This is a genomic window from Roseibium sp. ROS1 (assembly GCF_054658215.1).
Window position 1 is genome coordinate 458,459 of record NZ_BAAGIG010000001.1, and the last position, 455,521, is coordinate 913,979.

Below are 455,521 nucleotides of genomic sequence, written 5' to 3' on the forward strand. Positions count from 1 at the left end.
CGGCCATCCATCTGCGAGAGGAGGAATGCGACAATGAAACGACCCGAAACGGCAAGCCCCGAAGAGGGTACAGGCCGCCGGGACTTCCTGAAGCTGGCGGCGATTTCTGCCCCGGTTGCCGTGACCACGGTAACCGCCGGAACCACCGCTGAGGCGGCTGAGCCCGATCTGGCTTCCGACAAGATGCAGGACACGGTTCATACCCGTGCCTACTACGACAGCGCCCGGTTCTAACTGGACCCTGTGAGACTTCCCCGGCCATGGTTGCGTGACGCCCGGACGCCGGTTCACAAATAACCCAGCCGTATCAGGTTCTGATACAAGCAAGGTAGGGCAATATGCTTAGGAAAAAGACCAATGGGGTTGCGCGACGCCCCCAAGGTGCAAGTATCCTGAAAGACGCTGCACACAAGTCGGTAGACCGCCGTACGTTCCTTAAGGGATCCGGTCTTGCCGCAGGCGGTCTGGCCGCCATTACCGTGACCGGAGGAACGGTCACCAAAGCCAAGGCACAATCAACCGGCGATGCCGTGAAGACCGTCAAGTCGATCTGCACGCACTGTTCCGTTGGCTGTACCGTTATCGCCGAAGTTTCCAGCGGAGTCTGGATCGGGCAGGAGCCCGGTTGGGACAGCCCGTTCAACCTGGGTGCCCACTGCGCCAAGGGAGCTTCCGTCCGCGAACACGCTCATGGCGAGCGCCGCCTGAAATATCCGATGAAAAAGGAAGGCGGAGAGTGGAAGCGGATCAGCTGGGATGAGGCGATCAACGAGATCGGCGACAAGATGCTGCAGATCCGCGAAGAAAGCGGTCCGGACAGCGTCTACTGGCTCGGCTCGGCCAAGCACAGTAACGAGCAGGCTTATCTCTTCCGCAAGTTTGCAGGCTACTGGGGAACGAACAACGTCGACCACCAGGCCCGCATCTGCCACTCCACGACGGTTGCCGGCGTAGCGAACACATGGGGCTACGGCGCCATGACCAACAGCTACAACGACATCCACAACTCCAAGGCGATCTTCATCATTGGCGGCAATCCGGCGGAGGCACACCCCGTCTCCCTGCTGCACGTGCTGCGCGCCAAGGAACAGAACAACGCTCCGCTGATCGTCTGCGATCCGCGGTTCACCCGCACCGCGGCCCATGCCGACGAATATGTGCGCTTCCGTCCGGGTTCGGACGTTGCCCTCATCTGGGGCATTCTGTGGCACATCTTCGAAAACGGCTGGGAAGACAAGGAGTTCATCCGCACCCGTGTGTGGGGTATGGACCAGATCCGCGAAGAAGTTGCCAAATGGACGCCCGATGAAGTCGAGCGTGTCACCGGTACGCCGGAAAGCCAGCTGAAGCGCGTGGCGCGGACGCTTGCCAACAACCGCCCGGGCACCGTGATCTGGTGCATGGGCGGCACCCAGCACACCAACGGCAACAACAACACCCGTGCCTACTGCATCCTGCAGCTGGCACTTGGTAACATGGGCACCGCCGGTGGCGGCACCAACATCTTCCGTGGCCACGACAACGTGCAGGGAGCGACCGACCTTGGCGTTCTCGCCGACACGCTGCCGGGTTATTATGGCCTGACCGCCGGCTCCTGGGCTCACTGGGCTCGTGTGTGGGAAGAAGATCTGGATTGGCTGAAAGGCCGCTTCGGCACCATCAAGGGTGCGGACGGCAAGGACAAGGCCATGATGAACCTGACCGGTATCCCGGTCAGCCGCTGGATCGATGGTGTCCTTGAAGCCAAGGAAAACCTGGAACAGCCGGACAACACCCGTGCGATGGTGCTGTGGGGCCATGCCCCGAACTCCCAGACCCGTTTGCCGGAAATGAAACAGGCTATGGAAAAGCTCGACCTTCTGGTCGTGGTTGATCCCTATCCGACCGTTTCGGCAATCCTGCACGACCGCACCGACGGCTGTTACCTGCTGCCGGCCTCGACCCAGTTCGAGACCCGTGGTTCGGTGACCGCTTCCAACCGGTCGCTGCAGTGGCGCGAACAGGTGATTGCACCGCTGTTCGAATCCAAGCCCGACCACACGATCATCGCCATGTTCGCCAAGAAGTTCGGTTTCGACGACCGTCTCTTCCGCAACATCGGCATGGACGGGGACGAGCCGAACATCGAGGACCTGACACGCGAGTTCAACCGCGGCATGTGGACGGTGGGCTACACCGGCCAGTCGCCTGAGCGTATCAAGTCGCACATGGAGAACCAGCACACCTTCGACCGCACCACGCTGCGTGCAGTCGGTGGTCCGAACGACGGCGAGTTCTACGGCATGCCGTGGCCGTGCTGGGGCACCGCAGAGATGAAACACCCGGGAACGGCAAATCTCTACGACATGTCCATGCCGGTCGCTGAAGGCGGCCTGTGCTTCCGTGCCCGTTACGGCGTGGAGCGTGATGGCCAGAACCTTCTGGCGGAAGGCGTCTCCAACCCCGGTGCGGATATTCAGGACGGCTATCCCGAGTTCACCATGCAGATGCTGATCGACCTCGGCTGGGATGGTGACCTGACGGCCGAAGAGCGTCAGTCGATCGAGACTGTTGCCGGCGCTGCGGACAAGATCGGCACCGTGAACTGGAAAACCGACCTTTCGGGCGGTATCCAGCGCGTGGCGATCGCCCATGGCTGTGCCCCGTTCGGCAACGCCAAGGCGCGTGCCGTTGTGTGGACCTTCCCGGATCCGGTGCCGCTGCACCGCGAGCCGCTCTACACCAACCGGCGGGATCTGGTCGCGGACTATCCGACCTATGCCGACAAGTCGTTCTGGCGTGTTCCGACACTCTATGCGTCGATCCAGAAGAACGACTTCTCCAAGGACTTCCCGATCATCCTCACATCCGGCCGTCTGGTCGAATACGAGGGCGGCGGGGACGAAACCCGGTCGAACCCCTGGCTGGCGGAACTCCAGCAGAACATGTTCGTCGAAATCAATCCGCGGGATGCCAACAATCTCGGGGTGCGTGACGGCGCACAGGTCTGGGTCGAAGGCCCGGAGGGCGGCAAGGTCAAGGTCATGGCGATGGTTACCGAACGTGTCGGCGAAGGTGTTGCCTTCATGCCGTTCCACTTCGGTGGTCATTACCAGGGCGAGGACCTGAGGTCGAAGTATCCGAAGGGTGCAGACCCCTATGTGCTTGGGGAAAGCTGTAACACCGCTCAGACCTACGGGTATGACTCGGTGACCCAGATGCAAGAGACCAAGGCTACTCTCTGCAAGATCTCGGCAGCGTAAGGAGGACGACAAATGGCAAGATCAAAGTTCCTTTGCGACGCCGAACGCTGCATTGAGTGCAATGCCTGCGTCACGGCCTGCAAGAACGAGCACGAGGTGCCGTGGGGCATCAACCGCCGCCGTGTTGTGACCATCAATGATGGCAAACCTGGCGAACGGTCGATCTCCGTGGCCTGCATGCACTGCTCGGACGCACCCTGCATGGCGGTGTGCCCGGTGGACTGTTTCTACCAGACCGAAGAAGGCGTGGTGCTTCACTCGAAGGACCTGTGCATTGGCTGCGGCTACTGCTTCTACGCCTGTCCGTTCGGCGCACCGCAATTCCCGCAAGCGGGCAATTTCGGATCGCGCGGCAAGATGGACAAATGCACCTTCTGTGCAGGTGGTCCGGAAGAAAACAACTCCACTGCAGAGTTCGCGAAATACGGCCGCAACCGTATCGCGGAAGGCAAGTTGCCGCTCTGCGCGGAAATGTGCTCCACCAAGGCCCTGCTCGCGGGCGATGGCGACGTCGTGTCGGCCATCTACCGCGAACGTGTGGTTGCCCGCGGCTTCGGCTCGGGTGCCTGGGGCTGGGGTACCGCTTACGGCCAGAAAGGCGGCTGATCCCTTGCGGGGTGAGGGTAGACCGGCACGCCGGACTGCCCGTCACGCTTGGGTGGATGCCTGAAAGAAACGTAGGCGGGGCGGCTTTACAGCCGCCCCGCTCGTCTCCGGTTGTAATCGACAATGAGGTTTGCGGTCATGAAACGCGTGACTATGGCTTTGCTTGTTCTTCTGGCCTTTCTTGGTGCGGGTCTGGGGACAGGGTTTGCACAGGATACGTCCGCCGACCGGTCGGCGACTGGTGGTGCGCAGACGCTTGAAGACATCATGAAACGCCAGCGTGGCGAGAAGGTCGACTACGACTTCCGCCGCAACAATACCGGTGATCCGGACGACGCGGCGTCGATTTCCTCACAGCTCGGGACGCTTGGCGGTGTCTCCGATCCGGAGCTCTGGCGGGCACTGCGGTATGGCTCCGCGGATGTAACAGTCTCTTCCGGTGGATTTGCTGCAACCGTTCTGATGCAGGATGGCGGCATGCGCTGGCTCGAATGGCGCAAGGGACCACTTGCCACTTATGGCGCCTGGCTGCTCGGCGGGACTATCGTGCTGCTGGCCCTTTTCTATCTCATTCGCGGCCGTATTCGCATCGACGGCGAGAAGACTGGCCGCACCATCACCCGCTTCAAGGCGATCGAGCGCTTCGGGCACTGGCTGCTTGCGGGATCCTTCGTCCTGCTTGGCATTACCGGCCTGTTGACGCTTTTCGGGCGTTTCGTGATCATCCCCATGATCGGCAAGGACGCCTTCGCGCCCGTCGCGCATTTCTCGAAGTGGGTCCACAACAACGTCGCCTGGGCCTTCATGCTGGGCCTGATCATGGTGTTCGTGATGTGGGTCGCGCACAACATCCCGAACAAGACGGACGTGAAATGGATCGCCGTCGGTGGCGGGCTCTTCAAGAAGGGCGTGCACCCGCCGGCCAAGAAATTCAACTTCGGTCAGAAGCTGGTGTTCTGGGGGGTGATCGTCCTGGGCGCTTCGATTTCCGTTTCCGGTCTGTCGCTGCTGTTCCCGTTCGAAATGCCAATGTTTGCGGTCACCTTCGAAAAGCTCAACGCACTCGGCCTGCCGCAGCTGGTGGGTCTCGGTACATTGCCTACCGCGCTTGCACCGCATGAGGAAATGCAGTTTGCGCAGCTGTGGCACGCCATTGTGGCCTTCGTGATGATGGCGCTGATCCTGGCGCATATCTACATCGGTTCCATCGGCATGGAAGGCGCCTATGACGCCATGGGCTCCGGCGAGGTCGAACTGCAGTGGGCGAAGGAGCACCACGGCCTCTGGGTGAAGGAAGTCGAAGAAGCTGAAAAGCGCGAAGCCGCCAAACATTCAGGCGGCGACAGCGCGGTTCCCGCCGAATAGGCCCGGCGTGACATGCCGTTTCAGCCGGATCCCGTATGGTTGCTTGCACGGGTCTTCGGGCCCGCTGCCGGCTTCCTTCTGACGCTGGTCTCCGCAGCCGGGAGCGCCGATTTCCAGACCCTGAAGGGCCACGGCGGCCCGGTCATGGATATCGACGTTTCCCTTGAGACCGGGCAGGTGGCCACTGCCAGCTTCGACAATTCGGTCGGCATCTGGAAAGACCGGGTGCCGCAATGGCTTGAGGGCCATGCGGCGGCGGTCAAGGTGGTTCAGTTTCTGGACGGCAGCCATCTGGTGTCCGGCGGAGACGACAACGAGCTTATTCTCTGGAACACCCGCGATAACTCGAACCGGGTTCTGGAAGGGCACACGGCCAAGATCATGGGGCTTGCGGTTTCTCCCGACAAGACGACGATTGCCAGCGCAAGCTGGGATGCACGTGTGGGACTGTGGCCGGTTGCCGGCGGCGAGCCGGCTTATCTTGCCGGACATGCAGCCGGGGTGAATGCGGTCGCGTTTTCAAGGGACGGGCGCCAGCTTTATTCAGCGTCGGTCGACGGGTCGATAAAGCTCTGGGATCTGGCAACGCAAAGTGAAAAGCGGGTCGTAGATCGCAACGGTTTCGGCATCAATGTCATTGCCATCGGCGGTGAGGGTGACCGGGAGAGCTGGATTGCCTACGGCTCCCAGGACGGAGTGACGCGGATCGTCGATATCGAAACCGGCGAACGGATGCATGACTTCACTTTCGAGCGCCGGCCCATACTGGCCATGGCGGTCAGTCCGGATGGCTCACGTCTGGCGACCGGTGACGGTCATGGATATATCACCGTGTTCGACACGACGTCCTGGGCGCTTGAAACGGATTTCCGGGCTGCACTGAAAGGTCCGATCTGGGCGCTTGCCTTTTCGAAGGACGGCGATGTGTTGCATGCGGGCGGCATCGAGAACATCGTCTATTCATGGCCCCTTGCGGATCTTGCAACATTCGATCCGATGGCAACCGAGACACCGCAATTCCTCAAGAAACCGGAAGAAATGTCCAACGGCGAACGGCAGTTCGCGCGCAAATGCTCGATCTGCCACGCCCTGACCGGCGATACCGCGCGCAAGGCCGGGCCGACGCTTCACAACATCTTCGGCCGGCGTGCGGGCACTATTCCGGACTACCCCTATTCGGCGACCCTGTCAGGATCTGATATTGTCTGGTCGGAAACGACGATCGATCAACTGTTCCTGGACGGCCCGGATCACTATATTCCAGGGTCGAAGATGCCGATGCAGCGGATTGTGGAACAGCAAGACCGTGACGATCTGATCGACTATCTGAAATCGGCGACGGCGCCATCCGAAGGAGATACACAATGAAAACAATGCTCATCGCGTTTGCCGCCATTATCGTGATTGCCATCGGCGCCAACCAGGTTCTGGAGCACCTGCGGTTTTCCAGCGCCGATTTCACGTCCAGCCCGTCCGTGCGCTTGGGGGAATAACGATTACCCGCAATTCGACGGAAACAGGCGACGCCTGCCGCTAATTCTGTTGCACATGCGCTGTTGAAAGCTCATGAGCGGTACCTTGTGCGGCGCACAGGCCGTCCGCCCCGGGGTGCCCTTGAAGCTCGACGCAAGTCCAGTTGCATTTGACCAGGTCAAAAAAATCCCCCTCCTCGCGTGAGAAGGGGGAAGGTTTGAGCGGAGCGTGCGACACAGATTGCTATCTGGCTCCACTCACTCGGAAAGCGAGAAGACGGTCAGACGGGCTCAGCTTGAGCCCTTGTCCGAATTCGGGAAGAACAGCTGCTGGCCGTCGACCTTGTAGTCGGCGATAGCCTGCTGGCCTTCCTTGGACAGCACCCAGTCAACGAACTGCTGGCCAAGATCGGCCTTCACATGGGCATGAACTTCCGGGTTCACCAGAATGATGCCGTACTGGTTGAACAGGATCGGGTCGCCTTCAACGGCAACCTTGTAGTCGCCCTTGTTGCCGAAGGAGATCCAGGTGGCACGATCGGTCATGACGTAAGCGCCCATGCCGGTGCCGGTGTTGAGGGTAGCGCCCATGCCGGAGCCGGTTTCACGGTACCAGTCGCCAGACCCTTCGCTCGGGTCGATGCCGGCGGCCTTCCACAGGCGAAGCTCCGCCTTGTGGGTGCCGCTGTCATCGCCGCGAGAGGCAAATGGGGCCTTTGCATCGGCGATTTTCTTCAGGGACTCAACGACATCTTTCGAGCCGGCGACGCCTGCAGGGTCATTTGCCGGGCCGACGATGACAAAGTCGTTGTACATGACGTCGGAACGGGAAACGCCGAGACCGTCTGCAACGAATTTTTCTTCGGACGGCTTGGAGTGAACGAACAGGACATCGCCATCGCCATTGGCGGCATTCTTGATGGCCTGGCCTGTGCCAACGGCAACCACGCGGACTTCAATGCCGGTCTTTTCCTGGAAGATGGGCAGGAGATAGTCGAACAGGCCCGAATTCTGGGTTGAGGTGGTCGACTGGACGACAATGAACTTGTCTTCCGCAAAACTCGGCTGACCGGCAAATACGGTCGTCAGGACGGCGGCGGCAAGCGCCAGAAATGCTCTTCTGATCAATTTTTCCTCCCGGGGTAATCATTCAGGGATTGGGTGTTGGGTCCAAGGTAAAGCCTGCCTTCCCGCCAGGCGCGAACGGGTTCGCTTCTGGGGTTGGCAAGCACTTTTTCGACAGGGCCTGTCTCGACCACGGTGCCGTTCTGCAGAAACACGAGGTCTTCACCGAGGCGTTTTGCCTGGCCTGCATCATGGGTCACCAGAACAACGGTGACACCGCGGGCGTTGGCTTCCAGTACCAGGGACTCGATCGCGGCAGTGGAGGCCGGGTCGAGATTGGCAGTAGGTTCGTCGAGAAACAGGAGTTCGGGATCGCAGGCAAGAGCACGCACCAGGGACAGGCGCTGCTGCTCGCCGCCGGACAAGACGCGCGCCGGGCGCCGGGCCAGATGACTGAGGCCCGCCGTTTCCAGCGCGGCCTTGACCTTGTCGGCGCGTTCGCTGCCCCGCAGGCCACGAACGCTCAGGGCGAACTTGAGATTGGCGATAACCGAGCGGCGCAGCAACACGGGACGCTGGAAGACCATAGCCTGCGCGCGTCGCGCGGTGGCGTCCATCCGGCCGCCTTCCCACAGGATAGCGCCTTCCTGCGGCTGAAGCAGACCGTGCATCAATCGCAGCAAGAGGCTCTTGCCGGCTCCGTTCGGGCCCATGATGAGCGTGCGTGAACCGCGCCGGATGGCAACATCGACGTCGTGCAGAAGTTTTTCGCCGCCCGCCGAAAAGCCGAGACTTCTGACATCCAGCAACGGGTCGTGCATTGCCGGGCTACGGCGCGACATCGTGGAGGCAGTGCCTGGTGTGTCGAAAGCTGCGTCACGCATAGGCGGCCCTCGCGGCTGAGGCACGAAGGGCCATGACACCGGCGTTCACGGCAAAGGCGATCATCAGCAGGATCACGCCGAGCGCCAAGGCAAGCTGGAGATTGCCCTTGGATGTTTCCAAGGCGATGGTCGTGGTCATCACGCGGGTAACATGGTTGATGTTGCCACCGACAATGATAACCGCTCCGACTTCGGCAACCGCACGGCCGAAACCGGCCAGCGCGACGGTCAGCAGGCTGTAGCGGGCATCCCAGAGCATGGCTGTCAGACGATCAAATCGGCCGACGCCGAGCGATGCGAACTGCTCGGAATATTCCCTGTTGAGGTCTTCGATTACCTGGCGTGTCAGCGCGGCGACAATGGGCGTCACCAGCACCATCTGCGCGATAATCATGGCAGTCGGCGTGTAGAGCAGGCGCAGCGGCCCGAGCGGTCCGGATGCCGACAGGACGAGATAGACAAGCAGGCCGACCACGACAGGGGGCAGGCCCATCAGCGCGTTCAAGATGACGGCGACGAGCGTTCTTCCGGGGAAATTGAAAGTGCCGACCGCCGCGCCGAGGGGCAGGCCGATGACGCAGGCGAGAACGACAGCCGTAAGCGTGACCCGCATGGACAGGCCGATGATTTCCATCAGATCCGGATCCAGCGCGACGACCAGGCCAAGGGCTCCAGCAAATGCCCCCCAGAAACTGTCCATTCCTGTCATTTCTCCCTCTCTATGGGAAAAAATATCGTAAAATGCCAAAGAATGAAACTCATGTACGACATGGACACGCACAAAAAAGCCACAGCGGAAGGTGCTGTGGCTTTTTTAGGTAGATCGTGAATTTTATCGGCTTGTCGAGAAACTCCTCAATACAGCCAGCGGGGCAGCCAGGTGGCGAACATCGGGAAGGTCCAGAGGATGGCGACGGCGACGATCTGCAGGATGATAAAGGGAACGACGCCGCGGTAGATCTGGCCCGTTGTGATTTCCTTCGGTGCCGCGCCTCTCAGATAGAACAGCGAGAAGCCGAAGGGAGGGGTCAGGAACGAGGTCTGCAGGTTGATCGCGATCAGGACCGTCAGCCAGATCGGGTCGATGCCCATCAGGATCAGGGGCGGGATCAGAACCGGCAGCAGGATCACCGAGATCTCGACGAAATCGAGGAAGAAGCCCAGCACGAAGACGAACAGCATCGCGAAGATCAGTGCGCCTGTCGGACCGCCCGGCATTTCCTGAAGGATGTCGTGGACCCGGTCTTCCCCCCCAAGGCCGACGAAAACCAGCGAGAAGAAGCTGGCCATCAGGATGGTTGCGAAGATCATCGAGGTGACGGTCAGTGTGGACAGCATGGAAGCTTTCAGGAGCCCGTCCGCGAAAGCCTTCTTCAGGATGTGCAGAACGACGCCCAGGGAAAACAGCGCCAGCCCCGCATAGACAGCGGCGATAACGTAGCCACCGGCCGTGACATCGGAGCGTTGCAGGCGTATCGGCAGGAGCGATGCGGCAATTGCAAGCGTCAGGAGCGCAGCTGTCGCCAACACGATGAGCTTTGAGGACACCCCGAGACGGCGGCCTGCCAGCAGGATCGCGCCCACGGCACCGACGGAAGCTGCCTCGTTGGGCGAGGCGATGCCGCCGAGGATGGAACCGAGCACTGCAACGATCAACAGGATCGGCGGCACGATGGCGGCAGCAATCTCCCGGCCTGACGGCTGGTCGACATGTTCCGACATTGCTGGCGCGTCGTTCGGGAACAGGTAAGCCCGGCCGACAATGTAGGCGCAGTAGACGGCGACGAGCAGCAGACCGGGGATCATGGCGGCTGCAAAAGTCTGGCCGACCGAGATCGTCTCGATGGTGAACTTGCCCTGCGCGTATTGCGCCTGCTGGAAGGCATTGGACATGACGTCGGCCAGGATGATCAGCAGAGTCGACGGTGGGATGATCTGGCCGAGCGTTCCGGCAGTACAGACCATGCCGGAGGCAAGTTTGGGGTCATAGCCATTGCGCAGCATTGTGGGCAGGGCGATCAGGCCCATGGCAACCACCGTTGCACCGACAATGCCTGTGGACGCGGCGAGCAGGGCGCCGACCAGCATCACCGAAACACCGAGACCACCTCTCATGCGGCCGAAGAGCCGGCCCATTGTTTCCAGCAGATCCTCTGCGATGCGGCTCTTTTCCAGAATGACGCCCATCAGGACGAACAGCGGGATCGCGGTCAGGACCGGGTTGGTGAGCACACCGAAGAAACGCTGGCCCATGGCGCCCATGAGCTGAATGTTGAAGTCGCCCATCATCCAGCCGAGCAGGGCAAAGCCCGTGGCAACGCCCGCAATGGTGAAGGCAACGGGATAGCCGAGCAGAATGAAGGCGATCAGCGCGCCGAACATGATGAGATCGAGAGGCAGGCTCATGCACTGACGCCTTTCAGCTTCTGAACATCGCGGATGAAGGCGGCCACACCCTGGATCAGCAGCAGCACGCAATAGGCGGGAATGAGGGATTTCAGGAGGAAGGAGGCAGGGATACCGCCAACGGAAATCGGCCCTTCCAGAATGGCCCAGCTGCCGCGCACGGACGGCCAGGAGAACCAGATCAGCACGACGAGGGCCGGTGTCAGCAGGAACAGATGGCCGAAGATATCGATCCACGCCTGCGCGCGCTCGCTGTTCCTGGCATAGAAGATGTCGACACGGACATGGGCATTGACGAGGAAAGTGTACCCGGCGCCGAGCATGAAGATCGCCGCGTGGAAATACAGCACGCCTTCATCGAGAAAGATGAAGCTGTAGCCAAAGACATAGCGAAGCAACACGATCGTGAATTGCAGCAGCAACATCAGAAGCGCCGCCCAGCACAGCGTGTTGCCTATTACCGAATTGACACGCTCCAGCGCGCCCGCCAGTTTTTCCATCAAAGTAGCTTCCCGGTTCTTTTGCCCCTTAAGGCTTTCTGCCTGCCTGAACGTGAGATCGGGCATCCCGACGCTTGTCATCCCGGACGGAGCGGAGCGCAGATCCGGGATCCAGTACGCCGCAGCCCCTGTAAAAAGCATGGGCGCCGGTGGCTACTGGATCCCCGCCTGCGCGGGGATGACAAGTGGAGGGCATTGCCGTTCCATTTTATAGAGGCGCCACTTGTCCCCTGCCGTCCATCTTCCCAAGCGGCTTAAAACAGATGCCCAAACCTCAAAATCCTTATAGGACTTGACCCTGCAGGTCATGCCGTTTCCCCGAAGCGAATTCTGACGCGAAGAGGAACCGAAATGGATCCCAGTGGCTCGCCATGGGACGACGACAGACAGGGCGATAAATCGCCATCACATCGGGGAAAACAGATTTCCCCGATGTGAGACGTCAACCCGATCAGTCGTAGTTGTAGTCGAGCATACGCGCGTTCATCTGGCCGTTGTCGGCATAGGGCATGTACTCGCGCATCAGCTTGCGGTAGGCGAGGAAGCTTTCGGTGATGCGTTTCACCAGCTCGTCTTCGTCCGCACGCAGTTCGGCGATCACCTCACCGGCGGCATTGCCCATTGCGACGATGACGTCGTCCGGAAGCTTCTTCACCATCACACCGTGATCGTTGACCAGCTGGGTCAGTGCCTGGGCGTGCTTGGTGTTGTATTCCGTCAGAACGTCGTTGTAGAGGCTGGCGCAGGCACGCTGCACGGCTTCCTTCAGGTCGTCCGGCAGAGCGTTGTAGGCTTCCAGGTTGACGGCACATTCTTCAGCGGAAGACGGCTCGCCGACACCCGGCCAGTAGTAGTTCTTGGCGATCTGGTAGTAGCCGAGCGCGCTGTCTGTCCACGGACCGATGAACTCGCCCGCATCAAGCGCGCCGGACTGAAGCGCCTGGAACATGGCCGGGCCGCTCATGGCCTGAACCGCCATGCCGAGCTTGGAACACATTTCGGAGGCAAGACCGGTGGACCGGAACTTCAGGCCTTTCAGGTCGTCGGCGCTGTTGATCTCGTTGCGGAACCAGCCAGCCCACTGCGGTCCGGAGTTGCCGCACAGGAACGGCTTCAGGTTGAAGCGGGCATAGATCTCGTCATAGAGAGCCTGGCCGCCGCCGTGGATCATCCAGCCGGCTTGTTCGGGAGCTGTCAGACCGAAAGGCTGCGAACCGAACAGCAGGATGCCCTTGGACTTGGAACCCCAATAGGCGGGAACAGCATGGTACAGCTCGGCAGTGCCCTGGCCGACGGCATCGAACACACCGTTGCCCGGGACGATTTCGCCGGCGGCAAAGAGCTTCACCTCGATGCGACCACCGGACAGTGCGGTGATGCGGTCCGCCAGCATCTGGGCAGCGACGCCGGGTCCCGGCAGGTTCTTCGGCCATGCGGTGACCATGCGCCACTGGTGCACATCCTGCGCAATGGCAGGTGCAGCCAGGGTGGAGGCCGCAACTGCGGCTGTGCCGGTGGCGCCGGCTTTCAGAAAATCACGTCTTTTCATGGTATTACCCCTCAGTCAAAGGAATGGATCGGAGTGTCCCGCCGTGCTTGATTGTTTCCCCAAGATCAACCTGCTTTCATGTTGGACCATGACAGCAGAAAGTTGATTGCATTATAGTTGCTGGGTCATCTTTCTGCGTCCATCAGGACGCGGGACGACCCAGAATCGCCGGCAGGTTAAGCCCCTGTTCTTTCGCGCAGTCCAGCGCGATCTCGTAGCCGGCATCCGCGTGACGCATCACGCCCGTTGCCGGATCGTTCCAGAGCACCCGACCGATTCGCCGATCGGCATCTTCCGTGCCGTCGCAGCAGATGACCATACCCGAGTGCTGGGAAAAGCCCATGCCGACGCCGCCGCCATGGTGGAGCGACACCCAGGTCGCGCCGGAGGCGGTGTTGAGCAGGGCATTCAGAAGCGGCCAGTCGGACACGGCATCGGAGCCGTCCTTCATGGCTTCGGTCTCGCGATTGGGCGATGCGACCGAACCACTGTCGAGGTGGTCGCGGCCGATCACGATCGGCGCTTTCAGTTCGCCGTTGCGGACCATTTCGTTGAAGGCAAGGCCGAGGCGGTGGCGCTGCCCAAGGCCAACCCAGCAGATGCGGGCCGGCAGGCCCTGGAAGGAAATGCGCTCGCGCGCCATGTCCAGCCAGTTGTGCAGGTGCTGGTCGTCCGGGATCAGTTCCTTCACCTTGGCGTCGGTCTTGTAGATGTCTTCCGGATCGCCCGAAAGCGCGCACCAGCGGAACGGGCCGATGCCACGGCAGAACAGCGGGCGGATATAGGCCGGCACGAAACCCGGGAAAGCAAAGGCGTTTTCCAGGCCTTCTTCCATGGCAACCTGGCGGATGTTGTTGCCGTAATCGAGTGTCGGCACACCCATGTTCCAGAAGTCGACCATGGCAGCGACATGCACCTTCATGGACGCGCGAGCGGCTTTTTCCACCGCCTTCGGGTCGGTCTCGGCCTTGGCGCGCCATTCGGCGACGGTCCAGCCCTGCGGCAGGTAACCGTTGACCGGATCATGGGCGGAGGTCTGGTCGGTGACGATGTCCGGCTTCACGCCGCGCTTCACCAGTTCGGAGAAGACATCGGCGGCGTTGCCGATCAGCGCCACGGACTTGGCTTCGCCTGCCTTGGTCCAGCGGTCGATCAGTGCCAGCGCCTCGTCGAGGGAGTGGGTCTTTTCGTCGACGTAGCGTGTGCGCAGGCGGAAGTCGGCGCTCTTCTCGTCACATTCCACCGCAAGGCAGCAGGCCCCGGCCATGACGGCTGCAAGCGGCTGCGCACCGCCCATGCCGCCGAGACCACCGGTCAGGATCCAGCGGCCCTTCAGGTTGCCTTCGTAGTGCTGGCGTCCGGCTTCCATGAAGGTCTCATAGGTGCCCTGTACGATGCCCTGCGTACCGATGTAGATCCAGGAACCGGCGGTCATCTGGCCATACATGGCCAGGCCCTTCTTATCCAGCTCGTGGAAGTGGTCCCAGTTGGCCCAGTTCGGCACCAGATTGGAATTGGCGATCAGAACGCGCGGAGCATCCTTGTGGGTCTTGAAGACACCGACCGGCTTGCCGGACTGCACCAGCAGCGTCTCGTCTTCCTCAAGGGTCTTGAGGCTTGCGACGATGCGGTCGAAATCGTCCCAGGTGCGTGCCGCGCGGCCGATGCCGCCATAGACGACCAGCTCATGCGGGTTTTCAGCCACATCCGGATGAAGGTTGTTCATCAGCATGCGCAGCGGGGCTTCGGTCAGCCAGGACTTGGTGTTGAGCTCGGTGCCGGTGGGTGGGAAAACGTCGCGGGCGTTGTGGCGGCGATCAGTCATTGTTCGCTCCCTGGGTGTTGTTCTGGAATAAGGAGGGCGCGAGGTTTTCCAGCGCGCTCAGGATGTCTTTCAGATAGGTCCGAAGCCGGTCGGCCTTGGCCTCGTCATAGGCAAAGGGCGTGTCTTCGGTGGCAAGATGGGTCTTCTGGGCGAGCTCCATCTGAATGGCGTGAAAGCCTTCGGCCGGTCGGCCGTAATGCCGTGTCGTCCAGCCACCCTTGAAGCGGCCGTTGAGGATCGACGTGTAACCTTCCGCTGCCTGGGTGCAGGCGACGACGGCAGCCTCGATGGCGCTGGCGCAGGTCGTGCCGTTGTTGGTGCCCGTATTGAAATCGGGCAGCGTGCCTTCGAACAGGAACGGCACTACGGAGCGGATCGAGTGGCAATCGTAGAGAATGGCGACGCCGTGTTTGGCGCGGACCCGTTCCATTTCCGCCTGAAGGGCAGCGTGATAGGGAGCATGCCAGGCAAGACGCCGGGCCTCGATTTCACCGGTCTGCGGTTCCATGCCGGATTTGTAGATGGGGCGTCCATCGAAATCGGTGGTCGGGCAGAGCGTTGTGGTGTTCTGGCCCGGATAAAGGCTGACGCCTTCCGGATCGCGATTGGCGTCGATCACATAACGATGGAAGTTCGCCTTCACCATGGTCGCACCGGGCAGGAGATCGGAATAAAGCCGGTCCACATGCCAGTCGGTGTCGGCCAGTTTCAGGCCGGTGTCGTTGAACCTTGCCTTGATGTCGTCCGGAACGAATGTGCCTGCATGAGGCACGCCAAGAACGACCGGGCCATCACCGCGGAAGACGTCAACCGGCTGCATGGGCATCTCCCAGCGTGATCATGTGGCCGGCGGAAATCGCCGAAACCAGCTTGCGGCTGCGGATCAGGCCGGCTGCCGTTTCCAGGTCCGGTGCCATGTAGCGGTCCTTTTCCAGGGAGGGGACGACACCGCGAAGAGCGCCCATGACCGTCTGCAGCGAAGCGCTGGTGTTCAGCGGGGCGCGGTGCTCGATGCCTTCGGCGGCACACAGAAGTTCCACACCCAGGATCTGGCTGAGGTTGGCGTTCATGCGGGCAAGACGACGAGCACCGTGGGCGGCCATGGAAACATGGTCTTCCTGGTTGGCACTGGTCGGCGTGGAATCCGTCGAGCACGGATTGGCGAGATGCTTGTTCTCGCTCATCAGGGCGGCGGTCGTCACTTCCGCGATCATCATGCCCGAGTTCAGGCCCGGATCCTTGGCGAGGAACGGCGGCAGGTCGAAGGAAAGCGTCGGGTCGACCATGAGCGCGACACGGCGCTGGGAAATCGCACCGAGTTCGGCAATGGCCAGTGCAATCTGGTCGGCAGCAAAGGCAACTGGTTCGGCATGGAAATTGCCACCGGAAACGATCCGGTCGGCATCGATCAGTACCAGCGGATTGTCGGTTGCCGCATTGGCTTCGATCTCGAGCGTGCGGGCCGCCATGCGGAGCAGATCGACACAGGCACCGGCAACCTGGGGCTGGCAGCGGATGCAGTAAGGGTCCTGCACGCGGGTGTCGCCCTCGCGGTGGCTTTCGCGGATTTCCGAGCCGTCCATGATTGCGCGCATGGCCCTTGCCACTTCGATCTGGCCGCGATGGCCGCGCAGTTCATGGATTTCTGGCAGGAGCGGTGCGGTCGAGCCCATGATGGCGTCGGTGGAAAGGCTGGCGGTCATCAGGGTCGCTTCGGCCAGACGCCAGGCGTCGAACAGGCCGGTGAGCGCACAGGCGCTCGAAAACTGCGTGCCATTGATCAGCCCAAGGCCTTCCTTGGGGCCAAGCACGACCGGGGTCAGGCCCGCCTTGGCAAGGGCTTCACCACCGGGCATGCGCGTGCCGCCGAAATCAGCTTCACCTTCACCGATCAGGACAGCCGTCATATGGGCCAGCGGCGCAAGATCGCCGGATGCACCGACAGACCCTTGCGAGGGAACCATCGGCGTGACGTTTCTTTCCAGGCAATCCTCGATCAGCTTCATCACTTCGAAGCGGACACCGGAGGCACCGCGGCCAAGAGAGAGCAGCTTCAGCACCATCATCAGGCGGGTGGTGGTCTTGTCGAGCGGTTCGCCGACGCCGCAACAATGGGAGAGGATCAGGTTCCGCTGCAGGGTTGCAGTGTCCTCGGGGGCGATCTTGACGCTGGCCAGCTTGCCGAAGCCGGTGTTGACGCCGTAAACGGCCTCGCTGCCCCGGGCCGCCTTGGCAACTCGTTCGGACGCAAGGTTGATCGCGGCTTCCGCCGCGCGGTCGATGCGCACTGGCAGCTCTTCCCGGTAGATGCGTTCCAGATCCGCCAGGGTCACGGAGCCCGGTGTCAGGGTAAGGGCGCTCATTCAGAGCCTCCGAAAATGCGTTTGAAGAGGGAATTGAAGCCGATCCGGTAGGAAAGCTCCGCCGGGTGGCTGACGTTCCAGACAGCCAGATCCGCCCGTTTGCCGGGCGCCAGCGTGCCCTGATCGTCCAGACCAAGCGCCTTTGCCGCTTCGCGGGTGACGCCGGCCAGCGCTTCTTCCGGTGTCATGCGGAACAAGGTGCAGCCCATGTTCATGGTCAGGAGCAACGAGGCGAGGGGGGATGAACCCGGATTGCAGTCCGTTGCCAGCGCGACGGGCACATTGTGCTTGCGCAAAAGATCAAGCGGCGGGAACTGCGTTTCGCGCAAGGTGTAGAAGGCGCCCGGCAAAAGCACGGCAACAGACCCGCTTTCGGCCATCGCCTTGACGCCGGCTTCATCCAGATATTCCAGATGGTCGGCGGAAAGGGCGCCATAGGAAGCAGCAAGGGCCGCGCCGTTCAGGTTGGACAGTTGCTCTGCATGCAGCTTCACCGGCAGACCAATTTGCTTGGCCTTGTCAAACACCTTGCCGATCTGTTCCGGCGAAAAGGCGATGCCTTCGCAAAAACCGTCCACGGCATCCACCAGTCCCTCGGCATGAGCCGCTTCCAGCGTCGGCAGGCAGACCTTTTCCAGATAGAGGTCGGCCTTGTCCTTGTATTCGGCCGGAATGGCATGGGCGCCCAGGAAGCTGGTCTTGACGGTGATCGGTCGCAGCTTGCCGATCTTGCGGGCGGTGCGCAGCATGCGCAGCTCCGTTTCCCGGTCGAGGCCATAGCCGGACTTGATCTCGATGGCGGTGACGCCCTCGGCGATCAGGGCATCGACACGCGGCAGGGCAGCTTCCAGCAGCTGCTTTTCGCTGGCTGCGCGCGTTGCCTTGACCGTGGAAACGATGCCGCCACCGGCCCGGGCCACTTCTTCGTACGTTGCACCTTGCAGGCGCATTTCGAATTCACGTGCCCGGTCGCCGCCGAAAACAACATGGGTATGACAGTCGATCAGGCCCGGGGTCACCAGCCGCCCGCCGATATCATCCGCGCTGAGCGACGCATAGTGAGACGGCAGGTCTGCGGCCTTGCCGATCCAGGCGATCCGGCCACCTTCGATCACCAGCGCACCGTCCTCAATCAGGCCGTACGGCTCTCCGTTTGCGGTGAGCGTTGCCAGCTTGGCGTTTGTGAGGAGGCGTTTCAGCACGTCCATCTCCGGCTTGATTAGATTGCGATATAAGATAATATGCATGCACATATTAACGTGTCAACGGAGGAAAAGACGGCATGTCGACAGTTTCTGGCGCGACGGTTTTTGCGGAAAAGGCGCTTCTGGCCGACGGCTGGGCGGAAAATGTCGCTGTCTCGATCGGGCCGGACGGCCGGATCGCCTCGGTTGAAAGAGATGCGCAGCCAATCGGCGAACGCGTCGGCATTCTTCTGCCGGCCCCGGTCAACCTGCACAGCCACGCCTTCCAGCGGGCCATGGCGGGCATGAGCGAGCGGCGCGGTAGCGAAAGCCGCGACAGTTTCTGGACCTGGCGCCAGATCATGTTCCGCTTTCTGGACGCCCTGACGCCGGAAGACGTGGAGGCGATTGCCGCCTTCGTGCAGATGGAAATGCTGGAGGCGGGTTATGCCGCCGTTGGCGAGTTCCACTATCTGCATCACCAGCCGGGCGGTGCGCCCTACGCCAACCTGGCGGAAATGTCGGACCGCATCATGGCGGCCGCTTCCGATACCGGCATCGGCCTCACACACCTCCCGGTTCATTACCAGTTCGGCGGCTGCGACGGTCGCCCATTGGCTGCCGGACAGATCCGCTTTGGCAACGACTTCGACCGTTTCCAGAAACTGCACGAGCTTGCGTCCGAGGCGCTCAAGTCCCTGCCGGATGATGCGGTTATCGGCGTTGCCCCGCATTCACTGAGGGCGGTGGATGCCGACAGTCTGAAGAAGGCCGTTGCCCTTGCCGGCGGCAACCCGCTGCACATGCATCTTGCCGAGCAGATCCCGGAAGTGGACGAGGTTCTGGCGGCCACGGGGCAGCGCCCGGTGGAATGGCTGCTTGCCAACCACGCGGTTTCAGAAAACTGGTGCCTGATCCACTGCACGCAGATGACCTCGCAGGAGACCGCCGGTCTTGCTGCGACCGGGGCCGTCGCGGGGCTTTGTCCGATAACGGAATCCAGCCTCGGCGACGGGATCTTCGATTGCGTCGACTACCTGGCCGCGGGCGGCCGCTTCGGCGTCGGCTCGGATTCCAACATCCGCATCGCGCTCTCCGAAGAGCTGCGCACGCTGGAATATTCCCAGCGCCTGCGCGATACCTGCCGGGCTTCTATTGCAACGAAGGAAAAGTCCACCGGTCGGGTCCTCTTCGACGGCGTCGTGGCCGGTGGTGCGCAGGCGGCGGGGCGTGCGGCGGGCAGGATATCGGAAGGATCGCTTGCCGATCTCGTCGCACTGGATGGTACCGCCATCGACCTGGAAGGCCGGGAAGGCGACGAAATTCTGGATGCCTGGATCTTTGCCGGTGACGACCGGATGGTTGCGGAGGTCTGGTCCGCCGGCCGGCATGTTGTTTCCGGCGGAAACCATGTAAAAGGCAACGCCATCCGCGCGAAATACCGGGCCACCATGGCCTCGTTGCGCGCCAGACTGTGAAGAACGACTTTGAAGAACGACTTGAACGGGTAAGACGACTTGGCGCTTGCGGACACAAATTCCTGGACGGGCATTCGCGAAGAACTCCTTCGGCGGATCCATGACCGGATCTGGCAGCCGGGGGAGCAGATCCCCCATGAGGCCGATCTTGCGGAAGAGTTCGGCTGCGCCCGCACCACCGTCAACCGTGCTCTCCGGGACTTGGCCGAAAGCGGTCTTGTGGTGCGCAAGCGCCGGGCGGGAACGCGTGTTGCGCTCAACCCGCCCCAGCGCGCGACGCTCACCATTCCGATCCTGCGCGAGGAAGTCGAAGCGCTTGGCCGCACCTACCGGCACAGCCTTCTGGAAAAGGATCTCCGGCCCCTGCCGCCCATGTTGCACGGCGCGTTCCAGGTGACGCTCGGCGCGGATGTCCTGTTTTTAAAGACGCTGCACTTTGCAGACGACCGGCCTTATGCCTTCGAGGAACGCTACATCAACCTGGAAGCAGCTCCTGCGGCGCGTGACATGACGTTCGAGGACGTCAGCGCCAACGAGTGGCTGGTGCACAACGCGCCCTACAGCCAAGGCGACATTTCCTTCTTCGCCGTCAATGCCGACAAGACCCTGTCGCGCAAACTGGATGCCTCCACGGGCGCAGCCCTCTTTGCGATGGAACGCATCACCTGGACCGGCCCCCTGCCGATCACCCATGTCCGCCTGATCTTCGCCCCGGGCTACCGGATGCGGACGGAGATCTGAGCTGGGAGGGGCGTTTTCCGACCTCTCCAGCAAGGTTGTTCAAATACCGGCCGGGCATGGCCCCGCTCATTGCGATTGCGCCCCTTAGAGTTGTAACTGGGTCGGCAATCAATTAGGGTTGGATTCTGAAAGTTTGTTAACTAGTTGATTTATTTCAATTTTCGGATTGGAAAACAATTTCTGTCCTGACCAGCCCGAGCAATAGAGGGGTTGAAGAAAATCATGACCGTTGTAGGCGATGAGGTCATCAAACTCCTGGAACTGGGAGATGTCTTCCGATGGGTTACCGACGGGGAGCGGGCAAAAGCTCTGGAACTTCTTGAACGTGACACGAGGTTCGATGCAACAATCACGCAATTTCAGACCGGGAAAGTTCTGAGAGATTTTTTTACAAGGTACTTCAATCAGCAAAGCGCTCCTTCGCTTTACGACGCGGTAATGCTGATGGCAGCGAAAGCCGGGCCTGTCTCAGTTTCCAGTATCGAAAACAACCTGGCTGGTTTCTTCTTTTTCGACCGGGATGCAGCAATCCTCAACGCGCAATTTGGCAATCCGGCAAAGGTGTTCGGGCTTGCAAACGATCTGGCCGACAGCATGCGCAAGTACGGCTTGCTTTCGATCAGCACCAAGAAACCCATCACCAGTGCGACTATTCCTTCAAGTGCATCCGCGTCTTTCTCAGGCAGCGGTGCAACGGGACGCGACATCTTCAATCACCGCGTTTCTGCGTTTGACCAGGCACGCATCCTCTATGAGCAGAAGACAAATCCGCAAGGTGATCCTGGCGCATCCGGTCCTGTGTCGCGCAGCTACTCCAATCCGCTCTGGAATGGTCTGACTGTTCCCAGTTCCGCCAGTGAACGTCTTCGGCAGGCCGCGCGCATTACGAGTTTGCCGATCTCCACTTTGTTTGAGCCGATTTACCTGAACGGTCGCCCGTCCCGGGGAGCCGTGATGAACGCTGCTGCAAAAACCTATAATCTGACGCCGGAAGTCATAGGAGCGATCGTCTTGGCCGAACAGCGTGATCAATCTCAAAACGAAGACATGCTCGACTACACAGCGGCGACGCATTCGGTCTCAAGGCGCACAACCTCTGTAGGCCTTGGTCAGGTGCGCGACGACACTGTTGCACGCACGGATCTGTTCTCCGGGCTGCTGGAACACAAACGGAGGCAAGGTCTCGACGGCGCGCAGATCGCGACGCTTCTGACGTGCGACGAGTTCAACATCTTCGCTGTTGCGAAATACATCAGGTATGTTGCCAATCTCGTCGGCAAAAAGACAAAAACGGACTTGCCAAGAACCGCCGCTGCGTTTCCCGGCATCAATTTTGCCGCCTATGCGCAGCATGCCAGGAACTGGCCCGCGGACAACGTTGCGGCGCTTGGGTCCGAATACACCTCACGGCCGTGGGACGACAGGGTGACCGGTTGGGGAAGCTTTGTCGGTGAAGCTCATTCCGACATGTCAGGCGCCAAGATATCATGGTGAAGTGGCTGAAAATATTCCCCTTTCTGGTTCCGTTTATTCTGGCGTCCTGCAATGCCGAGCAGCAAAGAGTGATTGAGATGAAGACTGAAGTTGTCGACGGCCTGCAGTTTGGCGTACCCGAAGGACGCAAGGTCGAAACAGGTGCCGATCACATTCTGCTTTTGCCGGAACAGGCTCTGCGCGAAGTCGATGAAATCGCCATTTGGACCACCGCGCCGCAGCCGGTCGCCGGCGGGGTCGACACCAACGGGACCGATCCCGCCCCGCACACCTTGACGACAGTCGAAGGCGGCATGGGCGGCCCGGAATATACCCTCACCATTCCCAAACAAATTGCAGGCCGTCAGGCCTATGTCCGCGCCTATATCCAGTCGGAAGGCGGAACACCGGCGTTCGACGAGGCGTGGCAGGTTTGGCAAAGCCTGGCGACCGAGAAGTAATCGACAGGGTCTCCGCAGGAAGTGAGGGAGGGGCTCTGCGCACCCCACAACACGCACAAGATGAATATTTCTGTGCTCGCTTTTTGATCAGCGCCGCCTTCTGCACGTCCTGAGCAGTCGCCTAAGGCCAGCAGTAGCCCGTCTCAGAAGGACGGGATACCGACAGCTTCCTTGGCTTTGTCCGTGAGGGTGTCCTTTACTGCATCCACAATGTCTTCCTTGAGCGGTGTCTCGTGGATATTGCGTTCCAGCAAACGGCTGGAAGACAATTCCCGTGCGAGATAGAACGCAACGGCGCGTCCGCCAAAACCCTTCGAGAAGTTGGCTTTCTGCTGATAGATCGGGTTGCCTCCCCGCAGACCGTAACGGCGTGCGCGTTCCATCAGGCCCATCACGAACTGGTAACGTTGCAGACCACTCATCTGGCGACCATGCTCGAGACCGGCATTGTAGAAGAACCTCTCTCCCGGGACCTTGTCGTGAAGCGCGTGGTCGTGCCCTGGAAAGAGCGCCGCCGCCACGCCGTTTGCGAACCCTTCATAATACTTCTTGCGCAGCTTACGAACCCGCTCGTTTTCCGGATGGAGTTCCTTGAGGGGCTTGAGCAAGGTCTTCAAGAGCGCCTTGTGCGGCGTGAGGAGCCCGCCGCCACCGTCAATCGCCTCGCCCACGAGAAATCCCGTCAATTCCTTTTGCAGATCGAAATCCTGCGAGTTCGGGACGTGGTTCTGGACGCGGCGGTAAATCATTTCGCGTGCCTGGACGACGAGTTTTTCACCCTCCGGAATGTCGATATTGCGGTTGTCCCATCGTCGGTCGAGGATGGTGCGGCGCTGACGGCGCTCCTCCTGCCTGTGCGCGCGTTCCACCACATCGCCGATCAGCGCATCCCGGAACGGAGCCAGGATAAGACCAGGCTTGGCGCCATCGAACATGAAGTTGAAGCCGCGAGGGCCAGGCTTGTGGCAGCCGACATATTCTCTCAGGTACCAGTTGATCTCGGCGGGGTCATAGGTCTCGAAGTTGGCATAGGCCACTTCTTCGGCAGGGATGCCGTCGCAGAACTTGCCGATCGTCTCCCAGCTGTCGCCGGCGCCGACAGGCATAACGACCCCGCACCTCACCCAGACGCCGTCGCGCTTCTGTTCCACACGGTTGTGGGGAAAGTAGTTCCTGGGGATGGGGTTCTTTGGTTTTCTGATTTGAACGTGCATCAGATTTACACCTCTATTTCGGTATCACTTGAGTTCTCATTGAGAGGCTGGATATCACGCGTCCTGCAGGTCGCACTTGTGCGGCATGTCACTTGACTTGAAGGCGGCGGTTTTGAGTTTTGGGGGAAGGTTTTGGCCGTTTTTGAGGGCTCAGGGGGAGGGTATGATGCCCCCTCCACCGGTATTCCGGGTGGGTCACGGCGTGGCTGCGCGGTAAGATCCGGGCCCTGGTTAACCTATTACCTTGGGCGCGTTGCCGTATTCAAAAACTCTGACTATTGCGCTCTTGTGAAAGCGCCTTTGCTTGCGCTGGCAGCGCTGGATTGCAGATCAGCGCGCAGAAGCCTGCTCTTTCTGGATCCAGTCCAAAAACACCTTGGAGGCAGGCGTTTCCGCGTAAGGTGGCGGGGTCCGGACGAAGTAGGCTTCACTCAGGGGCGCCTGATGTTCAAAGGGACGAACAAGGTCACCGCTTCGGAGGAGGTCACCGACGAGCGTGTCGTGTGCGAGGACGAGGCCCGCACCGTTCAAGGCTGCCGAAATCGCGATCACATAGGTCGACGCCAGATTGACTTCGGCTTCCCTTGCAAAGGACCTGCCCTGCGAGTTCATCCAACCGGACCAGGAGCCGGTGATGCCCGCGCAGTCGAACAGCCTGCCACTCTCGAGTGACCGCTCTTCTTCAGGCAGGCCGGGTGAGCAGACCGGATAGCATTTTTCCTCGGCAAGCCGAATGGCGGCGGTCGGCATGTCCTCCGGACGGGCGAAGCGGATTTCCAGAGAGGCATCGGCCGCGCGCTTTTCGGTGTCCCAGATCGATGTCACGATATTGAGCGTCAGCCAGGGAAATTCTTCGTAAAGTCGGCGAAGGCGCGGGGCCAGCCAATAGACGGAAAAGGCCAGATTGCACTGAAGCGTCAGGTTGCGCCCCAGGTCACTGCCGGTGACAAGCTGCGTGCTCCTGGTGATCAGGTCGAAGGCTTCACGCAGGCTCGGCAGATAGGTTTCCCCTTCGAGCGTCAGTTCCAGGGCACGCGTCTTGCGCACAAAAAGACTGCAGCCGAGCAAGGTCTCGAGGCTGCGTACGTGCTGGCTGACCGCGGACTGGGTCAGGTTCAATTCCTGCGAGGCACGGGTGAAGCTGAGATGGCGCGCAGTTGCCTCGAATGCCCGCAGCCAGGCCAGCGGAGGCAATCCAACCGTCTTCATGCGTACACCTCACTCATTCATCAACTGACATAATGCGTATTAATTTTATTAATGAAACGCCATCGAATATATTGTTTGTCAATGTTGAAAGCGCTCCCTAGCGTCGAAGAGAAAGCGAGGGAGACAGTGCATGCTGCGTGTTGCAGAACATTCGAACATCACCCACTGGGCGGAGCGGATCGACCTGGCGGCAGCATTCCGCTGGACCGAGCGTCTTGGAATGCACGAAGCTGTCGCAAATCATTTCAGCCTCGCCGTCAATGACGAAGGCACGGCTTTTCTGGTAAACCCCCGTCAGCGACATTTCAGCCGGATCAGGGCATCCGACCTGATTTTGCTGGATGCAAATGACCCGCAAACGCTGGAACATCCGAACGCTCCAGACCCGACCGCCTGGGGATTGCATGGCGCCATCCATCGGCAGTGCCCACATGCGCGCTGCGTCATGCATGTGCATTCGGTCCATGCCACGGTTCTGGCCTGCCTTGCCGACAGCACTCTGCCGCCGATCGACCAGAACACCGCGACTTTTTATGGCCGCTTCGCAATTGACGAGAACTATGGCGGGCTTGCTTTCGAGGAAGAAGGCGAACGCTGCGCGACGTTGCTTCGCGACCCGAAGATCAAGGTGCTGATCATGGGCAACCACGGCGTTCTGGTCGTCGCCAGCACTGTCGCGGAAGCCTTTGACCGCCTTTATCATTTCGAACGTGCTGCAGAGACCTACATCCGGGCACTGCAGACCGGAAAACCACTGCGCGTTCTAAGTCCGGAGATTGCGGAGAAGACCGCGCAGGAAATTGAAAATTATCCCGGCCTTGGGCACGACCACTTCGCCGAATTGAAAGCCATTCTGGACGACGAAGGCTCGAACTACGCCAGCTAGGCACCGGCACGGCCCAGGCTGCGGACGCAAGGCAGCGGACACTCGAAACAAAATCATGCAAGGCCCGATGGTGACACCGCCGGGCCGGGCGGGCGGAATTTGCCGAATTTCCGGTTTTCGCGACTGGCCGTCCGTACCGGCAAACAAGTTGAACTGAAACCTATCACGCTCATCAAGGAGAACCATGGAATGGGAGAGGCCTTTACGCCGCAAAACCGACTGGCAGTCTCGCGGCGAAGCGTTCTCGGGGGAACTGCTGCGCTCGGCGCCACGGCTCTCGTATCGTCTCTTGGTATCGGGCCGGCCGTTGCCCAGCCCAAAAAAGGCGGAACGATCCGCTTCGGGATTGCCTCGGGCAATACCAACGACACGTACGATCCGGCAGTTTGGGACAACACCTATTCGCAGGTCTTCGCCTTTGCCCGCAACGGCTACCTGGTGGAGATCGCCTCGGACGGATCACTCGTCGGGGAAGTGGCGGAAAGCTGGACGTCATCTCCCGATGCAAAGGTCTGGACGTTCAAGATCCGCAGCGGTGTCGAGTTCCACAGCGGCGGCACCGTGACACCTGATGATGTTGTTGCCTCGATCAACTATCACCGCGGCGCGGACAGCAGTTCGGCTGCCAAGCCCTTCCTTGCACCGGTTACCGACATTGCCAGCGACGGCGATACCGTCGTCTTCACGCTGGATGCAGGCAACGCCGATTTCCCTTATGTGGTGAGCGACTACCATATGCCGATCCTGAAGTCTTCGGATGGCAAGATCGATCCCACCAGCGGTGACGGGTGCGGTCCGTACAAAGTCACCAACTTCAAACCCGGCTACATCGCCGAGCTCACGCGCAATCCGAATTACTGGAAATCGGACCGTGCCCATTTCGATGCGGTTGTCCTGATGGCCATTGTTGATCCGGCAGCGCGGCAGGCTGCACTGATGACCGGAAATGTTGACGTCGTGGACCAGGTGGATCTGAAGACGGTGCATCTGTTCCAGCGCGCGCCGGGCGTCCAGATCGTTTCGGCGACCGGTGGCCAGCACTATACGTTCGCCATGGACACACGGGCAGCGCCCTTCAACGACAACAATGTCCGCATGGCCTTGAAATACGCCATCGACCGGCAGGAACTCGTCGACAAGATTCTCTTTGGTTATGGCTCGGTTGGCAACGACCACCCGATCAGCCCGGCCAACCGCTTTTACGCAGCCGATCTTGAGCAGACCAGTTATGATCCGGACAAGGCGAAATATTATCTGAAACAGGCGGGCCTCAGCTCGCTGGATCTGCAACTCTCCGCCTCCGACGCTGCTTTTGGCGGCGCTGTCGATGCAGCGGTGCTCTATTCAAGCAAGGCAGAGGCGGCCGGTATCAACATTCAGCCGGTGCGCGAGCCCAATGACGGTTACTGGTCCGATGTCTGGATGAAGAAGCCGTTCTGCGCGGTCTACTGGACCGGACGCCCGACCGAGGACGCAACCTTTACGCTCGCCTACGCTGCCGGAGCGCCGTGGAACGATACCTATTGGGACAACGAGCGCTTCAACCGGCTTCTGAGCGAAGCGCGCTCCGAACTCGACGAAGCAAAGCGCGCGGATATGTATCGCGAGATGCAGAACATCGTCAGGACCGATGGCGGCACCATCATCCCCATGTTCGCAAGCTACGTGATGGCACTCAGCGACAAGGTCAGTCATCCGGAAAAAGTCGCCGCAAACTGGCCGCTCGACGGTCTGCGCGCTACGGAGCGCTGGTGGTTTAGCTGAGTTCGTCTTCTCAAATCTGAAGCATTTTTGACTGGCACCTTGCACCTGGTTTCCCGCTGGGTGGCAGCTTCGCTTCGGATAATCGGGAATGACGACGATGAGACGTCCGCATACAAAAAACGCCCTCATCCGGAAGGAGAGGGCGTTTTCGTTTCTTGCGGAGTTGGCAGCGATCAGTCGATGACCGAGCCCTCTTCGTCCTTCTTCATGTGACGCATGCGGGCCTTCAGGACCTTGCCGAAGATGATCGGCAGGACGAAGCCGATGATGGCCATGCTCCACAGGGTCAGCGACAGCGGGCTGTCGATCAGGGTGAACCAATCGCCGTTGCTGATGGTGATCGCGCGGCGCAGGTTGTTTTCCATGGCGTTGCCGAGCAGTGTGCCGAGGATGATCGGGACCAGCGGCACGTCCAGCTTGCGCAACACCCAGCCCAGCACACCGAAGCCGACCATGACCAGAAGGTCGAAGGAGGAGCCGGAGATGCCGTAGATGCCGACGAAGCTGACCATGGCGACGATGGGCATGAGGATGCGCGGCGGGATCAACAGGACGCGGGTGAAGAGACCGATCATCGGAATGTTCATGGCCAGCAGCATGAAGTTGGCAATGAACAGGGCCGCGATCAGACCCCAGACCACATCCGGCTGCTGGGTGAACAGCAGCGGGCCCGGGGTGATGTTGAGCGCCAGCAGAACCGCCAGCAGCACGGCCGTGGTCCCGGAGCCGGGAACGCCGAGGGCGAGCATCGGCACCAGCGCACCGCCCGCTGCGGCGTTGTTGCCGGCTTCAGGCGCGGCGACACCGCGCGGGTCGCCCTTGCCGAAGGTGCCTTCCTTGTCGACCAGTTTCTTCTCGAACGTATAGGAGATGAACGAGCCGAGCGACGCGCCGGCACCAGGCAGAACGCCGGCAATGAAGCCGAGCAGACTGGTGCGCAGCATGGTCGGGGTGCAGGACTTCAGCAGCGAGAAGCTGGGCATTAGCCGGCCGACGGTAACCTTGCTGGAGTTGGCGTCGGCATTGCCGTGACGGTGTTCCAGGAACAGGAAGACCTCGGACAGAGCAAACAGGCCGACGATGGCAACCAAGAAGTCGATCCCGTCGTAGAGGTGCACTTCGCCGAAGGTGAAGCGCGGCACACCTGTCTGGGTGTCGACGCCGACGGTGGCAAGGCCAATGCCGAGCGCGGCTGCGAAGGCGGTCTTGGCCTGGTTGGTCGAGGCAACGCCGCCCAGGGTGGCGAAGGCCAGGGTGAACAGGGCGAAATATTCCGCCGGACCGAACAGAAGCGCGATCTTGACCAGCTGCGGTGCCAGCAGGATCAGGCCCCAGGTGGCCAGGAAGGCACCAACGAAGGAGGCAACGCCCGACAGGGAGAGGGCCTCGCCTGCGCGGCCCTGCTGGGCCATCGGGTAACCGTCGAGACAGGTCATCATCGCCGGTTCGTCACCGGGAATGTTCAAGAGGATCGACGAGATACGCCCGCCGTACATGGCGCCGTAATAGACCGACGTCAGCAGGATCAATGACGGCGTGGCGCCAAGACCGAGCGTGAAGGCAAGCGGGATGAGGATAGCGACGCCATTGGACGGGCCAAGGCCCGGCAGGGCGCCCATGATGGTGCCGAGAAAACAGCCGAGCAGGGCCAGCAGCAGGTTCTGCCAGGTCAGCGCGATGATGAAGCCGTCGGCCAGTGAAGAGAGAGTTTCCATGGCGATGCTCCGTTAAAAGCCGAACGGGCCCTTGGCCAGGGAGAGGCCAAGAACGAGGTGGAAGACCGCATAGATGCCGAGCGAAGTCAGGCAGCCGGTGATAAGCGAGCCGATCGGTGAAGAGCCGAGGCGCCAGGTCAGATAGGCAGCGGCAACGGCTGTCGCGATGATGAAGCCCGCTTCCGGCAGGAGTATCGCGTAGAGGATCATCGCCAGCACTGCCATGGCGACTTCAAGCAGACGCGGCAGCGACGGCCATTCCGGCGCGACGTCGGGTTTCAGGAAAATCGCCAGCGACGACAGACCCAACACGGATGCGATGATCAGGGGGAACGCCTTCGGGCCGACGGCGTCGGACAGAAAGCTTTCTTCGATGACAAGAGCGGCCCAGGCATATCCCAGCGCGAGAAGTAGCCCGACCGCGCCAAAGATGCGGTCGCTCATGGATACCTTCCTAATAGCGGCTCCTCCCCAAGTCCGGCGGCCGCCCCTTATGTGTTCTGTTGTTTGTTGGCACCCGAAGTGTGCCACTGTGTCCGCCGACAATCCACTTTGCCCAATCGGGCGGACAATGATCAGGCAGACATACTTCCGGCGTTACGCTGTCAGTCTCAAAGCTACGTGCGGTAAACCGGATATTTGCCCGCGTTCGGACGCGTCCTGAAAAAGAAGGGGGCACATGGACTGCGCCCCCTCCAGTCGGACTGACGGCATTCTTATTTGATGATGCCGATTTCTTTGGAGATGTTCTGGATCTGCTGAACCGAGTTGGCAACGAATTCCTGGAACTCGGCACCCTGCAGGTCGAGCGGAGCCAGACCGTTTGCAGCCATGATGCCTTTCCATTCTTCACTTGCGTACAGATCGGAGATCTTGGACACCCATGCGTTATAGGCGTCGTCGGACATGTTGCCCGGTGCGTAGAAACCGCGCCAGTTTGCGCCGATCGCGTCGACACCCTGTTCCTTTGCCGTCGGGAAGTCGGCGAATTCGCCGGACAGACGCTCAGGTGCCAGAACAGCGATCACCTTGATGTCGCCACTGTCGACAAAGCCCTTGGCTTCGGAAATGTCACCGGTGAAAGCCTGGACGGAACCGGCCAGAAGCTGGGTCACGGCTTCACCACCACCGTCGAAAGCAATGTATTTCACGGTGCGGACGTCTTCGATGCCGTAAGCGTTTGCAGCGATCAGAACCTTCAGGTGATCCCAGCCACCAACAGCGGAACCGCCGGCAACGGATACGGACGTCGGGTCGGATTTCATCTGGTCGAGAAGTTCCGGCAGGGTGTTGATCGGGCTGTCGGCCGCAACGGCGATCACGCCGTAGTCAGCGCCAACGGAAGCCACCCAGCGAACCTGGTCCATGGTGTTGCCCGGGAAGGCACCCTGGGCAAGGCGGGTTGCGGTTGCCGAGGAAGCTGCAACGATCAGGTCGTTGTCGTCGCCGCGCTTGTTGACGACTTCAGCATAGGCCACACCGCCGCCGCCGCCAGCCAGGTTCACAACCTGCATGGTCTTGTCGAGAAGCTTCAGGTCCTGAAGGGTCTTGCCGACCTGGCGGCAGGTGAAGTCCCAGCCACCACCCGGGTTGGCCGGTGCGATGCACTCCGGGTTTTCCGGCGTGAAATCGGCAGCTGTTGCGCCGAAAGCGGATGCGCCAAGGAATGCGGCCGCCAGCAGAAGGCGGGTCGTTTTGAATGCCATGTTGTGTTTCCTCCACATGTGCAAGGCTTTTGGTGAGCCCCTGGTATCCGTTGTGCCGCGTTAAAGCGGGTCCTCCCAACGGACGTGAGGAGAGCCTAGCGCCAAACCCTGTCATCAACCTGTCACCAGGGGGCACATTGCTTGCAAGCAGCGAATTTGCGGGGCAAGACTGGAGGCAGGAGGAACGAATCTTTGCGCCTTTTGCTCGTTGAAGACACGTTTGACATGGCGGAGGCCATCATGATCCGGCTGGACCGGTCTGGCATTGCCTGCGATCTGGCAAAGTCGCTGGAAGAGGCGAGGGCCTGCGTCAACGTTCAGCATTACGACGTGATTGTTCTTGATATCAATTTGCCGGATGGCCTGGGCACCGAGCTATTGAAAGAGATCAGGTCTCGGGGCGAGCGCACGCCGGTGCTGATGCTGACGGCGGAATTTTCCGTCGACGACAGGGTATCCTCGCTCAATTCCGGGGCGGATGATTACCTGGTCAAGCCGTTCGACCACCGCGAACTGGAAGCCCGCATCCGCGCACTCTATCGACGAGAACAGGGCGACAAGGCCGAGGAACTGACGCTCGGCAGTCTCACGTTCAATGCTTCGGCGCGGGTCGTGCGTCAGGGCGACAGCCCGATCAATCTGACCCGGCGCGAATTCTCGCTACTGGAGATCCTGGTCCGCAATCGCGGCAAGACCGTCAGCAAGGAACGTCTGTTCGAAGGGGTATTCAGTTTCCAGGACACCGACGTCAGCATGAACGCGCTGGAGCTTTACGTTGCGCGGCTGCGCAAGAAACTCTCGGGCGGATCTGTCAGGATCGAGACCCAGAGAGGGCTTGGTTACAAGCTGGAAGTCGATGACTGATCTCATCCGCAGGCTGGCGTCGACCTCGCTCACCGCACGTGTTGCCTTCGGGATTGCCTTTCTGCTGATCTTCGGCGGGGTGATCGTTTCCATCGCGGCATTCGCCTATGGCCGGGAAGCGGCCAGAAGCGCCTACGACCGGTTGCTCCTGGGCGCGGCGACAGGCATTGCTTCGTCGATCACCGTTCAGGACGACAGGCCCGTCATCGAGTTGCCGGTTTCGGCGTTCGAGTTGCTGGCGCTCGCCCCCGACGACAGGATCGGCTATCGCATTATCGGCCCGGAGGGCGCGACGCTGACCGGCTATGATGAAATCACCCTGCCGACAGGTCGGCGCGATTTCCGGGAAGGGTTTTTCGACGGTTCGTTCTTTGGAGAGCCAGCCCGTTTTGCGGTGGTCTCGCGCCGGTTTGCCGAGCGTACGCTCAACGGTACGATCAAGGTGGTTGTCGGCCAGACCCTGCGGGCACGTAACGACATGGCCTATGACATCACCCGCAAGGCGCTCTACGTGCTTGCAGCCTCCGGCCTGGCAATGGTGCTGTTGTCGGTCGTCGTCGTCCGCTCGGTGCTGCAGCCGCTGGAACGGATCGCCGGCGGTCTCTCGGCACGGGACCCCCACGACCTGACACCGCTCGACACCTCGGTGCCGCGGGAAACGGCGGTGATGATCAATGCCCTCAACGGCTTCATGGCCCGGCTCGACCGGCAGATGAATTCCATGCGGCATCTGATCTCCGACACCGCGCATCAGCTCAGGACGCCTGTTGCGGCCCTCAGGGCCCAGGCGGATCTTTTCACCGACGAAGCGGAACTTTCCCGCAAGGAAAAGATCGTCGAGAGGATACAGACCCGAACGGCAAGCCTCGGCCGTCTGCTCGACCAGCTTCTGAGCCAGGCACTGGTGATCCACCGCGGCGACAGCGCCAGACGGGAGAAGCTGGACTTGCGCGATATTGCCCTCGACGTTTTCGAGGAAGGCGATCACGCGGTCCTCAATCCGGAATTCGACGTGATCCTGGATATCGGCGAAGACCCTGTCGAAGTGCTGGCGGATGTGCAATCGCTGAAGGAAGCCTTGAAGAACCTCCTGAACAACGCACTCAAATACGGCCGCTCGCCGGTGCGGATCGGGGCTTCGCTGCAAGGCGGGCGAGCCAGTATCTGGGTGGAAGATGCGGGCGGTGGACCGGTGGACGGGGTTCTTGCCGAACTGGGGTCCCGTTTCAACAAGGGCGCGCTGTCGCGGCAAAGCAGTTCCGGTCTCGGTCTTGCGATCGCGCATTCCGTCGCCCTTTCCTACGATGGCGAATTGCGCCTGGAAAAGACGGGTGGGGCGCGTTTTCGTGCAGCCCTTGTGTTTGCTGCCGTACCGGAGGGGCGGACATGAAGCGGCTCGCCTATCTGCTGAAGTGCCTGGCTGCAGTCGTGATGCTGCTTGCCACCGGCCAGGCCGTGTCGGCCCAGGAGCTGGTGGAAAATTTCGGACCGGAGACCACCAACCGTGTGCTGGTGGTGCGCTCCACGACGGATATTTCCATCTTCGGTCCCGTAGTCGAAAGCTTCCTGCGCACCCGGCCCGGGTTGCAGGTGCGCTACGAGCAATGGGGATCGAACGAGCTCTACCGCCTGACCCGCCGGGACTGCCGCGACGGCGTTCCAGGTGCCGACATTGTCATCAGCTCCGGTGTTCACCAGATGGTGCAGCTGGTCAACGAAGCCTGCGCAGCGTCTTACCGCTCACGGTTGACCGAACAGTTGCCGGAAGCCCTTCGCTGGCGCGACGAATTGTGGGGCATCACCCGCGAGCCCGCGGTGATCGTCTATAACCGCGAGCTGGTGCCCGTGGAGGATATTCCGCAGACCCGCTTCGACCTGCTCGATCTCCTTCGGCCTTCCGGCACTCCCTATGCCGGGCGGGTCGCGACCTATGACATCGAGCAGTCGGGGCTTGGGTATCTGTTTGCTTTTGCCGACGCGCAGGAAGCAACCACCTTCGGCGCGCTGCAGGAATCCTTCGGCCGCTCACAGGCGATTTCCACCTGTTGCTCGGTCGACATCATCAAGGGTGTTGCCGAGGGGCGCTACCTGATCGCCTACAACGTGCTTGGCTCCTACGCCCAGGGCTATCAGCTGAACGACGACCGGATCGGCATCGTGCTGCCGTCCGACTACACACTGGTCCTGTCGCGCACCTTCATGATCCCGAAGCAGGCAAACAACGAAGCCGAGGCCGAGGCGTTCCTGGATTTCCTCTTGTCCTCGGAAGGCACGCTTGCACTTCGGACCGCATTGCTGATCAGCCCGCTTCTGGAAACGGAGGATGGCAATGAAGGCGAGGTCCTGAGTTCGACAGCCCTGCGGCCGATCGGTCTTTCCCCTGCGCTTATGGTCGCACTGGATGCCCTGACCCGGGAAACCTTTTTGCGCCGTTGGCGGTCGACGTTTCCCGGGCCATGAGGCGCCGGCAGGCGCGTTGCATGATGCTCGTTTCAGGTCCTCAGGAAACGCCCAGGAAGGGATATGGCCCCGGAAAGGCGCCGACCGGAATGAGGTGCGTCAGGAAACCATCGTCTCGCCATTCGTGAAGCAGCATCCCGCCGGGTTCCTTGGTCAGGCTGTTGCCGGCGTTGGTGCGCTGGTCCAGCGTGACCGCATGCGAGGTGCCGGGGCAGACCTGACACAGGCTGCCGGAAAAGAGGCCGGCGATGGAGCGGTGCAGATGGCCGCAGACAAGCCGAACCTGCCCGGAATGAAGGGAGAGGGCGGTGCCCAGGCTGTCTGCGTCGTGCAGGTTCTGCGCGTCCATCGCCTTGATCCCCACGGCAAAGGGAGGGTGATGAAAACCGACTATCGCGGGTTTGTCGCCAAGACCGGAGAGCGCGTCCGTCAGGAAAGACAGGGTTGCCGGTTCAAGTGTGCCATGAGCTGCGCTTTCGGTAAGGCTGTCGAGCCCGACAACGGCAAAGTCTTCAAAATCGATCTGCCAGTCCAGGGGGCCGGTGCGAGGCATCCACTGTGCGTCCGCGAAGCTCTCCCGCATCGGCTCGCGCCGGTCGTGGTTGCCCGGCAGCACCCTGTAGGGCAGGTCGAGGTCCGCCATCAGCATCTTGAAGCGGTCGTATTCTTCCGGCGTTCCATGTTCGGTCAGGTCACCGGTAACGATCACGAGGTCGACTGGACCGATCTGCGGCAGCAGACGGTTGATTGTGGCGACCGTTTCGGCAAGGGCCGCGGCCGTGTCGACCTGTCCGTAGGCGAGTGCTCCTTCAGGAACAATGTGGGTGTCTGAAATCTGAATGATCTTGGTCATGAATGGGTCGATGTCTGGTCTGCAAGGAAGATGAGGTCGGAGGGATCAATGGCGAGGCGCACGGTGCTGCCGGTTTCAGGGGCTTTCCTGCCCGGGTGCTGAAGATAGAGAAGGCCGGCATCCGGAAGGACGCCGCCCACGGCGAGACGGAAATGACCGCCGGAGAACGTGACGGTTTCCACCGTCCCCGACAAGGATCCTGTCTGGTCTAGGCGGACGTTTTCCGACCGTATGTAAGCTGTTTTGCCAGCGGCGCCAGCGGGAAGCTTCAGCTGCCCGCCAGGCAGCTGCAGTACATCGTTTTCTATGTGTCCGGTCAATGGCATGGCGTTGCCGATGAACCGGGCGACGAAGGAATTGGCCGGAGTGTGGTACAGCTCTTCTGGCCGGCCGACCTGAAGCATGGTTCCGTTCGACATCACCGCGATCCGGTCCGCGATCGCCATCGCCTCGCTCTGGTCGTGGGTGACGAAAACAGCCGTGATCCGGAACTGCCGCAGCATGGCGGCCAGTTCGTCACGCAGGTTGTCGCGCAAGGCGGCGTCCAGCGCAGACAGGGGTTCGTCCAGCAGCAGGATCCTGGGGCGCGGCGCGACGGCACGGGCCAGGGCCACCCGTTGGCGCTGCCCGCCAGACAGGGCATTTGTCGGGCGATCGGCGTAGTCGGTAAGGCGGCAGAGGTTCAGCACCTCGTCCACACGTTGCCGGCGTTCTTCCGCCGGCACTTTTCTAACCTTCAGGCCGTAGCCGACATTCGCGCGCACGCTCATGTTGGGAAAGAGCGCATAGGACTGAAACACCATGCCGACATTGCGATGTTCCACGGCAAGTCCGGTCACGTCGGTCTCGTCGAACCGGATCCGGCTGCCCGCATCGGGGCGCTCCAGTCCGGCAATGATGCGCAGCAGGGTCGTCTTGCCACAGCCGGAGGGACCGAGCAGCGACAGGATTTCGCCGGGACCAACGGTCAGATTGGTCGGGCAGAGAGCCCGCGTGCCATCGGCAAAGGTCTTGGCGGCGTTTTCGATTGTCAGGGTCATTGAGCGATCCTTTGCGCTCTGGCGGAGGCCCATTGCATGGCCATCAACAGCGGTACGATCATCGCGAAGAAGACGAGCGTATAGGCGGAGGCGACCTCCAGCCGCATGGAGGCATAGCTGTCGGCAAGGCCGACGGGCAGGGTTTTCAGATAAGGCGTGTGCAACATCCAGGTGAGGTTGAATTCGCCGATGGAGAGCGTCACCACGGTCAGGGCACCAGCCAGGATGCCCGGCATGGCATTGGGGATGATCACTGTTCGAAACCGCGTGAAGGCAGACGCGCCAAGTGTCGCCGCGCTTTCTTCCAGGCTGCGGAAATCCATGGCCATCAGGACGGCGAGAACCGATCGCACCATGAACGGCAGCGTGTAGAGAACATGGCCGACGAGGATGAAGGTCCAGGACGTGCGGAACCCGGACAAGGTTCCGTAGAGCTGCAAGAGCGCGAGCGCCAGTGCGAGGCCGGGGATGGCGAGCGGCAAGGAGATAAACTCTTCCAGCAGGCGCGACAGGCGTCCGGGATTCCTGGCAAGGGCGTAGGCCGCCGGAACGCCGATCACCAGTGTGACGGCAAGGCAGGCTATCGCGAGCCAGAGCGACAGGAAGATGCTGGCGGAATATAACTCCCAGACCCTCCCGATCCATTTCAGGGTCAGGCCAGAGGAAAGTCCGCGGAAGTAGTTGGCTGTTACCCCGGCCAGGATCGACTGGATGGCCGGGACCAGCAGAAAGGCGGCGATAACAAGCGTGACCGCACATTGCAGCCACCAGGCGAGGGATCTTTTCATGTCAGCCTCCCGCCGCAACCGTCGTTCCCGCAAAACTGCGGGCGATGTAAAGCAGGGCCCAGGTCACAAGGCCAAGCAGAACGGACAGGGCTGACGCCATGGCGATGTTCGCCGACAGGGTGAATTCGGTATAGATCACCATCGGCAGGACATCGATATTGGTGGCCAGCGTGAAGGCGGTTCCGAAGGCTCCCATGGCGGTGGCAAAGGCGATTGCACCGGCTGCTACGAGGGACGGGGCAAGACCGGGCAGGATCACGTCGATGACAATGCGCCACGGGGATGCGCCGAGGGTGCGGGCGGCTTCTTCCAGTGCGGGGTCGAGTTTTTCAACGGCGGCCATCACCGTCAGCAGGACGCGCGGGATGGAAAAATAGAGATAGCCGAGAAAGAGGCCGATCAGCGAATAGGCAAACACGATGTGCCCGGGCAATAGCTGGTTGAACAGCCCCTGACGTCCCCCCAGGAGGATGATCAGGAAGCCGATGACGACGCCCGGAAAGGCCAGCGGCAGCGTCAGGACGGAAAGCAGCAGGCCGCGTCCGATAAACCTGTTCCGTGCCAAGAACAGGCCGGCGGTGGTTGCCAGAGCGAGCGCGGCAAGGCTGACCGCCAGCGACACCAGCACCGTGTTGACCAGGGTTTCAAGATATCGAGGCGTTTGCAGGATCTGCAGGTAGATGTACCAGCCGGCTTCCGATTCAAAGGAAGCCTGAACCAGGCGCACCAGCGGCAGAGCCAGAAAAGCGAGGGCGAATACCGCCAGCGGTACAAGGCAGGCGGTCACGAATGTTCTGTCGGACATGAAGAATGCCTTCGGAAAAACAGGCCGGAACGCCAATGCGCTCCGGCCCGCCAGGTCAGGATGTTATTTGACTTCGTTCAGGTAACGCTCGCCGAAACCGGCCTGGGCGCGTTCCATGTGGGCATAATCGACGGCAACCGCGCGCTCGTAATCGCTTGCAGGCAGGAACTTCGCGGCGACTTCAGCCGGCAGTTCCACCGGCCGGGACGGCTGCAGGTAGGCATTGGTCCAGATGGCCTGGCCTTCGTCGGACAGGATGAAGTCCAGAACCTTCTTGCCGGCTTCCTTATGCGGTGCGCCTGCCACCAGGCTCATCACGTAGGGAACGCGCACGGAACCTTCGCACGGGAGCACGAATTCGAAGTTGCCGTCTTCTTCGTATTTGCCGCGATAGGCGTTGAAGTCATAGTCGAAGAGGATCGGAATTTCGCCGGAAACGACGCGTGCGAAAGAGGTCTGCTTGGGAACGATCGGATCGTTTTCCGCCAGTTCCTTGAAGTAGCTGATAGCCGGATCGAAGTTCTCCAGATCACCGCCGAAGGCCAGGTTGACGGCAACAGCACCTGCATAGCCAACAAAGGCGGAAGACGGATCAAGGTAGCCGACCATGCCGCGGTATTCCGGCTTTTTCAGATCGGCGAAGCACTGCGGGACCGGAGCGCCACCGAGCGCGTCGACATTCACGAACATGCCGAGGGTGCCGTAGTGAACGGCAAACCACTTGCCTTCCGGGTCCTTCAGTCCTTCGGGGATGTCATCGAAACCGGCCGGCTTATAGGCGGTTACGACACCTTCGTTGCCGGCCTTGATGCCAGTGGTCACTCCGTAATAGGCAACGTCGGCGACCGGTGCGGCCTTCTCGGCCAGAAGCTGGCTGAGGGTCTGGCCGGAATTCTTGTTGTCATGCGGCATGGCAATGCCGAGCTTCTCATTGATGGCTTCCAGCATCGATGCCCAGTCGGCCCATTGCGGAGGGCAGTTGTAGCAAACGGCATCTTCGGCCTTTGCCGGCACGACGGCCGCCATTGTCATGGCCAATGCGAAAAGTGTACGTTTCATGTCAGTGACTCCTGAAGCGATCTCAAGCAGGTCTCGGGGTTACTCATTGGATGGCAGGGAAGTGGCAGCTTCTCTGCCATCGGCTTTTCCGGGAACGGGAGGGCCAAGGCTGCCTCCCGCGCGGAAACTGAATGTGGCGGCTGCGGACGGCAGGTCGGGTGTCGGCCGGTCCAGCAGCCTTGCCAGCACGGAATTGACGGCGCCCTGACCCATGGTGCGCGGATCTGTTTCGACGGTCGCCAGATGAGGGTCGACCAGCAGCCCGGTGGAAATGCCGTCAAAGCCGACCAGCGACAGATCGTCGGGAATACGCTTGCCGAGTGCGCGTGCGGCCTTCATGGCGGCAAGGGCGAGAAAGTCGTTCGACGCGAAAATTCCGGTCAGGGCCTGATGTTCGGCCAGAAGCGTGCCGAGCAATTCCAGAAGGGTGCCGTCCTGCTCCTCGATTTCCAGAAGAAGCGGGTCTGCCATGCCGAACTCGCGGCATGCGGCGGCAAAGCCTTCGTAGCGCTCACGCGAGCGGTCGGAGCGGTGGAACCGCAGGGCCAGAAATCCGGTTTGAACGTGTCCCTGGCTGTGAAAGGCCCTTGCGACTTCACGCGCGGCGGCACGGTTGTCGACGGCCCACGCGGGCAGGCCGAAAGAGGAGCGGTTATAGACGAGGCAGCAGGGGAGATCCCGATCCCGGATCAGCTCCAGAGCCTCGCTGTCGGCGGCATTGTTGACCGTCAGGACCAGGCCGTCGACCTGTTTGGCAATCAGGGTGCGTGCGGCCTGAAGCTCCAGCACTTCGTCGTATTCCGAACATGCTAGAATGAGCTGATAGCCTTCGCGGTGGGCTTCCTGCTGGGCAGCCTGGACGACTTCGGCAAACACGGGATTAGCGAGAGAAGGGACGATGCAGCCGAGTGTCTTTGTCGAGCTGCTTTGCAGGGACCGGCCAAGCGCGCTGAATTCGAAGCCGAGCGCATTTGCTGCCGAAAGAACCTTCCGGCGGGTGTCGGCGCTGGCGGAGCCGGTGCCGTTGAGGACGCGGCTCACCGTTGCAATGCCGCAACCGGCCTGCTCGGCAACATCCTTGATCGTCGGCGGACGCGATCTCACCCTTGGCTCCTTCAGTCTTGGAAACGTTTCCAAGACTGAATACAGGGTGTCGATGTCACTTTGATGAAAGCGTTTCCAGAAGGGAAAGAGCGCGCTTTTCGATGCGCAGTCGTCAGCCGCAACCGGGCTTGAAACCCGCCGCCCGCGGGGACAGGCGGCGGGTCATGGGTCAGAACTTCTTGGCGAAGCTCAGCTTGAAGCTGCGGCCTGCACCTTCATCTTCACTCAGGTGGTTCCGGTACGACTTGTCGAACACGTTGTCGACGTTGAACCGGACCTCACTGTCCGCCATGAAACCGTCGGTCGGTTTCCATGCCGCATAAAGGTTATGCAGCACATAGCCTGCGGTTTCCTGTTCGTCGGCGCCCACACGGTCCTGGGCGGCGTAGAAATCGCCCTTCCAGCCGAAGTCGAGGTTCCACGGACGGTAGACGTAGCCGATCTTGAGGAAGGCGCTGTCGGCGGGGACGGCATTCATGTAGTCGCCGGTAGTGACGTTCTTACCCCGGATCAGGGATGCGCCAAGCGTCCCGTAAATGTTATCGGTGTAGTAGGAGGCTTCCAGTTCCAGGCCGTGGTACCTGGCATTCGGGATAATATCGGTTTGGACCGTGGTTCCGTCCCAGTAGCTCGCGTAGTAGTTGGTTATGCTGTTGCGGAAAGCGGTCCCCTTCAGCCGGAGCGCGTCACCATCCAGGGCAATATCGTCAAAGGAAAGGGTGATGCCGCCTTCGATGTTGTTCGAAAGCTCCTTTTGGATGTCGTTGACGGTGTAGTTGCTAAAGACCTCATCAAGCGAGGGGAGGCGCTCGGTGTGCGCGTAGGAGCCGAAAACGCCGAACCAATCGGTCACCTTGACCATCGCAGCAAGTTTCGGCGAATATCCGACGTTGCTTTGTTCTTCGTTGAAATCGACGGCGTTGCCTCTGCTGTCCACATAGTTTCCGATCGAAACGTCGCTGTAGTCGATCCGCATGCCGGGAATGAGGGTGACGCGATCGTTCCACACGAATTCGGCCTGAGCATACCCGCCGACATTCGTTGTCTCGCCTTCAGGATGGGTGGAAGAACCGGTTTGAGTGTAGTTGGCAAAATGGCGTGGGTTGAGGCGCTCCTGATACTGTGCGTCTAGCCCCGTCGTGACGTAGGCCACCCAGTTTTCACCCAACTGCAGCGTTGCCGTGTTCTCGACATTTCCCTGCCAAGTTTCATAAGAGTATTCTGAACTCAGGCCAAAAGGGTAGGTGCAGGTAAATGGACCGAAACAGATCTGATCCTGGTTGCTTTGCTCGACCCGCGTGTCCGACCAGCTGACCTGTGCCTTCACATCAAGCAGGTCGTTGCCGGAAAAACTGTTCTCGTAGCCAATGATGGCGGTCTGGTCGGTTACCGTCCGGTCTACATCTCCAAAAGTGTTTTCCCAGGCAATCTGGTCGTAGTTCTGGTTGTCCTCGTCACTCGACCAGTTCTGGTAACTTGCGAAAACGGACTGGTCTTCATTTTCCCCGAAGGTGTAACGAGCCTTGATCAGACCGTTGATGGAGCTGAAATCCGTGTCCGGGACCTCGTTGCCCTGGCCATCCGTAATGTCCTGAGACTGCCGATAGTTGAGGGCGCCGAGCAACTCGAGGTTCTTGACCGGTTCTGCCGCGACGATCGCGCTGCCCAGCCAGCCGTTGCCGTTCGAATCCCAGGAGGTTTTCAGCCGGCCGCCGATCAGGTCACCCGGATCGAGGAAATCGCTGGCATCCTTTGTGGTGAAGGTGATCACACCCCCCATCGCGCCGGCGCCATAAAGGGTTGATGATGCCGGTCCGCGCAGGACCTCGATCTGTTTATAAAGTTCCGGGTCGGAGAAGAACGACCCCATCCGGTACTGTTCGAAAAACTTGTTGACCCCGTCTACCTGCATGATGATCCGGGTCTCGTCGCCGGAAAGGGCTTCACCGATACCGCGGATATTGATGCTTTCGCCGAGGATCGAGTTACTGCCGATCGGCGTGACGCCCGGGATCTCCTGGAAGACGTCTCCGATCGAGCGCGGTTGCAGGTCGTCGATGGCTTCCTGGTCCAGCACGGTGACGGCCTGAGGAGTGTCGATCGCGACTTTGGGCACGCCGGCGCTGACCACGATCTGTTGTAGCTGCGACACCGGTTGATCCTGTCCGGCAACGGGTGTCGCCGGTGCTGCATCCGCTACTGCATCCTGTGCAGCCGCCCCGCAATTAAAAGCCAAAACCCAAAGGGCAACACCACCCATCAAGCGGGTGTTACCGGTCTTCTTGAGCCCCATAAAAATTCTCCAAGAGTGCGCGTTGTTCGCGTCCTTTTCGCTGCCTCTCACACAGCGTTTTAAACATGAGTCAGTGACTCAGGTATTGTGTTCCTAATGAAACATGAATATAGGAGTCAAGTATTAGATTGCGGTCGCCGAGGAAAAGCGTCTCTTTGGAATGATTCAAAAATTCCTAATAATCTCAGTAATTTACGTTACGGGATGAAGAGGCGGGAAACTGAGCGCGGGCTGCAGGAAGACCATAGCGATTGGGGACAGAACTCATGAATGCCGATCAGATCTCCTCTGAAACCAGGCAGAGCGCAGCCGACATCCGGGCGGCACGCGCGGACAATCCGAAGATGCGGGAGCGGGATCTGGCGCAGATACTCGGCATTACGGAAGCGGAGCTGGTCGCCAGCTTCGTAGGGCATGGCGTGCGCCGCATCGCGCCGCGTTTCGAGGATCTGTTTCCGGGGTTGCAGACCGTCGGCACGGTCATGGCACTGACGCGCAACGAGAGCGCAGTGCACGAGAAGATCGGACCGTTCGAGAAATTCGTGAACGGCAAGCGGGCGGCCCTGATGCTGGGCGAGCAGATCGACACGCGCATGTTTCCGGCCAATTGGGTGCATGGCTTTGCGGTCGAAAAGGCTGACGGCAACGATATCCGCCGGTCACTGCAGTTCTTCGATGCCCATGGTGATGCGGTGATGAAGATCCACACCCGTGCGGAAACGGACCTGGATGCATGGAACACTCTGGTTGAAAAGCTCGTGCTGGACGACCAGACGCCGGATGTGTTGCCGCAAGTGAGCGATGCAAAACCGTTCAGCCGAAAACAGGCATCCGAAGGAGCTGAAGCGGTGCTGCGCGACCGCTGGCAGGCGATGACCGATCCGCATCAGTTCCACGGACTTTTGAAGGATCTGGACCTCGACCGGGTCAGCGCCTTTGAACTGGCGGGCGATGCCTGGGCCTGGCCGCTCGATCGTGGGGCGGTGCCGGCCTTGTTGCGCCTTGCAGCGTCGGAAAACATCCCGATCATGTGTTTTGTCGGCAATCGCGGTTGCATTCAGATCCACTCCGGGGCGGTGGCAACGGTGATGGACCGGGGCCCATGGATCAACGTGATGGACCCGACCTTCCATCTGCATCTGCGGACCGACCACATCCACGAGGTCTGGGCCGTGCGCAAACCGGCGGATGTCGGCCATGTCACGTCGGTGGAAGCTTATGACAGCGACGGACAGCAGATCATCCAGTTCTTCGGTGTGCGTGGTGAGGGCAACCAGGAACGGTCCGATTGGCGCGGCCTTGCCGAAAATCTGCCGAAACTGGATCGGGCGGTAAAGCTGGGAGCAGCGGAATGATCGGGTCACTTTCGCGTTTTTCCGGCGTCTCGGCGGCTGTCGCGCTGACCGTCGCAGCCCTGGTCCTGCCCGGCCAACCACTGTTTGCGGAAGGCACGGGCAGTCCGGACAGCAGCAATGTTGTTGCCATCGGCGGTTCGGTGACGGAGATCGTCTACGCCCTGGGCGAAGACAAGAGGCTGATTGCCCGCGACAGCACCAGCATCTTCCCGGCGGAAGCGGCAAGCCTGCCGGATGTCGGGTACATGCGCGCGCTGTCCCCGGAAGGTGTGCTCTCCGTCAACCCGGAGCTGATCCTGATGCTGGAAGGCAGCGGGCCGCAGGAAACGGTGGACGTGTTGCGCAAGTCCGGTGTGGCGATGGCGGATGTGCCGGAGGCATATACCGCCGAAGGCATCATCAAGAAGGTGCGTGTCGTTGGTGAAGTGCTCGGCGTCGAGGCGAAGGCCGATGCTCTTGCCAGCAAGCTTGAACAGGATCTGGCAGAGGCGCAACGTGCCGCTGAAAGCCGGACGTCTGGCGTTCGTGTCCTCTTCGTCCTGTCGACAAAAGGCGGGCGTATCCTCGCCGCCGGATCGGATACGGCCGCCAACGGCATACTTGCGCTTGCCGGTGCTGAAAACGCGACGTCCGGCTTTTCCGGCTACAAGATCCTCAGCGACGAGGCGATCGTCAGTGCGGCACCGGACGTCGTGTTGATGATGGATCGCCACGGCGACGGCGAAGACGCAACGAGCAGTGATGCGATATTCGATCATCCGGCCGTGGCGCAAACGCCGGCAGGGAAGAACAGGCGACTTGTCCGCATGAACGGGCAGCTCCTGCTGGGGTTCGGTCCGCGCACCGCAGAAGCGGTCCGTGAATTGTCGACCCGTCTGGCGGATACGGCAAGCTGATGGCACTGATGAGCGATACGGCCTTGCCCGCCAGAAGCGGACGGATTTCCTCTCTCCTTGGGCTTGCCGACCTGCAGCGCGGAGACAGGGCTCCGCTCGCGCGGGCCGTAATTGTGCTGCTCGCCGTGCTGACATGTCTCGTCGTTCTGGGAAGCCTTGCCATCGGCCCGATCTCGATCCCGGTTCTGGAGCTCCTGCCGCATGTGCCGTCATATTTCGCGGGAGCGGGAGAGGGCGCGCCACAGGGCGTTTCGGCAAGGGACTGGATCGTGCTCATGGATATTCGCCTGCCGCGGGTTACGCTGGGCGCGCTGATCGGCGCGGCCCTGGCGGTGTCCGGCGCGGTGATGCAGGGGCTGTTCCGAAATCCGCTTGCAGATCCGGGCATTGTCGGCGTTTCGGCGGGGGCAGGTCTGGGTGCTGCCGCGTTCATCGTTCTCGGAAATACCGTACTGGCGCCGGTGATGGCGCTTCTGGGTATCTATGCGGTCCCGCTGGCAGCCTTTGCGGGCGGCCTCGTTACGACGCTGCTTCTTTACAGAATCGGCACGCGCGGAGGCATCACGTCAGTTGCGACATTGCTGCTGGCGGGCATTGCCCTCGGCGCGCTCACCGGTGCGATGACAGGGCTATTGGTCTATGTGGCCGATGACCAGGAACTGCGCGACCTGCAGTTCTGGGGACTTGGGTCGCTCGCGGGATCCAACTGGCAGAAGGTTGCTTCCGCCGCGCCAATCATCCTCACCATGCTGGTCTGCGTGCCGTTTCTGGCACGCGGTCTCAACGGTCTGACGCTTGGCGAAGCCGCCGCCTCGCACATCGGCATCAAGGTGCAGCGGCTCAAGAACCTCAGCATCCTGCTGGTGGCGGCGGCAACCGGCGCCTCCGTGGCTGTCAGCGGCGGCATCGGGTTTGTCGGCATCGTCGTGCCGCATTTGCTTCGTCTCACAATCGGTCCCGACCATCGCTACATGCTGCCGGCCGCAGCGCTTCTTGGCGCCTGCCTGCTGATAGCCGCCGATACGCTGGCGCGCACCATCGTGGCACCAGCGGAAATGCCCATCGGTATTATCACCGCCTTTGCCGGTGCGCCTTTCTTCCTCTGGATCCTGCTGCGCAAGCGCGGCCTCACAGGTCTTTAGGGTGTAGTCATGTTGCACAGGACAATTGAAAATGGCACGGCGCTGGCACCCGATCTTGTTGTCGAGCAGGTGTCTGTTTCGGCAGGCAAGACCCGGATCGTGCAGGACCTTTCCTTTCACGCAAAGGCTGGGGAAGTGCTGGCGATCATCGGGCCAAGCGGTTCCGGCAAGACGACCTTGATGAAGGCAATGACCGGTGAACTGCCTTATTCCGGCGGGATAACGCTGGCAGGGCTGGAGGTTGGTGGCCTGTCACCGGAAGTGCTTGCCGCCATGCGCGGGGTGCTGCCGCAGGCAAGCCGGATTTCCTTTCCGCTGAACGTGGCTGAAGTGGTCGGTCTCGGCCTGACCTCCAGCCGCCGGGAGCGGAGCTTCCGTGCCCGGCGCATCGCCGAAGCCCTTGCGAAAGTCGGCCTGTCGGGGTTCGAAGGGAGAAGTTATCAGGAACTGTCCGGCGGCGAGCAGCAACGGGTGCAGCTCGCACGGGTGTTGTGTCAGGTCTGGGACCCGCTTCCGCAAGAAGGCCTGCCGCATTGGTTGTTCCTGGACGAACCGGTCTCCAGTCTCGACATCAAGCACCAGGTCCAGATCATGCAGCTTGCAGCCGATTACGCCAAGCGTGGTGGCGGCGTTGTCGCCGTGATGCACGACCTCAACCTGACCACTGCCTTTGCCGACCGGGTGCTGGTCATGCAGGGTGGCCGCCGTCTCGCCTTCGGTGCGCGGGACGAGGTCATGCAGGCGGAGTTGTTGTCGAAAGCCTATGACTTTCCGCTGGAAATCCTGACACGTCCGGGTGGAGGACGGCCTGTGATCGTGCCGATGGACATCGGCTGAGGGTCTTTCACCCTGGTGATGTTCGACGTGATCAGGCGGTCTTCAAACTGCGCAGCGCGGAGACCATTTCCTCTGAATCCCACACCCGGTCGCCAATGGCGGCCAGGGCAACCTTGCCGGTGCCATCGAGGACGTAGGTTACCGGCAAACCGCGCAGGAACCAGGTGCTCGGCATGGCCTTGTCGGTATCCATCAGGACGGTGAGGCCATCATGGTCGATCTCATCCAGAAAACCTTCGATCCGGTCCTGCCGGTCACCGACGTTGACGGCGAGCACTGCAAAGCCTTCGGGACCGAGTTCCCGGTTGAGACGCGCCAGACCCGGCATTTCCTTTCGGCAGGGCGGACACCATGTCGCCCAGAACGATACGAGCAGGATCTTGCCGGAATAGTCGGCAAGCGTGTGGACGGTGCCATCAAGATCGGGAAGGTCGAGTTTGGGTTCGATTTCGAAGGCCGGTTCGGCGAGGCCAAGTCGGAAGAAGTCGTTGCCTGCCGCAAACACCGTTCCCGGCAGCAATGCCATTGCCGCGCTGCCAGCCAGAAGGTGCCGTCTGTTCAGTTGTCTCATGCCCGTAATCCCGCCTTACCGCTTTCCGTCGTGCAGGCGAAGGTCAAATCCTCGTCTGTCAGTGACATCAAGGTAAGCGGGACAGGGCAAATTGAAAGGCAAATGGGATCACATTGCGCACACGGTGGCGCGAGTGTGATCCCTCGTTTGCTAGTGAACGTTCGCCTTGAGGGCAGCGGCGCCGTTGTCGAAGCGGCCGTCGAGGTAGGCTTTCAGCGTTGCGGCCACCCCATCTTCAGCGATCATGCCTGCGGCGTAGCTGAAGGCCTTCAGGAAGGTTTCGTCGGAGGCGAGACTTCCAAAGAGCTCCGGCATTTCGATGCGCGCCGGCTTGCCGGCGTAAACGCCCTGTGCCCAGGCCTTCAGGATGTCGGCGTTGTTGTCCTCGATGACATGCGGTTCTCCAGCCTCGTTGTGGCCTAGGCAGTAACGGCACCAAAGGGCCGTTTCGAGGGCAAGGCCGGCCACCGGCAGCCCCTTGTCGAGGCGGTCCTGGATAGAAGGCAGGATAAACTTCGGCTGCCGGTTGGAACCGTCAAGGCAGAGACGGGGGATCGTGTCTCCCACTGCCGGATTGGAGAACCGGTCCATCACGGTGGTGAGATAGGTCTCGAAGCTGACCCCCGGAATTACCGGAACGGTCGGCAGGATCTCGTCTTCTTCCAGCTTTTTCAGGAACGCGCAGATCAATGGATCGGCCATGGCGTCATGGACGAAGTAATGTCCCAGCAGCGCACCCGGATAGGCGATGGTCGCATGACCGCCATTGAGAATGCGCAATTTCATCAGCTCGTATGGAGCGACGTCCTCGACGAATTCGACGCCGACCTTTTCCAGCGCCGGGCGACCGGCCGGGAAATGATCCTCCAGCACCCATTGGCGGAAGGGTTCGCAGACCACAGGGGCCGCATCGGTCAGGCCGAAGCGTTCCTGAACCAGGCCGCGTTCGCGGTCGCCGGTCGCGGGGGTGATGCAGTCCACCATGCCGTTTGGAAAGGCGACGTTGTCGGCAATCCAGCTTCCGGCTTCCAGTGACAAGGCCCTGGCGAAACCGGCAACGGCCTGTTTCGCCATATGGCCGTTTTCGGGCAGGTTGTCGCAAGACATCACGGTAAAGGGTTCAAGGCCTTTGTCGCGGCGGGCCAGCAGGGCGGCAACGAGCACGCCGAACACGGTCTGCGGCGCGTCCGGTGAGGCGAGATCCGCCTGGATTTCCGGATGATTGACGTCGAAGCCACCGGTGTTCGGGTCGACGAAATAACCGCCTTCGGTGATCGTCAGCGAGACAATGCGGATATCGGCTTCGCCAAGGCGAGCGATCAATGCCTTGGGATCCACGTCGATGAAGTCGATCATGGCGCCACAGACCTGAGCGCTGAGGCCTTCCGGGTCGAGCTCGACCACAGTCGTCAGCCAGTCCTGGGCTTGGAGGCGTTCACGCATGGTCTTGTCGTAGGGCTTGAGGCCCGCGCCGACGATGGCCCAGTCACGGCCTTCGCCGAGATCGAACAGCTTACTCAGGTAGATGGCCTGATGCGCGCGATGGAAGTTGCCGACGCCGATGTGAAGGATGCCGGGGGTCAGGTCCGACCGGCGATACGCCGGTGCCTTGACGGATTCGGGAAGAGAAGAGAGCACAGTTTCACTTAGGTTCTGGGTCATTGGTCAGCTCATCCAGTTGCCGCCATCGACGTTGTAAGTCTGCGATACGATGTAATCCGCGTCTTTCGACGCCAGGAAAACAGCCATGCCGGTGAGATCTTCGGCGGTGCCCATGCGGCCGAAAGGCACCGCGGCTCCGACCGCTGCCTTCTTTTCGCCGGGCTGCAGGCCTTCGTATTTCGCGAACATCGAATCCACATGGTCCCAGTGCTCGCCGTCGACGACGCCGGGGGCGATGGCATTCACGTTGATGCCGTGTTCGATCAGGTTGAGACCTGCCGACTGGGTCAGACTGATGACCGCTGCCTTGGTGGCGCAATAGATGCCCACCAGCGCTTCACCGCGCCGGCCTGCCTGGCTGGCCATGTTTATGATCTTGCCGCCCTGACCACGCCTGATCATCGACTTTGCCGCGGCCTGCATCATGAACAGGGTTCCGGAAACGTTGATGTCGAACAGGCGCTGGTAGCTGTCGCGGGTGATCTCGACAATCGGTGCCAGATCGAACAGAGCCGCGTTGTTGACCAGGATGTCGAGCCCACCGGTCTTCTGTTCCACGGCGGCGATGGCAGCATCGATCGACGACTGGTCGGTAACGTCCAACTGAACGGCATAGGCATTCGGGCCGATTTCACTGGCCGCCGCTTCTGCGCCGGCCAGGTTGATATCGGCAATCGCCACCCGGGCGCCTTCCTCTGCAAACCGCGCGGCAAAGGCCTTGCCGATGCCCCGGGCCGAACCCGTGATCAGCGCGGATTTTCCTTCAAGTCGGCTCATGCAATCCTCAGGCCCTGGTTGTCGAAGCGGTGGATCTTGTCAGGAGCCGGGGTCAGGTGAACGGTGTCGCCATGACGGAACCCGATCTCACCGGACGAGCGCACGGTGATCGGTTCGTCGACGCCTTCCATATCGACGTAGAGGAAGGTGTCGGATCCGAGATGTTCCGAGACACCGACCTTACCGACCCATTTGCCGTCGCCTTGCGAGACGGTCAGATGCTCCGGGCGGATGCCGATCGTGGCGGCATCGTATTCAGTGGCGAAGGATCCCATCAGGAAGTTCATCTTCGGCGAGCCGATGAAACCGGCCACGAACTTGTTGCGCGGCGTATGATAAAGTTCCAGCGGCGAGCCGACCTGCTCGATCTTGCCTGCCTGCAGCACCACGATCTTGTCGGCCATGGTCATGGCTTCCACCTGGTCGTGGGTCACGTAGATCATGGTCGTCTTGAGGGACTGGTGCAGTTCGGAGATCTCGAGCCGCATGTTGACACGCAGCGCCGCATCCAGGTTTGACAGGGGTTCGTCGAACAGGAAGGCGGCCGGTTCGCGCACGATGGCACGACCGATGGCAACACGCTGGCGCTGACCGCCGGAAAGCTGACCCGGGCGACGGTCCAGGTAATCCGTCAGGTTCAGCACCTTGGCAGCGGCGGTCACCTTGGCGTCCTGCGCAGCCTTGTCGATGCCTGCCATGCGCAGGGGGAAGGCGATGTTCTTGCGCACCGACATGTGCGGATAGAGCGCGTAGGACTGGAACACCATGGCAAGGCCACGTTTTGCGGGCGGCACTTCGGTGGCGTTCTTGCCGTCGATGGTGATGTCACCGGAAGAGACATCCTCCAGGCCTGCAATGAGACGCAGGAGTGTGGACTTGCCGCAGCCGGACGGACCGACGAACACCACGAACTCGCCGTCGTCGATCTGCAGGTCCAGCGGCGGGATAACCTGAACGTCGCCGAAGCTCTTGGTAATCTGCTTGAGGGTTATCTGACCCATGTTCAGGTCTCCTATTTAACCGCGCCGAAGGTCAGGCCGCGTACGAGCTGCTTCTGGCTGAACCAGCCGATGATGAGGATCGGGGCGATCGCCATCGTCGAGGCAGCGCTCAGTTTTGCGTAGAACAGGCCTTCCGGGCTGGAATAGCTGGCAATGAAAGCGGTGAGGGGGGCGGCGTCGACCGCCGTCAGGTTCAAGGTCCAGAACGCTTCGTTCCAGGACAGGATGATGTTCAGCAGCAGGGTCGAGGCAATGCCGGGCACCGCCATGGGTGTTAGCACGTAGATGATCTCGGACCACAGCTCCGCACCGTCCATCCGCGCGGCTTCCAGGATCTCGCCCGGAATTTCGCGGAAGTAGGTGAACAGCATCCAGACGATGATCGGCAAGTTGATGAGGGTAAGCACCATCACGAGGCCGACACGCGTGTCGAGGAGGCCGGTATCCCGGAACAGGAGATAGATCGGGATCAGCACGCCCACCGGCGGAAGCATCTTGGTGGACAGCATCCACATCAGGACGTCCTTGGTGCGCTTGCCCGGCACGAAGGCCATTGACCAGGCCGCCGGTATCGCGATCAGCAGACCCAGAAGGGTGGAGCCGAAGGAAATGATGACCGAGTTGGAGAAGTGCCGGAAATAGTCCGAACGCTCCTGGACCGTGCTGTAGTTTTCCAGCGTCCAGTCGAAAAACAGGAAGCTAGGAGGAGACGCAATGGCTTCCGCTTCCGTCTTGAAGCTGGTCAGCACGGTCCACAGGATCGGGAAGAAGATGGCGATGCCGACGGCCCACGCACATACGGTGACGAGAGCCTTGCGGCGGTTGGAGACTGCGCGCGCCATGGGTCAGGCCTCCAGGTTCTTGCCGATCATCCGCATCAGGAAGATCGCAACGATGTTGGCGAGGATAATGGCGACCACACCGCCGGCCGATCCGCCGCCGACGTCGAACTGCAGCAGCGACTGGGCGTAGATCAGGTAGGTGAGGTTGGTCGAGGCATAGCCCGGACCGCCATTGGTGGTGACAAGAATTTCCGCGAAGACCGACAGCAGGAAGATCGTCTGGATCAGGATCACGACCGTGATCGAGCGCGCCAGGTGCGGCACCATGATGAAGACGAAGCGGTTCAGGAAATTGGCGCCGTCCATTTCGGCCGCTTCCAGCTGTTCGCTGTCCAGCGATTGCAGGGCGGTAAGCAGAATGAGCGTCGCAAAGGGCAGCCACTGCCAGGCGACGATCAGGATGATCGAGAACAGCGGTGCATGCGAAAGAAAGTCGAACGGTTGCAGCCCCAGAAACTTCGCAAAGTATGCGAACAGGCCGTTGACCGGGTTCATGAACATGTTCTTCCACACCAGCGCGGAGACGGTGGGCATGACGAAGAACGGGGCAATCACCAGAATGCGTACGATCCCCTGGCCCCAGAAGGGCTGGTCGAGCAGCAGGGCCAGCAGCACGCCGCCGACAATGGTGATGAGAAGGACGCCGCCAACGAGCAGCAGGGTGTTCTTCAGCGCTGCAAAGAAAGCCGGATCGGTGAGGAAGAACTCGTAGTTGGTCCAGCCGGTCCACTCTTCCATTCCCGGAATGAGCAGGTTGTAGCGCAGGAAAGAGAAATAGAGGGTCATCGAGAGCGGGATGATCATCCAACCCAGCAGCAGCAGAACTGCCGGAGAGATCATCAAACGGGCCGCCGCCCGTGAATGTTGGGTAGCCATGATGCGACCTTTGCTCGGTCAGAGCCAGAGCTCACGCGGAACAGAAAGGAGGAGACCGGCGGGACGGGCAGGCACCCGCCGGTCCGCGAAGGCTTCTACTTGAGGTAACCGGCCTTCTTCATTTCGCGTTCAGCGGTCGCCTGGGCAGCAGCCAGTGCAGCGTCCGCATCCATCGAGCCGGCAAGAGCTGCCGAGAATGCCTGGCCGACAACGGTTGCCATGCCCTGGAATTCCGGAATGGCGACGAACTGCACGCCGACATACGGAACCGGATCGACGGTCGGATTCTGCGGATCAGCGGAGTTGATGCTGTCCAGCGTCATCTTTGCGAACGGAACTTTCTGGTACTCCGGGTTCTCATAGAGAGACGTACGGGTTCCCGGGGGGACGTTCGCCCAGCCTTCTTCGGCTGCAACCAGCTCCAGGTATTCCTTGGAAGTCGCCCACTCGATGAACTTCTTCGCAGCAGCTTCCTTCTGGGTGCCGGCCGGAATGGCCAGCGACCATGCCCAGAGCCAGTTACCGCGTTTGCCGAGACCCTTGTCCGGTGCCAGAGCAAAGCCGACCTTGTCAGCAACCTGGCTGTCCTTCGGGTTGGTCACGAAGGAGGCTGCCACGGTGGCGTCGATCCACATGCCGCACTTGCCGGTCTGGAACAGGGCCAGGTTTTCGTTGAAGCCGTTGGAAGAAGCGCCCGGAGGGCCTGCTTCGTTCATCACGTCGAGATAGGTGGTAAGAGCTTCTTTCCACTGCGGCGTGTCGAACTGCGGCTTCCAGTCCATGTCGAACCAGCGTGCGCCGTAAGAGTTCGCCATGGCCGTCAGGAACGCCATGTTTTCACCCCAGCCGGCCTTGCCGCGCAGGCAGATGCCGTAGACTTCGTTTTCCTTGTCTGTCATTGCCTTGGCGGCTTCGACGATAAAGTCCCAGGTCGGGGCTTCCGGCATTTCCAGGCCGGCTTTTTCCATCAGGTCCTTGCGGTACATGACCATGGAGCTTTCGCCGTAGAACGGTGCTGCAAAGAGCTCGCCGTCGACGGTCAGGCCGCCACGGATGGCCGGCAGGATGTCGTCCGCGTCGTAGCTTTCCGGCAGGTCGTTCAGGGAAACGAGCCAGCCCTGCTTGCCCCAGATCGGAACTTCATAGGTGCCGATGGTCATGACGTCGAACTGGCCGCCCTTGGTGGCGACGTCAGTGGTGACGCGCTGGCGGAGAACGTTCTCCTCCATGGTCAGCCATTTGACTTCGATGTCAGGGTTCTTGTCGGTGAAGTCCTTCGTCAGACCCTGCATGCGGATCATGTCGCCGTTGTTCACGGTCGCGATGGTGATTGTTTCTGCAGATGCGGATGCGCACAGAGCCGCCATTGCACATGCGCTGAGGAGCGCACGGGTATGAAATGCCATATTTTCCTCCCAAGCGAGATTGGGCATTTGCCATTCTTGCGGGCAAATATTCGCTCCAATTCGCACCCCGAGTCAAGATGTGAATCGCCTAAAACAAAAAAGGCTTCTCGCTGCACTGCGAAAAGCCTTTAGAATTCATATAGTTATTTATATTGGGAAATCGCTCAGAGATTGAGCAATTGCTCAGCCGTCGTCTCGTTGGTGATCAGGCAATTGACAAATTTGCCGTTCAACGCTCCCAGCATGGCCGGCACCTTGCCGTCGCCCGCCGCAATTCCGTAAACCGGTTTCTCTCCGGCCGGCAGCAGGGGGGCACTGGCTACCAGGTCATTGGTAAGTCCTTCGACCAGCGCGCCTTTTCGGTCGTAGACCCAGCTCGTGATCTCGCCGATGGCACCGGCTTTCTCCAGTGCGCGCATTTCGTCGTGACTGACGAATCCGTCGACCGTCAGTGGTGCAGTCGGTCCCATGTTGCCGATACCCACGAAAGTAACGTCCGCCTGCCGGATGAGATCGAGGATATTGTGCACCGCTTCCTGGTTATGCAGCAGTTGCAGTTCCTCGCGGGAGCGGGCGAAGACGGGCAGAGGCATCGGGTAGTGCCGGGCATTGATGCGGTCGGCAAGCCGGATGATGACGTTGTAGGCCGAGGCCGAGCCGTCCGACATCATGTTGCCCAGAAGCGAGACGATGCGGTGCTGTGGACAGTCCATCATCGGCAACTGATCCACCGAAGCGCGCAAGGTGCGGCCCGTGCCGTAGGCGATGATCTTGGGTTTCTGGGAGCGGAAATGACGTTCCATCTCGGTGGCGGCCGCCTGGGCAATGCCGACCGTGGAGGACGGGGCGTCCGGGTCGCTGGGAACCACTTCGCAGCTCTGCAGTCCGAAGCGTTCCGTCAGGCGGGTGCTCAGTTCCATGCAGTTGGCGATCGGGTGGTCGAGCCGCACCTTGATCAGTCGTTCACTGACTGCAAGCGAAACCAGCCGCTGTGCCGATTGGCGGGATACGCCGAGCTTGCGGGCGATCTCGTCTTGGGTGTTGCCGGCAACATAGTATAACCAGCCGGCGCGGGCGGCGTCATCGAGACGGGATGCCTCGGCAGGAATTTTCTGTTTCATCTTAGTTGCCGTTGTTCTTCAGATCCGGCCTAAGCTGAAAGAGTTCGCCGAAAGATGCAAACAGTTGCGCGGCACCCGCAGTGGCAGTGGCCGAATTCAGAAGGCCGGAAAGGTGCGAACCGCCAATGAATCGGTAGACTTCCATACCGGCGGCAAGCCCTGCCTTGATGCCGTTTTCGCTGTCCTCGATCACCAAGCAGCGCTCCGGTGCGACGCCATGTTTTTCCGCCGCAAGGAGGAACAGGTCGGGCGCGGGTTTGCCGTGAGCGACTTCGGAAGCCGTGGTGGTCCGGCCGGCAAAGAGGTCCGTCAGCCCGGTTATCTCCAGCGATCTGGCGAGTCGCGGCGGGCTGGAACTGGTCGCAAGGCAATAGTCCACGCCAAGGTTCTCGATCACCTCCCGCACGCCGTCGATCGGTCTGAGCTCCGCTTCAAAGGCGCTGAGAAGGCTTGCCCGGTAGGCGGTTTCGAATTCCGGCGGCAGGTCGACACCGAATTCCTTGCGGATCTGCTGCAGGACAACCGGATAGCTTCGACCCAGGAAATGGTGAGCGACGTAGTCCATGGTGATGTGGACGTTCCGCGTCGCCAGTTCTGCCACCAGCATGCGCGCGCTGATGACTTCGCTGTCGATGAGAACACCGTCGCAGTCGAAGATGACTAGGTCGATTGGCTGATTCAAATTCGGGGTTCCTGCCGATTGGAAAGTTAAAACGAACGACCTCATCCTGAGGAGGCGCGCAAGCGCCGTCTCGAAGGATGGTCCGCTTGCTCAGGAGTATGAAGCCCGTCCTTCGAGACGGACCTGGCGGTCCTCCTCAGGATGAGGGCGGCGCAGAGAGCACGGTCGACAGAGAGGCACGCCGTTCCGGTCCCGTCAACCGAACCAGCGTTTCAGCCATCGGCGGAAGCCGCTCGTGGCTTCGCTCGCGCGACGATGGGCGCTGGCGTGGGCCTGCTCGGCGCTATCGCCGACATCGTCCATGAAGTCGTCGATACCGTCGACCACCGGGTCGATCCGGCGTTTCTTGAAGGCGTTGACGGTCTTGATGATCAGATAGGCGAGGGCGACAAGCACCACGACGAACAGGATATTGAACCAGGGGATCAGGAAGACATCCGGCCCGGAGACAACCTCGATGCTGATGGCATTGGGAAAGATCGTGAACAGCTCCACACGCCAGCCATAGTGGGTGACGGCGATCCAGACATCATCGCTTTTCTTGGCCAGATCCTGCGCCTGGGCGGTGATGTTGCTGCTGTCGAACTTGAAATAGGGCGGCCAGCCCCAATCGGTGTCTTCGTTGCGGTAGACCCTTGGTTTGCCGTTCGGCCAGACCGTGTTGATGAAGCGGACGTCCCGTGTCCAGTTCTTGTTGGTACCTGCATCGGGGGCGGCCCAGAAGAGCGACGAAGCGCCGATGTCCATGCGTTTGACGTCGGTGCCGACGATGCGAACCACATCACGTCCCGGCAACGTGTAATGGAGGAAGGCGACAAGGATCAGCAGGAGCGGAATGCCGATTATCCATTTGATCCACTTCATTGTGCGCCGTCCTCGCCGTCTTGTTCTCCGGGGATTGCACCCCACGGCCCCATGTTCCTGCCGAAGCCGTAGTCGGCCTGGTCTTCTTCCGCCATGGCGGCCTCCGGTCCGAACAGCTCCAGCCGCGTGCCGACCTTGTCGACCATATATTCTTCCGCAAGGAACTGGACCGCGTAGTTCTTCTTGGCTTCGCTCCAGCTTCGGTAATGACCGTAGAATGCGTCCTTGTGACAAATGAAAAGCTGGCGGAAGTCAAGCGGCGTCAATTCGGCCAGCAGCATGTTGACCAGGTTCTTGTCGCGGTGATTGCGCGAGCGAAGCAGGTAGAAATAGGCTGCGTTTTCCGGTTCGACCCAAAGCTTGTCGTCTTTCAGCTCCAGCCTGTGCACGATGTCGTTGAGGGCGTGATATTCCGCGGGTAGCTGCTGATGATACTTGCGTCTCAAAGCGCGCAGATCGCGCCGCGAGACGTCCGACAGATCCTCGCCCTGGCTGGCGGCCGTGTCGATGACGATGAAGTCCAGTTTCTGTTTCAAAAGGCTCTTGGCGACGCTGCCGCCTGCATCGAGAATAGGCTCCACCAACTGGTTTCGATTGAGGAAATCGGCCACCTCGTAGCGGTCTTCCAGGCTGAAGAGGTGCTTCACGGGCAGGTCGACGACAATGTCCATGCGCCTGGAGGCGATGCATGCGGTTTCCTTCACATCGCGAAAGATGTAGAGGCCGCCGAAATGGGAGGTATGGAAATTTCCCTGCTCATAGCTTTTCGAACTGATCGCCAAGGGGGTGCGGATGATGTCGCCGGTGTGCTTGGAAAGCTCGATCATGTCCGCGATCAGCACATCGTCCCACCAGCCGTCGGGCTCGCTCATGAACGCTTCGATCTTGTCGGCCAGTTCATCACCTGCTTCGGAATGCCCGCCGACGGTGTCGGCCTCCACCTCGATCGCCCTGATATAAAACAGATCCTGCGGCGAGGTGATGGAATAGATCGAGTTGACCAGTTCACCGACGACGCAATCGCGGATCGACAGCGCAAAGAGCTGTTCCTCATTGTCCTCGATGAAGCGTTTCAGGATCGAACGCGACGTGGAGAACCGCGCGTTCAGCAGCGGTGCGGTCTTCTGTTCGATCGACAGCAGAATGAACTGCCGGTTGCAGCCGTGCGGATTGAGGTAGTGGATGTCGTCCAGCTCGTCGCCGATCTCCGGCGAAAATCCGGAGATATCGACGTGAAAGGCTTCGAGCGCCGTTCGCTTGCCGGTCAGGTGTTCCAGCGCGCGGTTGTAGCGGGCCACCATGGACGGTGCGGAGACCTCGTAGAGGTTGCCGAACATCAAGCCATGTTTGACGAGCCTCATCATGTGCGCGTGATTTCCATGTAGCGGCGCTTGGCTTCTTCCATGCGCTGCATCTCGCGCACGGCATTCTCGATGGCAACCTCGTCCGACTTGTCCGCATAGCGGAATTCGCTGTCCGCGTAGCGGTTGATTTCCTGGATGACCATGTCGACGGTGATCGGCTGCGCCAGGTCGGCGATCATCGCCTTCTTGGTCTCGTAGTCCTTGAACAGGAACAGTTCCGGATCTTCCATCCAGGCATCCGGCAATTCGAAGTCCATCGCCCGCACTTTCACGGCATCGGTGATGTTCTTGATCGCCCGGCCGGTGAAACGTTCGTCCGCTTGCTGGATGGCCTTCAGGTAGGTCCCGAGCTTGGCGATCGTGTCCAGGTCACCGATTTCAGCCCGCACGTTGTCGAACACCTTCGTCAGCGCATCTTCCTGTGGCCGGGAGTGACGCTCGTAGGACGCCGCAACAGCCTTCTTCAGAGCCTGGGCCTCGAAAAGATCATGGTCGCCGACTGGGATCGAGTGGTTCTTGCCCATCAGCAGATGCAGGATGTCGATGTAGTCCTCGCGGCTTTGCGGGCCGTCGACCAGGAAGCGGGCACCGGCGCGCTGGCGCAGGGCGTCATCGACGTTCTCCGGATAGTTGGAGAACATGCCGAACGTGCAGTTGCCGCGCACCACCGTGTTGGCACCGGCAAAGCTCTCCATCAGGACCGCAGTAATTTCGAGCTGGCCGGCAGAGGACTGGCGATCGCCGCGCTTGCCGGCAAGCTGGTCTATGTCGTCGATGGTGCCGAAACCGATCACATTCGGGTCGGTGACATTGCGGATGAAGGCCTTGGCATTCTGGGCAGACTTGCCCTGGTAGCTGTCGATGCTCTCCGTGGAGAGGTTCTGATAGCGGAACGGATAGCCGGCGACCTGGCAATAGTCGTTGACCATGCCGGCCATCATCTGGATCAGGGTTGTCTTGCCGGTGCCCGGCTTGCCGTCGCCCATGAAGGTGAAGATAAAGCCGCCGAGTTCCGCGAACGGGTTGAGCTTGCGGTCGAAATCGTAGGCCATCAGCATCTTGGCAAGCTTCATCGCCTGGTATTTGGCGATGTGGTTGCCGACGACTTCTTCCGGCTTCTTGAACGCCATGGCGAGCGTGGTCGAGTGCGCGCGTGCGGAAGGCGTGAAGCCGGTAATCTCGAAATTGTCCGCTTCCACGCGGTAACGGCTTTCCGAGAATGCCTGCAGCACGCTGACGCCTTCCGCGCGAAGTGTCACCTTTTCCATCAGCTGTTCGCAGAAGGACGTCACCAGGCCGATCAACTGGGCATCGGTTTCAATCGCGGCGGCGGCAATTTCCTGGTCCAGCTCCCAGAGAACACCATGAAGGGCGAGCTGGTCGTTGTCGAAAAGGATTTCCTCGACGTCGCCGCACTGGACTTCGGTTTCACCGGTTTCGGCCGAGAGCCCCGACAGGAGGAAGTCCGTCATGTTGGCAAAGACGTGCAGCGCAATCATGGCCGTTGCCGACAGAAGATCCTGGAACCGCATCTTCTGCGAGGCGTCCAGCGTTCCGGCAAGGTTGGCGCGCTTTAGCTCGGCAAGGCCGGTCTGGTCGGCAAACTGGTCGGACGCCACCTGGGCGACAGCCAGCGCCCGGCGCAGGGACCGCAGAACGCTCGCCTGAAGCGGGGTGGTCAGAGCATCGTCGTCGCATTCCAGAATGCGGTTTGAAAGCTGCACACCTTCGGGACGGGCCGTGGAGCGAGTGACGAGGCCGGGCGTCGTGGAGCGGAACCGCCGGCGGGCGCCAAGGCCGGGCGAACGGTCCTGTGCAACGGGCGCATCCGACTTCTTGGCGATCCGCGGGGTGTGGTCGAAGCCCTGGAGCATTGCTTCCGCAAAGGCGTATTTCTCGCGGATCTTGTCTTCTTTCAGTTCCATGAGGTCGTTGGAAAGGGTCACGCGAAAAACCTATTTGTAACTGAGGATCTTGCCCGAAGGGCTGACGACATACTTGCGGATATTGGCAAAGCCCGGCGGGTTTCGCTCTTCCAGAATTTGATAAGGCCGCTGCGGCAGGATCAGCGATCGCTGCTGGTGTGTATGGCCTGCGACTTCCTGTGATGCCGGATTGTGCGCCGACAGCGGATCGAGTTGGTAGATCTGCCGCTCGACCGACGAAAAGAAGCCTGCGGATTCGAACTCGGAGCCGGAGGCGACCAGGGTTTCGGTCGTCCAGGCCAGAGCCCAGTCTTCTCCAGGACGACCGGCGGCTTCGGCCAGGACGTCGCGCAGCGGACCGGACTGTTGGGTAAAGGTGTGGCTGTACATCGGCCCCAGAAAGAACCGGCGCAGGCGCTTGGGATGCAGGTCATCGAAGTCGCGGTCGAAGCCGCGAGCGATTGTCACCAGCTTCAGGGACGCGGAGGATTGCGCGGTCAGATGGCTCTGGACGCGCGGCCAACGGCGCTCGTCCTTGGCCAGAGGCCACTTGCCGCTGTCTTCCAGGTCGAGAATGTAGATCAGCGGAATGTTCTGTTGACTGTCATAGACGGCCCAATGCAGCCTGTAGAGGCGGCGGTTGTCGACGACATTGCCCATCCAGGCCAGACGTGGGTCGTTCCGTGCCCAGAACAGGTCGCCCTTGGCGAGCTCTTCGTAATACTGGCGCTGCGAGGCGGCAAACTGCAGGTTGGTCGGCGAGGACTGTTCACGCAGGATATGGTTGACCATTTCCAGCTTGAGTTCGCGCATTGCCGGCAGCGACCGTAAATGCTTGTCCGCCTGCATGGCGTCGTTCGCCATCTGCAGCAGCTCCTGATAGATCGGGAAGCCGCTGTCCTGACGGTCGATGTTCAAAAGCGAGGGCAGCATGTCCGACACGCGGCCCGCCAGCAGATATTTGTAGGAAAGCGCCGTGAAGGTTCCCGACAGCGCTTCCAGGTACTCTTTCAGAACCGGTATTTCCGAGGCGAGCGCGGTGTTCTCGTTGATGACGCTTTCCGCCACCCCTTGCAAATGCGAGATGATCCGCTCGAACTTGGCGAAGTAGCGCCGTGTTTCATGCGCTTCTTCCAGGGTTCTGTGGTCCAGGGTCAGATCCACGGTTCAGACCCTCAGGCCCCGTACGTGTTCTTGTCGTGCTTCTCGACGATCTGCTGGAACCGGCGCGCGAAACGCTCGTCCGACTTGGCCTTTTCCTCCAGCACCTTGCGCGCGAACACCATGTGGTCCTCATGGGCTTCCATCATGTCGGCCATGCGCTGGTTGGTTGCGGAGCCGATGGCGGCCATCGCGGACTGGGCTTCTTTGTCGGTGGCCACGCCGATCTCGTTGATCTTGTGGGCAATATCCTGCTGCTGGGCCGTCTTGAGGGATTTCACAAGCGCATCGTAGAGCACGACGCGCTGCTTTGTGTCCGTCTGCAGCTTGTTGATCAGCACCATCTGGGTGGCCGCCTGGTTCTGAAGGCTGTCGACCCAGGTCTTGCCCTTTTCGATGTAGCGTTCCAGCGTCTGGCTCTCGGCCAGCTTGACCTGCTCTTCCTGGGCCAGGCGGTTGTATTCGGCATTCATCTCCGCCAGCTGGCTCTCCAGCTTGGTGCGCTCGGAGGCATCGGTCTCCACGGAAATCTTGTTTTCCAGAGCAATCACATCCGGATCCATGGCCACAAGCTTGGCCTTGATTTCCTCCAGCGTGCCGACAGTCTGTTCGCGCTGGCTCAGTGTTTCGCTGAGGTTGGTTTCCACACGCTTGGAATGTTCGTTCAGCGTGTTGAGCTGTTCCTGCAGCAGCTGTCCGATGACATTGGACTTGGTGATCAGGTCCTGCAGCTTGTCGTCGATGCTGGCGGAGCGCATGCGTTCCTGGCGGATGCTGTCGGAGCGCTGCTTGGAAAATATGCCGATGAAGCTTTCCCATCCGGTCTTCGTGCGCATGGCATCGAAGTCCTTGGAGAAGGTCGCGGTAACATCGTCAAGACCCATGATGAGCTCGGCGATGTTGGCGCCCATGAGCTCGGTGTGCTTGTGAACATCGTCCAGGGACGCGTTCTCGATGTCGATGGAAATGTCCTGCCCGGTGTCCAGCTTGGACTTCGCGGTTTCGATCTTCGAGGTCAGCTCGTCGATTTTCTGCCTCGCGGCGGCAACTTCCTTTTTCGACTTTTCAATCTGAGCGCTGAAATCCGCCATGGGCCCCTTCCGGATAAAATTTTTTCAAAGTGATTCTTATTTAGCAAGTCTTCTTGGAAATACAATTACAACGCGCTTGCCGAAACGTCATGGTTCCACATGCTTGCGGCGTGTTTCGTGGACGGCGTGAAGCGGCTCAGTCTTGAAGACGGCCGAGAAAGCCGATGCTGGATGCCCGTTGTACCCGCAGCCAGAGTTGTCCGTCGAAGGCCTTCCGGTCGAGAAAATCCACACGAAGTCCAAGACTGGTGCACTCGGTGTCGATCCAGGACTTGCTGTGGCGAACGATCCCCGGTTCATCGGAAACATGGCTTGTGCCGACCCATGCTGTGCCGTTGTAGTCCTCTTCCAGGGACTTCGCAGGGAGGTAGGAAACGAGGAAAACCGCATTCTCGCTCGAGTTCTGGAGAAAACCCTCCAGCATCGTGCGGATATGAGACTTGCTGCAATGGGTCCAGATGGACCCCGCCAGAACCATGTCGAACTTTTTACCGAACACGGACAGGTCGAATTCGGCATTGTGGTCGAAACGCGGCTGTCTTTGTCGAAGGACCTGATCATCAAACAACAGATCAAGTCCCCAACGCACCCTGTCGCGGTGCGGTTCGATACCGCAGTAGTTTTGCTCTCCAAGAAAGGGAATCAGCCAGTAGGCGGTCCGCAGACAACCGCAGCCGATTTCCAGCACACTCGTTTCCGGCGACAAGCCTTCGCGCAGGAGCTCTGCGAATTGACGTCTGCCACCTTCATCGAAGGTCTGGGTCGGCACGCCAAGAAATCCGTGGTCGAGCGCCATCTTCTCGCCAAGGCGCTGGACGTTTGTTTTTTGCTGATCCGATGCTGTCTTCATTGCCTTGTCTGTCTGCCCGCAACACGTTCCGTGTGAAGGTGTCAGGTCTCGCGGTTCGTGGTGTTTGTCCTGTCGTAACAGGACAGGACCGGGCATGTGGACTACCGCGAAACAGCACCTGCGGCAAAGGCGTATTTGAAAGCTTTTGACCTTTCACGCCGTCAACGGCTATGCCATTGTTCCGCAGACCTGATCTTCAAAAACAACAACAACAGCCCCGTCAAATCACATGAGCCAATCCGAAACGCCAGAAGAACGTTTTCCCGACGTGCTTTTTTACAATGCCTCACTCACGGAGGTGCAGGAAAACGTCACAATAGGACCCGGTACACGTGTCGGTTCCATGACGATAATTCACAAGAATGCAAGCATTGGTTCTGGAACTACTATCGGGTCGCATTGCAATATTTGCGAATGTGTCATTGGCGATAATGTTTCCATTCAGACCGGCTGCCATATTACACGTGGGGTTACTGTTGAAGATGACGTCTTCATCGGCCCGCAAGTCGTCACGCTCAACGACAAGCTGAAAGGTGGACCGATGGTCTATCCCTATATCGAGCGCGGAGCGAAGATCGGTGGTGGCAGTCGCATTCTTCCAGGTGTTCGTGTCGGCGCAAATGCAGTTGTCGGTGCCGGCAGTGTTGTGACCAGAGACGTTCCTCCGGGTGCTCTCGTGGTTGGTAATCCGGCTCGAGTCAGATCTGACGGACAGGACAGGCAAGCTCAGAAATCCCCATGAAGGACCTGATCCTGAACCTTGCACCCACGGGAATGGTGCCGACCCGTGCCATGTCGTCGGCCGTGCCGCTGTCGCCGGACGAGATCATCGCCGACTGCCGCCTGTGTGCGGACCTTGGCGCGACGATCCTGCACATTCATGCAAGAGACGAGGATGGCCGGCCAACATTCCGGAAAGACATATACGCGCGGATCATCGCAGGTATCCGGGAAACGCACCCGGATGTGATCATCTGCGTGTCCCTCAGCGGTCGGAACTTCCCGGCGTTCGAACAACGTTCAGACCCCTTGCTGCTGACAGGAGACCTCAGGCCTGACATGGCCAGCCTCACGCTGTCCTCGCTGAATTTTGCCCGCACCGAAAGTATCAATGCACCGGACATGGTTGTCCGCCTTGCAAAGACCATGGAAGACCGCGGCATTCGTCCCGAGCTGGAGGTCTTCGATGCGGGCATGGTGAACTACGCCAGGTATCTTGCAGACCGCGGGATATTGAAGCCTCCCTTCTATTTCAACGTGCTGCTCGGAAATCTCAGCAGTGCACAGGTAACGCCCCTGCATCTGGCGGCGATCACGCAGGATCTGCCTCCAGAATCCGTCTGGTGTGCAGGTGGCATCGGCGAAAGCCAGCTTGCCGCCAACACGCTGGGGCTCTTGTTCGGAAACGGTGTGCGAACCGGTCTGGAGGATTTTCTGTGGCTTGATGCGGACAGAACGCAACCGGCTACAAACGAGAAACTGGTTAGCCGGGTAAGCGAACTCTGCACGCTCCTTGGCAAGCGGTTTGCCTCTGCCTCGCAGGTTCGCGAAGCGCTTGGGATGACGCCTCATGCAGGCTGACCGTCGTCCGCTCCGGATCCTGATGACCAACAACACGCTGGATCAACCAGCCGGGTCTGAGCTTTATCTCAGGGATCTGGCGCTGGCCCTCATGCGGCGCGGGCACTTCCCGGTTGCTTACAGCCAGAGCCTTGGCCCGGTTGCCGACCGTCTCCGAGCGGCGACGATTCCTGTCGTTGACGACCTGCGGGACCTGTCCGCGGTGCCCGATGTGATCCACGGGCAGCATCATCTGGAAACGATGACGGCCGCGCTTCGTTTTCCGCAAGTGCCGGTCACCTATACCTGTCACGGCTGGATTCCCTGGCAGGAATGGCCACCGGTCTTCCCGAACATCCTGCACTATGTCGCAGTTGATGACCTGTGCCGGGAACGTCTTCTGACCAGTGCGGGCGTACCGGCTGACCAGATCTCGGTCCTGCATAATTTTGTCGATCTCGACCGCTTCAGAAAGGTGCGGGACCTTCCGGACAAGCCGAAGTCCGCACTTGTCTTCAGCAATTCTGCGGCTCAGGTCCCGAAGGCGATACGCGACGCCTGCACCCGCATGGGCATCGAGCGCGTCGATATCGTTGGACAGAACTCCGGCCGCTCCGCCGCGCACCCGGAGACCATCCTGGCGGACTATGACGTTGTCTTTGCAAAGGCGCGCGCTGCAATCGAGGCAATGGCATCCGGATGTGCCGTTGTCGTCATGGATTACGGTCAACTTGGCGGGCTTGTCAGTTCCTCCAATCTGCAAAGCATGCGTGGATTGAATTTCGGCATCCGAACCTTGCAGAACCAGCTTTTGCATCAGGACAAGATCGAGCGTGAACTGGAGCGTTACGACGCATCGGATGCGCGCACGGTGACACAGTGGATCAGGGCGAACGCCGGCCTGGAAGCTGCCGTGGATCGATGGCTGGAAATCTACTACAGGACCATCGAACGCTGGAGTGACGTTGCCGGGACGCTGCACGATGGCGAGAGACTGACCTCCGCATCGCGCTATGTCAGTCAGCTAGCACCGCGGGTGAAGGCAAAGGAACAGGCGGAACATTGCAAAAACCTCGCCGATGCAGACCTCAGGGCGGCGAAAGCTCAGTTGGAGCGGGATACGGCAGTAGCTGCCAACAATGATGCGCGACACAAGGCGAGGATCGCTGAACTGGAAAGAGAAGTGCAGGGCCTGAGGAGGGAATTGCAGGGTCTGAAGAGGGAACTGGAAAGACACAGATTTCCAGGATTGGCTGTTCGGATGGCCTGTCAGGGGTTTGAGAAGCAGGTTCTCAAGCGGTGCCGCCGGCAGATAGCGTCCTTCAGGAAGCCGAAATCGTGACCCTGCATCTTGCCGAAATTGTCTCCGAGGAACCATTGCGCGTGCTGCTGGTTGGCCTTGGCAAGATGGGCCAGCTCCATATGGAATGCCTGTCCAAAATGCCCGGCGTTTCTCTTGTCGGTATCGTCGATGAAGACGAGGGCAAAGAGATTGCTGCAAACGGGATCCCGTTCGCGCGATCGATCGATGGTCTCGCCAACGACTTTGCAGCTGCCGTTGTTGCGGTTCCTGTCGAAAGGCATGCCGAGGCTGCCGTTCCGTTGCTCGCGCGCGGCATCGATTGCCTTGTCGAAAAACCTTTGTCCCTGTGCCCGGGAGAGATAGAGACGATGATTGTCGCGGCCCGCACCGGCGGCGCCAGGCTATCGGTCGCGCAGGTCGAACGTTTCAACCCGGCCATCGAAAGCACGATGGCCGCCTTGCGCAAGCGCTCAGGCAAGGTGCGCGTGCAACGGCTGTCCCGGATGCAAAGCGTTTCCGGCGGCCCGGACGTGATCGCCGACCTGATGGTGCATGATCTGGACTGGATCGTGAAACTCGAGGGAACAAGTGACTGCGAGATAACGGTGCTGGAGAGCCGCAGGACGGCAGGCTGCCTGGATTATGTCTGCTGCCGTCTCGGTTTTGGCGACAGATCCTATGAGCTGGCTGCGGTCCATGGAGCCAGCGAACGGAAGCGCAGCCTTGACGTCAGGCTGGACGGAGATGAAACGCGCTGTTTCGACCTTCTTGCATTGTCGCCCGACGGGCGGCCGGACCCACTGACGCGGCAGGCCGAAGTTTTTGTCATGAGCAGAGCAGGTGACGCGGCTGAACTGGCGACAGCTGAAGAGGCGCTCGCTGTACTTCGACTGTCGGACGCAATCAGACGACGCGCGTTCGAGACCTCCAAGCTACCGGAAGGTGCGGCGTGAAGGTGATTGTTCCCTTCGCCGATGTGGTTGCCGAATGGCAACCTGTCCGGGCCAAGGCTCTGGAAGGTATCGACAGGGTGTTCTCACATGGGCGTTTTGTCGGCGGTCCGGAAATTGCCGAGCTGGAACAAAAGCTTGCCGGGATTACTGGGGCAAGATTTGCAGTCGCCTGTGCTTCGGGAACGACGGCCTTGCAAATGGCCATGATGGCTCTCGGCATTGGGCCGGGTGATGAAGTCATTGTTCCGGACTTTACCTTCATCGCGCCGGCGGAAAGCGCTCTTTTGCTCGGTGCGGAGCCGGTTCTGGTGGACGTCCTGCGCCCGTCCGGCCTGCTTGACCCGGATGAACTGGAAACAGCGATTTCCAGCCGCACCAAGGCCATCGTCGCGGTCTCGCTTTTTGGACTGCCTGCCAACTTCGAAGCCATCAATTCGATTGCCTCAAGGCATGGAATCCCGGTGATCGAAGACGCTGCCCAGAGCCTGGGGGCGGGGTTGGAAGACAGGCGGAGCGGCAATCTGGCGGGGCTCGGATGCACCAGTTTTTTTCCGACGAAGGTGCTCGGCGGGGCAGGGGACGGCGGAGCGGTCTTCACCAATGATGAGGCGCTCGCCAGCGCGCTTCGCGAGATCCGTGACCATGGACAAGGCGGCAAGTACCATCACCTGCGGCTGGGGATGAACGGCAGGATGAGTTCGATCGCCGCCGCTGCCCTGCTGGCGCGGCTCGACCGTTTCAGCAGGGCATTGGATCGTCGCCGCAGTATAGGTGCGCTATACGACAGGCTCCTCGAACCACTCCGGGAGACTGGTCGTTTGGATTATGTCCGCAGTCCGGACATGGCAGGCAGTGCCCGTTCGCAATATGCCGTCGTTCTGGAGGATCGCGAAGCGCTTGCCAGAGGTTTGCGAGAGGCAGGCATAGAAACGGCAGTTCATTATCCGGTTCCGTTGCACGACCAGCCGGTTCTGCAGCATTGCCGTCGGACTGGTCGCCTGGAAACTGCGTCCATGCTGGCAAGCAGGATCCTGTGTCTGCCCATACATCCCGGCCTGACGGATGAACAGGTGAACCTCACCGTGGAACGACTTGGCGCGCTCGTCCAAGCCTGAACACCCCACTCGTTCCCGAGGCTGATGTCGGTCAGGCCCCGGTAAAGTCCAGAAACCGGCGGCTGAACAATGGCCTTGCCTCGTGACGTGCGATGAGAAGATCGCGCCAGGCGGCGGGATAATCGTCCACGGCCAGCATGTCTGTCGTTTCGTGGTCGATGCCGGGGGCAACTTCGAGCAAGGCGTCCAGATCGCTGAGATCGGGTTTGGGAAGCGTATTGCTGCGGCACGCCTGCCACATTTCAGCATAAAGACCTTCCAGTTTCGAAACCAGAAGCGGCGTGTCGAAGAGGAGGCAGTCGTCCCGGCTCTCGGTCAGGCGTTGACGAAGATCCCGCAGCGCTTGGCGGTCCTTGCCGAGGTCTGCTGCGCGTTTCACGTAATCTTCCGGCGTCTGACAGACGAGCTCCTGAAGACCGGCGGCAGTGACCAGGCTCGCACAGACCCGTGCGGCGAAACATTTTCCGGCAATCGTGAGGACCGGCACGCCCATCCAGAGGGCATCGGAGGCGGTGGTATGGGCGCCATAGGGGGTGGTGTCGAGGAAGAGGTCGGCAAGCGGATAACGTGCCAGATGGTCGGGGTTGGCCATCTTCCCGGCAAAAACCAGCCTGTCCGGAGCAATGCCTGCCGCTTCGGCACAAGCCTTGAGACGCTGGTCGGTTTCCGTGCCGCCGGTCAGCAGCCAGAGAACGCTTCCCGGTACCTTCTTCAGGATGGCGAACCAGCGGTCCAGGCAGAACCGCGTGATCTTGTGGCTGCCGTTGAAGCAGCAGAACACCGTGCCGTCTTCCGGCAGTCCGAAATCGGAGCGTTGCCAGATGCGCTCGGAAACGACGCGCTTGCGGTTGTTCGGCTGGTAGCAAGGCAGGCGCAGAACCTCTTCGGAATAATAGATTTCGTGGTCCTGCGGAATGATGATGTCGTCGGCGACGATATAGTGATGGAACGGACTGGCCGTCGTGCCTGGAAAACCGAGCCAGTTGACGATGACGGGAGCCGGACGCAGTGCGACCAGCCGCGTGCGGCCTTCCCGGGTATAGCCGTTTACGTCGATCAGGATCTGGATGCCGTCTTCGGCGATCAACCGCGCGGCAGCTTCGTCGTCTATGCCGGAAATGGTGCGCCAGTTGTCGGTGGTTTCCCGGAAATTCCGGCTGAGCGGATCATCCGCCGCCGGACCGCAATCATAGGCGAAGACCTCGACCTTGGACCGCTCATGCAGGCCGAACACTTCCGCCATCAGGTGACCGACGGCATGTTCGCGAAGATCGGACGACAGGTAACCGATCCGCAGCGGGCCGTCGTGCTCCATGGCTTTTGGCCATGCCTTCATGGGGGCGGTGGGCGTTCCGACGTCCTGGCGGCTGTAGTCGGCGCAAAGGCCAAGCTGAAATAGCGGGTCGTCGCTGAAGGCCGCCGCCGACAGGGGCGACATGGCCCGCACCTGCTGTGAAGGCGTTACCCGTTCCAGCGGCTGCACCACCGGCCACTCGCACTGGCGTTGCCGAAGGGCAATGAAATGCTGCGCGACTTCCCGTTGGTGCGGGTCGAGTTCCAGGCTCTGGCGCAGCATGCTTTCGGCTAGAACGTCCTGGTTGGCGGCTTCCAGCGTGCGGGCAATCTGGTTGAGGGCCGTCAGACGAACGGAGAGCGAAGCCGGCGTCACCGCAAGGGTCTGTTCCAGCACTGTGTTCCACTGGCCAACCGCCGCGCCGATATCCCCCTGCTGTTCCAGAACACGGCCGAGGTTTATATGGGCCGCATGAAAGCTCGGATTGAGGTTCAACGCGCGCTCCAGTGTCTCGCGCGCAGCCGCCAGCTTGCCGGTTTCGGAAAACAGCACAGACTGGTTGAAAAGCACTGCATACAGCAGTGGGTCATCCGGGTTCTGTGCCACCCAGGTGCCATAGAGAACTTCCGCGGCACCAAAGGAGCCGTTGCCTTTCAGGGCCTCGGCCGCGCCGATGAGTTCAACGATCGACAGGCTGGTTTCATTTGCCATTCGTGGCGGTCCTGGGTGTGTCTGGTGAGTCGGAATGATGGCGCAAGGATCAGGAGACCGCTACAGCCATGGCGGCGATTTGCTCAGGTGTCATGGTCGCGATCTGTGTCTCTGTGAAGTGTCCGATCTGGTCGGCGTCGAGCGCTTCGATCGACTGCGGGCCGAGGGCAGCGATCGCCTGCGCGCTGAGCGAACGGATCTGGGTTCCGGTGAGGCCGGACAGCTGGGCGTAAGACATGGCTCCGATGCGTTCCGGTGCCAGGGCACCCAGCTGCGTGACTGTCAGTGCTCCGACCTGGCGCGAGGTCAGCGCTCCGAACTGGGTGGACGACAGGATCGAGATTTCACTGCTGGTCAGGTTGGAAACCTGGTTTGCGCTGAGGGAGGCGATCTGGGATGGGGTCAAAGCCGTGAATTGCGCATTTGACAGGGCGCGCAACTGCACACGCACGAGACCGGCAAGTTGTGACGCGCTCATTTCGGCGATTTCATCCGGAGAAAGACCGGCCAGCGCGCTGGTGGAAATGGATCCGACCTGCGCAGCGCTCAGGCCGCTGATCTGGGTCAGGGTCAGCGCTTCGATCTGGTTTTCCGAAAGTCCCGCAATCGTCGACGGCAAAAGGGCGCCGATCATGGTCGAGGTGAAGGCGGTGAACTGGTCTGCAGACAAGGCGCCAATCTGGGTTGCCGTCATGCCGGAGACCGCCTCTCTGGCAAGAGCGAGAAGCTGTGCTGTCGCCAGACCGCCGATCTGGTCCGCGCTCAGACCGGAGATCGCCGACGCCGACAGATATTCCATCTGCGAGGTGGAGAGCGAGCTCAGTTGCGACAGCGTGAGGCCGGCAATGGCGGTGGCGGTCAGGGCCTCCAGTCCGGTCGAACCGAGGGCGCCAAGCTGACCTGAGTTGAACTGCGAGAGCTGCGCTGCCGTCAGTCCCTTGATGCCGCTGGCCGAAAGAGCCGTAATCTGTGCGGGCTTGAGCGCGGCCAACTGGTCGGTGGTCAGCGAGGCGACCTGTGCCCCTGTCAGGCCGCCGGCTGCGGCGGGCGTCAAAAGGCCAATGCGTGTGCTGGAAAGGGATGCGATCTGGCCGGTGTTCAGTCCGCTGATCGCAGTGGCCGACAGTGCGCCGAATTGCGGATCGGTGAAGGTGGCAAGCGTCGTTGGCGAAAGCCCGGCAAGCGCTGCTCCGGACAATCCCTCGATCTGGCTGGTCGTCAGAGCTGTGAGTTGGTCTTCCGACAGTGCACTGATTTGTGCCGCACTCAGGCCGGAAACAGCATTTTGGGACAGGGCCGAAACCTGTCCTGTTGTCAGAGCGGCCAGTTGAGGGGCGGACAGGGCACCGGCTGCCGAGCTGGAAAGGCCACCCATCTCGATCAGCGACAATTGAGAGACCCGCAGTGGCGTCAGCGTGCCGATCTGCGTTGCCGTCAAGGCTGCAGCCTGGGTGGCGGTCATGCTCGCCCATTGTCCGCCGGAGAAAGCTGCAAGGCTCGTTGCATCGAGTGCGGCAATCGTGGTTGTCGAAAGCCCGGCAACATGCTTTCCGCTGAACATGGCGAGCTGGCTGGCTGACAGCCAGGAGAATTGATCGGCCCCCAGACCGGACAGGCCGGAAGGTGTCAGCGCCGCAACCTGACGTGTGCCAAGCGCTCCGATCTGATCCTGGGTGAGAGCGCCGACTTGCGCTGCCGACAATCCCGCAATCTGTGTCGTTGCCAGTCCGGCTATCGTTGCGCTTTCAAGGGACGCGATCTGCGCTGGTTTGAGTGCAGCGAGCTGACCGGCGGTCAATGCGGAAAACTGCTCCCCGGACAATCTGGAAAGCACGGCAGTACCGCTTCCTGCCAGGGCTCCGGGAGCAATCGCGGCTACCTGATCCGGATCGAACCGGGAGATCTGTTCCGGCGAAAGGCTCGAGAGGACCGTGGACGAAAGTCCGCCGATACCGGCTGTCGACATTGCAGCGATCTGATTGCCGGTGAGGGCGGCGGCCTGCTCAGTTGTCAGGGCACCTGTCTGCCTTGCCGTGAGGGCCTTTACCTGATGCGTGCTGAGGCTGGCGATCGTGCCCGGCGCCAGGCTTGAAATGACGCTTGTGGAGAGGCCTGATATCTGCTCGGAGTTCAGCGACAGCAGTTTGTCCGTGCCAAGCTGGTCTGCCTGGATCGGGGTCAGACCGGCAAGGGCCTTCGAAGACAAGCCGGAGATCTGCTTGTCGGTAAGAGCACCCAGTTGGCCGGCACTCATGGCGCCGAGACCTTCGGCGGAAAGCCGCTGCATCTGCGTTTTCGACAGGCTCTCGATCTGCGTGGTCGATAGCGCTCCGACCTGATCGCCGTTCAGAAGGCCGATGGTGATTGCAGCGAGGCTGGATATCTGGCTGGTCGAAAGTGCGGAAACAGCTGCCGGAGCAAGGCCTTTCCAGGCTGCGGCTGAAAGCGCGTTCAATTGTGTTGTCGACAGGGAGGCGGTGGTCGCCGGGCTCAGGCCTGCAGCAGCGTCTCCGGATATGGAGCTGACCTGGGTGGTCGTCAGCCCGGCGATCTGGCTGGTCGTGAAAGATCCGATCTGATCAGCCGACAGCGATCCAATCTGTGTTCTCGTGAGCGCGCTGATCTGTGATGTGGAGAGGGAGGCGGTCTGTGTGGTGGTTAGTCCGGTCAGCGCCGCGGTGCTCAGACTGCTGGTCTGCGACCGTGACAGCGCCGCCATCTGCTCACTCGAAAAGGCTTCAAGGGCTTCATCACCCAGGCCCGCAATTTGTGTGGTGTTCAGGGCCGCAAGCTGTTCGTTGGTGAGGGCGGCTGCCTGAGTGGCCTTGAGCGCGCCGATCGTTCCGGCGCTGAGGCTTTTCACCTGTGTTGCCGACAGGGCGGATATCTGGCCGGTGCTGAAAGACTGGATCTGCGTGGTGGCGAGGCCCGCCATCGCCGTACCGGTCAAGGCGGCCAGCTGGGCATCGCTCAAGGTTGCAATTGCGGTTCGTGTCAGGCCCTTGATCCCGGTGGCCGAAAGGGCTGCGGTTTGGGTGGTGGTCAGCGCTTCCACCTGTGCCGTTGTCAGGCGGGTCACCTGCGCCGCGTTGAAACTGGCGACCTGGGGTGCTGTCAGCGCCGCGATCTGACCTGGCACCAGGGCTTCGAACTGGGTTGCGTTCAAGGCCTTCAACTGAACTCCGGTCAGGCCGTTCAACTGGGCTGTTGTCAGGCCCGACACGTCGGAGGCGGAAAGACCTGCGAGACCTGTTGCAGACAATGCGCCGATCTGCTTGTCGCTCAGCGCCAGGATCTGCTCGGGCGACAGCGCATCGACCTGATCGTCGGTCAGGCCTTTCATCTGTGTTGTTGTCAGGGAGCCGAGTTGTGTCGTCGTCAGGGCGGCGATGGCCTCTTCACGCAGGCCACCGATCGCGGCTGCCGTCAGTTCTCCAAACTGCGCGTTCGACAGAGAGCCTAGTTCGGTCGCCGTCACCGCCGCCATCTGCGTCTGGGTCAGGGCACGCAATTGCACGGAGCTGAACTGGGCCAGCTGGTCCGCGGACAATGCGGCGATCTGGGTCGCGCCGAGAGATGCGGTCTGTGTGGCTGTCAGTCCGGCAATCTGGGTTTTCTCAAGCCCCGCAATAACGTCGCTGTTCAGCCCGGCAAGCCCGGAGGCCGACAGCGAGCCGATCTGTTTGGCAGATAGCGCGGCCGCCTGGGTCGAAGAGAGCACTTCGGTCTGGGTGCTGTCGAGGGCGCCTAGTGCGGCAGGTGCAAGGCTTGCCACCTGTGTTGTCGACAGGGACGCAATCTGGTCTCGGGTCAGGCCCTTGGCCTGATTGGCGACAATGGATGTGATCTGCGTTGTCGTGAAGGCATCGAATTGCGCCGTACTCAACTGGCCGACGGCGGTGCTGGAAAGAGCTGAAACCTGTGTGTTGCTCAGCGCCGCAATCTGGTCCGGTGTCAGAGCAGCGATCTGGCCGGAGCCGAGGGAAGAAATGCCGGCTGCCGAAAGGGCGTTCAGGCGCTCGCCCTGCAGGGCGGAAACCTGAGCATCCGTCAGGCCGGCAGTGTTGCCGGCAAGGGCTGCAATCTGGGTCGTGGACAACGCCTGGAACTGATCCGACGACAGCGATGAAACCGCCGATGCGGTCAGGCTTTTCACCTGTGCGCCGGTGAGAGCCGCGACTTGCGTTGTCGACAGCGCGGCAAGCTGGTCCGTTCCAAGAGCGGCGATTGCCTGGCCCGAGAGACCGGCAATCTGGGTCGGGGCAAGCTGGCTGAGCTGGCTCGTCGAGAAAAACCCGATCTGGGTGCCGGTCAGGCCCGACAGGGCAGTGGCAGTCAGGCTTTCCAGCCTGTCTGGCGTCAGGGCCGCGATATGGCTTTCACTCAAACCGCGGATCTGCGCCGGGGCAAGATCGGCAAGTTGCGTGTTGCCGAGCGCCGCAAACTGCTCGGCACTCAGGCTTGCGAAGGCGGTTTCGGTCAGGCTCCGCAACTGGCTGGTCGACAGGTTCGACAGGAAGCTGCTCGACAGCGCTTCCATCTGCTCCGGTCCGAGAGCGGCAATCGTGGTGGTGGAAAAGCCCTTGATGGCGGTGCTGTTGAAGGCGGCGATCTGGTCGCTGCTGAGCTGGCGGATTGTCGTGCCATTCAGGGCTAGCGCCTGAGCATAGCCCATCGAGCCGATCTGCTCGGTGCTGAAAGTTCGGAGCTGTCCGGCGGAAAAGGCCCGCATCTGGGGAGTGGTCAGTGAGCGGACCTGCAGTGAACCGAGAGCGCCGATCTGGGTTTCATCCAGTGCGGCGATCATCGTGGTGCCGATGCCGCGCACCTGGTTGACGCTCAAGGCGCCGATCTGGTCGGTCGACAGGGCGTCGAACTGGGTCTCGTTGAACCCTGCGATCACGAAACTGGACAGGGCGCTCAGGCGTGTGCCGGTAAGAAGCGCGATCTGGGTTTCTTTCAGCGCCTTGCCCTGGGTCGCGGTGATCGAGGTCAGTTGGGTCTCTGTCAGCGCCTTGAACTGGTCTTCGGAAAACAGCGACAGGTCGCCGGCGGTCAGTCCCTGGAATTGTGTTGTGGTCAGACTGGCGACGCGGGTTTCGCTGAGGCCGGAAATGACCTCGTTGTTGAGCGAGGTGATCTGCGTTGCCGAGAAAGACGCGAACTGGTCCGCAGTCAGGGAGGCGACCTGCTGAGCCCCGAGGGCAGCTACCGCCGTCCGGGTCAATTGGCCGATCTGTGAGAAGTTCAGCGTGCCGAGCTGGGTCTCGTTCAGGTAACGCGTCTGGGTCTGGGTAAGGCCCTGGATCTGGGCCTTGCTGAAATTTGCGATCTGGGGAGCCGTCAGCGCGCCGATCTGCGTGGTCGTCATGGCGCCGATGGAGGTTCCGGAAAAAAACCTGATCTGCCCGGGGCTGAAGGTCTGGATCTGGTCCTCGGAGAAGGACTGGACCTGCCTGGTCGACAGCACGGAGACCTGCTGGGCCGTGAGCCCGGCTAGCTGGGAGGACGTCAGCGCGGATATTTCCGGCAGTGTCAGCCCTTTCACCTGGGTGGTCGACAGCGTGCCGATATGGGTGGCGGTCAGGGCGCCGAACTGGGTCGTCGTCAGTGCGGCGATGCTCTGGCTGCTGAGGGCCCGGAACTGGGTGCTGGCGAGCGACAGCAGCGTGTCGACGCTGATCGCCTTCACCTGCGACATCGTCAGGCTGCCCATGTGGGTGGTCGTCAGCTGGCCGGATTGTTCCGCCGTCATTGCCGCAACCTGGTCCACGGTCAGATTGCGGAATTGCGACACGCTCAGCATGCCAAGCTGGGTGCTGGCCATGCCGGAAAACTGTTCCAGGCTCAGGCCCGCCACTCTCGCGGGTGAAAGCGCCTTCACCTGCAGGCTGGTCAGTGCTGAAATATCGTCAGAGCCGAAATGCGAAAACTGGCTGTCGGAAAACCCGGCAAGGACGGATGTCGCAAAGCTCTTGACCTGACCGGGCGAAAACGCCTCGATCTGTGTTCCGGAAAGATCCTGGATCTGGGTGGCCGAAAGGGCGGCGATCTGGGGTGCCGTCAGCGCCTGCAACTCGCTCGCGGAGAAGGCGGCAAGGTCCTCCGCCGTCAGTTGCCGGATCTGGGTGGTGGTCAGCGCGCGGATATGGTCCGCGTCGTCGGTGCTGACTTCCTGGTAGGTGATCGCATCGTAACTGGCGAGCGTCTGGGACGAGGTGAGGGTGCTGGTTCCAGATCCCGTCGCCGTTTGTCCGGAAGTTGTATCGGAAGATGGCTCCTCCGTGGCCGGAGACACCGACGTGCTTGCAGGTGAGACGTAGAAGGTTGCCGCGCTGGGCGTGGCGTTGATTGTCGTCACTTAAGGAGGTTCCAGAAAGCCCCATAGCGGGCCGAAGGCTGCTCAGCAACTTCCGTGCCAGTGCCTGTTTTTGCGAAAAACGCTGATTTCTCCTGTTGAATGGATGCTGGCTGTTGGCTCCGTCGGACAAAATCTGCCGCTGTCCCCAGGTAAAATTCGCCCGGTGCTGGTGGTGCGCTCGGCAGGAAATGCCCTGGCGCGGCCATGCCATGGGCCGGCATTGGCTGAGGGGTCTCCGAGCAAACGCAGCTTGATGGAGAAGCTGTCTGGCGGAATTGGCCGAGAGATTTTGATCCGCGGCAGCTTTGTAATACTGCCGGGCGTCTTTGGCACGGCGTGTGCTAGGCGCGATTTAACGGCCGAGCGGGTAGGCGGCCGGGCTTTCGCAGCTACCCTGGAACACACCACGTCATGTCCCTTCCCATACTGATCACCGGAAGTGCCGGTCTTATCGGGTCCGCCCTTGTGGACACGCTGACGGCGCTGGGCCGTCCTGTCCGTACGTTTGATGTTGCCGATGCTGGGCAGGACAGCCGCGACGGCGCTGCGGTTGAAGACGCGGTGCGGGGCTGCAGCGGCGTTATTCACCTGGCAGCAGTGTCCCGGGTGCTTTGGGGCGAGCATAATCCCGTGCTATGCCGGGACGTGAATGTCGGGGGAACCCGCAACGTTCTTGCAGCTGCTGCAAGTAGCGGGAGCCGTCCCTGGGTCCTCTTCGGCAGCAGCCGGGAAGCCTATGGGCCGGTCACGCAATTTCCGGCTGATGAAGACACTGCACGCTGCCCGATGAATGTCTACGGACGGTCAAAGCTGGCAGGCGAGAAGCTGGTGGAGGCAGCCCAGGAGGCCGGTGTCAAGGCCGCTATCCTGCGGTTCTCGAACGTCTATGGCCGGATTTCCGATCATGCGGACCGTGTTGTTCCCGCCTTCGCAAGAGCCGCCGCCGAAGGGCGGAGATTGCAGGTCGAGGGCCGCAATCATGTCTTCGACTTCAATTATCTGGATGATGTCGTTGACGGTATCCTGAAGATGGTCACTTTCATCGAGGCGGAACGGAAGGCGCCGCCACCTGTGCAATTCGTCTCCGGGGTCGGCACCAGCCTGACCGAACTTGCCGAAGCCAGCGTACGGCTTGCCGGAACGGACGCCGAAATCCACCATGTCGGGCCGCGCAGCTTCGACGTCAACGGCTTCGTCGGGTCGGGGGAAAGAGCACGGCAATTGCTCGGCTGGCAAACGAAGACAAGCATAGAGGAAGGGCTTGCGCATATGGTTCGGGCCTTTGCGGACGCAAATGGCAAGGCGCAGCTTGCAGAGCCTGCATGTGCCTACAGTGCAGGTGCTACTGACCCCGGTCTGTCCGCTGTTTGATTGCTGTTTCTTGAGCTGCTGCCGGTTGAAACGACCGGCCTGGCTTGCCCTGTTGCCATGAATCGGATTAGCTGCAGGAAAGCGTGGCCAATGGCGCCATCTTGCTTCTGCAACGCTTGCCCGCGATTTGCAATTACCTGATATCCTTGGGGAAATTTCTTCCGTCAATCGCCGTAAAGCGGATTTTTGATTGACGTATGTCAGAATGCTGCGCGACATTGTCTCCCTGTCGGTCAGCGGGTATCCGGTCGATCCCGTGGGGGCGCCCGGACGCTGATCGGCGTTGAAGTGGTGGATCATCTTGTCTGCGTTCACGAGAACGCGGGATGGTCCGGGAGACGTAATGGTCAAGCCAACCGTACACGATATCGCCCGCGAGGCCGGGGTCAGCCTGTCGACCGTCGACCGGGTCTTGAACGGGCGTGCGGATGTGCGCCCGAAGAACGCGGAGCGGGTGAAGGAAGCTGTTCGCAAGCTCGGCTATGTGCGCGATACCAATGCGGCCAATCTCGCCAGGCAGCGACAGTACAAATTCGTGTTCGTTCTTCCCGAAGGGCCCAATCATTTCGTCGAAACGCTGGTGGCTGCGGTCGAAGAAGCGTCCGGTGCGCAGGTGGCGGACCGGACCGACGTCAGCGTGTTGCTGGTCGACGCCGCCGATCCGCACGCGGTTGTCGACAAGCTGAAGACCCTGGACCTGTCCGAACTGGACGGCGTTGCCATGATGGTTCCGGAAACACCGCAGGTGCGCGATGCCATCGCGCATATCAAGAGTGCAGGTGTTTACGTCGTCGCGCTGGTGTCGGACCTGCCGAACTCGAAGTGCCACTATTTTGCAGGTGTCGACAATTTCTCCGCCGGCAAGACCGCAGGGGCGCTGTTGGGCAAGTTCTTGCGCAACGAGACCGGCAGCATCCTGGTGGTGACCAATTCCATGGTGGCGCGCGACAGTATCGAGCGCCGCTTCGGTCTGGACGAAGTGCTGTCGCGGGACTTTCCGCAACTGAAAACCCTGCCGACGATCGAATTCTACGACGATCCGGACCGGATCCATGAAACCCTTGACCACGCGCTCAAGGCACATCCGGAGCTGAAGGCGGTTTATTCCATGGGGTCGGGCAATGCGGCCATGCTGGATGCATTGCGTGAGCATGGCGTTGCCGGACGGTTTGTGGTGATCGCTCACGATCTGACGCCCGTAACGCGGCAGGCTCTTGCCGATGGCGAACTTGATGCTGTCATCGCCCAGAATGTCGGGCATCTCGTGCGCAGTGCCCTGCGGGTCTTGCGGGCCAAATGCGACGGCACGGACATCTATGAGGCGCAGGAAAAGATCCGGATCGAGATCATCATGCGCGAAAACCTCTATTAAGGCTGACCGTTCCGGCCAAGAGTTCTGTCCCCTAAAAATAAGTAAAATCAATGCCTTGCCCTGTGTTTTCGGCATGGTTCAGGTCTGATTAGTTTCGAAAAGAAAGACGTATGTCAGTTTTTTGATTGACGTGACATACGTATGTCAGATAGCGTGAGCCTGCACTTGGAGGAGTGCTGCGGTCCGGCATGCGCCGGCACGCGACCATTCGGGAGGACTTCACCCATGAAAACTGCGAAACTTCTCGCGGCAACCGCCATTGTTGCGGTTAGCGGACTATCTGTTTCCAATGCGCAGGCCGATGAGCTGACGCTGTGCTGGGCGGCCTGGGATCCGGCCAACGCGCTGGTCGAGCTGTCGAAGGAATTTGAAGCCGAATACGGCCACACCATGAATTTCGAATTCGTGCCCTGGCCGAACTTCGCCGACCGCATGCTGAACGAGCTGAACTCCGGCGGCAAACTGTGCGATCTGCTGATCGGCGACAGCCAGTGGATCGGCGGCGGCGCGGAAAACGGCCATTACGTCAAGCTGAATGACTTCTTCGAGAAGGAAGGCATCAGCATGGACGATTTCGCTCCGGCGACAGTCTATGCCTATTCCACCTGGCCCAAGGGCGAGCCGAACTACTATGCGCTGCCGGCCATGGGCGATGCCAACGGCTGGTTCTATCGCAAGGACTGGTTCGAAATGCCGGACATTCAGGCTGCCTTCAAGGAGAAGCACGGCCGTGACCTGGCTCCGCCCAAGACGCAAGCTGAGCTTCTGGAAGTCGCACAGTTCTTCCAGGGACGCGAGATCGACGGTCAGACCCGGTACGGCGCGTCCATCTTCACCGAGCGCGGCTCGGAAGGCATCACCATGGGCGCGACCAGCGCGCTCTATCCATTCGGCTTCAAATACGAGATGACGCCGGGCAAATACGACATGGAAGGTGCGGTCAACTCGCCCGAAGCCGTGGCGGGACTGGAGTTCTACAAGGAACTCTACAAGACCGGCACGCCCCCGGGCTACACCGACAGCTACATGGAACAGTCCCTCGATGCCTTCAAGTCGGGGCAGGTGGCCATGGCCATGAACTGGTTCGCCTTCTTCCCCGGCCTCTATGCCGACCCGGATGTGGGCGGGGACAAGATCGGCTTCTTCGTCAATCCCGGCCAGAACCGGGAAGCCTCGACGCTCGGCGGGCAGGGCATCTCCGTGGTGGCCTATTCCGACAAGCAGGATGCGGCGCTTGAGTACATCAAGTGGTTCGCACAGCCGAGCGTTCAGAAGAAGTGGTGGGATCTCGGTGGCTATTCCTGCCATGTCAGCGTCCTCAGCGATCCGAGCTTCCCGGACAGTGCGCCGTTTGCGTCCGACTTCCTTCTGGCCATGGATAACGTGATGGATTTCTGGCAGGAGCCGGCTTACGCCGAACTGCTGCTGGCGATGCAAAAGCGCCTTCATGACTATGTGGTTGCCGACCAGGGCACCGCCCAGGAAGCGCTCGACAAGCTGATCGCCGACTGGACCGAAACCTTCGAGGACGAAGGCAAGCTCTGACGGCTCCAGGCGAACCCTGACGATGCCAATGCGCTTGTCAGGGTTTGACCTGCCCTTGTCTCAGCAGATGGCCGGTCTTTTGGTGGCCAACTCCTGATCCTGCCTCTGCGGACGGCCCGCCTTCTGGCGGGCTGTCTCACCCTGAAAGACCGGCCGTCCCGGCCCGTGCTTTCCGGAACCGTTTCTCAAGAAGAGCGTCTCATGTCCGACACCCCGATAGACCGAGTAGCAAAGGCAACGCCGCCCACCGTTGCCGCGAAAATCCGAGGGCTTTCCGACCGTACGATTGCCTGGCTTTTTGTCGCCCCGACAATTTTCCTGCTGCTTGCGGTCAATATCTTCCCGCTGATCTGGACGATCAATCTCAGTTTCACGAATTTCCGGGCCAATCGGCCCAACCGCGATGTCGAATACATCGGCCTGCGCAATTACGAGCGCATCCTGACCGATGGCGACATCTGGCTGACCATGCAGGCGACCGCGCATTTCCTGTTCTGGACCATCGTCCTGCAGGTGCTGATCGGTTTCACCCTGGCCTGGCTGATCAACCGGAAATTCAAGGGCAACGATCTGTGGACCACCCTGATCGTGCTGCCGATGATGTTGTCGCCGGCCGTTGTCGGCAATTTCTGGACCTTTCTCTACCAGCCGCAGATCGGTCTCTTCAATTACGGTGTGTCCTTCTTCACCGGGGTCGATCCGGCATCCTTCCAGATGATCGGCGACGTGGCGCTCGCGCCCTGGGCCATCGTGATCGTCGATACCTGGATGTGGACCCCCTTCGTGATGCTCATCTGTCTGGCAGGCCTGCGATCGATACCGGACTATATCTACGAGGCCGCGGAAATCGATCGGGCCAGCAAGTGGCGCCAGTTCTGGACGATCACTGTGCCCATGGTGCTGCCCTTCCTCATGCTGGCAGTCCTGTTCCGCGGCATCGAGAACTTCAAGATGTTCGATCTTGTGGTGCAGCTCACCGGCGGTGGCCCCGGCTCCGTGACCGAACTCACCTCCATCAACCTGAAGCGTGAAGCCTTCGAGAAGTGGCGCACCGGCTATGCCTCCGCCTACGCGATCGTCCTGTTCGTGACTGTCTTCGGCCTCGCCTCGATCTACGTCAAAGCCCTGAACAAGGTGAAGGAAAGATGAGCAGCTATTCCATCACAGAACCGTCTTCGCGGCAGAAGTGGGCGGCCGGGTCGCTGGTCATCGCCTACGCGGTCATCACCCTGCTGCCGCTGGTCTGGATCCTGACGACAGGGTTCAAGTCTCCGGTCGATGCCATCGCCTATCCTCCGAAGGTGCTCTTCGAGCCGTCTCTGGAAGGCTACGTCAACCTCTTCACCACCCGCACCCGCGTGTCGCCGGAACAGCTTCAGGCCCTGCCGCCGCCCGCTACCTGGTACGAGGAAATCGTTCGCAACCGCGACATGGTGATCGCGGGCCCCTCCCGCTACGGCGAAAGGTTCCTGAATTCGGTTATCATCGGATTTGGCTCCACCTTCCTGTCGGTGTTCCTCGGAACGCTCGCCGCCTATGCCTTTTCAAGGTTCAAGGTGCCGCTAAAGGACGACCTGCTGTTCTTCATCCTGTCGACAAGAATGATGCCGCCGATCGCGGTCGCGATCCCGATCTTTCTGATGTTCCGCACCCTTGGTCTGTCGGATACGCACCTGGGCATGATCCTGCTCTATACGGCGGTCAATATCTCGCTTGCGGTCTGGCTGCTGAAGGGCTTCATCGACGAGATCCCGCGAGAATACGAGGAAGCGGCGCTGATCGACGGCTACACCCGCTTCCAGGCGTTCTACAAGGTGGTGTTGCCGCAGGCGGCAACGGGCATCGCCTCGACGGCCATCTTCTGCCTGATCTTCTCGTGGAACGAATATGCCTTCGCGGTGCTGCTGACCTCCGGTACGGCCCAGACGGCTCCCCCCTTCATTCCGACCATCATCGGCGTCGGCGGCCAAGACTGGCCGGCGGTCGCGGCAGGGGCAACCCTGTTCCTGGTGCCGGTCATGGTCTTCACCATCCTGCTTCGCAAACATCTCCTGCGCGGCATCACCTTCGGAGCGGTCCGCAAATGATCAGCGATTTCATGAGCGGCCTCGTCCGCCTGCGCCGCGGGTCCTGGGAAATGCTCGCATCCCTTCTGATCGCCATTGGTGTGATCATGCTGATGCAGCCGGTCTTCCTGTGGGCCTACACCTATTCCTTCATTGTTACGCTGACCGGAACAGTCATGTTCATCATCGTCAGCCACTTTCCGGAGTGACTGTCTTGGCAGAGATCGTAATCAGAAACCTTCGGAAGGAATTCGGCGACTTCACTGCCGTGCAGTCGTCTTCCTTCAAGATCGAGGACGGTGAGTTCTTCATGCTGCTCGGCCCGTCCGGCTGTGGCAAGACCACCACCTTGCGCATGATTGCCGGGCTGGAGCTGCCGACGTCAGGCGAGATCTATATCGACGGCGAGGAAGTCGGCCAACGGCCGGCGAGCCAGCGCGATATCGCCTTCGTCTTCCAGATGTTCGCCCTCTACCCGCACATGAATGTGCGCAAGAACATCTCCTATCCTCTGGTCAGCCAGGGCATGCCGAAACAACAGGTTGCCGAGAAGGTGGCGGAAGTTGCCCGCATTCTCGGGATCGAGAAGATCCTCGATCGGCCAGTGGGCGGGCTTTCCGGCGGCGATCGACAGCGTGTCGCGCTCGGCCGGGCCATCGTCCGGGATCCGAAAGCCTTCATGATGGACGAGCCGCTCGGTGCGCTCGATGCGGAGTTCCGCGAGCATATGGCCGAGGAGCTACGGGCCCTGCATGACCGCATGGGCGCCACCACTGTCTATGTCACCCACGACCAGCTGGAGGCCATGCAGATGGGCGACAAGATCGTGGTCATGAACCATGGCGTCATCGAGCAGTTCGGCACGCCGCAGGATATCTACGACAAGCCGGCAACCATGTTCGTTGCCGACTTCATCGGCTCGCCGCCGATGAACTTCCTGCGCTTTCACGGCGAGATCCATGCGGGCGCGTCCAAGGTGATGATGCATCACGAGGAACTGGACGTGCCGCGGCTGATGGAACCCTTTGAAGGAGACATGGTCTTCGGCATCCGTCCGGAGCACATCAGGCTCAACGACAGCGGATCCTACCGAGGCGAGGTTCTGGCCGCCGAATATCTCGGCACCACGCAGATCGTCACGTTGAAGACCGCCTCCGGTGAACTGAAGGCCCGCATTCCCTCAGACCAGCCTGTTCGCGCCGGTGAATTTGTCGGCCTCGAATTCAACGGATCAACGGTGACACTGTTCGACAATCAGTCGGGGCGGGCGCTGCGGTCGGAACTGAACGAGGGAGTGCTTGCTCATGGCTGAAGTCAGGCTGTCAGGCCTCACCAAGCGGTTCGGCGATACGCTCGCTGTCGATGAGGTGAGCATGAACATCCCCAACGGCGCCTTCGTGACGCTGCTGGGGCCGACAGGGGCCGGGAAGACCACCATCCTGCGTCTGATCGCGGGACTGGAACAGCCGGACGCGGGCGACGTCGTCATCGCGGGGCGGTCGGTGGTTGGCGACACGCCGGCGCAGCGCAACGTCGCCATGGTGTTCCAGCAGTATTCGCTCTATCCGCACATGAGCGTGCGGGAGAACCTGGCATTTCCGCTTCGCTCGCCCTTGCTCAAGACGCCTGCGGACGAGATCGACCGCAAGGTTGCCGAAGTGGCCGAAGTCTTGCGCATTTCACACAAGCTTGCCAACAAGGCGACCAACCTTTCCGGCGGCGAAATGCAGCGGGTGTCCATCGGCCGGGCACTGGTGCGCGATCCGTCCATCTATCTCATGGACGAACCGCTTTCCTCGCTCGATGCCAAGTTGCGGTCGGACCTGCGCATCGAGTTGAAGCGCATCCAGGAAAGCCTGGGGGCGACGTTGCTTTACGTGACCCATGACCAGATCGAGGCCATGACCATGGCAACGCACGTCGGTGTTCTCGATCATGGCCGCCTGGTGCAATTCGGATCGCCGCGCGAGATCTACGAGAACCCGGTCAATCTTTATGTCGCCGGGCGTCTCGGCCAGCCACGCATCAACGTGCTGCCGGCCGATCTTTTTGCCGGTGCGCCGAGCGGTGCCAGGACCATTGGTCTGCGTCCGGAGCATATCGCGCAAGGCGAGGGCAAGGTATCGGAAGTTCGCCGGGTCGAACATCTGGGTGATCAGACCCGGCTGCATCTATCTCTGGATGGACATTCCGTCGTAACGCTGTCAGACAGCCACACCGCCCTGGAACCGGGCGACACTCTCGCCATTCAACCAAGAAATCCGCTTTTCTTCGACGCCAGCGGCGCTCGCATTTCCTGAGGAGACGGGACATGAAGCAATTCATCAATACCAAGGAAACGCTCGTCACCGAAGCGATTGACGGCATGCTGCGCACGGCCGGTGGGCGGCTCGCCCGTCTCGACGGCTATCCGCATATCAAGGTGGTGGTGCGCACCGACTGGGACAAATCCAAGGTGGCGCTTGTCTCCGGAGGCGGCTCTGGTCATGAGCCAAGCCATGCAGGTTTCGTCGGCCAGGGCATGCTCACGGCGGCCGTCTGCGGCGAGGTGTTTGCATCTCCCTCCGTGGATGCCGTGCTGGCGGGAATTCTGGCCGTTACAGGCAAGGCCGGCTGCCTGCTGATCGTCAAGAACTACACCGGCGACCGGCTGAACTTCGGTCTTGCGGCCGAGCGGGCCCGTTCCTTCGGACTGAAGGTCAACATGGTGATTGTCGATGACGACGTTGCCCTGCCGGACCTGCCGCAGGCGCGCGGTGTCGCCGGTACGCTGTTCGTGCACAAGATCGCCGGAGCGCTCGCCGATCAGGGCGCGGATCTGGAGACGATTACCGAGGCGGCGAAGAAAACCATCGGCGGTGCGATCTCGATCGGCATGTCGCTGGACACCTGCACGGTGCCTGGCTCGCCCAAGGAAGACCGGATTGCCCATGGCAAGGCGGAGCTCGGGCTTGGCATTCACGGCGAGGCGGGGATCGAGCAGGTTGATTATTCGAATGCCCGCGCCGCCATGGCCATGGTGGTGGACCGGCTTGCACCGAACCTCGCACCCGGACCTCATGTGGCGATCGTGAACAACCTGGGCAGCACGACACCTCTTGAAATGTCGGTGCTTCTGGAAGAGCTCACGGCCTCGCGCATCGGCAGCCAGATCCGCTGGGTCATCGGCCCCGCGGCGATGATGACTTCGCTCGACATGCATGGGTTCTCGGTGTCGCTGCTGCCGGTCGGCAAGACGGAAGAAGCCCTGCTGCAGGCGCCGGTCGCACCCTGGGCGTGGCCCGGCTGCCTTGCGCTTGGCGCTGTGTCGGTGCTGCCGCTGCCGGACGGTCTGACGCCGATCCAGCCGCTGCCGTCCAAGAACCCGGAGACGCGGAAGTTCATCGAACGCTGCTGCGACATCCTGATCGCGGCCGAGGACGATCTCAATGCGCTTGATGCCAAGTCGGGCGACGGCGATACGGGCAGCACGCTTGCCACTGCCGCCCGCGCGCTGGTGAAGGCGCTCGACCGGTTGCCGCTGGCGGATCTCACCCAGCTCTACCGGGCCATCGGTCTGGAACTCAGCCAGACGATGGGCGGGTCTTCCGGTGTCCTGCTGGCGATCTTCTTTGCCGCTGCCGGCGATGCGTCCTCCAGCGGCCGTGGGGCCATTGGAGCGCTGAAAGCGGGCCTTGACCGGATCATGCAGGTGGGCGGCGCCCAGCCGGGTGACCGCACCATGATCGACGCCCTGCTGCCGGCGCTCAACGCTCTGGAAAACGGTGTCGAGGCGGCTGCTGCCGAAGCCCGTCAGGGCGCGGACGCCACGTCGCGGATCACGCGGGCGCGCGCGGGCAGGGCATCCTATGTCTCGGAGGCGAACCTCTCTGGTTACAATGATCCGGGCGCGGAGGCCGTCGCCCGGCTGTTCGAGCAACTGACCCTCTCACCGGCCCTTACCTCCAAGTCCGCGTAGGCCGGCACCTGACCGGCAGGCCGGGCTTCGAGCCCACGGCCTGCCGGTGCTTTCCCTGATTTTCCATTCCATTGAACCAGCCCCTGGTCGCGTGTCCACGCCAATGGTGTTCCGGCGTTCGGATAACCCGCAAGTCCCGGGACATTGCGATCTCCGGCAGGCTTTCCACAAATTCCCGTTGGCTTGATGCTACCGCCTTGATGCCCTTGCGTTAGGTAAGGTGCCTGTCGGCATGCCGGCTGGCGGGTCTTCCTTTGCAGGAAGTGGCAGGGTTGATGATAAAGACGTTTTCTGTCCATTCTTCTCACGGAAACCCTTGCCTTCGGGATTGATCCATCACAAACTCCGGCAAATTTTACGGGATCTTGTGATGCTTTTGCGGCTGACCAGAATGTATAACTTTCCGATTGGTCGCCTGCATGCAAAGCTCAAGGCGAAGGGAGTGAACCAGGTCGCCAAATAGAGCTTGAAAAAAGTTATGTAATATAACTATTATAGATCATCATCTGATCGGAGGGAGGAATCCGGTCAGGTTTTGAAGTTGATCGAACAGGGAGGAAACCATGATCAACTTGCATAAGCAGTTTGCCAAACTGGCTGTGGCTGCGACTGTCTCCGCAATCGCACTTGGCGGGAGCATGTCGTCCACACTTGCGCAGGAAGTCACGCTGCGCCTGCACCAGTTTTTGCCGGCTCAGGCCAATGTACCCAAGAACGTTCTCGACCCCTGGGCCGACAAGATCGAAGCGGAATCCGGTGGGCGCATCAAGATCGAGCGTTATCCGGCCATGCAGCTGGGCGGCAAGCCGCCGGAGCTGATCGACCAGGTCGTCGATGGTGTCGTTGATATCGTCTGGACCGTTGCCGGTTACACTCCGGGCCGCTTCCCGCGCGCAGAAGTGTTCGAGCTTCCGTTCACGATGACGGATGCGGAGACCATGTCCCGCGCCTACTGGAAGCTTGCCGAAGAAACGATGATGGATGAGGACTTCGCGCGCTTCAAGCCGCTGGCCCTCTGGGTTCATGGACCCGGTGTCATCCACTCCAGCAAGCCGATCGTCGCGCTGTCCGACCTGAACGGCGTCAAGCTTCGCGCACCGACCCGTGTCACCAACAAGCTGTTCTCCAATCTGGGTGCGACGCCGATCGGCATGCCGGTTCCGGCCATTCCGGAAGCGCTCAGCAAGGGTGTTGTCGATGCGACGGTTATTCCGTGGGAAGTCGTCGGCGCGCTGAAGGTGAACGAGCTGGTCAAGAACCACACCGAGTTCCCGGGCAAGGCGCTCTACACCACGTCCTTCATCTTCGGGATGAACAAGGACAAGTACGACAGCCTGCCGGACGACCTGAAGGCCATCATCGACGCTAACTCCGGTGAGGAATTCTCTGCCTTCGCCGGCAAGCAGATGCAGGCCGATGATGCCGGCCCGCGGGCCGCAGCCGTGGAGATGGGCAACAACATCATCACGCTGACGGACGAGCAGGCTGCCGAGTGGGAAGCCGCCGCTCAGGGCACCATCGACGAGTGGTACGCCGAAATGGATGCCAAGGGCATCGACGGCAAGGCGCTGCAGGCCCGTGCCGAAGCGCTGATGGCCAACTGACCGTCATGAAGCAGCCCTCCGGAACCAGGTGTTCCGGAGGGCATCCTTCGACAGGATACACGTAAAATGCTGCTCACTCTGGTGGAGCGTCTCGCGCGCTTCATGGCCATCCTTGGCGGTCTGGTTCTGACAGCGCTGATCGGGCTGACCTGTGTCAGCGTGCTTGGCCGCGGGCTGAACACATTCGGTCATTCCGAATTTATGACCTCGCTGTCCGAAAGCGCCGCCAACGCGCTGATCGCGACCGGTGTCGGTCCGGTTTCCGGCGATTTCGAGCTGGTCGAAGCGGGGATCAGCTTCACCATTTTCGCCTTTCTGCCCATCTGCCAGCTTAAGCGGGGGCACGCCACCGTGGACGTCTTCGCCGGCAGTTTTCCGCGCTGGATGAACCGGTGGCTGGAAGTCGTGTGGGAGGTTCTCCTCAGCTTGCTGATCTTCCTGATCACCTGGCGGCTGTTCGTCGGCATGGAAGACAAGATGCGCTACAACGAAACCACCTTCCTGCTGCAGTTTCCGATCTGGTGGGCCTTCGCGCTCAGCTTTGCCGCCGCCGCTGTTGCCTCCGTCGTCGCGCTCTACTGCGCCGTCGCCAAGGTGCTTGAACTGATCACCGGCCGGCGTTTCACGCCCGATGCCGAGGGAGGGGTCCATTGAGCCTGCTTGAACTCGGCTATCTGTCGTTTCCCGTTCTTCTGCTGCTTATCTTCCTGCGGGCGCCGATCGGCCTTGCCATGATGATTTGCGGTCTGGGTGGTCTCTATCTTGCGACCGGCAGTTCCAACATCATTCTCGCCAAGCTGAAGTCGGAGACCTATTCCACCTTCTCCAGCTACTCGCTGACGATCATTCCGATGTTCCTGCTGATGGGGCAGTTCGCGACCCACTCCGGCATGTCGTCGTCTCTCTTCAAGGCCGCCGTAAGCTGGCTCGGCCACCGCAAGGGCGGTGTTGCCATGGCTGCGGTCGGGGCCTGCGCGGGCTTTGGCGCCATCTGCGGATCGTCACTGGCAACCGCCGCCACCATGAGCCGTGTCGCCCTGCCGGAACTGCGCCGCTACGGCTATTCCGGCGGCTTTTCGACGGCAACGCTGGCCGCCGGCGGCACGCTCGGCATTCTCATTCCGCCGTCGGTCATCCTGGTGATCTATGCCATCCTGACCGAACAGAACATCGCCAAGCTGTTCCTGGCTGCCTTCATTCCGGGCATTCTGGCGGCCATCGGCTACATGATCACCATCTCGATCTATGTCCGCCTCAATCCCGGCTCCGCCGGAACGCGTGAGCCGGTGCCTTATGCGGAGCGCATGCGTGCGCTGATGGACGTCTGGCCCGTGCTGCTGGTGTTCGGGCTTGTGGTCGGTGGCATCTATCTGGGCTGGTTTACCCCGACCGAGGGCGCAGCCGTCGGTGCGGCCGGAACGGGCATCATCGCGCTCATTTCCGGCAACCTGACCTGGAAGGTCTTTGTCGACAGCATGATCCAGACGGCCATGAGCACGGCGATGATCTTCTTCATCGTGCTCGGTGCCGGCTTCTACAACAGCTTCCTGGCACTCAGCCAGCTGCCGCAGGAACTCTCCGGCTGGGTCGTTGGCCAGGGCTTCAGTCCGCTTGTCGTTCTGACACTGATCCTGCTGTTCTACCTGGTCTTCGGTTGCCTCATGGACAGCCTGTCGATGATCCTTCTGACCATCCCGATCTTCTTTCCGGTGATCAGCGTGCTCGACTTCGGCATGAGCCCGGAACACGTTGCCATCTGGTTCGGTATCCTGGTGCTGATCGTTGTCGAAGTGGGGCTGATAACACCGCCCGTCGGCATGAACCTATTCATCATCAACGCGATGGATCGGTCGACGCCGATGAAGGAAACCTACAAGGCGGTTCTCTGGTTCGTAACGTCCGACATAGTCCGCGTGATCCTGTTGGTCCTCTTTCCGTCAATCACCCTGTTCCTTCTGGCTGGCTAACCCAGCCGGAAGGAGTGCGCCCTTTCGGCGTATCAAAATAGGTATGAGATATAACAATGATGACTAAAACCAATTCAGAGGCTGTGCCATGCTGATATCCGGACAAGCGGCTTTCGTGACAGGTGGCGGCAGTGGCCTCGGGGCCGCGACAGCCCGTCATTTTGCGAGCCAGGGCGCGAAAGTTGCGATCCTTGATTTCGATATCGACCGGGCCCGCACTGTGGCGGAAGAAATCGGCGGCTTCGCCGTTCAGGCCGACGTCAGCGACGAGGCAGCCGTAGGCGCTGCACTCGACGAAGCGATCGGGTTGCTCGGTGAAACGCCGCGCGTTGTCGTCAACTGCGCCGGCGTCGGCTTTGCCGCGCGCATCGTCGGCCGGGAAGGCAAGCTCTCCTTCGATACCTTTGAAAAGACGCTGAAGGTCAATCTCTTCGGCACGTTCAATGTCATGAGCCATGCCGCAAGACGCCTCATGGACGTGGAACCGCTGGAAAACGGCGAGCGTGGCGTGATCGTCAATACGGCATCGGTCGCCTTCGAGGACGGCCAGCTGGGCCAGGCTGCCTATTCGGCGTCCAAGGGCGGCATTGCCGCCATGTGTCTGCCGGCAGCGCGGGAGTTTGCCCAGCACGGCATCCGCGTGATGGCCATTGCGCCGGGTCTGTTCAGAACGCCGATGATGGAAGGCCTGCCGGAAGAGGTCTCAGCCAAGATCACGGCCAACATTCCGTTCCCGCCACGTCTTGGCGAGCCGGAGGAATTCGCCCTGCTTGCCGGGCACATCGTGACCAACCCGTTCCTGAACGGCACGACCATCCGCCTGGATGGCGCCGTGCGTCTGCCGCCGCGCTGAGGAGACACCGATGACAGAACCGATGCTGAAAATTGAGATTTCCGATAGCGTCGCGACCCTGACCATGAACCGTCCGGACAAGCGCAACGCCATGTGCGACGAGCTGCTTGGGGCCATTGACGGCTTTTTCCTGTCTCCGCCCGCCGAGGTGAAGGCGGTGGTCATCACCGGCACGGCCGGGCATTTCTGCTCGGGCCTTGATCTGTCCGAGCATGTGGCCCGCGACGCGGAAGGAACCATGCGCCATTCGCGTGGCTGGCACCAGGTGATGGACCGGATCCAGTTCGGCGGATTGCCGGTGGTATCCGCCATGTTCGGCGCCGTCATCGGCGGCGGTCTGGAACTGGCCAGTGCCACCCACGTGCGTGTTGCCGAAACCTCCGCGTTCTTCCAGCTGCCGGAAGGCCGCAGGGGCATCTTCGTCGGTGGTGGCGCTTCCGTGCGCGTGGGCCGCATTCTGGGCGCGGACCGGATGACCGAGATGATGCTGACCGGCCGCAAGTACAACGCGGACGAAGGCCTGGCTCTGGGCCTTGCTCATTACACAGTCGGCGAGGGAGAGGCTCTGGCCAAGGCACAGGACCTGGCAGGCCGGATCGCTTCCAACGCGCCGCTGTCCAACTACATCATGATCCAGGCGCTGGCGCGCATTGCGGACATGTCCAAGACGGACGGTCTCTTTACCGAGAGCCTGTGTGCCGCGATTACACAGACCAGCCCGGACGCGCTGGAAGGCCTTGCCGCCTTCCTGGAAAAGCGCAACCCGACCTTCAGGTGATCTCATGAGGAAAACCGCGATGGAACCGGAGACCGAGACCGGAATTGTCAACGTCAGCGACAGGACCCTGCGCGCGCTTTACGGCTATCAGATGAAGCGGACGTTCAACGTCATTCAGTCGGACCTGAGCCGCACCCTGAAGCCGTTCGACCTGCGCATGCTGACCTATACCGCCCTTGTGCTGATCGTCGACAACCCGGGCCTGCGACAGTCCCAACTGGCCGAGGCCATGGATATCGAGCGGCCCAACCTGGTCGTGATTGTCGACGAACTGGAGCGGCGTGACCTGATCATCCGTGACCGGTTGCCGAGTGACCGCAGGGCCTATGCGTTGAAGGCGACACTGGCCGGTCGCCGGCTGTGTGAAAAGGCAATCGCCGCGGTCATGGAGCACGAGAAGATGCTGCTCAACGGTATCAGCAAGGACGCGTTGAGTGTCGCCACCAAGGTGATGCAGATGATTGAAAGCAACCGCCAACGGGAAGACTGACATGAAGTTTCGGGAGGAGACGATCATGAAGCGCACCACGGAATTTCTGCGCCACTCGGTCGAGCGGGAAGACCGTCCGGATGGCAGCATTCTGCTGCGGTCCACCTATCCGCTGAGCCCGGTGGTCGAGCGGACGGGAGACTGGCTGCACCAATGGGCGGGGGAAGCTCCGGACAGGGTGTTTCTGGCCGAACGCAGCGGCGCCGGCTGGCGCGAGGAAAGCTATGCGGGCATCCTGGAAAAGGTTCGGGCGATCGGTGCCGCGCTCCTGGCAAGGGGCATGGGGGCAAATACGCCGATCCTGATCATGTCCGGCAACGGCGTCGATCACGGCATTCTTGCGCTTGCCGCCCAGTATGTCGGAGTGCCGGTGGTGCCGGTGGCCGAGCAGTATTCGCTCATTCACGGTGCCCATGGCCGCCTGCGCGAGGCGATCAACCTCATCAAGCCAAAAATGGCCTATGTGGTGGATGCCGACCAATACGGTGAGGCGTTGAACCTTGCGGAGCTGGCTCAGGTCGAGATCGTCGCCAGCCGCCCGGGAAGCCGGAACGTTACCGCCTTCGCAGATCTTCTGAAGGGAGACGGCAGCGTCGATGTCGACAGCGCTTTTGCGGCCGTCACGCCGGATACGGTCGGCAAGATCCTGATGACCTCCGGCTCGACCTCCAGCCCGAAGGGCGTTCTGACCACCCACCGGATGATGTGCGTGAACCAGGCCCAGCTTGCTGACTCCATGCCGTTCCTGCGCAAGCGTCCGCCGGTGATCGTCGACTGGCTGCCCTGGAACCACGTTTTCGGCGGCTCGCATAATTTCAACATGATGCTGGCCAACGGTGGCAGTCTCTACATTGACGACGGCAAGCCGGTGAAGGGCCTGTTCGAACGAACGGTGGAGAACCTGTCGTTGAAGACCGGTACGCTGGTGTTCAACGTGCCGCTTGGCTTCGGCATGCTGCTGAAGGCACTGGAAGCGGACGCGGATCTGCGTCAGCGCTTCTTCGAGGATCTGGACCTGATCTTCTATGCAGGGGCCTCCCTGCCGCAGGAGGTCTGGTCCGGATTTGAGCGCATGGCGATGGAGGTCAAGGGCGAGGTGCCCTTGATGACGTCTTCCTGGGGACTGACCGAAACAGCGCCCTCGGCCCTGATGCAGCAGGAACCTGCCCCCCACTCCGGCATTGTCGGTGTTCCGGTGAGCGGCGTCACCGTCAAGCTTTTACCCGATGCGGACATGCGCTGCGAAGTCCGCGTGAAGGGCCCCAACGTGATGCCCGGCTATCTCAACGATCCTGAAAAGACCGCCGCGGCCTTCGATGAAGAAGGGTTCTTCATCACCGGGGATGCGATGCTGTTTCTTGATCCGGCAGACGCAAACAAGGGCATGCGCTTTGACGGCCGGATATCGGAAGACTTCAAGCTGCAGTCCGGCACCTGGGTGCGGGCGGCGCAGCTGAAGCTGGACATGCTGTCCCGTCTCGCACCGCTTGCCGCAGACCTGATCATCACCGGCGCCGATCGGAATCAGATCGGAGTGATGATCTTCCCGAATGTCGCGGAGCTCACCCGGGAAGGCTTTGACCTCAACGATGATGACGGTGCTTTCCGCTGCAAGCTGCTGCAGGGCGAAATCCACCGCCGGCTTTCGGCGCGCGCCCGCGAGATCAGCGGCAGCTCGACACTGGTGTCCCGCGCCATCGTGCTGTCTCAGCCGGCTTCCATGCCCGAAGGCGAGATGACCGCCAAGGGCAATCTGAACATCCGAAAGGTTCTGGCGCGCCGCGAGGCCCTGCTGGAACGGCTTTACACCGACGATGACCCTGCTGTGGTCACACTCTGATTGAGGAGCGCTTGAAATGGTCGACATCACCAAGGTTCGCGCCATCGACATCCACACTCACGCCGAAGAGCCCTGCGGCTGTCATTCCGACGATGGCTATGACGACTTGCAGGCGACGATGGCGAAATACTTCCGCGCGCCCTGGAGCCATCCGCCGACCGTACCGGAAACGGCAGCCCATTACCGGGAACAGAACATTGCGGCGGTAATCTTTCCGGTCGATGCCGAGCGCGAGACCGGCTACCGCCGTTACAAGAACGAAGAAGTGGCGGAACTTGCCGCCGAAAACGACGACGTGCTGATCCCCTTCGCCTCCATCGATCCGCACAAGGGCAAGATGGGTGCGCGCGAGGCGCGGCGCCTGATGAGAGACTTCGGCATCAAGGGTTTCAAGTTCCACCCGACGATGCAGGGTTTTTACCCCAACGACCGGATGGCCTACGAACTCTATGAAGCCATTGCGGAAGAAGGCTCCATCGCGCTGTTCCACACCGGCCAGACGGGCGTCGGCAGCGGTATGCGCGGTGGCAACGGCATGCGGCTGAAATACTCCAACCCGATGTATATGGACGATGTCGCGGTCGATTTTCCCGACATGAAGATCATCCTCGCGCATCCTTCGTTCCCCTGGCAGGAGGAAGCCCTGGCGGTCGCCCAGCACAAGCCCAATGTCTATATCGACCTCTCCGGCTGGTCGCCGAAGTATTTCCCGGAAATCCTGGTGAAATACTGCAATTCGATCCTGAAGAAGAAGGTGCTGTTCGGCTCCGACTGGCCGATGATCACGCCGGAGCGCTGGCTGGCGGATTTCGAGAAGATCGCCATCAAGGACGAGCTTCGGCCGGACATCATCAAGGGCAATGCGGCTAGGCTGCTGGGGCTGGCATGATCACTCCGGAGCTCACCCATTTCTGCGACCTTGAGGTCGAACTGGGCCCTGTCCGGGAACTAGGCCAGGGCAGGGCGGGTGCGCGGCGGATCATCCCGATTGTCGGTGGCCGGGTGACAGGTCAGGTGTCCGGAACGGTGCTGGACATGGGCGCTGACTGGCAGACGATCCTGGCGGACGGTTCGGCCGACATCGACACCCGCTACGCCTTCGAGACAGACGACGGCGCGGTGATCGAGATCATCAACAAGGGTGTTCGCCATGGTCCGCCGGACGTGCTGCAAGCACTTGCCCGCGGCGAGGATATCGACCCGACGCTCTATTACTTCCGCACGGCGGCGCGGCTGGAGACCGGAGACCCGCGTTATGACTGGGTCAACAATACTCTCTTCGTCGGCACCGGCCGGCGACTTGCCTCCGCCGTGCTTGTGTCCTTGTTTCGGGTGGGGTGAGGGAGCAACAACTTGGCCTTGGACGCCTCTTTGCCAGAAGCCTTTGTCCGGCTGCTTCCTCATCCTGAGGAGGGCGACAGCCCGTCTCGAAGGATGGGCGGCAATCTCCGGCGCAAGCGGCCCATCCTTCGAGACGGACCTGAAGGTCCTCCTCAGGATGAGGGGGAATACAAAGCGACTATCCGATTGAGTATCTGTTGAAAGCCTGGAACTGATGAAACCCTTCACCGCACCGCTTGACGATATCCTGTTCTGCCTGACCCATGTTGCCGGGGCAGCCGATCTGCCGGACTTCGATGCGGATCTTGCCGCCGAGATCGGCGGTCATTTTGCTGCCTTTGCAGAAGAGCAGTTGGCCCCGTTGAACGAACCGGGGGACAGCCAAGGTTGCCGGCTGGTGGAGGGGCGGGTGCGCATGCCGGACGGGTTTCGCGAAGCCTATGCCGCTTATGCGGAGCAGGGGTGGCCGGGATTGACGATCCCGGAAGCACTTGGCGGACAGGGGCTCGATGCCGGCGTACTTGCGATCACCTCGGAAATCTTCACCGGCGCCAACCACAGTCTGCAGATGGTGACGAGCCTTGCTGCGGGTGCCGCCCGCACCCTGCTGGCCTTTGGCACGGAAGATCAGCAGGCGCGCGTGATCCCGCAATTTGCCTCCGGCGAGGCCCTTGCCACCATGTGCCTGACAGAACCGGACGCGGGGTCCGATCTTTCCCGCATCCGTTGCCGGGCGGTGCAGGCTGGTGATGGCTGGTCAATCAGCGGCGAGAAGATCTTCATCTCTGGCGGCGATCAGGACATGAGCGAGAAGATCCATCATCTGGTGCTGGCCCGCACGTCAGACGATGGCGTGAAGGGCCTGTCGCTGTTTCTGTGCCCGTGCACCCGCGCGGACGGCAGCCGCAACGCGGTGACCGTGACCCGCATCGAGGAAAAGATGGGCCTGCATGCTTCGCCCACCTGCCAGCTTGCTTTCGACGGCGCTGTCGCCGAACTGGTCGGCCGGGAAGGCGAAGGCCTGAAGGCGATGTTCACGATGATGAACCATGCCCGTGTGGATGTAGCCTTGCAGGGTGTTGCCCATGCCGCCCGCGCTGCGGATATCGCCAGCACCTATGCGGCGGAACGCAAGCAGGGCCGGGATGCCGCGGGCAAGCCGGTGACGCTGGATGGTCATGCCGACGTACGTCGCATGCTGGACGAGATCGATGCCCTTGCCCTTGGCGGACGAGCAATCGCGCACCTTGCGCTGGTCACGGTCGAAGCAGGCGAGAACCGGGCACTGGCGGAATTCCTGACACCGATCGCCAAGGCTTACTGCACGCAAGCCGGCATGCAGGCAACGGAGCTTGGCATGCAGGTGCTCGGCGGGTACGGCTATCTGAAGGAATACTTCCTGGAACAGTGCTACCGGGATGTGCGGATCACCGCGATTTATGAAGGTGCCAACGCCATTCATGAAAGAGCACTGACCACGCGTCTGCTGCCGGGCAAGGAAAGCGAGGCATTCGAGGAATTCCTGCGGGCCGAATGTCTGCGGAACGATAAAACTTGCCCGCAACTGGGCGAGGTTGTCGCCAACTGGTGCCGGGTTAGGGATCGGGTGTTGCAGTGCGAGGACCCGACAGCCCTTGCCCATGACTTCATGAAACTGACGAGCAAGACCCTGTTGAAGGTCCTGTGGGCACGCATGGCGGAAAAGGCTGACCTTCATCCGGACCCCGAGCGGATCAGGCGGCTTGCAGGGAAAGTGCTTGAAAGGCCGAAACTGGCGCGGAGCGCCTGAGCCTGCACAGTAGCGAAATTCTATTCCTCAAGGGGCAACGGACACGACCCCCTTGGGCAGCAATATCTCGCGAAAAAGGCCGGGGATGAGGTTCTCTCTCGTTCTGCTTTTGCACGCCGGTCTTTTCTCGATACCTTTTCAATGTCCGCGGCTTCGCGCAAAGTAGCCCAAACCGATCACGCCGGGACGTTGCATGCATCCGCTCAATCTCGATCAGCTGAAGGCCTTTCTGGCCGTTGTCCGTCATGGCGGCGTCAACAAGGCCGCAGGAAGTTTGAACCTGACGCAGCCGGCGGTGACGACGCGGATCAAACGGCTGGAAGAGGCGCTGGGAACCGAGCTGTTTGAACGCTCTCCCGGCAGGCTGAAGCTGACCAAGCGCGGCGAGCTGCTTCAGACATTCGCCGAGCAGTTCGAGCGTCTGTCGGACAAGGTCGAGGAGACGGTGGTCTCCCGTGAGGGGATTGACCGGCATCTGCGCATTGGAGCCTCGGAAACCATTGCGCAGTGCTGGCTGCCGGATCTGGTTGCCGCGCTGCGGGCCGACTTTCCCAATCTGATCGTGGAAATCAACGTCGATATTTCCGTGAACCTGCGCGCCGGTTTGCTCGACCGGGAAATCGATCTGGCCCTGTTGCTGGGGCCGATTTCGGAATATTCGGTCGACAACATCGAGCTGCCGGGTTTCGACCTCGGCTGGTATGTGGCGGCGGACAGTCCGGCCAAGGGCGCGCAAGCCGAGGCGCTTTTGCGGGAAAAACCCGTAATCACCTACGCCCGGCACACGCGGCCTTACCGCGAGCTGAAAACACTGTTGTTCGAACGGGTTGCGCCGGACGTGCAGATGTTCCCGTCCTCGTCTCTGTCTGCCTGTTTCAGGCTGGTGGAAGCAGGGCTCGGGGTCGCGGCACTGCCGAGGGCGCTGGCACGGCCCTATGTCGAGGGAGGAAGCATCGTCGAGTTCGATCCGGGATGGGTACCGGATGCCCTGAGGTTTTCGGCGAGCTATCTCGGTGACCCGCGCAGCCACATCGTCGCGGCTGCTGCGAAGAAGGCGCTTGAGGTTGCGGTCGCCTACTCTGATTATAAAAATCATTTATAAGATCTGCTAAAATCATTCAATTTGAGTTTATAACCGCAATGCGGGAGCCTTTCTCCAATGGAGGAGAGCCCCAGTGCTGCAGTCTTATGAAACCCTTCGACAGGAAAACATCGAGACGCTTCGGGCGCAGATAAGGTCCGGCAGCTATCGCTCGCACACGGCGGGGCTGGGCAAGAACCTGCTTCAGGCAAATCTGGCGATCATTCCGGAAGCCTATGCGCTGGATTTCATGCGCTTCTGCCAGCGCAATCCGAAACCCTGTCCGCTGATCGGTGCTTCGGACACGGGAAACCCCCTCCTGTTCACCCTGGGACACTGCCTCGATATTCGTACCGACGTCCCCGCCTACAACATCTATCGCGATGGCCGGCTGGAAGGCTCCGTGACGGACATAAGCGCCTTGTGGTCAGACGATCTCGTCGCCTTTGCGCTCGGCTGTTCCTTCACTTTCGAACATGCGCTGATCGAGGCGGGGATCGACCTCTGGCACATTTCAAACAATGTCACCGTGCCGATGTACCGCTCGAACATGGAAACGACACCGGCCGGGCCCTTTCGCGGTGCAATGGTGGTTTCCATGCGGATGATCCCGGATGAGCGGGTGCGGGACGCGGTTGCCATTTCGGCGCGCTTTCCGCTGGCGCACGGGTCACCGGTCCATATCGGCGATCCGGCGGCCATCGGCATTTCCGATCTCGGCAATCCGGACTGGGGCGATGCGGTGCCGGTGGAGGCCGGTTTCACGCCCGTCTTCTGGGCTTGCGGAGTGACGCCGCAAGCCATCATCCAGAACGCTGGCCTGCCGCTGCTGATTACCCATAAACCGGGACACATGCTGATCACGGACATCCCGGATGACGCTGAAATTCCAATCATAACAAAAAAGACGCTGTAAGCTCGAACCTTCACGGAGTGGACACATGAAAAAGATTCTGACTTTCCTCATGGCCGGTGTCGCCATGTCCTCGGCCGCCGCCGCGGAAGACCTGTCGGTCGTCGGCAGCTGGTCCAGCCTGCCTCTGCACCAGGACTACGAGGCGCCGTTCTGGCAGACCGCCTTGCCTGAGGCATCCGATGGCACCATCAACACAACCGTCACGACCCACAACCAGATGAACCTCGGCGTTGGCGAAGTGTTCCGCCTGCTTGGCCAGGGTGTATTCGACGTCGGCATGACGGTGGGCGATTATGCGGTTGCCGATGCACCGGAACTGGAAGGCCTCGATGTGCCGCTGGTGGCCATGTCTGCCGACAAGGCCCATGCCGCGGTCGATGCCGCCCGGCCGATGGTCGAGGAGATCTTCGAAAAGCGCTTCAATTCCAAGGTGCTTGCGATTGCGCCCTATCCGCCGCAGGTGGTGTTCTGCAACGCTGAAGTCGGTTCGCTGGACGACCTGAAGGGCAAGAAGATCCGCGCATCCGGCCGCATGACGGCGAAGTTCCTGGAAGCGCTCGGAGCAGAAGGTATTACGGTTGCCTTTTCAGAGGTGTCGGGCGCGCTGCAGAAGGGCGTCGTCGATTGTGCGGTGACCGGGGCAGGTTCGGGCTACAGCGCCGGTTGGTGGGAAGTCAGCACGCATCTTCTGCCGATCCCCCTTGGCGGCTGGGACCCGGTGGTGACGGCGATCAATCTCGACAAGTGGAACGCTCTGTCCGGCGAGACCCGGGCTTTGATCGAAAAGGAAATTGCCGAAAAGTTCGAAGCCCCCGCCTGGGCATCGGCGGAAGGTGCGCTGAGCAATGACATCGCCTGCCTGACCGGCAAGGGGGAATGCGCCTCGGGCGACGTGCGGGACATGGTTCTTGTCGAAGCCAGCGACGGTGACATCGAGCGCGCACGCCAGATCCTGGAAACGGATGTTCTGCCGGAATGGGCAGAGCGGGCCGGTGGCGACTGGGCCGCGCGCTGGAACGACAGCGTCGGCACCGTCGTCGGTGTGCAGATCAAGACCAACTAAGCCCGGGAGACATCGAGGTGGCGGAGAAACTCCTGTCAATCCTGTCGAGGATCAACCGGGCGATAGCGATTTCGGTCGGCGTTCTGTTCCTCACCTGTGCAGGTCTTGTTCTGATTGATATCTGTCTCCGCCGTGTCGGTGCCTCCTTCGGCGGCACCGACGAAATCTCCGGCTATGTGATGGCCATCGGAACGGCCTGGGGCATGGCTTTCGGATTGAGCGAACTTTCGCATATCCGGATCGATTTCCTGCGCCGTTCGGTTGGACTGCCAAAATGGCGGGCGGTGCTGGATCTTCTGTCGATCTTTGCCCTGTCCTCGACCGTCTCGATCGTCGCGCTGAAGTGCTGGCCGGTGGTGGAAACGACACTGCGCAATTCCTCAAGGGCGAACACACCCCTGGAAACTCCGCTCGCGCTGGTGCAATTGCCCTGGTTTGCCGGGTGGGTGTGGTTCGCGGTCACCGCATGGCTGACCTTTGTCGCCGGTGTGCTGCTGGTCCTGCGCGGTGAATTTGCAAAATCCGAGCAGGCGATCGGTGCCTTTCCGGAAGGGGAGACGGCCTGATGCTTTCCTTCGTTTCCGTAGGCCTTCTTGGGCTCCTCAGCCTTTCCATTCCCGTCGGCATCGTGCTGTTCCTGCTGGGGTTTGGTATCGACCAGTTCTTCAGCGCCTTTCCGTTGACACGCGGTCTCGGGTCAATGGTCTGGTCGACGTCGGAAAATGCAGCGCTGATCGCCATTCCGTTCTTTGTGCTGCTGGGCGAGATCCTGGTGCGCACCGGCATTGCCGCACGCACCTACTCGGCGCTCGACCGCTGGGTCTCCTGGCTGCCAGGCGGGCTGGTGCATGCCAATGTGGCAACCGCCACCATGTTCTCGGCCACGTCCGGATCTTCCGTGGCAACGGCTGCCACAGTGGCGACGGTGGCCATGCCGCAGGCTGATCGGCTGGGCTATGACCAGAAGCTCTTTTCCGGTGCGATCGCCGCCGGGGGCACGCTCGGCATCATGATCCCGCCGTCGATCAACCTGATCGTCTACGGTTTTCTGACACAGACCTCGATCCCGCAGCTTTTTCTGGCAGGGCTTTTGCCCGGCATCCTGCTGGCGATGGCCTTTCTGGCAGTGACTGCGCTTGTTTGCCTGGTCAATCCGAAGCTCGGCGGGGCACGGCGGACGTTCCCCTTGCGGGAAATGGCGCTCGGGCTGGCGGATCTGCTGCCGATCATTCTTCTGTTCAGTGCCATCATCGGCTCGATCTACAAGGGCTGGGCGACACCAACCGAAGCAGCCTCTGTCGGGGTTGCCGGTGCGCTGGCGATTGCCGCGCTTTTCGGTGGGCTCAACACGCGCATGATCGGCGAAGCGCTGATCGGCACAGTGCGGGTCACGGCGATGATCATGCTGGTAGTTATCGGGGCGTCGTTTCTCAACTTCACGCTTTCGGCCGCCGGCCTGTCGCAGGAATTGCGCGGCTTTCTGGAGGGGCTCGGCTTCGGTCCCCTGCAGACGCTGCTGGTGATCGTCGCGATGTATATCGTGCTCGGCTTTTTCATCGAGACCCTGTCACTGATGGTCATCACCATTCCCATCGTTGTGCCGATCGTCATCAGCCTGGGTTATGATCCGGTGTGGTTCGGCATCCTGATGATCGTGCTGATCGAGATGGCGCTGATCACACCGCCGGTGGGGCTCAATCTCTTCGTCGTCCAGAGTGCGCGGCGCGGCGGATCCATTGCCGAGGTGATGCTGGGAGCCATTCCCTACGTGTTGGCGATGCTGGCCATGGTCGCGGCGCTGATCGCCCTGCCGCAGATTGCGCTTTATCTGCCGATGGCCATGCGCTGAGGGGAAAAGAGCAGAATTATTTTGGAACTGACGGACCATGCAGACGTTTCCACCGTGATGAAGGCGGACCGGAGCAATCCGGAGGCCACATACACGAAGGAGACATTGATGAAACGGTTTACCAAACTCGCCCTGACCCTGACGGGAGCCACGCTTCTTGCGACCCCTGTGATGGCCCAGGACAAGCCTGCTGGCGTTGAAGTTGGCAAACTGACATGCGTTGTCGAGCAGGAAACCAATTTCATCGTCGGTTCCAAGGCCGTCATGAACTGCACCTTCGACCGGGTCGGTGACGGCCCTGCCAGCTACTACACGGCGACCGTAAGCGAGTACGGGCTTGATATCGGGACCACCGACTCGGCCACGTTGATATGGGGCGTCGTTGCACCGACTGCCGATCTGGAGGTGGGCGCTCTTGAAGGTGAATATGCCGGCGTGACCGCAGGTGCCAGCCTTGGTGCGGGTATCAAGGGCAATGCCCTTATTGGCGGTTTCGACAAGTCGATTGCGCTGAACCCGCTCAGTGTCGAAAGCCAGACGGGCACGAACATCACGGTTGGTGTCAGTCGGCTGTCACTGGAAGCGATCAAGTGAACACAGTGACAAAACGTCAAGAAGGGTCGGCTTTGCCGGCCCTTTTTGCTTTTTCGGATGCAGATTTGGCTGAAAAGAGTGCGGACGTCCGACGATAATTCGAACTGGAGGGATACCTGGATGGCGACAGGTCAGTCGGAGACAATCAAGGGAGTTCTTACAAACTGGGAAGAGGAAATTGAAAAGGAAGGCCGCGCCGACGTCGGCTCGCTGTTGAATGCTTCTGGCAGCCGTGCGGCGGGACCTCTTCTGTTTCTGCCGGCCCTTGTTATGATATCTCCCATCGGGGCCATACCAGGTGTGCCGATTGTTCTCACAACATTGACGCTTCTGGTGGCGGGACAGCTTGTCCTTGGCAGGACCTCGATCTGGTTACCGTCTTTCGTGCGCAATCGCGGTTTGCCCAAGCAGAAGGTGAAGTCGATCATCGACAAGCTCACCCCTTATGCCGAACGCGCCGACCGTTCCCTCGGGCAACGCCTGGCCATGTTCGCCGGCGAAACCGCGAGCCGGATCGTCGCGGCGTTTTGCATCTTTCTGTCTCTTCTTGTCTATCCCGCCACCCTGCTGCCCTTTGCTGTCGCCTTGCCCGGCTCGGCAATACTTCTCCTGAGCCTCGGGTTGCTGGTGCGCGATGGCGTCGTGACGCTGGTGGGGCTGATGGTGGCCTTGGCAGCGGTCGCCACTGTCGTTTATTGGCTTGCCTGAGAGCTTCTCGACACATTTTTCCCTTGTCCTTCCGCCTTGAAGACAACCCATGCGCCATGAAGCCAGCTCCTCCTCGCAGGTAGAGCGATGACCCCTGGGTACGCAAAAAAACGGGCCGCCGAAGCGACCCGTTTCCTTGGTGTCTTTCAGACAGCCGTTCAGCCTTTCAGCAGAACCGCATCCGGATTGGCCTTGTAGGTGGCAGGCTCATAGGTCTGCGCATTCTCAAGCTCTTCCTTGGTGAAAGGGGCGGTGACCAGAAGGTCGCCGTTTTCCGTTTCGAACATCTTCAGGCTGTTGAAGGCAACGGCAACCGGCTTTGCGTTGAAGCCAAGGAAACCGCCGACATCGATGACAACGGCCTGGGCCTTGCCGTCCTTGCCGATCAGGACCTCGGCGACTTCACCGATGTTTGTGTCCTGGTTGGTGTAGACCGTTGAGTCGATCAGCTCGTCCGTGGAAACGCTGGTTGCATCGACCTCGGTCTTTTCCTCGGTCCAGCCGTCGGACATGGCGTCATCCAGCTGCTGCCTTGCAGGGTCGATGGCCTCCTTGCGCACGGTCTCATAGGTGGACCTGGCGTTTTCGGTGACCTTGTCCATTTGCTCGCGCGCACCTTCCGTCGTCATCCAGTACGGGATGTAATCCGGGCGTTCATAGGCGGTTGCCGCTTCCAGTTCCTGGCGCGAGACGTCACTGACGACGATGAGCCGTTTGTCCTCACCAGCCACGAAGTTGAGGCGGGCGAAATCGAGGGCGACTTCCTTTTCGCCAATGCCGAGGAAACCGCCGACACCGACAATCACCGCATGCACGGAGCCGTCGCGGCCGACGACCACGTCGTTGATGTCGCCGATTTCTTCCCCTTCAGCATTTCTGCTGGTCACCACAGGCTTGCCGACCATGTTGGTGGCGAGAATGCCGGTGGTCGTTTCCGGTGCAAGGGTGTGGAGTTCGAATTCGTATACGCCGGTGTCATCACTTGCACCGGCCTGACCGCCGTCTTTCATCGCAGCGGTCTCACCGGCAACAGCCGCCGTTGAAATGGCTGCTACGATTGCGGTGGTGGCGAGTAGATGGCGAAGCATTTCAGCATCTCCCTTTCGTGTTCTGAAAAGTTGAAAGTGCAGTAGGTAAATGGTTGAATTTTCGGGAAGTTCCGGGAGAAGGCGTCACGGCTGCGCCTGGGGGGCGTTGAGCCGCGACGCGAAAAAATCAGGCGAGTTTGCCTGCGCTTTTCGGACCGGCCAGCAGCCAGACAATAAAGCCGACGACCGGGAAAATCAGGATCCCGAGAACCCAAAGCAGCTTTGCCCCAGTGGAGGAGCCGCTTCCGAGGACCTGAATGATCGCGTAGACGTCCAGGATGAGGATCAACAGGCCGACAATTCCATATTCCATGACAGATCTCCGATGCTGGTGACTGTGACGGAAACGGCCGGGCGCGAAGAAGGTTCCCTGTGGTGGTCTTGAAGTTTTCGAGATAATTTTCAAAAATATTTGGAACGATTTCGAAAACGAGGCGTTTCATCTCCGTATCTCAAATATCGGAGGTTGCTATGCTTTCCTGGGCATTATTGTTCTTGGTGGTTGCTATTGTTGCAGCCGTACTTGGTTTTGGCGGTATTGCCGGTACTGCGGTTTCCATTGCCAAACTGATCTTCTTTGTCGCCATTGCGCTGTTCCTGATTTCGGCAGTCGCACATGCCATCAGAGGCCGCAGGGTCTGACACGAGAACAAAACGGGCGCTTCGGCGCCCTTTTTTGTGCATTCCCCAACAGGCATTCAGGCGACGTCAAACGCCTGACAAGACAACGCTTTCCTCGTTCAATGAATTAGGTGATTCAGTCGCCTTGCCGGTATCCGGTGGCTAGCGGGCCTCGGCCTGAATGCGCAGCGTATTGCGGGCAGTCCAGAGCCGGCGGGCGATCTGTTGCCTGTCCGGTCTGCTCTCGATCGAGAATACTGCATCCTGGGCTATATTGAACAGCTGCCTCGAGACAAGGTGCAAGTGCTCCTTGCGGCAGACCAGAGACGCCTTTTCCAAAGCGCAAATGAGGTGGTCGAGCACCAGGATGTTGCCTCTTGACGCCTGCCTGAGCGGACTGATCGCCGTGTCCAGGAGATCGTGCACTTCCAGGATCGTCAACCACAGGCGAGGGGTCTCGTCGTCATCCGTAATGAGCGAGCTTGGAGCGCCGCGCTGCAGGATCCGCGCGGTGGAGGCCGACAGGTGATCGATCGCGCTGATCGCGGTGTAGCTGTCGTTGACCCCGGGGGAGAGCGCACGCAGCGCGATCTCCACCATCAGGTGCACCGAAAACTGGATATCCCCTTCGGGAGCCCGGGCCTTTTCGATCTTGAAGGTCCCGTTCAAGGGTTTCAGATCAGGCTCTTCGGCCTCCGTGCGCACCTTTGCGATCGGCATGCCTTCGATGACGTAGGTACCGGGAATGACGGACACCTCGATGAAACCGTCGAGAGACTTCGCGATGTCTATCAGCCGTTCGCTGTCGATGAAGGTGATGTAGCCGCTGCGCGCCGCTTTGAAGGTGCAGACCGGCAGGTCGGGTATCTCCTCGCGGTCATTCGGCTTTTCACGCGGTTCGTGCGCCAGAAGCTCGTCGATCGAGGATCGCAACGCTGCATGAATGCGGCCGATTTCTGCGTCGACCCGGATACGGCCGGCAACGTCGTTGACGAAATAGACCAGCCAGAAAAAGCTGCTGGAGGCGAGGATTATCGAGAGGATGACGGAAAACCGGAGATCCTTGGTGTCGTCGACACCGAAAAGGACAAGCATGGAATAAAGGAAGGTCGCGCCCAGAAGGCCGATGGTAATCTGGGTGGTTCTGTTGCTGGCGAAGGTTTCCAGCAGGCGGGCCGAAATATTGCCTGCGGCGAGTGTGAATACGACCAGCGTCAGCGAATACACAAGGCTGATGACCGACATCATCGCGCCGGCAATGGTCGACAGGACCGAGCGGGCACCATCGATGCTGATGGAGCTGTAGCCGAAAAAGTCGAAGACACCGGTCAGGAGTTGCAGATCATCGATCAGGAAGGCTGCGAATGCGAGGACAGCCCCCAGAAGTGTTATGCAGACGGGGATGAACAGAAAGCCCTTGGCCAGACGGACGAGGGCTTGTTCGCGGGCGTTTTCCCGATAGGCCAGATCCATTCCCGTTCCCCCTCAAACCGGCAGGGTTCCATCGTCGATGGAACCCTGCCGGTCATTGTTAGCTGTCGTGCACCAACCGACTTGCCTGATCACACCGGATGCAGTGCGCCGGCCTGTAACGGACGCAGAAGCGGAAAGGTTCCGGTGTAGATGAGAATGATCAGACGGACAGGGCATCCCTGATCAGGGAGGCGGATTCGGCGGCGGCGATTTCGGACCGTTCAAATTTCTCGGTCCCGTTCATGAGGTCATCCAGACGAAGGCGTGCACGGGAGACGCGGCTTTTGACCGTGCCGACCTTCACGCCGAGGATGTCGGCTGCTTCTTCATAGGAAAAGCCGCTGGCACCGATCAGGATAAGGGCTTCACGCTGGTCGTCCGGAAGAACCTGAAGGGCGCTCAGGAAATCCTTCAGTTCCAGATGGCCTGCCTGTTGCGGTTTGCTTTCCAGGCTGGCGGCGTGTTCACCGTCAGGGTCGGCGACCTCGCGCTGCATCTTCCGGCCAACGGAATAATACTGGTTACGGAGAATGGTAATCAGCCAGGCGGTGAGGTTGGTACCTTCGGTGAACTTGTCTTTGTTGGCGATCGCCTTTGCCAGAGTTTCCTGGACCAGATCGTCCGCACGGTCGCGGTCACCACTGATCGATCTGGCAAAGGCGCGCAATCGCGGTATGGCGTCGACCAGATCCTGCTTGAACTTTGCGACGTTCATTCGGCGGCCTCCTCGTCAGAGCCTCTGTCGTCCAAGGCGGACAGGAGGTCCATCATGTCATCCGGTATGTCTTCCGATAGGGCCTCGTCGTAAACCTTCTTGAGCTGGTTGCCGATCCAGTCTTCTTTGGACTTGGCTCCGGCGGCCGGTGTTATTACACCAAATCCGGCGTTGGGCCGACTTGGGTTAAGCTTGCTTGCCATGGCAGATTCCCGATATTTGCGTCTTCGACGATAGGCTGATTTGCGACGTAAACGCGGCGGCAAAAAAAAAGTTCCTCGAGTATGGAACTTTTTTTTGCCGAATGCATTTCCAACTTATGGGTGCGCTCGACGCGGGCCCGTCGACCGCTTTCAGGCGGCAACTATTGAGGAACTAATTTATGTCCGTGAGCCTTTCGGAAGAAATCGCGCCGCTCCTGCCGTATCTGCGTAGATATGCAAGAGCACTGGCGGGAAGTCAGAAAAGTGGCGATGCCTATGTCAGGGCCTGCCTGCAGGCGCTGGTGGCAGATCAGACCATTATCGATACATCTCATGGCGTGAAAATCGGTCTGTACCGGCTTTTCCATGTCCTTTGGAACGCGAGCGTCGTTCCGCCCATCGCGAATGACGGGACGGTTTCCATCTTCGAGCAGACCGCTCAGCAGCGGCTGGCGACCATGGCGGCCGAAAGCCGGCAGACCCTGTTGCTGTCCACACTGGAAGGGTTTTCGCTTCCCGAAACCGCCCTCATCATCGAGCGTAACGAAAATGAAGTGACCCAGCTCGTCCAGGATGCCATCGCGGAAATTGACAGGCAGACCAAGACGGATGTGCTGATCATCGAGGACGAGCCGCTTATTTCCATGGATCTCATCCAGATCGTGGAGTCGCTCGGCCATGGCGTTACCAGCGTTGCCCGGACAGCGAGCGATGCCATCGCAGCTGCAAAGGCGCAGGCCCCGGGTCTTGTGCTTGCCGATATCCAGCTTGCCGACGGCTCGTCCGGCATCGATGCGGTCAAGGATATCCTTGCCGAAATGTCGGTTCCGGTCATCTTCATCACGTCGTTCCCCGAGCGTCTTCTGACAGGCGAACGGCCGGAGCCGACGTTCCTTATCACCAAGCCGTTCAATCCGAATACGGTGAAGGCGGGGATCAGCCAGGCGCTGTTCTTCAAAGGGGTGGAAGAGGTGGCCGCTGCCTGAGGGCAGCGCTGCGCGATGAGCACGGGGGGCGTGTTCCACTGCTTTCGTTCTTCGAGAGCGAAGCAAGATGCCGTTTTCGGCGTCTGCCCTTCAGTGCGCGATAACGATAGATCCCGTAGCGGGAGGAAGAGGCGGGCATTGCCCGCCTTCTTCCATCAGTGCTGCGAGATCCAGGTATCGATTTCCCGCTCGGCTTCTTCACGGGTCTTGCCGTATTTCTGCTGGATCAGACCTGCGAGTTCGGTCCGTTTGCCGGCAACACGATCCACATCATCGTCGGTCAGCCTGCCCCATTGGGTGATGGCCTTGCCTTTGAATTCTTTCCAGTTTCCTTCAATCCGGTCCCAATTCATCGGTCGTTTTCTCCTTGTCTTTCTGACATCTGGAAAACGGTTCCTGAGGTCAAAGGTTCCGAATGAATTGCGGTTGCTGCCAGCTTTGACTGTTTGCTGGCGCACCGGCGCGGGAGCGGCTTTTCCGATGCGGGACGGCCGCGAAAGTTTACATGCCCGGATGACGGAGCAAATTCGAAATGTCTGAAATCGTGTCCTATCTGTTTGGTGCGGCCGCCTTCATGCCGCATGGATACTGCCTGCTCTGGCGTCCGGATCTCGTGGCCATTCATGCGATCTCCGATGCCCTGATTGCGCTGGCCTATATTGCCATTCCCCTGATGATCTTCGGATTTCTGCGCAAGCGTCCGGATATTCAAGGCAATTCCCGCAAGATCGGTTACCTGTTCATCGCCTTCATTCTGGCGTGTGCGCTGACCCATCTGACAGCTCTGGTAACGCTCTGGTGGCCGATCTACGGTGCACAGGGTCTGATCAAGCTGGTAACAGCCCTTGTCTCTGTGGCAACTGCAGTGGTTGTCTGGCGGGTCCGGCCGATGCTGCTGGCCATTCCCTCGCTCAAGGATCTGGAGCGGGCCAATGATGTTCTGAAGGCTGAAAATCTCCAGCTTTCCGACAAGGTCGGCAGATCGCGGCGGGAGATAAGGCGGATCAACGAGCGGTTCGAGACCGCGTTGACCGGATCCAACATCTCCGTTTTCACCCAGGACAAAGATCTGCGCTACACGTGGATCCACAATCCGCGGTTCGGCAAGGAAGCCGATGACGTCATCGGGTGTACAGATCAGGATCTGCTGCCGGAAGAGACCGCGGCGGAACTGGAGTCGGTCAAGCGCCAGGTGCTGGAAACCGGCGAGACGGCATCTACCTTCTTCGCGCTCGACAGTGAAGAAACGGGAACTATTTCGCTGGACCTGATCGTGCATCCGACACGTGACAGCAGTGGTGAAATTGATGGTGTGCTGTGCACGGCCATCGATATGACCGAGAAGAACCTCTATGAGATCCGGCTCGCTTCGCTGGCAAGTCAGCTCGCGGAGGCGAACCGGCGTTTCGAAAAGGCGCTCGACGGTTCGCTTACAACCGTGTTCGAACAGGACCTGGACCTGAAATATATTCATGTCGTCAATCCGTCGCCCGGTTTCAAACCGGATTTCTTCATCGGCAAAAGCGATGATGAGCTGTTTCCGGAAGAAGATCAGCTGAAACTCATTCCGGTTAAGAAGAAGGTCCTCGAGACAGGCGAAAGCGCCGTCATCGAATTCGACATGGACATGAACGGAGTCAATCGCAGCTACAACATGCGCATGGAGCCTTCGCGCGACAAGGAAGGCCGGATCACCGGCCTGATCGGCATCTCCATCGACCTGACCCACAAGCGGGAAAACGAACGCCAGATGCATCTCGTCATGCGGGAACTGACGCATCGCTCGAAGAACCTGCTTGCAGTCATTCAGGCGATGGCACGCCAGACAGCGGCGCGTTCGGACAACACCGAGGATTTTGTCGAGAGTTTTGCCGCACGGCTTCAGGCGATGGCGGCCAGTCATGATCTGCTGGTGTCGCAGTCCTGGTATGGCGCTGACCTGAAAGAACTTGTGCTGGCGCATCTGGCGCAATCGATCGACCCGGGGAGCCCGCAGATCGAGATCGAAGGCGATCCGCATTCGATTACGGCGGATGCGGCCCAGAACCTTGGCCTTGCCCTGCATGAGCTGACGACCAATGCCGCCAAATATGGCGCCTTGTCAGTGCTCGGGGGGAAACTGTCGGTGTCGTGGACGACCGTAGACGGAAGGATCAGGCTGGTCTGGAAGGAACGTGGCGGTCCGGAAGTTGTGCCGCCAAGGCGCAACGGTTTCGGGCGAATGCTGCTGGAACGTTTGGTGGGGCCGGCGCTCGACGGCGACGTCACCATCGACTTCGCTCCGGAAGGCGTGCGTTGCGTCATCGAGTTTCCGGTCAGGAAGACAAGTTCTTAGAGCGCCCGTGCCGTAAACTGCAGGCAGGGCCGGGAGAGGTGCGTTACGTCCTGCGACGAGCGAAGCTTTACTAACCTTTTCCGCGCGCAGCCTTTTCGCGGCGAAGCGCCTTTAGGGCCTCGTCGATTTCTTCGATCAGTTCGGCTGGAGACCGGCCGTCCCGAGAAACCGCCTGGGGGGCCTTGCGCAGGCTGGCCCGCCAGGCCAGCAGGGCTGTCCGCTTTTGCTCTTTCGACAGGTGCCGGTCTTCCAGGACGCTTGCAGGCGTCCGGAACCCGGCAAATCGTTTCGATACGCTGATCATGGTATCACACGGTTGAAACTGAGTTGGTGCATACGCCAAAGGCCGCCTGCCGTCTTGCGGCAGACGGACCTTTGTCGTCTTGCAAGTTACCCGGGATGCGGGTGAGGAACGGTCATTCGGTAATGACGGCCCTCAGCATCCAGGCTGCCTTGTCGTGGAACGTGATGCGCTGGGTCAGAAGATCTTCTGTCACCGGGTCGCTATTGTCGCCGGCGTAGGCTGCCATGTCGCGCATTTCGGCAGCGATCATTTCATGACTGCGAACCAGATCCTCGATCATTTCGAAGGCATTGGGCATGCCGCCGGCCGGCAGGCTGACGGTCAGGTTCAATTTGCCTTCGTCGACATTGACCGGCGCCCGGTGTCCAAGGGCACGAATGCGCTCGGCAAGGTCGTCTGTCGCGGCAAAGAGATTTTCATAGTGCTCTTCGGTGAGGTCATGGATCGACTTGAACAGCGGTCCAACGACGTTCCAGTGATAAAGGTGCGATTTCACCGTGAGCATATAGGTTTCGGCCAGAATGACCGAGAGATGCTTCGCCAGTTGTTCGCGCACCTCGGCAGAAACACCCGTCTTGATCGGGTCGACCTTCGGGGTTTCGATGTTCAGAACCTGAGACGTCGACATAGTTCTTCCTTTCGTGCTTTCGATTGGCGATCGATGTGTCCGGGTGTGCTGCTGACAAGAGCGTGGCCCGGACGTTCGATAGGAAAAGTCTTCAGCTCGTCCTCAGTTCCATGTTTTTGAAAATATTTCGATTTTTGACAGTATGGAAAATGTGATCTGAAATTATTTCAAGAATAGCATTTGTATTTTTTATAAGTCTGAGCTTTCGGGCGGCATAGTTCATTTTTATCACTTCGATAAAAGGATCTATATCCAGTCCTTTCATCGAAGAGATATTGGAACGATCCCGCGCGAGACGGCGTTTTTCATTTGAGGTTGTTTTGAAAACAGCGGAACAACAAATGAAAGGACACGACCATGGCTTCCAAAAACAGCTCCAGCATCAAGAAGGAAGACACCTACGACGCCCTGCGCGACAAGGGCTACAGCAAGGAAAAGTCGGCGAGAATTGCCAATGCGCAGGCAAACGACCACCAAGCGCCGTCGCGCAAGGGTGGCAAGGCCGCACCTTATGAAACCTGGACCAGGGATGCGCTTTATGAACGGGCACAGGAGCTCGACATCAGCGGCAGGTCTTCAATGAACAAATCCGATCTGATCGAGGCCTTGCGCGGCTGACAGGCAGCCGTGAAGACGGCGCTGCAACAATTCATGCTGTGTTGTCTGGAACCAAATGAGCGCAAGGCCGTTTACAAGCCAGACCGCGCAATTTGGTTCAGCGCGGTGTCCAAGTGTCCGAATTCCGGGCTTGATTCCATTCACGCGATGCGTGTCGCCCGTCATCAGGGCCTCACGCGATTGAAAACAGGAGCGACAAGATGGCAACTGCGAAGACTGCCACGGCATCGACCGCCAATCCTGCCAATGACACCGTTAGCGCTCGTGAGATCGAGGAAAACATCGAACGCATTCGCGGCGATATTGCCTCTCTCGCCGGCTCCTTGAAGAAGTACGGCGCGGGCAAGACGGATGAATACAAGACCAAGGCCGCCGAAGCAGGGCAGGATCTGACCAAATTGTCCCAGGACGCCTTGAGCGATCTGTCTGCTGAGCTGCAGAATTACGAACGCGCCTTCGTTGCTGAAGTGCGCCGTCGTCCGCTGCAGTCGATCGGCATTGCCGCCGGTGTCGGCTTCCTGATTGCAGCGCTGGTGCGCCGCTGATGCTCCTGCGCGCCCTTCCGCTGGCCTTCGGGGCTGTTTCGCGAGACTTCAATGGCATGGTTCACCGTGCCAAGCGCAATGCCGTGTTGGGCGGCATTGCGGCAGTCTGTTTCGCGACAGCCTATGTGGCCGGCGTGGTGGCAGCCGGCGCCTTTCTGGCGCCGGTGTTCGGCCCTGCGATGGCGGCTTTGCTGATTGCCGTCTTCATGGCCGTAACGGGACTGGTCTTCGTGGCGGTGCTCAGCTTCCTGAAGCACAAGGACCGAAGACGCAAGGCGCATAGTCAGGCTGCGCAGCGACTGGGCCTGGCTGCTGCCATTTCCGTTCTGCCACAGCTCACAAAATCAAAAGGCCTGATGATCACCGCCGCTTTGGGCGGTCTGGCCTTTCTGGCAGCGCAGGCACGAGGTGACGAAGAGCGCGGCTAACCCATTGCCGCGCCTTCTTGCCGGCCACTGGAGCAAACAGTAATGACAGCGCAGCCAGACCGACCCGCAGTAACAGGACTTGTTCCCCCCGTAACAGTAGGCGAGGCTGTCAGATCGGACCCGGTTGTCCGCTACTCGGCGGCCATCCTGTGTGGCATCGTGGTGATTGCTTCCCTTGATCTTGCCCAAGTGTTTTTCGCACCGGTTTTCCTGTCGGTGGTTGTCGGCACGATCTTCGGACTTCCCATGGAAAGATTGTCTCGCCTGGGCGTGCCGAGCTGGCTCTCGGCAGGGGGGATGGTGCTCGTCTTTATCGCTCTGATGCTGACCGCCGGGGCGGCTTTCGTCGTACCGCTGTCGGACTGGCTCGACAGGCTTCCGCTCATCTGGTCACGGCTGCAGGCGCAACTGGTCAGTTGGCAGGGATTCTTTTCGTCTGTCGCGAGCCTGCAGGAAGACCTTCGCAGTGCCATGGGCCAGAAGGGCGGCATGCAGGTGAGTGTCGATGATAACTCCGCGGTAGAAAGCGTTTTCTATTTCGCACCGGCCTTCATGGCCCAGGTGGTCCTGTTCCTGGCAAGTCTCTATTTCTTTCTGCTGACGCGCCCGCATCTGCGCAGGGCAGCGCTCCAGCTGTCTCCCGACAGTGAAGGCAGGCGTTGCATTGTGACGGCATTTCGGACAATCGAAGCGCGTCTTTCCACCTATCTGATCTCCATCAGCGTCATCAACGCGGGGCTCGGCGTGGCCGTGGCGCTCACCATGTGGCTGCTTGATGTTCCCTCGCCACTGTTGTGGGGGATGCTGGCCGGCGTCTTGAACTACGTCGTCTATCTGGGGCCGGCGATCATGGTCCTGGTGATGAGCGGCATCGGACTTGCGACGGGGTATACGGCGGTGGAGATCCTGACGCCGCCGCTGGCCTATCTGGTTCTCAACCTGATCGAAGCGCAGTTCGTCACGCCAACCGTTCTCGGCCGGACCATGACGCTGAACCCCTTTGCGGTTTTCCTGGCAATTGCCTTCTGGATCTGGATGTGGGGACCGATCGGCGGATTCATCGCCGTGCCGTTGCTGCTGGTTGTGGTCAGTGTGCTGGAGATCATCAACAACACAGACCAGTCCGAAGAGCCCGGGCGTTCCGAACCTGAGCCCGAGCCCGGCGCATCTCACTGACCAATCGCAAGCCTGCGCGAACCCGCGGACATGACAAAGGCCACCCATGCCGGCGTTCAAATGCCCGCGGGTTCAACGTTGTCGCCGGTTTCTTCTTTCAGGAGCGGATGGAAGGTGACGCCCAGGCAGCAATTGCCTCATGTCGTGGGTGAGGGTGGCACCGGTTCTAGGATCCAACAGGTGAAACGCTCAATTTGTCATTTGCCGGATTGCTGGCCGGGTGGGGCCATTCCAGCGGGGTCGTGTCGCTCGTCGTCATGGATCAAGACAAAATAAAAGCCGCCTGGAGAAGGCGGCTTTTCAACGATTTTGCGTCATGAACTCTTTACTCGGTATTGAATGCCAGCATGCCGTGGGAAATCGGCCAGCCGGTACAGGTGGTTACGCGCGTGCCGGAGACGCAGCGCATCGGGCGGCCATGCACGTCGGCAAGTTCAACCTTCAGGTCGCCTTTGGGAGCGGCCTTCTGTTCAACTTCTACCGGTGCGGGCGTGTTGCTGTTGTGAGCGGTTTCCGCGTCCGCTTCATTGGTGAAAAGGGGTTCTGCCACAATCAGGCTGGAAGCCAGAAGGGCGGCAACGGCGATTGCCGTAGGGGCGTTGGTCGGAATTCGTTTGCGATGCGTGAACATGGTGTCTACCTCCGCCTAGTAAACTCCCGAGTTAAGAAAAGGTTTCACGCTTCTTTTCGACAACAGAAGACGCTGACATCAAAGTGGAAAATTAACTGCAGCGATAACTTATGTTAATGCGGAGCGATTGATTTCGTGTCATCGTGCGGAAAGTCAACAAGTCTGACGATGAGAACCCTCGTGACAATGGAAACCCCAAATGCCGTGCCGGTAATGCGCGGCGCTGCCTTGGTTGTCGAAGACAACCCGATCATCGCGCTCGATACGCAGATGATGCTGGAAGAGCTTGGGTTCTCGCCGGTGCAGACGCTCGCAAATCTTGCGGAAGCGGCGGAAACACTGGCAGCTCAGCTGTTCAGCTTCGTCATTCTGGATGTGAAGATCGGCGACGATACCAGCCTGGCTTTTGCCAGCCAGCTGCTGGAAAAGGGGACGAAGTTCATCTTCGCCAGCGGTTACAGCGATCTCGACCCGCTGCCCACGGCGTTCGAGGGGCAGGTGGTCCTGAGCAAGCCCTACACCAAAGCCCAGATCGGCGCCCTGATCTGACGCGCTCGTTTTCGCTGGAAGATGCCTTTCAAGCAAACGTGAAGATGTCGGCCGCCGCTCAGATGAGCGGGCGGCACTCATCGGCCATGCTCTCGTATGAGGCAAGTTTTTCCAGAGCATCCCTGTCCAGGATCCGGATGCGGTCCTTGGCCCAGCTGATCAGCCCCTTTTCCTGAAGCTTGCGGAGCGTACGGCTGGTGTGAACCGGTGTGATGCCAAGCGCATCAGACAGATGGCTTTGGGAAAACGGTGCATCCAGCGCCTGATTGCTCGCATAGCCGATGGTTTCCGCGCGGTCGTATAGATGCAGGATGAGATAGGCGAGCCGTTCCAGGGCAGAACGTTGACCCAGGCTGATGATGTGCCCGTCCAGGATCTGTTCCTCGCGGGCTGCGATCCAGGTCATTGAAAAGGCGAGGCTCGGGTAGTCCTTGAAGATCGACCAGACCCTGTCGCGCTGAAAGACGCACAAGGTGGTGTCGGTAAGGGCGGTGACCGTGTGCTGCATCTCGTTCAGGACGGCAAGCTGAAGGCCGACAAGATCGCCCGGAAGGGCAAAGTTCAATACCTGCCGCCTACCATCGGCCAAAGCCTTGTGACGAAACGCCCACCCATCCAGAATGGTGTAGAGATGCGGGCTCTTGTTCTCTTCCTGAACAATGGTCGCTCCGGCTTCGACCATCAGTTCACCGGTCTTAAAATCCGAAATGAAGTCCAGTTCCTTGTCTTCCAGCGAGCGGAATACGGATTTCCGTCTGAGGGGGCAGGTTTGGCAATTGGTTTGAAACGGGACTGTTTCGGTCATTCAAATGGCATCTCCATTGGCAATCCATCAAAACGCCTAGAACTGCTGCTGGTTCCCATTTGAGGCAGAAGAACAGGGGAAAGCAAGTCCGTCCGATGCCGGACGCGAATACTGCTTGCAAAAGAAAGTCCTGCAACGGCTGACAATTGATGGCGAAAATGCAAAAGCCGGGCGTCCCGGCGGGCTGAATGCCGAAAGGGACGAGCCGTACGGACCTTGCAACTGTCCGCACGGCGGGTCTTGAGGCTGTCTAGGGCCGCAGGATGGTGTAACCGTCTTCGTCCAGCTCCATCAGAGTGACGGCACCGGCGGGAACGACTTCGACACCTTCCAGAAATTCGATGTCCTTGCCTTCGTTCCTGGCCATGGCCTGGCGGGTGTTGTCGCAGGCCTCAAAGGCGACATTCGGCATGCTTTCCACGAAGGATTTCATGCGATCCGAAACGGGAGACGTATCCGCCCGGAACATGTGCAGGCCCGCGTTGAAGGCAACAATCTTGATATCGGCCTCCTCGCCGATTTCAGAGTAGTGGCGCGCCACATTGGACGCGACGTTCAAGACGGTGTTCATCTTCTGCGGATCATTGTCGCTGATCTGCAGGGCAAGCTTGTGGATGCCGTCGTCTGCCAATACGGCAGAGCCAAGCATCAGCAGGGCCGAAGCGGCCACTGCCAGTCTTGAAAACATTCCCATCGTTTCCTCCTCCTAACGCCGCAGGATATCCTGCGGCGGCCTTGCGCGGGCGGCCTTTCTTTCACGGGCCGTTGCCGCAAAACGATGTCAGTCGACGCCTCCCATGCCGGAGGCCTCGTCGTCGTCGACGGATCCCGGGGTCACGTCGAGTATACGGGCGCGCATGGTGATCTCGACCGCGCTGTCCTTGCAGTCGCTCATGCAGGGTTCGGCCTTGGCAGCATAATGCGGCTCTTCGGCGCGATCGTCAGCGATGAAGTTTTCCTCGTTGGGAAGACGGATCTCCAGGAAGTTGTCTTTCGACAATTCGAAGTCCTCGTCCTCGACGATGTCGTTCAGGTAAAGGAGATAGGCCGTCAACGCGTAAACGTCGTCATCCGACAGGGAACGGGCGTTGCCGTAGGGCATGGCGCGGCGGACATAGTCGTAGACCGTGGACAGATACGGCCAGTAGGAGCCGATGGTCTTTTCCGGGCGTTCCTCGGTCAGGGTGTCCTGGCCACCGGCCAGAACCGGCCAGCGGCCGACACCTTCGCCAAAATCGCCGTGACAGACGGCGCAGTTGTCCGTGAACAGCACTTCGCCATCGGCCACCGTACCGGAGCCTTCCGGCAAGCCGCTGCCGTCGGGGCGTACGTCGATGTCCCAAGCGGCGACCTCGTCTTCCGTCGCCACACGGCCAAGGCCGAAGATGCCACCTTCACGGACTTCGGACACTGGTGCGGCTGGAGCCTCCGCTGCCGTGTCGGCGCTGGCGGTTTCCGTTTCAGTGGCAGCAGGTTCTGCGGCGCCCTGCTGGTCGGCGGGAGCAGCAGCACTGGAGAAGGTGGCCAGATAGGCAATCACGTTGTCCAGGTCTTCCTGCTTCTTCAGACCGGCAAAGGCCATCTTGGTGCCTTTGACCATGTCTTTGGGCTTGGTCAGATAGGTCGTCAGTGTTGCCTCGTCCCAGACGAGCCCGCCATCACCGGCCTCGATCATCGCCTTGGAATACTTGTAGTCCTCAAGCGATCCTGCGGTACGGCCGAAAATCTCGTTCAGTTCCGGACCGACCTTGTTCTTCGCACCTTCCCCGACCGCGTGGCAGGCAGCGCATTTCTTGAAGACCTTTTCGCCTTTTTCTGCATCTCCCGCCTGGGCCGTCGCGACAAGCAGGGGCAGGGTGGCGAGCACGGTTCCAAGGCTGAGGGCTTTAAGAAACTTCGACATTTTCCACCATTCCGTCTGCTTTGACATACCAGGTCTGGATGCCGTTGTTGTGGTAGATCGAGTTTTCGCCGCGGGCGGCACGCAGCTCGTTCTTGGTTGGCTGGAAGAAGCCGTGCTCGTCCATCGCGCGGGACTGGATCAGCATGTCCGAGCCGTCCCAGTCGATGTCCAGGTAGAAGCGATGCATGGCTTTCGACAGGCTCGGGCCGTCGAGGCGGGCGGTTTTCCAGTTCCGGCCGCCATCAAGCGACACATCCACCCGCTTGATCCGTCCGTTGCCGGACCAGGCGACACCGGAGATGACCATCGGTCCCTTGCCGTGGCTGATCGGGGCCTGCGGGCTCGGTGAGGTGATGACGGACTTGGGATCCATCACCCAGGTGAAGCGGCGGGCCTTGCCGTTCTCCAGAAGGTCCGTGTATTTGGACGTTTCCTCGCGCTGGTGCCAGGGTTCGTCGCCGACTTCGATCCGGCGCAGCCATTTCACCCACATGTTGCCTTCCCAGCCGGGCACGACCAGACGCAGCGGATAACCCTGTTCGGGACGCAGAGCCTCACCGTTCATCTTGAAGGCGACCAGGCAGTCGTCGAGGGCCTTTTCCATCGGGATGGACCGGGTCATGGCCGAGGCATCGGCGCCTTCCGGCATCACCCATTTGGCGTTGGTCTTCAAGCCTGCCTCTTCCAGGATCAGTTTCAGCGGCACGCCGGTGTACATCACGCAGTGAACCATGCCGTGTGTGTACTGACAGCCGTTGAGCTGGGAGCCACGCCACTCCATGCCGGAGTTGGCGGCGCATTCCAGGAAGTAGACCCGGTTCTCGCGCGGGAAGCGCTTCAGGTCTTCCATGGTGAAGACGAGGGGGCTGTCGACCAGACCGTTGATCATCAATCGATGATCTTCAGGATTGATGTCGGCAATGCCGCCGTGGTGGCGCTCGAAACACAGGCCGTTGGGCGTGATGATGCCGTCCAGCTCGTGCAGCGGTGTGAAGTTCACCGAACTCTCGGTGGAGGCCGTCAGCCACTCCACGTCGCGGCGGACCACATGGGCCTCGTATTCCGACGGCGTGCCATAAGGTCGCGCCTGCACACCGTCACCGAGGTACCGGTTCCAGTCCTGTATCTCGGTGATCAATGGATCGCCGGCCGCGCGCGCGGCACCAGCCGTGCCTGCAACGGCGCCTGCGGCGAAGCCTGCTTTCAAGAGGGAACGCCTGGAAAGACCCGGCGTCTTGGAGTTGGTTTTGTCAGTCATGATCGTGTCCTCAGGATCTCTGAAGAAAAGGCGTCATCCTGCCAGCTTGACGGACTGGTTGTCCGGCAGGCTGACCACGGGATTGCTTGTGAGATAGGCTTCAACGACTTCGGAAATGGGCGGGCCTTCCGTGCCCTCGTTGACCGAAGCCCAGCCGGCAACGACATATTCCCTGGCGGGGTCGATGGCTTCTCCGGTGGCGAGCAGGGTCATGCCCGAGATGCGCTCGCCGATTTCCTTGCCGGGATCGATGGTGTAGCCCATGCCGCCAACGCGGACCATGTCACCACCCTGCTGGTAGTAGGGGTCCTTGTTGAAGAGGTTGTCGCCGACATCCTCCAGAATGTCCTTCAGCATCTGGCCCGTCATCGACGAACGGTAAGCGGCCGGATAGGTCATGGCGCAGGCGTTATGGACATCCTCGAAGGTGATGTCCTGGCCCGGCAGAAGCGATGTCCCCCAGCGGAAGCCGGGTGACAGGGCAATTTCGGCGTCGCGTTCGGTCAGAAGTGCCTGGCAGATCAGATCGTCGAAGGTGCCGTTGAAGTTGCCGCGCCGATACAGGAGGTTCTCGGTCTTGCCGAGAACGCGGGCGAGGTCCGCTTCGTAAGGCGCGCGAACCTCATCGATGAGCGCAGCCATGTCCGCATCTGGCGTGATGACGTCGGAGAAGATCGGGATCAGGCGATAGGCATACCCGGCCAGCTTGCCGTCCTGAATGTCGAGATCGACCCGGGAGACAAACTTGCCGTTGGAGCCGGAGGCGATCACCAGCGTGTTGTTGACGATGACCGGTTCCGGCAGGGCGTCGTGCGTGTGGCCCGTCAGGATGACGTCGATACCGTCAACGCGCGAGGCGAGCTTCCGGTCGACATCAAAGCCGTTGTGCGACAGCAGCACGACGATTTCGGCGCCCTCGTCGCGAGCCTCGGTCACATGTTTGGCAATGTCTTCCTCGCGGATGCCGAAGGACCAGCCGGGGATCATCCAGCGCGGGTTGGCAATCGGCGTATACGGGAAAGCCTGACCGATGACGGCGACCTTGGACCCGCCACGTTCGAACATCTTCCAGGCTTCGAAGGCGGGCTCGTCCCATTCGTTGTCGTAGATGTTGGAGCCGAGGAAGGCGAAGGGCAGACTGTCGATGACTTCCTGAACCCGGTCGGTGCCGTAGGTGAATTCCCAGTGCCCGGTCATGGCGTCGGGCTCGAGCGAGTTCATGATCGTGATCATGTCTTCGCCTTGGGTGACGTTGGATGTGTAGCTGCCCTGCCAGGTGTCGCCGCCATCCAGCAGGAGAACGTTGTCAGCGCCGCGTTCGGCGCGAATGCGCTTGATCACGGTTGCGACCCGGTCCATGCCGCCCATCTTGCCGTAGCTCCTGCCAAGGGAGACGAAGTCTTCCGAGGTCAGCGCATAGGCATCCGGCGACCCGGCCTCGATGTTGTAGAGCTTCAGGAAATCGGCACCGGTCACGTGTGGAGGTTTGCCGTTAACGTCGCCGATGCCCAGGTTGATGGACGGTTCGCGAAAGTAGATCGGCTTCAGCTGGGCGTGGATGTCGGTGATATGCACCAGCGTGAGCTTGCCTTTCGGGTCCATCCCCAGGAGCTGGTCTTCCGTCAGGGCTTGCTGGGCCATCAGCCGCGACCACGATCCTGCCATGCCCGATCCGAGCAAGGCACTTGTCGCGGTTGCCGCCATCAGGAACTCACGTCTTGAGAACATCCTCAGTTACTCCAAACCAACGGCCGATGCCCGGCCGGTTGCACAGTTTTCCCGTTGAGGCACGGCGACGCCGTGCACCCCGGTTATCCCACGTTCGGGACATTGATGTTTTCAGCCCTCTGTTTCCGCCTGCTGGCCGGGCGGGAATTCGCCGGCGACAGGAAAGAAACCGGCGCGGTGGCTGCGACCGCGCCGGAGTTTAAACGGTCAGCCTACTGGCGAACCGCCGGGGTTTCGATGCCGAGCCCCGAGCCACGCCAGGTCACATAGACCTCCAGAGCCATCAGCTCATCGGAGAAGGCGGCCGGGAAGGCTGCCCGCGTATCGCGGATACATCCGCGGAAGCGGTTGTGCAGGGAGACAAGGTCCGCCTGCTTCAGACGATAGGTCGGGAACCCGTTGACGCTGCCCTGGCTGAGGTGGTCAGCCCGGATGTAGTTGCCGTTGTAGTTCTCGTGGCAGGTGGCACAGGACAGGTTCAGCTGACCCGTGCGGGTGTAGTAGAGCTCCTTGCCCTTGTCCCACCAGGTCTGCATTTCGCCTTCGCTCAGATCGACTTTCATCGGCATGCCAAGCGACTGGTGCTTGATGTAGGTCGTCAGAGCCTTCTGATCGGCCGCGTCGAACTTGTAGGGCTCAGCCTGCATGTTCTGTTCACGGCACTGGTTGATCTGAAGCTCGATGTTGAACGGCTTGCCGGCGTCCTCATTCCACTTGGGATAGCTGGCGCCGAGACCCTTGAGGAACTCCTCGGAATCCTCGTGGCAGGAGGCGCAGGACTTGCCAGCAGCACCGTCCACGGTGTTCCAGATTTCCTCGCCGCGCTCCACATAGAGCATACCCGGGTTCTGGAAGCTGTCGGCCTCCAGATCACGCGTTTCTTCCGTGCGGTAGTGCCAGCCCGAGATCAGTTCGTCGAACGGGTGCCCTTCCGGCGCCGGTACACGGGTCATGATCTCCACTTCCCCGTCGATAACGAGCTTTTCGTCAACCGGCCCCCCGGCCAGGCTTGCGCTTGTGCCGACCATCGTTATTGTGAACATGGTGGCTATGCGTTTCGTTCTATTGGCCAAATCGTCTCCTCCCGATTTGAGCGATCCCTGGAACATCCTGCCTTCAACAGACTGCAGATACGATGTCCCGACACTCTCGATGCACCCTGTCCCGGGCTTTTCAGTCCATGCGGACGTCACAGCCGCGGATGCAGGGCCGCCGCCTATTCAACAGTGATCTTGTTCTCGGATTCGTAGACGCTGCCGTCGTCATCGACCCAGGTGAACTTGAACGTGCCGGTTTCATTCACCTTGGCGCTGAACTCCATGTAGGGGTTCGCCGAGACGGCCGGGTCCATGTCACAGGAAAACACCACCTGTCCGTTGAACTCGCAGGTGAACTTGTTGATGATCTGGCGCGGAACGAGGTTGCCCTCCTTGTCCTTGCGCTGACCGGATTCCATCGGGTGGCTGATAAGCGTCTTGATGGTGATGACTTCGCCCGCAGCTGCCTTCTTGGGCACTTTCACACGCGGTTTCGGATCTGCCATGATTTGGTTCCTTCGTATCCCTGATCTGCTTGCCGGGCGGCGGTTCGGCTAAAGGCCGGTGCCGGTCCTGCGGACAAGCCGCTTGCGCTGTTGCGGATTAGCCGCCGCAGCCGCCGATGGTGACTTTCACTTCCTTGCGGTCGATGAAGGTGGAGCCATCGTTCATCTTGGCGACCGCGATGACGTTCTGCGTCTTGGCGAGCCGGATGCGGGTCTTGGCTTCGGCAACACCGCTCATGGCAGTGAAGTGGAACGTGGCAACAGCCGGGTTGGGGTTGCCGTCGGCCAGGATCAGGACAGACTCAACGAAGCTGTCTGCCGTCATCGGGCTGTCGACGGATACGCCGACCGGCACCGTGTTGCCGTTCTCGGCAATTTCCGGCGTGTCGAGGGAAACTGTTCCCTCCTTGGGATCTGCTCCGCCGGTGAAGGCCTTGATGGCCTCTTCGGTCTGGTCGGTTGCGGCGAAGGAAACCCGCGATCCGGCGGCCACGAATGCAGCGGCTCCGATCGTGAGACCAAACACCTGGCGTCTTGTAAAGCTCATCTCTTGCTCCTTGAAACCCGAGATCAATTCTCTTTCAGCGTCATGAGATAGGCGACGACGTCCTCTACCTCTTGCGCTGACAGGATGGTTTTGCCGGCGAATTCCTCGTCGACGTTGATGCCCACCTTCAGGGTGTAGAAACCGGGCATGATGGTCTGTTCGCCGAAGACGTCCTTGCTGTTGACCACGATGGCGCGCAGTTGCGCCTCGCTCCAGCGGTCGGCGGCACCGTCGAGGACGGGGCCGACTTCGCCGTGGAACAGCTGGTCGCTGAGATCGGCATTGGCATGGCAAGCCAGGCAGTTGCCCTTCTTGCGGTCGGCGAAGGCTTCGCGTCCGGCCTGCGGGTCTCCCTGAACGCCCGTCAGGGATTCGGACAGTTCCATATCGACGATGGGAACGCTGTCCGGAGCAACCGTTCCGGCGGCCGCTGCGGAAGCGGCCAGGACGGCTAGGCCGGCAAAGGCCGCCGGCAGGCTGAAATGTGTCGCGCCCTTGAACATTGTGTCGGCTTTCCTCCTCAGTGCGGAACGGCCGGCTGTGGTGCCGTTTGCGTTCCTTCGGCAGGTCCGATTCCCCAGCCTGCCTGTCCTCCTCATATTAAAAGATATGATTTTTTGCATATGTTATGCAATAGGCCTTTTGCCGTATCCGGCATAAACCTGTTTTATCCGCTCTTCCTATTCCGCGTCGAGGCGGCCTTTTTCGCGCAACTCGTTGATTATGCGGGCATGATACTTCTGGAAATGCTCGTCGCCTTCGTAGCCTTTTTCCTGAACCCAGCGAAACATGTTCAGGAAAGTCCACTTGCCGAAGGCGCCAGGCATCGTCGCAACGGCCACTTCCGACACGGTTCCCTCGCTTGGAACCTCTTCCGGAAGGAACACGATTGTGGGTGTGAAGACATAGCCCCATTTGCGCGCGGCGGTCTTTTCGGTCAGTTCTTCGCCGTCCAGGTCGATCACTTCCTCGTCGCCGAACATGTTGTATTGCACGACCATGAAGTTCTCTTTGATGTAGTCGGTCACTTCCGGGTCGGAGAGGATCTTTTCGTGCATCTGGCGGCAATAGATGCAGCCGCGTTGTTCAAAGATGATGGCAAGGCGCTTGCCTTCTCCTGCCGCGGTTTCAATGTCTTCGCCTATGTCGCGGAAGGTTACGGTGAACCAGGGCTGCTTGTGCAGGCCATCGTCGCCGAGCGTTGCGGCGAGCGCCGTTGTGGTCAGGGCCGCCAAGAGCTCGACTGCCAGCACCAATTGTTTCCAGATACGCATGTCATTGTCCTCCCTGGACCGGAAATGGCCGGTCAGCCGATTTGTGAGAAAGCCGGGAAAGTTTCGAGCAGCCAGAAGGCGATTGCCGACATCTGCCCGGTGATGAACAGCAGGCCGGTGAGCACCAGAAGGCCGCCCATGATCTTTTCCACCGTGCCCATGTGTTTGCGGAAACGGCCGGCCAGTTTCAGGAACCGGCTGGCAAATGCTGCCGCCAGGATGAAAGGCAGACCGATGCCGAGTGCATAGACCGCAAGCAGTCCGGCGCCGTGCCAGGTGGTGTCCGACGATCCGGCAACGAACAGGATTGCCGCCAGAACCGGGCCGACGCACGGTGTCCAGCCGAACGCGAACGCCAGGCCCATGACGAAGGCTCCAACCAGACCCGCGGGCTTGCGTTCCACATGAATGCGGGCTTCGCGGAACAGGAGCCCGATGCGAAAGACACCGAGAAAATGCAGGCCCATGACGATGATGATCGCGCCTGCAACATAAGACAGGATATCGTAGTAGCGGGCGATCGACTGGCCGATGACGCTGGCCGTTGCACCGAGGGCGACAAAGACGAGCGAAAAGCCGAGCACGAAGGCGATCGCCGCCAGAATCACCCGGCGACCCGTTTCGGCCGTGGCCGTGTCGCCCTTCAGTTCATCGACGCTGACACCGGCCAGGTAACACAGGTAGGGCGGCACAATCGGCAAGACACAAGGCGAAATGAATGAAAGCAGACCTGCCAGAAAGGCAGCGCCCAGAGAAACATCGAGCATTCATTTCCTCCCAGAGAAACTCGATCTTCGGTTGCTTTAAAATATTCAAAAGTTCCTATATATTGCAATGGAAGAAATGTGGAGACTGCAAAATGTCCGTCGCGACACGTGCGATGATCCTTGCCGGAGTGTTGGTTTCCGGCCTGTTTCAGGCGTTGCCTGCCTGGAGTGCCGAGCTGGTCATGCTTGAGCAGCCGGGGTGTGTCTGGTGCAAGCGCTGGAACGAGGAAATCGGCATCGCCTATCCGAAGACGTCGGAAGGCCGGCAAGCGCCGTTGCGCCGCGTTGATATTACCGACGCCTGGCCGCAGGACCTGGCCGGCATACCGAAAGAGCGGATGACGCCAACCTTCATTCTGGTGGCCGACGGCGTTGAAATCGACCGTCTGCGCGGCTATCCGGGAGAGCACTTCTTCTGGCCGCTGCTGACCGATATGTTGGGAAAGCTTCCGGACACGAGCAAGTGATGCTGTTGATCCGGTGCTGAAGTTGAGGCATGAATCTGAAAAGCGGTTTTGTGCGCTGCAATGGCAATGCTGAAAAGGGTATGGGTTCCGGATGATACTGCCGGCCTTTGACAAGAACCTGGATGCGAAGGACCTCGACCTGCTGATGGAGCAGGCGCGGAAGGCGAGCGATCTGCTCAAGGCCCTTTCGCACGAAGTGCGCCTTGTCATCCTGTGTCTGCTGTCCGAAGGCGAAAAGTCGGTTTCCGAGCTCGAAGAGATCCTCACAATGCCGCAGGCCGCGGTTTCCCAGCAGCTTGCACGGCTTCGCCTGGAAGGCCTTGTGCAGTCGCGGCGCGACGGGCGCATGATCTACTACAGCCTCATGAACGATGAGGTGAGTTCGATCATTTCGAGCCTTTACGAGCTGTTCTGCAAGGACGTGCGTGCACCTGAAAAATAAACGCAGGTAGCGCAACATACGGGCGTGCGATGCAGCAACGAGTTCGATTGCTGCAAATTTCGCTGCCTGCTACGGTTTGAAAAATCGCCGAAAGAGCGAGTACGGGAAACGCGGCCGGAATAACCGGCGGAGGGTAGGACGCGCATGGTCAATCTCGATCCGGCGGTGCTGACACCGCTTCTGGGTGTGCTCGCGGGGTGCGTGCTGGGGTTCGTTGCCAGGTCAAACCACTTCTGTACGCTGTCGGCCCTGGAAAGGCACTGGTACGCGGGCGACAGCAGCGCGCTCAGGACCTGGGTGCTTGCTTCCGTATCCGCACTGATCGGCACACAGCTGCTCGTCGCCTTCGGCATGGCCGACACGGCTGCCTCCTTTTACCTGTCACCGGAATTTGCCTGGACGGGCGCCATTCTCGGCGGCTTCATGTTCGGCATCGGCATGGCGCTTGTCGGCACCTGCGGTTTCGGCGCGGTTCTGCGTCTGGGTGGCGGCAGCCTCCGGGCGCTCGTGGTGCTGACGGTCATCGGCCTGTCGGCACTGGCCGCCCAAAGGGGCATCGTCGGCATCGTGCGAGTGCCGATCGTTGATGATCTTGCCGTTTCCTTCACCGCAAGCGGCAGCCAGTCCATGGGCGACATTGTCTCGACCCTGGTGGGCATGAAGCTGCAGGGTGTGGTTGCCATCGTGCTCGCTTTGGCCGGTCTGTTCTGGATCTTCAAATCGGCGTCCTATCGCCGGCAATGGAGCAAGATCGGAACCGGTGTTGTCATCGGCGGCGTGATCGCCTTCGGCTGGTGGGCGACAACCTTCCTTGCGGGACGCTCCTTCGATCCGATCCAGATCGAGGCCGGATCCTTCGTGGTACCGGTCGGTGACACCATCATGCAGCTGATCACCTATACGGGGACCCTGCCGGATTACGGCGTCGGTCTGATTGCCGGTACGCTGGTCGGCGCTGTGGTCGCAGCCATGTGGAAACGGGATATCCGCTGGGAAGCGTGCGACGATGCACGCGAACTCGGCCGCCATCTTCTGGGGGGCACCCTGATGGGTGTCGGCGGCGTGTTTTCCATGGGCTGCACGGTGGGGCAGGGCATTACCGGCTTTTCCACGCTGGCGATTTCTGCGCCCATCGTGATGGTATCCATGGCACTCGGTGCGCGGGTCGGGCTTGCCTGGCTTGTGGAAGGCAACGTCCTTGCCGCCTTCCAGCGCAACCAGGGCAGTGCCCATCACTCGGCGGCGGAGTGAAACCCGGCACCTTTCATCCGGCAGTTCAGGCTGCGACGAAACTGTAGGCATCGCCGGTGCGTTCCACGTGCCCTCCACCGGGGTGGGGGAAGTGGTAACCGATGACGCGGGAGCCATCTTGCGCCAGTCGGTCGAGCAGCGCCTTGCGGGTGGCAATGCCCATGTCGCGGTCCTGATCGGAGCCGGAGGCCCAGCCGGGTTTTTCGAACGAAATCACCGTGTTGGAAATCGCGTCGCCCACCACCAGCAGGCTCTCGGATCCGCCGTGCAGCATGTAGGACATGTGCCCCGGAGTGTGGCCCGCCGTGTCGACCGCCTCAACGCCTGGAAGCACTTCCTGGCCCGGCTTGATCATGTTCACCCGGTCTTCGATCACGTCGAAACGCGCCTGTGCCCCGACCACGAAACTCTTGCGCTCCTCCGGCGTCTTGGCCAGCGTATCGTCGGCGCGCCAGTAGTCCCATTCGGCCTGTGGCATCCAGATCTGCGCTTCCGGGTAAAGCGGATCGTCGAAATCGTCCAGGATGCCCCAAAGATGGTCCGGGTGGGCGTGGGTGAAGACAATGTCGGTGATGTCCGACGGATCGATACCGGCTTCCGCCAGGTGGTCCGGCAACTCACCTGCCGTCGACTGGAAATTGGCGCCTGATCCGACGTCGAAGAGGACTATGCGGTCGCCGGTGCGGAGCAATGTGATGTTGCAATCCGGTGTCAGAGCGTCTGTGGCAAGGCCATGGGGTTTCAGCAGCGTCGCGATCTCTTCTTCGCTTTGCTCTGGCAAAATGAAGTTCATCGGCAGGGTCAGATGACCGTCGGAAAAGACGGTGATGTCGTGTGCGCCGAGGGTCAGGTTCGCAGTTGCAAAGGCAGGCGTTATCCGGCTGGCAAAACCCGCGGTCGCAAACGCGAGGCCTCCGGCAAGAACGTTGCGTCTCGTCAGATCTTTCCGAAATTGCCCGGACATGGCATCCTCCACATATTCAAACTTTTGAATTTATCTATGTTTCATTGAGAGAGGTCAATGCCCGTTGAAGCGAAAGGGCACCAAGCTGGTGGCAATCGAGGACGCAGTGTGCCCGGGAGGGGCCCATGGACCTGACATTTCTTCTGGACGAAATTTCCGAGCCCTGGTTGCTGGCAATCGGCGGGCTGGTTGTCGGCGTCCTTTTTGGCGCCTTTGCCCAGCAAAGCCGCTTTTGCCTGCGCGCTGCCAGCCTGGAATTTTCTCGCGGTGCGCCGAAGGACCGGTTGCCTGTCTGGCTCCTGACCTTTTCCGCGGCGGTTCTGTGTACGCAAGTGCTGATCCACCTGGGCGAAGTGCAGGCAAATGAAGCCCGCCAGTTGGCGTCGCCGCAAAGTCTTTCCGGAGCTTTGCTGGGCGGGTTGATGTTCGGCACCGGCATGGTGCTGGCGCGCGGATGCGCAAGTCGTCTGCTGGTGCTTTCGGCCACCGGCAATCTGCGGGCATTATTGTCCGGGCTTGTCTTTGCCGTCGTCGCCCAGGCGAGCCTGCGTGGCCTGTTGAAGCCGGTGCGCGAATGGTTTGCAGGTCTTTGGACGACAGGGGATATCGGCGGCAACAATCTGACCGAGATGCTGGGGCTGAGCACATCCGTGACGCTTGGTTTCACGGCGCTCTGGCTGGTGGCGGGGCTTGTCTTTGCCTGGCGGTCGAGGGTGAAGGTCTGGCAGCTGGTGGCGGCAGCGGGCGCGGGGCTGGCAATTCCCCTGGCCTGGTGGTTCACATCCGCCATGGCCCGGCAGGCTTTCGACCCCGTGCAGGTGGAAGGCGTAACCTTCACCGGACCGTCCGCCGATGCCCTGATGCTGGTTCTGTCACCACCGGGCGATCTGCTTGATTTCGATGTCGGCTTGGTGCCCGGTGTCTTTCTGGGCTCGTTCCTGGCGGCTTTCGTGACGCGGGAACTCGCCCTGCAGGGGTTCGAAGGCGGCAAGTCGATGGCGCGCTACCTCACCGGAGCAACGCTCATGGGGTTCGGCGGCATGCTTGCCGGCGGCTGTGCCGTCGGGGCCGGTATCACAGGAGCTTCCATCTTCGCGCTGACGGCGTGGATCACCCTGACCGCCATCTGGCTGTCTGCCGGTGTTGCCGATCGCCTGCTGACAAGCTATGACGCCCGGCGGCAGACGGTCGTTGGGTCTCCTGCAGCAGAACAGGTGAAAACCGCAGCCTGAAGGCAAAGCAGGAAGAGGCCTTGCCTGCCGGGAGCTGACGGGTTCAAGGCCCTTATCGGCCTATCATGGTTTCTTCTGTTGCCGGACGGGTGAACTGGTCGAATTCGGAAACGAAGCGGGCACTGATCCAGCCGCCGGTGGACAGTTGATACCAGACACCTTGCGGCCCAGAGACGATACGGCAATCGGAAATCTTGACCTTGTCGCCGATCTGCACCCGGCCAACGGCTTCCGCGTCGAGAGAAGGGTTCTGGCGAACGTTGACGTCCCGCGCGATGGTGCGCTCCCACGAATTCCAGTCCGTCAGAACGGTCGGTGTTTCCTCGCCGATGTCGTAGTCGATGACATCGCTCGTCCAGTAGGCGTATTCGGTCGTCAGCGTGCCGCCGTGGCAACTGGCTGCATCGGCAAGCAGCGCATTGGTCACTTTCGGCAGGGTATCGTCGAAAGGTCCCGGCATTGCGCACCATGTGGGGGCGTCATACCCGCCCTTCGCACAGGGCAGCGAACCGGAGGTGATGCGCATGCCGACGGTGCCGTCTTCGGAAAGTTCGACCGTGCAATAAGCAACGCCATTGTGGCTTGCGGCGATACGGCGTGACCCCAGCTGCTGGATCAGATCTTCCAGCTTGGTTTCCTGCGGGTTCGGACCAGACCCGTCAATTGCGCCGAATTCATATTCGACTTCAGATTTCCTGATTGAATTGTCTGCCTGGAAAAGCTGGGTGCACATGGCGCCAACCGTGTCCATGTAAAGGGCGCTCTTGTTGATCGGGTCGGCAATCGTGCCGGCAGAAACCGGCGTCAGGCCCATCGCATAGGACCGAATGCCGCCAGCCAGATAAAAGAAGCTGTCGGCAGTACGGTGGGACAGGGCCTCCTGCAGCAGAATGGACGGGGCAATGCCGCCCTTGATCAGCTTGACGTAGGTCTGCGTCACTTCGTAGGCCAGATTCATGGCTTCCTTGACCGCCACAAGCTGGTTGGCCTTCTCCTCCGGCAGGAACGCCATGTGGTACCCGAGTGCCGCGCCAGCTTCCAGAAAGCGGATATCGCCGCCATAAACAGCGTTGCGCGGGGTAGCTGCCAGGGTGAAGGCGAGCGCGCAGGCGGACAGGCACTCGTTACCGTTGAGAACGAAGACACCGTTGAGATCCGGGTCCTGCGAGCCGACGTTGTATTGCAGATACTGGCCGATGCGGATGCCTTCCAGAAAGCTGCCGCCGGGGCTGTCGAAGACGATGAATTTGCCCCAGGTGCCGTCGAGAGCAGCCTTCAGCTTTTCCAGATCGCCTTTTTCGATAACACCGGAAATCAGGAATATCGTTCCCTGCAATTCATTGACCACGCTGCCGGCAGACCCTTTGCCCGGATACAACGGTTTCAATTGTGCCAATCGCGGTGCGAGATCGGGACGCTGAGTAATCTCGGCGGCAGAAAGCTGCGAAACCGAGAAAACCAGCGAAAGACAGAAAACGATGGATTTGAGCAACATGGGTACCGTCGACTGCTGAGTGAAGCGGGCGCCGGGCCGCCCCGATGATCTTGACCAAATGAGGTCCGGGAAAGGGCCCGTTTGCGATGCCTGAAAGTGAAGTTTGAGGCCTGCTTGAGCAAGCCTGCAAGGGATTACTGCCGGATTTCATAATCCTGATAACCGGCCGCCCAACGGGCGCTGCGATTGGCGTTGTCCGCGGTCCAGACCTTGTTGAGGCGGCCGGAAAGTTCCTTCATGAAATCGATCTTGTCGCCGATCGGCTCGAATTCGCCGTTGGCAGCAAGAAGGTTTTCCAGGTCCACCGGATCCTCGGTCACGATCGCCAGCAGCTTGCCCTTGCCCGCCGGTGCCTCTGCCTCGAAGCTGAAACCGTAGGACGGGTCGGGAACCGTGAGCGCGGAGTTGGCGCGGATGCGGCCGGTCTTGCCGGCGGAGCGATCCTCATCGGTCGGGAACAGAAGCACCAGATCGTCTTCGACGGTGAGGTCGAAAAGGGTCAGGTAGCCATCGACCGCACTGGTGAGCTGGAATTGCACCTCGTCACCGATCTGGTGCACGGAGCCGGGCAGGATGGAGACCTTGATTTCCTGCGAGGATTGCTCCGGAAGCACGTCGGAAACATCGTCGGCGGTATTTCCGGTTACCGTCTGGACAGGGCCTTCGGCCGATGCCGGTTGCAGAATGAAGGCTTCGTTGCGCGGCGACATGTTCGGCGTGAACTGCAGATCACGGCAATCCTCCACGCGCTGGCACCATTGCTCGGTCCGCGGACGCAGATAGTTCAGAAGTTCCGCGGTGGTGACACGGCCATTGCCGTTGAGGTCGGCCTCGCGCGTGCGCAGACCCCGGATCAGGTTCTGGGTAAAGATGCCCGAGCCGTTGGTTTCCCAGGCCAGCTGGTGTGGCAGGGCAGCAGACAGGGTCAGGTGCACGTTGGTTTCGCGCGCCAGAGGCTCTTCGTCACGCACCACCGGCAGGGATCTGGAAACGCCCGAAAACGGCAGGTAACGCGCTTTCGCATCAAGACCCTTGGAAACAAGATCCGGAACGACATCGCGGTTGACCGTGCCTGAATGGCAGGAATCGGCGATCAGGATCACTTCTCGGCCCTTCAACGTGGACAGCGCGGAGGCGATCTCGTCATCAGTGAGCATATCCTCGGCCCTTGCACCCCTGCGGCCGTAATCGGTCGGGACGAAGGTTTCATCGAGGCCGTCTTCCTCGTCGCCGTTGCGATCGGGAACCTGCGAGCCGTGACCGGAATAATAAATGATGACGCGGTCACCGGGGCGCGTTTCACTGGCGAGCCAACCGGTGATGGAACCCAGAATGTTGTTCTTGGCCGCGCCTTCTTCCACCAGGATGCGGACATCGGAGGATGCAAAGCCCCAGTCGCCCTTGAGGAAATCCGCCATTTGGCGCACGTCGTTGGCAGGGCCAGAAAGCTGCGCGTCCGGTTCCAGATAGGGGTAGACGCCGGCGCCGATCAGCAATGCCTTTTGCGCGGCATGAACCGTGCCGGCGGACAGGCACAGGCACATGGTTGCCGCGAAGGCCTTGAGGTATCCGGTTTTCACTGAAGGTCTCCCTTTGCGCGCGTATAAAGCCCGACCCAGTCCAGGCCGAAGGACTGGCCGTCGAGCGTGTGGCCGATTTCCTTGGCCAGGGCGGCGAGATCGTTGTTTTGTTGTGCGTCCTGAACCGCATCCACGAGATCGGGCATGGGGGACGGCGTGGTGATGGCGATGAGATGGTCGGCGCCGAAGGGCGGGATCACCGCGGATCGGAAGCTGTCAGTCCGGCCAAGCCGGAGCTTGCCTGCAGCCAGACCGCGCTTGCCTCTGCGAACGGGGCCGACCAGTTGAACTGCCCCGTTTGAAGCGAGGTTGAACAGGACCACATTTTCGTTGCCGGACGAGCGGATCGAGAATGTCACCTGCTCACCTTCGACATAGGTCCGGCTGCCGTCGGAAAGGTCCAGTTCCGGACCTTCGGTTTCGGCAAATTCGATCAGGAAGGCAAGGAAACGCCATTTGTCGACGGTCGCCTGCAGGGCCTCGGCGGAAGGCGGGGCGGGAAACGAGGCGATCACGTCGCCGGTCTTGTAGACCAGCGAAGCGCCGTCGCCGTCATAAATCAGATCGGCCTCAGCCTTGCTGTCGACCTTGCGGATGCCTGACAGGGCGGGAATTGTCTCGCCGGGGTCGGCGTAGAGCGTCAGTTCCGGAAATCCGGCGCTCGGGGCAGGCGTGCCGGCAGCATCATGCAGCAGGATTTCCAGGTCCCTGGATCCGGCATTGACCTCCGGCCGTTGCCGCCGTTCGGTATGGCGCTTGACCGAGCTGTTTACGTAACGCTTCAGCTCGGCCGTGTTCAAAACGCTGTCGCTGTCACCGTCCGCTTCACCCTCGAGAGCGCGGGAAAAGGCATAGGAGAGCGCACCGCGCAGCTCTTCGCCGATCCGCACTTCCTGGGTGACCTTGTTGCGGTCCTGGGCATAAAGCCAGATGACATTTTGAAGTGCATCTTCCTCAACTTCGCCAAGTTGCCTGACCCGCTCGGCGATCCGGTCCGAGGATTTGTCGACCCGAACATCGGCAACGCGCACATTTACTTCGGCGCGGAAATCGGCTGCCCGGGCCATATCGCCTGCAAAACAGCTGTCGGCGACGAAGACGACGGTTGCTTCCTCTTCTTCGGCCAGCAGATGGCCGACCTCGTTGTCGATGATGCGCTCGTTGACACCCGGGCCGGTTTCGTCGAAGCCCGCCAGCAGGAACATGTTGTCGAGTTCTTCGTGCCCGGGAAGGATCGCTTCCTGCCGGGCACCGTGACCTGCATAATGAAACACCAGCGTATCCCCCGGGCCGGCAAGTTCCGTCAGCTCCCGCCACGAGGCAAAGACGTTGTCCCGCGTGGCTTCGGCATCGGTCAGCAGAATGACCTTGCTGGCCTCCAGCTTTTCCAGTGTTCCGGCAACATCTCTCGCGTCATTGACGGCGCCCTTGAGGTCGGTGATGTGCTGGTAGTCGTCAATGCCGATGACGAGGCCGTAGAGATTGCCTGCAAATGCGGGAAGCGGCGCGGCAAGGCCTGCTGCAAGCACGAGGGCAGGGGCAAATCCCGGCACCCGCTTTTTCAGGAAAGCCGCGGAGGCCGGCAGAATGGATCTGGTCATGCGGGCCGGCCTATTTCTGGACGAATTCAACACGTCGGTGCGCCTGATTGCGCACGTCCTCGGTGTAGAGGGATGGATCGTCGAACTGGAACGGCTGGCTTTCACCCATGCCAAGCACCTCGATGGAGCCGGAGTATCCGGCTGCCAGCAAGGCGCTACGTACGGCCTCGGCACGCTTCATGGACAGTTGCATGTTGTAGGCATCAGAGCCGACCGGATCGGTATGGCCGACGACCTGGATGTCCGGGGAGCCCTGCTTTTCCAAAGCTTCCTGCACGTCTTCAAAGCTGGTCCTGCCGGCTTTGGTCATGACATCCTGATCGTAGACGAACTGGATTGGAACCAGGGTCTTCTTGCGTTTGTAGCCACGCGTGGAAAAGCTGTATTGCGAGATCGACTGTCCGCTGCGGGTGACCGGAATCTTGATGTCTCCCGGTTCCTCTGAAATCTGGGCAACGACCACCGCCAGCTCATCCAGGCGGTCGCGCAGCCGGGCGATCATGGCATGTGCCGGTTCCGCAGGGGTCAGCTCGGTGTCGTCCACCAGGCCAAGGGCTTCCTGATAGGCGCGGAACGCGGGCAGGGTTTGCTGCTGCTTGCGCAGAATTTCTCCGAGCAGATAGGAAATACGCCAGTGGCTGCCGAATTCCTGAAGGTCGGCCAGGTCCTGTTTCAGGGTTTCAAGGTTGCCGGTATAGCCTTCAAGATCCTGAAACGGCGCGATGACGTCGAGCCGGGCATCGATGATTTCCTTGCCAAAGCCTTCCACCACCATGCCGTCGCAATCGCTGTCATTGAAGGCCTGGTCGTAGATCCTGACGCGGTCTTCGTGACCGGCGCTCAGCGGCATCGCAAGCCAGTCCTTCTGAATGCTCTCGCATGAAACGAGTTGTGCGGAAGCGTCAGTGGTCAGGAGGGGCAGGGCGATGACGGCGGAGACGGCAAGGCCCGCCAGATGCATAAGGCGGGCGGGTAAAACAGTTCGGATAAGCGGCATGCTGGAAAGTCTCTCCAACTCTTGCATGATAAATTATAAAATAGGTCGGTCTGGCGGGTGTTTGCAGCGAAGGGTTGAGGGCCGGTTGTTTCCAGGCTCGCAGACGTTGCAACTGACGCACCGGTGTAAAATCCCGGTTGCTTCTCCGTTCCTTATTGCGTTTCAATCTGTTCGCAAGACAACATCACGCAGGGTCGCTTGAGTCAATTGTCAGGGCGTCATGAGGTATTTCAAATTGATGATTTCTAAGGATGAGGTTGCAGTGGTGCCGGGCGGTCAAATGTCGAGATGTGTCAGGCTTCTGACGGGGTTCTGCTGTCTTTTTCTGATGGCCGCCGGTCTGGCGCAGGCAGAGGAAAACCGCTTTGCGCTTGTTATCGGTAATTCGTCCTACGAGCAGATCGGCCGGCTCGGTAACCCGGGACGGGATGCGGATCTTGTCGCCAAGTCGCTGGAAGCGGTCGGATTCGAAGTTTCGGTTCATTTCGACCTTGATGAGGACGGTCTTGGCAAGGTTTTGGACGATCTTGCCGATCGTGCTCCGGACCTGGATGTGGCGGTGCTCTATTTCGCAGGCCATGGCATTCAGAAGGATGGTGAGAATTTTCTGATCCCCGTGGATGCGCAACTGAAATCTGCGACCTCGATCGAACGGGAAACGGTCAGTCTGCGTTCGTTCATGGAGGTGATGGAAGAGGTGCCGATCAGTCTCCTGTTCCTTGACGCCTGCCGCAACAACCCCTTTGCCGAACATCTGTTGTCGCAGTCCTCCTCCGACGGGCGGTCCGCCGGGATCACCCGCGGGCTTGCCCCTATCCGCACCGTTGGCGACATGCTGGTCACTTTCGCCACCCTGCCGAACTCCGTTGCAAAGGATGGTGCCGGACAGAACTCGCCTTTCGCCAAGGCGCTGGCCCGCCACGTCGCCACACCGGATGCGGAAGTCTCCGTCTTGATGAAGCGGGTGACGCGTGACGTGATGGCCGAAACCGACGGCGAGCAGCGGCCGCAGCAGCTGTCTCAGATGCAGACGGAATTCTATTTCCAGCGCACAAACGCAGCCGCTCCGGAGACAGATGATCAGCAGACCCTGCTGGCAGTCTATCCCGGCTCGGTCAGTGCCGGCGAGGAAGTCTCGGTTCTGGCGGATGTGCCGCAGCAGTGCGCACCGGATTTCTTTAACATAACACCGTCAAACCGGGTGACGCCGATCCCGACTTCGTACTTCAAGACAGTTGAACTCGGCGGCGGCAAGATCCGTTACGAAATCTCGCCCGGCTCGCGCTATGGGCTGGTCGTGGAAGAAGCGGACGAGAAGGGGGCGAACCGCATCGGCTTCTTCTGTTCAATGGGTCCGGCTCTTTCCGATCAGCAGAAAAAGGAAGTGCTCAGGCGGATCAACGGACAGCTCGCGCAAAACGAGATGTCCGGGACCATCGGGTCCGACCCGGAACGGGTCGCCTATCATTTTGCCGAGTTCAAGATCAACTGACGCAGGAGAAGAGGCGGGTCGCTTTCAACGAAGATGCGCCCGCGCTCTGAAATCGAAAGGTCTGTGCATCCCCGATCCCAGCCCGCGCCTCGATTGGCCGGGAGGGCGTCGGGGAGGCGACTGTGCAGGCAGGTCCTTTTGTGAGGATCAGTTGACCGGCAGCAGGACCAGCTGGACGCGGCGGTTCTGTTCGCCGTAGGGATCGCTCTGGTCCTTCAATCTGGAGGCGCCCATTCCGCTTGCCAGAACACGCTGCTCTGAAAGCCCACCCCAGGCTGCAACGAAACCTGCGACCGTCTGGGCGCGCTGTTGCGAGAGGGCAAGATTGTACTGCGCACTGCCCTTTGCATCCGTGTGGCCAAGCAGCAGGAAGCGATAGTTCTTGAACTTGTCCTGGCTCAGAATGCGCGAGAGTTCGGTAATCTTCGCGGCCTGGTCCGGACGCAGCGATGCCGAGTTGTAGTCGAACAGGATTTCCATGTCGATCGTCGGCAGTGGTGCCGATGACGCGGTTTCCGAAGAGCCGCCGACTGGTGGCGGGGTGGAGGCAGCACCTTCCCGATCGACAAGCTTGAGATTCACTACATCGTCCATCGACAGGGCGGTGTTTGACTTGAATTCCGAGTTGCTGCAGGCGGCCTGATCAAGCAGGCATTTTTCCATCTCGGTCTCCGTCGGGGCACTGGCGTCACGCGAGGCGGAAGTTGCGGGTTTGGTGTCGCCGCCAAGATCGAAATCCTCAAGCGTGATAGTGCTTTGCGCCGCGGCAGGCAGAGCCAGGGAAATAAAAATCAAAAGAAATGCAAAAGGCTTCATGGCAATATCCCGAACCGTTACGTGGTCGTTTCACGGATTGATCCGTTTCTACCATACGGCTGGCAAAAAATGAAAGTGGCCACTGCGTCAGTTGGGTATTTGACGCTGTCCCATCATCCCTGCCACATTTGCGGCCTTACAAAATCAAATTGCAGACAACCGGGTTGAATGAGGGGCTGATCATGTTGCGAAACGCTGTAGCGGCGGTGGCGGGAAAAGGCTTTGCCCGAAGCGTAATACAGACGCTTGCGTCGGTGACTGTATGTATTCCTGCCTTTTCGGTGGCCCATGCTGCGGAAATGCGTCTTCTCGACAGCAATCCTGCATCAGCCGCCGGCTACCAACTTCTGGACCTTGGGACGGTGAGCGCAGAAGCCGTCGGTCACGCCAAGGGCCTTGAAGACGGCTTTACATCGAAGAGTGCCGTCAAGGACGGATCACTGCCTTATTTCGAAAACGGCATCGCAGGCGATGGCGCGCATACCTATGAGACACTGCATATCGTGCCGGCCTGGGGTGGGCTAAAGACGGGCAAGGTCATATCCATCGAGGGACAGATCCAGAAGGGGGACCTCGATCACCTGAAGGCTCTTGTGGAACGCACCGGCTTTTCGGACTGCCTGAGGCCCGGCTACTGCCCCTATAACAACGTGATTTCGCTCAACAGCCCGGGCGGCAACCTGCGCGAGGCGCTGGAAATCGGCAAATACATCGCGGAGCAGAACTTCATCACGCTGCTGCCGGAAAATGCCGTCTGCGAGTCCGCCTGTTCCCTGGTCTTTCTGGCGGGCTACACGCGATACGAGGGGTTCTTCTTTCCTCGCCGTTTTGCTCATGAAACCGCCCGTCTCGGCATTCATCAGCCTTATATCCAGCTTCCTGAGGGCAACTACAGCGCGGAGCAGGTCGGGCAGGTCGTTCAGCTGATCAATCGGGGCGTCAACGAGGTTACGGACTATTTCCTCAGCACAGGTATCGGCATCGGCTTCATGCGCAATATGTACGGCACGAAACCCGGGTCCATGTATCACTTGTCCCTGGCGGAAATGGCTGCCGAAGGGATCTTCGTCGTTGGACGTCCACAGGATCTGTCAAATCTCAGCCGCAGCCAGATGCTGTCCTATTGTTCCAGCCTGTATCAAGGACGCTTCAACACCGTGTCGCAGGACCTGCTGGCCAATCTGCAATCGAACGAACGCACTTTCCTGACCTATGTTACCGGGCAGAATTTTATCTGTCTGGGCGTGAAGAGCCCGAATGGCGACAGCTGGCGGTCCTACGTCTGCGATGGCAGTTCGAAATGTCTGCTCGGCGACTTCGGGCAAGTGGCGCTGTTCGAGCTGGAAGCCAACGGCAAGCTTTCGGAGTTTCGCGACCGGGATGCGTCGGCCTTGATGAACATTGCCGCAGGGATCGACAACACCGAGGTTGGTCTGGCGCTGAAGGAGTACAATCACCGGGTGGCGCTGCTCTATTTTGTCGAGCTGTTCGCCGAAAACATGGGAACGTTCGAGACATCTTTCAAACGCATTCCGGCAAGCCTTGCCTTTGCCGAGGTGCCTCGGGAGTTCTGCGGTCAGGTCGATGAATATGATGCCGGTCTTGTGCGGCTGGTGCAGGCCGGTCTCAACAACAGCGGTATTGACGTGGGCACTCCGGACGGGTCGCTCGGCCCGAACACGCGCAAGGCAATCGGGCGGGCCAATAAGGATCTGCTGAACCGCTCCGAAACCGTTATCGATCCGTCTCTTCTGAAGGCGCTGGGCGTGCCCGAAGACGAAGTCCGCGGGCACGTCCTGTGTAACGGCTAGGCCTGGACAGCGCGGCGAGCCGTCAAACCTGCGATCACGCCGCGCAGTTCCGCCAGTCCGCGCATTCGCCCGATCAGGGGGTAGCCCGGGTGCGCACCGCGTTCGGCATCGCTCATCAGCTCGTGGCCATGATCTGGCCGGAAGACGATTTCGGCATCTTCACGGCCCTCGCGTCGCCGTCCAGCTTCTTCGCCAAGTAGAACGCCGAGCAATGCAGGCATGTCGGTGTCGCCGCCAAGATGCGCTGCTTCCTCGAACGAGCCATCCGGATCTTTCGCGACATTGCGCAGATGGGCGAAATGGATCTTGCCGGCAAAGCGTTCCGCAATTGCAGGGACATCGTTCTTCGGGTTGGCGCCAAGAGAGCCCGAGCACAGCGTCAGGCCATTGGAAGGGCTGTCCACCGCTGACAGGATCCAGTCGATGTCGTCCGCATCCGAGACAATCCGCGGAAGACCGAGCAGATCCCGGGGCGGGTCATCCGGATGCACCGCCAGTTTCAGGCCAAGCTCTTCGGCCGCCGGGACCACTTCCTCCAGGAAACGCTTGTGGTTTTGTCTGAGAGCCGCCCGGTCGAGTCCCTGATAGGGCACCAGTGCCTCACGCAGGCCGTTCGGGTCGTAACGATCATAGGCCCCGGGCAGACCCGCCATGATGGCCTGGGTCAAGCGGTCGAGGTCCGGCTGTTTTGCGGCATCGAACCAGCGTTTTGCCTCGACCAGAACCTGTTCGCAATAATCGTCTTCCGCCTTGGGTCGCTTGACCATGTAGATTTCGAAGGCCGCCATCCTGGCAGCGGAAAACCGCAGGCAGGTACCGCCACGTGCCACGGGCGCGGCCAGGTCCGTCCGGGTCCAGTCGAGCAACGGCATGAAGTTGTAGCAGATGACCTTTATGCCTTCAGCGGCCAGGTTTGCCATCGATTGCCGGTAGTTGGCGAAGAGTTCCGAAAGATCGCCTTCCCCGCGCTTGATGGCTTCGTGAACCGGCAGGCTTTCCACCACGGTCCAGTCGAAACCGGCAGCGTGGAGCCGGGTCCTGGTGTTCGCGATTGTTTCGCGAGGCCAGATCTGGCCGTAGGGAATTTCGTGCAGTGCCGTGACGATGCTGACAGCACCGGTCTGGGCGATTTCAGAAAGCGAGATGCGGTCATAGCCGCCATACCAGCGCCAACCTTCGATCATGACAGGGTTCCGATTGATTTGCCGACACCGTCAGCCTTCAAGGCAGCATAGGCGGCGGTGACGGGCGCCAGAATGGCAGCGGCGAGGTCGGGTTCGAAGACTTCGGTGACACCCAGAAGCGCTGCCACCTTGCCGGCGTCGCCATCGCTTTCTCCGACAAGAGACTTGAGGCGATCGCTCAGCGGATCGCGCACGTCAATCGGCTTGCCTTTAAGATCGGTGCCGCCGACATAGATCATCCAGGCGGCAATCGCGAGGCAAAGGCCAGGGCAGTTTCGACCGTTCGTCAGGTTGTCGCGCACGGTGCCGAGAATGCGCTGGGGCAGTTTCTGGCTGCCGTCCATGGCGATCTGCCAGGTCCGGTGCCGGATGCCGGGATTTGCATACCGTTCGAAAAGCGCATCCGCGTAGGCTTCCAGATCAACACCCGGCGGAGCCTCGAAGGACGGAATGATTTCCTGGCGCCACAGGTTTTTCACGAACCGGGCGAAAAGCGGATCTGCAACGGTTTCGGCAATCGTCTCGTGCCCGGCGAGATAGCCGAGGTAAGCCAGCGAGGAATGCGTGCCGTTGAGCATACGCAACTTCATGTGCTCGAACGCGGTGACGTTTTCAACCAGCTCGACACCAACGGCACCTAGGTCCGGCCTGGCATCGGCGCCGTAAGCCGGGACAAAGTCATCTTCCACCACCCACTGCCGGAACGGCTCATGCAGCACAGGGGCTGCATCGTAGCGGCCGGTCTTGCGGGCCAGGGCGTCGATATCCTCGGGTTTTGTGGCAGGCACGATGCGGTCGACCATGGTTGCCGGGAAACGGCCTTCGGTTTCGATCCACGCGGCCAGTTCCGGATCGAGCTTCTCCGCAAGATCCAGCACAATCCGGCGGACCAGGCGGCCATTGTCCGGCAGGTTGTCACAGGTGAGCACTGTGAAGGGCGGCAGGCCTGCGGCCTTCCGCCTTGCGAGCGCCCGCACGAGGTAACCCGGAGCGGAGACAGGCAGCGCGGCTTTCAGGTCGTGTGTGATGTCCGGGTGATCGGCATTCAGTCTGCCGGTTGCCGGATCGTGGCAATAACCCTTTTCCGTCACGGTCAGGGTGACAATCCTGACGTCCGGATCCGCCATCGCGGCCAGCACGGCTTCCGGGTTTTCCCGTGCGACCAGCACATCCCGGATGATCTCTACCTGGCGAAGGGTTTCGCCTTCCGGGCCAAGTTCCTGCGCTGTGTAGACAAAGTCCTGCGGAGCCAGCTGGTCATGCATACGCGGGCTTTGCAGGCTGACGCCGATAATGCCCCAGTTGTTCTGTCCGGTGCCGCCAGAAGCCTTCATGGCTTCTTCTATGTATATCGCTCCAAAGGCCCGGAAGAATGCCCCGAGCCCCAGATGAACGATGCCGGCTTTTGCCGCCGGTGTTGTTCTGGAAAGGCGCGGCAAGTCAGCGTGCAAGCCAGCCTCCATCCACATTGAGGACAGCGCCGTGAATGTATTTGGCAGCCGGTGAAGCGAGAAAGACCGCGGCTTCTCCAATGTCGCTGGCTTCACCCCAGCGGCCGGCCGGAATGCGTTCCAGGATCTGCCGGCTGCGCTCCGGGTCGTCACGCAGGGCTTCGGTGTTGTTGGTGGCGATGTAACCCGGTGCAATGGCGTTGACATTGATGCCCCGCGCCGCCCATTCGTTCGCCAGCAGCTTGGTGATGCCGGCAACGCCGTGTTTGGCCGCGGTGTAGGACGCGACCTTGATACCGCCCTGGAAGGACAGCAACGAGGCAATGTTGACGATTGCCCCGGTCCGGCCGGCGTTGAACGCGGCATTGCCGAAAGCCTGGCAGGTGAAGAAGACGGACTTCAGGTTGACGTCCATCACGTCGTCCCAGTCGGCTTCGCTGAAGCTGTCTGCCGTGCCGCGGCGGATGATGCCCGCATTGTTGACCAGGATGTCGATCTGTTCCGCCTCGAACAGTGGCATCGCAGCCATCGGGTCGGACAGATCGAGGTGCACATGGCGGCCCCTGGTTATCTGGGCCAGCGTTTCGTCGCAGTCGCGCCGGGCCGCGCACAGAACTTCGGCGCCTGCCTTGCTCATGGCGATGGCAATGGCCTGGCCGATGCCGGTGTTGGCGCCTGTCACCAGGGCGCGTTTGCCTTCCAGGGAAAACGGGCTCATCGCAGGTCTCCCATCGCGACCATGTCCATGTCGGTGAAGTCGACATTGTCACCGGCCATGGCCCAGCAGAACGTGTAGGCCCCCGTGCCGGCGCCGCAATGGATAGACCAGGGCGGAGAGACCACGGCGTCCTCGTTGGCCATCACCAGGTGCCGGGTCTCGTCCGGCTTGCCCATGAAGTGGAACACACGCTGGTCCGGGCCAAGTTCGAAATAGAGATAGGCTTCCATGCGCCGGTCATGGACATGGGCCGGCATGGTGTTCCAGACCGAGCCGGGCGCAAACTGGGTGTAGCCCATAAGCAACTGGCAGCTTTCGGCGACTTCCGGATGCAGGAATTGCAGGATGACGCGCTCGTTGGAGGTTTCCGCCGAGCCGAGTTCCACCCGGCGCGCGTCCTTGACGGTGATCAGCCTGCTTGGGCAGGCCCGGTGCGCGGGCGCCGACAGGATGTAGAAGCGGCCCGGGCCGGAGAAGGTGACGGGTCCGGAGCCCATGCCGATGTAGAGCACATCTCCCTTGCCGACCTGATAGGTCTCGCCACCCGCCTTTACGGTGCCGGCCTCCCCGATATTGAGAATGCCGAGTTCGCGGCGATCGAGAAGGGACGGGGTGCCGGCTTCCTTCACTTCATCCAGAACGAGTTCGCCAGTTCCGGGGACAGCGCCGCCCAGAATCAGCCGGTCGTAATGGGTGTAGATCAGGTTGATCTTGCCATCCTGGAAAAGGCCGGCGGCGTGGAAATGTTTGCGAAGACCCGTGGTGTCGAGAGTCTTGGCGGTGTCCGGGTCGATGGCGTAGCGGGTTTCAACGGTCAGCATGGCAAAGTCCTTGGGTGCAGGCGATGTTCAAAGAAAGTCGTCGCGGCGCGGCGTGAAGGTGTCGACCAGTGTCCCCGGTTCCAGGCACACGCACCCGTGCAGGGCGTTGGAGGGGATGACGAAGCTGTCGCCGGGACTGACGTCGAAGCTCTCGCCGTCGATGGTGAAGCGGAAACGGCCGCTTTCGACATAGGTCGACTGTACGTGTGGATGATTGTGCAGCTTGCCTTCCGCGCCTTCCTGCTGGAAGCGGAAGGCGACGACCATCAGGTCGGGACTGTCGGACAGCACCTGCCGGCGGATGCCCGGGTCGGCGGTCACTTCGGGAAAGGTTTTCACGAACATTGGTTTTGCCTCAATGGAACAGGGATGGCAGCCACAGCGACAGGGACGGGATGTAGGTCACCAGGAGCAATGTGAAGATGGCGGCACCGTAGAAGGGCCAGATCGTCCTGATCGCATCCCAGACCGATATCCGGCCAACGGCGCAGCCGACAAAGAGCACTGTGCCGACCGGCGGCGTGCACAGGCCGATCCCGAGGTTGAGCACCAGGATCACACCGAAATGGACCGGGTCGACCCCGAAAGCGGTGGCAACCGGCAGGAAGATCGGCGTGGTGATGACGATCAGCGGCGACATGTCCATGAAGGTGCCGAGGAAGAGCAGCACGATGTTGATCATCAGCAGGATGATCAGCGGGTTCTCGGAAATGCCCTTCATGAATGCCACAAGTTCCGCGGGAATGCGCAGGAAGGCCAGCAGCCAGCCGAAGGAAGCCGCACAGCCTATGACCAGCAGAACCATGGCGGTGGTGCGCACCGCGGCTTTCGTCGCGGCGACGAATTCCGGCCAGTGCATGGTGCGGTAGGCAAGCGTGGTCACCAGCAGTGCGTAGACGGCCGCGATGCAGGAGCTTTCGGAAGCCGTGAACACACCGGAGCGCACGCCGCCGAAGATGATGCCGATCAACAGCAGACCCGGAATGGCGTTGATGAACATCGCACCAAGAGCCGACAGGCCGGGAAAGCGTTCCGTCGGATAACCGGCACGGCGGGCAACGAACCAGGCTGTGACCATCAGGGAAACTGCGAGCAGGAGGCCCGGCAGGATGCCGGCGGTGAACAGGTCGGCGATGGAAAGACGTCCGCCAGCCGAGATCGAATAGATGATCATGTTGTGCGAGGGCGGCAGCATCAGTGCAATGATCGAGGAGACCACGGTGACATTGACACCGTATTCGACCGAATAGCCCTTTTCCTTCATCTGCGGGATCATCAGGCCGCCGATGGCGGTTGCATCCGCCGCGGCGGAGCCGGAGATGCCGCCGAAGAGCACGGAGGCGGTGATGTTTACCTGACCGAGACCGCCGCGCATATGCCCGACCACGGCCCCGGCGAGCGCCACCAGCCTTCGGGCAATGTCGCCGCGCACCATCAGTTCGCCGGCAAAAATGAAGAAGGGGATCGCCATCAGCGCGAAAACGGAGACACCCGAGTTCAAGCGCTGGAAGACGACCACGGGCGGCAGGCCCATGTAGAGCACGGTGGCGAGCGACGCTGCGCCCAGGCAGAAGGCAACGGGTGTGCCGATCAGGAGCAGAACCGTGAATGTGCCGAAGAGGATAACGGGTTCCATATCAAGCAGCCTCTTCGATGGGATCTTCGCCGAAGCGTGCGGTCGGCAGACCGGCTGCGCGACGCATCAGGCGTTCGATGGAAAAGAGAAAAACCAGGCAACCGCCGCCAACGAGCGGCAGGAAATCAACCGCGCCTGAAACGCCGAGCGACGGCAGTTTCACGTCCCAGGCCGACAGTGCCAGTTCCGCGCCGTACCAGGCCATGCCCGCGCCAAAGGCGGCGACCACGGCATCGGAGATGCTGTAAAGCACCAGTTTGGCTCCCTGCGGCAGAAAGTAGAGCAGGACGTCGAAACTGAGATGGTAACCTTCACGGATGCCGACGGCGGCGCCCAGGAAGATGAACCAGCCCATCAGGATGACGGAAGCAGGTTCCGACCAGACGAGACTGTCGTTCATGACGTAGCGCATGAAGACCTGCGCCGTGATGAACACGGTCATGAGAATGAGGCCGCCTCCGGCAAGCCAGAGCGCTGCCGTGGAGACATGGCGCAACATCTGCGCGGTGAACTTGAGATGAGGCTGCACGTCGAGATCCTGAAGCAGGGAACCGGGTCAAGGCGGATCCTGAAAAACGGCCAGCAGCCAGCCGGGCCGTTCCGCGGTCGATGGACCGCGAAACAGCTTTGTCGGCTGCGGGCTTGCGAAGATCAGTCGGTCGCGCGGATGCGGGCGACGAGATCCTTCAGATTTTCGGAGGTCACGTGCTTCTCGTAGACGCTGTCCATGGCTGCCATGAACGGCTCCTTGTCGATTTCCGTGACGACTTCGACACCGGCAGCGCGGACTTTTTCTTCAGACGCCTTTTCGCGGGCCTGCCACTGTTCGCGCATGAAGGGGACCGAGTCCTTTGCAGCCTGACGGACGGCTGCCTGGTCTTCCGGAGACAGATTGTCCCAGGACTTCTTCGACATCACTAGCACTTCCGGCACGATCAGGTGTTCGTCCAGAGTGTAGTAGCCGGCAACTTCGAAGTGACCGGAAGATTCGTAGGACGGCCAGTTGTTTTCCGCACCGTCGATAACGCCGGTCTGGATGGACGAATAGACTTCGCCATAGGGCATCGGCGTCGCGTTGGCACCGAGCGCCGACATCATGTCGACGAAGATGTCGGACTGCATGACGCGAACCTTCATGCCTTCAAGATCTTCAATCGATTTGATCGGTTTGACCTTGTTGTAGAAGCTGCGCGACCCGCCGTCGTAAAAGGCAAGGCCGACATAGCCGTGCGGTTCGAACGCCGCCAGGATCTCGTCACCAATCGGACCGTCCATCACTGTGTGCATGTGATCGACGCCCTTGAAGATGTAAGGCAGCGAGACAACCTTGGTTTCCTCGACCAGGTTGTTGAACGGGCCCATGGAGACGCGGTTCAGGTCGATGACGCCGAACTTGGTCTGTTCGATGGTGTCCTTTTCCTCGCCAAGCTGCGCGGAATGGAACACTTCGACACAGATGCGGCCGTCAGTGCGCTCTTCCAGCAGCTTGCCCATCTGCTTGACGGCCTCCACCGTCGGATAGCCGTCCGGATGGGTGTCGGACGATTTCAGTGTCACTTCGCATGCAAGCGATGCGGATGTGAGCGCGGCGGTAGCCAGAAGCGATGCCGCAAGGGTCTTCAATACTTTCATAGTCTCCTCCCGAAATTGGCTCGTCAGAGCCGATAGGCCTGCTTGGCAAGCCTGTAAGTGAGGTCGTGAGCGACCTCATATGCCTCGTCCTCGTCCAGCCTCCCGGATGTCACGAGCGATGCGAGGTAAGCGCAATCGACACGGCGGGCCACATCGTGGCGGGCCGGAATCGAGCAGAAGGCGCGGGTGTCGTCGTTGAAACCGACTGTGTTGTAGAAACCCGCGGTTTCCGTGGTCAGTTCCCGGTAGCGGCGCATGCCTTCCGGGCTGTCGTAGAACCACCAGGCCGGACCGAGCTTGAGCGTCGGATAGACGCCGGCAAGCGGGGCCAATTCACGAGAATAGGCCGTTTCGTCCAGCGTGAAGAGAATGATCGAAAGGTCCTTTTCCAGACCGACCGCGTCCAGCAGCGGCTTGAGCGCCTTGACGTAGCTGGTCTGGGTTGGGATGTCGAAACCCTTGTCCCGGCCATGAGCTGCCATGATGCCGGACGAATGATTGCGGTAGCTGCCCGGATGAATCTGCAGAACCAGCCCGTCCTCGAGGCTCATTCGTGCCATTTCCGTCAGCATATGGCCACGGAATGCGTCGGCTTCCTCTGGTGAGCAATTGCCTTTCAGGGCCTTCTGGAACAGGGCTTCAGCATCCGCAACCGGCAGGTTCTCGGTGCGTGCGGTGGCGTGACCATGATCGGACGACGTTGCACCGAAGGACTTGAAATAGGCCCGGCGCACCCGGTGGGCATTGAGGTAACCCTGCCAGCTGGTGGTGTCTTCACCGGCGAGCTCGCCGAATTTTTCAACGTTGGCGCTAAATCCCTCGAACTCCGGGTCGACAACCGCATCGGGGCGATAAGCCGTGACGACCCGCCCTTTCCAGCCGCTGTCCCGGATCTGTCGGTGCCATTTCAGGTCGTCCAGCGGTGATTCCGTGGTTGCGATCACCTCGATGTTGAAGCGCTCGAACAGCGCACGCGGCCGGAATTCCGGGCGGCTCAGGCAATCGGCAATGTGGTCATAGGCTTCATCCGCGGTTTGGGCGGAGATCCGTTTGGTCCAGCCGAAGACTTCCTGGAAGGAATGCTCCAGCCACATGCGTGAAGGTGTGGCCCGGAAAAGATGGAAGTTTTCGGCAAAGGTGCGCCAGATCTTGCGACTGTCGGTCTCGCTCAAGCCGCCGTCGATGCGCGGTACACCCAGTTGGCTGAGGTCGATCCCTTGCGAGAACAACATGCGGAAGACGTAGTGATCGGGAACGATGAACAGTTGCGCCGGATCGGGGAAAGCTTCGTTTTCGGCATACCATCGCGGATCCGTGTGCCCGTGCGGGCTGACGATCGGCAGATCCTTGACGGTGGCATAAAGCTCCGCCGCGATCTTGCGCGAGGTCGCATCGGCGGGAAACAGGCGGTGCGGGTCAAGGCCCTGTTCCGAAATATCCGGTGCATCCGCTCTTTCCAGTGACATTCGTTTCTCCCGTGGCGCCTTTGGGCAGGCTGATGTTGCTACTAGTAAACTGATATGCTAGTTGAGTAGACGAGTCAACGGAGACAACGCTGATGTCAGAAAGTGGCGCCCTGAAGGTGCTCGAGCCGATCAAGATCCCGACCGTCGCAGATACGGTGTTCGAGGAATTGCACCAGCAGATCCTGTCACTGGACCTGGCGCCGGGCACGCGCATGTCGGAAGCGGAAGTGGCCAAGGCCTTCGGCGTGTCTCGCCAACCCGTGCGCGATGCCTTCTACCGGCTGTCGCAACTCGGGTTCCTTTTGATCCGGCCCCAACGGGCAACGGTTATCTCCAAGATCTCGGAAGTTGCGGTGCTGAAGGCCAAGTTCGTGCGGACGGCGCTGGAAGTTGCCTGCATGCGAGCCGCCATCGAAGTGATCACAGACGCACAGATCGACGATCTGGACGAGCTGCTTGCACAGCAGCAGGCGGCGGTGGATGCGAATGAACGCCAGTTGTTTCACACGCTTGACGATACGTTTCACCGGAGGATCTGTGAAATCTCGGGCCACGACTATGTCTGGGCGCTGATCCGCGAGCAGAAAGCGCATATGGACCGGGTGCGGTTCCTGTCGCTGGCGTCCGGCGCGCAAGTCGCACTGGACGACCATTTCCGTATCATGTCGGCCATTCGCAGGCGGGACGGCAAACTGGCCGAATCCATGCTGACCGAACACCTGGGCCGGATTGCCACCATTCTCGGCCGCATCCGCGCCGAGAACCTGAACCATTTCGAGGAATGAGTATGCCGATGCGGTTTCTCGCCATCGGCGAATGCATGGTCGAGTTTTCACCGACACCGTCAGGAACCTACGCCGTCGGCTTTGCCGGCGATACGTTCAACGCGGCCTGGTACGCGCGCCAGCTGACGGACACCGAAAAGCTGGATGTCGGGTACCTGAGTGCTGTCGGCGATGACGCACTTTCCGGACAACTGACGGATTTCATCGAAGCTGCAGGAATCAGGCCCTTGATGGCCAGGGTGCCAGGTGCAGCGCCGGGCATGTATATGATCTTCCTCAGCGAAGGCGAACGAAGCTTTCAGTACTGGCGCTCGCAGTCCGCGGCCCGACATCTTGCCGACGATCTCACAGCACTGGAGACAGCCGGGGAAGGGGACCTGCTCTATTTTTCCGGTATCACCGTGGCCATTCTTGCCAAAGCAGCCCGGGACCGGCTGCTAGCCGCCCTGCAGGCGGCTGCCGGGCGCGGCGCGGAAATCGTCTTCGACCCGAACCTGCGGCCGCGCCTGTGGCCGGCCAGTGACGAAATGTGCCGCTGGACGATGAAGGCGGCCAGTGTCGCCGGCATCGTGCTGCCGTCGTTTGAAGATGAAGCCAGCCATTTCAAGGATACCGACGAAGCGGCAACCGCGGCGCGCTATCTCGCCAATGGGGCGAGGCTGGTCGTGGTCAAGAACGGGGCGGGGCCGATCCTTGTTCGCGGGGCCGATGGCGACAGTTTTCAGTATCAGCCGGAACCGGCAAGCACGGTCGTCGACACGACGGCAGCAGGCGACAGTTTCAATGCGGCGTTCCTGGTCGAATACATGGAACGGGCAAGAACGCGTGAGGCTGTTCGTGCGGGCTGTGCCCTTGCCGCGCATGTGATCGGCAGCCGTGGAGCGCTGGTGCCTGTCACAAGAATGGACCTGATTGCCTGCCGCAACAGGTTGAGCGCCTGATTGTTTGTTTAACCTAACGGCAGAAAAGCCCCAATTTTAATCAACTGTTTACCATAAATATGTTGCTTTCGCTCCTGGATCGCGTGATGTGTCTTTAGAATTTTCTGATCCGGTCAGAACCGTATTATTGCAAGTTTGACGGTTCGAGCACGCCGCTGAAAGGACGCGAATATGGCTTCCACGATGAGCCGACGCACATTTGTTGCTGCAATACCCCTGCTGCTGGCAGCCTGCCAGAGCCAGCAGAGTTCAACCGTGCAGGCGGGATTGACCCCGCTGGCCGACGGGACACCGGATTACGCGACGGCCTATGCCGCCAGAACCGATGGCGGGTTTTCGATACCGGCGATCCAGTATCAGAAGTTCGACCCGAAATATCTGCGCCAGGTGGTGTTCTATCCGAGCAAATATCCCTCCGGCACAATCGTTGTCGATCCCGGCAGCAAGTATCTCTACCTGATCCAGCCCGGTGGTCGTGCCATCCGCTATGGCATCGGTGTCGGTCGCGCCGGCTTTGCCTGGAACGGTGAGGCGGAAATCCGCTTCAAGCGCGAGTGGCCGAAATGGTTTCCGCCGGACGAGATGATCGAACGGGATCCGAAACTGGAAAAATATCGCGACGGGCAGGACGGCGGTCCGAGCAATCCGATCGGCGCGCGCGGGCTTTATCTGTGGCAGGGCAACAAGGATACGCTCTACCGCATCCACAGCACCAACCAGCCCTCCAGCATCGGTACCAATGCTTCCAGCGGCTGTATCCGCATGTGGCATCAGGACATCATCGATCTCTACAACCGCGTCAATGTCGGCGCCAAGGTGGTTGTGCTGGGCTAGGTTTTCGGCACCGTCCACCACGGCCTCATGTTTGAAGAGCCGCCAGGTCCCCTCAGATGGATTGGCGGCTCTTTTTCGTTCACGCGGCCCATCCTTCGAGACAGCGCTTCGCGCTTCTTCAGGATGAGGAGGGTGGTTGGGAGGTTCTTCGGTGAAGGGGCTCCCGGGGATGGAAAGTCCGATATGGTCACCTGCCTGACGTAGTTACCGGGGTTCTGGCAGGCAGGCGTCTCGGGCCCGGTCAGTCAAGGTCAGCTCATACTGCCGCCCCAAGGCCTAATTCTGAGGAGGGCCGTCAGGCCCGTCTCGAAGGATGGGCACCTTGTTCAAGAGACTGCATCGAGCCTCTGGCCTTTAGCCTTCGACCGACCCAAGTAACTCTTTTGCCTGCCGGGCTGCACCGCGGATGGCCGCGGCATAGAGGGTGACGTCGATCGAGGTGGCGACGAAGGTTGCGCCAAGCTCCAGACAGGTGCGGGCGAAATCCAGATTGGTGGTCAGGATACCCGGTGCCTTGCCGGCAGCCTTGATGCGTTTCATGGCGTCGAGGATCGCGGCAACGACTTCAGGATGCATCGGGTCACCGAGGTGGCCCATATCGGCGGCCAGATCCGAGGGCCCGATGAAGACACCATCAACGCCGTCGACCGACAGGATGCCGTCGAGGTCTGCCAGGCCGGCGCGGTTTTCCACCTGAACCAGCAGGCAGATCTCACCGTCGGCAGTCGTCAGATAGTCGGGAATGGCGGAAAAGCCGGACGCGCGGGCAAGTGCGGATCCAACGCCGCGCACACCGACCGGCGGATAACGTACGGCACTGACGAGCTCTTCTGCCTGCGCCTTGCTTTCCACCATCGGGACCAGCAACGATTGCGCGCCTGCATCCAGGAACTGCTTGATCATCCAGGTCTCGCCAATGGGTACCCGCACGACCGGCTTGCTGGTGGAGGCCTCGACCACTTTCAGCTGCGCCATCATGGATCTGAGGTCGTTGGGCGCATGTTCGCAATCGATCAACAGCCAGTCGAAGCCGGCACTCGCGGTAATCTCCGCCGTGTAGGCATCGGCAAGCCCGACCCAGCAGCCCATCTGCGGCTGACCGGAATTCAAGGCGGCTTTGAAGGCGTTTTGAGGCGCTGGCATGGTTTTCCCTATTAGGCGAAGGAGCAGGATACAGACCCGAACGGGCCGAAGTCGGCGTGGACCTTCGAACCGGACGGGCATTCCACCGGCCGGATGAAGGATCCGGACAGAATAATCTGTCCGGCTTCGATTGTCTGTCCGTAATCGGCCATGCGCCGCGCCAGCCAAACGACGCTCTCGATCGGATCGTTGAGGACGCCCGCACCAAGGCCGGTCTCCTCCACTTCACCGTTCCTGGTGACGATGGCGCCGGCCCAACGGAGGTCGATTGCTCCGGGATCATGCTTTTCGTTGCCCAGAACAAGGCCGGCATTGGCGGCGTTATCGGCAATGGTGTCGAAAATCTTGCGAGCCTGTCCCGTCTCCGGATCGACGCGCTGGATACGCGTATCGAGTATCTCCAGGCTCGGGCACACGTGATCCGTTGCCGCAAGTACATCCTCGCGCGTGACGTTGGCGCCACCGAGAGAGGCCTTCATGACAAAGGCAATTTCCGCTTCGATGCGCGGCTGGATGAACCGGCCCTTGGGGACCGTGGCTCCGGTTTCAAACAACATGTCGTCGAAGAGGACGCCGCTGTCCGGAATGTCGATCTTGAGCGCGTCCTGCATGGCTTTCGACGTCAGACCGATCTTCCAGCCGATGATCTTGCGGCCTTCGGCAAGCTTCGCCCTGGCAAGTTCTTTCTGGATTGCATAGGCCCCGTCCATGTCGAGGTTCGGATGGCGCAGTGTGAGAAGACCGATCTGCTCGAGCGTCTTTTCCGCGTTCAGGAGATCATTTGCGGCTTTGGAGATGTCTGCTTCGTTCAGGCTCATTTTTCGTCCTCCACACCGTTCCGCAAGATGCCGATGCCATCGACCTCGATCTCGACCACGTCACCGGGTTTCAGATAGCGGGGAGGGTCGAACCGGGCGCCGGCACCTGTCGGCGTGCCGGTGACGATGATGTCGCCGGGCTGAAGCGTCATGAAAGTCGAGATGTAGGCGATTTCCTCACGGATCGGGAATGTCATGCGCTTCAGGTAATCGTCCTGGCGCAGCTCTCCGTTGACGCGGGTCTGAATGCGGGCCTCATCCAGTTGCTCGGCCTTTTCGAAAGGCACGAGCCAGGGGCCGATAGAACCGGAGCGGTCCCAGTTCTTGCCCTGGGTGACGTTGAATTTCGCGTGCCGGACCCAGTCGCGGATGGTGCCTTCGTTGCACAGGGTCAGGGCGCAGATATGGTCGTAGGCATCTTCCGCCTTGATGCGACGGCCGGTCTTGCCGATGACGATGGCCACTTCACCCTCGTAATCGAGCGTGTGGTTTTCGGGCGGCCGGATCAGCGGACGGTCGTGGCCGGTGAACCCGCTGGCAAAGCGGGGGAACAAGGACATGTATTTCGGTTGGGTGCTGCCGTCCTTGTACTCCGCATTGCGGTCGGGAAAGTTGACGCCAACACACAGGATCCGCGGCGCGTTCGGCAGCACCATTTCATAAGTGAACTCGGAATGCGTAACCGGCTTGTCCTTTGCGGCAGTGACGAGATCCTGCAGACCGCCGGCGTGGATGGCGTCGTAAAGCGTCGGCCACTGCGGAAAGTCCGGCGACAGAGCGATCATGCCGGTATCAGTGACGGCTCCGTAAAATTGTTGTCCGTCGGCGCTGTAGGTTGCGAGCCGGGTCATGCGGTCTCCATGTTTCTGGCAATTTCGGTAATGACGTCGAAGGCAAAGGCGACGTCTTCCTGTGTGCAGTCGAACTGCCCGACCTGGAAGCGGACCACCTTGGCACCATCCAGCAGGGTCTGGGTCAGGTAGATCCGGCCATCGTCGTTGATGGTATCGACGAGGCGCTGGTTGAGCGTGTCGAGGTCCCTTGCACCTTCAGGGGAAAAGCGAAAACTGAACAGGGAAAGGACGGGCTCGGAGGTGATTTCGAAATCCGGTTCTGCGCGCAAACGCTCGGCAAGAGCGGTTGACCAGTCGACATGGTTGCGCAGGCGCTCTCGCAGGCCTTCCAAACCGTAGGAGCGCATCAGGAACCAGAGCTTCAAGGCCCGGAAACGGCGGCCGAGCGGAACGGACCATTCGGAATAGTTGACGATCCCGTCGTGGCCGTGGGTCTTCAGATATTCCGGCCGGATCGCCAAAGTGCGCACAAGGTCTTCCGGATCGCGGACGAAATGGGCGGAACAATCGAACTGGGCACCAAGCCATTTGTGCGGGTTGAAAACCATGGAATCGACGCCGTCGACGCCTGCCCAGAGCTCGCGGTACTCGGGGACAAGCATCGCCGCGCCTGCCCAGGCCGCATCGAGATGCACATAGAGGCCGAAGTCCTTCGCGACCGTGACGACCGCTCCAACATCATCCGACGCGCCAACGCCGGTGCCACCGGTGCAGGCGATGATGCCGGCTGGCCGGAAACCTGCCGCAAGATCGGCTTCGATGGCCGCACGCAGCGCGTCCGGATCCATGGAGCGCCGTGGGCCCAGAACGGGGATACGCACCAGATTGTCCTGGCCGATGCCGGAGATCCAGATTGCCCTGTCGATGGAGGTGTGGACCTCGTTGGAGGAATAGACCCGAAGGCGCGGTTGTCCGCTGAGGCCGGCCTTGTTGCCATCCCAGGAAAGGGCGCGCTCGCGCATGGTCAGGACGGCAGCGAGAGTTGCGGTGGAGGCGCTGTCCTGGATCACTCCGGTAAAGGATCCGGGCAGACCGACGGCCTGGCGCAGCCAGTCCATCATCCTGGTTTCCATCTCGGTTGCCGCCGGAGAGGTCTGCCATAGCATGCACTGCGCCGCCATGGCGGTAACGAGATATTCCGCCAGCATTGACGGTGGGGACGCATTGGCGGGGAAATAGGCAAAAAAGCGCGGGTGCTGCCAATGGGTCATGCCCGGCAGCACGATCTTCTCGAAGTCCGCGAAGATCTCCTCCATCTCCTCGGCAAGTTCGGGAGGTGCCTCGGGCAGGGCGTTGAGGATTTCACCCGGCTTCACCTGGGCGCGGACAGGCCGCTGCCGCAAGGTCTGGTGATAGTCTGCGGCCCAGTCGGCCACCCTCCGGCCCCAGCCGGCAAAGTCAGTCCAGTTCATCGCATTCTTCCAACCATTGTCTGTTTCACCTATGGCGCAACAATCGGTTGTGCGGCAAGGCTGGGGGCTTGAACTTCGGTTCCTTCGAACAGGGATCCTTCCTCGAACCAGCTCTTGGGAGCTGGCGCTCCCCAAAGGGTCTGCCGCTGCGGATCCTTCAGATCCCACCTGATCGGTTCCAGATCCGGATCGACCGTCTGGTAATCCGAACAGTAGATCTCGATCCGGTGGCCGTCCGGGTCTCGAATGTAGAGGAAGAAGGCGTTGGAAATGCCGTGTCGGCCCGGGCCGCGCTCGATATTGGATACCCAGCCAGTGGTTGCCATCAGGTCGAGCAGGTCGATGATATTGAGCGGGGTCGGCACCCAGAACGCCGTGTGGTGGAGGCGCGGGCCCTTGCCGTTGGTGAAGGCAATGTCGTGGACGCCGCCCTTGCGGTGGGTCCAGGCGGCCCACAGACGGCCGGTTGCCTCGTCTTCCGTGTATTCGGTCACCCGGAAGCCAAGCTCGTTGTAGAAGGCAACGGAAGCATCGACGTCCGGCGAGAAGCAGTTGAAGTGGTCGATGCGGAGCGGCTTTACGCCCTTGTAGAGCGCGTATTTCTGATGGATCGGCGGCAGGCGGTCCATCTTGGCATAGAACTCCAGCGGAATGCCGTGCGGATCGCGGGTCCGGAATGTGCGTGACTGATAGGGCCGCTCGACCCAGTCGACCGGCAACCCCTTGCCCTTGAAGAAGTGCGCGGCCTTGTCGAGGTTTTCCTCGTCGAACACCTTGAAGCCGAGATCACGGGCAGCGGCGTCCGCCGATTTGCGCAGGACAAGGCAATGGTGGCCGCGTTCTTCCATGGCGCGCAGATAGATCGCCTCATCGGATTCGTCCGTGACCTGAAGGCCGAGCGTGTCGACATAGAAGGCCCGGCTCTTGGCCAGATCCTTGACGCCCAGTTCCACATGGCTGAGCCGGATGATGTTGAAGGGCGGATAGAGATTGGGGGCCGGAATGGGCATGGAAGGCTCCTGCGATAAACCTATTGGACCGGGAAAATGACGTTGGTCTGTCCGGTACCGGAACTGGGGAAATAGTCGGTCACGACCTCGCATTCGGCGGTGTAGCTGTCCCAGCCGAGCGCGCCGTAGAGCATGGCGGTGTCGTGCATGGAGCCTTCGCCGCAGCAATGGTCGGCATATTCCGGCAGCATCTTCAGGAAGGTGGCATGATCGCCCCTCCGCCACATGTCGAGGACATGCAGATCGACCTGCCGGTTGAACTCGGACGAGATGGTGAAAGTGCCGTTGTTGGCGGCGTAGTCCTTGTTGGCCCAGATCTTGTGAGACAGGGAGCCTGAGGCAAGCAGCAGCACCTTCTCGTCACTGGCTTCGACTGCTGCCCGGATCGCTTCGCCGACGATGCGGCTCTCGTCATGGCCGTGCACCGTGCACCAGGCGGCGACCGACACGACCTTCATGTCGTGTTCCCGGCTCATGAACCGCATCGGCACCAGCGTGCCGTATTCAAGTTCCAGGCTATCGAGATGATGGGCGAGCGTGAAAGCGCCGCGCTCGGTTGCCTCTCTTGCGATGGCATCGCCCATCTCCGGGTTGCCCTCGTAGGCATAAGGCAGGTTCTGGATGAAATGCGGAAATTCGTTCGAGGTGAACAGGCCCTCGAACCGCTTGTTGGCATTGATATGAAAGCCTGCGTTGATCACCCAATGCGTGTCGCAGACGATCGCCGTCGTCGCGCCGAGCGCTTTTGCCCGGCGCGCGATTTCGTAATGACCGTTGATGGCCGGCTGACGCTTGCCCTCCACAGGTCCGGGCTGTTCCGACATCAGCATGGTCGGCACATGCGTGACCTTGGCCGCGAGAACGATTTCTCCCATAGTCTCCTCCCGTTACTGCGATCTTATGTCGTTCACATTCCTCACGCACCAAGGCGCGGGATGGCGTGCTGGCCGGTCGCAAAGCCGATGTGTTTCTGCTCCATGTAGAATTCGAACGACCAGTCGCCGCCGTCGCGGCCGATGCCGCTGGCCTTGACGCCGCCGAAGGGGGTGGGCAGGTGGCGGACGTTTTCCGAGTTCACCCAGATCATGCCCGCTTCCAGAGCGTTGGTGAACCTCAGCGCCCGCGTCAGGTCGTTGGTCCAGACGTAGCCGGTCAGGCCGTAGGGAATGTCATTGGCGATCCGAAGTGCTTCTTCTTCCGAACTGAAGCGGATGGAGGTCAGGACCGGGCCGAAGATTTCTTCCTGGGCGATCTTCATGGAGTTGTTCGCGCCGGTGAAGAGGGTTGGGCGTACGAAACAGCCTTCCGTCCCGACGCGGCTGCCGCCAGCGGCAATCGTTGCACCGTCCTGGCGGGCGGTTTCGAAGTAGCCGGTCACCTTGTCGAAATGGGTCTTGTGGATCAGCGGGCCAATTTCGGTCTTTGGGTCGAGGGGATGACCGACCCTGATGTTGTTCACTCGCTCGATGAGCCTTGTCTCGAATTCCTCGGCAATCGTGTCCTGCACCAGAAGGCGCGAGGACGAGGTGCAGCGCTCTCCGTTGAGCGAATAGATCATGAAGATCGCCGCATCCAGCGCCCGGTCGAGATCAGCATCGTCGAAAACGATCACGGGGTTCTTGCCGCCGAGCTCGAAATGCACCCGCTTCAGGGTTTCCGCCCCCTGTCGCATGATCATGGACCCGGTGCGGCTCTCGCCGACGAAGGCGATGGCCTTGATGTCAGGATGTTCTGTCAGGGCCTTGCCGGCTTCTTCGCCGAGGCCGTTGACAAGGTTCCAGACACCTTTCGGCAGGCCGGCTTCTTCTGCAATTTCCATCAGGATGCGTGCAGTGACTGGAGAAAATTCCGCCGGCTTGTGGACCACGGTGCAGCCTGCTGCGAGCGCCGGCGCGATCTTCCAGGTCGACAGCATGAAAGGCGTGTTCCAGGGCGTGATCACACCGACCGGTCCGATCGGAAGACGGGTCGTGACGTTCATGAGGGTCGGTGATGGCAGGGCCTGACCGTCGCGAGCACCTGGCGCTTTGTCAGCGAAGAAGCGGAAGTTCTCGGCGCCGCGCAGGGCGGCCTTCGACATGAAACGCAGGGCCTGACCGGTATCCCAGCATTCGCAAAAGGCGATTTCTTCGGCGCGGGCGACAATGCCGTCGGCAATCTTGTGAAGGATTTTCTTGCGCTCCGTCGCGGCCAAATCGCGCCATGCCGGAAAGGCCTCCTTGGCGGCCCTGGCTGCAGCATCGATATCGGCAGCATCCCCCCTGGCAACCTTGCAGATCAGGCTGTCGTCCACCGGGGAGGTGGTTTCGAATGTCGCGCCGGAAGCTGCGGGGCAGGCCTTGCCGCCGATCTGGTTCAGCACGCCGGTCTCCCGGAACCTTGCGAGGTAGGTCTCAAGTTTTTCGATGTTGTTCTGAAGGTCAGACATGGGTCAGACAGTCCCCAAATGGTCGCGAATGGTGCCCGTCTTGGGCGAAAGGTCCGGGTCGATGTCGCGCATCTCAAGCGATAGCGCGAGCGAACTGGTGGCCAGGACCGGTTCCAGGAAAGCCTTTGCGGCCTTGAACAGACGCTCCGCTGCGTCGCGCTTGACGTCGTCCGGCCGTCCGGCGCGAAGGCGTACGGAAATGTCGATGAAGGCATGTTTCGGGTCGCCGTCGGCGATTGCATAGTGGTCGCATCGGATGGCCCGCACCCGCAGACCGGGCATGGGAAGGGCATCGATGGTCGCGGCCTGCGCACGCAGATGCTCGCACAGGGCCTTTATGTCGGCCCGCTGTTCCAGGTTGGCGGAATATTCCAGCGATATGTGCGGCATAGGATTTCCTTAACAGTGCAATATTTGCTATGTTAAATATATGAGATCGAAACTGTCAAACTTTTTGTGTCTAATAATCTGCCAATTCGCTATGGACCTTGCATGATCGACGACACTGAACCCGCTGACGGCCCGGCGCTGCCGTCCACAAGACGCTCCATCCCGATTGCGCTGATCCGGGCGCGCGAGAAGGTCATGGGCCCGATCCGCGAGATGCTCTCCGACTGCGGCATCACCGAACAGCAGTGGCGCATCCTGCGGGTGCTGGAAGAATTCGGTCCACAGGATGCCTCGACCCTGGCAGAGCGGGCCTGTCTGTTGTTGCCCAGTCAGACCCGGATCGTTCAGACGCTTCTGGAAAAGGGGCTGGTAACCCGTCAGGCGGACGAGAAGGACCGGCGCAAGCAAACGGTGGCGATTACGCCGGCCGGACAGGCAATCATCGAGGATAAGCTCGATGACGCCAAGGCAATCGCGGCGCGCATAGAAGAGGTCATCGGCAAGGAGAAACTGACACAGCTGCTCGACATTCTGGAGGATTTCCAGAAGCTGTAAAAGGCTAGGGACTGAGCCTGGGGCTGGGCCGGATTTCGGATTGAGGCCGGTATTCGCGCTGAAGGCCCGGCACCGGATGCCGGCTATGGGCCGGAAACGGCCCGGGCTCCCTTCAGCTTGCGTAGCCGGAAAGGAGCCCGGGCTTCTGGTCTCGTGCGGGAAGAGACCAGTTGTTTTAGTTGTAGCGGTACATCTTCTTTTCGGAGAACCACTTGCCCTGGCGGGTTTCGGTCGTGGATCCCGCCTTGTCGGCTTCCGCGAAGAGCTTGTGCGCCTCTTTCGACCGGCCCGTGTGATACAGCGCCCAGGCCCGAAGCAGTTTTGCCTTGCGGCTTTCACGCCCGCTCATTGCGTTTCTTTCAAGGTACGGCAGAGCGCCTGCATAATCTCCGGTGCTGATCTCCTGTTCGGCAGAGCGCAGGTAGGAAGACCCGGGGGAGCGCGATCCGCCAGAGGAGCGGCTGCGTTCTTCGGAAGCGGACGCAAGCTGTGCGCCGCCGAGGGTCTTGATCGCCGGGAATTTGGTTGACCATTGCGCGATCAACTGTCGTTCGCGGGCTTTCTGCTTCTTGCGCTGAGCAACCACGATCTGGCCGACGGCCGCGGATTCGTTCGGCTGGAACTTCATCGACTTGGCAAACCAGATTTCAGCTTCATCGAGTTCAAGCATGTTGTAGAAATGCCAGCCGAACACCTGGGCGGCAATCGGCGATTGCGCATCCTGGACGACGTTCGCAAATCTCGACAGGCGCTTGAAATCCATCTCGGTGCCGTAGCCTTCCAGAAGCTGGATCGAAACGACTTCCAGATATGCCTTGAGGATGAGCGGATCCTTGCGCCGGTTCTTGTAGGCAAGTTCCTCGGCTTCCTCGTATTCGCCATCTTCCTTCATGGAGACGACCATGCCTTCGATGGCCTTTGGCGAGGGGCGAAGCTTGTAGGCTGTCTGGAACCATTTGGTGGCGGTCTTGAACTCTTCGCGGGAATAGTAATACCAGCCAAGAAGTTCGGCATCGTTCGGGTTCTGGAGTTTTGCAGCCGAATTGGCGAGTGCGTCCAGATCCGATTTGTCGACCAGCATGGCGGGATCGGTGGCGCCTTCGCCAACTTCACCACGCAACAGGTCCAGGTAGATTTCGTTGAATTCCGAGCGACCGTCCAATCCGGTTCTGCCGTAGGCGACAAGCTGCTCCACCGCGTTGCGCGGCAGCACTTCGGCAGCCTTTTGCACGGTGGCCTTGCGTTCGTCCTCATTGGCGCAGTTGGCAAGGATGTACTTGTAGGCTTCGAGCGCCTTGACGTCCTGACCGGTCTCGTTGAGAGCCCTGGCTGTCCGCCAGATAATGTCGATTTCCTGGCAGGTCAGAAGATCGGAGTTCTTCACCGCGATCTTGATGACCTCCTGGGCGTTGCCCAGTTCGGACGCCTGAATGAGGGTCTTTCGCGCTTCGGCATTGATGATCTGTCGGCGCAATTCGGCTGAAGGCTCATAGCCCGGGTAGAGATTTATGTATTCCCGGATCTTGGCGTAGAGCTCCTGGGTCCGGCCGGTGGCGAAAAGATCCCAGAGCGGTTGTTCGTTCACCTCGATCCGGTTGCGGTCGTAAATGTTTTCCGGCGGTTGCCAGTCCGGATGAAGGGACTTCAGCCGCTTGATTTCCGCAGACACACGGCCGATCTCGCCATTTTGTGCGTAGTAGCGCAGAGCCGTTTCATCGACCTTGGCAGTCGCGGGGGCTGCCGGGGCGGCGGACTGTGCGGCTCCTGGCTGGGTGACCGAAAGCGCGAAAGGCGAAACATTGGCCTGCTGGACCGGCAAAACACCGGTTTCAGGTGCCTGCAGGACAAACGGAGAGCCGCCGGGCAGTTGTTGTTGCGGCGCGGCTTCCCACGGAGCGGATTGCGCCAGGGAACCGTTGGTCGCAAACGCCAGCGCGAAGGAGGCAATTACCATTCTGGTGAAAGACATTGCGGATACCTCTCTGCAATTGCGAGAATCGTGAAGATCTGAAGTGTTGTGGAGTAATAGTCGTCGGTGCCGATCTGCAGCAGTTCGGACGGGAATGGCTCGACCTTGTCCATGCATCTGGTCAGGGCGGCAATTGCGCGAAAACCGATGCCGCCCATGACACTCTTCGGCTCGCCCGTGACGATCTGCGTAACCGATGGGCCGCGGGGATCGGCAAAGCCGCGTAGCGTTGAAAAGTCCGCCGCCTTTTTCACGCGCAGGGCATTTCTGGACAGTGCGAGATAGAGCGGAACCCGGATGGCATTGTAGCCGAATTCAGGTGTGAACTTATCCGAAGGAACCAGCTTGAGGCCGCCGATATCGACCCAATCCGGTGGCAGGTAGCTTGGAGCCCTCTGGGAAAGGTCCAGGACGTCCTCTCCGACAACCGCAACTTCGCCCCAGTTCGCGGACGTATCGAACTCGGCAATGGTTTCGAGGGCCGGATAGACCCAGTAGGAGGGGTTGACCGTGACGGTCTGATGATCGCCGGAGACGAACCCTTCACTGCCGGGAACAAGAACCGGTCCGAGGGCGGTTTGCTGAAGAAGCGTTGCGGCGATATCCGCCAGAACGACCTTTGCCGAGGCAAGGTCTTCAGGATCTCCCCAGCTCTTGTAGGCCTCGATCAGCGCCCAGGCGATCAGCAGGTCCCCGTCCGTCGCGTTGTTGGTGTCGGCGACATTGGGACCTTCCGGCGTGTGCAGCACCTTCCAGGCAAACAGGTGATCCTTGCGCACCTGCAGGTTCTCGTAGGTGTAGTCGCGGATCAGCTTGAAGGTCTCGCGGTCATCCACCGCGACGGCCAGAACCATGCCGTAACCCTGGCCTTCGCTGTGACTGATGCCTTCATTGGCATCGTCGATGACGGCTCCTTCCTGGGTCATGTGGCGGCTCGTATAGTCCCGCCACGCCGACCCCAGCCAGAGCGACACGGCTTCCTTGCTGCGCGCGCTGGCGCCGAACACCGGTTCGGCGTGAGCGGGAGCAAGCGACAGGAAAAGTGCCATGCCGGTTGTCATGCAAAGCCTCAGCATGTCAGCGTCCGGACCGTTTGAGGAAGACGTAGTAGCTGAAGCCGAGGATCAGGCAGAACGCCAGCATGAACACGACGAAGTCGAGCATGTTGTGCGAGACCAATCCTGCCACGACCAGCCGGCTGTTCCTGAACTCGGACGGGTTTGCCAGCGAGGCAAAGTAGTTCGGATCGGACAGGCGTTCGGACGCAAACCGGTTGGTGGTCGCGTTATAGAGCGATGTGTCGCCGGTGAGCCAGGCAAGCCTGCCTTCGCGCAGCATCGTTTCCGTGCTGGCCTTGATGTCGTCACTCGTCAGGCCGGTCACGACGGTCCAGGTGTCCTGCTTGACCGGGGCTCCCATGAAGGCAACCCAGCTTTCCTTGGATGTCAGCGTCTTGGTGCGCTGTGCGATCAGGATGCTGTTGCCCTGCAGCGCGAAGCTGCGGTCGGACGGAACTTCGGAATTGAGCTTGAAGCCGACGCTGCGCCAGGCGGATCCGGCGTATCGCTGGATGCTTGCCATCAGGCTGGTGTCGTTTTCGTCAACAGACTTCAGCCCGAAAAAGCGGCCCACCTGACTGCGCGAGCCTTGCGTTCTTTCCGGGTCGAGCGTGTCCAGATAGGCTTCCTTGGCCATGCCCGACAGGCGATTGACCGGGGCAACAATCAGGCCTGGCTGATTGCCGACCGAGGCGGAGGCCGTCGTGATGGCGATCGGCCGGACCTGCTGTGTGATTGCTGCCGTTGCCACGGCAAGCTGTGCAGCGGCCTCCAGGCTTTTCGGGTCGTCGGCAAGCACCTGAATGGTGGTCGGCCGGTTTTCTGCAGGATTTTTCGGCAGAAGGTCGGAAGGAGACAGGCTCGGTGTCACGCGCATTCTGGCAAGTGCATCGAACTCGATCGTCGATGTGTCCGCATCAAGCGACAGCCGGTCGCCGTTGAGGCCGGTCGCGACGTCGCAGCTGGCATCATCTTCTGTCAGGGAAGACACTTCGATGCGCAGGTCGTTGAAGCCGGGCGAGAAGCCGCCAAGAGGGATATCGAGTGGATTGCGGGAAGAAATGCCGTCACGCGTCAGTTCCGCAGACGCAAGTGCGGCTCCATTGGCGAAGACCTGCAGCCGGTTGGCATTGGACAGGTTTGCCAGCGCATCGATGTTCAGGCTGAGTTTGGCCTTGCCATAGTCTCCGACGAAGTAGTCGTCCGGCAGGCGGATCGAGAAGTCCTGCCGGAGAAGCCGGCCGTCAAAGCGTTTGCTGCTGACGCCGATCTTTGCCAGGGAAACCGTTTCGCCGGGTTCGATCTCGTAACCGAACTTGTTTTCGAAGGCGGCAATACCCCGGCGGCTTCCCAGCATCGGCTTGGCCTGCAGGGCCTGTTTGAAGGCCTCGATGGACTTGTCCAGAGCCGGGCGGTTCTCTGCCGCGAGAAACAGGGAAACCCTGCCTGTATCCGGTCGGTGGACGATAGCAAGGCCGGGGATTTCCGAGCCGGTGTCGCCAACGGCAAAGCCTGCGTGCGAAAGCTCGGCCCGAGTGCCGACAATGATATCCAGGCCGGCATCGTTGCCAGGCTCGTTCCTGATCTGGATGTCCGGGTTATGATATTTCCCGAAAGCCGCGACAGTCTGTGCAACTGCCAGGGCCCGGTCCAGATTTCCGGCGCTCGCCGTACCCAGTTGCAGCAGGCGCATGTTGGTGGCGCCGCTCTTGTCGTTCGGGACCGCGCGCAGCAGTTCAAGGCTGGCCGACACCTTCGGTGAGTTGTCCGGGCCCGGATCGAACACGATACCCGTGTTTGCCGGGTTCAGCACCGTCCACAGTTCATAGGTGGCGGGGATCGTGCAGTCCACACGGTGCTTGTGTTTCGCGACGAACCGGATTTCGTTGAACCCCTCGACCATCAATCCGGGAGGGAGATCGAAGCTGCGCATGGAGCTTTGAGCGCCTGCGTTGAGTTCAATGTCGCCAACTGGCTGACCGTTGACCATGATGCTCATGCTGGAATGTTCCGGGGCGGTCGAAACCGCGGTCAGGTAGTCCACTTGCAGCTTGCGATAGAGAAGGACCTCGTCCCGGGGAGCGTAGACGGCCAGCCGGATTTCTGCCTGTTCGCCTTCCATCCGGAGCTGGTCGGCGGTTGCCGTCAGGCGGCGGATGGTGCTGCGGTCTTCGGTCTTGGTGTCGAGCACCGATACGTCGAGCTGCTGGGCAACTGCCGAAACAGGCAGAGCAATCAAGGTTGAGGCGACAAGCGCTGCCTTGAGGCAGGTTGCGGCTTTGAGGTGATACAGAGTTTTCATTGCTTCAATCCTCATTCTGCAGGTGCGAGGACGGATTCAGGCAGGTCCTGTTCGACAGGTGCCGGCTTGCGTTTCAGGCCGGACCGCAGGGCTGTCATGAGGCCGAGGACCGGGACGCGAATGCCGTAGTAAAGTGCCCATCTGGTCAGGCGCATCATGCCCGCGACGACCGAGGATCCCGTCAGCTTCCTGTTGTGCAGGGCTCTCGGTATTGTCAGGTCGGCAAACATCACGTCGCTGGAAACGATCGCTCGCGTTGCGACGGTGTCGAGATAGGCGGCGCCGATCAGAATTCCCTTCGAGCCGGCCCGCTGGGAGGCGACACGAATGTTGATGCCTGTTTCGGCAAGCGCGGCGTCAGGTTCCGGCGTTGCATCGGCGGACCGGTCCAGAGATTGACGGGGATGGAATGTCAGGTGGCCGTTGTCGCCGAGCACGTTCCCCCAAGCTGGTGCTCTTTCAAGCTGAAGGAGCAGGCCGTTGGTGTTGGATTCCACCAGATTGACGGGGATGGTCTCGTCACGAAGGCGGAGCGTCGCCTTGCGATGGACCCGGATACGCGGTGCGGTTCTGACTTCCTTCCGTTCCAGGATGGCGCCGAGGGCTGCACCGGCAATGATCAGGTTGAAGACATGCCAGATGCCGACAACACCAAGCAGGGCAGTCTGGCCGGTGTCGTTCTGCAGCCGCCAGGCCAGCACGCCGGTCGTGAGGAGCATGACCGCGAAGACGATGATGTAGGGCCATGCGATGACTGACAGCTGTTCTTCTTCGAGTGTTTCACCCTTGGTCGTGACGTTGAACTTCGGCGCACGCGGGTTCATCAGCACGGAGAAGATCGCCGGGAACAGGTAGATTGACTGGATGTACTCGTAGAGTTCGGAGATCCAGGGCCACCTGAGCTTGCCATAGAGGCCGGACTGGATCGTCACCACCGCAAGGATGTAGGTCATCGTGTAGGCCAGGAATTCCTGCGGCGAGGCGATGTAGATCTTCATGTTGAAGAGGATGAACATCAACGGCGCCAGCAGGAACACCAGCCGCGGGAACGGGAACAGCCAGAACATGGCGCTGGACATGTAGGCGACGCGCTGCATGAAGCTCAGGCCCGGCTTGAACATCGGGTTCTTGAGCATCAGGATCTGCAGCATGCCCCGGCACCAGCGAGACCGCTGGCCGATGAACGAGGCGAGAGTGTCAGGCTGCAGGCCGGCGATCATCGGACGATCGACATAGGCGCTCTTCCAGCCGCGCGAATGCAGCTCGAGAGCGGTTTCGCAGTCTTCCGTGATCGAGACGCCCGAGAAACCGCCGACTTCATTGAGGGCTGCACGCCGCAGGACGGCGCCGGAGCCGCAGAAGAAGGTGGCGTCCCATTTGTCGAGGCCCTTCTGGATCATGCCGTAGAACATGTCGTTCTCCGAGGGCATGATGTTGTAGGTGCGCAGATTGCGCTCGATCGGATCCGGATTGAGGAAGAAGTGCGGCGTCTGAACCAGAAACAGTTCGGGGTCCTTGAAGTAGGCGACGGTTTCGCGCAGGAACTCCCGTGACGGTGCGTGATCGGCGTCGAAGACCACCACGAGATCACCTTCCGACCGCGACAGGCCGTAGTTGAGGTTTCCGGCCTTGGCATGTTCGTTGCGTTCACGAGCAAGATATGTCGCACCGAGATCTTCGCAGATCCGCTTGAATTCCTGGCTGCGCTCATAGGCGGAAAGGGCGGCCTTCTGGTCCGTGGAATTCAGCTTCTGAAGCGTTGCGCCATCGTCCAGGAGGAACACACGGAACTTGTCCTTCGGATAGTCCATGTTCTTGGCGGCGGCGATGGTGCAGGCGACGAGGCCCGGATCCTCGTTGTAGCTGGGAATGAACACGTCGACGGTCGGAGCATCGGCGTCTGAGTTCTGCACTTTGCGGGGACGCTCATAACGGTCGGAGACGATGAGCGCCGACAGGAAGAACATCAAGATGCAGAAGAGCTCAGCAACAAGCAGCAGGACGCCGGGAACGAAGTCGTAAAAGTTCTCGATCGGCGGAACCGTCTGTGTCACGCGCCAGTAAACGTAACGGCCGACGAGCAACCCTCCGAGCGTCAGAAACGTGACGCGTCCCAGAGTGCCCGGCAAGACCTTCGTGAATTGCATGGCGACCAGAACGAAGAGGCCGAGAAAGAGTTGAACTTCAACCGAAAGCGGCAGCGTGACGATGAAAAATGTAGCGATGGTCGCTATCGTCGCGAATACGTATAAAAGTAAGTTCAGCATAGCCTAAGTTCCTGTACTTTGTACGTTATTGGTCTGGTGCTATTTGAATTGCTTTTGTCACCGAGTTGACGAGCTCTATTTGTGAGCTTGTTGCGGTTCTTTGCTGTGCCATCGCAAGGTGATTTCTTGCAGTGTTGTAGCTGATCCCGATTTCCTCGGCGGCTTGTCTTACGGTTTTGCCGTCTATTATTTTCTTGATGATGCGCGCCTGCTGATGCGTGACCCCGGTGGCGGCTTTGATCGTCTCGGCGCTTACCTCGTTGGAGGCGGTGTCCGCGGTGATCAGGACCTTCTTGCGGAAATAGGATCTGACGGGATCCCGGGTTTCCTCGTCGGACACCTGGGACGGGATGGCCTCCACAAAGTAGCGGGGGCCACCGGCAATGCTCATGACCCGTGCCCGTTCCTGCCGAGTTGATCCGGTGTTTGCCGGGGCATCGACGGGCAAGTCGCGAGAGTTGCGGGCAAAAAACGGTGCCAGGCTCAAAGGTGCCTGGATCCTGCCGTCGATGAGGCGAAGATCGCCGCCTTTCTGCAGCACCTTTTCCATCGCCGGGTTTTTGACAAGGACTGAGCCGTTGCCGAAGAACACAAGCGCTGGAGACTTGATGTGTTTGATCCAGTATTGCGCGCTTGTCAGTTCAGTGCGGTTCCGCCCGTAAACGAGATCCTCGGCATAGGCCTCGAAGCCGCCGAAGATGTCATCCGCATAAGCAACAACACCTTGGAAAAGACTGTCTGAAAAGCCGACTGGAACGTGGGCGGCAAGATAGAGCTGCAAACCCATTCCCAGTTCGACCATGAGAACAGCCGCACGGTTGGTTTCAAGGGTTGTATCGCGCGACAAACCATCCGGTGTTGTTGCGGTGCAATGCAGGATCTCGGTGTCGTGTGTAACGGGGGTGCAGGAGTTGGCTTTTACTTGGGAGAACGTGTCTATTTCGTTCCCAAGAAGATGTTCGGCTTCCCAGGCTTGACGATTGTCATCAATTGTATAGCAAATCTCGATCTTCTTCCTTCTTGCATCCAGAACAAAGATGCTGAAGAGAAGAAATTCAAATCGTTTGGCCAGTGCATACGGAAAGTCTAAATTGCTTCGGTTGCGGCGTTCTTTTGTCTGGCCACCGTATAAAACACTTTCGTTAAAGTCCCTTCCTGCAAAATACATTTTTTGCTCCCAGGTAGAAATGGATTTTATTCGTGGCGACGATCTAAGTTCTGGCTCGATTCATTCTCTGAAATTGAATTTTATCTAAATCGATCGATTGGTTTCTTAGGGGGTTAATAAATTATTAAACCTTTTATACCGGAAACTTCATGTCGTTGCTCTAGTGCAATTGCATCAATTTTAAAGCAACTACAGTCTTGGTTAATTTATAACTCTAAGATAATTATAGAATATGCTTCAGTATTAAATGAGATATATCGATGAATACATTAAGATCATCGGGTTGTGTTCAGGGGATGGTTTTCGCTGAATTTGAAAAATGCAAGTCAAGGTGGTGTGCTTGCGTGTATTGTTGCGCTGCAGCATTTGTCGTGTTTTTCGATTTTTACTGTTTGTGTCGAAATGTCCCGAGGCGATGTCGCGAAATTCCTGGTGAAATCTGTTTGAGATAAAATTTTGTCTTGTTTGATTTAACTATTCAGATTGCCGACAAATTAGGCGGACTTGGCTAATTTGAGTTCAGGCTCGAGAATTGAGCGTTTTGCCTGCCTGAATTTGTGATCGAATTTTTCGAAACTTGATACGCGGCGGCCAGAAATGTCGCGCAGCGGTTGAAAACGTTAGGGAAATTCGACCTCAAATTGGGGGGGCGGCTTGCTGTTGGGACAAACAGAAGAGCCAGGGCGCGCAAATCCCTTTGGCTGTTTGCGCGCCGCGTGCTGGTTTCTGATGGCAAGTGGCCTGTAGAGGATCCGAAGCCCTCGAGGTCTTGAGAGGGCTTCAGGGGAACGTGGTGGTGCCAGCCGTTGAGGCTTGCGTGTTACGGAAATGCTTCCGAGGGATTAGCCGGAAACGGCTTTCAGTCCGGTCTCGACCGCCGACAGGATTTTCGTCACGTTGTCCGAGTTCACGATCAGCGGCGGCGAGAAGATGGCATTGTTTCCGGAGACCCGGATCATGACGCCGTCCTCGTAGGCGGCCTGCTGCAGCTTCAGCGGGACATCCTTTGCCGAAGGTTTCTTGCTGGCGCGGTCGGAGACGAGTTCGATGGCGCACATCAGTCCTTCGCCGCGCACGTCGCCGATCACCTCGAAACGTTCCTGGAGCCCCTTCAGGCCACCAAGAAGTTCCTTGCCGCGTGCGGCGGCGTTTTCGTGGACCTTCAAACGTCGGATCTCTGCGAGGGCAGCCAGTGCGGCTGCCGCGCCGACAGGGTGGCCGGAATAGGTGTAGCCGGTATCGATGGACGCGATCCCGCTGGTGTCCTTTTCAAAGACTTCGGCCACATGCCCGGCGATCATCAACGCACCGAACGGGAAATAGCCGTTTGTGATGGCTTTTGCCGTGCACATGAAGTCCGGCTGGACGCCCCAGTGGCGTGCGCCGCTCTCGCTGCCGGTGCGACCGAAGGCGGTGATGACCTCGTCGGAGATCAGCAGGATGCCGTTGCGGTCACAGATCTCGCGCACCATCGGCATGAAGCTCGGATGGGGAGGCATGACACCGCCGGCGCCGAGGACGGGCTCCATGATGAAGGCGGCAATGGTGCCGGCTCCCTGGAAGGCGATCTCGTCTTCGAGGGCGGCTGCACAGAGCTGGGCAAGTTTCGCCGGATCGCTCTCGTTGAACGGATTGCGGTAGGTGTAGGGAGCCGGAATGTGGAAGCAGCCCGGCAGCAGAGGCTCGTAAGCGTTGCGGAACTTGCCGTTGCCATTGACGCTGGCGCCGCCGAAATGGGTGCCGTGATAGCCTTTCTTCAGGCTGAGAAACTTGGTGCGGCCGGCTTCGCCGCGAATGCGGTGATACTGGCGGGCGAGCTTGAGGGCGACTTCGACCGAATCCGAGCCGCCGGAAGTGAAGAAGGCGCGCGTCAGCCCGTCCGGGGCGAAGAAATCGGCCAGTTCGTAGGAAAGCTCGATCACCTTGTCGTTCGAGGTGCCGCGAAAGATCGAGTAGTAGGGCAGGGCGTTCAGCTGGTCGGAGATTGCCTGTTTCACCGGTTCGCAGGAGTAGCCGAGGTTGACGTTCCACAGCCCGCCGACGGCATCAAGAACTTCGTGCCCGTCGACATCGGTGATGAAAACATCGCGACCACCTGTCAGGATCGTCGGCAGATTGGTCTGGCTGTCGGCCGGATGAGCCATCGGATGCCAGACATGGCGGGCGTTGTTTTCCTTCAGGAAGTTGGAATCCTTCATGTCATGTCTCCTTGGAGTAAACTTGGCAGGCCGAGCAACGAAAGTGCCTGGTCATAGGAAGATCGGGGGGAAAGAACGTCGAAGTGAACCGTCTGCAGACCGGCCGTCTCCGCGCCGCGAATGTTGCGCAGCTGATCGTCGACAAAGACGCAGGCGGACGCGGGCAGGCCGAGTTCGTCCAGGCATAGCTGATATGCACGCGGATCCGGCTTCAGGATCCTGGTGTAGGTGGCATCGACGATGACGTCGAAATCATCCATAAAAGCGAGCTTTTTCCTGAAGTCTGCACCGTAGAAAAGGTCCAGCTCATTGGACAGGATCGCAAGCTTGCAGCCTGCCTGCCGGGCAATGTCGATTGCGGCCAGGGCTTCCGGGCGCATGACGGCATCGGGATCAGCGCCGCGCGCAGCCTTCACGAACTGGGCCATTTCCGTCCACTCGTTCCCGGTCAATTCGGCAATTTCCTGCGTGCGCCGGTGCCAGTAGTCGCGTTCGGAAATCTCGTCCCGCTGCATTGCCTGCCAAAGACTGTCGGTTGCCGGATCAAACGGGCCGCGCCAGGTCAGGCTGCCGGGGGCGAGCCCGAGGGCCTGTTCGGTCAGGTCGTGGGTCTCGAACATCGTGCGAGTGACAACCCCGCCGAAATCGAGCACCAGAGCCTTCGGGTCATGCGGCATCGCGCCAGATCCTTCTCAAATCGACCGGGACAACGCCGCCGAGTTTTTCAGTGACTTCCGTCGCCGCGATCGGCAGGGAAATTCGGATTTTTGCTTTCAACTCATTGGTCATGCGAACGGTAGGGGCGGCAACGGCTATGGTGCCGACTGCCTCTGGCAAGTCGCCGAAGATCGGCGAGGCAAAGGAAGAGACGTGCTCTTCAAATCCCTGGTCGATAAAGGCAATACCGTCGTTTCGAACCTGTTCGACTGTCTGTTTCAAAAGCTCGGTATCGGTGATCGTGTAGCCGGTGGAGGGTTTGAGCTTCGTCTTCAGAAGCTTCGGCAGCAGATCGATCGGACCGAAGGCCAGCATGGCGAGACCGGAGGCAGTTGCGTGTAGCGGCAACAATTCAGCTTCGTCGAAATAGACCCGCGTGCCGTGAATGAGTGCGTCATGATGATAGAGCGGTGACAGGTGATTGCCTTCCCGCAAGGAGACATGAACCAGCTCCCCGAGTTCTCCAGCCAACTGTTCCACCAGTGGAGCGACAAGCCTTCTTGCCGGGAACAGTCGTTCGCGGACTGCCGCAAGACGCAGGATGGCCGGCCCCAGGCGATAGCCTTTGGTGCCCGGGTTCTGCTCCAGAAAACCGTTGGCTGTGAGTTCGGTCAGATGCCGGTGAACCGTTGCCTTGTCCTGGCCCGAAAGGTTGCGGAACTCGGTCAGGCCGATTTCCGAACGGCTGGCGGAAAAGTGGTTCAGCAGGCTCAGCGCTTTTGTGATCGTGCCCATGCTTCAGCAGTTCCTTTCCCGCAGGCGCCGGATTGAAGCTCCGGCATTTGACGGGACGATGTTGACATGTAGTTTCATTTGAAACAATATATTTTTAAACCGATGGTTTGTTATTTGAACCGTTTTGCGAGGTAAACAAAAGCGTCAGCGCTTCGATTGAAGGTTGACATCTCATTATTTAAGATCACAATAATTAACAAAGCAAATAAAAAATGACCAAGACCGGCGCAAAGTCCGGCTGTCACCTGACCAGAAAAGGGACTGTTGAAATGAAGAAGCAAGTGATCGCGCTGACGGCCGCGACATTGATGTCGGCAACGGCCGCTCTGGCTGAATATCCGGAAAAGCCTGTATCGTTCATCGTTCCGTGGCCTCCGGGCGACCTGGAAGACGTGCTGACCCGTCTGATCGCGGACAAATTCCAGGAAATGTACGGCGTGCCGGCAGCGGTCGTGAACAAGCCGGGTGGCGGCGGTGGTCCGTTCCCTGGTGCAGTGGAAGTCGCGACAGCGCCTGCCGACGGTTATACGGTCGGCTCTTTCGTTACCGACGTGCCGATTGGTGGTCCGCAGATCGGAATTCCCGAACTTTCGCCGAACCCGTTCGAGCCGATCGGCATTTTCATGACCTATCCGTTCGTGATTGCCGCTGGCGCAGACGCGCCCTACGCCACGTGGGCGGAGCTGGCTGATTACGCCAAGGAAAACGAGATCGCTCTCGGCCATTTCGGTTCGTTCCTGCCGCCCACCCAGATCACCTTCGCTGCCGCCAAGACCTCCGGCTTCGACTTTGCCAGCGAAGCAGCTTTTGACGAGCTGAACTGCAACACGCTGGCCTCCGGCGATGTCGACGTCATCAACACGACACTGCAGCAGATCCAGCCATGCCTCGGCGAGGTCAAGATCCTGGCCAGCATCGGCAAGGAACGGACGTCCCTGACGCCGAACGTGCAGACCATGCAGGAAATCAACCCGGATCTGTCGGTTGCGCTGTGGAACGGGCTGTTCGTTCACAAGGACGTTCCCGAAGATGCGCGGATCAAGATTTCCGAAGCTGCGCAAGCTGCGCTCAAGTCGCCGCAGGCGCTCGAGCTGATCGGCCAGACCGGCGTCCTGATCTACTGGCAGGACCCGGTTCAGTCCGAACAGCAGATCGAGGCTGATGCGGCGGCGCTTCAGAAAATCTCCGAGCTGATCGAACAATAAGGCGACTATTTCGGCCGGCGCATCTCGCGCCGGCCGGTTGCTTTCGGGTTCCAAGGAGGGTTCGGCTTGGCGCGCATCAAGACGCTGCAGGAACTGTTCAAACGCTATCGCCGGCCCGGCGACATCGTGTTTGCAATCCTGTTCCTGGCATTTTCCCTATTTCTTCTGTCGCAGATCCCGGGTGAGACGGTCTGGGCCAAGCGGACCAAGTGGTTTGCACAGCCAAGGTTCTGGCCCACAGTCGCTATCGGCGGCATGGTGCTGTTCGCCAGCCTGCATTTCATAGGCTCGCTTTGCTCCAAGCGCATTCCGGGCCGATGGCGCGAGGTCGGCTTCTGGCTGAAGTCGTTCGAGTTCGTGGCCTATTTCCTGATCTACGTGCTCCTGGTGCCGCAAATCGGCTACCTGCCGGCAACACTCGCCTTCACCTTGTTTCTGTGTGTCCGGATTGGCGAGGCAACGCCTCTCAACCTGGGTGCCGCTGTTGCCTTCAGCATTTCTGTGGTGGTGATCTTCCGCGCGTTTTTGCAGGTCAAGGTTCCCGCCGGCCATATCTACGAGGCGCTGCCTGACGGCATCCGCGCCTTTGCCCTGACCTATCTGTGAGGCGAGAATGGAACTGATCCTCTCCAGCCTGTCCATGCTTGCCCAATGGGACGTTCTTGCGGCCCTGGTGATCGGCTCCATCGGTGGTGTCATCATCGGCGCAATTCCTGGTGTCGGAGCTGCCGTCGCCATCGCAATCCTGCTGCCGGCAACCTTTTCCTTCGAGCCTATCGTCGGCTTGACCCTGCTGCTCGGCGTCTATGGCTCATCCATGTATGGCGGCGCCATTCCGGCGGTGCTGATCAACACACCGGGTACGGCGGTCAATGCGCTGACCACCTATGACGGCTACCCCATGACCAAGAAGGGGCAGGGGCATCGGGCGCTGTCTCTCGCCTATTCGGCTTCTTTCTTCGGCGGCATGTTTTCGATCCTGTGCCTGATCGTCCTCTCGCCGGTTCTGGCGATGATCGCACCGCATTTCGGCAGTCGCGAGATCTTCCTGGCCGCGTTGATGGGCATCATCCTGGTTGTGGTTGCGCACCGCGGACAGGTTTTTGCCGCCGGCATGCTGGCCTGTTTCGGCATCTTCCTCAGCACCATCGGCCTGGAGCCTGCCAAATACACCAAGCGCTTCACCTTCGACCAGAGCTGGCTCACCTCCGGTGTCGATCTCATCGTGGTGGTGCTCGGTCTCTTTGCGATCTCGCAAGCGTTGCTGCTGCTGGTCGACAAGGAACATCAACCCGGATCGGCCAAGGTCGAGGGCAACCTCTTTGCCGGGCTCAAGGAGCTGTTCGCGTTCAAACGGGTGGCGACCGTTTCTTCCGGCTTCGGTGTTCTCATGGGCATGATCCCCGGCGTGGGCGAATTCACCGCCCAGTTCCTGTCCTACACCTATGCGCAGAAATCCTCGAAGGACCCGGACCTTTTCGGCAAGGGATCACCGGAAGGGCTGATCGCTTCGGAAGCTGCCAACAATGCGGTTCCAGGTGCGGCGATGATCCCTTTGCTTGCTCTCGGCATTCCCGGAGAAGCGCTGACGGCAATGATGCTGTCTGTGTTCTATGTTCATAACGTCATCCCGGGGCCACAGCTGTTCCAGGGGCAACTCGACTTCGTGGTCGCGCTCTATCTGGCGCTGATCCTCCTGAATATCATCGTCCTGATCTTCCTCCTGTCCTCCACGGGGATGCTGCTCAAGATCATTCAGATCCCGACGCGTTTCCTGGGCGTGATGATCATGACGCTCTCCTTTGTCGGCGTGTTCTCGCTGCGCAACTCGGTGACCGACTGCGCGATCGCCGCCGGCTTCGGCGTCTTCGGCCTGGTGCTGAAGCGTCTCAACCTGCCCATTGTGCCGATCATCCTCGGCATGGTGCTTGGCGGGATCATGGAGGTGAAACTTCGCAGCGCCATGGCGCGGGTGAATTCCCCGCTCGATTTCATCGACAGGCCGATCGCCGCAATCCTCTTCACAGCGATCATTCTCATTCTCGTCCTGCACGTACGTACGGTCATTCGCGAGCAAAAGGCGCGACGGGATCGGGAAGAGGACACTTCCGAAACCTCAACCCAGCAAGGGTAGGAACCAAGATGCTTGACCAGGCCGCAATCGACGTTTTGCGCAACCAGCCCGTTGCCGAGCAGGGGCATTTTGTGAACGGCGCCTTTGCCGCGTCCCGAGAGGGGGCGACGCTGGATGTGCTTTCCCCCATCGACGGAAAACCGCTGACAAGGATCGCAAGCGGAACGGCCGCCGATGTGGGAGGTGCGGTTGAGGGTGCGCGCAAGGCGTTCGAGGATGGCCGCTGGTCGAAAACCGCCCCGGCCCACCGCAAGAAGGTATTGTTGAAGCTGGCGGATCTGATCGAGGCGAAAGCGCTTGAGCTTGCGGTTCTCGGCGTGCGCGACAACGGCACCGAGATCAACATGGCCTTCAAGGCCGAGGCTTTGTCCGCGGCCGGGACCTTCCGGTACTACGCCGAAGCACTCGACAAGATCTATGGCGAGATCGCGCCGACGGCAGACAATGTGCTGGGGCTTGTTCACCGGGCACCGGTCGGTGTCGTAGGGGCCATCGTTCCCTGGAACTTCCCGCTGATGATCGGCGCCTGGAAGATTGCTCCCGCGCTCGCCACGGGGAACTCCATCGTGCTGAAACCGGCGGAATCAGCCTCGCTCAGCCTGCTCAGGATTGCCGAACTGGCGTCGGAGGCAGGAGTTCCGGACGGTGTCTTCAACGTCGTGACCGGCCCCGGTGCCGTTGTCGGCGAAGCCCTGGCCCTCTCCATGGACGTCGACATCCTGGTCTTCACCGGTTCCGGTGCGACAGGGCGGCGGCTTCTTGAATATTCCGCCAGATCCAACCTGAAGCGCTGTTATCTGGAGCTGGGCGGCAAGTCCCCCAACATCGTCTTCAACGATGCGGCTGATCTGGCGAAAGCTGCCAAGGTGTCGGCGGCGGGGATCTTCCGCAATTCCGGCCAGGTCTGTGTCGCCGGTTCGCGCCTCCTGGTGCAGGAGGACATTCACGACGATTTTGTTGCCGCGATCTGCCGGGAAGCGGAAGCTTTCAAGGTGGGCGATCCGCTGGATCTTTCCAGCCAGATCGGTGCGGTGCATTCGATGGCCCAGCTGGAGGCCGACCTGAAATTCGTGGAGACCGCGGAAGCCGAAGGTGCCGAGCGCCGTACCGGCGGTGAGCGGATCCTGACCGAGACCGGCGGCTACTACATGGCTCCAACCGTCATGAGCGGGGTCAAGCCGAGCGATACGATTGCCCGGAAGGAAGTGTTCGGGCCCGTACTGGCCGTAACCGCCTTCAAGGACGAGGAAGAGGCCATCCGGATCGCCAACGGCACCGAATATGGTCTCGCCGCCGGTATCTGGACGTCCGATCTCGGCCGGGCGCACCGGATGATTTCCGGTGTCCGCTCCGGTGTCATCCATGTGAACACCTATGGCGGCTCGGACATGACCGTCCCGCTCGGGGGGATGAAGCAGTCCGGCAACGGCCACGACAAGTCGCTGCACGCGCTCGACAAGTATGTCGACCTGAAGACAGCCTGGATCCAGCTCTGAGGATATCCATGACCAAGACAATCCTGTCCATCGGGACCTACGACACCAAGAATGCCGAACTGGAATTCATCGAGCAGACCATACGCGACCAGGGCGGCGAGGTGCTGACGATGGATGTCAGCGTGCTGGGTGATCCTGCGATGCCGACCGGCATTTCCAAGCATGAGGTCGCCAGGGCAGGCGGCATGTCCATTGAGGACGTGATTGCGCAAGGCGACGAGAACAAGGCTTTTCAGGTGATGGCGCAGGGTGCGGCAAAGCTTGTCGCCGACCTTTATGCGCAAGGCCGTATCGACGGCATGATCGCGCTTGGCGGAACCATGGGGACGGACCTGGCACTCGATTGTGCCCAGGCGCTGCCGATGGGCGTGCCGAAATTCATCGTGTCCACGGTCAGCTTCTCGTCTCTGATCCCGCCGGAACGGCTGGCGCCAGATATCCAGATGATCCTGTGGGCCGGTGGCCTTTATGGCCTCAACGAAATCTGCAAGTCGTCGCTGGCGCAGGCCGCGGGCGCCGTGCTGGGTGCCGCCAGGGCCGCGCAGATGCCGGATCGCTCAAAGCCGCTGGTCGGCATGACATCGCTTGGCTCCAGTTGCCTGTCCTATATGAAGCTTCTGAAACCGGCACTTGAAGACCGGGGGTACGAAGTCGCTGTCTTCCATTCCACCGGCATGGGCGGCATGGCCTTCGAAAGCCTGGCGCGGGAAGGGGCGTTCTGCTGCGTCATGGATTTCTGCTTGCAGGAATTCGGCAATCTCCTGGCAGGGTCGCTAGTCAGCAGCGGGCCGGACCGGCTGCAGAATGCAGGCAGGCTGGGCACGCCGCAGATCGTGGCGCCGGGCGCGCTTGATCTGGTGGATTTTGCCGGCTGGCAGGAAATCCCGGCGCAATATGCCGACAGGCCGTTTCACGAGCACAATCGTCTGATCAAGAGCTCCGTCTTCAACCCGCAGGAGCGCCGTCAGTGGGCGAATGCACTCGCCGACCGGCTGGAGGCGGCCAAGGGGCCGACCCATTTCCTGTTGCCGCTTGGCGGCATCGAGGCCTGGGACAAGGAGGGCGAGGAAGCCCACGATCCGGAGGGGCTGGCGGCCTTCATCGACGAAGTCAGGACAGTCTTCCCGGGCCGCATCGAGACGACCGAGGTTTCGGCGCATATCAACGACAAGGCGTTTGCGGATGCTGCGCTTGGCGTTTTCGACAGATGGGTCGAAGAAGGGATTGTCATGCGGGGCGGTTAAGGCCGCCGCGCGTGCCACGAAAGGAAAAAGCGCCGGCGAGCGGCGCTTTTTGGGGTCGTGAGATGGGGCTTTAGCTTGTTCTTGTGATCTGAGGTCAGTCCGTGGCACGTCGTTGCCTGTCACGGGCCTTGGTCATCAGGACCGTGGTTTCTGGTTTTCCGGATCGTAGAGCGGCTGATAGCCGACACCGGCGACCTCGACCGGGTAGGTTTCCGAGAAATACTCGACATTCAGCTTGCGGCCGACCTGGCAGTACTCCTGCGGCAGGTAGGCAAGAGCGATGTTCTTGCCGATGGTCGGGCCATAGGCGACCGAGGTCGTGTAGGAAATACGGCCCAGGCTGTCGACCAGCGTTTTGCCCGTGTCCGGATCCTGCACCGGCATCGCGCCGACCGGGTAACGTTTGACACCGCTTGCATCTGTGTTTTCAAGCATCACCAGCGTGCAGAGCATGGCCGGCTGCTTTTCGCGCTCCCGGTACTCGACGTGCTTTGCCTTGCCGCGGAAATCCGCTTCCTTGACCTTCGGGCGGGCCAGATCAGCCTCCAGGAGGTTATACTGGGTCAGAAGATCGGCGTTCTGCAGGCGCAGGGATTTTTCCATGCGGCGCGAGTTGGCGTAGGTTTCGACGCCGACTGCGATGACACCCGTGGACCGCAGAGCGTCCCAGACGGCCAGGCCGTCTTCGTACTTCATGTGCAGTTCCCAGCCCTGTTCACCGACATAGGACAGGCGCAGGGCCATGACGGACTTGCCGGCGATCTCGATCTGGCGGATGCCCGCAAACGGGAAATTTTCCGGATCGAGTGCTGCCGGATCGGCAACCACTTTCTTCAGGTTCTCACGGGCGTTCGGGCCCCAGATGCCGATGGTGGTGTACTGCTCGCTGACGTCGGTCACCGTGACGTCGAAGCCTTTGTCCTCGGCGATGCGCTTCACATAGTGATAGTCGCGCGGGCCGGCGTCCGCACCGTCGACGATGCGGCAGCGGTCTGCCATGCGGAAGACCGTGAGGTCGGCACGTACGTTGCCTTCGTCATCGAGGAAGTGGGTGTAGATACCCTTGCCGATGTTGGCATCGCCGCCGATCTTCGCGGCACACAGCCACTCCAGCAGTTCCACGTGGTCCGGGCCTTCGACGTCGAACATGTAGAAGTGCGACAGGTTGATGATGCCGCAGTTCTCGCTGAGTTCGAGCTGCTCGGCGTTGGAGACGCGCCAGAAATGGCGGTTGTCCCATTCGTTTTCACGAACCGGAACCCGGTCGCCGTACTTTTCCAGCAGATGCTCGTTGGCGGCATACCCATGCGCGCGTTCCCAGCCGCCCAGTTCCATGAAGTGGCCGCCGAGTTCAACCTCGCGGTCGTAGAACGGGGACCGCTTGACGCTGCGGCTCGTCAGGTAAGGCTCACGCGGGTGGATCGCCGGGAAATAGATCTTCTGCGCAGCTTCGTAGCAGCGGTCCTCGATGTATTTCTCGGTCAGCTGGTGGGAATAGAAGCGCGAATAGTCGATGGACGCATGGTCGATTTCAGTCCGGCCATCGGTGATCCAGTCAGCCAGCAGCTTGCCGTAGCCAGGTCCGTCCTTGACCCAGATCGCAACGCAGTACCACAGGCCGCGGACTTTCTGGCTTTCACCGCAGGAGGGGCCGCCGGCCGCGGAAACCTGCAGAAGGCCGTTGAAGGAATGGCCTTCGTTGTAGCCGATCTCGCCCAGGATCGGGGTCAGCTCCATGGCGCGCTCGAGCGGCTCCATGACCTGTTCCATTTCCAGATCGCGCTGGGAGGGGGACAGGCGTGCCTGATCCTTCTCCAGGAGATCGCGCGGGTGGCACATTCGCGGATGGGTCGGTTCGTAGTACCCCCACTCGATCTGGCCGCCTTCGGCCGTCTTGGGATCGCCCGTGTCGCGCATGTAGGCGGAGTTGCCCTGGTCGCGCAGCAGCGGATAGCCGATGTCCTTGCCGGTGCCTTCGAATTCGTTGTACGGGCCGAAGAAAGTCAGCGGATGGTCGACCGGCATTACCGGCAGGTCTTCGCCAACCATCTCGGCAATCAGGCGGCCCCACAGACCGGCGCAAACGATGACATGGTCAGCCATGATCGTGCCGCGGTGGGTCTTGACGCCCTTGATGTGGCCGTCCTCGACGATAAGGGACTGGGCCGGGGTATTGGCAAAGGCTTTCAGCTTGCCGGTCTTCTCGCCTTCATCAACAAGCTTGCCTGCAACCGTCTGCGAGCGCGGGATAACGAGACCTGCATCCGGGTCCCACATGCCGCCCTGGACCATGTCCTCTTCGATCAGCGGAAACTTTTCCTTGATCTCGGCCGGGGTCACGAGGCGCACATTGGTGCCGAAGGCCTTGCCCGAGGTCACCTTGCGCTTGATTTCCTCCATCCAGGTGTCGTCGCCGGTGCGCGCGACTTCCAGACCGCCGACGCGGGCGTAGTGACCCATCTTGTCGAAGAAGTCGATGGAGTACTGGGTGGTCCAGACGGACAGGTAGTCGTGGCTGGTGGTGTAGCAGAAGTCGGACGCATGGGCCGTCGAACCGATGTCGGTCGGAATGCCGGACTTGTCGATGCCGACAATGTCGGTCCAGCCGCGTTCGATGAGGTGATGTGCGATCGACGCGCCGACGATACCGCCGAGACCGACGATGACGATCTGTGCCTTGTCAGGAAATGCTGACATGTCTCATTCCTTTTTCATCGACCGGAGCGCAGTCCGCCTGCGTCCGGTCCGTGCGACTGCACCGGATTTCCGTTTCGTGGCGGCAGTATCGCGACTGATCGACAGGCAAAATAGCGTAATTGCGTCATGGCGGCATAAGCGCCACGACACGGTGGTTCAAATCGTCAGGAAAAGCTGGCTTGTGATTGCGACAGGCTGGTCGTGTTTCGAGAACGCGGCACGGTACGAAAACGGTCGCGAATTATCAGGGAAATGTCAGGGTTTCGGGTGCGTGGTGAAGTGTCCGGCAAGCGCGCCACGCCGGAAGGGAGTGGCGGCAAATGATAGGCGTTCGCCGCGTTGCGCTCCGGCCATCATATCCGTCAGGTGAGGATGGTTGCCCCGGGGAAACGTAAGCTGGAAAGCGGCGGCCCGGGGCAACGCGTCAGGTCCAATCAGCGAATGCTGCAGTTGCCTGAAGTCGATGTGCTGTTGATTGTGTAGCGCCACTTGGTCTTGCCGCCGTAGTAGCCAAGGCAGGGTCCGTCACAATAGCCGTTCTTGGCGTTCGAGAACTCCGAGAAACTGATGAAGCGGCAGCTGTTGCCGTCATAGGCGAACTTGTAGGTCCGCTTTGTGGTGCGGTCCTCGGCTGGGTCCTTTTCCTCTTCGGAAATTTCGACGATGCCGTTGCTGTAGGTGTAGCGCGAACAGATATTCCGCTTGTAGCCTTCCTCGATTTCCAGCTTGACGCAGTTGGTCCTGCCCTTGCCGGAGATGCTGCCGGAGGTCTTGACGCTTTTACCGTTCACAAACACGGTTCCCGCCTGGTTGTCCGGATCGGCGACCAGCAGATTGTCGCCGTTCTGGCGGATCAGAACGGCCGTGGTGCCTGTGCGGTTGTTGGTTTCGGTGAACGAACCCTTGTTGGTGTTGGAATAATAGTCCTTCTGCTCGATCTTGATATTCGAGCTCAGGAAAATCTTCTTGCTGCCGAGATCGAAGGTCGCGGGAGCTGATTTGGAACTCTGGGCCGGGGAGGCGCCTTCCGGTGCCGTCGACTGGCAACCGGCCATACCCAGCATTGAGGTCGTCAATGCCAGGAACAAAATCTTCTTCACAATAAGTCTCCTTCCGGGAAAATGCCCTCCATCTGGAGGATCTTGAAATTCGATGTTGATGGATTTGTTTGGAGCTGTGGTTGCGGGTTTGCCGGTGCGCTGTCCATGCCGTCACTTTCCATAGACATCGGTTTGCGGACCGTCCTGAACCTTGCAAATGAGCGAGGTCGGCTTTCCATAGGCGTACTTGAGCTGGGTGTTGGAGAAGTGCTCCTGCCTGAACTCCAGGATCCGGCACTCCTTGCCGTTCATTTCCAGCGTGAATGCGTTTTTCCGGATGTATCCGTCTTCAACCATTTCCATGGTGTGGACTGCATGAAGACGGTTTGCGGAGAGCCGCTCAACATCCACGAAATGGACGATGGGGTCGCCAGATTTGGTTTTATTGACCCTCTCACCTGATCCCGTGCCGGTTGGTATCCGGACGCCTTCCGTTTCGAAGTTCGAGTGAAACGAAAAGGAATAGAACAGGTCGTCGTTCCCGGCGAAGAAGATGGCGGCGAGATAGAACCACGCGCTGTGTTCCCAGACGCAGGACTGTGTGCCGTCGGCAAAACCGCAGATCGGCATGGTGATGTCGATCGTTATGGTCTTGCCGGACATGTCGTCCGCGCTTGCGTTTCCTGCAAAGCCGGCCGCAAGAAGCAGGCAGGCTGCCAGAGTTTTTATCAACCCCATCTTGCCCCGATCATCTGAAACTCGAGCACGTGTGCCGCTCTGCCAGGTCAGTCACAATATTGCTGGCCGTTGAACGTGAAGCAGTTGCCTCCGGATGAGGAGGACTGGGGACTGGGTTTCGACTTCGTGTAACACTGCCCTGCTGAAGAGAGCAGTTGTCCGGCCGGGCAGGTTTTCAGAACACACTCGTTGTTCTTCAATACGTAGCGGGCGGAACAGGTCAGCGGACATATCCTGCCGTCGAGCTGCCGAAGTTTCTTCAGGACAGCCGCGTTGGGAGACAAGGACGCAAGCTGAAGCTTGGCTTCGTTCCTCAAGGTGTCGAGCGCGCGGCCACTTTTCGGGCCCCAGACACCGTCTGGCGAACCTGCGTCGCAGCCAAGCCTGTTGAGTTCCACCTGGACGGCCCTCGTCAGTTCCTTCGGGTCGGACGGGACCGGAGCTTCGTTTATCGGTTGCTCGGCTTCGCTCGGTGCAAGACTTGCCTGGACCTGCGGCTTGTCTTCGAGGTCCTTCAGTCGGTTGGCGGCGACACCTGCGAAAAGGCCGTTTGGAAACTGGGCGAGATAGGCGCGCAGTTCCGAGATGGAAGGATTGTCGCGAATGGCGGTCCAGTAGGCGACGTCGAGGCTGCCCTGGCTGCCGGCTTCTCCGGCGGTATCGTCTGGCAGCGGACCGTCTTCATAAAAGTAGAAATCACCGGTGATCGAGCTGACTTCCCAAGGCACCTGCCGGTCGGCGGTTTCGGCCAGAACATCGCGCCGGGCCTGTTTGAAGACGGATTCAATCGGCTCGCCGGGACTGGTCTCGATGGCGCGGCTGAGGGCGGCCGTGTAGGGGGAATTTCCAGCGGAACCGTCCATCGCGACCTGCCCGGGTGACGTCGCATAGGCGATCAGGGTGCCCATTGGTGCATCGATGGGGGCAAGGCCACGGGTGGCCGAGCGGAAAGAGCCTTTGAAGGGATTGTTGCGACAGGCATCCAGTACGACGATGTTCACCGGACTGCTGGACGAGTTCATCACCTTGAGGAAGTCGTTGACGTTGATGCCCTCGAGATCGACCTCGTCCTCATCCGCCAGAAGGGCGTTCACCGGGATGAGATAATTCTCCCCGCGTACCTGCACACCGTGCCCGGCGTAGTAGATCAGGCCTGCTTCGATCGACGAATCCCGCAAGGTGCGACCAAACTCGAGAAGTTCCCGCTTCATATCCCTGTAGTTGCCGTCGATGAGTTGCCTCACTTCAAAACCGGCATCGCCCAAGGTTTTTGCCATGAGAAGGGCATCGTTTTCAGGGTTTTTCAGAGATTGAATATGTTCGTAATTCGAATTGCCGATGATGAGTGCGACACGCTTACCCGCAAAGGCGGATCCTGTACTGGAAATTATTTGAATAAATACGATGGTCGTTAAAATGACGCCTAAACGAATAATATGTGCTGGCAGCAAATAGTTCACTTGTAGCCCCCGCTAAGTGAATGAAATAAAGCAGTTCTTGCTGAATACTCTCCTTTGTATAGCTGCAGCACCGGTTTCCTGTCCACAGCGTCAATGGAGGAAGACCATTGCCAAAGTGACGGGTTCGTCCTGTCTTCCGGTTTTGGTCTTGTATTTTTCGCGGGGGAAGGTGCTGGGCGTGCAGAACGGGGGCACGCCCGCAGTCTTTAGCTCCAGACCGTTTCCTGTCCGTTTTCAAGCACATGAACCACGCCCTGCGGTTCCTTGAGGCTGAGGATCCCGGTGTCATCGAGGCCAAGAACGATACCTCGAATAACCTTGCCGATCTGGCCATGGGCCACTGCGATTGTCGGTCCCGTCAGGCCTGCAAGCCAGGCTCCGGCGCGCTCACGCATCTGCTGCAGTGTCTCGCCACCCGGCGCGCCAAAATACCAGGTGTTGCCGGGCTTGCCGTTCATGTGTTCGGGATACTTCTCGAACATCTCGGGCCTTGTCAGGCCGCTCAAACCGCCGACATCGATTTCGACGAGCAGGTCGGTTTCAACCGGCGAAAAGTCGAAGTTCTGCTGCAGGTACTGCGAGGTTTCCAGGGTTCGGCCCAAGGGGCTGACCATCTGGTCGTAACCTTCGGCTGATACCAGTTCGCGGGCGAGGATCTTTCCCAAGAGGGTCGCCTGCTCGCGTCCCTTTGCGGTCAGGGGAGAATCCAGCCGGCCTTGCGCACGGCCGATCAGGTTCCATTCTGTTTCGCCGTGGCGCATGAAGATGATTTTCGGATGGGTCATCGGATTGTCTTTTTAAGTGTCATGTTGGCGGTCCGTTCGGGCCGAACCGGTTTCTCGGGGGGGAGTGGGCGGGCAGCAGTCAGTGCTCCTGCCCGGCAGGCGTTTGACCTCAGGCGGCCGCCACTTCGTTGAGGAATGTCGTCACGGTCGACCGAATGCGTGCTGTCTGCTGGTTCAGGTTGTCGGAGGCATTCAGAACATCGCTTGCGGATTTCCGGGTGTCGCCGATCGCATCCGAAACGCTGGACATGTCTTCGACGACCGCCATGGTTCGATTGGAGGCGAGGGCGGCATTCCGCGCGATTTCGTTTGTTGCGTAGCCCTGCTGCTCGACAGGAGCAGCAATCGCGCTGGTGCACTCCGAGACGTCCTGCATGATCGCGACGATCTCGCCGATGGCCGTAACCGTTTCCGATGCGGACGCCTGCATGGCCGCAATCTGCGAGGCGATTTCATTTGTCGCTCTTGCGGTCTGTGTTGCCAGCGACTTGACCTCTGCCGCCACAACGGCAAAGCCCTTGCCGGCTTCCCCGGCACGAGCCGCCTCGATGGTGGCGTTGAGCGCCAGCAAGTTGGTTTGTTCGGCGATCTCGGAAATCAGGGAAACAACGCCTTCGATGCTTTGTGCGGTTTCCGCCAGGCCGGTGATCTTGCTGCTGGTCCGGTTGGCGTTGTCCGCGGCGTTGCTGACGATCTGGCTTGACGTTTCCACCTGCCGGGCGATCTCGGCAATCGAGGCAGCCATCTCGTCGGTGGCAGCCGCGACGGCCTGAACGTTGCCGGAGGCTTCGTTCGAGGAACCGGTGGCGTTGCCGGTGAGGGAAGATGCCGTTTCGGCAATCACCGTCATGGACTGGGCAGTGTCCTGCATCTGTCCGGCATTTTCGGACAGGCTCTTCAGGACGTCCTGAATGTCATTGCGGAACCCGGCCACCAGCCGGTCTATATGCTGTTGGCGCTCCTCACTGGCCAACTGGCTTTGCATCCGTTCTTCGCCAAGGCGGCGGTTTTCCAGCAGGCTGTCACGGAAAATCAGGAGTGCCTGACGGAGCTGCCCAACCTCGTCGCGCGTGACCGCACCGTCGATCGTGACATCGACTTCGCCGTCAGCCAGACGACGGGTCGCAGCTGTCAGAACGGACACGGGGCGGGCAACGGTGAACCAGAGTGCAACTGCCGCCGCAATGCCGAATACCAGCCCGACCGCGGACACTGCCAACAGGATGAGTGTCGACCTTGCCTCCGTACTGGCGGCACTGGTTTCCAGCCTTTCGTTGAGCGCGGAAATGCCTTCGGCAAACTTTGTCTCGGCAGTGTCGGCAGCAGCAAGCGCAACCCGGAAATCTGCCATGGCTGAAGACAGTTTCGCAAAGGCGCTGCCCAGGGTTTCGATTGCGGTGCGCGCTGCGACCGCATCGGCTCCCGTCAGCATGGTGGACAACACCTGTTCCTGTTGCATCTGCAGGGCCGCGATACTGTCGAGCACCGCCTTGCGGGTAAGATCCGACCGGTTGACCTGGAACTGCCAGAACGCATCTGACAACACCCGGGCTTCGGCAGCAAAGTCGTCGCCGGCCTTGGCTTCGGCAACAGCGGAGCGGGCAAGTCCCTCGATCGCCAGCATGTCGCCGTGGGCCGTCTTGAAGGCGCGGCCAAGGTCATTGCGCACGGCATCGGTCAGGCCTGCAAGGCTGTCAAAGCCCTTGGTCAGAGCGTCTCTCCTGGACAGCGCCTGGGACGGATCCTTCTGTACAGCGGAGAGCAGGGCGCGCATGGCGTTGGCGCCTTCGGCAAGGTCACGTGCGGGCTGCAGGTTTTCCGACACGGTTGCGGAGGACGTCAGCTTGCGGATCAGGAGATAGTACTTGCCGAAGGATTTGCTGACCGCCTTCATGTGAGCCGCGTCCGGATGTCGAAACAGGGTCTCCAGATCCAGCTTGAGCTGCATGGAGTGGGCGCTGGCAAGTGTTGCTGCCTGCGCGAGTTCACTGGCTGCTTCCCCACTTGTTCTCAAGGATTGCAGTTCGTCGACCAGCTTCTGTTCGCGTTTCGCTGCCGCCTGGGCAACGCTGTGGCCGATCGCCATCAGGTTTTCCAGGGACGTCGTCATCTGCAGGCGTTTGCGTTCGATTTCTTCCTCGGAGGCAACCAGGGTGTCGAAAGCAGTCGAGAATGCCGCAATGTTGCCGGTCGCCGAGGCAACGTCTTCTCCACCGGCTTGCAGTACGGACAGCGTCGCGGAGATGTCGGTCATGCTGTCCTTCACCACGGAGACGTCATCCGGATTGCCGGATTCGACGTAACGCGCTTTCAGGCGGTTAAGCTGGGCCATGGACATCAGGGCAGAGCCCGTTGTCTGGGAGGTTTGAATTGCCCCGCCCATCTGGCGGGTCGCGACATAGCCGACGACCGCAACGGACATTGTAAGCAGAACGGAAACAGCCATGCAGATGGCGAGTTTCATCGATATCGGAAGATTGCCGGCGGCTCTCATGTTTCCCCCATGAATCGAGTTTCAGTGGTTCACTGAACTCCATGCCGCCACAGGAGTAATCCGGGAAAGCTAGGTGGTAGTTGTTACCAAACTATTTATGATCAGGTCAGTTTTATCGGTGAGGCAAGTGCCTAGCCAAAGTTGACTAATATCACCGAGCATCGGAACCTTCCTTGATCCACTGAAATGCTTGAAAGGCGTTGCGATTTTCTTCGCGGTGCGAGGCCTGTATCGCGATTCCGATTTCAAAAACTTGACCTTGCGTCATATTGGCAAGTGTTTCTGCGAAAGATGGCCCGTGAACTGACGCTCACGGGCCCCGGCGCCCGAACCTTGGGCTTTCAGCTCCTCCCAGCCGGCAGTGGCGGCCGCCCGCAGGGAGAAGGGTGAGAGGAGGTTGGGCCGGGCACCGGAACTGAATGGCGTGAAGACACCTGCACCGGGCAGGAAGCCGGCACGATCCCGTGCAGGCCTGATGCCGAAAAACGTCAGAGCAACACGGCGTTCCGGGTGTTGACGCTCATCTTCACTTCCATGCCGGGTTCGTACCAGTCGACACCGCCCACATGTTTCTGATCGATGATCAGCTCACTGCCTGCTGCTTCCACCAGGTAGCGCGTCTGGCTGCCGAGAAATTCCCGGTGCTTGACCTTGCCCGTAATCAGGTCCGGGTGGTTCTGGTCGGTGACGATTTCAATGTTCTGCGGCCGCAGCACGAGCGAAGAACCGTCGGGGCTGCCTGCACCGAGATGAAGCACTTCGCCGGAGGCAATCTTGAAGGTATTTCCGCCGTCGCCACGTTGAAGTGTTCCGTCGATGATGTTTGCGGTTCCCAGGAATTTTGCCACGAACAGATTTGCCGGCGTGTCGTAGAGTTCCTGCGGCGTGCCCATCTGCTGGATGACACCGCCGTCGAGCACGGCCATCCGGTCGGCGGTGGTGTTGGCCTCTTCCTGGTCGTGGGTGACGAAGATGGTCGTCAGGCCCAGCTTCCTTTGAAGGGACAAAAGTTCCCGGCGCATCTGGATGCGCAGGCTGGCGTCAAGGTTCGACAGCGGCTCGTCGAGCAGCAGGACATCCGGCTCGACGACGACGGTGCGGGCAAGAGCCACGCGCTGCTGCTGGCCGCCGGAAAGCTGGGAAGGCATGCGGTCGGCGAGATGCAGGAGGCCGACGAGTTCCAGTGCTGATTCCACACGGGTACCGATGTCCTTGCGCGCGACTTTCCGCTCCTCAAGGCCGAAGGCGACGTTGGCACGAACCGACATGTGAGGCCACAGGGCATAGGACTGGAACACCATGCCGACATTGCGTTTCCAGGGCGGAAGCTTGGCAATGTCGCGGCCTCCGATGAGAATGCGTCCTCTGGGTGTCGGGCCGAAGCCTGCAATGGCACGCAGGAGGGTGGACTTGCCGGAGCCGGACGGGCCAAGGAAGGCGTAGAATTCACCCGGTTCGATGGTCATGTTGACGCCGCGCAGGACTTCGGTGGTGCCGAAGGAGAGATGCAGGTCCTCGATCCGTATTTCGACTGCTTTTCTGGTCATTGGAAGTGTTTCCTCGAAATTGAACGCTCAGTGGGATGCGCGGACTTCGGCCTTGCGGGCCCGGTCCTTCTCGATGATGCGGTTCGACAGGTACGTCCCCAGGCCGACGATCACGACGGCGAGGATGCCGAGTGCCGCTCCGGCACCCCGGCCGGACGGACTTTGCATGTAGAGGTAGATCCCGTAGGAGAGCGGAGCGTCGTCGCTGGTGGAGACCAGCATGATGGTTGCCGACAGTTCGACTGCGGCTGTGGCAAAGCTGGTGACGAAACCGGCGAGGATCCCCCCGGCCATCAGCGGAACGACGATCCTGCGGATGGAGCGGCCCTTGGAAGCGCCGAGGTTTTCCGCTGCTTCCTCAAGCGACAGGCTGACCTGCTGAAGCGCGGCCATGCAGGCTCTGAGCGCATAGGGCAGGCGGCGCACGGTCAGGGCGATCACGATGATGACCCACCAGGACGCCAGCGGCTTGCCGATGACCGGCACCTCGAAGCTGTGGAACAGACGCAGGTAGCCGATGCCGAGCACGACGCCGGGTACGGCAAGCGCGGCGGTCGCCATGTAGTCGAGCATCTTGCGGCCCTTGATGCCGGTTCGCAGCACGATGTAGGCGATTGCCGTTCCCAGGATGATGTCGAAGCCGGCGGCAAGGCCTGCGTAGATCAGTGTGTTGACCACATATTGCAGGGACTGTTCGAACACGGTGGCGAAGTTGGCCAGTGTGTAGCCGTCCGGCAGCGGGCTGAACGACCAGATCGTGCCGAACGCAAGCAGCGTCAGACCGAAATGCGGCGACAGGACCAGAAGCAGGATGAAGACGACGACGCCATAGGCAACGATCTTCTCGCCGCGCGACAGGTCGCGCCGCGCAAGGCCGCCACCACCCTTTTGAACCGTGGCGTAATCCTTGCCCCGCATGAACAGGAAGGACGCCCACAGCGAAAAGACCGAGAAGGCCACCAGGATGAAGGAAATGACGTAGCCCATCGGATCGCTGATGCCGACGGAGGAAATGCGCAGATAGGCCTGGGGGGCCAGCATGTTGTTGACGTTGAGCAGCAACGGGGTGCCGAGATCGTCAAAGACCTTGATGAACACCAGCGCGGCGCCGGCAATGTAACCGGGCATGGCGAGCGGGAACACGATCCGGCGGAACAGGCGCAAGCCCGTGCAGCCGAGGTTCTGTGCCGATTCTTCCATTGCCTTGTCGATGTTGCGGAGCGACGCCGACAGGTTGATCAGGATGAACGGGAAATAGTGCAGGGACTGGACGAAGATGACGCCGTTCAGACCTTCCATGAACGGGATCTTGAAGCCAAGGTATTGCGACAGCAGAAGGTTGACCGTGCCGTTGCGGCCGAACAGGAGCTGCATCGCGATGGCTCCGACGAAGGGCGGCATGATCAGCGGGATGACGCCGATGCTCTGGATCAGCGCGCTTCCGCCGAAGTTGAAACGGGTGGTGATATAGGCCAGCGGCAGGGCGATAACCGTTGCCACGACCACGGACATCGCCGAGACGTAGAAGGAGTTCACGAAGGAACTGCGGAACAGCGACGAGCGGAAGAAATCGCCGAAATTCTGGAGCGTCAGGGCTCCTGTGTGGGGATCCTGGAAGGCGACATAGGTCACCTTCAGGACGGGAAGGATGAGAAACGCCAGCAGGAAGATGGCGATCGCGACGCCCGCAATTGCGGTGCCGGACAGCTCGGGAAATATGCGCCACTGCCTTGCAGGCGCAGTCGCTGCATTGCTCGTAGTCATCGGCTATGAACTCCGGGGAAGAGGCCGCACCTTCCCTGTTCCGGGCGGTGCGGCAAGTTCGACGTGATGTTGTTTTTGGTTTTCCGTCAGAGGCTGGCGGCTTTTTCCGCCAGAGCCTTGGCCTTTGCGTAGTTCTCGACCACGAAGGCATCCCACTGCTGCTCGACTTCTGCCTGGCGGCCCTCGATGACGTCGCTTTCCTTCTTGCGTTTCTGCTGGAAGACGGCGGCGAAGGAGGGGTCGAGACTTTCTTCCTCGGTGATGGGGGTAGCGTCGATGAGTGCGCGTGCTTCGGCGATCAGTGCCTTGGCTTCCGCATTGTCCTTGTCGGCAAGCGCAATCTCGGCAAGCTGCACGGCCCTGACGGCTTCACGCAGCTCGGTCAGACGGTAGGTGACCATGACGTCGAACAGGGAATTGACGACGTTGTAGCGCTTTTCCGAGCGGTCGGCGTCGAAGTTGACCGATGCCTTCACATCATCGCCTTCGAACGGGTTCGGAATGCCGTCCGGTGCGGTCGCGTAAGCCGCCGGGTTGACCGGCAGACGCATGATGGCCGGATCGAACAGGACCTGCTGGCCTTCCGGCGACAGCACGAACTCGATGAACGCCTTTGCACCTTCCGGGTTGGGAGCGTTTTTCACGACACCGATGTTGGCAGGTACAACGGCAGTGACCGACGGATAGGCGAAGTCGACCGGGAAGCCGGACGCGCGGGACGAGAAGCCGAAGAAGTCGATAACGACGCCGAGGCCGAAGTTGCCCGAGTTGACGCCATCCGGCACACCGAAGCTGCGCTCGGTGACCGTGTTCATGTTACCGGACATCCACTTCCAGTCGGCCCAGCCCTTTTCCCAGCCGGCGCCCTGCAGAAGCGTTTCGACCGTCAGGTGCGTGGTGCCGGAGCGGGACGGTGCGGACATGCCGACATGACCGAAATATTCCGGCTTGGCCAGGTCTTCCCATTCCTTTGCCGGTTCCAGCTCGTTGGCCTGCAGGTAGCGGGTGTTCCACATGATGCCGTAACCGGATGCGGCAAAACCGTAATAGAAGCCGTCGGGATCATTGATCGGGTACGTGCCGATCTTTTCCGGAATGCCTTCGGCGTTGATTTCGACCTTGGCAAGCAGGTCGTTGCCCTTCAGCACTTCGAACGCATCCGGGGCGGACGCCCACATCAGGTCGGACGTGTTGTTTCCGGCGGTTTCCTGAATGTATTTGACGGCTGCGGATGTTCCCTTGCTCAGGATTTCCAGCTCGTAGTCCAGGTTGGATGCAGCAAAGGCGGCTTCGAATGCATCGGTCAGTTCCTTCGGAAAGGATGTCACGACGACCACCTTGTCGGCAGCATTCGCCACGCCGGCAGACACCAGCAGTCCCAGTGCCGTCAGGCCCAGTAATTTCCTCATTGGATTATGTCTCCTCCATTCTGACGCAAGGGGGGTGATCCAGCCCCTTGTTCGTTCAGCGAGGAAACGCTATCACTGGCGAAATTTTCGAGTCAAATTATTGAATTTATTGATATTTTTGTGTCAAAACTGACACGTTCAACGTGTCGATCATGACCCGTCTTCCTCCGCAAGGCCACAGCTTTTCAGGCGCAGGTAAAGTCTCTTGCGCGGGATTCCGAGCAGTTCGGCGGCTTCTGCCTTTCGGCCACTGGTCTGAAGCAGAGCGTTCTGCAAGAGCTCGGTTTCGAAGGCGGTCATGGCCGCCTCATAGCCTGTGGAGACCTCAATGGGCTGGCCGCTGCCTATCTGTAGGTCAGCCTCCAGGCCGATGACAAGCCGTGCAGCGATGTTGCGAATTTCGCGAACATTGCCGGGCCAGTCATAAGTTAGGAACTGCTTTTTCTGGCGCTGCGACAGTTTCGGAAGCGGCAGGCCGTGGTTTTCCGAGGCCTGATCCAGAAGGTGTTCCATCAGTTCGATGACATCCCCGCCGCGTTCACGCACCGGCGGGAGGGACAGGGTTGCCACATTCATCCGGTGATAGAGATCGCCCCGGAGGCGGCCATCGTGAACGAGGGCGGCAGGGTTGGTCTTCACGCCGGCGATGACGCGGATGTCGACCGGGACGGCATCGCTGCCGCCCAGCCTGGTGATCTTGCGCTCTTCCAGTACACGCAGAAACCGCGTCTGCAGCGCATTGGGCATGGAATCAAGTTCATCCAGATAGAGTGTTCCGCCCTGCGCCCGTTCGATCCGCCCCGGGAAGGAGCCGTTTTCGGTTTCGAAGCCGAACAGTTCGCGGTCAATGTCCATCTCCGTGACGGCACCGCAGTTGATCGTCACAAGCGGTCCCGGCGCGCGCGGGGACAGTTGATGCAGACAGCGTGCGGTCAGGTCCTTGCCGGTGCCGGTTTCGCCGTGCAGAAGCACATCGACATTCAGCGGGCCGATCCGCGAAATCGTCGACCGCAGGTCAGCCATGACCTGCGAACTGCCGATAAGCTCACCCTGAGGATCGCGGATGCGCTGAACCTTGCGCCGCAGCGCCAGGTTTTCGAGTTGCAGCCTGCGCTTTTCAAGTGCCCGGCGGGCCGTGTCGATCAGGTGTTGCGGTTCGGTGGATTTCTCGATGAAGTCATAGGCGTTGTGCTTCATCGCCTGGATCGCGGTCTTCACGTCACCGTGTGCCGTAATGACGATGAAGGGGACCTGGGGGGCATTTTCCTGGATCAGGCGCAGAAACTCCATGCCGGTTCTGCCGGGCATGCGAATATCGCTGATGACGATGCCGTTCCAGTTGGGCTGGATCTGTTCGGCAATCACATTGGCGTTGGCGTAGCAACGTACGCTGAAACCGGCGAGCTCGAGCGTTTCCTGCATTGCTTCCAGCAGATCCGCATCATCGTCGACCAGAACGATTTCGCCCGTTTCAAACCGAGTGCTCAAGCTGCCCCACCTTGTTCTGTGCCGCGCATGGCAGCCTCAGCTGAACGGTTACGCCACCCTGGTCGTTTTCCGCAAGTTCCAGATGCCCGTCCATGTCCTGCATGATATTGAAGGAGATGGTCAATCCAAGACCGAGACCCTTGCCGACTTCCTTGGTGGTCACGAACGGGTCGGTCAGCTGCGTTGCCGATTGCCCCTGAAGGCCGATGCCGTTGTCGGCGATCAGGATGGTCGCGTCACCGCCGGTTTGCTCTGCCTCGATGCGGATTTCACCGCCGCCTGCCGCTTTCATGTCGATGGCGTCGACCGAGTTGCCGATGACGTTGATCAGGACCTGTTCCAGCAACACGGGATCCGCGCGGAGGGTTAGCTTGCCGGTAGCGTCGGAGACCTTGAGCGCGACGCTGCTTTCCTCCAGGCGCCGCTCGAACAGCGATACGACAGGTTCCAGGGCGTGATCCAGTGTCAGGTCCTTGACCGCGTAGTCCGAACGGCGGGCAATGCCGTTCAGGTGCTTGATGACGCGCGACATCCGCTCGGCAAGGTTTTCAACGACGTCGACCTTGGCTTCGACCGCTTCGCTCTTGCCCTTGGCAAGCAGCAGTCGAAGGTTGTGCAGGTGATGTTTCATAGCCGCGAGCGGCTGGTTCAGTTCGTGACTGATGCCAGCAGACATCTGGCCGAGAGCCGCCAGCTTGCCGGCCTGAACAAGTTCGCGCTGGGTCTGCTTCAACTGGTCGAAGGCGCGTTTGCGCTCGACGATTTCCTTTTGCAGGTTTTCGTGGGTTCTGTTCAGTTCGACCACGGAGGATCTGAAGATCTCCGTCGCTGCCCCCATGCGGGCGATCTCGTCGTTGCCGCGGGTGGGGATCGGCGTGGAGAGATTTCCCTGAGCGATCTCGATCAGGGCTTCTGCCAGCCGGTGCAGTCGGGCAACAATCTGGTTGCGGACATAAAACAGCAGAATGCCGGCGCAGATGACGCCGCAGATAACAGTTGCGACGGCCAGCAGAAGAGAGGCAATGCGCAGCCGTTCGGCTGCCTGATTGGTGAAGGTGAGGGCGGCAAGACGGCGTTCCCTGCCCAGTTCGACCAGGGCTGCCTGAAGATCTGCGACGGCGGCCTGTGCGGTGCTGAGGTCGCCAAGTGCCTGTTGCTGCAGCTCGATCCGGTCACGCGATCCTGCAAAGACACCCGTTTCGTCATAGGCGAAGGCCTGCAGACGCTCCAGCGAGGACACCAGCGTTTCGGTGTCGGCCTTTTGCGGGACTTCCGCCAGCATGCCCTGGAGGTTTTCAAGCGCGTCGAAATTCAGATCTTCGAGCTGCGCGAGTTTTTCCGCCGTGTCGACGTAAAGTGCCTGCAGCAGGAAGGTAATCGCCGTCGCAGTGCTTGACCCGATTGTCTGCATCTGTTCGCGAAGAAGGGTTTCCTGCCGGATGATCGCGGCAGCCGCGACCCGGTCGGTGCGCGACTGCGAGCGGACCATTTCTGAAGACAGGCTGTCGATGTTGAAGGACAGGTCCTGAATGCGGGCAGCGACTTCGGTCTGGATATCGATCTGCAGCCAGCGCAGTTCCACCTGGTAGTGTTCCAGCGACCTGTTGATCGCCTGCAGATCCCGGGAGACCTGCAGGAAGGACCCGAGCTTGTCGCTCAAGGTTTCCTTCGCCTCGATTATCTTCGCGGTGTTTTTCGTGTCGCTCAGGATGTTTGTTTCCAGAAGGCCCGAGATGCCCTGGCTTGCGGCTTCCACATCCTCGCGCATGGCTTCCGGTTCGCGTTCCCGGGTCTGAGCGGCAATCTCGGTCGCGATGACGGCCAGCCGCGTCGCATATTCGGAAAGTTCGGAGGCCAGGGCGATTTCCGGAATGCTCTTTTCGGTGATCTCACCAAAATCGCTGCGTGCCTGAGTGAAGAAGACCACGCCGATGGCCAGGATGATCCAGGTGATCGCGGCAATCGTGAGGATGGACAGCAGCAATCGAAACCATATCGTGCCGCGCCCGCGGTTTGCCGTCTCAGTCATTGACAGTCAGACCATTCCGGATGCTTGCCTCGAGCCCGGTCAGCATGGCATCGACTTCCGCCAATTGCTCCCTGGCGGCAACGCGCCAGGTGGCAAGGCTCCATTCCTCGCCCGTTCCGACAAGCGAGTTCGCGCCTTCCTCCTGCGCGTCCCGGTAGCGTTCCGAGCGCACGGCATCGATCTCGGACACGGGAAGCTGGTTGAGCTTCTTCTTAATCTTGATCAGCGAAGGGACGAGATCGGGAGGCGCCTGACGGCTCAACGTTTCCAGGCGCCGCAACAGGTTTCTGCGCTGAACCAGATTTCTGGTGATGAAGATGTCGAACAGGTCGTTGACGGCCTGATACCGGGTTTCGGCAAGATTGGGGTCATAGGTGGACCAGCTGAATTTCAGCGCAGCCTGCACTTCCCTGGGGAACTGGTTCAGGGATTGTTCGCGAACAGTGGTGTCCACCGGGATCCTGCGGATGTCGGGCTGTGTCAGCAGTTCCTGCGCCGGTGTGCTCAACATGAAATCGATGAACAGGCCCGCCTCCTCATGGGCGGAACCGTGGTTGAGAACGGAAATCCGGGCAGGGGCCATCATGACCGGTTGACCATATTGAAAGCGGACGCCGTCGTCGGCTTCCGTCAGCGCGAGAAAATCAATCGACAGGCCGACATCGAAGCGGCCGCGCTTGAGCCCTTCTATGACACTGAAACTGCGGGCGGTGATGGTCTTGAGGTTCTGGGACAGGCCGAAGATATACTGCCAGCCCCGATCCCAGCCGCGGTCCTGAAGGATGACTTCCAGCAGCATGTGCGTGGACCCTGACCGGGCAGGGTGGGACATGGCCAGCCTGTCCTGAAAGCGTGCGTCCAGCAGATCGTTCCAGCTTGTGGGCGGCCTGCCTTCAAAGTCTTCCGTCCAGCACCAGCCGACACCGGAATAGGCGAAATCGACAAAGGTCTGGCTGCTGTCCTGTGAGCGTTCCCGCAGGCGGCCGAATTTCTCGAGAAGGGAAAAGGCCTCCGGTGACGACGACCAGAACAGGTCGAAGCCGCGCGGGTTGTCCAGCAGAATTTCCTCGACCGAGGCAACCGTGTTCTTGTTCAGGACGGTAACGTTGATCGCCGGATACTTCTTCGAAAACGCATCGACGAAGGGCTTCGTGAAATAGTCCGGAAAGGACGTCAGGACACGAAGATCCCGCGCGTTTGCGGCAGTCAACTGGAGGAGTGTCGCCAGGCAGGACATCGCAATGACGACCAGCATGACGGATATTTTCTGAAAACTGATTGCGCCTGACATCCCGGATTGCCTCATTTTGAGGCACCTTATATCAGAATTCCGAGCGTCGACGGAAATATGCAAGGCGAGGGTGCCAGACCCTTCGGGTTCCGCCGTGTGCTCGGCAACCTGAGCGAGACAAACCGGGCTAGCTGTCCATCTTGCAGGCGGCGCTAAAGGAATATCCGACGCCATAGACAGACTTGATGGGCGATTCCACCCCGGTCTGATCCTGGATCTTGCGCCTGAGGCGGCTGACGACGGCATCCAGATGCCGGTTGTCGAATTGGGTCTGGCGATTGGAAAGAAGCCGGGAAAGATCGTCCCGGGCGCAAGGAGCGCCGGAATTGGAGACCAGGGCTTCCAGAAAGATCCTTTCGGTTGCGGTCAACTTTATGGCGTCGCCGTCCGGTGGCAGAAGCTTCCAGGAGACATTGTCCAGCACCCATTCAGCCGTGCTGTTGCCTTCTGATGAAGCGCCGGACAGTCTGCGTATGAGGCTCTGCACCGCAGCCAGTATTTCCCTGAGGCTGGTGTGCTTGACGAGATAGATGTCCGCGCCGCTGTCGAACCCGCGGACACGGCTTTCGCTGTCACCGTGTGCGGTCAGCATGATGATGCCGCAATTGATTTTCGCCCTCAGGTCACCTGCAAGGTCGAAGCCGTTTCCATCCGGCAGCGAGACATCCAGGATCACGACATCCGGTCGGTCCGCGTCATCCAGCGCGGTCCACATTTCAGCTGCGCCGCCCGCGCCGCTAACCTGAAAGCCGTTGAGACGCATATAATCCAACAGGTCGGCGCGAAGAGCACTTTCGTCCTCCACGATCAAAATCCTGTTCATGCCGGTTCCTCCTCCTGCATGGTCTCAGAGTCCGCTCGAGCAAATCCGGGAAGCGGCAGGAAAACTCTGGCAATCGTGCCGCCGCCTTGTCTTGCACTCAAATCCAGATGTCCCTGGTGATAGCCGACAAGCTGCCGGCAGGAATGCAGGCCGAGCCCGCTGCCTCCGGTTCCGCCTGTATTCGAGGCCCTGTAGAAGCGGTTGCCGATCTGCGCCAGGTCCCGATCCGGAATGCCGATCCCGCGGTCTTTCACTTCCAGAACGATATCACCGCTGAGGGCCCCTATCGTGATCTCGACCTCGGCGTCCTTTGGTGAGTATTTGAGCGCGTTGTCGACCAGATTGACGATCACCGTGCGGAGCATCTCGGTATCTCCCCGGTATGCCGGCATCGGCGCAACGGGATGAAGTCTGAGGCGTTCGCCAAGGCCGGCATGGTCGAAGTGCCGCTGAACGTCCTCATAAAGGGCCGAGAAATCCACCTGCTCGATCTTCAGCACACCTTCATCCTGCCGCTCGCTTGCAAGAAAACGATCGATCAGCATCGTCATGCGGGAAACGGCCTCGTCGATGCTTTTCAGACGTTGGGCGACAGCCTGCTGCGGTCGTTCCAGCATCAGGGCAAGCATGTCGCTAGCGTAGCGGATTGCGGCCAGGGGGGTGCGAAACTCATGGCTGACCATGCGCATCAACTGGCGCTGGTCCTGACGGGCGGCCTTCTCCCCTTCCAGACTGGCGGACAGTTCTCCCTCCAGACGCCGTCTCAATGTTACTTCGCGCGCAAGCGCAGCGTTTCGGTCGCGCAAATCCATGGACAGGCGCATGCCCACCATGAAGATCAGACAGAAGAAAAAGCCGACAATGAAGATGTGTCCCTGGAAGAAGTACCATGTGTTGATGTTGGTCATCACCGGATTGGCGACCGTTGATGGCTGAATGTAGACGAGTGCGCTCTGCAGCAGACTTGCGGCGGAATATTCCCCAAGCAGGAAGATCATGATCCAGCGCAGGAAAGGGGGTTGGGAGCGGTCGCGGTAAAGCGTCCGGATCATCAGTGCCATCATCACCACCGTGAAGGCAGTGGAGGCATGAATGCGCAGACCGAGGTCTGTCGGGTCATAGATAACGGCGAAGATCCAGAACAGGAGCTGTGCCGCCAGACAGAACGCGCTGATACCGACAAAACGGGGTTGTCCCAGGAAGCGCGCCAGGCCGTCGGCCCACAGGACCAGGCCAAACTTGATCACCATGTTGTCCGTCACAACGCGAATGAGCGATGGGTCCGGACCGCGCTGCAAATAGAGAAACAATCCAATCGCAATGGCGAAGAAACCGGCCGCGATGACCTTCAGTTCATAGATCTGGCGCCAGACGAACCAGACGAGAAGCCAGGCAACTGACATGAAAGCGGTTGTCGCGAATTCCAGTAGCAGCATGGTCTTGAGATCGAGCATGCGCTTGTGATGACGGAAGCGGCCTGCCTGTTCAAGTAACAGTTTCGAGGCCTTGATTGCGGCAGCTTCGATTTCAGGCAGGTGTCACCCAAAGGAAGCAAATCTCGTCAGAATCTGTCAGAATTGATTAGTATTGGTAGGTGGAATTCGATCACTCGCCATCTGTATTTACACCAATGTTGACCGTCGTGGGCACAAGACGACGCAACAGCGGGAGTAATGATACAAATGGCGTCCAGGACCCAAAACACCGGCGTTTCAAGCGCAACGGTTGAGCCTGCCATTCCCTCCGGCTCAAACCGGACAGCCTCCCTTGCCGCATTTCTGCTGCTGACGACAGCCCTTGTCCCCACCGCAGCCTTTTCAGGCGATGCCCTGCCGCAAGGGGGCAGTTTCACGCATGGCAACGGAACCATTACGCAAGGTGGTTCACGGGTTGATGTGAAGCAATCAAGCGATGCCGGTATCGTGAACTGGGGCAGCTTTTCCATCGGGTCCGGCAATCAGGTTCATTTCGACAACGGCGCCGGTGCCACGCTCAATCGGGTCACGGGCAATGTGCCGAGCCGTATCGATGGCAGCCTCAGCGCGACGGGCAGCGTGTTTCTCGTCAATCCCGCCGGAGTTGCCGTTGGCAGCGGCGGGCTTGTGTCGACAGGTGGTTCGTTTGTCGCTTCGACGCAGGACGTTACCGACAGCGATTTTCTGAATGGCGGCGGCCTGACCTTTTCCGGTACGAGCGGTGCCGAAGTCGTAAATGCGGGCACTATCCGGTCTGCGCAGGGTGATATTGCACTGATTGCGCGCCGCGTTGAAAACCGTGGCACGCTTGAAGCGCCCAACGGCACCGCAGCCCTTGCCGCTGGCTACGAAGTCCTCATGAAAGACGTCGCCGATGCAGACGGCCTGTTGTCGGTCAAGCTTGGCGGAGCCGATACCGAAGCACTCAATTCCGGAACCATCGCGGCGGCCAACGCTGAAATCCGCGCGAATGGCGGCAATGTCTTTGCGCTGGCTGGAAACACGGATGGTGTCGTCAAGGCAACCGGTGTCAGCACTTCCGGTGGCCGGATATTCCTGACGGCGGGCAATACGGGCAAGGTCCAGGTCAGCGGCAAGCTCAAGTCGCGCAGACTGGCGGAGAACGTTCCGGTGCCGGGTGCAAAGCCGGCGACCGAGGGGGGCGCCATCACGGTGACGGGCGGAGAAATCACGATCACCGGTACGCTCGACGCCTCGGCGGAAGAAAGCGGCGTCAAGGGTGGTGAAATCGTGGTGTTTGCCGAGGACACGGCAAGTGTTTCCGGATCGTTGAGCGCCAGGGGTGGCGTGGGCGGTGAAGGCGGCTTTGTCGAAACGTCTGCCCGAAACACGATCGATTTTTCCGGAATTGCGGTCGACACCTCGGCTGAAGGCGGTCAGACCGGTCTCTGGCTGATCGACCCGGTTGACCTGACGGTCGATGCGGCGGCGGCGGCAACGATCTCTTCCAACCTTGCCAGCAACAACGTGAGCCTGCAGACCACCAACTCGTCGGCAAGCGGTCCGGGCAACCAGAGTGCGGGCGACGGCAACATCACCATCAATTCCGGCATCACCTGGACGAGTACAAACACACTCACGCTCAACGCCTATAACGACATCGCGATCAATGCGGCCATCGACGGCCAGAACGGTGGGCTGACCCTGCTGGCTTACGGTAACAGCGGCACGGCTGCCGTCGGCACAATCTCGACGGGAGCGGCCGGCGCGGTCGATGTCGACAATTTCACTCTCACCAGGGGTGTCTGGGATCAGGTCGGCGCGGGCCTGCCAGACTTTGCCACGAACGCACTGAGTGTTGGCTTCGGGACTTTCATCCGGGCGCAGGGTGGCGATGGCACTTTTTCCAACCCTTATGCGCTATTTGACGTTTATGGCCTGCAAGGGATAACGACCCATGACAGGCGTGGTGGCGGGTCCGGCGATATCAGCCTTTACTATGAGCTTGCGAACGATATCGACGCGTCGACGACATCATCTTGGAATAACGGTGCTGGCTTTGACCCTGTTTCCTTTTCCGGAAGCCTGGATGGCAAGGGACATACGATAGACGGCCTCTATATCAACCGGCCTTCCGAAGGTAATGTCGCACTCATAAGCTATTGGCAAGACAACTATTTCACTTCCGGACGTGACCTTGAGATAAAGGACCTTACACTCACGAACGCGTCTGTTACCGGCGACAACCAGACGGCAATTCTGGTCGGCGACACAGGTGGTGGAAACTATCACGGTCACAACATGTCGAATGTGACTGTCAGTGGAACCGTTCAGACGAATTCCTGGGGCGCAGGCGTCGTGGCCAGGTATTTCGGCAACATCGACCAGTCGACCATGACCAATGTTCATGCGGATGTTTCCGTCACGACGACGGATGGGGGCAGCGCCACCGGCGGCCTCGTCGCGATCATGGGTGAAGGGCTGACAATCTCGAATTCCAGCTCGACAGGATCGATAACCGGAGGGCAGGTCGGTGGTCTTGTCGGCACCACAGACGACAACGACAACAGGATCGAAAATTCCTATTCGACGGCGACAGTCACCTCGTCAGGGAGCTTTCGGGAGGCTGGTGGACTGGTTGGGTACGCAGAAGATCTGACGATCTCGAACTCGTCTTTTGCGGGCCAGGTGCTCGGCACAAACGGTGCCGCGGCTGGAGGGCTCATCGGTACGGCCGACAGGAACACGGTTATTCAGAACTCCTTTGTTACGGGTCTTGTAGAGGCTGAAGGGTATGCAGCCGCATTGGTCGCTGAAGTCTCCGACTCAAGCGTTTCGATAACCGACTCGGCCTGGGATACTGAAACGACCGGACAAACCGAGGTGATCGGTTACTCGGCTCCCTATACCGCTACCGTGACCAACACGAGCGGCCTGACGACTTCTCAGATGCAGGGATCCCTGACGCTGGGCAGCTTTACGCTGGACAGCAGCATCTGGGGCACTGGCAGCGGACTTTTTCCTTATTTCAAGTGGGAGTATGCCGCCACACCCGAGGCGGTCTCAGGTATCGTCTACAGTGACGCGGGCACGACGGCCCAAACCGGAGCAAATGTCAGCGCACTTTCCGGCGGCAATCTTGTCGGCAGCGCTGTGAGCGGGGCAAACGGGTACTATTACATCCTGACTACGGCCGGATCGCTTAATTCCGCAGGGGCACTGGCCTATCTGGACGGTGAAAGCACCAAAGCGGCGACTTTCGCCGATACAGTAACGTCGACCGGCGTCTCCGGAGCCGATATCTGGGGCAATGCTTTCAACGTCAATACCGGTGCAGCGGCCACGACGGACGTGGTCACCGCTCTGGACACGACCATCGGCGCGTTCAGCGACACCGATCTCGACTTCCTGTTCAACACGTCGGCGGTTGTGCGAACCGACCAGAATGGCAACAGTCTCGACTTCAATTTGAATGCGACGTCCAACTTCAATCTCGACAACAATCTTTACGCCGGTGGCAACCTGACTGTTGCAACGAATGGTACATTTTCGGTCGGCGACAGCAACACCATCCTGTGGGCCCATGACGGTGACCTGACAGTGAACGGCGATGTCGCGTGGTCTAACAGCAACCAGCTTTCTCTCTACGCCGACGCCAGCAACGCCTCCATCAAGATCAACGGCTCCGTCACCGCGGCGAACGGCAAGCTGCGTGTGGACCAGACGAGCAGCGCAACGAATGTCACTTCAACGGCGACGGGTGATATCCATGTCGACGATTTCCAGTCCGATACCGCCTGGCTGCAGGTCGGCAGCAGTTTGCCGGACTTTTATGCCCGGGATTTCGATATCCAGGGCGGTCATTTTGTGCGTGCGCTTGGTGGTGATGGATCGCAGGCCAACCCGTACCAGATCTTCGATGTCTACAGTCTTCAGGGCATACAGTCGGGTTCCGGAACCACACCGGTAAACTATGTGCTGACCCGGGATATCGACGCTTCGGGAACAGCGGCATGGAACGGTGGTTCCGGCTTTGCATCGACAAGCCTTCGCGGCAATTTCGACGGTGGCGGCCATACGATCGACGGCCTGACCTCGACAGGTAACTTCAACACGATCGGGTTGTTTGGCGTCGTTAGAGCCGATGGTCAGGATATCTCCATTCATGATCTCAAGCTGACGAACGTCAACATCGCGGGAGGGATCGGTGTTGGCGGGCTGATCGGCAACGCCGTTGGTGGCAAGGTCTCGGTATCGGATGTTTCGGTTGGCGGCACGGTGACAGGCGCAGGTAATGTCGGCGGCGTCGCCGGTGTTATGGCGTCGGAGTATTCCGTTACCGACACACATTCTTCGGCTGATGTCAGCACCACGGCCTATGCTGCAGGTGGCCTTATCGGCAACAGTCAGACTTCTGATGCATCACAGGTTACCCGTTCGTCCGCTTCCGGCAACGTCAGCGGCCGTTATGACATCGGTGGACTGATGGGCCGGGTGTCAAATGTCGACGTTTCCAGATCTCATGCCAGCGGAACTGTCACGCTCCTTGCCGACAACACGGGTGGTACCACCACACCATATGGCGCAGGCGGTCTCATCGGCTCCATTGATTCGGGCTCGGTAGATCTCTCTTATGCGACCGGAACGGTGCAAAGTTCCGACAGCATCGCGACGCGTCTCGGTGGGCTGGTTGCCCACTCCCTCGGAGCGCCTATCACACGGTCCTTTGCGACTGGCGACGTGATCCACACCGGCAGCATGGCCGGCGGGCTCGTTGGCCTGACGGTCAGCAGCATTTCCGACAGCTACGCCACCGGGGACGTGTCTGGCAGCAATGAGATCGGCGGCCTTGTCGGGCGGATGCTTGACGGGTCGTCCGTTACCCGTTCCTACGCAACCGGTGCCGTCTCCGCAAGCGTGAACGGCGGCGGCCTGGTCGGCACAATGGACGCAGGTACGATCACGCTCACCAACAGTGTCTGGGATACACAGACTACCGGGCTGAACAATGCAGTCGGCAATCAGCTTGGCGGTTCGGTCACCAATGTTTCCGGTGTGACCAGCAGTGCCATGCAGCAGCTCGACACGTTCGTTTCAGCCGGTTTTGGAATTGACGACCAGGGCGGCACGGCGAACACCTGGCGCATCTACGAGGGGCAGACAACTCCGCTCCTGCGAGGTTTCCTGACCGCAATTACGGTAACGGGTGACGACAAGTCCAAAGTATATGACGGAACGGTCTACTCCGGCGGGTTCACCTATGCCTTGTCGTCTGCCGGAGCGAGCCTCCTCGGAAGTTTCGATGGCGGTGCCGCCGTCACGGCAACCGCGGCCGGAAGTTATGCCATTGGGAACAGCTTCTATTCGCATCAGTTCGGCTACGACATTGTCAGCGTCGATGGCACGTTGACGATCACAAGTCCTTCCGAAACGTCTGGTTCTTCCGGCAGCGGACAGTCCTCCACCGATCCTCGCCAGCAGGTACTGGAGCGCAACCGGTTGCAGAACCCGGATGCCGACGAGGCACTTGAAGACAACCCCTCTGCCTGCGAGCCGGGCGTCGTCGGCGGCGAAGGTGCCGTTCACCCCTGCAACCGCTCGTTCGGTCGCTGGCTCAGTGCGGCGGCAGAGTAGTCCGTCATGACAAGACATACGATAACTGCGGCCCTGGTGGCCGGTCTTGCGCTCGTTTCCGAAGGTTCATTCGCCCAGCAGGCTCTTGAGAGAAACCTGCCTGCTGCCGAACCCGGAGAGCCGGTCTCGCTGGACGTCGCCCCCCAGGACTTCGGTGCCACCGACAGGTCACCACTCGGCGTTGACCTGGCCGGCGTTTATCTGATCGGCCAGTCCGACGATGTGGCAGGCCGGGCTCCAAAGGGCATCGGTGGTCCGGCGGCTGCTTTCGATCAGGCCGCACTGGATGCCGTACTGTCGGAGTATCTCGGCAAGCCGCTTTCCCTCGCCCTTGCGGGGGAAATCCAGGCTGCCATAGCCCGCGTTTACAAGGATGCCGGCTATCCGTTCGTATCCGTTACCCTGCCACCGCAGGAAATAACCAGCGGGGTGCTGCAGGTTAGGGTGATCGAGTTCAAGTCGGGCAACGTGACGGTTCAGGGGCTCGACGAGCGCGACGCCGAGGAGATCCGCGCAAGGCTGCGGATCAACCCCGGTGGGCGCATTGATGCGCGCGCACTGGAAGAGGATCTCGGCTGGTTGAACCGCTCCCCCTACAGGCGGGCGGGTGGGGTCTTTCGCCCGGGCGAGGATGCTGCGCTCAGCGACCTCGAAGTCACGATCGATGACGGCAGGCCCTGGCAGGTGTTTGCGGGGTGGTCCAATTCCGGATCGCAGGACACAGGACGCGACCGGTATTTTCTGGGTGGCAATGCGCGTCTTCCCTTTCCGGGCGGCCCCTGGCTTTCCTACCAGATGACGGCCAGCGACGACCTCTGGAGCGATCCGGGAATTGTCATTCCGCGTGAAGGCGACTACCCCTCCTATGTGTCCCACGCAGGCAGGCTCACCATTCCGACGTGGGCCCGGCAAAGTCTTGAAATCGCACCGGCATTGGTTGCCTCACGCGAGACGCCGAATCGCTTTTTCGACTTTGAAAACACCACCTACGAATTGCCGATCATCTACAGGTCTGCCGTCTCTAATCTCCTGCCGGGGCGCTATTGGGGGGATATCTACACGGGCGTCGAGCTGAAACGTCTGGAGCGGACAACCTTCTTCAATGGCGTCGCGGTTGCCGACGGTGCCGCGGACCTGTTCCAGATGGTGCTTGGCTGGAGCAATTCGTTCGATGACCGTCTTGGCCGCACGGCAGTGGATGTCAGGGTGAAGGCCAATCCGGGAGGTGTTCTTCAGGGAAATGCGGCAACCACCTGGCAGACCTTTACCAACGGGCGTGTCCAGTCGGTCGACTATGCGTATCTTGCGGCAGACATCAGCCGGACAACGTCTCTTCCGAACAGGTTCTTCTGGGTAAGCGCCCTCTCGGGCACGCTCGCCGGGCAGGTGCTGCCGGATACGGAGCGGATCTCGCTTGGTGGGCGGTATGCTGTGCGTGGCTATAACTACGATGATGCCAGCGTGGACAGCGGTGTCATCTGGCGGAACGAATTGCGTCTGCCGTCCTTCTCGCCGCTTGCCGGCAACCTGCCTGAAAGCTGGCCGCAATCGCTGACAAACGACAGTCTGTCTGCCTACCTGTTTGCCGATATCGGCTTCGGGATCGATCACGCCACAGACGACAATGCGACACTGTCCGGTGTCGGCGCCGGCTTCGACTATTCTCTTGGAGACAATCTGACGGCAAACCTGATCGCGGGCGTTGCCCTGCAGGACGCAGGAGAAACGGAAGCCGGGGACCTCAATCTGCAGGCCTCGATCACGGCGCGCTTCTGACGCTTCTCACGAGGCCTGGGCGCTTGCCGGTTCATATTGCGCTTTTGCCGCTTCCCTGGCGATCCAGTTCAGGTAACGGCCGTAAGTCGTGCCTGAAATCTCGCTCGCCAGGGCTTCGAGATCACCTCTTGAGATCCAGCCCTGGTAGAATGCGACCTCTTCAGGACAGGCAATCTTCAGGCGTTGGCGGGATTCCAGTGTCTGGATGAAGCAGGCTGCTTCCAGGAGCGATTCCGGCGTTCCCGCATCCAGCCAGGCATAGCCCCGGCCCAGCATCTGGACGCTGAGGTCACCGCTTTCCAGATAGGCCCTGTTGATGTCGGTGATTTCAAGTTCGCCGCGTGCGGATGGGGTTAGGGTCCGGGCGATGTCGACAACCCTGGCATCGTAGAAATAGAGGCCGGTCACCGCCCAGTCCGATTGCGGGGCAACCGGTTTTTCAACGATTGAGGCAGCCTTGCCAGCGCTGTCGAAGCCGACAACGCCATATCGTTCGGGATCATGAACCTGATAGGCGAATATGGTTGCGCCGGTCTCGTTTCTCCGGGCCGCAAGCATTTTTTCCGACAGGCCGGTGCCGTGGAAAATGTTGTCACCCAGAATGAGGGCCGACGGTTCCCCGCCCAGAAAGTCTTCCGCGATCAGGAATGCCTGGGCGATGCCAGCAGGGTGCTTCTGGACAGCGTAGGACAGGTTCAGACCCCAGCGGTTTCCCTTGCCGAGGACGCGCTGGAACGCGCTCAGGTCCCGCGGTGTGCAGATGATCAGAATGTCTCGAATGCCGGCAAGCATCAGCGTGGTCAGCGGGTAGTAGATCATCGGTTTGTCGTAGACGGGCAGAAGCTGCTTCGAGCTTGCCAGCGTCATGGGAAACAGGCGAGACCCGGCGCCGCCGGCAAGAACAATTCCCTTCATACCCGGTTCCACTCCGTCACCACGTTGCGCCTTCCGGCGACTGGTCCAAGGCGGGGCTGCCGTTGCGCCGAACGGTTCGGCAGCTTGCTCAAGAGCGCCTGCAGGCGCAGGACGCAGGCTGACAATTCGTATCTGGCTACAACGGTCCGGCGCGCTGCCCGGCGCATGGCCTGCCGTTCTGCCGGAGACTGCAACGCCGAACAAACTTCGGCAGCGATTGCCTTCGTATCCCAGAATTCGACGAGCCTGCCGTTGACCCCGTCACGAACGACTTCCTGAACCGGAGCGGTTTTGGACGCGATGACAGGTGCCTCGCAGGCCATGGCTTCGAGAAATGACCAGGACAGGACGAACGGGTAGGTCAGATAGACATGGGCTGCAGAGACCTGAAACAGGCTCAGGAGATCCTTGTGCGGGATCTGGCCCAGAAAGTGGATCCGATCGGGTGGAAGGCCGGTTTCCTGAAGAAGCCGGTTGCGCCATGTGTCGCCACGAGACGGTGCGCGTCCGTAGCTGACGCCGTCGCCACCGGCAACAACGAACCTGGCTTCCGGATTTTCGCGGGCGACCAGTGCTGCCGCCTGCATGAATTGCGGAAAGCCGCGGTAGGGTTCCAGGTCACGTGCCGCGAAGGTGACCACCGGATCGCCCGCGGTCAGGTGCCTACCGTCCGGCAGGCGAAATCCGGCCATCGCGTCGGGGCGAGCCCGGGTCGTGTCGATGCCTTCATGCTGCACGAGGATCTTTGATCGGTATTCTTCGGGATAGCGGCTCTTCTGCCAGGCCGTCGGGCTGATGCCGGCATCGAGCTGATCCAGAGTGGACAGCTGGATGGCGTTACGGAGCCTCATGGTCTGGCGCTGCTGCAGCGACATCTCGTCGGAAGGTGCAAACCCGACGTCTCCGCCTTGCGGCTGGAAGTAATATTCGCAGAAACCGATGGCAGGTACATCCGGCAGGGCATCCTTGACGAACATCATGCCGCCCCAACCGATATGTCCCATAACAATGTCGGGCTTGTGGCCGTTCAGGTCCAGCTTGTGCAGGATATCGGCAACCTTGCGGCCTGCCTCGATGTAGGGCACGGAAGGCCGTCCACCTGCGTTGCCCGCCTGCCGGGTGTCACCGGCATAGCGCAGCACACGCAGGCCCGGCACCGGCCGGTCCAGGGATTCGCATATGAGCGTGGCAGTCCAGCCATCGGCGATCAGACGTCGGGCAAGATGAACGAACTGCCCGGGCCCATGCCGGTGCACGAACACGATATGCATGTGCCAAACCTTCGATCAGAAACGGGTGCCGTCCAGACGCAAGGGGGATTGTTGAAGGTCCGTTGCCCACAGGACTTCAAGCTTGCGCAGCAGTGCGAATGTTTCCTCAAGAGCCTTCAGGTCCTGCTCGGATCGCACGATCTGGTCCTGATTGACCTCGTCGGCTGCCTTCACGGCTCTGCAAAGCATCTTTCCCTTGTCGGTCAAGCGGATACGGGCTGAGCGCCGGTCCCGTGCCGAAGCCGTTCGGTCGACGTAGCCGGACTGGACAAGTTGCTTGAGGCTGTAGGACGCATTCGATCCGAGATAGTGGCCGCGGTCCATCAGATCCCGCACGGACAGGTCGTCGTCACCGATGGTGAAAAGCAACATGGCATGGGCGGGAGAGATGTCGTCCGCGCCTATTCGGATCAGATCGACACGGAGGCGGTCAAGGTAGCGCCGGTACATTCGTTCGATGACTCTTACGAGTTCGAAATGGTTCGCTTGCGACGCCGGAGCCGCGATCCTTTCCCTTTCCCCGTATGATGAATGATTGATGGATTCTTCAACCATAGGTTCAGTCCGCGAAACGTGCCCATTCATGTCCCTTGTTGCGTCTTCTAAGACTTTGTGCATTTGCCCCAAACTCCCACCTACATTCGAACTAAATTCGAAATAATTTCATCGCTATTCTGCTCCCTGTCTATGCACATTGATGCATTTATTAGTTTTGTTTTTGCATTTCTTCTCTTTGCCAATCGATTGCCATAATTAAAGGCACTAGATACCCCAAGTTAGTCTATATGCTTTCGTCATTCCTATGGAAAAGATGTGTCGTTTTCTGGGCAATCGCTCTTTTTTTCGCACGTGCGAACACACCTATCGGTTGAGGCTTCGGAGAATCTTGAATGGTTGAAAAGACAACACCGGACGCAATCGATCCGTTCCGTCTCATAAGAGAGGCTCGAGTCACCTTTGCAACCGGTCTCGCCGCAGCGGCGCTTCTGAGTGGGTTCATCACGCTGCTGCAGATGATCGTTCCGCTGTTCATGCTGCAGGTTCATGACCGGGTTCTGAACAGTCAGAGCCTCGATACCCTGACAATGTTGCTGATCATCGCCTGTGGCGGGCTGATGCTTTTTGCGATTCTGGAATTTATCCGCAGCCAGATTTTCCAGGTGATGGGGAGCGAACTGGTTCGGCGTCTCAACCTGACGGCAATCGAGGCGGGGGTGAAATCCTCGCTGGAGAAGGGGGGCGGTATGGCCTCCGAAGTGCTGCGGGACCTGAACGATCTTCGCACCTTCATAACCAGCAACGCCATCAGCGCACCGCTGGAAGCCATGTGGGTGCCGCTGTTCCTGATTGTGCTGTTTGCCCTGCATCCGCTTTACGGGCTGCTGGCTGTTGTTTCAGCGATTACGCTGATCGGGCTCAACCTCCTGTCCGACATGACGACACGCTCGCTGTTGAAGGAAGCGAACACCGCCAACTTGCAGAATGTCGCGACGATCGCCTCCACGCTTCGCCACGCAGAAACGATCGAGGCAATGGGGTTGATGCCTGCCCTGACGCGCCGTTGGCGCAAGGGGCAGCTCCATGCCACTGAACTGATGGCAATGGGAAGCCGGCGCGGCAAGGCAATCCACGCGCTGACGCGAAGCCTCCGGTTTGGCATGCAGATCGCGGTCCTGGCGCTTGGCGCGGATCTTGTGATCAAGGGAGAGGTGACTGCCGGCACGATGATCGCCGCAAGTATCCTGATGGGGCGCCTGCTGACCCCTTTCGACAATCTCACGGAAAACTGGCGCCAGTGGGTGTTCGCTTCAACCGCCTGGGGCCGGGTGCGCGAGGTTCTGGAGAACCACTCCTCGCTTCGCCAGACCGTGCCGACCCCGCCCAGCCAGGGATCGCTCAAGATCGACAAGCTGGTCTACGCGCCGCCCAACGCACCGGTGCCTGTTATCAAGGGCATTTCGTTCACGCTCGAACCTGGTGACGTTCTTGGCATTGTCGGCCCGTCGGCAGCCGGAAAGTCGACCCTGGCCCGTCTGCTTGTAGGTGTTCTTCAGCCCACGACGGGCGGCGTCTTTCTTGATGGACACAACGCCTATCTCTGGGAGCGGGCGTCCTTTGGCGCGATGGTCGGGTATCTGCCGCAGTCGGTGTCTCTTCTGGATGGAACTGTTCGGGACAACATCTCGCGCATGTATGATGCCGATCCTCAGATGGTGATCGATGCGGCACGTGCCGCCGGCGTTCACGAGATGATCGGCCGGATGCCACTCGGCTACGACACGCCCGTGGGTGACAACCGTTACACCCTGTCAGGCGGGCAAAAGCAGCGTGTCGCCCTTGCGCGTGCGCTGTTTGGACGGCCGCGCCTGCTCGTGCTCGACGAACCCAATGCCAATCTGGATACGGAAGGGGAAGTTGCCCTGTTGCGTGCTATTTCGCAGGCAAAGGAAGACAACGCCATCGTCATCGTCATCGCGCACAGACCGGCGATCATGGAGGCGGCCGACAAGATCCTGGTGCTGGAAGATGGCCGGATCGGCCAGTTCGGTGACCGAACGGATGTCGTCAGCAGTATTTCCAGGCGACTGCCGGCACCTGCCGCACCCCGTGCCCTGCCGACGAGTGGAGAAGTGGCATGAGCGAGCGTTCCGAGCAGGCAAAGCCGCCGGTTGCCACACCTTCGTCCGAGGCGGCGACCGGAACAGGCCAGGCTTATTGGATGGCCGCCCTCAAGGCGGACGATGCGCGCCCGCCAAGCTTGCGCAAACCACTTCTGGCGGCAGCTCTGGCCGTTTCGATCGGCTTTGGCGGATTTCTGCTTTGGGGATTTACCGCCGATCTCGATAGTGCGGCGGTTGCCACCGGCAAGGTGATTGTCGACAGCAAGCGCAAGACCATCAGTCATCTGGAAGGCGGGATCCTGCGCCGGTTGCTCGTGCAGGAAGGGGATTTCGTGGATGCCGGCCAGCCGTTGGTGGAGCTGGACGACACACGCGCACGTGCCGAGCTGGCGCAGCTCCATGGCAAACGGACCAGTTTGCTGGCGAGACTGGCCCGTCTCAGGGCCGAGCGGGACCTGTCGGAAGAAATCGTATTTCCGGAAGAGCTCAAGAACAGCAGCGAGCCCCTGATCGCCGAAGTGGTGGCGGCTGAACAGGGTGTGTTCGAAAAACGCCGTCAGGTCTACGAGGGCAAGATCGCCTTTCAGCAGAAGGAGATGGAGCAGTATGTGGCGCAGATCGAGGCCAATCAGGCCCAGATCGAAGCCACCGGGCACCGGCGAAAGCTGCTTGAGGAGCGTGTCGACGCCCTCAGCGGCCTGGAGAAGAAAGGTTTCACGTCAAAAGCCATGCTTAGCGAAGTTCAGCTGGAACTGAGCGAGATGATTGGCGACGGCGGTGAGCTGGAGGCCCAGAAGGCGCGTGCGGAAAAGGCGCGCCAGGGTGCGGAAGTTGCCCTGTTGCAGGCCGAACAGGAATGGCAAAGCGACATTGCCGGAAAGATCCTCGAGGCTCAGCTTGAGCTGAACCTCACCAACGAACAGATCATCTCGTCGCAGGATGTCCTCGACCGGCTGGTGGTCCATTCCCCTCAGGCCGGTATTGTCTCCAGCATCGAGATGCGGACACCGGGAGGGGTGGTCGAGCCTGGCAAGGCGATCATGGATATCGTTCCGCGAGACGAGAAGATGCTTGTCGAGGTTCGGATGAACCTGAACGACATCGATACCGTTCGTGTCGGCTCGGAGGCGCGTATCCGACTGACTGCCTATGACCGGCAGAACACCAGCCCGCTGGGAGGGGAGGTGACCTATGTCGCTGCCGACCAGACCGTCGATCCCCAGACGCAGGCGGCCTTTTATGTCGTGCGCGCACAGGTTCTTTCCGAAGAGCTGGACGGCAAGCCCGCCTTGACGCTTTACCCGGGAATGCCGGCGGAAGTCCTGATTATCCGGCGTGCTCGCAAGGCAATGGACTACCTGCTCGAGCCGATCACGCAAAGCCTTGATCGAGCTTTCCGGGAAGACTGACGCGCATTTTTTTTGTGCTCCAACAAATTTTTTAACGACGGGCGGCATTGACCGCCCGTTGCTTTTTCGAAGCCCCGGTCCATTCCGAGCGTAGAGGCATTTTCCTGGTGCAGTGCGAAAATTGCACCTTTAACGCGATTAGTGCGTTGCAAAACTACCATGTCGTTCATTTTTCCGGCGAGGCGGTTGAGTGCTGTTTCTGCATGAAGTGCGGGCGGTTTCAAGCATCTGAAAAATCGCAGAAATTGGATTTCAATCTATGGGGGATCATGTGGTTTCATTGATTTTATTTTGAATTTCGAAATAAAATAAACGTAAAGGAATTGTATTTTCGAACTACTATTAAATGAAAAGTAGAATTAGTTTATCTCATTCAAAATATTGCCTTATTTTTTTCACTATTCGTCCCTTTGAAGAGATTAGTAATTGTGTATTGTACTTCTCGCGCTGCAAAAATACGGGGTTTGTGCAGTGCGGTGTGCCGCGGTTCGCGGGGCGTCAAATGTAACGAGGCGAACTTCAGGAGTTAGCTACATGGCCACGATTGAAGGCAGTGCTTTTCAGGATTTCCTGCAAGGTACAAATGCTCAGGATTTCATATTCGGATTGGGCTCATCGGATGTTCTGCTCGGCAATGAAGGGGACGACTTCCTCTTCGGCGGCCGAGGTGGAGATCTGATCGTCGGCGGAGAGGGTTCCGACAAGATTTTCGGGCAAGGTGGCGAAGACGTCATTCTTGGTGGTGAAGGCAGCGATACCATCTTCGGCGGAGCGGGCTCCGACTACATCGAAGGTGGTGCCGGCGGCGACATCATTTTCGGTGGCGAAGGAACCGACATCATTGACGGCGGCGCCGGCAACGATCTGATGTTCGGTGGTGGCGACCACGATGTCTTCGTGTTCTCCGGCGGTGGCGGCAACGACATCGTCATGGATTTCCAGGTCGGCGATCTGGTGCAGATCTCTAGCAACATCAACGATACCGGCGTTTCCTCTGCTGCCGATGTCGCCGCACGGGCGACCCAGGTCGGCAACAACACGGTCATCGATCTCGGCAACGGCGATACCGTCACGCTCAACAACGTCGATGCCGACGATCTTCAGGACAATCCTGACGGCTACATCGTCGTTTCCTGATGATCCCGCACCCGGGCACGCGGTCGTCCGTGTGCCCGGGTACCGGCCTTTGGCCTGTGGCCGTCCGCAACTCAGGCCTTAGAACAGTGATGGACAAAGATGCTCGAGACCCTGGGCAAATACGCCGAGGCGGACTTTGAGTCCCCGCATTACTTCCAACTTACGCCGGAGGTTCTTCTTCTTGTCTGGGATCCGGCGCATCAGGTAAATGCTGCGCCCCGGCTTGTGGAGCAGGGCGGTCAGTCCTTCGGCTCCATTGCGAGTGTCCGGTTGAACCGGCTTGATGGCCGGTCGCGTGTCGTATGGGCTGTTTCGCTGAAGGAAAAAACCAGGCTCAGTCTGAAGTTGAGCGCCGGCGCGGTCGGGTCAGAGGCGACGCTTTCTGTCGACGCCGCGAAGCCTGGTCCTGCCGCCGATGCCTTTGCCATTACCAACGACCTCAGTCAGGCCGCCTGCGCCGTTTTCGTCACGACTTTCCTGAGCGCCTGGTCCGGCATGTTCCGGCTGGGGCGCTCCCGCAGTTTCGTCAATTTTGCAAGAGAGCTGCTGCGCTCCGTCAACGATGCGCCGCCGGTTGTGGATGCTGTCGCGAGCATCGGTTCCGTCCGGTTGCTGGAAACTCTCATCAACAGCGACAGCACCGACATCAAAACAGCGGTCGTGATCGGTGATACGGGTGTTCTGCGGCTGGATAGCGGAACGTGCAACACGCCGTACAATGGCGGCAAGAGCAGATTGTTCCTCGGTGCCGTCGACATGCCGCAGCCGCCTGCCAACGGCTTTCTGGTGCTGTCCGGAAGCTGGGGTCTGGCGATCCGGAAACTGGCTACCGACAACGTGAAGCGCACTGTCGGTGCATGGTGGGCCACCAATTCGCGCAAGCTGCCGGAAGTGCGGGACTACCTGGTGTCGGACGTCGGCGCCAAATCCGATGAGGCGCGTGCGGCCATACGGGACCTGCAGGTGAGCGATCCCTTGCCGGCGCGCCGGCATGGCTTGCTGTCAGAAACCGGCTCCTTCTGTGCAGTGGAAACCGCTGTCGCCTGCGAAGCCGGTGTCCTGGTCGGTGGCTGGCTGCGCGATCCCGGCCGTGTCTATCAGGGGCTCGATATTCTTGCCGGTGACGCCGGTCCGGTTGCGCTTGAACTACACACGTTCGATGGCGTTCTGCCGGAAACCCAAGGCGGTTATGCGATAAAGCGCTTTGTCGCGTTTGCGCCGGTCGGCAGGGCGCTTCAACACAATCTGCAGCCCCGGTTCGAAGTCCGTTTGGCATCGGGTGAGCGGGAACTGCTGGTGCCGCCACCGCAGCCGGGTGACATCCCCGACACGAGGGCGAAGGCGCTTTCCGTCGTGACACCGCGCCATGCGAGCGACGAGGTTCTGGCGACCTGTCTGTCGAATGTCTTGTCCGATATCCAGTCGCGTTTCCGGCAATCAGTCGGTGAACCGTTCGAAGTTCTGTTCGGCAAACCGCTTGCCGATCCGACCGTGTCGATCGTGATCCCGCTTTACAAGGTGTTCGAGTTCATCAAGGCGCAGCTTGCAGCGTTTTCCGCCGACAGCTGGCTGGCGGAGAACGCCGAGGTGATTTTCGTGCTCGACTCTCCCGAGCAGGTAACCCATGTGGAGGACCTGCTCGCCGGGTTCCATCTTCTTTATGGCCTTCCCGTTCGACTCGTCGTGATGGAACGCAACGGCGGCTATGCACTTGCCTGCAATGCAGGTGCGGAAGCGGCGCGCGGTCGCTATCTGGCGATGATCAATTCCGATGTCGTGCCGGTCGAGGCCGGCTGGCTCGAACAGCTGTGTGCCAGCCTGATGATGGACGAGCAAGTCGCGGCTGTAGGCGGCAAGCTGCTCTATGCAGACAACGCCATTCAGCATGCCGGGTTGAAGTTTATCCAGGACGACAAGGGCCGATGGTTCAACCATCACTACTACAAGGGTTTCCCGCGTCAGTTTCCGGAAGCCAGCACCTCCCGCGAGGTGCCGGGGGTAACCGGTGCTTGCCTCGTTCTGTCGAAAGCCGATTTCGAGACGGTGGGAGGGTTCACGACGGACTTCATCGTCGGTGACTACGAAGATAGCGACCTGTGCCTGAAACTCCGCAAGTTGAATCGCAAGATCTACTATCTGGGCGACGTCGAACTCTACCACTTCGAGCGTGTTTCCATTCGCAAGAACGAAGATTACACGCGCGGTGTCGCCTCTCAATACAATCGCTGGCTCCACCAGTCACGCTGGCAGGACGACATCGTTGCCCTGATGGAAGCTGCGGAGCGGCGTGAAAAAGGGCTGAGTGCATGAATTCGCCGGTTCTCATCAAGGATGCCACCAGTCTGGTCACATCCCCACTCGGCAGTGAGCGGATTGCAGACCTGCAAGGTTACATCGGCCGTAACAGGTTCCTGCCGGTTCCCCCGAGCGAGGACAACTTCGTCGGAGATGGTGACTATCTTGCCATCGGCACGGAGTTTCTGGGTCACTTTATCGACCTTGGGGGCTTGCGCGCGCATGAGCGGGTGCTTGATGTCGGTTGCGGCATTGGCCGGATGGCAGTGCCCCTGACCCAGTATCTGGATCCGGACACCGCCCGGTATGTGGGTATCGATCCGGCATCGGCGGGCATTCAATGGTGCACGCGCAACATCGGGTCGGTCTATCCCAATTTCCGGTTCATGCATCTGGATATCGCCAACGCTCTCTACAATCCCGACGGCTATATCCGCGGCACGGAGATTGCCCTGCCGTTCGCCAACGGTTCGTTCGATTTCGCCATCATGACATCGGTGGTCACCCATCTGCCGTCGGAAGAGATCCTGCCCTATTTTCGCGAAATCTCGCGCCTCATGGAGCTGGGAGGCAGGTTGTTTCTGTCGGCTTTCGTGATTGCGCCGGACCGCGGGGAAGGCTTGATCCCGCGTGTCGTGTTCCGACGCGACGGCGAAGGGCCTGCCTGGTACGGCAACCCGCAAGCGCCGCTCGCAGCGGTTGCCTTCGATGATGGTTTCCTCGACAGGGCGTTGGAGACGGCAGGATTCGAAATCGCCCTGAAGCGGTTCGGGCACTGGCGCGGCGGCAACGGGGCTCCGCATTACCAGGACTTTTTCGTTGCCGTGAAAACGTCGCGGGGGGTGTCCTGATGCGGATCCTTGTCTTCGCGCATAATCATCCGGATCTTCACCCCGGCGGGACGGAGACGGTCGCGCTTGACCTGGCAAGGGCCTATCGCAAGGCCGGGCACCAGTCGCTGTTTGTGGGGGCGACCAACCACCTGCACCGCGAGCCGCATCCCGGTACCAGCTTTCAGGCGATCAGCGACAGCGGTGACGAGTTGCTGATGTGGGCTGGTCATTTCGACCGGTTCAACATGAGCCAGATCGATCTGCAAGCCTTTGTACCGGACATGCGGACACTGCTGGAAAGCTTCCGGCCGGATGTGGTCCATATCCACCATCTGCTGTTGTTCGGTGTCGAACTGCCGGTTCTTATCCGCCGGGTGCTGCCCGACGTGCGCATCGTTATGACGCTGCACGACTATTACGCGATTTGCGCCAACGACGGCGTTCTGATGAAAAGCCCGGACGAAGCCTGTGCCGCGCTTGGGTCGGGAGGGCTGTGCAAGTGCCTGCCCGAAGCAAAGCCGAACGACATGCGTCTGCGCGAGCGGTTCATCAAGACGCATCTGGAGGCCGTCGACGAGTTCGTATCTCCAAGCGCGTTTCTGCGTGACGTCTATGTGCGCTGGGGCCTGCCGCCGGAGAAAATCAGGATCATTCGAAATGGCAGGCCGGACGCGGCACCGGCCAAGAGCCGGTCGGCTGACGACACGCCCAAAACCGTGTTCGGCTATTTCGGAAACCTGACCCCCTGGAAGGGTGTCGAGGTTCTGCTGCAGGCGGCAAGGCTGTTGGTGGAAAAGGACATGGAATTCGAGCTGCGGGTCCATGGCGGTGCTCCCTTCCAGAACCAGGAATTCGTCAAACGCATCGAAAAGCTGTTCGAGGAAACCGCGCCCAGAGTGCAGCGCCTGGGGGCTTACAAACCTGATGATGTCGCCGGTCTCATGGAACCCGTGGACTGGGTCGTGGTGCCTTCGCTGTGGTGGGAAAACGCGCCGCTGGTCATTGCAGAAGCACAGCAGCACGGACGGCCGGTGATCACCAGCGGTGTCGGCGGCATGGCCGAGGCCGTCAGGGACGGCGTCGATGGCCTGCATGTGCGCAAAAACGATCCGGTCGGCCTGGCAATCGCGATGGCGACAGCTGCCGGAGATGCCGCGCAGTACCGGAAACTTGCAGCCAACATCCGCAAGCCACTGTCCGTCAGCGCTGTTGCCGAACAATATCTGCGCCTGTTTGCCGACCGGCAAACCGCGGCGCGTGAACCTGCTGCCTGAGGAAAACGGAATGAGTGTAACCCCTCTTGAACAGGTAAAACCCGGATCGGACGCCAAGCCGCCGCAAGCTGTTGCGGAGACCAGGGAACAAGCCATTTCCGCACGGCTGCAGGGGCGTGTCGATGCATTCGAAAACGGTCGTCTGCTCGGCTGGGCCTGGGATGCGTCGAGCCCGAGCGACCGCATGACCATCCACGTCTTCCACGACGGTGAGCGAGTTCTCAGCAAGGTTGCCGAAACCCAGCGCATCGACTTGAAGCGCAACGGCATCGGCGACGGCCATTATGCGTTCGACATCGAGTTGCCCCAGGCCGTTGCCGCAGCACCAGGCGGTCTGACTGTTGTGGCGGAAACCCCCAAGGGGGAAGCGCAACTGAAGCTGCCGCGCCCGAGCGCAGAAGAACGCGCCGCGGAAGCTGCCGTCGCCATGCCTCTGGCAGTGGTGATGGAGAAAGTCGACCGGCTGATCGTGGCGCAGCGCCAAAGCGCTGTTGGCCAGCGTGATGCAACGGCGGTCTTGCGCGAGACGGTGCAGCGGATCGATGCGTTGGCATCGAACGAGGGCGAACTTGGCGAAGCCATGTCCCTTCTGAAAAACGGCCAGGGCGACCTCTCCCAGAAGGTCAAGGAACTGGAAGTCTTCCTGCTGCGTTTCGATACGACGCTGAAGGGGTTCGATGACCGGTTGAAGGTCCTTGGAGAAAAGAGCCGCAACAACCTCAAGGTTCATATCCTGCTGCTGGCGATCCTTCTCGGGTTTGTCGGGGGCATGCTGTTTGCCGCCGCAGGCGGTCTCTGGAGATAAGCAACGATGGAGCCTGTCGTCACCCTGGAAGGCGTGAAGAAGCTGCCCGCGAGAGCGGAGCGGCAGGCGCCTGCGCTGAAGGCGCAGGGGAGCGCAGGGGCGCAGGTTCCACTCGACGGTCATTCGGTTCTTTACGTCAACCTCGACCGCGAAACGCTGTTGATCGCCGGGGTGGGGGAAGCCTTTGCCGGCGGGGTGCCGGCTATCCTCAACGAAGACCCGAAGATGGTCGTACCCTGCACGGTGACGGTGCTGCCAGCCGGAAACGGCCTTTCGGGCAAAAAACGTCCGTTCATCGCTATCCTGTCTCCGGTGCCAGGTTCTGCCATCCTGCCTGAGCGGGTGACGATCCGCAGCCAGGGGCATGCCTACCCCTATGGCGTCAGGCACCAGGCAGAAGATCTCAAGAGCTTCCTCAACAGTGTCGGTGAGCTGTCACCTCAATCGGTGCCGGACATCGTTGACGGCCTGGTTCAGGCATTGCTTGGCGCGGGAACCACACCTCAGGCAATGCAGACGGCCGCCAGACTTGTCGATGCTGTCGCGGGACGCGACGGTTTCATCGAGGTGCTGGGTGTCTTCGACGCCGGAGATATCTACCTCCAGGGGTGGGCCAAGGGCATGCCGGTGGGAACCAACCGGGTGTTTGTTTTCGACGGCGCATTGAAACTCGGTCAGCTGGCCGGAAGTCTTTTCGAGCGCAAGGACACTGGTGGCAAGGCACATGGTTTTGCCGGTTTGCTCGAGGTCGAGGGCGGTCTTGATACCGCGCAACTTCGCAAGGTTTTCTTCCGTGGCCGCGCCGGATGGAGCGTGGTCGAAGTTCATGAACACAGGACGATGCCGCCGGCCCGGGCTCTTCCCTCCCACATACGGGCCCTTCTGCCGAAGCTCTCCCCCGCGGGTGACGGCAGGGCCCGGCTGGAGCTGGCGGGCCGGCGGTTCGATGGCCGGGAAACGGTTAGCGAGCTCGACGTCCCGGTTCGTGTCGGTATCGATTTCAGCGCTTCACTGGATCGGGCCGGCGTCCTGTTGTCGGGCTGGCTGCTTAATCCGGAAGACCGTGTCGAGTCGGTCTTCCTGCGTTCGGGCTGCATGAGTTGTCGCCTCGACACGCGCTGGACGACGCAGCTGCGGCCCGACGTGACAAGCGCTTTCGAAACATTGTCACCCTTTCTGAACGGGCCGGATGCACTGCAACGGCACGGGTTCCTTGTTCATGTACCTGCCGAGGAAATGTCCGGCACCGAGGGTACGTATCTGGAGATCGTGCTGAAGGATGGCGGGTCCGCCTTTGCTCCGCTGGCGCTTGGCAGGGCTTCGCCGCGTTCCGCGCTAAGGCGACTTCTTTCCGGGCTGGATCCGGCAACGGCATTCCGTCCTGATTTTTTGGAGCGCCATCTTCTGCCGGTTTTGCAGGCCAATGATGCGCCTGAACCAGTCATCGTCGAGGCGATCGACTTCGGGATAGTGGATGAAAACGCCGCTTTTGCCCTTGTGATCGGTCTCGACGGAAATTTCGAGAAATCACGTGTCCTGCTGTCGCTGTGTGCGCTTAATCCGCTGCTGCGGAGCGCGCCGGTGGTCTTGGTTGCCTCGCAGGATGATGCGCTGGAGCAGGTTGAAGACTTCAGGCAACTTGCCGGTTTCTACGGTCTCGCCGTCCGCCTGGTGCTGGCGGACCACGTCGAGGACGCGCTCGATGCGCTTCAGGCGGGCGTCGAGGCCTCACCGGCGGAGACGGTTGTTTGTCTGTCTTCCGGCGTGTTGCCGCGCGGTCCGGGCTGGCTGGAGCCGCTGCTTGCGGCGTTTCAGGCACAGGATGCTACCTGTATTGCAGCGCCCACGCTGCTCTATGAAGACGAAACCATCAGATGGGGTGGTGCCTGGATCGAGCCGGAAGACGGCCGCTATCTGTTGAAGCAACATTATCTCGGTTACCCGCGCCGGACACTTCATGGCGCGGATGTCAGCCCTGTTGCCGCGGCACCGTTCGATTGCTGTGTGCTGCCGAGATCGGCCCTCGCGGAAGCGGGAGGCTTTTCAAGGAAATATCTTGGCACGGACGAGAAAGGGCTCGATGCCGCCCTGCGGCTGAAACTGTCGGGCATCGGTTCGCTCTGGGTGCCTCAGGTGGAGATGATCCACGCCGAGGACGGTCGCCCGGGAGAGCGGTCCTGGAAAAAACTGGTTTCCGAACTCGATCGCCGCAGTTTCGAGCGAACCTGGTCTCCGTTTCTTGCTGACCTGGCAGAGGATATCCGATGACGGCTGCTCACGAGGAAAGAACACCTTCCAAGGCCGCGGCTCTGCGCGTGCTCGTCATTTCTCACGGCCATCCGACACTGTCACTCGGCGGAGCGGAAGTGGCTTCCTACAATCTGCACCAGGGCCTGAAGGCCCTGCCGGGAACACAATCGTTCTTCCTGGCGCGGGTTGGTGACGGCTATCCGCGGCACGGCCAGTCCGCGCTGATGGGGGTCGATGACGCCGATGACGAGCTGCTTTTTCACGCCGACGACTACGACCCGTTCCTGGTGTCCAACCGCAACACCGGAGACCTGCACAGGGACCTGCGGCGGTTTGTGCGCACCCTGCGTCCGGACGTGGTGCATTTCCATCATTTCATCGGCTTCGGGCTAGAGACACTCTACACGGTGCGCGACGCCTTGCCGGACGCCACCATTCTGGTGACTTTCCACGAGTTCCTGTCCATCTGCCATCATCATGGGCAAATGGTCAAAGCAGGTGGCCACAAACTCTGCGAGGCAGCCACGCCGATTGCCTGCAACGGTTGCTTTCCGGAGATTTCGCCAGCCAGTTTCCTGCGCCGGCGGCAGTTCATCAAGTCCATGCTCGGGCTTGCCGATGGCTACATCTCGCCCAGCCGTTTCCTGGCGGACCGCTATGTCGCCTGGGGGCTGCCGGCGGACAAGATGACCGTTATCGAAAACGGCCTGAACGTGAGCGAACAGGCGGCGCAGCGTTCCGTGGCAGCCGGTGGACGGCGGAACCGTTTCGCGTTCTTCGGCCAGATGACGCCCTACAAGGGGGTGGATGTACTTCTGGATGCAGTCCAGCGAGTTCCCGAAAGCATCTGGGGGGAAGATGCCACGCTGACCATTCATGGCGGCAATCTGGAACGTCAGCCCGAAGCGTTTCGCAGTCGAATTTCAGAGCTTCTGGAAGCGGCCGGATCGCGCGTGCGTTTCGCCGGCAGCTACCAGAACAAGGATATGCCGTCGCTGATCCGGCAAACGGACTGGGTGATGATGCCGTCCGTATGGTGGGAGAACTCACCTGTGATCATCCAGGAAGCGTTCTTCCATGGGCGACCGGTTATCTGCAGCGGCATCGGTGGCATGGCCGAAAAGGTTCGCGACAAGGTCGACGGTCTGCATGCCCGGCCGGCAAGCCCGGAAGACCTGGCGGACCGCATGGCGGAGGCCTTGCGCGATCCGGGTCTGTGGCAGCGTCTGCGGACGGGCATCAGGCCACCCAAAACGCATCTCGAAAGTGCCGGCGAGCACGTGACCCTTTATCGCGAGGTTCTAGATGGCGGCCTCGCGTCTCGTCCCGGTGCCCTCAAGCAAAGCGCCTGAGAAGACAAAGGAATATGGAATGACACGCGTTCTGGTGATGATACCGTCCGGCGAAGTCTACGATCACAACAATGTCCGCTGGTACAGCCATCAGGACATTCAGCGCAACCTGAACCACTATCACAATATCGGCGATGCCTTCGTTTTCGATTCCTCGCTGAAACTGCTGATGTACGACAGGCTCGAAACCCTGACGATCCGTGAATTCAACCCGGCGGAAGTCGACCGGTTGCGGGATGAATTCGACTATGTCGTATTGCGCGGGTCCAACTACATTCACGGCGAGATGGACTGGGAAATGGCGGAGCAGGTGCTGCGCCGGCTCGGGCTTCCGGTTCTGGCTTTCGGAATTGGTGCCCAGGCGCCGGTGGACGGCAAGCTTGTGCTGTCGGATGCCACGAAGAATGTCCTGCGCCTGATTGCAGGTTCGACGACATCTGTCGGCGTTCGCGGTGCCTACACCGCCGAGGTGCTGGAAGACATCGGAATTTCCAACACGCGGATCATCGGTTGCCCGACGGCATTTCGCCACAACGACCCCCGTCTGAGGATCACGCTGCCCGAGATCGACCGTATCCGGAAAGTCGGCCTGACCGTGCGGCGCGAAGTGTCGCCGGCATACGCCAGAGATATCCGGCAGTATCTCACGTTCCATCGCGACCTGATCAAGTCGGTTGCGGCCCGCTTCGATACCGTTCTGATGGCTCAGGGCGAGCTGGAGGAAAAGAAGCTGGTACTTGGAACGCCTGCGCAAAAGGACCAGGCGATCTCCTCGCTTCGGGAGAATGCCTGGGTTGGCGAGTGGTATCTGGACGACGACATCGAGTGCCTCTACCGCAACTCCATGTTCTATTCCGACGTTGTTGCGGACTATGATGCCTGCGTCAAAGCCTGTGACCTGGTGCTCGGCTATCGCCTCCATGGCAACCTGATGGCTTTGGCAAATGGCGTTCCGGCGCTTTATTTCACCTACGACAGCCGCACGCGCGAATTTGCGGAGACGTTCCGGATCCCGAGCTTCGACGTCTTCAGCGAGAAGGTGTTCCGCCTGAGCGACTATTGGGATCAGGGCCTCTTTGACCGGTTCAACCGGGCCTATGAGGCCACCTATTACGCCATGGGTGACTTCCTGAGCGAAAACAATGTGCCGCATGTCATGCGGGAGCGTGCGCCGGCGCAGCAGCGGAAGATGGTGGCTCTCATGTGATTTGATAAGAATATAATTTCGAATTTTGAATTATTTTATTTGTATTATTTGAGTAATATTGCGATAGAAATGCATTTATATTTTGTGAAAAGCAATAAGTAGATAAATATATTTACATAATTCTATGTTGCGCCGCATTATTGTCACAAACAAACATAAATCTTGTGCATGTATATTAGTTGAGCAAGCGGATCTCCGGCAGGGGGACGCTTCACAGTTCAGATGGGGGCTTGCATGACAGTCGTGGCTACACAAGACACGTTTCCCGTTCACAACGCTACGCGTGAGATGCTGCTGCTGAAGGAGCTGACCTTGATCGTCGTGGGCGTATCAAGGCAGGACATTCCCGGGCCGTTGCTCGAGGCGGTCAAGACGGTCTGGTTCGAGGGTGTCGAGGACGACTTCGCCCTGTTTTCCGACGAGAGCGCAGGCCGGTACCAGGTGTCGGAAGCGCCGCTTCTGCCGCTGGCCGTGATCGTGGATCCGGCTGCAATGGATGCAAAGGACGAACTGCACAAATGGATGCAGCAACGCGGTGTGGTTCAGTTGCCACCGGTTATCGGTTGGGGTCGTGGCGGTGAAGTGGAGGCTGTTTCCTCGATGGTCGGGCTGGTTGCCGATCATGTGAAATCGGGTGCGCGGCGCCTGGTTCTGTCCAGCAAGGAGCTGAAGACACTTCGCAGCCTGAACGACGACCTGCAGAACCGGTTTGCCGCACTTGAAGCGTTCCTCAACCGGCATGGTCTGCAGCCGCTGGATCTCCTGTTCAGCAACGAACCGGCCGAAAACCCGCTCAATCCGAATGTGCTGGCAAGTGCCTCCGTCGATGGTGTCAGCCAGATCCTGCCGGTGCCCAGTTCCGGTGTCAGCGGAGTGGCGGTGCATGTCGAACAGACCGGCAGCCGTCCCGATATCAAGCTGCGTGCCCAGTTGATGACGCTGGAGGACCAGAGGATCGTCGATACCTGGCATTTCTCCAGTGGCGATCTGTCCACGGGCTGGAACATCTTCGGCCTGTCTCGCTCGACTGCGGGCCTGCGCAGAACGCTGGAGTTCCGCATGCAGGTTGAAGAAACCGAGGACGAGGTGCCGCTTCTGTCCGTCGGTGGTCTGCAGCCGGTCGAAATGTTCCATGTGCGCGATGCCGCCAACGGCTTGTCGGTCCTCAAGAACAGCCTCGCCCTTCAGGTGTGGGGTGGCATTCCGGGCGTTTCCATGCCGCCGCACGCCAACTACATTCCGGCGCAGTCGCAACAGGTGAACCTGGACGAAGGCTTCCGTGACATGCCGATCGCCCCGGGCATCCTGGAGCACGCAAGCCTTGCCAATTCCGATGAGGTGTCCTTCGATTTCGAAGCGATCATGCCTTTGCCGACGGAACGCGCCATCGGCTGTCACCCGCCTGCGGAAGGCATGACCATCGGGCAACTTCCGGCAGCTTGTCCGCCGCAGGTGATCCGCATGTCCGCCAAGGCGTTCATCGACAACAGCCGCGCCGCCGATATCGATTTCGCCATTGTGGTTGCCAAGGACCTTGGCGCGGCCAAGGCTCTCTTCAAGGGAGAGCGTGAACAGTCGGTCGGCGAGGCGTTTTCCGGCTGGAAAACCGTCAGCTACGGCGAGACGGCACATCTGAGCGCCTTTGCAGGTGAACGGATCGGGGTCTGGCAGAATGTCTATTTTGCCACCCGGATGAACGAAACGACCGGTAACGATTTTGCCTGGGCGAAATTCGCCAACTTCCGCGCTGTCGTGAGCGGGTAGGCCGGCATGCTCCAGCACACTGGATCAAGACCGGGCTTGCCGAATGTGCGTTACGCACAGTTCGGCGGTTCCGGCACGGCCTCGGCCACGGTCGCCATCGTCATTCCGGTCTACAAGCACTCGGTCCTTTTGACCGAAGCCATCGACGCGGCATTGGCCCAGCAGGCGCCGTTCAACATCGCGGTCGTGATCGTTGACGATGGTTGCCCCTTTCCCGAAACGGGGCAAACGGGGCGTGCCTATGCGCTCGCCTACGACAATGTCTATTACCTGCGGAAGGCCAACGGCGGTCTGAGTTCTGCGCGCAACTACGGCATCGACTTTGCCTTGCGCAGCTTCTCCGATCTGGAAGCGGTCTATTTCCTGGATGCCGACAACCGGATCACACCCTCGGTGATCCGCGTTCTTCTCGACTTCATGAAATCCAGTGATGGTGTGGATTGGGTCTATCCCAATATCGACAAGTTCGGGATCGAGTGGAACGGCAACTACACGGCGGAATATTCGCGCCTTCTGCACGTTACCTTCGACAATATCTGCGAGGCCGGCAGCCTGGTCTCCAGATCCCTCCTCGACGCCGGGGTTCGTTTCGACGAGAGCATGAAGTCCGGCTTCGAGGATTGGGATTTCTGGCTGCAGGCGATTTCTCATGGCTTCAAGGGAGCGAACTATCCCTTCTTCGGCTTCGAGTACCGCCAGCGCGCCGAAAGCATGTTGCGCGATTCCAACCGAACCCGTGACAGCATCCTTGGATACATCAAGGACAAGCACAAGAAGCTGTTCTCCACCGAGACGCTGCTTGGCTGGGAGCACGAGGAAGCACCACGGTTCGTCGCATTCGGAGCAGATACCTACCTGGTCGATCTCTTCACCGATCCTGTCGTTACGCACAAGAAGCGCAGCATCGAGGAATTCGTGAAGACCTTCTGGGCAGCGCAGGCCGAACCGGAAACCTACGGCGTACCTCCGTTCTGGCTGTGGATGTCGCCGGCACACAGGGACGCGCTGAAAAGCTGCGGTCTGCTGCACAACGTCTTGTGGCTGACCGAGCGCCTGTCGGCATCCCATCATTTTGTTGCGCTTCGGTTCGAAAGCGACAAGGACCGGTTGGCGATCGAGGTGAACGAGCTGGGCGAAGGCAAGGAACTTGCCAAGAAGCCGCTTGGCTGGATGTGCTCGCTCGACATCATGAAGCAATGTGTCGAGGACAAGTCCGACGACTGGATCCGGACATTGAGAGGTGCCAATCCGGCACCGAAGATAGCCGAAGTCGTCGTGCGTGGGCCGTTCTCGGCGGAAGACATTCAGGGCACCGCCCTGTCTGCCACAAACAGCCTTCTGGCTACGCTGGGGGCCTTGCGCGAGTCCGGCTATCGCCACGGGCCCGGCGAACGCTGGATCTGGCGTTCTGCCTACTTCCCGAACCGCAGCAAGTATTTCGAGCTGCTGCGGCACAGTGCGGGGGCAGCCCCGATCATGCCGCGTCTTGGCCGTGAGGGCGCGCCCCTCAGGGTCGGTCTGTTGTTGCCGATCGCCACGTTCGGCGGTGTCGAGAAGGTTGCCTACGCGGCTGCCCGGGTTCTGAAAAAAGCCGGGTGCGAAGTCCACCTCTATGTGTTCGGAAAGCCGGTCTACAACCACATCTCCGACAACGACGGGGTGTTCGACACCATCAACTTTCTGGCCGACGACTATCCTCTGTGGGGTGGTCCCAACATGTTCTCCGGCCACGAGTTGCTGATGGGGCATGACGAAAACGCGCGGGCCGAACAGGTTCTCGGGTTCCTTTCCGGCCTTGATGTGGTGATCAACAACCAGCTTGCCCCGGCCAATGCCATTTTCGGTGAACTTCGCCGGCGCGGGGTCAAGGTCGTCAACTACGTGCATGTGCTGGACAGTTCCGAACTCGGCCGTCCGGCGGGCCATCCCTATCTGACGCTTGCCTATGAGCACATCTACGATAGCGTGCTGACCTGCTCGCGGGACATGGCCGAGTGGCTGCACGGCATGGGCGTGCCTGTTGCCAAGCTGCTTCATATTCCGAATGCCGCCGGTTACCCGATGGCGCCGGAAGAGGCCAAACGGCTGTCGGACAACCGTCAGCAAGACCGCGATGGCCGCCTGCGGGCTGTGTTCCTGGGACGGCTCGACAGGCAGAAAGGCATCGAGCGGATCTTTGCTGCGGCTCGTGCCCTGAAGCGCAAGGGTGTCGACATCGACTGGCGCATTGTCGGTTCCGACGTCATGGACGCCGGGGCAGGCGGTTCCTGGAAGGAGCGGTTTGCCGAACTTGGTATCCGCGTCGATCCGCCGATCTATGACAGTCGAAGGCTCAGCCGACTGCTGGCCTGGGCCGATGCCTTCGTGTTGCCGTCCAGATGGGAAGGTGCGCCGCTCACGATTATCGAGGCACAACGTCTTGGCTGTGTGCCTGTCGCCACCGATGTGGGGGCCGTAAGCGAGCTGATCGAGAACAAGGTTGATGGCCTGTTGCTGCGCTCCTCTGACGATGGCGTGGTGACCCATGATCTGATCACGGCGCTCGAAACACTGGCAAAGTCGGAAAGGCTGCTTCGAACCCTTTCGACCAACGCGTCGCAGCGCAGTGCAGAGCGCAGTTGGGAAAAGAGCCTGCAGCCGTTCCTGCGGCAATTGCACAACTGGTTCCCGGATCGCCTGCAAAGCATCCGCCGAACCAAGGCGCCGGTGGCGCAGATTTCCAGTTCATCCGAAACGACCGTCCGGGGGAGTGCGGCTGACGGAGCAACGCTCTGGCAGCAACGCGGACGTCAGACGTCCGTCCGGTAATCGAAGGGCCCGAGCCCACATTTTTGAAAGGTGCAGTTCACATGAAGAAGCTCTTCGTTCTCAACGGCGGCGCTGCCGTCAAGCCGGGCAACAAGTCGGCATTTCTGAAAATCGATGATCCCCTGTCGACCTTTGCACGCGGCGGGATCAACACGGGCGACGTTCTCGTCTATGACGCGATGTTGAAGGCACTTGCCTACGACCAGATCACCAACGTGCAGTTCGCCCATGCGGCCGACGAGAAACTCTGGCCGACCGACGATTATGACGCCACCGTCATTCGCGGATCCAACTACCTCACAGAGACGGTCGATATCGGCAATGTCATTCCGCTCCTGAAGAAGCTCAAGGGACCGATCGTCCCGGTGGGTGTCGGCGCCCAGGCGGCGAAATACAAGAAGCTGGAAATGCCGAAAGGCAGCATCGAGGCCTGGAAGATCATCGCCGACAAATGCGAAACGATCGGCGTACGTGGTGTCTACAGCGCCGAGGTCTTTAACGACATCGGCATCAAGAACATCCGGATCATCGGCTGCCCGAGCTTCTACCGCAATCTGAGGCCGTCCATCGAGATCAAGCCGCTGGATCCGGCCAACGCTCGTGTCGGTCTGACGCTGAACAAGTATCTTTCCGCCGACTATGCGTCCAACGCCACCAAGACCAACCGCATGCAACGGGCGCTCATCGAGGCTGTGGCCAAGCGGCCGGCCAATCGTCTCTATTCCCAGGGTGAGCGCGAGGAAACGCTGGCAATCTTCGAGACCGGCGAAGCCAAGCAGAAGCATATCCGTTCGATCCTCGGAAAGTACAATCTGGAGGGCGACAAGGATGTCGAGGCGCTGATGAGCGAGCGGATGCAGGCATTCTTCGACGTTGATGAATGGGCGGCAGATGCGCGGGACAATGTCGATGTTCTGGTCGGCTTCCGCCTCCACGGCAACGTCATCGGCCTGCATCAGGGCATTCCCGCCGTGTTCTTCACCTACGATTCCCGCATTCGCGAATTGTCGACGCTGTTCGCGATCCCTTCCGTCGAGATCGAAGACTACATGCCGATCAACCTGGAAAAGATCTTCGAGAGCGCCGACTTCTCCAAGGTTCAGCATGTCTACCGGCTGAATTATGCCGAGTACCATCGCTTCCTCACCGAGAACGGCCTCAACCACGTGCTCGCAAAACCGGTGGCTTCGCCGCCTGAGCAGCCGCTGGTCAAGCCGAACCTTGTGAAGATCGACCAGACGACCGAGGAAGTAACCGACTGGTTCCGGGGCGAGGTCGATTTCATGACCGGTGAGATCGAGACCTTGCGCAGCCGCGCGTGGAACCTGGAACTGAAGCTTCGCGAGAAGACATCGCCGGACGCCGGCGCGAAACTGGCGAGCTGACCGGTTCGCGGGATCATGACACGACCTGGACCTGTGTTGAGCCGTCGTCGGTTTCTGACCGGCGCGGCAGCCGGTGGCATGGCGGGGGCGGCGCTTCTTGCGTCGCCCCGCAGCTTGCTGGCTCTGACCTCGAACGACCTGCCTGCCCCTCTGCAGCGGATGGACGGCGACTGGCAGCTGACCTTCCAGGATGATTTCGACGACCTCCACCGGTTTCAGCAAACCTGGGACCGCATGCGCATCGGAGGGGACGGTCATCCGACCATGCGCTACCCGAAAAACGTGGTGATGCGGGAAGGCGAACTCGACCTCAAACTCGGCCATCAGGCCGATCCGAAACGGCCTTTCACGGGAGGCTACGTTCGGACCCGGACCTTCCGCCAGACTTACGGCTATTTCGAGTGCGAGATGCGCATCGCGCGCGAGGCCGGTGTCAACAATGCCTTCTGGCTGATATCCGATCGCGATACGGAGGGCGACACACATTTCGAACTGGATGTGGCCGAAGTCAAATATCCGAACATCGTTCAGGTTTCAGCCCGCCGGTGGCGCCCGGAAAAGAAGGTGCTTGCCGCAAGTTACCGGGCGCATATTCGGCTGGACGACACCTTTCACCGCTATGGGATGCTCTGGACCCGGCAGGGCTTTCGTTTCTATGTCGACGACATGGAAGTCTTTGACGCACCCAACGATTTTGCTCACACGCCAGCGCTGTTACTTCTCAGCAATGCGGTCGCGCCCTTTGCCGGCAAGAACGATGGCGACGTTGCCGGAGCTGCAACCAGCATCCGCACCGTGAGAGTGTTTCAAAACACTTCAGCCTAGAAACGAGTGGCATCTGCCAATGAATTGAGCCGGCAAGTTCGCTTGCCGGCTCAAACATGTCAGGCGTCAGACCTGGTCAGGCGACGGTTTCGTAGCCGCGCGGGTTCTTGCAGACCCAGTTCCAGGTGTCTCGGCACATGTCCTCAAGGCCGCGCTCGGCCTTCCAGTTGAGCAGTTTTTCCGCAAATTCGGTGTTTGCGAAACACTGTGCCACATCGCCTTCCCGGCGAGGAGCGATTGAGTAGCGGATCTGTCTGTTGGAGGCCCGCTCGAATGCCTTGACCATCTCCAGCACGCTGTAGCCGTTGCCGGTGCCAAGGTTGACCGCAAAACAATTGGACGGGGCGGAGCCTGATCCGAGCACTTCATGTGCCCTCAGATGGCCTTCGACCAGATCGATGACATGGATGTAGTCGCGGATGCCGGTACCGTCCGGCGTGTCGTAGTCGTTGCCGAAGACCGAAAGCTCCTCCCGGCGACCGTCCGCGACCTGAGTGATGAACGGCATGAGATTGTTCGGGATGCCTTGCGGATCTTCGCCCACCAGCCCGCTTTCATGCGCGCCGACCGGGTTGAAATAGCGCAGGATGCCGAAGCGCCAGGAGGGGTCGCTGGCGGCGACATCGCGCAGCATTTCCTCGATCATCAGCTTGGTGCGGCCGTAGGGATTGACGGCGCTCGTCGGGTGATCTTCGGTCAGGGGCAGGAATTGCGGGTCACCGTAAACGGTCGCCGAGGACGAGAAGATCATTTGCTTCACGCCGCAATTGGCCATCGCCGACAGCAGGCGATGGGTTCCCACGACGTTGTTGTCGTAATAGGCGAGGGGGATCTTGGTGGATTCACCAACCGCTTTCAGGCCGGCAAAATGCACCACCGCCGTACAGCGGTACTGCTTGAGGATTTCCTCCATCCGCGACTGATCCCGGATATCGGCTGTTTCCAGAGATACCTTCGCACCGGTGATGGCCGCTACCCGCTCGAGACTGACCTGGCTCGCGTTGGACATGTTGTCCACCACAACGATGTCGTGCCCGGCCTGAAGAAAAGCCACGCAGCAATGCGAGCCGATATAACCGGCACCGCCGGTAATGAGTACAGTCATCCAAACCTCTTTTGGCTTCGACGGAGAAAACGGAAAGGAAATTCAGCCCAGAATATCAAACGATTATTGTTGTTCGATGTCATGCATTCATCAGTATTTGTTGGGCTGAAATAAGGCTTCAAGATCGAGGCAAAATGAACATATTTTCGTGGCGTTTTGAAGTGTTTCCGTCCAATTGATCTGAACGTGCTCGGACAGATGGCGTTCCAGGCGTGCGTCCGACCGTATGATCGGACAATCGAGGCACCTGGAGCTGCCGGCTGTGTACCACGCGGTGGTCCGGCAAGAGCGGGGTACAGCCAAGGTATTGAAATGAAACGCGCTGTTTTATACCTGTCAGACCATGGTAAACAGGCACATCTTCATTGGCGATATTCATGGAATGAGTGAAGCTCTGGCTGCGCTTATTGAAAAGCTTGCTCCCGATGCCGGCGACAGGGTCGTCTTTCTGGGTGATCTGGTGGACAAGGGCCCCGATGCTGCCGGCGTTGTGCGCATGGTCCGCCAAATGAAGGATGAGGCAGCCTTCGAAACCGTTCTCATCGAGGGTAATCATGAAGATCTGCATGCGCGCTATCGTGTCAATCTGGCTGTCCGCCCCACGGTTGCTGCGGAGCAGGAAGCTGGAAACGGCGAACTGGCGTCCCTGAATGCTCAGCTCGCCCCGGAAGATGTCGCCTTTCTTGAAAGCGCTGTACCGTTTTTTCGGTTGGACGCGCATGACATTCTTGCCGTTCATGGCGGTATTCCCGGAGACATGCTTGCGTTTCCAACCAGTCTGGACGAAGCGCTTGAGCTGCAAGGCAAGGACCGTCGCAGCTTTCGCAAGATACTGCGTACGCGGTTTGTCAGCGCCGACACCGGTGCTTTCCTGGTTCAAGGGCATGAAACGGCTGGTGATCCATTCTGGGCAGACAGCTATGATGGCCGTTTCGGCCACGTCATTTTTGGCCACAATCCCTTCATGCAAGGGCCGGCTATGTTTCCGTTTGCTACAGGTATCGATACGGGAGCAGTTCATGGCGGTGCCTTGACCGCCCTGGTCGTTGACGGAAACGGTCGCCGGACGTTCGTGTCCGTGCCCTGCTAGTTAACCTGCGTGAACCGCTGCCACCAGGCATACACGTTTGGCATCACACCCAAAATCTGTGTTGTAAGCCTGGTGATTAGCAGTGAACGATACTGCAAGCAGGTTCCTGCCGTCCCACTCCCATTCCTGAGGAAAAGCTACTTGACGAAGCGTCAGGTTCAATCTTGACTCTGCCTGCACCAAGTGTGGGAGAGTACATGAAGATTGGAATATCCGGCGCCTTTGCGGCCGCATTTATTTTGTTTGGTTCCAATGCCTTTGCGCAACAAGCACCTTCCACTGCTCTCGAATGGGCGAAGTCGCAAAGGCTCCTGCCTTCGAAACGGATAAATGGTGATCTCCGCCAGGGTATTCATACGCTCTATGGCCTCAATTCAGTAGGCTCTAGCTCCTTATCGATGCTGGGCAACAGTGACACGAGCCGCTACGTCACGATCGTTAATCCCAGCACCAACCGCACCACGAACATCGTAGAAGTCGGCCGTCCTCAGGACAGGGAGTATCGCGGCATTACCGGGCCTGCAGAACAAGGAAACTCTGTCTTTACCGGAGCATTCGGACCGATTGACTTTTTCGACCTGGACAAAAAGCGCAAACTACTGACGAGCGAAAGAACCAAGGCAAGTCCGGAGCCAGTTGCCGGAGACAGTGCCGGCGGTTTTTCGGTCACTGTTGCCAAAGCCCCCAATGACGGTGGTGTGCTCTTGCACGTGGTCAAGAACGGCCGGGTTTCCACGCTGCAAACAACACTAGGCGCACGTCTGGACAGCGTCTCCATCGGTCAAGTCAGCGGAAGGGAGGTCTTCTTCGCTGTTCTGGGCGATCACACAGCCACCCATTTCTCAATGGTCGAGGGAGGGGACATTCTCAAGCGCGGTCAAGCAAGCATCTTTTCGCCCAAGTTGGAAGACCCGAACGGGCGTTGGAGGCGAGAGGGAGATAGCGGGCCGGTCAGTCGTGCCCGTCTGATAGATGCCGTCAGCAACGTGTACGGTCTCTGGCCACTGAAGAACTTTTACGGCGTGCATGTCCGGCGTGCCAAGGAAGCTGGAAACGATGCTGTTGTAACCAGTCCAACTACCAGCCGGGCGTTCGTGAGCGCCAAAGGCGGCTCGAGCTACCTGATGGACATGGAGGGAAGTTGCAAGGAACGGACGAACTCTCTCGATCCGGTAAAATGCACGATCGCGGTCTCCGTGGCCTTTCGCGACACAAGCGACGGGGTCGACGCGGGTTACGTCATATTCCTGAATCACAAGCTCGAACCTATTGCCCACTTTGGGGGCGCCAACCTCGTCTATCATGATCTTCTGCGGATGCCTGACGGGCAGCTCGCCGCTGCAGGCACTCTTGTGGACGAGGGAAAACGCATGGGTCTGCTCGATGTTTGGGAGAGGTTCCCCGGACTTTGAAATATCTTGGAAAAGTCAGGAATATCCGGGACCAAAAGATCGGACTTGAACTTCCTGAGGCGTTGATGGATGGGGCTGCTTGATGACTGGGCTGCTGGGCTTCTGGAAAAAAATGCATTCCGTCAAAGCCAGGGATCCCGAAACCGGTGATCCGTTCGATGCAGCGGCTTGGCTGGAAAAGGGCCTTGCGGATTTCGATGAAGCAGTCCGGCCAACATTCGGGCTGGTTCAGGTGCGGCGGGACATGGTTGATCTGCTTGCGCGGGCCGAAGCGGAAAATCGAATGACACCGGCCGAACGGGAAGCAACCTGGGCGGCATTCGATGCAGAGATAGCAAGGCGCTTTGGCGAACTTGGAAACGGTTCTACAACAAATTCAGATGTCACCCCGGCAACGACTGTGTCCAGGCCCTTGGACCGTGAAGCTGCGGCAATGGATGCAGCGCTTTCTGTTTTCGATACAACGATTGATGGTAGCCAGGAAAGAGCTGACTTCCTGGCAAACAGGGCCACTGGCATCCTTTCAATGTTTCTTGATGAGCAAGGTATCAAGGGTCCGGAGCGCAAGCAGATCGAGCAAAAGGTTCGTCACGCGATAGCCGAAGAAGCGAGAAACTGCGTCTTTCCAAGTTAAGTGTCGTGTTGATGACGTGGTCCAGACTTCAGGCAGGTACGTGTGCCCTGTTGGAGACACTCCCCAAGATGGGGTTCCGGATACGCATTTGTCGTCAATGCAAGTGGTTCTGGAAATTGCAACTTAAGATTTAGCTTCTATAAGCCGGACGGCCGTCGCCGGAATTCTCCACTATGGAATGCCGGGGCGGGACCGCATGGGGCATGTTTTGCCTGTCCCTGTGCTATCAAAAAAGTGTTTTCAAGTCCTGGGGGCCATTGTGCAGAAAAGTGTTGGATTGGTGAGATTTGCGTTGGTGTACACAGGGCTGTTGATCGCCCTGGCTATTTTCAGTGTCATTCTGGAAACGCTAACCGGCATCAGCGTGAGCGGTTCGGTGAACCAGATTGGTGCCGTATTGGGCGCTTCAAGCGACGCAGGGCGACACTTTTACAAAAAGTACGAAATCATCCCCGACAGCGGTTTCGCCTGGCGGGCCGCTTTTCAGATGACGCTTGTTGAACTGGCCATTTCGGTAGCTATTACCGGGGTGTTCGTATGGTTTCTTCTTTCGCAAGGCGAACTTGCGAACGGGCTTGGCTCCCTCATGGTCATTGTGGTGCCGCTGTTGATCTTTGTGTTCGCGATTTCCCTGGTTGCGAAACGGTACATGTTTACGAGCGGCGCTCGACATGCAGAAAAAGCCCACCTGAGAAAACAGCAACAGAGCAGTACTGTTTTCGAGTGAGGTGGAAACCTGTCTGGAGACTTCGCAGGGCGCCGCCGCCTTCAGGTGAAAACCAAGGCGGCGGCTCCAGTGGAGATTACCCGGTCGGACGTCCGGAGCATCGATACAGGGTTAAGTGAGGCAGGAAGGCCAATGGCAGCTTCGTGTCAGGAAGCCGCGAAGGTGACCTTCACACCACGCTGGCGAAAGTAGGCTTGCATGAGCTTGCGTCCGGAGCGGTTGTTCTGGACGAGCTTTGCCGGATCAAAAACGGCTTCCTTCTGGCCCTCGCGTTTCAACGCTTCCTTGAGAGCTGCGATATGCAGGTCGATATCTTCGTTGTCAGCCTGCAGGGATTCATAAACGCGGTTCGTTGCTTCCGCTACGGTCAGTTCGCTCAATGGTGCATTCCCGATGTTGTTTAGCTGGCGATTACCACACTTTCCGACCTGATCCAAAGGGAGTTGATCCTTCCCAATCTTCACGCCTTCGGATGATCGCTGGCAAGGCGGCGCAGGCACCACTTTGCCAGGCTGGTAAATCTCAGCGCGCTACACCCACTGCGAAAGGGCGGCGCGAACATGGGGGTCTCCATCGTCGCGGACCAGGCCGACATCCTCGGCGAGATGTTTGCTGTTGGGCAACAGGGATTGCCAGGCCAGTGCCCGCACCTGCGGCGTTTCATGATGTCTTGCAATGTCGCGCAAGGCCTCATGAAGATCGGTGTCCCCCATCGCCGCTGCTGTTTCGAACAACGCGCGCTCCTGCGCCTGGCGATCAACATTCCCGGCGATAAGCTTGCCGAAGACACCTTCCGGCGTTTCTTCCAGGGTCATCTCGTATTGCCGGCGGTGTGCCGGATAGGTCTTGGGCAGGAGCAGGTTGATCGACGCGGAGATGGAGGGCGCCGGGAGCTGCGTGTGAATATCGCGGCTGCCGTAATAGTACATCACCTTGCCTGGCGGCAGCCCGGTTTCCTCCTGAAACCTCAAGGGAACAAGTTCTCCCGGGACGCCGCGCACGTTCTCGTATTCGTAGTCGTACAACTGGGTGCGGTACCCGGGACCGAAAGCGCCGACCGTGAAGAAATCGAAGCTGTGATCATGGGTTTCGTAATAGGAAAAGATTTCGGGGGGATGTTGAGGGCTTGGCGGCATCCACAGGACGGCACGCAGGGAATACCCGTCGCCCTTGTGCAGCATCAAGGTTGACGGTTTGAAATCGTTGTCGACCTGGTAGTTCAGAAAATCCGCCAGACCATCGACAAGCAGACCGCGCAGCACATCGGGATCGCGTGCCAATGCAGCCATCCATTCGGCAACGCGCGACATTGCTTCCGGAGTGTAGCGGGAGGCGCGAAGATCCGGAACGATGCCGGATGCCTCCAGCCTTTCAACGAACTGATCAAGCGTCAGGGTCTCGTTCCCTTCGGGAAAATATGTCTCGGTCATGCCGCATCCCCGTCCATCGTTCTTGCAAGGGTTGCTCGCGCCGCTTCGCGAAGCGACGCATCGCGGTCACTGTGCGCCATTTGGTGCAAAGCGGTGAGAGCCTGCTGTGGCGCACAGCGATGAAGCAGCTTCAAGGCATCCCAGCGTGCAAAACCTGCCATGTTCGAATGCACCATTTTGGCCAACGGTTCTTCAAGTCCATCGATCTGTTGCATGGCCTGAAGCAGTTGGAGAACCATCTGCATGCGCGAGGCATGCAGATCGGTGCTGACCTGCTGCAGTGGCTCCAGTGTCTCGCGGTCGAAGGTCCAGGTGCTGTGGGCCCGTGGCGGGGAATGCACGATCAACAACGGCGCGATCGGCGTGGCGGCGGCAATGTCGATGATGTCGCCGAACGCCGGGGCGTCATAGACGTCATGTGCCTTCAGCACGAGGTCGCTGCCCTGGCGCTTGAGGCTGGGCGGGCGTTGATGAAGGTTGTTGCGATCCAGTCCGCACTCCAGCCGCGGTATGTGCACGTCATTTGGTGACAGGTTCAACACGAAGGCATCAAACTCGTTGGCGGTGTAGACCGGTTGCCGGCCACCTTGTCCACTGAAGCGCAGCATCAGGCTGAACTGATCGGTCCGGCACAGGTAGACGTTGCCTTCCCGCTGTGCCGGCAAGCTGCCGCGTTCGCGCACAACGTGCAGCAGATCCAGCAACAGGCCGTTTATGCGTTGCGGATCGAGTGACCGCAGAATGCTGCCCAATTCGATGAATGAATCTATTTCGCCAGAAGGTGGGGTAAGGGCCTCGATCAAGTGTTGATATGGATTGTCTGTCTTCATCATCACACCTCCGCGTTGTTTCAAATGACGCTCAGAGGACGGATCTCCGGAAGCCGCCTTCGAGCAAAAGCATAGGATATCAAACCCTTGCCCGCCAAGACCAAACCGGTCACGGCGGCCATGCCGTTGTATGAAAAGAGGTAGGTGGCGATGAACCCGCCCCCGAGCACGATAACGAGACTGACTGTCGAGATGCGGGTCGCGACCTGTTCGTGACCCATGGTCTGCAGGATCACGAGAGACTGCCGCGTCAAGGCCTCAATGAAGGCTCCGACAGCAACCATCGCGAGTGCAGTCGTTGCTTCGGAGAACCCGGGGCCAAAGGCATTCAGAATGAAATGTCCACCGACTAGCATCCCGACCAGGAGCAGTGAGCAGATCCCCAGGACGACGGCATTCGACTCGTTGATTGCCTTTTGCAATTTGGAACATTGCGACCGGTCGTCGGCGGCAGCACCGCACAACGGGCGGATCATGAAGGATATGGTGGTCGGGATAAGCTGCATGATGCGAACCACCAGCAGGACTGCCGCATATAAACTTGTGGCGGCTTCGTTCGGCGAGGCGATTTCGACGATGAACAGGTCGAGGTGCCACAACATCAGTGAATTGACCCGCATGATCAGCATTCGATTGCTGGTCCGTGACCAGGTCCTGTGGTGTTCGGCGGAGGCGCCCCGCGCCGGTGTCCACCATGCACCGTATATCTCGGGCTCAACGGTCCGAAAGATGACGGCATGCAGGAGCCCCAGGAACACAAACGATACCACGAGAATACCGATCATGACGCTGCTGCTCGAGACCGACAGCCGCAGCCCGTACACTGCCGCGGCGACACAGAAAAGCAGCACAAGATGAAGGGCCAGCGAGCCCAGGATGCTCCCGGTTCGCGGGTACCCGCTGGCGACGAGATATCGGTCGGTCAGAAGCGAAAGTGCGGCAATCGGGGCAATCCAGATACTGTGAAAAGCCAGATGATACTCTTCGAAGCGCTTGTAATCGGCCAGATGTGTTGCAAGTGCGATTGCCAGAAACACTGCATAGACTGCTAGGATGATTGAAAAGCCGAAGCGTATCCGGCTGCGGTTCCAGGCACAGTATGCCCGAATACCCTCGAGGTTCACCGTTTTGCGCATGGTGGGCAGGTAGCGCGAAGCCACCATATCCGTTCCGGACAGTGACAGGGAGGCCAGCAGCGACAAGAGGGCGAATGCAACCTGATAGTCTCCGAAGAGCTCTGTCCCGAGCATATTGGACAGAAGCAGGTTCGTCAGGAGAGCCAAACCGTAGCCGGCTATGCTGATCACGGCCAATTGCACTGGTCTGGATGTCATGCAGAGACCCGCGATATCGGCATCCACGCCAAAACGTGCCGCTTTCGTTGAAATTCGAGCCCGTCAGTTGCCTTCGACACGCAGTCTTCCTGTTGATCGTTTCCGGTTGCAGATTATCAGTCTATCGCCGCCTGACAGCTGAAGTCGCTTTCAGAAAATTCACCACATCGCGAGATCGCTCTGGACAATCTAGTAGGTATGAGTGCAGGATTGAAACTGCAAATTGCAAACAAGGAGCACTAGATATGTCTGAAGCGAAAGCAAATATCGAGCGCAATACCGAAGTTGAAGCCGACATCGAGTTTGTCGATCCGTCGGAAACCGTTGCACTTGCCGGCTCCACGCCGCGCCAGTTGACGGGGCAAGAAGCAGGTCGTGTGGTCGGATTTGGCTGCGACGAGGATAAAACCACAGGTCGCTGATACCGGGTCTGCCGTTTTGGCTTCCCTGTTGAATCAGTACCGATAAACGCATGTCACGAATTTTGCTGACAGGCGCAAGTGGTCGGGTTGGGCGAGCGTTGATCGAACGCCTTGCCAGCCCGGAATTCGAGTTTGCCCTGGTCGGGCGCAGTGCGGAGTCTCTTCGGCAATTGTCGGATGAGATACACGCCAGGGGCGGAACCGCCCACATCATCGAAGCAAATCTCTCTTCAAAAACCACACCCGAAACTGTTGTCCAGCAGGCGGCAACTGCAATGGGCGGGCTCGACGTCCTGATCCATGGTGCGGCGGCATATGGGTTCCGGCCCTTCGCACCGTCTTCACCGGAGCTGCTGCTGCGCGTGCTGGAAACCAGCCTTCAGTCCGCCATCCTTCTGACCCACGCCGCCATTCCGGCGTTGAAGCTTTCAAACAACGCCGTCGTCGTGCAGATCGCGTCTACCGCCGGTCTTCGACCCGTTACTGAAGCCGTTGTCTACAGCGCAGCCAAGGCGGGAATGATCGCGTTCGGCCAGGCCCTGCGGCCAGAGGTGGAGGGGCTGGGTATTGCCCTGCACACCGTCATACCGGGCCAGTTGCAGCTTCAGCCCGGGAGCGACGGGCTTCCGCCCGCACATGTTGCCCAATGCATTCATGAGCTGATCATGCAGCGGGCAGCCGGTTGCGCCGGAAGCGATGTCATTCTGGACGAGACGCCTTCCGAATAATCCTATGGATCGTCGCAGCCGTTGTATTTGCCACCTTTTCTGGCCTCGACGAATGTCTTCCAGTCACGCCAGCCCTGGGCACAATGAAAGCCCCATTCCCTCACGCGCGGCCCCGTGATGAAGAGGGTCCAGGCCGGTTCGGTGAGGACGGGAGACAGACGGTGCGCGAAGCGGGATTTACGGAGTACGACATCTCCGGCACGCAGTTTGCGCACCTTTTCGCCTTTACGGGCAGCGAAAGTCTCGTCGATCGTGCCGGCCAGCATGATCGACACGCTCGGCCAGGGGTGGTCGTGCAGGGCTGCCTCGTCGTCAGCCCGTACGACATTATGTAAATACGCGTTGATGAGCGGGTTCTTCGGCCATAAGCGCCAACGGAAAATATACGGGGCGTCCGGATCACCCACTAACTGATCAGGCGGCCTGTCGACAGGCAGGAGCCGCCTTTTTAGCCGGGAGGCTAAAGCAGACATTCGGATCATCTGAAAATCCTCGCCGACCTGACCGTCGGTGTCAATCCAGATCCCTTCCCGGGTGAAATGGTCTGCGTTTCTTTTTCCGGTTTGTGGCCCGGCATCATCAGCCGCCAACAGCGACACGCCGGATGATGCCGGGCAGGACTTACAGGCTGGTTTCGCCGTTGATCAGATTGCTCCGTTTACGGGGAAGATACCTGCCTCGGCCCTTGCCAAGAACGGGTACACCTTTTTCCATCACCAGGTCGCCGCGCAGAAGAACCTTCACGGGCCATCCGGTCACCTCCATGCCTTCGTAAGGCGTGTAGTCGGCGCCATGGCCGAGGTCGTCGTTGGTGATGGTTTTCCTGAGTTCCGGATCCCACAGGGTCAGATCGGCATCCGAACCGACCGCGATGGTGCCTTTCTGCGGATAGAGACCATACAGCTTGGCGTGATTGGTGGACGTCAGCGCAACGAAGCGGTTGAGGTCGATCCGGCCGGTCTTGACGCCTTCGGAGAACAATATCGGTAGTCTGGTCGCAACACCCGGAATGCCGTTCGGGACCCATCTGAAGGACTGCATTCCCTTCTCGGTCTTCTTGCCGCCGGGGTCGTCAAACCGGAACGGGCAGTGGTCGGAAGAGTAAAGGTCGAACACGCCGTTTTCCAGACCGGACCAGCAGGCGTCCTGGCTTTCCTTGTCTCTGGGAGGAGGTGAGCAGACGAACTTCGCACCCTCGAAATCCTCAAGATCCAGATCGTCTGCCGTCAGAACGAGGTATTGCGGGCAGGTTTCACCGGCGATCTTCTGGCCTCTCAGCCTTGCGCGCGAGATTTCCTCCATCGCTTCGCGGTTCGAAACATGGACGATGACGATCGGGGTATCGACGATTTCGGCCAGAGACAGGGCCCGGTGTGTTGCCTCTCGCTCTGCCGCGATCGGGCGAGACGTGGCGTGGTGGTACGGGGCGGTATCGCCATCTGCTTCGCGCCGTCCGATCAGATAGCGGATGGCATCTTCGTTTTCGCAATGAACCAGCACGATCTGTCTGGAGCGTTTGGCCGCATCCAGCGTGGCCAGGATCTCGTCGTCGCGCAGGCGCAGGCCTTCGTAGGTCATGAACACCTTGATCGACGTATAGCCTTCTTCCGCAAGTGCCGGCATTTCCTGGCCAAGCACATGCGGTGTCGGGTCGGAGACGATCATGTGAAAACTGATGTCGGTGAAACAGTTGCCCTCTGCGAGGGCGTGATATCCCTTCAACGCCTCGCGCAAGGTGTCGCCTTTCTGCTGAAGGCAGAAAGGCATTACCGTCGTGTTCCCGCCAAGAAGCGCCGACCTCGTTCCGCTTTCGAAATCGTCCGCCATGACAATGCCTTCGCCTGACGGCTGCGCGATATGGACGTGACTGTCGATGCCGCCCGGCATCACGAGCAAGCCGGTCGCATCGATGGACTTGGCCGCTTCCTGCAGATCACGCCCGATTGCCACGATCTTGCCATCCGTAATGCCGATGTCTGCCTGATAGACATCGGCTGCGGTGACTATGGTGCCACCGCGCACCACTGTGTCGAAGGAGGGTGCCGTCATGCCGATGCTTTCACAGGTGCTGTTCCGGACGCTTCTTGACCGAGGGTTTCATCCAGGGCGTTGGTCAGGCGATCGACTTCTTCAAGCGTGTTGTAATGGACCATGGACAGGCGCACGACGCCCCCGGCTTCGGCCAGCCCGAGGTCTTCGATCAGGCGCCGGGAATGGAAATCACCATGGCGGATCGCAACATGGTATTCGTCGATCTTCCGGCACAGTGCCTCCGGCGCCCAGCCTTTTGCCGTGAAGCTGATGGTTGCGATCCTGTTGCCGTTTCCAACCGTGTCACGCCCCACAATCGTGATGTCCGGGTGTTGCTTCGCCCAGTCGAGAAAGCGCTGGGTCAAGGCAATCTCTTGCGCTGCGATGGCAGAAAAGGCGGTCTCGATCAGGGCGCGCGGCTCGGACGAGGCAGGGGCTCCGCATCGTTTCCCAAGTTCCTGCAGATAGGCAGTGATGGCTGTCAGCGAATAGGCAAGTTCATAATTCGGATTGCCTGCTTCCAGTTTTCCCGGGACTTTGTCCTTGCCGTAAAAATAGTGGTAGAGCGTGTCCAGCTCCAGAAGGTGGTCGTATTTGCCGTACATCATCGCGATGTGCGGACCGAAGGTCTTGTACAGGCTGAAGATGTAGTAATCGACGTTCAGTTCCTGCACGTCGATCGCCCGGTGCGGCGCATAGGCGACCGCGTCGACGCACAGTCTGGCACCTCTGTGATGCACATAATCGGCGATTTCGCGAACGGGATTAACTTCACCCAGGATGTTGGAGACGTGGTGGACCGCAACGAGCCTGGTGCGTTCGTTCATCAGTTTGCCGAGATCATCCAGGTGCAGGGTCAGGCTGTCCTTGTCGAGCTGCCAGAAGATCACCTTGATGCCGAATTCCTCGAGCCGCAGCCAGGGGCCGATATTGGATTCATGGTCCGCGTTGGTCACGATCACCTCGTCCCCCGGCGCCAATTGGCGGCGCATGGATTCGACAAGGTTCTGCATCAGCACGGTGGTGGAATGGCCGAAGACGATCTCTTCGGGACGGGAGGCGTTGACCAGAAGCTGACCGGCCTTGCGCGCTTCCAGGAGAGCTGCCGCGGCGGCCTTCGAAACTTCGTAGCTACCGCCTATCTGAACGTTTTTTTCGAGCAGGAACTGTTTGATCCGCTCGACTGCCTGGTTGAGGATCTGCGATCCGCCGGCATTGTCGAAAAAGACCCAGTCCGATTTCAGTCCCGGAAATTGATCCCGGACCCAGGCGATGTCCAGTTGTGCATTGTTTGGCATGGTTGGCTCCAGCAAAGGCAGTAAATTTCAGTGGTTGAGGACCGCGCTTAGAAAATTGCGGGTTCTTTGTTCTTTCGGGGTGTCGAAAATCTGCGCCGGCGTTCCGGTTTCCACGATCCTGCCGCCATCCATGAAGATCACCCTGTCGGCCACCTGGCGGGCAAAGCCCATTTCATGGGTGACCACGACCATGGTCACGCCGGTTCCGGCAAGCTGGCGCATGACGTCGAGAACTTCGCCCACCATTTCCGGATCGAGCGCCGAGGTCGGTTCATCGAACAGGAGCACCTTGGGTTCCATTGCCAGTGCGCGGGCAATGGCAACACGTTGCTGCTGACCGCCGGACAGTTGGCCGGGAAACTTGTCTGCCTGTTCGGCAATGCCGACGCGAGCCAAGAGTTCGCGGGCCTTCGTGGCAGCTTCCGCAGCCGGTGTCCTGCGCACACGCATGGGGGCCAGCATCACGTTCTTCAGGACACTCATGTGCGGGAAAAGATTGAACGACTGGAACACCATGCCGACTTCGGCGCGGACCTGGCCCAGTGTCGGTCCGGGTTGCACCGGAATGCCGTCGACCCGAATGCTGCCCTTGTCGGAATAGCTCTCCAGAAGGTTGATGCACCGGATCAGCGTGGATTTGCCGGACCCGGACGGGCCGATGACACAGACAACCTCGCCTTCGCCGATCGCCAGGTCTATGTCGCTGAGCGCGGCAAAGGCGCCGTAGTGCTTGGTAACGTTCTCGATTTCGATGATGTTTCGCATCACGCACTCCTCCGCCCGAGCCGGTTTTCAAAGCGCGAGACCAGGGCAACCAAAGGCCATAGGAACGCGAGATAGATAATGGCAGCGCCGATCAGGGGCGTGGGGTTGGCGGCAAGGGCCTGGGCCTGGGTCGCCTGCTTGAGAAGGTCCGGCATGGCAACGACGGAGGCCAATGCGGTGTCCTTCATCACGTTGATGCAGTTGTTCGTCAGTGGCGGGATAACGATCTTGATGGCCTGCGGCAGCACGACGTCGACCATCATGTCCTTGTAGGACAGGCCAAGTGCGCGCGAGGCTTCAAATTGTCCGACGGGAATCGCCTGAATGCCCGCCCGAAAGATTTCTGCGGTATAGGCACCGGACACGAGCGTCAGCGCGAGCGTGGCGGACAGGAATGGTGACAGTCTGATGCCGACGAATGGAAGGGCGTAGTAGACGACGATCAGGAGTACGAGCAGCGGGATTGACCGGAAGATGTCGATATAGATGGCGGCCGGTACACGTATCCAGGGTGAGCCGTACATGCGCACAAGGGAAAGGCAAAGCCCGAGAACAAGGCCGGCAACGATACTGGTTGCCCCGATTTGCAAGGTTACGACAAGGCCGCTCATGAGGAGCGGAAACGTTCGGATGAAGACCGGAACGTTGAAGAACGTTTCGAAGAGGTCCATGAAAAGTCCGGAAGAATGGCTGGAATCAGGGAAGGCGCGGGCCCTCCCGAAGGCGGCCCGCGCGTGCTTTGCTTACAGCTTGGGCATGTCGAGGATGGTGACTGTCGAGGTGGTTTCTTCGGCGCGAGAGCCGAACCATTTCTCGTGCAGGTCAGCCACGACGCCTTCCTTCTTCAGTTCGGACAGGACGTCGTTCACCTGGCTTGCCAGTTCCGCGTCCTTGGCAAACATCATGGAGTACTGTTCGCCGGTGGTGATGCGTTCGACGACCGCAAGGTTCGGCTTGTCCTTAGTGTAATAAAGCAGCGCCGGGATGTCGCTAATGTAGCCGTTGATACGGCCGGCCGTCAGGTCGAGCATGGCCGGGGCCAGGCCTTCGTAGCGGCGGATTTCGCCAAAGCCGTATTTCTCCTGATTTTCGGTGGCCCAGATGTCGCCGGTAGAGCCCGTGTCGACACCGATGACCTTGCCTTTCATGTCGGCAACCGATTTCAGGCCACTGTCGGCGGCAACGGTGAGGGACTGGTCGCTGTCATAGTAAGGCTGGGCGAATGTGACCGATTCCAGACGCTTCTTGGTGATGGTGATCGAGGAAACCGCCATGTCGATCCGGCCCGACTGGACCGCGGAAAAGAGCCCGTTGAACGGGATGTTTTCAAACTCGATCGATTTGCCGAGCCTGTTTGCGACCTCGGTTGCAAGATCGATTTCAAAACCGACGGTCTTGCCCGACTCATCCTGGAATTCCCACGGAACGTTGCCGATGTTGGCGCCGACTGTCAGGTCTGCGGCCATGGCGGTGGTCATGGAGGAAAACGTGAGCAAGCCTACGGTTGCAGCCGTTTTGATGAAGGAGTGAAGAGACATTTTATTCCCCTGGTGATTATTCTTGGTCTAACTGGTATGACTGGTCTGACCAGTTAGACCAGTAAACAGATCGATCAAACGGGATGCAAGCGTTAAAATGATGCTGATCGCGTTTCGGCGGGCTAAAAGAAGGCAGAACGGCACACGCGCCGTACGAACCATGAAAGACACAATGATTACACGTACGCCGGTTCCGCAGAGCATCGCCCGCAAGCTTCAGGAGATGATCCTCAGCGGAGCGCTCAAGAGCGGGGAGAAGATCCCTTCGCAGCGGGAAATGTCGGAAGAGTTCGGTGTCAGCAGGGCCTCATTGCGCGAAGCCCTTCTGACCCTTGAAACCATCGGCTTGATCAAGACCGAAGCGGGCAGGGGGACGTTTGTCGTCGGCACCGGTTCGGGCAAGACCATGTCGGACTGGAAGTTCGCCGAGGAACACTCCCTGCAGGAAGTGTTCGAGACCCGGCTTGTCCTTGAAGGCGAGATTGCGGCGCATGCAGCTGGGCGACTGTCGGAGGAAGATCTCGACCGGCTCTCGCAACTGACCGACCTGATGGAACAGGCCTGGTCCAATCGCGACTTCCTTAGCAACGTGGATGCCGATCTGGAGTTTCACGACCTGATTGCCCGGCGGTGCAGGAACCGCATGATCGCGGGTCTCTACGATCAGGTCCGGAAACTTCTGACGGAGACCCAGCGCCAGCCGATCCCGATCACGGATCCGCTGCGCATGCGGGCCTCGCTGGCAGAACACCGGGTCATCGTTGCCGAACTGCGCAAGGGCGACGCGGAAGCCGCCCGAACCGCAATGCGCAGCCATGTCGCCAACACCGCGCTGTGTGCCGGGTTCGAGATCGCTTGAAGTGCGAAACGCCTGCGCCATCTCCGGCTTGTATCGAAGCGGCAGGGGGCGGGGCGGTTGGCGGAGAGGAGTCTGCTAACCCTTTCCACCAGCCTACAACTGGCCTTCGACGGGAAGCGTTGCGATGATGCCGGAGGTGAAGCGCTGGCCCAGTGTCGATCCCGGGTCCGAGGTGAAGGTGACGATCTCGCCATCTTCTTCGCTCTTCCAGAGGATCCTGCCGTTGTCGTCCAGTTCGAGCCGGTAGCTGTTTTTCAGCGAAACGCCTTCATTCAGGAACACTGTCAGCCTGCGGGCAAGTTCGGGGCTTTCCACGTAAAGGCCGATCTCCGTATTGAGGTTGGCTGATCGTGGATCCAGATTGAAACTGCCGACGAATATCGAGGTTCCGTCAAAGACGGCGGCCTTGGTGTGCAGCCCGGCCTTGGAGTCTGTCGAAAAGAGCGTTTGCTGGACCCTTGCGGAATCGGCCCTGACCTCATGCAGCTCTATGCCGGCTTCCAGAAGTTCCGCGCGGTATTTCGAATAGCCGGCGTGAACCGCAACCACATCATTTGAACCGAGCGAGTTGGTGAGAACGCGGACCTTCACGCCGCGCGCCGTAAGCTGCTTCAGCTTGTCCGCGCCTGCCTGCGTGGGAACGAAATAGGCGTTTTCCATCAGGAGTTCGCGTTTGAGCCCGTCCACCTTGCCGACAAGTGCCTTGAGGATCTTGCCGCCGCTTTTTCCCGCGATGAAATCCGCCGGATCGTCCCAGACGACAAAGGCCGGTGCCCAGACCAGTTGCCTTGTGAGCGAGGACATCGACTGACGGACGGCAGTGACCCTCTGGCGGAAAGGATAGGGATATCCTTCGGTGTCGATGGTCTCTTCCAGTTTCACCCGGGCCATTTCCAGGTCGGTTTCGCCAAAGGTCCGGTTGACGCTGGCCGCGACGGGCACCGACCAGTCCCTGTTCCAGAAATAATCAAAGACGCTCGAGGCATCCCGCACCACCGGGCCGACCGCGGCTATATCCAGATCGCGATAGTTGGATTCCTCGGAGACGTCGAAATAGTGGTCGCCGATATTGCGCCCGCCGAGAAGCGCAACCGCGTTGTCGGCGATCATCAGCTTGTTGTGCATGCGGTGGTTCAGGCGGTCGAAGTCACCGATCAGGTTGAAGACCCGCGAGGACCGGCTCACGAAGGGGTTGAACAACCGGATCTCGATATTCGGATGGGCGTCCAGACTGGCGAGGATTTCATCGCGTCCGTTGACGTTGATATCGTCGATGAGAAGACGCACGCGCACGCCGCGATCCGCGCTGCGCAAAAGGGCCTGCGCGAGGATGCGCCCGCTCTGGTCCGCATCCCAGATGTAGTATTGCAGATCGAGGCTGTGCTCGGCGAGTTCCGTCATGGCCACCCGGATGGCAAAGGCGTTGCGCCCTGTCGTGACGAGCGAGACACCTGATTTGCCCGGATGGCTTTTTTCCGCGGCCTGGAACAGGCGGCCCAGATAGGTGCTGCGATAGGCCGTAAAGGCACTCGTCTCGACGCGCGGATAGTCCGTGTTCAACGTCGAACAGGCTGCCAGAAGCAGCGTTGCAAGACAGAGAAGGCAGGCCCAGCTTCGCATCGTTCCCCGCATGACAGACACAGGTTGCCAAGGGCCCCCGTTCTCGCACGGCGTCAAGGATCGACGTTGGTGACTGAGGCAAGGACCGGGGCTATCGGCAAACTCTACCCAGAATTGTTACTTCATGCCTGCACGCCGGTCCATTGTGCAGATTGACAGGCGCGCTCCGGCGCCTGCCGCGCGGTGCTTCTTTTCCTGGGTGCCTCAGGACATGATCTGCAAAGACGCATGGTTCGGCTTGATGTGTCCGCGAAGGAGGTTTCCCTCACCGAGGTGGCAGAAACCTGTCCTGCGCCTTCGGGCGAAGTTCGCGTGAACGGCGCACGCTAGACGTGGGGGAGACCTTTAAGGAGCAGGCAGCGCTTCAGGCATCCAGTGCGTGGAGTTGCGGCTGGCCTTGAAGAAACACTGCCCGTATTTCTTAAGGGTTTCCTGATTGATCTCGAAGCCGAGGCCAGGTGTCTGCGGCATGGCAAACCAGCCGTTTTCGTGCAGGAATGGCTGCGAGAAGATCTGGTCGCGGCCTTCCGGTGTCCAGCCCGGTGGTGAGATCGGATATTCAAACAGCTCCTCACCGGCAAAGCCGCTGGCGGCAAACACATGCGCATTTGCGATGAAGCCGAAGCCGTTCGACCAGCAATGCGGCGTGAACCTGATGCCTTCTTGCCTGCAAAGCGCGGCAACCTTGAGGCACTGTGTAATCCCGCCGGCCCACATGGCATCGGGCTGGAAGATATTGTAGCAGCCCATCTTCATCATCCGCGCCAGTTCCCTGTAGCCCATGACATGAAGTTCGCCGCCGGCGACAGGAACGCGCGAATAGGTTGTCAGTCTGGCGATTTCCTCGTGCCATTCGCCAAACAGCGGTTCTTCCACCCAGGCAAGGCCGACACCCGCGGCGGCATCGACAAAGCGTTTGGCCCGGTCCAGCGACCAGAGCGGTGCATCGCCGTTCTGCGTCAGGCGGAAGGCCTGATTGCAGTCGACCGAGATCCTCATCCGTCCCTGCATGTGGCGGGCGATATCGGAAATATGGTCGATATCAACGGCCTCATCGAAGTCATGGACACGAATTTTCATCGTGTCGAACCCTTCGGCAAGCCGGGCTTCGGCTTCCTCGCGCCGCGCGCCCGGGGCCCGAAGCTCGCCGGATGAGGCATAAAGCCTGATGCGGTCATCCGTTCCGCCAAGCAGCTTGTAGAGCGGCAGGCCCGCGCTCTTGGCCTTGATGTCCCAGAAGGCAGGCTCAAGCCACCAGTTGAAATTGCCACCCGCCGCCATGATCTGGATACGCTCGGAAAGCTTTTCGATATCGCCTGCATCCTGGCCGAGAAAGAGACCCGCCAAAAGGTCGCCCAGCCCGGCGCGCTCACGCCCCGCAGCCGGAAACCCGCTCCATCCTTCAACACCGTCATCGGTGATGAACCGGACGATGCACATGGAGACATGCGTCCGGATTGTTCCAGGGATCCACGACGGCGCATGTTGCGCGGGCAGGGGTGTTTTCACAAGGTAGAGTTCAACGCGGTCAAGCACTTGCATGTTCGGTCCATTGAAAAGGGGGCGCTGCCTGAAGGATCCAGGAGCATCAGGAGAACAGTCGGCTGTTGCGTGAACGCTAGAAAGGAATTGGTCTGGCCAACATATCCAATTTGACAATTTTCAGAGTCCAATTGGATGGCGGGGGCGGTCTCTATAGAGGCAGTGTTTCAGCCTGAATTGCTGAGCTGCCGTTAGTTACGGACGAGTGTGGGTCTATTGAGGGCGGGAAGCGATCGTTTGCGCTTAGTAGGCGCATAGCCGCTTTCGATCCGTGGCCATCCTTCCGGTGATGCGCAGCGAATGACTGGTTTGAACCTTTGAGCGGAGAAATCTGCTCCGTGCCCCTGGCTGCTTATAGTGGTAATGTGCACCATGGGGTGTGGCGAGGCTTTCCTAGCAGTAGATACAGAGTCTCCGAAAGCGGTCTGACCAGAGGGCGCGATGTTCGAAACAGACTATGTCGAGTGCGATGGATTGAGCATTGCCTACCGAGCCACTGGTGACGGTCCGCCAAATATTCTTATGGTGCCGGGAATTTTCTCACATGTGGAGCTGTATCATGAGTTTCCACAATACTCGGATTTTGTATCCCGACTCGCCGACTTTTCCCGTGTGATTGAATTCGACAAGCGAGGACAGGGTTTGTCGGACCGCATTTCTAATGCTCCGACGCTGGAAGAACGGGCTAATGACATTGCTGCCATAATTCACGAATTGAACCTGCGAGATTGTGTGCTCTTTGGACTATCCGAAGGGGCTGCAATGTCTTTGCTTTATGCAGCGACACATGTTGCGCAAGTTTCCAAGGTGATCACCTTTGGTGGTTATGCAAAATCGTGCGGGGCCGGCGGTTATGACCTTATGCCGTCCTACCGAGATCGGGCCGCAGCCGTTGAAAGTGCGCTTTCCAATTGGGGTTCTGGGTCAAATTTGGACATCTTTGTCCCGTCACTAGGTGCCTCGGATGCTGCAAGGAAGATCTTTGGGAAGATCCAGAAATCATCCTGTTCGCCGACGGCAATGCGGAAGTACTTTGACCTGAACTTACAAATAGATGTGCGCGAAATACTCCCATTGGTCCAGCAGCCCACGCTGGTATTGCACCATTCAGATGACCGACAGGTTCCGGTGGCAAATGGTGAGTTCATCGCCGATCGAGTGCCCAACGCGCGTTTCGAAGACTGTGGTCCCGGCGGGCACTATTTCTGGGGCGAAGACAACGGACTAGTGATAAACAAGATTAGATCGTTTCTACTAGAAGACATGCAAAATTCTGTTAACTCGGACAGAGTCCTTGCCACATGTTTGTTTCTCGATCTTGTTGGATCGACGGAAGAAGCACATTCTCATGGCGACCGTCAGTGGCGCGCAGTCTTGGATCGGCACGATCAACTTGCAGGAGACCTTATTGAGTTGTTCCGCGGTCGTTTGATCAAACTAACAGGTGACGGGCTATTGGCGACGTTCGATGCCCCAGGGCGTGCAATTGAATGTGCGCTCAATCTTCGCAAGAAACTACTCGACCAAAGTTTGATTTCTCGAGCCGGGCTGCACACCGGTGAAGTTGAAATGCGCGGCGGAGACATCAGTGGATTGGCGGTCCATGTAGCTTCAAGAATTGAAGGGCGCGCGGCACCGAATCAGATTCTCGTGTCGCAGACCGTTACCGACCTTACAATCGGAAACTCCGCCTTCCAGTTCCGTGACGCTGGTGCGTTCGCACTCAAAGGGTTCGAAAAGAAATGGAACTTATTTGAGGTTGTCGCGAGCTAAGGTTCAGGAATGACGCTATTGTCCGCACAAGCGCACAATTAGAAACATGCAGCGATCAACCGTTATCCGGCCTTGTGGGCCTTCGTTCGCGGCGCAACGAACGGCCGCTTTCAGGACAAGGTCGAGAGAGAACGATCGTCCATATCGGGGCAGCGAAGCCGCCATTGATTGAGACCGCGACGTACGGCAGCTTTGGGCCGAAATTGCCTGCGCTGCCGATACAGTTGAATGACTGCTTCGCTCGGATCATCGTAACGAGCAGACCGTTTCCTAACGGCCTCAACCAAGACGTTTGTGGTCTTTGGTGAAAAAATGGGTCGTGATCAATTCGGCGGGTGTTGAAACCAAGCCATTGGCTGCGATGCCTGACCACAAGTAGCTGAGAAATTGCTTTCGCGCTCTTGCTGGCCGCAAGCAGAGTTAGCCTGCGATCATGTTGCGACTAGGTACGGGGATTTCGTTGAAAGATGTTGGTAGCGGAGGAGGGACTCGAACCCCCGACACGCGGATTATGATTCCGCTGCTCTAACCGGCTGAGCTACTCCGCCATCCCGTGCGGTCCGGGCCTAGGTGGCCCGCGCGACGTGGGGTGCTTATAGTGAGGCGGCGGGCGGGCGTCAAGCGTTGAATTGGCGTCCGGCCGCAAAGTTTTTTGTCTGGCCTCAGGCCGCGGAAACCGGGGCTTTGACCTGTGGAAAATCGATCGCCCAGTCGCCCGTGCGTTCGGTCTTGTGGATCCAGCCGCCGCCCAGAACACGGGCTGTTTCGTCGTCCGTATCAAAGAAGACGCAGGCCTGGCCCGGGGCGACGCCGGTTTCGCCGTTGGCAAGATCCACGAACGCCTTGCCGTTCAGGATGCGCAAGGTGGCAGGTGCCGGCGGGCGGGTGGAGCGGACCTTGGCGAAGAGCTCGATCTCGTCGCCTTCGTCCAGCGGCTGATCGCCGATCCAGTTCATTTCGCGCAGCAGGATGGTGCGGGTCGCCAGTGCTTCGCGCGGGCCGACCACGACACGGCGCTCGTCCGGGTCGAGGCGCACCACATAGAGCGGGTCGCCCGTGGCAACGCCAAGGCCGCGGCGCTGGCCAATGGTGTAATGGATGATGCCGTCATGCTCACCCAGCACACGGCCGTCCATATGGATGATCTCACCCGGTTCGGCCGCATTGGGGCGCAGCTTGCGGATAACCTCGGCATAATCGCCATTGGGCACGAAGCAGATGTCCTGGCTGTCCGGCTTGTTGGCGACGGTCAGGCCGAATTCGGCTGCAAGCTCACGCACCTTCGACTTGGGCATGCCGCCAAGCGGAAAGCGGATGAAATCGAGCTGGTCCTGCGTGGTGGCGAACAGGAAATAGCTCTGGTCGCGGTCAAGATCGGCCGGGCGGAAAAGCGCGCGCTTGTTGCCCTGCTGGGCGGAGCGGACATAGTGGCCGGTTGCCAGTGCATCGGCGCCAAGATCCTTCGCGGTCTTCAGGAGATCGGTGAACTTGACCGTCTGGTTGCAGGAGACGCAGGGGATCGGGGTTTCGCCGGCGATGTAGCTGTCGGCGAAACGGTCCATGACCTGTTCCTTGAACCGGCTTTCATAATCCAGCACGTAATGGGGAATGCCGATGGTTTCGGCCGCACGGCGGGCATCATGAATGTCGACGCCCGCGCAGCAGGACTTTGCCTTGCTGACGGCGGCGCCGTGATCATAAAGCTGCAGGGTGACGCCGATGACGTCGTAGCCTTCGGCCTTCATAAGGGCGGCCACGACCGAGCTGTCGACCCCGCCGGACATGGCGACGACAACGCGAGTGTCTTCCGGGCGGCCGGGCAGATCCAGACTGTTTCGCATCCAGTGTACTTCCAGAAGTTTTTGGCCGATCGCGCAGGCGGGGCGGTTGTCCGTCCCGAGCCTTCCACGCCCTGCCGGGCGGGCGGCGATCAAGAGCCCTATTCAAAGTTGGCGGCACTATACAGATAAGGAGAGCGGCTGCCAATTGCTTCCCCCGCATGGCAGGCACGCTTTGCCTAACCGGCAAAGCTTGCCGCCCGGAACCCGACGCAGTTTCGCTTCGTCTTTGAAAAAGATGAGCAAAATCAAAGGGTCTGACAGAATTCAACGTTTGGCCCGATGTTTGCTTTCTATTCCGGTGACGAAATATGCCCGCCGATGCGGGCCGGGATCTGGGGGCAAGCGTGCTGCCATTTGGACTGACAACGGATGTTTCTGCCGGGGCGCTGGCAGCGGGTGCGGGCAGCGCACTTGCTGGCGGGCAAGCTTCTGCAGGTGCGGCTGCTTCCTCTGTTGGGGGCAAGGCAAACGGATTTGCCGAGGAGCTGAGCTCGATTTCGGGGCAGGGCGCCGCGAAGGGCGCAGGGCAAGACAAGGGTCAGGTCAGTGCCGTGGTTTCCGCCAAGGCCGGCCGGGCGGCCGAACCGGTGAAGCCGGGGGTGGTTGCCGCGCAGATCCAGACCTCTGTGGTGACAGGCGAGCTTGCACCCGCCGTTGCGGTGGATCCGACGGTCCCGGTTACCGATCCTCTTCTTTCCGGCGATATCGTGGCCGGCACTCCGCCGCTCAACGCGGGGCAACCCGGTGATGCGGATCAGGGTCTGCTTCCCTCTGAAGGAGATGAGGCAGCGCAAACCGCCGACGTTGCCCTGGTTGCGGAATTTGTGCCGGTCGCTCCTGTTGCACCTGTTGTTCCGGCTCCTGCTGGCGAAGGCGCGGCTACCACGCCTGCCACTGCCGATGCGGGCGCACCCGGTGCAGCTCTTTCGGGAGGCGCAGGTCTTGCAGGCAACGTTCCAGCGGTGCCTTCAGCTGGTGCCGCAAACGGGGCTGCGCCTGTTCCTGCAGCTGATGCAGGAGCTGGTGCCGGTTCCGGAGGTTCTGCGCCGGCTACGGCACCGGACTTTGCCGGCGCGTTGAACGGTGTTGAGGCAGGTGCCGCGCAGCCTGAAGCAGCCGGACAGACAGCACCTGCTACAGCGGCGGAGGCGCAGGCGGCAGTTGCGCGGCCAGCGCCTGCCACGACAGAGCGCCGTTGGCAGAGCGAACTGCCGAAAGAATTCCGGGCGTCGGTAACGCCCGCCGCTCACCCAGCCGGCCAGCAGCCGGCCGTGACGTTGCCTGTCCAGGCAAATATGCAGGCCGGCGCAGTGGTTGGCGGTCAGGCGCCGGGGCAGGGGGCTGGTGAAGCGCCTGGTCTCCAGGTTGCCGCGGCAACGCCTGCTGGAACTGTTGCTGCGTCTGTCTCGGCTGTCGCCAAGGCTGCTGCGGCATCTGACGGCACGCAGGTTCCTGCAGTGCCTGCCGCACCCGTGGTGGATGGCAAGACGTCAGCCCAGCCGGTAACGGCGAACACGCAAACGGGTGATGCGAGCGCGCAAGTCGGAACCGCGGTGAGTGCGGCCACCACACAGGTTGCTGCCGCCGTGAATGCGGGTGCCGTTCCTGTTCAACAGCCGGTTCAGGCAACGCCGCAGCCGGTGTCGTCCGAACAGTTGCTGGCTGGTGAGCCTGTTGCCGAGGAAGGTACGGGTCTCGTCAAGCCGGTCACGGGTGAGGCTTCCGGTCCGCAGGGGGCAGGCAATACGCAAGATGCTGCTGCCGGACCTGCTGCCAAGGGCGCGGAGCAAACGGGACCTGAGCCGCGCGGAGCGGCCCTGGCTGGTCCTGTCGCTGCTGCGGCGCTGTCGAATATTGCGGCTGATGAAGCGGATATGCCTGCTGAATTGCAGCACACCAGCATTTCCGGCGAGTTCGGTGCGGCAACGGTACGCGGCGGCGATCTGGCAGGGGCGATGCGGACCGAGAGCCTGCAGGCGCCCAGCCAGAGCCAGTCCGGTCAGGTGGCTACCCAGGTGGCCGCAGAGATTGCGCGCAATCTGAAGGATGGTCAGACCCGTTTCCAGATGCGTTTCGACCCGCCGGAACTCGGCCGGGTCGAGGTTGAGATGAAGGTTTCTCACGACGGCAAGGTCCAGGCCCATCTGCGTGTCGACCGGCCGGAGACGCTGGACATGTTCCTGCGTGATCAGCGCGGCCTGGAGCGCGCGCTGGAAGCGGCAGGGCTCAACCCGGATTCAGACAACCTGCAATTCTCCCTGAGACAGGACGGCGGCCAGCAGTTCGGCTCCGAACAGGGAGGGGATGGACATCAGCCGGCCTCGAATGGTGGCGGAGGCACGGTTTCCGAGGAAGCCGATCCGATGCTTGAAGACATTGTCAGAATGACCATCGCGGAACAGCGCGGCGGCCTGGACATGAAAGTGTAACGGGGCGAGTTGCTGCCTCAGGAGTGAAAAAATGACAACCGTTTCTCCAACTTCCTCTGCATCGTCGCAGACCGGCTCGGCAACCAGCCAGGCCGGCCTCATTGCCGATTACGAACTGTTCCTGAGCATCCTGACGACGCAGATCCAGAACCAGGATCCGCTGGATCCGCTGGACTCGGCCGAATACACCAATCAGCTGGTTCAGTATTCGAGCGTCGAGCAGGCCATCAAGCAGAACCAGAACCTTGAAGAAATCATTGCCTCGCTGACGAGCAACCAGAGCATGAGTTACGTCAGCTATATCGGCAATGAAGTGACTGCTGATGCTTCCACGACGACCCTGTCGGGCAGTCAGGCCAGCTGGAGCTATAATGTGGCGGAAGATGCGACTGGCACCTTCGAGATCCGCAACACCAGCGGGTCCATCGTCTATAGCGGTGACATCGAGCTGGCAGCAGGCGACGGCACCTTCTACTGGAACGGGCAGACTGATTCCGGCCAGCAGGCCGTGAACGGGCTCTACACCATCTCCTTCGATGTTAAGGACGCCTCCAGCCGGCCGGAAACCGTCAAGACAACCGTATCGGGCATCGTCGACAGCGTGGACTGGTCGAGCGGGGAGGCGGTGTTGAAGGTTGGCAGCCAGGAGTTTCCGGTCAGTTCCGTGGTGTCGGTCGCCCGACCGTCCTGATCAGCCACACATTCACATTTTTTGAAAACCGCTCCGGATGCCTCCGGGGCGGTTTTTCGCGTTTTCTCGATGTTTCAAGGGGCTGAGGGTAATCCGCGGGAGATTTGCCGGCACAAAAAACAAGAATGAAGTGTGGCCGGAGCAGGGATGCAATTTTCAGGTTAATCGAATTGCCTTGCAAATTGCACGGCCAGGTAAATATGGTTAACGATTTCATATAATACTATTTAGAATTGGACCCTTTATCTTTGCGAAATCCTAAATATCATTCACTAAATTTAGATTTTATAGTTAATAAAAACACAATTTTGCTTTAGGCGTTTGTTAAGCGTCATCTTGTAGTCTCAAATCAGCCTTGGTCATGGTTAGTGTGAGAGTACAATGACCGAACACATTCGTTCGCGTGTAAAATATGTCATCGGACCGGACGGGAGCCCGCTTACCATTGCGGACCTGCCTCCGACTTCGACAAAGCGGTGGGTCATCCGCCGCAAGGCAGAGGTGGTTGCCGCAGTTCGCGGTGGCTTGTTGTCCCTTGAAGAAGCGTGCCAGAGATACACTCTGACAGTTGAGGAGTTCCTCTCCTGGCAAAGCTCGATTGAAAAGCACGGTCTTGCCGGGCTTCGAGCGACCCGGGTCCAGCAATATCGAAATTGACCCGGAACACGGTTTCTGCAATGCGCCGGTGGGGCGCAATCAAAAGGTCGGCACTGCCGGCCTTTTTATTTGTCTTGCTGTCCGTACGGAACTTATCCAAAAATTAATGAGGTAGGCAGTTTTTCCCCACCTCAGTTGCAGTTTGCATTAATCGAAATGGCGGAAACTCGCCGATCCGCCCCTATTGGAAAGGTTTTGTTAACCACTTGTTAACCACCTGGGCGGCAAATTTTGCCCATCGAAGGTGTGGCGTGCCCAGCCGACTCCAATAATAACGGCAGGGGCATGTTTCAAATGCGGGCGGGCATTCGTGAACGGACTTGTAGAATTCATCAGAACCTTGGGGGCGGCACGCATTGCTGCAATGGGGGCAGTTGCCGCCATCCTCGTCGGCGTCTTCGCCTTCATCATCTTTCGGGTGACGGCACCCCAGATGACGACACTCTACAATGAGTTGACCCTTGAGGATTCCGCATCGATCGTTTCCCAGCTGGAAAGCCAGGGCGTGCAATTCGAGATCGCCCGCCAGGGTGCCTCGATTCTCGTTCCGAACGAGCAGGTCGCCCGCCTGCGCATGCAGCTTGCCGCTGAAGGCCTGCCGACCGGCGGTTCTATCGGCTACGAGATCTTCGACCGTTCAGACACTCTTGGCGCCACCAGCTTCGTTCAGAACATCAATCACCTGCGCGCCATGGAAGGCGAGCTGTCGCGCACGATCGGCTCCCTCGACCGCATCCGCGCCGCCCGTGTTCACCTGGTTATCCCGGAGCGTCAGCTGTTCCAGAGAGACCGTCGTCCGCCGTCAGCGTCCATCGTGCTGAACGTTCGTGGTGCTCTCGGCCCGGGCGAAATCCGCGCGGTCCAGCATCTGGTTGCCACCGCGGTTGACGGACTTGAGCCGGACCGTGTCTCGATTGTCGACGAAAGCGGCCGTCTGCTGGCTTCCGGCGCGGGCAACGACGAAGACGGCCTGATGACGAATTCGCTGCAGGAGCGGACTGTCGAGGTCGAAGGCCGGCTGCGCAACCAGATCGAGGAAATTCTGAACTCCGTCGTCGGCCCTGGGCGGGCACGGGTTCGCGTCAACGCGGAGGTCGACTATAATCGCCTGACGGAGACCACCGAGACCTTCGACCCGGACGGGCAGGTGGTGCGTTCGACCCAGTCCAAGGAAGAAGCTTCTTCCGCCGTGTCCCGGAACGGGCAGGTTACTGTTGCCAACCAGCTTCCGAACGCCGATGCTGGTCAGGGGCAGGCAGAGCGCGACACGTCGTCCATTACCGAGGAAATCGTCAACTACGAGATTTCCCACTCGACCCGGACCGAAGTTGTCGAAGCTGGCAAGATCAAGCGTCTGTCCGTTGCGGTGCTGGTTGACGGCACCTACCAGCCGGACGGCAATGGCGGCAGCACCTATACACCGCGCGCCCAGGAAACCCTGGACCGGATCGCTGTTCTGGTGCGCTCCGCAGTCGGTTTCGATGCCGAGCGGGGCGACGTTGTGGAAGTCGTGAACCTGCAGTTCGCCCTGCCGCCGCAGGATGACCTGCTGGCTGAAAGTGACAGCCTGTTCGATTTCACCCGCAACGACATCATTCGTTTTGCCGAGCTGGGTGTTCTGTTCCTGATTGCCGTGATGCTGCTGCTCTTCGTGGTTCGCCCGCTGCTGCGCCGCATCGTGACACCGGAAGAAAAGCAACCTCAGGAGCTGATGATCGGTCCGGATGGGACGCTGGTAGTGGAGACGGAAGTGCCACAGGAAGAATCGGCTGAAGACGAATTCGTGATCGAATGGCTGGAACAGGCCAAGCAGGAAGGAGCCATGCAGGCAAGCTCGATTGCCAAGGTAGGCGACATGATCAAGGACCATCCGACCGAAGCGGTGACCATCGTTCGCGGTTGGCTGGATGAACAGGCGGCCTGACGGTGAGCGATCAACTCCAGAAACAGCTGCAGGTCAGCGCGGACGAAGAAGAGCGCGAGCTGAAGGGAGCGGAACGGGCAGCCGTTCTGCTTCTCGCGCTTGGCGAGTCCCATGGCGCGCCGATCTGGGCAAAGCTTGACGAGATCGAGGTGCGCCAGGTTTCGGCCGCGATGGCCAACCTCGGTCCGGTCACGCCGAACATGCTGGAGAACCTGTTCAAGGATTTCGTGCGCCGCGTCAGTTCCAAGGGATCACTGACAGGGAACGTCGATGCGACCGAGCGGCTGCTGGCCAGCTTCCTGCCGGGCGAGAAGGTCTCCATCATCATGGAGGAAATCCGCGGTCCGGCCGGGCGTAACATGTGGGAGAAGCTCTCCAACGTGCAGGAGAACGTTCTCGCCAACTATCTGAAGAACGAATATCCGCAGACGGTCGCGGTGGTGCTGTCGAAGATCAATTCCGACCACGCGGCACGGGTGCTGGGCATTCTGCCGGAGGAACTGGCGCTGGAAGTGGTCAGCCGCATGCTGCGCATGGATGCCGTCCAGAAGGAAGTTCTGGAGAAGGTGGAGCAGACGCTGCGCGTGGAATTCATGTCGAACCTCACCAACACCTCGCGGCGCGACAGCCACGAGATGATGGCGGAGATCTTCAACAATTTCGATCGGCAGACCGAAGCCCGCTTCCTGGCAGCCCTGGAAGAGGACAACCGCGAAGCTGCCGACCGCATCAAGACCCTGATGTTTACCTTCGACGATCTGTTGAAGCTGGACGCAGCCAGTGCACAGACACTGCTCAGGCACGTCGAAAAGGACGCCCTGGCCATTGCGCTCAAGGGCTCCACGGATACGGCAAGGGAATTCTTCTTCGGCAACATGTCGTCGCGTGCCGCAAAACTTCTGCAGGACGACATGGATGCGCTCGGACCCGTGCGGTTGCGTGATGTGGACGAAGCGCAGACCGGCATGGTGAACAAGGCCAAGGACCTGGCAGCCAAGGGCGAGATCATGATCTCCAAGTCCAAGGGCGAGGATGAAATTATCTACTGATGCGGCAAACGGCAGGCACTTACAGCAGAATGGGACGCATGACCAACCCATCGAAATTTCTGTTCAACGTCGACTTTTCCGAGCCTGAAGAGCCGGAAGAGGTCGCTCCCGTCGAGCCGGAGATACCGATGATTCCGGTCGCCCAGCATGAGGAATTGCTGAAGAAGGCAAGGGCCCAGGCTTTCGAAGAAGGCCGGGTGAAGGCGCTTCAGGACCTGCAGACCAAGCAGGAGACGTTGCTTACGGCGGAAGTCAATCATCTGGCCGGAGCGGTTTCGCGGGTGCTGGAGACCCTGGACGGGCAGGTGGCGGAACGCGAGAAAGATGCCATCAGTCTCGCTTTTCTTGTGGCCAGGCGTCTGTGTGCCCATCTGATCGCACGCCAGCCGCTGGCCGAGACGGTGGCTTTGGTGTCAGAATGCCTGGGACCGCTGCGCAAGGCGCCGCATCTCGTCATCCGTATCGCCGAGAAGGATGTCGAGGCGCTGAAAGCCCAGGTGGATCCGATCATTCACGAAAAGGGCTTCGAAGGGCGGCTGGTCATCCTCGGCGAGCCGGAAATCGGACGCGGCGATTGCCATATCGAGTGGGCTGACGGCGGTATCAGACGCGACCGCAAGGCGATCGAAGCCGAAATCGATGCCAGCATTCGTTCCTATCTGCGAGGGCGCAGTGCGGAAAGACGCGGCAAAACCTCCGACACGTCGGCGGAAAAGGAAACTGACGCATGAGCGACGAGCAAGATCACAATATCCCGCTCGACGAGCTCGAGGCGCCGCAGCGCCGGCTCGACGATGGCGAAATGCATGTACCGCAGTCCGCGGCTGACCTTGAGGCCGTGTTCGACGTTCCTGTGCGCATTTCCGCCGTTCTGGGGCACTCCAGAATGCATGTCTCGGATCTGTTGAAACTGGCATCCGGAACGGTTCTGGAACTCGACCGGAAGGTGGGGGAAGCCATCGATATCTACGTGAACGACCGGCTGGTCGCCCGTGGTGAAGTCGTCCTGGTGGAAGACAAGCTCGGCGTGACCATGACTGAAATCATCAAGACGGATCGATAGGGAAAGTAACGGATGCGGCTGTTAATTGTCGGAACGCTCGGCGGTCAGCTGACGACGGCTTCCAAGATCGCGATGCAGGGCGGGGCCCAGGTCACCCATGCGGACGATATCGAAGGTGCCCTGAGGGTGCTTCGGTCCGGGCGCGGAGCGGACCTCCTGATGGTCGAGGTTCATCTCGACATTGCCGGGCTGATCCAGAAACTCCAGAACGAACGCGTGCATGTGCCGGTGGTGGCCTGCGGCGTGGAAACGGATGCACAGGCCGCGGTGTCTGCCATTCGGGCAGGTGCGAAGGAATATATCCCGCTGCCGCCCGATCCGGAGCTGATCGCAGCCGTTCTGGCGGCAGTTGCCCAGGAACGCGGCGACCTGATCTATCGGGACGATGCCATGGCATCGGTGGTCAAGCTTGCCGAACAGGTGGCGCCATCCGATGCCTCGGTGCTGATCACCGGTGAATCCGGCACGGGTAAGGAAGTCATTGCCCGCCATGTGCACAAATGCTCGAACCGGGCCTCGAAGCCGTTTATCTCGATCAACTGCGCGGCCATTCCCGAACATCTTCTGGAATCCGAACTCTTCGGCCACGAGAAGGGCGCTTTCACCGGCGCCGTTGCCCGTCGGATCGGCAAGTTCGAGGAAGCCGATGGCGGCACGCTGCTGCTTGATGAAATTTCGGAAATGGACGTTCGCCTGCAGGCCAAGCTCCTGCGTGCCATCCAGGAGCGTGTGATCGACCGCGTCGGCGGCACGCGCCCGGTTCCGGTCAATATCCGCATCCTGGCAACGTCCAACCGGGATCTTGCCGAAAGCGTGCGTCAGGGCCATTTCCGCGAAGATCTTCTGTTCCGCCTCAATGTTGTGAACCTGAAGCTGCCGGCTCTTCGCGAGCGGCCGGCGGACATCATGGAACTCGCCCTGTTCTTCATCAAGCACTACTCGGAAGCCAATGGTGTTCCGGTTCGGCCACTGTCCGTCGAGGCCCGTCAGGCGCTAATGTCCAATCCGTGGCCGGGTAACGTGCGCGAACTGGAAAACACCATGCACCGCGCGGTGCTGCTGGCTTCGGGAGGTGAAATCGGCGTCGAGGCGATCCGCATGCCGGACGGCACGCCGCTAAGCGTCTCCAAGGGTGCTGCGGAGCGGGCCGCACAGACGGCCGAAGCCGTGACGCGATCCTTCGTCGGACGCACGGTTGCCGATGTCGAGCGTGATCTCATTCTCGACACGCTGGATCATTGCCTGGGCAACCGGACACATGCTGCAAAAATTCTGGGTATTTCAATCCGGACGCTGCGCAACAAGCTGAATCAATATACCGATGAAGGAATAAGCGTTCCGGGACCGGGCGAAGCCCGGGCCTGATCGCACCGGCAGGAACCATAACGAAGGCCACGTCCGTTGATTGACCCGGGCGGCGGTTACAGGAAACCAGACCACAAATGTCGGACACGGCAGCAGGCGAACAGCGCAGACCGGAAGGCCCCGCAGCGGAGCAGCAGACGGCTGCGCCCGCCGCGGCCACCGGTCTTGCAGGCTTCCCCGTCCTTCAGGAGATTGTAGATACCCTTCGCCGGGGTGACGTCGGTCTGGCAACCGGCATTCTCGTCATCCTGACGCTCCTGATCCTGCCGATGCCGCCGATGATGCTGGATACGTTCCTGGCGGTCTCCATCATCTTTTCCGTCATGATCCTCATGACGGGCCTGTTCATCCAGCGGCCGCTGGAATTCTCGTCCTTCCCGACAGTGCTGCTGATTGCGACCATGCTGCGGCTGGGTCTCAATATTTCCTCCACCCGGCTTATCCTGGCAAACGGGCATGAAGGCACTGCTGCAGCGGGCAACGTCATTCAGTCCTTCGGCAATCTCGTCATGGGCGGGAACTTCGTCATCGGGATCATCGTCTTCGCGATCCTGGTGATCGTGAACTTCGTCGTCATCACCAAGGGTTCCGGCCGTATCGCGGAAGTCGCGGCACGCTTTACCCTGGATGCCATGCCGGGCAAGCAGATGGCGATCGATGCGGATCTGTCCGCAGGCCTCATCGACGAAGCCGAAGCCAAGTCTCGCCGCAAGGCGCTCGAGGACGAAAGCGCCTTCTTCGGGGCCATGGACGGTGCGTCCAAATTCGTACGCGGCGACGCCATTGCCGGCCTTCTGATCACCTTCATCAACATTCTCGGCGGCATCTTCATCGGTGTTGCGCAGATGGAGCTGACCTTTACCGAGGCCGCCAACAACTACACGCTGCTGACCATCGGCGATGGCCTTGTCTCCCAGATTCCGGCACTGATCGTTTCCACGGCAGCCGGCCTCCTTGTTTCCAAGGCAGGTGTGCATGGCGCTGCCGACAAGGCGCTGACCAGCCAGTTCACCGGCTATCCGAAGGCGCTTGGCATGTCGGCCGCGGTTATGGTGATCCTGGCGCTGCTTCCGGGCATGCCCATGGTCCCGTTCTTCGGTCTTGCAGGTCTTGCCGGTTACCTGGCCTTTTCCGTCGGGTCGAAGAAGAAGAAGGCCGCAGCAAAGGCCGAGATGGTCAAGGCCGTGGAAGCTGCGCCGAAGCCGCCGCCAGAGCCGCCGATTACCGACGCCCTGAAGATGGACGAACTGCGGATCGAGCTCGGCTATGCCCTGTTGCCGCTGATCAATGGCAAGGCAACGGGCGACAACGATGTTCTGACCGAGCAGATCAAGGCATTGCGCCGCCAGATCGCGGGCGACATGGGCGTGATCATGCCGCCGGTGCGCATCCTCGACAACATTCAGCTTGGCGCGAACGATTACGTCATCAAGGTGAAGGAAGTAGAAGCCGGCCGCGGCGTGCTTTACCCGAACCACTTCATGGTCATGGATCCGGCAGGTGGGCAGGTCAAGCTGCCGGGCACGCACACCACGGAACCGACGTTCGGCTTGCCGGCAACCTGGGTTGAGGCCCAGTATCGCGAGGATGCTTCCTTGCGTGGCTACACCGTGGTGGATCCGGCAACCGTTCTGTCCACACATCTGACCGAGACGATCAAGGCGAACATCAGCGAACTCCTGACCTATGGCGACGTGCAGAAGCTGCTCAAGGAGCTGAAGGGCGAGCAGGCCAAGCTGGTCGAGGACCTGATCCCGTCGCAGATCACCGTGTCCGGTGTCCAGCGTGTGCTGCAAACCCTCCTGGGCGAGCGGATTTCGGTTCGCGACCTCGGAACCATTCTGGAAGGCGTGTCCGAAGCAACCGGCATGACCCGCAACACGGACACCATTGCCGAGCACGTGCGCACCCGTCTTGGCAGGCAGATCTGCGCCGCCAATCTGGCGCCCGGCGGCTATCTGCCGCTCATCGCGCTATCGCCGCAATGGGAGCAGGCTTTCCTGGAATCCATCATCGGCGAGGGGGACGACCGCCAGCTTGCGATGCAACCCAGCAAGCTGCAGGAATTCGTCGGCAGGGTCCGCGATGCGTTTGAGCAGGCTGCGCAGCAGGGCGAGGTTCCCGTGTTGCTGACATCCCCGCAGACCAGGCCGTTCGTTCGCTCCATCGTCGAGCGTTTCCGTGCCCATACGACGATCATGAGCCAGGCTGAAGTTCACCCGCGGATCAAGCTCAAGACAATCGGTTCGATCTGAGGCGGGGCAATCATCAGTGCGTTCAACAAGGCTCTGTTGAACGCCCGCTGATGTCATGCCCGGTGTGCTAGACGACCACGTTAATCCTGGCCATGGCGGCGGTCTGACTGGCGTATGTGCCCAGCCGGCCCTGGTTCTGCAGGACAAACAGCGAATTGGCCTGAGAGGCCTGCGTGTTGATCGATTGCATCACGTAAGCGAGGTTGTTCAGCTGGTCGATACGCTTTGCGGCTGTCTGGCGCCGCTTTGTCCAGGCCTTGTTGTAGTCGGCCAGGGACACCTTGCGACTGGAGCTGAAACGTTTGGAATAATCTCGTTGGAAGTAGTTGCCGACCTTAGCCATGCGATTGCCTTTTCAAAAGACTGAAACAGCATAGCTCCCGAAGGAATGAACAAGCTCTTAACGCGCGTATCTGCAGAAAACGCTACGTAACTTTTTTCGAGAAAATATCATCTTCCCGGGCCTTTGCCCGGCAGTTTATCCGGGAAAATCTAGACGAGTACGTTGATACGGGCCATCGCGGCTGTCTGGTTCGCATAACCACCCAGCCGGCCCTGGTTCTGCATGACAAACAACGTGTTCGTCTGAGCTGCCTGCGTATTGATGGTCGCGAAGGTGGACGCCAGGTTCCGAAGCTGCTGCATTTTCTGCGACGACGCCTGACGGCGCCCGTTCCAGGCCTTGTTGTAGTCAGACCAAGTCGACTTCCGCTTCGTGCTGAAAGTTTTGTGGTAGTCCCGCTGGACGTAGTTTCCGACCTTTGCCATGGCAGCTCCTTCCTGGAGATCTGAACAGACTGTGTGCGAAGATGGTTAACAAGCCCTTAAATCAGCGCATTGTGCACAGGGCGGCTTGGCGACAAACGTTCCAGCTGTTAAGCCCGGAAAAACACCCGAGATTCTGGAGTTTTCATGTCGACGCAAGCGCTTAACCTCGATGGCTATACGGATATTCCGGAGGGCAAGGTTGCCTTCGTGGTCACGTTCCTGGAAATGCTTCAGGCACCTGAACAGCCTCTCGCGCCATCACGCAGCGATGTGACATTGCAGCGGTGGCAGACGCCGGATCTCGACAGCTATCGAAAGCTTTTTCGGGAGGTTGGTGAAGACTGGATCTGGTTCGGCCGGCTGGTTCATGACGACAAGACGCTGGAGCAGCTGCTCGCCGAGCCTGCCCGCGAGAACTACCTGCCGATCATCGATGGCAAGCCGGTCGGTACGCTGGAGCTGGATTTTGCCAACCCGGAAGAGCCCGAACTTTCCTATTTCGGCCTGGTCCCCGGTGCGATCGGTGGCGGGCTTGGCCGCTGGCTGATGGCCCAGGCGCTGGACATCGTCTGGTCACGCCCGGAAACGAAACGGCTCTGGGTGCACACCTGCACCGGCGACAGCCCGCAGGCGCTGATCTTTTACCAGGCCTGCGGTTTCAAACCCTACAAGCGCGCTATCGAAGTTGCCGAAGACCCGCGTCTGCAGGGGCTTCTCGGCCGCGAGCGCGCCCCGCATGTGCCCGTAATCGAGTGAGGACGCGCTTCAGCGGGGTCTCGAAGGAATGGGGCTGCCCGCTCGCAAGCGCGCCCGTCTAGGCACTTGCCCGAACCCGCTCCGGAAAGGCATCTGCAATGGCTTTGCGGTTTGCCTCCAGCACGCCGCGCTCGGTGATGAGGCCGGTCACGAGACGGGCAGGGGTGACATCGAAGGCCGGATTTCCGACAGGTGATCCGTCCGCAACGATGTCCACCGTCTCGATCTCGCCGGCGCTGGTGCGGCCGGTGATGCGGCTGACTTCTTCGCCGCCGCGTTCCTCGATCGGGATCTGCCGGATACCGTCCGACAGGGAAAAGTCGATGGTCGGTGACGGCAGCGCGACGTAGAAGGGCACACTGTTGTCCTTTGCAGCCAGTGCCTTCAGATAAGTACCGATCTTATTGCAGACATCACCGGTGGCCGTGGTGCGGTCCGTTCCGGTGATGACGATATCGACCTCGCCATGCTGCATCAGGTGTCCGCCGGCATTGTCGACAATCACCGTGTGCGGCACACCATGCTGACCGAGCTCCCAGGCGGTCAGAAAAGCCCCCTGATTGCGCGGTCGGGTTTCGTCGACCCAGACATGAACGGGAATGCCGCCGTCATGGGACATGTAGATCGGCGCCGTCGCGGTGCCCCAGTCGACGGTGGCCAGCCAGCCGGCATTGCAATGGGTGAGGATGTTGACCGGCTCACCGGCGCGTTTCAGCCGCGAGATCGCGGCAATCAGCTCCATCCCGTGCATGCCGATGGCCATGTTGATGGCGATGTCCTCGTCGCAGATGTCATTGGCCAGCTTGAAGGCAGCTTCCTCGCGGATTTCAGGTGCCAGCCGGACCAGTGTCCGACGCGCCTTGTCGAGGGCCCATTGCAGGTTGACCGCTGTCGGCCGGGTTTCCAGCAGGGACGAGCAGGCAGCATGGAGATTGTCGTCTGAGGCGTCGGTCCGCATGGCCAGCGCGACGCCGTAGGCGGCTGTTGCACCAATCAGAGGCGCGCCGCGCACCTGCATGAACCGGATCGCATGGGCGGCGTCTTCCATTGTATGCAGTCGGATGGTCTCGAACGTGTGCGGAAATCTTGTCTGATCGATGATCTCGACCGAGCCGCCATCTTCCGCAAGCCAGATCGTGCGATATTTCTTGCCGTCCACGTTCATGAGCGAAACTCCGCAATCGCAATATGTTTTTTGCATAACCCATGAACTGGCTTCAGGCCAGTCGCGCGTTACTGGCGTGACTGTCAAAAATACCTTAATCTCCGTTAACCATGTTTGGATCATTGCCAGTGGATAGCTCGCAGGTGGAGGCCATGCGGCTGTTTCACTCGGGATAGAGTCAGTTAAGACTTGATTCACCAACGGCAGTACAACGGAGTCACGTGTACCCCATGTCTGAAATGCAGGATAACGTTGTCCCACATACGCGCATGCGGTCCTTGCGCGATGCGATCCGGAAGGTTCAGCTTGGCGAAGTCGAACGTTCGGACGTGGTTGTTGAGCTCCAGGAGACCGAGCGTGCCCGACTGGACATGCTTGCAGACGAACTCAAAGACGTTTTCAGGGAAATCCCGGAAGACGACGACCAGTTTTCCCTTCAGATCATCTCCGGTTCCACGCCTCGGCTCTGGATCGATGCGACCAGCCACGTGGCCGTTGGTGGTGACAGGCGCACCTATCGGTTCCTGAAGGAAACGCGCCTCGGCCGGGTGGTCATTCTGGAAACGGCCAACATCGACGACATGGCAGACTGCCTGACCGAATATATTGCCGAACGCGTGCTGGAGCGGGAAAAGGCGCTGGAAGGCGACTGGCTCAACAACCGGCTGCGGCAGGTCGCGCTCGACAGCAAGGTCGTGCGTGTCAAGGAAAGCCGTACACCCTGGATGGCGGTCGCAGGTGCCTTCGGGATCGGTCTTGCGGCGGGCGTCATCGGCCTCATTGTCTTTGCCTGGTTCGCCAACCCGCTCTAAGGCGGCTTTTGTGAACGACGTCCAACACTCTCCAGTCTCGGTCCTGGTTACCGCAAACCTGTGAGTGCCTTTCTGGGTAACTCGTCAGGCCTGCAGGAAGGGCCTCAGGGCCTGCCGCCCGGAATGGCGACTTCTCGTTCCGCGAGCAGCTTCACCGGCTCGTCTGGTGCGGAAAAGCCATGCTCTTCCATTTGGCAGGACCAGCCCTCGTTTGTCTTTTCGATTCGGAACAGGTTGTAGCGCGCCGCCGGTTTCTTGCCGCCAGGCGCGCTTGTGGCAGATGGCACACCAACCACCGGGACAAGCCCGTCCGGTCCCTCGATATGCTCGAAACTGTCGACATGGGTGTGGCCGTGCAGGATGAGCTCTGCACCGGCTCTCTTGACGACGGCGCGCACCCTGGAGGCGTCCGACAGGCGCTTGTGCCAACGGGTGGCATGGGGGAACGGCGGGTGATGCAGCATCACCACGCGGAAGAAACCGTCCCGGCCAAGGTCGTCCAGAATTGCCCGCAGACGCTTGCTCTGCTTGCTGCCGACACGGCCTGTTGCGAACCAGGGGCCGCTGGCACGACCGGTCGTCACGCCGACAAGGGCGATGCCGTCCCGCTTGCGAACATAGGGAAAGGTTGCTTCCGAGTTGGTGCCGTTTGACGGCACATTGCCTGCGCCATCGCCGCGCATGTAGGGCCACCATGCCGCACGAGCCCTGCGCACGGCTCCAGGCACATAGGCGTCGTGGTTGCCCGGAACGACGGAGACATCCTCCGGCGGGCCGATATCTTCAAGCCAGGTTCGCGCACCGGAAATTTCAAGGGGCAGGGCGATATTCACCAGGTCGCCGGTGACGGCAATATGGTCGGGCGCCTGCGCCTGCATGTCATCGACGAGTTGTTCGAGATAACTGCCGCCCATGATCCTCGACCGGTTGCGGCGCCAGTTGAGGTAACCAAGGATCCGCTTGGAAAAGAGCTGCAGCAGCTTGGGGTCCGGAAGCGGGCCGAGATGAGGGTCGGAAAGATGAGCGAGCGTGAATGTGGACATGGTCGCGCATCTTCAAAACGAAAAGCGCCGCGTCAAGGGGAAATGACGCGGCGCTTTCAAGTGAGTTCAGGAACTGCCGGGAAACCGGTTACTTGACCGGTTTGACTGCCTTCGCGGCTTTCGGCGCTTTCTCGGTGTTATTGTCTGCGGAGCGCGTGGTTTCGCGCAGCGTCGCGCCAACAACATTCACGAATCCGAACATGGGTCTTCTCCGTACAGGTTCCTTCAACCGACCTTAGTTGGTCGGGAAAGTGGTCAGGGTTGCGACGATGCGCGGGTTGGTCAGGTCGATAGCCGGCTTCCACTGGTAATTGTTGCGGTTGCGGCGGCGTTTTCCAAACAGAGCGTTCAACATTTTATTTTCCTTCAGGTTCGGGCGGTCAGAAGGGCTGCCCTCGAATTCATCAACTTGCCCGATATATATGCATGCGGTGCACAAAGGAGGAGCGTTATTCTCACGGGTCAGCCCTGCGGGGATTGCATGGGTTAAAAAAGTTTTATTTCCCGTCTGGATCCGGTAACGTCCTGAAAATGTTGAAGATATTATCAGTCTTGCCGAAGTCGGTGACCACACGCCTGATCCAGGGAATTGGACTTGTCCGAAACCCGTTCACGCTTGGGGTGCGCGTGATCGTTGAAGACCGCAACAGCCGGGTCCTTCTGGTGCGGCACAGTTATGTCACGGGCTGGTACCTGCCGGGTGGGGGCGTGGACAAGGGCGAGACGATGGAAGAGGCTGCCTGCCGGGAGGTTCTGGAAGAAGCAGGTGTCGTCTCGGTAAGCCGCCCGCAGCTTCTCAATATCTTCCTGAACCAAGAAGCGACAGGCCGTGATCATGTCGGGCTTTATCACATGCCCGAGTGGAGACAGGCGGACACCTTCCTTCAGCCCAATGCGGAAATCGAGGAAGCGGCATTCTTTGAGCTTGAGGCTTTGCCGGAGGGGCTTACGCGGTCCACAGCCCGGCGGCTTGACGAGTTCCGGTCCGGCCGCGAACCGGAAAGCGGCAAGTGGTGAAGCCTGCCTCCACCAGGTTTGTCATGTCGTCTTCCAGGTAAGCCGGAGCCGGCTCACCTGGAAGTTTCGTACCTGATCAGGCAGCTGCCTTGAAACGCTCACGGTCGTGAGGGCGGGTGAAATCCAGGGCCGGCCCGACAGGGACGATCCTGGTCGGATTCACGCTCTCATGTGAGCCGTAGTAGTGCTGCTTGATCGTTGTCATGTCGACCGTGTCTGCAACACCCGGGACCTGATAAAGCTCCCGCAGGTAGTTCGACAGGTTCGGATAGTCGTCGATCCTGCGGATATTGCATTTGAAATGCCCGACATAGACCGCGTCGAAGCGCACCAGCGTCGTGAACAGTCGCCAGTCGGCTTCCGTCAGCTGGTCTCCGACCAGATAGCGCTGACGGGACAGGCGGTCTTCCAGCTCGTTCAGTGCCTTGAACAGCTCCGTGACGGCTTCTTCATAGGCTTCCTGAGTGGTCGCGAAACCGGACTTGTAAACACCGTTGTTGACTGCGTGATAGACGCGCTCGTTGATACTGTCGATTTCGGTGCGCAAGGCAGTCGGATAGAAATCAAGGTGTGAGCCGGTCAGGTCGTTGAACGCCGAGTTGAACATCCGGATGATCTCGGAGGACTCGTTGCTCACGATCGTGTTCTGGTGCTTGTCCCAGAGGATCGGCACGGTCGCACGGCCGCTGTAGTGCGGGTCGGCCTTGGTGTAGACATGCCAGGCGTATTTCGCGCCGGTCAGCGGATCTATCTCCGGAAACTCCCAGCCGTTCTCCAGCATGAGCGGCTGTACGGCGGAGACGGAAATCAGGTCTTCCAGTTTCTTGAGCTTTCGGAATACCAGCGTGCGATGCGCCCAGGGGCAGGCATAGGAAACGAACAGATGATAGCGATCCGCTTCAGCCTTGAAGCCGCCGTTGCCCGTGGGGCCGGCAGACCCGTCCGCCGTGATCCAGTTCCGAAATGCCGCGTCCTTGCGGACGAAGCGTCCACCGGTGGATTTCGTGTCGTACCATTTGTCTTTCCAGACGCCGTCGACCAGCAGTCCCATGATGCGCTCCTTGTTGTGCTTCGTCTCGTTAGGTTGTGCACACAGGCGGAAAATCAATCAATTGAATGCTCTGTTCCGGCTCGGTGAACAATCAGCGGACTGGTGAGGAGGGACAAAAAAGGCTGGACCGAAGCAGCCATTGCGTGGTAACCGCTTCTCCTCTTTCTGGAAATATCGGCTTTCGAACACGCTGATATCGCAACGAGACTGGGATAGATGACCGCAGGTCTTACGCTTCGACGACGAACCAGCCGACGAGATAACTCTCGTCCGCACCGTCGCGGCTGACCTGATCCTGGATCTTCCTTACGTTTTATCCAGGCACTGGCAGGCGCGCATTTCTCCAAAGACTGCATGCTTGCTGGAACCAGCCAAATGAAACAGACCACATGGGTCATCCGGCCCGAAGACGCGACAGACACCTCCGCAATTGACGATCTGCAGGCCGAAGCTTTCGGCCCAGGCCGGTTCGCGCGAACCGCTTTCCGGATCCGCGAAGGCGTCCCGCACCGTCCGGATGTCTCTTTCGTCGGCCTTGCGGGTGAGCAGGTGGCCGGGTCAATCAGACTGACACCGATCAGGATTGGCGAGAGTGACGCCCTGCTGCTCGGTCCATTGACCGTATCTCCCGACTTCAAGAACCGGGGTCTCGGCAAGGCGCTTATGCGTACGGCGATGGAAGCGGCGGCTGCGGCCGGAGACAAGGTCGTGCTGCTGGTCGGCGATGCGCCTTATTACAGCCCCTTCGGCTTTCAGCAGGTTCCGTTCGGACGCATTACGTTGCCCGGGCCCGTCGACCCGGCGCGGCTCCTCGTCGCGCTGTTGAATGACGGCGACATTCCGAGCGGAATGGTGCACGGCGGAGCTTCTGTTGCGGTCGCTTCCTGAGGTTGTTTCTGCGTGACGCGGGGCGGGGTGACGGTGGGTGTGGCCCATCCTTCGAGACAGGCCTTCGGCCTTCCTCAGGATGAGGTCGAGGGGAAGCTACCGGCCTATCAATATTCTCTTCCTCATCCTGAGGAGGCCATCAGGCCGTCTCGAAGGATGGGCCCCAAACACAACAGATCGGTTCGTACTTAGCTCAAGCGGATTGCCGACCGCCGCGAGGGTGGTCGGCGCAAAAGCTACCGCCCTTCGCGATACCAGGTCAGAGACAGGGCACCCAGCAGGAGTGCAAGACCAAGCAATCCGATCATCAGCGGATAGCGGTCGATGCCGTTGAGGACGCTCGCCTCAGTGGCCTTGAGCCCCAGCCAGCCATTGCCGGCGTAGCTCGCTGACGGACGCATTGAAACAATGCGCGGGACGGTCAAGTCTCCGCCGACATCCCGCAAGCGCTCAGACGCTCCACCCGTCGCTTCGCTGAGCGGGGCCAATGGCTCGGTGGTGGACAGAACGTCGGTATATTCACGCGGGTTCTGGGGCCCAACGTGGATCAGCGCACTCATGTCGCCTTCGGTGATCGAGAACAACCCGGTTTCACCGGCAGGCATGCCGCCACGCCACAGGCCTGGTTCCTGTTCGGTCAGAACGATCTGCGACCGGTCGCCTGTCGGCGAGACGACCGTGACCTCCCCGACGGTCTCGCCCAGGGTCTGGCGTTCGATGACCAGTTCCGGTCCGCGCATGGATACATTCAGCGCTTCTTCTTCCAGATCCGGCTCCTTCATCAGCCAGTGGGCCAGACGGCGCAGCAGCGGAACATGCGGACCGCCGCCTTCATAACCACGTGCCCAGAGCCAGACGTGATCGGACAGCAGCATGGCCACTCGGCCTTCGCCTTCGCGGTTGAGAACCAAGAGCGGCGTGTCGCTCGGTCCGGACATCAGCGTCTGGCCGGCGTCGAGCTCGGTGTCGACCACGCGGAACCAGCGGCTCCATGCGGGCGGGTCCTGTTCGGATCCGGGAAGCCCACGGGTGACCGGGTGGCGCTTGCCGAGGTCGGCGAGGGTGGCGTGGTAGGGTTGTTCGAGAATGGTGCCGGTCGGACGGGCCGGAAGGATCGGCGCCAGTGGCGTGCGGTAAAGGCTGCCACCTTCGGCGTAATCAGGACCGCCGGCCAGCAGCATTGCACCGCCATCGCGCACATAGCGGGCGATATTGTCGAAATACAGCATCGGCAGAACGCCGCGGCGCACGTAGCGGTCGAAGATGATCAGGTCGAATTCGTCAATCTTCACCGAGAAGAGTTCCCGGGTCGGGAAAGCGATCAGCGACAGCTGGTTGATTGGCGTTCCGTCCTGTTTTTCCGGCGGGCGCAAGATGGTGAAGTGAACCAGATCCACCGAGGCATCGGACTTCAGAAGATTGCGCCAGGTGCGTTCACCGGCATGCGGTGACCCGGAAACAAGCAACACACGCAGATTCTCGCGGATGCCGTCGATGGTCACAACGGCCCGGTTGTTGAGCGTCGTGAGTTCGTCGGTCAGCGGCTCGGCGTCGAATTCGAAGATATTGTTGCCGCCATGGGCGATCTCAACCGGAATGTCGATCTTCTCGCCTGTCCGGGCCGTGCGTTCGGTGACGACATCGCCATCGCGTTTGACGGTCAGGCGCACCTGGTCGCCAGGTCCCGTGCCACGGCCCTGGTCGACGACTGTCAGGCTGACGATCTGCTCTGAATCAACCAGGCCGAACCGTGGGGCCTTGTCGAGTACGATGCGTCGGTCCCGTTCATCAACCGTACCGGTGATCAGGCCATGAACCGGGGCGTCGAACCCCAGGGCGCCTGCGTTGCCGGGGATGTCGTGGATCTGCCCGTCGGTCACGATGATCGCACCACCAACCCGATCCGGCGGAACGTCTGCAAGGCCGTTTGCCAGGGTTTGGAACGCCTCGGTGCCATCACCAGAACCGGAGTTTCGCGCTTCCAGAACGCGCAGGTCAAACCCATCAAGGGCACCGATGCGGCGGGTCAGTTCTTCCACGGCCTCATCGGTTGTCGACTGGCGATCGGAAAGGCGTTGGCTCTGGCTCTTGTCGACGACAAGAGCAACGACGCTTGAGAGCGGTTCCCTGTCTTCCCGCTCAACAGCAGGGTTGGCCAGCGCCAGCAACAGCAAGGCCATTGTCAGGGTGCGCAGCAACCAGCCACGCAAATTCAGAAAGCCGGAAAAGGCGGTGAGAAGAACAGCGATAACGCCGCCTGCCACAAGGGCCCAGAGCGGAACGAGGGGATCGAAGGCGAGTGACCAGACCATCTAGTCTCCTATTGTCCCAAACGCTCAAGCAGAGCGGGAATGTGCACCTGATCGGCCTTGTAGTTGCCGGTCAGGCTGTACATGACGATGTTGACCCCGGAACGGAACGCGTAGTCCCGCTGCATGGGATTGTTGGGCACCGTCGGATACATGAATTCACCAGCCTCGGTGATTGCCCAGGCAGCGGCAAAATCGTTGCCGGTAATGAGGATCGGTGACACGCCGTCACCCGCCCGCACCGGCCGGTCGCCCCTGGCCGCAACTTCTTCCAGGCTCTCCACCCAGAGCGGGCTGGTCGCATACCGTCCCGGGAACGAATCCAGCAGGTAGAAAGCCTTCGTCAAAACGTGATCGGGCGGCACGGGCTCAAGCGGGGGAACGTCCAGGTCTTCCAGGATTTCGCGCAGCTTCAGCGTTGCCGGCGTCGAGGCAAAGCCGTTGGCCGAGGCATTGATGTGATCGCGCGTGTCGAACAGGATCGTTCCGCCGTTGCGCATGAAAGTGTCTATGCGGGCAATTGTCTGATCGTTCGGTTTGTCGGCAGCCGCATCAATCGGCCAGTAGAGCAGGGAATAGAACGCAAGTTCGTCGCGTTCGATGTCGATGGCAATCGGTGCCCCAGGTTCAAGCGCAGTGCGTTCCGACAGGAATTGAGTCAGTCCCGAAAGCCCCGCTGAGCTGGCATCGTCGATCTCCGGATTGCCCGTCAGCACGTAGGCCAGGCGGGTTTCCAGGGTCGATTCCAAGGCCAGAAGATCATCCGAGCTTGATTGCGCCCTGGCTTGATCGATGCCGGCAGGGGCCAGGAGGCCTGCACCGAAAGCCAGAACAAGAGCCGTGGCGGCGGTGCGGCTGCGCAAGCCGAGACGGCTCAGACCACCGGCCAGCAGGAAGACGGCAATCGTATCGAGGATCATCAGCAGGAAAGCCAGCGTGAAGAACAGGGCTCTCAGATCAAAGGGATCGGAGGTCGGGTAGGCAGTTTGCACGGTTCGGTCGCCCAGCACCGAGAGGTCGAGCGGCAGGAGCTCATCGTCCCGCTGCATCAGATTGAGCGCACGGAAGCCGTCTTCCGTGCCGTAAAGACCGGGCGGTGTTCTGCGGCTAGCTTCCGCATCCCGGAAAACGGACGCGTTCACTGGCGTGACTTCTACCGGCGGCGGGCCGAAACGGCCATAACCGTCCAGCAGGCGCAAGGGCGGCAACACGCTCGTTGCCGGCGTGCCATCTTCGGCGGTTTCAGAGGCGGCGGCCACGATCGAGACCGACAGGATCCGCCGCAGCATGTTCAGGAAGACGCCAGACAGCGGCAGGTTCGACCAGGAGGAATCCGCTGTGACGTGGAACAGCACCATCGACCCCGCACCGATCGGAGCCGCCGTCACAAGGGGAGTGCCGTCTTCGAGCATGGCCCAGGTGCGTTCAGGCAGATCCGATGTAGGCTCGGCCAGTACCTGCCGGGTCACAGTAACTTCCTGTGGGACCCGCAAGCCCGCGAAGGGCGATCCTTCCGGAAAGTCTGCCAGATGTTGTGGCTGTTTCCAGCTGAGTGAACCACCAAGGGACCGGTCACCTGCGCGCAAACGCACGGGAATGAGATCGTCGCTGCCACCCGCGGTCCGCGGGCCGGCGAAGCGGACAAGCGTGCCGCCGTTTTCAATCCAGTCGCGAAGCGTCTCGGTCGTCGATTCAGGCAACCGGCCGACGTCGGCCAGAACCAGCACGGAAATGCCCTGCTCGATCAGCGAAGGTACAGCATCGGCAATATCCGCATCGCGCGGGCGACGTATGTCCGAGAAGGGCGCAAGGGCGCGCTCCAGATAATAAAGGGGCGACAGCAGCGGCTGATCCAGATCGCCCGACTGGCCTGAAATCAGTCCGACCGTGCGTCGGCGCCAGCTGTCATCCACCAGTTGGACGGCGCCCGCGGCGGCCTCACCGGTGACTTCGACCCGGGCAATGTCGTTGCGCAACTCGCTTGGCAGTTCGAAGCGCGCCTGTGTTTCGGTCGCGCCAGCGTCAAAATTCGCTTGCACTTCGCCAAGGACAAGGCCTTTCAGATCGAGAGCCTGAAGTGTTGCGGAGCCCAGTCTCTGATCCGGGTGGCGCACAACGGTCAACGACAGGGCGTCGGCGTCGTTGTTGAGGTCCTTCAATCCCATGGGCGTGTCCAGACCTGTCAGGACCGTTATCGGAGCCGTGCCGGAAATCTGTGCGAGATCGGTTAGAAACGAACCTTTGGTGCTGGTGTTGTCCGACAGCCAGATCACGGCACCGGGCGGTGTCTCTTGGGCTGCCTTGCGCAGGCCGATGCTGAGTTCGGCGCGCTGCGGCGGATAGGGACGCGGTTCAAGTGCGCGCAGTTTTTCCAGAGCCGTTGTTGCTGCCTCCGGTGTGAAACTCTGGCCGGGGCCTTCGGCGGAGGCTGCAAACAGGATTGGCTGACCGCTCTGTTCTGCTTCGCTCAGGATCTGCTCGGCTGCATTGACCTGCGCGGTCCATCCCTTTGCGGATGTCCAGCCGTTGTCAACCAGAACCCAAAGGACACCTTCGCCGGTTTCGAGCGGTTCGCTGGAGCGCCAGATCGGTCCGGCCAGGGCAATGATGAGGATGGCTGCCATCAGCAGGCGGAGCAGTGTCAGCCACCAGGGGCTGCGCTGCGGTGTTTCCTCATGCTGATCGATGCCGATCAGCAGCCGGGTCGGCGGAAACCGGATTTCGCGTGGGCGCGGCGGTGTCAGGCGCAACAGCCACCAGATAACCGGCAGCAATGCCAGCGCGGTCAGGATCCAGGGGGCGGTGAATGTCAGAGGCAATCCTGCGAACACGGGTCAGATGCCTCCTTTTGGCAGTACGTCCAGCGCACCGGACAGGGCACTGTGAAGCACAAGCAAAGGTTCGGATGCCGGACGATCGGTGTGGTGCAGGACATATGTCCAGCCGGCACGCCTTGCGATGTCACGAATTTCCGCGCGGTGGGCTTCCAGCCGGTTGCGGTAATCCTCGCGCCATTTTTCCGCGCGTCCGGCGGTCAGCCGAAACCCCTTTTCCGGATCGGTGAATTCGACCCTGCCGTCAAACGGGAAGGTTTCCTCGATCGGATCGAGAACCTGAACCAGGTGACCACGAGCACCCGTGCTGGCAACACGGGCAACCCATGCCGCGACTTCCTCGATCGGGTCCAGAAAATCGGACACCAGAACCACATCGGCAAACCGTTGCACGGCAGTGGTGTCCGGATAGGCGATCGGTTTGGAAAGATGGGTGAGTGCATCGGCGAGGCGTTCAGCGGCACGCCGGTCGGAAAAGGCTCTGGTCAGGCCAGGCAGTCCGATCCGTTCGCCTGTTTCAGCCAGCATATCGGCAAGTGCAAGCATCAGCACAATGGCGCGGTCGCGCTTGGCGACACCTGCAAGTCGGGAGCGGAAGACCATGGAGGGCGAAAGGTCTGCCCAGAGCCAGACCGTGTGCGCGGCCTCCCATTCGCGTTCGCGAACATAAAGATGATCATCGCGTGCGGAACGGCGCCAGTCGATGCGCTTTGCCGGTTCGCCCATGTTGAACGGGCGGAATTGCCAGAAGCTTTCCCCCGGGCCCGCACGTCGACGGCCATGCCAGCCGGCGATGATGGAACTGGCAACATGGCTTGCCTCGACCAGCAGATCCGGCAGGGCATCGGCGACCGACCGGGCCTCGCCGATGACGTTCGGCCAGGTATCGGCATCAATGCCTGTCTGGTTGCTGCCCTGCGTACTGCTCGAATCCATGCGGTCGGCTTCCTGGCTGGTTAAGGGGAGGGGATCAGGCGATCAGTTCCTTGACCCGTCGAATGACGTCGCGAACGGTGTGACCGTCGGCTCTGGCCGCAAACGTCAGCGCCATGCGATGCTGAAGGACCGGTTCGGCAAGAGCCAAGACGTCGTCGACGGAAGGTGCGAGACGCCCGTCGACAAGCGCGCGTGCCCTGACGGTCAGCATCAGCGCCTGGCTGGCACGCGGTCCCGGACCCCAGGCGATCAGGTTGGTGAGATCGGAAGGTGCGGAGCTGTTGTCCGGGCGTGCGGAGCGCACAAGCTTCAGGATTGCTTCAACTACGGATTCGCCTACCGGCATGCGACGAACGAGCTGCTGGTATTCCATCAGTTCTTCCGCGCGCATGGCTACCTGGGCCTTGGCCTGATCGGCACCGGTGGTTTCCAGCAAGATCCGGCGTTCGGCTTCAAGATCCGGGTAATGCACGTCGATCTGCATCAGGAACCGGTCGAGCTGGGCTTCCGGCAGCGGGTAGGTGCCTTCCTGTTCGAGTGGGTTCTGCGTGGCAAGCACGTGGAAGGGGCGCGGCAGGTCATGCGGGTGCCCGGCGACGGTCACATGATACTCCTGCATGGCCTGCAGAAGCGCCGACTGGGTGCGCGGGCTGGCACGGTTGATTTCGTCAGCCATCAGCAACTGAGAGAAAACCGGACCGGGAATAAAGCGGAACGAGCGGCTGCCGTCGGCACCCTGTTCCATTACTTCGGCACCGAGAATGTCGGACGGCATCAGGTCTGGCGTGAACTGGATGCGCCGGGCGTCGAGGCCCAGAACGGTGCCGAGCGTTTCCACCAGCTTGGTCTTTGCAAGGCCTGGCACACCGACAAGAAGGCCGTGGCCGCCAGCCAATATGGTGACGAGCGACTGCTCCACCACATTTTCCTGACCGAAGATGATCCGGGCGATATCGACCTTGGCATCGCTGATCCGGTTGACGGCGCGTTCGGCTTGTTCGGCGACGGCGGCGAGATCTTCTTCGCTTGGGCTGGAGGGAGAAATAACGCTCATGGATCACCTTTCCCGCAATCTACGTTTCGACTGCCTGTCCGGCCCTGGGGCTAACAACACCCCTGACCTTTGTTGCTGCGACTCAAGCAGTCTGACACCATATAAATCAGTAGATAAGGCGCAATTGTGCGCCATACAGTGGAAAGGTCCAAGAATCTTTCCTCGCTTTGGGGAAAAGGTCGGGCCTGCGGGAAGCCGGGAGCAGGCGAAGAAGATCCGGGCGGTAGCGGAATTGTCAAAAATTCCGGTACCTTGATGAAGACGACAAGGGCGAAACATCCATGGCGGAGGCAACCGCAAAAACGGACGGGGCACTACCCGAAGGTTTAAAGGCACTGATGAGCCGGGCGGACACAGGCGGCAAGGGACCACCTCCGGTCGAGAAGTGGAATCCGCCGTTTTGCGGGGATCTGGACATCCGCATTGCCCGTGATGGCACGTGGTATTATCTCGGTTCGCCCATTGGCCGCATGCCTCTGGTGAAGCTGTTTGCCTCTGTGCTGCGCAAGGACGAGGACGGCCGGCATTATCTGGTCACGCCAGTCGAGAAGATCGGGATCACCGTGGAGGATGCCCCGCTTCTGGCCGTCGAGATGGCGGTGGAAGGCGAGGCGGAAGAGCAGCAGCTCACGCTGCGGACAAATCTCGGTGATCTGGTCGCCGTTGGTGCGGACCATCCTCTTCGATTTGAAAAAGAACCGGACAGCGACGGTTTGAAACCCTATGTTCACGTCAGAGGGCGCCTGGAGGCCTTGTTCACCAGAGCGCTGATGTATCAACTGGCGGATCTTATGGAAGAGCAGGAAACAGATGACGGCACCCGGATGGGGGTCTGGAGCGGTGGCCGGTTCTTTTCGGTAGATCCCGCCTTCCTGAGCGTTCAGGACTGACCGAATGAACTGTTTCGTACGACCGGAAACCCCGATTGCATGACTGCATTCCTGACCAAACCACCTGCGGATTCCGGGCACTGGACTTCCCTGTTCAGGACGCGGCTGGATGATGCAGCGCTTCGCGATATCGAACGCGAGACCGGTGACCACATTCTCAATCCGGACCTTGGTCCCTATGCAAAGTGGGACGGTCCTCCGCGCGATGCGGCAGTTCTCATCGGTATCGTGGAACGCAGCGACGGGCCCAATGTGGTTTTGACGCAGCGAACCGGTCACCTGAAATCCCATGCCGGACAGGTTGCCCTTCCCGGAGGCAAGATCGATCCGACTGACAATGGACCTGTTGAAGCAGCGCTGCGGGAGGCAGACGAGGAAATCGGCCTTGCTCCGGAGCGCGTCGAGTTGATCGGCAATCTGGCGCCCTATCTCACCGGTTCGGGGTACCGGGTTATTCCGGTGGTTGGCACCATTCAAGACGGCGCTGCCTTCCGGCCCAATCCCGGCGAAGTCGAGAGCGTCTTCGAAGTGCCATTGGGCTTTTTGATGGATCCCGCGAACCATCAGAAACTCAGCCGCGAGTGGCAGGGAAAACGCCGCTACTTCTACGCAATGCCCTTCGGAGAACGTTACATCTGGGGCGTCACCGCGGGCATTATCCGCTCCTTGTACGAAACGGTCTACCGCTGATGGTTCGTGTGTTCATACTGCATCTGTTACTTTTCCTTCTTCCTTTCATCACCTACGGACTCTGGCTGTGGCTGAGCAAGCGCAACACCGAGCCTGGCCGCTGGTCTGCCAAGCCGATGGCGTGGCTCACGCTGGTGGGCCTCGTTCTGGTCATTACCGGCCTGGTCGGCATGGCATCCTTCGATCACGCACCGGATGGGGCCAATTGGCGGCCATCGGAAATGCGCGATGGTGTGTTTGTTCCGGGCCGGTACGAATAAAGCGATGACAACGACTGCCGATCAGATCCTGCAACAGGCGGACTGGCTGAAAACACCGGGTATTCAGGCGGTGTTTGCGGCGATCGAGCAAGACGGCGACGAAGCCCGCGTTGTCGGTGGAGCCGTGCGCAACACGTTACTCGGTCACCCTGTTCCAGATGTCGATATCGCGACGACCGCCTCGCCCCAAACGGTGATGGAACGCACGCTGGCCGCGGGCTTGAAGCCGGTTGGAACGGGCATTGACCACGGTACGGTGACGGTGGTCAGCAACGGTTATCCATACGAGGTCACGACGCTGCGTGAGGACGTGGAAACCTTCGGCCGTCAGGCCCGTGTCGTTTTCGGCAGGAACTGGACGCGCGACGCGGAACGTCGCGACTTCACTCTCAACGCGCTCTATGTCGACTGCGATGGCCGATTGCACGATCCGCTTGGTGGACTGGACGATTGTCTGAACCGGCGTGTGCGTTTCATTGGTGAGCCGGACAAGCGCATACAGGAAGACTATCTGCGCATCCTCCGTTTCTTCCGGATCTACGCGGCCTATGGTGCCGGAGAGATGGATGCGGACGGGCTCGGGGCGTGCCTGCGCCAGCGGGACGGCCTGCGGCATCTGTCCGCAGAACGTATCGGCCACGAGATGCGGCGGCTGCTGCGTGCGCCTCTGGCCGGATCCGCCCTGAAAATGATGAACGATTGCGGTCTTTGGGAAATCGCGACGGGCGGCCTTGCCCGCATCGATGATTACCTGGCCCTGCGCAGCCTGGAAGCCACCGCAAGTGATGTGACCGATCCGGAGCTCGGGCTGGTGGTGCTTGCCGGTTTCGTGCGCGAGGACGTGGAGCGCGTTAGCGACCGGCTTCGGCTGTCGAATGCCGAACGGGACCGGATGCGGACCGCCTGGGCGGCGATGAAATGTCTTCGCCAGGCCGATGGTCTGCCCGAAGCCGAGCACTTGGTGTATCAGTTCGGCCGTCAGGGCGCGGTCGACGGCCTTTTGGGGCGCTGGGCCGGATTGCGTGCGCAAGGATCAGATCCAACGGAGATCTTTGGCGGGCTGCTGGAGCGGTTGCGGGAGGTTGCCGTGCCTGAATTCCCGGTCAAAGGCGCAGATCTGATTGCAGCCGGGCACTCACCCGGGCGCGCGTTGGGGGATAGCCTCAAGGCTCTGGAGGCCGATTGGCGCGACAGCGGTTTCTCGCTCTCCAAACAGGATTTGCTGACGCGGGCAGGCGCTGCGACTTAATGAAATCTTATTGAGATTGCGTCACATCGTAATGGTGATTTCCTGTTGGGCGGGTTTTCCGGTTAAATTGTCGTGAGAAGGCGTGTGCGGAATACAATGAGGCGATGAATGGAAATTGTCCTGATCTCAGACGGCCCGCTTCCCCTCGATTCTCCGGTCAGAAAACTTCCGTTCTTCTTTCCCGCGCGCCTGATCGACATGTCCAAGGTGTCTGCGAAGACGGTCGGCGAAGGCCGTGTCGCTGTCGTGGAGTTGCTGGACGCGACTGATGCGGGGCTGACCGCGCTCAAGAAATCCTGGGCCAGCATTGCGGAAATCCCGGTGATCTGCCTGGTGTCCAAGAAGAACCGGCGTGAAGTGATCCAGGCGGCAGCGCTCGGCAAGACCGACATCATGGAGCGTGACACGCCACTGGCAATTCTGGTGCGCAAACTCAAGGCAATCATTCCCGACGACCCGCTTGCCAACGTTCCAAAGGGACTTCCGGCGAAGACACTTGAGGCCTACAGGAAAGGCAACTCCTTCCTGGAAAGCATCGCGCTGTCTGCAACGGAAGGATCCAACATCCAGATCAGCCTGATGAACGAGGGGGCGGCGGAGATCCTGTCGTCGCTGTCACTTGACGGTCTCTCACCCTGGCTGGAAGCCGTGCAATCTCACCACAGTGGAACCTATTGTCATTCCCTGATGGTGGCCGGTCTCGCCGGGGCTTTTGCGAAGCATCTCGGCTGGAGCAAGGCGGATTGCCAGGAAGTGATAGCCGGCGGTCTGCTGCATGACATCGGCAAGATGCGCATCCCGCTGACCATCCTGGACAAGGCCAACAAGCTGACGGACGCCGAGCGCGCCATTATCGACAAACATCCGATGTTCGGTCGCGAGATTCTGAAACCGCGGCTCGAAGTGTCGGTCGACATCAAGAAGATGGCCATCCAGCATCACGAGTTTCTGGATGGATCAGGCTATCCCGATGGGCTGAAGGGAGACAGGATCTCGCCAAAAGTCCGCCTGATGACCATTTGCGACATATTCACAGCGCTTACCGAGACCCGGTCCTATAAGGACGGTATGCCGGTTCGCGCTGCCATTGGCGTCATGCTGGAGATGGGCAAGAAACTCGATCAGGTCATGCTGAAGCAATTCGCCCAGATGGTCCTCGATCGGGATTTCGGTGAAGTCAGCCGGCAGCCTCAGAAGGTGAAAGGCACCTCGGCCTTCTGAGCTAGGGCCATTTTACCACGGGGGGCATGGACGAGAGGATCGAGGCAACGTTGCCGCCGGTCTTCAGTCCGAAAATCGTCCCGCGGTCGTAAAGCAGATTGTACTCCACGTAGCGGCCCCTGCGGACCAGCTGTTCCTCGCGCTCCATGTCGTTCCACGGCTTCTGGAAATTGCGGCGGACGAGTTCCGGATAGATGTTCAAGAAGGCCAGGCCGACATCCCTGGTGAAGGCAAAATCGTCTTCCCAGGTTCCGCTGTTGAGGTAATCGTAGAAGATGCCGCCGATGCCGCGCGCTTCGTTGCGATGTTTCAGGAAGAAATAGTCGTCACACCAGGCCTTGTAGGCGTCATAGTCGGCAACATCATGTGCGTTGCAGGCAGCGCGCATGGCTTCGTGAAAGGCAACGGTATCGGGGTCGTCCTGCGTTCGCCGTGCGTCCAGCACCGGCGTCAGATCTGCGCCGCCACCGAACCACTGACGGGTGGTGACCACCATGCGGGTGTTCATGTGAACGGCGGGGACATGCGGGTTCTGCGGGTGAGCGATCAGGCTGATGCCGGAGGCCCAGAAGCGCGGATCCTCGTTGGCACCGGGGATCTGACCGCGAAATTCGGGCGAGAATTCACCGTGTACGGTGGAAATATGGACGCCGACCTTCTCGAAAACGCGGCCATGCATCATGGACATGACACCGCCGCCGCCCTTTGCCCCGGTGCTGTCGGTGCGCTCCCAGGGCGTGCGTTCGAAGCGCCCGGCCGGCTGGTCGGCCAGCGGACCGGCGAGATCGCCGATCTCGTCCTCGAGGTCTTCAAAAGCCTTGCAGATACGGTCTCGCAACTCCTTGAACCAGGCCGGTGCGGTTGCCTTCTTGTCCTCGATGCCGTCCGGGATGGGACCGCCGCGGTTTTCAGGTGTGGGTGCGTTCATGTGACTGCCTGGACTGGTTGGGGCCTGCCGGACCGGCGGGCATGCATGTGATTGCTATCTTTGAGTGTACCCTGGGCTTTTAGGAAATGTGCCTGATTGCCGCAAGGCTTCACCCAGCACCATGCCTGTTGAGACGGCGACGTTGAGCGAGCGCATGCCGTCGGCCATGGGGATCGTCAGCCGGGCATCGGCAAGCGTGTGCACGTCCTCCGGCACGCCCGAACTTTCCCGGCCCATCATCAATATGTCGTCTGGCTGAAACGCGAAATCCGCGTAGGGCACTTCCGATTTTGTCGTCAGCAGGATCAGCCTGCGCTTGTTCGAACGTCGCCAGTCATCGAATGCGGCAAACGAGATGTGGCGGACCATCGCGGCCCTTTCCAGGTAATCCATGCCGGCCCGCTTGAGAGCGCTGTCGGAGATCGGAAATCCCGCAGGTTCGATCAAGTGCACAGTTACGCCCATGCAGGCGGCAAGACGCAGGATCGTGCCGGTATTTTGCGGGATGTCCGGTTGGTAAAGGGCAATGTCTGGCATGGGTATCCGCACTGGTTTCGGGAGACCGGCTCAATAGCAGCAGGCATAACAATTGTCACAGGAAGACCGGTTTCAATGCCCGGTACAAGGCCGGGAGCTGCGGGTTTGGGGCAAATCGTTACATATTTTCATTGGGCCAATTTCGCGCCTGGCGCGTAGGATGACGTGAAGAATCGCTCCAGCCTCCATGGAGACGCCACGTGTCCCCGCTCTTTCGCGCTTTTGAAACCTGGATAGATCCTTTCCGGGAGCCGTCCAAATCCGACATGCCCCATGGCGGGTTTGCCTTCCTGATGTATTTCGTCACGCAGGTGCGCTGGCCGTTCATCGCCATGCTCGCCATAGGCGGGGCGACCGCCTTTGTTGAAGTGGCGATTTTCAATTTTCTTGGCCGCATCGTGGATCTTCTGGAAGAAGGCAATCGGGCGACATTCTTCTCCGATCATTTCTGGACACTCATGACCATGGCCTTCGTGGTGCTGGTCGTGCGCACGCTCACCAATTCGCTGATGGCGCTGGTGGAAGAGCAGGCGATCGTGCCCGGGTTCTTCAATCTTGTGCGCTGGCAGTGCCATCAGCGGGTGATGAAGCAGAGCCTTTCCTATTTTCAGGATGATCTCGCCGGGCGCCTGTCGCAGAAGGTGATGCAGTCGGGCATGTCGGCGGGCGATTTCATGACCAACCTTTTGCAGGTGGTCTGGTTCATTGTCGTTTATGCCATCACGACGCTCGTGCTGGTCGCGGATCTGGATCTTTGGCTGGGTGCACTCGTGGCCATCTGGCTGCTTTGTTTCACCGCAACCGCCATCATCTTCGTGCCACGGGTTCGTGCTGCGGCAAAGGATTCAGCAAATGCCTATTCGGGCATGACCGGACGTCTGGTGGATACCTACACCAATATCCAGTCGGTCAAGCTGTTCGGATCATCGGAAGAAGAAAGCCGGGGAGCGCGGACCTCGGTTGAGACGATGATTGCCAAGATACGCGTCTTCACCAGGCTTTTGACCACAATTCGCATGATCATGACGCTGGTCAACGGAGTGATGATCGTTTCGATTGCGGGCCTGGCGCTGTCCATCTGGCAGGACGGCGGCATCAGCGCCGGTCATGTGGCCTTCACGCTCAGTCTGATCCTGCGGCTGAATATCCTTTTGAACCGGCTGTTCAACCAGCTCAACGGCCTGTTCCGCCACTTCGGATCGCTGCAGGACAGCATGGAGACCATCGTCAAGCCAGTGACCCTGACAGACAAACCGGCGGCGCCGGAGCTGAAAGTGACTGAGGGGGAAGTGCGGTTCGATAAAATCCGGTTCCACTACGGCAAGGCGGGCGGTGTCATCGATCATCTCGACCTGACGATCCAGCCGGGTGAGCGCGTCGGTATCGTCGGCCCGTCGGGGGCGGGTAAAACCACGCTGACAAGCCTGCTGCTTCGGTTCTTCGACGTGGAGGCGGGGCGTGTTCTCATCGACGGACAAGACGTGCGCGATGTGAACCAGGAATCGCTGCGCCGGTCGATTGGCATGGTGACCCAGGATCCGTCCTTGCTGCATCGTTCGATCCGCGAGAACATCCTCTATGGCCGTACGTCGGCCAGTGAAGAAGAGTTGCTGGAGGCGACGTGCAAGGCCCACGCGTCCGGTTTCATCCAGAGGCTGGAAGACAGGCGCGGCCGCAAGGGGTTCGATGCCTTTGTCGGCGAGCGTGGTGTCAAACTGTCCGGCGGGCAGCGTCAGCGCATTGCAATCGCGCGCGTGCTCCTGAAAGACGCCCCGATCCTCGTTCTGGACGAAGCGACCTCGGCCCTCGATTCGGAAGTCGAGGCCGCCATCCAGGAGAACCTGCAAGGATTGATGACAGGCAAGACCGTGATCGCGATCGCGCACCGCCTGTCGACCATCGCGGCCATGGACCGACTGATTGTCATGAACAGGGGCCGGATCGTTCAGCAGGGGACACACGAGACGCTCCTGGAAGATGCAGACGGCCTTTACGCGCAGCTCTGGCACCGCCAGTCCGGCGGATTTCTGGAACCGGAAAGCGAATTCGCCTGAGTTGAAGTTCGCCGCAGCAGCTCAGCTCAATTCCTGCTGATCCAGTGCTCTTTCCGAGGCGTAGAACCGACGAAACAAGGCAGTGCAAAACCAGGGGGCCGATCTTGAAATACGTCACGGCATACATCGCAACAGTGCTCGTTTTTCTTGCCGTGGACTACGTCTGGCTGACGCAGGTATCCACCCGGTTCTACCTTGACCGTATCGGCCATCTGATGATGGAAAAGCCCAACATCGCCGCCGCGAGTGTTTTCTATCTGGTGTATGTCGTCGGCATAGTGATCTTCGCGGTTGCGCCCGCGCTCAAGGCAGACAGCCTTGTGACCGCCATTATTTTCGGAGCGCTGTTCGGGTTTTTCACCTACGGCACATACGACGTCACCAACTACGCAACGCTCAGGGAGTGGCCGGTTTCCGTTGTTCTCGTCGACGTTGCCTGGGGGACGGTCCTGTCCGCGGTTTCGGCCGGTGCGGGCTTCACGATCACCCGGCTGATGTCCTGATCCGCTAGACGCGAAACGCAGGGCACAACAGTCTCGTCAAAAATATCAAGACTACGTAGTTCTCCGAGGACTGGCCGTTACTGAATTTTTACGTGCAGAGCGGTAGTGTTTCATCTTGCGATAACGGCGCTGATCGACAGCGGCCGTAAGCGGGGCTGAAAAATTACTGTCGGGGTTTCCACGTGACGCTTTCAATCAAGGGCCGGTTCGTCGCCATGGTTCTGACGGCTGCCGCCATCATGATGGCCGGTACCGCATTTGCTTTCTATACCTTCCGCCAGGCCTTCATGGAAAAGATCGGCACACCCGCCGGTGCGCAGGACTTTCTGACAGGCAATGTTGCCGGCAAGATCGACGGGCTTATCCTGGATCAGATGATCACCATCGGTCTGGTCGTGCTGCCGGTCGGTCTGGCCTTTCTGGCATTTGCCGTCATTCTGGCCGTGGGGCTCGCCCGGCCGATGAACCGGTTGCAGACTGGCCTCGACATGCTGTCCGAAGGCAATCTCGACATCCAGATCGACGGTGCCCTTCGGAGCGACGAAATCGGAGCCATTGCACGGTCCGTGACCGCTTTCCGGGCCAATCTCGCCGAACGGGCCAAAGAGCAGGCAAGGCAGGAACTTGCCCACCAGGAAGCCCTCAGCGAAGAGCGCAAGGCGCTGATGCAGGATGTTGCCGATGATTTCGAGAAGTCCGTCATCGGTGTGGTTTCTGCCTTGTCGACGGCCGCCAAAAGCGTTGAAGGCAATTCGGCGGATCTGAACAGGGCGGTGAACTCGTCCATGCAGGCCGTTCAGGAAGTACATCAGGCGACATCGGAAGCCAGCAGTTCCGTCGCTTTCGTGACGAGTTCGGCAGATCGGCTGTCCGGTTCGCTGAGCCGTGTGCGTGAGGACGTCGACCAGGCAACGGACATTGCCAGCACCGCGGTGGCGGAAGCCCGGAAAACCGACGAGATTGTTGGCCGGCTTGCGGAAACGGGCCGTGCCATTGGTGAAATTGTCGAGTTGATCAGCCAGATCGCAAGCCAGACCAATTTGCTCGCGCTGAATGCGACCATCGAGGCCGCAAGAGCTGGCGAAGCCGGGCGGGGATTTGCCGTCGTTGCGAATGAGGTCAAGGCCCTTGCCGAGCAGACGACCAGGGCGACCGAAGACATCTCCGCGCAGGTGACGGCGGTGCAGGAAGTCGCGGAGCTTTCCGAAACCGCCATCCGTTCGATCGCGGAAACCATTGGCCGCGTTAGCGAGATTTCCGGAAAAATCCGCGAAGCGGTCGAGGAACAGACAACGGCCACCCACGAGATCAGCAGCAATGCACTGACGGCGCGGACCAGTTCCGATCAAGTGGCCGAAAACGTCGATACCTTGAGCGACGTTATGGAGACCAGCCGGACGGCTTCCGATGAAATGAACGGTGCCGCTGCCGAACTTGGGCAATTGTCAAACAGCCTGCAAGAACAGGTTCGGCAATTTCTGCAAAGCGTGCGGGCTGCCTGAGAGGCATCCGCGGAACGTCTTGTGTATTGGTATAAATGACAGTAACCCAATAAAATCACTTGCAGTTTAGAGATTGGTTCAGTTTTGCTCCCGTAGAGTAAGCGTAACTAATATCTTGGCTGAAGACGGAATATGGCAGAATTCTTAGCGAATGTGCCGGGTCAACATCTCCTGCTCGCATTGGGAACCGCTCTGGTTCTCATGGCCGTATGCTATTTATGCGGCCGAAAGCAGCGGGACGGCTCGGCTCCTTCCAACGTTTCCAGATTTGGCAATGATGCCGCAATCCTTCAGCTTGTCGTGGAGCATGCCCATGAAGGACTGGTCATGCAGGACATCGACGGGCACATCGAATGGACGAACCCGGCCTATTCCCGCATCACCGGTTTCAGCGCTGAGGAAATTCGCGGCCGGCGGCCTCAGGAATTCATCTTGCCGCCGGAAAACCAGCTCTCCCCGGACGAGATCGAAAACTTCCGCTACGACCTGACGAAGTTCCGGTCGGGAACCGAAGAGCTGATCCTCAACCGGCGCAAGAACGGCGAATTGTTCTGGAACCAGCTGACCTTTGCTGTGGTCGAGGGAAAGACGCTGGAAGAAACCAAGATCATTCTGATTTGCCGCGATGTAACCAGCCAGGTTGAGCATGTGAAGGAGCTGGAGAACGCGCGCATTCGTTTGAAACATCAGGCGGAGCATGACGACCTGACCGGCGTTGCCAACCGGGCCAAGCTGAATGCCTATCTGAAGGAGCGCGTTGCAGAAGGTACGGCCGGCAACGCTCAGATCGGGATCATTCATTTTGATCTGGACCACTTCAAGGACATCAACGACAGCCATGGACACGGAGCAGGCGATGCCGTGCTGCGCCATGTGGCCATGGTGATGAGCCGTGTGCTGGGCGACAAGGGGGTGGTCGCACGTATCGGCGGGGATGAATTCGTCGCGGTGGTCGCTGACCCGTCCGGACCAGGCGAAATGGAAGATCTGGGCAACCGGATCCTTGAGGGACTGGCCAAGCCGGTGAGAGTGGACCGTCACGAGTTGCGGGTTGCCGGCAGTGTCGGGCTAGTGCTGGCGAAAACGGCGACTGCGAGTGCGTCGGAGCTGATCAATTGTGCCGATATTGCTCTTTATGCTGCCAAACGTTCGGGCCGTAGCCAGATCTCCTGGTACACGGATGCGCTCGGAGCGGCACATCGCCACCGGCGCATGATCCAGGCACAGCTGGACGAGGATCTTGAAAACGGCGGTCTGTCTTTGATGATGATACCGCAGTACGATCTGGAGAGCCGGCGGATCATCGGATACGAAGTTACGGCCTGCTGGCTGCATCCTTCCGAAGGGCTCGTGGACCCGGTCAGCCTTCTGTCGACGCACGAAGATGCCAAGAGAATCGCCCAGATCGAGCGTTTCGCGCTGCTGGAGGGGCTTTCCCAGGTCAGGCGACTTCGAGAGCTCTCGAATACGGCGTTCTTCCTGTCGGTGAACCTGAGCGGAGCCAGCCTGAAGGAAAAGGGCTTTATTGAACAACTTCGCCAGGCTGCCTGTGAGGCCGGTTTCAGGACCGACGACATCGTGGTCGAGCTGGACGAAAAAATCATCCGTTTCGACGAACCGGACGGCCTCGCCGGATCCGTTGACCTTCTGAGGGAAATCGGCTGCAGGGTTGCCCTGGACAAGTTCGGCGGCGGACATGGCGGCGCCGGTCAGCTTATCTATCTGAACGCGGATCGATTGAAGCTGTGTCCGATGCTTATTGCAGGGCTTGAGGACAGCAAGGAAAAACGGCAGCTGGTTCAGTCGGTCACCCGGCTTGCCGGCAATCTGGGGCTGAAGATTTCCGCGGCGGGGGTCGATACGACAAAGCAGGTCGATCTGCTCAAGCAATTCGGCTGCACGACGGTGCAGGGCAAGGTCATTGCGGATCCGCTATCGCCGCATGAAGCGGAAATTCACATGCGCGAGTTCGAGCTGCTGGAGTATCAGTCCTAAGCTCTCTGCCGTTGGGAGAGGTTTGGGGGTCTGTGGCCGATGGGCAACAGATCGATATTTCGTGCTGCAATTTGACGCATTTTTGCTTTTCAAGTTCTCCGAAAGCAGGTACCAACATCCCCAGTCAACTCATGGTGGTTGGCTTTGTTTCCCCAGCAGCCGCCCGGCTGCGCAACCAGGAGGGCACTAAATGACAGATCGCTGCATGATCCACCCATATGCCGCTCTCCAGGCTTGCCCAGGTATCACTGTCCGCTTCCGCTAGGAAGCCACAGACCTTCTTCAAATTCCTGACTTTTGCGGTGACCGGCTGAAGCCGTTCCCATTGAGCTGCATGCGTTGCCGCGCGTGTCTGCCGTCACCACGTTTACGATCCCATTTCGGAGATGATCCGATGTCATTCCATTTCACGCCGGACCTGTCCCCAGCGACAGGCCGTCCGGATATTGAAGTGTCTTTACCAGAAGAGCCACGACAGGCTTTCCCCCGCCGTGCGATGCGTGCCGCTGTCGCCGCCGGCGTCTTTCTGGGAACCACTTTTGCGATCGCCGTCGTGTTCTTCATTCCGGTCATCGTCTTCAATCTGAGCCGGATCGAGGCTCTGGAAATCGCCGGCCGACACATACCGGTGACGCAGTTTGCCGATGAACTCGGCGCGCTTTTCTGGGGCACCTTCATCGTGGCTCTCGCCTTTACAAGTTTCATCGCCAGTCTGCTGCTGTTCGCGACTGGCCGCATAATTCGCCCGCATAGAAAACCTGTGCGCACTGACGATGCCCTGGTGCATCTCAATGTGTTACGGTTGAGCGGGGCCGAGAGGTAATCATGTTCGAGCGTTTCGAAAAACTCGTGGACCCCTTCGAGAAGACTGTTCTCGAAGTGCCCCCGAAGGGCTTCTGGGCCTTCTGTTGGTACTACACCAAACCTGTCTGGCCGATCCTGGCCGGTGTGTCGCTTCTCGGCACGCTGGTCGCGATCGTGGAAGTCTATATCTTCACGTTCCTGGGCGACCTGGTCACCTGGCTGGAAAAATCCGATCCGGATACGTTCGTCAGTCAGAACTGGCGCACGCTCCTCTTCATGCTGGTGATCCTGCTGGTGCTGCGCCCGCTGCTGGAGGTTATCTGGCAGCTGCTGTTTCACCAGGGGCTGATGGGCAACTATCCCATGTCCATCCGCTGGCGGGTGCATCGATACCTGCTGCGCCAGAGCGTGTCGTTCTATCAGAACGATTTCGCGGGCCGGATCGCGACGAAACTGATGCAGACAGCGCTTGGCGTGCGTGAGGTCGTCTCGCGCATGGCCGATATCATGGTCTATGTCGCGGTCTACTTCACCGCGGCCGTGATCGTGGTCGCGGGAGCCAATATCTGGCTCAGCCTGCCGTTCCTGGTGTGGATCTGTGCCTATCTGCTCACGATCCGCTTCTTCATTCCGAAGTTGCGGGACGTGTCGAAGGAGCAGGCTGATGCGCGCTCCCTGATGACCGGTCACGTGGTTGATGCCTATACCAACATCACCACGGTGAAGCTGTTCTCCCATGCGGAGCGCGAAGAAGCCTATGCTCGCACGTCGATGCTTGGCTTCCTGAAGACGGTCTTTCTGCAGATGCGGCTGGTGACGGGACTGAATATCGTCCTGGTGTTCATCAACATGCTGCTGCTGACCTCCATCGGTGGTCTTTCGATCATTCTGTGGCAGGCCGGCACTGTGACCATCGGCGAAGTCACCATTGCGGTTGCCTTCGTGCTGCGTCTTCAGGGGATGTCCCACTGGATCCTTTGGGAGCTTGCAGGATTGTTCGAGAACATCGGCACCGTGCAGGATGGCATCTCCACCATTTCGCGGGAACGCGAGGTGATGGACGTCAAGAACGCCAAGGCGCTCGAGGTCGGGCAGGGCGAGATCCGTTTCGATCGCATCCGGTTCCATTATGGCAAGGAAGCCGGCGTGATCGAGGACCTCAGCCTGACGATCCATCCGGGTGAGAAGATCGGCCTGATCGGTCGGTCGGGTGCAGGCAAGTCGACGCTGGTCAACCTGATCCTGCGCTTCTACGACCTGGAAGGCGGCCGGATCCTGATCGATGGCCAGGACATTGCCAATGTCCGTCAGGACGACATCCGGGCCGAGGTTGGTGTGGTGACGCAGGATACATCGCTCCTGCATCGGTCGATCTTCGACAACGTGGCCTATGGCCGTCCGGATGCGACGCGGGAAGAGGTGCTGGCAGCGCTTGAAAAAGCACATGCACTGTCCTTCGTCGACGAGCTGGAGGACATGGAGGGCCGCAAGGGTCTCGATGCCCATGTCGGCGAGCGGGGCGTCAAGCTGTCCGGTGGCCAGCGCCAGCGGGTGGCGATTGCCCGAACCCTGCTGAAGGATGCACCGATCCTGGCTCTCGACGAGGCGACATCCGCTCTCGACAGTGAAGTGGAGTTGGCCATTCAGGAGAGCCTGTTCGATCTGATGCAGGGCAAGACGGTGATTGCGATTGCCCACCGTCTGTCCACGATCGCGGCCATGGACCGGCTGATCGTGATGGACAAGGGTCGAATCATCGAGGAGGGGTCCCATCAGGAACTTCTGGAGCGGGGCGGACTTTACGCACAGCTCTGGGAGCACCAGTCGGGGGGCTTTCTGTCCTCGGTTCAGGCCGCCTAAATCCAAAGACCAATGGCAAGAGCGGGATTCAATCGGATTCCGCTCTTGCACTCATTCCCCAAAAAAGGGCAGAAAAGCGGCGCGGCGGTTGTTTTGCCTGCGACATATGCGTTTCGAGGCGTTTGTTGAACTGGACAAGCGTTTCGAAGGGTGCAAAAAGACAAGCCGCTTGGCCGGTGCGGAATAGCCCGTATCCGGCCCCCGATGAGCCCGGCATGGTTCCGTTCCCTTCTTGGGCAAAGAAGGGGTCCCGGACGTGATGCGGGCTTTCGGTACAGGTTGAACAGGTTTCGAGAGGACGCGACCTTGGCACATACGGATCAGGCGGAACCGACCCGCCGCGATTTCCTCTATATTGCGACCGGCGCCATGGGCGTCGTTGGCGCTGGCGCGCTGGCATGGCCGTTCATCGATCAGATGAACCCGGATGCCTCCGCATTGGCTCTGGCTTCCATCGAGGTGGATATCTCTGCCGTGGAAGAGGGGCAGTCGATTACAGTCAAATGGCGCGGTAAGCCGGTATTCATCCGCAACCGTACCGAAACGGAAGTGGAAGAAGCCAAGGCTGTTCCCCTGGCTGATCTTCCCGACCCGCTTGCACGAAATTCTAACCTGCCGGCGGACGCGGAAGCGTCTGACGCCAACCGTGGCGTCGAAGGCAACGAGAAATGGCTCGTCCAGGTCGGTATCTGTACCCACCTCGGCTGCGTGCCGATCGGCAGCTCCGGCGACTTCGGCGGCTGGTTCTGCCCGTGCCATGGGTCTCACTACGACACCGCCGGCCGTATCCGTAAGGGCCCGGCTCCCGAGAATTTGCTGATTCCGCCGCTCGAGTTCGTCAGCGACTCGACGATCAAGATCGGCTAACGGCATAGATTTTTAGGAGACAGCCATGGCTGGACATTCAAACTATGTACCGCAGAGCGCTCCGGCAAAGTGGCTGGAAAGCCGCCTGCCGGTCATCTCGCTCGTTCGCGGCTCTTTTGTTGATTTCCCGACGCCGAAGAACCTGAACTACTGGTGGACCTTCGGTGGCATCCTGTTCTTCGTGCTGATCGCGCAGATCATCACCGGCATCGTGCTGGTGATGCACTACACGCCAAGCACCGATGCGGCCTTCAACAGCGTCGAGCACATCATGCGCGACGTGAACTTTGGCTGGATGCTGCGTTACCTGCATGCAAACGGCGCGTCGATGTTCTTCATCGCCGTGTACATCCACATCTTCCGTGGTCTTTATTACGGTTCCTACAAGGCACCGCGCGAGATCTCCTGGATCCTCGGCGTGATCATCTTCCTGATCATGATGGGCACCGCCTTCATGGGCTACGTGCTGCCGTGGGGCCAGATGTCCTTCTGGGGCGCAACGGTTATCACCAACCTGTTCTCGGCCATTCCGCTGGTCGGCGAAGAAATCCGCACCTGGCTGTGGGGTGGTTTTGCGGTCGACAACCCGACCCTGAACCGCTTCTTCTCGCTGCACTACCTGCTGCCGTTCATGATCTTCGGTGTCGTTATCCTGCACGTGTGGGCGTTCCACACCACGGGTAACAACAACCCGACAGGCGTTCAGCCGAAGACCAAGCAGGACACGGTTCCGTTCCACCCGTACTACACGATCAAGGATCTGTTCGCGATCATCGTGTTCATGATCCTGTTCGCATGGTTCGTCTTCTACGTGCCCAACTACATGGGTCACCCGGACAACTACATCGAAGCAAACCCGCTCGTGACCCCGGCGCACATCGTTCCGGAATGGTACTTCCTGCCGTTCTACGCGATCCTGCGCGCCATCCCGGACAAGCTCGGCGGTGTTGTCGCCATGTTCGGTGCCATTGCAGTTCTGTTCGTTCTGCCCTGGCTGGACACGTCCAAGGTTCGCTCCGGCACCTACCGCCCGCTGTTCAAGCAGTTCTTCTGGATCTTCGCTGCCAACGCCGTTGCGCTTGGCTATCTCGGCGCCATGCCGGCCGAAGGCACCTACGTTCTGCTCGCCCGGGTCTGCACCGCCTACTACTTCGCCCACTTCCTGATCATCCTGCCGATGCTCGGGTTCCTGGAAAAACCGCGGCCCTTGCCGGCCTCGATTTCCGAAGCGGTTCTGAAGGGCGGAGCCGGCAAACCGGCTGGTGCGACTTCAGCACCGGAAACGAAGTAACGCGGCCCGGATCAGGAGTTAATTGAGACAATGAGCACCATGATCAAAATGGTTCGTTCCTTCGCTGCGGTGGCGGCTGTCGCCATCGCGACCCCGGTCTTCGCAGCAGGCAACGCCCCGCATATCGAGCGGGAGCAGTGGTCCTTCTCGGGTCCGTTCGGTTTCTACGACCGTGGCCAGCTGCAGCGTGGCTTCAAGGTCTACCGGGAAGTCTGTGCTTCGTGCCACGGCCTGAAGCAGGTTTCTTTCCGTAACCTTGCTGAAGACGGTGGCCCGAGCTTCACCGAAGACCAGGCCAAGCAGATCGCGTCCGAGTACACCGTCATCGACGGTCCGAACGACGACGGCGACATGTATGAGCGTCCGGGTATCCTGGCGGACAAGTTCCCGTCTCCGTTCCCGAACGAGCAGGCTGCCCGCGCTTCCAACGGCGGCGCTTACCCGCCGGACTTCTCGCTGCTGGCAAAGGCCCGTGCTGCGCACCGCGGTTTCCCGTGGTTCGTCTTCGACGCCTTCACCCAGTATCAGGAGCAGGGCCCGGATTACATCTACGCGCTTCTCACCAGCTATCCGGAAGAAAACCCGGCATGTCTGGGTGAGGACTTCACCGGCAACTACAACCCGGCATTCCTGGGTGGTTCCGTTACCGCTGAAGCTTGTGCGCACGAGCATCTGACAGGTGGTCCGATCGGCATGGCCGCACCGCTGTCCGACGAGCTGGTCGAATACACTGACGGCACACCGATGACGGTCGACCAGTATGCGCATGACGTCGCTGCATTCATGATGTGGGCCGCCGAGCCGCATCTGGAAGAGCGCAAGAAGATCGGCTTCCGGGTCATGATCTTCCTGATCGTCTTCGCCGGCATGCTCTACTTCACGAAGAAGAAACTGTGGCGCAACGTTGAGCATTGATTGATTGCCGCCTAAGTGCATGATGAAAGCCGCCGGACCTTCCGGCGGCTTTTTCTTTGAGGGGTAATGCAATGCGCCGCGCATTGATGTTTCTGGCAATTCTCCTGCTTCCTGTCCCCGCAAATTCGCAATCGGCCGCAACCCACATGGTCGAGGTCCTGGACATGCATCTTGCCATGCGCGCTGCGCTGCGAGCCGTCGAGGTCTGCAACGAGGCAGGTTTTCAGGCTGGAGCTTCCGTGGTGGACCGTTTCGGCGTCGAGCAAGTGACACTGCGCAGTAACATGGGCGGTGCGCATGTTGCCGAAACCGCCCGTCGCAAGGCCTGGACCGCCGCTTCATTCAACCTTCCCAGTTCGGATCTAGGTTCGCTCGCCGGACCGGGCGGAGAGGCCAGTCTTGCTGCTATTCCAGGGGCGTTGCCTCTGGCTGGGGGGCTGCCCATCGTCTCGGCGACCGGAATGCTTCTCGGAGCGATTGGCGTTGCCGGAGGCGGTGGCGGCGAGAACGAGGCGAAATGCGCCAAGGCCGGGCTTGACGCCATCGCGGATCAATTGAAATAAACCATCGCTGATGCGGGCCTGTGTCCCGCAGGAATTGATTTTGAATCTGTTTGGAGTGGTTATGGCAGACGCAGTATTGGGCATTATCGGCGGGTCTGGAATCTACGACCTTCCGGGTCTGGAAAACTCCGAATGGATCGCCGTCAACAGCCCCTGGGGCACGCCGTCCGATGAAGTGCGTATCGGCACCATTGATGGTCTCAAGGTGGTTTTCCTGCCCCGCCATGGGCGCGGACACGTTTATTCGCCGACAACCATCAACTACCGCGCCAACATCGACGTGATGAAGCGCTGCGGTGTCACCGATCTTCTGTCTGTCTCTGCCTGCGGATCGCTCAAGGAAGAACATGCTCCGGGCACCTTCGTGCTGGTGGACCAGTTCATCGACAGGACGTTTGCGCGGGAGAAGAGTTTCTTCGGTACCGGCTGTGTCGCGCATGTGTCCATGGCGACCCCGGTCAGCCCGAAGCTGGTCGATGCAGTGGCGGCAGCCGCGAAAGCTGAGGGCCTCGCCCATGCCAGGGGCGGCACCTATCTGGCCATGGAAGGCCCGCAGTTCTCTTCTCTAGCGGAAAGCCAGCTCTACCGGTCCTGGGGCTGCGATGTCATCGGCATGACCAACATGCCGGAAGCAAAGCTCGCCCGCGAGGCGGAGATTTCCTACGCCACCATCGCGATGGTCACCGACTATGACAGCTGGCACCCGGACCACGGCGAAGTCGATATTCAGGCCATCATCAAGGTTCTTCACGAGAACGCGGAAAACGCCCAGAGGCTTGTTGCCCGTGTCGCTAGGGATCTGCCGCGCGAACATCAGTCCTGCCCGGCCGGGTCGGATACTGCGCTGGAGTTTGCCATGATGACCGCACCTGACAAACGCGACCCGGCGCTGGTGGCGAAGCTCGACGCTGTCGCAGGACGGGTCCTGAACCGGACCTGACCAGATTGCCGGCCGAAAGTGTCGCCGGCATAACCCCTTGAGACAAAGCGAAATTGCTTCGACCGGCAGGTCAAACTTGCTATAACCACCGGCCGGGGCAGATGCCTGGAACTATTTTAACAGAGAGATATCCCGATGACCGCACAGACCATTCAGGATGAACTTGTCAGTGCAATCCGCACGATCAAGGACTATCCGAAAGAGGGCATCCTGTTCCGGGATATCACGACGCTGCTCGGCGATGCCCGTGCCTTCCGCCGGGCGGTCGATGCCCTGGTGCAGCCCTGGGCCGGCTCCAAGGTCGATCAGATTGCAGGCATCGAGGCGCGCGGTTTCATTCTCGGGGGCGCGGTCGCGCACCAGCTGTCCGCCGGCTTCGTGCCGATCAGGAAGAAGGGCAAGCTCCCGCACGAAACCGTCCGGATCGCCTATTCCCTGGAATATGGCCTGGATGAGATGGAAATGCACAAGGATGCGATCAAGCCGGGTGATCGTGTCATCCTGGTTGACGACCTGATTGCTACCGGTGGAACGGCAGAGGCTGCCTGCAAATTGTTGCGGTCCATGGGCGCCAACATCGAGTCGGCGTGCTTTATCGTCGATCTGCCAGATCTCGGCGGGCGCAAGAAACTGGAAGCGATGAACGTTCCAGTGCGCACCCTCGTGGAATTTCCGGGTCACTAGGTCTGTCATGGCGGGAGGAGCCGAGGGCAGAGACGTGATACCGGACTTTTCAGCGAAATTTCAGAAGGATTTCGAGACCCTTCTGAAATGGCGACGGGACGTGCGTCGTTTCAAGCAGGAGCCGTTGCCGGCAGGCGCTCTCGACCATCTTCTGCAACTGGCAGACCTCGCCCCCTCTGTTGGCAACAGTCAACCCTGGCGAATTGTTGTTGTCGACAGCGCCGAGGCGCGTGGGCGGATCATCGCGAGCTTCGAAGCCGAAAACGAAGAAGCCGCCAGGACCTACAGTGACGACAAGGCGCTCGCCTATCGCCAGCTCAAGCTGGCAGGGCTGAAGGAAGCCCCCGTGCATCTGGCGATTTTCTGCGACGACGACCCGGAACAGGGCCACGGACTGGGCCGGCTGACCATGCCGGAAACGCTGGCCTATTCCACGGTCAGCATGATCCACACATTCTGGCTGGCGGCTCGTGCCGAAGGTGTCGGGGTTGGCTGGGTGTCGATCCTTGATCCGGACGCGGTGACAGAGGCGCTGCAGGTTGACGCCGGTTGGCGCCTCGTGGCTTATCTATGCGTCGGTTATCCGGAAGAAGAGCATATCGACCCGGAGCTGGAGCGAGCGCGTTGGCAGGCGCGCACGCCTCTGGCATCCCGCGTCATTCACCGATAGGGCATCCTGCGGCCAGACGACCGCAGAAAGGATGCTCGCAAATTATGGAAGCGATCGGCAAATGGTTGTTCAATTGGTGACGATTGAATGGCCGCTGATCTGGAGGCAGGGCAGACCATGAGCGTGATCATCCGACGGATCAACGAGGAAGACAAGGAAGCTGTGTTCCAGCTTCTGGCAGACCGATGGGCAGGCCCCGAAATGCTACTGGACGGCGAGATCGTCGATGCGTCGAGCCTGCCGGGTTATGTTGCCTACGCAGGTGACGATCTTGTGGGGCTCGTGACGCTGATCAAGCGGGAAAGCGAATGGGAAATTCTCACGCTGGACTCGCTCAGCCGCTGGGGTGGCACCGGAACACTGCTGCTGAACGCGGTGGTCGATGAAGCAAAGGCGTCCGGCATCAACCGGCTGACCGTCCGTACGTCCAACGACAACCTCGACGCCTTCCGCTTCTATCAACGGCGCGGCTTCCGTCTGGAGCGGATCGCGCAAGGTGTCATCGACGCCGAGCGCGAGAAGAAGCCGGAAATCCCGCTGCGTGGCGACTACGGTATCGAAATCCGCGACGAAGTCCTGTTTGCCCGCAGCCTTTGAGGTGCTGGCGACATCCCCTTTCTTTCCCACCTTTTCTGCATCGGTCTTGCCAGCCCGAAAACCTGTCCGAGCATCCTGTTATTGCCGGACGATCGCACCGACGGCGTTGACCAAAAGTCTTGAGGCGGTCAGCGCGCTGAGGCCGTCGATATCGTTTGGCGGGTAGAATTCAACCAGGTCAAACCCAACGATCCTTGCGCGTCTGCCCAGACCCGCAATCAGATCGATCACCTGCGTGTAGGTGAGCCCGCCAGGCGTGCGCGCGGCAACGCCGGGCATGATGGCCGGGTCGAGGCCGTCACAGTCCAGCGTGACGACGCAGCGCGCGCCTTGTGGAATATGCTTCAACGCGGCCGAGATGCCTTCTGCGTGGACCTCGCGCGCTGTGACAAAGCGGCTACCATAGGTTCGTGCAGCCTCGATTTCGTTTTTGCCGGCGCTGCCGACGGCACGCAGGCCAACCTGAACGAGGCCCGCAACATGCGGCATCTCGCTGATGCGGCGCATCGGGCTGGAGTAGCCGTAGCGCTCGCCGTCGACCTCGTCGCGCCAGTCGATATGGGCATCTATCTGCAGCACCCACAGGGGTCCCTGATCAGCGAAGGCGGCGAGGAAGGGGATCGGTAGGGAATCATCACCGCCAAGCAGGATCGGAACGGCTGGCAGTGCCAGGATCGAGCGTGTTTGTGCCTCGATCCGTGCCCGGTTGCCTGCGTTGTCGTGCAGCCGGGTGTCGATATTGCCGATGTCGGTGCAGCATACCGGCTGACCCTCGAATAGCGGTCCACCGAGATCGAAGTCCCAATGGCCGACGAGACCGGCATCTTCCTGACTGGCTGCGCGAATGGCATCGGCTGCTCCGGTGTACCCGCTGCTGTCCTTGCCAGGGTAAGTGCTGCCGTGTCCGGCACCGAAGATCACGGCACGTGGTGTCCGGTTTTCCGGAAGCTGTGCGGGAAAGTCGAGAAAAGGCACTCGGTCGGTCCTGTTCGGTTTCTTGCGGGCGGTATACTGCAGAAAGGCAAATTACCAGGCGTTTGAGAATGCTTTCGATGCCTGACAGCATCGGCCTCAGCTTAATCGAAGACCGGGGTCTGCCAAAGTTCAAGGACAAAAACCGGCTCCCGCGTCAGCTCTTGCCGGCTGGGGAGCGGAATTTGCATTGCGGCGCACAATAGTTATACTTGCTCATTCCCAAGTTCATTTTTCCTGAACGGAAAAATTCCGCACATTTGTGCTCAGAATTCCTGAGGAGGATAATTTATGCCCGTCGCCAGGTCCTTGGAAACGGCTGAGGAAATTTCAGATATTGCTTTCGGATTTATGGGCTCAAAGGCTCTTTTTTCTGCACTTCATGTAGATTTATTTTCACTGCTTTCCGAAAAGACCTTGACGCCACAGCAAGTTGCTGAAGAAAGCGAGCTTGATCTTGATCGCGCCACAACACTGTTGACCGCGCTTACGAGCCTCGGCTTGGTGCGCCGGGAGGGAGCAGGCTTCACCAATTCGCCCGCAGCGGAGGCGTTTCTGGTGAAAGGACGGAAGTATGATTTCGGCGACTATCTGCGGTTTCAGATCGACAAGCAGATGTACCCCTTCATGACGCAGCTCAATGACGCCCTGACGGACAGTCTGGAGGACGACCAGGTTGCTTCCTACGAGACGTGGTTCAGCGACCCGGAAGAAGCACGGCTTTATTCCCGGTCCCAGCATGCAGGCTCGCTTGGGCCCGGGCGGGGACTTGCCAAGCTTGTGGATCTGTCCGCTGCCAAGCAGTTGCTGGACGTTGGCGGTGGCACCGGGGCCTTCTCGATTTCGCTTTGCAAGGCGTATCCGGGACTGCGATCAACCGTTCTGGATTTTCCGAATGTCGCCAAGGTGGGCGAAGAGTTCATTGCCGAAGAAGGCCTGCAGGACCGCATCCGCTATGCGCCGGGCAATGCCCTGAAGGACACATGGCCGGACAGCGCGGACGCAGTGCTGATGTCCTATCTCTTTTCCGGCGTCCCAGGCACGGCCATTCCCGGGCTTGTGCGCAAGGCCTTCGAGGTTCTGACACCGGGCAGTGACTTCATGGTGCATGACTTCATGGTCGACGAAAACCGCGACGGGCCGAAGCTGGCCGCGCTCTGGCAGCTTCAGCACACCGCCTTCAACCCGGAAGCCCGTTCGATCACGAGTTCCTACGTTGCCGGCTTGATGGAAGCCGCCGGCTTCACGGATATCGCAGTTGAAGTGATGATCCCGGGCATGACGATGCTGGTGCACGGCCGCAAGCCGGAATAGCATCACGCGGCAAACTGCGGCAAATGGGCATGATGTCCGTTTGCCGCAGTGCCTGGAACAGGCAAACGGATTAGGGACAAACTCTACGTGTTTTCCCTAAGATCCGGAGAAGAGATGTCTGCTTCATCTGCCCCCAAGGAAGTCCTGGTGCTACGGCTGCTTCTGGCCGTGCCCATCTTGAACCTGTTTCTCAAGGAAGCGCTTTACGGCGCGGAAGATGCCAAATACTGGTTCATCGCCAATCTCGCGATGATCTGGGCGGTGTCGATCTATGCCTTCGGATACCCGGCGATCATCCTGCCGGCGCTGACCATGGTGCCGATGGCCTTCTTGTGGATCCTGGACGTCTGCCGCTGAGGCACAGCTCGCATGCGAGACATGGCAAGACAGGATCACCAACCGCACAGCGTGCTGCCGTCTTGAGGACGCAGCACGCTTTTGCGTTTTAACAGGGCGGATTGATTGTCCGGTTAGCGCTTGCGGCGTTCGACGAACACCGTGCCCTTGAAGGAGAACACCAGCGTGCCGTCCTGATTGAAGGCCTGCATGTCGGAATGAACCAGACCCCAGTCCGGGCGGGTCCGGCTTTCGGTCTTGCCGGTGACCACACGCCGGTAGCGCAGCGTGTCACCAACAAAGACCGGCCTGATCCACTTGAGATCCTCGAACCCGGGCGAGGGGCCGATATTGGCTGGTGTTTGCCCTGCCGCCAGCGCTTCTTCCTGAAGAGCCTTGTGCCTGGCGACCCAGAGCTTCATGAATACCGCTGCTGTGTGCCAACCGGAAGCGCACAGGCGACCGAAATGGGTCTGCGCGGCGGCCTCCTCGCTGAGGTGAAAAGCCTGCGGATCGTATTTTTCCGCAAAACGCACGATGTCTTCCCGGGTGAAGGTGTGTTCGCCAAGGTCAAGCGTGTCACCCACTTCAATATCTTCGAAAAAGGCACTCACCGGGCGACCTCCCGTCTTGCGAACAGGTTCGGGTTTTCCCAGACGAGCACTTCGATGCCCTTCTGGTTCTTGGCCGTCACGCGAATGTTGACAAGTCCAAGGTCCGGTTTCGACCGCAAGTCTCTTGTGTCGAGTATTTCGACCCGGGCCGTTAGACAGTCACCTGGATGAACGGGACGCTTCCACTGCAGCTTGGTGATACCCGGCGAACCACGGCCGCTTGTTCTGGTCAGGAAATTTTCGGCAAGCAGGCGCATCACCATCGAACCTGTATGCCATCCGGAGGCGGCGAGCCCACCGAGGATGGATGCCGTGCCGGCCTCTTCGTCGAGGTGGAAAGGCTGCGGATCGAACTCGGCAGCGAAATCGATGATTTCGTCCCTGCTGACGGTGAGGGAGCCCAGCTCGAAGACCTGACCAGGTTCGAAGTCTTCAAAATAAAGGAGATCGGTCATGAATTCCGGTGGTGTTGGCAGTCCGCGGAAACGCGATGGTCCGCGTTTCCGCCTTGAGATTGGAAGAAAAGATCAGTCGTAATAGATCTCGTTATCATCCATGTAGACGTTGCTGGCTTCGCAGATATCGATGTCGATCGGATCGTCGAGAACTTCGGTATCGTCGTCGGCCAGCCAGCCGACCTGGAAGGTCTGCGCGCAATTGCCGGTGTCGGCGGCGAACTCGGCTTTCGCGCTTTCACCCGGCGACAGCGGTCCGGACAGCCAGTTGTCAGACCAGCCGTCGCCGTCATTGGTGTAGAAGCCGACGACTACGTTGTCTTCGGTGTTGTTGTAGATCTGGAAGTACCCTTGCGAGCCGGTTCCCTGTGCGACGGCTGCAGTCGCAGACGCCAGGAGGGCAAGGCCGAGAGTGGCAGATTTCAGTAGCTTCATGGCACGTTTCCCAGGTGGGCAGCCTTGCTGCCCGACAGTGTTGCGTTCAGAAGCTAGTCCCAGCCGTATCGGAAGTAAAACTAAATCCGCCAGCCTTCGTTCTTGCCTGGATCGCCGGTTATACGGTCACGTATTTGCGCCAGTTGTGCTCTTCTTGGAAGCCCAGAACCTCGCGGATCTTGCGGTTCGAAAACAGGGCCTCGTGCTCGCCGAGTTCCCGGCTCAGCGGCACATCGGGGAAGAAGCGTTTGAGGATTTCCGCATTCGGAATATCGACGGAATTCGTGTCGTTGCCGGCGTTGAAGACCTGGTAGCCGAGCCCGTCCTTTTCGAGGCAGCGGTTGACGATCTGACCGAGGTCGCGCGCATCGATATAGCAGAAGATGTTTCTGCGGCGTTGCGCAGGATTGGCGAAGTAATCCGGGAACCGGTCGTATTCGTGCGGCTCGATGACATTGCCGATCCGCAGCGCATAGATATCGAAGCCGGACCGGCGCTGGAAGGCGCGGGCGGTCTGTTCGTTGACCACCTTGGAAAGCCCGTAACTGTCCATCGGGTCGACGTCATAATCTTCTTCGACGGGTAGCACCTTCGGATCGACCACGCCATCGGCGAAACAGACACCGTAGGTGGTTTCCGAAGAGGCGATCACGATCTTGCGGATGCCGAGCTTCACGGCGGCTTCAATGACGTTGTATGTGCCGATCGTATTGACTTCGAAGGTTCTGTTGTCCGGATGAATGAGAATGCGCGGCACAGCGGCAAAATGGACCACCGCATCGAAAGTTGGCACCCCGTTGCCCGGTTCCAGTTCATCGAAATTGGCGTAGCTGGTCATGACGTTGAACATTTCACCCGATGAGGTGATGTCGGCGATGAGGTTGTCGACACCTGGATGATCAAGCGGTTTCAGGTCGACATTGACGACGCGATGTCCCTGCGCCAGCAGATAGGGAATGACGTGCCGTCCGGCCTTGCCGGAACCGCCGGTGAACAGAATGCGTTTCTGGGTGGTCATGGTTCAACTCCCCTGTTTTTGAGTTGCGTACATCATGGCCATTCCGACGCCGGAAGCCAGTGCCTGTTTTGTCTTTCTGGAAGAAAGACCTTGTTCTTCCGGAATGTGCCGGTGTGAGGGGCTGGAAGTCAGCAAGATTTATCAAAAAGCATGGTGCTAGGGTCCCATCAATCGAACGGGGCCAAGTCCATGACCAATCACGAAAAGCTCACACTCTCACCGCGAGACAACGGCTATGTCCGCCGTTTCACAAGGGTGATCGAATATATCTACGCCAACCTCGACGAGGATCCTGATCTGGCGACGCTTGCCGAGGTGGCAGCCCTTTCTCCCTCACACTGGCACAGGGTCTGGCAGTCGACCTATGGCGAATCCATCTTCGCGACGGTCAAGCGTCTGCGCCTTCATCGTGCCGCGGGAGACCTTGCCTATACGGACCTGGCCTTGCCCGTCGTCGCAAAACGGGCCGGTTACGGCAGCCTGGAGGCTTTTTCACGCAGCTTCAAACAGGCTTACGGCCAGACCCCCACCGCCTACCGCTCCTCCGTTTCCTCGCGCCGGGTTCAGCCGGCCAACGGCGGTGCACCACTTCCCAAACAGAAAGGACCAGCTCCAATGCATGACGTTTCCGTCAAAACCCTTCCTTCCGAAACCCTGGCCGTGCTGCCTCACCGAGGCGCCTACATGGAAATCGGCAAGGCGTTCGAGACACTTTTCGGCATTCTGGTGAGCCGTCAGCTGGTCGACCGGATCGGTGCGATGAAGGCGCTCTATTATTCCGACCCGACCCATGTTGCCGAAGATGATCTGCAGTCGGCTGCCGGAGCGGTCATAAACGATAGCTTCCCGGTCGATGCTCCGCTCGAAAGGCGGGAAACGCGTGCCGGTGACTACGCGGTGCTGCGTTACAAGGGACCCTACGCCGACATGAAATGGGCCTACGAGTGGCTTTACGGCGAGTGGCTGACGCAGTCTGGCCGTGAACCGGACGATGCGCCCTGTCTGGAAGTCTATCTCAACAACCCGCGCGACACGGCGCCGGCGGACCTTCTGACCGACATCTGCCTGCCTCTGAAGCCTGCTGCCTGAGCTCTGTTTCAGAGCGGCCAGAACAGCAGGATGGCCGGGATGCTGACGGCCAGGACGAGGATCTCGAGCGGCAGGCCCATACGCCAGTAGTCGCCAAAGCGATAGCCGCCCGGGCCCATGATGATGGTGTTGTTCTTGTGGCCGATCGGCGTCAGGAACGCACAGGACGATGCAACCGCCACCGCCATCAGGAACGGATCGGAGTTCACCTGAAGGGAATTGGCGATCTGGACCGAGATGGGCGCTGCGATCAGGCAGGTGGCAACGTTGTTCAGGAAGTCGGAAAGGGTCATCGTCACCACCATCAGGATGGCGAGGGTGACCCAGGCCGGAGCCGTCGAGGTGAGGGCGAGAATACCGTCGGCGATCAGCTGTGCGTTGCCTGCCTCCTCGAAAGCCTGTCCAAGGGGGATCAACGAGCCGAGCAGCACGATCACTTTCCACTCCACGGACTGATAAACCTCCGATCCGCTGATCAAGCCGGCGGCGGCATAGAAAATCACACAGGCAGCCAGGGCCACCGGGAGATAGGCAAGGCCGGCAACGGCTGCTGCAATCGCAACGGCAAAGCCTGCAATGGCCAGCCAGGCCTTGTTGCGCTGCATGACGCCCGTCTTGCGTCCTTCCAGAGGCAGAACACCAAGCCAGGCGCAGGCACTTTCCAGCCGCTCCGGGGTGCCCAGCAGCAGGAGCACATCACCCGGGCGTATCTCTTCGTGGCGAACGCGTTTCTGTACGCGGCGACCCTGCCTGGAAATGCCGAGCAAGGTAACGCTGTGGCCGTAAAGGAGACGCATGTCGAAACTCGACCGGCCGATGATCCGGGCATTGTCCGGCGCGATTGCCTCGATCAGTGACAGGGCGTCGTTGTTCAGGCCACCCTTGTGCTGTTCTGAGCCGGCGAATTCCAGCTTGGCGGCGCCCATGAAGGCTTCGATGGCCTTGGGGTCGCCTTCCACGAACAGGTAATCTCCGGATTTGATCGCCTCGCGGCGGGCAAACCCGCGTACACGTCGGCCATTGCGGATGAGGCCGATGATGGCGACATCCTTCTCGTCGGCAACGGGGTAAAGATCGCCGACGGTAAGCGGCTTTTCTTCCGAGATTTCCCCGACCTTCAGTTCGGCCGCATAAAGGCTTTCGGCAAAGCCCTCCTGTTTCGGCTTGTCCCGGAAATGGCGGGGCAGCAGGCGCCAGCCGAACAGGGCAACAAAGGCAATGCCTGTCACTGCGACCACGAGGCCGACAGGGGCAAAATCGAACATGGAAAAGGGCGCGCCAAAGGCATCAGAACGATACTGTGCGATGACGATGTTTGGCGGTGTTCCGATCAGGGTGATCATGCCACCGAGGATGGTTGCGAAAGACAAGGGCATCAGGGAGAGGCCGGGCGAACGTTCCGCCTTCTTGGCTGCCTCCATATCGAGCGGCATGAGCAATGCCAGCGCAGCGACGTTATTGATGATTGCCGACAGACTGGCCCCGACAATGGCCATGAGACCGATATGCCGCGACAGACCTCTGGACGCGGAAATCACCACGCCCGCAATCAATTCCACAGCGCCTGAGTTCATCAGCCCGCGCGAGACGACCAGCACGAGGGCAATGATCATGACAGCGGAATGGCCGAAGCCGGAGAAGATTTCCTCGGAAGGGACGAGACCCAGGAACGCACCCAGGATCAACGCGCCGAAGGCAATGAGATCGAAGCGGATACGGCCCCAGACCAGCAGTGCGAAGACAGTGCCGAAGAGGACGAACAGGGCAATCTGGTCAAATGTCACGAACAGGCTCCGGCAACGACTTCAAAATCCGGGTTCGACCTGAACATGGCCGACCCGCAATCTCAAGACCACTTAAAGGACTTGGTCCGTCTTCCTTTGCATTTCCGGCCGAACGGAGCTGGACAGCGCCGTTGTCGGAGAAACCGGGACCACGACTTCTAAACACGGATTGCCACTAAAAGGTTCCGCAGCTTTCAAGGGCGTGAGAAGGCCAATAAGATCGGGCCTGGAAAGCGGCTGCTTTCCGGGCCCTTGCAAAGCGGCAAAACCGGGGATTTCAACGCGAGCGCGCCCACGCCCACCCGGGCCTGTCAAATGACCCTGACGGTCAGCTCCGGCAAGCCGTCGATGGTCGCCAGCATGAGGTCGCCGCGCTGGACGGACCCGACACCCGCGGGAGTTCCGGTCAGGATGACGTCGCCCGCACCAAGCTGGAACAGCTCGGACAGCTTGGCGATGATTTCCGGTATTTTCCAGATCAACTGATTGAGGTCGCCTTCCTGGCGAAGCTCTCCGTTCACGCTGAGAGCAATCCGGCCCTGGTCGAGGAAGCCGCTGTCTGCCGCCGGCATGATCCGGCCGATAGGGGCAGAGCGTTCAAAAGCCTTGGCGGCTTCCCACGGGCGCCCCGCCTTCTTGGCCTCGGCCTGCAGGTCGCGGCGGGTCATGTCGAGGGCAACGGCGTAGCCGTAAACATGTTCAAGTGCACTGGCTGCCGGGATGCTGCGCTTGCCGGACTTCAGAACGACCGCAAGTTCGACCTCGTGATGCACGTCGCTGGATAGGGGCGGATAGGGAAATTCGCCGGAAGGATCGAGGTTGTCCGGGTTCTTCTGGAAGAAGAACGGCGCTTCCCTGTTCGGATCGTGGCCCATCTCCACGGCATGAGCGGCATAGTTTCGACCGACACAATAGACCCGGCGGACCGGAAAACCCTTCTGGCTTTCGCTGACGGGCAGGATCGTGGGGAAGGGAGCCGGAATGACGGTCGACATCGCAGACACTTTCGAGAATTGACGAAAGCCTGCTTGTACCGGGTTCGGCAGCATCCTGTCGAGCGGGAGTTATGTTCGCCCCGGTGGAGCCAGCCTTTGCCGTGCGATTTGTTGGGCACACCAGAGGCGTTCAGGCCGGAATACAAGCGGTCCTGTTGCCTTGAACTAATTTGGAGCCGGCTCCGCTTCTTCGTCCTGGCTGATACTGCCGTCTTCCGAAGGCATGAACCAGATGACCACGAAGGCCAGCAGGCCGGCAGCGATCATGTAGAAAGCCGGCGCAAGCTGCAGGTGGGTCTTGTCGATCAGATAGGTGGCAAACAGCGGTGCCGTGCCGCCAAAGAGCGCCAGCGGGATGTTGTAGCCGATGGAATAGCCGGTCACGCGTACGGACACCGGGAACTGGCCGACCATGGCGGCCATGAGCGGGGCAAAGAAGGCGGTGAGAATAACGGCCATGCCGAGCTGGCCCAAAATGACCATGACCGGATCCGGATGATGCACCAGCCAGAACATCGGCAGGGCGAAGAGGGCGACACCGCCCGATCCGAACAGCAGTATGGTTCTTCGGTCGATCCTGTCGGCGAGATAGCCGACAATAGGCAACAGCAGCATGAAGACGACCATCACGCTGGTATTGATCGTCAGGGCCCGGCTTTCCGTGAACTTGACGTAGTCGACCAGGTAGGAGGTGAGATAGACGAACGTCAGATAGAAGCCGACGCCGTTGAGGATGTTGCACGCTATCGTCCGCAGCAGGGCGGGCCGGTGGTTGCGCAGGACCTCGCCAACCGGAGCACTGACAGGATCATGCGAGGAGGGCGGTTGATCCTTTTCTTCTGCCTTGGTGCCGCTGCGGATCATGAAACCGGTGAGGCCGACCAGCAGACCGAAGGCGAAGGGAATGCGCCATCCCCAACTTCCCAGATCGTCCGCCGGCAGGAGGCCGGTTGCCAGTGCCGCCACGCCGGAACCGAGCAGAATGCCGAATGTTGCCCCGACCAGGGCCCAGGAAACCGTGAAACACCGACGCTTGGGCGGGGCGATCTCGTAAAGGTAGACGGTTGAACCGGTGTATTCGCCGCCGACGGAAAGCCCCTGCAGTAATCGCAGCAGCGTCAGCAGCACAGGTGCGGCAATGCCAATCTGGTCGTAGGTCGGCAAGAAGGCGATCAGCGTCGTCGGAATGGCCATCAGGGCGACCGACAACAGAAGAGCCCGGCTGCGGCCGGTCTTGTCGGCAATATGGCCGAGCAGCAGACTGCCGATGGGACGCATGAGGAAGCCTGCCGCAAAGACAGCGAAGGTGCTGATCAGGCTGACGGTCGGATCGTCACTCGGGAAATACTGTTGCGCAAGGATGGGGGCAAGATAGCCGTAGACGGCGAAATCGTACCATTCCAGCGTGTTCCCCACAGTTCCCGCAATGATCTTGCGGATCCTGGTGTCGCTTCGTCCCGCCATATTGGCCCCTCCTGCAGGTCGAATTCCCGTTTGTTCGGGTAACCCTAGAGGGGATGTCTTTATCTTCCGTTTCCGTGCCTTCTGAGGAAGGCGGCTGACCGGGAGGTGGAAGCGGACGGGAAACGCGCAGGCGGCGCCTGGCTGCCTGCGCGGGATTTCGTCAGGTGTTAAACTTGAAGAGCAGGACGTCGCCGTCCTTGACGACATATTCCTTGCCTTCGTCGCGAGCCTTGCCCGCTTCCTTGGCTGCGGTTTCGCCGCCGAGGCCGACGTAATCGTCGTAGGCAATGGTCTGCGCGCGGATGAAACCGCGTTCGAAATCCGTATGGATGACGCCGGCTGCGCCCGGGGCCTTGGTGCCTTCGGTGATAGTCCAGGCGCGGGTTTCCTTCGGGCCTGCCGTGAAATAGGTGATCAGGCCCAGCAGGCCGTAGCCCGCGCGGATCAGCCGGTCGAGGCCCGGCTCTTCAAGCCCGATGGTCTCCAGGAACTCTTCCTGTTCTTCCTTGTCGAGCTGTGAGATTTCCGCCTCGATGGCCGCGGAAATCACGACGGCGGCAGCGCCTTCTGCCTTCGCCTTTTCGGCGACCTTGGCGGAGAGGGCATTGCCTTCGCCTGCGGATGCTTCGTCGACGTTGCAGACGTAGAGAACCGGCTTTGCAGTCAGGAGGTTCAGACCCTTCAGGATCTTCTCTTCATCCGGACCGGACACTTCTAGAACGCGTGCCGGCTTGCCGTCCTGCAGCAGGGCCAGCGCGGCTTCCATGACGGGCAGCACAGCCTTGGCTTCCTTGTCGCCGCCGGAGGCCTTTTTCTTCAGCGGCGCAATGCGGCGCTCAAGGCTTTCCATGTCGGCGACCATGAGTTCGGTCTCGACCGTTTCGGCATCGGCGATCGGGTCGACGGTTCCTTCCACATGGGTGATGTCGTCGTCTTCAAAACAGCGCAGCACGTGTGCGATGGCATCGACTTCGCGAATGTTGGCCAGGAACTGGTTGCCGAGGCCTTCGCCCTTGGAGGCGCCGCGCACGAGGCCGGCGATGTCGACAAAGGTGATGCGCGTCGGAATGACTTCCTTGGACCCTGCAACTTGACGGATCGCGTAGAGGCGCGGATCCGGAACGGCAACTTCGCCCGTATTCGGCTCGATGGTGCAGAACGGATAGTTGGCAGCCTGTGCAGCTGCCGTCTTGGTGAGCGCGTTGAAGAGTGTGGACTTGCCGACATTCGGCAGTCCGACAATGCCGCACTGGAAACCCATGGGAGTTCGCTTTCGGTTGGTCTTGAGACTTTGCAGCGCTAAATGCCCGAGCCGGGTCAAGAGGTCAAGGCTTTGGCGGACTGCGGGCGGGTGTTTGTCAAGAGCATGTCAGGATGAAGCGGCAAAAGGAAAGGCGTCCGGCGATGTGATCCGGCTGAAAGCTTCCCTCCGGTTGTTTATCGGTTATAGTCGTGTGGGTGTTTTGGGCGATTGTTTTGGGAATTGGGACGCGATGATTTTCAGTCGCAAGAAACACGGGTTTCTGTGTGCATTTTCCGGCAGCCTGTTTGCCACCCTGGCTGCCGTCACCACTTGTGCCACTGTCTTCTCGGCAAGTCCGGCATCGGCTCAAAGCTTCAATCCGCGTGATCTTACGGGCCTTCTGGGCGATGCGCCGATCGATCCTGCGCTGCTGGAAGGCGTCGGACAGGTAAATGTCACACGGGCCTATATCCCCGACGCGATCGACCTGTCGCCAATGATGCCACCACCCCTGCTGCAGACATACGGCAGCTGTGTTTCCTATGCCATCGGGTATGCCATGCGCGGCTATTACGCTGCGCTTGAAAACAACGTGGAACCCGGCAACCGCACCTTCACGCCAAGTCCGGCGTTTCTCCATTCGCAGATCCGCAACCGGCAGGAGTCGTGTGAAACCGCCGGAAGTCATGCGCTTCTGGCGATGGCCTATTTCAAGGGCAACGGCTCTCCCGACCAGGACGACATTCCGGACGCCGCCATGTGCTCGGAACGGGTGGAAACCGCAACGATGGCCCCCGACAGGTTCCGCATTCGAGACTTCCTGTTCGTGTTCGACAAGGGGCGCCAGCGCCGCAACGCGACGGACCGGGATCTGGATGCGATCAAGCAGCAGCTGGCGGCGGGTAACCCCGTGGCCACCGGGTTCCTGATGGTCGGCGTGGTGCCGTCCTCCCAGACGCCGGACGGGGTGACGCTGCAATATCTGAAATCGGGAGAGATCTACCAGGGATCGCTCGGGCGTCACAGCGGGGCCGCCGGAGGACACCAGATGGTGTTCGTCGGGTACGATGAACGGCGTCAGGCATTCCTCGTCCAGAACTCCTGGGGGCCATACTGGTCCGGAGACGGGTATGGCTGGATCAGCTACGAGGCAACGAAGGCCGACATGCACAACGCGTCGATCATGCGCACGTCCATCGTGCCGCCGCGTCCGGTGCCAGGGCTGACCAGAACCGACCGGGACAATGAGGTGGCCTTTGCGGGGGATAGCTGCAGCAGCCTTTACGTGAGCGAAGATACGCCGGACGGCATGCCGCTGCTCGCCGGTTTCGTGAGTACTCAGGAAGCGCTCCGGAAACTGGAAGCGGAGTTTCCGCCCGAGCAGCTTCAGAAAATCGATGTCAGGCCCTGGCCCGTGTGTGAAGCCCTGAAGACCCTTGCCCGGCCACTGGCGGAACCTTCGCGACCGCGCATTCGGCTCCTGGGAGGCAGTGCGGATCTACGCTACGGAGATTCGCTGGCATTCGAGGTGACTGCACCGGATTTCGCCTCGTTTCTCTACATCGTCTATCTGCAGGCCGACGGCACTGTGGTGAACCTCTTGCCGCGTCGCGGTCCGGTACGCCAGCAGGTGCAATTCGGCGACCGTTTCGTCTATGGCGATGGCCGGCAGGGGCGTCAGAAGTTCACCGTGCAGCCCCCTGCCGGATCGGAAGCCATTATCGTGATTGCAGCTCATAGCCCCGTCATCCAACTGGAAGAACTGGAAAACGGCGGATCCGGGCAATTCTCCATGCCTGTGAGCGCTGAAGGCGGCGCCGGTACCGCGGACGATAGATATTTCCTGACGGCATTGCGGGCAGGGATGGCGGACCGGCCGGACGAAATGAGCCTGCCACGTGAGATTTCTGCAGCCGTCCTTCATTTGACGATCCGGGAAGAGTGACACTCAAAGGTTTCGACATGCGCTTTCTTATCGAATTTGCGACCGCCCGCCTGGCATTGGCACCCGTTCTGGCACTGCTGGTCCCCTTGATGCTGCCAGCCGGCGTCTCCGCTCAGTCCGTCACGCCGGATCAGATCATCAACGCGTTGTTGCCAGACGCCGGCGCGCCGAAATCCCGGTCCATGCGAAAGCAGGAACCGCACCCGTTTCGCGGGATCAGCATCGAGGGCCAGTTGCCGCCGGAAGTGGAGCTGCCGCGCATCAATCTGACGGTCAATTTCGAGTTCGATTCCGCCTCACTGACCAACGACGGCATTCTGACGTTGCAGGCGCTCGGACAGGCCTTGCAGGATCCACGGCTCAGGAACATGCGTTTCCAGATCGCCGGGCACACGGACCTGCGCGGCACGTCGGCCTATAATCTGGACCTGTCGAAACGAAGGGCCTTCATGGTCGCGGAGTTTCTGGCAGCGTTCTATACGATCCCCCGTGAACGGCTTGTGCCTGTTGGCTACGGCGAAAGCCGTCCTGTCGATCCGGGCGATCCGGCCAGCGGCCGCAACAGGCGCGTGGAGATCATCAACGTTCAGCCGCTGTCCTGACCGCCAAAGGCAGGCAGCCCCGTTGCGCTCGTGTTCTTGGACAGACCGTCCTCAGTCGCCGCCGCCGAGCAGCTTCTTCAGCATGTCAGCCATGGGCCCTGACTTGGGCAAATTGACTGACTTACCTTGCCGGGCCTGGCGGATATGGCTCTGGCCCTTGGGTTTGGCTGGTGCAGGGGTGCCCTGTCCGGGAGCAACGGCCTTGGCGGCTCCAGTCGTGCTGTCCTTGGCCTTGCCGTCCTGGCTCTTGCCCTTGCGCTGTGCCTTTTCGGGCTCCAGGGCCAGGGTCAACTTGTTGGCAAACTGGCTGTCCTTGCCTTCGGCCAGCAGTCCGGCCTGATCGGCGACTTCCATCAGGAGCGGCTCCAACCAGTCCCGATCGGCCTTTGCGAAATCACCCAGCACGTAGTTCGACACCAGCTTCTTGTCGCCCGGATGACCGATGCCGAGGCGCAGCCGGCGGTAGCTTTCGCCAATATGCGCCGTGATTGATCTCAGGCCGTTGTGGCCGCCGTGGCCGCCGCCGATTTTCATGCGGAATTTCGCGGGCGGCAGGTCGAGTTCGTCGTAGATGACGACAATGTCTGCCGGCTCGATCTTGTAGAACCGCATGGCTTCGCCGACAGAGCGGCCGGATTCGTTCATGTAGGTGCTGGGTTTCAGCAGCAGGACCTTTTCCGAGCCGAGGCGGCCTTCGGAAACCTGACCTTGAAAACGGGCTTTCCAGGGCTGGAAGCCGGAGTGGCGGCGATGGATCTCATCAACGGCCATGAAACCGATATTGTGCCGATTGCCTTCGTATTTGGCGCCCGGATTGCCCAGGCCGACGATCAATTTCATGGTGTGCCTTTCAAGGTAGAGCGGCTGCATGTAGCGCAATGCAGACCGGCTGGCTAATCCTGAAACGAAAAAGCAGCCGATGGCGGCTGCTCTGCAAGTTTTCCCGCAAGGGGAAGGGAGGCGGAGGCCGCCTCCCGATTTTTAAAGCAAGGCTGCAGCTTATTCAGCTTCGCCTTCACCTTCTTCTGCTTCAGCTTCGTCGTCGGTCTCTTTCATGCCGGCCGGAGCAGCGATCGTGGCGATGGTGAAATCGCGATCGGTGATGGTCGGCTGGCAGCCTTCCGGCAGCTTCACTGCGGAAATGTGCAGGCTGTCGCCCGGCTGTGCCTTGGCCAGGTCGATTTCGAGAGCTTCCGGAATGTTGTCGGCCGGAACGGTCATTTCGACGGTGTGGCGAACAATGTTCAGGACGCCGCCCTTCTTGATGCCCGGGCAGGTTTCTTCGTTCAGGAAGTGAACCGGAACTTCAACCGTCAGCGTGGAGCCCTTGGCAACGCGCAGGAAGTCGACGTGCATGACGTCGTCGCGTACCGGGTGCAGCTGGAAATCCTTGGCAATAACCTGATGCTTTTCGCCGTCCACATCGATGATACCGATGTGTGTAAGGAAACCACCCTTGTGCAGGGTAATGGTGGTTTCTTTCACCGGAATGGTGATCGGCAGTGCCTGTTTCTTGTCGCCGTAGATCACGGCAGGGAGAAGGCCTTCGCGACGCAGTGCCCGTGCGGCCCCCTTGCCCACCCGGTCCCGTGCCGACGCCTTCAGCTCATAGCTGGCAGCCATGGCAAAACTCCTTCGAGTGTATAGGTAACGGACCGGCGAACCACCGTGCCAGAAGACTCATGTTGTCCGGGATCGGTCCAGAAGCGCCTCCTCCAGGGGTGCAGGCGCGAGCGCGGATATACCCAAAGCGCAAGGAAAGTGCAAGTCCGCAGTCGCTCGTTTGTCGCAGGGAACTGCGGAAATTTCAAGCTGGTCACCTGCAAACCGGTCTGTAACGCAGATTTGCTGAACCTTCCGGTTGACCGATTGTCTCATCCGGAAGAGGCTGCGGTCCTCTGTGCGGGTGTGTCTCCCGCTGTCCGAAACCGTTTTCCTGACCTTCCCTGTCTGAAAGAATCGACCCCATGGCCATCGATGAAGACCTCAACGACCGCTTGCGCGAGGCGCTTGGAAACAGGGCAGGCATCAGCGAAAAAAGGATGATGGGCGCGATGTGCTTTCTGCTGCATGGCCACATGATTGCGGGTGCCGACCGCACCAGGGAGGGCGAACGGCGTTTCATCTTCCGTCTTGGCAAGTCCAGCCATGCTGTCGGGCTGGCACTGCCGGGTGCTGAACCGATCGTACAGGGCGGGCGCACGTTGAGTGGCATGTTCTTCGTCGGTGAGGACGATTGCACCGACGAAGTTCTGCAAAACTGGCTGGATCTTGCCATCGCCAATGCTTTGACACTGCCGCCGAAAGGTGCCTGACCTATCCGTTGAGCCTTTTCGATGTGTCTTCCTGAAAGGCCGGATCGGCCTTTTTGGCGAAGGAGACACGCCAGGGTTCTGCCAGCTCTTCAAGTTCTGACAGGGCCTTTGCCACCGCTGGATCCAGCCGAGGGTTGAACCGGGCGTGGATGACCTCGCGCAGGTTCCAGTCAGGGCAGGGGCGTTCAACGACGGTCAACTCGTCGCCTGCCTGAAACGACCCTTCCTGCAGCACCCGGAAATACCAGCCGGTTCGGCCTGTCTTCTGGAAATGGGCTGCCTGCGCAGGGTTGTCTGTATGCATGTTCAGCTTCCAGCAGGGCTGCCGGCCCTGGGAAATCTGCATGCGGACCGTGCCCGCCGACAGGATGTCGCCAATGCACAGGTCTTCCTCGGTAAAGCCTTCTGAAGCGATGTTCTCGCCGAAACCGCCTGGCTGATAGATTTTCGCCTTTTCCGGAAAGGCGTCCCGCCAGTGGGCATAATGCTCCGAGGGATAGATATGCAGTGCCTTTTCCGGTCCACCATGTACGGAGAGATCCGCCTGACGGTCGGTGGTGATGCCGGTGGAGGTGACCTGCAGGATACCATCTGCGCGGGTCTTGCGGATGGCAGACGGCTCCTTGCCCTCCCAACGGTGTTCTGGTTCTCCGGTGAAGAGGGAGACGATACGGGCTTTGGCGGTCATGGCTGATGGCTTTCGGCTGGTGTGTGTTCGTGGCAGAGCTGTGCGGCATCGACAGGTGAGAGCGGCACGTTGAGTAGCTGGCAATAGCCCCCCGTTTCCCTTGCCTCGTGATGGCGGCAGGTGCGGCAGAGACCGAACGAGCGGCCACCCCGCTGGTGCAGCATCGTCAGGACAAGTGCTTTCAGGGACGAGGCCAGCGACGCGGCGACGTCCGGCGGCAAGGCGTCGATGACATTCTCCAGAGACGAAGGGTCATGCAACAGGTCCCGGCCTGCCTGGGTGACGTCATAACGAATGCTGCGCTTGTCTTCGTCTGAACGCGTTTCGGCAATCAGCTCCTTGCGGGAAAGCGCCTTGAGGGTTTGCGAAGCCGTGCCGCGTGTCGTTGCCAGAAAATCGGCCACGTGCGAGGGCGCGCGTGAAAAGCGGTTTGCCCGGGCAAGATAGTTGAGCGCAGCAAACTGTGACGGGTTCAAAGGCCCGTTCCATTCCTCGGCAGCGGCAAGACGCGTCAACCGGTCGATCAGGTCGCGAATGGTCTGTGTGTCGGTTGGAGCAAACATGCTCTCTATGTAGCGAGTCGAAATTAAACTTGCAATAGTTTCGACTCGCTACTAATAAGGCTGCGTCCTCAATCAAGGAGAAAGCCGATGTACAAATCCATTTCCCAAGCTGTTTTGATCGCAGGTATGTCAACGATCGCCCTGCCGACTGTGGCATCTGCAGGCGGCAATCACGCGCTCCACCAGACGGGAGCAATCCTGTCGCAGGAAAACCCGGAGATCGACCCGAACTACGACATCCTGGCCGCCCATGTGCACCGCAAGGGGCGTGTCGTAACCTTCCACATGACACTGAAGGGAACGGCCGGTGCGAGCGTGCCGGAGGCAAACGGTGCGCTCGCAGCGGCGTCGGTGCAGTCCTATGTCTGGCCAACGTCACTGAAGCCGGAAACGGTCGGGTTTGAAGGGGGGAACGGCATCCTTGCGCTGGTGGCTACCAGCCATCCGGATTTCGACGACACACCGCTTTTTGATGAAGATGGCGACGGCGACCTTCTGAACGATGGCGCGAAATGGCACTCGCACTGGGTGGTGCTGACACCGAACGAGGCCTGCGGTGCCGGCGCACTCTCCGTGCAGGATATTCCCGCTGACACCAACCCGAAGATGCCGGCCACCTGGCCGGGCCTGCCGATCTACATCGACAGCCCTGGATTTTCACCCGTGTTGGAGGCAGAGGAAATTACCCTCAACGTGGCCTTTGCCGATGAAAGCACTGTTGAGACCCTGTCGTATGACGGCGTCACGTCGGCCCTGCGGGTGAACCAGAACGTCCACGCCCCACTGCTGTGCGTCGTCGACGTCTTCGACGTTGCCTCCGGCGATCTCAGCCTGCCGGGAAAATTGACCGGGAACTGAGCCGCATCAGCACCAACCACTCACCGCGTCATTGCCGGGCTTGTCCCGGCAATCCATGCCGCGACCGGGCCGGGTCCCTAGGCCGTGACTTGGGCAAGGAAATGGAATGGATGCCATGGTCGAGCCATGGCATGACGGGGGAAGGGGGCTCTGAGGGGCAGGGGTCGAACTTGGAAAAACGGTCAGCCCTCGTGCGGAGCGTAGGAGGCCGGGTCGACTTGGGCCGGACGTCCGGGGAGGGTGAGTTGCGCCTGCCGGGCCGGGGTTGTTGCGATCACCTTGCCGGACTTGACAACTGCAAGACGCGTTGCCTTCAGGCGAATGGCCTCGATCGTGTCCCGGGCCTGCAGCAACACGAAATCCGCCTTGCAGCCTTTGTCCAGTCCGTACCCGTCCAGGTTCATCGCCTTGGCCGGATGCGCGGTGACGCAGTCGTAGCAGTAGCGGATGGCGTCGCGGCTGGTCATCTGGGCAACGTGAAGCCCCATGGAGGCGACCTCCAGCATGTCGCCGGAGCCCATTGAGTACCAGGGGTCCATCACACAGTCGTGGCCGAAGGCGACATTGATGCCGTAGGACCGCATCTCCGGAACACGGGTCTGGCCGCGGCGCTTGGGATACGTGTCGTGGCGGCCCTGGAGCGTAATGTTGATAAGCGGGTTCGCAATGGCATGCACTTCCGCTTCGGCGATCAGCGGCAACAGTTTGGAGACGTAGTAATTGTCCATGGAATGCATGGACGTCAGATGCGACCCGGCAACGCGGCCCTGTAACCCGAGGCGCTGGGTCTGATAGGCGAGCGTCTCGATATGGCGCGACATCGGATCGTCGGTCTCGTCGCAGTGCATGTCGACCATCAGACCGCGTTCTGCCGCGATTTCGCACAGCCGCGCGACCGATCGGGCACCGTCGTCCATGGTGCGCTCGAAATGCGGAATGCCGCCGACGATGTCGACGCCCATGTCGAGTGCCGTCAGAAGGTTCTTCTCGGCGGTGGCAGAGCGGTAGAGCCCGTCCTGGGGGAAGGCGACCAGTTGCAGGTCGATGTAGTCCTTCACCTTCTCGCGCACTTCCAGCAGGCCTTTGACGCCCGTCAGCCTGTCGTCGCACACATCCACATGGGTGCGGATCGCCAGCAGCCCCTGCGAGACGGCCAGGTCGCAATATCTCAGGGCCCGCTCAACAACGGCATCGACGGTCAGGATGTCTTTCAGTTCTCCCCAAAGCGCGATGCCTTCCAGCAGCGTACCGCTGCGGTTCATGCGCGGCAGGCCGAGCGACAGCGTCGCATCCATGTGGAAGTGGCTGTCGACAAACGGTGGCGACACGAGGTGTCCGCCAGCATCGATCACCTGGCCGGCGTCCGCCGTGATCCCGGCTTCCACAGCCTCGATACGGCCGTTCCGGCAGGCAATGTCGATGCCGTGGCGGCCGTCGGGCAGGTTGGCGTTCTTGACGAGGAGATCGAAACTCATGGGACTGTCTCAGCGTTGACCACGGAAGTAGGGCACAAGAAGGGCCCTTGGATAGTCTGCCCGGCGGGCAACGACAATCAGCGCGGCGATGGAAAGCAGATACGGCATCATCAGGAACACCTGGCCGGGAATGAAACTGCCGACCTCGGTCTGAAGACGCACCTGGAAGGCATCAAAAGCCCCGAAGAGCAGAGCGCCGATCAGGGCCTTGCCGGGTCGCCAGGAGGCGAACACCGTCAGGGCGATGCAGATCCAGCCACGGCCGTTGACCATGCCGAAGAAAAACGCGTCGAAGGCCGACATGGTCAGGAAGGCGCCGCCAAGCGCCATGATCGCGGAGCCCGCAACCACCGTCCCGATGCGGATCGCATAGACCGAGAGGCCTTGCGATTCCACGGCAGCCGGATTGTCGCCGACCGCCTGAATGGCCAGGCCGAGCGGGGTTCGGTAGAGCACATAGGCCGTGACCGCGACCAACAGCAGGGCGAGGAAGGTCAGGGGCGTCTGCTGGAACAGGGCTGGCCCGAGGAACGGCAGGTCACTCAGGCCCGGAATGTCGAGCGGCTTGAAAGCCTCGATCCGGGGCGGTGACGAGACATCCGGCAGGGCCGTCCGGTAGATGAAATAACTGAGCGAAGTGGCAAACAGCGTCACGCCAATGCCCGAGACGTGCTGAGAGAGCCCGAGAGGCACGGTCAGAATGGCATGGATCAGTCCGAAGAAGGCACCGGCCATCGCCGCGACCAGAACGCCGCCCCACAGGCCTGCGCCGAGCCAGACCGCCATCCAGCCGGCCATGGCACCGGCGGTGAAGATACCTTCGATGCCGAGGTTGAGGACGCCGGCGCGTTCGCAAACAAGCGCTCCGATGACGCCGAAGATCAGCGGGGTCGCGATGCGGAGCGCGGCCGCCCAGAAGTTGGCGGAGATGAGAATGTCGAGGATCTCGGTCATTCTGCCGCCTCCGGGTTTGCCTGGCTGCCGACGAAGCGGATCTTGAAGCGCAGGAACAGACCGGAGACCAGGACGCACAACAGCGCCATGGCGACGATCAGGTCTGCCAGATAATTGGAGACACCGGTGGCACGGGACATGGAATCAGCCCCCACAAAGATGCTGGCGATGAAAAGAGCTGCCAGAACGACACCGGCCGGGGAAAGCCCGGCGAGCATGGCGACAACGATGCCGGAATAGCCAAAACCGGGCGAAAGGTCAGCAGTCAGATAGCCTTTCAGACCGGCAACTTCACCAACGCCGGCGAGACCTGCCAGCGCGCCGGACAGAAGACCGACGCGGATGAAAGTTGCGGTGACCGGAATGCCGGCGTGACGGGCGGCAGCGGCGTTCTCGCCGACCGCGCGGATTTCGAAACCCCAGACGGTGCGTTTCAAGAGGAAATAGACACCGAGCGACGAAACGAGGGCAATGACAAGACCCCAGTGAATACGCATCCGGTCCATCAGCTTGGGCAGGGCCGCTTCATCGAGTATGGGTTCCGATTGTGGCCAGCCCATGCCCATGGGGTCCTTCATCGGGCCTTCCAGCATCATCTGCACGAAGAGCAGGATGATGAAGTTCAGCAGCAAGGTGGTGACAACTTCATCGACGCCAAGCCGTGTTTTCAAAAGGGTCGGACCAAGCATGACCAGCCCGCCGGCGAGCGCACCGGCAACGATCACCATGGGAATGAGAAGGTAGGGCGGCGCGGAAATGACGCCGGTGCCGACGGCAACCGCCGCAAGGGCGCCGGCATAAAGCTGGCCTTCGGCGCCGATGTTCCAGAGCTTGGCCCGGAAGGCGACGGCTGCCGCCAGGCCGGTGAGGATCAGCGGTGTCGCTCTTGTCAGCATTTCGGTGAAGGCAAAGAGTGAGCCGAAGGCGCCCTTGGCCATGAGGCTGTAGGCCTCGAACACCGACAAGCCGGCAAAGGCCATGGGGATGGCTGCAAGCACTAGGGCGGCAACAGCCGCGGCAATCGATACACCCAGCATACGGGAAACGGAGGAGGGGCCACGCGGTTCGAAGCGGATCATGCTGCGTCCTCCGCATTGTGGCCGGCCATCCTGAGGCCGAGAGAGCCGCGGTCCAGCGTCTCGCTCGGTTCGGCTTCGGACAGATGCCCGCGGTGGATCACGGCGATCCTGTCGGAAAGGCGCATGAGTTCGTCAAGATCCTCCGAGATCAGGATGACACCGGCCCCGCGGTCGCGAGCCGCCAGCAGGCGCTTGTGAACATCGGACGTGGCGCCGACGTCCAGCCCGCGCGAGGGTTGGGCGGCCAGCACCACCTTTGGAACGGTTTCAAGGGTTCTGGCCAGTACGATCTTCTGGATATTGCCACCCGACAGCAGCCGCGCCGGGCTGTCCTCGCTCTGGCAGCGGATATCGTAAGCCTTGATCAGGTTGCGCGCCCGCTCCCGCATGGCGGAGAACCGCAGCAGACCGAGGCGCTGGTTTTCCGGTTTGCGGATGGCTTCGATGGCAAGGTTTTCCGAAACGCTCATCGCTCCGACAATGCCGTCGTGGTGACGGTCTTCGGGTATGCGGGCAAGGCCGTTGTCGATCATGGTTCGGGCACTTGCGTGGCCGATCACCGTGCCTTCCAGCGTCATGGATCCTTGGGTGAGCGGTTCCAGACCGGAAATGACCCGTGCAAGCGTCGTCTGGCCGTTACCCGAAACCCCTGCAATGCCAAGGATTTCACCGGATTTCAGTGTGAGGTCGACCGCGTGCAAGGCATCGCGGCCATGTCCGGCGGAGGCCTTGTTCAAGACGAAAAGCGGTGCGCCCGGTGTGCCAGGGGACCGCATAGTCTCGACAATGGCATGGCCGACCATCAACTCGGCCAGCTTGCGCCGGTCGCATTCGGCTGTCGGCAGGTCGGCCACCTTGCGGCCACCGCGCAGCACGGCGACCCGGTGCGAAGAGGCAAGGACTTCCGCCAGCTTGTGCGAGATGAAGATGATGCCGAGCCCGTCGTCGGCCAGCTTTTTCAAGGTCGCGAACAGAGTGTCGGATTCCTGGGGTGTCAGCACAGCGGTCGGTTCGTCCAGAACCAGCACGCGGGCATCGCGGTAGAGCGCCTTCAGGATTTCCACCCGCTGTTTTTCGCCGACGGAAAGCTGGGAAATGCGAGCGTCGAGGGAAACCGTCAGGCCGGAGCGGGCCATCAGCTCTTCCAGTTTGCGGCGGGCAGGCGCCCGGGAAGAGGAAAGCGCGGCAAGCCGTTCCGTGCCCAGAAGGATGTTGTCGAGCGCGCTCAGGTTTTCGGCAAGGGTGAAGTGCTGGTGCACCATGCCTATGCCGGCCTGGAGCGCGGCATGCGGCGAGCCTGGTTCCAGTTCGCTCAAGCCGGAGCCGTCCGGCGAAACCATGACCTGGCCTTCGTCGGCCACGTAGTGCCCGAAAAGGATGTTCATCAAGGTGGTCTTGCCAGCGCCGTTCTCGCCGAGAAGGGCAAGGATCTCGCCCTGTTTCAAATCGAGCGATACGTCGCCATTGGCCGTCAGAGCGCCGAAGCGCTTGGTGATGCCGTCCAATCGCAGCACGACACCAGCGTCCTGTGCCGGACCTGCCATATGATCCCCCCGGGAAAAGAATGAATGCCGCGCTTGAACCCCGCGGCCGGGAATCGCCGGCGGTCATTGTGACCGCCGGACGTGGCAGGCGAAAGCCTACATGGTGGATTTCGGTTCGCTGTCGTTCACATTGACGCGGAACAGGCCGTCGAGGATTTCCTGCTCCTTGGCCTTTGCCGCGGAAACCGCGTCGGCAGGAGCAAGGCTTTCGTCAACAACGAAGCTGCCTCCGCCGTAGGACATGAAGCTGTAGGGGCCGAAATCGGCAGGTTCAAAGGTGTCGCTGGCAACAAGGCCGATCGCCTTGTCGATGGTCGGTTCCATGTGCCACAGCGCGGAGGACAGGATGGTGCCCGGATAGTCGCTTGCCGTGTCGATCACGTTGCCGATCGCCAGAATGCCCTTTTCCTTGGCCGCATCGGAAACGCCGAAGCGCTCTGCGTAGAGAATGTCCGCACCCTTGTCGATCATCGCGAAGGCAGCTTCCTTGGCCTTGGGCGGGTCGTACCAGGAGTTGATGAAGGTCACGAGGAACTTCACGTCCGGGTTCACGGAGGTTGCGCCTTCCATGAAGGCGTTCATCAGGCGGTTCACTTCGGGAATGGCGTAGCCGCCGACCATGCCGATGACATTCGACTTGGTGGTGGCGCCGGCGATCATGCCGGAGAGATAGCTCGGCTCATGGATCCAGTTGTCGAAGACGGCAAAGTTCGGCTGAGCCGGTCCGAAGGACGACCCCATCAGGAAAGCCGTGTCCGGATATTCCGCAGCCACCTTGCGAGCGGCGCGCTCGACGGCGAATGCTTCGCCAACCACCAGATCCATGCCCTGTTCGGCGTATTCGCGCATGACACGCTCATAGTCGGTGTTGGCAACGTTTTCGGAGAAGGTGTAGGTGATTTCACCGCGTTCCTGGGCGGCTTTCAGCGCCTTGTCGATGCGGCTGACCCACTGCTGTTCGACGGGAACGGTGTAGATCGCTGCGACCTTGACCGGGTCGGCGGCATTGGCGGAAGGAACGGACAGTCCTGCCGATACTGTGACAGCCAGAGCGGCCGTCAACATGGCCCTGCGGGCCCTGGAAAATGGTTTGGAAGTGAGCATCTGAAATCCCCTGGAAAAGACCTTGTGCAGACTTAGATGACCACAAAATATGCGTGCTCACAAGCTGGGCAGGAGCTTCGGTGGCAAATTTTTTGAACAATTGGGAAAATTTGTGAAGCTTGGCGCGGACTGGTTGTGAGGGGTGGAAACTACCCGTCCGGTGTCGGCGTGAATGCGGCCCGAAGGAGCGGTTACAAGGTCCCGGCTGCAAAACCTGTGGCTGCCGGCATCCGGCTCCGATTCCCTCCCGCCGGCTCGGGCGTGGCCGCAATTTTACGGCGGCGAGCAATGCGGCAATCGTGGAAAAGGCAAGTCTCGCAGAAAAATGTGGGCTGAACGCAAAAACGCCCGGCACGGGCCGGGCGTCTTGAGCAGTCGACGTTTCGGCGATCAGCTGAAGAGGCTGGAAACCGACTTTTCCAGTGCCGTGCGGTTGATTGCTTCGCCGATCAGCGGGGCAATCGAGATTGCACGGATGTTGGCTGCAGCCGTGATGGCGGCAGTCGGTTCAATGGAGTTGGTGATGACCAGCTCCTTCAGCTTGGAAGAGGTCACGCGGGCAACGGCACCACCGGACAGAACGCCGTGAGTGATATAGGCCGTTACCGACTGTGCGCCCTTGGACAACAGGGCTTCGGCGGCGTTGCAGAGCGTGCCGCCACTGTCGACGATGTCATCGACCAGGATGCAGTCATAGCCTTTGACATCACCGATGATGTTCATGACTTCCGATTCTCCGGGCTTGTCGCGACGCTTGTCGACGATAGAGAGCGGAGCTTCGATGCGCTTGGCAAGTGCACGGGCGCGCACCACGCCGCCGACATCCGGAGACACGACCATGACATTGTCGGTCGCGTAGCGTTCCTTGATGTCGCGCGTCATGACGGGCGCTGCGAACAGGTTGTCTGTCGGGATATCGAAAAAACCCTGGATCTGACCGGCGTGGAGATCCAGGGTTAGAATGCGGTCGGCACCGGCTTCGGTAATGAGATTGGCCACCAGCTTTGCCGAGATCGGGGTTCGGCCGGAGGCGCGGCGATCCTGCCGGGCGTAGCCGAAATACGGAATGACCGCGGTGATGCGGCGCGCAGAGGACCGGCGGAGCGCATCGATGATGATGAGCAGCTCCATAAGGTGGTCGTTTGCCGGGTAGCTGGTCGGCTGGACGACGAATACATCTTCGCCGCGTACGTTTTCCTGGATTTCTACGAAGATTTCCTGGTCGGCAAACCGCCGGACCTGGCATTTGGCGAGAGGGGCATCCAGGTATTTGGATATTTCCTCAGCCAGGGCTCGGTTGGAATTGCCCGCGACGATCTTCATGAGCCGCAAGTCCTTCTGGTGCGACGGCGGTTTTGCAGACAGGTTGTGCCTTGCAAACACGCGGAAAGGCCTAGGTCTTAAGTCATGTGCCGGGTGCCGGGAGCCTCGCTCGGAAACCCTCGGCAGGCGGCGGCGTTGTAACAACCAAGCAACCGGACCACAACAGGCGTTCGTGCCTGACGCCCGCTTTTTTTTATTTTTTGTGACGCCACGCCGGAATTACCCGGCAAAGCAATTCATTATCGGTTGAGCCAGGCCTTGATTTCCACCATCGAGCGATTGGCAATGCGCGACAGCGTGCCGGAGCTGACAGCCTGCCATGGGTCACCCGAGGCTCCGCCGGTATCTTCCGTTCCGGAGATTCGCTTCACGCGGCGACCAGAGCTGTCGACGATGTCGAAAACGTAGAAGACCGTGCCGTTGGAAGGCTGCCCGGTGGCCGACAGATAGCCATTGACCCGGTAGGTGGCGGCCGCGCCGATGCGGCGTACCAGCGTGATGCCCTGTTTGCGGGCTTCGGAGCCGATCATTTCGGACAGCTCGTCGGCAATGTTGCCCGGTGCGCCGGTAAACGGTTCAAACGCGAAGGTGATGCCTTCTTCCGGGTCGACCTGACCGGCGATCGTCGGCGCGGTGACAGTGGTCGAGATCGGAGTAGGGGGCTGTGGAGCAGCCTGACAGGCTGCAAGCCCTGCTCCAAGCAGTAGAACCGCCAACAGGCGCCGGGAAGAAATGGATTGTTGGGTGGTCTTGTCTGTCATGGAGACGCTTGGCTCTCGCGGTCGATATCGTCGTGGCAGCGGCCCTGCCGGAAACGCGAAACGCGAACCGGGCCGCAAGGTTGAAACTGGTTTAGCCTGACTTGACCGGCAGGTCGAGAGGCAGCTTGGACAAGCACTCTGGCGTTCCGGTCGTGGTCAGATAGGTCTGGCCGAGCGTCATGGCGGTTCCGGAGTTGGAATCCATCAGGATCATATGCATGAAGATGACCATGTCGGGCTTTACCTCGGCCGGATTGGCCCGGTACGCCATGGGCATATCCATCCAGCTTGGTGTGAACCTGGCACCCAGGGAATAACCGCAGGCGTTCAGCCGGTGCGGCATCAGGCCATGAGCGTCCACCCGTTCCGCATGAGCGTCGAAAACATCGCCGAATGTCTTGCCGGGAACGAGCTGTGTTTCAACGGCGGCCAGTGCTTCACGTGCGGCGGTGTACATCTCCAGATGCCGGTCCGTCGGCGTGCCGATCACCACCGTGCGCATCAGTGCGGCATGGTAGTGGCGGTAGGCGCCTGCCCATTCCAGTGTCAGCTGGTCCTGTTCGGACAGGTTCCGGCGACCTGCCTTGTAACGGCACAGGAGAGCGTCGCGGTCGGAGCCGATGATGAACTCGTTGCCGGGGTAATCGCCGCCACCTTCAAAAATGGCTCCCTGCATCGCAGCCAGGATGCGGCCTTCGTCGGCTCCGGGGTGGATTTCATCCATTGCCGCATAAAAGGCCTTGTCCGCAAGCTCCGCGGCCTTGCGCACATAAACGATTTCCTCGACGCTTTTCACCGCACGAAGTTCGGGGATCAGGGGCGAGGCATCGCTGACATCGGCGAAACTGGTAAGTTCCTCGTTCAGCTTCAGCGCTATTTTGCCGGTCATGCCCTGTGTGTCGTATTCAACGCCCAGCTTGCAGCCGAGCAGGTCCATGTCGAACAGCAGTTCCTTCAGCTGCAGCACCGGGCTGGCGGAGCCGCGGTCGATCCAGATGCGGATGTCCTCGATGTTCGAGGTGTGCTTGGCCTGGCGTTCGTCGGCAGATCGGGTGAGGAGCACCCGGCGTCCTTCCTTCGTCACCACGAGGCACTGGAAGAAGCAGAAACCGAAGGTGTCGTAGCCGGTCAGCCAGTACATGCTCTCCTGGGCGAAGAGCAGCATGGCATCCAGCTTCTGCGCCTCCATGGCGGCTTTCAGCTTGTCAAAGCGGCTTTCAAACTCGGCATCGGAAAAATGAAGTGCCATGGGTGGTCCTCACAAAAGTGCAATCGCGCTGATCTGGCGGCCGTAGTCCGGTTCCTTGCGATGGGTCGTCCGGCGGTAGGAGAAGAAGCGGTCTTCATCGGCATAGGTGCACAGTGCCAGGTCGGCAACGGCCCCCAGTCCAAGAGCCTGAAGCTTGTCCGTAATGAAGGCGGGCAGGTCGAACATGAAGTGCTCTGCCCGTTCCGAAGGCTTGAAGTAGCGGGTGTTGTCCGGGTGCTCCTGAAGGAAACGTTCCTTGAATTCGGGGCCGACCTCATAGGCGCCCTGCGAAATCGTCGGACCCAGCACCGCCGTGATGTTGGTTCTGGTCGCGCCGAGAGCCTCCATGGCGGCAACCGTATTCTGCAAGATGCCGGTAACGGCGCCTTTCCAGCCTGAATGGGCAGCGCCGATGACACCCGCCTTGGTATCCGCAAACAGAAGCGGGCCGCAATCGGCCGTCGCGATGCCGATGGCAAGGCCCGGTGTGGCCGTGACCAGGGCATCGGCCTTGCGGTCCGCATCCAGTGCGAATGGTGCGCTGACAGTGATCACGTCGGCGGAGTGGATCTGATAGGGGGACACCAGGCGATCGGCACCAATGCCGAGCTGGCCGGCAACCCGGTCGCGGTTTTCAAGAACGCTGCTGCGCTCATCGTCCGAACCGAGACCGATATTGAGGCTGGTGTAGATGCCGCCGGAAACGCCGCCCTGGCGGGTGAAGAAGCCGTGCCGGATGCCATCCAGCTTCAAGACGTCTGCTTCAATTTTCATTCAGGGCTCCTGAGGGGAGGGGATTCGCCACGCCAGCGACTGATCCTTGGGGTGTTCAGGACGCGCTGTCAAACGGGGGAAACGAATTTCCGGAATTCGTCACAGCGAGCACCTTGAAAAGATCCCCCATCTGGTCAGGCGCGGCCAGCCGTTCGACGGCATCGCGGATCGCCTCCTGTTCGCTGTGGGTTTTACCCGCACCAAGGGCACCTGCCCGCTCCAGAAGACCGGTGCGAAGCAGGAATTCGCCCTGGGTCAGCGGTTCCAGCGTGTGTGCTCCCGCCCGGACAGCGGCCGCCGCCAATGCCTCGAAATTCACGTGGGCGGTCAGATCCGCTTCTCCCGGATGAGCCAGGACGTCGTCATAGGCGTGCCTGTAAAGTGCTTGCAGCGTGTCGCCGGCGGCAGTCTTCAGATACCCGTAGTCAATGAAGAGTGCTGCACCGCCGCTATCTGCAATCCGCCGGCCGATTTCTTCGGCGATCGCATTGGCTGCAGGCTGGGTTTCGAAGATCGTGCCGTCCGGTGCAGTGGAAAGGCCAGCGGGCACAGCGTCATCGGGCAGACGGGCGGTGCCGACACCGAAGATCAGCTCTTCGTGCTGCGAAAGCCCGATCTGGCGTTCCTGCCAGCCGTGTTCGGTCTTGACGAACTGATGGATCGGCAGGGCGTCGAAAAACTCGTTGGCAACCAGGATCAGCGGGCCGTCCGGAACGTCCTGGAACCGATCGCGAAATTGCGGTTTCAACGGACCGCGCTTCAGAGCCGCTGACTGCATGTCCCTCAGTCGCTGGCTGGTCTCAACCAGGTTCAGGCGAGCCGCCTTCACAAAGGCAGGACGCAGGGCTGCCATCCGCAAGAGGTCGGACATCAGTGTGCCGCGACCAGGCCCAAGTTCGACCAGCTGAAATTCCGCGGGCTCTCCAAGTGCCTGCCAGGCGGACAGGCAGGCTGCCCCGACGAGTTCGCCGAACATCTGGCTGACTTCGGGTGCTGTGACGAAATCGCCCGCGGTGCCGAACGGTTCGCGCCTCATGTAGTAGCCGGCGTCCGGGTCCCCAAGGCAAACAGACATGTATTGTGCGACCGAAAGCGGGCCCTCGGTTTCGATCCGTACCTTGATCCTGTCTTTCAGTCCCGTCACGCCGCGGTTGCTCCGGTCCGGCGCCGGGCGGCCCAGATCATGGTTGCGAGGCCCGCCAGGATCATCGGTACGGACAGCAGTATGCCCATGGTGAGAAAGCCGCTCAGATAGCCGATATGGGCATCCGGAACCCTGTAGAGTTCTGCTATCGACCGGGCGATGCCGTAGCCGAAGGCAAAGGCACCGGCAAGAAAGCCGGGCTTTTGCAAAAGCTTGAAGCGCCGGCTGAGCACCATCAGAACCAGAAACAGCACGATGCCTTCGAGCGCGGCTTCATAGAGCTGGCTTGGATGACGGGGATCCGGTCCGCCGTTCGGAAAAACCACGGCCCAGGGTACATCCGTCGGCCGGCCCCAGAGTTCGGAATTGATGAAATTGGCGATACGGCCGAAGAACAGGCCGATGGGAGCCGCACAACCGGCAAGGTCGAACAGGGTCCAGATCGACAGGCCGCGTTTCCAGGCAAACAGGATCATCGCGATGACGGTGCCGGCGAAGCCGCCGTGGAAGGACATGCCACCGGTCCAGATCTCGAGCGCTTCGGCCGGGTGGGCGATATAATAGCCCGGATTGTAGAACAGCACGTAGCCGAGGCGGCCACCGATGATGATACCGAGCGTTCCCCACAGCACGAAGTCGTCGATCTCGAGCTGTGTGGGGCGGGCAATGCCACCCCACAGCCGGTCGTTGGCCACCAGCAGACGCATGTAGCGCCAGGCCAGCAGAATGCCGACGATATAGGCAAGCGCGTACCAGCGCAGGGCAAAGGGCCCGAATTCGACGAGTACAGGATCGATTGCGGGAAAAGGCATAACCAGAACAGGCGGCACGGCAGAACCTTCCGATGGTGCGCGGGCGGGTTTCGGGCTGAACGCTTGCGCGATCTTGTCCGCCTCGTCAAGCCGACACGGGTTTGTCAGGCCGGTGGGGCGCTACCCGCAAGAGGGCTCGGGAGATTGCTCCTGTTGATAGTGAATTCGGCTGCGGCGGAATTGGTCCTTGAAGTTCCCGCCATTCCCTCATACCTCTCTCCCATCGCATGTTTTTCCGATCAAGGAGGGTCCGATGACCCAAGGCCCGAACCGTCTTCTCGATGATTTTGCCAAGCTGATGACCGACGCCGCCGGTGTTGCCCAGGGTGCCCGCCGCGAGGTGGAGACCGCCTTCCGTGCGCAGGCCGAGCGTTTCCTGTCCGACATGGACGTGGTTTCGCGCGAAGAGCATGAAGCGGTCAAAGAGATGGCAGTGCGCGCTCTGGACCGGATCGACGAGCTCGAATCGCGGATCGCCAAGCTCGAAAATCCGGAATCCGGCGCTGCTGGAGCCGCTTAACCCGATTTGTTGACGTCGATGTGAGCGTTTTCTGTTAATAGTTGATGACAGAATTACGACGCGTGAACATGGCGGGTTTGCGTTGATTTTGGGCAGTGTGATGAAAAATACCGCTGAGTCGTCCACAAGTTTCGGCTTTTTTCGCTCAATTGGTATGTATCGCTTAAGTCAATCCTGCTCCTATACTGAAAGATAACAGGGATTCGTCGGAGCAAGACGGAACCGGTTCCCTTCTAAAAGGGCCGTAACAGGACGCGTTTTGCTCCTCCGGCATGGGACTTTTCCCGGCGGCCCGCCCGGTTATCGTGATCGGGTTCCAGGCCCCCGGCTCAGAAGGGGAGTAGGCACATGAGCCTCATCGAGCTTGAACTCGAGCGACCTGGTAATCCCGTTGACACCATCGAGACGTTCGCCGCGTTGAACGACTGGACGTTCGAAAGGTCGGACGAAGACGAGATCACCATATCCCTGGAGGGGAGCTGGTGTGATTACCACGTCTCCTTCTCGTGGATGGAGGAAGTCGAAGCCCTTCATCTTGCCTGCGCTTTTGACCTCAAGGTCACCGAATTGCGCAAGACGGAAGTTGTCCGTCTGCTCGCACTGGTCAATGAACAGCTCTGGATGGGCCACTTCGATCTCTGGAACAAGGAGAACGTGGTGATGTTCCGGCAGTCGCTGCTTCTTGCGGGCGGTGCGGAGGCCTCCTCGGCACAGATCGAGGGAATGCTGACAAATGCCCTTGAAAACTGCGAACGTTTCTATCAAGCCTTTCAATTCGTCGTCTGGGCCGGTCATTCGGCAGCCGAGGCGTTGAATACGGCCTTGTTTGAAACCGCAGGAGAAGCATGAGCTTTTCAAAGGAACGGCCTTTCCTTCTTGTCGGAGCCGGCAAGATGGGCGGGGCAATGTTATCAGGCTGGATGGCGGAAGGGGTCGATCCCGCCGCCATCGTGGTCAGCGACCCGCGTCTTTCCGAAGAGATGGACGCGCTCCTCAAGAAACACGGCATCCGCCATGTGACTTCGGTCCCGGATGACCTTACGGCTGGCATCGTGCTGGTGGCGATCAAGCCACAGCTCATGGACCAGGTCCTGCCCGGCCTGAAGTCTGCCGTTGCTGCAGACACGCTCGTGCTGTCGATTGCGGCGGGTACTCCGGTTGCCAAATTCGAGGAATACTTCGGCAAGGTGCCGATCTGCCGCTGCATGCCGAACACACCGGCCATGGTCAAACGCGGCATCACGGCGGTGTATCCGACTGAGGCAGTTTCCGCTTCTTCCCGTGAAGATGTCACCAAACTTCTGTCGGCGGTCGGAAAGGTGGTCTGGCTCGACAGCGAAGACCAGATCGATCTGGTGACCGGTGTCAGTGGTTCGGGCCCAGCCTATGTTTTCTTCCTCGCAGAAGCCTTGAGCGAAGCGGGCAAGCAGGCCGGGCTTCCCGAAGAGATAGCTCATGAGCTGGCCGTCGCCACGGTGTGCGGTGCAGGGGAGTTGATGCACCAGTCCGGTGAACATCCCTCCATCCTGCGCCAGAACGTTACCAGCCCGAACGGCACGACGGCTGCTGCGCTTGACGTCCTGATGCACGCCGAAGGATTGCAGCCGGTTATGAGCGAGGCGGTTGCCGCCGCCGTCAAACGCGCGCGGGAGCTGGCCGGCTGAGGTCATCCCGGCAACACGGGTTTTATCAGACAAAAGGCCGCCGGACCTCCGGCGGCCTTTTGGTTCTCTGACCCGAAAGCCGAAGGGCCTTCGAGCAGCATGGCGTGGTTACTGCGCGTTGATGGTCGAAACGGCAAGATTGGTCAGCTTGCTGTTTGCCGCCTTTTCCTGGTCGAGAATGCCGGTCAGCAGGTCGTGGGCCTCATCGTGGCCGAGGACCTTGGCCCATTCGCGTAGTGTCCCGTAGCGGGCGATCTCATAATGCTCGACCGCCTGGCAGGCAGCCAGCAATGCTGCGTTCTTCGCCGCGCCGCTCGCCTCGCTGATGATGCCGTCGGTTTCCTTGATCAGGCCTTCAATGGCATCGCACTTCTCTCCTTCCGGCTTCTTTCCGAGCGACTTGAAGACCTGTTCCAGAACCTTGACCTGGGATTTCGTTTCTTCCAGATGCTCACCGATCGCATCCTTCAGTTTCTTTCCGTTTGCAGCTTCCTGCAGTTTCGGCATGGTCTTGGTCATGGTTTTTTCGGCGTAGTAGATGTCCTGAAGCGTATGCTCGAAAGCATCGGCAAGTGTTTTCATGGGGCGTCCTTTCACAAGATGCGCTTGGCCCGGGGCGGGGCTCGGCAAAGGTCTGTCAAAGCCACCCGGAGACGATCGGCGCGATGTTCCGTTTCAACGGGGCTTCGCGTGGGGGAACCGATCGCTCGGGCGGAACAGGCCATGAGAAAGGTGACCGGGAGTCCTTTCGGACACTCTGTACACGGTCTCAGGCCCGTCAGTTCAGGAAACGCCGTGCCAGTCGGTTTGGTTCCTGTTCGGTACCTGCATTTGCCTGAGACCCGCGTTCCTGGAGGGGCGTTCCGACAGCCTGCGGCAGCGGGCCGCCCTTTTCTGCAAGCGCCTGCGATCCTATGTTGAGGGCAGAAAACACACAGGAGGGCCAGCAATGGCGACCGCGAAGACCAAGCAGAAGATCCTGAAGACCTTTCTCGATCTGTTGTCGGAACATCCTTATGAAGACGTCTCGCTGCCGTTGATCGCCGAGACGGCCAAGGTCAAGCTTTCCGAAATGCGCAGCGCTTATGCCTCCAAGCTGAAGCTGGTTGCCGCCTTCCTGGAACAGATCGACACCGCTGTTCTGGACGAACGCGACGAGGATATGGGTGACCAACCCCCGCGCGATCGCCTGTTCGACATCCTGATGAGCCGCATAGACGCCATGGCCGAACACAAGGAAGCCGTGCGTGCGCTCCACAAGGCGGCGCGAAAGGATCCCGCCCTTGCGCTTGACTTCAACGCCCTTGAAGTGCGCTCGCAGAAATGGATGCTGATCGCTGCCGGGATCGATGTTTCCGGGGTCAAGGCAACCGTCGTTGCCCAGGGTCTCTCCGTTGCCTTTGCCCGTGTCATCGGCGTTTGGCTGGACGAGGAAGACGAAGGCATGCCGCGCACGATGGCGCGCCTCGACAAGGAACTGGACAAGGGCACGTCCTTCATGAAGCGGCTGAACAAGCTGGACGGCGTCGCAAAAGGCATCCGGTCGTTCTTCCGCAAGGCATCTGAACGCTCTGGCCGCCGCGGTGACAGGGCGGAAAGTGGCCGGGAAGACACAGACCTCGGCGGAGAAGCCCCGGCAGGCGCCTGAGCGCTGCCCGGGCCTTGCGAACAGTCATCTGACCGTCCATGGTCGCTCGCGGAACAAAAGGAATGTTTTCGTGAGCGATCAGATCAGTTTTGACGATTTCCTGAAAGTGGATGTGCGTGTCGGCCGGGTTATCAAGGCCGAGGAATTTCCCGAAGCACGCAAGCCTGCCTACAAGATGCAGATCGATTTCGGTCCGGAAATCGGCATCAAGAAAACCTCTGCACAGATCACCAAACACTACACGCCGGAAACCCTGGTCGGAAAGCTGGTGATGGCGGTGGTCAACTTCCCGCCGCGCCAGATTGGCCCCGTCATGTCCGAAGTGCTGACACTCGGCGTTCCGGATGCTGATGGCGAAGTGGTGCTTTTGTCGCCGACCAAGGACGTTCCGATCGGCGGTCGGCTTTACTGATCCTGCGCACCTGGCCCCGTCTCCAGGGGCAAGCCCGTTTCAGGGTTGCAGATTTTGCGCAAGCCGGTTCTGGCGTTCGATCACCTTCGGCAGGTCGATCGTGGTGATCTGGCCGTCGTTGACGACCTGACGACCTTCCACGAACAGGTGTTTGACGCGTGTCGGGCCGGCGAGCAGCAGGGCCGCCGGATCCCAGCTGCCCGCGCTCTCTATGCCGGAAACATCCCACAGTGCGATATCGGCACGTTTGCCGAGGGCGAGCCGGCCGCAGTCCGGCCGGTTGAGCACATCGGCTCCGCCACGCGTCGCGATTTCCAGGGCTTCGCGAGCAGACATGGCATCCGCACCGTTGGCCACCCGTTGCAGCAGCATCGACTGGCGCGCTTCCAGGACCAGGTTGCCGGCATCGTTGCTGGCCGAACCGTCAACACCAAGGCCAACCTTCACCCGGGCGTCGCGCATTGCGCGAACAGGGGCAATGCCGCTGCCAAGTCGGCAGTTGGAGCAGGGGCAATGGGCAACGCCGGTGCCGCTGCCGGCGAACAGCCGGATTTCCCGATCATCCAGCTTGACGCAATGGGCGTGCCAGACATCCGGCCCGGTCCAGCCGAGATCCTCGGCGTATTGACCCGGTCGGCAGCCGAATTTTTCCTGCGAGTAGGAAATGTCCTCATCGTTTTCCGCAAGATGGGTATGAAGCATAACCTTCTTGTCGCGAGCTAACAGAGCCGCATCACGCATCAGGTCCCGGCTGACCGAGAAGGGTGAGCAAGGGGCAAGGCCGACACGAACCATTGCGCCTTCTGACGGGTCGTGAAAGGCGTCTACGACGCGAATGGAATCTTCCAGAATGCTGGCTTCCCGTTCAACAAGACTGTCGGGCGGAAGGCCGCCGTCGCTTTCGCCAATACTCATGGCGCCACGGGTCGGGTGAAAGCGAAGGCCGATCTCTCTTGCGGCGGCGATGGTGTCATCAAGCCGCGACCCGTTGGGATAGAGGTAGAGATGATCGGAGCTGAGCGTGCATCCGGAGAGTGCCAGTTCGGCAAGTCCGGTCTGCGCTGACACGAACATTTCCTCCGGGCCGAAGCGGGACCAGATCGGGTAAAGGGTCTGCAGCCAGCCGAAAAGCAGGGCGTCCTGGCCACCGGGAACGGCTCTGGTCAAACTCTGGTAGAGATGATGGTGCGTGTTCACAAGGCCGGGTGTCACGACGCAGCCACGAGCGGACAGCGTTTCGCCGGAGGTCTCCAGTTCTTTACCGATTTCCGCAATCACGCCATCACGCAGACGAATGTCGACGGCTGACAGTTCCCGACGGTCATCATCCATCGTGAGGACGGTATCGGCATTTTTCAGCAGAATTTCAGGCATGGTGCATTCCTCAAGTCCCCGTCTCATCGGAATGCGCTCGGCTGGTGGAAAACGGGGGCAAGAACCAGCAAGCCATTTGGTAGAAAATTGATGTTTGCCCAGTCAACCGGAAATTGGGTGGCGATTGTGTTCAATCACCTTGAAAGACTTTCAAATGAAACAAACTGGTGGCTGAAAAGGCAAGTCTCTCGGCCAGTATGGCGGCGAATTCCTGCCTGGAAAGTAAAGTTTTCCTATGCCGGGATACGCAGCCGTGCCCGCAATCCGCCCATTGGACTGTCTTCGAGATAGAGGTCGCCGCCATGGGCACGGGCAATATCACGGGCGATGGCAAGGCCGAGACCGCTACCGGTTTCATCCATGTTGCGGGCAAGATCCAGCCGATGGAAGGCCCTGAAGGCAATCTCGCGCTGGTCTTCGGGAATGCCCGGGCCGTCGTCGTCGACGGTGATGGTGATCCAGCCTCTGTCGACCCGGCCGAGTACTTCCACCCGGTTGCCGTATTTGCAGCCGTTGGTGACCAGGTTTGAAAGGCAGCGCTTCATCGACAGGCGCCGGATCTCGACTTCCGGGGAGCCTTCGAACCGGGTCCTTACATCGTGGCCCGAGATCTCCGCTTCTTCTTCGAGTTCCTCCAGAAGCAGCGACAGGTCGGTCTTCTGGATGTCCTCGTCGCCATCGCCGCTGGCAAAGGCCAGATAATCCTCGAGCATGTGGCTCATCTCGTCGACATCCTTGCGCATCGCCTCGCTTTCCGGCGAGCCGCCGAGGAACGCGAGCTGCAGTCTGAGACGCGTCAGAATGGTCCTGAGATCGTGGCTGACGCCTGCAAGCATGGTGGTACGCTGCTCGATCTGCCGTTCGATGCGCCGTCGCATGTCGATGAAGGCAAGGCTTGCCTGGCGAACTTCGCGTGCGCCGCTGGCCCGAAAGTTCTCCACCGGACGCCCTCTGCCGAAGGCCTCCGCCGCATTGGCAAGGCGCACGATCGGGCGGATCTGATTGCGCAGGAACAACAGGGCGATGATCACCAGAACCAGCGACGTGGAGAACATCCAGACCAGGAAGATGTGCGAGTTGGAGGCGTAGGTCTGGCTGCGCCTTGTGAAGACGCGCAGGATGGAATCCTTCAACTGGATGCGAATTTCGACGAAGCGGGACCTGCCGACCGTATCGATCCAGAACGGCTTGCCAATGCGCTGCCCGATCGCCTGGCTCAGTTCCTGGTCGATGACGTCGAAGAAAGGTTTGGGCGTGGGAGGCGGCAAGGGCTCAAGCGGTGTCACCGTCATGGACATGCCGAGCGCCCGCGAGGCGAGTTCCTCGATGTTGGCGTAGTCCGGATCCTGCGGATAGTTCTCCAGAACATAGACCACGGCCGCAATCTCGCGCACCACGGCTTCCGACATCCTACGCGAAACAAGCTGGTAGTGCCGCTCCATGAACACGAAGACGAGCACCGACTGCAGGATCACGATGGGGGCGACAATAATCAGGAAGGTCCGGGTGAACAGGCCCTTCGGCATGACCCGGTACATGAGCCTGGCGACCTGACGATAGACCGCCATCAGCGGTTTCAGGGGAACCGTCAGGGGAACGCGCCGGAAGAAGCTGTCGAGTCTCGCCATTTGTTTCCGGCTCAGTCGCACGCGAGCCTGTATCCGATGCCGCGCACCGTCTGCAGGTAGATCGGGTTTCCCGGATCCGTTTCGATCTTGCGGCGCAGCCGGTTGATCTGGACGTCGACCGTCCGCTCACCCAGGCCGCTATCATCACCGACGATCTTGTGGCGAGGAACGGTCGCGCCCGGTTGCTCGGCAAATATCGACAGGATCTGCTTTTCCCTGTCCGTCAGGCGCACCATGGCCTCGCCATTCTTGAGTTCACCCCGGGAAGAATTGAACGAAAACGGGCCGAAGCGGATCTCTTCGCTGACAATGACCGGCTGCTGGTTGCCACGACGCAGGATCGCGGCAATGCGCAGCATCAGTTCCCGCGGTTCGAACGGCTTGGAAAGGTAATCGTCGACACCGGCTTCCAGTCCGGCGATCCGGTCCGGGGCTTCGGAGCGCGCGGTGAGCATCAGGATCGGGACGGAAGAGTCCTGGCGTAGGGAAACGGCAAGTTCCAGACCGGTCTCACCCGGCATCATGACATCGAGGATGATCAGGTCGAACTCCAGCCCGGACAGGCACGTGCGGGCTTCGGCCGCATGGGCGGCGGCGGTCACACGATAGCCGTTCTCCTTGAGCAACCTGGACAGAAGGTCCCTGATGCGCTTGTCGTCGTCGACCAGGAGAATGTGGTTGGCGTTGTCGTCAGGCACCTGGGCATTCATGTCGGCTTTGTCGTCCTTTTGTGACCTCTGCCGGTCAATCCTTCAGATCGTAGAGACTGCGTATCAGCTGCAGGATCTGAGGCCGCGCTTCGGGATCGATCATTTGGAGCAGAAACCTGCGGATAATTTCGTCGCTGCCATCTGGCAATCCAATTAGGGCGCGTTCAAGGCGCTTTTGCTGCAGGCTGGTAAGGTCCACAGCAAGGGCGTGTCCGCGTTCGGTGGTATAGAGCAGTCTCTGCCGCCTGTCGTGATGGCCTTCGCGCTGCTCGATGATGCCGGCGTCCACCAGTTGCTTGAGCACCCGGCCAAGGCTCTGCTTCGTGATCCGGAGAATGCCGAGCAGGTCAGTGACCATGATCCCCGGATTGCGATCCACAAAATGCAGAACACGGTGGTGTGCGCGGCCGAACTCGTACTTGGCCAGTACGTCATCCGGGTCACCGGTGAAGTCGCGATATGCGAAAAAAAGAAGCTCGATAAGGTCGTAGGACAGCGCGTTGGCGCCATCCGTATCGTCCCCTTCGGGCTGCCTGGGCCGAACCCCGTCCGTATCCCGTCTGAGGGGCGGTTGGTCCGGTTTGAAATTTACGTCAGTCATATTGACTTAATTCTGGTCGATTGTTACTTCTATCCGGTCGCGAACGAAATGATCGGTCTTTTTGATGCATTTTCACGCATCAGATGATAAACGAATCCTATCATCGTCGCCGCGGCCATCAGGATACCGATAGTTGGCGTGCTGTGCAAAAAATACAGCGGTAAAAAAGGCGCAAGTCTTTGGCGTCATTTGCCTCTGTTAAAGAGAAAACAAAACAACGCTCATAGAGCGAGCGGGAGATGAAAAATGGCTGGAACGCCCTTTGATCAGCTCAGTGGTGATATCTGGTACGACGGCACTTTCGTGCCTTGGTCGGAAGCCAAACTGCATGTTCTCAGCCACGGACTGCACTACGGCAGCAGCGTGTTCGAAGGTGAGCGTGCTTATGGCGGCCGGATCTTCAAGTCCGAAGAGCATACGGAGCGCCTGCTTGCATCGGCGCGCATGCTCGGTTTCGAGATCCCGTACACTGCTGAACAGATCAACGCTGCCAAGGAAGAAACCCTGGCGCGCATGAACCTGACCGATGCCTATATCCGTCCCGTCGCCTGGCGCGGCAGCGAGATGATGGGTATTTCGGCTCAGCACAACACCATTCACCTGGCGATCGCCACCTGGGAATGGCCGAGCTATTTCAAGCCGGAAGAGCGCCTGAAGGGCATTCGCCTGGATATGGCCGAATATCGCCGTCCGGCGCCTGCAACGGCACCGTACAAGGCGAAGGCCGCCGGTCTCTACATGATCTGCACCATCTCCAAGCATGCCGCGGAAGCCAAGGGCTACACCGATGCGCTGATGCTGGACTGGCGCGGCCAGGTGGCCGAGGCGACCGGCGCCAACGTGTTCTTCGTCAAGGACGGCAAGATCCATACGCCGACGCCCGACTGCTTCCTGAACGGCATTACCCGCCAGACGGTGATCGGTCTGGCACGCGACCGCGGTATCGAGGTTGTCGAGCGCGTGATCATGCCGGAAGAGCTGCCGGAATTCGAACAGTGCTTCGTTACCGGAACGGCCGCTGAAGTGACGCCGGTTTCCGAGATTGCCGGAAATACCTATCAGGTCGGCGATATCATCAAGACCCTGATGCAGGACTATGATGCCGCTGTGCGTCCGCAAACTCCGGCCCTGCAGGCCGCAGCAGGCTGATAGAACTGCCGCACGGCAAGGACCAGAAAGGCGGGCATTGGCCCGCCTTTTATTTTGCGGTGATGTCGGAATGCGCAGTCAAAAGGAGCTTGCCGAGTAACTTGGCGCGTTCCACCGACCGGTCGCCATGAAGCGGCCAGGTCTGCGTCAGACCTTCCAGAAGAAGCGAGAGTTCGATTTCACAGCCCGCAAGTCCTGTTGCGCTGGCGGCGCGGTCGGCCACCTGTGTCTTGTGTTCCTTCAGGAGGTCAAACAGCTTCTCGTCATGGGGAGCAGATGCCACAGCGGCATGGAACAGGCAGCCCCTCGTGGTTTCGGTTTCCATCCAGCTGGCGACCCGGTCGAGGATTTCCCCAAGAGCTTGTTCCGGGTTGGCCGGCAAGTCGCCAAACACCAGTTTCAGGTAGCGCCGGTGCCGATGCTCCAGGGCCGCGTAGACCATGTCTTCCCGCGACGGCACGTATTTGTACAGGGTGCGAAGGCTTACGCCCGCCGCATCTCTCAAATCTCCCACGCTTGGTGAGGCAAAGCCGTTTTCGGCAAATGCCCGCTCAAGTCCCGAAGCAATCCTGGTCATGGTGTCGGTCATGCTTGACTATGTAGAATGATCGTTCTACACGTGGCAAGTAGAACGATCATTCTACCAAAGGAAAGCGTATGGCGATCCCCGAAAAGATGAGCGGTGTCGTGCTGACGGGGCACGGCGGACTTGAGAAGCTGGTCTGGCGGACAGACCTGCCGGTTCCCGTGCCCGGAAAGAACGAGGTTCTGATCCGTGTCGGTGCGTCGTCGGTCAACAATACCGATGTGAACACCCGAACGGGGTGGTACTCCAAGACCGTGCGTGGCGACACCGCCTCCGGCGCGGCTGACGGATATTTGGCCGACACCGGAGCGGATGGCAGTTGGTCCGGCAAGCCTTTGACCTTCCCGCATATTCAGGGCGCTGATTGTTGTGGTGAAATCGTTGCGGTTGGCGACGGAGTCCCGACGAGCCGGATTGGCGAACGGGTTCTGGTGCGGGCGCTTCAATCCGTCGAAGCAGATGGCCAGGAACCTGCAATCTGGACCTTCGGGTCAGAGAGCAACGGTGGATTTGCACAATACTCGACGGCAAGATCTCACGATGCGCTTGCGATAAACTCCCGTCTGAGCGACGTCGAACTGGCTTCGTTTCCCTGCGCCTTTTCCACGGCTGAAGGAATGATGCAGCGCGCTGGTGTCAAGGCTGAGCGTGTGCTGATCACAGGGGCGTCCGGCGGGGTCGGCTCTGCGGCGATCCAGCTTGCCAAGCGCCGGGGGGCGTATGTCACGGCGGTTACCAGCCGGGAAAAAGCAGCCGACTTGCGGCTTCTTGGAGCCGACGACACCCTGGATCGGGACGCTGTTCCGCCCGAACAGTCCTTTGACGTTGTGCTGGATCTTGTTGGCGGCCCTTCCTGGGGCAAGCTGATCGATGCGCTTTGCAACAGAGGGCGCTACGTCACATCGGGTGCGATAGCCGGGCCGATTGTCGAACTGGATCTTCGCACGCTCTACCTGCGTGATCTGACGCTTCTTGGAAGCACCTATCAGCCGGACAACGTCTTTCAGGACCTGGTGAGCTATATCGAAGCGGGCGAGATCCGGCCGGTGGTTGCTGAAACCTATCCCTTGCGCGAGCTGCGTGTCGCGCAGGAAAAGTTCCTGGAAAAAGCCTTCATCGGAAAAATCGCGATTGATGTCGGCGCGTGAGGCGCCGACATCAACATCTCATTCTCAGTCCTGGGACTGCTTGTCGTGCATGGCGTGGAACATGCGGCCACGCTCGGCGTAGAGAATGCAGCCGATGGCACAAAGTCCATAGACTGTGTAGGCGAGGCCAAGGGGTTGGGTCGTGCCATCAAAAAGCTGCCCCATGATGTACCCCAGGATCGCGCCGCCAAGCGTCGAAATGGTGCCGATAACGGAGGAAGCGGTTCCGGCGATGGCGCCGAGCGGTTCCATGGCCATGGCATTGAAATTAGCACCCAGGAAGCCGAAGCTGGTCATGATCAGCGTTGCCAGTATCATGAACGCCCAGAAGTTCTCCAAACCTAGAAACGCCAGAAGCCACACGATAAATCCGAGCGCGGTGTAGACGACTGCAGCTCCATGGGAGAGCCGACGCATGCCGATGGCTTCCACCAGCTGCGCGTTGGTGAAGGACGCACCGGCCATGGTGATGGCAATGGCAGCGAAGACGATCGGGAACAGCGTCCCAAGGCCGAAAATGTCGACAAAGATCTGCTGCGACATGGCCAGGAACGAGAACAGGCCGCCGAAAATGAATGCGGTGCCGACGGTGTAGCCAAGGCTCACGCGGGTGGTCAGAGCCGTCATATAGGCACTGACGATAGTGGAGACTTCCATCGGGCGGCGGTTTTCGACCGCCAGGGTTTCCGGCATCCTGAGGGCGGACCAGATCATCATCGCGACGCCGTAAATGAGCAGAAGCGCGAAGATCCAGTGCCAGCCGGCAATCAGGAGAACGGCCTGGCCGATGGAGGGCGCGACCACGGGAACGGCCATGAAGACCATCATCACCAGTGACATGACCTTGCCCATGCGCCTGCCGGTGTAGCAATCGCGCACGACGGAAAGCGCCGTGACGCGGGCAGCCGCACAGCCGATGCCCTGAAGGACGCGCGCGATCAAAAGCGTGTCGAGATCCATCGCGAAGATGGCGCCGATACTGGCAAGGCTGTAAAGCGCAAGGCCGCCGACCAGGATGCCGCGCCGCCCCAGTGCATCTGTTACCGGGCCGAAGAAGAGCTGCGCGCCGCCAAAACCCACCAGATAGGACAGGAGCACAAGCTGGCGGTTGTTCTCCTCAACGATGTTGAGTGCATCGCCAATCGCGGGCAGGGCCGGCAGCATGACGTCGATGGCCATGGCATTCAGCGCCATGATCATGGCGATGATGGCAACAAACTCGGCAAAGGGAATGCCTGGCTCGCGCAGAACTTCTGAAGAAGAGCCTGAAGCACCCTTTTCTGCGGCGGCTGTGCCGGAGGGTTCACTGTCGTGTTTCACGGGGTCGGACCAATTCAAATGGGTGGGCTGCCGGGGCAGCCGCAAAGCTTGAGAATGGGAAAGAAGCGGCAGAGCGGCCTTGAATCAATAGCAGACTATTCGCTTGTGCAGCTCAGGTCCAGCGTGCGGCGTCCGTGTCGTCTTCGGTTTTCGCTTCCACCCAGGCTCCGGTGCCGCCTTCCGCAGGGTGTTCCTTCTTCCAGAAGGGGGCGCGGGTCTTCAGGTAGTCCATCAGGAAGTCGGCAGCCTCGAACGCGGCCCGTCGGTGGGAAGAGGCAGCGATCACCAGAACGATGTTATGCCCTGGTGCAATCTTGCCGAAGCGGTGGATCACGGTAAGGCCCGTCAGCGGCCAGCGCTCTGCCGCTTCTCCGGCAATCCGGGTCAATTCGGCTTCGGCCATGCCAGGGTAGTGTTCCAGTTCCAGTGCCGCCAGGGTTCCGGCTTCATCCCGGCACAGACCTGTGAAGGTCACCAGCGCACCGACGTCCTTGCGTCCTTCTGTAAGACGAAGGCTTTCGGCCTGCAGGTCGAAGTCTTCTGCCTGGACGCGGACAAGCGGGGTTGTGGCCATCGTTCAGCCGCCTGTCATGGGCGGAAAGAAAGCAACTTCCCGGGCATCGCCAAGCGCAGCGTCGGTTTCCACATGCATCTGGTCAAGTGCGACGCGAATGGCGTCTTCTTCCTCGAACGCGGCGGCGTGATTGTCGTCGAGTGTCTTCAGATGCGAGATCAGATCAGCAACTGTCGCAACCGATGCCGGAACCTCGATGGTTTCCTCTTCGACGCCGACCCGTTCACGGACCCAGGCGAAATAGCGGATGTTCATGAAACCTCCAGGTGGTGTGCGGTCAGGGCCGGAATGAAGGCGCCTATTCCGTTATCAGATGGCCGATGCCGGCCCGGAAATAATCGTAACCCGTATATAGGGTAAGCAGGGCGGCGAGCCAAAGTGCCACGAGGCCTGTTTGCGTCGTATAGGCGAACACGGTGTCGCCCGCCGGGCCAGCAAGCAGAAAGGCGACAGCGATCAACTGGACGGTGGTCTTCCACTTGGCAAGCTTGGTAACGGGAACGCTGACCTGCAGTTCGGCCAGAAATTCGCGCAGTCCCGAGACCAGGATTTCCCGGCACAGGATGATGATTGCCGCGATCATGGTCCAGCCGTAGATGGTTCCGTCACCGGCCAGCATCAGCAGGCTGACGGACACCAGCAGCTTGTCGGCAATCGGGTCGAGCATGCGCCCGAGCGCGGACTGCTGTTGCCAGGCCCGCGCCAGGTAGCCATCGAAGAAATCGGTAATCGCTGCCAGAACGAACAGCGCAAGCGCAACCCAGCGGGCTGTGTTGCCTTCGAAATAAAAACAGACCGCAACCGCAGGAACCGCCAAAATGCGCCCATAGGTGAGGAGATTGGGCAGGCTCAGGACAATATTTCGTTTCATGTCGGCTTTCGGATTTCGGGCTGAACCCGGCGCTTTCGGCCCGGAATACGGGTTCCCGGCAGCGCCCTGACTATTCATTTCCGGTGAAGATCCGGTCCTTGCTCAATCGAATATGCTATCGCCAACCTGGTCAATCATCAATTTGGCCTTGCGGATCATCTCGTTGGCCGCAGCTTCCTCGTCCGGCAGCGTGTCTGCACGAATGAAGGTATGCACCTTGGTTGTCTCGCCAACCTGCTTTTCAATCCGGCCGCTGACCTGCCATTGGCCGTTCGACAACTGGGGCTGAGCGACGATCAGGTAACCTTCATAGTCCACCGTCGTTGCCTTCGAGGCGCCTTTGTTGCCGTCTCCGGAAGAGCCGAAAAGGGATTTGAACATCTTGCCGAGCATCTGAGGCCTCAATCCGTTTCATTTGCCCCCTTTTACGAGGGGCGGGGAAGGGCTTCAAGGGGAGAGGCCGGAGAAGCTTGCGGGAATTTGCATTCTTCAGCGCAAGGTGATGGCGCAGAGGCGTCTCGTCCGGCCTGCTCACGTGTTCGGCGATTTGAGGTTCCTGCGTTGTCTGGCTTGAATACCTAGCGATCGAGCACGACGAAACCCTGACGTTCGAAGGCTTCGCGCGCGTCGGGGCCCTGGAGATAGGCTAGAAACTCTTCTTCCGCAGGTGAGTCCCGATTGGCCAGATCCGCCACCGGATACACAATCGGCGGATGGCTTTCTGCCGGAAAGGTTCCAACGACAGTCACATTGTCCTCTGCAACGGCGTCCGTGGCATAGACAATGCCGTAGGGCGCTTCACCCGTTGCCACCAGCGCAAGCGCGGAACGAACATTGTCCGACTGCGCTACACGAGGTTCCGCATCGTCCCACAGCCCGAGGCTTTGCAGGGCTGCCTTGCCGTAAATGCCTGCGGGCACCGCATCGACCAAAGCCATGGCAAGACGGTTGTTGCCCAGGATTTCGGGGAGGTTCAGATCCGCCGAAATATCGAGCGGCTTTGCTTCACGGCCATGTGCAATCAGGACGAGGGAATTGTTCAACAGGTCGAACCGGGTGCCAGCCTCCAGCAGCCCGTCCTTTTCCAGAACATCCATCCAGTCCGGATTCGCCGAGATGAAAATGTCCGCCGGTGCTCCCTGCTGGATCTGCCGCGCCAGCGCCGAAGAGCCCGCAAGTGATATCACCAGATCATGTCCGGTGGCTGCTTCGAAACGCTGTTCGATCTCTTCCAGGGCGTCCGCCAGGCTTGCTGCGGCAAAAACAGTGACTTCCCCTGCTGCCGCAGTAGTTGGCTGAGCCGCAAGGCCTGCAAGAAAGGCCGCACCAGCCAGAGAGCGCAAGCAGGCGAAGACACTGGAATTGGACATGCAGCTGGTTCCTCAAAATTGCGATATGTTTCTTCGGGAATATCGCAGGCGAAGTTGCCAAAAGGCAAGCGTTATATTTCTTCGGGAATATCGCTCAGCAGGGTTTTCAGCTTTTCAATGTGCGGGTCTCCGGCGGCACGGGCCTTCAGTTCAATCGCGCGATACTCCTCGAGAACGGCGAGGCCGGTCTCGGTAATCTGCGCCCCACCGCCTTTTGCGCCGCCGCGGCTGCGTTCCACGAGGGGAGAGCGGAACATGGCATTGAGTGTTTCCACTAGTTGCCAGGCCCGCTTGTAGCTCATGCCCATCTCACGGCCCGCGGCCGCTATCGATCCGGTGCGCTGAATGCGTTCCAGCAACTCGGCCTTGCCGGGGCCCATCATTTCGTCCGGGCCGAACACGAGGCGGATGCGGAACCGGGGACTGCTGTCTTCGTCTCTCATGCGCCGATATTGACCTTGCCGGCCACGCCTGGACAAGGCGCAAATTTCGGTTCCGCGGGTTTGTCCAAGTGTGCCGGCGAGGTCGTCGCCGACGGATTGGCTCAGCGTACGGTAGACCCGGGCAATTCCGGACCGGTGCGCAGGTACCGCGCACCGGCTCGTTTGGTCTATTCAGCAGCCTCTTCCATTGGGCTCTGCCGCGCTGTGGCAAGCTCGCTTGCATCTTCCCAGCCGGGGGCATCGTCGAAAGCGATAACGGGGCGCTGTTTCTTCCGGTTGAGCAACAGTCTGGTGGCGTCCCGCTTGGCATAATGACCCGCCGGATCGGCAGCTGCCTTGGCGAAGGCGATCATGCCGAGGTCGATGTCCGCAAAGACGAGGCCTTCTTCGTCCTGAGCGATCTGAGTGCCGATTTCCTGTCCGTCCGGGGCGTAGATGCGGGTATAGCCGCCGCCGAGCGGGCATAGTGCTTCCTTTTCCGGATCGCCCTGGCAGAGCTCGTCCTGGATGTCCCTGGTGACCAGCGAGCAGGGTGCAAGCACGAAACAACCGCCTTCAACCGCGTAGATCATCGACGCCGCGTTATTGACTTCGTGGCCAAGGGCGTAGGCCGTGCCCTTGTAGAGGTGGAGATTGGGCCAGGCGGCACAATGGATCTGCTCGTTCTGGGCATACATGGCGTATTTTGACAGCGGCTGCAGGTGTTCCCAGCAGGCCAACTGGCCAATGCGGCCGAGGGAGGTTTCGACCACCGCAAGATCAGAGCCGTCGCCTTCGCCATAGACCGTGCGTTCCACATGGGTGGGTTTCAGCTTGCGCCGGCGGTTCACGACCGTGCCGGTCTCATCGAAATGCCATTGCGCGATGTAGAGCGAGCCGCCGTCCCGTTCCGAACAGCCCATGGAGAGCTGGATGTTGTTTTTCCGGCAGGCGTCGGAAAGGCGCTTTTCGTGGTCCGACCCGGCGACGATGGAGTTTTCGAAATAGCGTCCCGCAAACTGCATCTGCCAGGCGACGGGGCCGAGCCAGATGTAGTTTGGATAACCGGGCAGCCAGGTTTCGCTGAAGGCGACCAGTCTGGCTCCGGCTGATGCAGCTTCCTCGATCAGGCGGACGGCCTTGTCGATGCCGGCATCAAGATCGAGAAAACAGGGGGCAGCCTGGACGGCTGCGACTTTGAATTGCTTGGTCATGTGATGTCCTCCTAGGCCTCCCAGCCTGCCGGAGTGACGAAGAGATTACTTTTGTCCCTGAGCCAAAAAACTTGCGTTTTTGGGCAGACTGCCGAAAATCGACCAGTCGAACACGGAAACGGATATGAGCGGCCAGGCCTCATACAGCACAGTGGACATCGCCCCGCGCGATCGCTTCGCCTATTGGCGGGAAGCAGTCTGTGACTCTTATGTCCAGCTGGGCTGTGAAGCGGGCGAGGGCCCCGGTTTCGTCGGCAGTCTGGATATCGAGCGCCATTCGGCCCTGTCCGTTTCCAGAGTGTCCGGGACAGCCCACAGGGTGGTGCGGCGTCCCAGCGACATCCGGTCGGCGTCGGAAGCCGATTTCCTCGTCAGCCTGCAGACCGCAAACTCCTCGCGTCTGACCCAATTCGGAAAAACATCGGTGCTGCGTCCCGGCGACATGGTGGTCTATGACAGCACCCAGCCCTATTGTCTGGATCTGACTGAACCCTTCTCGCAAACGGTCCTGCAGTTTTCGAAGGCAAGTCTGCTCTCCCGACTGCCATTTGCCGAGACGCTCGGCGGAACCTGGATCGACGGGCAAAGCGACATCGGCCGTCTTGTGCGGGAGAGCATCCTGGCGTTTTCAGCTCACCTGAACAGCGGTTCTCCGGTGTTTGCCTCAACACTTCAGGAAACACTTCTGGACCTTGTGGCGACCGGGCTGGCGGGCAGCCGCAAGAGCGAGCTGGCGCTTTCGTCGTTCGATCGTCAGATCCTGCTCAGGGCACGCAGCTGCATTGCGCGCCGCATTCACGATCCGGAGTTGGACCGGAACCAGGTGGCGTCGGCCACCGGACTGTCGGTACGGCGTCTCAACGCGATCTTCCAGTGCGAAGGGTCTTCGATTGCAGGCGAAATCCGGCAGAAACGACTGGAGGTCGTTGCAGCGGCACTGCATGACTCGAGATTTGCAGCGATGTCGATCAGTGAAATCGCGATGCGCTGCGGGTACAACAATCTGCAGCATTTCTCGACACTGTTTCGCAAGGCTTTTGGCCGTTCGCCCCGGCAGTACCGGGGCGAGGAAGAGTAATCGCGGTAAAGTGTCCCGCGAAGGTGAAATCAGGAAGAGGCCTTGGCTGACTTAAGCTCGTCGCGGATTTCGATCAGGACGTCGATTTCCGACGGGCCGGTCTTGACCTCAGGCTCGACGTTGTCCGGCTTTTCAGCCATGGACTTGATCCGGTTGACCGACTTCACAAGCATGAAGACGACAAACGCGATGATCATGAAGTTGATGCAGGACGTCAGAAAGGCGCCATAGGCGAAAACGGCGGCCCCGCTCTCACGAGCGGCGGCAAGACCAGTGCCGGCAGGAACCTCCCCGGACAGAACGACATACATCGAGGTGAAGTCGATGCCGCCGATGATGAGCCCGATAATCGGGTTGATCAGGTCATTGACCAGGCTGGTGACGATGGCGGTGAAAGCTGCGCCGATGATGATGCCGACGGCAAGGTCCATGACGTTGCCCTTGGCGATAAAGTCGCGAAATTCCTTGATCATATGCATACCCCAAAAGTCTTCGGATCGCTGACCAGAGTGCGCGCGGTAGCACCTTCAACGAATTGGGCTGCGGCGGGGCTTCTTGTCAGAAAAACCGATAATCCTGCTCTGGGGGGCTTTGTCCATCACAAAGTGAGGGCACCGCGACCAGTCCGAGGTGCGGTTCTGAAAGGTTCCGAACGGAAAGTGGCGATCAGCCCAGCTTCCGCTCGCTCCAGTGACGGCGGCAGAGGGAGACATACTTGTCATTGCCACCAATAACGACCTGGTCGCCTTCCTCGACGATCTTGCCGTCCGCATCCAAGCGGGCAACCATGGTTGCCTTGCGTCCGCACCAGCAGATGGTCTTGATTTCCTTCAGATTATCCGCAAGCGCCAGCAAGGCGGCGCTGCCGGGGAAGAGCTTTCCCTGGAAATCCGTTCTGAGGCCGAAGCACATCACCGGAATGCGCAGCGTGTCGGCCACCCGGGCGAGCTGCCAGACCTGGTCTTCCGTCAGAAACTGGGCTTCATCGACGAAGACCGCGTCGACCTTTTTCGCTTCGTCGGCGCGCAGTATGTGATCAAAGACGTTGTCAGCCGAGTTGAAGACATCGGCATCCGCTCCCAACCCGATACGCGATGCGATCCGGCCCTTGCCGCCCCGGTCGTCGAACGCGGCGATCAGGAGCAGCGTGTTCATCCCGCGCTCCTCGTAGTTATAGGCGGCCTGCAACAGCACAGTCGACTTGCCGGCGTTCATCGAGGAGTAGTTGAAATAGAGTTTGGCCATGCGGAACTTTGGGAATCGGTCTTGAAGTTGCGGGCAGTTTTCAGGAAACCACCCGGAGCCTCAAACACTTTCCGGTTGAAGTCACAGCCAATGACTCAATTTTCAGGTGCCGGGCGCAGGTTGCCGAAGTCAGTTTCTCGGCGTCTGGGCGATCTCCACGATCAGCGGCAAATGATCGGAACCGATATCGGGCCCAAGGGAAACGTCGACGATCTGGATGTCCCTGGAGACGGCAAACTGGTCGACAGGCGCACCGAGGATCCAGTGCAGGCTGTAGTCGAAGAAGAAGCGCGTCGTCTGCGGCCATCCGTCCGGATAGGCCGTCTTCAGCCCGTTTCGTGTCAGTGTCTGCTGGAACCGGGCAGACCAGGGTGAACTGTTCCAGTCGCCGATCGCCAGAATGTTGCTGCCGTTGTCGGCCTTCAAGGTATCGATGACGTTATCGGCCTCGTCGAAATAGCGGCGCTTGTTGTCCCAGCGGATCTTCGAACGTGGGCTGTCCGGATGAATGACCAGGAGATGCAGCGGCGCCGAGCCGGTGTCGACGGAGAGCGACAGCAGTTCTCTGTCGCCATCGTAATAGACATTGGCTCCGGGAGGGACATCGCCAGAGATGACACGGGTTTCTTCCGACGTCAGCGGAAAGCGGGAATAGACCGCCAGGCCCCCCAGGTCTCCGACCTTCAGGTATTCGGGAAATCCGTTCTCGCCGGCACCGCCGGTCGGCAGCCCCAAGCGTTGCCAGCGGCGTTCCTGAAGCCACCACAGCACTTCCTGAAACACCACGACATCAGGCTGCTCCTTTTCCAGAAAGGCCTGCAAGACCTTGTCGCCCAGAAACAGGTGTTCAAGGTTGATGGAGACGATCTTGAGCGGACGATCTCCCGGTGCCGCGGGACCAAGGGGCTTGGTGTTGGCAAGCGTGCGAGCTCCGGTGAACCCGGCCAGGCTGAGAAAGGCGATCACGGCCACGAACCAGGTCAACCGGTACATCAGACGAAGCCGGTGCCGAACGAGGAAACCGGCCGCACCGCCAAGACACCCTGCCAGGCCTGCGGCCAGAAACTGTCGCAGGAAGAAGCTCATGTTGTCCGCAAGCCAGACGTCCGGCGCCAGAAAGGCAAGCAGGCCGAGCACACTGACTGCAATGGCACCAAGGCTGCCACACCAGCCGATCAGGGATAATACGCTATGGATCAGGGAACGCGGTTTAGCCTGGGGCTTTCGAAACATGGCAGCCTGGGTCCGATTTCATGAGAAGGCGGCTGTGCTTAGCACGGACTGCGCGGAAGGTGCGACCTGTTTTGCCGCAAAGTCAGTTCGCCTTTGCCTCGAGCGCTGCCAGCAGCGGCTGAATATGCGCTTGATAAGCCTTCCAGCGCCCGACGGACGAGCCATAGACAGGTCGGCGTGCCTGCTCGCGGCTGAAGGTGAAGATCTGGGTGGTCTCGTCAGGGGGCTTCAGACAATCGTCGTCCCAGTCCAGGCCGGTATGGGCGAGCAGGGCCCGACTTTCCGTCTCATTGTCGCTGACAAGGCTTTCATAGGACTGATGCCTCAAGGCAACCGGCAGAACTTCTGACCAGTGGGCCATCAGATCACGGTAGAGATTGAAATAGCGGCCGAGTGAAGCCTGGCTCTCATTGTAGGAATGATGCGGCGGTAGCGGCGTCATGTAGATCGAAAGACAGGTGTCTTCCGCGCTCCGCGTCACATGCACGAAACTGGCGTTGGGAAAAAGAAGGGCGAGAAGCCAGAGGTTTTCGTAATTGTGAGGCATCTTGTCGATTACACGGTGCGCTCTCTTGTCGATATCCTCCAGATGGGAGAGATAGCGGCGGCCAATGCGCTGAGCGTCCTGCCGTGTCATCTGACGGGCAGTCTCAAAGAGTTGCGGGCCGTGTGTCCGGCCGGACGCCAGACCTTGAATCCGATCGGGGATGAACTGAAGCTCACCCGCGGCCCGTGCGGCGGGGTGCCGGCCGATGATCCGCTCGACCAGGGTCGTGCCGGAGCGAGGCATGCCGAAAACGAAAACCGGCCTGTCACTTGAAAGCGCCCAGTCTTTCCGTTGTTCGAAAAACTTCCGGTCAAAGACGCCCTTGCAACTTTCCACGAAGGCTTTCTGGACGCCCGGATCGTGGGCGGGGTAAAGGCCCGTCCGGAATCCGTCGAAAAAGGAAAATGCCTTGCCGGTGTCGCCTGCAGCGTCGCAGATCTTGCCTGCGGCGAACGCAAGACGGGTGACTTCGGCGGTTGCGGCGCCTTGTGGCAGGTTCGCAAGATGCCGTTCAATTCCGTCAAGGACACTCGCCTTGAGAGTTTCGTCCTGAGCTTCGGCAGCCGCGGTCAGGATTGCGGGGTCGGAAGGGGCCTCTGTGAAAGCGATGCGAATATGGTTTTCAGCAAGGTCCCGATTGCCGAGCGTCATTTCCAGTTCGAAGAGGCCCAGATGAGCACGTGGCGACTGCGGATCGGCCTTCAGAGCCTGCTCGAAGGCCTGCCGGGCAAGTCCGGAGCGCCGGAGATCGGCGTAGACTTCACCGAGGACGCGTTGCGCGTATTCAGACCTCGGGGCGAGTGACGCCCCCTTTCGCGCATGAGGCAGTGCGTCTTCGCTGCGCCTCTCGATGTTGAGCGCGCTTGCGAGTGTGGTGTGAACCACTGCTTCCTTTTTCGCGCCTTTTGCGGCCTCTTCCAGATGCGGGATCGCCTGCGCGGTCCGGCCGAAGGAGAGGCAGGCGATGCCCAGGCCATACCGTGCACGAGCATTGCGCGGATCGTTCTGGAGCACTGCCTCCAGAAGCGCCTGAGCGCGGTCGAATTGTCCTGCTTGAAGAAGAGCAAAAGCTTGTTCGGTCGGATCTGGGTGCATCTTTGTCCGGTGGTCTGCACCGCACAAGCGGCTGGTCTCGCGAACACACCCGTTTCCAAAAGAGGCGCGGAAGACGCGCCGGGTGCCGGTTTGTCGCTACAGCTTGTGATAAACCGGCCTGAAGATGCAACCCTCCGGTGTCAGGTTTCGATCCCTGCAAGTCCTTCGAGCAGCGGGCCAATGTGATCCCGGTACTTTTCGAAACGGTTCACAGCCCCAGTATGAATGGGTTGCCTGACCTGGGCCATGGAGAAGGTGAAGACCTGCGCCTCATTGCTTTCGTGATGGCGGCAGGCATCGTCCCATGCCAACCCGGCGTGACTAATCAGTGCGGGGCGCTCCGTATCCGGATCGCTCACAAGGGTCTCGTAGGACTGATTGCGGATCTCAACCGGCAACACCGTGCTCCAGTGCGCCATCAGCTTTCTGTACTGGCCATAATAATGGGCGAGCGATTGCTGGCTTTCACAGTACCCGTGCTCGCCGGGCAGGGGCGTCATGTAGATGGAGACGCAGGTATCGGCCGGGTTGCGGCTGACATGGCAGAAATGTGCATTGGGGAACAGGAGGGCGATCAGCCAGAGGTGCTCGAAATTCTGCGGCATCTTGTCGATCACGCGGGCACTTTTCTTGCTGAAACCGTCGAGCAGGGTCAGGTACTTGCGGCCGATGCGCTGGGCGCTCTTGCGGTCGAGGGCCAGGGCGGCGTCGAAGAAGGCGTTGTCACCGGTGTGGCCGTCCGTCAGGCCATCAATCTGTTCGTCAAAGAAACTCAATTCACCTGCGGCGGTCGCCTTGGGATGAGCGGACAGGATGGCCTCGACCAGCGAGGTGCCTGATCGCGGCATGCCGAAGACAAAGACGGGTCTGTCGCTGGTGAGGGCAAAATCCTTGCGGTCTTCGAAAAACTGTTTCGAGAAGACTTCCCGGCAGGTTTTGACATGGCGTTCCTGCCGGTCGGCATCATAGTGGCCGTAAAGGTCGTTTCGATGCTGCCCGAGATAGTGAAAGGCCTTGGGTGGGTCGCCGGTGTCGTCGCAGATCTTGCCGGCTGTGAAGGCAAGCCTTGCCCGCTCGACCTTCGCCATCGGCCGGTCCTCATCGTTCAGCAGGGTCTCGATCTTTTCCAGCGCCTCTTTCTTCAGTGAAAGGTCGGAGAGGTCCCTTGCACTGATGAGAACCGAGGGTTCCTCGGGAGCCAGTTCCAGTGCGCGCCGGAAATGGGTTTCGGCTTCGTCCATCTTGCCGAGCGAGACTTTCAGCCGCGAGAGCGCCAGATGCGCGATCGCCGATGCTTCGTTGATGGCAAGTGCGTTTTGAAATGCATGTTCGGCCATGACGGGCCGCCGCAGCCTTGCGTAGATCTCGCCCAGGGTGCGGTGGGCGAATTCGGACTTGGCGTCAAGGGCGACTGCCTTGCGCGCATATGGCAGGGCCTCCTCGAAACGGTTGTCGAGGGTGAGGGCATCCGCAAGTGTAGCGAAGATGACGGCTTCCTTCTTCGCGACCTTCGCGGCAGCTTGTAGATGTTCGATTGCCCGGGATGCGTGACCGTGGGTCAGATAGATGACACCAAGCCAGTGATTGACCTGCGGATCGCGCGGATTGGCTGCATTGAGATCGGTCAGGATCTCCAGCGCCATGCCGTAATCCTTTGCGTCGATGCACCGAAGCGCGGCTTCCAACGGGTTTGACACTCTCAGAATTCCTTGGCTTTGGCAAAATCATTGGCCGGGAGAAACCGCCGGCAGGACGTCCTATTCATGAAAATGGTCATAGACCATTTTGGCAATCGCCTCGGAAATGCCGGGCACGGCGGCCAGGTCGTCGACCCCTGCCTTGGAGACGGCCTTGGCCGTGCCGAAGTGGCGCAGCAGGGCCTTCTTCCGCGTCGGACCAACACCCGCGATCTCATCCAGCGGGTTCCTGGTGATGTCCTTCTTGCGGCGGGCCCGGTGGCTGCCGATGGCAAAGCGGTGCGCTTCGTCGCGCAGGCGCTGGACGAAATAGAGGACGGGGTCGCGCTCGGGCAGCATGAAGGACTGCCGGCCGGGGATGAAGAATTTCTCCCGTCCGGCATCCCGGTCGGGTCCCTTGGCGATGCCGACGAGCGGGACATCGGTAATGCCGAGGCTTTCCAGAGTCTCGCGGGCCGCGGTCAGCTGGCCCTGGCCGCCGTCGATGAGCACCAGTTCCGGCCAGGCCGGTACGCCGGTATCGGCAGGCGCCGTTTCCAGTTCGCCCTCATCGGTATCCTGGAAGGCTGGGTCGACCGCCTCCGGTTTGCTGTCTTCGCGGGCGTGTTCCTTCAACAAACGGGAGAAGCGCCGCGTCAGCACTTCGCGCATCATGCCGTAGTCGTCGCCGGGGACGAGATCTTCCGACTTGATGTTGAACTTGCGGTACTGACCCTTGGCGAAGCCTTCCAGGCCGGCAACGATCATGCCGCCCACCGCATTGGTGCCCATGATGTGGGAGTTGTCGTAGACCTCGATCCGGCGCGGCGGTTGGGGCAGGTCGAAAGCTTCCGCGACGCCTTTCAGCAAACGGGCCTGGCTGGAGGTTTCCGCAAGTCTGCGGCCGAGCGCTTCGCGTGCGTTGGTCAGCGCGTGGTCGACCAGTTCCTTCTTTTCTCCGCGTTTGGGGCAGGCGACGTCGACCTTTCGGCCTGTGCGTTCGGAGAGCGCCTGCGCGAGAAGGTCCTGTTCGCTCAATTCGTGGGAGAGCAGGATCTGACGTGGAGCGGGTTTGTCGTCATAGAACTGCGCCAGGAAGCTTTCCAGAATATCGGCTTCCTCGAAGGACTTGTCGGCCTTGGGGAAGTAGGCCCGGTTACCCCAGTTCTGTCCGGTGCGGAAAAAGAACACCTGCACGCAGGTCTGGCCGCCTTCCTGGTGGATGGCGAAAACGTCGGCTTCCTCGACCGACTGCGGATTGATGCCCTGATGCGCCTGAATGTGCGACAATGCCGACAGGCGGTCGCGGTAGATGGCGGCGCGCTCGAACTCCAGATCGGCGGACGCGGCTTCCATCTGCTTTGCAAGCTGAGTTTTGATCAACTGGCTGCGGCCGGAAAGGAAAGCCTTGGCCTCCGACACCAGGCCGGCGTAATCCGCCGGATCGATTTCCCCGGTGCAGGGGCCTGCACAGCGCTTGATCTGATACTGCAGGCAGGGCCGGGAGCGGTTTTCGTAATAGCTGTCCGAACAGGTCCGGATCAGAAAGGCTTTCTGGAGCGCATTGATGGTGCGGTCGACCGCGCCTGCCGAGGCAAAGGGGCCGAAGTACTCGCCCTTGCGCTTGCGGGCACCGCGATGCTTGACGATCGCGGGGGATTCATGATCGCCGGTCACCAGGATATAGGGAAAGGACTTGTCGTCGCGCAGCAGCACGTTGAACCGTGGCCGCAGGCGCTTGATCAGGTTGGCTTCCAGAAGCAGGGCTTCCGGCTCTGTCTGGGTGACGACGAATTCCATCGACGCCGTCGCCAGGATCATGCGCATGATCCGGTTGGACTGGCCCTGCAGGCGCGTGTAGCTGGTGACCCGTTTCTTGAGGCTGCGGGCCTTGCCGACGTAGAGAACCTCGCCGTTTTCGTCCAGCATCCGGTAGACGCCCGGCCCGTTGGGCAGGCGCTTGACCTCGTCGGCAATGACCTCGACGCCCTTGCGTGCGGGGGCATTGCCGGTCTCCGGCGCGGATTCGGCGCTTTTTTCAGAATCAGTATCGTCCTGCATGCCAGACATTTAAGCCGCACAAGGCAATAGGGAAAGAGGCGGGTGCGGCCAAGCGGTGCTCTGCTGCCAACTGGCGGCAAAAAAGAGCCTTCAGGAGGTGTGACCCAGCACATAGACGGTGGCGATATAGGCGCAATAGGCCGCCGTCATGACAGCGCCGGATATACGGCCGAGACAGATGCGCATTCCAGCCAGGATTGTCAGCAGGATCGCACAGGCCAGCATCACCCAGATATCCAGCTTGAGGACTTCCTGCGGCACGTCGATCGGCACGATGACGGCGGTGATGCCGATGATGGCGAGCAGATTGAAGACGTTGGAGCCGATGACGTTGCCAATGGCGACGGCACCATGCTGGCGAATGGCGGCCATGACCGTTGTGGCAAGTTCCGGCAAGGAGGTGCCGAGGGCGATGACGGTCAGGCCGATGACGGCTTCGCTGACGCCCCAGGAGGTTGCGATCGACGTTGCTCCGCTGATGGTGAAATGCGCACCGAGCGGCAGGCCGACCAGGCCGAGAAGAATATAGGCAAGCGCGATCCAGACGGAATCGGGAACATCCTCAACCTCGTCCAGGCCATCATCGTCTTCCATCGGGATATCTGCAGCGGCGGCGCCCGCGGATGCCGCGGCGATGGCTTTCTGCTCTTTCCTGTGCTTCTGCGCCATCATGGTGGAGGCTGCAAGGAAGACACCGAGCAGTGCCAGAAGAATGAGGCCGGCGGTCAGGCCGATGGGCGTGAAGAAACAGAGCGCCATGAAAACAATGGTGACTGCGACCATGAACAGCGCGTTGCGCGTTGCGCCGGTTTCACCACACGGGGTTGCCGCAATCAGCGCGGGCATGCCCAGAACCAGAAGCACGTTGGCGATGTTGGAACCGACCACATTGCCGATGGCGATGCCGCCGGCGCCTTCCAGCGCGGCTTTCAGGGAAATGACCAGTTCGGGAGCAGAGGTGCCGAAGGCGACGATGGTCAGACCGATGACCAGATTGGGAATGCCCAGACGCTGCGCAATACCGACCGAACCCCTGACCAAGACATCGCCTGCGATAATCAGAACAACAAGTCCGCCTGCGAGGCTGATGTAGTCAAAGAGCATTTACGAATTTCCGGTTCGGGTCAGTTTCAATCTTCGAAGGCGGCTTCAATGTGGCAGCGCCAAAGTTCAACTTGGCGCCTTATACGCAATAGATCGGTGAGGGGAAAGCCGCGGACAAGGATCTTTCTACCGGCCAAATGGGGTTCCTGAATGCAAATTGCAATTGTCTTTACGGGTCTTTCATCCTGTCAGAATGTTGCCTCCATTTGTCATCAAAACTCCCCATTCTCAATCCTGATCCGCCACAAACGATCTCCATATCTTGTCATTGGGGGAGAGTGAGGACGCGGCTTTATACCCGTCCAACTCGCAACTGGCCGGCAATTTCCGGCCAACGCACTAATGGATAAAGTGGATCTGGAGTACTCAAATGAAACGTCTTGCACTTGCTGGCATGGCCCTGACAGCCGCGACGGTCGCATCGGCGCCTGTCCTGGCTGCGGATTTGCCGCAGTCGCCGGCACCGGCCTATGAGGCGGTTCCGGCTCCGCAACAGAGCATCGATTGGACCGGCCTTTATGTCGGTGGCAATCTCGGATGGGCTTTCGGCCAGTTCGACAACAAGGCCGGCAACAACACCGGGCTTGGAGTGGATGCGAACGGCATCGCCGGCGGTCTTTACACCGGTTACAATTTCCAGGTGACGCCGAACATCGTGGTCGGCGCGGAAGCGGACTTCAGCCTGACCGACCTGGAAAAGTCCAAGTCCAACGGTGGCCTGACCCTCCGGTCCAAGTCTGACTGGAACTCCAACTTCCGTGGCCGTGTCGGTTACGCCTTCGACCGTTACATGGTCTATGGTGCCGGCGGTCTGGCGATTGCCGACCTGGAAGTTTCCGGCAATGGCGACACGGACAGCAAGACCGCCCTGGGCTGGACCCTTGGCGCAGGTGGCGAAGCAGCCATCACCAACAACATCAGCGCCAAGCTGGAATACGTCTACCAGGATTTTGGCGAACAGGATTTCAACCTGAACGGAACCGGCGTGAGCTCGGATTTCAACAATTCGCAGGTTCGCATGGGTATTGGCTACAAGTTCTAAGCCAGCCTCCCGGCCGATACGGAAAACCCGGTGCCGCAAGGTGCCGGGTTTTTTCTTGTCTGCTTTCCGGGTGTCTTCGGCCGGCTGCGGCAAAGAGAAGCGGCTGACGGGCGAACAGGCGGCCGGCGTATACAAGACGATACAAGTCGTTACAAGCTTTTCAGAATTTCGCCCCAGTACCGTGTTACTTAAGGGACCTGACGTTAAGTGCCGGTGCCCGGGTGACTTCCTTACACCCCGCTAGTCCGGCCCTTCAGGTGGAGAGGCGAATGCGGTTTCTGATGCGCGGACTTGTCGGTCTGGCATTGATGGCGATCATGATCGGGTTTGCCGGTTTTGGCGGCTACCGTCTGTATACTGCCATGACGGCAGAAGAGACCGCGCAGCGACGTCCTGCCCGCGAACGCAGCTATTCGGTCAATGTCGCGGAGCTGACATCGCAAACGGTCGCGCCTGTCACGACAGCCTACGGTCAGGTGGAAAGCTGGCGGACGCTGGAGCTCAGGGCCAGCTCGGAAGGCAGGCTCGTCGAGGTTGCCTCCAAGTTTCGCGACGGTGCCGCCGTCGCGAAAGGCGAACTCCTGCTGAGGATCGATCCGGCCAATGCGGAATTCCAGGCGCTGGACGCGGAAGCGGCCCTTGCCGATGCCGAGGCCCAGAAGGCGGAAGCCGCGGAAGCCATTGTCGGTGCCGAGCAGGAACTGGAAGCAGCCCGGCGCCAGCTGGACTTGCGCAAGCAGGCGCTGGAGCGCCAGCAGCAGCTGAGGGACAAGGGTTATTCCACGGCCGTACAGGTCGAGACCGAAGAACTGGCCGTCGCTTCCCTAGAACAATCGCTCAGCAATCGCCTGCAATCGGTCATCACTGCACGCAAGCGCATCGAGCGGATGGATCTGACGGTCAAGCGAGCCCGGCTCGCTCTGGACGATGCCAGGCGTACCCTGGAGGAAGTCACTCTGACGGCCCCCTTCACCGGCTACCTGTCTGAGGTCAACGCCACGCTGGGCCGCCGCGTCAGCTCTTCGGAGACGCTGGCCCTGTTGATCGATCCGGCGGCGCTGGAAGTTCGTTTCTCGCTGTCGACCGACGAATTTTCCCGGCTGCTGGATACCAGCGGAAGTCTGGTGAAGGCACCCATCACTGCAGTCCTGCAGCTGGGAGGCCGGTCCATCGAGGTTCCAGGTACCATCGACAGGGCCGCGGCCGTTGTCTCTGAAGGCGAAGCGGGGCGGACGCTGTTTGCGACGCTGGATCTGGAGCCGGGTACGGTGCTGCGGCCGGGCGACTTCGTGAAGGTGAATGTGCTTGAACCGGAGCTGACCCGTGTCGCGAAGGTGCCTTCGGCGGCGCTCACGGAAGACGGCCGCATGCTGATCGTTGGCGAAGGGGATCGGATCGAGGAAATCAAGGCGACGATCCTGCGCCGGATGGGCAATGAAGTCATCGTGGCCAATGTCCCCTTTGGCGCTGATTACGTGCGTGAGCGCTTGCCGCAGCTTGGCACCGGTCTGAAGGTTACTCCCCGGCGCAACACCGGGGGGCAGGATGACTCGCAACCTGACGAGCCAGCGACGGCGCAGGCGCTGGAGGCGGGCGAAGTGCGTCTCTCCGGCGACCTGGTGGCGCTGGAACCTGAACGACGGGCGGCGCTGATCGATCAGTTGAACAGGTCCGACATGCCGGAAAACCGCAAGGCCAGGCTGCTTGCCCTTCTGAACAAGCCGATGGTGCCGAAAGAGCTGATCGAACGGCTGGAGCATGGCGGCGGCAACAGCGGCTGAACACCGCTGTAAACCCTGTCACATCCGACCTGATATTCTGATTGGAGTGTCCCGACATGCGTTCTCCTGGCGGATCGCAATTTGCCTCGCTGCTGGACTACATGGTCCGGCACCGCACAGCGGCGAACCTGCTATTGGCCATGATGCTGATCAGCGGGTTCGCGGCCTCGACGCAGATCCGGACGCAGTTCTTTCCCGATTTTGTCCGCGAGGAAGTGGACGTCGTCGTCAATTGGTCGGGCGCCGGGCCCGAGGATCTCGACCGGGCCGTTGTCGAAATCCTGGGGCCGCAACTGCTTGCCATCAACGGTGTCGACGAAGCCACATCCGTTGCGCGTGAGGGTCGGGCCAGCATCGAACTGGAGTTCGAGGACGGCTGGGACATGGGCCAGGCAACCGACGAGGTGAAGGCCGCTGTCGATCAGGCCCGCTCCAGTCTTCCCGAAGGCATCGACGAACCGGTGGTCACCCGCAGCGTCTATTCCGACCGGGTGACAGATGTCGTCATGTATGGGCCGGTCGATATCGACCAGCTTGCCCGCTTTGCCGAAGATCTCCAGACCGTCTTTTTCCGCCAGGGCGTCACGCGGGTCACCATTCGAGGACTGGAAGACCCGATCATCCGGGTGAATGTCGGCGAGAACATGCTGGTGCGGCATGGTCTGACGCTTGCCGAAATCGCTGACGTTGTTTCGGCGGAGATGGAAACGACGCCCGCAGGCGATGTCGCGGGCAGTTCCGCCCGGCTGCGTACCGGCCAGACCCGGCGCAGCGAGCAGGAGCTGGGAGAGATCGTTCTGAAAGCGCCCTCGCAAGGAGAAAAGCTTGAGCTGCGATCCGTTGCCGACATTGTCACCGAAGGGGTGGAAAGCGGCCGGGCCTATTATCACAAGGGCATGCCGGCGGTGGTTCTGCGGGTCAGCCGGAGCGCCCAGGGAGACACCATCGAGATCCAGCGGGCCGTGGAGCGGATCACGGCGGACTTCCAGCACACACTTCCAGAGGGTGTTGTCGTTCAGCTGACCAACACCCGCTCGCAGGCGATCATCGACCGGTTGGACATCCTGGTTGAAAACGGCTTCTTCGGGCTGGCTCTGGTGCTGTTGTTCCTGTTCCTGTTTCTTTCAGCCAGAACGGCCTTTTGGGTGGCCGCCGGAATTCCGGTGGCGATGGCCGCCACGATCGGCCTGATGTATGTCTTCGGGATCACGCTGAACATGATCTCCGTGTTCGCGCTGATCATCTGTCTCGGCATCGTCGTGGATGACGCCATCGTGGTCGGCGAGCATGCCGATTTCCTGCACAGGCGCGGCTATTCGCCAGCGGAAGCCGCCAGCCTTGCGGCAAGGCGCATGACGGCACCGGTCTTCTGCGCCTCCATCACCACGTTGATTGCCTTTGTCGGACTGGTTGCCATCGGTGGGCGTTTCGGCAGTCTTGTCGCCGATATTCCCTTTACGGTGTCGGTGGTGCTGATTGCCAGCCTGGTGGAATCCTTCCTCATCCTGCCGGCCCACATGAACCACGCGCTGAAGGCCAGCAAGAAGAAACACTGGTTCGACCTGCCCAACCGCCTGTTCAACCGGGGCTTCGTCTGGTTCCGGGAAAAGCTGTTTCGCCGGTTCGTCGGCTGGGTTCTCGCCGTGCGGTATCCGGCTATCGGCTTTGCGCTGATGGTCCTGGCGCTGTCGCTCACCTTGGTTTTCGACAAGTCGGTTCGCTGGCGGTTCTTCAACGCGCCGGAACAGGCGGTGGTTTCCGCCAGCATCGCCATGATGCCCGGGGCAAAACGCGATGACACCAAGGCGATGATTGCCGAGATGGAACGCGCGCTTGACGTGGTCAACCAGCGGTACGGCGAGCAATATGGCGCCGAACCGGTGGTCTTCGCGCTCTCCACCGTCGGTGCGACGGCGGGGCGCGGCCTCATGGGGGCAGATACCAAGGACGCCGACCAGCTTGGCGGGATTTCCATAGAACTGCTCGACCCCGACCTTCGGCCCTATTCGGCCTTTCAGTTCATCGGCGACTGGCGCGAGGAGATCATAAATCCGCCGCTTCTGGAAACGCTGGCCCTGCGCGGCGAGCGCTCAGGCCCGGGGGGCGACGCGATCGACATCAAGCTCTACGGCAACTCCACGGAAAACCTGAAAGCCGCTGCCGAAAGCCTGAAGCAGTCTCTGGCGCCTATGGAAGGCGTCAGCGCGCTGGAGGATACGCTGGCTTATGACAAGCCGGAGCTGAACCTGACGCTGACGCCGCGCGGCGAAGCCCTTGGCTTCACCACGGAGGAAATCGCCCGCATTCTGCGCAACAGGCTGGAGGGCATCGAGGTTGCCGAGTTTCCGATCGGCAGGCGAACGGCGACGGTGAAAGTGCTGTTGCCGGATGAGGAAACGGATGCCGCGTTTCTCTATTCAACGCGGGTGCGCACCGATGCCGGCACCTATGTTTCCCTGAGCGAGATTGTCAGCATCGATAGCACCTACGGCTTTGCCTCGGTCCGCCGCAGCGACGGGCTGCGCACGCTGCGGGTCTTCGGTGATGTTTCGGAGGACAATCCGGCAGCCGCTGCCCGAGTGACCGACATGCTGCAGAACGAGCTTCTGCCACAGCTTGCAGCCGACTATGACGTCGAAAGCGAGATGAGCGGGCTAGCGGAGCAGGAACGTTCGTTCCTCTCCGATGCACTGATCGGCTTTGCCATGTGTCTGGCCGGCATCTACCTGGTGCTGTGCTGGATCTTCGAATCTTGGACCCGGCCGCTGATGATCATGATCATCATTCCCTTTGGCTGTGTCGGCATGATCTGGGGCCACTACCTGCACGGCATTCCGCTGTCGATGTTCTCCGTGGTCGGTTTCATCGGCATGGCGGGCATCATCATCAACGACAGCATCGTGCTGGTGACCACTATCGACGAATACGCCAAGGACCACCCCTTCCGGCAGGCAGTGGTCAACGGTGTTTGCGACCGGTTGAGGGCGGTCGTGCTGACGACTGCAACGACGGTGTTCGGCCTGGCGCCGCTGCTGTTCGAGACCAGTCGCCAGGCCCAGTTCCTGCTGCCGACAGTCATCACGCTGGCCTACGGGCTGGGCGTCGGGCTGTTCCTTGTCATCCTTCTGGTGCCGGCTCTGCTGGCGGTGCAGAAGGATTTCGGTCAGGCGATCACCAGTGGCAGGCGCCTGCTCAAGCTTCGGGGCAGGGCACCGCTTTCCGGTGGACAGGCGTGACGGCAGGGGGAGGGTGCAGTGATGGACTGGAGCAAAGCCTGAAACCGGATCGGAATACCTGATCCAATCCCGACGTCTTACCAGAAAAGTATCTGATCAAGGTCAGTTCAATCAATCGTGGAAGGAGACACGCATTGGACCGTCGTTGGCTGGGCGATCGTGCCCTGTCTGTGCCCGTTCTCAGCTTGGGGACGGCGAGTTTCACGTCCGGGCCATGGTCCGGCAATGATGCGGGTGCAGCCCGGCGTCTTGTCGACATCTGTCTCGGCGAGGGGCTGAACATGTTCGACACCGCGGACGTCTATGCCGGCGGAAATGCAGAGATGGTGCTCGGGCAGGCAATCAACGGGCGCCGGGACAAGGTGATCATCTCCACGAAGGCGGGTTTGCGGACCGGGCAGGGCGAACATGACGTGGGCAGTTCACGCGGCCACCTGCTGACTGCTGTCGAGGGAATGCTGAGCCGTCTGCGCACCGACTATATTGACCTGTTCCAGCTCCATGCGTTTGACGCAATGACACCGGTCGAAGAGACCATGGAGGTGCTGGATGACCTGGTGAAAGCGGGGAAGGTTCGGCACCTGGGTGTCTCGAACTATGCCGGCTGGCAGTTGATGAAGTCTCAGGCTGCGGCACGATACAACGGTTGGCAGTCGCTGGTGGCGCACCAGGTGTATTATTCGCTCATCGGCCGCGATTACGAATTCGAATTGATGCCACTGGGCCTGGACCAGGGCGTTTCAGCCCTGGTGTGGAGCCCGCTTGGGTGGGGGCGCCTGAAGGGGGGGGGGAAGCACGCTTCAGCAGGCCGGCACAAGGACGCAACCCCGGACTATGCACCGCCTCTTTACGACGAAACCCTTCTTGAGCGCGTACTTGCAGCGTTGGGGGAGGTGGCTCGTGACACAGGCAAAAGCGAAGCCCAGGTCGCACTGAACTGGCTTCTGCAGCGGCCGACCGTGGCAAGCCTCATCATCGGCGTTAGCAGCGAAGCTCAGTTGCGCAACAACATGGAGGCCACCGGCTGGGAGCTGGCTGCCGAACATATGCGTCTGCTTGACGAAGCCAGCACCACTCCCGTTCCCTATCCGTATTGGCACCAACGCGCATTCCCGGAACGCAATCCGCAACCGGTCTGATCATCGTTTCATCCCATGCCTAAGGGGCGGGTGTGAACGTCCTAACTGGATCAGAAGGGGCAGGGTGCGGCCATTTCACATGCCGATTTGCGGGAGCATGTCGAGGCGATGCCATGCGGCCTGATCCCGCAGCCAAGGGCATGAAACCTGCCGAAGTGCTCGATGAGCTGGATCGGTCCATACACCTTGCAATCAAGGGCTATCTGATGCCCGACAATCAGAACAGGAAACTGGTCGGCGGCAACATCCACAGCGTCTCGGGAACAACCCACAAAGCCCCCGGCCTAGGTTGCTTCAAGGCCTCCTTGCAAGCAGCCCGGTTCGCGGCTTTGTACTTCGCTTGAGCCCTATGGCTCATGCCTCCCAGGTTATCAATCCCGGTTTACGCAGTGGATCCCTCTTTCGATTTGTGCAAAACCGCATCATGTGCTTAATTTTTAAGCGAATATTAACTGGGGACTAACCCCGTCGATTTTGATATATATAGTACAGGTTGTTTACCTGTGTGGTTCCAAATGAGTGATCATCAGTTCAATACCTCGGTCAGGATGGGCTCCGAACGGAATTTCGGGCTGGTCTTCGCCGTGGTCTTTTTGCTGATCGGGTTGTGGCCGGTCACTGGTGGCGCCGCGCCGCGATGGATTTTGCTATCCCTTGCGGCTGTTTTTATTGCCCTTGCCATGTTTGCGCCGCAGAGCCTGCGCCTACCCAACAGGTTGTGGTTCAAACTGGGTCTGCTGCTTGGTGCCGTGATGGCGCCGGTGGCGATGGCGGTTGTCTTTCTTTTAATCTTCATTCCCATCGGTCTTGCGATGCGAGCCAGCGGGAAGGATCCGCTTTCAAGGAAAGTGGATCCGAATGAAAAATCTTATTGGATTCCCAGAACCGACCAGCCGAAGTCCATGAAACTGCAATATTAGGACAAAAATACCGGCACGGTTCCCAGACAAAGCAAGGAATTGCCTCTATGTCGATGATCGCCGAATTGTGGGGTTTTCTGCGTGATAGGCGGAAATTCTGGCTTTTGCCAGTTTTCATTGTACTGGCGATTTTCGGAGCGCTGATCGTGCTCAGCCAGGGCTCGGCGGTCGCCCCCTTCATCTATGCGCTGTTCTAGACCAGTGACCGCGATCCTGGGGATCTCGGCGCTGTATCACGACAGCGCCGCTGCACTGCTGGTCGATGGCCGGATCGTGGCCGCCGCGCAGGAGGAGCGCTTTACCCGGCGCAAGCACGATGCGGGCTTTCCCGCCCATGCCATCGCCTATGTGCTGGACGAGGGCGGGCTGGACCTTGCCAGCGTCGATCACGTCGCGTTCTACGACAAGCCTTTCCTGAAGTTCGAGCGCTTGCTTGAGTCCTATCTGGCCTATGCCCCGCGCGGTTTCAATTCGTTTCGGATGGCGATGCCGGTCTGGCTGCGCGAGAAACTGTTCCTGAAGGACCTGCTGAAGCGAGAACTGAGCCTTTTCGACCCGGGCTTCTCCGTGGACAAGCTGCTGTTCGCCGAACATCACATCAGCCATGCCGCCAGTGCCTTCTACTCGTCACCCTTCGAAGAAGCGGTGGTGCTGACCATCGACGGGGTGGGGGAATGGGCGACGACCACGGTCGCGATCGGACGCGGCAAGGATCTGGAAATTCAGCGCGAACTGCATTTCCCGCATTCGCTGGGCCTGCTCTATTCCGCCTTCACCTATTACACCGGCTTCAAGGTGAATTCCGGCGAATACAAGGTGATGGGGCTGGCCCCCTATGGGCAGCCGCGATTTCGCGACCTGATGCTGGATCGGATCGTTGATGTAAAGCCGGACGGCTCGTTCCGGCTGGATCAGCGTTATTTCAACTATGCGGCGGGTCTGACCATGACCAGCAAGGCCATGGAGGACCTGTTCGGCAACCCCGTGCGCCAGCCCGAGACGGAACCGCTGACACAGTTCCACATGGATATCGCCGCCTCGGTCCAGGCCGTGACCGAGGAGATCCTGCTGCGCATGACCCGCGCGCTGGCGCAGGAATACGGGATTCCCTCGCTGTGCCTTGCCGGCGGGGTGGCGCTGAACTGCGTGGCCAATGGCAAGATCTTGCGCGACGGTGCCTTTCGCGACATCTGGGTGCAGCCGGCGGCGGGCGATGCCGGGGGCGCGCTCGGGGCGGCGCAGGCCGCGTGGCATATGGAACTGGGCCAGACCCGACAGGCGCAGCCCGGCGATGCCATGCGGGGTGCCTATCTGGGTCCAGCCTTCGACGACGACCGGATCGCGGCGGATCTGACAGCGGCGGGGGCCAGCTTTACCCGGCTGGACGAGGGTGAGATCCTGGCCCGCAGCGCACAGGCGCTGGCGGATGGCAAGGCCGTGGGCTGGTTTCAGGGACGGATGGAATTCGGGCCGCGCGCCCTTGGTAACCGGTCCATCCTTGGCGACCCGCGCTCGGGCTCCATGCAGAAGTTGCTGAACCTCAAGGTGAAATACCGCGAGAGCTTCCGGCCCTTCGCGCCCTCTGTCCTGCGCGAGCATGTCAGCGAGTGGTTCGATCTGGACGGGGACAGCCCTTACATGCTGTTGGTCGCCGATGTTGCCGAACGTATCCGGCGCCAGATGACGTCCGAGGAGCAGGCTCTTTTCGGCATCGACAAGCTGAACATCCGCCGCTCGGACATCCCCGCCGTGACCCATGTCGATTATTCGGCCCGCGTGCAGACCGTGCATCGCGACACCAACCCGAAATATCACGCGCTGATCTCCGCCTTTCACGACCTGACCGGCTGCCCGCTGCTGGTCAATACCTCGTTCAACGTGCGCGGAGAACCGATCGTCTGCACTCCGACCGACGCCTTCCGCTGCTTCATGGGCACCGGGATCGAGATGCTGGTCGCCGGCAATTGCCTGCTGGAGAAAGAGGCGCAGGACGCCTCGCTGCATGAGAATTACGAAAACATGTACGAACTGGACTGACCGGAGGAGCCCTTGCACATCTTCGGCCGCCATCGCCGGATCGCTACCATCTTGTGCCTGATCCCGGCGGGTTACTTCCTGCTGACCGCGATCTTTGCGCTGGTGCATTTTGACGATTTCGCCTCAGACCTGCCCAGGCTGCTGCGTTATGTGCTGGGGCCGCTGGCGATTGCCGCGCTGCTGGTTGGCTGCGCCTGGCTGCTGTCGCCCGACAACGCGCTGACGATGGGGATTACAGCCTGCTCGATCCTGGCCGGGATGTTCATGTTCGAGGGGTACATGCGCTGGCATAACCTGCCGCAGCGGATGGGGCTGGCCGGGATCGTCGATGGCGGAACCGATCTGGAACGCTATGGCGGCGCCATGCCTCCGGCCTATACGATCAAGGCCCTGAATGCCAAGTTGGGGACTGAAACTCTGGCCGAGGCGGTGCTGGCCGGGACGCCCGGAGCCGAGATGCTGCTGTGCAGCCGTATGGGCGTGCCGGTCACGACACGGATCGACAGTTACGGTTTTCGCAATCCGCAACCGGAAACCGCCGCACCGGTCGATCTGATGATCCTCGGCGATTCCTTTGCCGAGGGGATTTGCCTCGACGATGGCCAGCATTTTGTCGACCAGATGCGTGCGGGCGGGGCTTCGATCCTGAACACTGCCAGCCGGGGCGCAGGCCCCTTGTATGAACTGGCGGTCCTTGGCCGCTATGGCCCGCATTTTCGCCCCCGCATCACCGTTCTGGCCTTTTTCGAGGGGAACGACTGGGAAAACCTGTCCGTTGAAACAGAACAGCCGTGGCTGCACGAGGCCCTGGCGCCGGAGGCTGATTTCGGCCCGATCGAGTTGGACGCGGCGCGGCGCGCGGACGCGGCCCGGATCATTGCCGGCTGGTGGCAGGGCACTGCTGCCACTCTGGAGGAATATCTGAGCCGCCGGGCCTATTTACGCAATTTCCTCGCCCTTCAGGAAACCGCCAGCATCCTGGGTCTGCACTACCCCAAGGCGGCCAGCGACAACCCGGTTTTCGAGCAGATCCTGCATCGCATGAAGCAGATCGCAGATGGCTGGCAGGGGCAGGTGGTGGTGGTCTATATCCCCGCTCTCGACCAGTTCGGTGGGGTGTTTCCGCATGGCTTTCTCAGCGCTCCGCTACGCGAGAACGTGGCGCGCGCAGCCGAGAGCGCAGGGCTGGGTCTGATCGACCTGACCCCGACCTTTCGCGACTATCCCTCGCCGCTGGGCCTTTATGCGCCGGATGCGCATCTGAATGCCGAAGGCGCGGCGCTTGCCGCCGGCACGATCATGGCCGACCCGCTGATGACCCTTCCCTGACCCAGCTTTGCCGAGTGGATGCTTGGTGCCGCAATGCCGTCGTTTTCCGCGCCCTGGTTGCCGAATTTTGCACATGGCCGTGCACCATCCCTCCAGCGTCGGAATGCCCTGTTTCTGGCAACGGTGTTGACAGGCAGCCTCGTCATGTTTCCCGGGCTGACGACGCCGGCACGGGCACAGGATCTGAATTGGGACGGCGCGGGTGCGACAGCCCAGGGCACTGTCGAAGGCGGATCAGGACAAGGCGGCCAGGGCTTCTGCGTGCAGTGCGGCGTTGGCCGCGGCGAGAACCTGACCTTCGGAGTGCAGGCCCAGCCTTTCACCTTTCCAGTCGGTGATCACGCCTCCCGCACCCTCGATAACCGGAATGAGGGCCATGTAATCGTAGGGATGCAAATTCATTTCGAACACCAGATCAATGTGGCCTGAAGCCAGCAGTCCGTATCCGTAGCAGTCGCCCCCGAAGCGGCGCATGGCGACCTTGCTTGAGAGTGCCTCGAACTGTGCGCGTCCCTCGGTGTCGAACGTGTCGGGTGTGGTCGTGTAAAGGATCGCGTCGGCCAGTCGGTGCCGGCCGCTGGTACGGCAAGGTTCACCATTGAATGTTGACGGTTCACCACGCCGCCCCATCCAGCGTTCGCCGGTCGGCGGTATCGAGATGATGCCGAGTTCCGGTGTCCCATTGAAAAGGCAGGCAATGAGCGTGCCGAAGGTCGGCATCCCGGAAACAAAACTCTTCGTCCCGTCAATCGGGTCGAGCACCCAGAGGTATTGGGCATCCAGACGTGCGTCCTCGTGCTCTTCGCCAAGAATGCCATGGGCCGGGAACTCCTTGAGGATGCTTTCACGCATCGCGGCCTCGATGGCGCGGTCAGCCTGCGTGACCGGGGATAGGTCGGCCTTTTGTTCCACGTCCAACGGCTTGCGGAAGTAGGTCATCGCCATGGCGTCGGCCACATTGGCGAGCCCGTTGGCAAAACGCGCCAGCATCTCCGTTTCGGGCGGCGTCGTGGAGCTTTGCATGGGTTTTCCTTGTCTGCGGGGAAGCTGGCAACGATGGTCAGCCGGCAAATTAACTCTAGACAAAATCCACAAAAATGCAAGACTACACAAATATCCCCAGAACCGCGACCAGAGGACGCGGCAATAACAAAGGGTCTCGGGAGGATCCGATCCGGGGCAGGCACTGGCACACGAACACGTGGATCAACAAGGAGAGACGACAATGAAGACCTGGACGAAATTCACCTTGGCTTCGCTGTTTGCCGTCGGCATGACGGCAACAGCCTCTGCCGACGAAATCACCGTCTACACTGCGCTTGAGGAAGAAGAGATCGCGGCCTATATCGAGGCCGCCCAGAAGGCGATGCCCGATACCGAGATCAATGTGCTGCGCCTGTCCACGGGCAAGCTGGGCGCGCGTCTTCTGGCAGAAGCGGGCAACCCGCAGGCCGACGTGATCTGGGGCTGGGCCGTCAGCGCCATGATGGATCCCCAGATCCTGGAGATGCTGGAACCCTACGCAGCCAAGGGCGTCGATGTTCTGCCTGCCTCCTTCCGTGGTGAAGACGGCAAATGGTTTGCTCCGATCGGCTACATGGGCGCGTTTTGCGTGAATACGGCACGGCTTGAGGAAAAGGGCCTGCCAATGCCCAAGAGCTGGAAGGATCTGGAGAACCCGGACTTCAAGGGCGAGATCCTGATGCCGGACCCGAATTCTTCCGGGACCGGATACCTGCACGTCAATGCGGTTCTGCAAACCATGGGCGAAGAGGCAGGCTGGGCACAGCTCGAAGCCGTCGATCCGAACATGGCACAATATACTTCATCCGGTTCCAAACCCTGCAAGTCCGCACGCGTCGGCGAATACACTGTCGGCATTTCACTGGCTTTCACCGCGATGCAGTCCATCGAGGAAGGCTATCCGCTGGCAATGGTCTTCCCCGAGGAAGGCGTTGGATATGAACTGGAAGCATCCGGCCTGATGGAAAGCTCCGACAACAAGGATGCGGCAAAGGCCTTCCTCGACTGGACGATGTCTGACGAGGCAATCGGTCTCTACCAGCAGTACAAGGCGCTGATCACGGTTCCGGGTGTCGATGCTTCGCAAGCAGCTGAAAAAGCGGGCCTGCCGGCTGATATTTCGACCGTCCTGGCGAAAATCGATTTCGTCACAGCGGCCAAGAACCAGACGGCCGTGAAGGAAACCTGGAAAGAAAAGCTGGGCCGCTGATCGTGCCCGCGGCAGCTCCGGCTGCCGCCAGAAGCGCGCGGGGCTTCACTGGAGGCCCGCGCACCTTTGACAGGAGACCGATCCGCCGTGTACTTGACCGTCCGTAACGCCACCAAGACCTTCGGGTCCTTCAAAGCGCTCGACAATGTCTCGATCGAGATCGATCGACGGGAATTCGTTTGCCTGCTGGGTCCCTCCGGCTGTGGCAAGACGACACTCCTGCGGCTGATCGCCGGCCTGACGGAGCTGAACAGCGGCGAAATCCTTCTGGAGGGGACGGCGCTTTCGAACCTTCCCGCACGCAAGCGGGGCTTCGGGATCGTGTTCCAGTCCTACTCGCTCTTTCCCAACATGACAGTGGCCGAAAACATCGGTTACGGGCAGAAGATCCGTGGCACGCCGCGGTCGGAGATTTCACGGCGTGTGACGGAACTTCTGGAGCTGGTGAAATTGCCGCAAGTCGCAGGCAAGTTCCCCGGTCAGCTGTCCGGCGGACAGCAGCAGCGGATCGCGTTGGCCAGGGCAATCGCCGTCGACCCGCGCGTCTTGCTGCTGGACGAACCGCTTTCGGCGCTCGACGCGAAGGTCCGGGCCGAACTGCGAGACGAAATCCGCCATGTTCAGCGTTCGCTCGGGATTCCAACCTTGATGGTGACACATGACCAGGAAGAGGCACTGGCGCTGGCGGACAAGATCATCTGCATGAACCATGGTGTCGTGGTGCAGGCCGGCACGCCGGAAGACCTCTACCATCGACCGGCGACGCGCTTTGTGGCGGACTTCATGGGGATCAGCAATCTCGTTTCTGCCGCCCCGATCCGGCGTGAATTCCCGGATCTTATGGCAAAGTGGCCGGGGGGAGCGGGGACGGAGCATGTTGCCTGCATTCGCCCTGAACAGATCAGTCTGACCCCGGCGCCGGACGGCAACGCCACGGTGCGCAGCATCAGTTTCCTTGGCAATCTCAGACGGCTTGAGGTCGATAGCGCAATCGGCCCGCTGGTCGTCGAGACCCACGGGTATAATTCCTGTCACGAGGGCGAACGTGTGAACCTGAGCATTCCACCGGAAGCCTGCACCTGGGTGGCTGACGACATGGCCCAGCAGCCTGCCGAGACCGCCGCATGAGCGGTGTGGAAACGATCACCACGCCAGCGCGCAGACAACTGGATGCGGACCGGCTGCTCACACTTGTTTGCGTTGGGCTGCCGCTGATTGGGCTCGTCCTCTTCTTTCTCTACCCGATGGTGATCGTGTTCCTGCGTTCCCTGACGGTTGACGATGGTTACGGGTTTGCCAACTACACGAGGGTTCTGGGGTCGACGGGGTTCTGGCGTGCGACAGAACATTCCCTGATCATGGGGGCTGCCACCACAGTTCTCAGCGTCTTCCTTGGTTTCATCATCGCGCATGGGCTCTATCGCTGCGCTTTCCGGGGCAAGTGGCTGATCCGCGGCGTGATCGTTCTGCCGCTGCTCGCCCCTTCTCTTGTGCAGGCGCTCGGGCTGATCTTCCTTCTGGGACGCAACGGCGTCATCAGCCGTGCCCTGGGTGTCGAGATCGAAATCTACGGCTTCTGGGGGCTGTTGATCGCCAACACTCTTTATGCCTTGCCGCAGGCGGTGATGATTATCGGCGCGGCGCTGGTCCTGCTGGACGCGCGTGTTTACGAAGCTGCGGAAGTCATGGGCGCTTCGCCGTCACGCCAGTTTCGCGATCTGACCTTGCCCGCGGCTCGCTTCGGGATCCTCAACGCGGCTTTCGTCTGCTTCACAATCACGATCACCGATTTCGGCAACGCGGCGGTGATCGGCGGGGACTACTCGGTTCTGGCGACCGAAATCTACTCTCAAGTGGTCGGCCAGCGGAATTTCAACATGGGAGCTGTCGTCGGCATCATGCTGTTGTTGCCGACGGTGGTTTCCTATGCCATCGAGCGTCAGGCAATGAAGCGGCAACAGGTCGGACAGATGGCCGGCCAGGTGCCGTATCGGCCCTCCTTCGCACCCGTGCGCGACCCGGTCATGGCGTTCCTGTCGCTTCTGGTCTGCACCGGCATCGTCGCGGTTATCGGCATTGTCGTCTACGCAAGCTTTGTCACCTTGTGGCCTTACAACATGGCGCTGTCGTTCAAGCACTACGACATCACATTGGCCGGGGGGTATTCTTCGCTCTGGATGACCATCGTGATATCGCTCATGGCGGCGTCAGGAGGCACGCTTGCGGTCTTCCTCCTGTGCCTTGGGCTGCGCCGCCTTCCGCGCAGCGTGGCCCAACCCATCCAGATGCTGGCCGCCATGCCGGCCGCAGTGCCCGGGATGGTCCTGGGGCTTGCCTATATCCTGACTTTCAATTCAACCGCGACGCCGCTCTACCTTCTCTATGGGACGGCGGCCCTCATCGCGATCATCAACTTCTACCACTACCACACGCAGGGTTTTCTGACGGTGATGACCGGGTTTCGCCAGTTGCCCCGGGCGCTTGAGGAAGCCGCAGACAGTCTTGGAGCTGCAATGGCAAGGACGGCCGTCGATATCGTCGCGCCGTTCATTGCTCCAATGCTCGTTTCAGTGTTCTTTTTCCTGTTCATGCGGTCCATGGTAACCCTGTCGGCAGTCGTCTTCCTCACTACGCCTGACCTGAGTGTCGCGGCTGTCACCATCATGCGGCTGGACGATGCCGGTCTGACTTCGCAGGCGGCAGCCTTTTCCACCTGCGTGATGGCAGTCGTCTGTATTGCGCTTTTGAGCATGAAGGGAACGCTGGTGCTGATGGGACGAGGCAACCGGAGCAAGGTGCGGACCTGATGTGGGCGAAAGAACGTCACCGGCTCATTCTGTCCATGCTGAGCGCGAGCCAGCAGGTGAGCGCCAACGATCTTGCGCAGATGCTGAACGTCTCTCGCGAGACGGTGCGCCGCGATTTGCTGGACCTCGAAGAGTCTGGACAGGTCAGCCGCGTCCATGGCGGTGCGGTCTTGCCCGAGCCGCGTTCCGAGGAGCCCTTCCGCCAACGGATGACGACGCAGATCCGGGCAAAGTCGGAGATTGCCCGCAAGGCTGCCGGACTGATCCAGCCCGGACAGACGATCCTTGTGGACGCGGGCACCACTACGGCCCTGTTTGCCCGCGAACTGGCCAAGCTGTCGGATCTGTCAGTGATCACCAACTCGATTGATATTGCCACCACGCTGCAAGGGGCGGGCAAGGACGTGCTGCTGCTCGGTGGACGGATGGCGGCCGACGTCCCTTCGACGGTCGGCGAACTCACCCTGTCTGAAATCCGCCGTTTCCGTGTCGACCTGTGCTTTTCGGCTCCGGTTGGGGTGCATCCGGTCAAGGGGGCGTTCTTCTACGACCTGCAGGAAGCCGAAATCTCCAAAGCCATGGCGGCACAGGCGCAGCAGACAGTTATTCTGGCCGACCAGAGCAAGCTTGGAAAAACCAGCAGGGTTCAGGCCTTGGAGGCCGGAGAGATCGGCAGGCTTGTGACAAACAGGGCAGCAACTGAAGAGCAGGTAGCGGCCTTCCGCCAAGCGGCCATAGACGTAATGGCTTGAGAAGCGAAAACCGCTCGATAGACACGACCCGATTGCACAACGCGGTACAGATTTTCTGCACTCGCGCCTGGTTCGGCAAACTGAAACCTCTATTCAATGTCGTCTTCGTTCAGCTCTGGTGGAGGGATCGGCCATGGCGACATGGGGGATCGACACCCGCATCACGTTGCCGCTTCGCCCCTTTCATCCCCAGCCTGCGTTACTCCCGACCGGATATCGACAGCCTTGATATCGAAAGCCCATGGTTTCAGCTTCCCGGCTCCATCCATTTTCAGGCCCTCAAGGAAGGGGGGTTAAAGTTCCAAATGGGTCAGCCAGGCCGGACAACGGGCAATGTTCCATCCCGGTTTGCGGGCCCTCGACGCTTGCGACATGATACAATTGATACAAACGGCAAGGCCAAACTGAAAAGAAGCTTACGTAGAAATGAGGTCCGGCCTGCCGCCCTTGCCGAGGCGTTGATACAAAGTGAGATCCAATGTTGCTTCAAGACGGAGCGAGTGCTTCTGAAAGTGAAGCCGATAGAAACCGGATCCAGCTGCTCATGGAAGAAGCTGTCGAGGCGCTGAGCGATGGCTTTGTGCTCTACGACAGTGACAGAAGGCTCGTTTTCGCAAACAAACGCTATGCGGAGATGCTGGGTCCGCACAAGGATCTGCTTGTTCCCGGCGCGCGGCTTGACGACATCGTCGGCAGCGCTGTCGGCAGTGGGCACATTTCATTCGTTCGCAGCCCTGAAGGCGGTTTGCCTGGTGTCCTGGAAACCCTGGCAGCCAGGGGAAAACTGAAGATCGAGATCAAGGTTGCCGACGGCAGCCAGCACAAGATCTATCTCAAGCATCTGAAAGACGGCAGCATTGTCGTGAAGGTTCGCGACATCACGGAACAGCGGACCGCAGAGGCGCGTGCAAGAGAGATCCTTTATGGCGCGGTTGATGCCGTCGACGTTGGTATCGCGCTCGTCGATGATGATGACCGGCTGGTGTTCGCCAACAAGAAGTTTCGGGAGATTGGTGACCCGGACGGGACGCTTTTCGTCCCTGGCCGTGCGATGCGCGACATTCACGCCGAGGCCATAGCATGCGGCCTGATCCCGCTTCCGGGGGGCATGAAACCCGCCGAAATGCTCGATGAGCTGGATCGGCTTATACGCCTTGCCATCAAGGGGTATCCGATACCCAACAATCAGAACAGGGAACTGGTCGGCAGCGCCTACGAGACAAATCTGAAAGGACGGCTGCTCACGATTGAAGACGTCACGGATCGCGTCAGGGCGGAGCGGCGCTTTACGACCGCGGTTGAACGGTTGCCGGTTGGCATCGCCTTTGAAGGGCCGGACGGGCAGTTCACGCATTGCAATGATGCGTTTGCAGCGCCCTTTCACCTGACCGCGGCCGAAATTCTAAAGCTGTCGGATATTGACCGGATCGACTTGCTGGCACCGCAGATATCGATGGTTGCCGGTCAGGAAGTAGGTGACCGCGCGGCTGAGCTATTCACCGCTGCGGTGAAGCAGCAGCGCGAGACGCTGGAACCCATGGAGGTTCGCTTCTGGGATGGCCGGCACTACCGTGTCGAGCGAGCCATCTCCGAACACAACAGCCGCGTTGTCGTGGTCACCGACATCACCGCCTTGAAAGAAACCGAGGCCAGAAGCCTGGCCACCCTGAATGATGCCATTCAATCTCTTGATGAGGGGTTGGTGCTCTTCGACAAGAGCCTCAATTTCGTGCTCGGGAACCGGCTCTGGTACGAAATGTACTTCAGTGAACTGGCGCCGCCCGTTGCCGGGGAGAACATTCTCACCATCCTGGGCCGGTTGATCGACAACGGCATCGTTCTTGTTCCCGAAGGCGAAGACAAGACGTCCTATATGTGCGAGCTGACGCTTCTGGTGAAATCCTACCAGAAGAAGCAGGCCATCCATCTTGCCGGTGGACGTATTCTGCTGGCGTCAGCCCACAGAACCGAACTGGACGGGTACCTCGTCTCCTTTATCGACGTGACCGAGCAGCGACGGGCCGAAGAAGAGCAGCGCGAGGCGGATCTGCTTCTGCACAAGATCGTCGAGGCCTGCCCGGCAAACTTTCTCGTCTCCCGCATCGAAGATGGAAAAATCATCTACTGCCCGCCTGCTTCACGAGAGCGGTTCGGCGATATCGACACGACCCTCAATTTCTTTTTGAAGCCGGAGGATCGGGAGCGATATCTGGAAGCACTCTTGCCGACGGGAACACTTGATGATTACCGGGTTCAGTTCCGCAGGGCCGACGGCTCAATCATGGAAGGCATCACCGCCGCCCGCGTGACCGACTACAAGGGCGAGAATGTCATCGTGTCCTCCACAAGGGACATTTCGGACCTTCTGGCCATGCAGGAGGAATTGCAGAAACAGCGTGACATTGCCCACCAGAACGAAAAACTGTCCGCCCTGGGTGAGCTGCTTGCCGGTGTCGCGCACGAACTCAACAATCCCCTTTCCATCGTTACCGGTTACGCCCAGATGCTTCAGGGAAAGCTCAAGGACCCGGTTCTGGAAAAGCGCATCGACCGCATCGCGGAGGCTGCCGACAGAAGCGCGCGGATCGTCAGGGCTTTCCTGTCCATGGCGCGCCAGCGACCGGCAAATCTGGAACCTTGTACGCTGAACGAAATCGCCTCTGTTGCCCTGGATCTTGCCGGCTACGGGCTGCGTTCCAACGGAGCCAGGATTGAGACGGAGTTTGATGAGGATCTTCCGTCAATCCTCGGCGATACGGACCAGCTGGTCCAGGTCGTTACGAACCTCATTATCAATGCGGAACACGCCCTTTCGCCGCTTGGCGAAGACGCGGTGCTTGTGCTGCGGACGTTCCACGACGGAAGAGACGGCCAGGCAGTCCTAGAAGTCCGGGACAATGGTCCGGGGATGACGAAGGAAATCAGGGACCGCATCTTCGAGCCGTTTTTCACGACAAAGGACGTGGGGGAGGGGACGGGCGTCGGCCTGGCATTCTGTCACCGGGTTGTCGACACCCATGAAGGCACTCTCGAAGTCAGTTCATCCGTTGGCAAGGGGACGAGTTTCTTCGTGCGGCTGCCCGCAATGGAAACAGAGGCTTCAACTGACACCTCGCAGGCCCAGCCAGGCGGAACGCATCATCGCAAACGGGTGTTGGTCGTTGATGACGATGTCGCGGTCAGCGAACTCGTTTGTGACCTGCTGGCAGATCTCGGATGCCAGGCAATACAGGAAACCAGCGCACGCAAGGCTCTTGCGCGCCTGTCTCACACATCCGTCGATCTGATTATCAGCGACTACAAGATGCCGGGCATGGACGGTGCCGCATTTTACAAAAGCCTGATCGGGTTATCGCTCGGTTACAAGGATCGTATCGCCTTCATGACGGGCGATGCCATGGGGAAGTCCGTTCAGACATTTCTGATGGAAAGCGATCGCCCCTACATTGAAAAGCCTATTTCCAAGAAGGATCTGGCTTGTTTGTTAAATCAACTGGACAGCAGGAAAAACACATCATGAGCGGGGCTCCGGGTGCGAAGCAAATTTTGGTCTGTGACGACGAACCTCATCTTCGCGAAATGGTTGCCGAGTATCTCGCCGAGCGCGGCTATGATGTTGTTGAGGCGCCGAACGCCAACGACATGAAACGGCTTCTGGAGAGCCTGGAACCGGCGCTGATCATTCTGGACGTGAACATGCCTGGTACGGATGGTCTGACCGCTTTGCGTGACCTTCGAACCACCTCGACCGTGCCGGTGATCATGCTGACCGCAGCAAGTGACGTGATCGACCGCGTCGTGGGGCTGGAAATGGGAGCCGACGATTATGTCGGCAAACCTGTCGACCTGCGCGAACTGGAGGCCCGGATCAAAGCCGCACTGAGGCGCAGAAGTTTTGACGAGACAAGTGCGCAGCAAAAGGATCGGCAAGCAGGCACAGTTCCCTTTGGCACCTGCCGTCTGGATCTGGATGGAGCGAGGCTGATCGGTGGCGACGGTCAGGAAATTGCGATTACGTCCATGGAGTATCAGCTGCTCAGGGTGTTCGTTGAGAACCGTGGACGCGTTCTCAACCGCGACCAGTTGCTGGAGCAGGCACATGACAAGGGCTGGGAACCTTTCGATCGTTCGATCGATCTGCGTATTTCAAGGCTGCGCCGCAAGATAGAACTCAATCCCACAAAACCCGAGACCATCAGAACGGTCCGTGGGTTGGGCTACGTCTTCGATTAAGTGCTCTTCCCGGCGATCCGGGAGACCCCGTCAGCTGTGATACCTGACGCAAATTCCAGTTTGTCAGAGCCGGAATTTGCGTCCTGTTGGTCAGCATCCCGGCTTTTTGGCGCATCAATCCAGCACCAGGTCCGCGCTGTCTCCTTGTGAACGGTAACAATTGTACCTTTGGTGTGTGCAAGGGCGGAGTTTTTGATACCGGGCGGACATGGGAAAACGCTTTCCCCGGCGCGTGATCCGGTTTTCCAAGTTTTTTCAAAAGATGATTTTCTTCAGTCGTTTACACAGATCTTGTCTGGGGTTTTGTCGCCCAGCTCAATGCCCGTTCAGACCTCGCATTTGAAACAATGTGTCGGATATTTCAGTGGGGCGAACGCCCGGATACAATTGAAACACCCGGTGAAACGGGGCTGAAAAGAAAGGTTCCCATCTTTGGTGTGTCGGCAAGGTCGCCGACGCCAAAACCAAATGGAGAACTACTATGATGAAAACCACTTCTTTCGCACTGGCCGCTGTCATGTCCACGTTCCTGATCCAGGCAACACCTGCTTCCGCTGGCCAGAGCTGCTGGGGACTTGAAGGTCAGGCGCTTCAGGATTGCATCGACAATCTTGTCGACGAACTTGGCAAGATCGGTCACGAAAGCAATTCCGAAACGCAGACCGTGAAGATCAAGAAATCTTCCCGTCAGAAATCTCGTTGAGGCCTAACCTCGACCGGAACTGACAACCAGAAACCCTCGGCGTGAACAAGACGCCATAAGGGTCACCTCTCCTGCGGTGCAATTCGACTGGCATTGATGTGTTTTGGCTTGCTTGCCAGGGTATACCCATCAATCCGTTGAATTGCCCGCAGACAGGTTTTCAAGAAGAAGACATCTGAAACGGCCGGTTGGCCCCTTCAGGCAAGCTCTCTTCTCCAGGCGTTTTGAAATTTCTACGCCTTTTTTGAGTGTCTGCTTTTACCACCTAGCCCAAACTGTTGAGCAACCGATTTCAAGGCATGCCGCTGGCTGACTTGTTCGGTTTTCGGTCCGGCGCTCTGCAACAGCCGGCAGTGATCATCAAACCAGGAAATGGCACCTCTTCCTGAGCATTGATGGGGCAAAAGCGCTTCGCGCAGCTTCACAGCAAAAGTCCATGGAAGGGGCCAAGACATGGCTTGGGCCCCTCCTGTTCGGTAACGGCAGGGTTATGCGGGGACAGACGGGTACTTCATGCCCGCAACTTCCTGCATCAGGCGGATCACCTGTGTGCTGTAGCCCGCCTCGTTGTCATACCAGACGTAAAGGACCAGCCGGTCGCCGTCGACGATGGTTGCCTGGCTGTCGACCACACCTGCATGGGTGGAGCCGACGAGGTCGGAGGAAACCAGTTCGGTCGAGGCTGTGTAGTCGATCTGGTCCTGCATCGGCGACTGCACCGAAATCCCGCGCAGGTAATTGTTCATTTCCTCGGCCGTCGTCTCGCGCTTGAGGTTCAGGTTGAGAATGGCCATGGAGACGTTGGGGATCGGCACCCGCACCGCGTTGCCAGTCAGCTTGCCCTTCATTTCCGGCAGGCACTTTGCGACCGCGCTGGCCGCACCCGTGCTCGTCAACACCATGTTCAGGGGAGCGGACCGGCCGCGGCGATCCCCGCTGTGGTAGTTGTCGATCAGGTTCTGGTCGTTGGTGAAGGCGTGGATGGTTTCCACGTGGCCGTTCTCGATCCCGAACTCGTCGTTGATCACCTTCAGCACAGGCGTGATGGCGTTGGTGGTGCAGGAAGCCGCGCTCAGGATCCTGTCGTCCGCCGAGATGTCGCCATGGTTCACGCCATAGACGATGTTCTTGATGCTGCCCTTGCCCGGCGCGGTCAGGATCACCTTCGCTGCGCCCGGGCACTTCAGGTGCTGGCCAAGACCATCCTCGTCGCGCCAGATGCCGGTGTTGTCGACCACCAGCGCATTGCGGATGCCGTATTTGGTGTAATCGACCTCGGCAGGGGAGTTGGCGTAGATCACCTGGATGTAGTTACCGTTGGCGATGATCGCATTCTGCTCTTCGTCAACGGTGATGGATCCGCTGAAAGCGCCGTGGACGGAGTCCCGTCGCAGCAGGCTGGAGCGTTTCTTCAGGTCGCCGGCCTTGCCGCCGCGCACGACAATCGCGCGCAGGCGCATCTTGTTGCCGGCACCGACGCGTTCGATCAGCATGCGGGCAAGAAGGCGTCCAATACGCCCGAAGCCATAGAGAACGACATCCTGCGGTTCCTGCAGGATGGATGTCTTGCCGGTGTTGATGCTGGCCAGCTGCTTCTCGAGGAAGCTCTTAACGTCACCGCCTTCTTCCATGTAGCCGTGGCACAGCTTGCCGAGGTCGACGCGCGAGGCGGCCAGGTCCATCTCCAGCATTGCCTTGACGATTTCGAGGCTCTTGGTGACGTCCAGTTCCTGCCCGGTGATCTGCAGGGCATAGCGGTGTGCCTTGAGGATCTCGATGGCGGAGTTGTTCAGAAGACGCCGGCCGAAAATCCGGATGTTGATGCCGTAGTCACGGTAGAGATGCCCAACCAGCGGGATCATCTGCTCGGCAGCGGACTGTTGTTCCTTCCAGTTGTCGAAGTGGTTATCCATGGCCGCCATACACAAAACTCCCTTATGGTCTTTCCAGCGCGCTGAGTGGCAAGTCTTTGTCCTGCGCACGGTCTTTAGCTCTTGTGGAAACGTAATGTCCATAAGCAGTTTGAAGACTAATCGATTGAAATTTGGGGAGGGTGCTTTTGGTCGCATCCAGGCCGCTGGAAGCGTTACATCTGGAACCTTGCAAGTGCAGATAATCAACTCGCAGAGACTTGGTCTGAACGCAGAAGTGCAGAGCAAAACCTGGTAATTCACGCCCGTCGACGGCATTTGCTGTTGAATTCGGATTGCGGTTTCAAGCAGACATCGGGCGTCAGGCAAGTCCTGTGTTGATGACGTATCGGCTTCCCGAAGTCATGGGGTCGCGAAGCCTTTTCACACCCCGAGTTCACGCAGGCCTTTCTCTATCGTTTCGCGAGCGCCGTTTTCGGCAAACGGGAAGGACGCGAAGAAGACTTCCGAACTGATTTCAGGATCTGCCTGTCTCGCCCGGGCCAGCCATTGCCGGGCTTCTGCATTCTTGCCGACCAGGTGTGATGTCAGGGCCGCGATCAGCGAGATATGCTTGTGCGCACCAGGCATCTGCGCTGCTTTCACGGCAAGCTCCGCCGCCCTGTCTCTGTCGCCCAGTTGCAATTGAACCAGCGCACGCGCCGACACCATGCCATAGGCGAGCGGGTCGAGCGGGCTGAGGTCCAGCGCCAGAGCAAGATCTGCATCGGCCTGCGCTGCCTGACCTGCCATCACGCTCACCAGCCCGCGTGTATAGACACCCTGCGCGAAACTGGGGCTGAGGCTGGTTGCCCGGTCAAACCAGGCGATTGAATCTTCCAGCCGGCCATCGAGCCAGGAACACCGCCCGGCATTGAAGTGAGCAAAAGGATCGAGCCTGTCGGTCTCCACCGCCTGCTGCGCCAATGCGCGAGCCTTTTCGACCTCGGCTTCGGGATCTTCCGCAAAGCGCATGAAGGCTGATTGAAAATGCGTGAAGGACAACCCGCCCATGGCGCCGGAGAAATAGGGATCGCGTTCCAGGGATCGTGTGAACAGTTCTGACGCACGGGCGTTGTCCTGCCGGTTGAACCGGTACATGTGATCCAGCCCCAGGTGAAAACAGGCCCATGCATCCAGTGCTCCCGGAGCGCGTCTGCGTGCGATGCGCACTTCGTTCTGCGGGATCTGAACCGCCAGACTGGCAACGACATGGCTTTCGATTTCCGGTCTGAGCTGCTGCAATTCGGACAGGCTGCCACGATAGTGTTCCGCCCAGATCGTGCCGCTGCTGGTCATGTCGATCAGCGAAACGCCGATCGTGACGCTTTCACCCGCAAGTTCGACCGTGCCGGTGAGACCATAGCGAACGCCGAGTTGGCGACCGGCGGACAGCGGGTCCACATCGGGTCCGCGAAAGCGGAAGCTCGATCCACGTGCGATAACGAACAGCCAGTGCAGGCGCGACAGATCCGCAATGATGTCGGCAGGCAGGGCATCGGCCACGATTTCGTGCTGGCCCGGTTCGCCAAAATACTGGAAGGGCAGGACGGCGATGGAGGGCCGCCCGTCGCGCGCGGTCTTCAGCGCTTCCTCAATTGCCGGGGCTGCCTGTTCCTCGGTGATCAGGCCCGAACGCGCCGGGGGTGCCTTTGCCTGGACACTGGAAACTTCGGTTTCCGCGACAAACCGGAACCCCTTGCCATGGATCGTCCGGATGACTTTCTGTGTGCTGCCCTTGTCCCCGACAGCCTTGCGCGCAGCCTTGATCCGCGCTGCCACGGCGGTTTCTGAGACAATCCGTCCGTCCCAGACATGCTCGATCAATTCGTCCTTGCTGACCATCCGGTCGCGGTTTTCGACCAGCAGCAAGAGAAGGGAGAGGACTTGCGGCTCGATCGCCACGCGTTCGCCATCACGGCGCAATTCGAAACGTGTGCCGTCCAGTTCAAATCCGTCAAAGGTAAACACCAGGGCGTCGGCTTGCGGCACACGTTCCCCTTTCCCCGAAAGTCTTCATGAAAAGGTCAGTTATATTCACGTCCCCGTCAAGCATTGCCGCTGGGTAAGGCGTATCTCTTGTTCATCGGGAACGTCCGATGTTGCTTGGAAACACTGTTACTTGAACTAGGAGATATGAAATGCCGCTGGTTACGATCGATGTCATCAAGAACGTTTTCACCCCCGAACAGAAGCACCAGCTGATCGAAAAGGTGACCGAAGCCATGGTCGCCGTGGAAGGCGAAGCCATGCGCCCGGTCACCTGGGTTCGCATCATGGAAGTCGAGCAGGGTGACTGGGCCATTGGCGGTCAGCGCCTGGGCGCCGCGGACGTTCATGCCATGTCGGGCAAGAAAGTCGCCTGACGCTGCAAAAAATCTGTTGCAAGAAGGGCCGTGCCTTGTGGCGCGGCCTTTTGCGTTTTGAACGGAAGATGCCGGTAGGCGCTCATGCGCAATGAGACCCTTGCTTCCATGCTGAACGCATCACCTGCCGTCAAACCTCAAGCGAGGGAAAATCGTCCTGCAGCTTGTCGGAATACCTGCCGTCGAACGTATGAAGCCCCGCATGGCGAATTTCGGTCTGGTAGTCCAGCCAGATGGTGCCGCCGCAACCGCGTACCCAGCGCAGGCTGAAGCTCTGGTCCTCATGCAGGAACAACCGACCGCTTGGCGTCGGAAGGTGGCCGAAGAAGTCGTAATACTCCATGTCGGCATGGGCGGGGATCAGCGACATGTCGGGGTAGTTGGTGACGACACCGCGTTCCACCATCGTTTCCGGCACCTTCCGGCTCAAGAGCGTCAGGCCCTGGCCTCCGGCGGGAATGGAGATGAAACCATCCCGGTGCTCGGGGTGCCAGTCGGTGTTGTCATAGTCGCGAAGCTGGTGATTGTAGGTCATGCTGCGGGAAACGAGCTGTTCCATCGGGCTTCGCTCCGCTTCCGGCAGGGCGGTTTCCGCTTCAATCAGCTGCCGGAGCAGATCCCAGTTGTAATATTTCTGCGGGTAGGAGGCGCTGACGAAGTCGCCGCCGAAGGCGACCAGACGCCACACGGCCGCAGGCGTGAACTCCATGTCGGAGTCGAGCATCAGCATGTGGCTGAATTGCTTGTGGGCGAGGAATTTGCTCATAAGGTGGTTGCGGTTGATGACGAGGTTTGCGGCACCATAGGTTTCGAACGCAAACGGCAGTCCGTGGTGCTGGAACTCCTGCGTCAACGCGATGAGGGAGCGAACCGTTGGCAGTTCGACCTGGCCGCGGGTCGGCATGGCAATCATGATGATGAGCGGTGTTGCTCCGTCGGCCTCATTCGCCATTTCCTGTTGCCTCTCTGAAGGTGATGCCGGGGCATGGATTCCGGGTGTCTCGGGTCAGGCGTCAGGACCTCGGCAGAGTTTCACCGGTTTCCTATGGTGCTTTCTTTGGAGTTACGAGTTGCGCCGGTCGCAGCTCTTCTGCTTCCTTGAACAGTGAAAAGGTCTGGTTCACGTAGCCGACGACTCCATTGATCTGCTGCAGATAGGCTTGCAGCTCCGGAGTGTGTTCCGCTTCCACCAGCTGGATGGCGCGAGACTGCGGATAGACTTCAAAAAGAACATAAAACAGCGGGTCTCCGCGGCGCAGGATGAGGGGGGCGGAGATATCGTGCCATTCGAACGCCCATGTCAGCGTTCTCGGCCAGACGTTGATCGGGAACCTTCCCGGTATCATCAGGCCGGGAAGCAACGATTTCCCGACATGCTGAAACGGTGGCAGCTGCGACATGTAGGTGGGGTCGTCCGCAACGAAGATATACGGCAGGCGCATCTGCAGGATGGGGCGGTCGGGCGAGCGCCATTCTTCGCGCGGATGAAGGATGATCAGGTGAGCGAAGACATCGTCTCGAACCGAGGACATTGGCCCGTCGGCGTTCACGACCACGGGTTCACCGAAGTCGGTTTCGGCCATCTGAAGGGAAAGGTCGCAAGGACATAGTACTTCGAAAAGCCTGCTTTCGAGCCCCAGGACCGCAGGACAGGCTGTCACGGATTTGGCATGGGTTCGCTGGCGCGGGGCTGAGGGCTGTTTCAGCCTTTGCGGTGGCTTGTAGACCAGTTGGGATTCGTCACCCGCCAGCAGCCAGCCGATCGTTGCCGGCCCGCTGCCTTCAGTGTTTCCGCCGCTTGCATCGACGGTAACGTTGAAACTCAGCACGGGAGCACCGCCCTTGTTATCGCCGGAATTGTGCACTGATCCAGGGCGGAGCTGGGAGCCAGCGATTGAGGCTCTTGTCGAGATAAAGGCCGGTGACGGTGTTGTAGGAAACGGTCACGGGCTGGCGGGTAAAGGGATCCGTGACTTGCCGCGTCTGAATTTGAGAAACGCCGTAGCCCGGTGAGAAGACGGTATTTGCGTTTGGAACCCGTGACCCCGCGCGCCCCCCGTAGACGGTGTTCATTATCGCGCGCCGTGAGCCGGGATGTCCCGGGTGGATGGTGTTCATTCCCGGTCGGCGGTAGCCTGCGCCACCAGCATAGACGGTCTCCATAGCTGCCCGCCGGAAACCGGGATGGCCGGCATAAATGGTATCCATCGCAGGTCGGCGATGACCGGGATGTCCAGCGTAGATGGTATCCATCACCGGTCGGCGATAGCCTGGATGACCTGCATAGATGGTGTCCATCACCGGTCGCCGCGCGCCCGGATGCCCTGCATAGATCGTGTTCATCGCCGGCCGTTTGGAGAAGGGAGCGTATCCAGCCGGACCGGCGGTGAGGGTTTCGGAATGCATCTGTCCGGGCCGACTGCCCATGGAGCTGTCGGCTGACGGTCTTCTGCCTGCGCCCAGTTTTACGAGATCTTGATCGATCCCCGGTTTCTTTCGGTCAACCAAAGCTTATCCCTCAAGAACCAAATACTATAAAAGATTTAAGTGCTAAACTGACATAAAGTTACAAAATGCCTCTGCTTTCCGCAACTCCTTTCAGAGCTTCGCCTACGTTCCTGACGACATTGCTCCAGTCACGCGGATGCTGTTGCCGGAAAAAACGCATGCCCGGATACCAGTCCGAACGATCTCCCTCAAAGCAGTGATACCAGTGGGGAAAAGTGTCGAGCAGAAGCCAGACCGGTGTGCCGATCGCCCCGGCAATATGTCCCACAGCACTATCGGTCATCACGATGACGTCCAGCGACTGGATCATGGCGGCGGTTTCGGCAAAATCGAAATCGTCACAATCGATGACAAGATCACCCAACCCGCCTTCGATGAGCTGGCGATGGGGCGGCCCTTTCTGCAGGCTGTAGAGTTGAACGAAGGGCAGTTCGGCAAGCGGCAGAAAATCCGAGAGGTGTGCTGCCCGGTCCGCGTTGCCACCGTAGTCCACGTTTCCCGACCAGAGGATGCCGACACGAAGCGGTGCTCTCGCCCTTGCAAGCAAGGCGTCCCGCCTTTCAGCAAACGCCGGATCACACTTCAGGCGCGGAGGTGGGTAACGGGACGGATCTTCGACACCAAGCAGATAAGGCAGTGACAGAAGCGAGATCTGAAACTCGCAGCCATACCCAGGGAGCTCTTCAACATTCTCGACCCAGATGTCGACACCTTGAAGGTTCTGCAAGAGGTGCGACAGGGCCGGGGGACACAGGAAATGGACGCTTGCGCCGGCAGCCTTCAAACCTGGCAGAAACCGCGCCGCCCAGATGATGTCGCCGTGCCCACCCTCGGGCAGAACCAGGATTTTCCTCTCCGTTGGCGGAGATCCGTCCCAGAAGGGCAGGTGGTGAACGGCGGCCGGAGTGACGCCGGCGCCGAAGCGATGCTCCCAAAGCGGCCAGCCACGCCGATAGTCCCTTTGCCCCAGAGCCAGCCAGGAGGCTTCGATAGCTGAACCGGCGTCGTCCGGATCGTCGTGCAAGAGCCTCTGAAAGATGTTGAATGCCTCGCCGTGCCTGCCTGATCTGGAGCGGGCGACGGCCAGGACATAGTCTATTTCAGGATCGTCCGGCTGCAGGTTTTTCAGCTGTTCTGCCACGGCCAAGGCATTTTCCGGGCGTCCGAGGCGCAGATAGTGCGCAGCAAGGCGGTGCAGGGCGACGATGCTTGGCGGCGTGATGGAAGCAGCCCGGGTAAGACAGGCGAGTGCAGCCGTATCCCGCTCCTCCAGAAGATGAACCTCCGCCTGCAACAGCCAGGCGTCCACATGACCCGGAGCGAGCTTCAGGCAGGCATCGGCATAGGCAATTGCCGTGGCACATTGCTCCCGGCCGAAGCTTCGCAGCGCCATTTCGTACAAGTCATCTGCCGTCAGGGGGCCGGGGTCTCTGGTCATTTGGCCTGCTGTGCTGTCCCGTTCACGTTGCTCTGTAGACTTCGTCTATGCCGATAAACTCGATCACCTCGTATCCCTTTCCGGCCATGAAGGTAGGGATCTCGGGACTGTCGGTAATGTTCTCGATGGTCCACACTTCGACCGGGATGGTCTCGAAGGGAAACTCTTCCAGGACAGCCATCTCGCCGCCTTCAACGTCGAGAGACACATAATCGATACGCTCAATTCCCGCGTCTGCCAGTATCTCCCTGATCGAGCGTACCGGTATCTTTGCAATGCGCTCGTCGTGCTCGGGGTGCTGCCGGATCCTCTCCAGAAGGTCCGGAGCGATGTTTGCGAGCAGACCGCCGCTTTGGGTGTAGCCGGCTCGGATTTCCAGGAAATCCGCGAAAGGTGTCGGCGAGCCGACCGCGGCGTTAAGGCACGCGCAGCCGCGGACGGACGTCGCCTTTGCAAAGTTCGCCGGTGACGGCTCAATCAAAAGCCCGGTCCAGCCAAGTTCCTTTTCGAAGAAAAGGCTGTTTGAACCAGTGAGCCCGTCATATCCGCCAAGTTCCAGGAAAACGCCGCCTGTACGGTGTTTCAGAACCTCGTCGTTCAGGAACTTGTCCTGGCCGGATTGGCTGAAATACTGCTGGTGCATGCCCAGGGCCTTTTCCACGGCCCAGATCTCGTGCCGCAAGCCGCCCCGGCTCGGCCCGAAAACATGTTTCAGCTGACCGACAAGCGTTTCCCGAAGGTCTGTCAGGGCTTGCGGAGAATACTCGCTGTAGAATTCCGGCATGGTCATGAGGCAGTGAGGTCCTGGCTGATTTGAAATTGCTTTGAATTGAATGGTTCAAATCCATGCGAAAGTTACCTTAGGTTAGTTCAGGGTGCTGCCCAAATTCAAAGTCTTTGATGATCCCGCTGTAAGGGGGCGCAAGGAGCACGCACTGGAGAGGGCGAAAGGTGACGGCGCGAATGAAAGACCAGACATCCGCATCCAGCCTGACCGAGGCATTCCTGGAGTGGTACATCGCCAACCGGCACAGTCCGGATCTGGCCCAGCTGAATGACTATCTGCTGAATGCCGCCTTGTCGGCGCGGGGCTACAACAATCTGGAGAGCGGCGAGACCTTCTTCGTGAAAGAGATCCTGGCCGCCACTGCACCGAGGCTCTGTTTCGACATCGGTGCGAATGTCGGCCGATACAGTCTTGATCTGTTGAACTACACGTCCGCCGACGTCATTGCCTTTGAACCGCTGATCTCAACGCATGGAGAGCTGGTGCGAAACACGCAGGCGTACGGCGACAGGATCGTTTGCGAAAACGTCGGGGTTGGTAACTTCGACGGCGAGGGGATACTGCATTTCGATGCAACGAACCCTGTTCTTGCCTCCTTCTCGCAGGAGGTGAAGAAGGTGAGTTATGTCACAAACGAGCAAACGGTGAAGGCGCGGGTGACGTCGCTTGATACCTATTGCCGGGTAGCCGGAATAACGGCGGTAGATCTTATCAAGATCGACACGGAAGGCTTTGAGACCGAAGTGTTCGAAGGGGCTGCCAGGGTGTTTTCCGAAATCAGGCCGCGGTTCATCCAGATGGAGTTCAACTGGCACCAGATGTTCCGCAGCAGGACGCTGAACGACTTCGCGGAAATGCTTCCAGAATACGACGTCTATCAGTTGCTGCCGAACGGTTGGACGCGGCGGGAGCCGAGAGATCCATTGGCGAATTTCTACCAGTTTTCAAACTTCGTGTTCGTCTTGAACGGACAAGGGGAGTTTCTGCAGACTGCCGACGGCGGCGTATGATTTTATCTCGACAATACGAGACCCGAGTTCCGTATTGATCTCCTGCTTCAGTGCCGCGCGTTTGTCATTTGTCTGGTAAATGCGTCGTGCCAGATCCACGAAGCGGTCCTTGCAATCCTGCGATCGGTCGTAGTTGCGGATGTCGTCTTCGAAACTCCACAGACTTTCATTGAGGCTTTTCAGCCGGGCCTTCCAGGTGTGGACCTGGCCCGTATCAGGCATGTGCCGGTCGTAAATCTCGCTGAGCGAAGCCAATTCGAAGCGGACGTGTTCCAGTTTCTCCGGAGCGGATATACGGTCGGCCTTGATTTCAAGGATGGTGATCTTGTCGAGGAGTTCAGCCGGTGAAATCGGTATGTAGATCATGTCGACCAAGACACATGCCTTTATGTTCATCCCGCTTGTTTCAGAACTGTAGCATCAAGTCGCTGGTCCGTTAATTGGCGTGCTTGCAAAGCAGGGGTACTGAACCTCCCTCCGAACAAAAAAAGCCAGCCCTGCGTCACCAGGAGCTGGCTGATTGCATGTTGCTGCAGACAGGCGATTACTGCAGCAGGGCCGGGGCGTTGTCCGGAACGGGGGCAGGCGGCACCTTGGTGTGGGTGAAGGCGGGGACGGCTGCTTCAAAGGCGTCCAGCCAGGCCACAAGTTTCGGATGGGTCTGCCGCCATTCGCCGGCAAAACGGATATCCAGGTAGCCGAGGGCGCAGGCGAGCGTCAGGGAGCCGGCATTGACGTCTGCGGCGGTTGCCGGAACAGGCGGCGTGTTGTCTTCAAAGTGCTTCAGGCCACGATCCATCTTGGCTGCCTGATAGGCGTCCCAGGCCGGATCACGGTACTTCGGTTCCTTGAAGCGCTTCTCATAGACCCGAAGGATGGCCGCATCCATGATGCCGTCCGCCAGTGTCTGGTCGCGCAGGACCGGAAACCGGGCTTCACCCTCCGGAAACAGCTTGCCGCCGCCTGCCAGGAAGTCGAGGTATTCCAGAATGACGGAGCTGTCGTAGAGAACATCACCGTTTTCCAGGACCAGTGCCGGGATTTTGCCGAGCGGGTTCTGGCTGCGCAGGCTGTCAGAGGGATCGGCAGTGTTGGCGTCTTCGATCTCGACCTTGCCCTTGAGGCCGAGAATGGACAGGGCGAGCTTCACCTTGCGGCCGAAAGGCGAAGGGGGAGACGAGCGAAGTTTCATCATGGGTCCGAACTCCTGAAAGAAGAAGGCGGTTGGGGTGTCTAAGACGGTTAGCGTGCGCCGGGGGGCGGCACGGACAGGCTGCCGGCACGGCAGCCGGATCTGTCGACCTCGCGGCAGGCGCGGAATTCCAGATCCCGCGTGAGGCAGATGCGGACTTCCTCAAGTTCGCCCCGGTCGCAGGTGACGGCAAGCCCGTCCTCCTTGAGGCCCGGATTGGCAAGCCGGAAGGCTTTCTCAACGGTATCGGGTGCTGCCTTGCCGCGCTTGTCGAGTGTGCGGAAGGCCCCGGGGATCGTGATCTTGTCGAAAGCCTCGCGGGTGAGATCGAAGTAGTCTTCCGGCGTCAGGCCGGAGCAGGTGCCATGCTTGCGCCACTCGTGGAAGACGAGATTGTGGCTCGGCATGATATCTTCCATCGAAACGGCGATTTGCCGGTCGATGCGCTTCGGTGCGCCTGGGCAGCTTTCCGGGAAGCCACGCTCGTATTGGGGCCACAGGCCATGCACGACGAAGCGAAAGGGCTTGGAGACATCACATTGATGCGGATTGGCATCCGCGCCCTGTTGCTTGCAGTAGGTCGGCGACCAGGACAGGGCGAGGACATAAAAATCGAATTTTCCGGACTGATCAGCAGAGGCTGGCAGGCTCAGAAGTCCCGCCAGAAGGCAGGCGGACAGTCTTCCGATATGGCCGTGCAGCGCCATGGATCAACCTTCTTGGGGAAGCCGTGGCCTTAGTGCGGGCGCGCCGTGCTGCAATGGTCGCCGTAGACCCGCCACTTGTCCAGAGGCGCGAGGCAGGCTTCCACATTCCAGCTGAGCCCGACGAAACCGGCGTGCTCTTCCACCATGTAGTGGACGGATTGAATGGTGCCGTCCGACAGGCTGGCCGTGCCCTTGCAGTAGCGGCGCTCGATCGGGCTGACGTCATTGCCGCTGTTGTTGACTTCACTGATGCCGTCGATGCTCAGGATCGTGCGGCCGCCGTAATAATCCTTGCGAGCCCGGGCGACGGTGCCTGCGACGGCACTTTGAACGGATGCGGCCGTGCAATCCGGCAAGCGCTTGTCACTGCCAAACGAGAAGTAGACACGGTCGTCATTCGCGGCAGCCGGTGCAGCCAAGCTTGCGCAAAAGGCCAAGGCTGACAGGGTCAAGCAGACGGATCGGGCAATACTCACGGCATAAACTCCGGAAATCAAACTGTGTAGGAGACGATGGGGGAGCCGGGTCGGAAGGTCAAGGTTCGATCCCGGTAAAAGTGTCACTGTAGGGGCTTTATTCGCCGATCAGCTGCGTTACGTTCCAGCTGGTGCCGGGTCCCTGGTGCAGGACGTCGCACAACCAGGGCAGAACCAGGCGCATTTCCTCCGCAAGCGTGAAAGGGGCGTTGATCAGTGTCATGCCCGAACCGAGCATTCTGGTGTCCGGGCCGCTCTTGCCAACGTTGAGGTCGAGGCTCAGTACGTCGCGCAGGCCAGCTTCGTCGAAGTCGCCATGCATGCGCCGGATCGCTCTGACATCCTTCATCGGATACCAGAGTGCATAGGTGCCGCCTGGCCATTTTCTGTAGGCCTTCACCACGGCGTCGGTCATGCGGGAGAATTCGTCCGTCACTTCGAAGGCGGGGTCGATCAGCACAAGGCCGCGTTTTTCCTTGGGGGGCAGAAAGCTTCCCATGGCAAGCCAGCCGTCCAGGTGGATGGTCTTGACCTGATGGTCACCTGCGAACCGATCCGCGAGCGTCTTGAAATCCGCCGGGTGGAGTTCCGTAAGCGTCAGGCGGTCCTGCTTGCGCATCAACTGCCGTGCGACCATGGGCGAGCCCGGATAAACCTTCAGCGCGTCGCCGTCGTTGAGCGCGCGCACTGCCGTCAGCCAGGGAGCAAGCAATTCGGCTATCTGAGGCGGAATATCGGCCTCAAGCACCTTGCCGATGCCCAGTTGCCATTCACCTGTCTTCTGCATCTCCTGCGAATTGAGATCGTACAGACCGATGCCCGCGTGGGTGTCGAGGATGCGGAAGGCCTTGTCCTTGCGCTGGAAATAGGCGATCAGGCGGGCCAGCACGACGTGTTTCAGGACGTCGCCGATGTTTCCCGCATGATAGGCATGGCGGTAGTTCATTCGGACGGGTTCCCGGAGGCAGGTTCAGCATCGCGCTTGAAGAAGATAACTGCCTTGTCGCCATGGTCTGCCTTGCCGATTTCCGAGAAACCGAGACGGCTGTGGAACCGTATCGAGCCCGGGTTGGCGGGGCGTTCGTTGACTTCGCAGACGAAAACACGACCACTGCCGGCAAAACGTTCAAACAGGGCGCCGTAAAGGGCGTCGCCGATCTTCTTGCCCCGAAGACTCTCGTCGACGCAGATCCGGTCGGTGTAGGCAAAATTTGAAACGCGTTCGCTCAGCCATTGATAATTGCGGCTGTCATAGCCGGCGCCGTCGCCCAGGCACAGCAGGAAACCTGCAGGCGTGTCGTCCACGACTGCAACAAGACAGACAAGGGCGGAATTGACCAGATCAAGCAGTTCTTCGGCTGTCAGTTCGTTGACGGCCGGAACAGCAGCATTGTTCAGCGGCAGCAACGCGCCGAGGTCGCCCGGCAGGAACGGTCGGATGGTCAAGGTATCGGATGAAACGGCAAGCATGGGGCACCACGGTGAATTTCGGACCCGCCTTATAGGGGCTTCGGCAGGAAGTGGAAAGATGTCCGCTGGATCCGTTGATAGCAGCTACTGCTGAGGATCAAGGGAAACCGGCACGGCTCCAAGTCAGGTCGGGGGAGGCGGTGCCGGCATTGTCGGTAAAAAGAATGTGGGCGCAGCAAGGCTGCGCCCACTTGCTTCATGCTCTCAAGCCTCTGTGTGGCAGGGGCTAGGGGAGCTTATTCTTCGGCAGGTCCGCCGTCGTCTTCCTGCGGTGCGTCGCCTTCTTCAAGCGCCTGCAGGTTGACCGCTTTGGGGCCCTTGCCACGACGATCCGGTTCGGTCTCGAAGGACACCCGCTGTCCGCTGTCCAGGCCGGCAAAACCGGACCGCTCGACCGCGGAAATGTGCACGAACACATCCGCATCGCCTTCGTCCGGAGTGATGAAGCCAAAACCCTTGTCGTTCTTGAAGAACTTCACGGTGCCAGACTGACGCGGGCCACGCTCGACCGGGGGCATGTCGCGCCGCGGGCGCTGCTGACGGAAGCCGTCGCCTTCGCCGCCTTCGCGCGGGCCGCCGCCATATCCGCCGCGTCCGCCACCGCCGTAACCGCCTTCACGGCCACCGCCGCCACCGTATCCGCCACGGCCACCGCCGCCGCCGCCATAACCGCCGCCATCGCGACCACCGCCGCCATAACCGCCGCCTTCGCGTCCGCCGCCGCCATAGCCGCCGCCTTCACGTCCGCCGCCGCCGTAGCCACCACGGCCACCGCCGCCGCCGTAACCGCCGCCGCCTTCGCGGTCGCCGCCACCGCCGTAGCCACCACGGCCACCACCGCCGCCGTAACCGCCCCGGCCGCCGCCATAGCCGCCTTCTTTATTGTCGTCGCGGCCGTAGCCGCCACCAAAATCATTGTCGCGTCCGCCGCGGTAGCCGCCATCCCGGCCGCTGCCATAGAAGTCTCCACCGAACTCGCTTCCGCCAAAATCACTGCCGAAGTCTTGCGGACCGCCAAACTCGCGCTTGCCGCCGCGCCGACCACGCGACCGCCGGTCCGAATCACCATCGTGCATTACCGAATCACCTTAATTGTTGCGCCCTTTCGGCACATAACGACCAACCTCACCCGCCTTCACAGTCGAGTCACCACACTCAGGCGCACTCCGTGCGTCTGATCAACATTCTGGGATCGGGTTGAAACAATCTTGCCACATCCCTCTCCAGCCGCTGCGTTATCATCATAAGGGCGGGACAGGGAAAATCGCAAGAAAATCCTTGGTGCAGGCGCTAATTGGAAGCGTTTTTCGGAGGCCAGGTACTTGACCAATTGGACAAGTCAGGTTCCGTACCGTCACATGTTTTCCTGGCCGCTTCTTCCAGCAGCACCAGGCCGGTGCCGTTCCACACCCATCGGTTCCACAGGCCGCATTCGCCAACTCCTGAACCCTTGAAGTAACTTACGAGCTGTTGATCGGCCGGAATCCATCTTGCGTTGTAGATGAGATCCGTTGCGACCGGACCCTTTTCCGACATGCGGGCGACATGCACCTGACGGGCTGCGCCGTCCTTGCCGGAAAGGACAGCTACATAGGGGCTGTTGTAAGCGGTTGGAGCCCCGCAGGGGATGATGTAGAGCGCGGCGCTGTCGGCAAGCGGCACCCGAACGGCATTCAGGCTGGCAAAGATGGTCGGGTCGATTTCAGAGCACAGGCGGTTGGCAGACCAGACGGCAGCCACTTCCGGCGGGAGCTGGTCGGCGCTCATCAGCGGAATGGCGTGCGGGGCGTCCCTGGCTGGATCGGTGCCGGGGGAGACGATGGCAGCAACGGTGCCGGTGCGGTCCTGGCGATTGTCGAGCCACAACAGACTGGATTTGAGGCCGAGGAGGGGGACGGGTACCGCGACCGGGTCGGTTCCGGTGGTCGCAGGTACACTGATGGTGAGCTCCTTGCCCTTGCGCATGGCGTCAAGCAGCGTCGTTGTCGCCGGGCCTGTCGGATACCAGAAGCCTTCTCCACCGAGCGGCCGGAAGCCGGCTGGCGGATTGACAGCCGGCTGCATCTCGCGCAGCTGTTCGATCGGCAGGGCCTCGATCGGAGTACCGTCGACCTCGAATTTCAAGGTGCCGTCCTTGGGCAGCTCGGTGTTGGTGGTTACACGGACAAGAGGCTGGGCCTCCGCCTGCCAGTCGCGGACGATGCGCACATCGACCCAGACCGACTGGCTGCGGGTGAACGAGGAGGCAAAGCACACGCCGGTATTGCCGCAATCGACCGTCCAGCTTTCGAAGCTGGGCGTCGTCCGGCCAGGCTGCGCCATCGTGCTCGAAGCGCCCAAAAGCGCTGCGGCAACAGTCATCAGCAATGTCAACAGTCGTGGCGTCATCAGCTCCGGCTATCCGAATGTGCTTGGCGTCTTCCAACAGGTCCATACATCTTGTACGAAATGCACGCGGCCAGGTGAAGCCGCGATTGACCAGAAACACGACACCGGATGGTGTTGTCCCGTATTTGTTACAATGGGCCGTGCGAGGCCGCTGTTGAAGGAGGCTACCATGGCGCAGGACACGACGAACTCCGGTGGGGGTGAAAATCCGGAAGACGGCATGCCGCCAATCCAGGTGATGGTGATTGCCGTTACGCCGTTTCAGCAGAACTGTTCGCTCATCTGGGATCCGTCATCCATGCGCGGAACGGTGGTTGATCCGGGCGGCGATGTCGACAAGATCCTGGCAGCGGTGAACAAGCAGGGCGTGAATGTCGAAAAGATCGTTCTCACGCACGGTCATATCGATCATGTTGGCGGTGCGGCCGACCTGGCCGAAGCGCTGAAGGTGCCGGTGGAGGGGCCGCACGAAGCCGACCAGATGCTGATCGACAGGGTGGCGGACCAGGCAGTGCAATTTGGCGTGGAAGGCGTCAAGCCCGTGATGCCGGATCGCTGGATGGTTGAAGGCGACCAGGTGGAAATCGCCGGGCGGATGTTCGATGTTCTGCATTGCCCGGGCCATTCACCCGGTCACCTGGTGTTCTTCGACAAGGAACTGCGTTTCGCGATTTCCGGCGATGTTCTGTTCGCCGGCTCCATCGGTCGCACGGATCTGCCGGGCGGCGATCATGCGACCCTGATCAAGTCGATCCGCGAAAAGCTGCTGCCGCTTGGTGACGATGTCGCCTTTCTTCCAGGTCACGGCCAGGCCTCGACGATCGGCCATGAGCGTGAGACCAATCCGTTCCTGACCTGAAGAGCGGTGAGGCCTTGATCCGCCAAGGGACTGCCCGCTTCGGGCAGCCCTCAGCGGGTCGAAACACTAGTAGCCTGGCGTCGTTAGGGGTTCGGCTGTGCTGTAAGGGCGAAGGCTGGCGACTTTACCTGTCAGAGCAGGGCTCTCAGATCGTCGATGCGATCATTGACCAGCCAGCCGTAGTAGTTTTCCTGCGGCCAGCTTTGGCCGCTGCGGCGGTATTTCGCAGCCCGGCCCCAGGGATCGCCGAGATTGTAGAGCGTCGCGGTCAGGCCAGGGTTTTTCGAAATATCCACCTTGCCGACGGATTTATAGGCGGCAATGGAGTCCTGGATGATCGCGGCCATGTAGTGCAGCGAGATGTTCGGGTCCATGGTGGCCTTGTAGACCGCCTCTGAATCGGCTGCCGTCAGCTTGCGGAAGTTGCTTTGCTTGGCAACCCGGTCGGTCATCTTGAGGACCGTGAGCGGGCTCAGCTGGCCAAGGCCGAAGCTCTGGCCGGAATAGAGCGGCTGGAAGAACGCTTCGTTGAAGTTCTTTTTCGGGTAACGGACGCCGTCAACCGAACGGCCGCGAAACTTGCCGTTCCAGACGTTCTCGTAACAGGACCAGCGGCGGTCCGAGCTTTTCTGAACATGGTCCTTGCGGCAGCGTTCGAACTCCGGGCGTTCGACGAACTTGTCGACGTGCACTCCGTTCAGCTCGAAGTCGAAGCGGATGCCGGCATAGGCGAGAGCCTTGACGTAGTAGGACTGGGCGCTGTCTAGCGTGTCGTAGTTGTAGGTGTGTTCGCCGACGATGGCGCCGATGATGTGGATCGGGTCGATGCCGTAGCGGGCGGAGACGCGCTTGATGGACCCCATCAGGCGGCGATCACGCTTCAATACGGCCAGAACCTTGTCGAACTTGGCATCGTAGGATGATTTGGAGGCGGCGGTACGGCGCGAAGAGGCGAAGGGGATCTTCGGCTGGCTCTTGAACCGGTTGCCTTCCGGCACCACCCGTACGGATTGGGCTTGCACGGTCGTACTTGTCGCGAGAGGCAGCGCCAAAGGAGCCAGGAGCAGGCCAAAAACCAGACATCCAGTCACCAGTCTGGAAATTCGGCCGAGATGACGGGTCTTCCTGCACACCATAATTTTTCTGCGCCTGGCTTTATCTTGTGTTTCTCGCCGACCAAATGCGGTCGTGCCGGCGAGCTCCAGTTGGTTCACATAGCTCGCTGGATGCGACTGTAAATAACTCATCTTGCAAAAAGCCCCCAGAAAAAACCACCGCAGCCGCGAAGATGCAACCGGTTCCTGTCTCTAGGGCAGGGACATCAACAAAGAAGTGATACCGGTCACAGCCCGGTGGATTGTCAGGAGCCGGGTGCCGAACGAAAGGCCGCGGCAGGCCCCATGCGCAGGCGGACAGCCTTTGGAACGTCCAGGAAATCGTAGAAGGCCCGGTGCTGACGCAAGCCGCATAACTCGCGCTGGATGGTGACATGCCAGAGCGCTTCACCGGCGTCGGCAAGCCGGTTTTGCAGGGTTTCGCTATCTGTTTCGGAACCGTCTTCCGCCGATTTCAGATCGGCGAGAGCCGTCTCCAGCTTTTTGGTAAGCCGCGAAAGCGTGGATGCCTTCTCGTTGAGAATCTCGTTCTCGAGGGCTGCCGAGAGCGGATCCTTGTCGGCAGGTCTGGTCAGTTGAGGTGGGCGTACGGTCATGACGTCGGAAACTGTTGCGGCAATCTCACGCAGGGTCACACGACGGCTCCTTTCAAGGCAAGCCTTTTTCCGCAAGAGCCGACGTCGATTGAAACGCGGTGAGGCTCGGCCTCGGGAGGGGCCGGGAGGTCGATCTGTTTCTCGGGAATTAGTCAATTCAACCGTAACTTTTAGGTGCTACCTACCCGATTATCTACGCATTTATACGGATCATTCCCGACCATGTTCAATGTGCTTGGCTGCATCTTCTATCAGCACAACATCGCGCTTGTGGGGCTCGCAGCTCTCGTTTGTCTGTTTGGATCGGCCGTTACCCTGCGGCTGTTGCGGCGTTGTGTGCGTGCGCAAGGCACACAGCGTCTCGGGTGGCAGTTTCTGGCTGCCGTTGCCGGTGGAGGCGGTGTCTGGACCACGCATTTCGTTGCAATGCTGGCCTACGAGTCGACCGCTCCGGTCTCGTTTGATCCGGCCCTGACACTCATTTCGCTTGTGATCGCGATTGTCGGGCTGTTTGTCAGTTTCGTGGTCAGCGGCCTCGGTAGCGGAAAGATCCTGACCGGCATGGGTGGGGCTCTCGTCGGAATTTCATTTGCGGCCATGCATTACACCGGGATGTTCGCCTACCGGATCACAGGGCTCGTCGAGTGGGACTTCGGCTACATCGTCGCGTCCGTCCTTTTGTCTGTGGCCCTGTCCGCTGCCGCGATCACCTTGATCTGGCGCACCTACCTGGGCTCTCGTCGGTATTGGGTTGCCGTTGCCCTGATGGTGACCGGGATCGTAAGCCTGCATTTCACCGGCATGACCGCGTTGCGGATCATCCCGATGTCGCAGAATTTCACGGAGGTCGATAACGGTGCTGCCCTTGCCCTTGCGTTGGCAATTGCCGTTGTTGCCCTGCTCGTTGTCGGCACCGGGCTGACGAGCTTCCTGATCGACAACAATGTGCGAGCCATATCCAGGCGGCAACTGCACCATGTTGCCGCTCATGACGCACTCACGGGCTTGCCGAACCGCACGAGCTTCCAGAGGCAGCTTGCCGGAAATCTCGATGGGTATTTGAACCCCGGCAAGAAGCTGGCGGTAATCGGGATCGATCTGAACCGCTTCAAGGAAATCAACGACACCTTTGGCCACGCTGCGGGTGACGAGGTTCTGCGCATCCTGGCCCGGCGCATGGAGCAGATCCTGCGCGACGATGAATTCATCGCCCGCCTCGGCGGCGATGAATTCGCAGCCATCAAGCCCTTCAGCGACAAGGATGAAATCCTGTCTTTTGCCAAACGGATAGAGAGCGTTTTCAGCCGCCCGATCGAAATAGGGGCAATGGACGGCATCGTTGGCGCGAGCCTCGGGGCAGCGATCTGGCCTGACGATGCCCAGACGCCGGACGAACTGGTCAACAATGCCGACCTTGCCATGTATCACGCCAAGCATGGGTTTCTCGAAACGATCTGTTTTTACGATGCCAACATCGGTGCAACGGTTCGAAACAGGCGGCAACTGGCAGAAGATTTGAGACGGGCGCTAGAGCGGGGCGAACTCGAGATCCATTATCAGGTGCAGATGTCGCTGAATTCCAGCCAGGGCATCCGGGGATATGAGGCCCTGCTTCGCTGGACCCATCCCGTAATCGGCCCGATTTCACCGTCCGAGTTCATTCCCGTTGCCGAGGAAAACGGGTTGATCGCTTCCCTTGGAGCTTGGGTGCTCAACAAGGCCTGCGAGGACGCCTCGCGATGGGAACCGGCCTACCGGGTTGCTGTGAACGTTTCCGCCGTACAGTTCATGGACACCAACCTGCCACGACTGGTGCATGAAGCCCTGGTGACGACCGGACTTTCACCGCACCGCCTGGAACTGGAACTGACGGAAACCGCCCTTGTGAAAGACAAGGCCCGTTCGCTGCACATCATGCGCCAGATCAAGGATCTGGGCGTCGGTCTTGCACTGGATGACTTCGGCACAGGCTATTCTTCGCTTGAAACCTTGCGGACCTTTCCCTTCGACAAGATCAAGCTCGACAGGGCGTTTGTTGGCGAAATGGAGCAGGACCGCCAGTCCAAGGCGATCGTGCGCGCCGTTCTGGCTCTCGGAAAGAGCCTGGACATTCCGGTGCTGGCTGAGGGCATTGAAACTGAAGAGCAGATGGAGATCCTGCAACAGGAAGGCTGCGACGAAGGTCAGGGCTTTCTGCTGGGGCGTCCATCGCAGGTCGATCGCCTGATCCAGCACGGCGGCCCCGTGCAAAACGAGGCGCGCAAACCGGCGGAACCAACGCGCAAAGCGGCAGCTTCGAAGAGTGAACCTGTCAACGATAAAGACGATGGCCCGGTTTCCCTTCGTTCGCCTCTTGCCGCACGCAGTTGAGGCAGGGCTGCGGTCTTGTCGTCAGGGCTGCAAGCGGCGTGTCGAGATGCCGGGACGGGTTACCCGGCGGTTTTTTCCTGTGTCAGGTCCTTTTCAAACGCGATCAGGCACAAGAGCGCGCACAGTTTGATGAGACAGGGCACGCCCGCATAAGTGAGGCTGAGCAGAAAGCCGAGTTGTGCGGTGAGGGCAGTTCCCGGCTGATACCCGAACAGGCCCAACAAAGGCAGCGTGAGGCCGGTGGCAAGGGCGAGACCGGACTTGGACAAGAATGCCATAATCGCAAAAAGGCGCGACGCCTCCCCCTGGCGCCGGTCCGTGTCGATATGGTCCGCCAATATGGCGGGTGGCAAGGCAAGGTCGGCGCCTAGCGCCAGGCCGGACAGGGCGCAGACAAACGCATAGGCTGTCAGATCTCCCTCTCCCAGAAGAGCGGCCCAGCAGAACGTGAAGATGGCGCCGGCCAGTGACATTTGCCACGCCCGCACCTTGCCGAAATGTCGGGCAAGCCGGGTCCAGAGCGGCATCGAGATGACGCCTGACAGGAAATAGACCAGCAGAAAAAGCCCTGTGTAGCTCTCGGCCCCCAGCCTGTCGCGGATGAAGAACAGCACCAGGACGGCGGGGATCGCGCTTGCGAAAATATTGAGAAACAGCAGCCCGAAAAACAGACGCCTCCAGCGGCTCCGCAACAGGGTCCACCAGCCCATTACCGGACCAGCTGTTTGCGGGTTTTCAAGGGGTGCCGACCGCACCCATCGTAACAGGAGCCACAAGGAGACCGCCAAAAGTGGCAGATAGCCAAGCGTCACATAGAGAAATGCCGTTTCGATGCCGGTCCGTGTTGCCAGTGCGGCGGGCAGGACCGACGCAATGAGGAGACCGGCAAGCCCGAACCCTTCCCGTGCCGCCGTTACCGGGGTCCTGTCGGAGGCACTGGTTTTCCAGAGACCGCCCAGTGTCTGGTAGTTGATGGTGACGACCGAATATCCCGTGGTGCAGATGAGCACGGAGGCAGTAAACCAGACAAGCGGTGCCTCCTTCCAGGGATGAAACAGCATCCAGAAGCCCACGCCAAGCAGGATTGCGCCAAGCGCCAGAACAGTCCCGCGCCACTGGTGAAACCGGTCGCTGAGGCTGCCAATGAAAGGATCCTGGATGGCGTCGAACAGGCGCAGGGCAAGAAGAATGGCGCCGAGCGTCGCCACGGGTTGCTGCAAGGTGACGGCATAAAAATCCGGGGCGTGCAGGTAGATCGGCAAACCGGCAAATGCCAGGGGAAATGCCATGACTCCATAGGTCGCAAGGCCGGAAAGCGTCACGCTTCCTGTATCACCGGATTTTTTTGGCAGAGCCGCAGCGTCGTCCGACAGTCGTGTCGTCACGAACCGGACCCGACCAGTTGCGCGCGCAACTGAGGATCACGCGTGTTGTTGCCCAGCCAGATAGCGAAGAACTTCTTCGTGAATGCCGGGTCGGAGATCGTGCCGAGCTTCTGGTTGCCGAGATAGAACTCGGCCTTGCCGCTGCTGGTGCGTACACCCGTAATCGATTGTCCGGGGGAGACATTTGGAAACAGGGCTTCCATCTGGGTTTGCCACTTGGCAAGCTGAGCATCCGAGACGCCGCCCTGCCGGCGGATTTCCTTGACCGAGCTTTCAGCTATCTGCTTGCCCTTGAAGGTGCGCAGATAGGTGAGCTTCAAGGCAAAAGGGGCCGACGGGCTATAGGTGCCTTGCGGGGCATAGAGTTCCGCGTCAAACACCTTGAAGCCGAGGAAGGTCATCCGGCCCTTGCCAACCAGTTCGGCAGACGGAAGCAGCCTGGCTGCTGAACCCAGGTCGGCGAAGGCCGCGCCGGCAGGTGCTGCAACAGCGAATGCCAGGGCGAGCGCGAAAGCGAACCTGCGCCACCGGAACCCTTGTGTCTTCAAATGAGGAAACATCGAACAACCCTCCGCAGATCTTGTCGTGTACCCAGCCTGAAAGGATCTACGGGGGAACCGCGTTGCCGGATTAGTGAAAGCAACCTTCTTTCGGAAAACCGCCACAGAGGAGACGGCCTGCCTTTCATCTCGCGGCTGCCTGGCGTCAAAACCTCGGCGCTATGTGCGATACGGTCTCATCATGTCTCGCCTGCCGTTTTTTCTCGAAACGGTGGCAAGATTTCCAGCTGTCATGTTTTCTTCGATTTCGCGATGCAGTATAGTGAGGGAAAGCATGGGCCTGCTGCGGACGCTGCGTCACTCAAGATGACGGCATCGGGAGCGGATCGGGTCTGGCAGCATGCAGCCGGTGAAATTCTCCGGCACAATTTCCATTTCTCAGGTGAGACCGCATCGTGCGGAACCTTAGGCGTCAGCTTGGACGATTGTCATGAGTGAGATCGATTTCAAACCGAAACTGAAGCAAAAGACGAAGGTGCAGCGGCCAAAACTTTACAAGGTGATGCTGCTGAACGACGACTATACGCCGCGGGAATTTGTCGTCCTGATCCTGAAGGCGGAGTTCCGCCTGGACGAATCCCAGGCTGAGGTCGTGATGATGACAGCGCACCAGAAGGGGATCTGTGTCGTCTCCGTCTATCCGCGTGACGTCGCCGAAACCAAGGCTACACGCGCTATCGATGCTGCGGTTCAACTTGGCTATCCGCTGCAGTTCACCGTTGAGCCTGAGTGAATCTACGGTCGGCTAAATTCCTTCGTCAATTGTCATCGTCCATGCAGGCTTAGCCGCGCGCTCTGCCGGCAGAAACGATCTTCTTGTGTCAGGTAACTGACAAAAAAGAGCTATTTGTCTTGGGGTGGCTTCCGGGGTGCAACTTGTTCTCGCCAAATACCGGCCCGGGACACTGTGCTGCTCAGACTGCGTTTCACCCTTGCACACCCTCATGCCGGAGGTGACTGGCACGAAATCTGCTGAATATGCAATCAAACGCTGCATATATCAGGATTTGTGCCAATATGGAACATTGTGCAAAGACAGTTGCTCCGAAACAGAACATTTCCTTTCGCAAGATCGTTGTAACCGGTGGCCTGGGTTTTATCGGGTCCAAGGTTTTCAAGCGTGTTGCAAGGATGGCGAATGTCGCCGAGACGGTGATCCTGGACCGGGTCTCCTACGCGGCTGATTTTCGCCGCCTGGCACCCATCGGTGAAGCGGGAGATCTTCCCGTCATTCGCGGAGACATCCGCTCGCCGATCGATGTGGCGGCTGCGCTGCATGAATGCGACGCGGTGATCCATCTGGCGGCAGAAACCCATGTGCCGCGGTCGTTCGCAGACCCGGAACTCTTCTTTGACGTCAATGTGACCGGCACTGAAACCCTTCTGAAGGGGGCGCAGGACGCTGGCGTGAAGCATTTCATTCATGTCAGCACGGACGAAGTCTATGGTCCTGCAATGGAGGAGGTTCGCGAAACCGCTCCGATGCGGCCGACGACACCCTATGCGACATCCAAGGCCATGGCTGAGGAGGCTGTCATGATGGCTGCGCAAAATGGCCTCAGGTCAACGATCCTGCGGCCGACCAATGCCGTTGGCACCGGACAGAACCCGGAAAAGCTGTTTCCGCGTTTCGTCATGCAGGCACTGAAGGGCCAGAAGCTGACGATTGAAGGCACGGGTGCCCAGGAACGCAGTTTTCTGCCCGTCAGCGATCTCGCCGCCGCCATCGGTCTGGTGCTCAACACACAGGACGAACAGGCGCTCGAGATCTTCAACGTTTCCGGGGAAGAGGACTTGTCTGTGCTTGAGGTGGCGCGGCGGGTTTGCGAAATAACCGGCGTCTCCACCGGTCTTCATTTCATTCGGGATCGTGTAACCAACGATGCGGCTTACCGGATCGACGACAGTCGCCTGCGGTCTCTCGGGTACCGACAGAAGAGCTCAGTCGATCAGGAGCTGCGCGCGATCTACCGCGAAATGCGGGCCCGTGTCCGTCGCTTTGCCGACGAAGAAAGATTCTGATGCTGAGCCTGCCGACAGAAGCTGCGCTTCCGCCGATCCGCTTTCATGCGCCGCATATTCCACCCGCAACTTACGATGCGGTGGCATCGGCGCTCAGCAGCAAACATCTGCGCTCCGGCGGGAGTTATAGCCGGAAGGCGAAGACGCTGGTGAGCCAGCATGTTGGCCATGACCGTGTGTTCCTGACCAATTCCTGCACGTCCGCACTTGAAATCTCGGCCCTTGCGCTGGATCTGGGGCCGGAAGACGAGGTCATCGTTCCTTCGTTCACCTTCTGCGCAACAGCGACGGCCTTTGCCCGCAAGGGAGCGCGGATCGTGCTGGCCGACATTGATCCGGCAACGATGATGGTAACGCCGGAAACACTGGAGGCACGGCTGACAAGCCGGACCAGAGCTGTCGTCGTTGTGCATTATGGCGGCGCGGCAGCTCCAATGGCGGCAATCAAGGATCTGTGCGATCGGCACGGGGTCGTCATCCTGGAAGATGCGGCCCAGGCATTCGGCGCCAAGCAGGATGGCCGGGCCGTTGGGACGTGCGGTCTGTTTGCCGCCTATTCCTTCCATGAAACCAAGATCATCAGCGCAGGGCACGGCGGCGCGCTGGTGTTGAACAGCGACAATTCCCACCTGCGCGAGCGTGTTGAAGAGCTGTTGGCGCGGGGCACGAACTTTCCCGCCTTCGCAAGGGGCGAAGTGAACCATTATGAATGGACCTCGGTTTCTTCGAGCTTCGAAATGCCCGACCTGAATGCTGCCTTGCTTTACAGCCAGTTGGTGCATTCAAGAGAGATCCTCCTGAAAAGCCGCGCGATCTGGGCGTACTACGAAAAGTCCCTGCGGGATCTGCCGATCGAGATCCTGCGGCCAGGCAAGGGTACAAAGGCGAACGGCTATTCCTTCGCCTTCCTCGCAAGCGACCGGGAAACGACATACCGAATATTGCAGGGGGCTGCCCGAATGGGGCTTGGTTTGCAGTCCCACTACAAGCCGCTGCATCTTTCCAGCTTTGCCGGGCGGATCTTGGCTGGCAGCTGCGTTGGTGCGGAAAACACGTGGGGCCGGCTGGTGCGTCTTCCAGTGCACATGGACCTGAGCACGGGTGATGCAGCCCGGATCTGCGAGTTCCTGAAAGCTGAACTTGGCTGAAGCGATCAGTTACTCCCGATTTTCAGCCGAAACCGCCCGGTGCAGCAGAGTGGCCAGGGTCTTCATTGCAAGTTGCGTATGGGACATGAAACCGGCCTGTTCGAAATAGGCAGTATCGCGCGCGAGCCGTTCGGGCAGGATTTCGCGTGCATAGACATCTTCGGCGTCGTCCGCGCCTTCGATCCGGTTCAAATTGGTCAGGGCCCACAGTGTGCCCGGGCTGATCAGGCCGGGCAGGAACAACAGCGATCTTCGCATCTCATCGTCATAGTAACGGGCGACAATGCCAGGGTCTTCCGGCCTCGGCCCGAAGAACGCCATGTCCCCCCGCAGGATGTTGAACAGCTGAGGCAGTTCGTCGAGTTTTGTGTTCCGCAGGAAGCTGCCGATGGGGGTGATACGGTTGTCTCGCACTTCGGTGATCGCGCTTGCGTCGCTCGTGCCGGGGCGCATGGTCCGGAATTTCACCATCGCAAAGGTACCACCGCCCAGGCCGGTTCGTCTGGCAATGAAAAACGGCGCCTTCCGATCACCAAGCCAGACGAGAACGGCGATGCCGGCCAGAAGCGGCGACAACAGGATCAACAAAACGGCGGCGAATACCTTGCTCATCAAATCGTCATTGTACGGGGATGTCGCTGAAATACGCCCGGTGCGCCCGGACATTCTGCCGGAAACGCGGCAGGAAAACGGTCTTTGAAAAACGAGGCCCCGGACTTGGATAGCCGGGGCCTGATCTGCTCGTGTTATCTGCGGCCGGATGACAAATGCCGGACAGAGGGCTGCGTCAGTCGCGCAGCTTGACGATCTTGTCGTCGCCGCCGTTCGGGGTGTTGTCGTCCGGACCGTCGTCGTCGGATCCGTCACCGTCAATGTCGATCGGCTCGAATTCGTTCGAAAGCGGCTCGGTAATGCCAAGCTCGGCAGCCGGATCGTAGCCTTCGGTCAGTCCGAGTTCTTCGGCCGGACCGCGGCCTTCCATTGCCATCTGATAGTTGACGATGACCGACTTCAGCTGGACGATCTGCTCGTTGGCAGTGTCGACCTGGATCTTGTAACGCTGCAGACGCTTGTTCTCTTCGATCAGGTCTTCCAGATTGTCGGCGTATTTCTGGTTCTGGTTGCGCTGGTGGTTCAGGTCCGTCAGGGCCGAGTTGTAGCGCAGGTTCAGCTCACGCAGCTTGGCGGTGGTCGCCATCAGCTCGTTGCGGTCTTTTTCGTGGTTCTTCTGCGCACTGTCGAGCAGATGTTCGATTTCCTGCATGCGCTTGAGAAGATCGCGGCTGCGTTCCTTCAGCGTGGAGTTCTCGCGCGCCATCTCCTGCAGAGACTGGGCGCCGATACGGCGCTGGGACGAGAGGTTTTCGATTTCCGCGTTCAGCGCATAGACCTCGTTGTCGTGCTTGCGCTGTTCTTCCTCAAGCCGGCTTTTCGCGTAGGCCAGTTCCTGATTGGCAACATCCAGGTGAGACTTGAGGTCGATGTTGTCGTTGCGGAATTCGCCGACTTCGCGCTTGACCGCTTCCAGCTCGCTGGTGACCTGGTTGTTCTTGCGGATTTCGTCTTCCAGCAGCTTGGCGCTTTCGGACAGGTTCTGCTGCAGTTCCTTTTCGCGGTGACGAACCGCTTCCAGATCGGAACCGAGGCTCTCGGCATGTTTTTCCAGCGTCTCGAACTTGGCCTTTAGGTCGTTGAGCTTGCCGGAGAGATCAGACACCTGGGAATTGGCTTCCACGAGCTTGGCGCTCTGCAGCCGGTATTCCTCGTTGACCTTCTTGTTGTTGTCGCGAATGGAGACGATGTCGTTACGGGCGGTTTCCAGCGCCGTGCGGGTCTCGGTTGCACGCTTGCGCAGGGAATGGACTTCGGCCTGGGCATCTTCCAGCTGGGTGGTGAGCGTCCGGACCTTGTGTTCGGCGTCAAGCAGGTCGGTGGAGATCTTGGCGTTTTCGGATTTCAGCCGGACCTCGGTTTCCACGGTCGTCCGGGAGCCTTCAAGGTATTCGGCCATAAGGCGGATCGACGTCTGGCTTTCTGCAGCAAACGCAGCCATCTGTTCGAAGGTCTGGTTGAGACCGCCGATGCGGGACTTGAGCCCGTCCAGATGGTTCATCTTTTCCTGCATTTTCAGGGCGAACGGGGAAAGATGCTCGATATTGCTCTTTTCAGGAGCCTGTGCGGTTTCCTGAATTTCGCTTGCCTCTTTCACGGTCTCGACCCGCTGCTCCTGGTCACCGCCGGGGCGCGAGGATTTCGAGAAAATGCCCATTCCTGTCTCCTGACTTTCCCGCCGGCGCCGCCCGGCGAAAGATACGCAATACTTTAACTCTTTATTAACCCATAAGCGCTGGCGGTTTCAACGACTCAGGGCAAGCTGACCGCAGAATACAGTGTGAAGTGTTACCCTCAAAAGACAGATATCCCCGGCATTTTAACGGATTTGCACCTATGGTTAACAAGTGTGGCGGGTTGCAACGGGCTGCACATGCCGCAAAGACTGTTTGCGGGCCGTTTCGAAGTGGGAAGGAGAGAGGGCATGACACCCGCTTATCTGATCTTCATGACCTTCATGACGCTGGCATTTCTCCTGATGATTGCCGGCTATGTGAGCGCTCTTCTGTTCATCAAGCGTCTCAACCTTCTGGAGGAGGCTGCGTTTTCGCCGCTGAAGGGCGTTGGCATGTGGAAACGGATGTTCACGCCTGGCGGGTTTGGTGACGAAGCTGAACCCGGACGCCGACGCATCGCGCGGCTCTATTTTCTGGCGCTGGCGGCTTTCGCGATTGCCATCGTCCTGTTTTTCGTTCTGCCGGCGGTCCCCCGTTAAATCCGGGCCGGGTTGTCTCAATCTTCACTGATTGCAGTTGACGTCACTTGCCGTATCCGCCGAAATGCCAGGGATTTCTGAAAGTTTCCGCGGAGACAGATATGCGTTTTTTCCAAAAGACATTCCTGTTGGGTCTTGCTCTCTTTTTCTTTTCGTACCTCCCTGCCAGTGCCTATCAGGTGTTTCACACCTACAGGATTGCGGGCAGCGATATTCTGGCCGTTGCTGAAGGAAACCATGTCGATGAAGACCCGCTTGTCCTGTCCCTGAAGCTCGACATCGGCAGTGGGGAAACAACCGATCTGGCGATTGAGACCGACGGCGACATTGAAGAATGCAAGCTCCAGCTTGAAACCATCATGGGGTCGCACTCGGCCTATGTGGAAATCGTCGTCGACATGAATGCCCAGACCATGAACGGCGTCCTGATGGTCCAGTGCGCTGTCTTTCATGGGCTGTTTCCGGACAAGCAATAGGCCTGCCTCAAAGCATCAATCAGACCGCCATTCCAGATCGGCTCTCGGCTTGCACCTCGCTTGTCCGGAATGATGGTGGTGTTCCGGGGTGAAGGTTCCATTGAGCCCCTCCCGCGAAGGCTCTAATCCCCCATCTCGTCGATCGTCCAGCTCAGGGGCCAGCCCTCGGGCGGGCCGGTGATGCCGTCGCAGTCGGTCTTTTCGAGATATTCCATCAGGGTGTAGTTGCCGCTTTCCGCTTCAACCTCGTGGCGCTCGAAGGTGCCGCAGTCGTAGTTGGGCGAATGGTAGGTGGTGCCCGTCACCTGGCCGCTGCCCGGGTCGTAGAACAGGTTGTTGACCAGGGCATGGTTGGGCTGGTTGAAGCCGGGGGGTGTCTCGAACTCCTTCCACTCGTCCAGCGACGGATCGAAGGGAACATGGATCGCCAGGTAGTAAGGCACGTTGAGGTCGGCCATCTGACAGGGAACGACCCAGGTCTCCACGTCGCCTTCCGCGTAGTATTGCGCGCCGAAGGCGGGCACCGTTTCCGCAAGCTGACACCCCAGCGTGCGGTAACCCATCATCTGGATCTCGTCCGGAAGCTCGCTGACCGCATAGACCTGACCAATCTCGCCGCGGTTGACGCCGCTGTTGCTGGTCTCCTGAGACGGCATGATCGGTGGCGGCAGATCGTCGACGGGTGCCTCGGCTACCGTTTCGGCTGGTGCCGGAGATGGGGCGGGAGCAGGCTGTGCCGGTGACGGGGATGAAGCGGCGGCTGCGGCAATGCCGGTGGCTTTGGCAGAAGGCAAACCTCCCCAGGCCACGATGGCGTCCTGCCGGCCGATGCGGCCCTGCACTTCATCCATTTTCAGGAGTGCATGGGTGATGCCGGAGAGGGAGACTTCGTAGGTGATCGTGCCCGCGCTACCGCCAAATTCGATCTGGATCGAAGCGTCCTGGCCGAGGCGCAGGTTTTCGATCAGGTCCCGGTCGGCGTCACCGCCGAAGGTCATCTCATTGCCGGTGTAGACCTTTGCAGCCTTGCCGAAGAAACCGACATTGTCCTCGTCGCCTTCGATTTCGATCCGGGCGCGCATGCCGGTTTCGAGTGGCGTTTTCGGCCTCAGGGTTACAAAAACCTGCGCGTCTGCCTTGGCGCTGCGTTCCACCTTAAGCCTGAACGCTTCGTCATTTGAACCGGTGCCTTCGGTTTCGGCAATGCAGTAGGTCTTCTCGTTGCAACGTAGCGACCAGTCGCCGAATTCGGTTCTCGCGAGTTCGGCTGCCGCCGGCCCGGCAAGGACCAGCGCGACCGATGAAAATGCAAGTATTTGTTTTGTCATGTCAGCCCCTCTGACAATGCCGGCTGGTCGCCGGCCCCCACCCCACCATGGCGCTGTGCGACCGCAAGTCAATCGGGCGAAAGACGGATGTACGGAAAGTCGAGGTGACGCGAGGGCACAACCGCATCCGCGAAAATGACGTTGGAACAAAAGCTCCGGTCACTTGTTTTCCTTCGAGTGTTCCAGGCCGTGATCGGTTCGGTAAAGTCCGTTGGGGGGCGAGAGGATGAAAAGAATGACGTCGAGATTGCTTCGAAATTCAACGGCCATGGCGCTTGTCCTGGCGATCGGCCTGCCGCTGCAGCCGGGCCTGCCACGTGCTCAGGAGACGACTGTCGATTGTGCGGCCAATCCGGATCAGGAAGCCTGCAAGAACCAGGAAGCCGCACCTGTGGAAGAAGCGCCAGCCCCTGACACTTCTGCCGAAGAAGCTCCCGCCGCAGAAGCACCTGCTGCGGAAGCTCCTGCCTCGGAAGCTGCGGCCGAAGAAGCGCCTGCCGAGCCGGCACCTGAAGAAGGTGCGGTGGAAGATGTTGCCCCCGAAGCTGCTCAGGAAACCCAGGCAGAAGAGCCGGCGCCTGCCGCTGCTGAGCCCGTCGCGACAGAAGATGCGCAGCCTGAGGCGAAACCGACAGCCCCCGTGGAGGAGGCAGCTCCCGCCGAGAAACCCGCCGCGCCGGTTGAAGAAACCGCGCCGGTGGAAAAACCCCTGACCGCAGAAGAAACGACCTCGCCGGAGGCAAAGCCGGAAGCGCCTGTCGAAGAAGCTGCGCCCGCGGAAGAGACCGCGGCCGAGCCGGCATCCGAACAGCCGGTGGAAGAGCAACCTGCTGATGCCGGACAGGCGGATGCCGCGGAGAGCACGGAACCGCAGGCGGAAGAACAGCCGGCGGATGCCGTTTCGACTGAAGCGCCTGCGGCCGAGGAACCCACTGCGCAGGAGAGCACCGAGAAGAGTGCCGACGAAACCGCCACCGATGAAGCTGGTGCCGATCAGAAAACCGCGGAACAGCCGAAGGCTTCCGAAGAGATCGCACCTGCTGTCGCCCCGGTCGAAGCCACCGCGGCAGATGAAACCGTGACCGAAGAGCCGGGTGAGCCGATCGCTGCCCAGGCGACCGCACCGGCGGAAGAACCGGCGGCCGTCGTCTCGGACGACGCAACGGAAGCGCAGCGCGCCGAAATCAAGGCGAAGGAAGAACGCCGCCGTGATGAAGCCCGCGACCGCAGGCTGGAACTGCTTGGTGCCGCGGCTGTTGGTGTCGGCGTCGGTATGCTGATCCCGGCCCTTGGCGGCAAGGTGGTCGAGGATCAGGGTGACCGTATCATCGTTGAGCGGGACGGCGAATATTTCGTGCGCAAGGACGAAAGCAGCCTGCTGCGCTATGGCGATGACGAGTTCCACGCCGAACGCCTGCGTGGCGGCCGCACGCGCGAAACCGTCACCCGCACCAACGGCGTGAAGATCATCACCATCCGTGACGAGGGCGGCTATGTGCTTTACCGCTCACGCCTTCTGCCGGATGGCCGCGAGTATGTGCTGATCGACAATCGCGAATACAATCACCGCCGCCGTAACTACGACCGCGAACTGCCGCCGCTGGAAGTCGGCATCCCGCGCGATCGTTACATCGTTCCGGCAGGCCGGGCGAACTATGACGAGATCTACCAGACCTTCACTGCGCCGCCGGTGGAACAGGTGGAACAGGCCTATTCCCTGCGCGACATTCGTGAAAACGAACGCCTGCGCGACAAGGTGCGCCGGGTGGATCTCGACACGATCACCTTCGACACCGGCAGTGCCGTGGTGCGCCAGAGCCAGGTTCCGCAACTTGAGGACATCGCCCGCGCATCCCAGGCCCTGATCGATCAGGACCCGACGACAGTGCTGTTGATCGAAGGTCACACGGATGCTGTCGGCTCGGATGTTTCCAACCTCGCGCTTTCCGACCGCCGTGCTGAAACCGTCGCCCGTATTCTGGCGGACATTTATGGCGTGTCGCCGGAGAACATGGTCGTTCAGGGTTATGGCGAGGACTATCTGAAGGTCGATACGCAAGGCGCTGAAGAGCGCAACCGCCGCGTGACGATCCGCAACATCACGCCGCTTTTGAGCGCGCGCAGGTAACAGGATAGCGGCGCGGCGCCAAGTTTATTGGCGCCGCGTTTCCTGCCACGAACCGGGCCCGGGACAGGAAGGTCTCGTCAGATGTGGGAAGGCACCATCCTTGCCATAACTGACATTGACAATTCCTGATGGCCCGGCTCATGTGGCCGCACAGATCGGTCCGCGCCGGAATTCTCCGGGTGGTCCGGGATTGATACGATTCGCCTGGCCGACCCTCCGTAGGCGAGCGGCACATACGACAGAACCATTTTCGAAGGTCTTCATGCGACTGACACCCCCTTCCATTATCGTTTTCCTGATTTCTCTGGCCCTTTTCGTTGTCGCGGTGCTCCCCATGCTGGGCGTCGCCGTCCCGAGCATCGGCGTGTCCACCGTCCACTTGCTGATTGGTTCCTGGGCCGTGCTGGCCGCCGGCGTGCTGTTCAAGGGCATCTGAGCGGCACAGATCTCGTAAGAAGATGAGCGAGCTACGCTCGCGCTGACGCGCTGGATTCCGGATCAGCGTGCAGCCTTGCTGCACTTGTCCGGAATGACGGTGGGGAGGAAAAGCTCGCCACACTTCTCACGCGTCCGAGCCCTAGGGCGCGATGAGGGCAGCTTTGAAAACGGATTTACCGTCAGAGCCACCTCTCCCTGACCACACCCACCCGTCATTCCGGACAAGCGTAGCGCAGCTGCGCGCCGATCCGGAACCCAGACATATTTCATGCCGAAGGCATGACCTTATTTCTTGTAAGGCTTGGCGATGCACGGAATAGTCGCACCATGCCCGCTGCCGTCTACATTCTCGCCTCGAACCGCAACGGCACGCTCTATATCGGCGTGACCACCAACCTACCGCGCCGCCGCTACGAGCACCAGAACGGCTTGATCGACGGCTTCTCCAAGACCTACGGGGTTACCAGGCTCGTTCATACAGAACTATATGAACGGATGGATGAGGCAATCCTTCGGGAAAAACAGCTGAAGAAATGGCGGCGCAGCTGGAAGATTGACCTCATCGAACGCAGCAATCCGCAATGGCTGGACCTATCGTCGTCGGCGCTCTTGTAAAGCGCCACGCAGACCGCTCGGTTTTCCTGAATAACCGCAGCCTCATCCCCACCCACTCGTCGTCCCGGACAAGTGCGGCAACGCTGAACGCTGATTCGGGATCCAGACATAGTTTGCGCCAAAGGCGCGCTTATTTCTCATGGAGAAGGTGACTGAGGTGCGAGCTCCGCTCGCGCTGATGCGCTGGGTTCCGGATCGTCGCGCAGCTTCTCTGCGCTTGTCCGGAATGACAGTGGGGAGGAGAGATCTGCTGGTTCGCCGAGGCCTCGCGAACAGGAAGCGTTAGTGTCGAAGGGCTGGTCTCGCCGCCGAGCTTGTCGTCAAAGACACCTGTCCCTAGCTCCACCCACCGGTCATCCCGGACAAGTGCGGCAACGCCGAACGCAGATCCGGGATCCAGACATCGTCTGCGCCATAGGCGCTCAATTTCTAGGGAGAGAGGACTAAGGAGCGAGCTGCGCTCGCGCTGATGCGCTGGGTTCCGGATCGTCGCGCAGCTTTGCTGCGCTTGTCCGGAATGACTGTGAGGAGGAGAGGCTGCGGTCGCCTCGCAGCTTCTGGCTTCCACCGTCATTGCAGGGCTCAACCCTGCAACCCATGCCGTGTCTGTTCGACAATCGAAGCTTCTGTGTTGGGCTCCGTCAGGGAATGGATCCCGTGGTCAAGCCATGGGTGACGACAAAGCAGGGCGATGCGATCAATCCAAGCCTCGTCATCCTGGTCCGTCGAGCTTTTGAATACCCTCCCAACAGGGGGATTTCTTTACCGTCCCGGACGCCCGCTTTTCTTCGGTCGTCCGCGGTTGCGCTTCTCCTCTGCCGGGTCTTCGTAGGACCCTGCGCCGATCTTTGCCCGCACCAGCGGTTTGACCGGGTCTGACGAGCCGAGGGGGACTTCCGTGCGGCCGACGGTCATTTCGTCGAGGGTGTTCTTGCGCACCTTGGCGCTGGGGGCGGGCAGGGCGTTCCGGTCCTTGGCGGCCTGGGCCTTGTCGCGGGCGGTTTGTTTCTTTTTGCCGCTCGCGCCTTCCTTGGTGCCGCCGGCGCCGAACTTGCGGTCGCCTTTGTAGCCGCCGGTCTTGCCGTCGACGTCGGACTGGCGGGCCATGGCGTCGTCGGCGACGGCCAGCTCGGTTGCCTGCAGGCGCTTGATCTCGTCGCGCAGGCGGGCTGCCGTCTCGAAGTCGAGATCGGCTGCGGCATCGCGCATCTGCTTTTCCAGATCCTCGATATGGGCCTTGAGGTTGTGGCCGACGAGGTTGCCTTCCTCCGCGAAGCCGGCGTCGATGGTGACGTGGTCCTGCTCGTAGACGCTTTCCAGAATGTCGCCGATGGAGCGGCGGACGCTTTCCGGGGTGATGCCGTTTTCCTCGTTGTAGGCGAGCTGCTTTTCGCGGCGTCGGTTGGTTTCGGCGATCGCCCGTTCCATGGAACCGGTCATGTTGTCGGCGTAGAGGATGACCTTGCCGTCGACGTTACGTGCCGCGCGGCCGATGGTCTGGATCAGCGATGTTTCGGAGCGCAGGAAACCTTCCTTGTCCGCATCCAGGATCGCAACCAGCGCGCACTCGGGAATGTCGAGGCCTTCGCGCAGCAGGTTGATGCCGACCAGCACGTCGAAGGCGCCGAGGCGCAGGTCGCGCAGGATCTCGATGCGTTCCAGCGTGTCGATGTCGGAGTGCATGTAGCGCACGCGCACGCCGTTTTCATGCAGATATTCCGTCAGATCCTCGGCCATGCGCTTGGTAAGCGTGGTCACCAGCGTGCGGTAGCCTTTCTGGGCCACTTCGCGCACTTCGCCCAGAAGGTCATCGACCTGGCTGGTGGCCGGGCGGATTTCCACCGGCGGATCGATCAGCCCGGTCGGGCGGATGACCTGCTCGGCAAAGACACCGCCGGACTGGTCCATTTCCCAGGAACCGGGAGTTGCCGACACCGCGATGGACTGCGGCCGCATGGCGTTCCACTCCTCGAAGCGCAGCGGGCGGTTGTCCATGCACGACGGCAGGCGGAAGCCGTATTCGGCCAGCGTCGCCTTGCGGCGGAAGTCGCCCCGGTACATGGCACCGATCTGCGGGATGGTGACGTGGCTCTCATCGGCGAAGACGATGGCGTTGTCCGGCAGATATTCGAACAGGGTGGGGGGCGGCTCGCCCGGCTTGCGGCCGGTGAGATAGCGGGAATAGTTCTCGATGCCGGCGCAGGAGCCGGTGGCTTCCAGCATTTCCAGATCGAACATGGTGCGCTGTTCCAGCCGCTGAGCCTCCAGCAGGCGGCCGTGCTGGTTCAGCTCCTCAAGCCGGTGCTTGAGTTCGTCCTTGATCGACTTGATTGCCTGGTTGAGCGTCGGCTTGGGCGTGACATAGTGCGAGTTGGCGTAGATCTTGACGCTTTTCAGCTCGCCCGACTTCTGTCCCGTGAGCGGATCGAACTCGGTGATCGACTCGATCTCGTCACCGAACATGGAAATGCGCCAGGCGGTGTCCTCGTAGTGGGCCGGGAACAGCTCGATGGTGTCACCGCGCACCCGGAAGGTGCCGCGCTGGAAAGCGGCATCGTTGCGCTTGTATTGAAGGGCCACAAGATCGGCGATCAGCTGGCGCTGGTCCATGCGCTCGCCAACCTCGATGGCAAAGGTCATGGCGGTGTAGGTTTCGACCGAGCCGATACCGTAGATACAGGACACCGAGGCGACGATGATGACGTCGTCGCGCTCCAGCAGCGAGCGGGTGGCGGAGTGGCGCATCCGGTCGATCTGCTCGTTGATCGAGCTTTCCTTCTCGATATAGGTGTCCGTGCGCGGAACATAGGCTTCCGGCTGGTAGTAGTCGTAGTAGGAAACGAAATACTCGACCGCGTTGTCCGGGAAGAACGACTTGAATTCGCCGTAGAGCTGGGCCGCCAGCGTCTTGTTGGGGGCTAGGATCAACGCTGGACGCTGGGTACGGGAAATCACCTGCGCCATGGTGTAGGTCTTGCCCGAGCCGGTGACACCGAGCAGAACCTGCGTCTGGTCGCCGTTTTCCATACCTTCCACCAGGTCGGCAATGGCGGTCGGCTGGTCGCCCTTGGGCTCATAGGCGGACTTCAGAACGATCGGCACACCGCCTTCGGACTTCTCCGGGCGCTCCGGCCGATGCGGCACCCAGAGCTCGCCGTTCTTGTGCAGGGGGTTACCGCTTTCGATCAGCGCGGACAGCGCCTCCACCGTCGCGGTGGCACCCTGGTTCCCGGTCAGCTCGCCGTACTTGCTTTCCTTGTTCTTCTTCTTGTTGTCTTTCTGGTGCTGCTTGAGCTGCTTTTCGAGGCTTTCGGCCTCTTCCAGCGACATGTCGAGACCGGCCACCGGGTTGAGGCCGCCTGCCGCGCGTTCGCGGGCGCTGTCTGCCTTGCCGATGGAGGTGCCGCGTGACGACTTGGTCGGCTTTTCCTTTTTCGCACTCACGGTGGCACCGGCCTTGCGGCCTGACTTCCGTGACGATGCACCGTCGTTCCGATCCTCTTTTCCCTCACCAGCGCTCCGGGGGGCTGCCTTCCTGGGCTCCGGCTTGTCTGCTTCCTGCGATATTTCCGCTGCCCAATCACTGATCGATCCGGACAGGGGCGTTCCGGAAAGTGACTTCTGGGGCGCTTCGCCGAAGCCGTCAGCAGAGGTCGTGTCGTCGGAGGAGGATTTGGTCGGGCGCTTGCTCATGGCCGCAATATGGTCCGGTTGCACGCGTGAGGAAAGGGGGTGGTTGCGGGTTTGTTCCGCTTTTTGCCACTTCCTGTCAGTCTCCTGACATAAGGCTGTCAGGAAGTCCACCGACAGGCGGAGGTGGGTGGATGAGGATCAGAAAAAAATCGGCCCGCGAAGGGCAGGTGGTGCGGGCCGATGGAAAAGTTGGACATTGGCCGTTTGATGGGGCCTTGGCCAGTATCGGGCTGGCGTTCGCCCTGTCCGGATAGTGAGAATGACAGGGCGAGATGCCGGGCAGTTCAGTTCACGACCTGGAGTGCGGTCACCAGGCGGTCGCCGGACACTGTTGTCGTGAAGGTGATCAGGACTTCCGATCCGATCATCAGATCTTGCGAACTGAGCGTGTCGGTCAGAAGAAACCTGGACCCGTCTTCTAGGGAAAACAGGCCTTCGAAGGGATCGATGGACAGGATCGTACCTGCGATTTCATCTGCGAGCGCGGACCGAAGGCTGTGCGGGGGCAAAGTCAGCAACAACGGTGCCGTCGCAATCGCGATGAGCCATTTTGGCATTCACGTCTCCTTGTGCAAAAGGGGCGTCAGGATCCGGTCTCGGGGGCTTCGCGGATCCTGGAAAATGAAGGCGGCGCACCGTCAGCCTCCGTCAGGCCGAGGAAGTTTCGTGGCGCAGTGGCATGACGCTGGCTTAGGGCTGAACCTCTATGGAGAGGATCGAGTCGACGCCGTTTTCCGAGCCATTGTAGTGAATGGTGACGGTCTTTCCCGCAGCCAGGGTGTCCGGCACAGCGACGGAGCTGGAAATTGTCTGGAACTGTGTCTTGTCGCTCAGAAAAAGCGTACGAGTTGCCGGGTTCCAGGTCTCTACGGAAGCGGTCACGCTGTCGGCAGCTGCGGGCACCAGGCCGGCAGCAAAGAAGGCAGCACCAAGGACAAAGCCGCGAATGGCCATTGCAGATATCCTTTCAAGGACAGAGATGTTTGAAGGTGCAGTGGTTTCGCGGCCATGACGGCTTGTTGCCCATGTCATGACGGCTTGGGTTCTCTATCCATCTCATGCCTTGGGAAGACCAAAAGCACTGCCTGGTGAGTGGCTTACGCGGGACGCGCTTGACCCTGCTGACGTGGATTCAGCGCTTGGATTGCGGCGGAAATTTGTTCGAAATCAGGGGGGCAAAAAATATTGTCTGACCAGGTTTTCGGCAGGCCTTTGAGCGTCTTTTCGGCGGGAGTTTCGCCACGTTTGGGCGCGTTGGAGGCCCAGGCACACGCGCCGGAAAATACACCTTCAAAGGGTGATGTGCCCACGTGAGGCTGTTGTTTTTCTTTGTAAATCTTTTGCGTGCTGCGTAGTTTGCTGAATATTCGGGGTTTCAGTCTCGTGCTATAATTGGCTCCATCAGATCACAAGCAGACAAGCTGCATCTTGCGCGGAGGAGGCGAAAGATGAGACTGAGAACTATTGTTGAAATCACGCTGATGACCGGCATGTTTTACGCGGTTACCCCGGCAGGGGCCGATCCGCTGGATCTGACCCATCAGCCGGATCTGACAGCAGCGAAAGTTGTCCTTGCAAGCCTGGATAGCGGGCTTGAAGTGCCGCCGATGCCCAACATGTCGCCGCGCCTGTCCGGCGCCGTGGAACTGCCGGGGTCATCGACGGACAAGGGTCCGTTGATGCAGGTTGCCGGCCGTTGCGGTTCATCGGAGTATTACTGCGACTCGCCCGGTTTCCTTTATTGCTGCGGCAATTCCTCGGAAGGGTTCTACTGCGCTGCCGATGTCAACGGCTGCACGAAGTAACACCCGGTCGCGTCCGCCCACCCCACGGGCGGGCTAGCGGCAGTCGCAAACGGACATGCGTCCCTGCACGGTGGTGCGCCACTGGCCGCTCCAGCTGAGACCGTTGCCAAAGCAGATGCCGGGGCATTTGCCCTGCGCATCGGCGTTGTTCCAGATTGGCCCGGCCTGGATTTCGCGTCCCGGGCTGGCCTTCTCACACGCACAGACCGACATCTGCCCCTGTACCGTCGTATGCCACTGCCCATTCCAACGTGTTCCCAGCCCGCCGCAGACACGTGGACATTTCGCCTGCGCGTCACCATTGTTCCAGATCGGCCCGGCCTCGACGTTGTGGGTCTGTGCGCTGGCGGGAAGTGCAATGAGCAGGAAGAAGAGCGCTGTGAGCAGCTTCGGCAATCGCATCGGAACCTCCGTAGATAATCGATCCGCCAGAGCTTCCATTACCTCTCGCCGTGTGTCGACCGGGAAGTTCTGTGTGAACGGGTTTCTCGCACGGTGTGGCCCTTCTTCGGCAGGGCCAGGATCGGGGATCGCGGTGCCCGTAGGGCGGTATCTGGAAAATTTTAAGGTCAGAGATTTACTGGATCCCCGCCTTCGCGGGGATGACAAGGAGGGGTGGTGGGCCATGCGGCTTAAAGGCGGGCGGGGCTGTCTCGCTGAGCATTGTCATCCCGGTTTGGCGCAGCCAAGACCGGGATCCAGTACTCCTTGGAGCCGGTAAGTGGACATTCGTGAGTTCAGAAGCTTACTGGATCCCTGCCTGGGCGGGGATGACAAGGAGGGTGTGGTGAGCTCTGGGGCTTAAAGGCGGACGGGGCTGTCTCGCTGAGCTTTGTCATCCCGGTTTGGCGCCGTCAGGACCGGGATCCAGTAGTCCTTGGAGCCAGTAAATGGACATTCGCGAGGTCAGAGGATTACTGGGTCCCCGCCTGCGCGGGGATGACAAGGAGGGTGTGGTGGGTCATGGGGCTTAAAGGCGGACGGGGCTGTCTCGCTGAGCATTGTCATCCCGGTTTGGCGCAGCCAAGACCGGGATCCAGTATCCCTTGGGGCCGGTAAGTGGACATTCGTGAGGTCAGAGGCTTACTGGATCCCCGCCTGCGCGGGGATGACAAGGGTAAGCGAGCCGGTGCAGGAATAAAGCGGGTTCACTCTCCCCGCGGATACCTCTGGCTTTCTTCCACGATGTTCAGGTCCATGTGGTTGCGCATGTAGCGTTCGGAGGCTTTTTGCAGGGGCTGGTAGTCCCAGGGGAAATAGGCGCCGTTGCGCAGGGCTTCGTAGACGATCCAGCGGCGGGCCTGGGACTGGCGCACTTCGGCGTCGAAAGCGGCCATGTCCCATTGTTTTCCTGCGATCTCGGCAAAACGCACGGCGGTTGCGGCATGGGCCGGGTCGGCGGCGAGGTTGGTCAGTTCGTGCGGGTCGTCCGTCACGTTGAAGAGCAGCGGCGGGTCGAGTTCGCAGTGGATGTATTTCCAGTCGCCCTCACGTATGCCGACCAGCGGGGCGTAGGAGGCTTCGGCGGCATATTCCATCAGCACCGGTGCGGTGCGGGGCTCGCCTTTCGCCAGAGGCACAAGGCTGGTGCCGTCGGTCCACGGCATGATCTCGCTCATGTCGATGCCGGCGAGGTCGCAGACGGTCGGCAGAACGTCGAGCGTACTGACTGGATCGGAAATGTGCTTCGGCGCGAGATCCGCATCGGCAACCATCAGGGGCACGCGGGCGGAGCCTTCGAAGAAGTTCATCTTGAACCACAGGCCGCGCTCGCCCAGCATGTCGCCATGGTCGGAGACGAACAGGATGGTGGTGTCCTCGGTCAGGTCCATCGCGTCGAGCGCGTGCAGGATTTCGCCGATCTTGTCGTCCAGATAGGTGATGTTGGCGAAATAGGCCTGTCGCGAGCGGCGGATGTCTTCTTCGGTGATGTTGAAGTTGCGCCAGTCGTTGGCATCGAAGATGCGCTTTGCATGCGGGTCGTGGTCGTCGTAGTCCATCGCCGGAACCTGCGGCAGCAGGTGCTCGCAGTCCTCGTAGAGATCCCAGTACTTCTGGCGGGCGACATAAGGGTCGTGCGGGTGGGTGAAGCTGACCGTCAGGCAGAACGGGCGGTCGTATTTGCCGCGGCCGTAGTCGTGGATCTTGCGCACGGCCTGGAAGGCGACATCGTCGTCATATTCCATCTGGTTGGAAATCTCGGCAATGCCGGCGCCCGTGACTGACCCCATGTTGTGGTACCACCAGTCGATACGCTCGCCTGGCTTGCGGTAGTCCGGCGTCCAGCCGAAATCGGCAGGGTAGATGTCGGTGGTCAGTCGTTCCTCAAAGCCGTGCATCTGATCCGGACCGACGAAATGCATCTTGCCGGACAGGCAGGTGGTGTAACCGGCGCGGCGCAGATGATGGGCATAGGTCGGGATGTCAGAGGCGAATTCGGCGGCGTTGTCGTAGACGCCCGTACGGCGTGGCAGCTGGCCGGACATGAAGCTTGCGCGTGCCGGCGCACAGAGCGGCGAAGCAGTGTAGGTGTTCTCGTAGCGAATCGAACGGGCGGCAAGTTTCTTCAGGTTCGGTGCGTGCAGAAACTCCGCCGGGCCGTCCGGAAACAAGGTTCCGTTCAACTGGTCGACCATCAGGATCAGGATGTTCTTGCGCTTTCCCATGCTGCTTCTCCGCCGCGAGTGAGGACCTTGCCGCAAGTGTTAGCTTTTTTTTAATTGAGCGATCAATCAAAAACGGCATAGTATGAAAAACAGGCGTCTTGGTGGCTGGCAATTCTGTCCGGATCAAGGACGTTCAGGGCAGATTTCTTTCGCGCGGACACGTTCACGCGGCGTCATTTCCATAATGAGGACATCAAAAAGAGGGGACATGAAAATGGGAAATCTTAACAAGCACATCCTGCAGTCCGGGGTCTCCCGGCGCAGCATCCTGCAAGGTGCGGCAGCGATCGGCGGAGCGGCTGTTGCCGGTCAGTTCGCCATCGGTCCGGCAGCCGCGCAACCCAAGAAGGGCGGCACGTTCAGGGTTGGCATCGCCGCAGGCAACACCAGTGAAAACTATGACCCCGGCACCTGGGACAATGTCTTCGTGCAGGTGTTCGCCACGTCCCGTCATGGCTACCTCATCGAGATCACCGCAGATGGTACCCTGGTGGGCGAAGTGGCGGAAAGCTGGGAGCCGTCTCCCGATGCCACGGTCTGGACCTTCAAGATCCGCCCGGGGATTGAGTATCACAGCGGCGGCACGGTCAAGCCGGAAGACGTGGTGGCCTCGATCAACTATCACCGCGGCGAAAACAGCACCTCGGCGGCGAAGCCTTTCGTCGACCCCATCAAGGACATCAGCGTCGACGGCGACAGCGTCGTGTTCACGCTGGAAGCGGGCAATGCCGACTTCCCGTTCGTGGTCAGCGACTATCACTTGCCGATCATGAAATCCTCCGATGGCAAGATCGATCCGACCAGCAGCGACGGTTGCGGTCCCTACAAGGTCACCAACTACCAGCCGGGTGTCATTGCCGAGCTGACCAGGAACGAGAACTACTGGAAGACCGACCGGGCGCATTTCGACGATGTCAAGCTGCTGACCATCGTTGACCCTGCAGCGCGTCAGTCAGCACTCCTGACCGGCAATGTCGATGTCATCGATCAGGTGGACCTGAAGACCGTCGGCCTGTTCAAACGGTCGCCGAACGTCACGATCCTGTCGACCACGGGCACGCAGCACTACACGTTTGCGATGGATACGCGCACGGCGCCCTTTAGCGACAACAATGTACGTATGGCGCTGAAATATGCTGTCGATCGCCAGGAACTGGTCGACAAGATCCTGTTCGGCTACGGGGCGGTTGGGAACGATCATCCGATCAGCCCGTCAAACCGCTTCTTCGCGGACGACCTGGAACAGACCACCTACGATCCCGACAAGTCGAAATACTACCTGAAGCAGGCCGGTCTCGATTCCCTTGACGTCAGCCTTTCAGCAGCTGATGCGGCCTTCGGCGGTGCCGTCGATGCGGCCGTACTTTATTCAAACAGCGCGAGCAAGGCCGGCATCAACATCAAGCCGACGCGCGAGCCGAATGACGGTTACTGGTCCGATGTGTGGATGAAAAAGCCGTTCTGCGCGGTCTACTGGGGCGGACGTCCGACGGAAGACTGGATGTTCTCCGTGGCCTATGCGTCAGGCGCTCCTTGGAACGATACCTACTGGGAGAACGAGCGCTTCAACCAGTTGCTGAAGACAGCACGTTCCGAGCTTGATGAAACCAAGCGTGCCGATATGTACCGCGAAATGCAGAACCTGGTGCGCACCGACGGTGGTGTGATTATTCCGATGTTCGCCAGCTATGTCATGGCGCACAACGAAAAGGTCCAGCATCCGGAAAAGGTTGCTGCCAACTGGACCCTGGACGGTTTCCGCGCCGTCGAACGCTGGTGGTTCGCTTAACAGAACCAAGACGGCAGCTGCAGCCGTTAAGGCGAAGGCGGTGGAAACCGCCTCGCCGGATCGACCTTCAAAGCGCTCCTGTTTGGGGCCTTTCCAACGGCCGGCCGGGCAAGTCCCGCCGGCCGCTTTTTTTCAATTGGACTTTTCCGAAATCAATTGTTGGCGAAAGGCCTCGACGTTGACGATCAGGCCCGGCAGCAACCATTGAAACAGCCGCACCACATCGCCAACCGGCTGCGCGTTAGTGTCCCGGGCAATCGCCGCTTGCAGGATTTCCGGTGTCAGTCCGCCAGGGTTGGGCAACGTCCGGGCAAGGTTGACCGCGCAGTCGTGAACGCGTTCGCAGGCCTTGTCATAGTCGGTGGTTTCGATCTGAGGACGCAGTGCATTCCACGCGAGGCGAAAGTAGCTCGGCCAGCGGGCAAGGGCACGATAGTCGGTGTTCACGAACGGCAGGCCGAGCGTGCGCATGATGTCGTCGTAGACATCTCGCGTCTGGCTGTCGACGTGGTGCATTTCCATGAGCACCGGTGCCCCCAGTCGCCGCGGCCCGTGTTCGCTGTCGTAGGGTGAAATGGTGCTGCTATCGCGAAGGTCATGGTTCTCGATCAGAAGCCGGGCAGCTGTCGCGATCAGGAGATAGGGCATGTTGCCGTGGGAGAAGACCTCGATCTCGTCTCTTATCCGCTCGAGTTCCTGATCCGCATACCCGCGTTTGCGCAAATCCCTTGTAATTTCCGGAACCGAAAAGGCGGCAACTTCCTGCTCTGCACATGATCTCAGATCCGCGCAGGCTGCAACGAATTCCCTGCTTCCGGCAAGGTCTCGCAGTCCACCCCACAAGGCGGCGTAGAAGTTCGGATATTGTGCAAAGGCCATCGTCACCACGCCCATCCATGGCACTTGCAGCACGGCCTTGGTGTCTTCGTAGACAGCGCGCAGCGCTTCGTCGGCACGGATCTCCGGAACCGTGGTCACCTGTGGCAAGGGGGAGGGCTTGCGGCGTTGTAGGGTCTTGCTAGCCTGTCCGGCAACCATCACCGCCAGTGCCTGAAGCCCTGTTTCATAAATGCCGGCAACCACGGAATGTGCCTCCTCTTCTGAAGCGCCTTCAGCATCGAACCTTCCCGACCATTCCACTTCGCAGCCGTTGCCGGTCGCAAGGATCCGGAAAGTCGAAGTGTAGTCACGCACGGGAAGGGGGCCAGAGAGTATGCGGTAGCTGTAGGTTCCGGGAACCGTTCCGTCGTCGGTCCGAGCTTCCTGGAGTATCGCGCCGTCCGGCAGTGTCAGGTGGCGCACCGTGCCGGAAGGTGTTTCGCTCGTCTTGCAGTCCGAAACGGCCGGATGCCATGCACCGATCTGGTCAAAACCACCTGCAAGCTGTTGCACGAGGTCTGGATGGACCGGCAGGGCTTTTTTTCGGTGAACGTCGATCATCGTCTTCCTCCCGTTCAAGTTTGGGCAATCGTGAAGTGGCGGCTGTTCATTGGTCGGGTTTGGTCGCGTCATCGGGCTGACGCGACCGGGCCGTTTGTTCAGGCGCCCATCTGCTGTGCGTCGTATTGGGTAACCTGCGGGAAATCATGCTCCGGGTCTGCCACGTGCCGCACATACTGGATCAGGGTGTAGATCCCGATGATCCCGATGGTTTCCAGAAGGGCCTTGTCGGAAAAACCGGCCTGCCGGACAGCATCAAGCGTTGGAGCGGTCACCTGACCGCGGTTGCGGACGACTTCATTTGCGTAGTCGAGCAGGGCCTGCGTCCGAGCATCCTCCGCGCGGCCTTCCATTGCGGCCAGCATCTCGGTTTCGCTGCCGCCCTGCATCTGGCCCACTTTCATGTGAACGTTGACACAATAATCGCATCGATTGAGTGCGGAAACGAGCATGGCGACCTGTTCGACCTCCTTGCCCGTCAGTTCTATGCCGTCGTTGACGCCGGCATTGAGCGCAAGGAAGCCCTTCAGCACATTGGGGGCATTGCCCGTGACCTTGAAGAGGTTGATGACGCCGCCGAATTGCCGCTTGGCCTCATCAAACGCCTCCTTTGTGGCTCCTGTTGCCTGGTTGGGTTCGATTTGAAGCATGTTTGGCATTTGTCGTTTCCTTTCGTGTGTCAACTGACCGACCAGTCAAGTGCTGTTTAAGCGTGCTCGGACGTCCAGTGTTTGCCGCAACTGGAGGCGGTTAGGGTTTAAGGCTGTTCAGATGAGAGAGGGCGCCGGGGGCAAGAAGGGTGATGTGCGATGGGTCGTTCTGCGCCTTGGCCAGCAGAAGCCCACCCTGAATGAGGCCGATGACGACATCTGCTCCCTTGTCGCAATTGATCCTGGCGAGTGAACCGGCCTCGATGAGCTGGTGCAGGATATCGCGCACGGGGGCTTTCCACGTCGTCAGTGCATGTTTGATGGCCTCGCGTACAGGGGTATCGACGGCCCCGAGTTCAAGGCTCATGTTTCCGACAAGGCATCCTTGTGCAAAGCCGTGCCGGGCTTTCCAGTCCCGGTTTGCCCTGGCCGGAACGTCGAAGAGCTGGCGGAGCTTTTCTTCCGGTGCTGCGTCACTGTCGGCAATGTCGCGGAAAGCTTGTCCGAAAGACGTGGCATATTGTTCGATCGCCGCAGCCAGAAGATCCGACTTCGAAGGGAAGTAATGGTACAACGTTCCCTTGTTCACCCCGGCGCTCTTGCAGAGTTCCGTGGTGCCAACGGCACCGAAGTTGCGTCCCAGAAAGAGCTCGGTGGCCGTGTCGATGAGAATGTCGCGTGTCGTGGTCATGTGGAATTGATATTTCCAACTGACCGATCAGTCAATTGATTGACGCTCACCCCAAGTTCACGACGTCGCGAGGTGGGGTCTTGCCGTCTTCAGGTCTGGATGCCTCGAAAACGGCCGAACCGGAAGGAGATTAACCCTTGTCAGATATGCAGCTCCGTGTCGCCAGATTTGATTTAGTTGAAAAAGACGCTTGACCTGGAGTGCACTCCAACCGGTACCTGAGAGAAATCGTTCCGTTCGGAGACTGACATGCGGATTGGCGACCTGGCCGAGAAATCGGGACTTTCGACCGACACCCTGCGCTACTACGAAAAGATCGGCCTTCTGCCGCGTCCCTTGCGGGACGGGGGTGGGCGGCGGGTCTACGATGCAACGATCCTCAGGTGGATCGACTTCCTGGACCGGCTGAAATCGACTGGTATGGGCATCAAGGACCGGCTGCGTTATGCGGACCTGCGTACAAAGGGCGAAGCTTCGTTGACGGAGCGCCGGAAGCTGCTGGAAGCGCACAGGGGAAAGGTTGTCGGCGATATTGCCCGGCTCACCGAGATGCTGGACGTCCTGGACGATAAGATTGATCGCTACAGAAGGATGGAAGCAGGTGAGACCGTTGATCCAGCCTTCGAAAGCTGCGCCCGGACCGAACACGGCGCGCCGCCAAGCAAGGAAGCTCCGAAACATGAGCACCGCCCTGGAGCGCGGCCGCGCGCTGACGCAGAAACTTAACCCCGACCTGGAAGCCATTCTCAGCGATCGTTACGACGATCTTCTGCCTGGATTTTCCGAAAGCCTGATCGAATGGGCTTACGGCCGGCACTATGCCCGGGAGGGCCTCGACCTGAAAACACGCCAGTTGTGCACCATCGCGGCACTGACCGTACTTGGCGGGCAGACGGCTCCGCAACTCAAAATCAACATTGAGCACACGCTTGCCGCCGGTGCGGACCGCAAGGAAGTCGTCGAGGCGATCTGGCAGATGGCCGTCTACGGCGGCCTGCCGGCAGCAATCAACGGCCTCAACGCGGCCCGGGAGGTATTTGAGGCACAGGATGCAGCGTAAGGGGATGTAGGCACACAGCGTTGCCGCCAAGATAAAGCTATCCGTGGTCATCCCGGATCTTCGCTTCGCTGCGTCCGGGATGACTAAAGACAGTCAGGTGCAAGGCGATTGGATACCGGTGACGCCGGTATCCAACTTCTGCTGAGCCCCCAACTCAGGCTGCGGCGACATCCTGCAGGAACCGGTCGATCCGTGTGGTGACTTCGGCAAGTTGCCGGGTGGCTGCACCGGTGATTTCTTCCACTTCACGGGCCGACAGACTGGTTTCGCTGGAGCCTCGGGAGAGATCGCCGATATTTTCCGATACGCTTGCGGTCTGGCCTGCAGCCTGGAAGACGCCGGTGGAGATTTCCGCAGTGGCCCCGGCCTGCTGTTCGACGGAGCTTGCCATGGCGGCTGCGGTCTCGTTGACGGACTCCATCATTTCCATGATCGCGCTGATCGCGTCGACGGCGCCGTTGGTGGCCTGCTGGATTTCGGACACCTGGCTGGAGATTTCCTCTGTTGCCTTGGCCGTCTGACCGGCCAGTGACTTGACTTCCGAGGCAACCACGGCAAACCCCCGCCCGGCTTCGCCGGCGCGTGCGGCTTCGATGGTCGCATTGAGCGCGAGCAAGTTGGTCTGCTCGGCAATTTCCTGGATGAGCTGGACAACGGCACCAATGCGTTCGGCAGCCGCCGACAGGCCCTTGATCTGGTCGTTGGAAGTGCGGGTTGCCCCTGCAACTTCCTCAACGCGCACGAGGGTGTCGTTGACCTGCCGGCCGACCTCCTGAACGGAAGCGCTGAGTTCCTCCGTGGCGGCTGCGATGGTCTGGACGTTCTGGCTGGCCTGGCTGGAGGCGGTGCTGACGTCTTCGGACTTGCCCGTCGTCGTGCGGGCAATCTCGGAAAGCTGCTCGGCCGTGTTGTCGAGCTGATGCATGTTGCCGGTCACCGTGGCGAGTGCCTGCTCGATATCCTGACGGAACGAGGCGACAAGCGCATCGACGGTGGCCTGGCGCTGGCGGACACCTTCCTGGCTTGCAAGGGTTTCTTCTTCCAGCCGCATCCGTTCGATTTCCCGGTCACGGAAGGTTGCGACGGCCTGAGCCATGTGACCGATTTCATCCTTGCGGTTTGCAGCCGGAAGATCGAGAGCCGTGTCGCCGTCCCTCAGTTTGAGCATCGCATCGGTCAGGCCCCGGATCGGGCGGATGATGGCAGTGGAGAGTAATACGACGAAGGCGATGCCCAGAAGCAGTGCCAGGGCAAGCGTAATGGTGATCTGCGTTTGAGCGCCGACGGCGCTTGCCAGCGCGGTCGCACCGGAATTGGCGCTGATGATTTCTGCCTGTTCCGTCAGCGAGGAGGCGGCGGCGGCAAAGGATTGTTCGCTTGCGCGCAGTGCCGCTGTCGAGGTGACGACTTCGGCAAAGGTGGCTTCCAGTTTCGGCAAGGCATCGCCGCCGGCGGTAACAAGCGCCTTGAGTGGACCATTGAGAAGATCATTCAGAGCCTTGTCAGACGTGTTCTTGCCGGCTGAGGTTCGCACCGTGTCCAGATTGCCCAGTTCCGTGCGGGCATCGCCCAGATAGAGCTGGAAGGTATCAGCGGCGTTTTGCGAGGATGTGTTCAGATAGTCTGAATAGGCGCTGCGGATGCCGAGTACGCTACGCGCCACACTCTGGGTGTAGTTCGACAGAAGCGCGATATCGGCGCTCGCCTTGTCGAAGTCCCGCAGTTCCTTCGTCAGGTCGTCAATCGGTGCTTCGGCGGCCTTGATGATCGTGTCGGCAAGGGTGATCAGTTCAAGGGTGGCCGGTTCCAGTTTGTTTTTCCAGGCGCCCTCTTCCGGGGACTTCAGGTGCGCTTTCAGAAGCTTCTCAAAGGACTTGGAGCTTTTGGTGAGGTCCTTGACGCTGTCCTTGATCGTGTCTGTCTTCACCGTGCGGCGAACCGCCTTCGCGTCCTTGTCGAGGGCATCCACCCGGTCCGCCAGTTTCGTTGCCAGGGTCTTGTCTGGTGTTGCCGCAAAGGTTTCGGCTTCCTGCGCCAGCACCACAGTGGTGATGCGCATGTTGCTGAGCCGGGGGCTGACGTTGGACAGGTTGGTCATCTTGCCTTCGTTGGTGATGGCAAGGGCGGATCTGTAAGCGGCAAGGGCCTTGTATTCCTCGAAGGCCTTGTTGGTGGTTGCAACCAGTTCGGAGGTGAGGGTATCGAGGTTCGCAGCCGCTGTGTCACGGCTTTGTCGTGTGTCGCGCAGCGTCGCAAAGCCTGTCTCCAGATCGCCGACGATGCTAGCGAACTGCGTTGCCGCCTGGGGTTGGCTTTCAGACAGGGCGAGACTTTCCTGCGAAATCAAGCCAATGTCTGCAGCAACCGCTTCCGCCGTCTGGCTGCTGCCATCGCGACTGAATGTCTGGGCGTGGGACAGCAACCGGGGGACGCTCCCCAGTAGTTCGTTGGCGGTCTTCGCCACCGTGACCGAGTTCTTGACCTCAGAGCTTGCGAACAAGCCCCCCGCACCGACCCCGATGGCGCACAATAGCATGGCGCCGAAGCCGATCTGCAGCTGGGTCTTGATTGGCCAGTCGAAAAAGGGGCGCTGCCGTGTCGGTTGTCCGGCCCGCTCATGCCTTGTTGCTGAGGGCTCGGTTGCAGTCTTCCTGAAAGGAAGGTTCACGAACTTCATTCTTGAGCTCCGGACGTTGTCTTGCCGAAAGCATTTTGAATTGAAAGTTTTAAGAAGACCCAAAAGAGACTTGCATTAATTATGGGCGGTCTTTTGTGCGCTTGTTGTGCAGGTAAGACTTTGGAAAGTAGTTTTCTGAAGTTATGCAACTTTTCGAGGTGGTTGCTCTGCAGCAGAGATAAATTGTCTATTGCGTCAATTGTTTGGGGTTGTTTTGTGGCGTTTTCTGAAGACGTGCGTTCAAAGCTGACTGCAGGCGATCGGTAACGGACTGGTCGATATGTGAGTTGCAGGCCAAAGCAAGTTCGACGGTCTGCAGGGTCAGCAGTTTCTCGATCTCCACCCCTTCCTGTTCCGCGACATAGGGAGCCGAAATCAGGCCACCCAGCCAGAGCCTGGTGTGACCAGACCGCAGCATGTTCGCATTGAGCCCATCTTCGTCCACCAGCACAAGATGGGGATGGCCGGCGTCCTGAAGTTCATTGGTGCTGGTCCAGCCGCCGACGGCTCCTGTCGAATAGCCGAAACTGTCTTCGACTGTCGAAAGTTCTATGGAACTGCCCTTCAAGGCAAAAAGGCCGTATCCGTCGATTTCCAAAGGTCCGACCCAGGTGAAATTCGGTTCGCGTTCCTGAGTGCGCCACAGGGCCATGAAACAATGGTTGGCGTTGCTCTCCACCGCATTCAACCCGCGTTTGAACGGCCGCATGTGCATCTCGACCGTTATGCCGGCGTCATCGGCGAGATCTAGTACAAGTTGGGTGACAGTTCCTGAGATTTTCCCGTCTTCACCAGGGAAATAGAGCGGTTTGTAGTCCTCGGTATAGATGACGATTTCAGGTTCGCTGGTCTCCACTGCAGAACTGGTGCTTGCTCCGGCAAGCGATAGTAGTGCCAAAAATAACAGTGATAACCTGATGTGCATGAAGGCTCCGGTTCATGCGTCCTGTCTCGAAGTTTCTTGCCGAAAGCTGCGCTTCGGATGCCACAGTATACATATTCGCGACTTCAAGAAGTCAATTCACTTGAGCGCGTCCGGCCTAGTCTTTCCTGTCCTGGCGGTCGCTGTGGCCGAGGTCCTTCTCCGGCCAAAGCAGGTCACGAAGCCGCTGCTTCAGAACCTTGGCCTCCGGAAAGCCTCCATCTGTCTTGCGGTCCCAGACAAGTTGACCGTCGCAGACGATTGTGAAAATGCCTCCGGTGCCCGGAACAAGGGTGACAGCGCCAGCTTCTTCCGAGAAGGTGGACAGGATTTCCTGCGCCATCCATGCGGAGCGCAACAGCCAATTGCATTGGCGGCAGTAGGTGATGATGATATGGGGCGATGGGACGTTCGTCATGGCGTCCGGCCAGCTCCTCTGTTTCGCTCGATTGTTCCTGCTTGTGCCACAGCTTTCCTCTGACGCGCCAGACACCATTTTGCCGGACATCCTGGAGGCCTTTGAACGGCATCAGGACCTGCATCGTGTTTGTGGCGCTCCCCTGTCAGCTCGGCCCCAGCCTGGGCTGACAAACCGTGTGTTCAGGCTGGAGGCTGAGAAGGGCACGTTCTTCCTGCGGCTTCCCCGTCTGGAAGCGGCAGGCAACATCGACAGGAAAGCAGAGGCAAGAAACCTGATGCTCGCCGCTGCGACTGGAATTGCCGTGCCACCGGTATTTTGTGATGCGGAGGCCGGCATTCTGGTGACCCGCGCCGTCGAGGTCAGCGGCGGCCCTGCCGATCTTTCGGAGCAGCCGTCGTACAGCCTGGCCCGTGCACTCGGCGAGGCATTGGGGCAATTGCATGGGTCTGGTGTGACCTTCGAAGGGCTGCTCGATCCGGACAGCGTGCTTCAGGCGCAGTGGCAAGGTCTTCGGGACGCAGTTCGGTGCCGGGAGGAAATGACCGGGCTGGAAATAGTGTTGCAGCCGATCGGTGCCGGCACCGCTGGTGGTGCTGGCCGGATGCTTGTTCCGAGCCATGGCGATCCATCCCCCGGCAACTGCCTCATGTCATCCGACCAGCTCTGGCTGATTGACTGGGAATTCTCAGGCATGTCGGATCCCGCCTGGGATCTTGCCTACGCCGTTCTGGAGCACGAAATGAGTGCGGATGAGGAACAGGTATTCCTGAAAGCCTATGCAGCAACGGGCGCTGCGGTGCCCGAGGCCGATCGTCTTGGTGTCATGAAAGCCAAATGCGACGCCGTTTCGGCCCTCTGGGCGCTGGAGCAGGTGGCGGCGGGGCGAGACGAGGACGTGTTTCTTCCCTTTGCACGGCAGCGGCGGGGCCGGGCGCTCCGGCAACTGGCCCGTCTTTCCTGAGTGCCCGGAAACATCACCGAAGGCTTGAAAGCCGGGATCAGTTGAGCGGATCCGGCCACTTTGGATCAGCCAGGCACTGGCTGTATCTGTTCGACATCCGGTTGCGCAGAGACTGGTTTTCGGGCTCGGCCAGAAGCTGGTCCCAGATGCCGTCCGATTTCAGATATTCAAGTGTACAGCCGCAAGCGGCTTCGCAGATTTCTGTCGTAGCGGTCGTCCCCTGGCAGGAAACCGTGCAATTACGCACGAAGGCATTGGCGGAGCGGTCCATCTCCGGGCCGATCTGCGTTGCCGTCCACACAAGGCCGAACAGCAAGGGCTGATGCAGCAGATAGACTGGCAGGGAATGGCGGCCGAAGAACCGCGTCAGCCGGCCGGGACGGTTGGCGAATGTCAATCTGGACAGCGTCTGCCACAGATTGATCTTTCGGAAAATCTTCGAGATGGCGACGCCCGCCAACGTCACTCCGGCCCAGGGCGCCAGCGGCACATAATCCACACTGGCAAAATCCGGTGTGCCGAGCCCTGTCCACAGCCAGAGCTGGCCGTCGAGGGCGGATGAAGCTGCCCAGAAAGGCAAAGTGAAAACGAACGCCGCAGCAAGCCCGGCAAAGACGAACGGAAGGCGCGTGAAGGGAAGGGCGATCACGCTGGACAAGGCAATGGAATGGAGAATGCCGAAGCGGACAAAGGTATCGCCGAAAGTGAAATAGGTGACCAGCGACACGGCGGCAGCGGCTGCGACGATCACGGCAAGGCGCCGCCAGAAGGCATGCCAACGGATGCCCAGGTGGTGGGCGAAATCCAGGCTGACGCCAGCCAGAAGCAGGAAGCTGCCGGCGATCGAGGCGGCGAACATGCGCCAACCTGTGCCCTGGGCAACGGGCCAGTCGACATAGGCAAACCAGGAAAGGTCCCAGGAGAAATGGTAGATCGCCATGGCGACAACAGCGAGGCCGCGGGCAAGATCAAGCACGGCCAGACGCGTTGAACGCATTAAGGAACTCTCTGAACGATGACCGGTACCGGTTTCGAGCGGTAGTGCCGGTATGGATTAGCTGCTGAACGCCACGACCAGTGTCGTGATCAGGGCCGACGCAGCGAGCATTGCGCCGACATATGGCCATGGAGACGGACGATGGACGGTAAACACGTCTTGGTTCGCCGGGTCTTGCAGCATGCCCTCAACTCCCTTGTCCCACCACGAAGTGGGGCAAGAGTGGGCCAAATGTCCGGCAGCGAAAAGATAGTAAATCAATTGCTAACCGGTTTTCCCAAGGAAAACGACCTGATGTGGAAGACCCGGCAAAAATGACCTAGCCGCCTTGACCCGCCGAACGTCTTGAAGCCCGGGCGAAAACAGCGCTGTATCGGCTGTCAGAGGTCAAGCGCGTCGAGGCCGGCTTCCAGGTGGTCGGCCAGGAGCGGCATGCCGAGGAGATAGGTTGCTGTCGAACCGGCGGCGCGATCGCGTGCCTCGTCGACCGCTTGCTGGAAGTCCTCAGCCTCGAAGTCACCGCGGCCGATCCAGGAGATAGCCACCAGTTCGGCAGCTTCATCCACGTTGAGATCCTCGATCAGCTCCCGCAGTTCCTCGTCGGAGAGGTCGTCGTTTTCCTCCTCCGCAAGGCCATCGTGACCGTGACTTTGCTCCAGGGCATCGGCGTCGAATTCGACGTCGCCTTCATGGCCGTCCTCGAACGTATCCTGAAGAGACGATGCAACTGCCCGCGCCTTCTGGGCGAGCAGGCGGATCGTGTCTGCTGAAAGTGTGAGGTCGATGTCCATTGCTGCCTCCGACAAACCCTTCGTTTCTTTATCGATCCACTTTTCGCCGTTGGCAATGGTCATGATGTGAAATCCCTCACTGGCGCCGGTTGCATCGGCGTAATACTACCACTTGAGGGCAAATGCCCCGTAGCGGATTTTGTTCCACACGGCTTGCTGGAAGTTTCCGAACGCTCTCGCAAAGGCCTGGACTGCGGTTATCCCCGGTATTCAAGGTCGCGCCATGTGACACTGGTTAATTTCCGATCGATGCCAGCCTTGAACCGCGTGCGGTCTTGCAGATGACATGTGATCTTGCTTTACTTGGCGAACGAACAAATTCCTGTCCTTGACCGTGATCAACAGCGGACGCAACCGGCGGACCACCTGAGGGCGGTGAGACAGCGGGCACTTGCACAAATGCACTGCGGGGCTGTCTTGGATGAAGGTTCAAAGAGAACCATCGTTGGGCAGGAAACGTTATCCGGGGGCGGACCGGGCACTGAGGCCCGGCACTCATGTGCCAAGCATGAGGCCGGGTCTCGGCTTTTGAAAGGTCGGGCTCCAGGCGCTGATCTTGACTTCCTGAAACAGACGGAGCCGCCGCGGCGGCTGGTTGTATGTCAAGCTGTCAGAACATGGCGCTTGCCGGCCGACCGGCGTTTGCCGGTGCCTGGCCGGTTGCTGAGTGCGCGACGGGCTCGGTCTTCGGGACACCGTTCGTGTTGGCCGGGTTTGCCATCGCCGCCGCTGCGACCAAAGCGGTTGCCAGCAGCATGCCCAGAAAGATTGCCTGCAACAGCGGCCGGGCTTCATGCAGGTCGCTTTTGGAGGGGACGGACTTTCTGGTTTTCTGGTTATCTACGCGTGCCATGGTGAAGATCAGTCAGGTTCGAGCGGTTGTACTTCGGTTTCTGTCAGTCTGCCTGCGCTTGAGCGCCGGTCAGGTCCTGAAACAGTCGGCGGGCCAGCAGACGGGTAACGGCAACCATGGTCAGGAACGCGACCATCGGCAGCACCAGTGACGGCTCCAGTGCGGACATCAACATCAACAGGCCTGCTGCCACTATGAACAGCAAAACCGGTGGGAAGCTTACGTTCTGCGACTTGATGGTCGCCTGTACGGTCGTTGCGTGGGCCATTGGCTCCTCCATCCGCTGGGATGAGTTCAATCTCGTTTGAAATTGCGCCGGCACGCGGACGCGATTTAGACATGCGCCGTGTGTTTTCGTGACTATTTTGCGGCAAATTCGATCTATTTGCTGCCGCCTTGGCAGGGCGGCACAATAGGTAGTGTCCGTGCTCCGAATGGCGCTGCATTCAGGGGGGGGCGACGGTTCTGTTTTCCATTCCGGCAGTCTTGATGTGCGAAGGTGGAAGGCTGTGGTTCCGGGGTCTGAAACAGGCCAATTAAGCTTTCGTAAAATTGACAATACAACTTCTCATAAAAACGTATTGCGTTGTTTAATTACTGTAAAAACTGACATAACCCAGATATTTTACGATGCGATTTTAGTGTTTGTTTGCATTTCGGAAGCATGCTTGCTCGCCGGGACATCCGATACAAACAGACCAGGCATGGAATGACGATAAACGCTGCGCAGAGCGCCACGGTGGGCAAGCCGACAGACCCAGTAACGTCGACAGAACCATCGGTCCAGAAGGCCGGGGAGCCGCCGGCCTTGTCGCTGGCGGGTATCCAGTTTTTCATTGCCGATATCAGCAAGAAAACCATTCTCTGGCACGAGGTCGGTTCCCAGAGTTTCAATAGCGAAGTGCGGGATCTGCAGGAGGCGCCCTCCAACGAGGCGCTGCGCCACCTGTCGCCAGAGGATCGGAAGACCATTCTCCGCCTCGTCCAGGGTGCTATCCGGGAAGGCCAGGCCGGGCCGTTCGACGTCGGCGGCGGGCCGGACCACCGTATCCCGGGCATTCCGATCGTTGCCTATCGTTACGAGTTGCCAGACGGCAAGATCCTTGCAATCTGCTTCCCCTCCATCGGTGAGAATGACAATAATCCGGGCCGGGTCGTCATGGGGCTGGCGCCGATCCTCCAGCATTTCGTCGCGTCCTCCACCCGCGTTGTGCTGCTGGTCGACAATTTCGGCTACGTGCGCTTTGCCAGCGACGGTTTTCTCAAGAGCTTCCAGATCGAGGATGCTCGCCTGATCCTGGGGCGCAACATTGCCCATATCCAGAACCGGGTCGGGCGAACGATCGTCTCCCTGACGCTTGCGGCATTGACGCGCCGGGCCAGTGCGACCGGGCGTGGCAAGTTTCTGCTGGCGTCCAACGACAGCGTCGAACTGAAATATGACGCCATGTATTTTCGTGTCGGCGGAACGGTGGGCGGGGTGCTGTTTTCGGCCGGCCATGCCGGCGGTGATGTCGACTTTGCCAGGGTCTTCGAAGCGTGCAGCGCGCCGATCCTGGTGGTCAACATCAAGTCAAAGATCATCATCGCGGCGAACAACGCAGCGATGAAGACCTACCATCTGACATCGGACGTCCTCGACAGCCGTCCGATCACCGAGATGCTGCTTCACCCGAGCAATTATGCGTCCCTGTTGACCTCTGCCAAAGACGCCTCGGAAGTTCCCCTGTCGGTGCCGGTGACGGTGCTCAATGGCCAGACCAAGAAAAAACGCTTCAAGTGCACGATCATCGATGAGGACAAGGACGATCCGAAGCTGATCCTTGAAACGAGAAGCTGACCCTCGACAGGTACTGAGAGCGACTGAAACAGTACTTTACTTTTATGCCGCTGATGCCGCGTCAGTGCCGTGGTGTTCCACGGCCCAAAGGTAGACCTGTCCAAGGATTTCGGTCAGGCTCCGGCCTTTCGGTGTGAGGGCATAGCGGACGCGGCGGTGGGCGTCGTCCAGTTCGGTACGAGCGACCAGTCCAATCTCTTCCAGATGGCGCAGTTCCTGGGTCAGCACCTTGCGGCTGATCGGTTTCAGTGTCCGCTGTAGTTCCAGAAAATGATGATCCCTAGCGGTCAGGCAATGCAGAACCCTTGGGGTGTGTTTGCCGCCGATGCTTTTCAGCGTGTCGGCAACGGGACAGTCCTGCGTGCCAGGCATGCGCCAGAGGGATGCGATCGGTTCGCTCATGTCCGTCTCCACCGGTTCGCCGGGGCCAATGGCCCGTCCGGGTTACCAAAAGGTGCCTAATTGAACGTATTTCCGCGTCCGCCTAGGTGAAGAGCCAACCTATCACCAGGAAGAGAACGGCGGCAAACATGTCCGAGATCCAGATCCACACTATCCCGATCCTGCCATTCGGCATGGTCAACGCGTTTCTGCTGACCTTTGCCGGTGGTGCCGTGCTTGTGGACACCGGGTTGCCAGGCAGTGAGACCAAGATCGAGAAGGTGCTGGCGAACGTCGGGCTTTGCATTGCCGATCTGAAGCTGATCGTGGTGACCCACGGCCATATCGACCACGCGGGCAGCGCCAGGCGTCTTCAGAAACTGTCGGGCTCGCCAATCGTGCTGCATGAAGGTGATTTACCCTATTGCCGGGGCCAGGCTCCCATCCTGAAGCCTTCGGGGCTCTTCGGTCGGCTGTTCAAGCTTTCAGGCGCGATCGAACGGCCGTTTGCGAAGGTGGAGCCGGACATTCTTCTGTCAGGGGACCAGACACTGGATCTGACAGCCTATGGCGTGCAAGGTGTCATCATGTCGACGCCAGGCCACACGCCCGGATCGCTGTCGGTACTGCTTGACGATGGTGCCGTCCTCGCGGGGGATCTGGCGGCGTCCGGCATTCTTCTGGGCGGAATCGCGCTGAAGAGTCGGCCCAAGCCGCCTCCCTTTGAAGAAGACCCGCTTCAGGTCGCCCGTTCGCTGAAATTTCTGCTGTCCAAGGGGGCAAAACGCTTCTATCTCGGCCATGGCGGACCGCTCGATGCCGGGGTGATTGAAAGATACGCCGGCAAACTGGCGCAAGCGGCCTGAAAACTCCCGTTCTTCTCCGGATTTGGTCTTGTTTTCCGCAGCGCACGGATCTAGGGTCCGCGCGCTGTTAATCCCGTTTCCCCTGGAGGACATTATGGGCTTTCTTGCTGACGCATTGGCGCGTGTTAAACCTTCTGCGACCATCGCCGTCACCAACAAGGCACGCGAGCTTAAAGCCGCAGGCCGCGATGTAATCGGTCTCGGAGCTGGCGAGCCGGATTTCGATACCCCGGAAAACATCAAGACAGCCGCCATCAAGGCCATCACCGACGGCAAGACCAAGTACACCGCTGTCGATGGTATTCCGGAGCTGAAGGCGGCCATTGTCGAAAAGTTCAAGCGGGAAAACGGGCTTACTTACGAAACCAGCCAGATCACCGTGGGAACCGGCGGCAAGCAGGTGCTTTACAACGCGCTGATTGCAACGCTGAACCCGGGCGATGAAGTCATCATTCCGACCCCTTACTGGGTAAGCTATCCGGACATGGTGCTGCTCGCAGGCGGTGAACCGGTGATCGTGGAAGCGGACAAGTCGACCTTCAAGATTACCCCGGAAGCACTCGATGCGGCGATCACATCGCGCACCAAGTGGCTGATCTTCAACTCTCCGTCCAACCCGTCCGGTGCGGCCTACACGGAAGCTGAACTGAAGGCGCTCTGCGATGTGCTGATGAAGCACCCCCATGTCTGGGTCATGACCGACGACATGTATGAGCACCTCGTCTATGACGACTTCAAGTTCACCACGCCTGCTCAGGTGGAGCCTGCTCTTTACGAGCGCACGCTGACCGTCAACGGTGTGTCGAAGGCCTATGCAATGACCGGCTGGCGTATCGGTTATGCCGGCGGCCCGGCTGACCTGATCAAGGCCATGGCCAAGGTTCAGTCGCAGTCAACCTCCAACCCTTGCTCCATCGCCCAGTGGGCGGCGGTCGAGGCGTTGAACGGCACCCAGGACTTCATCCCGAAAAACAACGAAGTCTTCAAGGGACGCCGGGACCTGGTTGTCTCCATGCTGAACCAGGCCAACGGCATTTCGTGCCCGGTGCCGGAAGGCGCGTTCTACGTGTTCCCGTCCTGCGCCGGTACAATCGGCAAGACGGCCCCTTCCGGCAAGGTGATCGAGAGCGACGAGGACTTCGTCTCCGAGCTTCTGGAAGCTGAAGGTGTCGCCGTCGTTCACGGTTCGGCTTTCGGGCTTGGTCCGAACTTCCGCATTTCCTATGCGACCTCGACCGAAGCTCTGGAAGAGGCCTGCACGCGCATCCAGCGTTTCTGCGGGAACCTGAAATAAGCTTTTCCGGCATCGAAAGATTTGCGAAAGGGCGGCCGACGGCCGCCCTTTCCTGTTGTGGGCTGCATTTTCCGGTTGAGGAATGCGCGGTTTACAGCACAGTTCGAACGCTCTAGCCTTTCCCCGTCAGGTGGAGGGCGAGCGATGGCAAATTCACATCAGAAACAACTGCTTCTTGATCTGTTTGAAAGCGTGCCGTCGATTGTCTTCATTGTGCTCTGGCGACAGACGGGTGATCTGGAGCTTGCAGGCTGGAGTGGTTGCGGTCTTGCGGTTTTCGTTCTTGCCGGCTTTGTGCTGGTCAAGGCGCCCATGCACCCCGTATTGCTCGGTATCAATCTGCATATCCTGCTGGTGACACCGCTTCTGGTCGGCCTGTATCGGTTTGGCGACGGCGCTCTGGCAGCATTCCTGACAGGCTATTCGTACAGTGCCGTTTTGTTGACCGTGACGCTTACCGGCGGGGTCTTGACCCTGTTCTCACGTGGTGGATTTGCCGGTGTCCCCGACTTGCCCAGATCAACACAGTACCGACTATCGTTTCTGATGCTTGCCGTATCGCTGGCTGGAACGGTCTGGGCGTTCCAGGTGCCGGAAAACAGCCTTCTTCCGGTGGTCGTCACCTTGACCCTTCTGATTGCCGGTCGCCGGTTTCTGCTTGCCCGAGTGTCGGACAGGTCGTCGAACGGTGGTGTGCTTGCCCCTGCTCTGGCGGGCGGTACCGACACTACCGACGGTTACGGCTGACCCTTTTGCCATTGCCGCGATTTTGACGTCTTGGCGCGTCATATCACTGGCGTGATCCGCGCCTTTGCTAAAAGCGGATATTCGCAGCCGAACGGGAGTTCTCTACATGCGTATTTTGAAACCGGTTCTTGCCGCCGTGGCCATTGTGTTTGCCATGCCGGCCCTTGCCTCCGAAGACAGCCCAAAGGTTGAAATCGGCAAACTGAGCTGCCTGGTGGAAGGCGAGCACAGTTTCATTGTTGGCTCTTCAGCAACACTCGGATGCAGCTTTTCACCGGTCGACGGTGGAGCGGTGGAAAACTACAAGGGGACCGTCCGCGACTATGGGCTGGACATAGGCAAGACCAAACAGGCCACGCTGGTCTGGGGCGTGCTGGCACCTTCCGCAAACCGGAAGCCGGGCCTTTTGGCAGGCACCTACGGCGGGCTGACCGCCGGGGCAAGTGTTGGTGCGGGCATCAAGGCGAACGCGCTGCTGGGTGGTTTCGACCGATCCATCGCGCTCAACCCTTTCAGCCTGGAAAGCCAGACAGGCACGAACCTGACACTGGGTGTCAGCAAGATGACGCTGGAACTGATTAACTAAGCCTCAACGGCTGCCGCTGTCCTGTTTCTCCGCTTTAGTCGCGGCAGCTTTCGTTCGCGCCGGCACAGGGAGTTTCTTCCTTGTCCGGCCGGGTGTTCTGCCGGTTGATCTGCTCGGTGCGGTTCAGACGCTCCGCACCGTCAATCTGCTGCCGGGTGGAGAAACCGGACTGTTGGCGGTTGAGGTTCTGGTTCAGCTGCTGACCGGCAGAAGGCAGCCGCGGCGAGGTCATCATGGGAGGACTGCGCAGCTGGGTCGATTGCGCATGCGCCGGTATTGCCGACGTGGCAGCTAGCAGGGCTGAACAGAGTATCAGGGTTTTGGTCACGCGTGCTCCTTTTGCCCGAGGCCAGTTCAAGTTGGTTACATAGGCCTCCGCGCGTCAATTTCACTATCTGCCAATTCCGGCAGGGCAATGGCACTTGCTTGGGAAGGTCTGAAGGCGGGACTTTTTTCAGTCTTCAGCTCAAATTTTCTCCACCGCTTGCCGGTCTGGAGATCTCAGTCGGGAGAGCCTTTATAAGCCTCTGGGATCGGCGGTGTTTTGGATTTTTGTGCACTTTTAACGAGCTGTCATCTGCCTGGAGACTGAGCCGAGACAAGGGCAAATTGCTGCGCTGCCGCGTAAGATTCCCTTGCGTTGCCGCCGATATCGGCGCGACGATGGCTGACCGCCCCTGGTCGATCGGCCACAGTTTGGGGCTTGGTGCTGTTGAGTACCGGGCAAAAGGCCTTCGATCCCATCCGGGCGAGACGCGGCAGGCCGCGTCCCCCAGCCGGCCCTGCCGCGTTGTTACGAGATATCCTCGAACTAACGGGAGGCTCAGCATGGCAATCACTTCAAACGGAAAAGGATCTGCTGCGGGCAGCGCTCCGCGCTGTATCGCCCTAGTGGGTCCGTTCGGCAGCGGCAAGACCAGTCTTCTGGAAGCCTTGCTGGCGCGAACGGACAAGGTGGCCCGGCAAGGATCCGTCGCGAACGGAAATACGGTGGGTGACGCTTCGCCGGAAGCGCGTGCCCACGGCATGAGTGTGGAACTGAACATTGCGGACGCGGAATTCCTGGGAGATCGCTTCGTGTTCGTCGACTGCCCTGGATCCGTGGAGTTCCTGAGCGAAATGGACGGGGCGCTTTCCGGGGTGGATCTGGCCGTCGTGGTGGCGGAGGACGACGAGCGCAAGGTTCCAGCCCTGCAGCTGATCCTGAAAGCCCTTGAAGCCCGCGCCATTCCGCGGGTTTTGTTTTTAAACAAGATCGACAAGAGCACGCGGCGGGTGCGCGATGTCCTGAGCGTGCTGCAACCGGCATCTGCGGTGCCGCTGGTGCTGCGACAGATCCCGATCTGGGAAGACGGCCTGGCGACGGGTTTCATCGATCTCGCGCTGGAGCGGGCGCATGTCTATCACGAGAAGGAGGAAAGCACTCAGATCGACATGTCCGATGCGGATCTCGCGCGTGAGCACGAAGCTCGTTTCACCATGCTGGAACACCTGGCCGATCACGACGACGACCTGATGGAGGCGTTGCTCGAGGATATCGCCCCCAATCGCGATCAGGTGTTCGCCGATCTGGTGAACGAAATGCAGGACGGTCTCATCTGTCCGGTTTTCTTCGGCTCCGCAGAACACGGCAACGGTGTCAGCCGGCTGCTCAAGGCCTTGCGCCATGAGGTTCCTGGTGTCGACCTGCTGTCGCGCCGGGTGCTTGGCACGACGTCGCGCGCGATGCTGCAGGTCGTCAAGACGCTGCACACCCAGCACGGCGGAAAGCAGTCGATCGCCCGCATTCTGGAAGGCGTGGTCTCCGACGGCGATACCCTGTTCCTCAATGGCGACACCGAAATCAAGGTGTCCGGACTGTTTTCTGTCTTCGGCCAGCAGGCGAACAAGATCGCAACGGCCGGCAAGGGCGATCTGGTTGGGCTCGGGAGGCTCGATGATGTCCAGACGGGCGACCTCCTGAGTTTCGAAAACGGGAAGATCGAAAGCCTTCAGGTGCTTGAACGGCGCAATCCTGTTCTGGCGACGGCGATTTCCGCCAAACAGCGCAAGGACGAGGTCCGTCTTTCCGCGGCACTGGCGAAACTGGTTGAAGAGGACCGCTCGCTGATCGTCTCGCAAAACCAGACAACGGCCGAAACGTTGCTTGCAGGGCAGGGCGAAATGCATTTGCGTGTTGCCCAGGAACGGCTTGCCGGAAAATACGGTCTGGATATCGCCGCCAATACACCGCACGTGCCTTATGCCGAGACGATCCGGTCAGGCACCAAGGTTCGTGGCCGTCACAAGAAACAGTCTGGCGGGCATGGTCAGTTCGGTGATGTGGTGATCGAGATATCTCCGCTGCCGCGCGGCGAGGGCGTCCAGTTTTCAGACACGATTACCGGAGGAGTCGTGCCGAAACAATATATCCCGTCCGTGCGTGACGGCGTGTTGGATGCGCTGGGGCAAGGCCCGCTCGGATTCCCGGTGGTGGATGTGTCCGTCTGTCTGACGGACGGCTCCTATCACTCTGTGGACAGTTCCGACCAGGCCTTCAAGATGGCCGGCATTCTGGCAATCCGGGAAGGTCTGCCTGAGTGCAAGCCGGTGCTGCTGGAGCCGATCCACAAGGTGGTGATAGCCTGCCCGAGCGATGCGACCGCGCGGGTGAATGCGATCGTCTCGGCACGACGCGGACAATTGCTTGGCTTCGATGCCCGTCCCGAGTGGAATGGCTGGGATGAGGTGCAGGCGTTAATGCCGGAGGCGGAAATCGGCGACCTGATCATCGAACTGCGTTCGGCGACCGCCGGGGTTGCAAGCTACACCGCCGAGTTCGACCATATGGCGGAACTTTCCGGCAAGGCGGCGGACATTGCCCTGCAGAGGTCCGGCAGACAGGCCGCGTGAACGGTAGAGCACTGAAAGCGATGACAGAGGGGCCGGTTGGCCCCTCTGTTGTGTTCGTCTTACTAAAGCGCTGTACTGTTGATCACCTTGTTGTTGCGCTCAGTCACCAGGGCGTTATTTGCCATTGAAAGCCGATTCCGGTTTCCTTCGGAACAAACGGGAGACTGACAATGAATATACTGAAGAAACGCAGCTGGGAGCTTCCGGAACGGGAAGCAACACCGGAGGCCGTTTTCATGAACCGCCGGCAGATCCTTGCCGGCCTTGCCGGGGCTGGTGCGCTGATGGGTACGGGCCTTGGAATTCGCCCGGCTTTTGCGGAAGAAGACCCGAGCGCGGGCCTTTATCCGGTCAAGCGCAATGAGACCTTTACGCTCGACAGGGACGTGACCCCGGAAGAGTTCACGGCGAAATACAACAATTTTTACGAGTTCGGCACGCACAAGCAGATCTGGCCGGCGGCACAGGAACTCAAGATCCGCCCCTGGACCGTTGTGCTGGATGGCATGATCGACAATCCGCAAGAGATCGGCATCGATGACCTTCTGGCCAAGATGCCTCTGGAAGAGCGGCTCTACCGGCATCGATGCGTCGAAGCGTGGTCCATGGCCGTGCCCTGGTCGGGATTCGCGCTTGCCGAGCTGGTGAAGCTGGCCGGGCCGCAGTCAGGTGCAAAATACCTGCGTTTTGAAACCTTCCTCGATCCGTCGGTTGCCAGCGGGCAGAAGCAGAGCTGGTATCCCTGGCCCTATGTCGAGGGCCTGACGCTGGAAGAAGCGACCAATGAACTCGCCTTCATCGCTACCGGCGTTTACGGCAAGCCGCTTGCCAAGCAATACGGTGCACCGATCCGGCTGGTTGTCCCGTGGAAGTACGGCTTCAAGTCGATCAAGTCGATCGTGAAGATCTCCTTCACCGACGAGCGTCCGGTCAGCTTCTGGGAGGAGATCCAGTCTTCTGAATATGGCTTCTGGGCGAACGTGAACCCGTCCGTGCCGCATCGCCGCTGGCCGCAGTCTTCCGAGCGGCTGCTTGGAACGGACGAGCGCCGCAACACGCTTCTCTACAACGGCTATGAGGAGCAGGTGGCCGGCCTCTACAAGGACCTGGGCAACGAACGCCTGTTCATGTGAGGTGAAGTGACATTACGTCATGCTGCATCGCAGCATCGTCTGGGCAAAAAAAGAGCCGGGTCTTAAAAGACCCGGCAGTTTATTTTGATTCACTGAAAACAGTGGAATCACCTTCCAGAGGGGAACAGCTGGTCGGAACATCACTGGGAGGAGGACGTGATGTCCGTGTGACCAACAGTGATGCTTATATGCAGTGCACAAGCTGCGTAAACAAGAGGCAGGGGTGCAGATCTGCTATGCATTTTACGCAGAGCTTGACTGAATGGTCAAAAATTTGACCAAAACCCCTTTAATTACAACAGATTGAATTAGTCGGTTTTTGCCGGCAGCTTCAAAAAAATTTTTAATTTCGAGTGAAAAAATCGATTGGTTCACCGAAATAAATGCAAATGCTGTCCCCGTGTGCAGTAATTTTGATGCCTAAATGTTGAGCTGATTTGGCGAATGAAACCTGAGTCTGTCCAGTCCTGTGCTTTCCCAGCGGAATGGAGACGATCGGGCCGCTCGGTTGCCGCGGCGCAGGCCGAGTTCTGAGACCTTTTTAGGGAGAGAGTCTCTGCAAAAGCCCCTGTAGGCCGGTCGTGCAGGCAAGCAGGGTTGCGTCCCGGTCAAGCCGGGGCTGGTTGAGCCAATCGCATTCGGGCGGACAGACGAAAGGAGGGCAGGGTTAGAAAACCCAGCCTTCTGCATTTGCCAGCAGGAACTCGCGGAACGCGGTAACACGCGCGGTGTTCTTCAGTTCCGAAGGGTAGACAAAATAGGTGTCGAAGGAGGGCACCTTGTCGTCCTGGTCGGTCATGACAGGTGCCAGGTTCGACGACTTGTCGATGATGTAGTCCGGCAGAATGGCAATGCCCACGCCGGATTGAACAGCACGCTTGATAGCCACGATGTTGTTGGCCTTCAGGACGGACCTGCGCGGGCTTGTCGCGACGCGCCCGGCTGTTTCCAGCCAGTTCATCGAGCGGAGGTAGGCCGGAGCCTGTTCGCCAAAGGTGATCAGCCGGTGCTTGTCGAGGTCGTCGATCGACACAGGTGTTCCGAACCGTTGAAGGTATTCCGGTGCCGCATAGACATGGAAATGCACTGTAAACAGCTTGCGCTGGATCAGGTCCGGCTGGGTCGGCTGGCGCAAGCGGATGGCCACATCCGCTTCGCGCATGCCGAGGTCCAGTTCGTCGTCGTCGAAGATCAGGTGCAGGTCGACATCTGGATAGAGATCGATGAAGCTTCTGATCCGTGAGGTGAGCCAGGTGGAACCAAGGCCCACCGTGGTTGTCACGCGCAGGGCTCCGGATGGCTTTTCCTTGCTGTCCGTCAGGCTCGACTGAACCGCTTCCAGCTTCATCAGCACGTCGTTGGCAGTCCGGTAGAGCAGTTCGCCCTGTTCGGTCAGCAAGAGGCCGCGGGCGTGCCGGTGAAACAGCGGAACGCCCAGATCGTGCTCTAGCGCACTGACCTGCCGGCTGACAGCCGACTGGCTCATATGCAGGGTGTCACCTGCATGCGTGAAACTGCCAGCCTGTGCGGCCGCATGAAAAATGCGCAATTTGTCCCAATCCATGCGTGCCCCTCCGCAGGACAGTCAGGCAGCCTATTCGGCGGCCTGCTTTGTCGACGTCACTTCATGTTCGGCCAGAAACTTCTCGGCTTCAAGGGCTGCCATGCAGCCCATGCCGGCAGCGGTTACTGCCTGCCGATAAATGTCGTCGGTGACATCACCGGCCGCAAAGACGCCCGGGATGGATGTCCTGGTCGAATCCGGGGCAGTTTCCAGGTAGCCGTTGGACTTCAGCGTGAGCTGATCCTTGAAGAGTTCGACCGACGGTGCGTGGCCGATGGCGATGAAGACACCGTCCGTGGAAATTTCCTGGAATTCGCCGGTTGCGGTGTTTTTCAACCGTACGCCGGTAACTGCTTTCGGCATGCCGCCGCCGAGGATCTCGTCGACCTGGTGGTCCCAGATGACGTCGATCTTCGGGTGCTGGAACAGGCGGTCCTGCAGGATCTTTTCCGCCCGCAGGCTGTCACGGCGATGAACCAGCGTCACCTTGGAGGCGAGATTGGCGAGATACAGCGCTTCTTCCACGGCGGTGTTGCCGCCGCCGACAACCACAACTTCCTTGTTGCGGTAGAAGAAGCCGTCACAGGTCGCACAGGCGGAAACGCCAGCGCCCATGTAATCCTGTTCCGAAGACAGGCCAAGCCAGCGGGCCTGCGCGCCGGTGGCGATCACCAGGGCATCCGCCGTGAACACCGTGCCGCTGTCGGCTTCCAGGCGGAACGGGCGCTGGGACAGGTCAGCCTTCACGATGGTGTCGTAAAGGATCTTGGTGCCGACGTTTTCGGCCTGCTTCTGCATCTGTTCCATCAGCCACGGCCCCATGATGGGATCCGCGAAGCCGGGGTAATTCTCGACATCAGTAGTAATGGTCAGCTGGCCGCCCGGCTGAATACCGGCCACCAGCGTCGGCTCGATCATGGCACGGGCAGCATATATGGCAGCCGTGTAGCCGGCCGGGCCGGAGCCGATGATCAGAAGTTTGCTGTGTTCCGTGCTCATGGGCGCACCTTTATCCTGTTTTCATGTCCCGGCGTTTGCGTTGCCAGGTTGGCCCATCGGGGCGTTGTTCCGGGTTTGCCGTGCGGCCGAAAAATCGCTCAAGATGCGTTGAGCGATCACCGGCGTGGCATCTATCGGCTCGTAGGTAGTGGTTTTCAGCGGACCTGGAAAGGGGTGAATGACACCCATGCGTCGCAAAGTCCCCAAAAACCGGGTGATCTTGTCGTGACCGCCGCTCGGTTCGAATACATGGACCGGCTTGCCGGTGGCTGTGGCCTCACCGATCATGTTCGTGGAATCGGCAGTGGCGATGATCGCATCTGCCTTGGCGAGATAGAGGCCGTAAGGGTTGGGTTCCTCGCCTGTCCAGTAGAGGTGATTTCCCGATTTGGCCAATCCTGCAAGACCATACGCCAATCCGGCCGGCGTGCGGCGGGAGGCTGTGATCATGAAATGGACATGTGCCGCATGTGCAAGCTCTCGCAGGCCACTCAAAAGGCGGTTCTGGTCGTCTTCGGAAAACCTGTGGTGCCGACTGTCCCCGCCGACAAGAACCGCAACACGGGGCCGTGGAAGACCATCTATCTCGGCAACCTGCCGGCTGCGGAGTTCGGCCAGTGTTGCGGCCGAGAACTTGTGTGGGGACGTCGGTGTTACAAGGACGTTCCGTCCGCGCAGCTTGTCATGCTCGGGTACCCAGATGAGATCCGCTGCATCTGGTCCTATGCGCGGGTCTTTCAGGAACACGGTAAAGGTCTTGCCTCCCGAAAGGCGCTTGACCCGGCGCAGATACGGGACCGCCCGGCGGCCGGACGCGATGGCGATATCAGGGTAGGGCGGGGCAATCGGGCTGCCGGGGCGGGTCTCCCGCTCGCGCAGATCGATCGGACCGAAGGGCATCAACCAGGTAAAGGGTGCACGCGGCGCTATGTGGCGTTCTTCAACAGGTGCGCCGAGGGCTTCGGCAATACCGCGGCACTGGGCAACATCGCCCGCCTTTCCATCGGTGAGGATCCAGAGGGAAGAAGGGGCTTTCTCCGGCGAAAAAGGCATGTTTTGGAGAAGTTCCCCTATCGTAATCTTTCGAAATCGTGCGCAATTTTGTTATAGTCTTGCACAAACGCGCAAAAAATCATAACTCGGCACACAAATAGAGGTTAGCTTGGGATTCCGGTATCGGGCAAGGCGACAGTCTTGCGAAAGACCCGAATGCCCACAGCATGGCGCGTCATGCGAAGCGCGAAGGAGACAGGTTTGAAAGCGCGGCTCGATGCCATTGATTGGCAGATCCTGAAGGAATTGCAGGATGACGGACGGATGACCAATGTGGAATTGGCCCGTCGGGTCGGCATATCCGCTCCTCCCTGCCTGCGCCGGGTGCGCGCGCTGGAGGAAGCCGGGCTCATTCTGGGCTACCGGACCCTGCTTGATGAAAAGCAGCTCGGTTACGACGTGACAGCCTTTGCGATGGTCGGGCTGCACAGCCAGACCGAGGCGGATCTGATTGCCTTCGAACAGACGGTTCAGAACTGGCCACTGGTGCGCGAAAGCTACATGCTTTCGGGTGAGGTCGACTTCCTGCTGAAATGCGTTTCGCCGGATCTGCAGACCTTCCAGAATTTCATCATTCGCGAATTGACCGCTGCGCCCAACGTCGACAGCGTTCGTACGGCGTTGACAATCCGCCGAACAAAGGATGAGCCTGTCGTTCCAATCGATTGAAGTCCGAACCGGCTGCAAGAAGGAACAAGACGCCATGGCTGTGAAACGAGTCGTTGCCAACATCGCATCGCCGGATACCGGCAAGGCGCAAAGCTTCTACGGCGACGTGCTGGGCATGGACCTGGCGATGGATCACGGCTGGATCGTCACCTTTGCAGGCGAACGGGGGGCGATGGCCCAGGTCAGCATTGCGGCGGAAGGCGGTGCGGGAACGCCCGTGCCCGATTTTTCGGTCGAAGTCGATAACCTTGAAGAAGTGCTGGAAAAAGTGCAGGCAAAAGGCCTCGGCATCGAATACGGCCCGGCAGATGAGCCCTGGGGCGTCAGGCGCTTTTACGTGCGCGACCCTTTCGGGCGCCTGGTGAATATCTTGCAGCACGCGTGAGGCGTTGCCTGCCGATCCGGCAGGCAAGGGCGCCAACAAACTCACGAAGCCAGTTTTTTCACTTTTTTCTGGAGACGCCGGATCAGGGAGATGTCCCTGAGAGCCGCGGTGACCAGTGTAAAGGCGACGGTCACCAGCAGGATGGTCGTCAGTGCCGCAACGGGCAGCATCTGGTCATAGTGGTAGCTGTCGAGCGCCTGGTCGACGGGTTCAATGCCGGAATAGAACCTGCTGCGTATCGTGTCGCTGTAGGTCGTTATGCCAAAGTTGCCATACTTCAGATATTGCAGACCGAAGACGACGAAGAAGACGGCAACAGCCAGAGCGATCAGGTAACCAGCCATCCGCACGGCGAACACGAAGGAGCTTTCGTGGCGTTGCGCGACGAGGCGCTTGAACATCAGGCGTTCGCGTGCCGTGAGCCTGGAAAACAGAAACCAGCGGTATATCCATAACGGCACCGACGCGATCAACAACCATACAGCAATCGCGTTAAAGACCATTGCAAATCCTCCGACACTTTCCGGTTGTCAGCTTAACGGCTGTGTCGTGGACGTCAAAGGGAAAGCTCTGCTTTTGCTGCGACTTAAGGACAGTCGCAGAACGCGCGTACGTTGCCGGGGGAGCTGTGCCAGGCAGGTCCGGGTTCAAAGGGAACCCGGACATTGAAACGGCCAGGGGCAATTTTCAGGCCTGCTAAGACCGGGGACGGTCCCTGCAAAGAGAGGCCAGACCGGGAAGGCTCAACACTGAAAGGCTGGGGTCAGACGAAGCGTACGTCCACGATCTCGTAAGACCGGGCACCGCCAGGGGCAGCAACTTCGACACTGTCGCCGATGGACTTGCCAATCAGGGCGCGGGCGATCGGAGAAGAAATAGAGACCTTGTTCTGCTTCACGTCGGATTCGACGTCGCCAACGATCATGTATTTCTTTTCTTCTTCGGTGTCCTCGTCGATGAGGGTGACGGTCGCGCCGAATTTGACGATGTCGCCGGACAGCTTGGTCACATCAATGATTTCAGCGCGGGACAGCTTGTCTTCCAGTTCCGAAATACGGCCTTCGTTCAGGCTCTGGGCTTCTTTAGCCGCATGGTATTCCGCATTTTCCGACAGGTCGCCATGCGCGCGTGCTTCAGCAATCGCCTCGACGATGCGCGGGCGCTCTACCGCGGTACGTTCCTTCAGCTCGTCCTGGAGCATCTTGTACCCGGCGGAGGTCATCGGAACTTTTTCCATTGGTCTCAGACCTTCAGCTTATTGGGTCCCCCTAATCTCGAGGACCGCGCTTTGACAAAAACAAACCAAGCCGGGAAAGGCGCGCTTTCCCGGCCGGTCACGAGTATAATAGCCTTAGCCGAAGTAGGATTGTAAAGGTCTTACTTCAAGGCTCCCAGCTTTATGGGCGGCAATGCCTTTCGCGGCAGCCACTGATCCTGCAAGGGTCGTGTAATACGGTACCTTGTTCAGAAGAGCCGCCCGGCGCATCGACCGGCTGTCGGAGATGGCCTGTGCGCCTTCGGTCGTGTTGAAGACGAGCTGGACCTCACCGTTCTTGATAGCATCAACGATATGAGGGCGGCCTTCAAGAACCTTGTTGATCTTCTTCACCGCAATCCCCTTGTCCTCGAGGAACTTCTGGGTGCCGCCGGTGGCGATGATCGTGAAGCCGCCGGCTTCCAGGCTGCGGACGGCGTCAAGCACGCCGGCCTTGTCTTCGTCGCGCATGGAAACGAACACGGTGCCCTTGTCCGGAACCCCTGTGCCGCAGCCGATCTGGGACTTGGCAAAGGCCTTGCCGAAGGCAGTGTCGAGGCCCATGACTTCGCCAGTCGAGCGCATTTCCGGTCCGAGGATCGTGTCGACGCCGGGGAAGCGGGCGAACGGGAAGACAGCTTCCTTGACCGCGATATGGTCGAGTTTCTTCTCGCTGAGGCCGAAGGAAGCCAGGCTTTCTCCTGCCATGATGCGGCTGGCGATCTTTGCGACTGGCGCGCCGATCGTCTTGGCGACGAAGGGCACGGTGCGCGATGCGCGCGGGTTGACTTCCAGAACGAAGATCTCGCCGTTCTTGATGGCGTATTGCACGTTCATCAGGCCGCCGACTTCCAGTGCCAGAGCCAATGCCGTGGTCTGGCGCTTGAGTTCTTCAAGCATCTCTTCGCCGAGCGAGAACGGCGGCAGGGAGCAGGCGCTGTCGCCGGAATGGATGCCGGCTTCCTCGATGTGCTCCATGATGCCGCAGACGAACACGTCCTTGCCGTCGCAAAGGGCATCGACATCCACCTCGATCGCGCCGTCGAGATAGCGGTCGAACAGCAGCGGGTTGGTGCCCAGCACGGTGTTGATCTGGCCGGTCTTGTCGTTCGGGTACTTTGCCCGCACTTCCGCCGGGACCAGCTCCGGCAGGGTGCCAAGCAGATAGGAGTTGAGGGCTTCCTCGTCACGAATGATCTGCATGGCACGGCCACCCAGGACATAGGACGGGCGGACCACCAGAGGCAGGCCGAGCTGACCGGCGATGAGGCGACCCTGTTCGACGGAATAGGCGATGCCGTTTTCCGGCTGCTTCATGTCGAGCTTGATCAGAAGCTTCTGGAACCGGTCACGGTCTTCGGCAAGATCGATCATGTCCGGTGACGTGCCGAGGATCGGCACGTCCGCCTTGACCAGCGCCTGCGCCAGCTTGAGCGGGGTCTGGCCGCCGAACTGGACGATGACGCCGTGCAGCGTGCCGTTCTCCTGCTCCTTGCGCATGATCTCCAGCACGTCTTCAGCGGTCAGCGGCTCGAAGTAGAGGCGGTCGGACGTGTCGTAATCAGTGGAGACGGTTTCCGGGTTGCAGTTGACCATGATGGTCTCGTAGCCCGCGTCTTCCAGCGCGAAGGCGGCATGACAGCAGCAATAGTCGAACTCGATACCCTGGCCGATCCGGTTCGGACCGCCACCCAGAATGACCACCTTCTTCCGGTCGGACGGATTCGCCTCGCACGCGGGCTGCCCCATGAAGGGAGCCTCGTAGGTGGAATACATATAGGCAGTCGGGGAGGCGAACTCGGCAGCGCAGGTGTCGATGCGCTTGTAGACCGGGTGCACGTCCAGCTGCTTGCGGAGCTTGGCAACGTCCGATGCATCGAGATCGGCAAGGCTTGCCAGGCGCGCGTCGGAAAAGCCCATGGATTTCAGTTTGCGCAAGTTCGCTGCATCTTTCGGCAGGCCGAGCTTGCGGACCTTCGCTTCCATTTCCAGGATGGCTTCGATCTGCTCCAGGAACCAGGGATTGATGCCGCTGGCCTCGTAGATTTCCTCGACCGTCATGCCAAGGCGCATGGCCTGGGCGACGTTGAGAAGCCGGGTCGGTGTCGGTGTCGAGACGGCAGCGCGCAGGGCGTTGCGGTCGTCGCCCTGATCAAGGCCCGGGATTTCGGTTTCATCAAAGCCGTTCAGGCCCGTTTCCAGACCACGCAATGCTTTCTGCAGGCTTTCGTTGAAGGTCCGGCCAATGGCCATCACTTCGCCGACTGACTTCATGGCAGTGGTCAGGGTTGCTTCGGAGCCCGGAAATTTTTCGAAGGCGAAACGCGGGATCTTGGTGACCACGTAATCGATGGTCGGTTCGAACGATGCCGGGGTCGCGCCGCCGGTGATGTCGTTCTCCAGCTCGTCCAGCGTGTAGCCGACAGCAAGTTTGGCCGCGATCTTGGCGATCGGGAAGCCGGTTGCCTTGGAGGCCAGGGCGGAAGACCGCGACACGCGCGGGTTCATTTCAATGACGACCAGGCGGCCATTGTCCGGATTGACCGCGAACTGCACGTTCGAACCGCCGGTTTCCACGCCGATCTCGCGCAGCACCGCAATCGAGGCGTCGCGCATGATCTGGTATTCCTTGTCGGTCAGCGTCAGGGCCGGCGCGACAGTGATGGAATCACCGGTATGCACACCCATCGGATCGACGTTCTCGATGGAGCAGATGATGATGCAGTTGTCCGCCGTGTCGCGGACCACTTCCATTTCATATTCCTTCCAGCCGAGCAGGCTCTCGTCGATCAGGACCTGACCGACCGGAGATGCGTCGATGCCCGAGCGGACGATGGTTTCGAATTCTTCCCGGTTATAGGCAACGCCGCCGCCGGTGCCACCCAGGGTGAAGGCGGGGCGGATGATCGCCGGCAGGCCGATCTCGTCGATGGCGCGCATGGCTTCAAGATAGCCGGCATTGCGGTCGTAACCGACGATCCGGCCGTTCTCGTCGTGAATTGCCGGGGAGGAGGCAATTGCCGCGCGCGGGTTTTCCAGGCCGATGACGTCCATCGCAGCCCGGAACTTTTCGCGGTCTTCAGCCTTTTCGATGACATCGGCGCGGGCGCCGATCATTTCCACGCCGTATTTTTCCAGAACACCCATCTGTTCCAGGTCGAGTGCGCAGTTCAGCGCGGTCTGGCCCCCCATCGTCGGCAG

The 455,521-nt window shown here is 60.0% G+C and carries 409 protein-coding genes and 1 tRNA gene (1 of these 410 only partly in view); 186 read left to right on the forward strand and 224 right to left on the reverse strand.

What is annotated here, in order from left to right:
• The first annotated feature begins 33 nt into the window (after window positions 1-33).
• From ACYQ6M_RS02000 to ACYQ6M_RS02025, 6 genes are all read left to right on the forward strand, one after another.
• Window positions 34-234 carry a hypothetical protein gene (locus ACYQ6M_RS02000; RefSeq protein WP_023003115.1) on the forward strand — a complete coding sequence of 67 codons (201 nt, stop codon included), beginning with the start codon at window positions 34-36 and terminating at the stop codon, window positions 232-234.
• Between the two features lie 104 nt (window positions 235-338).
• Entirely contained in the window at window positions 339-3,242 is a 2,904-nt protein-coding gene (locus ACYQ6M_RS02005; RefSeq protein ID WP_023003116.1) for a formate dehydrogenase subunit alpha, read from the forward strand.
• 12 nt (window positions 3,243-3,254) lie between these two features.
• A complete protein-coding gene (gene fdh3B, locus ACYQ6M_RS02010) occupies window positions 3,255-3,848 on the forward strand; it encodes a formate dehydrogenase FDH3 subunit beta (protein WP_006937368.1) in 594 nt (197 codons plus the stop codon).
• A 138-nt stretch (window positions 3,849-3,986) separates the two neighbouring features.
• Window positions 3,987-5,213: a formate dehydrogenase subunit gamma gene (locus tag ACYQ6M_RS02015; protein ID WP_460071832.1), complete on the forward strand. Its 1,227-nt coding sequence runs from the start codon at window positions 3,987-3,989 to the stop codon at window positions 5,211-5,213.
• Window positions 5,214-5,225: 12 nt separating this feature from the next.
• On the forward strand, window positions 5,226-6,581 hold the full coding sequence (locus ACYQ6M_RS02020; protein ID WP_023003118.1) for a c-type cytochrome: 1,356 nt from the start codon (window positions 5,226-5,228) through the stop codon (window positions 6,579-6,581).
• Complete coding sequence (locus ACYQ6M_RS02025; RefSeq protein ID WP_023003119.1) at window positions 6,578-6,706, forward strand: hypothetical protein; 129 nt, start codon at window positions 6,578-6,580, stop codon at window positions 6,704-6,706. Before ACYQ6M_RS02020 ends, ACYQ6M_RS02025 begins: the two co-directional genes overlap by 4 nt.
• A 270-nt stretch (window positions 6,707-6,976) precedes the next feature.
• On the opposite strand, the gene ACYQ6M_RS02030 is transcribed toward ACYQ6M_RS02025, so the two are convergent.
• From ACYQ6M_RS02030 to hutI, 10 genes are all read right to left on the reverse strand, one after another.
• Window positions 6,977-7,813, reverse strand: a complete 837-nt coding sequence (locus ACYQ6M_RS02030) for an ABC transporter substrate-binding protein (protein ID WP_023003120.1) — start codon at window positions 7,811-7,813, stop codon at window positions 6,977-6,979.
• Entirely contained in the window at window positions 7,810-8,634 is an 825-nt protein-coding gene (locus ACYQ6M_RS02035; protein ID WP_208997658.1) for an ATP-binding cassette domain-containing protein, read from the reverse strand. The genes ACYQ6M_RS02030 and ACYQ6M_RS02035 overlap by 4 nt, the downstream gene beginning before the upstream one ends.
• Window positions 8,627-9,334, reverse strand: coding sequence for an ABC transporter permease (locus tag ACYQ6M_RS02040; RefSeq protein ID WP_023003122.1), 708 nt, complete (start codon window positions 9,332-9,334; stop codon window positions 8,627-8,629). The genes ACYQ6M_RS02035 and ACYQ6M_RS02040 overlap by 8 nt, the downstream gene beginning before the upstream one ends.
• 155 nt (window positions 9,335-9,489) lie before the next feature.
• Complete coding sequence (locus ACYQ6M_RS02045) at window positions 9,490-11,040, reverse strand: TRAP transporter large permease (protein WP_460071836.1); 1,551 nt, start codon at window positions 11,038-11,040, stop codon at window positions 9,490-9,492.
• The gene (locus tag ACYQ6M_RS02050; RefSeq protein WP_062491410.1) at window positions 11,037-11,540 is read right to left on the reverse strand and encodes a TRAP transporter small permease subunit; all 504 of its coding nucleotides are present in this window, start codon (window positions 11,538-11,540) and stop codon (window positions 11,037-11,039) included. Before ACYQ6M_RS02050 ends, ACYQ6M_RS02045 begins: the two co-directional genes overlap by 4 nt.
• A 451-nt stretch (window positions 11,541-11,991) precedes the next feature.
• On the reverse strand, window positions 11,992-13,089 hold the full coding sequence (locus tag ACYQ6M_RS02055; RefSeq protein WP_023003125.1) for a TRAP transporter substrate-binding protein: 1,098 nt from the start codon (window positions 13,087-13,089) through the stop codon (window positions 11,992-11,994).
• A 142-nt stretch (window positions 13,090-13,231) separates the two neighbouring features.
• A complete protein-coding gene (gene hutU, locus ACYQ6M_RS02060; protein ID WP_055656225.1) occupies window positions 13,232-14,914 on the reverse strand; it encodes a urocanate hydratase in 1,683 nt (560 codons plus the stop codon).
• Window positions 14,907-15,734 (reverse strand): N-formylglutamate deformylase, encoded by an 828-nt coding sequence (gene hutG / locus ACYQ6M_RS02065; protein ID WP_460071839.1) that lies wholly within the window; start codon window positions 15,732-15,734, stop codon window positions 14,907-14,909. The genes hutU and hutG overlap by 8 nt, the downstream gene beginning before the upstream one ends.
• Window positions 15,721-17,277 carry a histidine ammonia-lyase gene (gene hutH / locus ACYQ6M_RS02070; protein ID WP_023003128.1) on the reverse strand — a complete coding sequence of 519 codons (1,557 nt, stop codon included), beginning with the start codon at window positions 17,275-17,277 and terminating at the stop codon, window positions 15,721-15,723. The genes hutG and hutH overlap by 14 nt, the downstream gene beginning before the upstream one ends.
• On the reverse strand, window positions 17,274-18,485 hold the full coding sequence (hutI, locus tag ACYQ6M_RS02075; protein WP_168685621.1) for an imidazolonepropionase: 1,212 nt from the start codon (window positions 18,483-18,485) through the stop codon (window positions 17,274-17,276). Before hutI ends, hutH begins: the two co-directional genes overlap by 4 nt.
• Before the next feature lie 74 nt (window positions 18,486-18,559).
• On the opposite strand from hutI, the gene ACYQ6M_RS02080 reads away from it, so the two are divergent.
• The 4 genes from ACYQ6M_RS02080 (at window position 18,560) to ACYQ6M_RS02095 (ending at window position 22,614) form a co-directional block, all read left to right on the forward strand.
• Complete coding sequence (locus ACYQ6M_RS02080) at window positions 18,560-19,939, forward strand: formimidoylglutamate deiminase (RefSeq protein ID WP_460071842.1); 1,380 nt, start codon at window positions 18,560-18,562, stop codon at window positions 19,937-19,939.
• 39 nt (window positions 19,940-19,978) lie between these two features.
• Complete coding sequence (locus ACYQ6M_RS02085) at window positions 19,979-20,680, forward strand: GntR family transcriptional regulator (protein ID WP_460071844.1); 702 nt, start codon at window positions 19,979-19,981, stop codon at window positions 20,678-20,680.
• Window positions 20,681-20,902: 222 nt separating this feature from the next.
• A complete protein-coding gene (locus tag ACYQ6M_RS02090; RefSeq protein WP_460071846.1) occupies window positions 20,903-22,174 on the forward strand; it encodes a hypothetical protein in 1,272 nt (423 codons plus the stop codon).
• Between the two features lie 77 nt (window positions 22,175-22,251).
• Window positions 22,252-22,614 carry a Tsi3 family protein gene (locus ACYQ6M_RS02095; RefSeq protein WP_460071848.1) on the forward strand — a complete coding sequence of 121 codons (363 nt, stop codon included), beginning with the start codon at window positions 22,252-22,254 and terminating at the stop codon, window positions 22,612-22,614.
• A gap of 143 nt (window positions 22,615-22,757) precedes the next feature.
• On the opposite strand, the gene ACYQ6M_RS02100 is transcribed toward ACYQ6M_RS02095, so the two are convergent.
• Window positions 22,758-23,720, reverse strand: coding sequence for a hypothetical protein (locus tag ACYQ6M_RS02100; RefSeq protein ID WP_460071850.1), 963 nt, complete (start codon window positions 23,718-23,720; stop codon window positions 22,758-22,760).
• A gap of 438 nt (window positions 23,721-24,158) precedes the next feature.
• The gene (locus ACYQ6M_RS02105; RefSeq protein ID WP_447238849.1) at window positions 24,159-25,037 is read right to left on the reverse strand and encodes a LysR family transcriptional regulator; all 879 of its coding nucleotides are present in this window, start codon (window positions 25,035-25,037) and stop codon (window positions 24,159-24,161) included.
• 130 nt (window positions 25,038-25,167) lie between these two features.
• Here ACYQ6M_RS02105 and ACYQ6M_RS02110 point away from each other — a divergent pair, with 130 nt between their 5' ends.
• Both ACYQ6M_RS02110 and ACYQ6M_RS02115 read left to right on the forward strand, forming a co-directional pair.
• The gene (locus ACYQ6M_RS02110; RefSeq protein ID WP_209170045.1) at window positions 25,168-25,923 is read left to right on the forward strand and encodes a class II aldolase and adducin N-terminal domain-containing protein; all 756 of its coding nucleotides are present in this window, start codon (window positions 25,168-25,170) and stop codon (window positions 25,921-25,923) included.
• A 189-nt stretch (window positions 25,924-26,112) separates the two neighbouring features.
• Window positions 26,113-27,687, forward strand: a complete 1,575-nt coding sequence (locus tag ACYQ6M_RS02115) for an ABC transporter substrate-binding protein (RefSeq protein WP_077291908.1) — start codon at window positions 26,113-26,115, stop codon at window positions 27,685-27,687.
• A 173-nt stretch (window positions 27,688-27,860) separates the two neighbouring features.
• Here the strand turns inward: ACYQ6M_RS02115 and ACYQ6M_RS02120 are convergent, their stop codons facing one another.
• The 3 genes from ACYQ6M_RS02120 to ACYQ6M_RS02130 all read right to left on the reverse strand — a co-directional run bounded on the left by ACYQ6M_RS02120 (window position 27,861) and on the right by ACYQ6M_RS02130 (window position 31,108).
• On the reverse strand, window positions 27,861-29,402 hold the full coding sequence (locus ACYQ6M_RS02120; RefSeq protein WP_023003138.1) for a tripartite tricarboxylate transporter permease: 1,542 nt from the start codon (window positions 29,400-29,402) through the stop codon (window positions 27,861-27,863).
• 12 nt (window positions 29,403-29,414) lie between these two features.
• The gene (locus ACYQ6M_RS02125; RefSeq protein ID WP_055656205.1) at window positions 29,415-29,846 is read right to left on the reverse strand and encodes a tripartite tricarboxylate transporter TctB family protein; all 432 of its coding nucleotides are present in this window, start codon (window positions 29,844-29,846) and stop codon (window positions 29,415-29,417) included.
• Between the two features lie 272 nt (window positions 29,847-30,118).
• Complete coding sequence (locus ACYQ6M_RS02130; protein WP_023003140.1) at window positions 30,119-31,108, reverse strand: Bug family tripartite tricarboxylate transporter substrate binding protein; 990 nt, start codon at window positions 31,106-31,108, stop codon at window positions 30,119-30,121.
• A 192-nt stretch (window positions 31,109-31,300) separates the two neighbouring features.
• Here ACYQ6M_RS02130 and ACYQ6M_RS02135 point away from each other — a divergent pair, with 192 nt between their 5' ends.
• Genes ACYQ6M_RS02135 through ACYQ6M_RS02145 form a run of 3 tightly spaced genes read left to right on the forward strand, consistent with a single transcriptional unit; the run spans window position 31,301 to window position 34,432 of the window.
• Complete coding sequence (locus ACYQ6M_RS02135) at window positions 31,301-31,972, forward strand: response regulator transcription factor (protein WP_023003141.1); 672 nt, start codon at window positions 31,301-31,303, stop codon at window positions 31,970-31,972.
• Complete coding sequence (locus ACYQ6M_RS02140; RefSeq protein WP_460071854.1) at window positions 31,965-33,362, forward strand: sensor histidine kinase N-terminal domain-containing protein; 1,398 nt, start codon at window positions 31,965-31,967, stop codon at window positions 33,360-33,362. Before ACYQ6M_RS02135 ends, ACYQ6M_RS02140 begins: the two co-directional genes overlap by 8 nt.
• Window positions 33,359-34,432 carry an ABC transporter substrate-binding protein gene (locus tag ACYQ6M_RS02145; RefSeq protein WP_460071858.1) on the forward strand — a complete coding sequence of 358 codons (1,074 nt, stop codon included), beginning with the start codon at window positions 33,359-33,361 and terminating at the stop codon, window positions 34,430-34,432. The genes ACYQ6M_RS02140 and ACYQ6M_RS02145 overlap by 4 nt, the downstream gene beginning before the upstream one ends.
• A gap of 40 nt (window positions 34,433-34,472) precedes the next feature.
• Here the strand turns inward: ACYQ6M_RS02145 and ACYQ6M_RS02150 are convergent, their stop codons facing one another.
• The 7 genes from ACYQ6M_RS02150 to ACYQ6M_RS02180 form a co-directional block, all read right to left on the reverse strand.
• Entirely contained in the window at window positions 34,473-35,285 is an 813-nt protein-coding gene (locus ACYQ6M_RS02150) for a phosphodiesterase (protein ID WP_075281918.1), read from the reverse strand.
• The gene (locus ACYQ6M_RS02155; RefSeq protein WP_460071860.1) at window positions 35,282-36,325 is read right to left on the reverse strand and encodes an ABC transporter ATP-binding protein; all 1,044 of its coding nucleotides are present in this window, start codon (window positions 36,323-36,325) and stop codon (window positions 35,282-35,284) included. Before ACYQ6M_RS02155 ends, ACYQ6M_RS02150 begins: the two co-directional genes overlap by 4 nt.
• On the reverse strand, window positions 36,322-37,113 hold the full coding sequence (locus tag ACYQ6M_RS02160) for an ABC transporter permease (RefSeq protein ID WP_023003146.1): 792 nt from the start codon (window positions 37,111-37,113) through the stop codon (window positions 36,322-36,324). The genes ACYQ6M_RS02155 and ACYQ6M_RS02160 overlap by 4 nt, the downstream gene beginning before the upstream one ends.
• 1 nt (window position 37,114) lies before the next feature.
• Entirely contained in the window at window positions 37,115-37,918 is an 804-nt protein-coding gene (locus tag ACYQ6M_RS02165; protein WP_460071863.1) for an ABC transporter permease, read from the reverse strand.
• 63 nt (window positions 37,919-37,981) lie between these two features.
• Entirely contained in the window at window positions 37,982-38,977 is a 996-nt protein-coding gene (locus ACYQ6M_RS02170) for an ABC transporter substrate-binding protein (RefSeq protein ID WP_460071865.1), read from the reverse strand.
• Window positions 38,978-39,016: 39 nt separating this feature from the next.
• Window positions 39,017-40,081, reverse strand: coding sequence for a LacI family DNA-binding transcriptional regulator (locus tag ACYQ6M_RS02175; RefSeq protein ID WP_460071867.1), 1,065 nt, complete (start codon window positions 40,079-40,081; stop codon window positions 39,017-39,019).
• Window positions 40,082-40,250: 169 nt separating this feature from the next.
• Window positions 40,251-42,374, reverse strand: coding sequence for a TonB-dependent receptor domain-containing protein (locus ACYQ6M_RS02180; protein WP_460071869.1), 2,124 nt, complete (start codon window positions 42,372-42,374; stop codon window positions 40,251-40,253).
• A gap of 281 nt (window positions 42,375-42,655) precedes the next feature.
• On the opposite strand from ACYQ6M_RS02180, the gene ACYQ6M_RS02185 reads away from it, so the two are divergent.
• Genes ACYQ6M_RS02185 through ACYQ6M_RS02200 form a run of 4 tightly spaced genes read left to right on the forward strand, consistent with a single transcriptional unit; the run spans window position 42,656 to window position 46,604 of the window.
• Window positions 42,656-43,729 carry a hemin-degrading factor gene (locus ACYQ6M_RS02185; RefSeq protein ID WP_460073174.1) on the forward strand — a complete coding sequence of 358 codons (1,074 nt, stop codon included), beginning with the start codon at window positions 42,656-42,658 and terminating at the stop codon, window positions 43,727-43,729.
• The gene (locus ACYQ6M_RS02190; protein WP_460071871.1) at window positions 43,726-44,625 is read left to right on the forward strand and encodes a heme/hemin ABC transporter substrate-binding protein; all 900 of its coding nucleotides are present in this window, start codon (window positions 43,726-43,728) and stop codon (window positions 44,623-44,625) included. Before ACYQ6M_RS02185 ends, ACYQ6M_RS02190 begins: the two co-directional genes overlap by 4 nt.
• Complete coding sequence (locus ACYQ6M_RS02195) at window positions 44,625-45,767, forward strand: FecCD family ABC transporter permease (RefSeq protein ID WP_460071873.1); 1,143 nt, start codon at window positions 44,625-44,627, stop codon at window positions 45,765-45,767. The genes ACYQ6M_RS02190 and ACYQ6M_RS02195 overlap by 1 nt, the downstream gene beginning before the upstream one ends.
• Before the next feature lie 9 nt (window positions 45,768-45,776).
• Window positions 45,777-46,604 carry a heme ABC transporter ATP-binding protein gene (locus ACYQ6M_RS02200; protein WP_460071875.1) on the forward strand — a complete coding sequence of 276 codons (828 nt, stop codon included), beginning with the start codon at window positions 45,777-45,779 and terminating at the stop codon, window positions 46,602-46,604.
• 31 nt (window positions 46,605-46,635) lie between these two features.
• On the opposite strand, the gene ACYQ6M_RS02205 is transcribed toward ACYQ6M_RS02200, so the two are convergent.
• From ACYQ6M_RS02205 to ACYQ6M_RS02275, 15 genes are all read right to left on the reverse strand, one after another.
• Window positions 46,636-47,175, reverse strand: a complete 540-nt coding sequence (locus tag ACYQ6M_RS02205; RefSeq protein ID WP_447238839.1) for a TlpA family protein disulfide reductase — start codon at window positions 47,173-47,175, stop codon at window positions 46,636-46,638.
• A gap of 150 nt (window positions 47,176-47,325) precedes the next feature.
• Window positions 47,326-48,837 (reverse strand): mannitol dehydrogenase family protein, encoded by a 1,512-nt coding sequence (locus tag ACYQ6M_RS02210; protein ID WP_460071878.1) that lies wholly within the window; start codon window positions 48,835-48,837, stop codon window positions 47,326-47,328.
• A 3-nt stretch (window positions 48,838-48,840) separates the two neighbouring features.
• Window positions 48,841-49,614, reverse strand: a complete 774-nt coding sequence (locus ACYQ6M_RS02215) for an L-iditol 2-dehydrogenase (RefSeq protein ID WP_062487354.1) — start codon at window positions 49,612-49,614, stop codon at window positions 48,841-48,843.
• Window positions 49,611-50,615, reverse strand: coding sequence for an ABC transporter ATP-binding protein (locus tag ACYQ6M_RS02220; protein WP_055656185.1), 1,005 nt, complete (start codon window positions 50,613-50,615; stop codon window positions 49,611-49,613). The genes ACYQ6M_RS02215 and ACYQ6M_RS02220 overlap by 4 nt, the downstream gene beginning before the upstream one ends.
• Before the next feature lie 11 nt (window positions 50,616-50,626).
• On the reverse strand, window positions 50,627-51,457 hold the full coding sequence (locus tag ACYQ6M_RS02225) for a carbohydrate ABC transporter permease (RefSeq protein ID WP_023003159.1): 831 nt from the start codon (window positions 51,455-51,457) through the stop codon (window positions 50,627-50,629).
• 3 nt (window positions 51,458-51,460) lie between these two features.
• Window positions 51,461-52,333: a carbohydrate ABC transporter permease gene (locus tag ACYQ6M_RS02230; protein WP_031270353.1), complete on the reverse strand. Its 873-nt coding sequence runs from the start codon at window positions 52,331-52,333 to the stop codon at window positions 51,461-51,463.
• Window positions 52,334-52,428: 95 nt separating this feature from the next.
• Window positions 52,429-53,739 carry an ABC transporter substrate-binding protein gene (locus tag ACYQ6M_RS02235; protein WP_031270356.1) on the reverse strand — a complete coding sequence of 437 codons (1,311 nt, stop codon included), beginning with the start codon at window positions 53,737-53,739 and terminating at the stop codon, window positions 52,429-52,431.
• A 164-nt stretch (window positions 53,740-53,903) separates the two neighbouring features.
• The gene (locus ACYQ6M_RS02240) at window positions 53,904-54,860 is read right to left on the reverse strand and encodes a sugar-binding transcriptional regulator (protein WP_460071881.1); all 957 of its coding nucleotides are present in this window, start codon (window positions 54,858-54,860) and stop codon (window positions 53,904-53,906) included.
• A 1-nt stretch (window position 54,861) separates the two neighbouring features.
• The gene (locus tag ACYQ6M_RS02245; protein WP_460071883.1) at window positions 54,862-55,542 is read right to left on the reverse strand and encodes an HAD family hydrolase; all 681 of its coding nucleotides are present in this window, start codon (window positions 55,540-55,542) and stop codon (window positions 54,862-54,864) included.
• A 195-nt stretch (window positions 55,543-55,737) separates the two neighbouring features.
• A complete protein-coding gene (locus ACYQ6M_RS02250; protein ID WP_460071885.1) occupies window positions 55,738-56,406 on the reverse strand; it encodes a DUF1523 family protein in 669 nt (222 codons plus the stop codon).
• Entirely contained in the window at window positions 56,403-57,770 is a 1,368-nt protein-coding gene (locus ACYQ6M_RS02255) for a DUF6638 family protein (RefSeq protein ID WP_168692243.1), read from the reverse strand. The genes ACYQ6M_RS02250 and ACYQ6M_RS02255 overlap by 4 nt, the downstream gene beginning before the upstream one ends.
• Window positions 57,767-59,716: an AAA family ATPase gene (locus ACYQ6M_RS02260; RefSeq protein WP_152505655.1), complete on the reverse strand. Its 1,950-nt coding sequence runs from the start codon at window positions 59,714-59,716 to the stop codon at window positions 57,767-57,769. The genes ACYQ6M_RS02255 and ACYQ6M_RS02260 overlap by 4 nt, the downstream gene beginning before the upstream one ends.
• A gap of 9 nt (window positions 59,717-59,725) precedes the next feature.
• Complete coding sequence (locus ACYQ6M_RS02265; RefSeq protein WP_023003167.1) at window positions 59,726-60,859, reverse strand: hypothetical protein; 1,134 nt, start codon at window positions 60,857-60,859, stop codon at window positions 59,726-59,728.
• Window positions 60,860-60,870: 11 nt separating this feature from the next.
• Window positions 60,871-61,947: a GumC domain-containing protein gene (locus ACYQ6M_RS02270; RefSeq protein ID WP_023003168.1), complete on the reverse strand. Its 1,077-nt coding sequence runs from the start codon at window positions 61,945-61,947 to the stop codon at window positions 60,871-60,873.
• A gap of 136 nt (window positions 61,948-62,083) precedes the next feature.
• Entirely contained in the window at window positions 62,084-62,797 is a 714-nt protein-coding gene (locus ACYQ6M_RS02275; protein ID WP_460071888.1) for a class I SAM-dependent methyltransferase, read from the reverse strand.
• A gap of 229 nt (window positions 62,798-63,026) precedes the next feature.
• On the opposite strand from ACYQ6M_RS02275, the gene ACYQ6M_RS02280 reads away from it, so the two are divergent.
• The 5 genes from ACYQ6M_RS02280 to ACYQ6M_RS02300 are packed head-to-tail and all read left to right on the forward strand — an operon-like array spanning window position 63,027 to window position 67,728.
• A complete protein-coding gene (locus tag ACYQ6M_RS02280) occupies window positions 63,027-63,539 on the forward strand; it encodes an acyltransferase (protein ID WP_023003170.1) in 513 nt (170 codons plus the stop codon).
• Complete coding sequence (locus ACYQ6M_RS02285; RefSeq protein WP_460071891.1) at window positions 63,536-64,378, forward strand: beta-keto acid cleavage family enzyme; 843 nt, start codon at window positions 63,536-63,538, stop codon at window positions 64,376-64,378. Before ACYQ6M_RS02280 ends, ACYQ6M_RS02285 begins: the two co-directional genes overlap by 4 nt.
• Window positions 64,368-65,699 (forward strand): glycosyltransferase, encoded by a 1,332-nt coding sequence (locus ACYQ6M_RS02290; protein WP_460071893.1) that lies wholly within the window; start codon window positions 64,368-64,370, stop codon window positions 65,697-65,699. Before ACYQ6M_RS02285 ends, ACYQ6M_RS02290 begins: the two co-directional genes overlap by 11 nt.
• Window positions 65,696-66,613 carry a Gfo/Idh/MocA family protein gene (locus tag ACYQ6M_RS02295; protein ID WP_460071895.1) on the forward strand — a complete coding sequence of 306 codons (918 nt, stop codon included), beginning with the start codon at window positions 65,696-65,698 and terminating at the stop codon, window positions 66,611-66,613. Before ACYQ6M_RS02290 ends, ACYQ6M_RS02295 begins: the two co-directional genes overlap by 4 nt.
• Window positions 66,610-67,728 carry a DegT/DnrJ/EryC1/StrS family aminotransferase gene (locus ACYQ6M_RS02300; RefSeq protein ID WP_460071897.1) on the forward strand — a complete coding sequence of 373 codons (1,119 nt, stop codon included), beginning with the start codon at window positions 66,610-66,612 and terminating at the stop codon, window positions 67,726-67,728. The genes ACYQ6M_RS02295 and ACYQ6M_RS02300 overlap by 4 nt, the downstream gene beginning before the upstream one ends.
• 31 nt (window positions 67,729-67,759) lie before the next feature.
• Here the strand turns inward: ACYQ6M_RS02300 and ACYQ6M_RS02305 are convergent, their stop codons facing one another.
• Both ACYQ6M_RS02305 and ACYQ6M_RS02310 read right to left on the reverse strand, forming a co-directional pair.
• Window positions 67,760-69,733, reverse strand: a complete 1,974-nt coding sequence (locus ACYQ6M_RS02305; RefSeq protein ID WP_460071899.1) for an O-linked N-acetylglucosamine transferase, SPINDLY family protein — start codon at window positions 69,731-69,733, stop codon at window positions 67,760-67,762.
• A 49-nt stretch (window positions 69,734-69,782) separates the two neighbouring features.
• Window positions 69,783-76,094 carry a beta strand repeat-containing protein gene (locus ACYQ6M_RS02310; RefSeq protein WP_460071901.1) on the reverse strand — a complete coding sequence of 2,104 codons (6,312 nt, stop codon included), beginning with the start codon at window positions 76,092-76,094 and terminating at the stop codon, window positions 69,783-69,785.
• A 411-nt stretch (window positions 76,095-76,505) separates the two neighbouring features.
• Between ACYQ6M_RS02310 and ACYQ6M_RS02315 the strand changes: the two genes are divergently transcribed.
• The 26 genes from ACYQ6M_RS02315 to ACYQ6M_RS02440 all read left to right on the forward strand — a co-directional run bounded on the left by ACYQ6M_RS02315 (window position 76,506) and on the right by ACYQ6M_RS02440 (window position 103,279).
• The gene (locus ACYQ6M_RS02315; RefSeq protein WP_460071903.1) at window positions 76,506-77,465 is read left to right on the forward strand and encodes an NAD-dependent epimerase/dehydratase family protein; all 960 of its coding nucleotides are present in this window, start codon (window positions 76,506-76,508) and stop codon (window positions 77,463-77,465) included.
• 343 nt (window positions 77,466-77,808) lie between these two features.
• A complete protein-coding gene (locus ACYQ6M_RS02320) occupies window positions 77,809-78,837 on the forward strand; it encodes a LacI family DNA-binding transcriptional regulator (RefSeq protein ID WP_023003179.1) in 1,029 nt (342 codons plus the stop codon).
• A gap of 225 nt (window positions 78,838-79,062) precedes the next feature.
• Window positions 79,063-80,382 carry an ABC transporter substrate-binding protein gene (locus ACYQ6M_RS02325; protein WP_023003180.1) on the forward strand — a complete coding sequence of 440 codons (1,320 nt, stop codon included), beginning with the start codon at window positions 79,063-79,065 and terminating at the stop codon, window positions 80,380-80,382.
• A gap of 201 nt (window positions 80,383-80,583) precedes the next feature.
• A complete protein-coding gene (locus ACYQ6M_RS02330) occupies window positions 80,584-81,531 on the forward strand; it encodes a carbohydrate ABC transporter permease (RefSeq protein ID WP_031270370.1) in 948 nt (315 codons plus the stop codon).
• Window positions 81,528-82,469, forward strand: a complete 942-nt coding sequence (locus ACYQ6M_RS02335; protein WP_460071906.1) for a carbohydrate ABC transporter permease — start codon at window positions 81,528-81,530, stop codon at window positions 82,467-82,469. Before ACYQ6M_RS02330 ends, ACYQ6M_RS02335 begins: the two co-directional genes overlap by 4 nt.
• Window positions 82,466-82,657, forward strand: a complete 192-nt coding sequence (locus ACYQ6M_RS02340) for a hypothetical protein (RefSeq protein ID WP_023003183.1) — start codon at window positions 82,466-82,468, stop codon at window positions 82,655-82,657. The genes ACYQ6M_RS02335 and ACYQ6M_RS02340 overlap by 4 nt, the downstream gene beginning before the upstream one ends.
• Before the next feature lie 5 nt (window positions 82,658-82,662).
• Window positions 82,663-83,760 carry an ABC transporter ATP-binding protein gene (locus ACYQ6M_RS02345; RefSeq protein WP_460071908.1) on the forward strand — a complete coding sequence of 366 codons (1,098 nt, stop codon included), beginning with the start codon at window positions 82,663-82,665 and terminating at the stop codon, window positions 83,758-83,760.
• On the forward strand, window positions 83,753-84,748 hold the full coding sequence (locus ACYQ6M_RS02350) for an ABC transporter ATP-binding protein (RefSeq protein WP_460071911.1): 996 nt from the start codon (window positions 83,753-83,755) through the stop codon (window positions 84,746-84,748). The genes ACYQ6M_RS02345 and ACYQ6M_RS02350 overlap by 8 nt, the downstream gene beginning before the upstream one ends.
• Window positions 84,749-84,759: 11 nt before the next feature.
• On the forward strand, window positions 84,760-86,406 hold the full coding sequence (locus tag ACYQ6M_RS02355; protein ID WP_460071913.1) for a dihydroxyacetone kinase subunit DhaK: 1,647 nt from the start codon (window positions 84,760-84,762) through the stop codon (window positions 86,404-86,406).
• Window positions 86,407-86,969: 563 nt separating this feature from the next.
• Window positions 86,970-88,010, forward strand: coding sequence for a TRAP transporter substrate-binding protein (locus ACYQ6M_RS02360; RefSeq protein WP_023003188.1), 1,041 nt, complete (start codon window positions 86,970-86,972; stop codon window positions 88,008-88,010).
• Between the two features lie 66 nt (window positions 88,011-88,076).
• Window positions 88,077-88,664: a TRAP transporter small permease gene (locus ACYQ6M_RS02365; RefSeq protein WP_023003189.1), complete on the forward strand. Its 588-nt coding sequence runs from the start codon at window positions 88,077-88,079 to the stop codon at window positions 88,662-88,664.
• Window positions 88,661-89,977 carry a TRAP transporter large permease gene (locus ACYQ6M_RS02370; protein WP_460071916.1) on the forward strand — a complete coding sequence of 439 codons (1,317 nt, stop codon included), beginning with the start codon at window positions 88,661-88,663 and terminating at the stop codon, window positions 89,975-89,977. The genes ACYQ6M_RS02365 and ACYQ6M_RS02370 overlap by 4 nt, the downstream gene beginning before the upstream one ends.
• Before the next feature lie 88 nt (window positions 89,978-90,065).
• Window positions 90,066-90,830, forward strand: a complete 765-nt coding sequence (locus ACYQ6M_RS02375) for an SDR family NAD(P)-dependent oxidoreductase (RefSeq protein WP_055656147.1) — start codon at window positions 90,066-90,068, stop codon at window positions 90,828-90,830.
• 10 nt (window positions 90,831-90,840) lie between these two features.
• Window positions 90,841-91,608, forward strand: coding sequence for a crotonase/enoyl-CoA hydratase family protein (locus ACYQ6M_RS02380; protein ID WP_031270371.1), 768 nt, complete (start codon window positions 90,841-90,843; stop codon window positions 91,606-91,608).
• Between the two features lie 19 nt (window positions 91,609-91,627).
• Window positions 91,628-92,098 carry a MarR family winged helix-turn-helix transcriptional regulator gene (locus ACYQ6M_RS02385; protein WP_208984233.1) on the forward strand — a complete coding sequence of 157 codons (471 nt, stop codon included), beginning with the start codon at window positions 91,628-91,630 and terminating at the stop codon, window positions 92,096-92,098.
• A gap of 25 nt (window positions 92,099-92,123) precedes the next feature.
• On the forward strand, window positions 92,124-93,938 hold the full coding sequence (locus ACYQ6M_RS02390) for a feruloyl-CoA synthase (RefSeq protein WP_460071919.1): 1,815 nt from the start codon (window positions 92,124-92,126) through the stop codon (window positions 93,936-93,938).
• Between the two features lie 16 nt (window positions 93,939-93,954).
• The gene (locus ACYQ6M_RS02395; protein WP_023003195.1) at window positions 93,955-94,827 is read left to right on the forward strand and encodes an amidohydrolase family protein; all 873 of its coding nucleotides are present in this window, start codon (window positions 93,955-93,957) and stop codon (window positions 94,825-94,827) included.
• The gene (locus ACYQ6M_RS02400) at window positions 94,824-95,279 is read left to right on the forward strand and encodes a DUF3237 domain-containing protein (protein WP_209170023.1); all 456 of its coding nucleotides are present in this window, start codon (window positions 94,824-94,826) and stop codon (window positions 95,277-95,279) included. The genes ACYQ6M_RS02395 and ACYQ6M_RS02400 overlap by 4 nt, the downstream gene beginning before the upstream one ends.
• A 214-nt stretch (window positions 95,280-95,493) precedes the next feature.
• Window positions 95,494-97,068, forward strand: coding sequence for an acyl-CoA dehydrogenase family protein (locus ACYQ6M_RS02405; RefSeq protein ID WP_460071922.1), 1,575 nt, complete (start codon window positions 95,494-95,496; stop codon window positions 97,066-97,068).
• Window positions 97,069-97,261: 193 nt separating this feature from the next.
• A complete protein-coding gene (locus tag ACYQ6M_RS02410; protein WP_460071924.1) occupies window positions 97,262-98,170 on the forward strand; it encodes a LysR family transcriptional regulator in 909 nt (302 codons plus the stop codon).
• A 73-nt stretch (window positions 98,171-98,243) separates the two neighbouring features.
• Entirely contained in the window at window positions 98,244-99,065 is an 822-nt protein-coding gene (locus tag ACYQ6M_RS02415; protein WP_460071926.1) for a putative hydro-lyase, read from the forward strand.
• Between the two features lie 25 nt (window positions 99,066-99,090).
• Entirely contained in the window at window positions 99,091-100,128 is a 1,038-nt protein-coding gene (locus tag ACYQ6M_RS02420) for a TRAP transporter substrate-binding protein (RefSeq protein ID WP_460071928.1), read from the forward strand.
• 17 nt (window positions 100,129-100,145) lie between these two features.
• Window positions 100,146-100,694: a TRAP transporter small permease subunit gene (locus ACYQ6M_RS02425; protein ID WP_023003201.1), complete on the forward strand. Its 549-nt coding sequence runs from the start codon at window positions 100,146-100,148 to the stop codon at window positions 100,692-100,694.
• Complete coding sequence (locus tag ACYQ6M_RS02430; RefSeq protein WP_075281884.1) at window positions 100,694-101,977, forward strand: TRAP transporter large permease; 1,284 nt, start codon at window positions 100,694-100,696, stop codon at window positions 101,975-101,977. Before ACYQ6M_RS02425 ends, ACYQ6M_RS02430 begins: the two co-directional genes overlap by 1 nt.
• A 108-nt stretch (window positions 101,978-102,085) precedes the next feature.
• On the forward strand, window positions 102,086-102,571 hold the full coding sequence (locus ACYQ6M_RS02435; protein WP_460071931.1) for a DUF992 domain-containing protein: 486 nt from the start codon (window positions 102,086-102,088) through the stop codon (window positions 102,569-102,571).
• 120 nt (window positions 102,572-102,691) lie between these two features.
• Window positions 102,692-103,279 (forward strand): exopolysaccharide biosynthesis protein, encoded by a 588-nt coding sequence (locus ACYQ6M_RS02440; protein WP_460071933.1) that lies wholly within the window; start codon window positions 102,692-102,694, stop codon window positions 103,277-103,279.
• Between the two features lie 158 nt (window positions 103,280-103,437).
• On the opposite strand, the gene ACYQ6M_RS02445 is transcribed toward ACYQ6M_RS02440, so the two are convergent.
• Both ACYQ6M_RS02445 and ACYQ6M_RS02450 read right to left on the reverse strand, forming a co-directional pair.
• Complete coding sequence (locus ACYQ6M_RS02445) at window positions 103,438-104,367, reverse strand: PRC-barrel domain-containing protein (protein WP_460071935.1); 930 nt, start codon at window positions 104,365-104,367, stop codon at window positions 103,438-103,440.
• 127 nt (window positions 104,368-104,494) lie between these two features.
• Complete coding sequence (locus ACYQ6M_RS02450) at window positions 104,495-104,680, reverse strand: PLD nuclease N-terminal domain-containing protein (RefSeq protein ID WP_023003206.1); 186 nt, start codon at window positions 104,678-104,680, stop codon at window positions 104,495-104,497.
• Between the two features lie 158 nt (window positions 104,681-104,838).
• On the opposite strand from ACYQ6M_RS02450, the gene ACYQ6M_RS02455 reads away from it, so the two are divergent.
• The gene (locus ACYQ6M_RS02455) at window positions 104,839-105,009 is read left to right on the forward strand and encodes a DUF1328 domain-containing protein (RefSeq protein ID WP_023003207.1); all 171 of its coding nucleotides are present in this window, start codon (window positions 104,839-104,841) and stop codon (window positions 105,007-105,009) included.
• Between the two features lie 141 nt (window positions 105,010-105,150).
• Here ACYQ6M_RS02455 and ACYQ6M_RS02460 read toward each other — a convergent pair whose 3' ends face one another.
• The 3 genes from ACYQ6M_RS02460 to ACYQ6M_RS02470 all read right to left on the reverse strand — a co-directional run bounded on the left by ACYQ6M_RS02460 (window position 105,151) and on the right by ACYQ6M_RS02470 (window position 107,379).
• Window positions 105,151-106,461, reverse strand: coding sequence for a DUF2254 domain-containing protein (locus ACYQ6M_RS02460; protein ID WP_460071937.1), 1,311 nt, complete (start codon window positions 106,459-106,461; stop codon window positions 105,151-105,153).
• A gap of 160 nt (window positions 106,462-106,621) precedes the next feature.
• The gene (locus ACYQ6M_RS02465; RefSeq protein ID WP_023003209.1) at window positions 106,622-107,176 is read right to left on the reverse strand and encodes a sigma-70 family RNA polymerase sigma factor; all 555 of its coding nucleotides are present in this window, start codon (window positions 107,174-107,176) and stop codon (window positions 106,622-106,624) included.
• Window positions 107,173-107,379: a NepR family anti-sigma factor gene (locus ACYQ6M_RS02470; RefSeq protein ID WP_023003210.1), complete on the reverse strand. Its 207-nt coding sequence runs from the start codon at window positions 107,377-107,379 to the stop codon at window positions 107,173-107,175. The genes ACYQ6M_RS02465 and ACYQ6M_RS02470 overlap by 4 nt, the downstream gene beginning before the upstream one ends.
• Before the next feature lie 185 nt (window positions 107,380-107,564).
• On the opposite strand from ACYQ6M_RS02470, the gene ACYQ6M_RS02475 reads away from it, so the two are divergent.
• A complete protein-coding gene (locus tag ACYQ6M_RS02475) occupies window positions 107,565-108,365 on the forward strand; it encodes a response regulator (RefSeq protein WP_460073176.1) in 801 nt (266 codons plus the stop codon).
• 155 nt (window positions 108,366-108,520) lie between these two features.
• On the opposite strand, the gene ACYQ6M_RS02480 is transcribed toward ACYQ6M_RS02475, so the two are convergent.
• Window positions 108,521-108,718, reverse strand: coding sequence for a CsbD family protein (locus tag ACYQ6M_RS02480; RefSeq protein WP_460071940.1), 198 nt, complete (start codon window positions 108,716-108,718; stop codon window positions 108,521-108,523).
• 179 nt (window positions 108,719-108,897) lie between these two features.
• Here ACYQ6M_RS02480 and ACYQ6M_RS02485 point away from each other — a divergent pair, with 179 nt between their 5' ends.
• A complete protein-coding gene (locus ACYQ6M_RS02485) occupies window positions 108,898-110,700 on the forward strand; it encodes a sensor histidine kinase (protein ID WP_460071942.1) in 1,803 nt (600 codons plus the stop codon).
• Between the two features lie 70 nt (window positions 110,701-110,770).
• On the opposite strand, the gene ACYQ6M_RS02490 is transcribed toward ACYQ6M_RS02485, so the two are convergent.
• A complete protein-coding gene (locus ACYQ6M_RS02490) occupies window positions 110,771-111,004 on the reverse strand; it encodes a hypothetical protein (protein ID WP_229004739.1) in 234 nt (77 codons plus the stop codon).
• A gap of 112 nt (window positions 111,005-111,116) precedes the next feature.
• Window positions 111,117-111,632, reverse strand: a complete 516-nt coding sequence (locus tag ACYQ6M_RS02495) for a Dps family protein (protein WP_055656126.1) — start codon at window positions 111,630-111,632, stop codon at window positions 111,117-111,119.
• A 357-nt stretch (window positions 111,633-111,989) separates the two neighbouring features.
• Between ACYQ6M_RS02495 and ACYQ6M_RS02500 the strand changes: the two genes are divergently transcribed.
• The 4 genes from ACYQ6M_RS02500 to ACYQ6M_RS02515 all read left to right on the forward strand — a co-directional run bounded on the left by ACYQ6M_RS02500 (window position 111,990) and on the right by ACYQ6M_RS02515 (window position 114,399).
• Entirely contained in the window at window positions 111,990-112,250 is a 261-nt protein-coding gene (locus tag ACYQ6M_RS02500) for a DUF7218 family protein (protein ID WP_023003217.1), read from the forward strand.
• A gap of 200 nt (window positions 112,251-112,450) precedes the next feature.
• Complete coding sequence (locus ACYQ6M_RS02505) at window positions 112,451-112,795, forward strand: ElaB/YgaM/YqjD family protein (RefSeq protein ID WP_023003218.1); 345 nt, start codon at window positions 112,451-112,453, stop codon at window positions 112,793-112,795.
• Window positions 112,795-113,223 carry a hypothetical protein gene (locus ACYQ6M_RS02510; RefSeq protein ID WP_023003219.1) on the forward strand — a complete coding sequence of 143 codons (429 nt, stop codon included), beginning with the start codon at window positions 112,795-112,797 and terminating at the stop codon, window positions 113,221-113,223. Before ACYQ6M_RS02505 ends, ACYQ6M_RS02510 begins: the two co-directional genes overlap by 1 nt.
• 42 nt (window positions 113,224-113,265) lie before the next feature.
• Window positions 113,266-114,399 (forward strand): AI-2E family transporter, encoded by a 1,134-nt coding sequence (locus ACYQ6M_RS02515; RefSeq protein WP_460071946.1) that lies wholly within the window; start codon window positions 113,266-113,268, stop codon window positions 114,397-114,399.
• Window positions 114,400-114,724: 325 nt separating this feature from the next.
• Here ACYQ6M_RS02515 and ACYQ6M_RS02520 read toward each other — a convergent pair whose 3' ends face one another.
• Window positions 114,725-115,030, reverse strand: coding sequence for a hypothetical protein (locus tag ACYQ6M_RS02520; RefSeq protein ID WP_055656123.1), 306 nt, complete (start codon window positions 115,028-115,030; stop codon window positions 114,725-114,727).
• Window positions 115,031-115,216: 186 nt separating this feature from the next.
• Between ACYQ6M_RS02520 and ACYQ6M_RS02525 the strand changes: the two genes are divergently transcribed.
• Window positions 115,217-115,579: a response regulator gene (locus tag ACYQ6M_RS02525; protein ID WP_229005921.1), complete on the forward strand. Its 363-nt coding sequence runs from the start codon at window positions 115,217-115,219 to the stop codon at window positions 115,577-115,579.
• Between the two features lie 58 nt (window positions 115,580-115,637).
• Here the strand turns inward: ACYQ6M_RS02525 and ACYQ6M_RS02530 are convergent, their stop codons facing one another.
• The 11 genes from ACYQ6M_RS02530 to ACYQ6M_RS02580 form a co-directional block, all read right to left on the reverse strand.
• A complete protein-coding gene (locus ACYQ6M_RS02530; RefSeq protein WP_152505682.1) occupies window positions 115,638-116,384 on the reverse strand; it encodes a Crp/Fnr family transcriptional regulator in 747 nt (248 codons plus the stop codon).
• A 250-nt stretch (window positions 116,385-116,634) separates the two neighbouring features.
• On the reverse strand, window positions 116,635-117,072 hold the full coding sequence (locus tag ACYQ6M_RS02535) for a DsrE family protein (protein WP_209017846.1): 438 nt from the start codon (window positions 117,070-117,072) through the stop codon (window positions 116,635-116,637).
• Window positions 117,073-117,165: 93 nt separating this feature from the next.
• Window positions 117,166-118,287 carry a c-type cytochrome gene (locus ACYQ6M_RS02540; protein WP_460071948.1) on the reverse strand — a complete coding sequence of 374 codons (1,122 nt, stop codon included), beginning with the start codon at window positions 118,285-118,287 and terminating at the stop codon, window positions 117,166-117,168.
• Window positions 118,271-119,545 (reverse strand): sulfite dehydrogenase, encoded by a 1,275-nt coding sequence (soxC, locus tag ACYQ6M_RS02545; protein WP_460071950.1) that lies wholly within the window; start codon window positions 119,543-119,545, stop codon window positions 118,271-118,273. Before soxC ends, ACYQ6M_RS02540 begins: the two co-directional genes overlap by 17 nt.
• A gap of 33 nt (window positions 119,546-119,578) precedes the next feature.
• Window positions 119,579-121,273 carry a thiosulfohydrolase SoxB gene (gene soxB, locus ACYQ6M_RS02550; RefSeq protein ID WP_460071952.1) on the reverse strand — a complete coding sequence of 565 codons (1,695 nt, stop codon included), beginning with the start codon at window positions 121,271-121,273 and terminating at the stop codon, window positions 119,579-119,581.
• Window positions 121,274-121,485: 212 nt separating this feature from the next.
• Window positions 121,486-122,316 (reverse strand): sulfur oxidation c-type cytochrome SoxA, encoded by an 831-nt coding sequence (gene soxA / locus ACYQ6M_RS02555; RefSeq protein WP_460071954.1) that lies wholly within the window; start codon window positions 122,314-122,316, stop codon window positions 121,486-121,488.
• Window positions 122,317-122,489: 173 nt separating this feature from the next.
• Entirely contained in the window at window positions 122,490-122,816 is a 327-nt protein-coding gene (gene soxZ / locus ACYQ6M_RS02560; RefSeq protein WP_023003230.1) for a thiosulfate oxidation carrier complex protein SoxZ, read from the reverse strand.
• 97 nt (window positions 122,817-122,913) lie between these two features.
• A complete protein-coding gene (gene soxY, locus ACYQ6M_RS02565; RefSeq protein WP_023014500.1) occupies window positions 122,914-123,363 on the reverse strand; it encodes a thiosulfate oxidation carrier protein SoxY in 450 nt (149 codons plus the stop codon).
• A gap of 23 nt (window positions 123,364-123,386) precedes the next feature.
• Window positions 123,387-123,866, reverse strand: a complete 480-nt coding sequence (gene soxX, locus ACYQ6M_RS02570) for a sulfur oxidation c-type cytochrome SoxX (RefSeq protein ID WP_075282328.1) — start codon at window positions 123,864-123,866, stop codon at window positions 123,387-123,389.
• A 177-nt stretch (window positions 123,867-124,043) separates the two neighbouring features.
• Window positions 124,044-124,637, reverse strand: coding sequence for a SoxW family protein (locus tag ACYQ6M_RS02575; protein WP_023003233.1), 594 nt, complete (start codon window positions 124,635-124,637; stop codon window positions 124,044-124,046).
• A 32-nt stretch (window positions 124,638-124,669) separates the two neighbouring features.
• Window positions 124,670-125,404, reverse strand: a complete 735-nt coding sequence (locus tag ACYQ6M_RS02580; protein ID WP_460071957.1) for a cytochrome c biogenesis CcdA family protein — start codon at window positions 125,402-125,404, stop codon at window positions 124,670-124,672.
• Window positions 125,405-125,496: 92 nt separating this feature from the next.
• Here ACYQ6M_RS02580 and ACYQ6M_RS02585 point away from each other — a divergent pair, with 92 nt between their 5' ends.
• The 3 genes from ACYQ6M_RS02585 (at window position 125,497) to ACYQ6M_RS02595 (ending at window position 127,564) form a co-directional block, all read left to right on the forward strand.
• Complete coding sequence (locus ACYQ6M_RS02585; RefSeq protein WP_023003235.1) at window positions 125,497-125,871, forward strand: regulatory protein SoxS; 375 nt, start codon at window positions 125,497-125,499, stop codon at window positions 125,869-125,871.
• Window positions 125,872-125,962: 91 nt separating this feature from the next.
• Window positions 125,963-126,313 carry an ArsR/SmtB family transcription factor gene (locus ACYQ6M_RS02590; RefSeq protein WP_023003236.1) on the forward strand — a complete coding sequence of 117 codons (351 nt, stop codon included), beginning with the start codon at window positions 125,963-125,965 and terminating at the stop codon, window positions 126,311-126,313.
• Window positions 126,314-126,457: 144 nt separating this feature from the next.
• Complete coding sequence (locus ACYQ6M_RS02595) at window positions 126,458-127,564, forward strand: YeeE/YedE family protein (protein WP_055656114.1); 1,107 nt, start codon at window positions 126,458-126,460, stop codon at window positions 127,562-127,564.
• Between the two features lie 25 nt (window positions 127,565-127,589).
• On the opposite strand, the gene ACYQ6M_RS02600 is transcribed toward ACYQ6M_RS02595, so the two are convergent.
• The gene (locus tag ACYQ6M_RS02600) at window positions 127,590-128,528 is read right to left on the reverse strand and encodes an MBL fold metallo-hydrolase (protein WP_460071960.1); all 939 of its coding nucleotides are present in this window, start codon (window positions 128,526-128,528) and stop codon (window positions 127,590-127,592) included.
• 125 nt (window positions 128,529-128,653) lie between these two features.
• On the opposite strand from ACYQ6M_RS02600, the gene ACYQ6M_RS02605 reads away from it, so the two are divergent.
• On the forward strand, window positions 128,654-129,760 hold the full coding sequence (locus tag ACYQ6M_RS02605; RefSeq protein WP_460071962.1) for a YeeE/YedE family protein: 1,107 nt from the start codon (window positions 128,654-128,656) through the stop codon (window positions 129,758-129,760).
• 52 nt (window positions 129,761-129,812) lie between these two features.
• Here the strand turns inward: ACYQ6M_RS02605 and ACYQ6M_RS02610 are convergent, their stop codons facing one another.
• The 4 genes from ACYQ6M_RS02610 to ACYQ6M_RS02625 form a co-directional block, all read right to left on the reverse strand.
• The gene (locus ACYQ6M_RS02610; RefSeq protein ID WP_460071964.1) at window positions 129,813-131,255 is read right to left on the reverse strand and encodes an SH3 domain-containing protein; all 1,443 of its coding nucleotides are present in this window, start codon (window positions 131,253-131,255) and stop codon (window positions 129,813-129,815) included.
• Window positions 131,256-131,389: 134 nt separating this feature from the next.
• Complete coding sequence (locus ACYQ6M_RS02615) at window positions 131,390-132,835, reverse strand: caspase family protein (RefSeq protein ID WP_055656105.1); 1,446 nt, start codon at window positions 132,833-132,835, stop codon at window positions 131,390-131,392.
• A complete protein-coding gene (locus ACYQ6M_RS02620; protein WP_460071966.1) occupies window positions 132,832-134,436 on the reverse strand; it encodes a caspase family protein in 1,605 nt (534 codons plus the stop codon). Before ACYQ6M_RS02620 ends, ACYQ6M_RS02615 begins: the two co-directional genes overlap by 4 nt.
• Before the next feature lie 10 nt (window positions 134,437-134,446).
• Window positions 134,447-135,433 (reverse strand): OmpA family protein, encoded by a 987-nt coding sequence (locus ACYQ6M_RS02625; protein ID WP_168692282.1) that lies wholly within the window; start codon window positions 135,431-135,433, stop codon window positions 134,447-134,449.
• A 280-nt stretch (window positions 135,434-135,713) separates the two neighbouring features.
• Between ACYQ6M_RS02625 and ACYQ6M_RS02630 the strand changes: the two genes are divergently transcribed.
• On the forward strand, window positions 135,714-136,925 hold the full coding sequence (locus ACYQ6M_RS02630; RefSeq protein WP_460071969.1) for a caspase family protein: 1,212 nt from the start codon (window positions 135,714-135,716) through the stop codon (window positions 136,923-136,925).
• A 147-nt stretch (window positions 136,926-137,072) separates the two neighbouring features.
• On the opposite strand, the gene ACYQ6M_RS02635 is transcribed toward ACYQ6M_RS02630, so the two are convergent.
• Window positions 137,073-137,741: an OmpA family protein gene (locus tag ACYQ6M_RS02635; protein WP_460071971.1), complete on the reverse strand. Its 669-nt coding sequence runs from the start codon at window positions 137,739-137,741 to the stop codon at window positions 137,073-137,075.
• A gap of 182 nt (window positions 137,742-137,923) precedes the next feature.
• On the opposite strand from ACYQ6M_RS02635, the gene ACYQ6M_RS02640 reads away from it, so the two are divergent.
• Window positions 137,924-139,552 carry a COG3904 family protein gene (locus tag ACYQ6M_RS02640; RefSeq protein WP_168685001.1) on the forward strand — a complete coding sequence of 543 codons (1,629 nt, stop codon included), beginning with the start codon at window positions 137,924-137,926 and terminating at the stop codon, window positions 139,550-139,552.
• Here the strand turns inward: ACYQ6M_RS02640 and uxuA are convergent.
• The 9 genes from uxuA to uxaC form a co-directional block, all read right to left on the reverse strand.
• Window positions 139,549-140,736, reverse strand: coding sequence for a mannonate dehydratase (gene uxuA, locus ACYQ6M_RS02645; RefSeq protein ID WP_460071973.1), 1,188 nt, complete (start codon window positions 140,734-140,736; stop codon window positions 139,549-139,551). The genes ACYQ6M_RS02640 and uxuA overlap by 4 nt on opposite strands.
• A complete protein-coding gene (locus ACYQ6M_RS02650; protein ID WP_460073179.1) occupies window positions 140,733-142,199 on the reverse strand; it encodes a mannitol dehydrogenase family protein in 1,467 nt (488 codons plus the stop codon). The genes uxuA and ACYQ6M_RS02650 overlap by 4 nt, the downstream gene beginning before the upstream one ends.
• Entirely contained in the window at window positions 142,177-142,905 is a 729-nt protein-coding gene (kduD, locus tag ACYQ6M_RS02655; RefSeq protein ID WP_055656093.1) for a 2-dehydro-3-deoxy-D-gluconate 5-dehydrogenase KduD, read from the reverse strand. Before kduD ends, ACYQ6M_RS02650 begins: the two co-directional genes overlap by 23 nt.
• Window positions 142,902-143,726 (reverse strand): 5-dehydro-4-deoxy-D-glucuronate isomerase, encoded by an 825-nt coding sequence (kduI, locus tag ACYQ6M_RS02660; protein ID WP_055656091.1) that lies wholly within the window; start codon window positions 143,724-143,726, stop codon window positions 142,902-142,904. Before kduI ends, kduD begins: the two co-directional genes overlap by 4 nt.
• Window positions 143,727-143,753: 27 nt before the next feature.
• On the reverse strand, window positions 143,754-144,071 hold the full coding sequence (locus ACYQ6M_RS02665; RefSeq protein ID WP_023003251.1) for a cupin domain-containing protein: 318 nt from the start codon (window positions 144,069-144,071) through the stop codon (window positions 143,754-143,756).
• 10 nt (window positions 144,072-144,081) lie between these two features.
• Entirely contained in the window at window positions 144,082-145,362 is a 1,281-nt protein-coding gene (locus tag ACYQ6M_RS02670) for a TRAP transporter large permease (RefSeq protein WP_055656087.1), read from the reverse strand.
• Between the two features lies 1 nt (window position 145,363).
• Entirely contained in the window at window positions 145,364-145,861 is a 498-nt protein-coding gene (locus tag ACYQ6M_RS02675; RefSeq protein WP_088665314.1) for a TRAP transporter small permease, read from the reverse strand.
• Window positions 145,862-146,013: 152 nt separating this feature from the next.
• Window positions 146,014-146,994, reverse strand: coding sequence for a TRAP transporter substrate-binding protein (locus ACYQ6M_RS02680; RefSeq protein WP_023003254.1), 981 nt, complete (start codon window positions 146,992-146,994; stop codon window positions 146,014-146,016).
• A 23-nt stretch (window positions 146,995-147,017) separates the two neighbouring features.
• Complete coding sequence (gene uxaC / locus ACYQ6M_RS02685) at window positions 147,018-148,460, reverse strand: glucuronate isomerase (RefSeq protein ID WP_460071977.1); 1,443 nt, start codon at window positions 148,458-148,460, stop codon at window positions 147,018-147,020.
• 92 nt (window positions 148,461-148,552) lie between these two features.
• On the opposite strand from uxaC, the gene ACYQ6M_RS02690 reads away from it, so the two are divergent.
• The 3 genes from ACYQ6M_RS02690 to ACYQ6M_RS02700 all read left to right on the forward strand — a co-directional run bounded on the left by ACYQ6M_RS02690 (window position 148,553) and on the right by ACYQ6M_RS02700 (window position 151,020).
• Window positions 148,553-149,245, forward strand: coding sequence for a GntR family transcriptional regulator (locus ACYQ6M_RS02690; protein WP_460071979.1), 693 nt, complete (start codon window positions 148,553-148,555; stop codon window positions 149,243-149,245).
• 2 nt (window positions 149,246-149,247) lie between these two features.
• Window positions 149,248-150,186, forward strand: a complete 939-nt coding sequence (locus ACYQ6M_RS02695; RefSeq protein ID WP_460071981.1) for a sugar kinase — start codon at window positions 149,248-149,250, stop codon at window positions 150,184-150,186.
• Between the two features lie 171 nt (window positions 150,187-150,357).
• Window positions 150,358-151,020 carry a L,D-transpeptidase gene (locus ACYQ6M_RS02700; RefSeq protein ID WP_023003258.1) on the forward strand — a complete coding sequence of 221 codons (663 nt, stop codon included), beginning with the start codon at window positions 150,358-150,360 and terminating at the stop codon, window positions 151,018-151,020.
• Window positions 151,021-151,374: 354 nt separating this feature from the next.
• Here the strand turns inward: ACYQ6M_RS02700 and hpaI are convergent, their stop codons facing one another.
• The 8 genes from hpaI to ACYQ6M_RS02740 are packed head-to-tail and all read right to left on the reverse strand — an operon-like array spanning window position 151,375 to window position 159,075.
• Entirely contained in the window at window positions 151,375-152,163 is a 789-nt protein-coding gene (gene hpaI / locus ACYQ6M_RS02705; RefSeq protein WP_055656075.1) for a 4-hydroxy-2-oxoheptanedioate aldolase, read from the reverse strand.
• Between the two features lie 11 nt (window positions 152,164-152,174).
• A complete protein-coding gene (hpaH, locus tag ACYQ6M_RS02710) occupies window positions 152,175-152,981 on the reverse strand; it encodes a 2-oxo-hept-4-ene-1,7-dioate hydratase (RefSeq protein ID WP_460071984.1) in 807 nt (268 codons plus the stop codon).
• Window positions 152,978-153,832: a fumarylacetoacetate hydrolase family protein gene (locus ACYQ6M_RS02715; RefSeq protein ID WP_460071986.1), complete on the reverse strand. Its 855-nt coding sequence runs from the start codon at window positions 153,830-153,832 to the stop codon at window positions 152,978-152,980. The genes hpaH and ACYQ6M_RS02715 overlap by 4 nt, the downstream gene beginning before the upstream one ends.
• Window positions 153,829-155,247 carry a pyridoxal phosphate-dependent decarboxylase family protein gene (locus ACYQ6M_RS02720; protein ID WP_460071988.1) on the reverse strand — a complete coding sequence of 473 codons (1,419 nt, stop codon included), beginning with the start codon at window positions 155,245-155,247 and terminating at the stop codon, window positions 153,829-153,831. The genes ACYQ6M_RS02715 and ACYQ6M_RS02720 overlap by 4 nt, the downstream gene beginning before the upstream one ends.
• A gap of 29 nt (window positions 155,248-155,276) precedes the next feature.
• Complete coding sequence (gene hpaD / locus ACYQ6M_RS02725) at window positions 155,277-156,257, reverse strand: 3,4-dihydroxyphenylacetate 2,3-dioxygenase (RefSeq protein WP_152509777.1); 981 nt, start codon at window positions 156,255-156,257, stop codon at window positions 155,277-155,279.
• A 20-nt stretch (window positions 156,258-156,277) separates the two neighbouring features.
• Window positions 156,278-157,132 carry a 3,4-dihydroxyphenylacetate 2,3-dioxygenase gene (hpaD, locus tag ACYQ6M_RS02730; RefSeq protein ID WP_152509778.1) on the reverse strand — a complete coding sequence of 285 codons (855 nt, stop codon included), beginning with the start codon at window positions 157,130-157,132 and terminating at the stop codon, window positions 156,278-156,280.
• Between the two features lie 41 nt (window positions 157,133-157,173).
• The gene (hpaE, locus tag ACYQ6M_RS02735) at window positions 157,174-158,685 is read right to left on the reverse strand and encodes a 5-carboxymethyl-2-hydroxymuconate semialdehyde dehydrogenase (protein ID WP_460071991.1); all 1,512 of its coding nucleotides are present in this window, start codon (window positions 158,683-158,685) and stop codon (window positions 157,174-157,176) included.
• A gap of 3 nt (window positions 158,686-158,688) precedes the next feature.
• Window positions 158,689-159,075, reverse strand: coding sequence for a 5-carboxymethyl-2-hydroxymuconate Delta-isomerase (locus ACYQ6M_RS02740; RefSeq protein WP_023003266.1), 387 nt, complete (start codon window positions 159,073-159,075; stop codon window positions 158,689-158,691).
• A gap of 102 nt (window positions 159,076-159,177) precedes the next feature.
• On the opposite strand from ACYQ6M_RS02740, the gene hpaR reads away from it, so the two are divergent.
• Entirely contained in the window at window positions 159,178-159,630 is a 453-nt protein-coding gene (gene hpaR, locus ACYQ6M_RS02745) for a homoprotocatechuate degradation operon regulator HpaR (RefSeq protein ID WP_023003267.1), read from the forward strand.
• A 175-nt stretch (window positions 159,631-159,805) separates the two neighbouring features.
• Here the strand turns inward: hpaR and ACYQ6M_RS02750 are convergent, their stop codons facing one another.
• The 8 genes from ACYQ6M_RS02750 to ACYQ6M_RS02785 all read right to left on the reverse strand — a co-directional run bounded on the left by ACYQ6M_RS02750 (window position 159,806) and on the right by ACYQ6M_RS02785 (window position 172,044).
• A complete protein-coding gene (locus ACYQ6M_RS02750; RefSeq protein WP_460071994.1) occupies window positions 159,806-161,599 on the reverse strand; it encodes a hypothetical protein in 1,794 nt (597 codons plus the stop codon).
• The gene (locus ACYQ6M_RS02755; RefSeq protein ID WP_460071996.1) at window positions 161,578-162,675 is read right to left on the reverse strand and encodes a glycosyl hydrolase family 8; all 1,098 of its coding nucleotides are present in this window, start codon (window positions 162,673-162,675) and stop codon (window positions 161,578-161,580) included. Before ACYQ6M_RS02755 ends, ACYQ6M_RS02750 begins: the two co-directional genes overlap by 22 nt.
• Window position 162,676: 1 nt before the next feature.
• The gene (locus tag ACYQ6M_RS02760) at window positions 162,677-164,959 is read right to left on the reverse strand and encodes a cellulose biosynthesis cyclic di-GMP-binding regulatory protein BcsB (RefSeq protein WP_460071998.1); all 2,283 of its coding nucleotides are present in this window, start codon (window positions 164,957-164,959) and stop codon (window positions 162,677-162,679) included.
• A gap of 11 nt (window positions 164,960-164,970) precedes the next feature.
• Window positions 164,971-167,226: a UDP-forming cellulose synthase catalytic subunit gene (gene bcsA, locus ACYQ6M_RS02765; RefSeq protein ID WP_460072000.1), complete on the reverse strand. Its 2,256-nt coding sequence runs from the start codon at window positions 167,224-167,226 to the stop codon at window positions 164,971-164,973.
• 25 nt (window positions 167,227-167,251) lie between these two features.
• Complete coding sequence (locus tag ACYQ6M_RS02770) at window positions 167,252-168,394, reverse strand: helix-turn-helix transcriptional regulator (protein ID WP_168684975.1); 1,143 nt, start codon at window positions 168,392-168,394, stop codon at window positions 167,252-167,254.
• 842 nt (window positions 168,395-169,236) lie between these two features.
• Window positions 169,237-170,592, reverse strand: a complete 1,356-nt coding sequence (locus tag ACYQ6M_RS02775; RefSeq protein ID WP_460072003.1) for an aminotransferase class III-fold pyridoxal phosphate-dependent enzyme — start codon at window positions 170,590-170,592, stop codon at window positions 169,237-169,239.
• Window positions 170,589-171,269: an HAD-IA family hydrolase gene (locus ACYQ6M_RS02780; protein WP_460072005.1), complete on the reverse strand. Its 681-nt coding sequence runs from the start codon at window positions 171,267-171,269 to the stop codon at window positions 170,589-170,591. Before ACYQ6M_RS02780 ends, ACYQ6M_RS02775 begins: the two co-directional genes overlap by 4 nt.
• Window positions 171,259-172,044: an IclR family transcriptional regulator gene (locus ACYQ6M_RS02785; RefSeq protein WP_460072007.1), complete on the reverse strand. Its 786-nt coding sequence runs from the start codon at window positions 172,042-172,044 to the stop codon at window positions 171,259-171,261. The genes ACYQ6M_RS02780 and ACYQ6M_RS02785 overlap by 11 nt, the downstream gene beginning before the upstream one ends.
• 269 nt (window positions 172,045-172,313) lie before the next feature.
• Between ACYQ6M_RS02785 and ACYQ6M_RS02790 the strand changes: the two genes are divergently transcribed.
• The 5 genes from ACYQ6M_RS02790 (at window position 172,314) to ACYQ6M_RS02810 (ending at window position 178,123) form a co-directional block, all read left to right on the forward strand.
• Window positions 172,314-173,249, forward strand: a complete 936-nt coding sequence (locus tag ACYQ6M_RS02790; RefSeq protein ID WP_031270417.1) for a tripartite tricarboxylate transporter substrate binding protein — start codon at window positions 172,314-172,316, stop codon at window positions 173,247-173,249.
• A gap of 66 nt (window positions 173,250-173,315) precedes the next feature.
• On the forward strand, window positions 173,316-173,855 hold the full coding sequence (locus tag ACYQ6M_RS02795) for a tripartite tricarboxylate transporter TctB family protein (RefSeq protein WP_055656045.1): 540 nt from the start codon (window positions 173,316-173,318) through the stop codon (window positions 173,853-173,855).
• Between the two features lie 7 nt (window positions 173,856-173,862).
• Entirely contained in the window at window positions 173,863-175,383 is a 1,521-nt protein-coding gene (locus ACYQ6M_RS02800) for a tripartite tricarboxylate transporter permease (protein ID WP_460072010.1), read from the forward strand.
• Window positions 175,384-175,391: 8 nt separating this feature from the next.
• Entirely contained in the window at window positions 175,392-176,879 is a 1,488-nt protein-coding gene (locus ACYQ6M_RS02805) for an aldehyde dehydrogenase (RefSeq protein WP_460072012.1), read from the forward strand.
• Window positions 176,880-176,887: 8 nt separating this feature from the next.
• Window positions 176,888-178,123, forward strand: a complete 1,236-nt coding sequence (locus tag ACYQ6M_RS02810; RefSeq protein WP_460072014.1) for a Tm-1-like ATP-binding domain-containing protein — start codon at window positions 176,888-176,890, stop codon at window positions 178,121-178,123.
• Between the two features lie 135 nt (window positions 178,124-178,258).
• Here ACYQ6M_RS02810 and ACYQ6M_RS02815 read toward each other — a convergent pair whose 3' ends face one another.
• The 14 genes from ACYQ6M_RS02815 to ACYQ6M_RS02880 all read right to left on the reverse strand — a co-directional run bounded on the left by ACYQ6M_RS02815 (window position 178,259) and on the right by ACYQ6M_RS02880 (window position 199,142).
• On the reverse strand, window positions 178,259-180,820 hold the full coding sequence (locus tag ACYQ6M_RS02815; RefSeq protein WP_460072015.1) for a GcvT family protein: 2,562 nt from the start codon (window positions 180,818-180,820) through the stop codon (window positions 178,259-178,261).
• Window positions 180,821-181,254: 434 nt separating this feature from the next.
• On the reverse strand, window positions 181,255-181,920 hold the full coding sequence (locus ACYQ6M_RS02820) for a hypothetical protein (RefSeq protein ID WP_055656035.1): 666 nt from the start codon (window positions 181,918-181,920) through the stop codon (window positions 181,255-181,257).
• Between the two features lie 111 nt (window positions 181,921-182,031).
• On the reverse strand, window positions 182,032-182,598 hold the full coding sequence (locus ACYQ6M_RS02825) for a hypothetical protein (RefSeq protein WP_460072017.1): 567 nt from the start codon (window positions 182,596-182,598) through the stop codon (window positions 182,032-182,034).
• Window positions 182,599-182,645: 47 nt separating this feature from the next.
• A complete protein-coding gene (locus tag ACYQ6M_RS02830) occupies window positions 182,646-184,058 on the reverse strand; it encodes a caspase family protein (RefSeq protein ID WP_081713232.1) in 1,413 nt (470 codons plus the stop codon).
• 206 nt (window positions 184,059-184,264) lie between these two features.
• Window positions 184,265-184,843 carry a histidine phosphatase family protein gene (locus ACYQ6M_RS02835; RefSeq protein ID WP_023003301.1) on the reverse strand — a complete coding sequence of 193 codons (579 nt, stop codon included), beginning with the start codon at window positions 184,841-184,843 and terminating at the stop codon, window positions 184,265-184,267.
• A gap of 109 nt (window positions 184,844-184,952) precedes the next feature.
• A complete protein-coding gene (locus tag ACYQ6M_RS02840; protein WP_460072020.1) occupies window positions 184,953-187,337 on the reverse strand; it encodes a methyl-accepting chemotaxis protein in 2,385 nt (794 codons plus the stop codon).
• Between the two features lie 488 nt (window positions 187,338-187,825).
• On the reverse strand, window positions 187,826-188,884 hold the full coding sequence (locus tag ACYQ6M_RS02845; protein ID WP_023003308.1) for an ABC transporter ATP-binding protein: 1,059 nt from the start codon (window positions 188,882-188,884) through the stop codon (window positions 187,826-187,828).
• Window positions 188,885-188,911: 27 nt separating this feature from the next.
• Window positions 188,912-190,648: an ABC transporter permease gene (locus ACYQ6M_RS02850; RefSeq protein ID WP_055656025.1), complete on the reverse strand. Its 1,737-nt coding sequence runs from the start codon at window positions 190,646-190,648 to the stop codon at window positions 188,912-188,914.
• Between the two features lie 86 nt (window positions 190,649-190,734).
• The gene (locus ACYQ6M_RS02855; RefSeq protein WP_460072022.1) at window positions 190,735-192,057 is read right to left on the reverse strand and encodes an ABC transporter substrate-binding protein; all 1,323 of its coding nucleotides are present in this window, start codon (window positions 192,055-192,057) and stop codon (window positions 190,735-190,737) included.
• A gap of 150 nt (window positions 192,058-192,207) precedes the next feature.
• On the reverse strand, window positions 192,208-193,545 hold the full coding sequence (locus tag ACYQ6M_RS02860; RefSeq protein WP_460072024.1) for a sigma-54-dependent transcriptional regulator: 1,338 nt from the start codon (window positions 193,543-193,545) through the stop codon (window positions 192,208-192,210).
• Complete coding sequence (locus tag ACYQ6M_RS02865) at window positions 193,529-195,574, reverse strand: ATP-binding protein (RefSeq protein WP_460072026.1); 2,046 nt, start codon at window positions 195,572-195,574, stop codon at window positions 193,529-193,531. Before ACYQ6M_RS02865 ends, ACYQ6M_RS02860 begins: the two co-directional genes overlap by 17 nt.
• The gene (locus ACYQ6M_RS02870) at window positions 195,567-196,829 is read right to left on the reverse strand and encodes an ABC transporter substrate-binding protein (protein WP_460072028.1); all 1,263 of its coding nucleotides are present in this window, start codon (window positions 196,827-196,829) and stop codon (window positions 195,567-195,569) included. Before ACYQ6M_RS02870 ends, ACYQ6M_RS02865 begins: the two co-directional genes overlap by 8 nt.
• Before the next feature lie 163 nt (window positions 196,830-196,992).
• Window positions 196,993-197,688, reverse strand: coding sequence for a response regulator transcription factor (locus tag ACYQ6M_RS02875; RefSeq protein WP_152505720.1), 696 nt, complete (start codon window positions 197,686-197,688; stop codon window positions 196,993-196,995).
• A complete protein-coding gene (locus tag ACYQ6M_RS02880; protein WP_460072030.1) occupies window positions 197,685-199,142 on the reverse strand; it encodes a sensor histidine kinase in 1,458 nt (485 codons plus the stop codon). The genes ACYQ6M_RS02875 and ACYQ6M_RS02880 overlap by 4 nt, the downstream gene beginning before the upstream one ends.
• A 228-nt stretch (window positions 199,143-199,370) precedes the next feature.
• On the opposite strand from ACYQ6M_RS02880, the gene ACYQ6M_RS02885 reads away from it, so the two are divergent.
• Together ACYQ6M_RS02885 and ACYQ6M_RS02890 are read left to right on the forward strand one after the other, a co-directional pair.
• On the forward strand, window positions 199,371-204,758 hold the full coding sequence (locus tag ACYQ6M_RS02885; RefSeq protein ID WP_460072032.1) for a two-partner secretion domain-containing protein: 5,388 nt from the start codon (window positions 199,371-199,373) through the stop codon (window positions 204,756-204,758).
• A gap of 6 nt (window positions 204,759-204,764) precedes the next feature.
• Window positions 204,765-206,534, forward strand: a complete 1,770-nt coding sequence (locus ACYQ6M_RS02890) for a ShlB/FhaC/HecB family hemolysin secretion/activation protein (protein ID WP_460072034.1) — start codon at window positions 204,765-204,767, stop codon at window positions 206,532-206,534.
• Window positions 206,535-206,540: 6 nt separating this feature from the next.
• Here the strand turns inward: ACYQ6M_RS02890 and rfbA are convergent, their stop codons facing one another.
• The 3 genes from rfbA to ACYQ6M_RS02905 are packed head-to-tail and all read right to left on the reverse strand — an operon-like array spanning window position 206,541 to window position 209,170.
• Window positions 206,541-207,449, reverse strand: coding sequence for a glucose-1-phosphate thymidylyltransferase RfbA (gene rfbA / locus ACYQ6M_RS02895; RefSeq protein WP_460072036.1), 909 nt, complete (start codon window positions 207,447-207,449; stop codon window positions 206,541-206,543).
• Window positions 207,446-208,720 carry a glycosyltransferase gene (locus ACYQ6M_RS02900; RefSeq protein WP_460072038.1) on the reverse strand — a complete coding sequence of 425 codons (1,275 nt, stop codon included), beginning with the start codon at window positions 208,718-208,720 and terminating at the stop codon, window positions 207,446-207,448. The genes rfbA and ACYQ6M_RS02900 overlap by 4 nt, the downstream gene beginning before the upstream one ends.
• Before the next feature lie 15 nt (window positions 208,721-208,735).
• Window positions 208,736-209,170, reverse strand: coding sequence for a MarR family transcriptional regulator (locus ACYQ6M_RS02905; protein WP_228148025.1), 435 nt, complete (start codon window positions 209,168-209,170; stop codon window positions 208,736-208,738).
• A 440-nt stretch (window positions 209,171-209,610) separates the two neighbouring features.
• On the opposite strand from ACYQ6M_RS02905, the gene ACYQ6M_RS02910 reads away from it, so the two are divergent.
• From ACYQ6M_RS02910 to ACYQ6M_RS02975, 14 genes are all read left to right on the forward strand, one after another.
• A complete protein-coding gene (locus tag ACYQ6M_RS02910; protein ID WP_023003322.1) occupies window positions 209,611-211,359 on the forward strand; it encodes a type I secretion system permease/ATPase in 1,749 nt (582 codons plus the stop codon).
• Window positions 211,356-212,750 (forward strand): HlyD family type I secretion periplasmic adaptor subunit, encoded by a 1,395-nt coding sequence (locus ACYQ6M_RS02915; protein WP_460072041.1) that lies wholly within the window; start codon window positions 211,356-211,358, stop codon window positions 212,748-212,750. Before ACYQ6M_RS02910 ends, ACYQ6M_RS02915 begins: the two co-directional genes overlap by 4 nt.
• Window positions 212,751-213,284: 534 nt before the next feature.
• Complete coding sequence (locus ACYQ6M_RS02920) at window positions 213,285-213,887, forward strand: calcium-binding protein (RefSeq protein WP_228871744.1); 603 nt, start codon at window positions 213,285-213,287, stop codon at window positions 213,885-213,887.
• Window positions 213,888-213,986: 99 nt separating this feature from the next.
• Window positions 213,987-216,197, forward strand: a complete 2,211-nt coding sequence (locus ACYQ6M_RS02925) for a glycosyltransferase family 2 protein (RefSeq protein ID WP_460072043.1) — start codon at window positions 213,987-213,989, stop codon at window positions 216,195-216,197.
• On the forward strand, window positions 216,194-217,033 hold the full coding sequence (locus ACYQ6M_RS02930) for a class I SAM-dependent methyltransferase (RefSeq protein WP_023003326.1): 840 nt from the start codon (window positions 216,194-216,196) through the stop codon (window positions 217,031-217,033). The genes ACYQ6M_RS02925 and ACYQ6M_RS02930 overlap by 4 nt, the downstream gene beginning before the upstream one ends.
• Window positions 217,033-218,289: a glycosyltransferase family 4 protein gene (locus ACYQ6M_RS02935; protein WP_460072046.1), complete on the forward strand. Its 1,257-nt coding sequence runs from the start codon at window positions 217,033-217,035 to the stop codon at window positions 218,287-218,289. Before ACYQ6M_RS02930 ends, ACYQ6M_RS02935 begins: the two co-directional genes overlap by 1 nt.
• A gap of 10 nt (window positions 218,290-218,299) precedes the next feature.
• Window positions 218,300-219,094 (forward strand): hypothetical protein, encoded by a 795-nt coding sequence (locus ACYQ6M_RS02940; protein ID WP_075282399.1) that lies wholly within the window; start codon window positions 218,300-218,302, stop codon window positions 219,092-219,094.
• A gap of 6 nt (window positions 219,095-219,100) precedes the next feature.
• Window positions 219,101-221,362: a hypothetical protein gene (locus ACYQ6M_RS02945; RefSeq protein ID WP_460072048.1), complete on the forward strand. Its 2,262-nt coding sequence runs from the start codon at window positions 219,101-219,103 to the stop codon at window positions 221,360-221,362.
• Entirely contained in the window at window positions 221,359-222,696 is a 1,338-nt protein-coding gene (locus ACYQ6M_RS02950; protein WP_168684939.1) for a glycosyltransferase family 4 protein, read from the forward strand. The genes ACYQ6M_RS02945 and ACYQ6M_RS02950 overlap by 4 nt, the downstream gene beginning before the upstream one ends.
• A gap of 19 nt (window positions 222,697-222,715) precedes the next feature.
• Complete coding sequence (locus ACYQ6M_RS02955) at window positions 222,716-223,903, forward strand: polysaccharide pyruvyl transferase family protein (protein ID WP_460072050.1); 1,188 nt, start codon at window positions 222,716-222,718, stop codon at window positions 223,901-223,903.
• A gap of 234 nt (window positions 223,904-224,137) precedes the next feature.
• Window positions 224,138-225,667: a DUF6212 domain-containing protein gene (locus ACYQ6M_RS02960; RefSeq protein WP_031270447.1), complete on the forward strand. Its 1,530-nt coding sequence runs from the start codon at window positions 224,138-224,140 to the stop codon at window positions 225,665-225,667.
• A 6-nt stretch (window positions 225,668-225,673) separates the two neighbouring features.
• Window positions 225,674-228,475, forward strand: a complete 2,802-nt coding sequence (locus tag ACYQ6M_RS02965; RefSeq protein WP_460072053.1) for a glycosyltransferase — start codon at window positions 225,674-225,676, stop codon at window positions 228,473-228,475.
• Window positions 228,476-228,516: 41 nt separating this feature from the next.
• The gene (locus ACYQ6M_RS02970) at window positions 228,517-229,860 is read left to right on the forward strand and encodes a polysaccharide pyruvyl transferase family protein (protein ID WP_062487535.1); all 1,344 of its coding nucleotides are present in this window, start codon (window positions 228,517-228,519) and stop codon (window positions 229,858-229,860) included.
• 33 nt (window positions 229,861-229,893) lie between these two features.
• Complete coding sequence (locus ACYQ6M_RS02975) at window positions 229,894-230,685, forward strand: glycoside hydrolase family 16 protein (protein WP_460073181.1); 792 nt, start codon at window positions 229,894-229,896, stop codon at window positions 230,683-230,685.
• A gap of 76 nt (window positions 230,686-230,761) precedes the next feature.
• Here the strand turns inward: ACYQ6M_RS02975 and galE are convergent, their stop codons facing one another.
• Complete coding sequence (gene galE, locus ACYQ6M_RS02980) at window positions 230,762-231,790, reverse strand: UDP-glucose 4-epimerase GalE (protein WP_023003336.1); 1,029 nt, start codon at window positions 231,788-231,790, stop codon at window positions 230,762-230,764.
• 343 nt (window positions 231,791-232,133) lie between these two features.
• Here galE and ACYQ6M_RS02985 point away from each other — a divergent pair, with 343 nt between their 5' ends.
• The 4 genes from ACYQ6M_RS02985 to ACYQ6M_RS03000 all read left to right on the forward strand — a co-directional run bounded on the left by ACYQ6M_RS02985 (window position 232,134) and on the right by ACYQ6M_RS03000 (window position 235,653).
• Window positions 232,134-232,880, forward strand: a complete 747-nt coding sequence (locus ACYQ6M_RS02985; protein ID WP_460072056.1) for a metallophosphoesterase — start codon at window positions 232,134-232,136, stop codon at window positions 232,878-232,880.
• Window positions 232,881-233,077: 197 nt separating this feature from the next.
• Complete coding sequence (locus ACYQ6M_RS02990; RefSeq protein ID WP_139314102.1) at window positions 233,078-234,292, forward strand: hypothetical protein; 1,215 nt, start codon at window positions 233,078-233,080, stop codon at window positions 234,290-234,292.
• 244 nt (window positions 234,293-234,536) lie between these two features.
• The gene (locus tag ACYQ6M_RS02995; protein ID WP_370198641.1) at window positions 234,537-234,926 is read left to right on the forward strand and encodes a hypothetical protein; all 390 of its coding nucleotides are present in this window, start codon (window positions 234,537-234,539) and stop codon (window positions 234,924-234,926) included.
• Between the two features lie 196 nt (window positions 234,927-235,122).
• Window positions 235,123-235,653 carry an ABZJ_00895 family protein gene (locus tag ACYQ6M_RS03000; RefSeq protein WP_460072058.1) on the forward strand — a complete coding sequence of 177 codons (531 nt, stop codon included), beginning with the start codon at window positions 235,123-235,125 and terminating at the stop codon, window positions 235,651-235,653.
• Window positions 235,654-235,799: 146 nt separating this feature from the next.
• Here the strand turns inward: ACYQ6M_RS03000 and ACYQ6M_RS03005 are convergent, their stop codons facing one another.
• From ACYQ6M_RS03005 to ACYQ6M_RS03020, 4 genes are all read right to left on the reverse strand, one after another.
• The gene (locus ACYQ6M_RS03005) at window positions 235,800-236,033 is read right to left on the reverse strand and encodes a hypothetical protein (RefSeq protein ID WP_023003341.1); all 234 of its coding nucleotides are present in this window, start codon (window positions 236,031-236,033) and stop codon (window positions 235,800-235,802) included.
• Between the two features lie 150 nt (window positions 236,034-236,183).
• Window positions 236,184-237,083 (reverse strand): hypothetical protein, encoded by a 900-nt coding sequence (locus tag ACYQ6M_RS03010; RefSeq protein WP_460072060.1) that lies wholly within the window; start codon window positions 237,081-237,083, stop codon window positions 236,184-236,186.
• Window positions 237,080-237,916: a hypothetical protein gene (locus ACYQ6M_RS03015; protein WP_460072062.1), complete on the reverse strand. Its 837-nt coding sequence runs from the start codon at window positions 237,914-237,916 to the stop codon at window positions 237,080-237,082. The genes ACYQ6M_RS03010 and ACYQ6M_RS03015 overlap by 4 nt, the downstream gene beginning before the upstream one ends.
• Window positions 237,917-237,933: 17 nt before the next feature.
• Window positions 237,934-239,247 (reverse strand): MATE family efflux transporter, encoded by a 1,314-nt coding sequence (locus tag ACYQ6M_RS03020; RefSeq protein WP_460072064.1) that lies wholly within the window; start codon window positions 239,245-239,247, stop codon window positions 237,934-237,936.
• Window positions 239,248-239,492: 245 nt separating this feature from the next.
• Between ACYQ6M_RS03020 and ACYQ6M_RS03025 the strand changes: the two genes are divergently transcribed.
• Together ACYQ6M_RS03025 and ACYQ6M_RS03030 are read left to right on the forward strand one after the other, a co-directional pair.
• Window positions 239,493-239,669: a hypothetical protein gene (locus tag ACYQ6M_RS03025; RefSeq protein ID WP_023003345.1), complete on the forward strand. Its 177-nt coding sequence runs from the start codon at window positions 239,493-239,495 to the stop codon at window positions 239,667-239,669.
• Window positions 239,670-239,719: 50 nt separating this feature from the next.
• On the forward strand, window positions 239,720-240,397 hold the full coding sequence (locus tag ACYQ6M_RS03030) for an SDR family NAD(P)-dependent oxidoreductase (protein WP_460072066.1): 678 nt from the start codon (window positions 239,720-239,722) through the stop codon (window positions 240,395-240,397).
• Between the two features lie 2 nt (window positions 240,398-240,399).
• Here ACYQ6M_RS03030 and ACYQ6M_RS03035 read toward each other — a convergent pair whose 3' ends face one another.
• From ACYQ6M_RS03035 to ACYQ6M_RS03060, 6 genes are all read right to left on the reverse strand, one after another.
• Entirely contained in the window at window positions 240,400-240,987 is a 588-nt protein-coding gene (locus tag ACYQ6M_RS03035) for a hypothetical protein (RefSeq protein ID WP_156912432.1), read from the reverse strand.
• A 31-nt stretch (window positions 240,988-241,018) separates the two neighbouring features.
• A complete protein-coding gene (gene hydA, locus ACYQ6M_RS03040; RefSeq protein ID WP_460072069.1) occupies window positions 241,019-242,446 on the reverse strand; it encodes a dihydropyrimidinase in 1,428 nt (475 codons plus the stop codon).
• Window positions 242,443-243,726 (reverse strand): cysteine desulfurase-like protein, encoded by a 1,284-nt coding sequence (locus ACYQ6M_RS03045; RefSeq protein ID WP_370198650.1) that lies wholly within the window; start codon window positions 243,724-243,726, stop codon window positions 242,443-242,445. The genes hydA and ACYQ6M_RS03045 overlap by 4 nt, the downstream gene beginning before the upstream one ends.
• A gap of 27 nt (window positions 243,727-243,753) precedes the next feature.
• Entirely contained in the window at window positions 243,754-244,491 is a 738-nt protein-coding gene (locus ACYQ6M_RS03050; protein ID WP_023003350.1) for an amino acid ABC transporter ATP-binding protein, read from the reverse strand.
• Window positions 244,491-245,162, reverse strand: coding sequence for an amino acid ABC transporter permease (locus ACYQ6M_RS03055; RefSeq protein ID WP_023003351.1), 672 nt, complete (start codon window positions 245,160-245,162; stop codon window positions 244,491-244,493). The genes ACYQ6M_RS03050 and ACYQ6M_RS03055 overlap by 1 nt, the downstream gene beginning before the upstream one ends.
• 72 nt (window positions 245,163-245,234) lie before the next feature.
• Complete coding sequence (locus ACYQ6M_RS03060; RefSeq protein ID WP_152509833.1) at window positions 245,235-246,029, reverse strand: ABC transporter substrate-binding protein; 795 nt, start codon at window positions 246,027-246,029, stop codon at window positions 245,235-245,237.
• A gap of 172 nt (window positions 246,030-246,201) precedes the next feature.
• Between ACYQ6M_RS03060 and ACYQ6M_RS03065 the strand changes: the two genes are divergently transcribed.
• Complete coding sequence (locus ACYQ6M_RS03065; protein WP_023003353.1) at window positions 246,202-246,888, forward strand: FadR/GntR family transcriptional regulator; 687 nt, start codon at window positions 246,202-246,204, stop codon at window positions 246,886-246,888.
• A gap of 93 nt (window positions 246,889-246,981) precedes the next feature.
• Here ACYQ6M_RS03065 and ACYQ6M_RS03070 read toward each other — a convergent pair whose 3' ends face one another.
• Together ACYQ6M_RS03070 and ACYQ6M_RS03075 are read right to left on the reverse strand one after the other, a co-directional pair.
• Window positions 246,982-248,508: a phospholipase D family protein gene (locus ACYQ6M_RS03070; protein ID WP_460072072.1), complete on the reverse strand. Its 1,527-nt coding sequence runs from the start codon at window positions 248,506-248,508 to the stop codon at window positions 246,982-246,984.
• 345 nt (window positions 248,509-248,853) lie between these two features.
• Entirely contained in the window at window positions 248,854-250,050 is a 1,197-nt protein-coding gene (locus ACYQ6M_RS03075) for a mandelate racemase/muconate lactonizing enzyme family protein (RefSeq protein ID WP_460072074.1), read from the reverse strand.
• Between the two features lie 441 nt (window positions 250,051-250,491).
• Here ACYQ6M_RS03075 and ACYQ6M_RS03080 point away from each other — a divergent pair, with 441 nt between their 5' ends.
• Window positions 250,492-251,823 (forward strand): adenylate/guanylate cyclase domain-containing protein, encoded by a 1,332-nt coding sequence (locus tag ACYQ6M_RS03080; protein WP_460072076.1) that lies wholly within the window; start codon window positions 250,492-250,494, stop codon window positions 251,821-251,823.
• Window positions 251,824-252,294: 471 nt separating this feature from the next.
• Here the strand turns inward: ACYQ6M_RS03080 and ACYQ6M_RS03085 are convergent.
• Together ACYQ6M_RS03085 and mnmA are read right to left on the reverse strand one after the other, a co-directional pair.
• Window positions 252,295-252,371 (reverse strand) — tRNA-Met (locus tag ACYQ6M_RS03085).
• Window positions 252,372-252,485: 114 nt separating this feature from the next.
• Entirely contained in the window at window positions 252,486-253,664 is a 1,179-nt protein-coding gene (gene mnmA / locus ACYQ6M_RS03090; protein ID WP_460072078.1) for a tRNA 2-thiouridine(34) synthase MnmA, read from the reverse strand.
• A gap of 308 nt (window positions 253,665-253,972) precedes the next feature.
• On the opposite strand from mnmA, the gene ACYQ6M_RS03095 reads away from it, so the two are divergent.
• From ACYQ6M_RS03095 to flhA, 9 genes are all read left to right on the forward strand, one after another.
• A complete protein-coding gene (locus ACYQ6M_RS03095; protein ID WP_460072080.1) occupies window positions 253,973-256,093 on the forward strand; it encodes a flagellar hook-length control protein FliK in 2,121 nt (706 codons plus the stop codon).
• Between the two features lie 31 nt (window positions 256,094-256,124).
• Window positions 256,125-256,784 carry a flagellar hook assembly protein FlgD gene (locus ACYQ6M_RS03100; RefSeq protein WP_152505750.1) on the forward strand — a complete coding sequence of 220 codons (660 nt, stop codon included), beginning with the start codon at window positions 256,125-256,127 and terminating at the stop codon, window positions 256,782-256,784.
• A 381-nt stretch (window positions 256,785-257,165) separates the two neighbouring features.
• Window positions 257,166-257,441 carry a CtrA inhibitor SciP gene (sciP, locus tag ACYQ6M_RS03105; RefSeq protein WP_022998157.1) on the forward strand — a complete coding sequence of 92 codons (276 nt, stop codon included), beginning with the start codon at window positions 257,166-257,168 and terminating at the stop codon, window positions 257,439-257,441.
• A gap of 310 nt (window positions 257,442-257,751) precedes the next feature.
• The gene (fliF, locus tag ACYQ6M_RS03110; protein ID WP_031268276.1) at window positions 257,752-259,365 is read left to right on the forward strand and encodes a flagellar basal-body MS-ring/collar protein FliF; all 1,614 of its coding nucleotides are present in this window, start codon (window positions 257,752-257,754) and stop codon (window positions 259,363-259,365) included.
• A 2-nt stretch (window positions 259,366-259,367) separates the two neighbouring features.
• On the forward strand, window positions 259,368-260,414 hold the full coding sequence (gene fliG / locus ACYQ6M_RS03115) for a flagellar motor switch protein FliG (protein WP_022998155.1): 1,047 nt from the start codon (window positions 259,368-259,370) through the stop codon (window positions 260,412-260,414).
• 38 nt (window positions 260,415-260,452) lie between these two features.
• On the forward strand, window positions 260,453-261,145 hold the full coding sequence (locus ACYQ6M_RS03120) for a FliH/SctL family protein (protein WP_208984228.1): 693 nt from the start codon (window positions 260,453-260,455) through the stop codon (window positions 261,143-261,145).
• Window positions 261,142-261,477: a flagellar motor switch protein FliN gene (gene fliN / locus ACYQ6M_RS03125; RefSeq protein WP_022998153.1), complete on the forward strand. Its 336-nt coding sequence runs from the start codon at window positions 261,142-261,144 to the stop codon at window positions 261,475-261,477. The genes ACYQ6M_RS03120 and fliN overlap by 4 nt, the downstream gene beginning before the upstream one ends.
• Window positions 261,478-261,489: 12 nt before the next feature.
• Window positions 261,490-262,842 (forward strand): sigma-54-dependent transcriptional regulator FlbD, encoded by a 1,353-nt coding sequence (flbD, locus tag ACYQ6M_RS03130; protein ID WP_055655957.1) that lies wholly within the window; start codon window positions 261,490-261,492, stop codon window positions 262,840-262,842.
• Window positions 262,843-262,919: 77 nt separating this feature from the next.
• Entirely contained in the window at window positions 262,920-265,097 is a 2,178-nt protein-coding gene (gene flhA, locus ACYQ6M_RS03135) for a flagellar biosynthesis protein FlhA (protein ID WP_022998151.1), read from the forward strand.
• A 67-nt stretch (window positions 265,098-265,164) separates the two neighbouring features.
• On the opposite strand, the gene ACYQ6M_RS03140 is transcribed toward flhA, so the two are convergent.
• Together ACYQ6M_RS03140 and ACYQ6M_RS03145 are read right to left on the reverse strand one after the other, a co-directional pair.
• Window positions 265,165-265,440 carry a hypothetical protein gene (locus tag ACYQ6M_RS03140; protein WP_022998150.1) on the reverse strand — a complete coding sequence of 92 codons (276 nt, stop codon included), beginning with the start codon at window positions 265,438-265,440 and terminating at the stop codon, window positions 265,165-265,167.
• Between the two features lie 149 nt (window positions 265,441-265,589).
• Complete coding sequence (locus ACYQ6M_RS03145) at window positions 265,590-265,865, reverse strand: hypothetical protein (RefSeq protein WP_022998149.1); 276 nt, start codon at window positions 265,863-265,865, stop codon at window positions 265,590-265,592.
• Between the two features lie 144 nt (window positions 265,866-266,009).
• Between ACYQ6M_RS03145 and ACYQ6M_RS03150 the strand changes: the two genes are divergently transcribed.
• Entirely contained in the window at window positions 266,010-266,621 is a 612-nt protein-coding gene (locus ACYQ6M_RS03150) for a GNAT family N-acetyltransferase (RefSeq protein WP_209169846.1), read from the forward strand.
• A 58-nt stretch (window positions 266,622-266,679) separates the two neighbouring features.
• On the opposite strand, the gene mtnA is transcribed toward ACYQ6M_RS03150, so the two are convergent.
• A complete protein-coding gene (gene mtnA, locus ACYQ6M_RS03155; RefSeq protein ID WP_075284768.1) occupies window positions 266,680-267,786 on the reverse strand; it encodes an S-methyl-5-thioribose-1-phosphate isomerase in 1,107 nt (368 codons plus the stop codon).
• Between the two features lie 230 nt (window positions 267,787-268,016).
• Between mtnA and ACYQ6M_RS03160 the strand changes: the two genes are divergently transcribed.
• On the forward strand, window positions 268,017-268,598 hold the full coding sequence (locus ACYQ6M_RS03160; RefSeq protein ID WP_460072086.1) for a hypothetical protein: 582 nt from the start codon (window positions 268,017-268,019) through the stop codon (window positions 268,596-268,598).
• A 104-nt stretch (window positions 268,599-268,702) separates the two neighbouring features.
• Here ACYQ6M_RS03160 and ACYQ6M_RS03165 read toward each other — a convergent pair whose 3' ends face one another.
• Complete coding sequence (locus ACYQ6M_RS03165; RefSeq protein WP_460072088.1) at window positions 268,703-269,641, reverse strand: metallophosphoesterase family protein; 939 nt, start codon at window positions 269,639-269,641, stop codon at window positions 268,703-268,705.
• A 531-nt stretch (window positions 269,642-270,172) separates the two neighbouring features.
• Between ACYQ6M_RS03165 and ACYQ6M_RS03170 the strand changes: the two genes are divergently transcribed.
• Entirely contained in the window at window positions 270,173-270,658 is a 486-nt protein-coding gene (locus tag ACYQ6M_RS03170) for an NUDIX domain-containing protein (RefSeq protein WP_075284770.1), read from the forward strand.
• A gap of 76 nt (window positions 270,659-270,734) precedes the next feature.
• Here ACYQ6M_RS03170 and ACYQ6M_RS03175 read toward each other — a convergent pair whose 3' ends face one another.
• Window positions 270,735-271,709 carry a glutathione S-transferase family protein gene (locus ACYQ6M_RS03175; RefSeq protein ID WP_055656751.1) on the reverse strand — a complete coding sequence of 325 codons (975 nt, stop codon included), beginning with the start codon at window positions 271,707-271,709 and terminating at the stop codon, window positions 270,735-270,737.
• Between the two features lie 375 nt (window positions 271,710-272,084).
• On the opposite strand from ACYQ6M_RS03175, the gene ACYQ6M_RS03180 reads away from it, so the two are divergent.
• Window positions 272,085-272,597, forward strand: coding sequence for a GNAT family N-acetyltransferase (locus ACYQ6M_RS03180; RefSeq protein WP_031268273.1), 513 nt, complete (start codon window positions 272,085-272,087; stop codon window positions 272,595-272,597).
• A gap of 236 nt (window positions 272,598-272,833) precedes the next feature.
• Here the strand turns inward: ACYQ6M_RS03180 and ACYQ6M_RS03185 are convergent, their stop codons facing one another.
• Genes ACYQ6M_RS03185 through ACYQ6M_RS03200 form a run of 4 tightly spaced genes read right to left on the reverse strand, consistent with a single transcriptional unit; the run spans window position 272,834 to window position 279,730 of the window.
• Window positions 272,834-274,909 carry a membrane protein gene (locus tag ACYQ6M_RS03185; protein ID WP_022998139.1) on the reverse strand — a complete coding sequence of 692 codons (2,076 nt, stop codon included), beginning with the start codon at window positions 274,907-274,909 and terminating at the stop codon, window positions 272,834-272,836.
• Between the two features lie 8 nt (window positions 274,910-274,917).
• Complete coding sequence (locus ACYQ6M_RS03190) at window positions 274,918-277,737, reverse strand: DUF4159 domain-containing protein (protein ID WP_460072091.1); 2,820 nt, start codon at window positions 277,735-277,737, stop codon at window positions 274,918-274,920.
• Between the two features lie 3 nt (window positions 277,738-277,740).
• Entirely contained in the window at window positions 277,741-278,676 is a 936-nt protein-coding gene (locus ACYQ6M_RS03195; RefSeq protein WP_022998137.1) for a DUF58 domain-containing protein, read from the reverse strand.
• 34 nt (window positions 278,677-278,710) lie between these two features.
• On the reverse strand, window positions 278,711-279,730 hold the full coding sequence (locus tag ACYQ6M_RS03200) for an AAA family ATPase (RefSeq protein ID WP_022998136.1): 1,020 nt from the start codon (window positions 279,728-279,730) through the stop codon (window positions 278,711-278,713).
• Window positions 279,731-280,011: 281 nt separating this feature from the next.
• Between ACYQ6M_RS03200 and ACYQ6M_RS03205 the strand changes: the two genes are divergently transcribed.
• From ACYQ6M_RS03205 to ACYQ6M_RS03225, 5 genes are all read left to right on the forward strand, one after another.
• On the forward strand, window positions 280,012-280,620 hold the full coding sequence (locus tag ACYQ6M_RS03205) for a DUF1285 domain-containing protein (RefSeq protein WP_062487595.1): 609 nt from the start codon (window positions 280,012-280,014) through the stop codon (window positions 280,618-280,620).
• 39 nt (window positions 280,621-280,659) lie between these two features.
• Window positions 280,660-281,310, forward strand: coding sequence for a CoA pyrophosphatase (locus ACYQ6M_RS03210; RefSeq protein WP_152509855.1), 651 nt, complete (start codon window positions 280,660-280,662; stop codon window positions 281,308-281,310).
• Window positions 281,310-281,570: a DUF6111 family protein gene (locus ACYQ6M_RS03215; protein ID WP_055655939.1), complete on the forward strand. Its 261-nt coding sequence runs from the start codon at window positions 281,310-281,312 to the stop codon at window positions 281,568-281,570. Before ACYQ6M_RS03210 ends, ACYQ6M_RS03215 begins: the two co-directional genes overlap by 1 nt.
• 4 nt (window positions 281,571-281,574) lie before the next feature.
• A complete protein-coding gene (locus ACYQ6M_RS03220; RefSeq protein ID WP_022998132.1) occupies window positions 281,575-282,819 on the forward strand; it encodes a CCA tRNA nucleotidyltransferase in 1,245 nt (414 codons plus the stop codon).
• Between the two features lie 108 nt (window positions 282,820-282,927).
• Complete coding sequence (locus tag ACYQ6M_RS03225) at window positions 282,928-284,040, forward strand: HD-GYP domain-containing protein (protein WP_022998131.1); 1,113 nt, start codon at window positions 282,928-282,930, stop codon at window positions 284,038-284,040.
• Between the two features lies 1 nt (window position 284,041).
• Here the strand turns inward: ACYQ6M_RS03225 and hemF are convergent, their stop codons facing one another.
• Window positions 284,042-284,968, reverse strand: a complete 927-nt coding sequence (gene hemF, locus ACYQ6M_RS03230) for an oxygen-dependent coproporphyrinogen oxidase (protein ID WP_075282477.1) — start codon at window positions 284,966-284,968, stop codon at window positions 284,042-284,044.
• Window positions 284,969-285,022: 54 nt separating this feature from the next.
• Window positions 285,023-285,505 carry a tRNA (cytidine(34)-2'-O)-methyltransferase gene (locus tag ACYQ6M_RS03235; protein WP_077292107.1) on the reverse strand — a complete coding sequence of 161 codons (483 nt, stop codon included), beginning with the start codon at window positions 285,503-285,505 and terminating at the stop codon, window positions 285,023-285,025.
• A gap of 266 nt (window positions 285,506-285,771) precedes the next feature.
• Between ACYQ6M_RS03235 and ACYQ6M_RS03240 the strand changes: the two genes are divergently transcribed.
• From ACYQ6M_RS03240 to ACYQ6M_RS03305, 14 genes are all read left to right on the forward strand, one after another.
• Window positions 285,772-287,559, forward strand: a complete 1,788-nt coding sequence (locus ACYQ6M_RS03240) for an ABC transporter ATP-binding protein (RefSeq protein WP_460073183.1) — start codon at window positions 285,772-285,774, stop codon at window positions 287,557-287,559.
• A 104-nt stretch (window positions 287,560-287,663) separates the two neighbouring features.
• A complete protein-coding gene (locus ACYQ6M_RS03245; RefSeq protein ID WP_077292109.1) occupies window positions 287,664-288,062 on the forward strand; it encodes a DUF2177 family protein in 399 nt (132 codons plus the stop codon).
• Window positions 288,063-288,244: 182 nt separating this feature from the next.
• Window positions 288,245-289,564, forward strand: a complete 1,320-nt coding sequence (locus ACYQ6M_RS03250; RefSeq protein WP_460072097.1) for a methyl-accepting chemotaxis protein — start codon at window positions 288,245-288,247, stop codon at window positions 289,562-289,564.
• Window positions 289,565-289,696: 132 nt separating this feature from the next.
• Window positions 289,697-291,559 carry a putative bifunctional diguanylate cyclase/phosphodiesterase gene (locus tag ACYQ6M_RS03255; RefSeq protein ID WP_460072099.1) on the forward strand — a complete coding sequence of 621 codons (1,863 nt, stop codon included), beginning with the start codon at window positions 289,697-289,699 and terminating at the stop codon, window positions 291,557-291,559.
• A 394-nt stretch (window positions 291,560-291,953) separates the two neighbouring features.
• Window positions 291,954-292,382 (forward strand): hypothetical protein, encoded by a 429-nt coding sequence (locus ACYQ6M_RS03260; RefSeq protein WP_145903536.1) that lies wholly within the window; start codon window positions 291,954-291,956, stop codon window positions 292,380-292,382.
• 2 nt (window positions 292,383-292,384) lie between these two features.
• Entirely contained in the window at window positions 292,385-294,223 is a 1,839-nt protein-coding gene (locus ACYQ6M_RS03265; protein ID WP_075282482.1) for an ABC transporter ATP-binding protein, read from the forward strand.
• Window positions 294,224-294,529: 306 nt separating this feature from the next.
• Window positions 294,530-295,090, forward strand: a complete 561-nt coding sequence (gene petA, locus ACYQ6M_RS03270; protein ID WP_022998122.1) for a ubiquinol-cytochrome c reductase iron-sulfur subunit — start codon at window positions 294,530-294,532, stop codon at window positions 295,088-295,090.
• 25 nt (window positions 295,091-295,115) lie between these two features.
• On the forward strand, window positions 295,116-296,381 hold the full coding sequence (locus tag ACYQ6M_RS03275; RefSeq protein ID WP_022998121.1) for a cytochrome b: 1,266 nt from the start codon (window positions 295,116-295,118) through the stop codon (window positions 296,379-296,381).
• A gap of 30 nt (window positions 296,382-296,411) precedes the next feature.
• A complete protein-coding gene (locus ACYQ6M_RS03280; RefSeq protein WP_022998120.1) occupies window positions 296,412-297,296 on the forward strand; it encodes a cytochrome c1 in 885 nt (294 codons plus the stop codon).
• 71 nt (window positions 297,297-297,367) lie between these two features.
• Window positions 297,368-297,859 carry a GlcG/HbpS family heme-binding protein gene (locus ACYQ6M_RS03285; protein ID WP_022998119.1) on the forward strand — a complete coding sequence of 164 codons (492 nt, stop codon included), beginning with the start codon at window positions 297,368-297,370 and terminating at the stop codon, window positions 297,857-297,859.
• A 61-nt stretch (window positions 297,860-297,920) separates the two neighbouring features.
• Window positions 297,921-298,799, forward strand: coding sequence for an S-methyl-5'-thioadenosine phosphorylase (locus ACYQ6M_RS03290; protein WP_460072103.1), 879 nt, complete (start codon window positions 297,921-297,923; stop codon window positions 298,797-298,799).
• Window positions 298,800-298,934: 135 nt separating this feature from the next.
• A complete protein-coding gene (locus ACYQ6M_RS03295; RefSeq protein ID WP_022998117.1) occupies window positions 298,935-299,483 on the forward strand; it encodes an adenine phosphoribosyltransferase in 549 nt (182 codons plus the stop codon).
• A gap of 7 nt (window positions 299,484-299,490) precedes the next feature.
• Entirely contained in the window at window positions 299,491-300,153 is a 663-nt protein-coding gene (gene bluB, locus ACYQ6M_RS03300; protein ID WP_022998116.1) for a 5,6-dimethylbenzimidazole synthase, read from the forward strand.
• 87 nt (window positions 300,154-300,240) lie between these two features.
• On the forward strand, window positions 300,241-300,750 hold the full coding sequence (locus ACYQ6M_RS03305; RefSeq protein ID WP_460072105.1) for a GNAT family N-acetyltransferase: 510 nt from the start codon (window positions 300,241-300,243) through the stop codon (window positions 300,748-300,750).
• Between the two features lie 78 nt (window positions 300,751-300,828).
• Here the strand turns inward: ACYQ6M_RS03305 and ACYQ6M_RS03310 are convergent, their stop codons facing one another.
• Window positions 300,829-301,725, reverse strand: a complete 897-nt coding sequence (locus tag ACYQ6M_RS03310; RefSeq protein WP_460072107.1) for an agmatinase — start codon at window positions 301,723-301,725, stop codon at window positions 300,829-300,831.
• 288 nt (window positions 301,726-302,013) lie between these two features.
• On the opposite strand from ACYQ6M_RS03310, the gene ACYQ6M_RS03315 reads away from it, so the two are divergent.
• Both ACYQ6M_RS03315 and ACYQ6M_RS03320 read left to right on the forward strand, forming a co-directional pair.
• Entirely contained in the window at window positions 302,014-303,036 is a 1,023-nt protein-coding gene (locus ACYQ6M_RS03315; protein ID WP_022998113.1) for a methyltransferase, read from the forward strand.
• A 114-nt stretch (window positions 303,037-303,150) separates the two neighbouring features.
• Entirely contained in the window at window positions 303,151-303,393 is a 243-nt protein-coding gene (locus ACYQ6M_RS03320) for a hypothetical protein (RefSeq protein WP_075282487.1), read from the forward strand.
• Window positions 303,394-303,506: 113 nt separating this feature from the next.
• Here the strand turns inward: ACYQ6M_RS03320 and ACYQ6M_RS03325 are convergent, their stop codons facing one another.
• The 4 genes from ACYQ6M_RS03325 to ACYQ6M_RS03340 all read right to left on the reverse strand — a co-directional run bounded on the left by ACYQ6M_RS03325 (window position 303,507) and on the right by ACYQ6M_RS03340 (window position 305,894).
• Window positions 303,507-303,986 (reverse strand): MaoC family dehydratase, encoded by a 480-nt coding sequence (locus ACYQ6M_RS03325; RefSeq protein ID WP_055655912.1) that lies wholly within the window; start codon window positions 303,984-303,986, stop codon window positions 303,507-303,509.
• A complete protein-coding gene (locus tag ACYQ6M_RS03330; RefSeq protein ID WP_168692341.1) occupies window positions 303,983-304,441 on the reverse strand; it encodes a MaoC family dehydratase in 459 nt (152 codons plus the stop codon). The genes ACYQ6M_RS03325 and ACYQ6M_RS03330 overlap by 4 nt, the downstream gene beginning before the upstream one ends.
• 72 nt (window positions 304,442-304,513) lie before the next feature.
• Complete coding sequence (locus ACYQ6M_RS03335; RefSeq protein ID WP_022998109.1) at window positions 304,514-304,876, reverse strand: hypothetical protein; 363 nt, start codon at window positions 304,874-304,876, stop codon at window positions 304,514-304,516.
• A 118-nt stretch (window positions 304,877-304,994) separates the two neighbouring features.
• Window positions 304,995-305,894: an NAD-dependent epimerase/dehydratase family protein gene (locus ACYQ6M_RS03340; RefSeq protein WP_460072111.1), complete on the reverse strand. Its 900-nt coding sequence runs from the start codon at window positions 305,892-305,894 to the stop codon at window positions 304,995-304,997.
• A 189-nt stretch (window positions 305,895-306,083) separates the two neighbouring features.
• Between ACYQ6M_RS03340 and ACYQ6M_RS03345 the strand changes: the two genes are divergently transcribed.
• On the forward strand, window positions 306,084-306,983 hold the full coding sequence (locus ACYQ6M_RS03345) for an AraC family transcriptional regulator (protein WP_460072113.1): 900 nt from the start codon (window positions 306,084-306,086) through the stop codon (window positions 306,981-306,983).
• Between the two features lie 8 nt (window positions 306,984-306,991).
• Here ACYQ6M_RS03345 and ACYQ6M_RS03350 read toward each other — a convergent pair whose 3' ends face one another.
• From ACYQ6M_RS03350 to ychF, 4 genes are all read right to left on the reverse strand, one after another.
• On the reverse strand, window positions 306,992-308,767 hold the full coding sequence (locus ACYQ6M_RS03350; protein ID WP_460072115.1) for an SLC13 family permease: 1,776 nt from the start codon (window positions 308,765-308,767) through the stop codon (window positions 306,992-306,994).
• Window positions 308,768-309,078: 311 nt separating this feature from the next.
• Window positions 309,079-309,762: a fumarylacetoacetate hydrolase family protein gene (locus tag ACYQ6M_RS03355; protein WP_022998105.1), complete on the reverse strand. Its 684-nt coding sequence runs from the start codon at window positions 309,760-309,762 to the stop codon at window positions 309,079-309,081.
• Window positions 309,763-309,927: 165 nt separating this feature from the next.
• Entirely contained in the window at window positions 309,928-311,226 is a 1,299-nt protein-coding gene (locus ACYQ6M_RS03360) for an MFS transporter (RefSeq protein WP_460072117.1), read from the reverse strand.
• A 160-nt stretch (window positions 311,227-311,386) separates the two neighbouring features.
• Entirely contained in the window at window positions 311,387-312,487 is a 1,101-nt protein-coding gene (ychF, locus tag ACYQ6M_RS03365; RefSeq protein ID WP_022998103.1) for a redox-regulated ATPase YchF, read from the reverse strand.
• Between the two features lie 232 nt (window positions 312,488-312,719).
• Between ychF and ACYQ6M_RS03370 the strand changes: the two genes are divergently transcribed.
• Window positions 312,720-314,414, forward strand: coding sequence for a C1 family peptidase (locus ACYQ6M_RS03370; protein ID WP_460072122.1), 1,695 nt, complete (start codon window positions 312,720-312,722; stop codon window positions 314,412-314,414).
• Window positions 314,411-315,016, forward strand: a complete 606-nt coding sequence (locus tag ACYQ6M_RS03375; RefSeq protein WP_055655899.1) for an OmpA family protein — start codon at window positions 314,411-314,413, stop codon at window positions 315,014-315,016. Before ACYQ6M_RS03370 ends, ACYQ6M_RS03375 begins: the two co-directional genes overlap by 4 nt.
• A gap of 51 nt (window positions 315,017-315,067) precedes the next feature.
• Here the strand turns inward: ACYQ6M_RS03375 and pth are convergent, their stop codons facing one another.
• Both pth and ACYQ6M_RS03385 read right to left on the reverse strand, forming a co-directional pair.
• Window positions 315,068-315,856 (reverse strand): aminoacyl-tRNA hydrolase, encoded by a 789-nt coding sequence (gene pth / locus ACYQ6M_RS03380; protein WP_460072124.1) that lies wholly within the window; start codon window positions 315,854-315,856, stop codon window positions 315,068-315,070.
• A 159-nt stretch (window positions 315,857-316,015) separates the two neighbouring features.
• Window positions 316,016-316,639: a 50S ribosomal protein L25/general stress protein Ctc gene (locus tag ACYQ6M_RS03385; RefSeq protein ID WP_022998099.1), complete on the reverse strand. Its 624-nt coding sequence runs from the start codon at window positions 316,637-316,639 to the stop codon at window positions 316,016-316,018.
• A 344-nt stretch (window positions 316,640-316,983) separates the two neighbouring features.
• Between ACYQ6M_RS03385 and ACYQ6M_RS03390 the strand changes: the two genes are divergently transcribed.
• Window positions 316,984-317,331: a TfoX/Sxy family protein gene (locus ACYQ6M_RS03390; RefSeq protein WP_077292121.1), complete on the forward strand. Its 348-nt coding sequence runs from the start codon at window positions 316,984-316,986 to the stop codon at window positions 317,329-317,331.
• Window position 317,332: 1 nt separating this feature from the next.
• On the opposite strand, the gene ACYQ6M_RS03395 is transcribed toward ACYQ6M_RS03390, so the two are convergent.
• Together ACYQ6M_RS03395 and ACYQ6M_RS03400 are read right to left on the reverse strand one after the other, a co-directional pair.
• The gene (locus tag ACYQ6M_RS03395; RefSeq protein ID WP_460072127.1) at window positions 317,333-318,019 is read right to left on the reverse strand and encodes an MOSC domain-containing protein; all 687 of its coding nucleotides are present in this window, start codon (window positions 318,017-318,019) and stop codon (window positions 317,333-317,335) included.
• The gene (locus ACYQ6M_RS03400; protein ID WP_460072129.1) at window positions 318,016-318,582 is read right to left on the reverse strand and encodes a MarR family transcriptional regulator; all 567 of its coding nucleotides are present in this window, start codon (window positions 318,580-318,582) and stop codon (window positions 318,016-318,018) included. Before ACYQ6M_RS03400 ends, ACYQ6M_RS03395 begins: the two co-directional genes overlap by 4 nt.
• Window positions 318,583-318,669: 87 nt before the next feature.
• On the opposite strand from ACYQ6M_RS03400, the gene ACYQ6M_RS03405 reads away from it, so the two are divergent.
• On the forward strand, window positions 318,670-319,440 hold the full coding sequence (locus ACYQ6M_RS03405; protein ID WP_460072131.1) for a hypothetical protein: 771 nt from the start codon (window positions 318,670-318,672) through the stop codon (window positions 319,438-319,440).
• A gap of 182 nt (window positions 319,441-319,622) precedes the next feature.
• On the opposite strand, the gene ACYQ6M_RS03410 is transcribed toward ACYQ6M_RS03405, so the two are convergent.
• The 11 genes from ACYQ6M_RS03410 to lgt all read right to left on the reverse strand — a co-directional run bounded on the left by ACYQ6M_RS03410 (window position 319,623) and on the right by lgt (window position 331,659).
• A complete protein-coding gene (locus ACYQ6M_RS03410) occupies window positions 319,623-320,915 on the reverse strand; it encodes an amidohydrolase family protein (protein ID WP_460072133.1) in 1,293 nt (430 codons plus the stop codon).
• A 9-nt stretch (window positions 320,916-320,924) separates the two neighbouring features.
• The gene (locus tag ACYQ6M_RS03415; RefSeq protein ID WP_022998093.1) at window positions 320,925-321,869 is read right to left on the reverse strand and encodes an ABC transporter permease; all 945 of its coding nucleotides are present in this window, start codon (window positions 321,867-321,869) and stop codon (window positions 320,925-320,927) included.
• On the reverse strand, window positions 321,866-322,948 hold the full coding sequence (locus tag ACYQ6M_RS03420; protein ID WP_062487649.1) for an ABC transporter permease: 1,083 nt from the start codon (window positions 322,946-322,948) through the stop codon (window positions 321,866-321,868). Before ACYQ6M_RS03420 ends, ACYQ6M_RS03415 begins: the two co-directional genes overlap by 4 nt.
• A complete protein-coding gene (locus tag ACYQ6M_RS03425) occupies window positions 322,945-324,492 on the reverse strand; it encodes an ABC transporter ATP-binding protein (RefSeq protein ID WP_152505777.1) in 1,548 nt (515 codons plus the stop codon). The genes ACYQ6M_RS03420 and ACYQ6M_RS03425 overlap by 4 nt, the downstream gene beginning before the upstream one ends.
• A 96-nt stretch (window positions 324,493-324,588) precedes the next feature.
• Window positions 324,589-325,596, reverse strand: coding sequence for a BMP family protein (locus ACYQ6M_RS03430; protein ID WP_031268255.1), 1,008 nt, complete (start codon window positions 325,594-325,596; stop codon window positions 324,589-324,591).
• A 390-nt stretch (window positions 325,597-325,986) separates the two neighbouring features.
• Complete coding sequence (locus ACYQ6M_RS03435) at window positions 325,987-326,919, reverse strand: ribose-phosphate pyrophosphokinase (protein ID WP_031268253.1); 933 nt, start codon at window positions 326,917-326,919, stop codon at window positions 325,987-325,989.
• A 239-nt stretch (window positions 326,920-327,158) separates the two neighbouring features.
• The gene (locus ACYQ6M_RS03440) at window positions 327,159-327,680 is read right to left on the reverse strand and encodes a hypothetical protein (protein ID WP_022998088.1); all 522 of its coding nucleotides are present in this window, start codon (window positions 327,678-327,680) and stop codon (window positions 327,159-327,161) included.
• 91 nt (window positions 327,681-327,771) lie between these two features.
• The gene (locus ACYQ6M_RS03445) at window positions 327,772-328,929 is read right to left on the reverse strand and encodes a M24 family metallopeptidase (RefSeq protein WP_460072137.1); all 1,158 of its coding nucleotides are present in this window, start codon (window positions 328,927-328,929) and stop codon (window positions 327,772-327,774) included.
• Window positions 328,930-328,938: 9 nt separating this feature from the next.
• The gene (gene pgeF, locus ACYQ6M_RS03450; protein ID WP_460072139.1) at window positions 328,939-329,703 is read right to left on the reverse strand and encodes a peptidoglycan editing factor PgeF; all 765 of its coding nucleotides are present in this window, start codon (window positions 329,701-329,703) and stop codon (window positions 328,939-328,941) included.
• 55 nt (window positions 329,704-329,758) lie between these two features.
• On the reverse strand, window positions 329,759-330,847 hold the full coding sequence (locus ACYQ6M_RS03455; RefSeq protein ID WP_460072142.1) for a class I SAM-dependent methyltransferase: 1,089 nt from the start codon (window positions 330,845-330,847) through the stop codon (window positions 329,759-329,761).
• On the reverse strand, window positions 330,844-331,659 hold the full coding sequence (lgt, locus tag ACYQ6M_RS03460; RefSeq protein ID WP_022998084.1) for a prolipoprotein diacylglyceryl transferase: 816 nt from the start codon (window positions 331,657-331,659) through the stop codon (window positions 330,844-330,846). Before lgt ends, ACYQ6M_RS03455 begins: the two co-directional genes overlap by 4 nt.
• 253 nt (window positions 331,660-331,912) lie before the next feature.
• Here lgt and ACYQ6M_RS03465 point away from each other — a divergent pair, with 253 nt between their 5' ends.
• From ACYQ6M_RS03465 to proC, 3 genes are all read left to right on the forward strand, one after another.
• On the forward strand, window positions 331,913-332,179 hold the full coding sequence (locus ACYQ6M_RS03465; RefSeq protein ID WP_460072144.1) for an accessory factor UbiK family protein: 267 nt from the start codon (window positions 331,913-331,915) through the stop codon (window positions 332,177-332,179).
• A 348-nt stretch (window positions 332,180-332,527) separates the two neighbouring features.
• Window positions 332,528-333,028 carry a type III secretion system chaperone family protein gene (locus ACYQ6M_RS03470; protein WP_022998082.1) on the forward strand — a complete coding sequence of 167 codons (501 nt, stop codon included), beginning with the start codon at window positions 332,528-332,530 and terminating at the stop codon, window positions 333,026-333,028.
• The gene (gene proC, locus ACYQ6M_RS03475; protein WP_460072147.1) at window positions 333,025-333,843 is read left to right on the forward strand and encodes a pyrroline-5-carboxylate reductase; all 819 of its coding nucleotides are present in this window, start codon (window positions 333,025-333,027) and stop codon (window positions 333,841-333,843) included. The genes ACYQ6M_RS03470 and proC overlap by 4 nt, the downstream gene beginning before the upstream one ends.
• A gap of 108 nt (window positions 333,844-333,951) precedes the next feature.
• Here proC and ACYQ6M_RS03480 read toward each other — a convergent pair whose 3' ends face one another.
• Window positions 333,952-334,425 (reverse strand): YciE/YciF ferroxidase family protein, encoded by a 474-nt coding sequence (locus tag ACYQ6M_RS03480; RefSeq protein ID WP_055655871.1) that lies wholly within the window; start codon window positions 334,423-334,425, stop codon window positions 333,952-333,954.
• Window positions 334,426-334,792: 367 nt separating this feature from the next.
• On the opposite strand from ACYQ6M_RS03480, the gene ACYQ6M_RS03485 reads away from it, so the two are divergent.
• The gene (locus tag ACYQ6M_RS03485; RefSeq protein ID WP_055655868.1) at window positions 334,793-335,491 is read left to right on the forward strand and encodes a TetR/AcrR family transcriptional regulator; all 699 of its coding nucleotides are present in this window, start codon (window positions 334,793-334,795) and stop codon (window positions 335,489-335,491) included.
• 70 nt (window positions 335,492-335,561) lie between these two features.
• Window positions 335,562-335,903 carry a tRNA-binding protein gene (locus ACYQ6M_RS03490; protein ID WP_022998077.1) on the forward strand — a complete coding sequence of 114 codons (342 nt, stop codon included), beginning with the start codon at window positions 335,562-335,564 and terminating at the stop codon, window positions 335,901-335,903.
• Between the two features lie 39 nt (window positions 335,904-335,942).
• On the opposite strand, the gene ACYQ6M_RS03495 is transcribed toward ACYQ6M_RS03490, so the two are convergent.
• The 4 genes from ACYQ6M_RS03495 to ACYQ6M_RS03510 all read right to left on the reverse strand — a co-directional run bounded on the left by ACYQ6M_RS03495 (window position 335,943) and on the right by ACYQ6M_RS03510 (window position 340,216).
• Window positions 335,943-337,277, reverse strand: a complete 1,335-nt coding sequence (locus tag ACYQ6M_RS03495; RefSeq protein ID WP_460072150.1) for an 8-oxoguanine deaminase — start codon at window positions 337,275-337,277, stop codon at window positions 335,943-335,945.
• A gap of 233 nt (window positions 337,278-337,510) precedes the next feature.
• Window positions 337,511-338,905, reverse strand: a complete 1,395-nt coding sequence (locus tag ACYQ6M_RS03500; protein WP_075282507.1) for an ATP-binding protein — start codon at window positions 338,903-338,905, stop codon at window positions 337,511-337,513.
• 11 nt (window positions 338,906-338,916) lie between these two features.
• Window positions 338,917-339,615 (reverse strand): response regulator, encoded by a 699-nt coding sequence (locus ACYQ6M_RS03505; RefSeq protein ID WP_022998074.1) that lies wholly within the window; start codon window positions 339,613-339,615, stop codon window positions 338,917-338,919.
• A 34-nt stretch (window positions 339,616-339,649) separates the two neighbouring features.
• Complete coding sequence (locus ACYQ6M_RS03510) at window positions 339,650-340,216, reverse strand: MarR family winged helix-turn-helix transcriptional regulator (RefSeq protein WP_205838367.1); 567 nt, start codon at window positions 340,214-340,216, stop codon at window positions 339,650-339,652.
• Between the two features lie 246 nt (window positions 340,217-340,462).
• Between ACYQ6M_RS03510 and ACYQ6M_RS03515 the strand changes: the two genes are divergently transcribed.
• Window positions 340,463-341,365 (forward strand): branched-chain amino acid aminotransferase, encoded by a 903-nt coding sequence (locus ACYQ6M_RS03515; RefSeq protein WP_168684844.1) that lies wholly within the window; start codon window positions 340,463-340,465, stop codon window positions 341,363-341,365.
• A gap of 49 nt (window positions 341,366-341,414) precedes the next feature.
• Here the strand turns inward: ACYQ6M_RS03515 and ACYQ6M_RS03520 are convergent, their stop codons facing one another.
• Window positions 341,415-341,942, reverse strand: a complete 528-nt coding sequence (locus ACYQ6M_RS03520) for a TetR/AcrR family transcriptional regulator (RefSeq protein ID WP_286202427.1) — start codon at window positions 341,940-341,942, stop codon at window positions 341,415-341,417.
• Window positions 341,943-342,022: 80 nt separating this feature from the next.
• Between ACYQ6M_RS03520 and ACYQ6M_RS03525 the strand changes: the two genes are divergently transcribed.
• Window positions 342,023-343,099, forward strand: coding sequence for an alcohol dehydrogenase family protein (locus tag ACYQ6M_RS03525; RefSeq protein WP_460072153.1), 1,077 nt, complete (start codon window positions 342,023-342,025; stop codon window positions 343,097-343,099).
• A 24-nt stretch (window positions 343,100-343,123) separates the two neighbouring features.
• Here the strand turns inward: ACYQ6M_RS03525 and ACYQ6M_RS03530 are convergent, their stop codons facing one another.
• The 8 genes from ACYQ6M_RS03530 to ACYQ6M_RS03565 form a co-directional block, all read right to left on the reverse strand.
• Window positions 343,124-344,347 carry a multidrug effflux MFS transporter gene (locus tag ACYQ6M_RS03530; protein WP_228866656.1) on the reverse strand — a complete coding sequence of 408 codons (1,224 nt, stop codon included), beginning with the start codon at window positions 344,345-344,347 and terminating at the stop codon, window positions 343,124-343,126.
• A 184-nt stretch (window positions 344,348-344,531) separates the two neighbouring features.
• Window positions 344,532-344,993, reverse strand: a complete 462-nt coding sequence (locus ACYQ6M_RS03535) for a molybdenum cofactor biosynthesis protein MoaE (protein WP_022998067.1) — start codon at window positions 344,991-344,993, stop codon at window positions 344,532-344,534.
• A gap of 3 nt (window positions 344,994-344,996) precedes the next feature.
• Window positions 344,997-345,248, reverse strand: coding sequence for a molybdopterin converting factor subunit 1 (moaD, locus tag ACYQ6M_RS03540; RefSeq protein WP_022998066.1), 252 nt, complete (start codon window positions 345,246-345,248; stop codon window positions 344,997-344,999).
• A 43-nt stretch (window positions 345,249-345,291) separates the two neighbouring features.
• Complete coding sequence (pgsA, locus tag ACYQ6M_RS03545) at window positions 345,292-345,864, reverse strand: CDP-diacylglycerol--glycerol-3-phosphate 3-phosphatidyltransferase (protein WP_022998065.1); 573 nt, start codon at window positions 345,862-345,864, stop codon at window positions 345,292-345,294.
• A gap of 102 nt (window positions 345,865-345,966) precedes the next feature.
• Complete coding sequence (locus tag ACYQ6M_RS03550; RefSeq protein ID WP_460072156.1) at window positions 345,967-346,257, reverse strand: HlyU family transcriptional regulator; 291 nt, start codon at window positions 346,255-346,257, stop codon at window positions 345,967-345,969.
• A 185-nt stretch (window positions 346,258-346,442) separates the two neighbouring features.
• On the reverse strand, window positions 346,443-347,234 hold the full coding sequence (modA, locus tag ACYQ6M_RS03555; RefSeq protein WP_460072158.1) for a molybdate ABC transporter substrate-binding protein: 792 nt from the start codon (window positions 347,232-347,234) through the stop codon (window positions 346,443-346,445).
• A gap of 71 nt (window positions 347,235-347,305) precedes the next feature.
• Window positions 347,306-347,677, reverse strand: coding sequence for a winged helix-turn-helix domain-containing protein (locus tag ACYQ6M_RS03560; RefSeq protein ID WP_460072160.1), 372 nt, complete (start codon window positions 347,675-347,677; stop codon window positions 347,306-347,308).
• A gap of 167 nt (window positions 347,678-347,844) precedes the next feature.
• The gene (locus ACYQ6M_RS03565; RefSeq protein ID WP_460072162.1) at window positions 347,845-348,870 is read right to left on the reverse strand and encodes a carbon-nitrogen hydrolase family protein; all 1,026 of its coding nucleotides are present in this window, start codon (window positions 348,868-348,870) and stop codon (window positions 347,845-347,847) included.
• Window positions 348,871-348,994: 124 nt separating this feature from the next.
• Between ACYQ6M_RS03565 and ACYQ6M_RS03570 the strand changes: the two genes are divergently transcribed.
• A complete protein-coding gene (locus tag ACYQ6M_RS03570; protein ID WP_460072165.1) occupies window positions 348,995-349,948 on the forward strand; it encodes an AraC-like ligand-binding domain-containing protein in 954 nt (317 codons plus the stop codon).
• A 29-nt stretch (window positions 349,949-349,977) separates the two neighbouring features.
• On the opposite strand, the gene mscL is transcribed toward ACYQ6M_RS03570, so the two are convergent.
• The 7 genes from mscL to ACYQ6M_RS03605 all read right to left on the reverse strand — a co-directional run bounded on the left by mscL (window position 349,978) and on the right by ACYQ6M_RS03605 (window position 358,909).
• Window positions 349,978-350,421, reverse strand: coding sequence for a large conductance mechanosensitive channel protein MscL (mscL, locus tag ACYQ6M_RS03575; protein WP_152505791.1), 444 nt, complete (start codon window positions 350,419-350,421; stop codon window positions 349,978-349,980).
• A 193-nt stretch (window positions 350,422-350,614) separates the two neighbouring features.
• Complete coding sequence (locus ACYQ6M_RS03580) at window positions 350,615-351,193, reverse strand: thymidine kinase (RefSeq protein ID WP_022998058.1); 579 nt, start codon at window positions 351,191-351,193, stop codon at window positions 350,615-350,617.
• A 129-nt stretch (window positions 351,194-351,322) separates the two neighbouring features.
• Window positions 351,323-352,426 carry an endonuclease/exonuclease/phosphatase family protein gene (locus ACYQ6M_RS03585; protein WP_460072167.1) on the reverse strand — a complete coding sequence of 368 codons (1,104 nt, stop codon included), beginning with the start codon at window positions 352,424-352,426 and terminating at the stop codon, window positions 351,323-351,325.
• 82 nt (window positions 352,427-352,508) lie between these two features.
• Window positions 352,509-354,068, reverse strand: coding sequence for a tetratricopeptide repeat-containing sulfotransferase family protein (locus tag ACYQ6M_RS03590; protein WP_460072169.1), 1,560 nt, complete (start codon window positions 354,066-354,068; stop codon window positions 352,509-352,511).
• A gap of 140 nt (window positions 354,069-354,208) precedes the next feature.
• Window positions 354,209-355,765, reverse strand: coding sequence for a tetratricopeptide repeat-containing sulfotransferase family protein (locus ACYQ6M_RS03595; protein WP_460072171.1), 1,557 nt, complete (start codon window positions 355,763-355,765; stop codon window positions 354,209-354,211).
• Between the two features lie 60 nt (window positions 355,766-355,825).
• Complete coding sequence (uvrC, locus tag ACYQ6M_RS03600; RefSeq protein ID WP_460073186.1) at window positions 355,826-357,805, reverse strand: excinuclease ABC subunit UvrC; 1,980 nt, start codon at window positions 357,803-357,805, stop codon at window positions 355,826-355,828.
• 90 nt (window positions 357,806-357,895) lie between these two features.
• Window positions 357,896-358,909 carry a calcium/sodium antiporter gene (locus ACYQ6M_RS03605; protein WP_022998053.1) on the reverse strand — a complete coding sequence of 338 codons (1,014 nt, stop codon included), beginning with the start codon at window positions 358,907-358,909 and terminating at the stop codon, window positions 357,896-357,898.
• Window positions 358,910-359,279: 370 nt separating this feature from the next.
• On the opposite strand from ACYQ6M_RS03605, the gene ACYQ6M_RS03610 reads away from it, so the two are divergent.
• The 9 genes from ACYQ6M_RS03610 to ACYQ6M_RS03650 all read left to right on the forward strand — a co-directional run bounded on the left by ACYQ6M_RS03610 (window position 359,280) and on the right by ACYQ6M_RS03650 (window position 370,393).
• Complete coding sequence (locus ACYQ6M_RS03610) at window positions 359,280-359,951, forward strand: outer membrane protein (protein WP_055655843.1); 672 nt, start codon at window positions 359,280-359,282, stop codon at window positions 359,949-359,951.
• A 269-nt stretch (window positions 359,952-360,220) separates the two neighbouring features.
• Window positions 360,221-361,732, forward strand: a complete 1,512-nt coding sequence (locus ACYQ6M_RS03615) for an efflux RND transporter periplasmic adaptor subunit (protein WP_460072174.1) — start codon at window positions 360,221-360,223, stop codon at window positions 361,730-361,732.
• A 56-nt stretch (window positions 361,733-361,788) separates the two neighbouring features.
• The gene (locus ACYQ6M_RS03620) at window positions 361,789-364,968 is read left to right on the forward strand and encodes an efflux RND transporter permease subunit (RefSeq protein ID WP_460072176.1); all 3,180 of its coding nucleotides are present in this window, start codon (window positions 361,789-361,791) and stop codon (window positions 364,966-364,968) included.
• A gap of 134 nt (window positions 364,969-365,102) precedes the next feature.
• Window positions 365,103-366,107, forward strand: a complete 1,005-nt coding sequence (locus ACYQ6M_RS03625; RefSeq protein WP_460072178.1) for an aldo/keto reductase — start codon at window positions 365,103-365,105, stop codon at window positions 366,105-366,107.
• A 113-nt stretch (window positions 366,108-366,220) separates the two neighbouring features.
• A complete protein-coding gene (locus ACYQ6M_RS03630) occupies window positions 366,221-366,451 on the forward strand; it encodes a hypothetical protein (protein ID WP_460072180.1) in 231 nt (76 codons plus the stop codon).
• Between the two features lie 171 nt (window positions 366,452-366,622).
• A complete protein-coding gene (locus ACYQ6M_RS03635; protein ID WP_031268239.1) occupies window positions 366,623-367,027 on the forward strand; it encodes an SxtJ family membrane protein in 405 nt (134 codons plus the stop codon).
• Between the two features lie 47 nt (window positions 367,028-367,074).
• Complete coding sequence (locus ACYQ6M_RS03640) at window positions 367,075-367,224, forward strand: DUF5989 family protein (RefSeq protein ID WP_022998046.1); 150 nt, start codon at window positions 367,075-367,077, stop codon at window positions 367,222-367,224.
• A gap of 4 nt (window positions 367,225-367,228) precedes the next feature.
• On the forward strand, window positions 367,229-369,064 hold the full coding sequence (locus ACYQ6M_RS03645) for a carbamoyltransferase family protein (RefSeq protein ID WP_460072182.1): 1,836 nt from the start codon (window positions 367,229-367,231) through the stop codon (window positions 369,062-369,064).
• 12 nt (window positions 369,065-369,076) lie between these two features.
• Window positions 369,077-370,393, forward strand: a complete 1,317-nt coding sequence (locus ACYQ6M_RS03650) for an SGNH/GDSL hydrolase family protein (RefSeq protein ID WP_460072184.1) — start codon at window positions 369,077-369,079, stop codon at window positions 370,391-370,393.
• Window positions 370,394-370,627: 234 nt separating this feature from the next.
• Here ACYQ6M_RS03650 and hisN read toward each other — a convergent pair whose 3' ends face one another.
• Window positions 370,628-371,416, reverse strand: coding sequence for a histidinol-phosphatase (gene hisN, locus ACYQ6M_RS03655; protein ID WP_460072186.1), 789 nt, complete (start codon window positions 371,414-371,416; stop codon window positions 370,628-370,630).
• A 202-nt stretch (window positions 371,417-371,618) separates the two neighbouring features.
• On the opposite strand from hisN, the gene ACYQ6M_RS03660 reads away from it, so the two are divergent.
• The 7 genes from ACYQ6M_RS03660 (at window position 371,619) to ACYQ6M_RS03690 (ending at window position 381,121) form a co-directional block, all read left to right on the forward strand.
• Entirely contained in the window at window positions 371,619-372,626 is a 1,008-nt protein-coding gene (locus ACYQ6M_RS03660; protein WP_297835867.1) for an ABC transporter substrate-binding protein, read from the forward strand.
• Between the two features lie 87 nt (window positions 372,627-372,713).
• Complete coding sequence (locus ACYQ6M_RS03665; protein WP_460072188.1) at window positions 372,714-373,754, forward strand: ABC transporter ATP-binding protein; 1,041 nt, start codon at window positions 372,714-372,716, stop codon at window positions 373,752-373,754.
• Window positions 373,751-375,433, forward strand: a complete 1,683-nt coding sequence (locus tag ACYQ6M_RS03670; protein ID WP_460072190.1) for an ABC transporter permease subunit — start codon at window positions 373,751-373,753, stop codon at window positions 375,431-375,433. The genes ACYQ6M_RS03665 and ACYQ6M_RS03670 overlap by 4 nt, the downstream gene beginning before the upstream one ends.
• Window positions 375,433-376,185, forward strand: a complete 753-nt coding sequence (locus tag ACYQ6M_RS03675; RefSeq protein WP_022998039.1) for a DeoR/GlpR family DNA-binding transcription regulator — start codon at window positions 375,433-375,435, stop codon at window positions 376,183-376,185. The genes ACYQ6M_RS03670 and ACYQ6M_RS03675 overlap by 1 nt, the downstream gene beginning before the upstream one ends.
• Window positions 376,186-376,663: 478 nt before the next feature.
• Window positions 376,664-379,705: a hybrid sensor histidine kinase/response regulator gene (locus ACYQ6M_RS03680; protein ID WP_460072192.1), complete on the forward strand. Its 3,042-nt coding sequence runs from the start codon at window positions 376,664-376,666 to the stop codon at window positions 379,703-379,705.
• Window positions 379,702-380,418, forward strand: coding sequence for a response regulator (locus ACYQ6M_RS03685; protein WP_062487705.1), 717 nt, complete (start codon window positions 379,702-379,704; stop codon window positions 380,416-380,418). Before ACYQ6M_RS03680 ends, ACYQ6M_RS03685 begins: the two co-directional genes overlap by 4 nt.
• A 481-nt stretch (window positions 380,419-380,899) precedes the next feature.
• Window positions 380,900-381,121: a hypothetical protein gene (locus ACYQ6M_RS03690; protein ID WP_022998035.1), complete on the forward strand. Its 222-nt coding sequence runs from the start codon at window positions 380,900-380,902 to the stop codon at window positions 381,119-381,121.
• Between the two features lie 488 nt (window positions 381,122-381,609).
• Here ACYQ6M_RS03690 and ACYQ6M_RS03695 read toward each other — a convergent pair whose 3' ends face one another.
• Together ACYQ6M_RS03695 and ACYQ6M_RS03700 are read right to left on the reverse strand one after the other, a co-directional pair.
• On the reverse strand, window positions 381,610-383,043 hold the full coding sequence (locus tag ACYQ6M_RS03695; RefSeq protein WP_055655809.1) for a glyceraldehyde-3-phosphate dehydrogenase: 1,434 nt from the start codon (window positions 383,041-383,043) through the stop codon (window positions 381,610-381,612).
• 372 nt (window positions 383,044-383,415) lie between these two features.
• Window positions 383,416-385,023, reverse strand: coding sequence for a winged helix-turn-helix domain-containing tetratricopeptide repeat protein (locus ACYQ6M_RS03700; RefSeq protein WP_460072195.1), 1,608 nt, complete (start codon window positions 385,021-385,023; stop codon window positions 383,416-383,418).
• A gap of 149 nt (window positions 385,024-385,172) precedes the next feature.
• On the opposite strand from ACYQ6M_RS03700, the gene ACYQ6M_RS03705 reads away from it, so the two are divergent.
• Window positions 385,173-385,397 (forward strand): tautomerase family protein, encoded by a 225-nt coding sequence (locus ACYQ6M_RS03705; protein ID WP_022998030.1) that lies wholly within the window; start codon window positions 385,173-385,175, stop codon window positions 385,395-385,397.
• A 130-nt stretch (window positions 385,398-385,527) separates the two neighbouring features.
• Here ACYQ6M_RS03705 and ACYQ6M_RS03710 read toward each other — a convergent pair whose 3' ends face one another.
• From ACYQ6M_RS03710 to ACYQ6M_RS03730, 5 genes are all read right to left on the reverse strand, one after another.
• Window positions 385,528-386,349: a hypothetical protein gene (locus ACYQ6M_RS03710; RefSeq protein ID WP_460072198.1), complete on the reverse strand. Its 822-nt coding sequence runs from the start codon at window positions 386,347-386,349 to the stop codon at window positions 385,528-385,530.
• 91 nt (window positions 386,350-386,440) lie between these two features.
• Window positions 386,441-387,226: a hypothetical protein gene (locus ACYQ6M_RS03715; RefSeq protein WP_460072200.1), complete on the reverse strand. Its 786-nt coding sequence runs from the start codon at window positions 387,224-387,226 to the stop codon at window positions 386,441-386,443.
• Between the two features lie 16 nt (window positions 387,227-387,242).
• On the reverse strand, window positions 387,243-387,824 hold the full coding sequence (locus tag ACYQ6M_RS03720; protein WP_460072202.1) for a hypothetical protein: 582 nt from the start codon (window positions 387,822-387,824) through the stop codon (window positions 387,243-387,245).
• A gap of 139 nt (window positions 387,825-387,963) precedes the next feature.
• Window positions 387,964-389,343, reverse strand: coding sequence for a tetratricopeptide repeat protein (locus ACYQ6M_RS03725; protein WP_460072204.1), 1,380 nt, complete (start codon window positions 389,341-389,343; stop codon window positions 387,964-387,966).
• Window positions 389,344-389,365: 22 nt separating this feature from the next.
• Complete coding sequence (locus tag ACYQ6M_RS03730; protein WP_460072206.1) at window positions 389,366-390,133, reverse strand: FkbM family methyltransferase; 768 nt, start codon at window positions 390,131-390,133, stop codon at window positions 389,366-389,368.
• Between the two features lie 173 nt (window positions 390,134-390,306).
• Here ACYQ6M_RS03730 and ACYQ6M_RS03735 point away from each other — a divergent pair, with 173 nt between their 5' ends.
• Entirely contained in the window at window positions 390,307-391,140 is an 834-nt protein-coding gene (locus tag ACYQ6M_RS03735) for an FkbM family methyltransferase (protein WP_460072208.1), read from the forward strand.
• Here the strand turns inward: ACYQ6M_RS03735 and ACYQ6M_RS03740 are convergent.
• The 8 genes from ACYQ6M_RS03740 to ACYQ6M_RS03775 all read right to left on the reverse strand — a co-directional run bounded on the left by ACYQ6M_RS03740 (window position 391,075) and on the right by ACYQ6M_RS03775 (window position 397,373).
• Window positions 391,075-391,536: a DUF6165 family protein gene (locus ACYQ6M_RS03740; RefSeq protein ID WP_460072210.1), complete on the reverse strand. Its 462-nt coding sequence runs from the start codon at window positions 391,534-391,536 to the stop codon at window positions 391,075-391,077. The two genes, ACYQ6M_RS03735 and ACYQ6M_RS03740, sit on opposite strands and share 66 nt — an antisense overlap.
• A gap of 148 nt (window positions 391,537-391,684) precedes the next feature.
• The gene (locus tag ACYQ6M_RS03745; RefSeq protein ID WP_460072212.1) at window positions 391,685-392,335 is read right to left on the reverse strand and encodes a glutathione S-transferase family protein; all 651 of its coding nucleotides are present in this window, start codon (window positions 392,333-392,335) and stop codon (window positions 391,685-391,687) included.
• 47 nt (window positions 392,336-392,382) lie between these two features.
• Window positions 392,383-393,039 carry a ribonuclease T2 family protein gene (locus ACYQ6M_RS03750; protein ID WP_460072214.1) on the reverse strand — a complete coding sequence of 219 codons (657 nt, stop codon included), beginning with the start codon at window positions 393,037-393,039 and terminating at the stop codon, window positions 392,383-392,385.
• Between the two features lie 29 nt (window positions 393,040-393,068).
• Complete coding sequence (locus ACYQ6M_RS03755; RefSeq protein ID WP_208984223.1) at window positions 393,069-393,515, reverse strand: hypothetical protein; 447 nt, start codon at window positions 393,513-393,515, stop codon at window positions 393,069-393,071.
• 97 nt (window positions 393,516-393,612) lie between these two features.
• Complete coding sequence (locus ACYQ6M_RS03760) at window positions 393,613-394,461, reverse strand: 23S rRNA (adenine(2030)-N(6))-methyltransferase RlmJ (RefSeq protein WP_168684786.1); 849 nt, start codon at window positions 394,459-394,461, stop codon at window positions 393,613-393,615.
• Window positions 394,458-394,985, reverse strand: coding sequence for a GNAT family N-acetyltransferase (locus ACYQ6M_RS03765; RefSeq protein WP_460072216.1), 528 nt, complete (start codon window positions 394,983-394,985; stop codon window positions 394,458-394,460). Before ACYQ6M_RS03765 ends, ACYQ6M_RS03760 begins: the two co-directional genes overlap by 4 nt.
• 236 nt (window positions 394,986-395,221) lie before the next feature.
• Window positions 395,222-396,061, reverse strand: coding sequence for a cold-shock protein (locus ACYQ6M_RS03770; RefSeq protein WP_460072218.1), 840 nt, complete (start codon window positions 396,059-396,061; stop codon window positions 395,222-395,224).
• 214 nt (window positions 396,062-396,275) lie between these two features.
• Window positions 396,276-397,373, reverse strand: coding sequence for a DUF1176 domain-containing protein (locus ACYQ6M_RS03775; protein WP_460072220.1), 1,098 nt, complete (start codon window positions 397,371-397,373; stop codon window positions 396,276-396,278).
• A 169-nt stretch (window positions 397,374-397,542) separates the two neighbouring features.
• On the opposite strand from ACYQ6M_RS03775, the gene ACYQ6M_RS03780 reads away from it, so the two are divergent.
• Window positions 397,543-398,232, forward strand: a complete 690-nt coding sequence (locus tag ACYQ6M_RS03780; protein WP_460072222.1) for an MBL fold metallo-hydrolase — start codon at window positions 397,543-397,545, stop codon at window positions 398,230-398,232.
• Between the two features lie 131 nt (window positions 398,233-398,363).
• Here the strand turns inward: ACYQ6M_RS03780 and ACYQ6M_RS03785 are convergent, their stop codons facing one another.
• Together ACYQ6M_RS03785 and ACYQ6M_RS03790 are read right to left on the reverse strand one after the other, a co-directional pair.
• On the reverse strand, window positions 398,364-399,368 hold the full coding sequence (locus ACYQ6M_RS03785) for a DUF1402 family protein (protein ID WP_205838363.1): 1,005 nt from the start codon (window positions 399,366-399,368) through the stop codon (window positions 398,364-398,366).
• A 224-nt stretch (window positions 399,369-399,592) separates the two neighbouring features.
• Window positions 399,593-399,982 (reverse strand): DUF6665 family protein, encoded by a 390-nt coding sequence (locus ACYQ6M_RS03790; RefSeq protein WP_228866475.1) that lies wholly within the window; start codon window positions 399,980-399,982, stop codon window positions 399,593-399,595.
• 183 nt (window positions 399,983-400,165) lie between these two features.
• On the opposite strand from ACYQ6M_RS03790, the gene ACYQ6M_RS03795 reads away from it, so the two are divergent.
• Window positions 400,166-402,313, forward strand: coding sequence for a putative bifunctional diguanylate cyclase/phosphodiesterase (locus tag ACYQ6M_RS03795; protein ID WP_460072224.1), 2,148 nt, complete (start codon window positions 400,166-400,168; stop codon window positions 402,311-402,313).
• Between the two features lie 59 nt (window positions 402,314-402,372).
• On the opposite strand, the gene ACYQ6M_RS03800 is transcribed toward ACYQ6M_RS03795, so the two are convergent.
• Window positions 402,373-403,698, reverse strand: a complete 1,326-nt coding sequence (locus ACYQ6M_RS03800; protein ID WP_460072226.1) for an MFS transporter — start codon at window positions 403,696-403,698, stop codon at window positions 402,373-402,375.
• A complete protein-coding gene (locus tag ACYQ6M_RS03805; protein WP_055655778.1) occupies window positions 403,695-404,258 on the reverse strand; it encodes a chalcone isomerase family protein in 564 nt (187 codons plus the stop codon). Before ACYQ6M_RS03805 ends, ACYQ6M_RS03800 begins: the two co-directional genes overlap by 4 nt.
• 430 nt (window positions 404,259-404,688) lie before the next feature.
• On the opposite strand from ACYQ6M_RS03805, the gene clpS reads away from it, so the two are divergent.
• The 3 genes from clpS (at window position 404,689) to ACYQ6M_RS03820 (ending at window position 407,428) form a co-directional block, all read left to right on the forward strand.
• Entirely contained in the window at window positions 404,689-404,991 is a 303-nt protein-coding gene (clpS, locus tag ACYQ6M_RS03810) for an ATP-dependent Clp protease adapter ClpS (protein ID WP_022998009.1), read from the forward strand.
• 284 nt (window positions 404,992-405,275) lie between these two features.
• Window positions 405,276-406,280 carry an NAD-dependent epimerase/dehydratase family protein gene (locus tag ACYQ6M_RS03815; protein WP_296597329.1) on the forward strand — a complete coding sequence of 335 codons (1,005 nt, stop codon included), beginning with the start codon at window positions 405,276-405,278 and terminating at the stop codon, window positions 406,278-406,280.
• On the forward strand, window positions 406,280-407,428 hold the full coding sequence (locus ACYQ6M_RS03820) for an aminotransferase class V-fold PLP-dependent enzyme (RefSeq protein WP_075282539.1): 1,149 nt from the start codon (window positions 406,280-406,282) through the stop codon (window positions 407,426-407,428). Before ACYQ6M_RS03815 ends, ACYQ6M_RS03820 begins: the two co-directional genes overlap by 1 nt.
• Window positions 407,429-407,437: 9 nt before the next feature.
• Here ACYQ6M_RS03820 and ACYQ6M_RS03825 read toward each other — a convergent pair whose 3' ends face one another.
• Together ACYQ6M_RS03825 and ACYQ6M_RS03830 are read right to left on the reverse strand one after the other, a co-directional pair.
• A complete protein-coding gene (locus tag ACYQ6M_RS03825) occupies window positions 407,438-408,040 on the reverse strand; it encodes a sugar transferase (RefSeq protein ID WP_447238705.1) in 603 nt (200 codons plus the stop codon).
• A 175-nt stretch (window positions 408,041-408,215) separates the two neighbouring features.
• A complete protein-coding gene (locus ACYQ6M_RS03830; protein WP_022998005.1) occupies window positions 408,216-409,697 on the reverse strand; it encodes a coiled-coil domain-containing protein in 1,482 nt (493 codons plus the stop codon).
• A 267-nt stretch (window positions 409,698-409,964) separates the two neighbouring features.
• On the opposite strand from ACYQ6M_RS03830, the gene ACYQ6M_RS03835 reads away from it, so the two are divergent.
• Window positions 409,965-410,255 carry a hypothetical protein gene (locus tag ACYQ6M_RS03835; protein WP_022998004.1) on the forward strand — a complete coding sequence of 97 codons (291 nt, stop codon included), beginning with the start codon at window positions 409,965-409,967 and terminating at the stop codon, window positions 410,253-410,255.
• 101 nt (window positions 410,256-410,356) lie between these two features.
• Window positions 410,357-410,731 carry a hypothetical protein gene (locus ACYQ6M_RS03840; RefSeq protein WP_460072230.1) on the forward strand — a complete coding sequence of 125 codons (375 nt, stop codon included), beginning with the start codon at window positions 410,357-410,359 and terminating at the stop codon, window positions 410,729-410,731.
• Between the two features lie 122 nt (window positions 410,732-410,853).
• On the opposite strand, the gene ACYQ6M_RS03845 is transcribed toward ACYQ6M_RS03840, so the two are convergent.
• Entirely contained in the window at window positions 410,854-412,059 is a 1,206-nt protein-coding gene (locus ACYQ6M_RS03845) for a DUF1176 domain-containing protein (RefSeq protein WP_460072232.1), read from the reverse strand.
• A 235-nt stretch (window positions 412,060-412,294) separates the two neighbouring features.
• Between ACYQ6M_RS03845 and ACYQ6M_RS03850 the strand changes: the two genes are divergently transcribed.
• The 3 genes from ACYQ6M_RS03850 to ACYQ6M_RS03860 all read left to right on the forward strand — a co-directional run bounded on the left by ACYQ6M_RS03850 (window position 412,295) and on the right by ACYQ6M_RS03860 (window position 415,240).
• Complete coding sequence (locus ACYQ6M_RS03850) at window positions 412,295-414,187, forward strand: OmpA family protein (protein WP_460072234.1); 1,893 nt, start codon at window positions 412,295-412,297, stop codon at window positions 414,185-414,187.
• 262 nt (window positions 414,188-414,449) lie between these two features.
• Entirely contained in the window at window positions 414,450-414,623 is a 174-nt protein-coding gene (locus tag ACYQ6M_RS03855) for a hypothetical protein (protein WP_022997999.1), read from the forward strand.
• 329 nt (window positions 414,624-414,952) lie between these two features.
• The gene (locus ACYQ6M_RS03860; protein ID WP_460072236.1) at window positions 414,953-415,240 is read left to right on the forward strand and encodes a GIY-YIG nuclease family protein; all 288 of its coding nucleotides are present in this window, start codon (window positions 414,953-414,955) and stop codon (window positions 415,238-415,240) included.
• Window positions 415,241-416,002: 762 nt separating this feature from the next.
• On the opposite strand, the gene uvrB is transcribed toward ACYQ6M_RS03860, so the two are convergent.
• From uvrB to ACYQ6M_RS03875, 3 genes are all read right to left on the reverse strand, one after another.
• Window positions 416,003-418,933: an excinuclease ABC subunit UvrB gene (gene uvrB / locus ACYQ6M_RS03865; RefSeq protein ID WP_460072238.1), complete on the reverse strand. Its 2,931-nt coding sequence runs from the start codon at window positions 418,931-418,933 to the stop codon at window positions 416,003-416,005.
• Between the two features lie 284 nt (window positions 418,934-419,217).
• Entirely contained in the window at window positions 419,218-419,490 is a 273-nt protein-coding gene (locus ACYQ6M_RS03870; protein ID WP_055655759.1) for a DUF1344 domain-containing protein, read from the reverse strand.
• A gap of 133 nt (window positions 419,491-419,623) precedes the next feature.
• Window positions 419,624-419,887, reverse strand: coding sequence for a hypothetical protein (locus tag ACYQ6M_RS03875; RefSeq protein WP_460072241.1), 264 nt, complete (start codon window positions 419,885-419,887; stop codon window positions 419,624-419,626).
• Window positions 419,888-420,381: 494 nt separating this feature from the next.
• Between ACYQ6M_RS03875 and ACYQ6M_RS03880 the strand changes: the two genes are divergently transcribed.
• Window positions 420,382-420,738, forward strand: coding sequence for a hypothetical protein (locus ACYQ6M_RS03880; protein WP_168684766.1), 357 nt, complete (start codon window positions 420,382-420,384; stop codon window positions 420,736-420,738).
• 33 nt (window positions 420,739-420,771) lie between these two features.
• Here the strand turns inward: ACYQ6M_RS03880 and ACYQ6M_RS03885 are convergent, their stop codons facing one another.
• Together ACYQ6M_RS03885 and betC are read right to left on the reverse strand one after the other, a co-directional pair.
• Window positions 420,772-421,140, reverse strand: a complete 369-nt coding sequence (locus ACYQ6M_RS03885; RefSeq protein ID WP_460072243.1) for a mannan-binding lectin — start codon at window positions 421,138-421,140, stop codon at window positions 420,772-420,774.
• Window positions 421,141-421,886: 746 nt separating this feature from the next.
• Window positions 421,887-423,404, reverse strand: a complete 1,518-nt coding sequence (gene betC, locus ACYQ6M_RS03890; protein WP_022997992.1) for a choline-sulfatase — start codon at window positions 423,402-423,404, stop codon at window positions 421,887-421,889.
• A 214-nt stretch (window positions 423,405-423,618) separates the two neighbouring features.
• On the opposite strand from betC, the gene ACYQ6M_RS03895 reads away from it, so the two are divergent.
• The gene (locus ACYQ6M_RS03895) at window positions 423,619-425,193 is read left to right on the forward strand and encodes an ABC transporter substrate-binding protein (protein ID WP_035909848.1); all 1,575 of its coding nucleotides are present in this window, start codon (window positions 423,619-423,621) and stop codon (window positions 425,191-425,193) included.
• A gap of 132 nt (window positions 425,194-425,325) precedes the next feature.
• Here ACYQ6M_RS03895 and ACYQ6M_RS03900 read toward each other — a convergent pair whose 3' ends face one another.
• The 3 genes from ACYQ6M_RS03900 to ACYQ6M_RS03910 form a co-directional block, all read right to left on the reverse strand.
• Window positions 425,326-426,633, reverse strand: coding sequence for an SRPBCC family protein (locus ACYQ6M_RS03900; RefSeq protein ID WP_460072246.1), 1,308 nt, complete (start codon window positions 426,631-426,633; stop codon window positions 425,326-425,328).
• A gap of 98 nt (window positions 426,634-426,731) precedes the next feature.
• Window positions 426,732-427,292 carry a carboxymuconolactone decarboxylase family protein gene (locus ACYQ6M_RS03905; protein ID WP_460072248.1) on the reverse strand — a complete coding sequence of 187 codons (561 nt, stop codon included), beginning with the start codon at window positions 427,290-427,292 and terminating at the stop codon, window positions 426,732-426,734.
• Between the two features lie 91 nt (window positions 427,293-427,383).
• Window positions 427,384-427,974 (reverse strand): TetR/AcrR family transcriptional regulator, encoded by a 591-nt coding sequence (locus ACYQ6M_RS03910; RefSeq protein WP_460072250.1) that lies wholly within the window; start codon window positions 427,972-427,974, stop codon window positions 427,384-427,386.
• 249 nt (window positions 427,975-428,223) lie between these two features.
• Between ACYQ6M_RS03910 and ACYQ6M_RS03915 the strand changes: the two genes are divergently transcribed.
• Window positions 428,224-428,700: a MerR family transcriptional regulator gene (locus tag ACYQ6M_RS03915; protein ID WP_055655741.1), complete on the forward strand. Its 477-nt coding sequence runs from the start codon at window positions 428,224-428,226 to the stop codon at window positions 428,698-428,700.
• Window positions 428,654-429,034, forward strand: coding sequence for a carboxymuconolactone decarboxylase family protein (locus tag ACYQ6M_RS03920; RefSeq protein ID WP_062487764.1), 381 nt, complete (start codon window positions 428,654-428,656; stop codon window positions 429,032-429,034). Before ACYQ6M_RS03915 ends, ACYQ6M_RS03920 begins: the two co-directional genes overlap by 47 nt.
• 154 nt (window positions 429,035-429,188) lie before the next feature.
• On the opposite strand, the gene ACYQ6M_RS03925 is transcribed toward ACYQ6M_RS03920, so the two are convergent.
• The 3 genes from ACYQ6M_RS03925 to ACYQ6M_RS03935 all read right to left on the reverse strand — a co-directional run bounded on the left by ACYQ6M_RS03925 (window position 429,189) and on the right by ACYQ6M_RS03935 (window position 433,051).
• Window positions 429,189-431,711, reverse strand: a complete 2,523-nt coding sequence (locus ACYQ6M_RS03925; protein ID WP_460072252.1) for a methyl-accepting chemotaxis protein — start codon at window positions 431,709-431,711, stop codon at window positions 429,189-429,191.
• Between the two features lie 187 nt (window positions 431,712-431,898).
• Window positions 431,899-432,609 (reverse strand): substrate-binding periplasmic protein, encoded by a 711-nt coding sequence (locus ACYQ6M_RS03930; RefSeq protein ID WP_460072254.1) that lies wholly within the window; start codon window positions 432,607-432,609, stop codon window positions 431,899-431,901.
• Between the two features lie 142 nt (window positions 432,610-432,751).
• Window positions 432,752-433,051 (reverse strand): Rdx family protein, encoded by a 300-nt coding sequence (locus ACYQ6M_RS03935; RefSeq protein ID WP_031268203.1) that lies wholly within the window; start codon window positions 433,049-433,051, stop codon window positions 432,752-432,754.
• Here ACYQ6M_RS03935 and ACYQ6M_RS03940 point away from each other — a divergent pair.
• On the forward strand, window positions 433,050-434,015 hold the full coding sequence (locus ACYQ6M_RS03940) for a phosphotransferase (protein WP_460072256.1): 966 nt from the start codon (window positions 433,050-433,052) through the stop codon (window positions 434,013-434,015). The two genes, ACYQ6M_RS03935 and ACYQ6M_RS03940, sit on opposite strands and share 2 nt — an antisense overlap.
• 37 nt (window positions 434,016-434,052) lie before the next feature.
• On the opposite strand, the gene ACYQ6M_RS03945 is transcribed toward ACYQ6M_RS03940, so the two are convergent.
• From ACYQ6M_RS03945 to ACYQ6M_RS03960, 4 genes are all read right to left on the reverse strand, one after another.
• Entirely contained in the window at window positions 434,053-435,012 is a 960-nt protein-coding gene (locus ACYQ6M_RS03945; RefSeq protein WP_460072258.1) for a DUF1624 domain-containing protein, read from the reverse strand.
• 380 nt (window positions 435,013-435,392) lie between these two features.
• On the reverse strand, window positions 435,393-435,866 hold the full coding sequence (locus tag ACYQ6M_RS03950) for a DUF3775 domain-containing protein (RefSeq protein WP_205838361.1): 474 nt from the start codon (window positions 435,864-435,866) through the stop codon (window positions 435,393-435,395).
• 547 nt (window positions 435,867-436,413) lie between these two features.
• Window positions 436,414-436,656, reverse strand: a complete 243-nt coding sequence (locus ACYQ6M_RS03955; RefSeq protein WP_022997977.1) for a hypothetical protein — start codon at window positions 436,654-436,656, stop codon at window positions 436,414-436,416.
• A 43-nt stretch (window positions 436,657-436,699) separates the two neighbouring features.
• Window positions 436,700-436,924, reverse strand: a complete 225-nt coding sequence (locus ACYQ6M_RS03960; RefSeq protein WP_145903519.1) for a hypothetical protein — start codon at window positions 436,922-436,924, stop codon at window positions 436,700-436,702.
• Between the two features lie 441 nt (window positions 436,925-437,365).
• Between ACYQ6M_RS03960 and ACYQ6M_RS03965 the strand changes: the two genes are divergently transcribed.
• Window positions 437,366-438,496 carry a hypothetical protein gene (locus ACYQ6M_RS03965; protein WP_460072261.1) on the forward strand — a complete coding sequence of 377 codons (1,131 nt, stop codon included), beginning with the start codon at window positions 437,366-437,368 and terminating at the stop codon, window positions 438,494-438,496.
• Between the two features lie 42 nt (window positions 438,497-438,538).
• Here the strand turns inward: ACYQ6M_RS03965 and ACYQ6M_RS03970 are convergent, their stop codons facing one another.
• On the reverse strand, window positions 438,539-438,898 hold the full coding sequence (locus ACYQ6M_RS03970; protein ID WP_460072263.1) for a winged helix-turn-helix transcriptional regulator: 360 nt from the start codon (window positions 438,896-438,898) through the stop codon (window positions 438,539-438,541).
• A gap of 128 nt (window positions 438,899-439,026) precedes the next feature.
• Here ACYQ6M_RS03970 and ACYQ6M_RS03975 point away from each other — a divergent pair, with 128 nt between their 5' ends.
• The 4 genes from ACYQ6M_RS03975 (at window position 439,027) to ACYQ6M_RS03990 (ending at window position 442,370) form a co-directional block, all read left to right on the forward strand.
• The gene (locus ACYQ6M_RS03975) at window positions 439,027-439,743 is read left to right on the forward strand and encodes an MBL fold metallo-hydrolase (protein WP_460072265.1); all 717 of its coding nucleotides are present in this window, start codon (window positions 439,027-439,029) and stop codon (window positions 439,741-439,743) included.
• A 94-nt stretch (window positions 439,744-439,837) separates the two neighbouring features.
• Window positions 439,838-441,037, forward strand: a complete 1,200-nt coding sequence (locus ACYQ6M_RS03980) for a pyridoxal phosphate-dependent aminotransferase (protein WP_022997972.1) — start codon at window positions 439,838-439,840, stop codon at window positions 441,035-441,037.
• Between the two features lie 144 nt (window positions 441,038-441,181).
• Window positions 441,182-441,784 (forward strand): hypothetical protein, encoded by a 603-nt coding sequence (locus ACYQ6M_RS03985; RefSeq protein WP_460072267.1) that lies wholly within the window; start codon window positions 441,182-441,184, stop codon window positions 441,782-441,784.
• Between the two features lie 106 nt (window positions 441,785-441,890).
• The gene (locus tag ACYQ6M_RS03990) at window positions 441,891-442,370 is read left to right on the forward strand and encodes a DUF992 domain-containing protein (RefSeq protein WP_228929702.1); all 480 of its coding nucleotides are present in this window, start codon (window positions 441,891-441,893) and stop codon (window positions 442,368-442,370) included.
• Window positions 442,371-442,404: 34 nt separating this feature from the next.
• On the opposite strand, the gene ACYQ6M_RS03995 is transcribed toward ACYQ6M_RS03990, so the two are convergent.
• Window positions 442,405-442,698 (reverse strand): hypothetical protein, encoded by a 294-nt coding sequence (locus tag ACYQ6M_RS03995; RefSeq protein WP_145903515.1) that lies wholly within the window; start codon window positions 442,696-442,698, stop codon window positions 442,405-442,407.
• 500 nt (window positions 442,699-443,198) lie between these two features.
• Between ACYQ6M_RS03995 and ACYQ6M_RS04000 the strand changes: the two genes are divergently transcribed.
• Window positions 443,199-445,262 carry an elongation factor G gene (locus tag ACYQ6M_RS04000; protein ID WP_460072269.1) on the forward strand — a complete coding sequence of 688 codons (2,064 nt, stop codon included), beginning with the start codon at window positions 443,199-443,201 and terminating at the stop codon, window positions 445,260-445,262.
• Window positions 445,263-445,432: 170 nt separating this feature from the next.
• Window positions 445,433-446,395, forward strand: a complete 963-nt coding sequence (gene msrP / locus ACYQ6M_RS04005) for a protein-methionine-sulfoxide reductase catalytic subunit MsrP (protein ID WP_055655710.1) — start codon at window positions 445,433-445,435, stop codon at window positions 446,393-446,395.
• 667 nt (window positions 446,396-447,062) lie between these two features.
• Here the strand turns inward: msrP and ACYQ6M_RS04010 are convergent.
• The 3 genes from ACYQ6M_RS04010 to ACYQ6M_RS04020 are packed head-to-tail and all read right to left on the reverse strand — an operon-like array spanning window position 447,063 to window position 450,011.
• Complete coding sequence (locus ACYQ6M_RS04010; protein ID WP_022997966.1) at window positions 447,063-447,959, reverse strand: LysR family transcriptional regulator; 897 nt, start codon at window positions 447,957-447,959, stop codon at window positions 447,063-447,065.
• Between the two features lie 30 nt (window positions 447,960-447,989).
• Window positions 447,990-448,958: a thioredoxin-disulfide reductase gene (gene trxB, locus ACYQ6M_RS04015; protein WP_022997965.1), complete on the reverse strand. Its 969-nt coding sequence runs from the start codon at window positions 448,956-448,958 to the stop codon at window positions 447,990-447,992.
• Window positions 448,959-448,979: 21 nt separating this feature from the next.
• The gene (locus ACYQ6M_RS04020; RefSeq protein WP_460072272.1) at window positions 448,980-450,011 is read right to left on the reverse strand and encodes a mitochondrial fission ELM1 family protein; all 1,032 of its coding nucleotides are present in this window, start codon (window positions 450,009-450,011) and stop codon (window positions 448,980-448,982) included.
• A gap of 201 nt (window positions 450,012-450,212) precedes the next feature.
• Here ACYQ6M_RS04020 and ACYQ6M_RS04025 point away from each other — a divergent pair, with 201 nt between their 5' ends.
• Complete coding sequence (locus ACYQ6M_RS04025; RefSeq protein ID WP_031268195.1) at window positions 450,213-450,680, forward strand: Lrp/AsnC family transcriptional regulator; 468 nt, start codon at window positions 450,213-450,215, stop codon at window positions 450,678-450,680.
• A 34-nt stretch (window positions 450,681-450,714) separates the two neighbouring features.
• Window positions 450,715-451,065 (forward strand): VOC family protein, encoded by a 351-nt coding sequence (locus tag ACYQ6M_RS04030; protein ID WP_022997962.1) that lies wholly within the window; start codon window positions 450,715-450,717, stop codon window positions 451,063-451,065.
• A gap of 41 nt (window positions 451,066-451,106) precedes the next feature.
• Here the strand turns inward: ACYQ6M_RS04030 and ACYQ6M_RS04035 are convergent, their stop codons facing one another.
• From ACYQ6M_RS04035 to carB, 3 genes are all read right to left on the reverse strand, one after another.
• Complete coding sequence (locus ACYQ6M_RS04035) at window positions 451,107-451,568, reverse strand: hypothetical protein (protein WP_022997961.1); 462 nt, start codon at window positions 451,566-451,568, stop codon at window positions 451,107-451,109.
• Window positions 451,569-451,828: 260 nt separating this feature from the next.
• Window positions 451,829-452,302 carry a transcription elongation factor GreA gene (gene greA, locus ACYQ6M_RS04040; protein WP_022997960.1) on the reverse strand — a complete coding sequence of 158 codons (474 nt, stop codon included), beginning with the start codon at window positions 452,300-452,302 and terminating at the stop codon, window positions 451,829-451,831.
• A 114-nt stretch (window positions 452,303-452,416) separates the two neighbouring features.
• Window positions 452,417-455,521: the 3' portion of a carbamoyl-phosphate synthase large subunit gene (gene carB, locus ACYQ6M_RS04045; protein ID WP_055655706.1), read on the reverse strand. 258 nt of this gene lie beyond the right edge of the window; the window shows 3,105 of its 3,363 coding nt (coding positions 259-3,363); the start codon falls outside the window, past its right edge; its stop codon occupies window positions 452,417-452,419.

Excerpts from the sequence above, each read along its gene's own strand:
- ACYQ6M_RS02130 (WP_023003140.1), bottom strand. The coding sequence starts at position 31,108 with ATGGCATTCAAAACGACCCGCCTTCTGCTGGCGGCCGCATTCCTTGGC.
- ACYQ6M_RS03835 (WP_022998004.1), top strand. The coding sequence starts at position 409,965 with ATGACACCCGCTTATCTGATCTTCATGACCTTCATGACGCTGGCATTT.
- ACYQ6M_RS02590 (WP_023003236.1), top strand. The coding sequence starts at position 125,963 with ATGATACTGCCGGCCTTTGACAAGAACCTGGATGCGAAGGACCTCGAC.
- ACYQ6M_RS03685 (WP_062487705.1), top strand. The coding sequence starts at position 379,702 with ATGAGCGGGGCTCCGGGTGCGAAGCAAATTTTGGTCTGTGACGACGAA.
- ACYQ6M_RS03000 (WP_460072058.1), top strand. The coding sequence starts at position 235,123 with ATGGGGCATGTTTTGCCTGTCCCTGTGCTATCAAAAAAGTGTTTTCAA.
- ACYQ6M_RS02900 (WP_460072038.1), bottom strand. The coding sequence starts at position 208,720 with ATGCATATCGTGTTCGTGCACCGGCATGGGCCCGGGCAGTTCGTTCAT.
- ACYQ6M_RS03745 (WP_460072212.1), bottom strand. The coding sequence starts at position 392,335 with ATGATGAAACTTCGCTCGTCTCCCCCTTCGCCTTTCGGCCGCAAGGTG.
- ACYQ6M_RS02505 (WP_023003218.1), top strand. The coding sequence starts at position 112,451 with ATGGCAACTGCGAAGACTGCCACGGCATCGACCGCCAATCCTGCCAAT.
- ACYQ6M_RS03590 (WP_460072169.1), bottom strand. The coding sequence starts at position 354,068 with ATGCACCCAGATCCGACCGAACAAGCTTTTGCTCTTCTTCAAGCAGGA.
- ACYQ6M_RS03315 (WP_022998113.1), top strand. The coding sequence starts at position 302,014 with ATGCCCGTCGCCAGGTCCTTGGAAACGGCTGAGGAAATTTCAGATATT.
- msrP (WP_055655710.1), top strand. The coding sequence starts at position 445,433 with ATGAATATACTGAAGAAACGCAGCTGGGAGCTTCCGGAACGGGAAGCA.
- ACYQ6M_RS03280 (WP_022998120.1), top strand. The coding sequence starts at position 296,412 with ATGAGCACCATGATCAAAATGGTTCGTTCCTTCGCTGCGGTGGCGGCT.
- ACYQ6M_RS03095 (WP_460072080.1), top strand. The coding sequence starts at position 253,973 with ATGCCCGCCGATGCGGGCCGGGATCTGGGGGCAAGCGTGCTGCCATTT.
- ACYQ6M_RS02180 (WP_460071869.1), bottom strand. The coding sequence starts at position 42,374 with ATGGGGCTCAAGAAGACCGGTAACACCCGCTTGATGGGTGGTGTTGCC.
- hpaD (WP_152509777.1), bottom strand. The coding sequence starts at position 156,257 with ATGCCCATTCCGGCCCCCAATCTCTATCCGCCCTTCAACATCATCCGG.
- ACYQ6M_RS02525 (WP_229005921.1), top strand. The coding sequence starts at position 115,217 with ATGGAAACCCCAAATGCCGTGCCGGTAATGCGCGGCGCTGCCTTGGTT.
- ACYQ6M_RS03905 (WP_460072248.1), bottom strand. The coding sequence starts at position 427,292 with ATGCCAAACATGCTTCAAATCGAACCCAACCAGGCAACAGGAGCCACA.
- ACYQ6M_RS03320 (WP_075282487.1), top strand. The coding sequence starts at position 303,151 with ATGTCTGCTTCATCTGCCCCCAAGGAAGTCCTGGTGCTACGGCTGCTT.
- soxZ (WP_023003230.1), bottom strand. The coding sequence starts at position 122,816 with ATGGCAGATCCGAAACCGCGTGTGAAAGTGCCCAAGAAGGCAGCTGCG.
- ACYQ6M_RS03165 (WP_460072088.1), bottom strand. The coding sequence starts at position 269,641 with ATGTCCACATTCACGCTCGCTCATCTTTCCGACCCTCATCTCGGCCCG.
- ACYQ6M_RS02040 (WP_023003122.1), bottom strand. The coding sequence starts at position 9,334 with ATGGACAGTTTCTGGGGGGCATTTGCTGGAGCCCTTGGCCTGGTCGTC.
- ACYQ6M_RS03485 (WP_055655868.1), top strand. The coding sequence starts at position 334,793 with ATGGCGACCGCGAAGACCAAGCAGAAGATCCTGAAGACCTTTCTCGAT.
- ACYQ6M_RS03910 (WP_460072250.1), bottom strand. The coding sequence starts at position 427,974 with ATGACCACGACACGCGACATTCTCATCGACACGGCCACCGAGCTCTTT.
- ACYQ6M_RS03925 (WP_460072252.1), bottom strand. The coding sequence starts at position 431,711 with ATGAAGTTCGTGAACCTTCCTTTCAGGAAGACTGCAACCGAGCCCTCA.
- ACYQ6M_RS03360 (WP_460072117.1), bottom strand. The coding sequence starts at position 311,226 with ATGGCGGGACGAAGCGACACCAGGATCCGCAAGATCATTGCGGGAACT.
- ACYQ6M_RS02305 (WP_460071899.1), bottom strand. The coding sequence starts at position 69,733 with ATGGCAAATGAAACCAGCCTGTCGATCGTTGAACTCATCGGCGCGGCC.
- ACYQ6M_RS03520 (WP_286202427.1), bottom strand. The coding sequence starts at position 341,942 with ATGACCAGGATTGCTTCGGGACTTGAGCGGGCATTTGCCGAAAACGGC.
- ACYQ6M_RS02760 (WP_460071998.1), bottom strand. The coding sequence starts at position 164,959 with ATGAAAACTCTGTATCACCTCAAAGCCGCAACCTGCCTCAAGGCAGCG.
- ACYQ6M_RS03345 (WP_460072113.1), top strand. The coding sequence starts at position 306,084 with ATGACCAATCACGAAAAGCTCACACTCTCACCGCGAGACAACGGCTAT.
- ACYQ6M_RS03730 (WP_460072206.1), bottom strand. The coding sequence starts at position 390,133 with ATGACCATGCCGGAATTCTACAGCGAGTATTCTCCGCAAGCCCTGACA.
- ACYQ6M_RS02165 (WP_460071863.1), bottom strand. The coding sequence starts at position 37,918 with ATGTCCGACAGAACATTCGTGACCGCCTGCCTTGTACCGCTGGCGGTA.
- ACYQ6M_RS03420 (WP_062487649.1), bottom strand. The coding sequence starts at position 322,948 with ATGATCCGCTTCGAACCGCGTGGCCCCTCCTCCGTTTCCCGTATGCTG.
- betC (WP_022997992.1), bottom strand. The coding sequence starts at position 423,404 with ATGGGAAAGCGCAAGAACATCCTGATCCTGATGGTCGACCAGTTGAAC.
- ACYQ6M_RS02485 (WP_460071942.1), top strand. The coding sequence starts at position 108,898 with ATGTCTGAAATCGTGTCCTATCTGTTTGGTGCGGCCGCCTTCATGCCG.
- ACYQ6M_RS02855 (WP_460072022.1), bottom strand. The coding sequence starts at position 192,057 with ATGAGGAAATTACTGGGCCTGACGGCACTGGGACTGCTGGTGTCTGCC.
- soxY (WP_023014500.1), bottom strand. The coding sequence starts at position 123,363 with ATGAGCTTTACAAGACGCCAGGTGTTTGGTCTCACGATCGGAGCCGCT.
- ACYQ6M_RS03960 (WP_145903519.1), bottom strand. The coding sequence starts at position 436,924 with ATGGCCCACGCAACGACCGTACAGGCGACCATCAAGTCGCAGAACGTA.
- kduI (WP_055656091.1), bottom strand. The coding sequence starts at position 143,726 with ATGCTGACCGTTGAAACCCGCTACGCCATCGACCCGGACACCGCCAAG.
- ACYQ6M_RS03510 (WP_205838367.1), bottom strand. The coding sequence starts at position 340,216 with ATGACTGACGTAAATTTCAAACCGGACCAACCGCCCCTCAGACGGGAT.
- ACYQ6M_RS02250 (WP_460071885.1), bottom strand. The coding sequence starts at position 56,406 with ATGAAGTGGATCAAATGGATAATCGGCATTCCGCTCCTGCTGATCCTT.
- ACYQ6M_RS02965 (WP_460072053.1), top strand. The coding sequence starts at position 225,674 with ATGCTCCAGCACACTGGATCAAGACCGGGCTTGCCGAATGTGCGTTAC.
- ACYQ6M_RS03750 (WP_460072214.1), bottom strand. The coding sequence starts at position 393,039 with ATGGCGCTGCACGGCCATATCGGAAGACTGTCCGCCTGCCTTCTGGCG.
- ACYQ6M_RS03045 (WP_370198650.1), bottom strand. The coding sequence starts at position 243,726 with ATGCCAAACAATGCACAACTGGACATCGCCTGGGTCCGGGATCAATTT.
- ACYQ6M_RS03080 (WP_460072076.1), top strand. The coding sequence starts at position 250,492 with ATGTTCGAAACAGACTATGTCGAGTGCGATGGATTGAGCATTGCCTAC.
- ACYQ6M_RS02285 (WP_460071891.1), top strand. The coding sequence starts at position 63,536 with ATGAAGGACCTGATCCTGAACCTTGCACCCACGGGAATGGTGCCGACC.
- ACYQ6M_RS02575 (WP_023003233.1), bottom strand. The coding sequence starts at position 124,637 with ATGCGTATCTGGAAACAATTGGTGCTGGCAGTCGAGCTCTTGGCGGCC.
- ACYQ6M_RS03025 (WP_023003345.1), top strand. The coding sequence starts at position 239,493 with ATGTCTGAAGCGAAAGCAAATATCGAGCGCAATACCGAAGTTGAAGCC.
- ACYQ6M_RS03985 (WP_460072267.1), top strand. The coding sequence starts at position 441,182 with ATGGCAAATTCACATCAGAAACAACTGCTTCTTGATCTGTTTGAAAGC.
- ACYQ6M_RS02190 (WP_460071871.1), top strand. The coding sequence starts at position 43,726 with ATGATCGGGTCACTTTCGCGTTTTTCCGGCGTCTCGGCGGCTGTCGCG.
- ACYQ6M_RS03780 (WP_460072222.1), top strand. The coding sequence starts at position 397,543 with ATGGCGCAGGACACGACGAACTCCGGTGGGGGTGAAAATCCGGAAGAC.
- ACYQ6M_RS03295 (WP_022998117.1), top strand. The coding sequence starts at position 298,935 with ATGACCGCACAGACCATTCAGGATGAACTTGTCAGTGCAATCCGCACG.
- ACYQ6M_RS02155 (WP_460071860.1), bottom strand. The coding sequence starts at position 36,325 with ATGACCCTGACAATCGAAAACGCCGCCAAGACCTTTGCCGATGGCACG.
- ACYQ6M_RS03945 (WP_460072258.1), bottom strand. The coding sequence starts at position 435,012 with ATGCGTTCAACGCGTCTGGCCGTGCTTGATCTTGCCCGCGGCCTCGCT.
- ACYQ6M_RS03805 (WP_055655778.1), bottom strand. The coding sequence starts at position 404,258 with ATGTTTCCTCATTTGAAGACACAAGGGTTCCGGTGGCGCAGGTTCGCT.
- bluB (WP_022998116.1), top strand. The coding sequence starts at position 299,491 with ATGGCGGGAGGAGCCGAGGGCAGAGACGTGATACCGGACTTTTCAGCG.
- ACYQ6M_RS03820 (WP_075282539.1), top strand. The coding sequence starts at position 406,280 with ATGCTGAGCCTGCCGACAGAAGCTGCGCTTCCGCCGATCCGCTTTCAT.
- ACYQ6M_RS03935 (WP_031268203.1), bottom strand. The coding sequence starts at position 433,051 with ATGACGAACGTCCCATCGCCCCATATCATCATCACCTACTGCCGCCAA.
- ACYQ6M_RS03215 (WP_055655939.1), top strand. The coding sequence starts at position 281,310 with ATGGTTCGTGTGTTCATACTGCATCTGTTACTTTTCCTTCTTCCTTTC.
- ACYQ6M_RS03980 (WP_022997972.1), top strand. The coding sequence starts at position 439,838 with ATGGGCTTTCTTGCTGACGCATTGGCGCGTGTTAAACCTTCTGCGACC.
- ACYQ6M_RS03435 (WP_031268253.1), bottom strand. The coding sequence starts at position 326,919 with ATGAAGATCGTCGCGGGCAATTCCAACCGAGCCCTGGCTGAGGAAATA.
- ACYQ6M_RS02585 (WP_023003235.1), top strand. The coding sequence starts at position 125,497 with ATGTCCGTCGCGACACGTGCGATGATCCTTGCCGGAGTGTTGGTTTCC.
- ACYQ6M_RS03585 (WP_460072167.1), bottom strand. The coding sequence starts at position 352,426 with ATGTTTCGAAAGCCCCAGGCTAAACCGCGTTCCCTGATCCATAGCGTA.
- ACYQ6M_RS03495 (WP_460072150.1), bottom strand. The coding sequence starts at position 337,277 with ATGCCTGAAATTCTGCTGAAAAATGCCGATACCGTCCTCACGATGGAT.
- ACYQ6M_RS03405 (WP_460072131.1), top strand. The coding sequence starts at position 318,670 with ATGTACAAATCCATTTCCCAAGCTGTTTTGATCGCAGGTATGTCAACG.
- ACYQ6M_RS02775 (WP_460072003.1), bottom strand. The coding sequence starts at position 170,592 with ATGAAGGATTCCAACTTCCTGAAGGAAAACAACGCCCGCCATGTCTGG.
- ACYQ6M_RS03855 (WP_022997999.1), top strand. The coding sequence starts at position 414,450 with ATGCGACTGACACCCCCTTCCATTATCGTTTTCCTGATTTCTCTGGCC.
- ACYQ6M_RS02280 (WP_023003170.1), top strand. The coding sequence starts at position 63,027 with ATGAGCCAATCCGAAACGCCAGAAGAACGTTTTCCCGACGTGCTTTTT.
- ACYQ6M_RS02915 (WP_460072041.1), top strand. The coding sequence starts at position 211,356 with ATGAGCGAGCGTTCCGAGCAGGCAAAGCCGCCGGTTGCCACACCTTCG.
- ACYQ6M_RS02020 (WP_023003118.1), top strand. The coding sequence starts at position 5,226 with ATGCCGTTTCAGCCGGATCCCGTATGGTTGCTTGCACGGGTCTTCGGG.
- ACYQ6M_RS02535 (WP_209017846.1), bottom strand. The coding sequence starts at position 117,072 with ATGTTTTCAAGACTGGCAGTGGCCGCTTCGGCCCTGCTGATGCTTGGC.
- ACYQ6M_RS03920 (WP_062487764.1), top strand. The coding sequence starts at position 428,654 with ATGAGCACCGCCCTGGAGCGCGGCCGCGCGCTGACGCAGAAACTTAAC.
- ACYQ6M_RS03765 (WP_460072216.1), bottom strand. The coding sequence starts at position 394,985 with ATGCTTGCCGTTTCATCCGATACCTTGACCATCCGACCGTTCCTGCCG.
- ACYQ6M_RS02640 (WP_168685001.1), top strand. The coding sequence starts at position 137,924 with ATGTTGCGAAACGCTGTAGCGGCGGTGGCGGGAAAAGGCTTTGCCCGA.
- ACYQ6M_RS02210 (WP_460071878.1), bottom strand. The coding sequence starts at position 48,837 with ATGACCCAGAACCTAAGTGAAACTGTGCTCTCTTCTCTTCCCGAATCC.
- ACYQ6M_RS03120 (WP_208984228.1), top strand. The coding sequence starts at position 260,453 with ATGACCAACCCATCGAAATTTCTGTTCAACGTCGACTTTTCCGAGCCT.
- moaD (WP_022998066.1), bottom strand. The coding sequence starts at position 345,248 with ATGAACATCCGCTATTTCGCCTGGGTCCGTGAACGGGTCGGCGTCGAA.
- ACYQ6M_RS03275 (WP_022998121.1), top strand. The coding sequence starts at position 295,116 with ATGGCTGGACATTCAAACTATGTACCGCAGAGCGCTCCGGCAAAGTGG.
- soxC (WP_460071950.1), bottom strand. The coding sequence starts at position 119,545 with ATGACTGACAAAACCAACTCCAAGACGCCGGGTCTTTCCAGGCGTTCC.
- ACYQ6M_RS02110 (WP_209170045.1), top strand. The coding sequence starts at position 25,168 with ATGCTGCGTGTTGCAGAACATTCGAACATCACCCACTGGGCGGAGCGG.
- fliN (WP_022998153.1), top strand. The coding sequence starts at position 261,142 with ATGAGCGACGAGCAAGATCACAATATCCCGCTCGACGAGCTCGAGGCG.
- ACYQ6M_RS02225 (WP_023003159.1), bottom strand. The coding sequence starts at position 51,457 with ATGGCGCGCGCAGTCTCCAACCGCCGCAAGGCTCTCGTCACCGTATGT.
- ACYQ6M_RS02055 (WP_023003125.1), bottom strand. The coding sequence starts at position 13,089 with ATGAAAAGACGTGATTTTCTGAAAGCCGGCGCCACCGGCACAGCCGCA.
- ACYQ6M_RS03285 (WP_022998119.1), top strand. The coding sequence starts at position 297,368 with ATGCGCCGCGCATTGATGTTTCTGGCAATTCTCCTGCTTCCTGTCCCC.
- ACYQ6M_RS03705 (WP_022998030.1), top strand. The coding sequence starts at position 385,173 with ATGCCGCTGGTTACGATCGATGTCATCAAGAACGTTTTCACCCCCGAA.
- ACYQ6M_RS03900 (WP_460072246.1), bottom strand. The coding sequence starts at position 426,633 with ATGATCGACGTTCACCGAAAAAAAGCCCTGCCGGTCCATCCAGACCTC.
- ACYQ6M_RS03735 (WP_460072208.1), top strand. The coding sequence starts at position 390,307 with ATGAAAGACCAGACATCCGCATCCAGCCTGACCGAGGCATTCCTGGAG.
- hpaR (WP_023003267.1), top strand. The coding sequence starts at position 159,178 with ATGATCGACGACACTGAACCCGCTGACGGCCCGGCGCTGCCGTCCACA.
- ACYQ6M_RS03795 (WP_460072224.1), top strand. The coding sequence starts at position 400,166 with ATGTTCAATGTGCTTGGCTGCATCTTCTATCAGCACAACATCGCGCTT.
- ACYQ6M_RS02115 (WP_077291908.1), top strand. The coding sequence starts at position 26,113 with ATGGGAGAGGCCTTTACGCCGCAAAACCGACTGGCAGTCTCGCGGCGA.
- ACYQ6M_RS03395 (WP_460072127.1), bottom strand. The coding sequence starts at position 318,019 with ATGACCGCCAAAGCCCGTATCGTCTCCCTCTTCACCGGAGAACCAGAA.
- ACYQ6M_RS03210 (WP_152509855.1), top strand. The coding sequence starts at position 280,660 with ATGACTGCATTCCTGACCAAACCACCTGCGGATTCCGGGCACTGGACT.
- ACYQ6M_RS02850 (WP_055656025.1), bottom strand. The coding sequence starts at position 190,648 with ATGACTACGAGCAATGCAGCGACTGCGCCTGCAAGGCAGTGGCGCATA.
- ACYQ6M_RS03340 (WP_460072111.1), bottom strand. The coding sequence starts at position 305,894 with ATGACCACCCAGAAACGCATTCTGTTCACCGGCGGTTCCGGCAAGGCC.
- ACYQ6M_RS03525 (WP_460072153.1), top strand. The coding sequence starts at position 342,023 with ATGGCGATCCCCGAAAAGATGAGCGGTGTCGTGCTGACGGGGCACGGC.
- pgeF (WP_460072139.1), bottom strand. The coding sequence starts at position 329,703 with ATGAAAATTGAAGCAGACGTCTTGAAGCTGGATGGCATCCGGCACGGC.
- ACYQ6M_RS03355 (WP_022998105.1), bottom strand. The coding sequence starts at position 309,762 with ATGTCGACCGTCATTCCGGCTCCCTTCCCCACGATCCTGCCCGTCAGC.
- ACYQ6M_RS02580 (WP_460071957.1), bottom strand. The coding sequence starts at position 125,404 with ATGCTCGATGTTTCTCTGGGCGCTGCCTTTCTGGCAGGTCTGCTTTCA.
- ACYQ6M_RS02255 (WP_168692243.1), bottom strand. The coding sequence starts at position 57,770 with ATGATGAGGCTCGTCAAACATGGCTTGATGTTCGGCAACCTCTACGAG.
- ACYQ6M_RS02205 (WP_447238839.1), bottom strand. The coding sequence starts at position 47,175 with ATGAGACAACTGAACAGACGGCACCTTCTGGCTGGCAGCGCGGCAATG.
- bcsA (WP_460072000.1), bottom strand. The coding sequence starts at position 167,226 with ATGCTGAACTTACTTTTATACGTATTCGCGACGATAGCGACCATCGCT.
- hemF (WP_075282477.1), bottom strand. The coding sequence starts at position 284,968 with ATGAACGCACCCACACCTGAAAACCGCGGCGGTCCCATCCCGGACGGC.
- ACYQ6M_RS03850 (WP_460072234.1), top strand. The coding sequence starts at position 412,295 with ATGACGTCGAGATTGCTTCGAAATTCAACGGCCATGGCGCTTGTCCTG.
- ACYQ6M_RS02200 (WP_460071875.1), top strand. The coding sequence starts at position 45,777 with ATGTTGCACAGGACAATTGAAAATGGCACGGCGCTGGCACCCGATCTT.
- hutG (WP_460071839.1), bottom strand. The coding sequence starts at position 15,734 with ATGCAGCCGGTTGACGTCTTCCGCGGTGATGGCCCGGTCGTTCTTGGC.
- ACYQ6M_RS03425 (WP_152505777.1), bottom strand. The coding sequence starts at position 324,492 with ATGGCAGGTCCGGCACAGGACGCTGGTGTCGTGCTGCGATTGGACGGC.
- pgsA (WP_022998065.1), bottom strand. The coding sequence starts at position 345,864 with ATGAAACGAAATATTGTCCTGAGCCTGCCCAATCTCCTCACCTATGGG.
- hisN (WP_460072186.1), bottom strand. The coding sequence starts at position 371,416 with ATGCAAAGCTCCACGACGCCGCCCGAAACGGAGATGCTGGCGCGTTTT.
- ACYQ6M_RS03830 (WP_022998005.1), bottom strand. The coding sequence starts at position 409,697 with ATGGGCATTTTCTCGAAATCCTCGCGCCCCGGCGGTGACCAGGAGCAG.
- ACYQ6M_RS02780 (WP_460072005.1), bottom strand. The coding sequence starts at position 171,269 with ATGCCGCATGACCCGAAGGCTCTGGTGCTCGATTTCGGCGGGGTTGTC.
- ACYQ6M_RS02790 (WP_031270417.1), top strand. The coding sequence starts at position 172,314 with ATGAAGAAGCAAGTGATCGCGCTGACGGCCGCGACATTGATGTCGGCA.
- ACYQ6M_RS03010 (WP_460072060.1), bottom strand. The coding sequence starts at position 237,083 with ATGACCGAGACATATTTTCCCGAAGGGAACGAGACCCTGACGCTTGAT.
- ACYQ6M_RS02390 (WP_460071919.1), top strand. The coding sequence starts at position 92,124 with ATGAAGCGCACCACGGAATTTCTGCGCCACTCGGTCGAGCGGGAAGAC.
- hpaD (WP_152509778.1), bottom strand. The coding sequence starts at position 157,132 with ATGGGAGAAATCGTTCTCGCGGCCAAGGTCACGCATGTGCCGACCATG.
- ACYQ6M_RS02405 (WP_460071922.1), top strand. The coding sequence starts at position 95,494 with ATGAAACCCTTCACCGCACCGCTTGACGATATCCTGTTCTGCCTGACC.
- ACYQ6M_RS02800 (WP_460072010.1), top strand. The coding sequence starts at position 173,863 with ATGGAACTGATCCTCTCCAGCCTGTCCATGCTTGCCCAATGGGACGTT.
- ACYQ6M_RS03290 (WP_460072103.1), top strand. The coding sequence starts at position 297,921 with ATGGCAGACGCAGTATTGGGCATTATCGGCGGGTCTGGAATCTACGAC.
- ACYQ6M_RS02605 (WP_460071962.1), top strand. The coding sequence starts at position 128,654 with ATGGACCTGACATTTCTTCTGGACGAAATTTCCGAGCCCTGGTTGCTG.
- ACYQ6M_RS03770 (WP_460072218.1), bottom strand. The coding sequence starts at position 396,061 with ATGCACGATGGTGATTCGGACCGGCGGTCGCGTGGTCGGCGCGGCGGC.
- ACYQ6M_RS02810 (WP_460072014.1), top strand. The coding sequence starts at position 176,888 with ATGACCAAGACAATCCTGTCCATCGGGACCTACGACACCAAGAATGCC.
- ACYQ6M_RS02510 (WP_023003219.1), top strand. The coding sequence starts at position 112,795 with ATGCTCCTGCGCGCCCTTCCGCTGGCCTTCGGGGCTGTTTCGCGAGAC.
- ACYQ6M_RS02105 (WP_447238849.1), bottom strand. The coding sequence starts at position 25,037 with ATGAAGACGGTTGGATTGCCTCCGCTGGCCTGGCTGCGGGCATTCGAG.
- hutI (WP_168685621.1), bottom strand. The coding sequence starts at position 18,485 with ATGGACGTGCTGAAACGCCTCCTCACAAACGCCAAGCTGGCAACGCTC.
- ACYQ6M_RS02540 (WP_460071948.1), bottom strand. The coding sequence starts at position 118,287 with ATGTCGAAGTTTCTTAAAGCCCTCAGCCTTGGAACCGTGCTCGCCACC.
- ACYQ6M_RS03660 (WP_297835867.1), top strand. The coding sequence starts at position 371,619 with ATGAAGACCTGGACGAAATTCACCTTGGCTTCGCTGTTTGCCGTCGGC.
- ACYQ6M_RS03570 (WP_460072165.1), top strand. The coding sequence starts at position 348,995 with ATGAGCGGCCAGGCCTCATACAGCACAGTGGACATCGCCCCGCGCGAT.
- ACYQ6M_RS03515 (WP_168684844.1), top strand. The coding sequence starts at position 340,463 with ATGGCTGGAACGCCCTTTGATCAGCTCAGTGGTGATATCTGGTACGAC.
- ACYQ6M_RS02910 (WP_023003322.1), top strand. The coding sequence starts at position 209,611 with ATGGTTGAAAAGACAACACCGGACGCAATCGATCCGTTCCGTCTCATA.
- ACYQ6M_RS02005 (WP_023003116.1), top strand. The coding sequence starts at position 339 with ATGCTTAGGAAAAAGACCAATGGGGTTGCGCGACGCCCCCAAGGTGCA.
- ACYQ6M_RS03160 (WP_460072086.1), top strand. The coding sequence starts at position 268,017 with ATGTCTGAAATGCAGGATAACGTTGTCCCACATACGCGCATGCGGTCC.
- ACYQ6M_RS03725 (WP_460072204.1), bottom strand. The coding sequence starts at position 389,343 with ATGACCAGAGACCCCGGCCCCCTGACGGCAGATGACTTGTACGAAATG.
- ACYQ6M_RS03775 (WP_460072220.1), bottom strand. The coding sequence starts at position 397,373 with ATGACGCCACGACTGTTGACATTGCTGATGACTGTTGCCGCAGCGCTT.
- clpS (WP_022998009.1), top strand. The coding sequence starts at position 404,689 with ATGAGTGAGATCGATTTCAAACCGAAACTGAAGCAAAAGACGAAGGTG.
- ACYQ6M_RS02905 (WP_228148025.1), bottom strand. The coding sequence starts at position 209,170 with ATGTACCGGCGCTACCTTGACCGCCTCCGTGTCGATCTGATCCGAATA.
- ACYQ6M_RS03100 (WP_152505750.1), top strand. The coding sequence starts at position 256,125 with ATGACAACCGTTTCTCCAACTTCCTCTGCATCGTCGCAGACCGGCTCG.
- ACYQ6M_RS03550 (WP_460072156.1), bottom strand. The coding sequence starts at position 346,257 with ATGCTCGGCAAGATGTTCAAATCCCTTTTCGGCTCTTCCGGAGACGGC.
- ACYQ6M_RS03180 (WP_031268273.1), top strand. The coding sequence starts at position 272,085 with ATGAAACAGACCACATGGGTCATCCGGCCCGAAGACGCGACAGACACC.
- mtnA (WP_075284768.1), bottom strand. The coding sequence starts at position 267,786 with ATGAACGTGGACGGCAAGAAATATCGCACGATCTGGCTTGCGGAAGAT.
- ACYQ6M_RS02825 (WP_460072017.1), bottom strand. The coding sequence starts at position 182,598 with ATGGGGTTGATAAAAACTCTGGCAGCCTGCCTGCTTCTTGCGGCCGGC.
- trxB (WP_022997965.1), bottom strand. The coding sequence starts at position 448,958 with ATGAGCACGGAACACAGCAAACTTCTGATCATCGGCTCCGGCCCGGCC.
- ACYQ6M_RS02490 (WP_229004739.1), bottom strand. The coding sequence starts at position 111,004 with ATGATCAGCGTATCGAAACGATTTGCCGGGTTCCGGACGCCTGCAAGC.
- ACYQ6M_RS02620 (WP_460071966.1), bottom strand. The coding sequence starts at position 134,436 with ATGACCAGATCCATTCTGCCGGCCTCCGCGGCTTTCCTGAAAAAGCGG.
- ACYQ6M_RS03430 (WP_031268255.1), bottom strand. The coding sequence starts at position 325,596 with ATGCTCACTTCCAAACCATTTTCCAGGGCCCGCAGGGCCATGTTGACG.
- ACYQ6M_RS03975 (WP_460072265.1), top strand. The coding sequence starts at position 439,027 with ATGTCCGAGATCCAGATCCACACTATCCCGATCCTGCCATTCGGCATG.
- ACYQ6M_RS02440 (WP_460071933.1), top strand. The coding sequence starts at position 102,692 with ATGGCGACAGGTCAGTCGGAGACAATCAAGGGAGTTCTTACAAACTGG.
- ACYQ6M_RS03580 (WP_022998058.1), bottom strand. The coding sequence starts at position 351,193 with ATGGCCAAACTCTATTTCAACTACTCCTCGATGAACGCCGGCAAGTCG.
- soxB (WP_460071952.1), bottom strand. The coding sequence starts at position 121,273 with ATGTTCTCAAGACGTGAGTTCCTGATGGCGGCAACCGCGACAAGTGCC.
- ACYQ6M_RS02095 (WP_460071848.1), top strand. The coding sequence starts at position 22,252 with ATGAAGACTGAAGTTGTCGACGGCCTGCAGTTTGGCGTACCCGAAGGA.
- ACYQ6M_RS04000 (WP_460072269.1), top strand. The coding sequence starts at position 443,199 with ATGGCAATCACTTCAAACGGAAAAGGATCTGCTGCGGGCAGCGCTCCG.
- ACYQ6M_RS03990 (WP_228929702.1), top strand. The coding sequence starts at position 441,891 with ATGCGTATTTTGAAACCGGTTCTTGCCGCCGTGGCCATTGTGTTTGCC.
- ACYQ6M_RS03415 (WP_022998093.1), bottom strand. The coding sequence starts at position 321,869 with ATGACCGAGATCCTCGACATTCTCATCTCCGCCAACTTCTGGGCGGCC.
- ACYQ6M_RS03075 (WP_460072074.1), bottom strand. The coding sequence starts at position 250,050 with ATGCAAGTGCTTGACCGCGTTGAACTCTACCTTGTGAAAACACCCCTG.
- ACYQ6M_RS02125 (WP_055656205.1), bottom strand. The coding sequence starts at position 29,846 with ATGAGCGACCGCATCTTTGGCGCGGTCGGGCTACTTCTCGCGCTGGGA.
- ACYQ6M_RS02515 (WP_460071946.1), top strand. The coding sequence starts at position 113,266 with ATGACAGCGCAGCCAGACCGACCCGCAGTAACAGGACTTGTTCCCCCC.
- ACYQ6M_RS03870 (WP_055655759.1), bottom strand. The coding sequence starts at position 419,490 with ATGCCAAAATGGCTCATCGCGATTGCGACGGCACCGTTGTTGCTGACT.
- ACYQ6M_RS02630 (WP_460071969.1), top strand. The coding sequence starts at position 135,714 with ATGTCGAGATGTGTCAGGCTTCTGACGGGGTTCTGCTGTCTTTTTCTG.
- ACYQ6M_RS03885 (WP_460072243.1), bottom strand. The coding sequence starts at position 421,140 with ATGCGATTGCCGAAGCTGCTCACAGCGCTCTTCTTCCTGCTCATTGCA.
- ACYQ6M_RS03055 (WP_023003351.1), bottom strand. The coding sequence starts at position 245,162 with ATGGACCTCTTCGAAACGTTCTTCAACGTTCCGGTCTTCATCCGAACG.
- ACYQ6M_RS03615 (WP_460072174.1), top strand. The coding sequence starts at position 360,221 with ATGCGGTTTCTGATGCGCGGACTTGTCGGTCTGGCATTGATGGCGATC.
- ACYQ6M_RS03445 (WP_460072137.1), bottom strand. The coding sequence starts at position 328,929 with ATGGCACTTCATTTTTCCGATGCCGAGTTTGAAAGCCGCTTTGACAAG.
- flhA (WP_022998151.1), top strand. The coding sequence starts at position 262,920 with ATGTCGGACACGGCAGCAGGCGAACAGCGCAGACCGGAAGGCCCCGCA.
- ACYQ6M_RS02610 (WP_460071964.1), bottom strand. The coding sequence starts at position 131,255 with ATGTTGCTCAAATCCATCGTTTTCTGTCTTTCGCTGGTTTTCTCGGTT.
- ACYQ6M_RS02275 (WP_460071888.1), bottom strand. The coding sequence starts at position 62,797 with ATGAAGACAGCATCGGATCAGCAAAAAACAAACGTCCAGCGCCTTGGC.
- ACYQ6M_RS03720 (WP_460072202.1), bottom strand. The coding sequence starts at position 387,824 with ATGGGCAGTCGGCCCGGACAGATGCATTCCGAAACCCTCACCGCCGGT.
- ACYQ6M_RS02635 (WP_460071971.1), bottom strand. The coding sequence starts at position 137,741 with ATGAAGCCTTTTGCATTTCTTTTGATTTTTATTTCCCTGGCTCTGCCT.
- ACYQ6M_RS02750 (WP_460071994.1), bottom strand. The coding sequence starts at position 161,599 with ATGTCTTTCACCAGAATGGTAATTGCCTCCTTCGCGCTGGCGTTTGCG.
- ACYQ6M_RS02090 (WP_460071846.1), top strand. The coding sequence starts at position 20,903 with ATGACCGTTGTAGGCGATGAGGTCATCAAACTCCTGGAACTGGGAGAT.
- ACYQ6M_RS02385 (WP_208984233.1), top strand. The coding sequence starts at position 91,628 with ATGGAACCGGAGACCGAGACCGGAATTGTCAACGTCAGCGACAGGACC.
- ACYQ6M_RS03060 (WP_152509833.1), bottom strand. The coding sequence starts at position 246,029 with ATGTCTCTTCACTCCTTCATCAAAACGGCTGCAACCGTAGGCTTGCTC.
- ACYQ6M_RS03695 (WP_055655809.1), bottom strand. The coding sequence starts at position 383,043 with ATGGCGGCCATGGATAACCACTTCGACAACTGGAAGGAACAACAGTCC.
- uxaC (WP_460071977.1), bottom strand. The coding sequence starts at position 148,460 with ATGTCACTGGAAAGAGCGGATGCACCGGATATTTCGGAACAGGGCCTT.
- ACYQ6M_RS03760 (WP_168684786.1), bottom strand. The coding sequence starts at position 394,461 with ATGAACTACCGCCATGCCTATCATGCGGGAAACATCGGCGACGTCCTG.
- ACYQ6M_RS03170 (WP_075284770.1), top strand. The coding sequence starts at position 270,173 with ATGTTGAAGATATTATCAGTCTTGCCGAAGTCGGTGACCACACGCCTG.
- ACYQ6M_RS03630 (WP_460072180.1), top strand. The coding sequence starts at position 366,221 with ATGCGGCCTGATCCCGCAGCCAAGGGCATGAAACCTGCCGAAGTGCTC.
- ACYQ6M_RS02720 (WP_460071988.1), bottom strand. The coding sequence starts at position 155,247 with ATGAACTGGACTGACTTTGCCGGCTGGGGCCGGAGGGTGGCCGACTGG.
- ACYQ6M_RS03825 (WP_447238705.1), bottom strand. The coding sequence starts at position 408,040 with ATGAGCAAGGTATTCGCCGCCGTTTTGTTGATCCTGTTGTCGCCGCTT.
- hydA (WP_460072069.1), bottom strand. The coding sequence starts at position 242,446 with ATGACGGCACCCTCCTTCGACACAGTGGTGCGCGGTGGCACCATAGTC.
- uxuA (WP_460071973.1), bottom strand. The coding sequence starts at position 140,736 with ATGATCGAAGGTTGGCGCTGGTATGGCGGCTATGACCGCATCTCGCTT.
- ACYQ6M_RS03840 (WP_460072230.1), top strand. The coding sequence starts at position 410,357 with ATGCGTTTTTTCCAAAAGACATTCCTGTTGGGTCTTGCTCTCTTTTTC.
- ACYQ6M_RS02670 (WP_055656087.1), bottom strand. The coding sequence starts at position 145,362 with ATGGAACCCGTTATCCTCTTCGGCACATTCACGGTTCTGCTCCTGATC.
- ACYQ6M_RS02740 (WP_023003266.1), bottom strand. The coding sequence starts at position 159,075 with ATGCCGCACATATCGCTGGAATATTCCGCCAACCTGGAACAGCGGGCC.
- ACYQ6M_RS03480 (WP_055655871.1), bottom strand. The coding sequence starts at position 334,425 with ATGAAAACACTTGCCGATGCTTTCGAGCATACGCTTCAGGACATCTAC.
- ACYQ6M_RS03970 (WP_460072263.1), bottom strand. The coding sequence starts at position 438,898 with ATGAGCGAACCGATCGCATCCCTCTGGCGCATGCCTGGCACGCAGGAC.
- ACYQ6M_RS02335 (WP_460071906.1), top strand. The coding sequence starts at position 81,528 with ATGAGCAGCTATTCCATCACAGAACCGTCTTCGCGGCAGAAGTGGGCG.
- ACYQ6M_RS02530 (WP_152505682.1), bottom strand. The coding sequence starts at position 116,384 with ATGACCGAAACAGTCCCGTTTCAAACCAATTGCCAAACCTGCCCCCTC.
- ACYQ6M_RS02500 (WP_023003217.1), top strand. The coding sequence starts at position 111,990 with ATGGCTTCCAAAAACAGCTCCAGCATCAAGAAGGAAGACACCTACGAC.
- ACYQ6M_RS02350 (WP_460071911.1), top strand. The coding sequence starts at position 83,753 with ATGGCTGAAGTCAGGCTGTCAGGCCTCACCAAGCGGTTCGGCGATACG.
- ACYQ6M_RS02410 (WP_460071924.1), top strand. The coding sequence starts at position 97,262 with ATGCATCCGCTCAATCTCGATCAGCTGAAGGCCTTTCTGGCCGTTGTC.
- ACYQ6M_RS03140 (WP_022998150.1), bottom strand. The coding sequence starts at position 265,440 with ATGGCTAAGGTCGGCAACTACTTCCAACGAGATTATTCCAAACGTTTC.
- ACYQ6M_RS02950 (WP_168684939.1), top strand. The coding sequence starts at position 221,359 with ATGACGGCTGCTCACGAGGAAAGAACACCTTCCAAGGCCGCGGCTCTG.
- soxX (WP_075282328.1), bottom strand. The coding sequence starts at position 123,866 with ATGTTCAAGGGCGCGACACATTTCAGCCTGCCGGCGGCCTTTGCCGGC.
- ACYQ6M_RS03610 (WP_055655843.1), top strand. The coding sequence starts at position 359,280 with ATGAAACGTCTTGCACTTGCTGGCATGGCCCTGACAGCCGCGACGGTC.
- ACYQ6M_RS02970 (WP_062487535.1), top strand. The coding sequence starts at position 228,517 with ATGAAGAAGCTCTTCGTTCTCAACGGCGGCGCTGCCGTCAAGCCGGGC.
- ACYQ6M_RS03400 (WP_460072129.1), bottom strand. The coding sequence starts at position 318,582 with ATGTTTGCTCCAACCGACACACAGACCATTCGCGACCTGATCGACCGG.
- ACYQ6M_RS02445 (WP_460071935.1), bottom strand. The coding sequence starts at position 104,367 with ATGCTTCGCCATCTACTCGCCACCACCGCAATCGTAGCAGCCATTTCA.
- ACYQ6M_RS02420 (WP_460071928.1), top strand. The coding sequence starts at position 99,091 with ATGAAAAAGATTCTGACTTTCCTCATGGCCGGTGTCGCCATGTCCTCG.
- ACYQ6M_RS03050 (WP_023003350.1), bottom strand. The coding sequence starts at position 244,491 with ATGCGAAACATCATCGAAATCGAGAACGTTACCAAGCACTACGGCGCC.
- ACYQ6M_RS02160 (WP_023003146.1), bottom strand. The coding sequence starts at position 37,113 with ATGAAAAGATCCCTCGCCTGGTGGCTGCAATGTGCGGTCACGCTTGTT.
- ACYQ6M_RS02315 (WP_460071903.1), top strand. The coding sequence starts at position 76,506 with ATGTCCCTTCCCATACTGATCACCGGAAGTGCCGGTCTTATCGGGTCC.
- ACYQ6M_RS02600 (WP_460071960.1), bottom strand. The coding sequence starts at position 128,528 with ATGTCCGGGCAATTTCGGAAAGATCTGACGAGACGCAACGTTCTTGCC.
- ACYQ6M_RS03305 (WP_460072105.1), top strand. The coding sequence starts at position 300,241 with ATGGCCGCTGATCTGGAGGCAGGGCAGACCATGAGCGTGATCATCCGA.
- ACYQ6M_RS03605 (WP_022998053.1), bottom strand. The coding sequence starts at position 358,909 with ATGCTCTTTGACTACATCAGCCTCGCAGGCGGACTTGTTGTTCTGATT.
- ACYQ6M_RS03390 (WP_077292121.1), top strand. The coding sequence starts at position 316,984 with ATGGCCATCGATGAAGACCTCAACGACCGCTTGCGCGAGGCGCTTGGA.
- ACYQ6M_RS04030 (WP_022997962.1), top strand. The coding sequence starts at position 450,715 with ATGGCTGTGAAACGAGTCGTTGCCAACATCGCATCGCCGGATACCGGC.
- pth (WP_460072124.1), bottom strand. The coding sequence starts at position 315,856 with ATGAAATTGATCGTCGGCCTGGGCAATCCGGGCGCCAAATACGAAGGC.
- ACYQ6M_RS02400 (WP_209170023.1), top strand. The coding sequence starts at position 94,824 with ATGATCACTCCGGAGCTCACCCATTTCTGCGACCTTGAGGTCGAACTG.
- ACYQ6M_RS02015 (WP_460071832.1), top strand. The coding sequence starts at position 3,987 with ATGAAACGCGTGACTATGGCTTTGCTTGTTCTTCTGGCCTTTCTTGGT.
- soxA (WP_460071954.1), bottom strand. The coding sequence starts at position 122,316 with ATGTTCACAATAACGATGGTCGGCACAAGCGCAAGCCTGGCCGGGGGG.
- ACYQ6M_RS04035 (WP_022997961.1), bottom strand. The coding sequence starts at position 451,568 with ATGGTCTTTAACGCGATTGCTGTATGGTTGTTGATCGCGTCGGTGCCG.
- ACYQ6M_RS03385 (WP_022998099.1), bottom strand. The coding sequence starts at position 316,639 with ATGGCTGCCAGCTATGAGCTGAAGGCGTCGGCACGGGACCGGGTGGGC.
- ACYQ6M_RS03330 (WP_168692341.1), bottom strand. The coding sequence starts at position 304,441 with ATGACCGATCTCCTTTATTTTGAAGACTTCGAACCTGGTCAGGTCTTC.
- ACYQ6M_RS03195 (WP_022998137.1), bottom strand. The coding sequence starts at position 278,676 with ATGGATTCGAGCAGTACGCAGGGCAGCAACCAGACAGGCATTGATGCC.
- ACYQ6M_RS02625 (WP_168692282.1), bottom strand. The coding sequence starts at position 135,433 with ATGCCGCTTATCCGAACTGTTTTACCCGCCCGCCTTATGCATCTGGCG.
- ACYQ6M_RS02925 (WP_460072043.1), top strand. The coding sequence starts at position 213,987 with ATGCTCGAGACCCTGGGCAAATACGCCGAGGCGGACTTTGAGTCCCCG.
- ACYQ6M_RS02815 (WP_460072015.1), bottom strand. The coding sequence starts at position 180,820 with ATGTCAGCATTTCCTGACAAGGCACAGATCGTCATCGTCGGTCTCGGC.
- ACYQ6M_RS03640 (WP_022998046.1), top strand. The coding sequence starts at position 367,075 with ATGTCGATGATCGCCGAATTGTGGGGTTTTCTGCGTGATAGGCGGAAA.
- ACYQ6M_RS02290 (WP_460071893.1), top strand. The coding sequence starts at position 64,368 with ATGCAGGCTGACCGTCGTCCGCTCCGGATCCTGATGACCAACAACACG.
- ACYQ6M_RS02930 (WP_023003326.1), top strand. The coding sequence starts at position 216,194 with ATGAATTCGCCGGTTCTCATCAAGGATGCCACCAGTCTGGTCACATCC.
- ACYQ6M_RS03675 (WP_022998039.1), top strand. The coding sequence starts at position 375,433 with ATGTGGGCGAAAGAACGTCACCGGCTCATTCTGTCCATGCTGAGCGCG.
- ACYQ6M_RS03680 (WP_460072192.1), top strand. The coding sequence starts at position 376,664 with ATGTTGCTTCAAGACGGAGCGAGTGCTTCTGAAAGTGAAGCCGATAGA.
- ACYQ6M_RS03635 (WP_031268239.1), top strand. The coding sequence starts at position 366,623 with ATGAGTGATCATCAGTTCAATACCTCGGTCAGGATGGGCTCCGAACGG.
- ACYQ6M_RS02195 (WP_460071873.1), top strand. The coding sequence starts at position 44,625 with ATGGCACTGATGAGCGATACGGCCTTGCCCGCCAGAAGCGGACGGATT.
- ACYQ6M_RS03500 (WP_075282507.1), bottom strand. The coding sequence starts at position 338,905 with ATGGCGAGACTCGACAGCTTCTTCCGGCGCGTTCCCCTGACGGTTCCC.
- ACYQ6M_RS03470 (WP_022998082.1), top strand. The coding sequence starts at position 332,528 with ATGAGCCTCATCGAGCTTGAACTCGAGCGACCTGGTAATCCCGTTGAC.
- ACYQ6M_RS02690 (WP_460071979.1), top strand. The coding sequence starts at position 148,553 with ATGTCAGAAAGTGGCGCCCTGAAGGTGCTCGAGCCGATCAAGATCCCG.
- ACYQ6M_RS02840 (WP_460072020.1), bottom strand. The coding sequence starts at position 187,337 with ATGAGAGCCGCCGGCAATCTTCCGATATCGATGAAACTCGCCATCTGC.
- hpaE (WP_460071991.1), bottom strand. The coding sequence starts at position 158,685 with ATGTCTGACCTTCAGAACAACATCGAAAAACTTGAGACCTACCTCGCA.
- ACYQ6M_RS02920 (WP_228871744.1), top strand. The coding sequence starts at position 213,285 with ATGGCCACGATTGAAGGCAGTGCTTTTCAGGATTTCCTGCAAGGTACA.
- ACYQ6M_RS02650 (WP_460073179.1), bottom strand. The coding sequence starts at position 142,199 with ATGGAGGCTGGCTTGCACGCTGACTTGCCGCGCCTTTCCAGAACAACA.
- ACYQ6M_RS03965 (WP_460072261.1), top strand. The coding sequence starts at position 437,366 with ATGACGATAAACGCTGCGCAGAGCGCCACGGTGGGCAAGCCGACAGAC.
- ACYQ6M_RS02865 (WP_460072026.1), bottom strand. The coding sequence starts at position 195,574 with ATGACTGAGACGGCAAACCGCGGGCGCGGCACGATATGGTTTCGATTG.
- proC (WP_460072147.1), top strand. The coding sequence starts at position 333,025 with ATGAGCTTTTCAAAGGAACGGCCTTTCCTTCTTGTCGGAGCCGGCAAG.
- fdh3B (WP_006937368.1), top strand. The coding sequence starts at position 3,255 with ATGGCAAGATCAAAGTTCCTTTGCGACGCCGAACGCTGCATTGAGTGC.
- ACYQ6M_RS02270 (WP_023003168.1), bottom strand. The coding sequence starts at position 61,947 with ATGGCGGATTTCAGCGCTCAGATTGAAAAGTCGAAAAAGGAAGTTGCC.
- hpaH (WP_460071984.1), bottom strand. The coding sequence starts at position 152,981 with ATGAGCCTGAACGAAGCAGACATCTCCAAAGCCGCAAATGATCTCCTG.
- ACYQ6M_RS03255 (WP_460072099.1), top strand. The coding sequence starts at position 289,697 with ATGGCAGAATTCTTAGCGAATGTGCCGGGTCAACATCTCCTGCTCGCA.
- galE (WP_023003336.1), bottom strand. The coding sequence starts at position 231,790 with ATGACTGTACTCATTACCGGCGGTGCCGGTTATATCGGCTCGCATTGC.
- ACYQ6M_RS02470 (WP_023003210.1), bottom strand. The coding sequence starts at position 107,379 with ATGGCAAGCAAGCTTAACCCAAGTCGGCCCAACGCCGGATTTGGTGTA.
- ACYQ6M_RS02220 (WP_055656185.1), bottom strand. The coding sequence starts at position 50,615 with ATGGGTCAGATAACCCTCAAGCAGATTACCAAGAGCTTCGGCGACGTT.
- ACYQ6M_RS02045 (WP_460071836.1), bottom strand. The coding sequence starts at position 11,040 with ATGAGCCTGCCTCTCGATCTCATCATGTTCGGCGCGCTGATCGCCTTC.
- ACYQ6M_RS02595 (WP_055656114.1), top strand. The coding sequence starts at position 126,458 with ATGGTCAATCTCGATCCGGCGGTGCTGACACCGCTTCTGGGTGTGCTC.
- greA (WP_022997960.1), bottom strand. The coding sequence starts at position 452,302 with ATGGAAAAAGTTCCGATGACCTCCGCCGGGTACAAGATGCTCCAGGAC.
- ACYQ6M_RS02770 (WP_168684975.1), bottom strand. The coding sequence starts at position 168,394 with ATGTATTTTGCAGGAAGGGACTTTAACGAAAGTGTTTTATACGGTGGC.
- ACYQ6M_RS03200 (WP_022998136.1), bottom strand. The coding sequence starts at position 279,730 with ATGAGCGTTATTTCTCCCTCCAGCCCAAGCGAAGAAGATCTCGCCGCC.
- mnmA (WP_460072078.1), bottom strand. The coding sequence starts at position 253,664 with ATGCGAAACAGTCTGGATCTGCCCGGCCGCCCGGAAGACACTCGCGTT.
- hutU (WP_055656225.1), bottom strand. The coding sequence starts at position 14,914 with ATGACTGATCGCCGCCACAACGCCCGCGACGTTTTCCCACCCACCGGC.
- ACYQ6M_RS02960 (WP_031270447.1), top strand. The coding sequence starts at position 224,138 with ATGACAGTCGTGGCTACACAAGACACGTTTCCCGTTCACAACGCTACG.
- ACYQ6M_RS02945 (WP_460072048.1), top strand. The coding sequence starts at position 219,101 with ATGGAGCCTGTCGTCACCCTGGAAGGCGTGAAGAAGCTGCCCGCGAGA.
- ACYQ6M_RS03880 (WP_168684766.1), top strand. The coding sequence starts at position 420,382 with ATGAGACTGAGAACTATTGTTGAAATCACGCTGATGACCGGCATGTTT.
- ACYQ6M_RS03950 (WP_205838361.1), bottom strand. The coding sequence starts at position 435,866 with ATGACCATTGCCAACGGCGAAAAGTGGATCGATAAAGAAACGAAGGGT.
- sciP (WP_022998157.1), top strand. The coding sequence starts at position 257,166 with ATGACCGAACACATTCGTTCGCGTGTAAAATATGTCATCGGACCGGAC.
- mscL (WP_152505791.1), bottom strand. The coding sequence starts at position 350,421 with ATGATCAAGGAATTTCGCGACTTTATCGCCAAGGGCAACGTCATGGAC.
- ACYQ6M_RS02835 (WP_023003301.1), bottom strand. The coding sequence starts at position 184,843 with ATGACCCATCCGAAAATCATCTTCATGCGCCACGGCGAAACAGAATGG.
- ACYQ6M_RS02230 (WP_031270353.1), bottom strand. The coding sequence starts at position 52,333 with ATGGCTACCCAACATTCACGGGCGGCGGCCCGTTTGATGATCTCTCCG.
- ACYQ6M_RS02465 (WP_023003209.1), bottom strand. The coding sequence starts at position 107,176 with ATGAACGTCGCAAAGTTCAAGCAGGATCTGGTCGACGCCATACCGCGA.
- ACYQ6M_RS03070 (WP_460072072.1), bottom strand. The coding sequence starts at position 248,508 with ATGCGAAGCTGGGCCTGCCTTCTCTGTCTTGCAACGCTGCTTCTGGCA.
- ACYQ6M_RS03440 (WP_022998088.1), bottom strand. The coding sequence starts at position 327,680 with ATGACAGACAAGACCACCCAACAATCCATTTCTTCCCGGCGCCTGTTG.
- ACYQ6M_RS02700 (WP_023003258.1), top strand. The coding sequence starts at position 150,358 with ATGGCTTCCACGATGAGCCGACGCACATTTGTTGCTGCAATACCCCTG.
- ACYQ6M_RS03535 (WP_022998067.1), bottom strand. The coding sequence starts at position 344,993 with ATGGCCACAACCCCGCTTGTCCGCGTCCAGGCAGAAGACTTCGACCTG.
- ACYQ6M_RS03370 (WP_460072122.1), top strand. The coding sequence starts at position 312,720 with ATGATTTTCAGTCGCAAGAAACACGGGTTTCTGTGTGCATTTTCCGGC.
- ACYQ6M_RS04010 (WP_022997966.1), bottom strand. The coding sequence starts at position 447,959 with ATGGATTGGGACAAATTGCGCATTTTTCATGCGGCCGCACAGGCTGGC.
- ACYQ6M_RS03235 (WP_077292107.1), bottom strand. The coding sequence starts at position 285,505 with ATGCCAGACATTGCCCTTTACCAACCGGACATCCCGCAAAATACCGGC.
- ACYQ6M_RS03335 (WP_022998109.1), bottom strand. The coding sequence starts at position 304,876 with ATGAAGCTACTGAAATCTGCCACTCTCGGCCTTGCCCTCCTGGCGTCT.
- ACYQ6M_RS03145 (WP_022998149.1), bottom strand. The coding sequence starts at position 265,865 with ATGGCAAAGGTCGGAAACTACGTCCAGCGGGACTACCACAAAACTTTC.
- ACYQ6M_RS03955 (WP_022997977.1), bottom strand. The coding sequence starts at position 436,656 with ATGGCACGCGTAGATAACCAGAAAACCAGAAAGTCCGTCCCCTCCAAA.
- ACYQ6M_RS02785 (WP_460072007.1), bottom strand. The coding sequence starts at position 172,044 with ATGGGCACGATCACAAAAGCGCTGAGCCTGCTGAACCACTTTTCCGCC.
- ACYQ6M_RS02680 (WP_023003254.1), bottom strand. The coding sequence starts at position 146,994 with ATGAAAGTATTGAAGACCCTTGCGGCATCGCTTCTGGCTACCGCCGCG.
- ACYQ6M_RS02000 (WP_023003115.1), top strand. The coding sequence starts at position 34 with ATGAAACGACCCGAAACGGCAAGCCCCGAAGAGGGTACAGGCCGCCGG.
- ACYQ6M_RS03240 (WP_460073183.1), top strand. The coding sequence starts at position 285,772 with ATGCCCCATGGCGGGTTTGCCTTCCTGATGTATTTCGTCACGCAGGTG.
- ACYQ6M_RS02695 (WP_460071981.1), top strand. The coding sequence starts at position 149,248 with ATGCCGATGCGGTTTCTCGCCATCGGCGAATGCATGGTCGAGTTTTCA.
- rfbA (WP_460072036.1), bottom strand. The coding sequence starts at position 207,449 with ATGAAGGGAATTGTTCTTGCCGGCGGCGCCGGGTCTCGCCTGTTTCCC.
- ACYQ6M_RS03030 (WP_460072066.1), top strand. The coding sequence starts at position 239,720 with ATGTCACGAATTTTGCTGACAGGCGCAAGTGGTCGGGTTGGGCGAGCG.
- ACYQ6M_RS02025 (WP_023003119.1), top strand. The coding sequence starts at position 6,578 with ATGAAAACAATGCTCATCGCGTTTGCCGCCATTATCGTGATTGCCATC.
- ACYQ6M_RS02325 (WP_023003180.1), top strand. The coding sequence starts at position 79,063 with ATGAAAACTGCGAAACTTCTCGCGGCAACCGCCATTGTTGCGGTTAGC.
- flbD (WP_055655957.1), top strand. The coding sequence starts at position 261,490 with ATGCGGCTGTTAATTGTCGGAACGCTCGGCGGTCAGCTGACGACGGCT.
- ACYQ6M_RS03465 (WP_460072144.1), top strand. The coding sequence starts at position 331,913 with ATGACCCAAGGCCCGAACCGTCTTCTCGATGATTTTGCCAAGCTGATG.
- modA (WP_460072158.1), bottom strand. The coding sequence starts at position 347,234 with ATGTCCAATTCCAGTGTCTTCGCCTGCTTGCGCTCTCTGGCTGGTGCG.
- ACYQ6M_RS03260 (WP_145903536.1), top strand. The coding sequence starts at position 291,954 with ATGTCATTCCATTTCACGCCGGACCTGTCCCCAGCGACAGGCCGTCCG.
- ACYQ6M_RS02665 (WP_023003251.1), bottom strand. The coding sequence starts at position 144,071 with ATGTTCGTGAAAACCTTTCCCGAAGTGACCGCCGACCCGGGCATCCGC.
- ACYQ6M_RS03505 (WP_022998074.1), bottom strand. The coding sequence starts at position 339,615 with ATGAATGCCCAGGTGCCTGACGACAACGCCAACCACATTCTCCTGGTC.
- ACYQ6M_RS02875 (WP_152505720.1), bottom strand. The coding sequence starts at position 197,688 with ATGAACAGGATTTTGATCGTGGAGGACGAAAGTGCTCTTCGCGCCGAC.
- ACYQ6M_RS03560 (WP_460072160.1), bottom strand. The coding sequence starts at position 347,677 with ATGAGAGACGAAGACAGCAGTCCCCGGTTCCGCATCCGCCTCGTGTTC.
- ACYQ6M_RS02375 (WP_055656147.1), top strand. The coding sequence starts at position 90,066 with ATGCTGATATCCGGACAAGCGGCTTTCGTGACAGGTGGCGGCAGTGGC.
- hutH (WP_023003128.1), bottom strand. The coding sequence starts at position 17,277 with ATGAGCGCCCTTACCCTGACACCGGGCTCCGTGACCCTGGCGGATCTG.
- ACYQ6M_RS02520 (WP_055656123.1), bottom strand. The coding sequence starts at position 115,030 with ATGTTCACGCATCGCAAACGAATTCCGACCAACGCCCCTACGGCAATC.
- kduD (WP_055656093.1), bottom strand. The coding sequence starts at position 142,905 with ATGAGCCCGTTTTCCCTGGAAGGCAAACGCGCCCTGGTGACAGGCGCC.
- ACYQ6M_RS02035 (WP_208997658.1), bottom strand. The coding sequence starts at position 8,634 with ATGCGTGACGCAGCTTTCGACACACCAGGCACTGCCTCCACGATGTCG.
- ACYQ6M_RS02985 (WP_460072056.1), top strand. The coding sequence starts at position 232,134 with ATGGTAAACAGGCACATCTTCATTGGCGATATTCATGGAATGAGTGAA.
- ACYQ6M_RS02435 (WP_460071931.1), top strand. The coding sequence starts at position 102,086 with ATGAAACGGTTTACCAAACTCGCCCTGACCCTGACGGGAGCCACGCTT.
- ACYQ6M_RS03785 (WP_205838363.1), bottom strand. The coding sequence starts at position 399,368 with ATGGTGTGCAGGAAGACCCGTCATCTCGGCCGAATTTCCAGACTGGTG.
- ACYQ6M_RS04020 (WP_460072272.1), bottom strand. The coding sequence starts at position 450,011 with ATGCCTTTTTCGCCGGAGAAAGCCCCTTCTTCCCTCTGGATCCTCACC.
- ACYQ6M_RS03940 (WP_460072256.1), top strand. The coding sequence starts at position 433,050 with ATGGCGTCCGGCCAGCTCCTCTGTTTCGCTCGATTGTTCCTGCTTGTG.
- ACYQ6M_RS02360 (WP_023003188.1), top strand. The coding sequence starts at position 86,970 with ATGATCAACTTGCATAAGCAGTTTGCCAAACTGGCTGTGGCTGCGACT.
- ACYQ6M_RS02330 (WP_031270370.1), top strand. The coding sequence starts at position 80,584 with ATGTCCGACACCCCGATAGACCGAGTAGCAAAGGCAACGCCGCCCACC.
- ACYQ6M_RS03220 (WP_022998132.1), top strand. The coding sequence starts at position 281,575 with ATGACAACGACTGCCGATCAGATCCTGCAACAGGCGGACTGGCTGAAA.
- ACYQ6M_RS02870 (WP_460072028.1), bottom strand. The coding sequence starts at position 196,829 with ATGCTGGTCGTCATTGCGATGTCCTGCCTGGCGACACTCCTCCAGTTG.
- ACYQ6M_RS02170 (WP_460071865.1), bottom strand. The coding sequence starts at position 38,977 with ATGAAACGTACACTTTTCGCATTGGCCATGACAATGGCGGCCGTCGTG.
- uvrC (WP_460073186.1), bottom strand. The coding sequence starts at position 357,805 with ATGCAGGACGATACTGATTCTGAAAAAAGCGCCGAATCCGCGCCGGAG.
- ACYQ6M_RS03205 (WP_062487595.1), top strand. The coding sequence starts at position 280,012 with ATGGCGGAGGCAACCGCAAAAACGGACGGGGCACTACCCGAAGGTTTA.
- ACYQ6M_RS02955 (WP_460072050.1), top strand. The coding sequence starts at position 222,716 with ATGACACGCGTTCTGGTGATGATACCGTCCGGCGAAGTCTACGATCAC.
- ACYQ6M_RS03565 (WP_460072162.1), bottom strand. The coding sequence starts at position 348,870 with ATGACCAAGCAATTCAAAGTCGCAGCCGTCCAGGCTGCCCCCTGTTTT.
- ACYQ6M_RS03265 (WP_075282482.1), top strand. The coding sequence starts at position 292,385 with ATGTTCGAGCGTTTCGAAAAACTCGTGGACCCCTTCGAGAAGACTGTT.
- ACYQ6M_RS02990 (WP_139314102.1), top strand. The coding sequence starts at position 233,078 with ATGAAGATTGGAATATCCGGCGCCTTTGCGGCCGCATTTATTTTGTTT.
- ACYQ6M_RS02995 (WP_370198641.1), top strand. The coding sequence starts at position 234,537 with ATGGTTGATCTGCTTGCGCGGGCCGAAGCGGAAAATCGAATGACACCG.
- ACYQ6M_RS02355 (WP_460071913.1), top strand. The coding sequence starts at position 84,760 with ATGAAGCAATTCATCAATACCAAGGAAACGCTCGTCACCGAAGCGATT.
- ACYQ6M_RS03015 (WP_460072062.1), bottom strand. The coding sequence starts at position 237,916 with ATGATGAAGACAGACAATCCATATCAACACTTGATCGAGGCCCTTACC.
- ACYQ6M_RS03065 (WP_023003353.1), top strand. The coding sequence starts at position 246,202 with ATGATTACACGTACGCCGGTTCCGCAGAGCATCGCCCGCAAGCTTCAG.
- ACYQ6M_RS02460 (WP_460071937.1), bottom strand. The coding sequence starts at position 106,461 with ATGGATCTGGCCTATCGGGAAAACGCCCGCGAACAAGCCCTCGTCCGT.
- ACYQ6M_RS02340 (WP_023003183.1), top strand. The coding sequence starts at position 82,466 with ATGATCAGCGATTTCATGAGCGGCCTCGTCCGCCTGCGCCGCGGGTCC.
- ACYQ6M_RS02430 (WP_075281884.1), top strand. The coding sequence starts at position 100,694 with ATGCTTTCCTTCGTTTCCGTAGGCCTTCTTGGGCTCCTCAGCCTTTCC.
- ychF (WP_022998103.1), bottom strand. The coding sequence starts at position 312,487 with ATGGGTTTCCAGTGCGGCATTGTCGGACTGCCGAATGTCGGCAAGTCC.
- hpaI (WP_055656075.1), bottom strand. The coding sequence starts at position 152,163 with ATGCCAGCGCCTCAAAACGCCTTCAAAGCCGCCTTGAATTCCGGTCAG.
- ACYQ6M_RS03185 (WP_022998139.1), bottom strand. The coding sequence starts at position 274,909 with ATGGTCTGGTCACTCGCCTTCGATCCCCTCGTTCCGCTCTGGGCCCTT.
- ACYQ6M_RS02675 (WP_088665314.1), bottom strand. The coding sequence starts at position 145,861 with ATGTTGCGCCATGTCTCCACGGCAGCGCTCTGGCTTGCCGGAGGCGGC.
- ACYQ6M_RS02145 (WP_460071858.1), top strand. The coding sequence starts at position 33,359 with ATGAAGCGGCTCGCCTATCTGCTGAAGTGCCTGGCTGCAGTCGTGATG.
- ACYQ6M_RS02235 (WP_031270356.1), bottom strand. The coding sequence starts at position 53,739 with ATGGCATTTCATACCCGTGCGCTCCTCAGCGCATGTGCAATGGCGGCT.
- ACYQ6M_RS03875 (WP_460072241.1), bottom strand. The coding sequence starts at position 419,887 with ATGGCCATTCGCGGCTTTGTCCTTGGTGCTGCCTTCTTTGCTGCCGGC.
- ACYQ6M_RS03860 (WP_460072236.1), top strand. The coding sequence starts at position 414,953 with ATGCCCGCTGCCGTCTACATTCTCGCCTCGAACCGCAACGGCACGCTC.
- ACYQ6M_RS02715 (WP_460071986.1), bottom strand. The coding sequence starts at position 153,832 with ATGACCCGGCTCGCAACCTACAGCGCCGACGGACAACAATTTTACGGA.
- ACYQ6M_RS02140 (WP_460071854.1), top strand. The coding sequence starts at position 31,965 with ATGACTGATCTCATCCGCAGGCTGGCGTCGACCTCGCTCACCGCACGT.
- ACYQ6M_RS02150 (WP_075281918.1), bottom strand. The coding sequence starts at position 35,285 with ATGACCAAGATCATTCAGATTTCAGACACCCACATTGTTCCTGAAGGA.
- ACYQ6M_RS02320 (WP_023003179.1), top strand. The coding sequence starts at position 77,809 with ATGGTCAAGCCAACCGTACACGATATCGCCCGCGAGGCCGGGGTCAGC.
- ACYQ6M_RS02050 (WP_062491410.1), bottom strand. The coding sequence starts at position 11,540 with ATGGAAAAACTGGCGGGCGCGCTGGAGCGTGTCAATTCGGTAATAGGC.
- ACYQ6M_RS03020 (WP_460072064.1), bottom strand. The coding sequence starts at position 239,247 with ATGACATCCAGACCAGTGCAATTGGCCGTGATCAGCATAGCCGGCTAC.
- ACYQ6M_RS02365 (WP_023003189.1), top strand. The coding sequence starts at position 88,077 with ATGCTGCTCACTCTGGTGGAGCGTCTCGCGCGCTTCATGGCCATCCTT.
- ACYQ6M_RS03740 (WP_460072210.1), bottom strand. The coding sequence starts at position 391,536 with ATGAACATAAAGGCATGTGTCTTGGTCGACATGATCTACATACCGATT.
- ACYQ6M_RS02480 (WP_460071940.1), bottom strand. The coding sequence starts at position 108,718 with ATGAATTGGGACCGGATTGAAGGAAACTGGAAAGAATTCAAAGGCAAG.
- ACYQ6M_RS03845 (WP_460072232.1), bottom strand. The coding sequence starts at position 412,059 with ATGACAAAACAAATACTTGCATTTTCATCGGTCGCGCTGGTCCTTGCC.
- lgt (WP_022998084.1), bottom strand. The coding sequence starts at position 331,659 with ATGCCTTTTCCCGCAATCGATCCTGTACTCGTCGAATTCGGGCCCTTT.
- ACYQ6M_RS02080 (WP_460071842.1), top strand. The coding sequence starts at position 18,560 with ATGTCGACAGTTTCTGGCGCGACGGTTTTTGCGGAAAAGGCGCTTCTG.
- ACYQ6M_RS02755 (WP_460071996.1), bottom strand. The coding sequence starts at position 162,675 with ATGCTGAGGCTTTGCATGACAACCGGCATGGCACTTTTCCTGTCGCTT.
- ACYQ6M_RS02880 (WP_460072030.1), bottom strand. The coding sequence starts at position 199,142 with ATGCTCGATCTCAAGACCATGCTGCTACTGGAATTCGCGACAACCGCT.
- ACYQ6M_RS03895 (WP_035909848.1), top strand. The coding sequence starts at position 423,619 with ATGGGAAATCTTAACAAGCACATCCTGCAGTCCGGGGTCTCCCGGCGC.
- ACYQ6M_RS02120 (WP_023003138.1), bottom strand. The coding sequence starts at position 29,402 with ATGGAAACTCTCTCTTCACTGGCCGACGGCTTCATCATCGCGCTGACC.
- ACYQ6M_RS02805 (WP_460072012.1), top strand. The coding sequence starts at position 175,392 with ATGCTTGACCAGGCCGCAATCGACGTTTTGCGCAACCAGCCCGTTGCC.
- ACYQ6M_RS02885 (WP_460072032.1), top strand. The coding sequence starts at position 199,371 with ATGGCGTCCAGGACCCAAAACACCGGCGTTTCAAGCGCAACGGTTGAG.
- ACYQ6M_RS03225 (WP_022998131.1), top strand. The coding sequence starts at position 282,928 with ATGGAAATTGTCCTGATCTCAGACGGCCCGCTTCCCCTCGATTCTCCG.
- ACYQ6M_RS03915 (WP_055655741.1), top strand. The coding sequence starts at position 428,224 with ATGCGGATTGGCGACCTGGCCGAGAAATCGGGACTTTCGACCGACACC.
- ACYQ6M_RS02495 (WP_055656126.1), bottom strand. The coding sequence starts at position 111,632 with ATGTCGACGTCTCAGGTTCTGAACATCGAAACCCCGAAGGTCGACCCG.
- uvrB (WP_460072238.1), bottom strand. The coding sequence starts at position 418,933 with ATGAGCAAGCGCCCGACCAAATCCTCCTCCGACGACACGACCTCTGCT.
- ACYQ6M_RS02940 (WP_075282399.1), top strand. The coding sequence starts at position 218,300 with ATGAGTGTAACCCCTCTTGAACAGGTAAAACCCGGATCGGACGCCAAG.
- ACYQ6M_RS03175 (WP_055656751.1), bottom strand. The coding sequence starts at position 271,709 with ATGGGACTGCTGGTCGACGGCGTCTGGAAAGACAAATGGTACGACACG.
- ACYQ6M_RS03690 (WP_022998035.1), top strand. The coding sequence starts at position 380,900 with ATGATGAAAACCACTTCTTTCGCACTGGCCGCTGTCATGTCCACGTTC.
- ACYQ6M_RS03150 (WP_209169846.1), top strand. The coding sequence starts at position 266,010 with ATGTCGACGCAAGCGCTTAACCTCGATGGCTATACGGATATTCCGGAG.
- ACYQ6M_RS02380 (WP_031270371.1), top strand. The coding sequence starts at position 90,841 with ATGACAGAACCGATGCTGAAAATTGAGATTTCCGATAGCGTCGCGACC.
- ACYQ6M_RS02100 (WP_460071850.1), bottom strand. The coding sequence starts at position 23,720 with ATGCCTGTCGGCGCCGGCGACAGCTGGGAGACGATCGGCAAGTTCTGC.
- ACYQ6M_RS02890 (WP_460072034.1), top strand. The coding sequence starts at position 204,765 with ATGACAAGACATACGATAACTGCGGCCCTGGTGGCCGGTCTTGCGCTC.
- ACYQ6M_RS02240 (WP_460071881.1), bottom strand. The coding sequence starts at position 54,860 with ATGAAACAGAAAATTCCTGCCGAGGCATCCCGTCTCGATGACGCCGCC.
- ACYQ6M_RS02215 (WP_062487354.1), bottom strand. The coding sequence starts at position 49,614 with ATGAGCCGACTTGAAGGAAAATCCGCGCTGATCACGGGTTCGGCCCGG.
- ACYQ6M_RS03815 (WP_296597329.1), top strand. The coding sequence starts at position 405,276 with ATGGAACATTGTGCAAAGACAGTTGCTCCGAAACAGAACATTTCCTTT.
- ACYQ6M_RS03410 (WP_460072133.1), bottom strand. The coding sequence starts at position 320,915 with ATGAGTTTCGATCTCCTCGTCAAGAACGCCAACCTGCCCGACGGCCGC.
- ACYQ6M_RS03710 (WP_460072198.1), bottom strand. The coding sequence starts at position 386,349 with ATGGCGAATGAGGCCGACGGAGCAACACCGCTCATCATCATGATTGCC.
- ACYQ6M_RS02395 (WP_023003195.1), top strand. The coding sequence starts at position 93,955 with ATGGTCGACATCACCAAGGTTCGCGCCATCGACATCCACACTCACGCC.
- ACYQ6M_RS02935 (WP_460072046.1), top strand. The coding sequence starts at position 217,033 with ATGCGGATCCTTGTCTTCGCGCATAATCATCCGGATCTTCACCCCGGC.
- ACYQ6M_RS03670 (WP_460072190.1), top strand. The coding sequence starts at position 373,751 with ATGAGCGGTGTGGAAACGATCACCACGCCAGCGCGCAGACAACTGGAT.
- ACYQ6M_RS02455 (WP_023003207.1), top strand. The coding sequence starts at position 104,839 with ATGCTTTCCTGGGCATTATTGTTCTTGGTGGTTGCTATTGTTGCAGCC.
- ACYQ6M_RS02845 (WP_023003308.1), bottom strand. The coding sequence starts at position 188,884 with ATGACCAGAAAAGCAGTCGAAATACGGATCGAGGACCTGCATCTCTCC.
- ACYQ6M_RS02450 (WP_023003206.1), bottom strand. The coding sequence starts at position 104,680 with ATGGAATATGGAATTGTCGGCCTGTTGATCCTCATCCTGGACGTCTAC.
- ACYQ6M_RS03620 (WP_460072176.1), top strand. The coding sequence starts at position 361,789 with ATGCGTTCTCCTGGCGGATCGCAATTTGCCTCGCTGCTGGACTACATG.